At 69.1% G+C, this 444,010-nt stretch carries 404 protein-coding genes, 1 tRNA gene, 3 pseudogenes and 1 riboswitch (1 of these 409 running past the window's edge); of the genes and pseudogenes, 243 read left to right on the top strand and 165 right to left on the bottom strand.

Annotated elements, in window-relative coordinates; genetic code table 11:
- The 4 genes from QWJ38_RS14455 to QWJ38_RS14440 all read right to left on the bottom strand — a co-directional run.
- On the bottom strand, nt 1-612 hold a 612-nt coding region (locus tag QWJ38_RS14455; protein ID WP_290359780.1), incomplete at its 3' end, for an electron transfer flavoprotein subunit beta/FixA family protein.
- On the bottom strand, nt 609-1,466 hold the full coding sequence (locus tag QWJ38_RS14450) for an alpha/beta fold hydrolase (RefSeq protein ID WP_290359779.1): 858 nt from the start codon (nt 1,464-1,466) through the stop codon (nt 609-611). The genes QWJ38_RS14450 and QWJ38_RS14455, both read right to left, overlap by 4 nt.
- On the bottom strand, nt 1,467-2,261 hold the full coding sequence (locus QWJ38_RS14445) for a hypothetical protein (protein ID WP_290359778.1): 795 nt from the start codon (nt 2,259-2,261) through the stop codon (nt 1,467-1,469).
- A 1-nt stretch (nt 2,262) separates the two neighbouring features.
- Nucleotides 2,263-4,887 (bottom strand): 2-oxoglutarate dehydrogenase E1 component, encoded by a 2,625-nt coding sequence (locus QWJ38_RS14440; RefSeq protein ID WP_290359777.1) that lies wholly within the window; start codon nt 4,885-4,887, stop codon nt 2,263-2,265.
- Nucleotides 4,888-5,115: 228 nt separating this feature from the next.
- On the opposite strand from QWJ38_RS14440, the gene QWJ38_RS14435 reads away from it, so the two are divergent.
- The gene (locus QWJ38_RS14435; RefSeq protein WP_290359776.1) at nt 5,116-8,760 is read left to right on the top strand and encodes a hydantoinase B/oxoprolinase family protein; all 3,645 of its coding nucleotides are present in this window, start codon (nt 5,116-5,118) and stop codon (nt 8,758-8,760) included.
- Nucleotides 8,761-8,814: 54 nt separating this feature from the next.
- Here QWJ38_RS14435 and QWJ38_RS14430 read toward each other — a convergent pair whose 3' ends face one another.
- Genes QWJ38_RS14430 through QWJ38_RS14415 form a run of 4 tightly spaced genes read right to left on the bottom strand, consistent with a single transcriptional unit; the run spans nt 8,815 to nt 13,516 of the window.
- A complete protein-coding gene (locus QWJ38_RS14430) occupies nt 8,815-10,053 on the bottom strand; it encodes a CoA transferase (RefSeq protein ID WP_290359775.1) in 1,239 nt (412 codons plus the stop codon).
- Nucleotides 10,050-11,753: an acyl-CoA dehydrogenase family protein gene (locus QWJ38_RS14425; RefSeq protein ID WP_290359774.1), complete on the bottom strand. Its 1,704-nt coding sequence runs from the start codon at nt 11,751-11,753 to the stop codon at nt 10,050-10,052. The genes QWJ38_RS14430 and QWJ38_RS14425 overlap by 4 nt, the downstream gene beginning before the upstream one ends.
- Nucleotides 11,754-11,765: 12 nt before the next feature.
- Nucleotides 11,766-12,653, bottom strand: a complete 888-nt coding sequence (locus tag QWJ38_RS14420; protein ID WP_290359773.1) for an HpcH/HpaI aldolase/citrate lyase family protein — start codon at nt 12,651-12,653, stop codon at nt 11,766-11,768.
- Nucleotides 12,650-13,516, bottom strand: coding sequence for an HTD2 family dehydratase (locus tag QWJ38_RS14415; protein ID WP_290359772.1), 867 nt, complete (start codon nt 13,514-13,516; stop codon nt 12,650-12,652). Before QWJ38_RS14415 ends, QWJ38_RS14420 begins: the two co-directional genes overlap by 4 nt.
- Before the next feature lie 251 nt (nt 13,517-13,767).
- On the opposite strand from QWJ38_RS14415, the gene QWJ38_RS14410 reads away from it, so the two are divergent.
- Nucleotides 13,768-17,244 (top strand): indolepyruvate ferredoxin oxidoreductase family protein, encoded by a 3,477-nt coding sequence (locus QWJ38_RS14410; protein ID WP_290359771.1) that lies wholly within the window; start codon nt 13,768-13,770, stop codon nt 17,242-17,244.
- Between the two features lie 30 nt (nt 17,245-17,274).
- Here QWJ38_RS14410 and QWJ38_RS14405 read toward each other — a convergent pair whose 3' ends face one another.
- On the bottom strand, nt 17,275-18,447 hold the full coding sequence (locus QWJ38_RS14405) for an NAD(P)/FAD-dependent oxidoreductase (protein WP_290359770.1): 1,173 nt from the start codon (nt 18,445-18,447) through the stop codon (nt 17,275-17,277).
- Between the two features lie 229 nt (nt 18,448-18,676).
- On the opposite strand from QWJ38_RS14405, the gene QWJ38_RS14400 reads away from it, so the two are divergent.
- The 4 genes from QWJ38_RS14400 (at nt 18,677) to QWJ38_RS14385 (ending at nt 22,517) form a co-directional block, all read left to right on the top strand.
- Complete coding sequence (locus QWJ38_RS14400) at nt 18,677-19,423, top strand: SDR family NAD(P)-dependent oxidoreductase (protein WP_290359769.1); 747 nt, start codon at nt 18,677-18,679, stop codon at nt 19,421-19,423.
- Between the two features lie 152 nt (nt 19,424-19,575).
- Complete coding sequence (locus QWJ38_RS14395) at nt 19,576-19,953, top strand: RidA family protein (RefSeq protein ID WP_290359768.1); 378 nt, start codon at nt 19,576-19,578, stop codon at nt 19,951-19,953.
- Nucleotides 19,954-20,025: 72 nt separating this feature from the next.
- Nucleotides 20,026-20,994 carry a LysR family transcriptional regulator gene (locus QWJ38_RS14390; protein WP_290359767.1) on the top strand — a complete coding sequence of 323 codons (969 nt, stop codon included), beginning with the start codon at nt 20,026-20,028 and terminating at the stop codon, nt 20,992-20,994.
- Between the two features lie 137 nt (nt 20,995-21,131).
- Nucleotides 21,132-22,517 carry an MFS transporter gene (locus tag QWJ38_RS14385; RefSeq protein WP_290359766.1) on the top strand — a complete coding sequence of 462 codons (1,386 nt, stop codon included), beginning with the start codon at nt 21,132-21,134 and terminating at the stop codon, nt 22,515-22,517.
- Nucleotides 22,518-22,519: 2 nt separating this feature from the next.
- Here the strand turns inward: QWJ38_RS14385 and QWJ38_RS14380 are convergent, their stop codons facing one another.
- From QWJ38_RS14380 to QWJ38_RS14370, 3 genes are read right to left on the bottom strand one after another with little or no spacing between them, the layout of a single operon-like run.
- Nucleotides 22,520-24,790: a S9 family peptidase gene (locus tag QWJ38_RS14380; protein ID WP_290359765.1), complete on the bottom strand. Its 2,271-nt coding sequence runs from the start codon at nt 24,788-24,790 to the stop codon at nt 22,520-22,522.
- Nucleotides 24,787-25,641 carry an alpha/beta hydrolase gene (locus QWJ38_RS14375; RefSeq protein ID WP_290359764.1) on the bottom strand — a complete coding sequence of 285 codons (855 nt, stop codon included), beginning with the start codon at nt 25,639-25,641 and terminating at the stop codon, nt 24,787-24,789. Before QWJ38_RS14375 ends, QWJ38_RS14380 begins: the two co-directional genes overlap by 4 nt.
- Before the next feature lie 20 nt (nt 25,642-25,661).
- Nucleotides 25,662-27,323 carry a CocE/NonD family hydrolase gene (locus tag QWJ38_RS14370; RefSeq protein ID WP_290359815.1) on the bottom strand — a complete coding sequence of 554 codons (1,662 nt, stop codon included), beginning with the start codon at nt 27,321-27,323 and terminating at the stop codon, nt 25,662-25,664.
- Nucleotides 27,324-27,525: 202 nt separating this feature from the next.
- Here QWJ38_RS14370 and QWJ38_RS14365 point away from each other — a divergent pair, with 202 nt between their 5' ends.
- Together QWJ38_RS14365 and QWJ38_RS14360 are read left to right on the top strand one after the other, a co-directional pair.
- Nucleotides 27,526-28,647 (top strand): helix-turn-helix transcriptional regulator, encoded by a 1,122-nt coding sequence (locus QWJ38_RS14365; protein ID WP_290359763.1) that lies wholly within the window; start codon nt 27,526-27,528, stop codon nt 28,645-28,647.
- Nucleotides 28,648-28,770: 123 nt separating this feature from the next.
- Entirely contained in the window at nt 28,771-29,700 is a 930-nt protein-coding gene (locus tag QWJ38_RS14360) for a branched-chain amino acid transaminase (RefSeq protein WP_434063980.1), read from the top strand.
- Between the two features lie 839 nt (nt 29,701-30,539).
- Here the strand turns inward: QWJ38_RS14360 and QWJ38_RS14355 are convergent.
- From QWJ38_RS14355 to QWJ38_RS14300, 12 genes and pseudogenes are all read right to left on the bottom strand, one after another.
- Nucleotides 30,540-30,851 (bottom strand): annotated as a pseudogene (locus QWJ38_RS14355) (transposase); the annotation flags it as partial.
- Between the two features lie 978 nt (nt 30,852-31,829).
- Nucleotides 31,830-32,786 (bottom strand): hypothetical protein, encoded by a 957-nt coding sequence (locus tag QWJ38_RS14350; RefSeq protein ID WP_290359762.1) that lies wholly within the window; start codon nt 32,784-32,786, stop codon nt 31,830-31,832.
- Nucleotides 32,783-37,462, bottom strand: a complete 4,680-nt coding sequence (locus tag QWJ38_RS14345) for a hypothetical protein (protein WP_290359761.1) — start codon at nt 37,460-37,462, stop codon at nt 32,783-32,785. The genes QWJ38_RS14350 and QWJ38_RS14345 overlap by 4 nt, the downstream gene beginning before the upstream one ends.
- A gap of 1,452 nt (nt 37,463-38,914) precedes the next feature.
- A complete protein-coding gene (locus QWJ38_RS14340) occupies nt 38,915-39,043 on the bottom strand; it encodes a DUF2474 domain-containing protein (protein WP_290359760.1) in 129 nt (42 codons plus the stop codon).
- On the bottom strand, nt 39,043-40,053 hold the full coding sequence (gene cydB, locus QWJ38_RS14335) for a cytochrome d ubiquinol oxidase subunit II (RefSeq protein ID WP_290359759.1): 1,011 nt from the start codon (nt 40,051-40,053) through the stop codon (nt 39,043-39,045). Before cydB ends, QWJ38_RS14340 begins: the two co-directional genes overlap by 1 nt.
- A complete protein-coding gene (locus QWJ38_RS14330) occupies nt 40,053-41,489 on the bottom strand; it encodes a cytochrome ubiquinol oxidase subunit I (RefSeq protein ID WP_290359758.1) in 1,437 nt (478 codons plus the stop codon). The genes cydB and QWJ38_RS14330 overlap by 1 nt, the downstream gene beginning before the upstream one ends.
- A 347-nt stretch (nt 41,490-41,836) precedes the next feature.
- Nucleotides 41,837-42,505 (bottom strand): GntR family transcriptional regulator, encoded by a 669-nt coding sequence (locus QWJ38_RS14325; RefSeq protein ID WP_290359757.1) that lies wholly within the window; start codon nt 42,503-42,505, stop codon nt 41,837-41,839.
- 32 nt (nt 42,506-42,537) lie between these two features.
- Nucleotides 42,538-43,491 carry an SMP-30/gluconolactonase/LRE family protein gene (locus tag QWJ38_RS14320; RefSeq protein ID WP_290359756.1) on the bottom strand — a complete coding sequence of 318 codons (954 nt, stop codon included), beginning with the start codon at nt 43,489-43,491 and terminating at the stop codon, nt 42,538-42,540.
- On the bottom strand, nt 43,460-44,281 hold the full coding sequence (locus tag QWJ38_RS14315) for an NAD-dependent epimerase/dehydratase family protein (RefSeq protein WP_290359755.1): 822 nt from the start codon (nt 44,279-44,281) through the stop codon (nt 43,460-43,462). Before QWJ38_RS14315 ends, QWJ38_RS14320 begins: the two co-directional genes overlap by 32 nt.
- Before the next feature lie 5 nt (nt 44,282-44,286).
- Nucleotides 44,287-45,018: a ribonuclease activity regulator RraA gene (locus tag QWJ38_RS14310; RefSeq protein ID WP_290359754.1), complete on the bottom strand. Its 732-nt coding sequence runs from the start codon at nt 45,016-45,018 to the stop codon at nt 44,287-44,289.
- Between the two features lie 9 nt (nt 45,019-45,027).
- A complete protein-coding gene (locus QWJ38_RS14305) occupies nt 45,028-46,221 on the bottom strand; it encodes a mandelate racemase/muconate lactonizing enzyme family protein (RefSeq protein ID WP_290359753.1) in 1,194 nt (397 codons plus the stop codon).
- The gene (locus tag QWJ38_RS14300; protein WP_290359752.1) at nt 46,218-47,222 is read right to left on the bottom strand and encodes a Bug family tripartite tricarboxylate transporter substrate binding protein; all 1,005 of its coding nucleotides are present in this window, start codon (nt 47,220-47,222) and stop codon (nt 46,218-46,220) included. The genes QWJ38_RS14305 and QWJ38_RS14300 overlap by 4 nt, the downstream gene beginning before the upstream one ends.
- Before the next feature lie 93 nt (nt 47,223-47,315).
- On the opposite strand from QWJ38_RS14300, the gene QWJ38_RS14295 reads away from it, so the two are divergent.
- The 3 genes from QWJ38_RS14295 to QWJ38_RS14285 all read left to right on the top strand — a co-directional run bounded on the left by QWJ38_RS14295 (nt 47,316) and on the right by QWJ38_RS14285 (nt 51,422).
- On the top strand, nt 47,316-48,776 hold the full coding sequence (locus QWJ38_RS14295) for an aldehyde dehydrogenase family protein (protein WP_290359751.1): 1,461 nt from the start codon (nt 47,316-47,318) through the stop codon (nt 48,774-48,776).
- A gap of 53 nt (nt 48,777-48,829) precedes the next feature.
- Nucleotides 48,830-49,825, top strand: coding sequence for a porin (locus tag QWJ38_RS14290; protein WP_290359750.1), 996 nt, complete (start codon nt 48,830-48,832; stop codon nt 49,823-49,825).
- Nucleotides 49,826-49,916: 91 nt separating this feature from the next.
- Nucleotides 49,917-51,422: a hypothetical protein gene (locus tag QWJ38_RS14285; protein WP_290359749.1), complete on the top strand. Its 1,506-nt coding sequence runs from the start codon at nt 49,917-49,919 to the stop codon at nt 51,420-51,422.
- Nucleotides 51,423-51,639: 217 nt separating this feature from the next.
- Here QWJ38_RS14285 and QWJ38_RS14280 read toward each other — a convergent pair whose 3' ends face one another.
- Both QWJ38_RS14280 and QWJ38_RS14275 read right to left on the bottom strand, forming a co-directional pair.
- On the bottom strand, nt 51,640-51,960 hold the full coding sequence (locus QWJ38_RS14280) for a hypothetical protein (RefSeq protein ID WP_290359748.1): 321 nt from the start codon (nt 51,958-51,960) through the stop codon (nt 51,640-51,642).
- Nucleotides 51,961-51,968: 8 nt separating this feature from the next.
- Entirely contained in the window at nt 51,969-54,308 is a 2,340-nt protein-coding gene (locus QWJ38_RS14275; protein WP_290359747.1) for a CehA/McbA family metallohydrolase, read from the bottom strand.
- Between the two features lie 139 nt (nt 54,309-54,447).
- Here QWJ38_RS14275 and QWJ38_RS14270 point away from each other — a divergent pair, with 139 nt between their 5' ends.
- The 4 genes from QWJ38_RS14270 (at nt 54,448) to QWJ38_RS14255 (ending at nt 57,780) form a co-directional block, all read left to right on the top strand.
- Nucleotides 54,448-54,999 (top strand): DNA-3-methyladenine glycosylase, encoded by a 552-nt coding sequence (locus QWJ38_RS14270; RefSeq protein ID WP_290359746.1) that lies wholly within the window; start codon nt 54,448-54,450, stop codon nt 54,997-54,999.
- Nucleotides 55,000-55,117: 118 nt separating this feature from the next.
- Nucleotides 55,118-56,884, top strand: a complete 1,767-nt coding sequence (locus tag QWJ38_RS14265) for a RecQ family ATP-dependent DNA helicase (protein WP_290359745.1) — start codon at nt 55,118-55,120, stop codon at nt 56,882-56,884.
- Entirely contained in the window at nt 56,881-57,675 is a 795-nt protein-coding gene (gene xth / locus QWJ38_RS14260) for an exodeoxyribonuclease III (RefSeq protein ID WP_290359744.1), read from the top strand. Before QWJ38_RS14265 ends, xth begins: the two co-directional genes overlap by 4 nt.
- Nucleotides 57,676-57,703: 28 nt before the next feature.
- Nucleotides 57,704-57,780, top strand: a tRNA-Met gene (locus QWJ38_RS14255).
- Between the two features lie 179 nt (nt 57,781-57,959).
- On the opposite strand, the gene QWJ38_RS14250 is transcribed toward QWJ38_RS14255, so the two are convergent.
- A complete protein-coding gene (locus tag QWJ38_RS14250; protein WP_290359743.1) occupies nt 57,960-58,862 on the bottom strand; it encodes a LysR family transcriptional regulator in 903 nt (300 codons plus the stop codon).
- Between the two features lie 247 nt (nt 58,863-59,109).
- Here QWJ38_RS14250 and QWJ38_RS14245 point away from each other — a divergent pair, with 247 nt between their 5' ends.
- From QWJ38_RS14245 to QWJ38_RS14180, 14 genes are all read left to right on the top strand, one after another.
- Nucleotides 59,110-59,526 carry a TRAP transporter small permease gene (locus QWJ38_RS14245; protein WP_290359742.1) on the top strand — a complete coding sequence of 139 codons (417 nt, stop codon included), beginning with the start codon at nt 59,110-59,112 and terminating at the stop codon, nt 59,524-59,526.
- Nucleotides 59,523-60,845, top strand: coding sequence for a TRAP transporter large permease (locus QWJ38_RS14240; protein WP_290359741.1), 1,323 nt, complete (start codon nt 59,523-59,525; stop codon nt 60,843-60,845). Before QWJ38_RS14245 ends, QWJ38_RS14240 begins: the two co-directional genes overlap by 4 nt.
- A 28-nt stretch (nt 60,846-60,873) precedes the next feature.
- Nucleotides 60,874-61,914 (top strand): TRAP transporter substrate-binding protein, encoded by a 1,041-nt coding sequence (locus tag QWJ38_RS14235; RefSeq protein WP_290359740.1) that lies wholly within the window; start codon nt 60,874-60,876, stop codon nt 61,912-61,914.
- A gap of 15 nt (nt 61,915-61,929) precedes the next feature.
- Complete coding sequence (locus tag QWJ38_RS14230) at nt 61,930-63,303, top strand: gallate dioxygenase (protein ID WP_290359739.1); 1,374 nt, start codon at nt 61,930-61,932, stop codon at nt 63,301-63,303.
- Between the two features lie 59 nt (nt 63,304-63,362).
- Nucleotides 63,363-64,472 carry a porin gene (locus tag QWJ38_RS14225; RefSeq protein WP_290359738.1) on the top strand — a complete coding sequence of 370 codons (1,110 nt, stop codon included), beginning with the start codon at nt 63,363-63,365 and terminating at the stop codon, nt 64,470-64,472.
- Between the two features lie 95 nt (nt 64,473-64,567).
- Entirely contained in the window at nt 64,568-66,478 is a 1,911-nt protein-coding gene (locus QWJ38_RS14220; RefSeq protein WP_290359737.1) for a subtype B tannase, read from the top strand.
- Nucleotides 66,479-66,790: 312 nt separating this feature from the next.
- Complete coding sequence (locus QWJ38_RS14215; protein ID WP_434063983.1) at nt 66,791-67,948, top strand: ABC transporter substrate-binding protein; 1,158 nt, start codon at nt 66,791-66,793, stop codon at nt 67,946-67,948.
- Nucleotides 67,949-68,082: 134 nt separating this feature from the next.
- Nucleotides 68,083-68,955 carry a branched-chain amino acid ABC transporter permease gene (locus QWJ38_RS14210; RefSeq protein WP_290359736.1) on the top strand — a complete coding sequence of 291 codons (873 nt, stop codon included), beginning with the start codon at nt 68,083-68,085 and terminating at the stop codon, nt 68,953-68,955.
- Nucleotides 68,952-69,914 carry a branched-chain amino acid ABC transporter permease gene (locus QWJ38_RS14205; RefSeq protein WP_290359735.1) on the top strand — a complete coding sequence of 321 codons (963 nt, stop codon included), beginning with the start codon at nt 68,952-68,954 and terminating at the stop codon, nt 69,912-69,914. Before QWJ38_RS14210 ends, QWJ38_RS14205 begins: the two co-directional genes overlap by 4 nt.
- Nucleotides 69,911-70,669: an ABC transporter ATP-binding protein gene (locus tag QWJ38_RS14200; RefSeq protein WP_290359734.1), complete on the top strand. Its 759-nt coding sequence runs from the start codon at nt 69,911-69,913 to the stop codon at nt 70,667-70,669. Before QWJ38_RS14205 ends, QWJ38_RS14200 begins: the two co-directional genes overlap by 4 nt.
- Nucleotides 70,659-71,375, top strand: a complete 717-nt coding sequence (locus QWJ38_RS14195; RefSeq protein WP_290359733.1) for an ABC transporter ATP-binding protein — start codon at nt 70,659-70,661, stop codon at nt 71,373-71,375. Before QWJ38_RS14200 ends, QWJ38_RS14195 begins: the two co-directional genes overlap by 11 nt.
- A 10-nt stretch (nt 71,376-71,385) precedes the next feature.
- Nucleotides 71,386-72,357: a tripartite tricarboxylate transporter substrate binding protein gene (locus tag QWJ38_RS14190; protein WP_290359732.1), complete on the top strand. Its 972-nt coding sequence runs from the start codon at nt 71,386-71,388 to the stop codon at nt 72,355-72,357.
- Between the two features lie 76 nt (nt 72,358-72,433).
- Nucleotides 72,434-73,138 (top strand): substrate-binding domain-containing protein, encoded by a 705-nt coding sequence (locus QWJ38_RS14185; protein WP_290359731.1) that lies wholly within the window; start codon nt 72,434-72,436, stop codon nt 73,136-73,138.
- A gap of 20 nt (nt 73,139-73,158) precedes the next feature.
- Complete coding sequence (locus tag QWJ38_RS14180) at nt 73,159-74,124, top strand: tripartite tricarboxylate transporter substrate binding protein (protein WP_290359730.1); 966 nt, start codon at nt 73,159-73,161, stop codon at nt 74,122-74,124.
- Here QWJ38_RS14180 and QWJ38_RS14175 read toward each other — a convergent pair.
- Nucleotides 74,111-74,998 (bottom strand): LysR family transcriptional regulator, encoded by an 888-nt coding sequence (locus QWJ38_RS14175; RefSeq protein WP_290359729.1) that lies wholly within the window; start codon nt 74,996-74,998, stop codon nt 74,111-74,113. The genes QWJ38_RS14180 and QWJ38_RS14175 overlap by 14 nt on opposite strands.
- A 117-nt stretch (nt 74,999-75,115) precedes the next feature.
- Between QWJ38_RS14175 and QWJ38_RS14170 the strand changes: the two genes are divergently transcribed.
- The 11 genes from QWJ38_RS14170 to QWJ38_RS14120 all read left to right on the top strand — a co-directional run bounded on the left by QWJ38_RS14170 (nt 75,116) and on the right by QWJ38_RS14120 (nt 84,709).
- On the top strand, nt 75,116-76,144 hold the full coding sequence (locus QWJ38_RS14170) for an amidohydrolase family protein (protein ID WP_290359728.1): 1,029 nt from the start codon (nt 75,116-75,118) through the stop codon (nt 76,142-76,144).
- 1 nt (nt 76,145) lies between these two features.
- Entirely contained in the window at nt 76,146-76,829 is a 684-nt protein-coding gene (gene ligK / locus QWJ38_RS14165; protein WP_290359727.1) for a 4-carboxy-4-hydroxy-2-oxoadipate aldolase/oxaloacetate decarboxylase, read from the top strand.
- Between the two features lie 150 nt (nt 76,830-76,979).
- Nucleotides 76,980-77,894 carry an amidohydrolase family protein gene (locus QWJ38_RS14160; protein ID WP_290359726.1) on the top strand — a complete coding sequence of 305 codons (915 nt, stop codon included), beginning with the start codon at nt 76,980-76,982 and terminating at the stop codon, nt 77,892-77,894.
- Nucleotide 77,895: 1 nt separating this feature from the next.
- A complete protein-coding gene (ligA, locus tag QWJ38_RS14155; protein ID WP_290359725.1) occupies nt 77,896-78,324 on the top strand; it encodes a protocatechuate 4,5-dioxygenase subunit alpha in 429 nt (142 codons plus the stop codon).
- Nucleotide 78,325: 1 nt separating this feature from the next.
- Nucleotides 78,326-79,180 (top strand): class III extradiol dioxygenase subunit beta, encoded by an 855-nt coding sequence (locus QWJ38_RS14150; protein WP_290359724.1) that lies wholly within the window; start codon nt 78,326-78,328, stop codon nt 79,178-79,180.
- Entirely contained in the window at nt 79,177-80,136 is a 960-nt protein-coding gene (locus QWJ38_RS14145) for a Gfo/Idh/MocA family oxidoreductase (RefSeq protein ID WP_290359723.1), read from the top strand. Before QWJ38_RS14150 ends, QWJ38_RS14145 begins: the two co-directional genes overlap by 4 nt.
- Nucleotides 80,133-81,179 carry an aromatic ring-hydroxylating dioxygenase subunit alpha gene (locus tag QWJ38_RS14140; protein ID WP_290359722.1) on the top strand — a complete coding sequence of 349 codons (1,047 nt, stop codon included), beginning with the start codon at nt 80,133-80,135 and terminating at the stop codon, nt 81,177-81,179. Before QWJ38_RS14145 ends, QWJ38_RS14140 begins: the two co-directional genes overlap by 4 nt.
- A 28-nt stretch (nt 81,180-81,207) precedes the next feature.
- Entirely contained in the window at nt 81,208-81,969 is a 762-nt protein-coding gene (locus QWJ38_RS14135) for a DUF72 domain-containing protein (RefSeq protein ID WP_290359721.1), read from the top strand.
- Between the two features lie 20 nt (nt 81,970-81,989).
- Nucleotides 81,990-83,636, top strand: a complete 1,647-nt coding sequence (locus tag QWJ38_RS14130) for an AAA family ATPase (RefSeq protein ID WP_290359720.1) — start codon at nt 81,990-81,992, stop codon at nt 83,634-83,636.
- A 9-nt stretch (nt 83,637-83,645) separates the two neighbouring features.
- Nucleotides 83,646-84,287 (top strand): general secretion pathway protein GspB, encoded by a 642-nt coding sequence (locus QWJ38_RS14125; protein WP_290359719.1) that lies wholly within the window; start codon nt 83,646-83,648, stop codon nt 84,285-84,287.
- Between the two features lie 17 nt (nt 84,288-84,304).
- A complete protein-coding gene (locus QWJ38_RS14120; protein ID WP_290359718.1) occupies nt 84,305-84,709 on the top strand; it encodes a YybH family protein in 405 nt (134 codons plus the stop codon).
- Between the two features lie 13 nt (nt 84,710-84,722).
- Here QWJ38_RS14120 and QWJ38_RS14115 read toward each other — a convergent pair whose 3' ends face one another.
- Entirely contained in the window at nt 84,723-84,935 is a 213-nt protein-coding gene (locus QWJ38_RS14115) for a hypothetical protein (protein WP_290359717.1), read from the bottom strand.
- 235 nt (nt 84,936-85,170) lie between these two features.
- On the opposite strand from QWJ38_RS14115, the gene QWJ38_RS14110 reads away from it, so the two are divergent.
- Nucleotides 85,171-85,731 carry a thymidine kinase gene (locus QWJ38_RS14110; protein WP_290359716.1) on the top strand — a complete coding sequence of 187 codons (561 nt, stop codon included), beginning with the start codon at nt 85,171-85,173 and terminating at the stop codon, nt 85,729-85,731.
- Between the two features lie 18 nt (nt 85,732-85,749).
- On the opposite strand, the gene QWJ38_RS14105 is transcribed toward QWJ38_RS14110, so the two are convergent.
- Nucleotides 85,750-85,983 (bottom strand): hypothetical protein, encoded by a 234-nt coding sequence (locus QWJ38_RS14105; protein ID WP_290359715.1) that lies wholly within the window; start codon nt 85,981-85,983, stop codon nt 85,750-85,752.
- Between the two features lie 153 nt (nt 85,984-86,136).
- The gene (locus QWJ38_RS14100; protein WP_290359714.1) at nt 86,137-86,895 is read right to left on the bottom strand and encodes an enoyl-CoA hydratase/isomerase family protein; all 759 of its coding nucleotides are present in this window, start codon (nt 86,893-86,895) and stop codon (nt 86,137-86,139) included.
- A 164-nt stretch (nt 86,896-87,059) separates the two neighbouring features.
- Between QWJ38_RS14100 and QWJ38_RS14095 the strand changes: the two genes are divergently transcribed.
- From QWJ38_RS14095 to QWJ38_RS14085, 3 genes are read left to right on the top strand one after another with little or no spacing between them, the layout of a single operon-like run.
- Nucleotides 87,060-88,097 (top strand): branched-chain amino acid ABC transporter permease, encoded by a 1,038-nt coding sequence (locus QWJ38_RS14095; protein WP_290359713.1) that lies wholly within the window; start codon nt 87,060-87,062, stop codon nt 88,095-88,097.
- 14 nt (nt 88,098-88,111) lie between these two features.
- On the top strand, nt 88,112-89,890 hold the full coding sequence (locus QWJ38_RS14090; RefSeq protein WP_290359712.1) for a branched-chain amino acid ABC transporter ATP-binding protein/permease: 1,779 nt from the start codon (nt 88,112-88,114) through the stop codon (nt 89,888-89,890).
- A gap of 4 nt (nt 89,891-89,894) precedes the next feature.
- Entirely contained in the window at nt 89,895-90,626 is a 732-nt protein-coding gene (locus QWJ38_RS14085) for an ABC transporter ATP-binding protein (RefSeq protein WP_290359711.1), read from the top strand.
- An 88-nt stretch (nt 90,627-90,714) separates the two neighbouring features.
- Here the strand turns inward: QWJ38_RS14085 and QWJ38_RS14080 are convergent, their stop codons facing one another.
- The gene (locus QWJ38_RS14080) at nt 90,715-91,410 is read right to left on the bottom strand and encodes a Bax inhibitor-1/YccA family protein (RefSeq protein WP_290359710.1); all 696 of its coding nucleotides are present in this window, start codon (nt 91,408-91,410) and stop codon (nt 90,715-90,717) included.
- Entirely contained in the window at nt 91,407-92,180 is a 774-nt protein-coding gene (locus tag QWJ38_RS14075; protein ID WP_290359709.1) for a TerC family protein, read from the bottom strand. Before QWJ38_RS14075 ends, QWJ38_RS14080 begins: the two co-directional genes overlap by 4 nt.
- 79 nt (nt 92,181-92,259) lie before the next feature.
- Here QWJ38_RS14075 and nhaR point away from each other — a divergent pair, with 79 nt between their 5' ends.
- Nucleotides 92,260-93,159 (top strand): transcriptional activator NhaR, encoded by a 900-nt coding sequence (gene nhaR / locus QWJ38_RS14070; RefSeq protein ID WP_290359708.1) that lies wholly within the window; start codon nt 92,260-92,262, stop codon nt 93,157-93,159.
- 4 nt (nt 93,160-93,163) lie between these two features.
- Here the strand turns inward: nhaR and QWJ38_RS14065 are convergent.
- Both QWJ38_RS14065 and QWJ38_RS14060 read right to left on the bottom strand, forming a co-directional pair.
- A pseudogene (locus tag QWJ38_RS14065) lies at nt 93,164-93,583 on the bottom strand (VOC family protein); the annotation flags it as partial.
- Nucleotides 93,584-93,637: 54 nt separating this feature from the next.
- Nucleotides 93,638-94,048, bottom strand: a pseudogene (locus QWJ38_RS14060) (YciI family protein); the annotation flags it as partial.
- A 265-nt stretch (nt 94,049-94,313) separates the two neighbouring features.
- On the opposite strand from QWJ38_RS14060, the gene QWJ38_RS14055 reads away from it, so the two are divergent.
- Entirely contained in the window at nt 94,314-94,628 is a 315-nt protein-coding gene (locus QWJ38_RS14055) for a hypothetical protein (protein ID WP_290359707.1), read from the top strand.
- Between the two features lie 7 nt (nt 94,629-94,635).
- Here the strand turns inward: QWJ38_RS14055 and QWJ38_RS14050 are convergent, their stop codons facing one another.
- Together QWJ38_RS14050 and QWJ38_RS14045 are read right to left on the bottom strand one after the other, a co-directional pair.
- On the bottom strand, nt 94,636-95,442 hold the full coding sequence (locus tag QWJ38_RS14050; RefSeq protein ID WP_290359706.1) for a DUF72 domain-containing protein: 807 nt from the start codon (nt 95,440-95,442) through the stop codon (nt 94,636-94,638).
- Entirely contained in the window at nt 95,439-96,947 is a 1,509-nt protein-coding gene (locus tag QWJ38_RS14045) for a glycine betaine ABC transporter substrate-binding protein (RefSeq protein ID WP_434063979.1), read from the bottom strand. Before QWJ38_RS14045 ends, QWJ38_RS14050 begins: the two co-directional genes overlap by 4 nt.
- 119 nt (nt 96,948-97,066) lie before the next feature.
- On the opposite strand from QWJ38_RS14045, the gene QWJ38_RS14040 reads away from it, so the two are divergent.
- The gene (locus QWJ38_RS14040) at nt 97,067-97,579 is read left to right on the top strand and encodes a DUF2306 domain-containing protein (protein ID WP_290359705.1); all 513 of its coding nucleotides are present in this window, start codon (nt 97,067-97,069) and stop codon (nt 97,577-97,579) included.
- Here QWJ38_RS14040 and QWJ38_RS14035 read toward each other — a convergent pair.
- The 3 genes from QWJ38_RS14035 to QWJ38_RS14025 are packed head-to-tail and all read right to left on the bottom strand — an operon-like array spanning nt 97,576 to nt 100,116.
- A complete protein-coding gene (locus QWJ38_RS14035) occupies nt 97,576-98,520 on the bottom strand; it encodes a 4-hydroxyproline epimerase (protein WP_290359704.1) in 945 nt (314 codons plus the stop codon). The two genes, QWJ38_RS14040 and QWJ38_RS14035, sit on opposite strands and share 4 nt — an antisense overlap.
- Nucleotides 98,517-99,176 (bottom strand): GntR family transcriptional regulator, encoded by a 660-nt coding sequence (locus QWJ38_RS14030; protein ID WP_290359703.1) that lies wholly within the window; start codon nt 99,174-99,176, stop codon nt 98,517-98,519. Before QWJ38_RS14030 ends, QWJ38_RS14035 begins: the two co-directional genes overlap by 4 nt.
- 19 nt (nt 99,177-99,195) lie before the next feature.
- A complete protein-coding gene (locus QWJ38_RS14025; RefSeq protein WP_290359702.1) occupies nt 99,196-100,116 on the bottom strand; it encodes a dihydrodipicolinate synthase family protein in 921 nt (306 codons plus the stop codon).
- 234 nt (nt 100,117-100,350) lie between these two features.
- Here QWJ38_RS14025 and yajC point away from each other — a divergent pair, with 234 nt between their 5' ends.
- The 4 genes from yajC (at nt 100,351) to QWJ38_RS14005 (ending at nt 106,111) form a co-directional block, all read left to right on the top strand.
- Nucleotides 100,351-100,671 (top strand): preprotein translocase subunit YajC, encoded by a 321-nt coding sequence (gene yajC / locus QWJ38_RS14020; protein ID WP_290359701.1) that lies wholly within the window; start codon nt 100,351-100,353, stop codon nt 100,669-100,671.
- Nucleotides 100,672-100,763: 92 nt separating this feature from the next.
- Nucleotides 100,764-102,644: a protein translocase subunit SecD gene (gene secD / locus QWJ38_RS14015; protein WP_290359700.1), complete on the top strand. Its 1,881-nt coding sequence runs from the start codon at nt 100,764-100,766 to the stop codon at nt 102,642-102,644.
- Between the two features lie 14 nt (nt 102,645-102,658).
- Nucleotides 102,659-103,705, top strand: a complete 1,047-nt coding sequence (gene secF, locus QWJ38_RS14010) for a protein translocase subunit SecF (RefSeq protein ID WP_290359699.1) — start codon at nt 102,659-102,661, stop codon at nt 103,703-103,705.
- A 42-nt stretch (nt 103,706-103,747) separates the two neighbouring features.
- On the top strand, nt 103,748-106,111 hold the full coding sequence (locus QWJ38_RS14005; protein ID WP_290359698.1) for a DUF1631 family protein: 2,364 nt from the start codon (nt 103,748-103,750) through the stop codon (nt 106,109-106,111).
- A 33-nt stretch (nt 106,112-106,144) separates the two neighbouring features.
- On the opposite strand, the gene QWJ38_RS14000 is transcribed toward QWJ38_RS14005, so the two are convergent.
- The 3 genes from QWJ38_RS14000 to QWJ38_RS13990 all read right to left on the bottom strand — a co-directional run bounded on the left by QWJ38_RS14000 (nt 106,145) and on the right by QWJ38_RS13990 (nt 108,987).
- Nucleotides 106,145-106,597, bottom strand: coding sequence for a Smg family protein (locus tag QWJ38_RS14000; protein ID WP_290359697.1), 453 nt, complete (start codon nt 106,595-106,597; stop codon nt 106,145-106,147).
- A gap of 85 nt (nt 106,598-106,682) precedes the next feature.
- Nucleotides 106,683-107,789, bottom strand: a complete 1,107-nt coding sequence (gene dprA / locus QWJ38_RS13995) for a DNA-processing protein DprA (protein ID WP_290359810.1) — start codon at nt 107,787-107,789, stop codon at nt 106,683-106,685.
- A gap of 25 nt (nt 107,790-107,814) precedes the next feature.
- Nucleotides 107,815-108,987: a LysM peptidoglycan-binding domain-containing protein gene (locus QWJ38_RS13990; RefSeq protein WP_290359696.1), complete on the bottom strand. Its 1,173-nt coding sequence runs from the start codon at nt 108,985-108,987 to the stop codon at nt 107,815-107,817.
- Between the two features lie 257 nt (nt 108,988-109,244).
- On the opposite strand from QWJ38_RS13990, the gene def reads away from it, so the two are divergent.
- The 10 genes from def to pyk all read left to right on the top strand — a co-directional run bounded on the left by def (nt 109,245) and on the right by pyk (nt 119,322).
- Nucleotides 109,245-109,757, top strand: a complete 513-nt coding sequence (gene def / locus QWJ38_RS13985; RefSeq protein WP_290359695.1) for a peptide deformylase — start codon at nt 109,245-109,247, stop codon at nt 109,755-109,757.
- 10 nt (nt 109,758-109,767) lie between these two features.
- Entirely contained in the window at nt 109,768-110,715 is a 948-nt protein-coding gene (gene fmt, locus QWJ38_RS13980) for a methionyl-tRNA formyltransferase (protein ID WP_290359694.1), read from the top strand.
- 69 nt (nt 110,716-110,784) lie between these two features.
- Nucleotides 110,785-111,642, top strand: coding sequence for a zinc metalloprotease HtpX (gene htpX / locus QWJ38_RS13975; protein ID WP_290359693.1), 858 nt, complete (start codon nt 110,785-110,787; stop codon nt 111,640-111,642).
- 43 nt (nt 111,643-111,685) lie between these two features.
- A complete protein-coding gene (locus QWJ38_RS13970) occupies nt 111,686-112,036 on the top strand; it encodes a hypothetical protein (protein WP_290359692.1) in 351 nt (116 codons plus the stop codon).
- Nucleotides 112,037-112,195: 159 nt separating this feature from the next.
- The gene (locus QWJ38_RS13965; protein WP_290359691.1) at nt 112,196-112,957 is read left to right on the top strand and encodes a head GIN domain-containing protein; all 762 of its coding nucleotides are present in this window, start codon (nt 112,196-112,198) and stop codon (nt 112,955-112,957) included.
- A gap of 69 nt (nt 112,958-113,026) precedes the next feature.
- Complete coding sequence (locus QWJ38_RS13960) at nt 113,027-113,767, top strand: AzlC family ABC transporter permease (protein WP_290359690.1); 741 nt, start codon at nt 113,027-113,029, stop codon at nt 113,765-113,767.
- Nucleotides 113,764-114,093, top strand: coding sequence for an AzlD domain-containing protein (locus QWJ38_RS13955; protein WP_290359689.1), 330 nt, complete (start codon nt 113,764-113,766; stop codon nt 114,091-114,093). Before QWJ38_RS13960 ends, QWJ38_RS13955 begins: the two co-directional genes overlap by 4 nt.
- A gap of 84 nt (nt 114,094-114,177) precedes the next feature.
- Nucleotides 114,178-115,371 carry a phosphoglycerate kinase gene (locus tag QWJ38_RS13950; protein WP_290359688.1) on the top strand — a complete coding sequence of 398 codons (1,194 nt, stop codon included), beginning with the start codon at nt 114,178-114,180 and terminating at the stop codon, nt 115,369-115,371.
- A gap of 124 nt (nt 115,372-115,495) precedes the next feature.
- Nucleotides 115,496-117,805 (top strand): NADP-dependent malic enzyme, encoded by a 2,310-nt coding sequence (locus tag QWJ38_RS13945; protein ID WP_290359687.1) that lies wholly within the window; start codon nt 115,496-115,498, stop codon nt 117,803-117,805.
- Nucleotides 117,806-117,891: 86 nt separating this feature from the next.
- Nucleotides 117,892-119,322, top strand: coding sequence for a pyruvate kinase (pyk, locus tag QWJ38_RS13940; RefSeq protein WP_290359686.1), 1,431 nt, complete (start codon nt 117,892-117,894; stop codon nt 119,320-119,322).
- A gap of 5 nt (nt 119,323-119,327) precedes the next feature.
- On the opposite strand, the gene QWJ38_RS13935 is transcribed toward pyk, so the two are convergent.
- Entirely contained in the window at nt 119,328-120,350 is a 1,023-nt protein-coding gene (locus QWJ38_RS13935) for an STAS-like domain-containing protein (protein WP_290359685.1), read from the bottom strand.
- 194 nt (nt 120,351-120,544) lie between these two features.
- Here QWJ38_RS13935 and fba point away from each other — a divergent pair, with 194 nt between their 5' ends.
- The 3 genes from fba to QWJ38_RS13920 all read left to right on the top strand — a co-directional run bounded on the left by fba (nt 120,545) and on the right by QWJ38_RS13920 (nt 123,712).
- Nucleotides 120,545-121,609 (top strand): class II fructose-bisphosphate aldolase, encoded by a 1,065-nt coding sequence (fba, locus tag QWJ38_RS13930; RefSeq protein ID WP_290359684.1) that lies wholly within the window; start codon nt 120,545-120,547, stop codon nt 121,607-121,609.
- A gap of 88 nt (nt 121,610-121,697) precedes the next feature.
- Nucleotides 121,698-122,603, top strand: a complete 906-nt coding sequence (locus QWJ38_RS13925) for a phosphoribosylaminoimidazolesuccinocarboxamide synthase (protein ID WP_290359683.1) — start codon at nt 121,698-121,700, stop codon at nt 122,601-122,603.
- Entirely contained in the window at nt 122,600-123,712 is a 1,113-nt protein-coding gene (locus tag QWJ38_RS13920; RefSeq protein ID WP_290359682.1) for a hypothetical protein, read from the top strand. Before QWJ38_RS13925 ends, QWJ38_RS13920 begins: the two co-directional genes overlap by 4 nt.
- Nucleotides 123,713-123,719: 7 nt before the next feature.
- Here the strand turns inward: QWJ38_RS13920 and QWJ38_RS13915 are convergent, their stop codons facing one another.
- Nucleotides 123,720-124,673 (bottom strand): tetratricopeptide repeat protein, encoded by a 954-nt coding sequence (locus QWJ38_RS13915; protein WP_290359681.1) that lies wholly within the window; start codon nt 124,671-124,673, stop codon nt 123,720-123,722.
- Between the two features lie 130 nt (nt 124,674-124,803).
- On the opposite strand from QWJ38_RS13915, the gene purE reads away from it, so the two are divergent.
- The 10 genes from purE to QWJ38_RS13865 all read left to right on the top strand — a co-directional run bounded on the left by purE (nt 124,804) and on the right by QWJ38_RS13865 (nt 134,376).
- On the top strand, nt 124,804-125,274 hold the full coding sequence (purE, locus tag QWJ38_RS13910) for a 5-(carboxyamino)imidazole ribonucleotide mutase (protein WP_290359809.1): 471 nt from the start codon (nt 124,804-124,806) through the stop codon (nt 125,272-125,274).
- Nucleotides 125,271-126,440 carry a 5-(carboxyamino)imidazole ribonucleotide synthase gene (locus QWJ38_RS13905; RefSeq protein WP_290359680.1) on the top strand — a complete coding sequence of 390 codons (1,170 nt, stop codon included), beginning with the start codon at nt 125,271-125,273 and terminating at the stop codon, nt 126,438-126,440. The genes purE and QWJ38_RS13905 overlap by 4 nt, the downstream gene beginning before the upstream one ends.
- 5 nt (nt 126,441-126,445) lie before the next feature.
- A complete protein-coding gene (locus QWJ38_RS13900) occupies nt 126,446-127,465 on the top strand; it encodes an L-threonylcarbamoyladenylate synthase (protein ID WP_290359679.1) in 1,020 nt (339 codons plus the stop codon).
- A 38-nt stretch (nt 127,466-127,503) separates the two neighbouring features.
- Nucleotides 127,504-128,484: an SGNH/GDSL hydrolase family protein gene (locus QWJ38_RS13895; RefSeq protein WP_290359678.1), complete on the top strand. Its 981-nt coding sequence runs from the start codon at nt 127,504-127,506 to the stop codon at nt 128,482-128,484.
- Nucleotides 128,485-128,558: 74 nt separating this feature from the next.
- Complete coding sequence (gene tsaB, locus QWJ38_RS13890) at nt 128,559-129,281, top strand: tRNA (adenosine(37)-N6)-threonylcarbamoyltransferase complex dimerization subunit type 1 TsaB (protein WP_290359677.1); 723 nt, start codon at nt 128,559-128,561, stop codon at nt 129,279-129,281.
- The gene (gene rimI, locus QWJ38_RS13885) at nt 129,278-129,769 is read left to right on the top strand and encodes a ribosomal protein S18-alanine N-acetyltransferase (protein ID WP_341850499.1); all 492 of its coding nucleotides are present in this window, start codon (nt 129,278-129,280) and stop codon (nt 129,767-129,769) included. The genes tsaB and rimI overlap by 4 nt, the downstream gene beginning before the upstream one ends.
- On the top strand, nt 129,766-130,602 hold the full coding sequence (locus tag QWJ38_RS13880) for a uracil-DNA glycosylase (protein WP_290359676.1): 837 nt from the start codon (nt 129,766-129,768) through the stop codon (nt 130,600-130,602). The genes rimI and QWJ38_RS13880 overlap by 4 nt, the downstream gene beginning before the upstream one ends.
- Complete coding sequence (locus tag QWJ38_RS13875; RefSeq protein ID WP_290359675.1) at nt 130,599-132,698, top strand: putative bifunctional diguanylate cyclase/phosphodiesterase; 2,100 nt, start codon at nt 130,599-130,601, stop codon at nt 132,696-132,698. Before QWJ38_RS13880 ends, QWJ38_RS13875 begins: the two co-directional genes overlap by 4 nt.
- On the top strand, nt 132,695-133,807 hold the full coding sequence (locus QWJ38_RS13870) for a class I SAM-dependent methyltransferase (RefSeq protein ID WP_290359674.1): 1,113 nt from the start codon (nt 132,695-132,697) through the stop codon (nt 133,805-133,807). Before QWJ38_RS13875 ends, QWJ38_RS13870 begins: the two co-directional genes overlap by 4 nt.
- Before the next feature lie 5 nt (nt 133,808-133,812).
- On the top strand, nt 133,813-134,376 hold the full coding sequence (locus tag QWJ38_RS13865; protein ID WP_290359807.1) for a GNAT family N-acetyltransferase: 564 nt from the start codon (nt 133,813-133,815) through the stop codon (nt 134,374-134,376).
- Here QWJ38_RS13865 and QWJ38_RS13860 read toward each other — a convergent pair.
- The 3 genes from QWJ38_RS13860 to QWJ38_RS13850 are packed head-to-tail and all read right to left on the bottom strand — an operon-like array spanning nt 134,373 to nt 136,176.
- Entirely contained in the window at nt 134,373-135,179 is an 807-nt protein-coding gene (locus QWJ38_RS13860) for an anti-sigma factor family protein (RefSeq protein ID WP_290359673.1), read from the bottom strand. The genes QWJ38_RS13865 and QWJ38_RS13860 overlap by 4 nt on opposite strands.
- On the bottom strand, nt 135,176-135,712 hold the full coding sequence (locus tag QWJ38_RS13855) for an RNA polymerase sigma factor (protein WP_290359672.1): 537 nt from the start codon (nt 135,710-135,712) through the stop codon (nt 135,176-135,178). Before QWJ38_RS13855 ends, QWJ38_RS13860 begins: the two co-directional genes overlap by 4 nt.
- Nucleotides 135,713-135,732: 20 nt before the next feature.
- On the bottom strand, nt 135,733-136,176 hold the full coding sequence (locus QWJ38_RS13850; protein WP_290359671.1) for a nuclear transport factor 2 family protein: 444 nt from the start codon (nt 136,174-136,176) through the stop codon (nt 135,733-135,735).
- 371 nt (nt 136,177-136,547) lie between these two features.
- Here QWJ38_RS13850 and QWJ38_RS13845 point away from each other — a divergent pair, with 371 nt between their 5' ends.
- Genes QWJ38_RS13845 through QWJ38_RS13830 form a run of 4 tightly spaced genes read left to right on the top strand, consistent with a single transcriptional unit; the run spans nt 136,548 to nt 137,915 of the window.
- On the top strand, nt 136,548-136,946 hold the full coding sequence (locus tag QWJ38_RS13845) for a nuclear transport factor 2 family protein (protein ID WP_290359670.1): 399 nt from the start codon (nt 136,548-136,550) through the stop codon (nt 136,944-136,946).
- Nucleotides 136,943-137,356: a DUF3052 domain-containing protein gene (locus QWJ38_RS13840; RefSeq protein ID WP_290359669.1), complete on the top strand. Its 414-nt coding sequence runs from the start codon at nt 136,943-136,945 to the stop codon at nt 137,354-137,356. The genes QWJ38_RS13845 and QWJ38_RS13840 overlap by 4 nt, the downstream gene beginning before the upstream one ends.
- Nucleotides 137,353-137,646 carry a YdeI/OmpD-associated family protein gene (locus QWJ38_RS13835; RefSeq protein ID WP_290359668.1) on the top strand — a complete coding sequence of 98 codons (294 nt, stop codon included), beginning with the start codon at nt 137,353-137,355 and terminating at the stop codon, nt 137,644-137,646. The genes QWJ38_RS13840 and QWJ38_RS13835 overlap by 4 nt, the downstream gene beginning before the upstream one ends.
- Nucleotides 137,643-137,915 carry a YdeI/OmpD-associated family protein gene (locus QWJ38_RS13830; protein WP_290359667.1) on the top strand — a complete coding sequence of 91 codons (273 nt, stop codon included), beginning with the start codon at nt 137,643-137,645 and terminating at the stop codon, nt 137,913-137,915. Before QWJ38_RS13835 ends, QWJ38_RS13830 begins: the two co-directional genes overlap by 4 nt.
- On the opposite strand, the gene QWJ38_RS13825 is transcribed toward QWJ38_RS13830, so the two are convergent.
- From QWJ38_RS13825 to QWJ38_RS13815, 3 genes are all read right to left on the bottom strand, one after another.
- Nucleotides 137,912-139,138, bottom strand: a complete 1,227-nt coding sequence (locus QWJ38_RS13825) for a multifunctional CCA addition/repair protein (protein WP_290359666.1) — start codon at nt 139,136-139,138, stop codon at nt 137,912-137,914. The two genes, QWJ38_RS13830 and QWJ38_RS13825, sit on opposite strands and share 4 nt — an antisense overlap.
- A gap of 5 nt (nt 139,139-139,143) precedes the next feature.
- Nucleotides 139,144-139,827 (bottom strand): glutathione S-transferase family protein, encoded by a 684-nt coding sequence (locus QWJ38_RS13820; RefSeq protein ID WP_290359665.1) that lies wholly within the window; start codon nt 139,825-139,827, stop codon nt 139,144-139,146.
- A gap of 104 nt (nt 139,828-139,931) precedes the next feature.
- Complete coding sequence (locus QWJ38_RS13815) at nt 139,932-141,935, bottom strand: lytic transglycosylase domain-containing protein (protein WP_290359664.1); 2,004 nt, start codon at nt 141,933-141,935, stop codon at nt 139,932-139,934.
- A 56-nt stretch (nt 141,936-141,991) separates the two neighbouring features.
- Here QWJ38_RS13815 and QWJ38_RS13810 point away from each other — a divergent pair, with 56 nt between their 5' ends.
- Nucleotides 141,992-142,585, top strand: a complete 594-nt coding sequence (locus QWJ38_RS13810; RefSeq protein ID WP_290359663.1) for a 5-formyltetrahydrofolate cyclo-ligase — start codon at nt 141,992-141,994, stop codon at nt 142,583-142,585.
- A gap of 15 nt (nt 142,586-142,600) precedes the next feature.
- On the opposite strand, the gene QWJ38_RS13805 is transcribed toward QWJ38_RS13810, so the two are convergent.
- Together QWJ38_RS13805 and QWJ38_RS13800 are read right to left on the bottom strand one after the other, a co-directional pair.
- Nucleotides 142,601-142,843: a glutaredoxin domain-containing protein gene (locus QWJ38_RS13805; RefSeq protein WP_290359662.1), complete on the bottom strand. Its 243-nt coding sequence runs from the start codon at nt 142,841-142,843 to the stop codon at nt 142,601-142,603.
- Nucleotides 142,844-142,877: 34 nt separating this feature from the next.
- Entirely contained in the window at nt 142,878-143,843 is a 966-nt protein-coding gene (locus QWJ38_RS13800; RefSeq protein WP_290359661.1) for a LysR substrate-binding domain-containing protein, read from the bottom strand.
- A gap of 113 nt (nt 143,844-143,956) precedes the next feature.
- Between QWJ38_RS13800 and QWJ38_RS13795 the strand changes: the two genes are divergently transcribed.
- The gene (locus QWJ38_RS13795) at nt 143,957-144,289 is read left to right on the top strand and encodes a DUF2917 domain-containing protein (protein WP_290359660.1); all 333 of its coding nucleotides are present in this window, start codon (nt 143,957-143,959) and stop codon (nt 144,287-144,289) included.
- Here QWJ38_RS13795 and QWJ38_RS13790 read toward each other — a convergent pair.
- Nucleotides 144,252-144,629: a TfoX/Sxy family protein gene (locus QWJ38_RS13790; protein ID WP_290359659.1), complete on the bottom strand. Its 378-nt coding sequence runs from the start codon at nt 144,627-144,629 to the stop codon at nt 144,252-144,254. The genes QWJ38_RS13795 and QWJ38_RS13790 overlap by 38 nt on opposite strands.
- A 61-nt stretch (nt 144,630-144,690) precedes the next feature.
- Between QWJ38_RS13790 and QWJ38_RS13785 the strand changes: the two genes are divergently transcribed.
- The 5 genes from QWJ38_RS13785 to QWJ38_RS13765 all read left to right on the top strand — a co-directional run bounded on the left by QWJ38_RS13785 (nt 144,691) and on the right by QWJ38_RS13765 (nt 148,013).
- Nucleotides 144,691-145,254 (top strand): 5-formyltetrahydrofolate cyclo-ligase, encoded by a 564-nt coding sequence (locus tag QWJ38_RS13785; protein ID WP_290359806.1) that lies wholly within the window; start codon nt 144,691-144,693, stop codon nt 145,252-145,254.
- Nucleotides 145,255-145,296: 42 nt separating this feature from the next.
- Complete coding sequence (gene pepQ, locus QWJ38_RS13780) at nt 145,297-146,610, top strand: Xaa-Pro dipeptidase (protein ID WP_290359658.1); 1,314 nt, start codon at nt 145,297-145,299, stop codon at nt 146,608-146,610.
- 31 nt (nt 146,611-146,641) lie between these two features.
- Nucleotides 146,642-147,106 carry a nuclear transport factor 2 family protein gene (locus tag QWJ38_RS13775; RefSeq protein WP_290359657.1) on the top strand — a complete coding sequence of 155 codons (465 nt, stop codon included), beginning with the start codon at nt 146,642-146,644 and terminating at the stop codon, nt 147,104-147,106.
- Nucleotides 147,107-147,502, top strand: a complete 396-nt coding sequence (locus tag QWJ38_RS13770) for a nuclear transport factor 2 family protein (RefSeq protein ID WP_290359656.1) — start codon at nt 147,107-147,109, stop codon at nt 147,500-147,502.
- 61 nt (nt 147,503-147,563) lie between these two features.
- Nucleotides 147,564-148,013 carry a hypothetical protein gene (locus tag QWJ38_RS13765; RefSeq protein ID WP_290359655.1) on the top strand — a complete coding sequence of 150 codons (450 nt, stop codon included), beginning with the start codon at nt 147,564-147,566 and terminating at the stop codon, nt 148,011-148,013.
- 6 nt (nt 148,014-148,019) lie between these two features.
- Here the strand turns inward: QWJ38_RS13765 and metF are convergent, their stop codons facing one another.
- Genes metF through ahcY form a run of 3 tightly spaced genes read right to left on the bottom strand, consistent with a single transcriptional unit; the run spans nt 148,020 to nt 151,012 of the window.
- Complete coding sequence (gene metF / locus QWJ38_RS13760; protein WP_290359654.1) at nt 148,020-148,850, bottom strand: methylenetetrahydrofolate reductase [NAD(P)H]; 831 nt, start codon at nt 148,848-148,850, stop codon at nt 148,020-148,022.
- Nucleotides 148,847-149,569 (bottom strand): TlyA family RNA methyltransferase, encoded by a 723-nt coding sequence (locus QWJ38_RS13755; RefSeq protein ID WP_290359653.1) that lies wholly within the window; start codon nt 149,567-149,569, stop codon nt 148,847-148,849. The genes metF and QWJ38_RS13755 overlap by 4 nt, the downstream gene beginning before the upstream one ends.
- Before the next feature lie 3 nt (nt 149,570-149,572).
- Nucleotides 149,573-151,012, bottom strand: coding sequence for an adenosylhomocysteinase (ahcY, locus tag QWJ38_RS13750; RefSeq protein WP_290359652.1), 1,440 nt, complete (start codon nt 151,010-151,012; stop codon nt 149,573-149,575).
- A 77-nt stretch (nt 151,013-151,089) separates the two neighbouring features.
- Nucleotides 151,090-151,190: riboswitch (S-adenosyl-L-homocysteine riboswitch) on the bottom strand.
- 36 nt (nt 151,191-151,226) lie between these two features.
- On the opposite strand from ahcY, the gene QWJ38_RS13745 reads away from it, so the two are divergent.
- Both QWJ38_RS13745 and QWJ38_RS13740 read left to right on the top strand, forming a co-directional pair.
- Nucleotides 151,227-152,015, top strand: a complete 789-nt coding sequence (locus QWJ38_RS13745) for an HAD-IIB family hydrolase (RefSeq protein WP_290359651.1) — start codon at nt 151,227-151,229, stop codon at nt 152,013-152,015.
- Between the two features lie 117 nt (nt 152,016-152,132).
- The gene (locus QWJ38_RS13740; RefSeq protein ID WP_290359650.1) at nt 152,133-152,897 is read left to right on the top strand and encodes a DUF4397 domain-containing protein; all 765 of its coding nucleotides are present in this window, start codon (nt 152,133-152,135) and stop codon (nt 152,895-152,897) included.
- Nucleotides 152,898-152,900: 3 nt separating this feature from the next.
- On the opposite strand, the gene QWJ38_RS13735 is transcribed toward QWJ38_RS13740, so the two are convergent.
- Both QWJ38_RS13735 and QWJ38_RS13730 read right to left on the bottom strand, forming a co-directional pair.
- Nucleotides 152,901-155,273, bottom strand: a complete 2,373-nt coding sequence (locus QWJ38_RS13735) for a fatty acid cis/trans isomerase (RefSeq protein ID WP_290359649.1) — start codon at nt 155,271-155,273, stop codon at nt 152,901-152,903.
- A 62-nt stretch (nt 155,274-155,335) separates the two neighbouring features.
- Nucleotides 155,336-156,466 carry a DNA glycosylase AlkZ-like family protein gene (locus tag QWJ38_RS13730; protein ID WP_290359648.1) on the bottom strand — a complete coding sequence of 377 codons (1,131 nt, stop codon included), beginning with the start codon at nt 156,464-156,466 and terminating at the stop codon, nt 155,336-155,338.
- Nucleotides 156,467-156,609: 143 nt separating this feature from the next.
- Between QWJ38_RS13730 and QWJ38_RS13725 the strand changes: the two genes are divergently transcribed.
- Together QWJ38_RS13725 and QWJ38_RS13720 are read left to right on the top strand one after the other, a co-directional pair.
- A complete protein-coding gene (locus QWJ38_RS13725; RefSeq protein ID WP_290359647.1) occupies nt 156,610-157,320 on the top strand; it encodes an Hcp family type VI secretion system effector in 711 nt (236 codons plus the stop codon).
- A gap of 207 nt (nt 157,321-157,527) precedes the next feature.
- Nucleotides 157,528-157,974 carry a hypothetical protein gene (locus QWJ38_RS13720; protein WP_290359646.1) on the top strand — a complete coding sequence of 149 codons (447 nt, stop codon included), beginning with the start codon at nt 157,528-157,530 and terminating at the stop codon, nt 157,972-157,974.
- Between the two features lie 140 nt (nt 157,975-158,114).
- Here QWJ38_RS13720 and metK read toward each other — a convergent pair whose 3' ends face one another.
- Complete coding sequence (metK, locus tag QWJ38_RS13715) at nt 158,115-159,296, bottom strand: methionine adenosyltransferase (RefSeq protein WP_290359645.1); 1,182 nt, start codon at nt 159,294-159,296, stop codon at nt 158,115-158,117.
- Between the two features lie 175 nt (nt 159,297-159,471).
- Between metK and QWJ38_RS13710 the strand changes: the two genes are divergently transcribed.
- The 7 genes from QWJ38_RS13710 to QWJ38_RS13680 all read left to right on the top strand — a co-directional run bounded on the left by QWJ38_RS13710 (nt 159,472) and on the right by QWJ38_RS13680 (nt 166,708).
- Nucleotides 159,472-160,374, top strand: coding sequence for a lysophospholipid acyltransferase family protein (locus QWJ38_RS13710; protein WP_290359644.1), 903 nt, complete (start codon nt 159,472-159,474; stop codon nt 160,372-160,374).
- A complete protein-coding gene (locus QWJ38_RS13705) occupies nt 160,375-161,259 on the top strand; it encodes an LpxL/LpxP family acyltransferase (RefSeq protein ID WP_290359643.1) in 885 nt (294 codons plus the stop codon).
- A gap of 80 nt (nt 161,260-161,339) precedes the next feature.
- Entirely contained in the window at nt 161,340-162,203 is an 864-nt protein-coding gene (gene dapF / locus QWJ38_RS13700) for a diaminopimelate epimerase (RefSeq protein ID WP_290359642.1), read from the top strand.
- Entirely contained in the window at nt 162,203-162,919 is a 717-nt protein-coding gene (locus QWJ38_RS13695; protein WP_290359641.1) for a DUF484 family protein, read from the top strand. The genes dapF and QWJ38_RS13695 overlap by 1 nt, the downstream gene beginning before the upstream one ends.
- On the top strand, nt 162,897-163,850 hold the full coding sequence (locus QWJ38_RS13690; RefSeq protein ID WP_290359640.1) for a tyrosine recombinase XerC: 954 nt from the start codon (nt 162,897-162,899) through the stop codon (nt 163,848-163,850). The genes QWJ38_RS13695 and QWJ38_RS13690 overlap by 23 nt, the downstream gene beginning before the upstream one ends.
- 133 nt (nt 163,851-163,983) lie before the next feature.
- Complete coding sequence (locus tag QWJ38_RS13685; RefSeq protein ID WP_290359639.1) at nt 163,984-165,510, top strand: hypothetical protein; 1,527 nt, start codon at nt 163,984-163,986, stop codon at nt 165,508-165,510.
- A 16-nt stretch (nt 165,511-165,526) separates the two neighbouring features.
- On the top strand, nt 165,527-166,708 hold the full coding sequence (locus QWJ38_RS13680) for a class I SAM-dependent rRNA methyltransferase (protein ID WP_290359638.1): 1,182 nt from the start codon (nt 165,527-165,529) through the stop codon (nt 166,706-166,708).
- A gap of 4 nt (nt 166,709-166,712) precedes the next feature.
- On the opposite strand, the gene QWJ38_RS13675 is transcribed toward QWJ38_RS13680, so the two are convergent.
- Nucleotides 166,713-167,204, bottom strand: coding sequence for an Lrp/AsnC family transcriptional regulator (locus QWJ38_RS13675; RefSeq protein WP_290359637.1), 492 nt, complete (start codon nt 167,202-167,204; stop codon nt 166,713-166,715).
- A 139-nt stretch (nt 167,205-167,343) separates the two neighbouring features.
- Between QWJ38_RS13675 and glmS the strand changes: the two genes are divergently transcribed.
- From glmS to QWJ38_RS13620, 11 genes are all read left to right on the top strand, one after another.
- Complete coding sequence (glmS, locus tag QWJ38_RS13670; protein ID WP_290359636.1) at nt 167,344-169,212, top strand: glutamine--fructose-6-phosphate transaminase (isomerizing); 1,869 nt, start codon at nt 167,344-167,346, stop codon at nt 169,210-169,212.
- A gap of 95 nt (nt 169,213-169,307) precedes the next feature.
- Complete coding sequence (locus tag QWJ38_RS13665; protein ID WP_290359635.1) at nt 169,308-170,171, top strand: HpcH/HpaI aldolase/citrate lyase family protein; 864 nt, start codon at nt 169,308-169,310, stop codon at nt 170,169-170,171.
- A gap of 49 nt (nt 170,172-170,220) precedes the next feature.
- Nucleotides 170,221-172,623: a sodium:solute symporter gene (locus QWJ38_RS13660; RefSeq protein WP_290359634.1), complete on the top strand. Its 2,403-nt coding sequence runs from the start codon at nt 170,221-170,223 to the stop codon at nt 172,621-172,623.
- 31 nt (nt 172,624-172,654) lie between these two features.
- Nucleotides 172,655-173,548, top strand: a complete 894-nt coding sequence (locus QWJ38_RS13655; protein ID WP_290359633.1) for a LysR family transcriptional regulator — start codon at nt 172,655-172,657, stop codon at nt 173,546-173,548.
- Nucleotides 173,545-174,486, top strand: a complete 942-nt coding sequence (locus QWJ38_RS13650) for an alpha/beta hydrolase (RefSeq protein WP_290359632.1) — start codon at nt 173,545-173,547, stop codon at nt 174,484-174,486. The genes QWJ38_RS13655 and QWJ38_RS13650 overlap by 4 nt, the downstream gene beginning before the upstream one ends.
- 244 nt (nt 174,487-174,730) lie before the next feature.
- Entirely contained in the window at nt 174,731-176,905 is a 2,175-nt protein-coding gene (locus QWJ38_RS13645) for a TonB-dependent receptor (protein WP_290359631.1), read from the top strand.
- A gap of 65 nt (nt 176,906-176,970) precedes the next feature.
- Nucleotides 176,971-177,921, top strand: a complete 951-nt coding sequence (locus QWJ38_RS13640) for a ribokinase (RefSeq protein ID WP_290359630.1) — start codon at nt 176,971-176,973, stop codon at nt 177,919-177,921.
- A 32-nt stretch (nt 177,922-177,953) separates the two neighbouring features.
- Nucleotides 177,954-180,143 carry a formylglycine-generating enzyme family protein gene (locus tag QWJ38_RS13635; RefSeq protein ID WP_290359629.1) on the top strand — a complete coding sequence of 730 codons (2,190 nt, stop codon included), beginning with the start codon at nt 177,954-177,956 and terminating at the stop codon, nt 180,141-180,143.
- A complete protein-coding gene (locus QWJ38_RS13630) occupies nt 180,140-182,776 on the top strand; it encodes a ThuA domain-containing protein (RefSeq protein WP_290359628.1) in 2,637 nt (878 codons plus the stop codon). Before QWJ38_RS13635 ends, QWJ38_RS13630 begins: the two co-directional genes overlap by 4 nt.
- A gap of 8 nt (nt 182,777-182,784) precedes the next feature.
- Nucleotides 182,785-184,647 (top strand): glycoside hydrolase family 127 protein, encoded by a 1,863-nt coding sequence (locus QWJ38_RS13625; protein ID WP_290359627.1) that lies wholly within the window; start codon nt 182,785-182,787, stop codon nt 184,645-184,647.
- Nucleotides 184,644-185,861, top strand: coding sequence for a CaiB/BaiF CoA transferase family protein (locus tag QWJ38_RS13620; protein WP_290359626.1), 1,218 nt, complete (start codon nt 184,644-184,646; stop codon nt 185,859-185,861). The genes QWJ38_RS13625 and QWJ38_RS13620 overlap by 4 nt, the downstream gene beginning before the upstream one ends.
- A 33-nt stretch (nt 185,862-185,894) precedes the next feature.
- On the opposite strand, the gene QWJ38_RS13615 is transcribed toward QWJ38_RS13620, so the two are convergent.
- Nucleotides 185,895-186,272, bottom strand: coding sequence for a GFA family protein (locus QWJ38_RS13615; RefSeq protein ID WP_290359625.1), 378 nt, complete (start codon nt 186,270-186,272; stop codon nt 185,895-185,897).
- 188 nt (nt 186,273-186,460) lie between these two features.
- Here QWJ38_RS13615 and QWJ38_RS13610 point away from each other — a divergent pair, with 188 nt between their 5' ends.
- From QWJ38_RS13610 to QWJ38_RS13600, 3 genes are all read left to right on the top strand, one after another.
- Nucleotides 186,461-187,576 (top strand): rhodanese-like domain-containing protein, encoded by a 1,116-nt coding sequence (locus QWJ38_RS13610; RefSeq protein WP_290359624.1) that lies wholly within the window; start codon nt 186,461-186,463, stop codon nt 187,574-187,576.
- 15 nt (nt 187,577-187,591) lie between these two features.
- Complete coding sequence (locus QWJ38_RS13605; protein WP_290359623.1) at nt 187,592-188,293, top strand: tetratricopeptide repeat protein; 702 nt, start codon at nt 187,592-187,594, stop codon at nt 188,291-188,293.
- A 93-nt stretch (nt 188,294-188,386) separates the two neighbouring features.
- Nucleotides 188,387-188,590 carry a hypothetical protein gene (locus QWJ38_RS13600; RefSeq protein WP_290359622.1) on the top strand — a complete coding sequence of 68 codons (204 nt, stop codon included), beginning with the start codon at nt 188,387-188,389 and terminating at the stop codon, nt 188,588-188,590.
- A gap of 15 nt (nt 188,591-188,605) precedes the next feature.
- On the opposite strand, the gene QWJ38_RS13595 is transcribed toward QWJ38_RS13600, so the two are convergent.
- The 5 genes from QWJ38_RS13595 to QWJ38_RS13575 form a co-directional block, all read right to left on the bottom strand.
- Nucleotides 188,606-190,252: a TonB C-terminal domain-containing protein gene (locus QWJ38_RS13595; RefSeq protein WP_290359621.1), complete on the bottom strand. Its 1,647-nt coding sequence runs from the start codon at nt 190,250-190,252 to the stop codon at nt 188,606-188,608.
- 210 nt (nt 190,253-190,462) lie between these two features.
- On the bottom strand, nt 190,463-190,900 hold the full coding sequence (locus QWJ38_RS13590) for a PaaI family thioesterase (RefSeq protein ID WP_290359620.1): 438 nt from the start codon (nt 190,898-190,900) through the stop codon (nt 190,463-190,465).
- A gap of 168 nt (nt 190,901-191,068) precedes the next feature.
- On the bottom strand, nt 191,069-192,382 hold the full coding sequence (locus QWJ38_RS13585) for an MFS transporter (protein WP_290359619.1): 1,314 nt from the start codon (nt 192,380-192,382) through the stop codon (nt 191,069-191,071).
- 135 nt (nt 192,383-192,517) lie between these two features.
- The gene (locus tag QWJ38_RS13580) at nt 192,518-193,393 is read right to left on the bottom strand and encodes an exosortase-dependent surface protein XDP2 (protein WP_290359618.1); all 876 of its coding nucleotides are present in this window, start codon (nt 193,391-193,393) and stop codon (nt 192,518-192,520) included.
- Nucleotides 193,394-193,644: 251 nt separating this feature from the next.
- Nucleotides 193,645-194,064: a VOC family protein gene (locus tag QWJ38_RS13575; protein ID WP_290359617.1), complete on the bottom strand. Its 420-nt coding sequence runs from the start codon at nt 194,062-194,064 to the stop codon at nt 193,645-193,647.
- 172 nt (nt 194,065-194,236) lie between these two features.
- Here QWJ38_RS13575 and QWJ38_RS13570 point away from each other — a divergent pair, with 172 nt between their 5' ends.
- The 7 genes from QWJ38_RS13570 to QWJ38_RS13540 all read left to right on the top strand — a co-directional run bounded on the left by QWJ38_RS13570 (nt 194,237) and on the right by QWJ38_RS13540 (nt 203,631).
- Complete coding sequence (locus tag QWJ38_RS13570; protein WP_290359616.1) at nt 194,237-195,463, top strand: vanadium-dependent haloperoxidase; 1,227 nt, start codon at nt 194,237-194,239, stop codon at nt 195,461-195,463.
- Between the two features lie 51 nt (nt 195,464-195,514).
- Complete coding sequence (locus QWJ38_RS13565) at nt 195,515-195,703, top strand: oxidoreductase-like domain-containing protein (RefSeq protein ID WP_290359615.1); 189 nt, start codon at nt 195,515-195,517, stop codon at nt 195,701-195,703.
- A 75-nt stretch (nt 195,704-195,778) separates the two neighbouring features.
- Nucleotides 195,779-196,585, top strand: coding sequence for a transporter substrate-binding domain-containing protein (locus QWJ38_RS13560; RefSeq protein ID WP_290359614.1), 807 nt, complete (start codon nt 195,779-195,781; stop codon nt 196,583-196,585).
- Nucleotides 196,586-196,597: 12 nt separating this feature from the next.
- Entirely contained in the window at nt 196,598-197,251 is a 654-nt protein-coding gene (locus tag QWJ38_RS13555; protein WP_290359613.1) for an amino acid ABC transporter permease, read from the top strand.
- Nucleotides 197,252-197,455: 204 nt separating this feature from the next.
- A complete protein-coding gene (locus QWJ38_RS13550) occupies nt 197,456-198,982 on the top strand; it encodes an efflux RND transporter periplasmic adaptor subunit (protein ID WP_290359612.1) in 1,527 nt (508 codons plus the stop codon).
- A gap of 15 nt (nt 198,983-198,997) precedes the next feature.
- The gene (locus QWJ38_RS13545) at nt 198,998-202,165 is read left to right on the top strand and encodes an efflux RND transporter permease subunit (RefSeq protein WP_290359611.1); all 3,168 of its coding nucleotides are present in this window, start codon (nt 198,998-199,000) and stop codon (nt 202,163-202,165) included.
- Between the two features lie 17 nt (nt 202,166-202,182).
- Nucleotides 202,183-203,631, top strand: a complete 1,449-nt coding sequence (locus tag QWJ38_RS13540) for an efflux transporter outer membrane subunit (RefSeq protein WP_290359610.1) — start codon at nt 202,183-202,185, stop codon at nt 203,629-203,631.
- A gap of 8 nt (nt 203,632-203,639) precedes the next feature.
- On the opposite strand, the gene QWJ38_RS13535 is transcribed toward QWJ38_RS13540, so the two are convergent.
- The 3 genes from QWJ38_RS13535 to QWJ38_RS13525 are packed head-to-tail and all read right to left on the bottom strand — an operon-like array spanning nt 203,640 to nt 205,694.
- Nucleotides 203,640-204,485 carry an enoyl-CoA hydratase/isomerase family protein gene (locus tag QWJ38_RS13535; protein ID WP_290359609.1) on the bottom strand — a complete coding sequence of 282 codons (846 nt, stop codon included), beginning with the start codon at nt 204,483-204,485 and terminating at the stop codon, nt 203,640-203,642.
- Nucleotides 204,486-204,534: 49 nt separating this feature from the next.
- Nucleotides 204,535-205,233: a DUF3943 domain-containing protein gene (locus QWJ38_RS13530; RefSeq protein WP_290359608.1), complete on the bottom strand. Its 699-nt coding sequence runs from the start codon at nt 205,231-205,233 to the stop codon at nt 204,535-204,537.
- Nucleotides 205,230-205,694, bottom strand: coding sequence for a hypothetical protein (locus QWJ38_RS13525; protein ID WP_290359607.1), 465 nt, complete (start codon nt 205,692-205,694; stop codon nt 205,230-205,232). The genes QWJ38_RS13530 and QWJ38_RS13525 overlap by 4 nt, the downstream gene beginning before the upstream one ends.
- Before the next feature lie 256 nt (nt 205,695-205,950).
- Between QWJ38_RS13525 and QWJ38_RS13520 the strand changes: the two genes are divergently transcribed.
- From QWJ38_RS13520 to QWJ38_RS13510, 3 genes are all read left to right on the top strand, one after another.
- Nucleotides 205,951-206,142, top strand: coding sequence for a CsbD family protein (locus QWJ38_RS13520; RefSeq protein WP_290359606.1), 192 nt, complete (start codon nt 205,951-205,953; stop codon nt 206,140-206,142).
- 78 nt (nt 206,143-206,220) lie between these two features.
- A complete protein-coding gene (locus QWJ38_RS13515; RefSeq protein WP_290359605.1) occupies nt 206,221-207,378 on the top strand; it encodes a zinc-binding metallopeptidase family protein in 1,158 nt (385 codons plus the stop codon).
- A 38-nt stretch (nt 207,379-207,416) separates the two neighbouring features.
- Entirely contained in the window at nt 207,417-207,647 is a 231-nt protein-coding gene (locus tag QWJ38_RS13510; RefSeq protein WP_290359604.1) for a DUF2789 domain-containing protein, read from the top strand.
- Nucleotides 207,648-207,660: 13 nt separating this feature from the next.
- Here the strand turns inward: QWJ38_RS13510 and QWJ38_RS13505 are convergent, their stop codons facing one another.
- The 5 genes from QWJ38_RS13505 to QWJ38_RS13485 are packed head-to-tail and all read right to left on the bottom strand — an operon-like array spanning nt 207,661 to nt 212,119.
- Nucleotides 207,661-208,950 (bottom strand): TRAP transporter large permease, encoded by a 1,290-nt coding sequence (locus QWJ38_RS13505; protein ID WP_290359603.1) that lies wholly within the window; start codon nt 208,948-208,950, stop codon nt 207,661-207,663.
- Nucleotides 208,941-209,387 (bottom strand): TRAP transporter small permease, encoded by a 447-nt coding sequence (locus QWJ38_RS13500; RefSeq protein WP_290359805.1) that lies wholly within the window; start codon nt 209,385-209,387, stop codon nt 208,941-208,943. Before QWJ38_RS13500 ends, QWJ38_RS13505 begins: the two co-directional genes overlap by 10 nt.
- A 47-nt stretch (nt 209,388-209,434) precedes the next feature.
- Nucleotides 209,435-210,400, bottom strand: a complete 966-nt coding sequence (locus tag QWJ38_RS13495) for a TRAP transporter substrate-binding protein (protein WP_290359602.1) — start codon at nt 210,398-210,400, stop codon at nt 209,435-209,437.
- Nucleotides 210,401-210,425: 25 nt separating this feature from the next.
- The gene (locus QWJ38_RS13490; RefSeq protein ID WP_290359601.1) at nt 210,426-211,316 is read right to left on the bottom strand and encodes an SMP-30/gluconolactonase/LRE family protein; all 891 of its coding nucleotides are present in this window, start codon (nt 211,314-211,316) and stop codon (nt 210,426-210,428) included.
- On the bottom strand, nt 211,313-212,119 hold the full coding sequence (locus tag QWJ38_RS13485; RefSeq protein ID WP_290359600.1) for an NAD-dependent epimerase/dehydratase family protein: 807 nt from the start codon (nt 212,117-212,119) through the stop codon (nt 211,313-211,315). Before QWJ38_RS13485 ends, QWJ38_RS13490 begins: the two co-directional genes overlap by 4 nt.
- 96 nt (nt 212,120-212,215) lie before the next feature.
- Between QWJ38_RS13485 and QWJ38_RS13480 the strand changes: the two genes are divergently transcribed.
- The 4 genes from QWJ38_RS13480 to QWJ38_RS13465 are packed head-to-tail and all read left to right on the top strand — an operon-like array spanning nt 212,216 to nt 217,005.
- Complete coding sequence (locus QWJ38_RS13480; RefSeq protein ID WP_290359599.1) at nt 212,216-213,187, top strand: sugar kinase; 972 nt, start codon at nt 212,216-212,218, stop codon at nt 213,185-213,187.
- Nucleotides 213,184-214,533 (top strand): pectate lyase family protein, encoded by a 1,350-nt coding sequence (locus tag QWJ38_RS13475; RefSeq protein ID WP_290359598.1) that lies wholly within the window; start codon nt 213,184-213,186, stop codon nt 214,531-214,533. The genes QWJ38_RS13480 and QWJ38_RS13475 overlap by 4 nt, the downstream gene beginning before the upstream one ends.
- A 10-nt stretch (nt 214,534-214,543) precedes the next feature.
- Nucleotides 214,544-215,848, top strand: coding sequence for a pectate lyase (gene pelA, locus QWJ38_RS13470; protein WP_290359597.1), 1,305 nt, complete (start codon nt 214,544-214,546; stop codon nt 215,846-215,848).
- Nucleotides 215,849-215,850: 2 nt separating this feature from the next.
- Complete coding sequence (locus tag QWJ38_RS13465) at nt 215,851-217,005, top strand: dienelactone hydrolase family protein (protein WP_290359596.1); 1,155 nt, start codon at nt 215,851-215,853, stop codon at nt 217,003-217,005.
- On the opposite strand, the gene QWJ38_RS13460 is transcribed toward QWJ38_RS13465, so the two are convergent.
- A complete protein-coding gene (locus QWJ38_RS13460) occupies nt 217,002-219,584 on the bottom strand; it encodes a winged helix-turn-helix domain-containing protein (RefSeq protein ID WP_290359595.1) in 2,583 nt (860 codons plus the stop codon). The two genes, QWJ38_RS13465 and QWJ38_RS13460, sit on opposite strands and share 4 nt — an antisense overlap.
- 151 nt (nt 219,585-219,735) lie before the next feature.
- On the opposite strand from QWJ38_RS13460, the gene QWJ38_RS13455 reads away from it, so the two are divergent.
- The 3 genes from QWJ38_RS13455 to QWJ38_RS13445 are packed head-to-tail and all read left to right on the top strand — an operon-like array spanning nt 219,736 to nt 222,296.
- The gene (locus QWJ38_RS13455) at nt 219,736-220,341 is read left to right on the top strand and encodes a hemerythrin domain-containing protein (RefSeq protein ID WP_290359594.1); all 606 of its coding nucleotides are present in this window, start codon (nt 219,736-219,738) and stop codon (nt 220,339-220,341) included.
- Nucleotides 220,338-221,318, top strand: coding sequence for a thiamine pyrophosphate-dependent dehydrogenase E1 component subunit alpha (locus tag QWJ38_RS13450; RefSeq protein WP_290359593.1), 981 nt, complete (start codon nt 220,338-220,340; stop codon nt 221,316-221,318). Before QWJ38_RS13455 ends, QWJ38_RS13450 begins: the two co-directional genes overlap by 4 nt.
- Before the next feature lie 3 nt (nt 221,319-221,321).
- On the top strand, nt 221,322-222,296 hold the full coding sequence (locus tag QWJ38_RS13445) for an alpha-ketoacid dehydrogenase subunit beta (protein WP_290359592.1): 975 nt from the start codon (nt 221,322-221,324) through the stop codon (nt 222,294-222,296).
- A gap of 156 nt (nt 222,297-222,452) precedes the next feature.
- Here QWJ38_RS13445 and QWJ38_RS13440 read toward each other — a convergent pair whose 3' ends face one another.
- The 3 genes from QWJ38_RS13440 to QWJ38_RS13430 form a co-directional block, all read right to left on the bottom strand.
- The gene (locus QWJ38_RS13440; protein WP_290359591.1) at nt 222,453-224,450 is read right to left on the bottom strand and encodes a S9 family peptidase; all 1,998 of its coding nucleotides are present in this window, start codon (nt 224,448-224,450) and stop codon (nt 222,453-222,455) included.
- Between the two features lie 72 nt (nt 224,451-224,522).
- Nucleotides 224,523-225,302, bottom strand: coding sequence for a rhamnogalacturonan acetylesterase (locus tag QWJ38_RS13435; protein ID WP_290359590.1), 780 nt, complete (start codon nt 225,300-225,302; stop codon nt 224,523-224,525).
- Between the two features lie 82 nt (nt 225,303-225,384).
- A complete protein-coding gene (locus QWJ38_RS13430) occupies nt 225,385-228,363 on the bottom strand; it encodes a TonB-dependent receptor (RefSeq protein WP_290359589.1) in 2,979 nt (992 codons plus the stop codon).
- A gap of 555 nt (nt 228,364-228,918) precedes the next feature.
- On the opposite strand from QWJ38_RS13430, the gene kduI reads away from it, so the two are divergent.
- From kduI to kdgR, 9 genes are all read left to right on the top strand, one after another.
- Nucleotides 228,919-229,755, top strand: a complete 837-nt coding sequence (gene kduI / locus QWJ38_RS13425) for a 5-dehydro-4-deoxy-D-glucuronate isomerase (protein ID WP_290359588.1) — start codon at nt 228,919-228,921, stop codon at nt 229,753-229,755.
- 138 nt (nt 229,756-229,893) lie between these two features.
- The gene (gene kduD, locus QWJ38_RS13420) at nt 229,894-230,655 is read left to right on the top strand and encodes a 2-dehydro-3-deoxy-D-gluconate 5-dehydrogenase KduD (protein WP_290359587.1); all 762 of its coding nucleotides are present in this window, start codon (nt 229,894-229,896) and stop codon (nt 230,653-230,655) included.
- Nucleotides 230,656-230,731: 76 nt separating this feature from the next.
- On the top strand, nt 230,732-231,613 hold the full coding sequence (locus QWJ38_RS13415) for a carbohydrate ABC transporter permease (protein WP_290359586.1): 882 nt from the start codon (nt 230,732-230,734) through the stop codon (nt 231,611-231,613).
- The gene (locus QWJ38_RS13410; protein WP_290359585.1) at nt 231,610-232,470 is read left to right on the top strand and encodes a carbohydrate ABC transporter permease; all 861 of its coding nucleotides are present in this window, start codon (nt 231,610-231,612) and stop codon (nt 232,468-232,470) included. Before QWJ38_RS13415 ends, QWJ38_RS13410 begins: the two co-directional genes overlap by 4 nt.
- 5 nt (nt 232,471-232,475) lie before the next feature.
- Nucleotides 232,476-233,600, top strand: a complete 1,125-nt coding sequence (locus QWJ38_RS13405) for an ABC transporter ATP-binding protein (RefSeq protein ID WP_290359584.1) — start codon at nt 232,476-232,478, stop codon at nt 233,598-233,600.
- Nucleotides 233,597-234,892, top strand: a complete 1,296-nt coding sequence (locus QWJ38_RS13400) for an ABC transporter substrate-binding protein (protein WP_290359583.1) — start codon at nt 233,597-233,599, stop codon at nt 234,890-234,892. The genes QWJ38_RS13405 and QWJ38_RS13400 overlap by 4 nt, the downstream gene beginning before the upstream one ends.
- Before the next feature lies 1 nt (nt 234,893).
- Entirely contained in the window at nt 234,894-236,051 is a 1,158-nt protein-coding gene (locus QWJ38_RS13395; RefSeq protein WP_290359582.1) for an oligogalacturonate lyase family protein, read from the top strand.
- Nucleotides 236,051-237,172: a pectinesterase family protein gene (locus QWJ38_RS13390; RefSeq protein ID WP_290359581.1), complete on the top strand. Its 1,122-nt coding sequence runs from the start codon at nt 236,051-236,053 to the stop codon at nt 237,170-237,172. Before QWJ38_RS13395 ends, QWJ38_RS13390 begins: the two co-directional genes overlap by 1 nt.
- Before the next feature lie 64 nt (nt 237,173-237,236).
- Nucleotides 237,237-238,055: a DNA-binding transcriptional regulator KdgR gene (gene kdgR, locus QWJ38_RS13385; protein ID WP_290359580.1), complete on the top strand. Its 819-nt coding sequence runs from the start codon at nt 237,237-237,239 to the stop codon at nt 238,053-238,055.
- Between the two features lie 12 nt (nt 238,056-238,067).
- Here the strand turns inward: kdgR and QWJ38_RS13380 are convergent, their stop codons facing one another.
- Both QWJ38_RS13380 and QWJ38_RS13375 read right to left on the bottom strand, forming a co-directional pair.
- The gene (locus QWJ38_RS13380; protein WP_290359579.1) at nt 238,068-239,042 is read right to left on the bottom strand and encodes a tripartite tricarboxylate transporter substrate binding protein; all 975 of its coding nucleotides are present in this window, start codon (nt 239,040-239,042) and stop codon (nt 238,068-238,070) included.
- A 14-nt stretch (nt 239,043-239,056) separates the two neighbouring features.
- The gene (locus QWJ38_RS13375; protein WP_290359578.1) at nt 239,057-239,923 is read right to left on the bottom strand and encodes a fumarylacetoacetate hydrolase family protein; all 867 of its coding nucleotides are present in this window, start codon (nt 239,921-239,923) and stop codon (nt 239,057-239,059) included.
- Between the two features lie 99 nt (nt 239,924-240,022).
- On the opposite strand from QWJ38_RS13375, the gene QWJ38_RS13370 reads away from it, so the two are divergent.
- Nucleotides 240,023-240,775: a molybdate ABC transporter substrate-binding protein gene (locus QWJ38_RS13370; RefSeq protein ID WP_290359577.1), complete on the top strand. Its 753-nt coding sequence runs from the start codon at nt 240,023-240,025 to the stop codon at nt 240,773-240,775.
- Between the two features lie 28 nt (nt 240,776-240,803).
- Here the strand turns inward: QWJ38_RS13370 and QWJ38_RS13365 are convergent, their stop codons facing one another.
- On the bottom strand, nt 240,804-242,231 hold the full coding sequence (locus QWJ38_RS13365) for an MATE family efflux transporter (protein WP_290359576.1): 1,428 nt from the start codon (nt 242,229-242,231) through the stop codon (nt 240,804-240,806).
- Nucleotides 242,232-242,290: 59 nt separating this feature from the next.
- On the opposite strand from QWJ38_RS13365, the gene QWJ38_RS13360 reads away from it, so the two are divergent.
- Nucleotides 242,291-242,722 carry a MarR family winged helix-turn-helix transcriptional regulator gene (locus QWJ38_RS13360; protein ID WP_290359575.1) on the top strand — a complete coding sequence of 144 codons (432 nt, stop codon included), beginning with the start codon at nt 242,291-242,293 and terminating at the stop codon, nt 242,720-242,722.
- On the opposite strand, the gene QWJ38_RS13355 is transcribed toward QWJ38_RS13360, so the two are convergent.
- From QWJ38_RS13355 to QWJ38_RS13345, 3 genes are read right to left on the bottom strand one after another with little or no spacing between them, the layout of a single operon-like run.
- Nucleotides 242,700-243,794, bottom strand: a complete 1,095-nt coding sequence (locus QWJ38_RS13355) for an MBL fold metallo-hydrolase (protein ID WP_290359574.1) — start codon at nt 243,792-243,794, stop codon at nt 242,700-242,702. The genes QWJ38_RS13360 and QWJ38_RS13355 overlap by 23 nt on opposite strands.
- 41 nt (nt 243,795-243,835) lie before the next feature.
- Nucleotides 243,836-244,813 carry a Bug family tripartite tricarboxylate transporter substrate binding protein gene (locus QWJ38_RS13350; RefSeq protein WP_290359573.1) on the bottom strand — a complete coding sequence of 326 codons (978 nt, stop codon included), beginning with the start codon at nt 244,811-244,813 and terminating at the stop codon, nt 243,836-243,838.
- Nucleotides 244,814-244,836: 23 nt separating this feature from the next.
- On the bottom strand, nt 244,837-246,054 hold the full coding sequence (locus QWJ38_RS13345) for a pyridoxal-phosphate-dependent aminotransferase family protein (protein WP_290359572.1): 1,218 nt from the start codon (nt 246,052-246,054) through the stop codon (nt 244,837-244,839).
- 123 nt (nt 246,055-246,177) lie between these two features.
- On the opposite strand from QWJ38_RS13345, the gene QWJ38_RS13340 reads away from it, so the two are divergent.
- Together QWJ38_RS13340 and QWJ38_RS13335 are read left to right on the top strand one after the other, a co-directional pair.
- Nucleotides 246,178-246,867 carry a GntR family transcriptional regulator gene (locus QWJ38_RS13340; RefSeq protein WP_290359571.1) on the top strand — a complete coding sequence of 230 codons (690 nt, stop codon included), beginning with the start codon at nt 246,178-246,180 and terminating at the stop codon, nt 246,865-246,867.
- Nucleotides 246,864-249,845, top strand: coding sequence for an FAD-binding and (Fe-S)-binding domain-containing protein (locus tag QWJ38_RS13335; RefSeq protein WP_290359570.1), 2,982 nt, complete (start codon nt 246,864-246,866; stop codon nt 249,843-249,845). Before QWJ38_RS13340 ends, QWJ38_RS13335 begins: the two co-directional genes overlap by 4 nt.
- Here the strand turns inward: QWJ38_RS13335 and QWJ38_RS13330 are convergent.
- The gene (locus QWJ38_RS13330; protein WP_290359569.1) at nt 249,839-251,830 is read right to left on the bottom strand and encodes a transcriptional regulator; all 1,992 of its coding nucleotides are present in this window, start codon (nt 251,828-251,830) and stop codon (nt 249,839-249,841) included. The two genes, QWJ38_RS13335 and QWJ38_RS13330, sit on opposite strands and share 7 nt — an antisense overlap.
- A gap of 147 nt (nt 251,831-251,977) precedes the next feature.
- Between QWJ38_RS13330 and QWJ38_RS13325 the strand changes: the two genes are divergently transcribed.
- Genes QWJ38_RS13325 through QWJ38_RS13315 form a run of 3 tightly spaced genes read left to right on the top strand, consistent with a single transcriptional unit; the run spans nt 251,978 to nt 256,398 of the window.
- A complete protein-coding gene (locus QWJ38_RS13325; protein WP_290359568.1) occupies nt 251,978-252,832 on the top strand; it encodes a class I SAM-dependent methyltransferase in 855 nt (284 codons plus the stop codon).
- 20 nt (nt 252,833-252,852) lie between these two features.
- Nucleotides 252,853-254,436, top strand: coding sequence for a DUF3455 domain-containing protein (locus QWJ38_RS13320; RefSeq protein WP_290359567.1), 1,584 nt, complete (start codon nt 252,853-252,855; stop codon nt 254,434-254,436).
- Between the two features lie 30 nt (nt 254,437-254,466).
- Entirely contained in the window at nt 254,467-256,398 is a 1,932-nt protein-coding gene (locus QWJ38_RS13315; protein ID WP_290359566.1) for a PAS domain-containing hybrid sensor histidine kinase/response regulator, read from the top strand.
- Between the two features lie 35 nt (nt 256,399-256,433).
- On the opposite strand, the gene alkB is transcribed toward QWJ38_RS13315, so the two are convergent.
- The 7 genes from alkB to QWJ38_RS13280 form a co-directional block, all read right to left on the bottom strand.
- Nucleotides 256,434-257,075: a DNA oxidative demethylase AlkB gene (gene alkB, locus QWJ38_RS13310; RefSeq protein ID WP_290359565.1), complete on the bottom strand. Its 642-nt coding sequence runs from the start codon at nt 257,073-257,075 to the stop codon at nt 256,434-256,436.
- Complete coding sequence (locus QWJ38_RS13305; RefSeq protein WP_290359804.1) at nt 257,072-257,764, bottom strand: 2OG-Fe(II) oxygenase; 693 nt, start codon at nt 257,762-257,764, stop codon at nt 257,072-257,074. The genes alkB and QWJ38_RS13305 overlap by 4 nt, the downstream gene beginning before the upstream one ends.
- Complete coding sequence (gene ada, locus QWJ38_RS13300) at nt 257,764-258,807, bottom strand: bifunctional DNA-binding transcriptional regulator/O6-methylguanine-DNA methyltransferase Ada (RefSeq protein WP_290359564.1); 1,044 nt, start codon at nt 258,805-258,807, stop codon at nt 257,764-257,766. Before ada ends, QWJ38_RS13305 begins: the two co-directional genes overlap by 1 nt.
- A 59-nt stretch (nt 258,808-258,866) precedes the next feature.
- Entirely contained in the window at nt 258,867-260,567 is a 1,701-nt protein-coding gene (locus tag QWJ38_RS13295) for an FAD-dependent oxidoreductase (protein ID WP_290359563.1), read from the bottom strand.
- An 84-nt stretch (nt 260,568-260,651) separates the two neighbouring features.
- Nucleotides 260,652-261,926 carry a M28 family metallopeptidase gene (locus QWJ38_RS13290; RefSeq protein WP_290359562.1) on the bottom strand — a complete coding sequence of 425 codons (1,275 nt, stop codon included), beginning with the start codon at nt 261,924-261,926 and terminating at the stop codon, nt 260,652-260,654.
- Nucleotides 261,927-262,022: 96 nt separating this feature from the next.
- Nucleotides 262,023-264,584 carry a cyanophycin synthetase gene (gene cphA, locus QWJ38_RS13285; protein ID WP_290359561.1) on the bottom strand — a complete coding sequence of 854 codons (2,562 nt, stop codon included), beginning with the start codon at nt 264,582-264,584 and terminating at the stop codon, nt 262,023-262,025.
- Between the two features lie 43 nt (nt 264,585-264,627).
- The gene (locus QWJ38_RS13280) at nt 264,628-266,859 is read right to left on the bottom strand and encodes a cyanophycin synthetase (protein ID WP_290359560.1); all 2,232 of its coding nucleotides are present in this window, start codon (nt 266,857-266,859) and stop codon (nt 264,628-264,630) included.
- A 224-nt stretch (nt 266,860-267,083) separates the two neighbouring features.
- On the opposite strand from QWJ38_RS13280, the gene QWJ38_RS13275 reads away from it, so the two are divergent.
- The 8 genes from QWJ38_RS13275 to QWJ38_RS13240 all read left to right on the top strand — a co-directional run bounded on the left by QWJ38_RS13275 (nt 267,084) and on the right by QWJ38_RS13240 (nt 276,830).
- Complete coding sequence (locus QWJ38_RS13275; protein WP_290359559.1) at nt 267,084-269,375, top strand: cyanophycin metabolism-associated ABC transporter; 2,292 nt, start codon at nt 267,084-267,086, stop codon at nt 269,373-269,375.
- On the top strand, nt 269,375-269,848 hold the full coding sequence (locus tag QWJ38_RS13270; RefSeq protein WP_290359558.1) for a cyanophycin metabolism-associated DUF1854 family protein: 474 nt from the start codon (nt 269,375-269,377) through the stop codon (nt 269,846-269,848). The genes QWJ38_RS13275 and QWJ38_RS13270 overlap by 1 nt, the downstream gene beginning before the upstream one ends.
- A 132-nt stretch (nt 269,849-269,980) precedes the next feature.
- Entirely contained in the window at nt 269,981-271,159 is a 1,179-nt protein-coding gene (locus QWJ38_RS13265) for an isovaleryl-CoA dehydrogenase (RefSeq protein ID WP_290359557.1), read from the top strand.
- Nucleotides 271,160-271,268: 109 nt separating this feature from the next.
- Nucleotides 271,269-271,928 carry a carbonate dehydratase gene (gene can / locus QWJ38_RS13260; protein ID WP_290359556.1) on the top strand — a complete coding sequence of 220 codons (660 nt, stop codon included), beginning with the start codon at nt 271,269-271,271 and terminating at the stop codon, nt 271,926-271,928.
- Nucleotides 271,929-271,952: 24 nt separating this feature from the next.
- Nucleotides 271,953-273,773 (top strand): bifunctional isocitrate dehydrogenase kinase/phosphatase, encoded by a 1,821-nt coding sequence (aceK, locus tag QWJ38_RS13255; RefSeq protein WP_290359555.1) that lies wholly within the window; start codon nt 271,953-271,955, stop codon nt 273,771-273,773.
- Between the two features lie 18 nt (nt 273,774-273,791).
- Nucleotides 273,792-274,967, top strand: coding sequence for an acetyl-CoA C-acyltransferase (locus QWJ38_RS13250; protein ID WP_290359554.1), 1,176 nt, complete (start codon nt 273,792-273,794; stop codon nt 274,965-274,967).
- Nucleotides 274,968-275,011: 44 nt separating this feature from the next.
- Complete coding sequence (locus QWJ38_RS13245; protein ID WP_290359553.1) at nt 275,012-275,683, top strand: SDR family oxidoreductase; 672 nt, start codon at nt 275,012-275,014, stop codon at nt 275,681-275,683.
- Nucleotides 275,684-275,699: 16 nt separating this feature from the next.
- Nucleotides 275,700-276,830, top strand: coding sequence for an acyl-CoA dehydrogenase family protein (locus QWJ38_RS13240; RefSeq protein ID WP_290359552.1), 1,131 nt, complete (start codon nt 275,700-275,702; stop codon nt 276,828-276,830).
- 12 nt (nt 276,831-276,842) lie between these two features.
- Here the strand turns inward: QWJ38_RS13240 and QWJ38_RS13235 are convergent, their stop codons facing one another.
- Entirely contained in the window at nt 276,843-277,547 is a 705-nt protein-coding gene (locus QWJ38_RS13235) for a hypothetical protein (protein ID WP_290359551.1), read from the bottom strand.
- Between the two features lie 160 nt (nt 277,548-277,707).
- On the opposite strand from QWJ38_RS13235, the gene QWJ38_RS13230 reads away from it, so the two are divergent.
- Together QWJ38_RS13230 and QWJ38_RS13225 are read left to right on the top strand one after the other, a co-directional pair.
- Entirely contained in the window at nt 277,708-278,847 is a 1,140-nt protein-coding gene (locus QWJ38_RS13230) for a GGDEF domain-containing protein (RefSeq protein WP_290359550.1), read from the top strand.
- A gap of 218 nt (nt 278,848-279,065) precedes the next feature.
- A complete protein-coding gene (locus tag QWJ38_RS13225) occupies nt 279,066-279,488 on the top strand; it encodes a cupin domain-containing protein (protein ID WP_290359549.1) in 423 nt (140 codons plus the stop codon).
- Nucleotides 279,489-279,494: 6 nt separating this feature from the next.
- On the opposite strand, the gene QWJ38_RS13220 is transcribed toward QWJ38_RS13225, so the two are convergent.
- A complete protein-coding gene (locus tag QWJ38_RS13220; protein ID WP_290359548.1) occupies nt 279,495-280,229 on the bottom strand; it encodes a glutathione S-transferase in 735 nt (244 codons plus the stop codon).
- Nucleotides 280,230-280,343: 114 nt separating this feature from the next.
- Here QWJ38_RS13220 and QWJ38_RS13215 point away from each other — a divergent pair, with 114 nt between their 5' ends.
- Nucleotides 280,344-281,561 carry a polyhydroxyalkanoate depolymerase gene (locus QWJ38_RS13215; protein WP_290359547.1) on the top strand — a complete coding sequence of 406 codons (1,218 nt, stop codon included), beginning with the start codon at nt 280,344-280,346 and terminating at the stop codon, nt 281,559-281,561.
- 47 nt (nt 281,562-281,608) lie between these two features.
- Here QWJ38_RS13215 and QWJ38_RS13210 read toward each other — a convergent pair whose 3' ends face one another.
- Complete coding sequence (locus tag QWJ38_RS13210) at nt 281,609-282,355, bottom strand: hypothetical protein (RefSeq protein WP_290359546.1); 747 nt, start codon at nt 282,353-282,355, stop codon at nt 281,609-281,611.
- Between the two features lie 151 nt (nt 282,356-282,506).
- Entirely contained in the window at nt 282,507-283,892 is a 1,386-nt protein-coding gene (locus tag QWJ38_RS13205; RefSeq protein WP_290359545.1) for a class II fumarate hydratase, read from the bottom strand.
- A gap of 86 nt (nt 283,893-283,978) precedes the next feature.
- On the opposite strand from QWJ38_RS13205, the gene QWJ38_RS13200 reads away from it, so the two are divergent.
- A complete protein-coding gene (locus QWJ38_RS13200; RefSeq protein ID WP_290359544.1) occupies nt 283,979-284,632 on the top strand; it encodes a 2-hydroxychromene-2-carboxylate isomerase in 654 nt (217 codons plus the stop codon).
- On the opposite strand, the gene QWJ38_RS13195 is transcribed toward QWJ38_RS13200, so the two are convergent.
- Entirely contained in the window at nt 284,629-285,444 is an 816-nt protein-coding gene (locus QWJ38_RS13195) for an alpha/beta hydrolase (protein WP_290359543.1), read from the bottom strand. The genes QWJ38_RS13200 and QWJ38_RS13195 overlap by 4 nt on opposite strands.
- Nucleotides 285,445-285,611: 167 nt before the next feature.
- Here QWJ38_RS13195 and QWJ38_RS13190 point away from each other — a divergent pair, with 167 nt between their 5' ends.
- The 7 genes from QWJ38_RS13190 to QWJ38_RS13160 all read left to right on the top strand — a co-directional run bounded on the left by QWJ38_RS13190 (nt 285,612) and on the right by QWJ38_RS13160 (nt 291,669).
- Entirely contained in the window at nt 285,612-286,301 is a 690-nt protein-coding gene (locus tag QWJ38_RS13190) for a response regulator (RefSeq protein WP_290359542.1), read from the top strand.
- Nucleotides 286,302-286,380: 79 nt separating this feature from the next.
- On the top strand, nt 286,381-287,721 hold the full coding sequence (locus tag QWJ38_RS13185; protein WP_290359541.1) for a sensor histidine kinase: 1,341 nt from the start codon (nt 286,381-286,383) through the stop codon (nt 287,719-287,721).
- Nucleotides 287,722-287,744: 23 nt separating this feature from the next.
- A complete protein-coding gene (locus tag QWJ38_RS13180) occupies nt 287,745-288,227 on the top strand; it encodes an OmpA family protein (RefSeq protein WP_290359540.1) in 483 nt (160 codons plus the stop codon).
- 53 nt (nt 288,228-288,280) lie between these two features.
- Complete coding sequence (locus QWJ38_RS13175; protein ID WP_290359539.1) at nt 288,281-289,078, top strand: hypothetical protein; 798 nt, start codon at nt 288,281-288,283, stop codon at nt 289,076-289,078.
- The gene (locus tag QWJ38_RS13170; protein ID WP_290359538.1) at nt 289,065-290,138 is read left to right on the top strand and encodes a hypothetical protein; all 1,074 of its coding nucleotides are present in this window, start codon (nt 289,065-289,067) and stop codon (nt 290,136-290,138) included. The genes QWJ38_RS13175 and QWJ38_RS13170 overlap by 14 nt, the downstream gene beginning before the upstream one ends.
- On the top strand, nt 290,105-291,247 hold the full coding sequence (locus tag QWJ38_RS13165) for a trypsin-like peptidase domain-containing protein (protein WP_290359537.1): 1,143 nt from the start codon (nt 290,105-290,107) through the stop codon (nt 291,245-291,247). The genes QWJ38_RS13170 and QWJ38_RS13165 overlap by 34 nt, the downstream gene beginning before the upstream one ends.
- Nucleotides 291,247-291,669, top strand: a complete 423-nt coding sequence (locus QWJ38_RS13160) for a hypothetical protein (protein WP_290359536.1) — start codon at nt 291,247-291,249, stop codon at nt 291,667-291,669. The genes QWJ38_RS13165 and QWJ38_RS13160 overlap by 1 nt, the downstream gene beginning before the upstream one ends.
- Before the next feature lie 15 nt (nt 291,670-291,684).
- Here QWJ38_RS13160 and QWJ38_RS13155 read toward each other — a convergent pair whose 3' ends face one another.
- Nucleotides 291,685-295,257, bottom strand: a complete 3,573-nt coding sequence (locus QWJ38_RS13155; RefSeq protein WP_290359535.1) for an indolepyruvate ferredoxin oxidoreductase family protein — start codon at nt 295,255-295,257, stop codon at nt 291,685-291,687.
- Between the two features lie 120 nt (nt 295,258-295,377).
- On the opposite strand from QWJ38_RS13155, the gene QWJ38_RS13150 reads away from it, so the two are divergent.
- From QWJ38_RS13150 to QWJ38_RS13105, 10 genes are all read left to right on the top strand, one after another.
- The gene (locus QWJ38_RS13150) at nt 295,378-295,848 is read left to right on the top strand and encodes an Lrp/AsnC family transcriptional regulator (RefSeq protein WP_290359534.1); all 471 of its coding nucleotides are present in this window, start codon (nt 295,378-295,380) and stop codon (nt 295,846-295,848) included.
- 182 nt (nt 295,849-296,030) lie between these two features.
- Nucleotides 296,031-296,540, top strand: coding sequence for a hypothetical protein (locus tag QWJ38_RS13145; RefSeq protein ID WP_290359533.1), 510 nt, complete (start codon nt 296,031-296,033; stop codon nt 296,538-296,540).
- Nucleotides 296,541-296,621: 81 nt separating this feature from the next.
- A complete protein-coding gene (locus QWJ38_RS13140) occupies nt 296,622-297,764 on the top strand; it encodes a cytochrome c oxidase subunit II (protein ID WP_290359532.1) in 1,143 nt (380 codons plus the stop codon).
- A gap of 18 nt (nt 297,765-297,782) precedes the next feature.
- On the top strand, nt 297,783-299,585 hold the full coding sequence (locus tag QWJ38_RS13135) for a cytochrome c oxidase subunit I (RefSeq protein ID WP_290359531.1): 1,803 nt from the start codon (nt 297,783-297,785) through the stop codon (nt 299,583-299,585).
- A gap of 61 nt (nt 299,586-299,646) precedes the next feature.
- Nucleotides 299,647-300,252: a cytochrome c oxidase subunit 3 family protein gene (locus QWJ38_RS13130; RefSeq protein ID WP_290359530.1), complete on the top strand. Its 606-nt coding sequence runs from the start codon at nt 299,647-299,649 to the stop codon at nt 300,250-300,252.
- A gap of 24 nt (nt 300,253-300,276) precedes the next feature.
- Nucleotides 300,277-300,966, top strand: coding sequence for a heme-copper oxidase subunit III family protein (locus tag QWJ38_RS13125; protein ID WP_290359529.1), 690 nt, complete (start codon nt 300,277-300,279; stop codon nt 300,964-300,966).
- A gap of 12 nt (nt 300,967-300,978) precedes the next feature.
- Nucleotides 300,979-301,293 (top strand): cytochrome C oxidase subunit IV family protein, encoded by a 315-nt coding sequence (locus QWJ38_RS13120; RefSeq protein WP_290359528.1) that lies wholly within the window; start codon nt 300,979-300,981, stop codon nt 301,291-301,293.
- 66 nt (nt 301,294-301,359) lie between these two features.
- Nucleotides 301,360-302,187: a class I SAM-dependent methyltransferase gene (locus tag QWJ38_RS13115; RefSeq protein WP_290359527.1), complete on the top strand. Its 828-nt coding sequence runs from the start codon at nt 301,360-301,362 to the stop codon at nt 302,185-302,187.
- Nucleotides 302,188-302,200: 13 nt separating this feature from the next.
- Nucleotides 302,201-303,064 (top strand): Rossmann-like and DUF2520 domain-containing protein, encoded by an 864-nt coding sequence (locus tag QWJ38_RS13110; RefSeq protein ID WP_290359526.1) that lies wholly within the window; start codon nt 302,201-302,203, stop codon nt 303,062-303,064.
- A complete protein-coding gene (locus QWJ38_RS13105) occupies nt 303,064-303,918 on the top strand; it encodes a substrate-binding periplasmic protein (RefSeq protein WP_290359525.1) in 855 nt (284 codons plus the stop codon). The genes QWJ38_RS13110 and QWJ38_RS13105 overlap by 1 nt, the downstream gene beginning before the upstream one ends.
- Here the strand turns inward: QWJ38_RS13105 and QWJ38_RS13100 are convergent.
- On the bottom strand, nt 303,907-304,947 hold the full coding sequence (locus tag QWJ38_RS13100; RefSeq protein WP_290359524.1) for a patatin-like phospholipase family protein: 1,041 nt from the start codon (nt 304,945-304,947) through the stop codon (nt 303,907-303,909). The genes QWJ38_RS13105 and QWJ38_RS13100 overlap by 12 nt on opposite strands.
- Before the next feature lie 40 nt (nt 304,948-304,987).
- Between QWJ38_RS13100 and QWJ38_RS13095 the strand changes: the two genes are divergently transcribed.
- Both QWJ38_RS13095 and QWJ38_RS13090 read left to right on the top strand, forming a co-directional pair.
- Nucleotides 304,988-306,133 carry a GGDEF domain-containing protein gene (locus QWJ38_RS13095; RefSeq protein ID WP_290359523.1) on the top strand — a complete coding sequence of 382 codons (1,146 nt, stop codon included), beginning with the start codon at nt 304,988-304,990 and terminating at the stop codon, nt 306,131-306,133.
- Between the two features lie 137 nt (nt 306,134-306,270).
- Nucleotides 306,271-306,792: a protein phosphatase CheZ gene (locus tag QWJ38_RS13090; protein WP_290359522.1), complete on the top strand. Its 522-nt coding sequence runs from the start codon at nt 306,271-306,273 to the stop codon at nt 306,790-306,792.
- A gap of 345 nt (nt 306,793-307,137) precedes the next feature.
- Here QWJ38_RS13090 and QWJ38_RS13085 read toward each other — a convergent pair whose 3' ends face one another.
- Together QWJ38_RS13085 and QWJ38_RS13080 are read right to left on the bottom strand one after the other, a co-directional pair.
- Complete coding sequence (locus QWJ38_RS13085; RefSeq protein ID WP_290359521.1) at nt 307,138-308,022, bottom strand: PEP-CTERM sorting domain-containing protein; 885 nt, start codon at nt 308,020-308,022, stop codon at nt 307,138-307,140.
- A gap of 100 nt (nt 308,023-308,122) precedes the next feature.
- The gene (locus QWJ38_RS13080; RefSeq protein ID WP_290359520.1) at nt 308,123-308,938 is read right to left on the bottom strand and encodes a M90 family metallopeptidase; all 816 of its coding nucleotides are present in this window, start codon (nt 308,936-308,938) and stop codon (nt 308,123-308,125) included.
- A 74-nt stretch (nt 308,939-309,012) separates the two neighbouring features.
- Between QWJ38_RS13080 and QWJ38_RS13075 the strand changes: the two genes are divergently transcribed.
- The gene (locus QWJ38_RS13075; RefSeq protein ID WP_290359519.1) at nt 309,013-310,212 is read left to right on the top strand and encodes a YbfB/YjiJ family MFS transporter; all 1,200 of its coding nucleotides are present in this window, start codon (nt 309,013-309,015) and stop codon (nt 310,210-310,212) included.
- Here QWJ38_RS13075 and QWJ38_RS13070 read toward each other — a convergent pair.
- The 3 genes from QWJ38_RS13070 to QWJ38_RS13060 are packed head-to-tail and all read right to left on the bottom strand — an operon-like array spanning nt 310,209 to nt 311,412.
- Entirely contained in the window at nt 310,209-310,946 is a 738-nt protein-coding gene (locus QWJ38_RS13070; protein ID WP_290359518.1) for a DUF4386 domain-containing protein, read from the bottom strand. The genes QWJ38_RS13075 and QWJ38_RS13070 overlap by 4 nt on opposite strands.
- Before the next feature lie 56 nt (nt 310,947-311,002).
- Entirely contained in the window at nt 311,003-311,143 is a 141-nt protein-coding gene (locus tag QWJ38_RS13065) for a hypothetical protein (RefSeq protein ID WP_290359517.1), read from the bottom strand.
- Nucleotides 311,140-311,412, bottom strand: coding sequence for a DUF3297 family protein (locus tag QWJ38_RS13060; protein WP_290359516.1), 273 nt, complete (start codon nt 311,410-311,412; stop codon nt 311,140-311,142). Before QWJ38_RS13060 ends, QWJ38_RS13065 begins: the two co-directional genes overlap by 4 nt.
- Nucleotides 311,413-311,586: 174 nt before the next feature.
- Here QWJ38_RS13060 and QWJ38_RS13055 point away from each other — a divergent pair, with 174 nt between their 5' ends.
- Nucleotides 311,587-311,958, top strand: coding sequence for a hypothetical protein (locus QWJ38_RS13055; protein WP_290359515.1), 372 nt, complete (start codon nt 311,587-311,589; stop codon nt 311,956-311,958).
- Nucleotides 311,959-311,961: 3 nt separating this feature from the next.
- Entirely contained in the window at nt 311,962-313,410 is a 1,449-nt protein-coding gene (locus tag QWJ38_RS13050) for an amidase (RefSeq protein WP_290359514.1), read from the top strand.
- Between the two features lie 26 nt (nt 313,411-313,436).
- Here QWJ38_RS13050 and QWJ38_RS13045 read toward each other — a convergent pair whose 3' ends face one another.
- The 6 genes from QWJ38_RS13045 to QWJ38_RS13020 form a co-directional block, all read right to left on the bottom strand.
- Entirely contained in the window at nt 313,437-315,572 is a 2,136-nt protein-coding gene (locus QWJ38_RS13045) for a 3-hydroxyacyl-CoA dehydrogenase NAD-binding domain-containing protein (protein ID WP_290359513.1), read from the bottom strand.
- 2 nt (nt 315,573-315,574) lie between these two features.
- The gene (locus QWJ38_RS13040; protein WP_290359512.1) at nt 315,575-316,780 is read right to left on the bottom strand and encodes an acetyl-CoA C-acetyltransferase; all 1,206 of its coding nucleotides are present in this window, start codon (nt 316,778-316,780) and stop codon (nt 315,575-315,577) included.
- 14 nt (nt 316,781-316,794) lie between these two features.
- Nucleotides 316,795-318,216: a coniferyl aldehyde dehydrogenase gene (locus tag QWJ38_RS13035; protein ID WP_290359511.1), complete on the bottom strand. Its 1,422-nt coding sequence runs from the start codon at nt 318,214-318,216 to the stop codon at nt 316,795-316,797.
- Nucleotides 318,217-318,247: 31 nt separating this feature from the next.
- On the bottom strand, nt 318,248-319,429 hold the full coding sequence (locus QWJ38_RS13030; protein ID WP_290359510.1) for an acyl-CoA dehydrogenase family protein: 1,182 nt from the start codon (nt 319,427-319,429) through the stop codon (nt 318,248-318,250).
- A 2-nt stretch (nt 319,430-319,431) separates the two neighbouring features.
- Nucleotides 319,432-319,875 (bottom strand): MerR family transcriptional regulator, encoded by a 444-nt coding sequence (locus QWJ38_RS13025; RefSeq protein WP_290359509.1) that lies wholly within the window; start codon nt 319,873-319,875, stop codon nt 319,432-319,434.
- A 179-nt stretch (nt 319,876-320,054) separates the two neighbouring features.
- Nucleotides 320,055-320,351 (bottom strand): SCP2 sterol-binding domain-containing protein, encoded by a 297-nt coding sequence (locus QWJ38_RS13020; RefSeq protein ID WP_290359508.1) that lies wholly within the window; start codon nt 320,349-320,351, stop codon nt 320,055-320,057.
- A gap of 143 nt (nt 320,352-320,494) precedes the next feature.
- On the opposite strand from QWJ38_RS13020, the gene QWJ38_RS13015 reads away from it, so the two are divergent.
- From QWJ38_RS13015 to QWJ38_RS12990, 6 genes are read left to right on the top strand one after another with little or no spacing between them, the layout of a single operon-like run.
- Nucleotides 320,495-321,367, top strand: a complete 873-nt coding sequence (locus QWJ38_RS13015; RefSeq protein WP_290359507.1) for an SDR family oxidoreductase — start codon at nt 320,495-320,497, stop codon at nt 321,365-321,367.
- Nucleotides 321,364-322,974 (top strand): acyl-CoA carboxylase subunit beta, encoded by a 1,611-nt coding sequence (locus QWJ38_RS13010; protein ID WP_290359506.1) that lies wholly within the window; start codon nt 321,364-321,366, stop codon nt 322,972-322,974. Before QWJ38_RS13015 ends, QWJ38_RS13010 begins: the two co-directional genes overlap by 4 nt.
- 17 nt (nt 322,975-322,991) lie before the next feature.
- Nucleotides 322,992-324,146, top strand: coding sequence for an acyl-CoA dehydrogenase family protein (locus tag QWJ38_RS13005; RefSeq protein WP_290359505.1), 1,155 nt, complete (start codon nt 322,992-322,994; stop codon nt 324,144-324,146).
- 38 nt (nt 324,147-324,184) lie between these two features.
- Complete coding sequence (locus QWJ38_RS13000) at nt 324,185-324,931, top strand: enoyl-CoA hydratase/isomerase family protein (RefSeq protein WP_290359504.1); 747 nt, start codon at nt 324,185-324,187, stop codon at nt 324,929-324,931.
- The gene (locus QWJ38_RS12995; protein ID WP_290359503.1) at nt 324,928-326,838 is read left to right on the top strand and encodes an acetyl/propionyl/methylcrotonyl-CoA carboxylase subunit alpha; all 1,911 of its coding nucleotides are present in this window, start codon (nt 324,928-324,930) and stop codon (nt 326,836-326,838) included. The genes QWJ38_RS13000 and QWJ38_RS12995 overlap by 4 nt, the downstream gene beginning before the upstream one ends.
- Nucleotides 326,839-326,840: 2 nt before the next feature.
- A complete protein-coding gene (locus QWJ38_RS12990) occupies nt 326,841-327,701 on the top strand; it encodes a beta-keto acid cleavage family enzyme (protein WP_290359502.1) in 861 nt (286 codons plus the stop codon).
- Here QWJ38_RS12990 and QWJ38_RS12985 read toward each other — a convergent pair.
- The 3 genes from QWJ38_RS12985 to ylqF form a co-directional block, all read right to left on the bottom strand.
- Nucleotides 327,698-328,105, bottom strand: coding sequence for a hypothetical protein (locus QWJ38_RS12985; protein WP_290359501.1), 408 nt, complete (start codon nt 328,103-328,105; stop codon nt 327,698-327,700). The genes QWJ38_RS12990 and QWJ38_RS12985 overlap by 4 nt on opposite strands.
- A 60-nt stretch (nt 328,106-328,165) precedes the next feature.
- Nucleotides 328,166-328,885: a substrate-binding periplasmic protein gene (locus tag QWJ38_RS12980; RefSeq protein WP_290359500.1), complete on the bottom strand. Its 720-nt coding sequence runs from the start codon at nt 328,883-328,885 to the stop codon at nt 328,166-328,168.
- Nucleotides 328,886-329,114: 229 nt separating this feature from the next.
- Nucleotides 329,115-330,044 carry a ribosome biogenesis GTPase YlqF gene (gene ylqF, locus QWJ38_RS12975; protein WP_290359499.1) on the bottom strand — a complete coding sequence of 310 codons (930 nt, stop codon included), beginning with the start codon at nt 330,042-330,044 and terminating at the stop codon, nt 329,115-329,117.
- A gap of 167 nt (nt 330,045-330,211) precedes the next feature.
- On the opposite strand from ylqF, the gene QWJ38_RS12970 reads away from it, so the two are divergent.
- On the top strand, nt 330,212-330,631 hold the full coding sequence (locus tag QWJ38_RS12970; protein ID WP_290359498.1) for a cold-shock protein: 420 nt from the start codon (nt 330,212-330,214) through the stop codon (nt 330,629-330,631).
- Between the two features lie 63 nt (nt 330,632-330,694).
- Here the strand turns inward: QWJ38_RS12970 and QWJ38_RS12965 are convergent, their stop codons facing one another.
- The 4 genes from QWJ38_RS12965 to QWJ38_RS12950 form a co-directional block, all read right to left on the bottom strand.
- Nucleotides 330,695-331,036: an energy transducer TonB gene (locus tag QWJ38_RS12965; protein WP_290359497.1), complete on the bottom strand. Its 342-nt coding sequence runs from the start codon at nt 331,034-331,036 to the stop codon at nt 330,695-330,697.
- Between the two features lie 40 nt (nt 331,037-331,076).
- Nucleotides 331,077-332,630, bottom strand: coding sequence for a methyl-accepting chemotaxis protein (locus QWJ38_RS12960; RefSeq protein ID WP_290359496.1), 1,554 nt, complete (start codon nt 332,628-332,630; stop codon nt 331,077-331,079).
- A gap of 334 nt (nt 332,631-332,964) precedes the next feature.
- A complete protein-coding gene (locus QWJ38_RS12955; RefSeq protein WP_290359495.1) occupies nt 332,965-334,251 on the bottom strand; it encodes a cytochrome c in 1,287 nt (428 codons plus the stop codon).
- A complete protein-coding gene (locus QWJ38_RS12950) occupies nt 334,248-334,952 on the bottom strand; it encodes a c-type cytochrome (RefSeq protein ID WP_290359494.1) in 705 nt (234 codons plus the stop codon). Before QWJ38_RS12950 ends, QWJ38_RS12955 begins: the two co-directional genes overlap by 4 nt.
- A gap of 160 nt (nt 334,953-335,112) precedes the next feature.
- On the opposite strand from QWJ38_RS12950, the gene QWJ38_RS12945 reads away from it, so the two are divergent.
- The gene (locus tag QWJ38_RS12945; RefSeq protein WP_290359493.1) at nt 335,113-335,427 is read left to right on the top strand and encodes an MliC family protein; all 315 of its coding nucleotides are present in this window, start codon (nt 335,113-335,115) and stop codon (nt 335,425-335,427) included.
- A 67-nt stretch (nt 335,428-335,494) separates the two neighbouring features.
- Nucleotides 335,495-335,758 (top strand): hypothetical protein, encoded by a 264-nt coding sequence (locus QWJ38_RS12940; RefSeq protein ID WP_290359492.1) that lies wholly within the window; start codon nt 335,495-335,497, stop codon nt 335,756-335,758.
- A gap of 24 nt (nt 335,759-335,782) precedes the next feature.
- Here QWJ38_RS12940 and QWJ38_RS12935 read toward each other — a convergent pair whose 3' ends face one another.
- Together QWJ38_RS12935 and QWJ38_RS12930 are read right to left on the bottom strand one after the other, a co-directional pair.
- On the bottom strand, nt 335,783-337,225 hold the full coding sequence (locus QWJ38_RS12935) for an aminotransferase-like domain-containing protein (protein ID WP_290359491.1): 1,443 nt from the start codon (nt 337,223-337,225) through the stop codon (nt 335,783-335,785).
- The gene (locus QWJ38_RS12930) at nt 337,222-337,923 is read right to left on the bottom strand and encodes a YggS family pyridoxal phosphate-dependent enzyme (protein WP_290359490.1); all 702 of its coding nucleotides are present in this window, start codon (nt 337,921-337,923) and stop codon (nt 337,222-337,224) included. Before QWJ38_RS12930 ends, QWJ38_RS12935 begins: the two co-directional genes overlap by 4 nt.
- Nucleotides 337,924-337,934: 11 nt before the next feature.
- Between QWJ38_RS12930 and QWJ38_RS12925 the strand changes: the two genes are divergently transcribed.
- The 3 genes from QWJ38_RS12925 (at nt 337,935) to QWJ38_RS12915 (ending at nt 341,114) form a co-directional block, all read left to right on the top strand.
- A complete protein-coding gene (locus QWJ38_RS12925; protein WP_290359489.1) occupies nt 337,935-338,978 on the top strand; it encodes a type IV pilus twitching motility protein PilT in 1,044 nt (347 codons plus the stop codon).
- Nucleotides 338,979-339,067: 89 nt separating this feature from the next.
- Nucleotides 339,068-340,204 (top strand): PilT/PilU family type 4a pilus ATPase, encoded by a 1,137-nt coding sequence (locus tag QWJ38_RS12920; RefSeq protein WP_290359488.1) that lies wholly within the window; start codon nt 339,068-339,070, stop codon nt 340,202-340,204.
- A gap of 10 nt (nt 340,205-340,214) precedes the next feature.
- Complete coding sequence (locus QWJ38_RS12915) at nt 340,215-341,114, top strand: NAD(P)-dependent oxidoreductase (protein WP_290359487.1); 900 nt, start codon at nt 340,215-340,217, stop codon at nt 341,112-341,114.
- A gap of 368 nt (nt 341,115-341,482) precedes the next feature.
- On the opposite strand, the gene QWJ38_RS24025 is transcribed toward QWJ38_RS12915, so the two are convergent.
- From QWJ38_RS24025 to QWJ38_RS12875, 9 genes are all read right to left on the bottom strand, one after another.
- Complete coding sequence (locus tag QWJ38_RS24025; protein WP_350340438.1) at nt 341,483-341,827, bottom strand: Rap1a/Tai family immunity protein; 345 nt, start codon at nt 341,825-341,827, stop codon at nt 341,483-341,485.
- 105 nt (nt 341,828-341,932) lie between these two features.
- A complete protein-coding gene (locus QWJ38_RS12910; RefSeq protein WP_290359486.1) occupies nt 341,933-342,148 on the bottom strand; it encodes a hypothetical protein in 216 nt (71 codons plus the stop codon).
- A gap of 194 nt (nt 342,149-342,342) precedes the next feature.
- A complete protein-coding gene (locus QWJ38_RS12905; RefSeq protein WP_290359485.1) occupies nt 342,343-343,656 on the bottom strand; it encodes an ABC transporter permease in 1,314 nt (437 codons plus the stop codon).
- A gap of 9 nt (nt 343,657-343,665) precedes the next feature.
- Nucleotides 343,666-344,835 carry an ABC transporter permease gene (locus QWJ38_RS12900; RefSeq protein WP_290359484.1) on the bottom strand — a complete coding sequence of 390 codons (1,170 nt, stop codon included), beginning with the start codon at nt 344,833-344,835 and terminating at the stop codon, nt 343,666-343,668.
- 9 nt (nt 344,836-344,844) lie between these two features.
- Entirely contained in the window at nt 344,845-345,546 is a 702-nt protein-coding gene (locus QWJ38_RS12895) for an ABC transporter ATP-binding protein (protein WP_290359483.1), read from the bottom strand.
- Nucleotides 345,547-345,583: 37 nt separating this feature from the next.
- The gene (locus tag QWJ38_RS12890; RefSeq protein WP_290359482.1) at nt 345,584-346,726 is read right to left on the bottom strand and encodes an efflux RND transporter periplasmic adaptor subunit; all 1,143 of its coding nucleotides are present in this window, start codon (nt 346,724-346,726) and stop codon (nt 345,584-345,586) included.
- Nucleotides 346,727-346,870: 144 nt separating this feature from the next.
- Nucleotides 346,871-347,539: a BON domain-containing protein gene (locus tag QWJ38_RS12885; RefSeq protein WP_290359481.1), complete on the bottom strand. Its 669-nt coding sequence runs from the start codon at nt 347,537-347,539 to the stop codon at nt 346,871-346,873.
- A gap of 53 nt (nt 347,540-347,592) precedes the next feature.
- Complete coding sequence (locus QWJ38_RS12880) at nt 347,593-348,168, bottom strand: SIS domain-containing protein (RefSeq protein WP_290359480.1); 576 nt, start codon at nt 348,166-348,168, stop codon at nt 347,593-347,595.
- A 33-nt stretch (nt 348,169-348,201) separates the two neighbouring features.
- Nucleotides 348,202-348,582 carry a YraN family protein gene (locus QWJ38_RS12875; RefSeq protein ID WP_290359479.1) on the bottom strand — a complete coding sequence of 127 codons (381 nt, stop codon included), beginning with the start codon at nt 348,580-348,582 and terminating at the stop codon, nt 348,202-348,204.
- 16 nt (nt 348,583-348,598) lie between these two features.
- On the opposite strand from QWJ38_RS12875, the gene rsmI reads away from it, so the two are divergent.
- The 5 genes from rsmI to QWJ38_RS12850 all read left to right on the top strand — a co-directional run bounded on the left by rsmI (nt 348,599) and on the right by QWJ38_RS12850 (nt 354,112).
- Nucleotides 348,599-349,492 carry a 16S rRNA (cytidine(1402)-2'-O)-methyltransferase gene (rsmI, locus tag QWJ38_RS12870; RefSeq protein ID WP_290359803.1) on the top strand — a complete coding sequence of 298 codons (894 nt, stop codon included), beginning with the start codon at nt 348,599-348,601 and terminating at the stop codon, nt 349,490-349,492.
- Entirely contained in the window at nt 349,492-350,883 is a 1,392-nt protein-coding gene (locus QWJ38_RS12865) for a TAXI family TRAP transporter solute-binding subunit (RefSeq protein ID WP_290359478.1), read from the top strand. Before rsmI ends, QWJ38_RS12865 begins: the two co-directional genes overlap by 1 nt.
- A 29-nt stretch (nt 350,884-350,912) precedes the next feature.
- Nucleotides 350,913-352,376: a metalloprotease TldD gene (gene tldD / locus QWJ38_RS12860; protein WP_290359477.1), complete on the top strand. Its 1,464-nt coding sequence runs from the start codon at nt 350,913-350,915 to the stop codon at nt 352,374-352,376.
- 243 nt (nt 352,377-352,619) lie between these two features.
- The gene (locus QWJ38_RS12855) at nt 352,620-353,747 is read left to right on the top strand and encodes a 3-deoxy-7-phosphoheptulonate synthase (protein WP_290359476.1); all 1,128 of its coding nucleotides are present in this window, start codon (nt 352,620-352,622) and stop codon (nt 353,745-353,747) included.
- A 53-nt stretch (nt 353,748-353,800) separates the two neighbouring features.
- Nucleotides 353,801-354,112 carry a hypothetical protein gene (locus tag QWJ38_RS12850; RefSeq protein ID WP_290359475.1) on the top strand — a complete coding sequence of 104 codons (312 nt, stop codon included), beginning with the start codon at nt 353,801-353,803 and terminating at the stop codon, nt 354,110-354,112.
- A 4-nt stretch (nt 354,113-354,116) separates the two neighbouring features.
- Here QWJ38_RS12850 and QWJ38_RS12845 read toward each other — a convergent pair whose 3' ends face one another.
- Nucleotides 354,117-354,722: a trimeric intracellular cation channel family protein gene (locus tag QWJ38_RS12845; RefSeq protein WP_290359474.1), complete on the bottom strand. Its 606-nt coding sequence runs from the start codon at nt 354,720-354,722 to the stop codon at nt 354,117-354,119.
- A 121-nt stretch (nt 354,723-354,843) separates the two neighbouring features.
- On the opposite strand from QWJ38_RS12845, the gene htpG reads away from it, so the two are divergent.
- Nucleotides 354,844-356,724: a molecular chaperone HtpG gene (gene htpG / locus QWJ38_RS12840; protein ID WP_290359473.1), complete on the top strand. Its 1,881-nt coding sequence runs from the start codon at nt 354,844-354,846 to the stop codon at nt 356,722-356,724.
- Nucleotides 356,725-356,852: 128 nt separating this feature from the next.
- Nucleotides 356,853-359,717 (top strand): DUF3857 domain-containing protein, encoded by a 2,865-nt coding sequence (locus QWJ38_RS12835; RefSeq protein ID WP_290359472.1) that lies wholly within the window; start codon nt 356,853-356,855, stop codon nt 359,715-359,717.
- Here QWJ38_RS12835 and QWJ38_RS12830 read toward each other — a convergent pair.
- From QWJ38_RS12830 to QWJ38_RS12820, 3 genes are all read right to left on the bottom strand, one after another.
- Nucleotides 359,714-360,772 (bottom strand): serine/threonine protein kinase, encoded by a 1,059-nt coding sequence (locus tag QWJ38_RS12830; RefSeq protein WP_290359471.1) that lies wholly within the window; start codon nt 360,770-360,772, stop codon nt 359,714-359,716. The two genes, QWJ38_RS12835 and QWJ38_RS12830, sit on opposite strands and share 4 nt — an antisense overlap.
- 68 nt (nt 360,773-360,840) lie before the next feature.
- Nucleotides 360,841-361,680: a DUF2726 domain-containing protein gene (locus QWJ38_RS12825; RefSeq protein WP_290359470.1), complete on the bottom strand. Its 840-nt coding sequence runs from the start codon at nt 361,678-361,680 to the stop codon at nt 360,841-360,843.
- Nucleotides 361,681-361,826: 146 nt separating this feature from the next.
- Nucleotides 361,827-362,558 (bottom strand): GNAT family N-acetyltransferase, encoded by a 732-nt coding sequence (locus tag QWJ38_RS12820; RefSeq protein WP_290359469.1) that lies wholly within the window; start codon nt 362,556-362,558, stop codon nt 361,827-361,829.
- 281 nt (nt 362,559-362,839) lie between these two features.
- Between QWJ38_RS12820 and rplM the strand changes: the two genes are divergently transcribed.
- The 3 genes from rplM to erpA all read left to right on the top strand — a co-directional run bounded on the left by rplM (nt 362,840) and on the right by erpA (nt 364,205).
- Nucleotides 362,840-363,268 carry a 50S ribosomal protein L13 gene (gene rplM / locus QWJ38_RS12815; RefSeq protein WP_077033668.1) on the top strand — a complete coding sequence of 143 codons (429 nt, stop codon included), beginning with the start codon at nt 362,840-362,842 and terminating at the stop codon, nt 363,266-363,268.
- A 9-nt stretch (nt 363,269-363,277) separates the two neighbouring features.
- Nucleotides 363,278-363,670 (top strand): 30S ribosomal protein S9, encoded by a 393-nt coding sequence (gene rpsI / locus QWJ38_RS12810; RefSeq protein ID WP_290359468.1) that lies wholly within the window; start codon nt 363,278-363,280, stop codon nt 363,668-363,670.
- Nucleotides 363,671-363,830: 160 nt separating this feature from the next.
- Nucleotides 363,831-364,205 (top strand): iron-sulfur cluster insertion protein ErpA, encoded by a 375-nt coding sequence (gene erpA, locus QWJ38_RS12805; protein ID WP_290359467.1) that lies wholly within the window; start codon nt 363,831-363,833, stop codon nt 364,203-364,205.
- A gap of 51 nt (nt 364,206-364,256) precedes the next feature.
- Here the strand turns inward: erpA and QWJ38_RS12800 are convergent, their stop codons facing one another.
- Nucleotides 364,257-365,366, bottom strand: a complete 1,110-nt coding sequence (locus tag QWJ38_RS12800; protein ID WP_290359466.1) for an anhydro-N-acetylmuramic acid kinase — start codon at nt 365,364-365,366, stop codon at nt 364,257-364,259.
- 10 nt (nt 365,367-365,376) lie between these two features.
- Nucleotides 365,377-366,747 carry a M23 family metallopeptidase gene (locus QWJ38_RS12795; RefSeq protein ID WP_290359465.1) on the bottom strand — a complete coding sequence of 457 codons (1,371 nt, stop codon included), beginning with the start codon at nt 366,745-366,747 and terminating at the stop codon, nt 365,377-365,379.
- Nucleotides 366,748-366,979: 232 nt separating this feature from the next.
- Between QWJ38_RS12795 and tyrS the strand changes: the two genes are divergently transcribed.
- On the top strand, nt 366,980-368,245 hold the full coding sequence (gene tyrS, locus QWJ38_RS12790) for a tyrosine--tRNA ligase (RefSeq protein ID WP_290359464.1): 1,266 nt from the start codon (nt 366,980-366,982) through the stop codon (nt 368,243-368,245).
- A 1-nt stretch (nt 368,246) separates the two neighbouring features.
- Here tyrS and QWJ38_RS12785 read toward each other — a convergent pair whose 3' ends face one another.
- The gene (locus QWJ38_RS12785; RefSeq protein ID WP_290359463.1) at nt 368,247-369,149 is read right to left on the bottom strand and encodes a 5'-nucleotidase; all 903 of its coding nucleotides are present in this window, start codon (nt 369,147-369,149) and stop codon (nt 368,247-368,249) included.
- 60 nt (nt 369,150-369,209) lie between these two features.
- Here QWJ38_RS12785 and QWJ38_RS12780 point away from each other — a divergent pair, with 60 nt between their 5' ends.
- Together QWJ38_RS12780 and QWJ38_RS12775 are read left to right on the top strand one after the other, a co-directional pair.
- Nucleotides 369,210-369,533, top strand: coding sequence for a hypothetical protein (locus tag QWJ38_RS12780; protein WP_290359462.1), 324 nt, complete (start codon nt 369,210-369,212; stop codon nt 369,531-369,533).
- Between the two features lie 20 nt (nt 369,534-369,553).
- Nucleotides 369,554-369,904, top strand: a complete 351-nt coding sequence (locus QWJ38_RS12775; protein ID WP_341850501.1) for a 2OG-Fe(II) oxygenase — start codon at nt 369,554-369,556, stop codon at nt 369,902-369,904.
- Nucleotides 369,905-370,039: 135 nt separating this feature from the next.
- Here the strand turns inward: QWJ38_RS12775 and gspF are convergent, their stop codons facing one another.
- The 11 genes from gspF to gspG form a co-directional block, all read right to left on the bottom strand.
- The gene (gspF, locus tag QWJ38_RS12770) at nt 370,040-371,248 is read right to left on the bottom strand and encodes a type II secretion system inner membrane protein GspF (protein WP_290359461.1); all 1,209 of its coding nucleotides are present in this window, start codon (nt 371,246-371,248) and stop codon (nt 370,040-370,042) included.
- Between the two features lie 82 nt (nt 371,249-371,330).
- Nucleotides 371,331-372,752: a type II secretion system ATPase GspE gene (gspE, locus tag QWJ38_RS12765; protein WP_290359460.1), complete on the bottom strand. Its 1,422-nt coding sequence runs from the start codon at nt 372,750-372,752 to the stop codon at nt 371,331-371,333.
- Nucleotides 372,753-372,754: 2 nt separating this feature from the next.
- Nucleotides 372,755-375,007, bottom strand: a complete 2,253-nt coding sequence (gene gspD / locus QWJ38_RS12760; RefSeq protein ID WP_290359459.1) for a type II secretion system secretin GspD — start codon at nt 375,005-375,007, stop codon at nt 372,755-372,757.
- The gene (gspN, locus tag QWJ38_RS12755) at nt 375,004-375,858 is read right to left on the bottom strand and encodes a type II secretion system protein N (RefSeq protein WP_290359458.1); all 855 of its coding nucleotides are present in this window, start codon (nt 375,856-375,858) and stop codon (nt 375,004-375,006) included. The genes gspD and gspN overlap by 4 nt, the downstream gene beginning before the upstream one ends.
- Entirely contained in the window at nt 375,855-376,385 is a 531-nt protein-coding gene (locus QWJ38_RS12750) for a type II secretion system protein M (RefSeq protein ID WP_290359457.1), read from the bottom strand. Before QWJ38_RS12750 ends, gspN begins: the two co-directional genes overlap by 4 nt.
- Complete coding sequence (gene gspL / locus QWJ38_RS12745; protein WP_290359456.1) at nt 376,382-377,659, bottom strand: type II secretion system protein GspL; 1,278 nt, start codon at nt 377,657-377,659, stop codon at nt 376,382-376,384. Before gspL ends, QWJ38_RS12750 begins: the two co-directional genes overlap by 4 nt.
- A gap of 68 nt (nt 377,660-377,727) precedes the next feature.
- Entirely contained in the window at nt 377,728-378,684 is a 957-nt protein-coding gene (gene gspK / locus QWJ38_RS12740) for a type II secretion system minor pseudopilin GspK (protein ID WP_290359455.1), read from the bottom strand.
- A complete protein-coding gene (locus tag QWJ38_RS12735) occupies nt 378,681-379,418 on the bottom strand; it encodes a PulJ/GspJ family protein (protein ID WP_290359454.1) in 738 nt (245 codons plus the stop codon). Before QWJ38_RS12735 ends, gspK begins: the two co-directional genes overlap by 4 nt.
- 7 nt (nt 379,419-379,425) lie before the next feature.
- Nucleotides 379,426-379,785: a type II secretion system minor pseudopilin GspI gene (gene gspI, locus QWJ38_RS12730; protein ID WP_290359453.1), complete on the bottom strand. Its 360-nt coding sequence runs from the start codon at nt 379,783-379,785 to the stop codon at nt 379,426-379,428.
- An 8-nt stretch (nt 379,786-379,793) separates the two neighbouring features.
- Nucleotides 379,794-380,264 carry a prepilin-type N-terminal cleavage/methylation domain-containing protein gene (locus QWJ38_RS12725; protein ID WP_290359452.1) on the bottom strand — a complete coding sequence of 157 codons (471 nt, stop codon included), beginning with the start codon at nt 380,262-380,264 and terminating at the stop codon, nt 379,794-379,796.
- Nucleotides 380,248-380,691, bottom strand: a complete 444-nt coding sequence (gene gspG / locus QWJ38_RS12720; protein WP_290359451.1) for a type II secretion system major pseudopilin GspG — start codon at nt 380,689-380,691, stop codon at nt 380,248-380,250. Before gspG ends, QWJ38_RS12725 begins: the two co-directional genes overlap by 17 nt.
- Nucleotides 380,692-380,767: 76 nt before the next feature.
- Here gspG and QWJ38_RS12715 point away from each other — a divergent pair, with 76 nt between their 5' ends.
- The gene (locus tag QWJ38_RS12715; protein ID WP_290359450.1) at nt 380,768-381,385 is read left to right on the top strand and encodes a hypothetical protein; all 618 of its coding nucleotides are present in this window, start codon (nt 380,768-380,770) and stop codon (nt 381,383-381,385) included.
- Between the two features lie 8 nt (nt 381,386-381,393).
- Here the strand turns inward: QWJ38_RS12715 and QWJ38_RS12710 are convergent, their stop codons facing one another.
- Both QWJ38_RS12710 and ilvA read right to left on the bottom strand, forming a co-directional pair.
- Entirely contained in the window at nt 381,394-382,449 is a 1,056-nt protein-coding gene (locus QWJ38_RS12710) for a nicotinate-nucleotide--dimethylbenzimidazole phosphoribosyltransferase (RefSeq protein WP_290359449.1), read from the bottom strand.
- A 119-nt stretch (nt 382,450-382,568) separates the two neighbouring features.
- On the bottom strand, nt 382,569-384,155 hold the full coding sequence (ilvA, locus tag QWJ38_RS12705; RefSeq protein WP_290359448.1) for a threonine ammonia-lyase, biosynthetic: 1,587 nt from the start codon (nt 384,153-384,155) through the stop codon (nt 382,569-382,571).
- A gap of 280 nt (nt 384,156-384,435) precedes the next feature.
- Here ilvA and QWJ38_RS12700 point away from each other — a divergent pair, with 280 nt between their 5' ends.
- On the top strand, nt 384,436-384,858 hold the full coding sequence (locus QWJ38_RS12700; protein ID WP_290359447.1) for an OsmC family protein: 423 nt from the start codon (nt 384,436-384,438) through the stop codon (nt 384,856-384,858).
- Between the two features lie 12 nt (nt 384,859-384,870).
- On the opposite strand, the gene coq7 is transcribed toward QWJ38_RS12700, so the two are convergent.
- Nucleotides 384,871-385,521, bottom strand: coding sequence for a 2-polyprenyl-3-methyl-6-methoxy-1,4-benzoquinone monooxygenase (gene coq7, locus QWJ38_RS12695; RefSeq protein WP_290359446.1), 651 nt, complete (start codon nt 385,519-385,521; stop codon nt 384,871-384,873).
- Between the two features lie 292 nt (nt 385,522-385,813).
- On the opposite strand from coq7, the gene QWJ38_RS12690 reads away from it, so the two are divergent.
- From QWJ38_RS12690 to QWJ38_RS12660, 7 genes are all read left to right on the top strand, one after another.
- Nucleotides 385,814-386,836 (top strand): porin, encoded by a 1,023-nt coding sequence (locus QWJ38_RS12690; protein ID WP_290359445.1) that lies wholly within the window; start codon nt 385,814-385,816, stop codon nt 386,834-386,836.
- Nucleotides 386,837-387,013: 177 nt separating this feature from the next.
- Entirely contained in the window at nt 387,014-388,120 is a 1,107-nt protein-coding gene (locus tag QWJ38_RS12685; protein ID WP_290359444.1) for a porin, read from the top strand.
- Nucleotides 388,121-388,311: 191 nt separating this feature from the next.
- Nucleotides 388,312-388,965: a DUF3047 domain-containing protein gene (locus QWJ38_RS12680; RefSeq protein WP_290359443.1), complete on the top strand. Its 654-nt coding sequence runs from the start codon at nt 388,312-388,314 to the stop codon at nt 388,963-388,965.
- A 189-nt stretch (nt 388,966-389,154) separates the two neighbouring features.
- Entirely contained in the window at nt 389,155-390,132 is a 978-nt protein-coding gene (locus QWJ38_RS12675) for an ABC transporter permease (protein WP_290359442.1), read from the top strand.
- Nucleotides 390,132-391,049, top strand: coding sequence for an ABC transporter permease (locus QWJ38_RS12670; RefSeq protein WP_290359441.1), 918 nt, complete (start codon nt 390,132-390,134; stop codon nt 391,047-391,049). Before QWJ38_RS12675 ends, QWJ38_RS12670 begins: the two co-directional genes overlap by 1 nt.
- 4 nt (nt 391,050-391,053) lie before the next feature.
- Complete coding sequence (locus QWJ38_RS12665; protein WP_290359440.1) at nt 391,054-392,040, top strand: ABC transporter ATP-binding protein; 987 nt, start codon at nt 391,054-391,056, stop codon at nt 392,038-392,040.
- Nucleotides 392,037-393,035: an ABC transporter ATP-binding protein gene (locus QWJ38_RS12660; RefSeq protein ID WP_290359439.1), complete on the top strand. Its 999-nt coding sequence runs from the start codon at nt 392,037-392,039 to the stop codon at nt 393,033-393,035. The genes QWJ38_RS12665 and QWJ38_RS12660 overlap by 4 nt, the downstream gene beginning before the upstream one ends.
- Before the next feature lie 13 nt (nt 393,036-393,048).
- Here the strand turns inward: QWJ38_RS12660 and lptM are convergent, their stop codons facing one another.
- On the bottom strand, nt 393,049-393,222 hold the full coding sequence (gene lptM, locus QWJ38_RS12655) for an LPS translocon maturation chaperone LptM (RefSeq protein ID WP_290359438.1): 174 nt from the start codon (nt 393,220-393,222) through the stop codon (nt 393,049-393,051).
- A gap of 19 nt (nt 393,223-393,241) precedes the next feature.
- Between lptM and cyaY the strand changes: the two genes are divergently transcribed.
- Nucleotides 393,242-393,598, top strand: coding sequence for an iron donor protein CyaY (cyaY, locus tag QWJ38_RS12650; RefSeq protein WP_290359437.1), 357 nt, complete (start codon nt 393,242-393,244; stop codon nt 393,596-393,598).
- Here cyaY and QWJ38_RS12645 read toward each other — a convergent pair.
- On the bottom strand, nt 393,588-395,990 hold the full coding sequence (locus tag QWJ38_RS12645; protein ID WP_290359436.1) for a penicillin-binding protein 1A: 2,403 nt from the start codon (nt 395,988-395,990) through the stop codon (nt 393,588-393,590). The two genes, cyaY and QWJ38_RS12645, sit on opposite strands and share 11 nt — an antisense overlap.
- A 22-nt stretch (nt 395,991-396,012) precedes the next feature.
- Nucleotides 396,013-396,195, bottom strand: coding sequence for a hypothetical protein (locus QWJ38_RS12640; protein WP_290359435.1), 183 nt, complete (start codon nt 396,193-396,195; stop codon nt 396,013-396,015).
- Between the two features lie 73 nt (nt 396,196-396,268).
- Here QWJ38_RS12640 and QWJ38_RS12635 point away from each other — a divergent pair, with 73 nt between their 5' ends.
- The 25 genes from QWJ38_RS12635 (at nt 396,269) to QWJ38_RS12515 (ending at nt 426,707) form a co-directional block, all read left to right on the top strand.
- The gene (locus tag QWJ38_RS12635) at nt 396,269-397,348 is read left to right on the top strand and encodes a pilus assembly protein PilM (RefSeq protein WP_434063982.1); all 1,080 of its coding nucleotides are present in this window, start codon (nt 396,269-396,271) and stop codon (nt 397,346-397,348) included.
- Entirely contained in the window at nt 397,345-397,959 is a 615-nt protein-coding gene (locus tag QWJ38_RS12630; protein WP_290359433.1) for a PilN domain-containing protein, read from the top strand. Before QWJ38_RS12635 ends, QWJ38_RS12630 begins: the two co-directional genes overlap by 4 nt.
- 9 nt (nt 397,960-397,968) lie before the next feature.
- A complete protein-coding gene (locus QWJ38_RS12625) occupies nt 397,969-398,655 on the top strand; it encodes a type IV pilus inner membrane component PilO (RefSeq protein ID WP_290359432.1) in 687 nt (228 codons plus the stop codon).
- The gene (locus QWJ38_RS12620; protein ID WP_290359431.1) at nt 398,655-399,209 is read left to right on the top strand and encodes a pilus assembly protein PilP; all 555 of its coding nucleotides are present in this window, start codon (nt 398,655-398,657) and stop codon (nt 399,207-399,209) included. The genes QWJ38_RS12625 and QWJ38_RS12620 overlap by 1 nt, the downstream gene beginning before the upstream one ends.
- A complete protein-coding gene (locus QWJ38_RS12615) occupies nt 399,206-401,377 on the top strand; it encodes a type IV pilus secretin PilQ (protein WP_290359430.1) in 2,172 nt (723 codons plus the stop codon). The genes QWJ38_RS12620 and QWJ38_RS12615 overlap by 4 nt, the downstream gene beginning before the upstream one ends.
- Before the next feature lie 73 nt (nt 401,378-401,450).
- Complete coding sequence (locus QWJ38_RS12610; RefSeq protein ID WP_290359429.1) at nt 401,451-403,805, top strand: autotransporter outer membrane beta-barrel domain-containing protein; 2,355 nt, start codon at nt 401,451-401,453, stop codon at nt 403,803-403,805.
- A gap of 8 nt (nt 403,806-403,813) precedes the next feature.
- Nucleotides 403,814-404,410, top strand: coding sequence for a shikimate kinase (locus QWJ38_RS12605; RefSeq protein WP_290359428.1), 597 nt, complete (start codon nt 403,814-403,816; stop codon nt 404,408-404,410).
- Nucleotides 404,407-405,528 carry a 3-dehydroquinate synthase gene (gene aroB, locus QWJ38_RS12600; RefSeq protein ID WP_290359427.1) on the top strand — a complete coding sequence of 374 codons (1,122 nt, stop codon included), beginning with the start codon at nt 404,407-404,409 and terminating at the stop codon, nt 405,526-405,528. The genes QWJ38_RS12605 and aroB overlap by 4 nt, the downstream gene beginning before the upstream one ends.
- 16 nt (nt 405,529-405,544) lie before the next feature.
- Nucleotides 405,545-406,684: a deoxyguanosinetriphosphate triphosphohydrolase gene (locus QWJ38_RS12595; protein ID WP_290359426.1), complete on the top strand. Its 1,140-nt coding sequence runs from the start codon at nt 405,545-405,547 to the stop codon at nt 406,682-406,684.
- A gap of 52 nt (nt 406,685-406,736) precedes the next feature.
- Nucleotides 406,737-407,426 (top strand): transposase, encoded by a 690-nt coding sequence (locus tag QWJ38_RS12590; protein ID WP_290359425.1) that lies wholly within the window; start codon nt 406,737-406,739, stop codon nt 407,424-407,426.
- Nucleotides 407,427-407,564: 138 nt separating this feature from the next.
- A complete protein-coding gene (locus QWJ38_RS12585; RefSeq protein WP_434063978.1) occupies nt 407,565-412,322 on the top strand; it encodes a glutamate synthase-related protein in 4,758 nt (1,585 codons plus the stop codon).
- Nucleotides 412,323-412,337: 15 nt separating this feature from the next.
- Nucleotides 412,338-413,804, top strand: coding sequence for a glutamate synthase subunit beta (locus QWJ38_RS12580; RefSeq protein WP_290359424.1), 1,467 nt, complete (start codon nt 412,338-412,340; stop codon nt 413,802-413,804).
- A 286-nt stretch (nt 413,805-414,090) separates the two neighbouring features.
- Nucleotides 414,091-414,531, top strand: coding sequence for a type IV pilin protein (locus tag QWJ38_RS12575; RefSeq protein WP_290359423.1), 441 nt, complete (start codon nt 414,091-414,093; stop codon nt 414,529-414,531).
- A complete protein-coding gene (locus QWJ38_RS12570) occupies nt 414,525-415,166 on the top strand; it encodes a pilus assembly FimT family protein (RefSeq protein ID WP_290359422.1) in 642 nt (213 codons plus the stop codon). Before QWJ38_RS12575 ends, QWJ38_RS12570 begins: the two co-directional genes overlap by 7 nt.
- Nucleotides 415,167-415,177: 11 nt before the next feature.
- Nucleotides 415,178-415,621, top strand: a complete 444-nt coding sequence (locus QWJ38_RS12565; protein WP_290359421.1) for a type IV pilus modification PilV family protein — start codon at nt 415,178-415,180, stop codon at nt 415,619-415,621.
- Nucleotides 415,618-416,760 (top strand): PilW family protein, encoded by a 1,143-nt coding sequence (locus QWJ38_RS12560; protein ID WP_290359420.1) that lies wholly within the window; start codon nt 415,618-415,620, stop codon nt 416,758-416,760. The genes QWJ38_RS12565 and QWJ38_RS12560 overlap by 4 nt, the downstream gene beginning before the upstream one ends.
- Before the next feature lie 2 nt (nt 416,761-416,762).
- Complete coding sequence (locus QWJ38_RS12555; protein ID WP_290359419.1) at nt 416,763-417,431, top strand: pilus assembly PilX family protein; 669 nt, start codon at nt 416,763-416,765, stop codon at nt 417,429-417,431.
- A 28-nt stretch (nt 417,432-417,459) separates the two neighbouring features.
- A complete protein-coding gene (locus QWJ38_RS12550; RefSeq protein ID WP_290359418.1) occupies nt 417,460-422,010 on the top strand; it encodes a pilus assembly protein in 4,551 nt (1,516 codons plus the stop codon).
- 11 nt (nt 422,011-422,021) lie between these two features.
- Nucleotides 422,022-422,645, top strand: a complete 624-nt coding sequence (locus QWJ38_RS12545; protein ID WP_290359417.1) for an energy transducer TonB — start codon at nt 422,022-422,024, stop codon at nt 422,643-422,645.
- A gap of 109 nt (nt 422,646-422,754) precedes the next feature.
- Nucleotides 422,755-423,606 carry an ABC transporter ATP-binding protein gene (locus QWJ38_RS12540; RefSeq protein WP_290359416.1) on the top strand — a complete coding sequence of 284 codons (852 nt, stop codon included), beginning with the start codon at nt 422,755-422,757 and terminating at the stop codon, nt 423,604-423,606.
- Nucleotides 423,603-424,382, top strand: a complete 780-nt coding sequence (gene mlaE / locus QWJ38_RS12535; protein ID WP_290359415.1) for a lipid asymmetry maintenance ABC transporter permease subunit MlaE — start codon at nt 423,603-423,605, stop codon at nt 424,380-424,382. The genes QWJ38_RS12540 and mlaE overlap by 4 nt, the downstream gene beginning before the upstream one ends.
- Before the next feature lie 25 nt (nt 424,383-424,407).
- Nucleotides 424,408-424,908, top strand: a complete 501-nt coding sequence (gene mlaD / locus QWJ38_RS12530) for an outer membrane lipid asymmetry maintenance protein MlaD (protein ID WP_290359414.1) — start codon at nt 424,408-424,410, stop codon at nt 424,906-424,908.
- 23 nt (nt 424,909-424,931) lie between these two features.
- Complete coding sequence (locus QWJ38_RS12525; protein ID WP_290359413.1) at nt 424,932-425,672, top strand: MlaA family lipoprotein; 741 nt, start codon at nt 424,932-424,934, stop codon at nt 425,670-425,672.
- Nucleotides 425,673-425,736: 64 nt separating this feature from the next.
- Entirely contained in the window at nt 425,737-426,396 is a 660-nt protein-coding gene (locus QWJ38_RS12520; RefSeq protein ID WP_434063977.1) for an MlaC/ttg2D family ABC transporter substrate-binding protein, read from the top strand.
- Nucleotides 426,396-426,707, top strand: a complete 312-nt coding sequence (locus tag QWJ38_RS12515) for an STAS domain-containing protein (RefSeq protein WP_290359412.1) — start codon at nt 426,396-426,398, stop codon at nt 426,705-426,707. The genes QWJ38_RS12520 and QWJ38_RS12515 overlap by 1 nt, the downstream gene beginning before the upstream one ends.
- A gap of 13 nt (nt 426,708-426,720) precedes the next feature.
- On the opposite strand, the gene QWJ38_RS12510 is transcribed toward QWJ38_RS12515, so the two are convergent.
- Both QWJ38_RS12510 and zwf read right to left on the bottom strand, forming a co-directional pair.
- Nucleotides 426,721-427,581: a MurR/RpiR family transcriptional regulator gene (locus tag QWJ38_RS12510; RefSeq protein ID WP_290359799.1), complete on the bottom strand. Its 861-nt coding sequence runs from the start codon at nt 427,579-427,581 to the stop codon at nt 426,721-426,723.
- A gap of 5 nt (nt 427,582-427,586) precedes the next feature.
- Nucleotides 427,587-429,032, bottom strand: coding sequence for a glucose-6-phosphate dehydrogenase (zwf, locus tag QWJ38_RS12505; protein ID WP_290359411.1), 1,446 nt, complete (start codon nt 429,030-429,032; stop codon nt 427,587-427,589).
- Nucleotides 429,033-429,169: 137 nt separating this feature from the next.
- On the opposite strand from zwf, the gene tal reads away from it, so the two are divergent.
- Genes tal through QWJ38_RS12490 form a run of 3 tightly spaced genes read left to right on the top strand, consistent with a single transcriptional unit; the run spans nt 429,170 to nt 432,344 of the window.
- Nucleotides 429,170-430,123, top strand: coding sequence for a transaldolase (gene tal / locus QWJ38_RS12500; protein ID WP_290359798.1), 954 nt, complete (start codon nt 429,170-429,172; stop codon nt 430,121-430,123).
- On the top strand, nt 430,120-431,730 hold the full coding sequence (pgi, locus tag QWJ38_RS12495; protein WP_290359410.1) for a glucose-6-phosphate isomerase: 1,611 nt from the start codon (nt 430,120-430,122) through the stop codon (nt 431,728-431,730). The genes tal and pgi overlap by 4 nt, the downstream gene beginning before the upstream one ends.
- Nucleotides 431,727-432,344: an HAD family hydrolase gene (locus tag QWJ38_RS12490; RefSeq protein WP_290359409.1), complete on the top strand. Its 618-nt coding sequence runs from the start codon at nt 431,727-431,729 to the stop codon at nt 432,342-432,344. The genes pgi and QWJ38_RS12490 overlap by 4 nt, the downstream gene beginning before the upstream one ends.
- On the opposite strand, the gene QWJ38_RS12485 is transcribed toward QWJ38_RS12490, so the two are convergent.
- The 7 genes from QWJ38_RS12485 to QWJ38_RS12455 all read right to left on the bottom strand — a co-directional run bounded on the left by QWJ38_RS12485 (nt 432,341) and on the right by QWJ38_RS12455 (nt 438,556).
- Nucleotides 432,341-432,532, bottom strand: a complete 192-nt coding sequence (locus tag QWJ38_RS12485) for a DNA gyrase inhibitor YacG (RefSeq protein WP_290359408.1) — start codon at nt 432,530-432,532, stop codon at nt 432,341-432,343. The two genes, QWJ38_RS12490 and QWJ38_RS12485, sit on opposite strands and share 4 nt — an antisense overlap.
- Nucleotides 432,529-433,284, bottom strand: a complete 756-nt coding sequence (gene zapD / locus QWJ38_RS12480; RefSeq protein WP_290359797.1) for a cell division protein ZapD — start codon at nt 433,282-433,284, stop codon at nt 432,529-432,531. Before zapD ends, QWJ38_RS12485 begins: the two co-directional genes overlap by 4 nt.
- A gap of 68 nt (nt 433,285-433,352) precedes the next feature.
- On the bottom strand, nt 433,353-433,958 hold the full coding sequence (gene coaE, locus QWJ38_RS12475; protein ID WP_290359407.1) for a dephospho-CoA kinase: 606 nt from the start codon (nt 433,956-433,958) through the stop codon (nt 433,353-433,355).
- A gap of 10 nt (nt 433,959-433,968) precedes the next feature.
- A complete protein-coding gene (locus QWJ38_RS12470; RefSeq protein ID WP_290359406.1) occupies nt 433,969-434,901 on the bottom strand; it encodes a prepilin peptidase in 933 nt (310 codons plus the stop codon).
- A 3-nt stretch (nt 434,902-434,904) separates the two neighbouring features.
- On the bottom strand, nt 434,905-436,122 hold the full coding sequence (locus tag QWJ38_RS12465; RefSeq protein WP_290359405.1) for a type II secretion system F family protein: 1,218 nt from the start codon (nt 436,120-436,122) through the stop codon (nt 434,905-434,907).
- A gap of 41 nt (nt 436,123-436,163) precedes the next feature.
- On the bottom strand, nt 436,164-437,831 hold the full coding sequence (gene pilB / locus QWJ38_RS12460) for a type IV-A pilus assembly ATPase PilB (RefSeq protein WP_290359796.1): 1,668 nt from the start codon (nt 437,829-437,831) through the stop codon (nt 436,164-436,166).
- A 290-nt stretch (nt 437,832-438,121) separates the two neighbouring features.
- Entirely contained in the window at nt 438,122-438,556 is a 435-nt protein-coding gene (locus QWJ38_RS12455) for a hypothetical protein (protein WP_290359404.1), read from the bottom strand.
- A gap of 431 nt (nt 438,557-438,987) precedes the next feature.
- On the opposite strand from QWJ38_RS12455, the gene QWJ38_RS12450 reads away from it, so the two are divergent.
- Genes QWJ38_RS12450 through QWJ38_RS12440 form a run of 3 tightly spaced genes read left to right on the top strand, consistent with a single transcriptional unit; the run spans nt 438,988 to nt 442,506 of the window.
- Complete coding sequence (locus QWJ38_RS12450) at nt 438,988-439,377, top strand: response regulator (RefSeq protein ID WP_290359403.1); 390 nt, start codon at nt 438,988-438,990, stop codon at nt 439,375-439,377.
- 55 nt (nt 439,378-439,432) lie between these two features.
- Complete coding sequence (locus QWJ38_RS12445) at nt 439,433-440,233, top strand: hypothetical protein (protein WP_290359402.1); 801 nt, start codon at nt 439,433-439,435, stop codon at nt 440,231-440,233.
- Nucleotides 440,230-442,506, top strand: coding sequence for an ATP-dependent DNA helicase (locus QWJ38_RS12440; protein ID WP_290359401.1), 2,277 nt, complete (start codon nt 440,230-440,232; stop codon nt 442,504-442,506). Before QWJ38_RS12445 ends, QWJ38_RS12440 begins: the two co-directional genes overlap by 4 nt.
- Here the strand turns inward: QWJ38_RS12440 and QWJ38_RS12435 are convergent.
- The 3 genes from QWJ38_RS12435 to QWJ38_RS12425 form a co-directional block, all read right to left on the bottom strand.
- Nucleotides 442,475-443,176, bottom strand: a complete 702-nt coding sequence (locus QWJ38_RS12435) for an amino acid ABC transporter permease (protein WP_290359400.1) — start codon at nt 443,174-443,176, stop codon at nt 442,475-442,477. The genes QWJ38_RS12440 and QWJ38_RS12435 overlap by 32 nt on opposite strands.
- On the bottom strand, nt 443,173-443,871 hold the full coding sequence (locus QWJ38_RS12430; protein ID WP_290359399.1) for an amino acid ABC transporter permease: 699 nt from the start codon (nt 443,869-443,871) through the stop codon (nt 443,173-443,175). The genes QWJ38_RS12435 and QWJ38_RS12430 overlap by 4 nt, the downstream gene beginning before the upstream one ends.
- A 66-nt stretch (nt 443,872-443,937) precedes the next feature.
- Nucleotides 443,938-444,010, bottom strand: partial view of an ABC transporter substrate-binding protein gene (locus QWJ38_RS12425; RefSeq protein ID WP_290359398.1) — the 3' portion only. Its footprint extends 770 nt past the window's final position; only the last 73 of its 843 coding nucleotides appear in the window; its start codon lies beyond the right edge, outside the window; the stop codon is at nt 443,938-443,940.

Genomic DNA, 444,010 nt, shown 5'->3' with positions numbered 1-444,010 from the left:
CGGCTTGACCACGTCAAGCTGCTTCTTCTTGGCCTTCATGATGTTGGGCAGGGTCACGTAGCGCGGCTCGTTCAGGCGCAGGTCGGTCGTGACGACGGCCGGCAGGCTCAGGGAGACGGTCTCCAGGCCGCCATCGACCTCGCGGGTGACGGCGACCTTGCCGTCGGCGACTTCGACCTTGGAGGCGAAGGTGCCTTGCGGCAGGCCGGCGAGCGCGGCCAGCATCTGACCGGTCTGGTTGCAATCGTCGTCGATGGCCTGCTTGCCCAGGATCACCAACTGCGGCTGTTCCTTGTCGACCAGGGCCTTGAGCAGCTTGGCCACGGCCAGCGGCTGCAGTTCGGCATCGGTCTCGACCAGGATCGCGCGGTCGGCGCCGATGGCCATCGCGGTGCGCAGGGTTTCCTGGCATTGGGTGACGCCGCAGGAGACGGCGATCACCTCGGTGACGACGCCTTTTTCCTTCAGCCGCATCGCCTCTTCGACGGCGATCTCGTCGAAGGGGTTCATCGACATCTTCACGTTGGCGATGTCGACGCCGCTGCCGTCGCGCTTGACGCGGACCTTGACGTTGTAGTCGACCACTCGTTTGACAGGGACCAGAACCTTCATCGCTTTTCCTCCATCACAAATTCCGGCGCGCGCCGAGAACGGGCCGCCGCCGCGCTGATGCCGTCGGCGATACGTGGCCAGAGCTGGCGGGGCAGCTCATGCCCCAACTCGTCGATCAGATCCAGGACCGCGCCTCGAATGCGCCTCGCGAGGTCGATGCCGCCCCGGAAGGGGATCGAGGCATCGCGCCGGCCATGCATCACATAGGTGGGCGCCGTGATCGCGTGCAGCAACGCGGCTCGGCCGCGGTCGGCCGCGATCGCCAGCCCTTGCCGCTCGACCGCTGCGGGAACGATCTGCGCGCTTTCGAAAACGGCCTTCGATTCCGCCTGGTCGGCCTCGCTCATCGGAAAGGCGCTGGGCTTGACCAGCCCCAGCAGTCCTCGCAGCGTCGGGCCGCGGGCACCCCAGCGGCCGCTTGTGGTCGAAAGCAAAGACAGGCTGAGCACTCTGTCGGGGCAGCGGGCGGCCAGGTGCTGGGCGATCATGCCGCCCATCGAGATGCCGCAGACATGGGCGCGCGCGATGCCCAGCGCATCCAGCACGCCCGCCGCATCGCGGGCCATGTCGGCCAATGAATAGGGGCTGGCCACGCGAAGCCCCAGCAGGTATTTGAGCCAGACGAGCTTGATACCGCCCTGCGGTGATGAAGCGAGCTGCGCGCTCGCGCCGCTGTCACGGTTGTCGAACTCGATCACCTGGAAGCCGCGCTCGACCAGCGTCGCGATGAATCCGCGCGGCCAGACGGCCGAGAGCGCCCCCCAGCCCATGATGAGCAGCAGTGCTTCGGCGCTCGGCGCGCCATGCACCGTGCAGGAGAGGGACAAGCCATTGGCGCAGAGTTTCATCGGCATTCAACGCTCCGGGGCCAGCAGGTTGAGGACCTTCAGGGTCCGGCTTTCCAGCTGGCTGCCGGCCCCCGAGGCGCGCGTGCGTTCCTCGGCGCGCATGACGATCAGGCGATCGTCGACGACGGCGTAGCTGCGCTGTTGCTCCAGCTCCCGCTCGAAGGACACGACCAGAAAGGCGCGGCCGGCGACCTTGCTGCGCAGCGTGCTGGCCAGCGGCATGCCCTCGGCATCGATCCAGACATCGAGGCTGGTGCGAAAGTCCTTGACGTATTTGCGGTCCTTGCGCGGCAGGACGCGGGCGGGAATCTCGAAGCTCAGCCGGCGCGCCGGCTTGCCGGCCCAGTCGTCCACGGCTTCGGCACGAAAGACCGCCGTGCCCAGGCTGCGGCTCAGCACCTGCGCCGCCGTCAGTACCTCGACCAGCGAGGCGGTCCCGGTTTCGCGCAGCAGGTTGCTCAGGGCCTGCCGGGCCTCGGCATCCTTGCTGACCGCAAGCGCCTCGGCTATCTGCCGGGCCAGCAGCTCGGGACCGTAGTGCACGCTGAGGCCGGAGGCCCGCATGGCCAGCAGCAGCGTCAAAGAAACGTTGGCCTCGTCGACGACGCCATCGTCCACCTGGCGGCGATACGAGCTGATCTCCAGCTGCGCTCGCACGGCCTGCTGCTCCTTCAGCCGGCCCAGCGCGGACTGAAGATCGGCCAGGCCGTCGGCGCGAACGAGCGAGGCCGCCAGCAGGCCGCAGCTTCCCACCAAGACGGCGCGCAGCCCGGCCCGGCGGATTGCCAGAAGCGGACCCATATCAAGCCGCTCCGGCCAGGCTAGGGGCCAGGTCGGCGGGGCGGCGCGCGAATTCCATGGCCCGGCGCAGCAGCTGCTGCTGGTCCTCGCCATGGCGGGCGTGGAAGCTGCCCGCCGGCGACGCGGACTCCGGACGCGCCACGCAGCGCAGCGCACGATGCAGGCCGGCGATCTCGAGCAGTTCGCGCAGCGGCCGTTCGAGATGGGCCCAAGCCCCCATATTGAGCGGCTCCTCCTGCACCCAGACAAGCTCGGCCTCGGGCCAGCGCGCCAGCAGCGAGCGCAGCTGCGGCGCGGGCAGCGGATAAAGCTGCTCCAGCGTCACGACGGCGATGGGCAGTTCGGCCGCGTCGCTGGCCGCGCGCAGCTCGTAGGCCAGCTTGCCGCTGCACAGCAGCACCCGCTCGACCATGCCGCGCGGCGCGCTGGCGATGACCGGCTCGAAGCCGCGCTCGCCGCAGAAGTCGGCCAGCGCTGACACGGCCTGGGGCAGGCGCAGCAGCGTCTTGGGTGAGAACACAATCAGCGCTTGACGGGCCGCGCCGAGCACCTGCTGCCGCAGCAGGTGGAAATAGTTGGCCGGCGTGCTGGGATGGACCACGCGCAGATTGCCATTGGCGCACAGCTGCAGCACGCGTTCGATGCGCGCCGACGAATGCTCCGGGCCCTGGCCTTCGAGACCATGCGGCAACAGCACGACCAAGTTGCTGCGCTGCCGCCATTTCTCGTAGCCGGCCGCCAGGAACTGATCCAGGATGATCTGGGCCCCGTTGGAGAAGTCGCCGAACTGCGCCTCCCAGATGGTCAAGCCGTTCGGCGACTCGACGCTGTAGCCATATTCGAAGCCCAGCACGGCGTACTCCGACAGCGGGCTGTTGTGGACCGAGAAGCGCGCGCCCTTGCGCGACTGTCGGCTCAGCGGCAGATAGACCTGGCCGCTGCGCTGGTCGTACCAGGCGAAGTGGCGGTGCGAAAACGCGCCGCGCAGCACATCCTGGCCGGACAGGCGCACAGACAGCCCGGCCCGCAACAGCGTCGCAAAGGCCAGCGCCTCGGCGAGCGCCCAGGGCGCTCCCTGGGCAAGCGTCTCGCGCTGCCGCGTCAATTGCCGCAGCAGATTGGGATGAATGTCGAAGCCCTCCGGCGGCTCGCTCAGTTCCGAGGCGATGCGCAGCAAGCTCTCCTCGTCCACGCCGACCGGACCGTTGGGCTGCAGCTCGGGCGCTCCGCCGCAAGCGGCGCGGGGCGGCGTGTCGCGCTGCGCGGCCTCATAGGCGGCGTCGAGCCGGCTCCGGCAGGCGGCTCGCGCCGCGTCGACCTGCGCTTCGTCGACCAGCCCTTCGCCGATCAACTGGCGGGCGAAGCGGGCACGAACCGGCGGGTGCGCGTCGATCTGCGCATAGAGGGCGGGCTGCGTGAACCGCGGCTCGTCCAGTTCGTTGTGACCGTTGCGGCGATAGCCGACCAGGTCGATCACCGCATCCCGGCCATGGACCTGGCGGTACTCAAGCGCCAGATCGACGGCCCGCAGACAGGCGTCGACATCATCGGCGTTCACATGAAGGATCAGGCTGTCGACCGCTTTCCACGGCCCGGTGCAATACAGCGAGGAGCGGGAATGCTGCGGCTCGGTGGTGAAGCCGAGCTGGTTGTTGATCACGATGTGCACCGTGCCCCCGACGCTGTAGCCCTCGACATCGGACAGCTGGATCAGTTCGGCCACCACCCCCTGTCCGACGACGCTGGCATCGGTGTGCAAGGTGATGGGCAGGCCGGTCGCGGCGTCATCGGCCGAGCGGTCCTGCTGTGCCCGTGCGCTGCCGGCGACGACCGCGTTGACGGCTTCGAGATGCGAGGGGTTGGGCGCCAGCGTCAGCGCCAGCCCGCCCGCCGCCGACTCGATGACCGAGCGGCAGCCCAGGTGGTAGGGCATGTCGGCCGGCAGATGCGCCTCGTCGGCAAAGGGATGCTGGCCCTTGTACTCGCGCAGCAGTTCGTCCAGCGGCTTGCCCAGCACATTGACCATCAGATTCATGCGGCCGCGGTGCATGCTGCCCACATGGGCGCTGCGCACGCCACGCTCGGCCGCCCGTCGCAGCAGGCGGTCCAGCATCGGCACGACGACCTCGCAGCCCTCGACGCCGAAGCGCTTCTTGCCCGGAAACTTGATCGACAGAAAGCGTTCGAACTCCTCCGCCTCGACCAGCTTGTCCAGCGCCCGGCATCGTTCCGGCGCCGGCAGCGGCGCGCCCCCGGACTCGAGCGCCTGGCAGACCCAGTCGCGCAGGCGGGGGTCGTCGATATGGGCCGTCTCGACCGCCAGCGTTGTCGTATAGCAGTCGGCCAGCGGCGATGCGGCGGCCTCGCTCGTTCCCGCCGGCCCGGGCAGGATGCGGCGCCGCCCGCCGCCATCGTCCAGCGGCGACAGCTTCGCCTGCAGATGGCCCTCGCGCCGGATGGCGTCCAGGCGGCCCTGCAGCGCCTCGCCGGCGCCCAGATCGTCGAGCACGGCCAGCAGGGTCCGCCAATCGGGCGGCAGCGCCGCGGGATCCTGACGGTAGGCCGCCTCGAGGCTGTCGAGGTAGGCGGCATTGAGGCTGGAGATCGGCGAGGCGGGCTTGAGCACGGCGATGGCGGTCGGTCGAGGGATGTGGAACTTAGCGCCATCCGCCGATCCATGCCCGCCGGCTCCGCTGTATCAGCTATGTCGCGGACGCATACGAGGCGCCGGAGGGCCGAGCCGCCACCGGCTTCACAGTGCCGCATTGCGCGTATCTGGTATGCAGAAAGCGGATGTCGGTCGGGCCCCATTGACCGGAAAATGCGGCGCATCCCTCGTGCTTTCCCGTTTGTCATGACCGCCAGCCGCATCGCCCCCGAATCGCCTCGTCCGAAATGGAAGTTCTGGATCGACCGCGGCGGCACCTTCACCGATATCGTGGCCGTCGCGCCGGATGGCCGCTACCACACCAAGAAGCTGCTGTCCGAGAACCCGGAGCGCTACCGCGACGCCGCGCTGCAGGGCATTCGCGAGTTCCTCGGCCTGGCGGCGACGCAAGCGATCCCGGCGGCCCTGGTGGAGGAAGTGCGCATGGGCACGACCGTCGCGACCAATGCGCTGCTCGAGCGCAAGGGCGAATCCACGGTGGTCGTGCTGACGCGCGGCTTCGCGGACGCGCTTCGCCTGGGCACGCAGGAGCGCCCCGACACCTTTGCCCGCCAGATCGTGCTGCCCCCGCCGCTGTACAGCGAGGTGGTGGAGGCGCAGGAGCGGGTGCGCGCCGACGGGACGGTCGAGCTTGCGCTCGACGAGGCGGCGCTGCGCCAGCAATTGCTCGCCGCCCACGGCCGCGGCGCGCGCGCCTGCGCGATCTCGCTGATGCATGGCTACCGCTATCCGCTGCACGAGCTGCGCGCCGAGGCGATCGCCCTGGAGATCGGCTTTCGCAAGGTGTCGGTGGGGCACAGGGTCAGCCCGCTGATCAAGTACATCGGCCGCAGCGACACGGCGGTGCTGGACGCCTATCTGTCGCCGGTGCTGCAGCACTATGTGGCTTCGATCGCCGCCGAGCTGGAGGGCATTCCGCTGCTGTTCATGCAGTCCAACGGCGGTCTGGTCGAAGGCCGGCTGCTGAGCGGCAAGGATGCCGTGCTCTCGGGTCCGGCCGGCGGCATCGTCGGCGCCGCGCAGGCGGCCCGCTCGGCGGGCTACGCCAAGATCGTCGGCTTCGACATGGGCGGCACCTCGACCGACGTGTCGCATTTCGCCGGCGAGTACGAGCGCTCGTTCGAAAGCCGCGTCAGCGGCGCCCGCCTGCGGGTGCCGATGATGCAGATCCACACGGTGGCCGCCGGCGGCGGCTCCATCATCGCCTTCGACGGCAGCAAGCTGAGCGTCGGCCCGGACTCGGCGGGTGCCAATCCCGGCCCGGCCGCCTATGGTCGCGGCGGTCCGCTGACCATCACCGACGCCAATGTGGTGCTGGGGCGCATACAGCCGGACTACTTCCCCAGCATCTTCGGGCCGCAGGGCGACCGGCCGCTCGATGTCGACGCCGCCCGGCGCGGCTTCGAGCGCCTGGCGCAGCAGGTGTCCGAAGGCTTCGGCCGGCCCTGGAGCGTCGAGGAGCTGGCCGAGGGCTGCATCAAGATCGCCGTCGAGAACATGGCGAATGCGGTCAAGGAAATCTCGATCCGCCGCGGACACAACATCACCGACCATGCGCTGTGCTCGTTCGGCGGCGCCGGCGGCCAGCATGCCTGCCAGGTGGCCGAGGCGCTGGGCATGTCGGAAGTGCTGCTGCATCCGATGGCGGGCGTGCTGTCCGCCTACGGCATCGGCAATGCCGGCTTCGGCCATGTCAGGCACCACGGCGTGGAGGCGCGGCTCGAAGCCGAGCTGCTGCCCCGGCTGCGGGCCGCCCTGGCCGACGAGGCCGCGCAAAGCCGGGCGCAGCTGCTGGCGCAGCAGGTGGCGGCCGCCGGCATCCGCGTGACGAGCAGCCTGCGGCTGCGCTACCAGGGCGCCGACATGGCGCTCAGCGTGGCCGCGCAAGGCCCGCTGACCGTGGCCGATATCGAGGAGCGCTTCAACACGGCCCACCGCAGGCAGTTCGGCTTCCACACGGCCGGCAAGCCCATCATCGTCGAAGCGATCGTCACCGAGGCGAGCAGCCTCGAGTCTTGCGGCTTCGTCGAGCATGCCGATGCCCGCGCGAGCGGCGAGCGGCTGGAGATGGACCGGCAGGTGGCGCTGCATGTCGAGGGGCGGCTGCGCCAGGTGCCGGTCTACCGGCGCGAGGCGATGCGCGCCGGCGACCAGCTCGCCGGCCCGGCGATCATCGTGGAAGCCACCGGCACCAATGTCGTCGATCCGGGCTGGACCGCCCTGCTGACGGACAAGAGCCATCTGGTGATGCGGCGCTCCGCCGGCCAGCGCCGCGCCCGCTCGGTCGATGCGCAGCGCGATCCGGTGATGCTGGAGGTGTTCGCCAACCTGTTCATGTCGGTGGCGGAGCAGATGGGCGCCACGCTGGAGAACACCTCGCACTCGGTCAATATCAAGGAGCGCCTGGACTTCTCCTGCGCCCTCTTCGATGCCGGCGGCCATCTGGTCGCCAACGCGCCGCATATGCCGGTGCACCTGGGCTCGATGGGCGCGAGCGTGCAGGCCGTGCTGCGCACGCGGGCCGGCACGATGCGCGAGGGCGATGTCTTCGCGCTGAACGCGCCCTACAACGGCGGCACGCACCTGCCGGACATCACGGTCGTCACCCCGGTCTTCATCGACGGCCAGCCGCAGCCGGCCTTCTTTGTCGCCAGCCGCGGCCATCATGCGGACATCGGCGGCATCACGCCGGGCTCGATGCCGCCCGATTCGCGCACGGTCGAGGAAGAGGGCGTGCTGATCGACAATGTGCAGCTGGTCGAGCAGGGGCGTCTGCTCGAAAGCGAGATCCGCGCGCTGCTGGGCAGCGGCCGCTATCCGGCCCGCAATATCGACCAGAACCTGGCCGATCTCAATGCGCAGATCGCCGCCAACGAGACCGGCGCCTCGGAGCTGCGGCGCCTGGTCGACGAATTCAGCCTCGCGACCGTGGCGGCCTATATGCAGCATGTGCAGGACCATGCCGAGGAAAGCGTGCGGCGCGTGATCGCGACGCTGTCGGACGGCGACTTCAGCTACGAGATGGACGAAGGCTCGCGCGTCTGCGTGTCCATCCGCATCGACCGGCAAGCGCGCGATGCCCATGTGGACTTCAGCGGCAGCAGCCCGCAGCTCGAGACCAACTTCAACGCGCCGGCCTCGGTCTGCACGGCCGCCGTGCTCTATGTGTTCCGGACCCTGGTCGACCTGCCGATCCCGATGAACGACGGCTGCCTGCGGCCGATCCGGCTCAGCATTCCGGAGGGCAGCATGCTCAAGCCCCGCTATCCGGCGGCCGTCGTGGCGGGCAATGTGGAGACCAGCCAGGTGATCACCGATGCGGTCTACGGCGCGCTGGGCGTGCTGGCGGCCTCGCAGGGGACGATGAACAACTTCACCTTCGGCAACGCCTCGCACCAGTACTACGAGACCATCTGCGGCGGCGCCGGTGCCGGCCCCGACTTCGATGGCACCTCGGCGGTCCAGACGCATATGACCAACAGCCGCCTGACCGATCCGGAGGTGCTCGAAACGCGCTACCCGGTGCTGCTGGAAGAGTTCAGCATCCGCCGCGGCTCGGGCGGCCCGGGCCGGCAGCGCGGCGGCGATGGCACGGTGCGTCGCCTGCGCTTCCTGGGCGCGATGGAAGCCGCCATCCTGGCCAACCGCCGGCGCGTGCCGCCCTTCGGCCTCAAGGGCGGCGGGCCGGGCGCCCCCGGACGCAACCAGGTGCGCCGGGCCGATGGTCGGGTGGAAGAGTTCGGCAGCCGGCACCGGCTCCAGGTCCGGCCCGGCGACGTCTTCGTGATCGAGACGCCGGGCGGCGGCGGCTACGGCGCGGTCGAGGACTGAACCGGCGACCGCACGGCCGACCGTCCGCGGTCGGCCTGCCGGCGGCCCGCGCGCTCAGGCCTTCGCCTGGCGCACGATCCCCCGGTCCACGAGCCGGCCAAACTCGGCGCTGGACAGGCCGGCCACCTCCAGCGCGACCGCCTCGGTATGCTGGCCCAGCGCCGGCGCGAGCCGGGCCTCCAGCCGCGGACCGGCGCCGAAGTTCAGGGGCAGGCCCGCGGCCAGCGTGCGGCCGATCCCGGACTGATCGATGCTGGAGAACAGCGGGTTGGCCGGCGAGCATTCCGGGTCGGACGCGACCAGCTGCTGCAGGCTCTGATAACGGCTCCAGCACACCCCATGCTGCTGCAAGGCCTGCGAGGCCTGCGCGAAGCTGCGCCGCCCCACCCAGTCGGCGACCCATTCGGCGATTGCCTCGCGGGCCTGGAAGCGGTCGCCTTCGCGATCGAGATCCAGTCCCAGCCCTCGGCCGAGCTCGCTCATCGCCGACCCGAGCTGCATGGCCTCGCAAAGCGCCCGCCACTGCTTGAGCGTCAGGGCGACCAGCATGATCCGGACCCCGTCCGCGCAGACGAAGTCGCGCCCGAAGGCGCCGAACAGCTCATTGCCGTGGCGTTGCCGCGGGGCGCCCAGCTGCGCCTCGGCGACGAAGCCCAGGTGCGAGATCATGGCCAGCGCCACGTCTTCCAGCGCCAGACGCACTTCCTGGCCGCGCCCGGTCCGCGTGCGTTGCCGCTCCGCCCCGAGCAGGCCGATTGCGAGCAGATGGCCGGCGACCAGGTCCCAGGCCGGCAGCACATGGTTCACCACCTCGTCCGCCGATCCGGCGCCGGTCAGATAAGGCAGTCCGACGCGCGGATTGACCGTGTAGTCGACGGCCGAGCCGCCATGGCGGTCGCCCTGCAAGGTCAGCTGGACCAGGTCGGGGCGCGCGGCCCGCAAGGCGTCGTAAGACATCCAGCCGCGCGCGGGCAGGTTGGTGACGAAGAAGCCCGCATCGGGGCCGGGCGCGGCGATGATTCGCTGGCACAGCTCCCGGCCTTCGGCCGTGGAGGTGTCGATTGCGACCGAACGCTTGCCCTTGTTGAGCCCGCGCCAGAACAGGCTCTCGTTGTCGGCGGTCACCGGCCAGCGGCGGTAGTCGAGCCCGCCCTGCAGCGGATCGATGCGTATGACATCGGCGCCCATCTGCGCCAGCGTCATGCCGCCCAGCGGCGCGGCGACGAAGGCGGAGATCTCGACCACCCGAAGCCCCTCGAGACAGGGCGGCAGCAGCGGCGACGCGGCGCTCATGCCAGGGCCGCCGACTTGCGCAGTGCGGCCTCGAGCAGGCCGCGCGCGATCACCTTCAGCGCCAGCGTCTCCTCGGCGCCCTCGAAGATGGACAGCACGCGAGCGTCGACGAAATAGCGGCTGACCGCGCTTTCCTCGGCATAGCCCATGGCGCCATGGATCTGCAGCGCTTCGCGGGTGACCGTCTCGGCCGAACGACAGGCCAGCAGCTTGGCCTGGCTGGCGCCGACGCGATCGCCCTCGGCCCCCGGGCGCGCCGCCACGGAGAAGGCCAGGATGCGGCAGGCGGCGAGCCGGGCGGCCATCCGCGCAATCTTGGCCTGCGTGAGCGGGTAGTTCGCCAGCGGGGCGCCGAACACGCTGCGATCGCGCGCATAGCTGCAGGCCGCCTGCAGCGCCGCCTTCATCACTCCGCAGGCGCGGGCCGCGGTCTGCAAGCGTCCGCCAATCATGCCGGTCATCGTGAACGCGAAGCCCTTGCCCAGGCCCGCCGGCCCGCCGACCAGATGCGAATCGGGCACAAAGAAGCGATCGAAGGCCAGCTCGAAGGAATGCATGCCGCGATAGCCGATCGTCGGGATGGCGCGCCCCGACAGGCGGCCGGCGCCGTCCTGCCGGACTTCGAACGCATGTCCTTCGACGCTGGGCTTCTCAACCAGGAAAACGCTCAGCCCGCGGTGCGCGCTGGCGCGGTCGGCGTCGGTGCGCGCGACCACCATCAGCAGGCCCGCCTTGCCGGCAAAGGTGCACCAGCTCTTCGCGCCCTGCAGCAGCCAGCCGCCGGCCACCTTGCTGGCCCGCAGCGACAGTGCCGCGACGTCCGAGCCGGCATCGGGTTCGGTGATTGCGATCGCGCACAGCGGCTCGCCCTGCGCGATGGCGGGCAGCCAGCGCTGCTTCTGTTCCTCGGTCCCGCCGGCCATCAGCACGCGCGCGAGGATCTCGGGGCGGGTGATCAGGCTGCCGCCGGCCGCCAGCGAGGCCTCCGACAGCGCCTCGGTCACGAGCAGCATGGCGATCGCGCCTTCCTCGCCCTCCTGGCCGTAGCCGCCGTACTGGTTCGGGACCGACAGGCCGAACACGCCCATCTCACGCAGCGGCTGCAGCAGCGACTCCGGCACCGTGCGGTCCTGCCGATGAATCGCCTCGGCCAGCGGCCGCAGCTCCTGGGCCGCGAAGCGGCGAAAGCTGTCCTGAACCATGGCCAGGTGCGGGCTCGACACCGGCATGCCCAGATCGCTCAGATCGAGTTCCAGCTGGAGCACCGCCTGCCCGAGCTCGGCCAGCGCGGCCGATCCCAGGTAGGCGCCGCGCAGTCGGACCCATTCCGGCGCGCCGCCGAGCTGCTGCAGCGGCGCGATCGGCTCGTCGAATTCGAGCAGCAGCGCCTCCAGCCGGGCCAGGCTTTGCGTGATCGCTTCGATCGCGAAGCTCAGGCCCAGCCACTGGTCGAGCGGCTTGGCCGCCGGCAGCCGGTCGAGCACCGCCTGGGTCGCGGCCAGATCGGCGCTGCAGCAGGCCAGCTCGTAAAGAGGCAGCTGCCATTGATCCAGCCGGCTCGGGTCCAGGCCGCCGGCGGGCGCCGCGCAGCCGCTCGCCAGCTTGCGGGCCAGCCGGTCCTGAATTTCGCTCGCCGCGTTCCAATGGGCCCGCACTTGCTGGGCGTCCGCGGCCAGGCGCAGACAGTTCGGTTTCGTCATTTCAGCTCTTGTTCAAGGGTGTTGCTGGTGGCGGGCCAGAAGCGCCTGCGCGCGTTCGAACACCGGCCGGTCAATCATCTGGCCGCCGACGCCGACCGCGCCCCGGCCCTGGGCCATGCCGTCCAGGTAGGCTTCGATCACGCGGGCGGCCTCACGCAGCTGCTGCGGCGTCGGCGAGAAGGCCTCGTTCAGCAGGGCCACCTGATTCGGATGGATGCAGAACGCGCCATCCAGACCCAGCTTGCGCGCCAGCGCCAGCTGCGATCGCAGCAGCTCGAGGTCGCGGTAGTTGGCGATCGAGCCGGGAAAGCCCAGCGGCTGCAGCCCGTACCGGGCACAGGCATAGACGAGGTCCTGGCAGGGTCTGGTCAGCGCTTCGATGCCGGGCTCGATGCCGATCGAGGCGCTGAAGTCCTCGCCGCCCAGCGCCATCGCGCACAGGCGCGGGCTGCTGGCCGCGATCTCGTCCAGACGCGCGAGGCCGAAGACATCCTCGATCAGCGCGACGATAGGCAAGCCCTCCGGCGGCAGCCCGCGCGCGATCTCGGCGCGGCGCATCGCTTCGGCCACGCGGTCGATATCGGCGGGGGCGCGAACCTTGGGCACGACGATGGCGCTGACGCCCTCGGCGACCGCAGCGGCCAGGTCGAGCGTCATCTCATCCGGCGGCGCATTGATCCGGACCAGGACCGTGGCCCCCCTTTCTTTCAGCCGGGCGAGCTGCGCCTGCAGGCGCTCGCGGGCCTGCGCTTTGGCGGCCGCTGCGACGCCGTCCTCCAGATCGAGCACCAGCGCGTCCGCGCCGCGCGCATGGGCCTTCTCGAGCAGCGCGTCGGCGTCGGCCGGAACGAACAGCGCGGAGCGCCAGCGCGCCGGGGAGGGCGGGGCGGCCGCCTTCATGCACGCACCCGCAGCTCGGCGCTCATGGCGATGTTCCCCGCCCCATCGGTGGACCACAGCGCCATCGCATCGTCCGATGGCCGGCCGCGCAGTTCGATCATCGCGTCCACGAAGGAAGGCCGCAGCGCGCGGAAGCCGAAGGACGCGATCGGGCGGGCGCCCATGCGCCTGGCGCCGGCGTCGGCCAGCAGCGTCGCCAGCAGCGGCCCATGGACGACCAGACCGGGATAGCCCTCCTGCTGCGTGGCATAGGCCTGGTCGTAGTGGATGCGATGGCTGTTGTAGCTCAGCGCCGAATACCTGAACAGCAGCACCGGGTCCGGCCTCAGCGACAGCAGCAATTCCGATTCCGGCAGCGCGGGACCGGCCTCAGCGCGGGGCGGCGAGGACGGGTCGGGACGATCCAGATAGACGATGTCCTGACGCTCGCTCAGGCAGCGCTGCCCCTCTTGCTCGACGACATGGTCGACGGCGACGAAGACCAGCGGCCCGCCACGTCCCTGCTTGAGCTCGACGCTGGCGATGGTCGAGCGGCGCGTGGCCAGCAGGCCGATGCGGATCGGCCTGTCGTAGGCGATCCGGCCGGCCGCCCACATGCGGCGCTGCAGCGGCACCGGCGGCAGAAAGCCCCCGCGCAAGGGATGGCCGTCCACCCCGGTGGCGGCGCGCGTCGGCGTGTCATGGAAGTAGAGCCAGTGCCCGGTGGGGCCCAGCGCGTCACCGTCGGCGGGCAGCGCGTCGCAGCCGAGCGCCGCGGCCAGGGCCCGGGCGGGGAAGGGGTCTATCGTGTCGGTCGATTGCATCGACGCGCCCACGAAGGAGCGCAGCATCGAAAGATCTGGCGTGTCGGTCGAGTCGGTCATGGGGCATCCAGGGGATCCGGCCTGGCTTCTGCCTATCCGGTCGGCCGAGCTTAGGCATGCCGACGCCGGCCCGGTGACGCGAGCTCATCGGAAATTTATGGCCGCCGCCCCATGTCGCGCGGAACGCCCCGCGGATCGCAAAGACCCATCGAAATCAGGTGGGAGGCCATAAGCCTTGCCGCTCGCGCCGCCCTAGGCTCAGCCCGATATCGCCGGCAGAGCCGGACGCCGCGCCAACCTACACGCCACAAATGAACGCCCCATTGCCCCTCGATAGCGTCACGCTGGAAGACAAGTACCGCAGCCGGGAGGGCTGGGTCTACCTGACCGGCATCCAGGCGCTCACCCGTCTGCCTCTGCAACAGCGCGCGCGCGATCAGGCGGCGGGCTTGAACACGGGCGGCTTCATCTCGGGCTACCGCGGCTCGCCGCTCGGCAGGTACGACATGGAGCTGTGGTCGCAGGCCAGCCTGCTCGAGGCCAGCAACATCCGCTTCGTTCCCGGGGTGAACGAGGAGCTCGCGGCGACGGCGGTCTGCGGAAGCCAGTACGTCGGCCTGCTGCCGGGCAGCCAGGTCGACGGGGTGTTCGGCATCTGGTACGGCAAGGGCCCCGGCACCGACCGCAGCGCCGACGCCCTGCGCCACCTGGCCTCGGCCGGAACGAGCAAGTTCGGCGGCGTGCTCGCCATCGCCGGCGACGACCACGGCCTGCGCTCCTCGTCCATCCACAACTTCTCCGACCCGATCTTCATTGCCGTCGGCATGCCGGTGCTCTACCCGTCCAACACCCAGGAGCTGCTGGACCTCGGCCTGCTTGGATTCGCAATGAGCCGCTACTCGGGCTGTGCGATCGGCTTCAAGGTGCACGCCGATGTCGCCGAAGGGGGCGGCTCGGTGCTGGTGTCGCCGGCCGTGCCGCAGCCGGTCCTGCCGCCGGAGCCGCAAGACCCGACCCCGGGCGCCGAGGACCGCCATATCCGCATCGGCGAATGGCCGACGGCGGCCGAGCAGCGCCTGCACGAGCAGCGCCTGCCCGCGGCCCTGCGCTATGCGCGCGCGAACCGGCTCAACTACATCGTCGACGAGCTGCCCGCGGCCAGGCTGGGCATCATCTCGGCCGGCAAGTCCTACCAGGACCTGCTGCAGGCCTTCGAGCGGCTCCAGTGGTCGTCTTCGCAGCGGGCGGCGCTGGGCATCCGGGTGGCCAAGCTGGCCCTGGTCTGGCCGCTGGACCCGCAGTTCATCGCCGAATTCGCGCAGGGCCTGGACACCATCGTCGTCGTCGAGGAGAAGCGCGGCATCGTCGAGGAACAGCTGAAGGCCCTGCTGTGCGATCTGCGCCTGCCCGCGACGCCTCGCGTGATCGGCAAGTTCTGGGGCGCGAATCCCTATGCGGCCGACCGCGGGGCCGCCGTCCTGCCCGGTTGGGGCGAACTGAACCCGGAACTCATCGCCCGCGCGCTCACCGGCATCGCCAAGGCCCTGATCCCGGACGCCGCGCTGCCCGAGCCGGCGCCGGCCCTGGCCGCGCCGCTCGAACCCGCGCCGGTGCGCAGCCCGGCCTTCTGCTCCGGCTGTCCGCACAACCGCTCGACCAAGCTGCCCGAGGATTCGCGCGGCATGGTGGGCATCGGCTGTCACGCCATGGTGGCGCTGAGCGACAAGCAGACGCCGCCGATGTTCACGCAGATGGGCGGCGAGGGCATGCACTGGGTCGGACAGGCGGCGTTCACGAACGAGCAGCATGTGTTCGCCAATATGGGCGACGGCACCTACTTCCACTCGGGCGTCCTGGCGATCCGGCAGGCGATCGCGGCCAAGGTCACGATGACCTACAAGATCCTGGTCAATGGCTTCGTCTCGATGACCGGCGGCCAGCCGATCGACGGCGAGCTGACGGTGCCGCAGATGGTGGCCGAGCTGCGCGCGGAGGGCGTGCAGCAGCTCTATGTGGTGAGCGACGATGTGGCCAAGTACGCGCCGGGCAGCTTTCCGAAAGACGTGCCGGTGCTCGACCGGGCGCAGCTCGACAGCGTCATGCAGCGCTGCCGCGCGACGGCCGGCCTGTCGGTCATCGTCTACGACCAGGTCTGCGCCACGGCGCGGCGCCGTCTGCGCAAGAAGGGCCGCTGGGCCGATGTGCCCAAGCGCAGCTTCATCAATGCGGCCGTCTGCGAGGGCTGCGGCGACTGCGGCAAGGCCTCGAACTGCCTGTCCATCGAAGCGCTGGAGACGCCGCTGGGCCGCAAGCGCAAGATCAACCAGAGCTCCTGCAACAAGGATTTCTCCTGCGTCGAGGGCTTCTGCCCCAGCTTCGTGACCGTGCATGGCGGCAGCCTGCGCAAGCCGGTGTCCGGCGCGGCGAGCGGAGCGTCGGCGAACTGGCCGGAACCGCCCGAGCCCGAGCGCAGGGCGCTGGAGGGGCAGTACTCGATGCTGGTCACCGGCATCGGCGGCACCGGCGTCGTGACGATCGCGCAGATCCTGGGCATGGCGGCGCATATGGACGAGCTGGCCTGCTCCATCCTCGACGTCACCGGGCTCGCTCAAAAATACGGCGCCGTCCTGTCCCATGTCCGGCTGGCATCGACGCCGGACCAGCTGCATGCGGCCCGGATCGCGGCGGCCGAGGCGGATACCGTCGTCGGCTGCGATCTGCTGGTGACGGCCAGCGAGGAAGGCGTCAGCCGCATCTCGGCCCGCACGCGCGTCTTCGTCGCCAGCGACCTGGTGCAGACCAGCGAGTTCGCGCGCAACCCGGACTGGAGCCAGGACGCCGAGCAGCTGCTGCAGCGCATCCGCCAGCGTGGCTCGCCCGGCCAGCTGCAATCGGTCGAGGCCCTGCGCCTGGCCAACGGCCTGATGGGCGATGCGATCGCGCTGAACATGATCATGCTGGGCTATGCCTGGCAGTCGGGCGCGATCCCGCTGTCCCATGCCTCGCTGATGCGCGCGATCGAGCTCAATGGCGTCAGCGTCGAGTTCAACAAGACCAGCTTCCTCTGGGGCCGCCGCGCGGCGGTGGACCTGGCGGCCGTTCGCCGCGCGGCGGCGGGCGAGCAAGCAATTGCCATCCTGCCCCGGCGGGACGCCTCGCTCGACGAGACCCTGGCCCGGTTCGGCAAGGAATTGAGGGCCTATCAGAACGAGGCCTATGCCCGGCGCTATACCGACTTCGTCGCACGCGCCATCGAAGCCGATCGGCGACTGGGCCGCGGCGAGCGCTTCGGCAAGGCCGTGGCCCGCTATTACTACAAGCTGCTGGCCTACAAGGACGAGTTCGAGGTGGCGCGGCTGTTCTCGGCGCCCGAGTTCAAGCGCGAGCTGGAAGCCACCTTCGAGGGCGACTACAAGCTGCACTTCCACATCGGCGCCTGGCCCTTCTCGCGCAAGGACGCCGCCGGCAAGCCCGTCAAGCGCGAGTTCGGACCCTGGCTGATGCCGGCGTTCCGGGTGCTCGCAGGCCTGCGCTTCCTGCGCGGCAGCTGGATGGACCCGTTCCGCCACGGCGCCGAGCGGCGCCTGGCGCTGGAAGCGATCGCCGAGTACGAGGCCCAGATCGCCTCGCTACTGGGCACGCTGTCGGCCGACAACTACGAGCTGGCCGTCGCCATCGCCAGCGCGCCGGAGAAGATCCGCGGCTATGGCCATGTGCGCGAGCGCCAGCTGCAGCTCGCGCGGCAGGAGGTGCGCGGCCTGCTCGAGCGCTTGCGCGCCCAGGCCTGAAGCGGTCGGTCCCGGCCGGGACCGCCGGCCTCAGATCACATTGAGTTCGCGCAGCGGCCTGTTCTCGAACACGCGCCGCGGGTCCAGCGGCGTGGCATCCAGCGTGATGAAGCGACCGAACAGGATCAGCTCCGCCAGTGCCAACCCGGCCGCGGGCGACTGCTGGATGCCATGCCCGCTGAAGCCGTTGATCAGCATGAAGTGGTCGAAACCGGGCGCCTTGCCGATCAAGGCGTTGTGGTCGAAGGTATTCATCTCGTAGAAGCCGGCCCAGGCCGACACGCAGCGGATCGCCTCGAAGGCCGGCACCCGGGCGGCCAGCGTCGGCCAGATGAAGTCGTCGAACACCTGATGGTCGACCTCGAGGTGCTCGCGCACCGGCGGGCTGTTGGGGTCGGGCGGCGGTCCGACGATGTAGCGCGAACCTTCATGCCGGAAATAGAGACCGCTGGGATCGACCACCAGCGGGCACTGCGGGATCGGCGTCGGGCATTCGAACACATAGATGCAGTGGCGCTCCGGCGCGACCGGGATCTCCAGCCCCGCCATCCGGGCCACCTGGGCCGCCTGCGGGCCGGCGGCATTGACCACGGTGGCGCAGGCCAGGCGCGTGCCATCGCTCAATTGCAGCGCCGCACCCGCGCCGGCGAATTCCAGACCGCTGACCTCGCCGGTGCGGAACTCGACGCCCAGCGCCCGCGCCTTGCGCCGGAAGGCCTGCAGCAGGCTGTAACCATCGAACCAGCCTTCGCCCGCCAGCCCCAGGCAGGCGAGCTCCACGCCCTCCGCGCTGAGCCAGGGGAAGCGCTCCGCCAGCTCGGCGGGGCTCAGCAAGGCCGTCCGGGCGCCGCACTCGGCCTGCACGCGCTGGCTCGAGCGCAGGTTCTCGACGCCGGCAGCGGGCACCAGGTAGAGATAGCCCTGCTCGACGAGATCGATGCTGACCGCCTCGCCGTCGACGCCCAGGTGCTGGCCGATCGAGCGAAAGAAGTCGAAGCTGTATTGCGAGAGCTTGACGTTGATCGGCACCGAGAACTGCTGGCGAATCGAACTCGCCGAAAGCGCCGAGGACGCCGTCCGGTAGCTCGGGTCGCGCTCGATCACGGTGACGGCAAGGCCGGGGTCGAGCTTCTTCAGGTGGTAGGCCACCGAGCAACCCATGACGCCACCGCCCACGATGGCCACGTCGATCTTGGTATTCACGTAGAGAAGGCAAATTGTTTGGAAGCGGGGCTAGCTTATGCGCGCCGGCCCTGCGCACCTTGGGTCGGCAGCATGAAAACATATGCGCGATCCACGCGCCGCATGCCCAGCAGGCGCCGTGCTGTCGCATGAAAAAGCGTGCGTAAACCATCCATGCCGGTCCATCGCTGCAACAAGAATGCTCGGAACGAGGCGGCACGCCCGACTCGCATCTGCTGGAGTAGCCCTGATGAGAATGAAGGACAGAACGGCCCTGGTGACCGGCGCGGCGCGCGGCATAGGCCGGGCGATCGCGCAACGTTTCGTGGCCGAAGGCGCGAAGGTGCTGCTCGCCGATATCGACGAGGCGGCGCTGAAGGACACGGCGGCGTCGCTGAACAGCCCCTTCCAGGTCGTCGATGTCGCCGACGCGCAGCGCCTGCAGGCGCTGGCAAGCAGCGCCATCGCCGAACTCGGGCATCTCGATGTGCTGGTGAACAATGCCGGCATCGTCCACGGTGCCGATTTCCTCGAGCTGCGGGTCGACGATTTCGACCGGGTGCTGGCCATCAACCTGCGTTCCGCCTTCGTCCTGAGCCAGGCGGTCGCGCGCCATATGGTCGAACGGCGCTCGGGCTGCATCATCAATATGTCCTCGGTGAATGCCGTCCTGGCGATTCCGACCCAGCTGGCCTATGCGGTCTCCAAGGGCGGCATGAACCAGCTGACCAAGGCCTCTTCGCTGGCGCTGGCACCCTATGGCGTGCGCGTCAACGGCATCGGCCCGGGCACCATCCTCACCGACCTGGCGCGCAAGATCATGTCCGACCCGGTCGCCGAGCAGCGCATCATGTCCCGCACGCCGCTCGGACGCTGCGGCGATGCCGACGAGGTGGCCTCGGTCGCGGTCTTCCTCGCCACCGAGGATTCCTCCTATCTGACGGGGCAGACGATCTATCCCGACGGTGGGCGGCTGGGTCTCAATTACGTGATGTAGACGCGAACGGTGCGGCGCGGGTCTGTGGGGCCACGCCACCGGCGGCCACCATAAGAATTGCATGCGCCGACCAAACATGTTCTTGGCGGCGGCGCCTAAGCTGTGCGGCACGCTCGTCAATCCGACGGCATATCCAAACAAGAAGGCGACACGTGACGAAAAAGGCCATTCGACCGAACGATCTTCCTCAACCCGCCGGTCCGCTGTCGCTGGCGATCGAGCAAGGCGGCGTCTTGTACGTCAGCGGCCAGGTCGGCCTGGACCCGCAGACCCAGGCGCTGATTGCCGGTGGCGTGCAGGCCCAGACGGAGCAGGTTTTCAGGAATCTGCAGTCGGTGCTTGCCGCCGCGGGCAAGGATTTGTCCGATGTCGCGCGCATGGGCGTCTACCTCACCAATATGTCGGACTTCGGCCTCATGAACGAGGTTTATGCCCGCATCGTTCCGCAGCCATTCCCGGCACGGACGACGATTGGCGTAGCCGCCCTTCCGCTGGGCGCGGCGGTGGAGATTGATTGCGTCGCCAATTGACGCCGATTGATCGGTGAGCCCTGAAGAGCAGGGGCTCGCAGCAACGGTGCGCCACCCGCAGCTCCAGTGACCATGGACTTCGACGCCCTGCGCTACTTCCTGGCCGTCGCCGAGGCGGGCAGCGTGTCCAAGGCCGCCACCAAGCTGGGCGTCACGCAGCCGGCCCTGAGCCGTCAGGTCCAGCGGCTGGAAAGCCTGTTCGGCACCCCCTTCTTCTATCGCAACGGACGCGGCGTCGCGCTGACCCAGAGCGGTCGCACCCTGGTCGACCATGCCGGCCAGCTGCTGCGTCAATACGAGACGGCCAGGTCGCAGATCAACGAGCAGATCGAGCGGCCCTGCGAAGCCGTCACGCTGGGACTGCCACCTTCGTTCGGCAGCACGCTGGCCGCCAGCGTCGCCTTGCGCTACCGCGAGGTCAACCCGCGCTCGCGGCTGCAGGTGCGCGAGGCCTTCAGCAGCACGCTGCTGGAATGGGTGGAATCCGGCCGCATCGATGTCGCGGTCCAGTACGAGGCCCGGCGCGGCCGCAACCAGCTCGTGTCGCCGCTGCTGCAGGAGGAGCTATTCGTCGTCGAGTCGCCGCTGGGCGGGCGCCGCGACAGCCGCGTGTCGGCCGCCGAGCTGGGCCGAATGGTGTTTGCGCTGCCGGGCATGGAGAACGGGCTGCGCCGGGTGATCGACCGGACGGTCAGGCAGCATGGTCTGCCCCTGAACGTCGACATGGAAATCGACTCGGTGCCGGCCCTCAAGCGGCTGGTGGAGGTGGGCCCCTGGTCGACGATCCTGCCTTTTGGCGCGGTACAGGCCGAGGTGGCGGCCGGCCGGCTGTCCGTGCGTCCACTCGCCTTCAAGATGCAGGCGCTGCTGGTGACCGCCACGCCCACCAACCGACCGGTCTCGCGCGCCGTGTCCAGCCTGCTCGCCATCATCCACGCCGAGGTCGAGCGGGCCGTGAGCGAGGGCCTGCTGCGCGGCTGCCCTTCTGCGGGGCCCTCGCAGGGGACGGCCCGACCAGCGGCCGCCGTGGCGGTCCCATAAATTTGTCCACGCGGTCCCAGCAGCGGGGCGCCCGGCAGGCCACTACCGTTCGAGCTGGACGTCGCATACCGGCCGGCGGCCATCGACAAACCACCGCCCTCCCGGCAGCTTCGCCCCTGCTTCCAACGAACCGCCCCATGTCCTTCACGACCTCATCCCAGCCGAGCGCAGCGCGGCAAGCGGCTGCCCGCTCGGGCGATGCAGCCCCCTCCGCCTGGTATGCACTGGCCGTGCTCACGGTCGTCACCCTGCTCGCCTTCGTCGATCGCGGCGTGCTGGTGCTGCAGGCCGAGCAGATCCGCAAATCGATGGACCTGTCGGACTTCCAGGTCGGCCTGATGCAGGGCACCGGCGTGGCGATCTTCGCGGGCCTCGCCAGCTATCCGCTGGGCTGGCTGGCCGACCGTTTCGATCGCCGACTGGTGCTCGCGGGCTGCGTGCTGCTGTGGAGCGCCGCCGTCCTGGCCAGCGGCCTGGCGCAAAGCTACCCGATGCTGCTGCTGTCGACGGCGCTCGTCGGTGCCGGCGAAGCGGGCCTGGTGCCCATCGTGTACGCGATGATCCCCGAGCTGTTTGGCGAGTCCAAGCGCCAGACGGCCAATTCGGTCTACGCCCTGGCCTCGCAGGCCACGGGCGCCCTGGCGCTGGCGCTGTGCGGCTGGGTGGTCGGATGGGTGGAAGCGGTCCGCCCGCTGCTGGGCGCCGAGCTGCAGCTGCTCGACGGCTGGCGGCTGTCCTTCTTCGCCGTCGTGCTGCCCACGCCGCTGATGATGCTGGCCCTGTTCACGATCCGGCTGCGCCGCCGGATGCCAAAGCGCGCCGAGCCGGCCACGACGGGCGGCCGGCGCCCGCCGTCCGCTGAGGTGCGCGTGACACCCTATCTGCGCCGACATTGGCAGGCCCTGTCCTGCTTTTTCGGCGGCGTCGGCATGACCATCTTCGGCTTCAATGCCGTCGGCTCCTGGCTCGCGGTGATCTATGCGCGTGTCTTCGGTCAGACGCCCCAGCAGCTCGGCGCGGTGCTGGGAACCATGGTCCTGGTCGCTACCGCAACGGGCTTCGTCCTCAGCGTCTACGGCATGCGCTTCCTGTCGCGCCGCGCGGGCATGCGGGCCAATATCCGGGCGCTGTGGATCTCCGTGGCGACGGCCGTGCTGTGCTTCGCGATGATGCTCTTGGCCACCAGCGCACATCAGATGTATGCCATCCAGGGCCTGTACATCTTCCTCATGACCACCGCCGTGATGGTCTATCCCACTGCCTTGCAGTCGCTGGCCCCCGATGCGCTGCGGGCCCGCCTGGTCGCGCTGATGAGCGTGCTGTCGGCCGGCCTGGTGGCGATCGCGCCGCCCATCGTCGGCCTGGTCTCGGACCACTTCTTCCAGCAGCGGCCGAACGGACTGCTGATCGCGGCGGTGACGGTGGCCATCCCCGCGCTGCTGCTGGGGATGGCGCTGCTGATCCGTTGCGAGCGGCTCTACGAAGCGACGGTGCAGGCGGCCCGCGAGGGGTCCGCCTCCTGAACTCAGGGCCGCGCCGGATTCGGCGGCTCCACGCCCATCAGCTTGCGCACGAAGAAGTCCTGCACCCTGCGCATCACATAGGGCAGGGCATTGAGCATATGGCCCGCGTTGGGCACCAGCAGCAGCTCGAAGTCGCGGTCGGCCCGGATCAGGGCGTCGACGAGCCGCAAGCTCGTGGCCGGATGGACGTTGTCGTCCATCTCGCCCTGCACCAGGAGCAGATCGCCGATGATGTTGGCGGCGAGCCGCGCATTGTCCTGGCGCCCATAGGCCTCGGGCTCGTAGGGGCCCTGAAAGGTCTCGCCCCAGAACGGCAGGTAGGCGCTGCTGTCATGGCTGCCGCACAGGGCCACGCCGACCTTGTAGAAGTCGGGATAGGTTCCCAGCGCGCGCACCGTCGCGAAGCCGCCGCCCGAGCCGCCGACGATGCCCACACGCCCCAGATCCATCCAGGGGCGCGAGGCCGCCAGCTGGCGCAGCGCATGCATGCGGTCGGGCAGGCCGCAGCGCTCCATCCGGCCCAGCGCCTCGAGCTGGAAGGCGTGCGAGCGAAACGGCGTGCCGGGCGCATCGACGATCACGCAGACGAAACCGAGCGCGGCCAGCTGCTCGGCGATCGAGCCGTAGATGCCGGGCGACCAGTCCTTGGGCGCGATCGTCGTCTGGGGCGCCGCGTAGATCACCTCGATGACCGGATAGCGCTGACGCGGGTCGAAGCCCAGCGGCTTGTACAGCACGCCCCACAGGTCCAGGCCGCCGTCCAGGCCGGGCACGCAAAAGGGCTCCGGCAGCGGTAGTTCGCGCGGCCAGGCTTCGCTGGCATCGCCCGATTCCAGCGGCATGTGGACCGATCCCTCGTGCGCATCGCGCAGCAGCGAGACCGGCGCTTCGCCGACGGTCGAGAACGCGTCGACGAGCCAGCGCCCGTCGGGGCTCAGGCTTTGCCGGCCCGGGGCCTGGCCGCTGCCGGGCTCCGCGGCCTCGACCAGGTGGCGATCGGCGGCCTCGGGCGTTAGCAGCCGCAGCGCGCTGCCGTCGAAGGCGACGCTGTAGACGCGCCGCAGATAGGGGTCGACGCCGGGCTCCTGGCCGCCCGCCGAGAAGACGATGCGGCGCGCCGACTCGTCGACGTGCAAGAGGCTGCGCACCTGCCAGGGGCCGCGGGTGATCGGCAGCGCGCTGCCGTCGGGCGAGACCAGGTACAGATGGCCCCAGCCCTCGCGCTGCGACCACCAGATCACGCGCCCGTCGTCGAGCACCTGGTAGTTCGGACGCATGCCTATCGTCGGTGCCGCACGCATGATGCCCGGACCGGACTCCTCGATCAGCTTGTCGGCCCGGCCGTCGGCGGCGTCCACGCGCCACAGCGTGATGCGGGTCCCCGCGCCATCGCCGTCGACCACATAGAGCCGACGCCCGTCGGCTGACCAGCGCACCTGACCGTGCGCGATGGCGCGGTGCATGAACGACTGCAGCGGATCGATGGAGACGCGCAGGCGAGAGCCATCCAGCCCGAGGATCCACAGTTCCGCGCGCTCGCGCTGCGCCGGCGCGTCCACCGCCATCGGAAAGCGATAGCTGTAGAGCGCCGGCCGCAGGCCGCGCGGCGGCACCGACTGCACGAGGTGCATCAGCCCCACCTCGCGTCGGTCGACGCGCAACACCACCAGACGGTCGGACCTGGGCGACCAGAGCGCCGCAGGCTGGCCCCTGGGGCCGAATGCGGCACGCGTGGCCTGCATCGTGTAGTCGCTGAAGTCGCCCCAGCCGAAGTCGTCCACGCCGTCCGTCGTCAGCGGCAGCGTCGCCTCGGAGCCGATGCGGCGCAGCCGCAGATTGGGGCCGTCCAGCGATAGCGCCTGCCTTCCATCGGGCGAGCGCAGCTCCTGCGGCGCGAAGGCCTCGCCGAGGCGCTCGAGCCGGGACGCGCCCGCGTGCCACAGCCAGCGGGCGCCGAAGGCCTCGAAGCGCACATCGCCTGCCGCGGCATCAGGCTCGAGCCGCTCGATCGGCAGCACGCCGGGGTCCAGCTCGCAGCGCGCCTGCGCGCCCAGCTCGCGTGCCAGGGCCGCATGGTCGAACAAGGCCCGCTTCTCGCGCGCTTCGACGTCCACCAGGATGTGCGCGAGGCCCTGGCCCTCACGCGTCGCGTACCAGAAGCGCCGGCTGTCCTCGGACCACTGCGGCTGCACCGGTCCATGGCGCAGCCGCGCATCGCGGCGGCCGAAGGCCAGCGTCCGGGCGATGCGGTAGCGCTCGACCAGCGAGCTCAAGGCGGGCTCCCGAAGGGCAGCGCGTGGTCCATGGCCTGGCGCCAGGCCGCGAAGGGCACGCTCATATGGGTTTCGCCCGGGAAACAGGTATAGCGGACATCCAGACCCGCCGCGGCACCGAAGGCCTGCAGACGCGCCGCCAGCGCCTCGGCCCGCTCGATGATGAAGGCCTGGGCGATCATCGCGTTGGCACGCTCCAGGTCCACGTTTTCGAGGCCGGGCCGCGGCTCGTACAAGGTCTGCTCGAGCCCGCCCACGCCGATGAAGACCCGCGCCGCGCAGCCGCGCGATTCGACGGCCGCCTTGAAGCCTTCTTCGTGGCGCAGCAGCTCGCCGCCATGCCACCAGATCGACGGGCTGATGGCCACATAGCTGCTGAACAGGGCGGGGCGGGTGAACAGCGTGTGCAGCACCGCGTGGCCGCCGAGCGAATGGCCGACGATGGCCATGCGGCCGCGATCGATGCGGGCCCTCGATTCGACCCGCGGCAGCGCCTCGTCCGCCAGCATGTCGAGGAAGCTCTCGATGCCGCCGGTCGGCGCGCCGTAGGCAAAGCGTTCGCCGCCGGTCGGCGTGGCGTTGAGATCCTCGTAGCGGCGCGTCATCCAGACCGAGATGTCCTCGCTGGGATATGTGACGCCGACCACCACCGCCGGCGTGATCTCCGCACCGAGGAGGCCGCGATTGCGCACCATGTCGACGGCCAGCCCGAAGTAGGCCGAACCGTCCAGCACCCACAGCACCGGAAAACCGCCCGGGGGCGGGGCGACCGGCGGCACCCAGATGAGCAGCCGGTAATCGCGTCCGTTGACGCGGGAGCAGAAATCATCGATGGCAGATTCGTTCGTCATGGCGGGCTTCTTCTTCAACATCATGGCAGCGTCGGCAGCAGCAGTCGCGACGGGTGCGCCGCGTCGTGCAGCATCGTCTGGCGGGCCACGCGCATCACCGTCGCCTGCGCCACCGGGCCGCCATCGTGCGGGTTGGGGTCGGCCCAGGGGAAGTTCGAACCGGAGACCAGCAGCCGCAATCGGCTGCCCGCCGGCAGCTCGTGGCCAATGTAGGTCATGGGGACCCGGGCGAGCACGGGCTCGTCGGGCACCAGCGCCCGCTCCTGCTCGAACCCGTCGCGGTAGCGCAGGCGCAGCTGGCCGAAGGCCAGCTTGATGGTCTGCCCGTCCGCCCGGTGCTCGGCCAGCCACAGCACCAGGTCGGCGTCCGGCACATCGGCGGCGACCAGCAGCTCGGCCAGCGGCTCGCCGACGACGGTCATCGGCTCGGCCAGCGGGCCGCTGTCGTAGACCAGGGTGCCGTGGTGCTGCTCGCGCTCGCGCAGATCGAAGTGGCCGGCCGGTTCACGCGCCGAGGCCAGGGCCGGCACGAAAGGCACAGCCGGGTCGTCGATGAAGCGGTCCGGCGGCCCGCTCGGCAGGCCGCGCTGCAGCCGGCCGTCGCCGGACGAGGAGTTCGCTTGGCCGCCGCTGTCCAGGTACCAGGTCTGGGTCCGCAGCTCGCGCGGCGGGAAGGCGTCTAAGCCCTGCCAGCTGTTGCGGCCGGTCACGAACAGCCGCACCCGCTCGCGCCAGGGCAGCCCGTCGCCGCTCCCTTTCAGATGGCGGTCGAAGAAGGCCAGCCGCAGGCCGCCGAGGTCGAGCACCGAGGCGTCCCCCAGCGTATAGGGGCCGTGGCTCGCGGCGCCGCCGGCATAGCACTGGCCATGGTCCCAGGGCCCGATCAGCAGCTGCCGCTCGGCAGCGGGCGCATGCTGTTCCAAACCTCGCCACAGCATCAGCGTGCCGATCGCAAGGTCGAAGTTGCCGTTGACGACCAGGGCCGGTATGTCGATCGCCGCGAACTCGTCGGGGCCTATCGTGCGCTCGCGCCACCAGTCGTCCAGACGCGGGTGCTCGAGCACCTCGCGGTAATGCGCGAGGAAGTCGCCTTCCAGCATGCCGTCCGCTGCGTCGCACAGCGGGCGCGACAGCAATCGATCGAGCACCTGCTCATTGCCCAGCATGGTCTTGGCGCCGCTGAAGCCGCCGGTCAGGTTAGAGAGGTCGTCGATCTGCAAGAGGCGTGGCCAGTTCAGCGTGTGCTGCCGCGAGAAGACGCCGCCGAAGTAGGGCACTTCGCGGAAGTGGTCCAGCACCGGAACGGCCGGGGCGATGCAGCGCAGATGCGGTGGCCGGGCCACGGCCGCGGCCAGCTGGGTCATCGCCGCATAGCTGCTGCCGTCCATGCCGACGGCGCCGCTGCACCAGGACTGCTGGGCGATCCACTCGACCGTGTCGAAGCCGTCGCTGCGTTCATGCGGGGCCGCGAATGCAAAGCGGCCTTCGCTGTCGCCGGTGCCCCGCACCAGCTGGATCACGACGGCATAGCCGGCCTCGACATAGCGCAGCACGCCCAGGCGCTTGAAGCCCATCGTCGATTCCCGGTAAGGCGTGCGCAACAGGATGGCTGGCGCAGGCTTGCCTTGCACGGCTTGGACCGGCAACCAGCAATGCGTGTCTAGCCGAACGCCGTCGCGCATGGGCAGCAGCAGACGCAGATCCGGCAGGGGCATCAATTCCGGTGCGGGCAGCGGGCCGCCGCGGCCCGCACGATCGAGAACGCTGAGTGAACTGACGGGGGCTCGCGTTGCTTGGGTTGACATCGGGAATGGCGAGAAATGGGTAGAGTCGCAATCTATGGCCCACCGCCTCGGTGCGCTTACGACAGTCGCCCAAGTATTTATGCGCACGCTGCAAGCTCCTTCCCCCGCCTCGGCGCTTCCCTGGCTGGATCAGCACATCGACGATCAGCAAGCCTTTTCCGAAGGGCGCGCGGCTTTCGATTTCGACGATCCGGTATTCGTGCAGGCCGAGGCCGATGGGCGCGCCAAGCGGATCTCGCGCAACGGCGCCCGCTTCTTTTTCGACGCGGTGGGCGGCAGCGGCATCACCGACGTCGTTCGATTCGCCGGCGGCGTCGAGATCAACGTCAACAACTTCGTGCTGCCGACGCTGCGCCGGCGTCACTACATTGCCGACGAAACGCTGATCCTGCTGCGCGCCTCGCTCGCATGCGATGCCCGCTTCCATGTGCAGGGCGCACCAACGATGGTGTTCGACCACCCGGAGCTGACGCTCATCTGCCTTCCGCGCGGCGTGAAGCTCACCGTCGATGGCCAACCCGGCGTGCGCCAGCAAGGCGTGAACGGCATTTTCCGGCTCGGCGCCTTCGCCGATGTCTACGGCCTCCAGGCGGCGGATCTGCCGCCGGTATTGCGCGCCGCGATGGAGGGGAGCGGCACGCCGGGCCGGGTCGTTTCGGTCCCCTTGAGCCACCGCGTCGCCGGCCTGGTGACCGACACCATCGACACGCCGCTGGAAGGCGAGGCGCGCGCGCTGCAGTACGCCGGCCGCCTGTCCGAACTGGTCGGCTTTGCGCTCGATGCGCTGCAGCGCAGCGACAGCTCCAAGCAGCCTTCCGTGCTGGACTGGCGCGACGTCAACCTCGCGCAATTGGCGCTGGAGCGGCTCTCGCAGGATTACCGCCGCCCACCACGCTTCACCGATCTCGCGCGCGAACTGGGCTGCAATGTGAACAAGCTCCAGGCCGCGTTCAAGCGCGCCTTCGGCGTCACCATGGCGGAATACTGTCTCGAGCGCCGCATGCGTGAGGCCCAGCGCCTGCTGCTCGAAGGCAAGCTCAGCGTCGCCGAGGTGGGCGAGCGTGTCGGCTATGCGCACCAGAGCAACTTTGCCGCGGCCTTCTCGGCCGCGATCGGCATGCCGCCGCGCGCCTACAAGCGTCACCGTGCGCCGATCGACATCGAGCTCGACGCGGCAACGGCCCCCAGACAAGCTCGCTGAGCGCCGCCGCCCGGCCTCTCCCATACGTTATTGAAGCTGTTGCGCACCTCGTGCGTAAGCCCGTCGCGGCAAGATCAAGTCTGCAAACCGGACGACTCTCAAACCCACGGGACCCTGACGCGAATGAGCCCCAAGATTTCCGACCGCGACGGCAAGATCTGGATGGATGGCGAGCTGGTGGACTGGCGCGACGCCAAGATCCATGTGCTCTCTCACACGCTGCACTATGGCTGCGGCGCCTTCGAGGGCGTGCGCGCCTACAAGACCGCCCAGGGCACGGCCATCTTCCGGCTGCGTGAGCACACCGAGCGCCTGTTCAACAGCGCCAAGATCCTGCGCATGAAGATCCCGTTCTCGATCGAGCAGGTCGAGCAGGCCCAGCGCGAGGTGGTGCGCGCCAACAATCTGGAAAGCTGCTATCTGCGCCCGCTGACCTGGATCGGCTCCGAGAAGCTGGGCGTCTCGCCCAAGGGCAACAAGATCCATCTGATGGTCGCCGCCTGGGCCTGGGGCGCCTACCTCGGCGAGGAAGGCATGAAGCGCGGCATCCGCGTCAAGACCAGCAGCTACACCCGCCACCACGTCAACATCACGATGACGCAGGCCAAGACGGTGTCGAACTACACCAACTCGATCCTGGCCAATATGGAGGCGCTGGACGACGGCTACGACGAGGCCCTGCTGCTGGACGCCTCGGGCTTCGTCTCCGAGGGCGCCGGCGAGAACCTGTTCGTGATCAAGAACGGCGTCGTCTACACGCCCGACCTGTCGGCCGGCGCGCTGAACGGCATCACGCGCAACACGATCTTCCACATCTGCCAGGACCTGGGCCTGAAGCTGGTCGAGAAGCGCATCACCCGCGACGAGGTCTATATCTGCGACGAGGCCTTCTTCACCGGCACCGCCGCCGAGGTGACGCCGATCCGCGAGCTGGACCGCATCGAGCTGGGCAGCGGCAGCCGCGGCCCGATCACCGAGAAGATCCAGGCGGCCTTCTTCGACATCGTCAACGGCCGCAACCCCAAGTACGCCGAGTGGCTGAGCCTGGTCTAAGGCCATGCCTCGTCATGCCCGCCCATGCCTGCCGATGAATGCCGGGCCACGGCGGGAACGCGGTGACCGCCCGCCCGCAGCGCTGCCATCCAGCTCGGCCGCGGTGACGACGCACACGCTTGAAAGTTTGTGAGACCGCCGTCGCCGTCTTTGCATTCAAAGGGCCTATGCACCAACCGTTGAGCGCAATCGCGAATGAGATGCGGGCCCAGTCATGCTTGCCAGTTGCGTTTAGGTTTGTCTGACATCTGCCCGGCAAGCAAGACAGGACCAGGCGCAACCCCGGCCCGAGGGCATGTGTCGGATAAACCTCGAGGGAGGAAGCCGCGGCGACCGTGGTGATTGTTGTCGAAGCTATGGCGATTCGACCGGACGGTGCGGCTGATGTTGTCGGTTGGGCCGAGTGGCCCCGAGCGACGGGGCCAGCGCGTCGGCCGTCCGAGCGGCACTGGCATCAACGGGCACGACCTGGATCCCGATGCTGCGGACCCTCTGGTCTGACCGTGCGTGTGGATGGCGCAAGCTTGCACTGCACCGGCATCTGCAGGGCAAGGGCCGGTGGCCGAGGGCACCATGACTCAGGAGCAAGCCGCCAGCGCGGCCAACCGATACCTGCGCTCCCCGGACGTTGTGTGCGTGTTGAAGCAGGAGGCAGGGCTGCAGCCTTATATCCGGCTTGTAGTGCGGGCGGCAAAGCGTGCTGGCCCCGATCGCATTCGCTGACGAGGTTCCCCATCTGCAAATCGAGCTTGGCGCTCAACCTCCCTACCGGAGTGTCCTGGTCCCGGTCTGACCTATCCTGACCGGCCCATCACACGGTTGGCGTCCCTCGCTCTCCTTCAAAAGCAGTTGTTCGGTTTTCGATTCAGGCAGCTTGCCATGCCGATGCTCGCCATGCTGGCCTTTGGCAAGGATTGCCAGACGGTCCGGGCAAGCTTGCTCCCCACCGCTGCGATGGCGACGTTGTACGGTCTACGCTTGAGCAGTTTGGCTAGGATGTTGCATGGTTCGAGCGAACGATGGCGCGCGCCGTGCATGAACAGCCTTCTGAGGCTGCCGTCGCCTTTCTTGCTGATCCCCGGCTGTCGTACGCGGCCGCCAGTTCCCGGCTGTCGCGGTGCGAGGCCGATTGATGCCGTGAACTCACGACCATCGTGGAACGCCGCGGCGAGCCATGCTGGCCCAGGACCGCCATTGCAGTTATCAGACCGATGGCTGGGATGTCAGCGAGCGTCTCGCACGTCGGCGTCTCGCGAATTGGCTGTGGCAGACGCCGCTCGATAGCTGTGGGCACTGCACAAGCGTCGAAGGCAGACGCTCGCCCGCGCTCGCCAACGCTGCTGGCAGTTCCTTGAGCAGCGAGCGATGAACTTTTGGAAGGACGATGTCGAACTCGTAGAGCAACCCTCGCAACTCATTGGTCTGCATGATGTGCATCTTTATAAGCTACGCTCGCAGCCTGGGCGGCGACAACACGGACTGCTGGTGGACCGTCTTGACGGGGGATTAACTTCGCGCCTAGTTGCTGCCTCGCTGTCCAGATTGCGTGAACGTCCGCAACATCGGTCTTGCTGCGCTGAACAAAGGGCCGAACGCTGTTCGGCGTGAGCAGCCGAACCGTGGTGACCCGGTTGAAGCAGTTGCCGCCGCCACTGATCCGCCCCACCACACGCCTCCATCACGACAACTGACGGGTCGCGGTTAGCCGCTCCTAGCCATCAGCTACTGCTGGAGTTCACAGGCCGCTTCTCGGAAGCGAAATCGGCGCTGGGAAAAACCGCAGCGGGTCGACACCGCCCCTCCGAGCAGTTGAGAAGAGGTCGCGGGCGAGGCGCGGCCGGGACCAAGCGGTCGCCGGGTGCGGCCACCTGACGCAACCAGAACGGCAGTTGTACAACGTACTGCAGCCATTGACTTCTACGAGCCGGTCGGCGATGCGCCCGGTGCCCCTCTTGTCCACCGCTCCAGCGCGCGGTGTCGGCCTGACCCGCAGCCCAAGAAAGCCCGCAGGGAAGTCTTTCTCTACGAAATGAGCCAGGTCATGCCGCGGGGTGCTGATCCAGCCGCATGCGCGCCCCGAGCACCAGGCACTGGAAGGCGACATGTGCTGTACGCAGTCAAAGTGTGCCTCAAGACACGAAATCCAACTTTAACTGCGAGACCTCCTGCTCCATGGCCGATGCAAGCTCGGGGTTGCCGTTGAGCCTGATCACGGTCAATGCATTGTGCTTCCCGTCCAGCCCCCTGAAACCCCGGGTGACTTCAACCATGACCGTGACAGACTTGTTGGTCAGTTGCGCTCCGAGAAGCGCCCGCCGGATCTTGCCGCGCTTGTCGGGCACGAACGTGGCCCGCACTGGAACATCGATCAGTCCCTGCAGCGCCAGTGCACCTTCATCGTCACCCGACACCTTGATCACGGTAGCCTCGAAGTCATGGCGCTTGTCGCTCAGACCGTCGATCATGATGTCGACCGTGTACCTGTTTTCAGACAGCAAGCATTTCGGCATGGGCAGGACTATCGGCAGTTCTTGGTTGTCGTTGAATGTCATCGGGGGATCTCCAGCGCGCGCGGATTCGAGCTGAGCCCTGATGCCCTTCGGATCGGCGCCGGCTGCCCTGATCAAGCGGTCAACCGTTTCCAGGGAGGGCGGAGCACCGTCTTTCTCGATCGCCCTGGCGACCGTGTATGCGATTTTTGCGGCAGCGCGAACCTCTTGGCGCAGCATCGCCATCTCCTCCTCGGTCTGTTCGCGGTCATCGGCTTTCTGGTCAATTGCCCGCTGCACTGGCGGAATGCGCAACAGGCTCAGAAGGAGCGCCCTGGCTCCTTCGATGGATATCCCTGTCGTGTAAGCTGATTCGAGCTGCTCCAGCTTGTCGATCATTTGGCGCTCGCAGCGCATCACCAGCTGGAAGAAATCGACGAGCCCGACGTAGTCCACCGAGTCGAACTGCTCAAGCAGTTGCGCCACGTCGCTGGCATCGGGTTGGAAGACACCTGCCACATCGTAGCGACGCGCCGTGACAGCTTCACGAGTCTCCTCGGTGCTGATCGACTGTTTCCCAGGTTTTTGCTTGTTCATTGGAGTCTCCCATTCAGCGTTTGATGCGTTATTTCGAGGGCTTCGATGTAGAGGCGGGTGGCGACCGTCAGGCGCCCCACAAGTTCGGACTGCCTGTGCTTCGTCACAGTCCGTCCGGTTTCGTTGCCGCTGGTCGGTGGCGGAAGCTCGGCTGGCAGCACTTGGCACTCCGGCTGGCGTCCGATGCGGGGGTTGTCGCTGACGACAAGGCGCTCGCCCAGACTGTGCTGTTGCTCAGCTGTCAATGGACATCCGTACTTGTCGTAGTTGAAGCGGACCTGCAGTCGCAGCGGCGATGGCAGCACCTTGAGGTGAGAGTGCAAGCGCTGCAGAAGCTGTGCTGGGGAAGCGGTTGGATCCCGGGGGTTGCGCCTGTACGGCGCCAGATCGATCAGTAAGCCGGTCAACGCCGGCAATGGGTGGGTCGCAAGGTTGGCGAGAAGCTCGCGCCCCAGCTTGCTGTCCATGAAGGCACGGTCTTCGGCGAGTTGGCCAAGTGTTGCGTCGCCACGCCGACGGTGAGTGACTGCCTTGCGGCGATCCGCGTCCGGCAACATGGACTCAAGGTGCAATGCGTATGGCTTAGCAATTCCCAGGGTGTTAGCAAGGCTGTCCCGTTTGCCGCCGGCTAGCAAGTGGGCCACAAGCCGGACGCAGGAGAGGAATGGCGGTGCAGCCGAATCCGCGGCCTTATTGCGCGGGGCGATAACCGCGCGCTCTTCGGTGGTCACGAGCGGTGGCAACTGCATTTGCTTGACACAGCGTCGCGCCACCTCGCCCCAGATGTCGAAGTCTTTCTCAGCGGCCTTGGCAATCGACTTGGCATTTCGGATGGAGCCTGTCGAGCCCAGCACGCCTTCGATGAGCCTGGAATCCGGTGCCAAGTCCGCGAGCAGTGCTCTCGACTGTGCGCTGTGCATCAGCGCCCACGCCGCGGCGTAGTAGACGAGCCCGACAACGGGCAACCCATGGCCGGCGCTGCGCGCGGCCAGTGTGCCCACTGCAAAGCCGCGCCCTCGATCGCGTTCGAGCATCTCGCGCAACGCACTTGGCGAACGGTTGGCCGCAAGGAGTGCCCGGGCGATCACTTCCCACTCCGGCCACAGGAGGCGGCAATACGCGTTGCCGCGAAAGCTGTGCTTGCGCACGGCCGCTTCGCCCGTCACTTGGGCCGCTGCGCTGACTAACGCGTCATCGATCAATCGCGCATCGGACCAGTCCCAGCCCGAGTTGTCGAGGAAGAGGTACTTGCTCTTGAGATCGATCGAACCGTCGTCTACTCTGCCGAACAACTCCACCACCTGCTTGGCGCAGTCCAAAAGCCGATAGGCATGCACGGACTTCAAATGACTGAAGTCCCCGGGTTTTATGAGGAGCATCTGGCTCTCGTGCACCAAGCATCGCACCACCAGCGCGGTCTGCTCGCTGCTGCGAAGTGGGTGGTGTTCATGCAGCGTGGCTGCCAGCTCTGCCTGCCACTGCAGCAAAGGCCAGTCTTCGAAGTGATCGGTCAAAAGCTCTCGAATCCCGGCGTGGTCCGAGCTCAGGACCGCCACTGATGCAGCCGAGCGGCGCAGCCCGTCGAAGCTGATTCGCGGGCTGCCATCGGTGAAAAGGCCCCGCGGCGCAGACCAACCAATCTTGCGAGCGATCCGCACGAGGCGCTTGAGGCCAAAGTACCGCGTCTGATTGTTCTTGACCGCCTTGGTGTTCTTCCCCTTTTCATCAAGAACTTGCTTCGCTGCCTCGACCCAGTCGCGCCAATCCTGCTCCGTGAACTCGGACGGATCGTCTCTAGGGGACAGCAGGCTTAATGCGGTCAGGATTTCACCCAAGTGACCCGCGAGCGTGCTGGTTTCATCAGCCTCCTTCTTGTCGAGTTTCTCCCACAGCGAGATCTCAAAGTCGTGCAACTTCTTAAGTGCCGCAGCTCGCAAGTCGTCCTTGTTGTCGATCTGCTTGAGCTTCTCCTTCCAGTCCTTCGCTCGCTGGACCTCACCGCCCAACGGATAAGAGATCCGACTGACGCTCCGCAGGGCCTCAGCGACGTCATACAAAGGGCCGATCCCCTTATTTTTGATGGGCCGTGGGTTGCCTTGGCGCAGCGCCTTACCCAGTGCAGAGGCCGTGGGTGTTAAAGCGCGATCAATGCCGGCGATGCGCAGCACCGATCGGCGACTGAACGTAGCTGAGGGCAGGGCTGGCGATGCGGCGGTGAGCAAATCAGGCGCATAGTGGAAGCGCCGAAACCGCAGCGCGAGCGCCAACAGGCTCAGATAGGCGTCGAAGTCGTTGGTAGGCCATCCCAACATTGGGTGGGCGTTCCGCGCCCAGCGACCCACCTCTTCAGCGCTGTTGCGCCAATTGCCAGGCTGGCTCCGGTTCTTGATGTGAGCCAGTGCGATCACAGAGCGATCATTCAGCCGCATGCCGATCGGCTGCGCGCTATTCGGCCGCTCCCAGACAGCACAGGCCACTGGTCCTGCCAGGCTCACAGTAGTCGCAAGGTCGCTAAAGATTGCCTCTTGATCTACTCGATCCAGCAGTGCGAAGAGCGTCTGAGCGGCAGTGAACTCGGCGCGGGGCGACATGCCAGTGATCTCGCAGGCCCGGCGCCGCAGGTCCTCAATCGCACGAAGTGCCACTGGCGTAAACGTATCGAAGGGCGCTGGCAGGATCCGAAAGACGTTCGAAGCCGATGGCGAGAGATATGGGTCGGCTGCGGATGGCAGCGAGCCGCTGAGGTTGATCAGGTGCCGGTGCTTCTTCGACGGGTCGAGGTTCGCGATCGGTGCCAGATCGAGAGAATCGAGCAATTTCTCGATTTCGTCCCGGAGGACGGCCATGGCATGCGCGGGCGGCACATGCATGCCATCGGAGAAGGCTTCGGCATGAATGCGGCAGTGGCCGGTAAGCACGCGCACGTGCCACGCGCTCACGCGCCGAGCAATCAGTTGGCTCACCAGAAAGTGCCGTCCGATGTTCAGCGGGCTGGCGAAGCATGCCTCAGCCTCTTCGCTTAGCCACTTGAAACGCAGTGCGGTACGCTCGATGACCATGGCGGCGGGCCCTCGGCCAAGTCGAACGGCGAAGAACACTGGATCGTCGGCTGCCATGCCCGGAACAGCACGCCGGCCATTCGTGGACATCGACAGGCCCAACTGCTCTGCCTTGTCGCGCATCAATGTCAGATCGTCCTGCCAGGCCGCCAGGACCTGATCGAGCCGGCGATGGACAGGGACGCCGCGATCGGATTGGTACTCTCCGACGTCCTTGTCGAATATGAGGATCAGCTGTGCACACTGATACAGCCCGCGCCACGTCAGGCGCGACAGTCGCGTGCCTCGATGAGCCGACAGAGTAATCAGCGCGACGAGGCGTGATCGTGTCAGGCGGTTGAACGCGTCGACGAATTCATCGGCCGTGCGGGCTGCCTTCAGATCTGCCCGCGCGTGTCGCGTCCTCTCCTGGCAGGTTGACCAACCAACGCGGAACTCCTCGCGGGTGATCGAGATCGGCGAGCCTTGCGGCCCTGGGATGATTCGGTCCTCAGGCATACGCCAGCCCAAGAAGCGAAACACATCCTGTTCGATCGGCGCAAGCGTCTCGGCATCAAGCGTGATGTAAGACGCCATCCCTATCGGCAGGGCATCGAAGTCGGGCCCGCCATAGAACGCTAGCGCCTCGCCGGCGCCGAGATAGCGATAGATGTCGCCGAGGCTTCCGGCCCACCGGGCGTCATAGGCCGGATGGATGTGCTTACCCTTGCGCAGGAACTCGCGGTACTTGCCCAGCCAGACCTTCAATGCATCGGGTGTGGTGTCGATTCCGAGCAATTCGGCTAATGTCGATGCGTCCGGCTGCTCGACCAGGCGAAGCCGCAAATAGTCCGCAATGTCGGCGTCAAGCAGACGGTGAATCGCGAAGGATCGTTGGCGCAGTTCGAGCGCATCCAACGCGGGATCGGCCGACGCGCTGAGCGCGGCGAGGCAGTTCCATACCACCGTTCCACCGGGCACATCGAGCTGGGTCGAGCGCTTGCCGTCTAAGCGCAAGGGCAGTGCGACGCGCGCCGGCTGCGCAAGTCGCTGCGACACATGCGCGAATGCGACGAATTGTCGCTCTTGCGATCCTCCGTTCCTGTATCTTTCCTTCAGAAACCTCCAGCGCTCCATTGTGGCTTTGGGGTGCAGCCGATCGCGGTCGCCTATCAAGTCGACGCGCTGCGAGTGGTATGCGTAGTTCGAAGCCTCGAGCATCCACGCGACAGGATTGGCACGTGCCTTCTCGTTGTCCAATGGCCCCCGCAGCCTCTGTTTGCCGCGTCTGGGCGATACGTCGGGGTCTTCCTCGCCTTCTGAAAGCTCGTCGACATCGCTTGCGGATACATCGCCATGAGACGGAACGCCAGATTCGACATCACGACTTGGTGCGTTCGCCGGCGGATCGAGGAGTGGCCGACTCAGCGCGGCGATCAGATTCGACAGCAAGTCGACCAGTCCGGGCGACCGGGCTTGGGCCAAAGCAATATTCAAATCCAACAGTGACGTCGGAACGATCTCGACGAATGCCCGCCAATCACTCTGTCGGCCGCTGGCATGGATCAGCGTGTACCAGCCAGCTACAGCGGATTCTCCCAATGGGCGATCAGACGAGCAGGCATCGGCGACGAGCATGCCAAGGAGCGCAAGCGCGCGGTCATGACACTTCGAAGCGAGTCGAGGTGTGTGCGTAGCACACAGCCGACTAAACACCGACGGCTGCTGGGGGCGAACAGGGGTTCTCAGACCGCCGACGCCGTCATCTTCTAGGACCTCACAGCGGTCTATCAGTGCGCGCGTTATGTCCAGCCAAGGCTTAATTCGAGGCAGGCTGCTAATGCGGAAGTACGCATTAAGCGCATCCTCGACAAGGACCAGAGCTAGCAGGAGGCCGCGGCAAGCGGCAGGGCAGCGGATGGCGGCTAGCAGGCGCTGGTCAGCTTCGCAGGCGCTGACCTTAGCCAAAAGGTTGGCGCCGTTACTTTCAGGGGGCATGATCTCGGTCCAATGCAGAGCGCCGTGCGCATCCATCTGATGCGCACGGCCGACCGGGCGTGCAGGATCGCCGCTGACGGTCGAGTGGCTCTGCTAGGCGGCAGTGCTCGAGATCGCGCGGATCGACGAGCACTTTGGCCAGTTCAATCCGCAGATGTAGGCGCCAAGATGGACTCGGCGCATTTGCCTTTGCCGCTGATGATGTTGCCCATCACTCTCAGCGGCGCCTCTCCTTTGAATGCTCGGGAACTCCGAGCGGGACGGGCGGCCAAAGGACTCACGCGAAAAAAAGAACTAGCGTCGCACGAAAAACCTTGGCGTGAGTTCAGTATCCAAGACGGCTGCGCTGGCTGTCAACTCGACGACTTCTAGCTTGCCGAAACGCCAGCCCGGACGGCCGTGGGCCGACTTTGGTGAGCAAGGAAGATGTTTGGCTTCATTGGGTGTCGGACGGATGCCAGGGCTGCCTAATGGTCAGGTTCGACATCGTGCGTAATGGGCCACGCTGTCACAGCCAATCGGCTGAGGTCGAGTTCGGTCGATGTGGAGCGTGACACTCCCGCCACCCTTGCCAATGACGTATTTTCATTGGTAAAGTCGACTCAGAGCCTTCTTTCATAGAGGGCCGCGCCATCGGCTGCCGGGTGAGTTAGTCAAACGGGACAGTGGTCTCATAACCCAAAGTGCCCCCGCAACCAAAATACTGAGTGTTGACAAGCACTTGCGAAGCCCGCCTGGAGCGGGCTTCGTCGTTTCTGGGCGCCTGCGACAAAGCGTGTGACGAAGTCCGTGTCGACACCGAATCGGTTTCATAGGGTCCGCGGCACCAAGCGGCAAGGCTCACGGAAACATCCAGGGTTGCTTTGGAGTGGCGTTGGTTTCGAAGACCTGGATCTGCGGCGCTACAGCGGATGAGATCAGCGGCCGCTGTCGCTGCTTGCGCGCGAGAAGCAGGCGCACTTCGATGGCCGCAGGGGGATTCGCCGATTGGATGCTAGCCTGGTGCCAAGTGCCCGTTGTGCCGCCCGACCTCGGCTGAATCGCCTGAGCGATCTGGACTTGAGCTCCTCGCGCTGTTCGCAAGTCAGCGGCCTAGCTCAATCCCATCTGCCGCATCAAGAGCCTCATTCCCAATGCCGCCAGCCCCAAGGCTGTCACGCTGAGGAGCCAGATGGCCATCAGCCAGGCAACGCGCCGCAACCACAGGCGATGCGCTGACATCAGTGGTATCCCTCGCCGTGGCGCACCTTGCCCCGGAACACCCAATAGCTCCAGGCCGTGTACATCAGGATCATCGGAATGATGAGCAGCGCGCCGACGAGCGCAAATCCGAGGCTCTGCGGTGGTCCAGCGGCTTCCCAAATCGACACGGAGGGCGGCAAAACGTTCGGCCAGAGGCTGATACCGAGGCCGCTGTAGCCGAGAAAGATCAGCGCCAGGGTCAGCATGAAGGGCAGGGCGTGGGTCGATTCCCGCCGTAGCGAGGACTGGAGGCCCCAGGTCGCCGCCAAAACTAGCGCCGGGACCGGCGCAAACCAGACGATGCGCGGCCAGGCGAACCAGCGATCAAGAATGGCCTGATGCGCCAGCGGCGTCCAGATGCTGATGACGGCGATCACGGCGAGCAGCAACCAGGACAAGCGGTACGACGCGCGTCGCATGCGCGCCTGCAGCGCCCCTTCCGTTTTCATGACCAGCCATGTGCTTCCCAAGAGGGCATAGGCGACGACGAGACCCAGGCCCACGAACATCGGGAATGGGCTCAACCAGTCGAAGGCGCCGCCGGCGAAGTTGCCGTCACGAACCTTGACACCATCGATGAAGGCACCGAGCGTGACGCCCTGGAAAAAGGTGGCCAACAGCGACCCGCCGGCGAATGACTTGTCCCACACACGGCGCTTTCCGCCAGGCACCTTGAAGCGGAACTCGAAGGCCACGCCGCGGAAGATCAGCCCCACCAGCATCAGCACAAGTGGCAGATACAAGGCGCTGAGGATGACCGCATAGGCAACCGGGAACGCCACCAGCAGACCGGCGCCGCCGAGCACCAGCCAGGTCTCGTTGCCGTCCCAGACCGGTGCGACGGTGTTCATCATCACATCGCGGTCTTCCTTGGGGTCAACGGCGAAGAACAACAGCCCGATGCCGAGGTCAAAGCCGTCCATGATGACGTACATCATCACGCCGAACAGGATGATGATGGCCCAGACGAGCGGCAGGTCGATACCCATCATTGCTCTCCTCGTCGATCCAGGGCCAGGTCGCCGCCGAGTTGCTCGTAGGCGCCGGACAGTGGCCGCATCGGGTTGCGCATCTCGCCGGGGCCGCCTTCGGGCGGGTGAGCACGCTCGCCGCCCTGCGGGCCCTTGCCGATGATCCTCAGCAGGTAAACCGTGCCGGCGCCAAAGACGAAGACGTACACGACCACGAAGATGGCCAGGCTGAAGGCGAGCTGCTCCACGCTGTGCGCCGATACGGCGTCCCCGGTGCGCATTACGCCGTAGACCACCCAGGGTTGTCGGCCGACTTCCGTGGTCACCCATCCAGCCAGGATGGCGACCAGACCGGCCGGCCCCATGGCCAGCGCAAACCGCAGCAAGGGCTTCGAGGTGTGCAAGCGCCCGCGCAGCTGCGCGAGCAGTGCAGACAGGCCCAGCAGGATCATCAGCATGCCCAGGCCGACCATGAGGCGAAAGCTCCAGAAGACGATGGTCGAGTTGGGCCGGTCCTGCGCAGGAAAGTCCTTCAGTCCCTTGAACTGGCCGTCCCAGCTGTGCGTCAGCAGAATGCTGCCGAGCCTGGGCAGCTCCACCGCGAAGCGGGTCGTCTCCGCCTGCATGTCGGGCCAGCCGAACAGGATGAGCGGCACCGCCTCGGCTGGCTTGTTCTCCCAGTGCCCCTCGATGGCCGCGAGCTTGGCCGGCTGATGCTCGAGCGTATTGAGCCCGTGGAAGTCGCCAATGAGGGCCTGGACGGGCGCCGTGACGAGCACCATGCCCATCGCCATCTTCAGCATCGTCCTCACCGGCCTGCTTTCACGGCCGCGAAGCAGGTGCCATGCTGCCGAGGCGCCGACCATCAGCGCCGTCGAGAGGAACGCCGCCACGACCATGTGCAAGAGGCGGTAGGGGAAGGAGGGATTGAAGATGACGGCGACCCAGTCAACGGGGACGACGCGCCCATCGATGATTTCGTGCCCCTGTGGCGTCTGCATCCAGCTGTTGGATGCCAATATCCAGGTGGCCGAGATGAGCGTGCCGATGGCAACGAACACGGTCGACATGAAATGCAGCTCGGGCCCCACGCGGCGCAGGCCGAACAGCATCACCCCCAGGAAGCCCGCCTCCAGGAAGAAGGCCGTCAGCACCTCATAGGCCAGAAGCGGGCCCGTCACGCCGCCCGCGAACTTCGAGAAGCCGCTCCAGTTCGTACCGAACTGATAGGCCATCACCAGCCCGGACACCACGCCCATGCCGAAGGCGACGGCGAAGACCTTGATCCAGAAGTGATACAGGTCCTCGTAGACTTGTTGCTTGGTCTTCAGCCACAGCCCTTCCAGCACGGCCAGATAGCTGGCCAGGCCCATGGTCAGGGCCGGGAAGATGATGTGGAAGGAGATGGTGAAGGCAAACTGGATTCGCGCCAGCAGCAATGCGTCGATGGACATGGCGTTCCTTGTCTCGCCTCAGCAGATGGCGTCGAGCTCGGCTCGAACGGACGTTCGCATTGCGGCCGCGCGGACCGCCGACACAGGCATGGTCGTCAGGGAACCAGGCGGGACGACCTGCCAGCCTGCGCCTTGTCGCTGGGGGAAATTCATCGCGTCACGACCCGCTTTCGCCTTGCCTTCGTTCGGCAGTTCGAAGTTTAGATCGGAGGCAATGCCACCGTGGGAGCGCTGGAAGGAGCGCACAAGCCGTAAGCGCAGCTTGAGGAGACGCCGCTCAGCGCGAGCCTTGAAACCACCTCTTGTTGGCGGCCTTGTCGTGGCACACGCATGCGGGACCCGGCGCGTCAACTCGGCCTGGCGCGCTTCAGCAGGTCCAGCAAATCCTGGCGCGACGAGTCGGTATGAGCGAGTACCGCCTGGCTGGCGGCCTCGGCGTCGCGCCTGACAATGGCCTTGACGATCTTGCGGTGCTGGGCAATCACCTTGTCCAGGCGCCCCTGACCGTAGCCATGGACACGCCGAAAAGCGTCCACCAGGCTGCTGCGCGCCTGAAGCACTTCCAGGGCCTGGGCGTTGTCGGCCATGCTGTCGAGGTGGTGATGGAATTCGCGGTTGGCGGCCACCGCCGCCGCCGCTTCACCCGATCCCGCCGCATCCTCATAGGCCAGGGCCAGCGCTTCAAGTGTCCTCATCTGCGCATCACTGGCGCGCACGCAGGCCAGCCGGGCCAGCATCGATTGCAAGGCGCCGCGCAGATGGTAGGTGTCGTCGATGAACTTGGCATCCACCGGCGGAATCACTGCGCCCCGGTTCATGCGCATCTCGATGATGCCTTCGCCCTGCAGCTGCAGCAGCGCCTCGCGCACCGGCACATTGCTGACCTGGTAATGCGCACCCAGCTCCGCCAGCGTGACATGGGAACCCAGGGCCCAGACGCCGGCCACGATGTCGTCGCGTATCTGGTCTCGAAGGCGCAGATAGGTGGGGGCGTTGATCGGTTGGCGTGTGGCCATGGGTGTTGATTCTCCAGCGATCCTGCATTTTATTAAATGGACTGTATGTCGGAAGCCTGGAGTTTCATCAGCGCCGCCGGCTTTCCATTTCCAAAGCCGGGCAGGCAGAACAACTGGCCGTCGAGCCCGCCGGGCGCCTGTGACCATTGCGGGCGTAGCAGCGAGGTGACAAACAGGTCCTGGCCGGTAGCGCCGCCAAAACAGGGCATGGTGGGCGCGCGGCAGGGCAGGGCTGTTTTCTCGACGCAGCGGCCCATGGCGTCGAAGCGGTTCAAGCAGCCGGCAGAGACGCCCGCCGAAATGTAGTGCCCCTGGGCATCCACCACGGCGCCGTCCGGCCGGCCGCTGTCCTCGGGCGAACTGGCAAACAGCGTCGGCGGGCCCATTCGACCCTCGGACTCGTACCAGCTGGCGCTCCAGACCTGGCCCCGCCAGCTGTCGGAAAAGAACAGCCGGCTGCCGTCGGCATTCCAGGCGATGCCGTTGGCGATCGTCAGGCCCGAATGGAGGCGCAGGGCCTGCCCCGCGGCATCGATGCGATATAGCGAGCCCCAAGCCTGCTTGCTCCCGGCGCTGTCATCCATCGATCCGACCAGCCACCAGCGACCGCTTGGCGAGACCTTGCCCTCGTTGAGGCGGTTGAGCGGGCGATCGCGCTCGACCTCGGCAAGGATCTCCAGCTTGCCCGTGGCCGGATCGAAGAGCCAGGCCTGGGTTCGCAAGGCAAGCAGAAGCCGGCCGTCGGCAGCCAGCGCCAAGGCACCCACGGCTTCGGGCAGCCGCCAGCGCGACAGCGCGCAGGAGGCCGGATCGAGCCGCAGCAGCTCCGGTGCGCGCACATCGATCCACCACAGGCAGGCGCGCGCCGCGTCCCAGACCGGCCCTTCGCCGACCTGGTTGTGCACCCGGTAAACCTGCAGGGGGTGCCCATGGCCGCTCTCGAGCAGCTGGCGCTCAACGACCTCGTGCCGCTCGTTCAGGATCACCCTGGTACTCCTGCGCGGCAAAGGCCCCGCCTTGATAGCGTTCTGCCACCGGGTCGCTTTCGCCCAGCGATTCGAGCCGGGCGGCAAACGGGTCGGCGCTGTGCCGCGGCGAATAGCCCAGCGCTTGCGCACGGCGGTTGTCCCACCAGCTGCGGCTGTTGGCCGAGGCGCCATAGACCAGCTCACAGTGGTAATCGCTGTGCAAGCCCACCAGCACCAGGTCGGCCAGGTCCTCGGGATGGATCCAGTGCGCGAGCATGCGGGCATCGGAAGGCTCGGGCGCGCAATGGCCGATGCGCATGCCGAAGGCACGCAGGCCGTACTTGTCGGCATAGAGACTCGCCAGCCCTTCCATGAAGACCTTGGTCAGTCCGTAGCGGCTGTCGGGCCGGGTCGGCGCTTCATGATCGATGCGCTGGCTGCGCGGATAGAAGCCCACGGCATGGTTGGAGCTGGCGTAGACGATGCGCTGCACGCCCTGCGCCCGCGCGGCCTCCCACAGCGCGATCGTGGCCGTCATATTGGCCTCGATCAGCGTCGGCCAGTCGGCTTCGCGCGGATGGCCGGCCAGGTGCACGATGGCGTCCACGCCCTCTAGCAGCTGGGGGTGCTCGCCGATATCGGCCAGCTCACCGAGATGGACGCAATGCGCCGGGTAGCCCGGCGCCTCCACCGGCACGCGGTCGGTCAGGCGCAGCTCGGCGCAGTGGGATTGCAAGCTGCTGCGGATGCTGCGGGCCAGGCGGCCGGCAGCGCCCGTCAGAAGAACCGTAGGACGATGACTGCTCATGCGGATCACAGGTGTGGGTAGCGGGTGCTTTGGCTTCCCGCCCAGGCGGCATAGGCCTGCTGTTGTGTGGCATCGGTGAGGGGATAGAGCCCGAACAGCCCCTCGCCGGCAAGGATGCGCTCATTGACCCAATCTTCGTACATCGTCTGACGGTAGGCCTCCTCGGCCACCTCGTCGGCCAGATGCTGTGGAATCACCACGACCCCTTCGGCGTCACCGACCAGCACATCGCCGGGATAGACCGCGACGCCGCCGCAGGCGATCGGCTGCTGCAGGTCCACCGCATGGTGTCGGATCAGATTGGTGGGCGCGGAGGGCCGCTGGTGGAAGGCGGGAAAGCCGAGGGCGGCGATCTCCGGGCTGTCGCGGAAGCCGCCATCGGTAATCACCGCCGCGCAGCCGCGCTTCATCAATCGCGTCACCAGCAGATTGCCGCTGGAAGCGGCCTGTGGATCGCCCCGGCTGTCCATCACCAGCACATGGCCGGCGGGGCATTCCTCCACCGCGACACGCTGCGGATGGCGTCGATCATCGAAGGCCTTCAGGCCGTCCAGATCCTCGCGTGCGGGGATGTAGCGCAGCGTGAAGGCCGGCGCGACAAAACGTGCGGCGGCGCTGTTCAGCGGCGACAGGCCTTGCATGAAGACATTGCGAAAGCCGCGCTTGAACAGCACCGTGGTCAGCGTGGCGGTGGAGGCGGCGTTCAGGCGCGCCAGGGTCAGTGCGGTCAGTTCCATGCTTGTTGTCTACTTTCGGGTCAGTGCGGCGCGCGGGCGCCTGGCTTGGAGGAGGAGGCTCTCGCTCTCGGTGCCGGCGTTGTAGCCGCCGTCGGCGATGGCGATATTGCGTTGGCTGGGGTGGCGGGCAATCGCATCGAGCTGCAGGGCCGTGCCCAGGCCCGGCCCTGCGGGGACGTCGATATGCCCTCGTTCGATGTTCAGGGTTTGCGTGATCACGGCGTCGCGCTCAGCCCAGTCCGGGTCCATGCGCTCCAGGACCAGACCATTCGGAATCGCGCTGAGCAGGTGCACCGCCGCGAACTCGGCAACCGGTCCGAGCGAACCGCTGTGCGGCGCCAGTTGCAGCGAATGGGCCTCGGCAATCGCGGCCAACTTGTGCATCTGCGTCAGGCCGCCAAAGCGGCCGGTGTCCGGTTGCACGACATCGACCAGGCCCTCGGTGATGAAGGGCAGCATGTCGCTCAGCGTCGCCAGCCGTTCGCCGGTGGCCAGCGGCAGCGCCAGCTTGCTGCGCACGCGGCGCCAGCCGGGTAGATCATCCGGCGCGACGGGTTCTTCAAGGAACAGAAGCCCCAGTGGTTCCAGCTCGCGGCCAATGGCAATCGCGTCGGCGGCGTTCAGCCACGGCGGCCCATGGAGGTCGACCATCATGTCGATCTCGGGGCCCAGCGCGGCGCGTATCGCGTAGGCGCGTTCCACCACGCCCTTGATGCCGCCCACCTTGATGGCGCGCACGCCTCGTCGCACGGCGGCCTCGGCCGCCGCGACGCTGCTCGCGTGGGTGTAATAGGGCACGGCCTGCCGCAGCGGCCCGCCCAGCAACTGGGAGATCGGGACTCCCAGCGCCTGGGCGCGCAGGTCCCACAGCGCCATGTCGATGGCCGCGATGGCGCCCGAGCCGACCGTGCCCACCTGGCCATGACTCATCACGGCCGTGCGCATGCGCTGGTGCAGGCGCTCGATCGAATGGAGGCTTTCGCCGACCAGGAAGCCGCCCAGATCCTGGACCGCCGCCGCGACCGCGCGAGGCCAACCCGAGCCCTCACCGGTGCCGACCATGCCGCAGTCGGTGTGCACGGTGACAAAGAGCCAGTTGCGGCTGCTGGCCAGCGCACTCTTTCCGGTGGCGGTCCAGCCCGTTTGCGGCGGGCCGCCGGCCTGCATCAGATGGCATTGGATATCGGCGATGCGCATGCTCATTCCGGCTTGATGTTGGCGGTCTTGATCAGGCTGCCCCAGCGGGCAAGCTCGGCCAGGTAGAACTTCTGGAAGTCATCCGGCTGCTTGCTGGTCACGACGGTGTAGCCCAACTGATCGCCGACGCGGGTCGAGAAGCTGCTGCTTGCCGCCGCGGCCACCACGGCCTTGTGGAGCTTGTCGACCACGGCCTTCGGCGTGCCGGCCTTGACGGCGATGCCCTGCCAGCTGCGCACATAGGTCTCCGGCGGCATGCCCAGCTCCGCCGCGCTCTTCACGTCCGGCAGGGCGCTGACGCGCTTGTCCTGCATGACCGCGAGCGCCCGCATCCGGCCCGAGTCCACCATCTGCTTGAGGCCGCCGGACATCAGGTCAAACATCAGGTCGACCTCGCGCGCCAGCAGGGCCTGGTTGGCCGGCGCGCCGCCGCGGTAGGGAACGTGGATGACCGGCACATTCAGGCTGCGCGAGAACAGCTCCAGCGCCAGATGAGAGGAGGTTCCGATGCCGCCGGAGCCGGCCTTGAGACCGCCTTCGGTCTTATGGGCGCTGCGCACCAGATCGACGGGCTGACGAAAGTTGCTGTTGCCGCTCACCAGCATCACGACCGGCACGCTGGTGATCTGCGACACCATCACCAGGTCGGTCTTGGTGTCGTACTTCACGCCCGACAGCCAGGGGTTGGTGGCCAGGTTGACGGCAGAGAACAGCAAGGTATAGCCATCGGCCGGCGAGGACAGCACGGCCGAGGTCGCGATATTGCCGCTGGCGCCGCTGCGGTTGTCGACATTCACCCGCTGTCCCAGTTGCTTGCTCAGCTCTTCGGCAAGCTGCCGGGCCACCGTGTCGGCCGCGCCGCCGGGCGAGAAGCCCACCACCAGGGTGATCGGGCGCTCAGGATAGCTCTCGGCGCGCGCCACCCCGCCGAGCGTGCCGGCCACGACGGCGACGAGGGCTGCGCCGAGCAGCGAGCGTGGCCGGATCGGTGAGCGGATCTTGATCATTTCGTCTCCTTTTATCAGTTGGCAGCGACACCGCATCCGTGCGGGGTTCGCTTGTCCGAAATCATACTATGTACATTTTATAAAATCCATCGTATGCTTTCCAACATGGACCGAAACATCCAACCCCACCCCATCCTGGTCAACGGCGAGTGGCTGCGAACCGCCGATGTCTACGCCGATATCAACCCCTCGAATCTGGACGAATGCGTGGGCGAGTTCCACCTTGCCAGCAGTCAACACGCCGTCCAAGCCGTCGATGCGGCGGTAGGCGCTCTGCCGGGCTGGAGCCAGCAAACGCCGGCCTCTCGCGCCGAGGTGCTGGACCGGGTCGGTCAGGAGCTTCACGCCCGCCGCAGCGAACTGGGGGAATTGCTGGCCCGCGAAGAGGGCAAGACCCTGGCCGAGGCGACGGCCGAGGTGCAGCGAGCCGCGCAGATCTTCAAATTCCATGCGCATGCTGCCGTGGCGGCCGCCGGCGAGATCTTTGATTCGGTGCGGGCTGGCTTGCGGGTCGACGTGAGCCGCGAGCCTGTCGGCGTCGTGGGCATCATCACGCCCTGGAACTTCCCCATCGCCATTCCCGCGTGGAAGATCGCGCCGGCCCTGGCCTATGGCAACACCGTCGTGTTCAAGTCGGCGGAGTCCGTGCCCGCGAGTGCCTGGGCGCTGGTGGAGATCCTGCACCGTCAAGGCCTGCCCCCCGGCGTCCTGAATTTCGTGCCCGGCCCGGGGAAGGCGGTCGGCCAGGTGCTGCTGGACGACAGGCGTGTGGATGCCATCAGCTTCACCGGATCCACGGCGACCGGCGCCCGCGTGGCCGCCGCCTGCAGCGCACGACAGGCGCGCTATCAGACCGAGATGGGCGGCAAGAACCCCCTGGTCATCCTGGATGACGCCGATCTCGAGATCGCCCTGGACTGCGCGGTGCAGGGCGCCTACTTCTCCACCGGCCAGCGTTGCACGGCCAGCTCGCGACTGATCGCGACACCGCAGATCTATGCACGGTTTCGCGAACTGCTCATTGAACGGGTGCGGGCGCTGCGCGTCGGTCATGCGCTGGATGCGCAGACCCAGATCGGCCCCGTCGTGGATGAGATCCAACTGGAGCAGGACCGCGCCTACATCGAGCTGGGAATTGCCGAAGGCGCGTCGCTGGCAAGCGGTGGCGACTTGTTGCGCCGTCCGACGCGGGGGCACTTCCTGAGTCCGGCGCTCTTCGTGGACGCGGACAACGGCATGAGGATCTGCCAGGAGGAGATCTTCGGCCCCGTTGCCGCCCTGATCCCGGCGCGCGACGCCGAGCATGCGTTGACGCTGGCCAACGAAACGCCCTTCGGCCTGTCCGCCGGCGTCTGCACGGCGTCGCTCAAGCTCGCGCACCACTTCCAGCGCCATCTGAAGGCGGGGATGGTGATGGTCAATGCGCCCACCGCCGGCGTCGACTATCACGTTCCCTTCGGCGGCAGCCGGGGCTCGAGCTTCGGTCCGCGCGAGCAGGGGACCCACGCCAAGGAATTCTTCACCCAGGTCAAGACGACCTATATCCGGCCCTGATCGCCGCTTCACGGGCGCCCGCCCATTCACCATAAAAACAGGAGACAGAAAAGATGAACAAAATCTTCCGCCGTTCGATTCCCGCATTGGCCGGCTTGGCGCTGGCGAGCGCCGCCCAGGCGCAGTCCGGTGTGACCATCTATGGCCGCATCGATCTCGGCATTTCCAAGCAGAACGACGGTACCTCCGCCCTGACCGGCAGCAACGGCAAGACCGGGCCGGCCGGCGAGCGCTGGGATGTTCGGCATCTCTCGGAGAACCGGCTCGGCTTCCGAGGCGTCGAGGATCTGGGCGAGGGCCTGAAGGCCGGCTTTCAGATCGAGCACCGCTTCCAGGGCGACACCGGCGTGGCCGACCCGGTGTTCTGGAAAGGGCGCTCCTATGTGTACCTGGAGAACAAGACACTGGGCAATGTGTACCTGGGCCGCGAGTACATCCCGGCCTTCTGGCCGGCCCTGAAGCTCGATCCCTGGGGCTGGGACACGCTGGGCTCGCCCGGCCTGAACCACCAGCTGGCCACCTATCGCATCGATGGCCATGCCCGTGCCAACAACTCGGTTGGCTACAAGTCGCCCAACTTCTCCGGGCTTACCACCAACTGGGCCGCCTCGGCCGGCGAGGGCGTTCGCGATCGCTCCATTGGCGCCAATGTGGAGTACAGCGCCGGACCGGTGTATGTCGCGGCGGCCTTCGACCACCAGAGCGACGCGAACAAGGTCGCCCTGATCGGTGGGGCCTACGACTTCGGGCTCGTCAAGCCGGCCGTGATGTACACCGAAGCCACGACGGCCGGCAAGAAGGCCAGCAACCTGACCATCGCCGCCACGGTGCCGGTGACGGCCCATCTGATCAAGCTGGCCTTTGCCCGGCTCGACCCCGAGGGCGCCAACAACAAGACCGACAAGCTGGGCGCGGGCTTCGAGTACTTCTTCAGCAAACGGACCTCGATCAACTTCGACGTCGGCTCCGCGCTGCAGCAGGGCTCGGTGGCCGGAAAGCCCTTGACCCGTACGACCGCCTTCGACCTCGGCCTGAAGCACAACTTCTGAGCCGGCCAAACACCTGTCCTTCCCGGGGCGCAATGACGGAGACAAATCGATGCGAGTTCTTTTCAGTCTCTTGCTCGGCCTGGCTTGCGCCATGCCGATTCAATCCCACGGCCAGGGCGCCGGCCTGCCTTATGTGGGCAGCGTCAAGCCTCGATCCACGGCCGAGATGCGCAGCGCCGGCATCACCAGCCCCTTCGGCATCGGCGGCGAAACCACCGACCGCGGCTACAGCACCTTCTCGATGTGGAAGGACCATCTGGGCCCGCTGGGGGCACAGAAGATCCGCGTGCAATCCGGCTGGCATTTCATCGAGAAGACCATCACCACGCCGGCCAGCTACGACTTCGGCACGCTGGACGCCATCGTCGACGGCGTGCGCGCCCAGGGGGTGCAGCCCTTGGTCTTCCTCGGCTATGGCAACGAGCAGGCCGGCTGTGTCGATTGCGGCACCAAGGGCTTGGGCGGCGCCGTGCCTACCGGTGCGGGGCGCCAGCGCTTCATCGAGTTCGTCAAGGCCACGGTCAAGCGCTACAACGAACCCACGGTCCGTGTGAGCGACTGGCAGCTCTGGAACGAGCCCGATGGTCATGTCGCGGCGGCGGACTACGGCCCGCTGATCGTCGAGATGGCGAAGGCCATCAAGTCGGTGCAGCCCGGCGCCAAGATCACCATCGGTTCCTTCACCACCGGCGTGCTCGGTGGCACGGCGAGCAGCGGCTATGCCTACGCCCAGCAGGTGCTCGACTACTTTGCCGCCAACAAGGGGCCGACGGTGCCCAATGCCGATGTCAGCGTCGGCTATCACCCCTACTGGTCGCCGCCGGACTACGACTCCTATGCCTCCGAGCTGGCCAAGTTCGATGCCTTCCGCACGCTGGTGGAGGGCAAGGGCTTTCGCATTCGCATGGACGAAAGCGGCGCGCCGTCCGGCCCCTGCCAGTACTACGCCTTCTGCGCGCTGGATTCCGGCTGGAACGAGGAAAGCCAGGCCAAGTGGATGCTGCGCCGCATGCTGGGCGACTTCGCGCGTGGCATCGAGAGCAGCATCTTCACCATCACGGACCTGCACTACGACTCGGGCAAGAACCCCAAGGGACTGCTGGAAACCGGCACCTGGGTCTGGGACCCGAACAACCCCGGCGTGAAGAACGGCGATCAAAGCGTCAAGCGCCGCAAGCAGGCCTACGGCAGCTATCAAAACGCGACCGCCATCTTCGACAGCCGCCTGGTGCGCATCACCGACCATGGCTGCACCGCACCCTGGGGCTATACCGTGCATGCCTATAAGCGCGACGACGCGGGTGTCGAGCGGCGATTCCTGGCGGTCTGGAACCGCACGCTGGCCTTGCCGACCAGCAGCACCGCGGTGAGCAATATCGACATCAGCTGCAGCAACTTCCACTTCACTCGCTATGCCCAGGTCAACACGCTGCTGCCTCGCTTCGTCAATCTGCTCGATGGCAAGGTGTATGCGACCAGCACGGCGATGGTGACCAGCAACAACGCCGCCACCCACAGCCTCAGTCTGAAGGCGGTGCCGGCCAGTGATGCCGTGGTGCTGATCGCCGATCAAGGCATCGCTGCCCTCAACCCCTGATATCCACTGCGAGGCCATCGAATGAAGATCCTTTGCATCTTGCCGCTGCTCTTGTCGCTCGGCGCCTGTGGCGGCGGTAGCGAGACCACGGAGACCCTCGGGGCTCACCCGCTGGCGGAGCCCGCGGCGCCCCACATCGTTGTTGCGGCGCCCGCCGTGAGCGAGACCGAGAGTCCGCCTGCAAAGTAGGGCGGAAGCTGCTCCTTGGCGGGGCGATTCAATCGGCCTGCTGAACGGCCCTGGGCCTGCTTGCGGTCAGCACGCAATCGAACTTCGCGGGACCCAGGTCCTCGATCTCCAGTCGGCCGCCCTTGGCCTGGATCGCCGCCGTCACTTCGGTGGAGCGCAGCAGGCGCGCGGCCAGGCTGTCGGCCTCGTACCAGCCGGTGGCGATGCACTCGATGCGCGTCGCGATCCGGCCCTGGGGATCGACCACCTCAAACGCCGGGGCGCCGTCGGGCATGTCGGCCACGCGCCGGATCGCCCAGCCCTGATTCGCACTCGCGGCGAGCGGGGCGATCAGCAGCAGCGCGCTCAAAGCGCGCTTCACGCCTGGGCCTCCGAGAGCATGCGTTCGTAGAAGCGCCGGGCGCGGTCGTAGAGCCGTGCCTCCTCCTCGCGTTCGGCCGGACGGATGCGCGGCAGCTTCTGATGCCAGCAGGCGTCCACGGCCGCGCGGCACCACTGCGCGCTCTTCTTCACCCGCACCGGCGCCTCCGCCACGGTGGCCCAGACCGGATTGGTGTGGGCGGCGTACATCACGCGCAGAGCGAGCCAGCAGCTGGCCAGGGGCGTGTAGGCGAAGCGCAGCGCCTGCACGCGGCCATCGGCCGCCACGGCGCGCGCTTCCACCGGCTGTCCATTGACGATCAGTTCGACGATCACCTGGCGCGATTCACCGACCCGGGCGCGCTCCAGATGCCAATAGGGCTTGTCCAGCGGCCCGAGCTTGCGGATCGCTTCGGTCTGTGGCGTGACGGCCGGCTCCAGCCGCGCGGCGAAATCGACCTCGATCGCGAGCGCCTGCGGCGCAGCCAGGGAGAGATCGGCGCCGCCGGGTTCGGCCATGCCGTCCGCGCTGCGCACCTTGAAGTCCAGCAGATGCGCGCGACCCTCGCTGACATAGCTTCGCCCCCGCTGAAGCCCCTTGCACCAGGCGGCGTAGCCGAGCGCTTCGTCGAGCTTCACGTAGCTGCGGCCCATGCCCATGCTTTCCTCGAAGAAGCAGGGCCAATCGGTCTCGCCGGCGATGACGGAGCGCAGCCCCACATTCATCGTGTGATACCAGATCGTCATCTCCGCCGCGGGCGGATGGTTGCAGACGCCGATGAAATCCACCAGCCCCTCGGGCAATGTGACGATGTAGTCGTTGGCGCCAATGCCATTGAAAGGGGGCATCAAGGTGTTGGGCAGCTCGGTCGAACCGACCCACAGCCCCACGCCGGCATGCGCGTAGCCGGTGATCGCGCCCTGGCTGCGCGCCCAGCGCAGCACCGGCGCATTGCTGCTGGGCCGTTGCTCGATCCTGCTGCTGCCGGGGTAGTCCATCGTCTGCATCTGCAGCAGCGCCAGATGGCCGCAGTGCGAGGAGGGGAAACCGCTGACTTCCAGGTCGTAGTGCAGGATGTGGCCGGGCCTGGAGACGCTCGCGTCCCCGCCCGTGAAGAATGTCTTCTGGTGATAGAAGCCCGGCCCCCAGGTCAGCACCGCGCCGATGGCCAGGCCTTCACCCTGCACCTGCGGCGCCATCACCTCGGGCCCCACGCCCTGTTCCGGCTGCTCGTAGTGGGCGCAGCCAGCGGCGTGGATGTGGTGGTCGCCGCTGTACCAGCCGCGCGCGCCCGGATCGATCCAGCGTTCAAGCTGGAAGGTCCAGCGCAGGTCGCCCGTCTCGGGCACGCGGCGCTGGCTGGTCTTCAGCAGGTACTCGGGCCCGCGCTGCAACTCCACCTTGTAGTCTCCGGCCGGCAGGCTCAGCGTCTGGCCGTCGGCGCGGTAGACCTTGCGCTGGAAGAACAGGTCCGGCAGGCGGCGGCGGGTTTGCGAGGGAACGACGCGGCCCAGCGAGTCGGTCACGGCCAGCGAGGCCGTGACGGGGCGGCCATCGACGTGGCGTATGTTCAGGCTGACCGTGCGGGCGGGAAGCACCTGGAACGTGACGTTCACCCGATCCCGGCCGCCGATGTCGCCGGTGCCCGGGCCGATGTCGAGCGCGAGGGTGGCGCTGCGCAGGCCCGCGTCGGCGGCATACAGCCGGATGATCTTGAAGTCCAGCGGCAAGGCCTCCAGGCTCGCGTCCAGCGGTGCCAGGTCATGCACATCCAGGTCCAGCCAGCGCAGCGCCAGATCGCCCCGCGTGGTGGACACCGCCTGCTGGCCCATGCTGCCGGCGGGCGTGGCGCCGGGGGGATGCAGGCCGTTGAGGGGAAGGGCGCTGGTGCTGCTGGCGCCGAGCTTGCCAGGCACCAGCGCGGGGCTGCTGATGCGCACGAGAAAGAGCCGCCAGCCGCCCTGCACCAACTGCGGTCGCAACAGGCCCCGTTTCACGCTGACCCGCGCCTCGGCGTTGATGCTGGCGCTCAGCAGCACACGGGTTTGAAGCAGCGCCACAGCGGCCCGCGCAGCCTCGGCCAGCTGGCCGGCTGCCATCTGGGCATCTATACGGTCGACCTCGCTGCTCGGCAGCGCTTCACCGGCGCGCGCCAGGCTTTCCTTGACGCGTTGGAAGAGGCCCAGCAGCGGCTGGGCCAGCTCCGCCGGCAGCGCCTCCGCATCGGGGGCCGCCATTCGATGGGCCGCATGCGGGTCGGTCGCGGCGGCGGCCGGCAGGGCGAGCGTGGCAATGCCGCCCAGCACCCGGCGGCGGTTCGGCTCAGGCGTGTTCATTCAGCTATTCTCCGAACAGACCCCGGCTGCCAGTCAGGCGGTGCGTCCCCGGGGCGATGTTATCGGTGCCGGATGGGGCGCCGCAGTGGCCATCGATCCGACTCGCGCCTCCCGCGTCTCCCATTTGCCCCAGCCGCCCATGGCCCTGAACTTCGCGCAAAGCCCGCTCATCGTGGCCCGGCAGCTGATTGGCTGGACCCTGCTGGTCGACGGCGTCGGCGGCCTCATCGTCGAGACCGAGGCCTACGAGATGGACGACCCCGCCTCGCATTGCTTCGGCGGGCGCACGGCGCGCAACGGCTCCATGTTCGGACCGCCCGGCCATGCCTATGTCTACCGCAGCTACGGCCTGCACTGGTGCCTGAACTTCGTCTGCCGCGAGCCCGGTCATGGCGCCGGCGTGCTGATCCGCGCGCTGCAGCCGACGCAGGGCCTGGCGCGGATGAGCGAGCGGCGCGGCACCCAGCGGCCGCGCTTGCTGGCCTCGGGGCCCGGCCGGGTCGGCCAGGCGCTGGGCATCGACCGCTCCTTTGACGGCCTGTCGCTGAGCCGGCCGCCGTTCGAACTGCTGGCGCCGGCGGCCGGCGTGGAGCTTGCCTGCGGCACCCGCATCGGCATCAGCAAGGCCGTCGATCGGCCCTGGCGCTTCGGCCTGGCGGGCTCGCCCTTCCTCAGCCGGCCCTTGGCCTGAACACGCGCGCGGCGCTTCTCGCACGGCCTGTCGGAAAACATCCCGCCCGCGGCTAGGACCGGCCCGCATTCGATCGGCGATCCGCGAAATCGGCCGCGCCAGCCGCTAGGCTGGCACGATGCAGTCCTCCCTTTCCAGGCCGGGCGTGCGCGGCGCGCCGGCATCGGCGGTGACCCTGCTGGCCCGCATCCCCACCCAGCTGCGCAAGGTCTTCGGTCTGCGCCGCCTGCGGCCGGGCCAGCAGGAGGCGATGAGCCGGGCGCTGCGCGGCCTGAACACGCTGGCCGTGATGCCGACCGGCGCCGGCAAATCGCTGTGCTATCAGCTGCCGGCAACCCTGCTGCGCGGCGTGACCGTGGTCGTCTCTCCGCTGATCTCGCTGATGCAGGACCAATGCGAGAAGGCCCGCGGCCTGGGCATCGCCGCCGTGCAGCTGCACAGCGCGCTGTCGGCGCAGCAGACCGAGGAGGCCGAGCAGGCGCTGGCGGCGCGGCGCGCGCGCCTGGTCTTCACGACGCCGGAGCGGCTGGCCGACGCCGGCTTCCAGGCGCTGCTGCTGGAGCACCAGCGCATCGCCCTGCTGGTCGTCGACGAGGCCCATTGCATCTCGCAGTGGGGGCATGACTTCCGCCCGGCCTTTGGCGAGATCGGCGCGCTGCTGCCCGCGCTGGGCTCGCCGCCGGTGCTGGCCCTGACCGCCACCGCCAACGAGGAGGTGATGGCCGATATCTGTGCGCAGCTGGGCATCCCGGCCGCCGGCCTGCTGGCGGGCAGCAGCTACCGGCGGAATCTGCGGTTCGGCGTCGAGGCCGTGGCCGACGAGCCGGCCAAGCTTCGGCGCCTGCTCGAGATCGTGGCGGCTGCCGAGGGGCCGGCCATCGTCTATGTCGCCACCGTCAAGGCGGCCGAGGCCGTCCATGCGGCCCTGCTGGAGGCCGGGGTCGCGGCCGGGCTCTATCACGGCAAGCTCGCCAAGGCGCAGCGCCAGCAGAGCCAGCAGGCCTTCATGGCCGGCAAGACGACGCTGATGGTGGCGACCAATGCCTTTGGCCTGGGCATCGACAAGCCCGATATCCGCCTGGTGCTGCACTACCAGCTGCCGGCCGGGCTCGATGTCTACTACCAGGAGGCGGGTCGGGCCGGCCGCGACGGCGAGCCCGCGCGCTGCCTGCTGCTGTTCCTGTCCGGCGATCGGGCGGTGCAGCAGTTCTTCCTCAACGGTCGCTACCCGAGCCCGGAGGACGGCCAGGCGCTGATGGCACTGCTGGCCAGGGCGGGGCCCGACGAGTCGCCCTGGACCCTGGGCGCGCTGCAGCAGAAGTTGCAGCGGCCGGCGGCCAAGCTGCGGGTGCTGCTGAACCTGCTGCGCCGCGAGGGCTGGCTGCGCCAGGACGAGGCGGGCCGGCTCGTCCCCGATGCGGCGCAGCGCCAGTTGCCCGATCTGCAGGCGCTGCTGGCGCGCTATGTCGACAAGCGCGAGCAGGACCAGCTGCGCCTGGAGCAGATGGTGGCCTATGCGCAGACCGGCGCCTGCCGCTGGCGCACCTTGCTGGAGGCCTTCGAGGAAGCGCTGCCCTTCGAGGGCGGGCGCTGCGGCGCTTGCGACAACTGCCGGCGCATGGCCGCCCATGAGCGCGAGGCCGAGGCCATCGTCATCGACGCGGGCGATGCGCCGGCCGGCGCGCCGCGGCGCCCGCGCTTTGCCGAGGGCGATTGCGTGCGGGTTCGGCGTTATGGCATCGGCACCGTGGTCGAGGCCAGCAGCGAAGCGATCACCGTCGCCTTTGCCGAGGCCAGGCGCAGCTTCCATCCGGACTTCGTCAAGCCGGCGCGCCCCCGTCCGCCGCGCCCGCCGGACGCGATCGACAAAGGCGCCGCGCCATGAAAATCGCCAGCTTCAATATCAATGGCATCCAGGGCCGGCTTGCCACCCTGCTCGGCTGGCTGGAACGGGCCGCGCCCGACGTCGTCTGCCTGCAGGAGCTGAAGACCGCCTCCGCCAACTTTCCCGTGGCGGCGCTGGAGCGCGCCGGCTATGGCGCGATCTGGTGCGGCGAGAAGGGCTTCAACGGCGTCGCCATCCTGGCCCGCGGCCAGCAGCCGCTGGAGGTGCGCCGCGGCCTGCCCGGCGATCCGCAGGACCGGCAGAGCCGCTATATCGAGGCCGCGATCGACGGCACGCTGATCGCCTGCCTCTACCTGCCCAACGGCAATCCGCAGCCGGGGCCCAAGTTCGACTACAAGCTGGCCTGGTTCGAGCGCCTGATCGCGCAAGCGGCGGCCTATGTCGCGCGCCAGGAGCCGGTGGTGCTCGCCGGCGACTACAACGTCGTGCCCAGCGACGAGGTGGCCGATATCTACAACCCGCGCTCCTGGCTCAAGGATGCGCTGCTGCAGCCGCAGAGCCGCGCGGCCTACCGGCGCCTGCTTGATCAGGGATGGGTCGACGCGATTGCCCAGCAGCATCCGGGCCAGCCGATGTACACCTTCTGGGACTACTTCCGCCAGCGCTGGCCGCGCAACGCCGGCCTGCGTATCGATCATCTGCTGCTCAATGCCGCCGCGGCCCGGCGGCTGCAGCAGTCCGGCGTCGATCGAGAGATGCGCGGCGGCGAAAAGCCCAGCGACCACGCGCCGGTCTGGATCACTTTGAAGCCGCCGCGGCGGGGGCGCTGAAGAACTCGGCTACAATGCCAGCTCCAGTCGCGGGGTGGAGCAGTCTGGTAGCTCGTTGGGCTCATAACCCAAAGGTCGTAGGTTCAAATCCTGCCCCCGCAACCAAGCCAGAACGAAACGCCAACCGAGAGGTTGGCGTTTTGCTTTGTGTGGCGCGGCGGCACTTGTCGCCTAACGCTGCAATTCGACGTCAGGCATCAACGATGACGCGGTTGATGATCGGAAGGCGCGGCCATAGGCCCTTGACCGCATTCTTTGCAGGCGCCCCGGAGCATTAGGTACGCTCAGCCGGCGCTGGTGAGGTAATGCGCGGCGCGGTGCAGATGGGCGAGGAAGTGCCGCACGCTGGGCTTCAGCGCTGCGTCGCTGCGCGCCAGCGCACCGAGGCTCAGCTTCAGCGGCCCCTCGGCCACCGGCACGATTTCCAGATGCTGGACGGCGAAGGCATGCTGGGCGATCTGCTGCGGCAGCAGGCCCAGACAGTTGCCGCTGGCGACGATGGACAAGAGGCCCAGGGTCGAGTTGACCAGCGCGCCGGCCGGCGGCGGCTTCAGGCCACGGCGCTCGTACAGGGTCTTCGCATAACCCGATTCGGCATTGGCGCCGGTATAGACCCAGGGCGCGTCGGCCAGCTCGGCCAAGGAGCGCGCGCGCGCCAGCGGATTGCCCCGGCGCGCGACGATGACCATGTCGATCGGCATCAGCGTCTCGATCGCGAATTCGCCGGGCGGCAGATGCTCGGGCAGTGGGCCAAGCGCGATGTCGACCTCGCCCTTGCGCAGCCTCGTCAGCTGCTCGATATAGAGCTCCTCGTAGACGCGCAGCTGGATTTGCGGGAACTCGCGGCCGAAGGTGCGCAGCGTCTCCGGCACCAAGAGCATCACGGCCAGCGGCACGGCGCCTATCGTCAGCGAGCCCGTCATGCGCCCGCCGAGCTGGCCGATCTGCTCGACCGCCTGCGCCAGCTCGCGGTCGGCCGCCTGCGCGCGCTCGTAAAGCACCATGCCCTGGGCCGTCGCCAGCACACCGGTGGTCGAGCGCAACAGCAGCGTTGTCTCGAGCTCGCGTTCGAGCTCGCGAATCATCTTGGTCAGCGCCGGCTGCGAGACGCCGATGCGCCGCGCCGCCGAGCGCAGGCTGCCCTCTTCGATGGCCGCGACCAGCGCGCGCAGATTGGTCAGCTTCATGTTTTCCATGATAACGCCCGGTTATCGCGGTCGGCTGCGCGGCATCTTTTAGGCCGCGGTCGGTCTTCCTAGACTGCGGCCCAGATTTGACCCAGATCAAAAAACGGGAACCGAGCCGCGCCTGCCGCGGCGATCACAGGAGACGTCGTTGGATCAGCAGTTGGCCGGCGCGCACATGCGCCGTTTGGAAAGGCTTTGCGACGCGAGTGCCGCGATCGGAGCCCTGGTATTGGTGGCCGTGGCCTGCATGACCACCATCAGCGTGATCGGCCGCGCCTTCTTCGCGCATCCGATCCTCGGCGATGTCGAGCTGGTGCAGCTCGGCAGCGCCATCGTCGTCGCGTCCTTCCTGCCCTACACGCAGCAGCGGCGCGCCAACATCATCGTCGACTTCTTCACCAGCTCGGCCAGCATCGGCGCGCAGCGTCGCATGGATGCGCTTGGCACGCTGCTCTATACCGGGGTGATGGCGCTGGTGTGCTGGCGGGTCGGTGTCGGCGGCCTGGACATGTTCACCACGCAGGAACGCTCGATGCTGATGGACCTGCCGCTGTGGATTCCCTATCTGCTGATGCTGCCGGGCCTGGCGCTGTGCGTCGTGATCGGCGCCGTGCAATCGGCCGAGCTGCTGCGCGGCCCGGGCGCTGCGGAGGTCGCACGATGAGCAGCCTGTCTATCGGCTTGATGATGTTCGGCGCGATGCTGCTGCTGATGGCGGTGCGGGTGCCGATCGCGATCGCGATGTTCGTGCCCGGCGCCGTCGGTTATATCGCGCTGTCGGGCTGGCTGCCGCTGCTGGCGCATCTGAAGGGCGCCGTCTATGGCCGCGTCTCGGTCTACGACCTGTCGGTGATCCCGCTGTTCATGCTGATGGGCGCCGTCGCGGTGCAGGGCGGCCTGTCCAAGGCCTTGTTCGATTTCGCCAATGCGCTGCTGGGCCGCTTCAAGGGCGGCATGGCGATGGCAGGCGTGCTGGCCTGCGCGGCCTTCGGCTCGATCTCTGGCTCGACGGTGGCGACGACGGCGACGATCGCCCAGGTTGCCTATCCGCAGATGCGCCGCATCGGCTATTCGGGGCGCCTGGCGACGGCCGCGCTGGCCACCGGCGGCACGATGGGCGTGCTCTTGCCGCCCTCGGTGACCTTGATGGTCTACGCCATCCTGACCGAGCAGAACATCACCAAGATGTTCCTGGCCGCCTATGTGCCGGCGCTGATCGCGGCGATCGGCTACATCATCGCGATCGCCGTCGTCGTGCGCCTGCATCCGCGGCAGGCACCGGCCGCACAGGCCGCCTCGCGCGCCGAGGTCTTCGCCAGCGGCCTGAAGGTCTGGCCCATCGTCGCGATCTTCGCCGTCGTCTTCGGCGGCATCTATGGCGGGCTCTTCACCGCCACCGAGGGCGCGGCGATCGGCAATGTGCTGACCTGCGCGATCACCTTGCTGCGCGGCGAGATGGATGCGGGCAAATTCGTCGCCGCCGTGCGCACGACGGCGCAGACCAGCGGCATGATCTTCCTGATCTTCATCGGCGCCGACATGATCAATGCGGCGCTGGCGCTGTCGCAGCTGCCGGCCCAGCTCTCGTCGATGGTCGGCCATCTGGCGATCCCGCCGCTCTTGGTGATGGCCGGCGTGATGGTCTTCTACATCCTGCTCGGCTGCGTGATGGACGAGATGAGCATGATCCTGCTCACCGTGCCCACGCTGTTCCCGGTCATCATGGGCATGGACTTCTTCGGCCTCGGCGGTGCCGACAAGGCACTGTGGTTCGGCATCCTGATCCTGACCGTCTGCGAGATCGGCATGATCTTTCCGCCGGTCGGACTGAACGTCTACATCATGAACGGCCTGGCGCGCGATGTGCCGATGGTCGAGACCTACAAGGGCGTGGTCCCTTTCCTCGTCACCGACGGGCTGCGCCTGTCGCTGCTGATCGCCTTCCCCGCCACCGCGCTGTGGCTCGTCCATCGCCTGACCTAGTCCTAGAAGAAGCAAGGAGACCTTTCCAATGAATTTCCGCCACTTGCTGGCCGCCTGCGGCCTGCTTGCAGCCGCTGCATTGCCCGCCCGCGCCGAAGAGATCACGCTGAAGCTGCACTTCCACCTGCCGCAGACCTCCTTCGCCAACACCCTGTTCATCCAGCCCTGGTGCGAAAAGATCGCCAAGGAGTCGAACCAGCGGATGAAGTGCCAGATCTATCCGTCGATGCAGCTCGGCGGCACGCCGCCGCAGCTCTACGACCAGGTGAAGGATGGCGTCGCCGACATCGTCTGGACCCTGCCCGGCTACACGTCCGGCCGCTTCCCGACCGTCGAGGCCTTCGAGCTGCCCTTCATGATGCAGAGCCCCGCCGCCACCAGCCGCGCGCTGTGGGACTATGTGCAACAGCACGCGCAGAACGAGTTCAAGGACGTCAAGCCGCTGGCCTTCCATGTGCACGGCGACGGCGTCTTCCACATGGCCGGCAAGCCGGTGCGCACGATGGCCGATCTGCGCGGCCTGAAGCTGCGCGCGCCGACCCGGCTGACCAACAAATACATCGCGATGCTGGGCGCCACGCCGGTCAGCATGCCGGTGCCGCAGGTCGGCGATGCGCTGTCCAAGGGCGTCATCGACGGTGCCGTCGTGCCCTACGAGGTCGTTCCCTCGGTCAAGCTGCAGGAGCTGGCCAAGTTCCATTCCGAGATCGACCCCGCCGAGCCGGCCTTCTACACCTCGACCTTCATCTTCGCGATGAACAAGGCCAAGTACGAGTCGCTGCCGGCCGATCTGAAGAAGGTGATCGACAACAACAGCGGCCAGGCGCTGTCCGGCCAGATCGGCCGCGCCTTCCTGCAGGCCGATCGCGAGGGCAAGGCCCTGGTGCCGGCCGCCTCGGTCAACGTAATCCCGGCCAGCGAGCTGGCCGCATGGAAGGCGCTCGGCAACAAACTGGCCGCCGACTGGGTCAAGGAGATGGACGGCAAGGGCCTGAACGGCACCAAGCTGCTCGAGGACGCCAAGGCCCTGATCGCTAAGCACGCGACCACGCGCGTGCAGATGGACTGACGACGTATAGCAGCCATGGCCCAGATCATCGGCGGCATCGCCGCCTCCCACACCCCGACGATCGGTTTCGCCTTCGATCGCGACAAGCGCGACGACCCGGTCTGGGCGCCGATCTTCGAGGCCTTCGAGCCGGTGCAGCAGTGGATTGCCGAGCGCCATCCCGACGTGCTGCTCCTGATCTACAACGATCACGTCACTTCCTTCTTCTTCGACCACTACTCGGCCTTCGCCCTGGGCATCGGCGAGCGCTGGGCCGTGGCCGACGAGGGTGGCGGTGCGCGCGATCTGCCGGCGATCAATGGCGACCCGGGTCTGGCCGCGCATATCGGCCGCTCGCTGATGGCCGAAGAGTTCGATATGTCCTTCTTCCAGGACAAAGGCCTGGACCATGGCTGCTTCTCGCCGCTGTCCATGATGTGTGCCCCCAAGCGGCCGCAAGCGTTCGCTGCCCCCCTGGGAGGATCGGGCAGCCCGGCGGAGCCGGATCAGCCCGAGTGCCCGCACGAGCCGGCCTGGCCGGTGCGCCTGGTGCCGCTGCAGATGGGCGTGCTGCAGTTTCCGATCCCCAGCGCGCGGCGCTGCTACAAGCTGGGCCAGGCGCTGCGCCGCGCGATCGAGAGCTACCCCGAGGACCTGAAGGTCGCCATCGTCGCCACCGGCGGCCTCTCGCACCAGGTGCACGGCGAGCGCGCCGGCTTCAACAACACCGAGTGGGACGCGCGCTTTCTCGACCTGTTCGAGAGCGACCCCGAGGCCCTGGCCGACATGACCCATGCCGAGTTCGCGACCCTGGGCGGCTGCGAGGGCTCCGAGGTCATCATGTGGCTGGTGATGCGCGGCGCGCTCGGCGCGCAGCTGAAGCGCCTGCACCGCAGCTACTACCTGCCCTCGATGACCGGCATCGCGGCGGCGATCTACGAGCCCAGCCAGCCGCAGGCGCTGCCCGCCGCGGTGCTCGAACGCCAGCGCGCGCAGACGGCCGCGCAGCTGGCCGGCGCCGAGGCCTTGACGGGCACCTATCCCTTCACGCTCGAGCGCAGCATCAAGGCCTACCGGCTGAACCGCTTCCTGCATCAGCTGGTGGTGCCCGAACAGCGCGCCGCCTTCCTCGCCGATCAGGAATCCGCCTTCGAGCGCGCCGCGCTGAGCGAGGTCGAGCGCGATCTGGTGCGCCGGCGCGACTGGCGCGGCCTGATCCATTACGGCGTGATCTTCTTCATGCTGGAAAAGCTCGGCGCCGTCATGGGCGTGTCCAACCTGCACATCTACGCGGCAATGCGCGGCGAATCGCTGGAGGCCTTCCAGCGCACGCGCAATACCAAGGCGCTGTATTCGGTCGCCGGCAAGGATGCCGACGCGCTGGACTGGAACAAGAACGACAAGCAGTAAGTAGCAGCCCCCTCCCGAATCCCCACACCCTCAACCAAGCAAGAACGGAGACAACAGCGATGAACAAGAAGAGCAGCATCTGGGCGCTGGCCCTGGCGGGCCTGGCAGCCGGCGGCGCCGCGCAGGCGCAGAGCGTGACCATCTACGGCGTGCTCGATGGCGCCGTCGAGTATCTGGACAATGTCGGCGCCGCCGGCGCCAGCCTGACCCGCATGCCGGGCCTGACCGGCGGCATGGTGCCCTCGCGCCTGGGCTTTCGCGGCAGCGAGGATCTCGGCGGCGGCCTGAAAGCCAACTTCACCCTGGAGCAGGGCTTCGGCGTCGACGCCGGCACCTTGAACCAGGGCGGCCGCGCCTGGGGCCGCCAGGTCTTCGTCGGCCTGTCCGGCGACTGGGGCGCGCTGACCCTGGGCCGCCAGTACTCGATGCTGTTCTGGTCGCAGACCGAGGCCGACATCCTGGGCCCGGCGATGTTCGGCTCCGGTTCGCTGGACAGCTATCTGCCCAATGCCCGCGTCGACAACGCGATCGCCTACCGCGGAACCTTCAGCGGCTTCACGATCGGCGCCACCTTCAGCCCGGGCCGCGACTCGGTCAACGCCGGCCCCAGCCCCTCGGGCACCAACTGCGCCGGCGAGAACGCGGCCGACAAGAGCGCCTGCCAGCAATGGTCGATCCTGGCCAAATACGACACCGCCAGCTGGGGCGCCTCGGCCGCGATCGACGAGCTGACCGGCGGCCCCGGTGCCTTCGCCGGCCTGACCAGCAGCGCGCTGAAGGATCGCCGCTCGACGGTGACCGGCTGGTTCCGCCCGATGGCCGCGCTGAAGCTCGGCGCCGGCCTGATCTCGCGCGACAACGAGGGCAGTGCCACGACGCCGCGTTCGGACCTCTGGTACCTGGGCGCAACCTACACGCTGACGCCGCAGATCACGCTGGATGCCGAGGTCTTCCGCATCGACTACAAGAACAGTGCCAACGCGGCCAATCTGTTCGCGCTGCGCGGCGTCTACAACCTCAGCAAGCGCACCGCGGCCTACGCGACCGTCGGCCAGATCAACAACGACGGCACGCTGGCGGCCTCGGTCAGCAATGCGGCGGCCGGTGGCGCGCCGGCGGCCGGCCAGACGCAGACCGGCTTCGGTGCCGGCATCCGCCACAGCTTCTGATCCGGTGGTGAATGGGGCCGGGCACGCGCCCGGCCCAACGGCCACTCCCGGACACCGAAGACCTCGCATCCCGTCCCAAATCCAAAGAGACAAACATGCACCAACAGTTCAAACGTCGCGCTCTTGCAGCCTCGGTCGCTGCGGTCTCGGTCACCAGCCTGCTGACGGCCTGCGGCGGCGGCGGCAGCAGCGAACCCGCCCCGGCCCCCGCACCGGCGCCGGCGCCCGCACCGGCCCCCGCACCGCCCGGCCCGGGCGTCTACGACAGCAAGCTGGCCTTCGACAAGACGAAGTACACGACGATCACCGTCATGCTGGACGGCGTGAGCACGCCGGTGCGCTGGTACCGCGAGGTCTGCTATGTCGGCAAGCCGATGCAGCTGGCGCCGACGCAACAGGCCGGCGCAGTGGACAACCAGGCCTGCGGCTACCAGAACATGAACATCTTCGTCCGCGAGGTCGACGCGGCCAAGCAGGACAACGCGATCCTCTTGAACGTCAACAACTCCGGCTGGTTTGCCAGCTACCAGGGCGGCAAGGGCGGCTGGAACGGCACGGACGCCATCACCAACGCCAACTACAGCGGCGCCGACATCGTCAACGGCGGCAGCTACGTCAGCAATAGCGACACCGACAAGCGCGGCGCCGCGCTGGCCCGCGGCTTCGTCTACATCAATATGGCCTCGCGCAGCCGCGGCGCCACAGCGCCGGCCGGCGTCTACAGCGACGGCCCCTACCAGGGAAAGGCACCGGCCGCCATCGTCGACGCCAAGGCGGCGGTGCGCTATCTGCGCCTGAACGACGGCGCGATGCCGGGCGATGCCAAGCGCATCGTCGTCAACGGCACCAGCGGCGGCGGTGCGCAGAGCACCCAGCTCGGCGCCACCGGCGACAGTGCGGACTACTTCCCCTATCTCCAGGCCGCCGGCGCCGCCGGCATCGACGCGGACGGCAAGAGCTCGATCAGCGACAGCGTCTACGCCATCGTCGCCTACTGCCCGATCCAGGACATGGGCAGCGCCGATCTGGCCTATGAGTGGATGTTCAATGTGCTGGATACCCGCGCCCTGGTCTCGGCGGACCAGAAGGCCGGCCTGATCGTCGATGCGAACGGCGCCGAGCTGGTACGCGCCTCGAATCCCGATGCCGCCGGCAGCCTCACGCTGATGAACCAGTTCGCGAGCTACCAGGCCGGCCTGGGCCTGAAGAGCGAGGAGGGCACGGCGCTGACCACCGACAATATGCTGGCCGCGCTGCAGGGCGAGTTCAAGAAGGCGGCCAGCGCCTATGTGAAGGCGGGCAAGACCATCGTCGCCTACAACGCCTTCGGCAGTGCCGCCGCGAACGGGGTGGCCGGCGGCAGCGGCACGCTGTACTACAAGAACGACTTCATCGACGTCGATGGGGCCGGCACGGTCAAGATCTTCAGCCTGACGAACTACCTGAAGTTCGTCGCCAAGCAGGCCCGGCTGAAGGCGGTACCGTCCTTCGACCAGGTCGCTCAGACGGCCGCGCTGGCGGCGACGCCGACGGCCGACACGACCAAGGCCGGCGCCGTCATCAACGGCAACTACAGCGGCGGCGAATCGAATCTGTTCGGCACGCCGGCCCAGGTCTATTCCAACTTCACCGAGTACGCCTGGAACAACAACAACGGCGGCGACGCCGTCAACGCGGTGCAGAGCGATGTCGGCCTGGCCAATACCGGCTACACCTGGGCCGCCAACCCGCAGAAGGCCTTCCTGCTGAACCAGTACAAGATGATCAACGCGCTGCCCTATGTCGGCAAGACCGACGGCATCACGACGCACTGGCGCATCCGCGTCGGCGCACGCGACCGCGACACCTCCTTCACCGTGGCCTACAACCTCAGCCGCGCCCTGAAGGCCGACGCCAAGGTCAAGGATGTCGACTACGCGCTGCACTGGGATCAGGGTCACGCCGGCAACTACGACGTGCAGGACGCCTTCGCCTGGATCGACAAGCGACTGGCCGCCGGCAACTGAGGCCGGCAGGCTTGTGGCCGTCGCTGTCCAGGGTCAACAACAGGGCAGCACGGGGTGTGAGCGGCCGGGCGCAAGGCAGTGAGAGGGTGAGCGAGCCGCCCGGCTCTTGAGGCCCGGCGGCTCCCGCGGCCGCCGGGTCCTCTTTTTTTCGGGCCTAACAGGAATGCCGTCGCGGCATAGCAGATAGTGGGCGCATTCCGCCGCCGGCGGGCGCGCTTCGCTCCACAATCGGCACCGTTGTCCCCTTTCCAACAAGATGACGGAGACCCGAACGTGAAGCATCAGCACAGCGCCCGACTTTCCCTCCCCCGGCTGGCCGCGACCCTGTTGGCGGCCGGCACCCTGGCCCTGACCGGCCTCAGCGCGCTGGCGCAGAGCGACACGGTCAAGATCGGCGTGATCCTGCCGATGACCGGCCCCTCGGCCTCGACCGGCAAGCAGATCGACGCGGCGATCAAGCTGTGGGTCGCGCAGAACGGCAACAAGGCGGGCGGCAAGAAGGTCGAGGTCATCGTCAAGGACGATGCCGGCGTCGCCGACACCACGCGCCGTCTGGCACAGGAACTGGTCGTCAACGACAAGGTCGTCGCGCTGGCCGGCTTCGGCCTCACGCCGCTGGCGCTGGCCACCGCACCGATCGCCACGCAGAGCAAGACGCCCATGGTCGTGATGGCCGCCGCCACCTCGGCGATCACCGAGGCCTCGCCCTTCATCACCCGCACCAGCTTCACCCTGCCGCAGGCGACCCTGGGCCTGGCCGACTGGGCCGCCAAGAACAAGATCAAGAAGGTCGTCTCGCTGGTCACCGACTACGGCCCCGGCAACGACGCCGAGAAATACTTCGCCGAGCGCTTCACCCTGAACGGCGGCGTGGTGATGGAGAAGCTGCGCACGCCGCTGCGCGGCGCCGACTTCGCGCCGGTGCTACAGAAGGTGCGCGATGCGCAGCCGGACGCGCTGTTCGTCTTCCTGCCCTCGGGCCAGGGCGCGGCCTTCATGAAGCAGTTCGCCGAGCGCGGCCTGGACAAGGCCGGCATCCGGCTGATCGCCACCGGCGACGTCACCGACGACGACCAGCTCAACGATATGGGCGATGTCGCGCTGGGCGTGGTCACCTCGCAGCATTACTCGGCCGCGCACGACAGCCCGGCCAACAAGAAGTTCGTCGCCGCCTTCGAGGCCGCCAACAAGTTCCGCCCGAACTTCATGGCCGTGGCCGGCTACGACGGCATGCGCCTGCTCTATATCGGCCTGAACGGCTCCAAGGGCCAGGGCGGCGAGGCGTTGATGAATGCGATGAAGGGCCAGATCTTCGAGAGCCCGCGCGGCCCGGTGCTGATCGACGCGCAGACGCGCGAGATCGTGCAGGACATCTACACCCGCAAGGTCGAGCGCGTGAACGGCCAGCTCTACAACGTCGAGTTCGACGTGCAGAAGGCGGTCAAGGATCCGGCGAAAAACAGGAAGTAGATGCCCCTCGTCCAAGGAGTACCTTGGCCGACCCCCCGAGGGGGCGGCGATGCTTGCGGGGCTTGCCCCGCTCGCACATCGCCAGCTGGGCCGGCTTGGGGCGGCCCGGCGCTCGGCCCCGGAATACAACAACCATGCTGACTCTGCTTTTCGACGGCATCGCCTACGGCATGCTGCTGTTCGTGCTGTCGCTGGGCCTGGCGGTGACGATGGGCTTGATGAACTTCATCAACCTCGCGCATGGCGCCTTCGCGATGGCCGGCGGCTACATCATGGTGCTGCTGATGCAGAAGGCGGGCTGGCCCTTCCTGGCCTGCCTGCCCATTGCCTTCGCCGGCACGGCGCTGGCCGGTGCGGTGCTGGAGCCGCTGCTGTACCGCCGCATGTACGGCAAGCCGCATCTGGACCAGGTGCTGTTCTCGATCGGCCTGACCTTCATGGCCATCGCGGCGGTCGACTATTTCATCGGCTCCTCGCAGCAGAACGTCACCCTGCCGGACTGGCTGCGCCAGCGCTTCGAGTTCGGCGCCGGCGCGGCCATGCTGGGCATGGGCGCCTACCGGCTCTTCATCGTCGTCGTCTGCGTGGTGCTGGCGCTGGCGCTGCAGGCGGTGCTGACGCGCAGCCGCTTCGGCAGCCGGCTGCGCGCCGCGGTCGACGATCCGCGCGTGGCGGCGGGCCTGGGCATCCCGGTCAACCGCGTGTTCCTGCTGACCTTCGCCGTCGGCTCCGGCCTGGCCGGCCTGGGCGGCGCGCTGGGCGCCGACATCTTCGGCCTCGATCCGAACTTCCCGCTCAAGTACATGGTGTATTTCCTGATCGTCTGCGCCGTCGGCGGCACCAGCTCGATCACCGGCCCGCTGGTCGCGGCCCTGGTGCTGGGCATTGCCGATGTGTTCGGCAAATACTATGTGCCCAAGCTGGGCAGCTTCATCGTCTATGTGCTGATGATCGCCATCCTGCTGTGGCGACCGCAGGGCCTGTTCACGCGCGAGGCGCGGCGATGAGCACCATGGTGTCGGAGCGGCTGCTGGCGCCATCGCGCTGGCGCTGGTGGGAGATCGCGCTGTGGCTGGCTTTTCTGGCCGCGCCGGTCGCGCTGCCCTCGCACGCGGCGCTGATCAACGAGATCGCGATCCTGGCGCTGTTTGCCTTGTCGCTGGACGTGATCCTCGGCTATGCCGGCATCGTCTCGCTGGGCCATGCGGCCTTCTTCGGCCTCGGCGCCTATGGCGCGGCGCTGTTCGCCAAGCATGTGATGCCCGATCCGCTGCTGGGCCTGGCGGTCGGCACCGCGCTGGGCGCGCTGCTGGGCGCGATCACCAGCCCGATGATCGTGCGTGGCACCGATCTTACGCGGCTGATGGTGACGATGGGCGTCGCCCTGGTGCTGCTGGAGCTGGCCAACAAGTTCGACGACATCACCGGCGGTGCTGACGGGCTGCAGGGCGTCGTCATGGGCCCGCTGCTGGGCCGCTTCGAGTTCGATCTCGGCGCGCGCGTCGCCTCCTTCTATTCGCTGGCCGTGCTGTTCCTGGCCTTTCTGCTCTTGCGGCGCATCGTGCGCTCACCGCTGGGCGTGTCGCTGCAGGCGCTGCGCGACAACCGGCTGCGGCTGATGGCGATCGGCCTGTCGGTGCGCGGGCGGCTGGCGGCGGTCTACACGCTGGGCGCCGCGCTGGCCGGCGCGGCCGGCGCGCTCTTGGCGCAGACGACCGGCTTCGCCTCGCTGGACGTGCTGGAGTTCCACCGCAGCGCCGATGTGATGACGGCGCTGATCATCGGCGGCACCGGCTGGCTCTGGGGCGGCCTGGTCGGCGCGATCGCCTTCAAGGTGCTGCACGATCTGCTGTCGGCGATCACGCCGCAGTACTGGACCTTCTGGATCGGCCTGATCCTGGTCCTGCTGATGCTGGTCGGCCGCGAGCGGCTCCTGCGGCCGCGGCAATGGTTCCGCAAATCATGAGCAGCGACATCGTGCTGGAAACAAGAAGGCTGGTGAAGCGCTTCGGCGGCATCACCGCGACCAACGAGGTCTCGCTGACGCTGCGCCGCGGCGCCCGCCATGCGCTGATCGGCCCCAACGGCGCCGGCAAGACGACCTTGATCAACCAGCTGACCGGCGTGACGCCGCCGACCGAGGGCCAGGTCTTGCTGGGCGGGCGCGACATCACCGGCCTGGCGCCGCACCGGCGGGTGGCGCTGGGCCTGGCGCGCACCTTCCAGATCAACCAGCTGTTCGGCGAGCTGACGCCGATGCAGAGCCTGGCGCTGGCCGTCAGCAGCCGGCGCGACGCCGCGCGGCGCTGGTGGAAGCCCATGGGCAGCGATCGCGAAATAGCCACCGAGGTCGAGGCGCTGCTGGCGCAGTTCCGCCTCGAGGCCCATGCCGACCGCCTGACGCGCGAACTACCCTATGGCAAGCGGCGCCTGCTGGAGATCGGCCTGGCGGTGGCGCTCAAGCCCAGCGTGCTCTTGCTGGACGAGCCGGCCGCTGGCGTGCCGGCCGGCGAACGGCAGGACATCCTGGACACCGTCGCCGCGCTGCCGGCGGACGTCTCGGTGCTGCTGATCGAGCACGATATGGACCTGGTGTTCAGTTTCGCCCGCAGCATGACGGTGCTGGTGAACGGCGCGGTGCTGACCGAGGGCACGCCGGAGGCGATCGCGGCCGATCCGCGGGTGAGGGCGGTCTATCTGGGAGAACAGCATGGCCGCTGAGCCGCTGTTGGAAGTCGAGGGCCTGAGCTGCGGCTACGGCGAGGCGGTCGTGCTCAGCGAGGTGGGCTTCCGGCTGGAGGCCGGCCGCTCGCTGGCCCTGCTGGGCCGCAACGGCACCGGCAAGACGACCCTGATCGACACCCTGGTCGGCGCCGCGCGGCGGCAGCAGGGCCGTATCGTGCTGGCCGGCCGCGAGATCCAGGGCCTGCCGGCCTATGCGCGCGCGGCGGCCGGCATCGGCTGGGTGCCGCAGGAGCGCAATATCTTCAAGTCGCTCAGCGTCGACGAGAACCTGACGGCCGTCGCCCGGCCGGGCGCCTGGACGCCGGCGCGCGTCTACCAGCTCTTTCCCCGCCTGGCCGAGCGCAAGAAGAACCTCGGCACCCAGCTGTCCGGCGGCGAGCAGCAGATGCTGGCCTTCGGCCGCGCGCTGGTGCTGAACCCGCGGCTGCTGCTGCTGGACGAGCCGCTGGAGGGCCTGGCGCCCATCATCGTCGAGGAGTTGCTGCGCGCGATCCGCCGCGTCGCGCGCGAGGAGGGTCTGTCGTCCATCGTCGTCGAGCAGCACCCGCGCATGGTGCTGGGCGTCACCGACGACGCGATCGTGCTGGACCGCGGCGGCATCGCCTACCGCGCAGAAAGCGCGGCCCTGATCGCCGATCCGCGTCCGCTGGACGAGTGGCTGGGCGTGTCGGCGCGGCATTGAGGGAAGGGCGATGAGCCGGCTGCGATCGATGCTCGCCGCGTTGCTCTTGCCGCTGCTGCTGGCCGGCCCGGGCCGCGCCGACACGAGTTTCCCGGATCGGGCGATCACCCTGATCGTGCCCTTTGCGCCCGGCGGCATTGCCGACGTCACCGCCCGCGCGGTCGCCGAGGGCATGGCCAGAAACCTCGGCCAGCCGGTGGTCGTCGACAACCGGCCCAGCGCCGGCAGCATCGTCGCCACGCAGGCGGTGGTCGCCGCCCGGCCGGACGGGCACACGCTGTTGTTGCTGAGCAATGGCCATGCGGTCAGCGTCGGCCTGTTCAAGAAGCTGCCCTACGACACGGTGAAAGACCTGGCGCCGGTCTCGACCCTGGGCTTTTTCGATCTGGGCCTCTTCGTCGCGGCGAATTCGCGCTTTGCCAGCCTGCAGCAGGCCATGCAATACGCGAAGGCCAATCCCGGCCAGCTGAAGATCGGCACGATCGCCGTCGGCAGCACCCAGCACCTGGCGGCCAAGCTGTTCGAGACGGTCGCCGGCGTCGATCTGCTGACGGTGCCCTACAAGGGCTCGCCGGCCGTGCTGATGGGCTTGCGCAGCGGCGAGATCGATCTGGCGCTGGAGATCGTCGGGCCGATGCTGCCGCAGCTCAGCGCCGGCGTCGTCCGCGCGCTGGCGACGACGGCCGAGCGGCGCAACCCGGCCCTGCCCGAGCTGCCGACGCTGCAGCAGATGGGGATCGCCGGCTACGACGTCAGCAGCTGGAACGCGATTGCCGCGCCGGCCGGCACACCGCCGGCGGTGATCGAGCGACTCAACCGGGCGATCCGCGAGGCACTGGCGGCGCCGGCCGTCGCCGGCAAGCTCGAGAAGCTGGGCATGCGGCTGCAGGCCGGGTCGCCAGAGCAGGCCCAGGCGTTGCTGGCGGCCGAGATCCGGCGCTGGGGCGAGGTGATCAAGGCGGCCAAGATCGAGGCCGAGTGAGGCATGCCGCGATCGCATAGCAGCTAGCGGCCGGCGGCCCTTGGCCGGACCGCGGGCCGTCGACAGAATGCCGGCGATGGACGATCCCAGCGTCGCGCTCACCGTCATTTCCTCGATGGCCACCCGCCAGCTGCTGGCCGAGCTGGCCCGCACCTACCGCCATATCCACGGCATCGAGGTCCGCGTCGAATCGGTCGGCGGTGTCGATGCCGCGCGGCGGGTGCAGGCCGGCGAGGCCTTCGACCTGGTCGTGCTGGCCGGCGACGCGATCGCCAAGCTGCTTGCCGGCGGGCATCTGCTGGCCGGCAGCGCTCGTGCGATTGCCGACTCGGCCGTCGCGATCGCGGTGCGCGCGGGCGCGCCGCGGCCCGATGTGTCGTCGGAGGATGCCTTGCGCGCGAGCCTGCTGGCGGCGCCCACCATCGGCTATTCGACCGGCCCCAGCGGCAATGCGCTGCTGGCCCTGTTCGAGCGCTGGGGTCTCGCCGCCACGCTGGCGCCGCGGCTCGTGCAGGCGCGGCCGGGCCTGCCGGTCGGCAGCCTGCTTGCCGGCGGCGAGGCCGAGATCGGCTTCCAGCAGCTGAGCGAGTTGCAGGCGCTGCCCGGCATCGCGCTGCTCGGCCCCATGCCACCGGGGCTGGAGATCGTCACGCGCTTTATTGGCGCCATCGGTGCCGCCTCGACGCAGCCGGCCGCCGCTCGCGCGCTGCTCGATTTTCTCTGCGCGGCCGAGCAGGGCGCGCTGAAGCGCCGCCACGGCATGGACGCGCCTTCAGACTGACTTCGTCAAGCAACGACCGCATGAACATCAGAACCCTTGCCCTTGCCGCCGGCCTGCTGGCTCTTGCCACTCCGAGCAGCTGGGCGCAGAGCTACCCGAGCGGGCCGATCAAGATCGTCGTCGGCTATTCGGCCGGCGGTGCCGTCGACGTGGTCGCCCGCGCGATCGGACAGAAGCTGCAGGCCGAGCTGGGCCAGCCGGTGATCGTCGACAACCGGCCCGGCGCCGGCAGCAATATCGCCGCCAAGGCCGTTGTCGGCGCGCCGGCCGATGGCCACACGCTGCTGATGGCGGCCAATGCGGTGACGGCGAACATGGCGCTGTACCAGCCGCCGCCCTACGACGTCGAGAAGGACCTGGCGCCGGTCGCGCTGATCGGCCGCGTGCCGGTGGTGATCGCCGTCAACCCGGAGTCGCCGTACAAGACGCTGGCCGCGCTGATCGCCGCCGCCAAGACCAAGCCCGATGCGGTGGCCTATGCGACGCCGGGCAATGGCTCGACCCCGCATCTGGCCGTCGAGCTGTTTGCCAATGCGGCCGGCATCGCGATGCTGCATGTGCCCTACAAGGGCGGTTCACAGGCGCTGACCGATGTGATCGGCGGCCAGGTGCCGGTCGTGGCGCTGAATGCGCTGGAACTGCTGCCGCATATCCGCAATGGCAAGCTGCGGCCGTTGGCCGCGCTCAGCGCCAGGCGCTCGGGCCTGCTGCCCGAGGTGCCGACGATTGCCGAATCGGGCTTCCCCGGCTTCGAGGCCTCGGTCTGGTACGGACTGATGGCGCCGGCGGCAACGCCGAAGCCGGTGCTGGCCCAGCTGAGCGCCGCGGCGCTGCGGGCGGCCGGCTCGGCCGAGGTGCGCGAGCGGCTGGCCGCCGCCGGCGGCGAGCTCACGCCGGCCGACGCGGCCGCCTTTGCCGTCCATCTGCGCGCCGAGCGCGAGCGCTACACGAAGCTGATCAACGCGGCGAAAATCAAGCCTGATTGAGCACGAGCCGGCGCAGCACCTCGGAGCTTCGCTTGATCAGCGGCGTCGCCCGCTTCTGCGCCGGCGTCACCAGGCACAGCGTGCTCTTGATGTCGACGCCGGCAAAGCGGGTCAGCGCCAGCTTCTCCGGCCGCGGGAACTGGCGGATTGCCGCCTCGCCGAGCACCGCATGGCCCATGCCGGCGGCAACCAGGTCGAGGATCACCGGCAGGCTGGAAACCTCCCAGGCCACGTTCAGCTGCACGCCGGCCATTGCCGCCGACTGCTCCATCAGCTTGCGGAAGATATAGCCGCGCTGCGGCAGGATCAGCGGATAGCGCGGCAGATCGCGCAGGGCGACCGGCCCGCCCGGCGCCTCGGCCGCGGGGCTGACCAGGCTCATATGCTCCTCGGCCAGCGGCTCGATCTCCAGCGCCGGCAGCGGCTCCGGGTTGTAGACCAGGGCCAGGTCGGCGCGGCCGGACAGCAGCCATTCGGTGATGTGGACCGAGAAGCCCTCCATCACCGACAACCGCGCCTTGGGCATCTCGCGGTGGAAGGTGTGGATCAGCGCTAGCGTGTGCAGGCGCGCCAGGGTCGGCGGCATGCCGATGACGACCCGGCCCAGCGGCTCGTCGCGCTGCGCGCCAAGGTCCTCACGTGCGTTTGCCAGCATCTGCAGGATGTTCTGCCCATGCTCCAGCAGGCGCGCGCCGGCCTCGGTCAGGGTGACGCCGCGGCCATTGCGCAGGAACAGCGCCTCGCGCAGCTCGGTCTCCAGCGCGCGCACCTGGCGGCTCAGCGCCGGCTGGGCGATGTCCAGCAGCAGGGCGGCCTTGCTGAAGCTGCCATGTTCGGCGACGCGGATGAAGTACTCGAGCTGTTTCAGGTTCATCGCGGCGCGGTCGATTCGGTCATGCCGCGATGCTATAGCAGCTAGCGTCGGCCCCACCTTGTCCGGCAGGGGGGCGCTGCCCACAATCGTGCCGAATCCCTCTCAGAAGCGAACACCATGATCATCGATGTCCACGGCCATTACACGACCGCGCCGGCCGCGCTGGGCGCCTGGCGCGATCTGCAGATCGCCGGCCTCGCCGACCCCGCCAAGGCCCCCAGGCCGTCCGACCTGAAGATCAGCGACGACGAGCTGCGCGAGTCGATCGAGTTGAACCAGCTGAAGAAGATGCGTGAGCGCGGCAGCGACCTGACCATCTTCAGCCCGCGCGCCAGCTTCATGGCCCATCACATCGGCGACTTCCAGACCTCCAGCGCCTGGGCGGCGATCTGCAACGAGCTCTGCTACCGCGTCAGCGAGCTGTTCCCCGAGCATTTCGTGCCGGCGGCGATGCTGCCGCAGTCGCCCGGCGTAGCTCCGGCGAGCTGCATCCCCGAACTGGTCAAGTGCGTGGAGCAGTACGGCAATGTCGGCATCAATCTGAACCCCGACCCCTCGGGCGGTCACTGGACCAGCCCGCCGCTGTCCGACCGCCACTGGTACCCGCTCTACGAGAAGATGGTCGAGTACGAGATCCCGGCCATGATCCATGTCTCGACCAGCTGCAACAGCTGCTTCCACACGACCGGCGCGCATTATCTGAACGCGGACACGACCGCCTTCATGCAATGCCTGACCAGCGATCTGTTCAAGGACTTCCCGACCCTGAAGTTCCTGATCCCGCATGGCGGCGGCGCCGTGCCCTACCACTGGGGGCGTTTCCGCGGCCTGGCGCAGGAGCTCAAGAAGCCGCTGCTCGACGAGCACCTGCTCAACAACATCTTCTTCGACACCTGCGTCTACCACCAGCCGGGCATCGACCTGCTGACCAAGGTCATCCCGGTCAAGAACATTCTGTTCGCCAGCGAGATGATAGGCGCGGTGCGCGGCATCGATCCGGAGACCGGCCACTATTACGACGACACCAAGCGCTATATCGAGGCGACGGCCAACCTCAGCGACGAGGAACGCTTTCTCGTCTACGAGGGCAACGCCCGCCGCGTGTTCCCGCGCCTCGAAGCGCAGCTGAAGAGCAAGGGGCTTTGAGATGTACGAACTCGGGGTGGTCTACCGCCATATCGAACGCACCGACGCGGCAACGGCCGATGCGCTGGCCAAGTTCGGCGCGGCGACGGTGCACGAGGCGATGGGGCGCGTGGGCCTGCTGAAGCCCTATATGCGGCCGATCTACGCCGGCGCCCAGGTCTCCGGCACGGCGGTGACGGTGCTGCTGCATCCGGGCGACAACTGGATGATGCATGTGGCGGCCGAGCAGATACGCCCCGGCGACATCGTCGTCGCCGCGATCACCGCCGACTGCACGGACGGATTTTTCGGTGATCTGCTGGCCACCTCCTTCATGGCGCGCGGCGCGCGGGCCCTGGTCATCGATGCCGGCGTGCGCGATGTGAAGACCTTGGGCGAGATGGGCTTCCCGGTCTGGAGCAAGGCGATCAGCGCCAAGGGCACGATCAAGGCGACCCTGGGCTCGGTCAACATCCCGGTCGTCTGCGCCGGCGCCTGGGTCATGCCGGGCGATGTGATCGTGGCCGACGACGACGGTGTCGTCTGCGTGCCGCGCGCGCTGGCGGCGAAGACGCTGGAGGCGGCCACCGCCCGTGAGGCCCTTGAATCCGCCAAGCGCGAGAAGCTGGCGTCCGGCGTGCTGGGCCTGGATATGTACAAGATGCGCGAGCCGCTGGAGAAGGCCGGCCTGCGCTATATCGACTGAGATGAAACGTCCCCTCGTCCAAGGAGTACCTTGGCCGGTCCCCCGAGGGGACGGCGGTGCTGTGGCCGGCGACCGGCAAGCACGTCGCCAGCGCGGGCCGGCTTGGGAGCGGCCCGGCGCTCGGCCCGAACACCGCCACGGACAATTGATATGACGTTCACCAAGACCCCCGGCTGGCTGGACTGGTATGCCGACCCGAGCAAGCCGCGCTTTGTCGTGCCCGCCGGCGCCGTCGATGCGCATTGCCATGTGTTCGGCCCCGGCGACGAGTTCCCCTATGCGCCGGAGCGCAAGTACACGCCCTGCGACGCCAGCAAGGCGCAGCTGTTCGCGCTGCGCGATCATCTGGGCTTCGCGCGCAATGTGATCGTGCAGGCGACCTGCCATGGCGCCGACAACCGCGCGCTGGTCGATGCGCTGGTGCATTCGGAGGGCCGCGCGCGCGGCGTCGCGACGGTGCGCCGCTCGGTCTCCGACGCCGAGCTACAGGGCCTGCACGCGGCCGGCGTGCGCGGCGTGCGCTTCAACTTCGTGCGTCGACTGGTCGACTTCACGCCCAAGGACGAGCTGCTGGAGATCGCCGGCCGCATCGCCCGGCTGGGCTGGCATGTGGTCATCTACTTCGAGGCGGTCGACCTGCCCGAACTGTGGGACTTCTTCAGCGCCTTGCCGACGACCGTGGTCGTCGACCATATGGGTCGGCCCGATGTGACGAAGCCGCTGGACGGCCCCGAGTTCGCGCTGTTTCTGCGCTTCATGCGCGAGCACGCGAATGTCTGGAGCAAGGTCAGCTGCCCCGAGCGCCTGTCGCTGTCCGGGCCACCGGCGCTGGACGGCGAGCAGCAGGCCTACCGCGACGTCGTGCCCTTTGCCCGCCGCGTCGTCGAGGAGTTCCCAGACCGCGTGCTCTGGGGCACGGACTGGCCGCATCCGAACCTGAAGGGCCATATGCCGGACGACGGTCTGCTGGTCGACTTCATTCCCCGGATCGCACGCACGGCGGAACTTCAGCGCAAACTGCTGGTCGACAATCCGATGCGGCTTTATTGGCCTGAGGAATGCTGACGTGGCACTCGACAAACCCTATCTCGACATCCCCGGCACGACGATCTTCGACGCCGAGCAGGCGCGGCGCGGCTATCACCTGAACCAGTTCTGCATGTCCTTGATGAAGGCCGAGAACCGCGAGCGCTTCAAGGCCGATGAGCGCGCCTATCTGGACGAATGGGCGATGAGCGAGGAACAGAAGCAGGCGGTGCTGGCGCGCGACCTGAACCGCTGCATTCAACTCGGCGGCAATATCTATTTCCTCGCCAAGATCGGCGCCACCGACGGCAGGAGCTTCCAGTACATGGCCGCGACGATGACCGGCATGACGCAGGAGGAGTACCTGCAGATGATGCTGGCCGGCGGCCGCAGCATCGAGGGCAACCGCTTCGTCGGCGAGGACGGCGATGCGCAGGCGCATCGCCAGCCGCAGGGAAGAAAGCGCTGAGATGGCCCGCATCACCGCCTCCGTCTACACCTCGCATGTGCCGGCCATCGGCGCGGCGATCGACCTCGGCAAGAGCGCCGAACCCTACTGGCAGCCGCTGTTCCGCGGCTACGAGTTCTCCAAGCAGTGGCTGGCAGAGAACCGGCCCGACCTCGTCTTCCTGGTCTACAACGACCATGCGACCAGCTTCAGCCTGGACCTGATCCCGACCTTTGCGATCGGCTGCGCCGAGCGCTTCGAGCCGGCCGACGAGGGCTGGGGCCCGCGGCCGGTGCCGCCGGTGATCGGCCATCCGGAACTGGCCGCCCACATCACGCAGTCGGTGATCCAGGACGACTTCGACCTGACCATCGCCAACAAGCTCGATGTCGACCATGGCCTGACCGTGCCGCTGTCGCTGATGTGCGGCCAGCCCGAGGCCTGGCCGTTCAAGGTGATCCCCTTTGCCGTCAATGTCGTCCAGTACCCGGTGCCCTCGGGCCGGCGCTGCTTCGCGCTGGGCCAGGCGATACGCCGCGCGGTCGAGTCCTTCGACGAGGATCTGAACGTGCAGATCTGGGGCACCGGTGGCATGACGCACCAGCTGCAGGGCCCGCGCGCCGGCCTGATCAACCGCGAATGGGACCAGGCCTGGCTGGACAAGCTGATTGCCGAGCCGGCGGCGGCCGCGGCCGTGCCGCATATCGACTATGTGCGCGAGGCCGGCTCCGAGGGCATCGAGCTGGTGATGTGGCTGATCGCGCGCGGCGCGATGGCCGATGTGGCGGGCGGGCCGGCGCCGCGCGTGCGCCACCGCTTCTACCATGTGCCCGCCTCGAACACGGCGGTCGGCCATCTGATCCTGGAGAACCCATGAGCGACAAGACGATCAAGCTCGCGCTGGCCGGCGCCGGCGCCTTCGGCATCAAACATCTGGACGGGCTGAAGAACATCGCCGGCGTCGAGCTCGTGTCCCTGGTCGGCCGCGAGCTGGACAAGACGAAAGAGGTCGCTGCCAGGTACGGCATCGGCCATGTGACGACCGAGCTGGCCGACAGCCTGGCCCGGCCCGAGGTTGACGCGGTGATCCTGTGCACGCCGACACAGTTGCATGCGAGCCAGGCGATCGCCTGCCTGCGGGCCGGCAAGCATGTGCAGGTCGAGATCCCGCTGTGCGATGTGCTGGCCGACGGCGAGCAGGTGCTGCGCGTCCAGCAGCAGACCGGCTTGGTCGCGATGTGCGGCCACACGCGGCGCTTCAACCCCAGCCATCAATGGGTACACAAAAAAATCGCGGCCGGCGAGTTCAACATCCAGCAGATGGACGTGCAGACCTTCTTTTTCCGCCGCACGAATATGAACGCGCTGGGCCAGCCGCGCAGCTGGACCGATCATCTGCTCTGGCATCACGCGGCGCACACGGTGGACCTGTTCGCCTACCAGTGCGGCAGCCCGGTGGTGAAGGCCAACGCGATCCAGGGGCCGATCCACCCGACCTTGGGCATCGCGATGGACATGTCCATCCAGCTGAAGGCGGCCAATGGCGCGATCTGCACCTTGAGCCTGTCCTTCAACAATGACGGACCGCTGGGCACCTTCTTCCGCTACATCGGCGACAGCGGCACCTATATCGCCCGCTACGACGATCTGTTCAACGGCAAGGAGGAGAAGATCGACGTCTCGCAGGTCGACGTGTCGATGAACGGCATCGAGCTGCAGGACCGCGAGTTCATCGCCGCGATCCGCGAGGGCCGCGAGCCCAATGCCAGCATCGCCCAGGTGCTGCCCTGCTACCAGGTGCTGCATCAGCTGGAGCAGCAACTGCAGTCATGACGAGCAGCTTCCCGAAGAACGCCTGGTACGTCGCCTGCACGCCGGACGAGCTGGTCGGCGCGAAGCCGCTGGGCCGGCGCATCTGCGGCGAAGCGATGGTGTTCTTTCGCGGGCCCGGGGGCCAGGTCGCGGCGCTGGAGGATTTCTGCCCGCACCGCGGCGCGCCGCTGTCCTTGGGCCGCGTGATCGATGGCCGGCTGCGATGCGGCTACCACGGGCTCGAGATGGGCTGTGCCGGCAAGGCGCTGGCCATGCCGGGCCAGCATGTCGAGCGCTTCCCGGCGATCCGCGCCTATCCGGTCGTCGAGCGCCATGGCTTCGTCTGGGTCTGGCCCGGCGAGGCGGCGCTGGCCGAGCCGGCGCGCATCCCTGCGCTGCCCTGGGCCGACAGCCCCGACTGGGCCTATGGCGGCGGGCTCTACCGCATCGCCTGCGACTACCGGCTGATGATCGACAACCTGATGGACCTGACGCACGAGACCTATGTCCATGCGGACAGCATCGGCCAGAAGGAGATCGACGAGGCGCATCCGAAGACGCGGGTCGAAGGCGACGAGGTAATCACCGCGCGTTTCATGAACGGCATCCAGGCGCCGCCGTTCTGGCGCATGGCCTTGCGCGGCATGGGCCTGCCGGAGGACCAGCCGGTCGACCGCTGGCAGATCTGCCGCTTCACGCCGCCCAGCCAGGTGTTGATCGAGGTCGGCGTTGCCTTGGCCGGCCGCGGCGGCCATGAGGCGGCGCCCGAGCACAAGGCCGCCAGCATCGTGGTCGACTTCATCACGCCGGAGAGCGAGGGCTCGATCTGGTACTTCTGGGGCATGGCGCGCAAGTTCAAGCCCGAGGATGCGGCGCTGACCGAAAGCATCCGCGCCGGCCAGGCCAGGATCTTCGCCGAGGATCTGGAGATGCTGGAGCGCCAGCAGCGCAATCTGGCGGCCTGGCCCGGGCGCAAGCTGATGAACCTGAACATCGACGCCGGCGGCATCCATGCGCGCCGCCTGCTGGAGCGGCTGATCGCGGCCGAGCGCGGGACGGATTGAGCCGGCATCCGGCTTGCCCGTCCGGGCCATGCGCATCGGTACGGCAGGCTGGTCACTGAACCGCGATCCGGCGGCGCTGTTCCCGGGCGACGGCCATCAGCTGCAGCGCTATGCGCGGGTGCTGAACTGCGTGGAGATCAACAGCTCCTTTTACCGGCCGCACCAGCCGGCCACCTACGCGCGCTGGGCGGCGCTGACGCCGCCGGACTTCCGCTTCGCGGTCAAGCTGCCGCGCACGATCACGCACGAGGCGCGGTTGGGCGAGGCGGGCGAAGAGGCGCTGCAGCGCTTTCTTGGCGAGACCGCCGAGCTGGGCGGGAAGCTGGCCGTGATCCTGGTCCAGCTGCCGCCCTCGCTGGCCTTCGATGCGCGGGCTCAGCGGCCCTTCTTCGAGCGCCTCGCGGCGCGCACGCCGGCCGCCATCGTCTGCGAGCCGCGTCATGCCAGCTGGTTCGACACGCCGGCGGCCGATGCGGCGCTGGCCGACTGGCGCATCGCACGTGCCGGGGCCGATCCGGCGCGGCGGCCATCCGCGGCGCAGCCGGGCGGCTGGCTCGGCCCCGCCGGCGCGGGCCGCGGCGCGCTGCTCTACTGGCGCTGGCATGGCTCGCCGCAGCTCTACCGCTCGCCCTACACGCGGGACTGGCTGGCACAGCGCCTGGCCGAGCTGCGGCGCTGGCCGGCCGCGGCCGAGCACTGGTGCATCTTCGACAACACGGCGCAGGGCGCGGCCCTGCCGAATGCGCTCGAATTGCGGGCGCTGGAGCTGCAGGCGCTGGCCGGCGATTGAGCGATTACGATCCGGTCTCCATGTACGCAAAATTCTTCGGCCTGCAACAGGAGCCGTTCGCGATCGCGCCGGACCCGCGCTATCTGTTCATGAGCGAGCGGCATCGCGATGCGCTGGCGCACCTGCTCTATGGCCTGCAGGGCGGCGGCGGCTTCGTGCTGCTCACCGGCGAGATCGGCGCCGGCAAGACGACGGTCTGCCGCTGCTTTCTCGAGCAGGTGCCCGAGAACTGCAATGTCGCCTATGTCTTCAATCCGAAGCTGACCGTCCACGAGCTGCTGCAGACGATCTGCGACGAGTTCCACGTTGTGCTGCCGCCGGCGCCCCCGGGTGGCGACACGGTCAAGCGCTTTCTCGATCCGCTCAATGCCTTCCTGCTGCAAAGCCATGCGGCCGGCCGCAACAATGTGCTGATCATCGACGAGGCGCAGAACCTCTCGGCCGAGGTGCTGGAGCAGCTGCGCCTCTTGACCAATCTGGAGACCAGCGAGCGCAAGCTCTTGCAGATCGTGCTCATCGGCCAGCCGGAGCTGCGCCAGATGCTGGCCCGGCCGGAGCTGGAGCAACTGGCGCAGCGGGTCATCGCGCGCTTTCATCTGCCGGCGCTGTCGCTGGCCGAGACCGCCCACTATGTGCGGCACCGGCTCGAGATCGCCGGCGCCGAGGGCTCGCTGCCCTTCGACCGCGGCGCCATGCGCCGTATCCACCGCCTGTCGCGCGGCGTGCCGCGGCGCATCAATCTGCTCTGCGACCGCGCGCTGCTGGGCGCCTATTCGCGCGGCCGCCGCCAGGTCGACCCGGCGACCTTGAGCCAGGCGGCCGCCGAGGTCTTCGACGAGGCACCGCGCCCGGCGCTGGGCTCGCCGCGCGCCTGGGCATTCGGCACGGCCGGCCTGCTGGCGGCCGCGGCCGTCGCCGCGCTGGGCCTGCGCTCGCTGGATGGCGGGCGGCCTGCCGCCGCGCCGCCGGCGCCGCTGCTGGCCGTCGCGGCCTCGCAGCCGACCGCAACCGTTGCCAGCTCAGCAGCCGCCGCGCCACCGCCCACAGCGCCGCTCGCCGAACCGGAAACGATCACGACCATAGCCCTGGCCCTGCCCGACGAGGCGGCCGCCTGGCGCGAGCTGGCCTCGCTCTGGCAGCTGCCCGAGCTCGGCGCCGGCGAACCCTGCGCGCAGCTGGCGCGGCGGCAGCTGCAATGCTTCCGCAGCGACGACGGCCTGGCCCTGCTGCGCCTGCTCGGCCGGCCGGCCATCCTGCGTCTGCAGGAGGCTAGCGGCGCCGGCGCCTATGTGCTGCTGCTGGGACTCGGCGAGCGAGATGCGATCGTGCGCGCCGGCGGGCGCGAGCAGCGCATCGCCCTGCTGGCGCTGGGTCGGCAATGGCGCGGCGAGTTCGCGACCCTGTGGCGCGCGCCGCCGGGCGCGCAGATGGGCAAGGGCCTGGACGAGCCGGGCCTGCAATGGCTGGACCGCCAGCTCGACAAGGCGGCCGAGCCGGCCGCCGAGCGCTCGACCCGCATCGCCGCCTTCCAGCGTGCGCAGGGCCTGCGCAGCGACGGCGTCGCCGGCCCGATCACCCTGATGCAGCTGAACCGCGCGGTCGGCATCGACGAACCCCGGCTGCGGCCGCTGGCGGACGAGATCGCCGCGGCCGCGCCGCAGCGCTAGCGAGAGCCCATGTCCTACATCCTCGATGCGCTGCGGCGCGCCGAATCCGAACGCGAACGCGGCAGCGTGCCCAGGCTGCACAGCCAGCCGCTGGCCGGGGCCGAGGCGGCCGAAGCGGGCCTGCTGGCGCCGGCCGGCCGCGGCCTGCGCGGGCCGGCCCTGCTGGGCGCTGGCCTGCTGCTTGCCGCCGCCGTCGGCTTTCTGGTCCTGAAAGGGCAGGAGTCCCAGCCAAGCCCCGCGCCGGCGGGGACGGTCGCCGCGGCGCCGCCGCCGCTGCCGCTCGTCCAGCCGCCGCCGCCGAGCCCGGTGGCGCTGGTGCGGGTGGATCCGCCGCCGCTGGCCAGCGCCGCCGTGCCGGCCGCACCGGTGGCCAGTGTCGCCGCCAGTGCCGCCAGCGTCGCCACTGCCGCCGTCGCGGAGCGCCCGCTGCCGCTGGCCAGCGAATTGCCGCAGCCCTTGCGCGGCGAGCTGCCGGCGCTGCAGGCCGGCGGCGCGATGGTGGCCGACCAGCCGTCCGGCAGCATGCTGATCATCAATGGCCAGCTCTACCGCGAGGGCGACCACATCACGCCGCAGCTGCGGCTGGAGCAGATCCGACTGCGCGGCGCCGTGCTGGTCTACAAGGGCCAGCGCTTCCGCATCAGCTACTGACTAAGGCAGGAGGCGCGATGGACGAGACGCAGCGGGACGAGGAGGCGCAGATCCGCGCGCTGCTCGATCAATGGATGGCGGCAACGCGCGCCGGCCGGGTCGAGGAGGTGCTGGCGCTGGTGGCCGAGGACGCGGTCTTCCTGATGGCCAGCCGCGGGCCGATGGACAAGGCGGAGTTCGCGCGCCTGTCGCGCGCGCAGGCGGGCGCCGGCGCGCCGACCATAGACGGCCACAGCGAGATCGCCGAGATCCAGCTCGCGCTGCCCTGGGCCTTCATCTGGACGCGGCTGCGCGTGCGGGTCACGCCGCCGGGCGGCGCGACGATGGAACGCGCCGGCCATACGCTGACCGTGCTGTCCAAGGCCACGGGCCGCTGGCAGATCGCCCGCGACGCCAATATGCTGGCGCCGGTGTCGGGCTGAGCGAGCAGCGGTTTTAGACCTCGGCCGCCTTGGGCGGGCAGGCCGGCTTGCAGACGACCTCGGTGCGGCCCAGCACGCGCTTCGATTGCAGGCTGCTGGGCGGGCGGTGCTTGCCGCACTTGAAGCAGGAGCGGGTGTGGCCGCTGCCCAGAAAGGGCGAGCCGCCCAGCTTGGACTCATAGCGCAAGCCGTCCTGGCTGACGCTGGTGAAGGTGTCTTTGCTCATTCTTGTGCCGGTCTACGGATCCGGCCGCCTGGCGCGAGGGGCGCCGGCAGCCTCGATGCCGCGCCGCCGCTTGCGGGCCGACGACGCGCGTTTCTCATCCCTCCAGCCCATATTAGGGGCGGCGGCGGCGGCGCGACATCTCGCTTGCCCGGGGTCTGCGCACAAAAACGTCAGGGATGAACCCTTAGCGGCGTGACCGGGCGGCGGCGCGCATTGCTGGGACAATCCGCGCCCTATGGCCAAACTGTTTTTCCGATACGCGGCGATGAATGCCGGCAAGTCCACCGCGCTGCTGCAGGTGGCGCACAACTACGAGGAGCGCGGCCACCAGGTGCGGCTGTTCACCGCGGCCGTCGACGATCGCTATGGGCATGGGCTGATCACCTCGCGGCTGGGCCCGCAGCGTGCGGCCGAGTCCTTCACGGCCGAGACCGATTTCCTGGCGCTGAATGCCGAGCGGCCGGGCGTGGCCTGCTTTCTGGTCGACGAGGCACAGTTCCTGACGAAGCGCCAGGTCTGGTCCCTGCACGAGCTGGCCCATATCCACAATGTGCCGGTGATCTGCTATGGGCTGCGCACCGATTTCCAGGGCGAGCTGTTCACCGGCTCGGCGACGCTCTTGGCGCTGGCCGACGAGATGGACGAGATGAAGACGATCTGCGACTGCGGCCGCAAGGCGACGATGAATATGCGGGTCGATGCCAACAACCGCAAGGTCACCGAGGGCGCGCAGGTCGAGATCGGCGGCAACGCCCGCTACCGTTCGGTCTGCGGGCGCTGCTTCCGTCAGGCTTGACGGGTCGAGGGAGCGGGCTTACTTGCCCAACTGCTCGTCGAGTTCCTTGCAGGAGGGCGCGCAGACCGGCTGGGACTTGCCCAGCAGCTTCTTGGACTTCAGCATCGCGCGCGGGCGATGCTTGCCGCACAGAAAACACGACATCGTTGCGGCACCAAACGAAGAGGTCGCCGCGAAGGGCGAGCCCGGTGCTTTAGATCGGTAGCGCAGACCATCGGCTTCGATGGTCGTCTTAGTACTGTCTTTGGCCACGCTGGTCCTGATAGTGAATTTATGAGAGCTCGCCGCGGCTTGCGGAACCCCGATTTTCCTCGATCGGAGCGCCGGCCAGAGAGCGGCTCCCCTATTGTCCCTCATTCGAGCCGGGCTCCGGCCTAGGCAAAGCCCCCGGATTCGAGGCCTCGGCTAGCGACCCTGGAAGCGAGGCGGGCGCTTGGCGGCCCAGGCGGCGACGCCCTCGGCCAGGTCGTCGGACGCGTTGGCGCGGTCCAGATCCGCCTGCAGCGCGGTGGCGTCGAGCGTGCCGCGGGCGATCGCGTTCAGATGCTTCTTCATGCCCAGGAGCGCCAGCGGTGCCATCGCCTGCAGCTGGGCCAGCAGCGCCTCGGTGGCCTCGTCCAGGGCCGGCTGGTCCGGCAGCAGCCGGTCGAGAAAGCCGCAATCGAGCATCTGCTGGCCGTCCAGGGTTTCGCCGGCCAGCAGCACGCGCTTGGCCCAGGCCAGGCCCAGGCGCGACACATAGCGTTCCATGCCGCCGCGGTAGAAATGCAGGCCCAGGCGCGCGGCCGGCACGAACATCTGGCAGCCGGGCAGGCCCAGGCGGAAATCGCAAGCCAGGGCCAGATCGGTGGCGCCGCCATAGACGCCGCCGTGGATGACCGCGACGGTGACCGGCCGGGCGGCCTCCCAGTCATTGGCCAACTGCTCGAACAGCGCGCCGGCGTCGACGCCAGGCACCGCGCCAATATTGAAGCCGCTGCAGAAATGCCTGCCCTCGGCGGCCAGCAGCAGCACGCGCACCGCCTCGCGCCGGTTCACCTCGTCGAGCTGCTCGCGCAAGGTCTGCAGATCGTCGATCTCGAGCCGGTTCGCCAGCCGCGGACGGCGCAGGGTGATGCGGGCGGTGCCGCGGTCGATCTGGAGTAGTGGGGGAAGGCCGGGCATGGGCGTGGACGCGAATGGACTGCCCGGCAGTCTATCCGGCCAAAAAAGCAATTTCGACCGACTGGTCGGACGAAATTGAGATTTGTCAATGCGGCCCTGTACTGACGGAAACCCTGAGTCTTTTGAGTAGAGTTGCCCGCACACCGGTCCGGAGCCTGTCTTCCATGGATTTCTCGATTGCCAGCATCCTGATGCTGGACGGCGTCACCAACGGGGCGATCTATGCCCTTCTCGGCCTGGCCACCGTCCTCGTGTTCACCGTCACCCGGGTGATCTTCATCCCGCAGGGCGAGTTCGTGGCCTTCGGCGCGCTGACCCTGGCCGGCCTGCAGCTGGGCCATACGCCGGGCACCATCGTCTTCCTGCTGCTGATGGCGGCGCTGGTCGCGCTGCTGGACCTGGTCGCCGGCCTGCGCGCCGGCCAGTCGGCCGGCCAGGTGCTGGGGCCGGTGCTGCGCGCCGCCGCGCTGCCGGTCGCGATCGGCCTGGTCGCGCTGTGGGCCGCGCCGCAGAAGCTGCCGCTGCTGGTGCAGGTGCTGCTGACCCTGGCCGTGGTCACCGCGATGGGCCCGCTGGTCTACCGCCTGGCCTACCAGTCGCTGGCCGATGCCTCGGTGCTGGTGCTGCTGATTGTGTCGGTCGGCGTGCACTTCGCGCTGACCGGCCTGGGCCTGGTGTTCTTCGGTGCCGAGGGCTCGCGCAATCCGAGCTTCTGGGATGCCAGCTTCAACCTCGGCCCGCTGCTGTTCTCGGGCCAGACGGTGATCATGCTCCTGGCCTCGGCCGCGCTGATCGTCATGCTGTGGCTGTTCTTCGAAAAGAGCCTCTACGGCAAGGCCTTGCGCGCGACCGCGGTGAACCGGTTGGGCGCGCGGCTGATGGGCATCTCCAGCACCGGCGCCGGCAAACTGTCCTTCATGATGGCGGCCTTCATCGGCGCGCTGTCGGGCGTGCTGATCAGCCCGACCACGACCATCGTCTACGACAGCGGCTTCCTGATCGGCCTGAAGGGCTTCGTCGCCGCCGTCTTTGCTGGCCTGGCCAGCTATCCGGGCGCCGCTTTGGGCGCGCTGCTGGTCGGCGTGCTGGAGTCCTTCAGTTCCTTCTGGGCCTCCTCCTTCAAGGAGGTCATCGTCTTCACCTCGATCCTGCCGGTGCTGCTGTGGCGCTCGCTGCGCGATCCGCATTCCGAAGAGCATTGATCGAGAGCGACACGATGGACATCCGCAAAGCAATCCCCGCCGCCGGCCTGGCCCTGCTCTTCGTGCTGCCGCTGCTGCCGGTGCCGGAGTTCTGGATCACCCAGCTGAACTACATCGGCATGTTCGCCCTGGTCTCGCTGGGCCTGGTGCTCTTGACCGGCGTCGGCGGCCTGACCTCCTTCGGCCAGGCGGCCTTTGTCGGCCTGGGCGCCTACACGACCGCGCTCCTGAGCACGCGCTACGGCCTCTCGCCCTGGCTGGGCCTGGCGGCCGGCCTGGCGATCACGGTCGTGGTCGCGCTGGTGCTGGCCCTGCTGACCCTGCGCATGTCGGGCCACTACCTGCCGCTAGCGACGATCGCCTGGGCGCTGTCGCTGAACTACACGGCGGCGAATATGGAGTTTCTCGGCAAGTACGACGGCGTGCTGGGCCTGCCGGCCCTGCAGCTGTTCGGGCTGAGCCTGGCCGACGGGCGGGCGCTTTACTACCTGATCTGGGTCATCGCCGTGCTGGCGGCGATCGGTGTGGCCAACCTGCTGGACTCGCGGCCGGGCCGCGCCATCCGCGCGCTGAACGGCGCGACGACCATGGCCGAGGCGATGGGCGTCTCGACCTTCCGCTACAAGGTCGTGATCTTCGTGCTGGCCGCCATGCTGGCCGCGGTCTCGGGCTGGCTGTTCGCGCATTTCCAGCGCACCGTCAATCCGAGCCCCTTCGGCCTGAAGATGGGCATCGAATACCTGTTCATGGCCGTGGTCGGCGGCGTCGGTACCGTCTGGGGCGCCTTCGTCGGCGCCGGCGTGTTCAAAATCATCGAGGACCAGCTGAAGGAGCTGCTGCCGGCCCTGCTGGGCGGCAGCGGCAACTACGAGATCATCGTGCTGGGCATCGTGCTGGTGCTGATCATCAAGTACGCGCCCAAGGGCCTGTGGCCTTATGTCGTCGCCGCCAGCGCGCGCTGGTTTCCGGCCCGGCCGCGCACGCGCGACTGGGCCGATGCGGCGCCGCTGGCCGCGCGTGACAAGCCGCAGCCGGGCGAGCTGCTGCTGGACGTGGACAAGGTGAGGAAGACCTTCGGCGGCCTGGTCGCCGTCAACGACGTGAGCTTCCAGATCCGCGCCGGCGAGATCGTCGGCCTGATCGGGCCCAACGGCGCCGGCAAGTCGACCACCTTCAATCTGGTCTCGGGCGTGCTGTCGCTGACCAGCGGCCGCGTGACGTTCCGCGGCCAGCCGGTCGGCGGGCTGGCCTCGCGCGAGATCGCACGGCGCGGCATGTCGCGCACCTTCCAGCACGTCAAGATGATCGCCGACATGACGGTGCTGGAGAACGTGGCGCTGGGCGGCTATCTGCGCTCCGGCAACGGCGCGGCGCGCGCGATGCTGCGCCTGGACCGCGAGGAGGAGCGCCGCCTGTTCAAGGAGGCCGAGGCGCAGCTGACGCGCATCGGCATGGCCGCGCAGATGCACGAGCTGGCCGGCAATCTGGCCCTGGGCCCGCAGCGCCTGATGGAGATCGCCCGGGCCCTCTGCACCGACCCGGCCATGCTGCTGCTCGACGAACCGGCCGCCGGCCTGCGCTTCAAGGAGAAGCAGGCGCTGGCCGAGGTGCTGCGCCAGCTTAAACACGAGGGCATGAGCATCCTCTTGGTCGAGCACGATATGGAGTTCGTCATGGGGCTGACCGACCGCATCGTCGTGATGGAGTTCGGCACCAAGCTGATCGAGGGCACGCCCGAGCTCGTCCAGGCCAGCCCGCAGGTGATGGCGGCCTATCTCGGCACGGAGCACTGATTCGATGAGCGATCTTCTGCATGTGAGCGATCTGCACGCCGGCTACGGCCGCGCCGAGGTGCTGAGCGGCCTGAACCTGCGCCTGCCGCAGGGCAGCGTCGTCACCGTCATCGGCCCCAACGGCGCGGGAAAAAGCACGACCTTGAACGCCCTGATGGGCGTGCTGCCCAGCCGCGGCAGCGTGCTGTTCGACGGCGAGGACATCTCGGCGCTGAGCCTGGAGCAGCGGGTGATGAAGGGCCTGGCCCTGGTGCCGGAGAAACGCGAGCTGTTCACGACCATGAGCGTCGAGGACAACCTGGTGCTGGGCGGCTTCCGGCCGATGCGCCTGGGCCAGCGCGACTGGCGCGAGGGCCTGGACAAGGTCTACGCGCTGTTCCCGCGCCTGAAGGAGCGGCGCGAGCAGCTGTCGGGCACGCTCTCCGGCGGCGAGCGACAGATGCTGGCCGTCGGCCGCGCCTTGATGGCCCAGCCCAAGGTGCTGATGCTGGACGAGCCCAGCCTGGGCCTGGCGCCGCTGATCGTGAAGGAGATCTTCCGCATCGTCGCGCGCCTGCGCGAGACCGGCGTGTCCATCCTCCTGATCGAGCAGAACGCGCGCGCGGCGCTGGAGGTGGCCGACTACGGCTATGTGCTGGAGACCGGCGAGATCGGGCTGGAAGGCCCGGCGTCCGAACTGGCGCGCGATCCCCGGGTGATCGAGACCTATCTGGGCGCCGGCAAGAAAGCCGGCTGAAAAGAAAAAAGCCCTCGATCGGGGCTGCCGATCGAGGGTCGAGGCCCCGTTGCCACGGGGGAGGGACTAGCTTGCGCTTCCTGCGTGCTTACTCGTCACGGCCGCCAAAGATGCCCAGCAGCGACAGCAGCGACTGGAACACGTTGTACAGGCTCAGGTAGACGCCCAGGGTGGCCGAGATGTAATTGGTCTCCAGGCCGTCCTGCACGCGCTTCAGGTCGTGCAGGATGAAGGCCGAGAAGATGCCGATCGCCAGCACCATCAGGGTGATCATCAGCGCGCTGGACTGCAGGAAGATGTTGGCGATGCCGGCCACCATCAGCAGGATCGCGCCGATGAACAGCCACTTGCCCATCGCGCTCAGGTCGCGCTTGATGACACTGGACAGCGAGGCCATGCCGAGGAAGATCGCGCCGGTGCCGGCAAAGGCCGTCATGATCAGCGCGGCGCCATTGGAGAGGCCCAGCACGGCGCCGATCAGGCGCGCCAGCATCAGGCCCATGAAGAAGGTGAAGGCCAGCAGCACCGGCACGCCGGCGGCCGAGTTCTTGGTCTTCTCGATCGCGAACATGAAGCCGAAGGCGCCGGCCAGGAAGACGATGGCGCCGATGCCCGGCGACATCGCGCGGCCGATGCCGGTGGCGACGCCGATCCAGGCGCCCAGCACCGTCGGCACCATCGACAGCGCGAGCAGCCAGTAGGTGTTGCGCAGCGTGCGGTTGCGTTCGGCGGCGCTGGGGGTCGCGTAGCCGCCGTATTGATAGCTCTGAACGTTGCTGTTCATGCGGACTCCTTGGTGGTTGCGGATTGCTGGATGAGCGCCTGGCGCTTGCCGCGGGCGCGGATATTGAGGGCCTCGACGCCCAGCGAGAAGGCCATCGCGACGTAGATATAGCCCTTGGGGATGTGCATATCGAAAGCCTCGCCGGTCAGCGCCATGCCCACCATCACCAGGAAGGCCAGGGCCAGCACCTTGACCGAGGGGTGGGCATCGACGAACTCGCCGATCGGCTTGGCGGCGAACAGCATCACGCCGACCGAGGCGATCACCGCGGCCACCATCACGCCGATCTGGTCGACCATGCCGACGGCGGTGATCACCGAGTCGAGCGAGAAGACGATGTCGATGATGGCGATCTGGCCGATCACGCCGATCAAGGCCTTGCGACCGGCGGCCTTCAGCGCGACCGGGTCGCTGGGCGGCGGGCCGTCCAGCTCCTTGGCCTCGACCTCGACGAAGATCTCGTGCGAGGCCTTGTAGAGCAGGAACAAGCCACCCAAGAGCAGCACCAGATCGCGCCCGCTGAAGCCCTGGTCGGCGACGCTGAACAGATCGCTGGTCAGGCCCATCACCCAACTCAGCGAGAACAGCAGGGCCAGGCGCGACAGCATCGCGAAGCCCAGGCCCAGGCGCCGCGCCATGTCGCGCTGCGCCGGCGGCAGGCGGCCGACCAGGATGGAGATGAAGATGATGTTGTCGACGCCCAGGACGATCTCGAGTGCAGTGAGCATCGCGAACGCGACCCAGACATTGGGATCTAGAAGGAATTCCATAGTTGTCGCATTCTTAGGTGGTTGAATACTTCGCGTAAAGTAGTTCTTTTAGAAGCATGACTTCGATGAAACGGAAGTAATGAACTTCAAGCATCTGTACTATTTCTGGGCGACGGCCAAGGCCGGCGGGGTGATGCGAGCCGGCGAGCAATTGCACACGACGCCGCAGACCCTGTCCACCCAGATCAAGCTGCTCGAGGACCGGCTGGGCTGCGCGCTGTTCAAGAAAAGCGGGCGGCGCCTGGAGCTGACCGAGGACGGCCGCGTCGCGCTGGCCTATGCCGAGCAGATCTTCGCGCTCAGCGCGGAGCTGGAGGCGGCGATCGGCCGTGGCCGCGAGGGCGCCGAGGTGCTGGACTTCCGCGTCGGCATCGCCGACCAGGTGCCCAAGTCCATCGCCTACCGCCTGCTCGAGCCGGCCCTGGACGGCCCGCAGGCGGTGCGCCTGATCTGCCACGAGGGCAAGCTGCAGGATCTGCTGGCGCAGCTCTCCGTGCACCGGCTCGACCTGGTCATCGCCGACGAGCCGATGGGCCGCAAGCTCAGCGTCAAGGCCTTCAGCCATGCGCTGGGCATGACGGCAATGAGCTTCTTCGCCGCGCCGGGCTTGAAGAAGCAGCTGAGCGGGGACTTCCCCCAATGCCTGGATGGTGCGCCGATGCTGGTGCAGGGCGCCGGCTCGGCGATGCGCCAGCGCCTGGACATCTGGCTGGCCGAGCAGGGCGTGCGGCCGCGGCTGATCGGCGAGTTCGACGACGCGGCGCTCCTGAAGGCCTTCGGCGCCGAGGGCCGCGGCGTCTTCATGTCGCCGGCCGTGCTGGAGGCCGAGACCTGCGAGCAGTATGGCGTCGAGGTGCTGGGCCGCACGGCCGAGCTGGTTGAGGAGTTCTTCGCGATCTCGGTCGAGCGCCGCATCACCCACCCCTGCGTCGTCGCGATCACCGAGGCGGCGCGCGGGCAGTTCCTCGCGCCGCGCTGAGCCTTTAGTGGCGGACGTTCGGCATGCCGGCCATCATCGCCGCCAGGCGCCGCCGCAGCTCGTCCTCGCTGGGCTCCTCCTTGTGCGTCGCGATCATCCATTTGTGGCCGAAGGGGTCGCTGAGGGCGCCGCTGCGGTCGCCCCAGAACTGGTCCATCACCGGCATCAGCTGCTGCGCGCCGGCGGCCAGGGCGGCGCCGAAGACGGCATCGGCATCCGGCACATAAAGCGTGCTGGTCGTCGCCGAGCCGCCGATGGTCAGCGGGCTCAGCGCGCCGTACTCGGGCCGCTCCTCGGTCAGCATGAAGCTGGCCGGACCGACCCGCAGCTCGGCATGCATGGGCTTGCCGTCCGGCGCATCGAGGCGCAGCAGCTGCTCGGCGCCGAAGACCTGCTGATAGAAGGCGATGGCCGCGGCCGCGTCCTTGATGACCAGATAGGGGATGGCGCCGCGGGCCGGGGGCACCGGTGCAACAGCGATCTGCGCGCGCAGCCGCTCCTCCTGCTCGCGCAGCTCGGGCGTGAACTCGGGCCCGAAGTCCTCGGCTTCGAAGATGCGGCGGATCTCGATCTCGGAGTCGCCCGGCATCGGGTTCGGGCAACGCCTGACCCAGGCGATCGCCTCCTCGAGCGATTTCACGTTCCAGATCCAGAAGCCGGCCACCAGCTCCTTGGTCTCGGCAAAAGGCCCGTCGACCACCTGGCGCTCGGCGCCCGAGAAGCGCACGCGCGCGCCCTTGCTGCTGGGGTGCAGGCCCTCGCCGGCCTGCATCACGCCGGCCTTGACCAGCTCCTCGTTATAGGCGCCCATCGCGGCCAGCAACTGCTCGCTGGGCATCACGCCCGCCTCGGAATCGGCCGTGGCCTTGACCAGAATCATGAATCGCATGGAAGTCTCCTGTATCGCTGACGAAGGTTTGGATTCGGGGCGGGCCATCCGGAACAGCAAAGCCCCTTGGTGAGACGACGAACGGGGTGGCGCGCTTTCGACAAGGGAAGACCCGAGGTCGATTCGTGAGGTATTTCACACCTCGACTCCCCCGGTCGCGGGGAGCGCGGCGGCGGCCGCGCCGCTAAGCTAAGCACCGTTTTCATCGCCTGCTGTACCGGCTTCGTTCACTTCATCTCTCTCTTATCAAGCAAAGGCTCTCTCCATGAAGCGCGCACTCCTTGCCCTGATCCTGGCCCCGCTGACCGCCGCCAGCTTTGCCGCCACCGCCGATGGCGAAATGGGCGCGCTGCGCGCCGAATGCGCGGCCCAGCACATGGCCAAGCTCGAATCCGCCAAGGGTGGCAACGAGTACCACTTCGTCTACTCGCAAGGCCAGTACAAGGGCGAGGCCCAGGCCGGCAAGACGCTGGACTGCACCGACGCGCAATACGCCGCCTTCCTGGGCAAGAGCGATCCGAACCGCCTGATGTCGGAAAACCCGACCGCCGCCGGCAAGAAGGCCACGGCCAAGAAGTAAGCAAGCCTCAGCGCTGCAGGCGCTGGCGCAAGGCCATCGCCGCGGCCGGCGCCCGCTCCTTGGCGCCACTGATGAAGAACATGAACACGTCGCGTGGTTGCCCGGCCGCCGGCGTGTTTTCTACTTTTGGGAGGCCCTCGGGCTCCCGGCCGGCGGCCCAGGCCCGGCCGCAATCGGCCAGCGCGTCCAGCACCTCGGCCGTGCAGCCCTCGGGCAGTTCGCTCCGCGTGCGCATCATGCGCGTGTAGACGAAGTTGCCGGTGATGTCGGCGATGGGCGGATAGTCGTCCGAGTCGGTGAACACCGTGCCCGCCCGGTAGCGCCGCGCCAGGGCCAGATACTCGGCGCAGCGGAAGCTCTCGTGCCGCACATCGAGCGCATGGCGCAGCGCGATGCCGTCCACGCTCGCCGGCAGCAGCTTCAGAAAGGCCTCGAAGTCCTCCGGCTCGAAACGCTTGCTGGGCGCGAACTGCCAGACGATAGGCCCCAGCTTGGCCGCCAGCTCGGCGATGCCGCTGCCGACGAAGCGCTGCACCGATTCGCCGGCCTCGGCCAGCACGCGGCGGTTGGTCGCGAAGCGCGAGGCCTTCAGCGAGAACATGAAATCGTCCGGCGTGTCCTCGCGCCATTTCGCGAAGGTGCTGGGCTTTTGCGAGCTGTAGTAGGTGCTGTTGATCTCGATCGCACTGAGCTGGCGGCTCGCGTACTCGAGCTCGCGCTGCTGCGGCCAGCCCTTGGGATAGAAGTTGTCGCGCCAGGGCTCGAAATTCCAGCCGCCGATGCCGACGCGGATGCTTGGATTCGTCTCGCTCATTGCCATTGCTCCTTCTTGCGTTTCTGTCGCCAGGCCAGCAGGCCGAACAATCCCTCGAAGGCCAGCGCCAGCGCCGCCGCCGGCAGCGCGCCGGCCAGCAGCAGCTGCTTGTCGTTCAACGCCAGGCCGGTGACGATGCGCTCGCCATAACCGCCGGCGCCGATGAAGGCGGCAATCGTCGCCGTGCCGACGGCGATGCTGGTGGCGGTGCGCACGCCGGCGGTGATCGTCGGCAGGGCCAGCGGCAGCTCGATCAGGCGCAGGCGCTGCGCGCTGCTCAGGCCCAGGGCCATGCCGGCCAGCTTCAGCCCGGCCGGCACCTCGGCCAGGCCGGTGCAGGTATTGCGCATGATGGGCAGCAGCGCGTAGAGCGTCAGCGCCAGCAGGGCCGGCAGCGCGCCGATGCGGTCGACCCAGCTGATCAGCGCGGCCAGCAGGGCCAGCGAGGGCACCGTCTGCAGCAGGCCGCTGGCGCCGAGCACGAAGGCGCGCGGGCCCGGATAGGGCGCGACCGCGACGGCCAGCGGCACGCCGACCAGCACCGCCAGCGCGACGGCGGCCAGCACCAGGCCCAGATGCTGGCCGCTCAGGCGCAGCAGGTCCGGGCCGAAGAGCTTGGCCCAGAGGCCGCGCTGCGTGTCGGATTCGGGGCGGCCGGCCAGGTGCGCGGCGGCGATCGCATCGAAACCCATGCCCTGCAGTTCGGCCTGCGCGTTCATCGCGATCATCGCCGTCTCGTCGATGCTGCCGGCCAGGCGCTGCAGCGCCGACCAGGCCTGCGGAAAGCGCTGGGGCACATCGAGCCGGTACAGCACGACCGCGTCATAACGCGGGAAATAGGCGCCATCGTCGGCCAGCACCGTCAGGCCCAGATGGGCGATCTTGGCGTCGGTGGTGTAGATGTCGATCACATCGACCTGCCTGGAGACTAGCGCGTCGTAGGCCAGGCCATGGTCCAGACCGCTGGGCTTGTGCGGCAGGCCGTAGCGCGCGGCCAGGCCAGCCCAGCCGTCGGCGCGGCCGATGAACTCGTTGCTCAGCGCCAGCCGCAGCCCGGGGTGACGGGCCAGGTCGGACAGCCTGACGATGCCCAGGCGCGCGGCCGTGTCGGCGCGCATGGCCAGCGCGTAGCCGTCGTTGAAGCCGAAGGCGATGTCCACGCCCAGGCCCAGCGGCCGCAGGCGCTCGCGCACCGCCGCCAGCGAGGCCGGCCCGCCGCCGCGGTTCTGCAGGATCTCCTGATCGATGGTGCCCAGGTACTCCGGGTAGAGATCGATGCTGCCGTTGCGCAGCGCCGCGTAGACGATGGCCGTATTGCCCAGGCCGGGCTTCAGCTCGACGGCCGGCGCATGCGGCCGCGCCGTCTGCGCCAGCAGCTCGGCCAGGATGTAGGACTCGGTGAAACGCTTGGAGCCGATGCGCAGGCTTGCTGCATCGTCCCGTGCCCAGGCCGGCATGAGGCACAGCAGGAGGGCGCCGATCAGAAAGGCACAGTAACGGTGCATATGGACAGCATCGGTGAAGCGCCGAGCGCGGTCAACCTAGGGGAGCCGCCTCGACAGTCGCCGCGCGTTCGGCCACCATCGCGGCGGTCCGGTTTCTTCCTCACCCGCAGGAGCTGCAGATGTCATCAGGACTCTCCAATCTGGGCATCGTCCATACGGCGATCAGTCTTGTCGCCGTTGCCGCCGGCCTGATCGCGCTGGCGCGCGACGGGCAGATCGTTTCCGGCAATCGCATCGGCCGCCTCTATCTGTGGGCGACGGTGTTGACCTGCCTGACCGGCTTCGGCATCTTCGCCCATGGCGGCTTCGGCAAGCCGCATGCCCTGGGCGTGCTGACCCTGATCGTGCTGGGCATCGCCTGGGGGGCCGGCCGCCTGGGCTGGTTCGGCCGCGCCGCGCCCTATGTGGAGGTGGTCGCCTACTCGACCAGCTTCATGTTCCATTGGATTCCCGCCATCACCGAGACGACGACGCGGCTGCCGCTCGGCGCGCCCTTGCTGGCCAGCCCGGAGGCGCCGCAGCTGCAGGCGGTGGCGGGCCTGCTTTTCATGTTGCTGATCGTCGGCGTGACGCTGCAGCTGCGGCGCCTGCGCCGCCGGCTCGGCGCCGGTGGCGCGGCGCTGGCCGCCTAGCGCAAGCCCCAGGCGAAGGGATCCTCGTCCTCGAAGACCAGCTGCGCGTCCAGCGTGATGTGGGCGCGGCCGGCGATGGTCGGCAAAACCTGGCCCTCGGGCCCTTCCGCGTAGGACGCCTCGAACACGCTGCCGATCACGCTTTCCTGGCGCCAGAGCGCGCCCGGCGCCAGCTTGCCCTCGGCCGCCAGGCAGGCCAGCTTGGCGCTGGTGCCGGTGCCGCAGGGGCTGCGGTCCCAGGCCTTGCCGGGGCAGAGCACGAAGTTGCGGCCGCTGTTGGCCGGGTCGTGGGCGGCCGAGACCAGCTCGATATGGTCGATCTCGGCGCCGGCCGCCCCGCTGATGCCTTGCGCGCGCAGCGCCTGGCGCAGCCCCCAGGCGAATTCGGTCAGCGCCTCGACGCGCGCCGCCTCCAGCAGGAGGCCATGGTCCTCGCAGAGGAAGAACCAGTTGCCGCCCCAGGCGATGTCGCCGTGGACGCTGCGGCCGCCGAACTCGACCGCGACCCGCCGCGCATGGCGGTAGGCCGGCACATTGGCGATGCTGACCCGGCCGTCGGCATGCAGGCTCGCGCTGATCGGGCCCACCGGCGTGTCGATGCGGTGCTGGCCGGGCGCGATGCGGCCCAGCCAGGCCAGGGTCGCGATCAGGCCGATGCTGCCGTGGCCGCACATGCCCAGATAGCCGACGTTGTTGAAGAAGATCACGCCGGCCGCGCTGCCCGGCTGCGCCGGCGCGCAAAGCAGGGCGCCGACGATCACGTCGGAGCCGCGCGGCTCCAGCGCGACCGCGCGGCGCCAGTGATCGTGCTCGGCGCGAAAGCGCTGCAGGCGCTCGGCCATGCTGCCGCCGCCCAGATCCGGGCCGCCGGCGACAATCACCCGCGTCGGCTCGCCGCCGGTGTGCGAATCGATGATGCGGGTCGGGCGGCTGGCGTTCATTCGATCACCTGTTGCGCGAAGCGGCGCAGATAGTCCATCAGCGCGTCGCTGGCGGCGGCGGCCTCGTCCTGCCGGCCGGCGGCAATCGCCTGCGCCAGCGCCTGGTGGCAGCGCGCGCCTTCGCCGATATCGCCCTGGTGCTGGTAGGCGTACCAGAAGCGCCGGCACTGGATCACCATGGGCACGACGGCGGCGACGGCGGCCGGGTTGCGGCAGGCGGCGTGGTTGATGCGGTCCAGCGCCTGGTCGGCGCGCATATAGGCGGCCAGGTCGCCGGCCGCGGCGGCGGTGCTCATCGTCTCCGCGGCGGCCAGCAGCGCCTCGCGCTGCGGCGGCGTCGCGCGGCGGGCCGAGGTGGCGGCGATCAGGCGCTCGAGCACGCGCCGCGCCTCCAGCAGGTCCAGGTGCTGGGCCAGTTGGATGTCGCTGACCAGGAGGCCGCGGCGCGGCAGCTGCACGATCAGGCCGTTGGCGACCAGGCGCATCAGCGCCTCGCGGGTCGGCGTGCGGCCCAGGCCGGTGCGTTCGATCAGCTCGGCCTCGACGATGGGGGCGCCGGGGCGCAGCGCCAGCGTGGCGATCAGCGACTCGACCGCCTCGTAGGCCAGGTCGGCGACGCGGCGCTCCGGTTTCTTGTAGTCCTGTTCGGTGTCCATGCCGCCATCATCGCCTGCTTCAGAGCAGGCGCTGCAGATCGGGCCGCGTCGCCAGCGCCCGCTCGACGAGGGCCTGCACGCGCGCGCGCTCGGCGCCGGCCAGCGGCAGGCGCGGGCGGCGCACGATCTCGTTGCCGACGCCGACCAGGGCCTCGGCCAGCTTGATGTTCTGCACCAGCTTGCTCGACACATCGAGATGCAGCAGCGGGGTGAACCATTGGTACAGCGCCAGCGCCTCTTCGTAGCGGCGCTGCCGCATCAGCCGGTACAGCGCCACCGTCTCGGCCGGGAAGGCGTCGCATAGGCCCGCCAGGAGGCCGTCGCAGCCCAGGGCCAGGCCCTCGAAGGCAAGGTCGTCCACGCCGATGAATAGCTGGTAGCGCGTGCCGAGCCGGTTGCGCAGATCGGTCAGGCGACGCACGTCGTCGCTGGACTCCTTGATCGCGACCAGCCAGCGGCAGTCGGCCAGCTCGGCGAAGTCATCGGGCTTCAGGTCGACGCGATACGACACCGGGTTGTTGTAGACCATCACCGGCAGCGCGGCCGCCTCGGCGATGGTGCGCACATTGGCCATCGCTTCGCGCGCATCGGCCGGGTAGAGCACCGCCGGCATCAGCATCAGGCCCTGCACGCCCAGCCGGGCCGCGCCCTCGACATAGCGCAGCGCCGCCCGCGTACTGGTCTCCGACACATTGGCCAGCACCGGCACCCGGCCGGCGGCGACGCGCAGGGCGGTCGCGGCGACCTCGAGCTTTTCGTCCAGCGTCAGGGTGCTGGCTTCGCCCAGCGAGCCCCCGGTCACCAGGCCGTCGACGCCAGCGGCGATCTGGAATTCGAAGTGGCGCTCCATCGCCGCGATGTCCAGCGCCTCGTCGGCGAGGAATTTGGTCGTGACGGCGGGGAAGACGCCGCGCCAGCGCGGCAGGGGGTCGGTGGGCATGCTGGCTCCGATATGCTGCAAATATATTTAACGATAAATCGCAGAAGGACGGGCGTCAAGCCCGGCTTGGAGGTGGCTGTTCCGAGGGTTAGACCGGATTGGTCCGCCGGACCATCAACCCCAGTTGCGGCCGGGACCGGGGCCAGGGGCGTCCGCGTCCACCGCATACAATCCGCCGTTCAACCGCCCGCCGGCATCCGCCAGGCGCGCGCGTCCCTTTCAGAGGAATTTGACGTGTTTATCTCCAATGCTTTCGCCCAGACCGCCGGTGCCGCCGGTGGCGAGTCCAGCCTCCTGAGCATGCTGCCGCTGGTGCTGATGTTCGTGGTGCTGTACTTCGTGATGATCCGGCCGCAGATGAAGCGCCAGAAGGAGCACAAGGCCATGATCGAGGCGATCGTCAAGGGCGACGAGGTCGTCACCTCGGGCGGCCTGCTGGGCAAGATCAGCAAGGTCGGCGAGAGCTATCTGACGCTGGAGGTCGCCGCCGGCGTCGAGCTGCAGGTGCAGCGCGGTGCCGTCGTCCAGGTGTTGCCCAAGGGCACCGTCAAGTAAGTACCGGCCCCCGGCCAGGCTGCCCGACGCGGCAGCGCCCGCACGGCGCCCGGTAGCAAGCCGAGCCGTGCCGGGCTTCAGAGGATGCATCCATGAACCGTTATCCGCTGTGGAAGTACGCGATCCTCGTCATCGCGCTGCTGATCGGCACCATCTACACCTTGCCGAACTTCTTCGGCGAGGCCCCGGCCGTGCAGGTCTCCAGCGCCAAGGTCACCGTCAAGGTCGATGCCGGCCTGGCCGCGCGGGTGGAAGAGGCGCTCAAGAAGGCGCAGATCCAGGCCGACTTCGTCCAGTTCGAGGGCAACTCGGTCAAGGCGCGCTTTGCCGACACCGACACGCAGATCAAGGCCAAGGATGCGATCAGCCAGGCGCTGAATCCGGATGCGGCCGAGCCGACCTATATCGTCGCGCTGAACCTGCTGTCGCGCTCGCCGCAATGGCTGGCCCGCCTGCATGCCTTCCCGATGTACCTGGGCCTGGACCTGCGCGGCGGCGTGCACTTCCTGATGCAGGTCGACATGAAGTCGGCGCTGACCAAGAAGGCCGAGTCGCTGACCGGCGACGTGCGCACCATGCTGCGCGACAAGAACATCCGCCACGCCGGCATCAGCCGCGACGGCAATAACGTCCTCATCGCCTTCCGCGAGCCGGAGATCCGCCAGCAGGCGCTGAATCTGCTGAGCGATCAGCTGCCCGATGTGCAGTGGACGCCGACCGCCGATGGCGGCCTGTCCGGCGGCCTCAAGCCCAAGGCCATGGTGGCGGTGCAGGAAGCGGCGCTGAAGCAGAACATCACCACCTTGCACAACCGCGTCAACGAGCTGGGCGTCGCCGAGCCGGTGATCCAGCAGCAGGGCCTGGACCGCGTCGTTGTCCAGTTGCCGGGCGTGCAGGACACGGCCAAGGCCAAGGACATCATCGGCCGCACGGCGACGCTGGAGCTGCGCATGGTCGACGACAGCGCCGAGGCGCAGGCGGCCCTGAACGGCAGCGGCCCCGTGCCCTTCGGTACCGAGCGCTTCGTTGATCGCGGCTTCGGCGCCATCATCGTCAAGCGCAATGTCGTGCTGACCGGCGACAACCTGAACGATGCGCAGCCGGGCTTCGACGAGAACCACAATCCCGCCGTGCACCTGAAGGTCGATGCCAAGGGCGCGCGCATCATGAAGGACATCTCGCGCGAGAACATCGGCAAGCGCATGGCCATCATCCTGTTCGAGAAGGGCAAGGGCGAGGTCGTGACGGCGCCGTCCATCCGCGGCGAGCTGGGCAACAGCTTCCAGATTTCCGGTGCGATGAGCACGCAGGAGGCCGCCGACACCGCGCTGCTGCTGCGCGCCGGCTCGCTGGCCGCGCCGATGGAGATCATCGAGGAGCGCACCATCGGCCCGAGCCTCGGCGCCGAGAACATCGCCAAGGGCATCCACAGCGTGATCGGCGGCTTCGTCGCCGTGGCCGCTTTCATGTGCCTGTACTACATGCTGTTCGGCGCCTTCTCGGCGCTGGCCCTGGGCTTCAACCTGCTCCTGCTGGTGGCCGTGCTGTCGATGCTGCAGGCGACGCTGTCGCTGCCGGGCATCGCCGCCATCGCCCTGGTCTTGGGCATGGCGATCGACGCCAACGTGCTGATCAACGAGCGCATCCGCGAAGAGCTGCGTGCCGGCGTCTCGCCGCAGGCGGCGATCAACCTCGGCTACGAGCGCGCCTTCGCGACCATCCTGGACTCGAACGTGACGACGCTGATCGCCGGCGTGGCGCTGCTGGCCTTCGGTTCCGGCCCGGTCAAGGGCTTTGCCGTCGTCCACTGCCTGGGCATCCTGACCTCGATGTTCTCGTCGGTCGTGTTCTCGCGCGCGCTGGCCAACCTCTGGTACGGCCGCCAGAAGAAACTCAAGTCCCTGTCGATTGGTCAGGTCTGGAAACCCGAACCCGAGACCAGCGAGGCCGACAAGCCCGCGGTCAAGGCCTGACGGAGCCGCAAGCAATGGAACTGTTCCGCATCCGACGGGATATCCCGTTCATGAAGTACGCGTTGATCCTCAACGTGGTGTCCTTCCTGACCTTCGCCGCCGCCGTCTTCTTCCTCGCCACGCGCGGCCTGCATTTCTCGATCGAGTTCACCGGCGGCACGGTGATCGAGGTCGAGTACCCGCGCGCCGCCGAGATCGAGAAGACCCGCCAGGTGATCGAGAAGATGGGCTATGGCGAGGTCCAGGTGCAGAACTTCGGCAGCTCGCGCGACGTGATGATCCGCCTGCCGGTGCGCCCGGGCGAGAAGCAGACCGAGGTGGTCGACAAGGTCTTCGCCGAGCTGTGCAAGGCCGAGTCCGGCACGATCAGCCAGCAGCAGCAGGTCACCGACAAGGGTGAGTCGATCAGCAAGCAGGTCTGCACGAGTTCGGCGGCCGGGGCCGCGCAAGCCGAGCCGATCAAGCTCTCGCGCTCCGAGGTCGTCGGACCGGCCGTCGGCGAGGAGCTGGCCTGGGACGCCGCCAAGGCCCTGGGCTTCACCGTGCTGGGCATCGTCATCTACCTGGCGATCCGCTTCGAGTGGAAGTTCGGCGTCGCCGGCATCATCGCCAACCTGCACGACGTGGTCATCATCCTGGGCTTCTTCGCCTACTTCCAGTGGGAGTTCTCGCTGGCGGTGCTGGCGGCGGTGCTGGCCGTGCTCGGCTATTCGGTCAACGAGTCGGTGGTGATCTTCGACCGCGTGCGCGAGGCCTTCCGCAGGTTCCGCAAGCTGAACACGCACGAGGTGATCGATCATGCGATCACCTCGACCATCAGCCGCACCATCATCACCCACGGCTGCACCCAGCTGGTGGTGCTGTCGATGCTGATCTTCGGCGGCCCGACCCTGCATTACTTTGCGGTCGCGCTGACCATCGGCATCTGCTTCGGCATCTACTCCTCGGTCTTCGTCGCCGCGGCGATCGCGATGTGGCTGGGCGTCAAGCGCGAGGATCTGGTGAAGCTGCCGCTGAACAAGGAAGATCCGGACGATCCGAACGCCGGCGCCGTGGTGTAGAGTCATTTCGCCCACCCACAGCCCCAGACCCGCATCGCCTCCATGACCGCAGCCGCCCGCAACAAGGCCCTGGCCTCACAGGCGCGGCGCGTCTACATCGAGGCGCTGGTGCGCGGCATGACGGCGCTGGGCGGCACGCTGAATCACCAGACCGCCCAGCTGCTGCTGCTGCCGGCCGAATATCCGGTGATGGTGGCGCGCCGCGACGGCGTGCAATCATGGAACCGCCATGGCGCGGCCTGGATCGCCGGCTTCATCAGCGGCCTGCGCCATGCGGCCGTCTACGGCCTGCCCGAGCAGGCGGCGCCGGTCGCCGCCAATGGGAGCAGCTCCGGCAAGATGGCCCTGGTCGACGACGACACGATCGAGCGCGAGATCACCGGCTCGCGGCTGAGTCTGGCGATGATGGATCGCGCGACCTGGGAGTTCACCGATCTGCGCACCCGCATGCAGATGCTGGAGGCGCATGAGGACCTGGACCCGCAGGACCTGATGCGCGCCCATTGCATCGCCCGGCTGGCGCTGGACGCCTGGACGCGCGCCGGCCTGGATGACTCGGTCTGGCAGATGCTGCAGAACGAGCTGCACGAGGAGTTCGCCCAGCTGCTGGGCGAGGCCTATCACGAGACCAACCGCTGGCTGATCGCGCAGGGCGTGCTGCCCGAGGTCGATCTGCGCCCCTTCATCCGCCGCTCGCCGCAGGCGGCCGGCGCGGCCAGCCTCGCGCCGGGCTTCGTGGCGACCCAGTCGCCGGCGCAGAACGCGAGCGGCCCGGTGCCGGTTGCCAGCGCGCCGCTGCCGGCGCCGCCGGCCGAACCCGCCGCGCGCAGCGCCGCCAGCAGCCAGGCCGAGGAGGTGCTGCAGCAGCTGCAGCGCGTCGTCGGTCGCCAGGTACCGGGTTTTGCCGCGACGCAGCCGCAGTCGCTGGCGCGCGGACCGGCGCCGGCCCATGCGCCCGCCGGCGCCGCCGGTTCGCGGCCCGCCCCGGCAGCCGGCCCGGTCGCCACGCCGCGCCTGACCGCCGCGATCAAGCATGCGCAGGACGCGCTGCAGCGCCGCGCCGACGCCGAGGTCACGCAGGCCGAGGCGCCGCAGCAGCTCGAGGAGCTGAAGAGCCGCACGCAGGCGCTCAAGCAGGTGCTCAAGCGCGCCGCCGACACGCCGGCCGAGCGCGCGACGATCGAGATCGTGGCGATGATGTTCCAGAGCATCCTGACCGAGGAGCACATCCCGGCCGCGGTGCGGGTCTGGTTCGCGCGCCTGCAGATGCCGGTGCTGCGGGTGGCGGTCAGCGAGCCGGACTTCTTCGCCGCCACCGACCATCCGGCGCGCCAGCTGATCGACCGCATGGGCGCCTGCGTGATGGGCTTCAGCACCAGCTCGGCCAGCGCACCCGGCGCCGTCGCCGAGGCGGTCGAGCGCGAGATCAAGCGCGTGGTCCAGGTCGTCGAGGCCTATCCCGACACCGGTCGGCGCGTGTTCGCGACGGTGCTGACCGAATTCGAGAAATTCCTCGACCATTACTTCGAGAAAGAGAACCAGGCCTCGATGAAGGGCGTATCGTTGGCCCAGCAGGTCGAGCAGCGCGAGACGCTGGCGATCCAGTACACGATCGAGCTGCGCAAGATGCTCAACGAGGTGCCGGTGCAGGATGGCGTGCGCGAGTTCCTGTTCCAGGTCTGGGCCGATGTGCTGGCCGTCACCGCGGTGCGCACCGGCGCGCAGTCGGACACCACCAAGGCGATGAAGCGCGCCGCCGCGGACCTGATCTGGTCGGCCAGTGCCAAGGTCTCGCGCGAGGAGCGCGCCGAGGTGATACGCCGGCTGCCGCCGCTCTTGAAGACCCTGCGCGACGGCATGGGCCATGCGGGCCTGCAGGTCGAGCGCCAGAACGAGCATGTGCGCGACCTGAACAACGCGCTGGCCGCCGCCTTCACCGCCAAGACGGCGCCGATCCCGCGCGAGCGCCTGGACGAGCTGATGGCGCAGCTGGAAACCCTGGAGGCGCTGCTGCCCGAGGGCGAGGGCGAGCTGCAGATTAACGAATCGATCGTGCGCGATCTGTCCGGCCACGAATCCGACGGGCTGGAGGTCGTTGCCGAGGGTGGCTCGGCGCCGACGCCGGCGATGCTGGCCTGGGCGCGCGAGCTGCAGATCGGCAGCTGGTACATGCTGGACTACCGCGGCCGCAACGAGGTCGTGCAACTGGCCTGGCGCGGCATGCGCCGCCAGCTGATGCTCTTCGTCACCCCGCAGGGCCGCGGCGTGTTGTTCCAGCTGGGCCGTGTCGCCGCCTTCCTGCAGGCCGGCCTGCTGCTGCCGGCGCAGGAGGAGGCGCTGACGGTCAAGGCCACGCGCAATGCGCTGGCCAAGCTGGACGTTGATCCGCAACGCCTGCTGAACTGAGACGAAAAAAAGGCCGCTGCGGCGGCCCTTGCTTCAGTGGATCAGCCGGTCTTCGGGCGCGACAAAGAGCTCGTCGAGGATCAGCGCATCGGGCTCCTCGCCCAGGCTCCAGAACACCATCAGCACGATGATCTTCAGGTCCTCGAGGTCCATCGGTGCGCCGGGAATGGCCATCGCGCGGTCGATCACCATCTCGCGCATCGGTGGCGGCAGCACGCCGGCCGAGGCCAGAAAGCTGATGAAACCGACCGAGGGCTCGCCCAGATGATCGAGCTCGGCCGGCGTGTAGACGCGCAGCGCCAGCGGGCCCTGCTGGCCCTGGTGCGAGGCGGCGGCGGCGGCCAGGCCGTCCAGCCAGGACAGGGCCTCCTGGATTTCGTCGCTCTCGAAGCCAACGGCCGACAATTTGCGCGTCAGCTGGGCGTGATCCGGGCAGGCGTCCGGTCGCCAGTAGGTTTCGTAGAGATAGACGAGCACGTCGAACATGGGCCGATGATAACCGAGCCGCTTCGAGGCCCGAGGCCCGAAAAGCCCTGCGGGGCGCGCTGCCAGGGCCGGTTCGGCGCCTGTTTCAGGCCTGGGCGCGGCGCTGGAACAGCTGGCCGGCCAGGCGCGCGACCTGGCCGGCCAGCTCCAGCTCCAGCAGCAGCGCGCTGAGCGTGGCCGCATCCCAGCCGCCGCGCGCCTGCAAGGCGTCCAGCGAGACCGGCTCGAAGCCCATCATCTGCAGCAGCCGCCGCTGCTCCTCGTTCTCGGCGGCCGGCTCGCCGGCGTCGGTCGGGGGGATGGCCGGGCTCGCGGCCGGCAGTTCGCCCAGCACGTCGTCGACGTTCTCGACCAGCTTGGCGCCCTGGCGGATCAGCGCATGGCAGCCACGGCTTTGCGGCGAGTGGATGGAGCCGGGGATGGCGAACACCTCGCGGCCGGCCTCGCTGGCCAGCCGGGCGGTGATCAGCGAGCCCGATTGCAGCGCCGCCTCGACGACCAGGCAGCCCTGGGTCAGGCCGGCAATGATGCGGTTGCGGCGCGGGAAGTTGGCGGCCAGCGCCGGCATGCCCGGCGGATATTCGCTGACGATCAGCCCCTGCGCGGCGATCGCCGCGGCCAGCGGCTGGTGGCGGCGGGGGTAGACCTGGTCCAGGCCGGTGCCGACGACGGCGATCGTCGCCCCGCCGGCGGCCAGCGCGCCCTCGTGGGCAGCGCCATCGATGCCCAGCGCCAGGCCCGAGACGATGGTCAGGCCGGCGCCCGCTAGCGCCTCGGCGAAGGCGCGCGCATTGTCCCGGCCCTGGGCGCTGGGGCTGCGGCTGCCGACGATGGCCAGCGCCGGCCGCCGCCGCAAGGTCTCGCGCCGGCCCTGCAGATAGAGCAGCAGCGGCGGATCGGCCGTCTGCAGCAGCGGCTCCGGATAGTCGGCGTCGCCCAGCAGCAGGATGTCGTGCGCGGCGTCCGCCTGCAGCCAGGCCCAGGTCTGCGCCAGCAGCGCCGGCAGCGCGGCCGGCGGCTGCGCCAGGGCGTCCTGCTGCTTCGCCGTCAGCAGCTGGCGCCGCACGGCGCCGGGCAGCTCGAACACCCGCTGCGGTGAGCCGGCGGCGGCCAGCAGGCGGCGCGCGCTTTCGAGCCCGATGCCCGGCGTTTCCAGCAGCCGCAGCCAGCTGCCTAGCTCATCGCGCTCGATCATCGCGCGACGCCGGGCGCGGGCCTCAGGGCTGGGTGAAGCGGTCGCCGGGGCGCACCGCGTCGCTGGCCGTGATGATCAGCGCGTAGGACACGCGCTGGTAGACCTGGAACACGAACAGGATGCCCTGGCGCTCGTCGGGCAGGCGCATCTGCTCCGGCTTTTCGCCGGTGCGGTCCAGCGTGTAGCGGCCGGCCTTCCACAGCGCCAGCACATGGCCGCGTTCCATGCCGTCGCGCTCGCCGCGGTTCAGCGCGACGATCTGGTTCTGGCCGGCGTGCAGCGCCTCGCCATAGATGGAGATGATCTGGCCGGCGACCGGCTGGGCCGGCGCATGCGGCACATAGCGGTCGAAGCTGCGCTGCGGCACCGGCGAGAGCCGGTCGCCGACGCCGATCTCCTTGCGCACCTGCTTGATCTGCACGGTGGCCGGCACCACCTCGAGCTTGCCGTCGGGCAGGCTGCGGCTCTGGTCGGGCTGGACCAACTCGGCCGTGCCCAGGTAAGGCGCCTCGAAGCCGAGCACCTCGCCGGTGGCCGGGTCGACCAGCGGCTTGGTGTTGCGAAAGATGCGGTAGTCGGTCGCCTGGCTCAGATCGCCGCGCGCGTAGGCCTTGTCGCCGCGCGCCAGCAGCACATGGTTTTCGGGTGTGGCGACGATGCGCGGCGCCGTCGCCAGCTCGTCGGTGTCGAAGACGACCGCATCGGCCAGGAAGGGCACGATCAGGGTCAACGGGATGGCCGCGATCGCGCTGTTGTCGACCGCCGAGCTGCGCACCTGCGGCGACAGCTTGACCGTGCCCTCGGTGCCACCGGCGCCGCGGTTCTGCGCCAGCTGCAGGCTGGCGCGGCCGTCCTGCTTGACCAGCAGCAGCAGCTGGCCCGGGTAGATCAGGTGCGGATTGGCGATCTGCTCGCGGTTCATGCCCCAGAGCTCGGGCCAGCGCCAGGGGCTCTTCAGGAACAGCTTGGAGATGTCCCACAAGGTGTCGCCGGGCTTGACCGTGTGCGAGTCGGGCGCGTCGGGCGCCAGCTCGCTCAGCGGCACGCCGGCCTGGGCGACCTTCTCGGCGGTTGCGCGCTGCTCGGGGGTGACGGGATAGGTGGTGGCCTGGGCTCCGGCCAGCGCCAGGCTCAGCAAACTCAGGGCCAGGGCGCCGCGCAGGATCGTTTTCTTCTGGGAATCACAAAAGGGCATCGAGCGCTCTCTCCCGCATGGTCAGCGGCCGGTTGGACTGATAATTCTGGGTCTCGCCATGGGGTCCTGATCGCCGCGGCGTTTCGGCAAACCCGGGCGTCGGTGCACCGGGTTTTTACCGGGTCGATAAAATACCCCTAACTTTTTGGAGATTCTGCCCCCATTTGGGCAGGGATCGCAATGAATGGCGCAGGGGCCCAGCTGCTCTTGCAAGCACTTACAAACAGGCGTTGTGCTGTATCCACAACGCAAATCCGATGGCGATACTGAATATCCTGAAATACCCGGACCCGAAACTGCATCTGGTCGCGAAACCGGTGGCCGAGGTCGACGGGCGCATCCGCCAGCTGGTCGACGATATGCTGGAGACCATGTATGCGGCCGACGGCGTCGGCTTGGCCGCCACCCAGGTCGACGTGCATGAACGCGTCGTCGTCATCGACACCTCGAGCGATCGCAACGAGCCGCGCGTGCTGATCAACCCGGAGTTGGTCGCCACCAGCGAGGACTGGGTCGACGGCGAGGAGGGCTGCCTCTCCGTGCCGACGATCTACGACAAGGTCAAGCGGCACTCGAAGGTCACCGTGCGCGCGCTGGGCCGCGACGGCCAGCCGCATGAGTTCGAGGCCGAGGGCCTGCTGGCGGTCTGCGTCCAGCACGAGATGGATCATCTGATGGGCAAGGTCTTCGTCGAATACCTGAGCCCCTTGAAGCGCGATCGCATCAAGACCAAGCTGATCAAGAAGGCCCGCGACGAGCAGCGCGGCTGAGGTGCCGGCCATGCGCGTCGTCTTTGCCGGCACTCCCGAGTTCGCGGCCACGGCGCTGGCCCGGCTGCTGAATGCGGGCTTCAGCGTGCCGCTGGTGCTGACCCAGCCGGATCGCCCGGCCGGCCGCGGCATGAAGCAGCAGGCATCAAAGGTCAAGCAGCTGGCCCAGGTCCAGGGCATCGCGGTGGCGCAGCCCAGGAGCCTCAGGCTCGACGGCAAATACCCGGATGAGGCGGCCACCGCCCGCCAGGCGCTGCTCGATGCCAGGCCCGATGTGATGATCGTCGCCGCCTACGGCCTGATCCTGCCGCAATGGGTGCTCGATCTGCCGCGCCTGGGCTGCCTGAACATCCACGCCTCGCTGCTGCCGCGCTGGCGCGGTGCCGCTCCGATCCACCGCGCGATCGAGGCCGGCGATGCCGAGACCGGCATCACCATCATGCAGATGGACGCGGGCCTGGACACCGGCGACATGCTGCTGGTCGAGCGCCTGGCCATCCAGCCGGAGGACACGACGGCAGCGCTGCACGACCGGCTGGCCGCGCTGGGCGGCCGCCTGATCGTCGAGGCGCTCGAGATCGCCGCCTGCGGTGCGCTGACGGCCACGCCGCAGCCGGCCGAGGGCGTCACTTACGCCCACAAGATCGAGAAGGCCGAGGCGCAGATCGCCTGGTCGCAGCCGGCCGCGCAGATCGAGCGCCGGCTGCGCGCCTTCGACCCCTTCCCGGGCGGCCTGGCGACGCTGGGTGAGGAGGCGATCAAGGTCTGGCGCGGCGAGGTCTGCCCCGGCGCGGGCGAGCCCGGCACGGTGCTGAGCGTCGACGAGCGGGGCCCGGTCGTCGCCTGCGGCGAACAGGCGCTGCGCCTGAGCGAGCTGCAGCGCGCCGGCGGCAAGCGCCTGCCGGCTCAGGCCTTTCTTCAGGCCCGGCCGATTGCCGCCGGCGAGCGATTCGCTTGAAATCGGCCCCGGCGACACCATCTGCCGCCTTGATCCGCCAATGACGACGGAAGACGAACGAGGACCGCGATGTTCAATCTGATGAAGACCGCCATCCTGATGGCCGCGATCACCGCGCTGTTCATGGCGATCGGCGCCATGATCGGCGGGCGCACCGGCATGATGCTGGCCCTGCTGGTTGCGCTGGGCATGAACTTCTTCAGCTACTGGTTCTCCGACACCATGGTGCTGAAGATGTACAACGCGCGCGAGGTCGACGAGACCTCGGCGCCGCAGTTCTACGGCATGGTGCGCGAGCTCAGCGCACGCGCCGAGCTGCCGATGCCGCGCGTCTATCTGATTGACGAGGACGCGCCGAACGCCTTTGCCACCGGCCGCAATCCCGAGCATGCGGCCGTCGCCGCAACGACCGGCATCCTGCGCGTGCTGTCCGCCGCCGAGCTGCGCGGCGTGATGGCGCATGAGCTGGCCCATGTGAAGCACCGCGACATCCTGATCTCCACCGTCAGCGCGACCATGGCCGGCGCGATCTCGATGCTGGCCAACTTCGCGATGTTCTTCGGCGGCCGCGACAGCGAGGGCCGGCCGGCCAATCCGCTGGTGGGCCTGCTGGTCGCCATCCTGGCGCCGATCGCCGCCAGCCTGATCCAGATGGCGATCAGCCGCGCGCGCGAGTTCGAGGCGGACCGCGGCGGCGCCGAGATCTCGGGCGACCCGCAGGCGCTGGCCTCGGCGCTCCACAAGATCCACCGCTATGCGCAGGGCATCCCCCTGGAGGCGGCCGAGCGCCACCCCGAGACGGCCCAGATGATGATCATGAATCCGCTCTCCGGCGGCGGCATCAAGGGCCTGTTCAGCACCCATCCGTCGACCGAGGAACGGATCGAGCGCCTGATGGCGATGGCGGCCGGCGGCCTGCGGCGCTGATCGCGGGCTAAAGAATCCCGCGCCGGCGCCGATAGCCTTGGGCATGAAGCGCCGTTTCGCCCTCGCCGTCCTGCCCCTGCTTGCTGCGCTCGCCGCCTGCGACCAGCTGGGCATCGACGACCCGGTCAAGCTGGCCGCGGCCCGCGAGGCCGAGGGCCGCGCCGTCGGCAGCGCCTGCCGCCATGCCGTTCGGGCGATCGAGGACTGCTATGCGCTGAACCCCAAGGCGCCGAAGGCGGCCGTGTTCGCCGGCTGGCGCGAGATGGACGAGTACATGCGCGAGAACAAGCTCGAGGGCGTCGCCCCCGTCGTGCCGCGCACTGAGCCGGGCAAGCGCGACGAGGACGAGGACGAGGCGCCGGCCGCCAAGTCCGGCGCCAAGAAATCGCACTGAGCGCCCACTGAGCGCCGCGCCGTCGAACCGCTGGCCCCCGCGCGCCGGCAGACGGCGCCTCCAATCCTGCAATCCGTCGTGCCGGGCTTCGGCGCCGCAGGGCGGCCGCGCATGATGGAATCCTCAACCACGACATCGCGTCAACGAGGAGCCCCCATCATGTCGAACAAGCAGCGCCGCCTTCTGATCATTGCCACCGCCGCCCTGCTGGCCGGTGCCGGCTCGGCCCAAGCCTGGAGCTGGAACGCCAGCGGCGAGCGCATCAACGGCTCGGGCGAGGCCGGCAGCGAGGTGCGCGAGGTCGGCGTCTTCGACGGCATCTCGACCAGCGGCGGTTTCAAGGTGCTGATCCGCCAGGGCGCTAGCAACCGGCTGGAGCTGAAGGCCGACAACAATCTGCTGGCCTATTTCGAGACCAAGGTCGTCGAGGGCAGCAAGGGCCGGGTGCTGGAGGTCTCGCCCAAGCGCGGCTACAACCTGCACACGACGATCACGCCGCAGCTGGTGCTGGACATGCCGCAGCTGCGCTCGATCTCGATTGCCGGCTCGGGCGACATCAAGGTCGAGGCGATGAAGACGCCGGCCGTCGAGGCTAGCATCTCCGGCTCCGGCAACATCATCTTCGACAAGCTCGAGAGCGAGCGCCTGGGCCTCAAGGTCTCGGGCAGCGGCGACGTCGTCGCGGCCGGCCGCACGCAGCAGCTGAGCGTGTCGGTGGCCGGCTCGGGCGACGTCAAGGCGCGTGCGCTGGAGGCCGACGAGGTCAAGGTCAGTATCGCCGGCAGCGGCGACGCCAAGGTGACGGCCGTCAAGAAGCTCAATGTCTCGATCGCCGGCAGTGGCGACGTGTCCTATGCCGGCTCGCCCGAGATCTCGATGTCGGTGGCCGGCAGCGGCAAGGTCAAGAAGCTCGACAAATAAAAAAGCACAGCGGGCCGCCTGTCGCACGCGCGACCGGTGTAAACCCTAGGCCCATACGACAATGCGCGGATGGGCCTTTTCAGCTATTTGGCGGCGCAGCCGCGCCATCCGGAGTTCAAACGCGGCGCGCGCGAGATGATGGGCATCACCCTGGGCATCTCGGCCTGGGGCCTGGTGACCGGGGTCGCGATGGTCAAGAGCGGGCTCTCGATCTGGCTGGCGCTCTTGATGAGTCTGGTGGTCTTTGCCGGCAGTTCGCAGCTGGCCTCGCTGCCGCTGATCGCCAGCGGCGCGCCGATGTGGGTGCTGTGGGCGACCGCCTTCTGCGTCAATCTGCGCTTCGTCATCTTCAGCGCGCAGTGGCGGCTGTATTTCGGCCACCTGCCGCGCTGGAAGCGGCTGACCCTGTCCTATTTCGCCGCCGATCTGAACTACGTCGCCTTCCTGAAACGCTTCCCGGAGCCGCGGCCGGCGCCCGAGCAGGAGCCGTATTTCTGGGGCGGTGTCGCCTTGAACTGGGCCGCCTGGCAGCTGCCGGCGATCGCCGGCATCCTGCTGGCCAACCATGTGCCGACCGAGTGGGGCCTGGGCTTTGCCGGCGTGCTGGCGCTGCTGGGCCTGTCCTATTCGCTGTTGAAGGACCGCAATACCTGGGTCACCGCGGCCGTGGCCGGCTGCGCGGCGGTGGCTGCCTATGCGCTGCCGCTGCGGCTGAACATCGTCGTCGCGATCGCCGCGGCGGTGGCCGCCGGCCTGCTGCTGGAGCACTGGCTGCCGGAGCCGAAAGGCAGACAGGAGCAGACCGCATGAGCCCCTGGGAGACGGTGCTGGCCATCATCGGCATGGGGCTGATCACCTTGCTGACGCGCAGCTTCTTCCTGATCCCCAAGCGCGAGCTGCCGATTCCCGACTGGGCCAAGCAGGGCCTGCGCTATGCGCCGCTGGCGGCGCTGGCCGCCGTCATCGTGCCCGAGATCGTGATGACGCAGGGCCAGCTGATCTCGACCTGGCAGGACGCGCGGCTCTATGCCACCGCCGTCGCCACCGCCTATTTTTTCTGGAAGCGGGGCATCCTGGGCACCATCGTCAGCGGCACGGCCGTGATGCTGGCCCTGCGCCTGGGCCTCGGTTGGTAATCGCGTGGTACCGGCCGCTTGGTAAGCTAGCGGGCTGCGTGGCCCGTGCCCGCCCCGAATTCCAACTGCAATCCGAGCCCTCCCATGAACGTTCTGCGTTTCACCGATCTGATCCAAGCCGGCCAGGTGGCCGGCCGGCGCGTCTTCATCCGCGCCGACCTCAATGTGCCGCAGGACGATGCGGGCAACATCACCGAGGACACCCGCATCCGCGCCTCGGTGCCCTGCATCGAAGCCGCGCTGAAGGCCGGCGCGGCCGTCATGGTGACCTCGCATCTGGGCCGCCCGACCGAGGGTGAGTTCAAGCCGGAAGACTCGCTGGCGCCGGTCGCCAAGCGCATGGGCGAGCTGCTGGGCCGCGAGGTGCCGGTGGTCGCGGACTGGGTGGACGGCGTCCAGGTCCAGCCGGGCCAGCTGGTGCTGCTGGAGAACTGCCGCGTCAACAAGGGCGAGAAGAAGAACAGCGAGGAGCTGGCGAAGAAGCTGGCCAAGCTCTGCGACATCTATGTCAACGACGCCTTCGGCACCGCCCACCGCGCCGAGGGCACGACCTATGGCATCGCCCAGTTCGCACCGATCGCCTGCGCCGGCCCGCTGCTGGCCGCCGAGATCGACGCGATCAGCAAGGCCCTGGCCGCGCCGAAGCGGCCCCTGGTCGCCATCGTCGCCGGCTCCAAGGTCTCGACCAAGCTGACCATCCTGAAGTCGCTGTCGGCCAATGTCGACGGCCTGATTGTCGGCGGCGGCATCGCCAACACCTTCATGCTGGCGGCGGGCCTGTCGATCGGCAAGTCGCTGGCCGAGCCCGATCTGGTGGGCGAGGCCAAGGCGGTGATCGACGCCATGAAGGCGCGCGGTGCCGAGGTGCCGATTCCGGTCGACGTCGTCACCGCCAAGGCCTTTGCCGCCGACGCACCGGCCACGGTCAAGGCCGCCAACGAGGTGGCCGAGGACGACCTGATCCTGGACATCGGCCCGCAGACGGCCGCCATCCTGGCCGAGCAGCTGAAGGCCGCCGGCACCATCGTCTGGAACGGCCCGGTCGGCGTGTTCGAGTTCGACGCCTTCGCCCAGGGCACCGAGACCATCGCCCGCGCGATCGCCGCCTCGAACGCCTTCAGCATCGCTGGCGGCGGCGACACCCTGGCCGCGATCGCCAAGTACGGCATCGAGAAGGAGGTCGGCTACATCTCCACCGGCGGTGGCGCCTTCCTCGAGGTACTGGAGGGCAAGACCTTGCCGGCCTTCGAGATCCTGGCCAAGCGCGCGGCGGGCTGAGCTCGGCGGGCTTCGGCCCGCCTGCGTCTTGCCATCTTTGCATGGCAGTCAAAACTCTAGGCATCGCAAGAGTGCAATAAGGCGAGTAATCTGCTTGTCCCCAAGAAGTTGAGGAGACAAGCCGATGAACCAGAACGGCAACAAGACCTTGTCGCCGGCCGAGGCCGCACTGCGCGAGGCCGCGCTGGACTACCACCGCACGCCGACGCGCGGCAAGATTTCGGTCACGCCGACCAAGGCGCTGTCCAACCAGCGCGACCTGTCGCTGGCCTATTCGCCGGGCGTCGCCTATCCCTGCCTCGATATCGAGCAGGACCCGGCGCTGGCCGCCGACTACACCTCGCGCGCCAATCTGGTCGGCGTGATCACCAACGGCACGGCGGTGCTTGGGCTGGGTGACATCGGCCCGCTGGCGGCCAAGCCGGTGATGGAGGGCAAGGGCTGCCTGTTCAAGAAGTTCGCCGGCATCGACGTGTTCGACATCGAGCTGGCCGAGCGCGACCCGGACAAGCTGGTCGAGATCATCGCGGCGATGGAGCCGACGCTGGGCGGCGTCAATCTGGAAGACATCAAGGCGCCGGAATGCTTCTACATCGAGAAGCAGCTGCGCGAGCGCATGAACATCCCGGTCTTCCACGACGATCAGCATGGTACGGCCATCATCAGCGCCGCGGCCCTGCTCAACGGCCTGGAACTGGTCGGCAAGGCGATCGACAAGGTCAAGCTGGTGACTTCGGGCGCCGGCGCGGCCGCGATCGCCTGCCTGGACGTGATGGTGGGCCTGGGCGTCGCGCGCGAGAACATCTTCGTCGTCGACTCCAAGGGCGTGATCCGCGAGGGCCGTGGCGACAAGCTGGACGAGAGCAAGCAACGCTACTGCCAGCGCACGACGGCCACGACGCTGGCCGAGGTGGTGGCCGGCGCGGACGTCTTCCTCGGCTGCTCGGCCGCCGGCGTGCTGACGCAGGACATGGTCAAGACCATGGCCGACAAGCCCATCATCCTGGCCCTGGCCAATCCCGAGCCCGAGATCCGGCCCGAGCTGGCCAAGGCGGTGCGGCCCGATTGCATCATCGCGACCGGCCGCTCGGACTATCCGAACCAGGTCAACAACGTCCTGTGCTTCCCCTACATCTTCCGCGGCGCGCTGGACTGCGGCGCTACCAAGATCACGGAGGAGATGAAGCTGGCCTGCGTCCGGGAAATAGCCGACTTGGCCAAGGCCGAGACCAGCGACGAGGTGGCGGCCGCCTATGCCGGCGAGGAACTGGCCTTCGGCCCCGACTACCTGATCCCCAAGCCCTTCGACTCGCGGCTGATCCTGCGCATCGCGCCGGCGGTGGCGCGCGCGGCCGAGGCCTCGGGTGTGGCGACGCGGCCGATCAAGGACCTGGACGCCTACCGGCACGAGCTCACGCGCTTCGTCTACCAGACCAGCATGTTCATGCGGCCGGTGTTTGCGGCGGCCAAGGCCAATCCGGCGCGGGTGATCTATGCCGAGGGCGAGGAAGAGCGCGTCTTGCGCGCGGTGCAGGTGGTGCTGGACGAGGGCCTGGCCAGGCCGACCCTGATCGGCCGGCCGGAGGTGATCGCGATGCGCATCCAGCGCGCCGGCCTGCGCCTGAAGCTGGGCCAGGACGTGGCGGTGATCGATCCGGACAACGACGCGCGCTTTCGCCTGTACTGGGAGACCTACCACCGCCGCATGTCCCGCCAGGGCGTGACGCCGGAGATGGCCAAGGCGGCGGTGCGGCGCTCCAACACGACCATCGGTGCGCTGGCGATCAAGCTCGGCGACGCGGACGCGATGATCTGCGGCATGGTCGGCCGCTTCGACCACCATCTGGAGCATGTGGCCGACCTGATCGGCCTGCGCGAGGGCGCGCATTGCTTCGCGACGATGAACGCGGTGATGATGGAACGCGGCACGCTGTTCCTGACCGACACCTTCGTCAACGACATGCCGGATGCCGAGCAGCTGGCCGAGATCGCGACGATGGCGGTCGAGGAGCTGCAGCGTTTCGGCCTGCCGCCCAAGGTGGCTTTCGTCTCGCATTCGATGTTCGGCTCCAGCAAGCGGCCCTCGGCGCTGAGGATGCGGCGCGCGCAGGAACTGTTCGCCCAGGCCCATCCGCACATCGAGAGCGATGGCGAGATGCATGGCGATGCCGCGCTGAGCGAGGCGGTGCGGCAGGGCTTTCTGCCGGACAGCCGGCTCAAGGGCTCGGCCAATCTGCTGGTGCTGCCTACCCTGGACGCGGCCAATATCCTCTTCAATGTGCTGAAGATGACCGCCGGCCAGGGCGTCACCGTCGGCCCCATCCTGCTCGGCACGGCCGCGCCGGTGCACATCCTGACGCCGTCGGCGACGGTGCGGCGCATCGTCAATATGACGGCGCTGGCGGTGGCCGATGTGCGTGCGGGCAAGTCCTGATCGCTTGTAATCCGCGGTAACCGGGAGGCCGCTCTAATTGCGGCCCATAATTGTTCGCTTGTAACCGGATTTCAGCGAGTGCCTTCATGACCCGTGCCACCAAGATCGTCGCCACCCTCGGGCCGGCTTCCTCTTCCCCCGAGATCCTGGAGCGCATGATCCGAGCCGGCGTCGACGTCGTGCGGCTGAACTTCTCGCATGGCAAGGCCCAGGACCATATCGACCGCGCCCGCATGGTGCGCGAGGCGGCGCGCGCCGCCGGCAAGCAGGTGGCCATCATGGCCGATCTGCAGGGGCCGAAGATCCGCGTCGGCAAGTTCGAGAACGGCAAGATCGAGCTGGTCAACGGCCGGCCCTTCGTGCTCGATGCCGATCGCACCGAGCTCGGCAACGAGGAGGTCGTCGGCCTCGACTACAAGGAGCTGCCGCGCGACGTGAAGCCGGGCGACACCTTGCTGTTGAACGACGGCCTGCTGGTGCTGACCGTCGAGGCGGTCAAGGGCGCGGCCGTGCACACGACCGTCAAGCTGGGCGGCGAGCTGTCCAACAACAAGGGCATCAACAAGCAGGGCGGCGGCCTGACGGCGCCGGCGCTGACGGCCAAGGACATGGAGGACATCAAGACGGCGATGTCCTTCCAGTGCGAGTACCTGGCGGTCAGCTTCCCCAAGAACGCCACCGATATGGAGATGGCGCGCCAGCTGGCCAATGTGGCCGGCGAGCCCTGGCGCCACAAGCCCGGCATGATCGCCAAGATCGAGCGCTACGAGGCGATCCCGCATCTGGAGGCGATCCTGAAGGCCAGCGACGGCATCATGGTCGCGCGCGGTGACCTGGCTGTCGAGGTCGGCAACGCGGCCGTGCCGGCGCTGCAGAAGCGCATGATCAAGATGGCGCGCGAGATGGACAAGGTGGCGATCACCGCCACGCAGATGATGGAGTCGATGATCGTCAACCCGGTGCCGACGCGCGCCGAGGTGAGCGACGTCGCCAACGCAGTGCTGGACGGCACCGACGCGGTGATGCTCAGCGCCGAGACGGCGGCGGGCAAATTTCCGGTCGAGACGATCGAGCAGATGGCGGCAATCGCGCTGGAGGCCGAACGGGCCGAGTTCGTAAACCTCGACACCGACTTCACCGGTCGCCAGTTCGGGCGCATCGACCAGTCGATCGCGATGGGCGCGCTGTTCACCGCCTACCACCTGGGCTGCAAGGCCATCGTCGCGCTGACCGAATCGGGTTCGACCGCGCTGTGGATGAGCCGGCACCGCATCAATGTGCCGATCTTCGCGCTGACCACGCAGCCGCTGAGCCAGACCAAGATGGCGCTGTACCGCAATGTGCGGCCGCTCTTGATGCCCAAGCACGAGGACCGCGACGCGGCGCTGGCGGCGGCCGAGCGTCTGCTGATCGAGCAGGGCGCGCTGATGCCCGGCGATACCTATGCGATCACCTGCGGCGAGCCGATGGGCTATCCGGGCGGCACCAATATGCTGAAGGTCTGCCGGGTGGCCTGAGACCCTCAGCCTTCGCGCGCGTTCTGCACCAGGGCCGCGATCCGCGGTGTCATCTGCGTCGGCTGCAGTTCGACCGCCGGATGGGCGCGCGCGAAGACGCGGAACAGCTCGTCGACGAAGCCATGGCCGACGTCGTCGACGCCGGCGAAGCTGATCTCCGCGCGCTTGAACATGGGCAGGCGCGCGGCCACCCGCCGCGCCTGGGCGCGCGAATCGAGCGCCTGGCCCGGGCCGGCCAGCATCTGCAGATGGATGGTCGTCTGGTCGAAGGCGATGCCGTCGCCGGCGATGCTCCAGGCCTGCAGCACCTGGTCCAGCGTGCGCCTGGTGTCCAGCGCGATCGCCATATAGATCGAGCTGCCCTGGCGCGGCAGCGGGCGGCCCGGTTGCCAGCCGCAGCTCGATTCCCAGGCGCGGCGCTGGAAGGCGGTGTTGTTGGCATGGATGTCGAACACATCGGCCAGCTGCGAGCTGAAGAACAGGCCGCGGCCGGTATGCGCCTCGGGCTGGCTGGTCAGGCGCCCCTTGCTGAGTTCCAGCATCGCGTGCTGGGCATCGGGCAGGTGGAAGGCCGAGCAGATCTTGTCGAAGACGCCGCAGCCGTCGTCGGAGACCAGCAGCTGCACATAGCTGGGCGTCTGGCGCAGCGAGACGGTGACGCTGGAGCCGCCGCTGTGGTCGGCCGCGTTGTTGACCAGCTCGGTGAAGCCATGCTGGATCATCCGCGCCACATGCGGCGGCAGCTCGAAATGCGGCGCGAAGTCGCGCTGCCAGGGCAGGTCCTCCTGCAGGCCATGCAAGGTGTAGCTGCGCGCGACCTGGCGCAGTGCGCCGGGCGCGAAGACCGGCCGGCGCGGCGTGCCGCTGCGAACCAGCCACTGCGCGTCGACCAGGCGGCGCAGCGCGGCCACGCAGGCGCGGGGGCTGGCGCCGGTGCGCTCATGCAGATGGGCGGCCAGATCGTGCGAATGTTCGCGGGCGGCGGCGGTGATCCAGAGGGTCAGCTGGTCGAGGGCGAGGCGTGTCATGCGGGGAAGGGCTCCAGGCCCGGCTCGCCTGGCTCTGGAAAAAAGTCCGCCGACAGCCTAAATGCTCGAACAAGGGGCCGCAACAGAGTCCAACCCGAGGGCGCCGCTAGAATCAGATGCAGTTACGGCGCGGTTACGGCGGTGATCCGGAGTAGGCTGCGCACGAAGAGATTTTTCAACTTCCGGGGACTTTCATGGCTCTCGTATCAATGCGCCAACTGCTGGACCATGCCGCCGAACAGGGCTATGGCATTCCGGCCTTCAACGTCAACAACCTCGAGCAGGTGCAGGCCGTGATGGCCGCGGCCGACGAGGTGGGCGCGCCGGTCATCCTGCAGGCCAGTGCCGGCGCCCGCAAATACGCCGGCGAACCCTTCATCAAGCACCTGATCCAGGCGGCGGTCGAGGCCTTCCCGCACATCCCGCTGGTGATGCACCAGGACCATGGCACCAGCCCCAAGGTCTGCGCCGGCGCCATCGACCTGGGCTTCGGCTCGGTGATGATGGACGGTTCGCTGATGGAGGACGGCAAGACGCCGGCCAGCTTCGACTACAACGTCGAGGTGACCCGCAAGGTCGTCGAGATGGCGCACCAGGTCGGCGTCACCGTCGAGGGCGAACTGGGCTGCCTCGGCAATCTCGAAACCGGCGAGGCCGGCGAGGAAGACGGCATCGGTGCCGAGGGCAAGCTGGACCACAGCCAGCTGCTGACCGACCCCGAGGAGGCGGCCGTCTTCGTCAAGGCGACCCAGCTCGATGCGCTGGCGATCGCGATCGGCACCAGCCACGGCGCCTACAAGTTCTCGCGCAAGCCCACCGGCGACATCCTGGCCATCGGCCGCGTCAAGGAGATCCACAAGCGCATCCCGAACACACACCTGGTGATGCACGGCTCGTCCAGCGTGCCGCAGGAACTGCTGGCCATCATCAACCAGTACGGCGGCAAGATGAAGGAGACCTTCGGCGTGCCGATCGAGGAGATCCAGGAAGCGATCAAGCATGGCGTGCGCAAGATCAATATCGACACCGACATCCGCTTGGCGATGACCGGTGCGGTGCGCAAGTTCCTGGCGGAGAACCCGGACAAGTTTGACGCCCGCGAATGGCTGAAGCCGGCCCGCGAGGCCGCCAAGCTGGTCTGCAAGGCGCGCTATCTGCAGTTCGGCTGCGAGGGTCAGGCCGCCAAGATCAAGCCGCGCAGCCTGGTCGACGTGGCCGCCGCCTATTCGCGCGGCGAGCTGGCCCAGGTGGTTCAGTAAGTCGGCGGAGAGCGTTGCTGCGAGGCCCGCTTCGGCGGGCTTTTTCACGCCCTAAAATCCCTGTCCTGCCCCCGCCACACGCCCGATCATGACCGCTGCCCTGCACACCTCCTCGCTGACCTCGCTCCCCCTGATCGCCCGCGGCAAGGTGCGCGAGAACTATGCGGTCGGCGACGATCGCATCCTGATGGTTGCCTCGGACCGGATCTCGGCCTTCGACGTCATCATGGGCGAGCCGATTCCGGGCAAGGGCGCGCTGCTGACGCAGATGGCGCTGTTCTGGTTCGACAAGCTGACCGGCATCGTGCCGAACCACCTGACCGGCGAGGACCCGCTGTCGGTCGTGAGCGGCGAAGCCGACAAGGCGCAGGTGCGCGATCGCTCGATGCTGGTCAAGCGCCTGAAGCCGTTGCCGATCGAGGCGGTGGTGCGCGGCTATCTGGCCGGCAGCGGCTGGGCCGAATACCGGCAAAGCGGCGAGGTCTGCGGCGTCAAGCTGCCGCCGGGGCTGCAGAATGCGAGCAAGCTGCCCGAGCCCATTTTCACGCCGGCAACCAAGGCCGAGATGGGCGATCACGACGAGAACATCGATTTCGAGCGCTGCGTCGCCATCATCGGCCGCGAACTGGCCGAGCGGGTGCGCGAGATCTCGATCGCGTTGTATCGCCGCGCGGCCGATTACGCGCTGAGCAAGGGCATCATCATCGCCGACACCAAGTTCGAGTTCGGCCTCGATGCCGACGGCACGCTGACCCTGATGGACGAGGTGCTGACGCCGGACTCCTCGCGCTACTGGCCGGCCGAGAGCTATGCGGTGGGCGCCAATCCGCCCAGCTACGACAAGCAGTTCCTGCGCGACTGGCTGGAGCAGGCAAGCGTGGATGGCAAGCCCTGGGGCAAGACGGCGCCCGCGCCGGCGCTGCCGACCGAGGTGGTCGAAAAGACCGCCGCCAAATACCGCGAGGCGCTGACGCGCCTGACCGTGGTGTCATGACTCCGATCAAGAGCCGTTTGCTGAAGCGGCTCGAGGCCGAGCTCGCCGCTGCGTCGTCCTCGCCGCTGCAGGCGGCCTGCCTGAAGGTCCAGCGCGCCCTGCTGCTGGCCCGTCACGGGCAGATGAACGAGGCCCGTGGCCAACTGACGGCGCTGCACCAATTGGCCGTCCAGCATCCACATCCGGAGCTTGCCGCCTGGCTGCATTTTGCGGAGGGGTTGATGAGTTATTACACCGATTTCGGTGGAGCAGCTCAGCAGAAGGTCGCGCGGGCGCAGGTGATCGCCCAATCGGTCGGTCAACGCGAACTGTCCGCGCTCTGCTCGGCCTGGCTGGCGCAGCTGGCCTATGTCCGGCACGATCTGGAGGAACTGATCGCACACGCGCGGATCTGCGACGACCAGGCCGGCATTGATCATCATGCCGCGCGTTTCCGGCTCTGCACGGTGATGGGTCTGGCCCATCATCTGACCGGCAAGGTCGAGATTGCCCAGGCCTGGAATGCGAAGGCCCGCTTCCATGCTCAGGCGGAGGGCGACGAGGCCTCGCTTTCGGCGCTGATGTACAACACGGCGCAGATGCGGGTTGCCCAGATGCGCCGCGATTCACTTTCGTCCAATGCCGCAGGCGACCACTGCATGCTGCTGGGCGTCGATTCGATCCGCAACTACGACCAGGCGGTCGGCGGCTCGGTGCGGCCCGATCTGACGCCCATCCTGCGCGCGCAGATCCTGACCCTGGAGGGCGAGTTTGCCGAGGCGCGCAGCCTGTTCGAGGCGCATCTGCCGCACGCGATGTCGGCCGGTCTGGCGCGCCTGGGCAGCAGTCTGCTGGCCGATCTGGCCTGGTGCCGTGTCAATAGCGAGCAGCCGGAGCAGGCCTTGCAACAGGCTCGCGAGGCGGAGGCCGAAGTCGAGCTCGATCCGGACTGCGATGTGGACGACCGAGCCGCCGCCCATAGCCGCTTGGCGCAGGTCTATACGGCGCTCGGCGACGCGGAAAATGCCGGCCGCCATGCTGCCAAGGCGGCCGCCTCGTGGGCCGAGTTCGCCGAACAGCAGGCCCTCTGGGCGACGGCGCTGGCCGATCTGGGCCTGCGCCCGCGGTAGCCAGCGTTCAGAACAACGCCATACTCAACTTCCGCCGATACTGATCGATCAGCGGATCGCTGGCCGGCATGACAGCCTTGCCGGCCAGTTCCAGCGTTCCCTTGGCCTCGGCGGTCTGCGCCTTCGGGGCGGGCTTGCTGAGCAGCTCCAGGATGGCGACATAGGTCTTGCGGGCGAGCTCGCCGTTCCAGGCCTTGTCGCGCATGATGATTTCCAGCAGCTCCTCCATCGCTTCGGTGAAGCGCTGGGCGGCGAAGTGACCCTGGGCCAGCGCGAAGCGGGCCTCGAAATCGCGCTTGTTGGCGGCGATGGCGGCCTGCAGCGCGCTCGGGTCCAGGCCGGCGTTGGCGCGGTCGAGCGCGGCGATCCAGTGGCCGAGGGCGGCAAAGCGCGCATGCGGGGTGATGGTGTCGGCGGCGCGCACAGCCACCGGCGCAAAGGCGCTCTTGGCGTCCTGCAGCAGGCCCAGCTCGAGCAGCGCCTTCACATAGTCGAAGCGCGCGGCCTCGTTGGCCGGGTCGGCCTCGACCGCCTGGGCCAGCTTGGCCAGCGCCGCCTCCAGATCGCCGTCGGCGATCAGCTCTTCGGCCTCGGCGACGTTCTCGGCCGCCTCCAGCATCTCGCCGCTGGGCACATGCTTGTCGAGGAACTCGCGGATCTGCGCCTCGGGGATCGCGCCGACGAAGCCGTCGACCGGCTGGCCGCCGGCGAACATCACGCAGAACGGGATCGAGCGTACGCCGAACATCTGGCTCAGCTGACTGGCGATCTCGGGCACCTCGTCGCTGTTCAGCTTGGCCAGCGTGAAGCGGCCGGCATAGGCGACTTCCAGCTTTTCCAGCACCGGGCCCAGCTGCTTGCAGGGGCCGCACCAGGGCGCCCAGATGTCGAGCAGAACCGGCCGCGTCTGCGAGGCGATGATCAGCTCGGCTTCGAAATTTTGTAGGGTGATGTCGATCATGACGGGGCACGTTTCCGGTGGTGACAAGGGCAGATGGCGGCAAGCCACCTACAATTCAAGGCTTTCCAGCCTTTCGGAGCGAGCCGTGCAGGACGTGCAACAGAACGCCTCCCCCCTGGTTGGCGTGGTGATGGGATCCAGCAGCGACTGGGAGACCATGAAGCACGCCGCCGACATTCTCGCCGAGTTCGGCGTTGCCTTCGAGGCCAAGGTGGTCTCGGCGCACCGCATGCCGGACGATATGTTCGCCTATGCCGAGAGCGCAGCTGGGCGCGGCCTGCGCGCGATCATCGCCGGCGCCGGCGGCGCCGCCCACCTGCCCGGCATGCTGGCCGCCAAGACGCTCGTGCCGGTGCTGGGCGTGCCGGTGGCCAGCCGCCATCTGCAGGGCGTCGACTCGCTGCATTCGATCGTGCAGATGCCCAAGGGCGTGCCGGTCGCCACCTTCGCGATCGGCACCGCCGGCGCCGGCAATGCGGCGCTGTTCGCGATCGCGATGCTGGCCGCCGCCGGCGACCAGGGCCTGGGCGACAAGCTGGCCGCCTTCCGCGCCCGCCAGACCGAGGCGGCGCGCGCGATGACGCAGGATCTGGTCGGATGAGCGGCGTCAAGCCCCTGCTGCCCGGCCAGGCCACGCTGGGCGTGATGGGCGGTGGCCAGCTGGGCCGCATGTTCGTCCACGCGGCGCAAAGCCTGGGCTACCGCACCGTCGTGCTCGACCCCGATCCGCAAAGCCCCGCCGGCCTGGTCGCCCACGAACACATCGAGGCCGACTATCTGGACGAGGCCGCGCTCGACCGCCTGGCCGCCCGGTGCGAGGCGATCACGACCGAATTCGAGAACGTGCCGGCGCAGGCGCTCGAGCGCCTGGCCCGCAGCCGCCCGGTCGCCCCGGCCGGCGCGGCGGTGGCGATCTGCCAGGACCGAGCGGCCGAGAAGGCGCATTTCCGTGCCTGCGAGGTCGCCTGCGCGCCCTATGCGGTGATCGCCAGCGAGACCGAGCTGCACGCGGTCGACGCTGCGCTGCTGCCCGGCATCCTCAAGACGGCCCGCATGGGTTATGACGGCAAGGGCCAGATCCGCGTCAAGACGCGCGAGGAACTGGCCGCCGCCTGGGCCGAGCTCAAGCGCGTGCCCTGCGTGCTCGAGCAGCTGCTGCCCTTGCAGCTGGAGCTGTCGGTGATCGTCGCCCGCAACGCGGCCGGTGAAATCGTGCAGTTCCCCTTGCAGCAGAACCTGCACCGCGACGGCATCCTGGCCGTCACCGAGGTGCCGGCCCCCGGCGTCAGCGCCGCGCTGCAGGCCGAGGCCAGCGCCGCGGCCGCGCGCATCGCCGCCTCGATCGGCTATGTCGGCGTGCTCTGCGTCGAGTTCTTCCTGCTGCAGGACGGCCGCCTGGTCGTCAACGAGATGGCGCCGCGCCCGCACAACTCGGGCCATTACACGCTGGACGCCTGCGAGGTCTCGCAGTTCGAGCTGCAGGTGCGCGCCATGACCGGGCTGCCGCTGCGCCCGCCGCGCCTGCATTCGCCCACCGTGATGCTGAACCTGCTCGGCGATCTCTGGTTCGACGCCGCGGGTCAGCTGCGCACGCCGGCCTGGGACGAGGTGCTGGCGCTGCCCGGTACCCATCTGCATCTGTACGGCAAGGCCTCGGCCCGGCCTGGTCGCAAGATGGGCCATCTGAACATCACCGCGGCCAGCGCCGACGAGGCCCGGCGCGTCGCCGGCCTGGCGGCCGCGCTGCTGGGCCTGCCGGCGCTCTGACAAGCATGCTGCTGGACGGAACCGATCCGCGGGCAATCGCCCAGGCCGCCGCCGCGCTGGCGACCGGCGAACTGGTCGCGCTGCCGACCGAGACCGTCTACGGCCTCGGCGCGCGTGCCGACGACGATGCGGCGGTGGCCCAGATCTTCGCCGCCAAGGGCCGGCCGGCCGACCATCCGCTGATCGTCCATGTGCTGGACGCCGAACACGCGGCCCGCTTCGCCAGCGTGCTGCCGCCGGCCGCCGCCAGGCTGATGCAGGCCTTCTGGCCGGGGCCGCTGACGGTGATCGTGCCGCGCGCGCCCGGCATGGCGGCGGCCGCCGCCGGCGGGCAGACCAGCATCGGCTTGCGCTGTCCGGCACATCCGGTCGCGCGCGCCTTGCTGGCGGAGGCGCATCGGCTGGGCGTGCCCGGTGTGGCCGCGCCGAGCGCCAACCGCTTCGGCCGCGTCAGCCCGACCCGGGCCCGCCATGTGGTCGACGAGTTCGAGCCCGGCCTGATCGTGCTCGACGGCGGCGCCTGCGAGGTCGGCATCGAGTCCAGCATCGTCGACTGCAGCCGCGGCCACCCGGTGCTGCTGCGCCCCGGCGTGCTGAGCCGCGCACAGATCGAAGCCGCCGCAGGTGAGCGCTTGCTCTCGCCGGACGCGCAGGCACCACGCGCCTCCGGCACCCTGGCCGCCCATTACGCGCCGCATGCGACGGTGCGCCTGCTCGGCACCGAGCAGCTGCTGGCCGCCCTGGCGGCGGGCGGCGCGAAACAAGCGGGCAAAACGCTGGCGGTATATTCGCGCTCGGTGCCGAACCCGCAGCAGCTGCCGGCCGGCACCCTGGCGCGCCGCATGCCGGACGATGCGCGGGCGGCGGCGCATCAATTGTTTGCCGCGCTGCGCGAACTCGACGCGGCCGGCGCCACCGAGATCTGGATCGAACTGCCGCCGCCGGACGGCGCCTGGGACGGGGTCAGAGACCGCCTGTCCCGCGCCGCCGCGGCTTTTCTGCCATCCGAGCCCGAGCAGGGCTGAAGACGACGACGACCGAGTTTCCTATGCATGGAGTGTTCATGAAGAGTTTGAGTGGCGGCATCGGCCGCTATAGCCGCTGGAGCCGCCAGGGCCGCGTCTGGCTGGCGGCGCTGGCGCTGGGCGCGCTGGGCGCCTGCGGCGGTGGCACTTCGCAGATCGAACCGTTCAAACCAACCCGCATCATCGCTTTCGGCGACGAGGCCAGCGTGTTGACGCCGGAAGGCAAGAAGTACAGCGTCAACGGCCTGAACGCGACTACCGGCGCGCTCGACTGCTCGGTGAACCCGATCTGGGTGCAGAAAATGGCCAGCTTCTTCGGCCTGGTCTTCCCGCAGTGCAACCCCGATCCGCTGAACACCACCGCACCGACCGGCATCATGTATGCGACGGCCGGCGCCAAGGTGGCCGACGTCAAGACCAAGATCGATCAGCATTTCTCGACCAATACCTTCGGCAACAAGGACCTGGTCGCCATCATGGTCGGCACCAACGACATCCTGGAGGTCTATGCCCAGTATCCGGCGCTCAGTGAACAGGCGCTGCTGGACGAGCTCAAGGCGCGCGGCACGGCCCTGGCCGATCAGGTCAACCGCGTCGCGACGGCCGGCGGCCGCGTCATCGTTTCGACCCTGCCCGATGTCGGCCTGACCCCGTTCGCGCTGAAGGAGCGCGCCGCCAAGCCGGACACCGACCGCGCCGCGCTGCTGACCCGCATGACCCTTCAGTTCAATGTGGCGATGCGCCTGAAGCTGATCAACGATGGCCGCATGATCGGCCTGATCCTGGTCGACGAGTCGATGCAGCAGGCCACCAAGTACCCGTCCTACTACGGCATCGTCAACGTCACCGACGCGGTCTGCCTGAGCACCGTGGCGCTGCAGGACTGCACGCCCAACACCCTGGTCACCGGCGGCAGCGCCGACACCTGGCTGTGGGCCAGCGACACGCTGCTGAGCCCGGTGGGCCAGGGGCGCATCGGCGACTTGGCGATAACGCGGGCGCACAACAACCCGTTCTAAGCGCAGCGGATTCCAGCCAGACCCGGCCCGCGCGGCCGGGTTTTTCATTCCGGCCCCAAGGCTACACTTCCGTCATGACCGTGCTGCTGGCCCTCGATAGCTCGACCGAAACCATGGCGCTGAGCCTCGGCGGCGCGGCACGGCTGCAGCTGTTCGAGGCGCAGGGCGGGCCGCAGGCCTCGGCGCGCATGGTGCCCGAGGCGCTGGCCCTGCTGGCGCGGGCGGGCCTGCAGCTGGCCGATGTCGACGCGATCGCCTTTGCCCGCGGTCCCGGCGCCTTCACCGGCCTGCGCACCGCCGCCGCGGTGGTCCAGGGCCTGGCCTTCGGCGCCGGCAAGCCGGTGCTGTCGCTGGACAGCCTGATGCTGGTCGCCGAGGACGCGCGCCAGCAGGCCCAGGCCGCCGGCGCGCCGCTGGCCGGGCCGATCTGGGTCGCGATGGACGCCCGCATCGGCGAGATCTATGCCGGTGCCTATGCGCTGGACGCGGCCGGCCGGTGGCAGACGCTCGACGCGCCGGCCCTGTATTCGCCGGCGGCGCTGCGCGCGCACTGGGGCGCCGAGCCGCCGGCCGCACTGGCCGGTTCGGCGCTGGACGCCTTTGCCGGCCAGTTGGGCCCGCTGCCGGCACGCCACTGGCCACGCACCGCCTCGCGCGCCCGCGCCTTGGCGGTGCTGGCCGAGCAGGCCTGGGCGCGCGGCGAGACGCTGGACCCGGCCGCGGCAATGCCGGTCTATGTGCGCGACAAGGTCGCGCAGACGACCGAAGAGCGCCTGGCGGCGCGGGCGCTGTCGTGAGCGCGCTGGCGCCCCGGGCGACGGCCGGCCTGCAGCTGAGCGCCATGCGCAGCGGCGATCTGGCCGAGGTGCTGGCGATCGAGCAGCACGCCTATGCCTCGCCCTGGTCACAGGGCAATTTCATCGACTCGCTGGCGGCCGGCTATCTGGCCTTCGTGCTGCGCGACGCCCAGCAGCGGCTGCAGGGCTATTTCCTGGCGATGAAGGGCGTCGACGAGATGCATCTGCTGAACATCACCGTCGCCCCCGCAGCGCAGGGCCGCGGCCTGGCGCGGCTGATGCTGGATGCGCTGTGCCGGCTCTGCCGCGACGAGGACTGCGCCCAGCTGTGGCTGGAGGTGCGGGTCAGCAATGAACGCGCGCGCCAGGTCTATCTGCGCTATGGCTTTGCCGAGGTCGGCCTGCGCCGCGCCTATTACCCGATGCCGCCGGGCCAGCCGCGCGAGGATGCCGTGCTGATGAGCCTGGCGCTGGAAGAGGCCGCATGAGCTGGGACGCGCGTCAACGGGCGATGCTGGAGGCGATGGGCCTGAAGGTCTGGGCCGCCACGCCGCCGGCCGCGATCGAAGCCGAAGCCGAAGCCGAAGCGGACGTGGCCGTCGCCGCAGCGCCGGTCGCCGGGCCGGCGCCGGCCATCACCAAGGCGGCCGCGCTGCCGGCACCGCCTGCCGCGCCGATGCGTCCGCCGGCCGCACCCGCTGCACCCATCATCCCGGCCTCGTCCGACGAGCGCGGCCGGGCGATCGCCGCGATGGACTGGGAGGCCCTGCGCGCCAGCGTCGCCGGCTGCCGCGCCTGCGGCCTCTGCGAGAGCCGCAGGAACACCGTCTTCGGCGTCGGCAACGAGCGCGCGCACTGGATGGTCGTCGGCGAGGCGCCGGGCGAGAACGAGGATCTGCAGGGCGAGCCCTTCGTCGGCCAGGCCGGCAAGCTGCTGGACAGCATGCTGCGCGCGCTGGGCCTGGGTCGCGGCGAGGGCCCGGCCGAGCAGCAGGTCTATATCGCCAACACGCTCAAATGCCGGCCGCCGCGCAACCGCAACCCGGAACCGCAGGAGCTGGCGCAGTGCGAGCCCTATCTGGACCGCCAGATCGCGCTGATCCAGCCCCGCATCATCCTGGCGATGGGCCGCTTTGCCGTGCAGTCGCTCTTGCGCAGCAGCGAGCCGATCGGCCGCCTGCGCGGCCGCGTGCACGAGTACCAGGGCGTGCCGCTGATCGTCACCTACCACCCGGCCTATCTGCTGCGCAATCTGGCCGACAAGGCGCGCGCCTGGGAGGACCTGTGCCTGGCCCGCGCGACCCTGCAGGCGCGGCCATGAACGATCGCGCGGCCGAGCTCGAGCGGGCGCTGCGCGAGGCCGCTCAGCAGGCGGCCCAGCTGCGCCTGCTGGCCGACCATGTGCCGGTGCTGATGGCGCTGTACGACGCCGCCAGCCAGCGCTGCCTGTTCGCCAACCGCGCCTATGCCCAGACCTTCGGCCACGATGAGCAGACGGTGCTGGGCCATACCTTCGCCGAGATTATCGGGCCCGAGGCGGCCCGGCTGATCCAGCCCCAGGTCGACCAGGTGCTGCGCGATGGCAGTCCGGCCGTCTACGAGCGCCATCTGAGCGGCCCGGACGGCCAGTCGCGCTGGCTCGAGGTCCATCTGGTCCCGCATCTGGACGAGGGCGGCGCCGCGCCGAGCGCCGTCTCGGTGCTGATCAGCGATATCAGCAAGCACCGGCTGGCCGAGCGTGCCGCGCGCGAATCGGAGGCGCGGCTCGAGAAGTTCATGCAGGCCAGCGTCGAGGGCATCGTGTTCCATCGCGAGGGTCAGATCACCGACGCCAATCCGCCGCTGTGTGCCTTGCTCGGCTACAGCCTGGACGAATTGCTGAGCCGCCATGTGCTGAGCTTCGTCGCCGAGGACGAGCTGGCCAAGGTCACCCGCGTGATGACCGAGGGCCGCGAGCTGCGCTACGAGACGGCCGTCATCCACCGCGACGGCACGCGCATCCCGGTCGAGTTCATCGTCCGCACGCTGGAGCGCGAGGGCGAGCGCCTGCGCATGACCATCGTGCGCGATATCCGCGACCGCGTCGCCGCGCAGGCACGCATCCACCACCTGGCCCATCACGACGCGCTGACCAGCCTCTTGAACCGCGCCGCCTTCATGGAGCAGCTGCAGCAGGCGCTGCGCCGCGCCAGCGGTGGCGGCAAGCGTCAGCCCGACACGCTGGCCCTGCTGTTCATCGACCTGGACAACTTCAAGCGCGTCAACGACTCGCTGGGCCATCTGGAGGGCGACAAGGTGCTGACGACGGTGGCCGAGCGCCTGCGCGCCTGCCTGCGCGCCAGCGACCTGGTCGGCCGCTTCGGCGGCGACGAATTCGTCGTGCTGCTGGCCGATGTCGAGAGCCACGGCGACGTGCTGGTCGTGCTGCGCGACCTGCTCTCGGTGGTCGAGGTGCCGGTCAGCGCCGATGGCCGCGCGCTGTCGGTGACGCCCTCGATCGGCGTTGCCATGTACCCCGAACATGGCCAGAGCGCCGACGAGCTGATCCAGCATGCCGACACCGCGATGTACCTGGCCAAATCGCGCGGCCGCGCCAACTACCAGTTCTTCGAGCCGGCGCTGGCGCAGAACGCCTATGACGAGCTGGTGCTGGAAAGCGAGCTGGCCCAGGCGCTGGAGCGCGACGAGTTCGTGCTGCATTACCAGCCGCAGCTGTCGACCGACGGCGCGCTGATCGGCGCCGAGGCGCTGCTGCGCTGGCAGCATCCGCAGCGCGGCCTCTTGAGCCCCGACGCCTTCATCGACGTCGCTGAGCGCCACCGGCTGATGCTGGCGCTGGGCGAATGGGTGATGCGCTCGGCCGCCGCGCAGGCGCGCGACTGGCACCAGCGCGAGATCGCGGCCGTGCCGATCGCCGTCAATCTCTCGCGCATGCAGTTCCATCTGGAAGGCTTCGCCGGCACCGTCGCGCGGGTGCTGGGCGAGCTGCATGTGCCGGGCCACTGGATCGAGCTGGAGCTGACCGAGCGCATGCTGATGGACGATATCGCCAATGCGCCGGCCACGCTGAAGGCGCTGCGCGCGCTGGGCCTGTCGGTCTCGGTCGATGACTTCGGCACCGGCTATACCTCGCTGGCGCACCTGACCCAGCTGCCGCTGGACAAGCTGAAGATCGACCAGAGCTTCGTCGCCAAGCTGCCCGCGGACGTCGGCGCCGCGGCCATCGTGCAGGCCATCATCCAGATGGCCGACGGCCTGGGTCTGCGCGTCAGCGCCGAGGGCGTGCGCAATGGTGAGCAGCGCGCGCTGCTGGCCGGCTGGGGCTGCGACGAGATGCAGGGCGAGCTGCTCGGCGCGCCGATGGCGCCGGCCGAGTTCGAGCGCTGGCTGCTGCATCGCCACGGTGCCGCCGCATGAGCGCCGCCCTCGAGCAGCTGCTGCAGTGCGAGATCGCCCAGGCCGGCGGCTGGCTGCCCTTCGACCGCTTCATGGCGCTGGCGCTGTATGCGCCGGGCCTCGGCTACTACAGCAACGAGCGGCGCAAGTTCGGCCTGATGCCGGACGGCGCCGGCGGCGCGGGCTCGGACTTCGTCACCGCGCCCGAGATGTCGCCGCTGTTCGGCGCCGCGCTGGCGCTGCAGATCGGCCAGGCGCTGGACGCCACCGGCAGCAGCGAGGTCTGGGAATTCGGCGCCGGCACCGGCGCGCTGGCCGCGCAGCTGCTTCAGGCGCTGGGCGAGCGGATCTCGCGCTACCGCATCGTCGACCTGTCCGGCAGCCTGCGCCGCCGCCAGGCCGAGACCCTGGCCGCCTGGGGCGACAGGGTGGAGTGGCTGGACCGCCTGCCCGAGCGTTTCGACGGCGTCGTCGTCGGCAACGAGGTGCTCGATGCGATGCCGGTGCAGCTGCTGAGCTTCGACGGCAATCGCTGGTCCGAGCGAGGTGTGGTCGTGCAGGCCGGCGAGCCGCCGTCCTTTGCCTTTGCCGACCGGCCCAGCGAGCAGCGGCCGCCGATCGAACTGCCCGCGGACGATGCGCGCCACTTCCCGCCCGGCACGGTCACCGAGACCCATGCGCAGGCCGAGGCCTTCGTGCGCACCCTGGCCCAGCGCCTGCGCCGCGGCGCGATCTTCCTGATCGACTACGGCTTCCCCGAGGCCGAGTACTACCATCCACAGCGCAGCGGTGGCACCCTGATGTGCCACCACCAGCACCGCGCCGATCCCGATCCCTTGCTGCTGGTCGGTGAGAAGGACATCACCGCCCACATCAACTTCACCGGCATCGCGCTGGCCGGGCAGGACGAGGGCCTGAGCGTGCTCGGCTACACCAGCCAGGCCAACTTCCTGATCAACTGCGGCCTGATCGACCTGCTGGCCGCCGCCAGCCTGAGCCAGCGCGCGATGGCGCACCGCTTGATCGCCGAACACGAGATGGGCGAGCTGTTCAAGGTGATCGGTTTCGCCACCGGCGACGGTTTCGACGCGCTGGGTTTTGCCGCCGGCGACCGCTCGCACATGCTGTGAGCACGATGTCGCCCGCGCTGGCCGCGCACCTGGCCGGGGCGATCGACACGCCGCGCCTGCTGCTGGAGCCGCTGACCGGCGCGCATGCGGCGGCCTTCTTCCCGCTGCTGCAGGAAGACGCGCTGTACGAATGGATCTCGATGACCAAGCCGGACAGCCTTGGGGACTTGACCGAGGCCTGGCGGCGCAGCGAGCAGCGCGTCTCGCCCGACGGCCTGTTCGCCTGGCTGGCCTGGGCCGTGCGGCGCCGCAGCGACGGCCGGATCATCGGCCGCGTCGATGCCGAGATCGACGCCAAGCCCGAGGCCACCAATCTCGGCTACTACTTCTTCAGCCCCTTCTGGGGCCAGGGCCATGCCAGCGAGGCGGTCGCCGCCGCCAGCGAGCAATTGATCGCGCGCGGGGTGCGGCGCCTGGTCGCGACGGTGACCGTCGGCAACCTGGCCTCGGCGCGGGTGCTGCGCAAGGCCGGCTTCGAGTTCACGCGCATCCTGCCGGCCAACGATGTCGTGCGCGGCCGGGCCGTCGACGACGAGGAATACGTGCGGCTGGCGCCGCTGCGGTATTAACGCTGCCCCAGCTGCTTGTAGACCTCGGCCGACACGCGCGCCAGCTCGGCGCGCTCGGCGCCGGCCGACAAGGCATAGCCGAAGGGCCCGTCGACCCAGTAGAAGACGTTCAGCTCGCCGCGGCGGGCGAAGCGGAAGGCGGTGTCGCCGGCCGGCTCGGCGGCGCCGCTTTCGCGCGACACATACAGCGTCAGCTTGGCGCCGGCCGCGTCGCGGTACATGAACTGCGCCACCGGCCCGCTGGCGCCGGGCAGCAGGCGGCCGCCCTCCAGCGCATAGCCCAGCGACTGCAGATGAGGCGGGCGCATCGTCGCGCCTATGCGCTTGGACAGCCAGGCCACCAACTGGTCCTCGTGCGCGGCATCGACCTCGACCGGCCGGCGCTGGTCCGGCGAATAGACCGCATGGGCGATCGCGGCGCGTTCGGCCAGGTCCGGCAGGCGGGCGTCGCCGGCCGGCCCCGCCTGCGCCAGCTGCGGGGCCTGCTCGGCCAGCTGGCCGCGCAGGCCCCAACCGAGCGCGCCGCCGAGCAAGGCGATCGCCAGGCCGGCGGCCAGGCGCTGCAGCCACCAGGCTTGGCGCGGCCGCGCCGCGCGCAAGAGGCGCGCCGGCGCCGGCTCGTCCAGCACCGGATCGAACAGCGCGCGCAGCTGCGCCTTCTGCTCGCGCCAGGCCTCGACGCGCCGCAGCTCCTCGGGCCGCGCGGCCAGATAGGCCTCGACCTCGCGCGCGCGCTCGGCCGCCAGCTGGCCATCGGCCCAGGCGTGCAGATCGGCCTCGGTGATGGGAGTGCTGCTGCTCATGCGCGGGTCCTCTTCGTCGTGCTCACCAGTTGCAGCCGGGTCGCCTCGACCCGGCCCTCCATCAGCGCCCGCAGACGCTCGCGGCCGCGCGACAGCCGCGACATCACGGTGCCGATCGGGATGCCCAGGGTGGCGGCGACATCGGCATAGGCCATGTCCTCCAGCGCGATCAGCAGCAGCACCTCGCGCTGCTCGACCGGCAACTGCTGCAGCGCGGCCTGCAGATCCAGCAACGCCGCGCGCTGCTCCTGCGCCGGCGGCTGCGCCAGTTCCGGCGCCTGCTCGTCCAGTTCCTCCGCCGGCGGCGGGCGGCGGCGCAGGCCGTCGACGTGCAGGTTGTGCATCAGGGTGAACAGCCAGGCGCGCATATCGGCCACGCCCTGCCAGCGGCCGGCGCGCGTCCAGGCGCGCTCCAGCGTGTCCTGCACCAGATCGTCGGCCGCGTCGCGATCGCCGGCCAGCGCGCGCGCATAGCGGCGCAGGCGTGGCAGCCAGCTCAGCAGGGTGGTGGCGTCTTCGTCCGGGGTCGGCATCTCGCCGGCATCATGCCCGTTCAGTAGGCGGCCGCAAGATTCAGCTTGGGATCGATCTGCCAGATCTCGCTGACGATCTTGCCCTCCCGCAGGGTCAACACATAGCGGACCTTGATCGCCGCCTTGCCCTCGAACAGCACATGGGCCGAGACGGTGGCGCCCTTGGGATTGGCCGACTCTTCCAGCTTGTCGACCGCCAGCTTCAGCGGGCCGCCCTGGGCGGCGGCGAACTTGCTCCAGACGGCGCGGATCGCCTCGCTGCCGGCATAGCTGCCGTCGAGCGGGCCGCCGACCCATTCGAAGCGTGCGCCCTCGGCATAGCCCTGCATCAGCGCCGGCAGATCGCCGGCCGCGATCGCCTGGAAATGCGCGCGCGCCTCGTCGGCCGGGGCGGCAATGGCCTGGCCCGCGGCGAGCAGGGCGGCGATGGGCAGGACGAGGGTGGCGAAACGGGTCTTGGTCATGAGGGCTCCTGAGGGTGACGATCGGCCACGCGCGGACGATGCGCGGCGGGCCTGTACCGGGGTAGACGGCGGCGGCGCGCCGTTTATTCCCGGCCGCTGGAAAAAAATATCGGGCTGCTTCGTCACAAGCGCACGCTTGGCGCGCGGCGCGCGGCCGCTGTCGCCTTGTGACAAGCGGATGGCGCCGGCGGATAAAACGTCTGTGGCGCCGCGCCCCAGAATGCGCACGTTGACAAGAGGAGAGCGGCGTGCGGCCGCCAGCCTAGAAGAGAGGGCGGGCCCTTGCCGCGCCGTGCGGCGGGGGCCTTGCTCATTTGTGATTCCCCGGGCCGGGCGGCTAGCATCGGGCGCAGAGCAATTGCCGCGCCGCCATGCCCGCCAACACCCCCGACCCCTCGCTGCTGCTGCAGGAACTCCAGGCCCTGGAGGTTGAACTGCATCACCCCGGCGTGCGCTGCTCGGCCGAGCGCCTGGAGCAGCTGCTGCACCCGGACTTCCACGAGGTCGGCCGCTCGGGCCGCCGCTACGAGCGCACAACCATCGTGCGCTTCCTGGCCGCACAGACCGCCCATCCCGAGGTCGAACCGGGCGAGTTTGCCGTGGCGCTGCTCGGCGGGTCCTGTGCCTTGCTCACTTACCGCTCGGCACATCGGCAAGCCGACGGTTCGCTGGGGCATCACACCCACCGCGCCTCGATCTGGATCCGAGGCAGCGCCGGCTGGCAGCTGCGCTATCACCAGGGCACGCCGGCCGCCGAGGCCTGGCCATGAGCATTCCGGCCGGCTACTCGGGCACGTCGCTGGCGAAGAAGCTGGGCATCAAGTCCGGCCAGCGCCTGCTGCTGATCGCCGCGCCGCCCGGCTACGAGGCGCTGCTGGCGCCGCTGCCGGCCGATGTCGCTTTCGTCGCCGAGCCGGACCGCAGCGTCGAGCTGGTGCAGCTGTTCGTCACGCAGAAGGGGGTTCTCGCCGAGCAACTGAGCGCGCTGCGCCGGACGCTGGCGCCGGCGGCGGCGCTGTGGGTCTCCTGGCCGAAGAAGGCGTCCAAGCTCCCGACGACCATCACCGAGGACGTGATCCGCGAGCTGGCCTTGCCGCTGGGCTTCGTCGACATCAAGGTCTGCGCGGTCGACGCGGTCTGGTCGGGGCTGAAGCTGGTCCTGCGCAAGGAGCTGCGATGAGCGGCGCGCGCTTCTTTGCCGACGGCGCGGCCTTTCGCGCCTGGCTGGAGGCCCATGCGGCAACGGCCGCCGAGCTGGTCGTCGGCTTCTACAAGACCGACTCGGGCCGGGCCAGCATCACCTGGCCGGAATCGGTCGACGAGGCGCTGTGCTTCGGCTGGATCGACGGCGTGCGCAAGCGCATCGACGAAGAGGCCTATCAGATCCGCTTCACGCCGCGCCGGCCCGGCTCGATCTGGAGCGCGTCAATATCGCCAAGTTCGAGCAGCTCAGCGCCGCAGGTCGCATGAGGCCGGCCGGCGTGGCCGCCTTCGCGCTGCGCAAGGCCGAGAAGTCGGCCATCTATGCCTATGAGCAGGCGCACAGCGCCGAGCTGAGCGCCGAGGAGCTGAAGGTCTTCAAGCGCCAGAAGGCCGCCTGGTCCTTCTTCGAGGCCTGCCCGCCGGGCTACAAAAAAGTCATCCTGCACTGGGTGACGACGGCCAAGAAGGCCGAGACCCGCGCGGCGCGGCTGAAGACCCTGATCGAGGCCTGCGCGGCCGGCAAGCGTCTGCGCTAGGCGTCGTCCAGCGCCTGCAGCGCGCGCAGCCGCGCTCGCTGCACCGCCTTGCCGATCTCCGGCCCCTGCTTGCCCTCGGCCAGGGCCGCTGCGCTGACGGCCGCGAGGTCGACGGTCGAGGCCGCCTGCAGATCGCGGCGCAGGCGCTCGCGCTGCGGGTAGTCGCGCTGCTCCAGGCCCAGGCGCCCGCGCGCATCGCATTCGCAGGCCCACAGCAGCAGCTCGAAGCGCTCGGGCCGGCGCCAGGCATCGCAGCGATCGAGCAGGCGCAGCCGCGCCTCGGCGCCGAAGCTGAGGCACTGGTGCACATGCGTATGCTCGCGCGCGACCAGTTCGGCCAGCTCGCGGCAGTCGGTCGGCACGCGCCAGCGCTCGCTGAGCCGGCGCGCCAGCCGGGCGCTGCGGCCCTCGTGGGCGATATGGCGCGGCAGCATGTCGGCCGGCGTCTCGCCCTTGCCGAGGTCGTGGCACAGGCAGGCATAGCGCACCGGCAGCGGCGCCCGCTGCGTCGCGCACTGGTCCAGCACCATCAGCAGGTGCAGGCCGGTGTCGACCTCCGGATGATGGGCCGGCGGCTGCGGCACGCCCCAAAGCTTGTCCAGCTCCGGCGCCAGCCGCGCCAGCGCGCCGCAATCGCGCAGCACCTCGAACATGCGCGAGGGCTTGTGCTCCATCAGCCCGCGGGACAGTTCCTGCCAGACGCGCTCGACCACCAGCGCATTGATCTCGCCGGCCTCGACCATGCGTCGCATCAGCGCCAGGGTTTCCGGCGCGACGCTGAAATCGGCGAAGCGGGCGGCAAAGCGGGCCAGGCGCAGGATGCGCACCGGATCCTCGGCAAAGGCCTCGGACACATGGCGCAGCACGCGCTGCTCCAGATCGCGCCGGCCACCGTAGGGGTCGATGATGGCGCCGCTCTCGTCCTGCGCCATCGCATTGATGGTCAGGTCGCGCCGTGCCAGGTCTTGCTCCAGCGTGACCTCGGGCGAGGCCTGGAAGGCAAAGCCGTGGTAGCCGGGCGCCGTCTTGCGCTCGGTGCGCGCCAGCGCGTATTCCTCCTGCGTCTGCGGATGCAGGAAGACGGGGAAATCGCGGCCCACGGAGATGAAGCCGGCCGCCTGCATCGCCGCCGGATCGGCGCCGACGACGACCCAGTCGCGGTCCTGGACCGGCAGGCCCAGCAGGGCATCGCGGACGGCGCCGCCGACCAGATAGCGCTCCATCCTGCTCAGCGCTTGCTCCGGTAGGGCTCGTCCTCGGGGATGAAGTCCTGCTCGGTCAGTGCGTCGGCAATCCACGCGGCCACGGCCGGATGCTGCTCGAGCCGGCCGACATAGGCCGCGGCGGCCGGGCCCAGGGGCAGGCCGTAGCTGCGCACCCGCATCGCCACCGGCGCGAAGAAGGCATCGGCCGCGCCGAAGTCCGTGCCGAACAGCCAGGGGCCGCCGCTGGCCTGCAGGGCATCGGTCCACAGCTCCTCGATGCGGGCCAGGTCGCGGCGCAGCGCCGGGTCGGCCTCCAGCTGCTGCGCGCCGACCTCGTGCAGGCGGGCCTCGATATTCATCGGGCAGCGGCCGCGCAGCGCGTTGAAGCCGGCATGCATCTCGGCGCACAGACTGCGGGCGCGCCCGCGGGCGCGGGCCTCGCGCGGCCAGATCGCCGCTTCGGGATGGCGTTCGGCGATGTACTCGGCGATGGCCAGCGTGTCCCAGACCGCGAAACCGTCGTCCTCGACCAGCACCGGCACGCGCGCCGCCGGCGTGACCGTCTCGAGCGCCTTGTAGAAGGCCGAGCCGGGCGTCAGCAGCAGGCGCAGCTTGATCTCGTCGAAGGCAATGCCGAAGGCCTTCAGCAGCACCCAGGAGCGCATCGACCAGGACGAGTAGTTTTTGTTGCCGATGTAGAGCTTCATGGGGCGGTCTCGCTGCAGTCAATGATGATGATGGGCCGCCAGCTTAGCGGCCCTCGGCAGCATCGACGGTGAGATTTGCGCATGGTTTTGATGCGCAGCCGGCATCAGGGTTGCTCGGCCGGCACGAGATCGGCGCCGCTCGCCCGCGGACCGATCTGCCGGCCCAGCCGCGTGCGCAGATGGATGCCGGGGCCCTCGGCGCCGAGCAGCTGCGAATAGATGGTGGTGTTCAGCAGCACCTTCTTCACATAGTCGCGCGTCTCGTTGAAGGGGATGTTCTCGGTCCAGATCGCCGCGTCGAGCAGCGGCCCTTCGCGCCAGCGCCTTGGCCGCGAGGGGCCGGCGTTGTAGGCGGCCGCGGCCAGCGCCATCGAGCCGCCGAAATCGTCCAGCGCCAGCTTCAGGTAGCTCGCGCCTATGGTGAGGTTGAAGTCGCGGTCGGTCATCAGCGCCGGGCTGTAGGCGATGCCCACCTTCTTGGCCGTCCACTTGGCCGTGGCCGGCATCACCTGCATCAGGCCCGAGGCGCCGACATGCGAGCGCGCGTCCAGCACGAAGCGCGATTCCTGGCGGATCAGGCCGTAGACATAGGCCGGGTCGATGCCGACCTCGCGCGCCTTGGCCAGCAGCTCCTTGCGGAAGGGCGTCGGGTAGCGCTGCGCCAGATCGATCTCGTGGCGCGTGCGGTCGCTGCTGTTGATGCAGCGGTCCCAGATCTCGCGCTCGCAGGCCTCCTGCGCGGCGGCCAGCAGCTCGCGATCGCCCATGCCGCGCAGGCTGAAGTTCCATTCGCGCACGCCCTCGTTGCGCAGCTCCAGCGACATCAGCAGCAGCGCGCGCCGCAGGCCCGGATGCGCGCGTGCCTGCTCGCGCTCGGCCGGCGTCAGCGCGGCCGGCGCGGCCGGCAGCGTCAGCGCCTGCCCCAGCTCGTCGGCGGCCAGGCGGCCGTAGAACGTCATCGGCGAGACCAGCGGCTGCAGCAGGCCGCGCGCCTCGGCGCGGATCGCCTCGCCGGGCGGACCCTCGGCGGCGGTGGCCAGCAGCGCGCGCGCCTGCCAGTACTGCCAGGTCGGGTCGCGCTGCTCGGCGGCACCGAAGAGCTTGATGGCCCGCAGCGCCTGCGACCAGCGCTCGCCGCGCAGGGCCGAGCGCACGGCCCAGGCGATGGTGTCCTCGCTCCACTCGGGCTGGCGCGCGCCTTTGCCGTGCAGCTTCAGCGCGTATTCGTAATGCTCGCTGGCATCGGCCTGCAGCCTGAAGGCGGCCGAGCGGCCGACCTGGCCCCAGGCCCAGGCGGCCAGATCGGCTGGCAGCTGGCGCTCCCAGCGGCTCTTCAGCAGGGCGGCGGCCTGGTCGGGGTCGTTGGCGGCGACGCGCAAGAGCGCCAGCGTCGTCAGCTCGGCCTGCGTGCGCTTGCCGGTCCGCGCCTTGCGGCTCAGGTATTTGCCGGCGTTGTCCTGGATCTCGGCGACAGCCAGCTCGACCGGCCGGTCGAACAGCGCCGCCGCCTGCTTGGCCGCGCGCGGGCGCTGGTTCTCGATCGCCAGGCGCAGCTTCAGCCAGACATCGCCCGGCGTCAGCAGCTTGGCGTCGAACAGGGTGCTGGCCAGCAGCTGGCAGCCGTCGTCGCCGTCGCGCTGGGCCAGCCAGGTGCTGCGCGCCTGCTCCAGCACCTTCTTGCCGGCGAGGTGCTCGGTCAGCAGCGCATAGCACAGCACCTCGCGGTCGTCGCGCATCTGGAAGCGCGGGTAGTCGGCGGCGAAGTTCTTCCAGTCACGCCGCCGGCCCAGCTCGAGCAGCCAGTCGTTGCGCATGCGGTCCTCGACATAGCTGCCGGGCCAGCGCGCGTAGAAGGCCTCCACCTCGGGCTGGCTCACCTCGGCCAGGCGCAGGCCCAGCTCCCAGTAGTCGATCCAGGCGGCCAGCGGGTGGCGCTGCTGCTGGGCGGCCTGGTTCAGCTCGGCCAGGCGCTTGCGGTCCTTCTGGCGCAAGGCCTCGCGCGCCTCGACGGCCAGGTCTGGGCTGGCGGCCTGCGCCGGGGCGGTGGCCGTGGAGATTTGAGCCTGCGCCGGCGTGCCCAGGAGGCCCAGGCTCAGCAGCGCCGACATCAACGATCCATATACTGCCTGCAGCCTTGCCGTTCTTCTGCTCATCAAGGAAACCCGTGTCGTCGTCTTCATCGACCCATCAGCCCGATCCGGCCCCGCACGAGCGCGCGGCGCTGCGCGCCCATCTGCTGGCGCAGCGCGGCCATTGGCTGGCCACGCCGGCGGCCCATGCCGCCGATGCGGCGCTCGGTCATCTGCTGCGCGACGTGCTGGAACAACTGGAACCTCACTGCCTGGGCCTGTTCTGGCCCCTGGACGGGGAATTTAACGCAGTCGAACACCTGGCCGGGCATGCCGGCCTGCTCGAGGGTGTGCAATTGGCCCTGCCTTTTGCCTGGCGCACGCCGCGGCGCATGGAATACCGGCGCTGGGACGGCCAGGCGCCGACGCTGCAGGACGAATGCGGCATTGCCGCCTGCGCCGGCGCCCCGGTGCTGCCCGACGTCGTGCTGGTGCCCTGCGTGGGCTTCACCCGCGAGGGCTACCGCCTCGGCTACGGCGGCGGCTATTTCGACCGCTGGCTGGCCGAGCACCCGGGCGTCACCAGCATCGGCCTGGCCTGGTCGGTCAGCGAAGCGGTCTTCGCGGCCGAGCCGCACGACCAGGCGCTGACCCTGGTGCTGACGGAGCGGGAAGTGATCGCGCCCTGACCGCGAACAGCGCCGTCAGAGCTTCAGCTGGGCGAAGGCCGCCTGCAGCCCGGCCACGCCGCCGACGCGCTGCTGGTTGATGAAGACCTGGGGCATCGAGCGGACCGAGGGGCCGCACTTCTCGTAGAAGGCCTTGCGCTGTGCCGCGTCGTCGATCCGGATCTCCTCGAAGCCGAGGTTCCTGGCCTTCAGCAGGCTTTTGACGGTGTCGCACTGCGGGCAGGCGGACTTGGAATAGACGACGATATCGAGCTGCATCGGCGCAGTGTAGGGGCTGCCGGCGGAGCTTGCCTCAGTCCTCGCCGATGTCGACCCGCGACTGCGCCGCCTGCGCCAGCACCCAGTCGCAGAACTGCTGCACCTCGGGGCGGCCGCGGCCGTGGCTGGAGGGCAGCAGCCAATAGGCGAAGGGGCTGTCCATGCGGCCGGACGCGCCGAAGGGCTCGATCAGGTCGCCGCGCTGCAGCTGTTCGCTGACCAGGGCAAGGCGGGCCAGGGCGACGGCCTGGCCGGCCAGGGCGGCTTGGATCTGCTGGTAGGTAAAGTTCAGGTACATCCAGCGCTGCGGCTCCAGGCCCGGCTCGCCATGCTCGCGCAGCCAGCGCCGCCAGCTGATGAATTCGGCGCTGGGCTGCTGGCCATCCTCCTCGGCCAGGGTGTGGCGGGCCAGATCGGCCGGGCGGCGCAGCGGCGCCGCCGTGCCCTCGCTGGCCTGGCGGGCCAGCCAGGGGCTGACCACCGGGGTCAGCGTCTCGCCGAACATGCGCTGGGCGCCGGCCGCCATCTCGCCCGGCATCGCATAGCGCAGGGCCAGGTCGATCTCGCTGTCGTCGAGCTCGATCACGGCGTCCTGGGCCGAGACGCGGATGTCGATGTCCGGATGGGCCTGCTGGAAGGCGGCCAGCCGCGGGATCAGCCACAGCGAGGCGAAGGAGGCGAAGGTCGTCACGTTGACGACGCGGCGGCCGCGTGTCTGACGGATCTGCCGCACCGTCTGATCCAGGCGCTGCAGCACCAGCACCGCCGTGCTGCGCAGCGCCGTGCCGTCGGCGCTGAGCTCGACATGGCGGGTGCCGCGCAGGAAGAGGGTGCAGCCGATCTCGTCCTCCAGCGCGCGGATCTGGCGGCTGATCGCCGACTGCGTCAGGTGCAGTTCCTCGGCGGCGGCGCGGAAGCTGAGGAGCCGCGCCACCGCCTCGAAGGCGCGCAGCGGCCCGATCGAGAGCGGACGCTGGCGTGCGAGCTGCGGTGGATTCATGAGCAAATGGTATCAATCCGGCGCATCGATCTCATTGGACCGGCTTGCGGGTTGACCCTAGGATTTCTCCATGACGAGCGCGAATGGACGTGCTCTGAGCCGGAGGTGGAATCATGAGCGGACTGCAATCACTGTGGGAAGTGGCCGAAGGCGAGGCCCTGAGCCTGACCATAGGCCCGGGCGCGCGCGAGCTGAGCGTGGCCCAGGGTCGGCTGTGGCTGACGCTGCAGGGCAGCCTGGACCAGCCGGGCCACGACATCTGGCTGGAACCCGGCCAGAGCGTGCGGCTGCCCTCGGGCAGCAAGGCGGTGATCGAGGCCTGGCCCAGCGCGCAATTCCAGTTGCTGGTGCCGCCCTCGGCCTGCGCCAGCGCGATGCGCAAGCTGGGCGAGGCGCTGCGGCCCTCGCTCAGGAAGACCCTGGCTTCGGCGCTCGCGGCCGCTTGACCGGGGCCTTGGCCGCCCGCGCGCGCAGCGCCGCCTGCAGCGCCAGCGCGGCCCAGGGCCGCATCAGCGCCGGCGACTCCAGCGCCTCCTCGGGCGGGCGGAAATAGCCCATGACGACCCGCTCGCCGTTCTTGCTGTCGTAGCTGAAGGGCTCGCAGCCCGCCGCCTCGAAGCGCGGCCGCGTTTCGGCATCGGTCTTCAGATAGAGCTGCTCGCCGGCGATGATGGCGATGAAGAGCTCGTCCACGTAGAGCCCATGGCCGCCGAACATCCGCCGGCTGCGCACGGCGCCCAGCGGGCTCAGCAGTTCGCGACAGTGCGCGGTGAATTCCTCATTCATCGCTTGACTCTAAACCCGCACAATCGCTCTGCACTCACCGTCGGAGCTTTTTGTGGATGGGATGAACGACCGCGCCGCGCTGCGCCAGCGGCTGATCCAAGAGCGCCTGGACCTGTCCGGGCGGCTCGAACTGGCCGAGCAGCTGCAGAGCGTGCTGCGCGTCTGGCTCGTGCGCCGGCGCGAGACCACCATCGGCGCCTACTGGCCGATCAAGGGTGAGTTCGATCCGCTGCCGGCGCTGTACCGCTGGAGCGAGGCCCATCCCGAGCGCCGCATCGGCCTGCCGGTCGTCGACAAGGAGCAGGGCACCTTGCGCTTCCATGTCTGGTATCCGGGCTGCCCGATGGAGGAAGACGCCTATGGCATTCCGAAACCGAAGGACACCGAGGTCTTCGAGCCGCAGCTGATGATCGTGCCCTGCCTGGGCTACGGCCCCGCCGGCCTGCGCCTGGGCTATGGCGGCGGCTTCATGGATCGGACGCTGGCCGCGCTGGCCCCGCGCCCGGCGACCGCCGGCGTCGGCTTCGCCCATGGCTTTCTGCCGCTCTTGCGGGCCGAGCCCGGTGACATGCCGGTCGACACCATGCTGACCGAGGAGGGCGTGGTCTGGGAGCGCGGGGGCTGAGGCCGGCTGCCGATTCGCCGGCGGTGCTGCTCTAATCGGCCCATGAGCACCTACGCCCAACACCTTGCCCAGTTGCAGCGCCAGGCCGAGGCGGCCCTGGCCCGCTGCGGTTTCGATGCGCTGCTGATCGCCTCCGGCGTCGAGAAATACGCCTTCCTCGACGACCGGCCCTATCTGTTCCAGCCGAACCCGCATTTCAAGCAATGGCTGCCGCTGACGAATGTGCCCTACAGCTGGCTGCTGCTGCGGCCCGGCCACAAGCCGCGCCTCGTCTACTACCAGCCCGACGACTACTGGCATGTGCCGCCCTCGGACCCGAGCGGCGAATGGGTGGAGCTGGTCGAGCTGATCGTCATCGGCGAGCCCGGTGATGCGCTCGACCATCTGAAGGTTCCCGGCCGCCTGGCCATCATCGGCGAGGCCGATGCCGCGCTGGGCGAGCTGAAGCCGAACAACCCGACGGAGCTGCTGAACATCCTGCACTTCGCGCGCGGCCGCAAGACGGCCTGGGAGCTCGAACAGATGCGCGCCGCCCAGCAAAGAGCCGTGCCGGCGCACCGCGCGGCCCGCGCCGCCTTTCTGGCCGGCGCGTCCGAGCTCGACATCCACCGCGCCTATCTGGCCGCCAGCGGCCACACCGACCGCGATCTGCCCTACTCGAACATCGTCGCGCTGAACGAGCATGCGGCCGTCTTGCACTACCAGTACCAGGACGCCAGCCCACCGCCGCAGTCGCGCAGCTTCCTGATCGACGCCGGCGCCCAGGTCAATGGCTATGCCGCCGACATCACGCGCACCTGGAGCGCCGGCGACGATCGCTTCGATGCCTTGCTGGCCGCGATGGAGCAGGCCCAGCTGGCCCTGGTCGACGAGGTGCGCGCCGGCGTCGATTACCGCGACATCCATCTGAGCACGCACCGCCGGGTTGCCGCCATCCTGGCCGGGCAGGGCATCGTCAAGGGCATGAGCGCGGAGGCCATCGTCGCCGAGCGCATCAGCTCGACCTTCTTCCCGCATGGCATCGGCCATCTGATCGGTCTGCAGGTCCACGACGTCGCCGGCTTCATGACCGACGACAGCGGCACGACCGCGCCCAAGCCCGAGGGTCACCCCTTCCTGCGCCTGACCCGCAAGCTGGAGCCGGAGATGGTCGTGACGATAGAGCCGGGCCTGTATTTCATCCCGACGCTTTTGCGCCAGCTGCGCGCCGGGCCGCATGCGGGCGCCGTCGACTGGGACGCGGTCGACCATCTGGCCCGCTTCGGCGGCGTGCGCATCGAGGACGATGTGGTCTGCCGCGCCGAGGGGCAGGCGCCGGAGAATCTGACGCGCGACGCGTTTGCCGAGGTTGCCTGAAGTTTGTTTCCTGATCACCGGGAGGGTGTCGATGAGCGAATCCGTGGAACAGGGTTTGTGGGCGCGCCAAGAGGTCGAGGACCTGGTGGTGCGCATGTTCGTCGCCGTCGACGAGCGCGACTGGCCCAGGGCCGAGGACTGCTTCACGGCGCCCTTCCTGCTGGACATGACCTCGATGGTCGGCGGCGAGCCGCTGAGCATCGCCCCGCGCGAGGTCTGCCAGAGCTGGGCCGAGGCCTTCAGCAAGCTCGACCAGGTGCATCACCAGCTCGGCAACTTCCGCACCCGCGTCGACGGTGATCGCGCCACCGTGCAGTGCTACGGCACCGCCTATCACTACCGCGCCGGCATCGCCGCGGCGCTGAAGTCGCGCAGCTTTGTGGGCAGCTACGAGCTCGATCTGCAGCGTCAGGCCGCGGGCGGCTGGCGCATAGTCCGGCTGCAGTTCAAGCTGAAGTTCATCGACGGCAATCTCGAGCTCGAGAAGGCGGTCTGAATGGGGCGCGGACCCCGCATGGCGGGCGTCGACGAAGACTTCTTCCGCGCGCTCGAACGGCGTCGCACGCGTGCGCTGGTCGAGCGCGACATGGCGACGCTCGAAGAGCTGCATGCGCCGGACTACGAGCTGGTCACGCCGGCCGGCAAGCTGTTCACGCGTCAGCAGTACCTGGCCGCGATCGCCGGTGAACCCTTCTATGCGGACTGGACGATCGACGGCGACATCGCCGTGCGGCTGAGCGCCGAGATGGCCATCGTCCGCTACACCGCGCGGCTGCGCTTCCCCTCGGGGCGCGAAGTCGTCTGCCGGCACAGCGACAGCTACGAGCGGCGCGGCGACGGGCGCTGGCAGGCGGTCTGGTCGCAGGCAACCGAGTTGCGCACGGCCGCCTAGGGCGAGCGGCGGGCGGCTATGCTCGCGTGATCGGTCGGATCGGCGCCGTGAGGAGGTCATGATGAGGAAGACGCTTTCTGCCGCCGCGGCGGGGGTCCCCGTCTCGACGCTGATTCTGGCCGCTTGCGCGAGCGCGCCGCAGTCCTATATCGAGGGCGTGCCGCTGACGCGCACCGATCCGACCCTGTATCCGGTCCGGGTGGTCTCGATTGACGAGCAGATCCAGTTCGCGCGACCGGGAACGCCGGTGCAGCTGGCGCCGGGGCTGCGCTGGGTGGTGCTGGAGGCCGAGGGCGGGAAGAGCGCGCGGCAGGTGGTGCAGAAATCGTTCGCGCTCAAGATCGCGCCCTGCAGCCGCTACTTCTTCGCAGCCCGGCGCGATTCGCCGATGGACGCGGACTGGACCCTGGTCGAGGACCGCCGGGAGCCGGTCGCGCCCTGCAATGTGGAGGAAGAACTGAGAAAGGCGGGGCCGGCGGCGGCCGCCGCCGCCGCGAGCGGCCCGCGCTGAGGCGCCTCAGCCCAGGCCCAGCCGCTTGCACAGCTCCAAGGTGAGCGCCGACTGGTTCAGCGTGTAGAAGTGGATGGCCGGCACGCCGCCGGCGATCAGGCGTTCGCAGACGCGCGTCATCACGTCCAGGCCGAAGGCGCGGATCGAGGCGCTGTCGTCCATGAAGCCTTCCATCTTCAGCGCGACCCAGCGCGGGATCTCGATGCCGTCGCGCTGCGCGAACTGGGCGATGCGCGCATAGTTGTGGAAGGGCATGATGCCCGGGATGATCGGCGCTGCGATGCCCAGCGCGCGCACCTCGTCGACGAAGTGGAAGTAGGCGTCCGGGTTAAAGAAGAACTGCGTGATCGCCGCGCTGGCGCCGGCACGCATCTTGGCGGCGAAATGCTGCAGATCCTTGGCCGCATAGCGCTGCTGCGGATGGTATTCCGGATAGGCGGCGACCTCGATCTTCCAGTCCGGGCCTTGCGTGGCGCGGATGAACTCGACCAACTCGGAGGCATAGCGGAACTCGCCCGCGGTGGCCGTGCCGCTGGGCAGGTCGCCGCGCAGGGCGACGACGCGGCGGATGTTCTGCGCGCGGTAGGTAGCCAGGATCTCGGCAATGTTCTCGCGCGTCGAGCCGACGCAGCTCAGATGCGGCGCGGCCTCGAAGCCGCTGGCGGCGATGTCCATCACCGTCTGCAGGGTCTTCTCGCGCGTCGAGCCGCCGGCGCCATAGGTGACGCTGAAATACTGCGGATTGAGCGCGCCGAGCTCGCGCACGACCGTCTTCAGCTTCTCGGCGCCGACCGGCGTGTTGGGAGGAAAGAACTCGAAACTGACGGGGGTGCTCATGTGGCTTGGACCCAGAGAAAGAATTCGGTGTTGCCGTCACCGCCGGTGACGGGACTTTCGAACCAGCCGCGCAACTGCAGGCCGCCGATCGCATCGACGCCCGCCCGCGCGCGCTGCTCGAGCTCGAGGTACTGCTTGCGGTCCTTGATCAGGCCGCCCTTGTTCAGCGCCTTCTTGCCCAGCTCGAACTGCGGCTTGATCAGCAGCAGCAGCTGACCGGCCGGCGCCAGCCATTTCGCGATGCGCGCCAACTCGCCCAGCATCGAGATGAAGCTCAGGTCGCCGACGATGAGCGCGAAGCTTTGCGTCGGCTGAAATTCGCGCACATGCTGGTTCTCCAGCGCGGTGACGCGCGGGTCGTGCGCCAAGCTGGCATGCAGCTGGCTGTGGCCGACGTCGATGCCGGTGACATGGGCGGCGCCGGCCTTCAGCAACACATCGGTGAAGCCGCCGGTGCTCTGGCCGATGTCCAGCGCATGCAGGCCCGAGACGACGATGCCGCTGGTCTTCAGCGCACCTTCGAGCTTGAGCCCGCCGCGCGAGACATAGCGCAGCTCGGCGTCGTCGGTGACGAGGAGCCGCGCATTCGGCAACAGGTCTTCGCCTGCCTTTTTAAGCACGCGGCCCTCGCACTGCACGGCGCCGCCGTCGATCAGCCGCTGTGCGGCCGAGCGCGTCGGCGCCAGGCCTTGGCTCACAAGCAGCTGATCGGCACGCATGGCTCAGTAGCGGTAGCTGTCGGGCTTGAACGGACCTTGCTTGGGCACGCCGATATAGGCCGCCTGCTCGTCCGTCAGCTCGCTCAGCTGCGCGTTCAGCGTCACCAGCTGCAGGCGGGCGACCTTCTCGTCCAGGTGCTTGGGCAGCACATAGACCTGGCCGACCTCGTAGCGCTCCTTGTGCGCGAACAGCTCGATCTGCGCGATCGTCTGGTTGGCGAAGCTCGACGACATCACATAGCTCGGGTGGCCGGTGCCGCAGCCCAGGTTCACCAGGCGGCCCTTGGCCAGGAGGATGATGCGCTTGCCGTCCGGGAAGATCACATGGTCGACCTGGGGCTTGATCTCTTCCCACTGGTACTTCTCGATCGAGGCGATGTCGATCTCGTTGTCGAAGTGGCCGATATTGCAGACGATGGCGTTGTGCTTCATCGCGGCCATGTGCTCGTGGCGGATCACGCCCTTGTTGCCGGTCGTCGTCACGAAGATGTCGGCCTTGTCGGCGGCGTATTCCATCGTCACGACGCGGAAGCCCTCCATTGCCGCCTGCAGCGCGCAGATCGGGTCGATCTCGGTCACCCAGACCTGGGCCGACAGCGCGCGCATGGCCTGGGCCGAGCCCTTGCCCACGTCGCCATAGCCGGCGATCACGGCGATCTTGCCGGCGATCATCACGTCGGTCGCGCGCTTGATGCCGTCGACCAGCGACTCGCGGCAGCCGTAGAGGTTGTCGAACTTGCTCTTGGTCACCGAGTCGTTGACGTTGATCGCGCGGAACAGCAGGCTGCCCTTGTCCGACATCTCCTTCAGACGGTGCACGCCGGTCGTCGTCTCCTCGGTCACGCCGATGATCTCGGCGCTCTTGCGCGTGTACCAGCTGGGGTCGACGGCGATCTTGGCCTTGATGGCGGCGAACAGGATGCGCTCTTCCTCGCTGCCCGGATTGGCCAGCACCGACAGGTCCTTCTCGGCCTTCTGGCCCAGGTGCATCAGCAGGGTCGCGTCGCCGCCGTCGTCGAGGATCATGTTCGGGCCTTCACCGGCCGCGCCCTTGGGGCCGAACTCGAAGATGCGGTGCGTGTAGTCCCAGTAGTCCTCCAGCGTCTCGCCCTTGTAGGCGAACACCGGCGTGCCCTCGGCCACCAGGGCGGCGGCGGCATGGTCCTGGGTCGAGAAGATATTGCAGGAGGCCCAGCGCACTTCCGCTCCAAGAGCCTGCAGCGTCTCGACCAGCACGCCGGTCTGGATCGTCATGTGCAGCGAGCCGGTGATGCGCGCGCCCTTCAGCGGCTGCGTCGCGGCGTATTCCTTGCGGATCGCCATCAGCGCGGGCATCTCGCTCTCGGCGATGGCGAGTTCCTTGCGGCCCCAGGCGGCAAGGCTCAGATCCTTGATCAGGTATTGGTCGGCGGACAGCGTCTTCTTCAGCACGGCAGCATTCATTGCAAAGCTCCTTCGGGAATGAAGCCGCAATGCCGCGAGACGATGTTGGAAGACGAACGATCACCACGCGAGGACATTGCGGGTGAGCGCGGTTGCAAAAGACCCGGCGCTTGTTCGTTCGCGGATCTGTCCGAGCCTGGCCTCATAAGGTGCTGAGGTTGCAACGCTCCTCGGAAGCCCGGATTCTAGCCGCAACAAGGGACAATCCCCGGCCATGCAGCCCTTGAACCTCTGCCCGCCGGCACTTTTGCGCGGCCTGCGCGGCATCCTGACCGATATCGACGACACCATGACGGCCGAGGGCGGCATCGCCCCCGAGGCGCTGGCGGCGCTGCACGATCTGCGCTCGGCGGATGTGCCGGTGATTGCGATCACCGGTCGACCGGCGGGCTGGAGCGAGCCCTTCGCACTGGCCTGGCCGATCGCGGCCATCGTGGCCGAGAACGGCTCGGTGATGCTGCACCGCGGCGCCGATGGAGAACTGCTGCGCGAGTTCAGCCAGGACGCAGCGAGCCGCGCCGCCAACTTCGAGCGCCTGCAGGCCTGTGCGGCCGAGCTGCTGGCGCAGGTGCCGGGCGCGCGGCTGGCGACCGACAGCGCCGGCCGATTGACCGATATCGCCGTCGACCACAGCGAGTTCGCGCATCTGGCGCCGGCGCAGATCGAACAGGTCTGCGCGCTGATGCGCGCGCATGGCCTGACGGCGACGGTCAGCTCCATCCACATCAATGGCTGGATCGGCGAGCACAGCAAATGGAGCGCGGCCGAATGGGCGGTACGCCGCTTGCTGCAGGTTCCGTTCGATGCGCGCGAATGGGCCTATGTCGGCGACTCGACCAATGACCAGTTGATGTTCGAGCGCGTGCCGCTGTCGGTCGGCGTGGCCAATATCCGGCGCTTCCTGCCGCAGCTGCACACGCTGCCGGCCTTCATCACCGCGGGCGAACGCGGCGTGGGCTTCGCCGAGCTGGCGCGCGCGCTGCTGGCGGCGAGGTCCATGTAGCGATTTGTAGCCGCTGTAGGACGCGGTCACCGAGCGTGCCGCGCCACCGCCGACAGACAGGCCCGGGGTCGCGGCGTAGCGTGGCTGCATCGATAACTCCGATGGAAAGAGTTCACCATGCAGCTGCTCAAATACCTGACGGCCGCCGCGGCGGCCCTGCTCGTCGCCGCCTGCGGCGGTGGCGATACCGAGGACCGGCTCGATGTGCGCGATCCGGTCGTTCGCTTCATCCACGCGGTGCCGGCCGGCCCGAATCTCTCGCTGTACCGCAACGAGACGGCCGACCCGCCCAGCAACGTCGCCTACAAATCGGTCTCGCGCTACTACGACGTCAGCAACAGCGCCGCCGACTGGAGCGTGCGCCTGGCCTCGGCGCCGTCGACCGCGCTGTCGACCACGCGGCTGAACCCCTCGCAGGGCGATCGCTACACCTTCGTCGCCCTGCTGGGCGCCAATGGCAGCGCGGTCGGGCTGACGGCCATCCATGACCCGTACAACAAGGGCCTGCTGAGCGACAAGGCGCGCGTGCGCGTGCTGCATGCCGACCCGCTGGCGCCGGCGGTGGACGTCTACCTGATCCAGCCAGCGCAAGACCTGGCGCAGGCGACGCCGACCATCTCCAACCTCAGCTACTCCAATGTGCAGCCGGCCTCGGGCAATGACTCGCTGGAGGTCAATGGCGGCACCTTCCGGCTGGTGCTGACGACGGCAGGCTCCAAGGCGGTGGTGTTCAACGCGCCCTCGGTCAGCATCGCCAACAACGCCGACTGGCTGCTGCTGGCCATTCCCGGTCCGTCCGGCCTGCCGGGCGATGTCCGCGTGCTGGTCGCGCAGGGCAATGACACGCAGGACGGCCAGACGCTGGAACTGGTGTCGCAATAAGTCCTAGCGGTTCTCCAGGCGGTTGTAGTCGAGCAAGCCGGCCTCCAGCGGCTGCTCCTTCCCGTAGCGCTGCAGCAGGGCGTCGCTGAAGGCCCAGAACTGCGCGTCGTCGCGCCGAACCGCCCAGCGGCGGGCGAAGCTCGTGTAGTCGGCCTCGGAGCGCAAGGCCGCGATCGCGGCGACCAGGGCCGGCAGTTCGGCGGCGCGGGCGCGGTAGAACGCGTTCGGATAGCTGCCGACGATGCCGGCGGTCAGCGTCAAGGTGTCCTCCTGCGGCAGCAGGCGCTTTTCCTCGCCGAGCAGATGCGCAACGCTGGCATGCGCGGTGTTGCGCAAGAGGCTGAAGTTCCGCCGCTCGCCATCGGGCAGCTCGACGACCAGCACGGCCGCCTCGGGCAGCCATTGCAGGGCCTCGCCCTGCAGCGCGGCCAGCGGCTGCAGCGCCGCCTGCAGCGGCGCCGGCGCATGGCGGCGCCAGTCCGTGCCCTGGGCCAGCGCCGGGCCCAGCCGCGCGCGCAGCAGCTCCAGCAGCTCGGCGCGCGGGTCGCTGCTGCGGTAAGGCACGGCGCTGTCAACCGTCAGCGTCGTATCGGGCCCGCCGTAGACCTGCTCGCGCACGTTTTGGTCGACACCGCGATACCAGTGATCGCGCGTCGCGATGCGCCCGGCCTTGGGCAGCAGCGCGATGAAGTTGAACTCGCCCTCCATGCGCAGATAGTCCATGTACAGCCGCGAGTTCAGCTGATGACCGACATTGCCGTAGACGTCGTAGTTGGCAACGAGCAGGTAGTGGATGCGCTCGAGCAGCGGATAGTCGATCACCCAGGCCGTCTTCGGTGCCGGGCCGACGAAGCCCTTGACGACGCTGGCGCTGTCGAAATGGCGGAACACGGTCAGGCCGGCGTTGTCGTTGCGGACGCTGCCATCGCCCGTGCCGTCCCAGATCAGGTTCAGGTCCAGTCGCTCGCGCCCGTTCAGCGCGGCATTGATATGGGCGCTACGGGTCTGGCGGTAGCTGCTTTCCTTCTGGCCATACTGCAGCCACTTCAGCAGCGCGCCGGTATTGCTGCTGCCGGTCGGCAGGGCGGCGACCTCGGTCGCGTTCTGCAGCAGCTTGGCGATCGCCTCGTCGTAGGCCGGCGATGGCGCCAGGAAGGTCACCCAGAACTGGTCCTCGATCACGTTCAGCGCCGCCTGGCCGCGGCAGACCGGGCCCTTGATGAAGCCCATTACCGTGAACTCCGCCTCGTCGAGCATGAAGCGGTAGCGCGCGCCGACCGGCAGCGCGGCAAAGGTCGCGAAGGGGTTGGCGGCGGTGCCGGCGTCGTAGCCGGGCAGCTGGTCGACCCTGTAGTCCGGCGCCAGGAACAGCGCGCGCCAGCGCGCCATCCGCGCGGCGTCGAGCCGGTAGGGCATATGGGTCTTGGCGACGATGGCCTCGCGCTCGGGCTCGATCCGGTAGTAGACGCGCGCGACGCCCGGGTCGTCCACCGGCCGCGCGCTGGCGACGAGGCGCGTCGGCTGGCCCGGCGGCGTGCTCGAACGGACCAGGCGGAAGAACTGCCGCCGGCCGTCCGCCTCGGCGCCGAAGTACAGATGCGCGAGGAACAGATGCTCGTAGGCATAGCGGGCGAACAGCCGCTCCTTGGCCGAGTCGCCGTTCAGGAAGCGCTCCCACAGCGCCACCTGCTGCTGCAGCGCGGCCGGCAGCGGCGCGGGGCCCTCGTAGGGCGCACCCTGCTCGATCCAGCGCGTCAGCCGCGCATGCTCGTCGGGGGCGAGCCCCGGCAGGCCATAGGGCATGCCGCCCAGTGGCTTGTTCTGCGCGTAGCGGTCCATCTCGGCGATGTCGGCCGGGCAGCTGGCCGCGGCATCGGGGTCCAGGTTCAGCGTGGCCTGGGCCTTCGCATCGCCGGCCGGCCAGGGGTGTTGCTGCTTCAGGCTCAGCATCCGGTGCAGCAGGCTCAGCGAGCGGTTCGCCTCGGGCGCTGGCGTGCGCTCGTTCAGCACCGCGAAGAATTCGCGGCTGCGCCATTCGGACGGCAGCTGCGCGTCCACATAGAGACGGCTCGGCGCGTCGGCCAGCAGCCTTGCGGCGTCGTAGACGCGGTGCTTGCTGGCGCCGCGCGCCAGGCCGTCCCAGCTCGTCGCCTTCAGCTGGCAGGGCGCGTCGTAGCAGGCATGGCAGACGACGCAGCGCTGGTTCAGGATCGGCTGGATGTGCTGCGCATAGGACTCACCGGGCGGCGGCGCCGCCGGCTTGTCGAAGCGGGCCGGGTCGGCCGGGCCGAACTCGGCGTCCAGCTTCGAGGTCACCACGGTGGCACAGGCCGCCAGCAGGGCGGCGGCACTCAGGGAAACGGCGATGCGGCGCATATCGACGGGGCGAGTCGCGATGCGGCCATTGTGGCCTCGAAATGCCGGCGCCCAGGGTCAGCTCATGCCAGGCCGAGGAATTGCTCGATGCGCGCCAGCTCCTCCTCCAGCGCCAGCCGGAAGGCGGCGCTGCGCGGCCGCGCGCCGGTGAAGCCGAGCTCATGCCGCAGCCGGCCCTTGTCGACGCGCAGATTGGCCCAGCCCGGCATCTCCTCGCCCCACAGCAGCGGCAGCGCGTAATGGCCCATCTGGCGTTTGGCCGCCGGCGTGTAGGCCTCGAAGCGGTAGGCCCAGCCCCAGAACAGCTCGAAGCGCCGGCGATCCCAGACCACTGGGTCGAAGGGCGCCAGCAGGCGCAGCTGCGCATCGGCCGCATGGCGCCTGGAGCGCGGGTTCTCGTCGGCCGGCCAGTACCAAGTCTGGCCTTCGATCTGGGCATGGGCATAGCGCTGCTTGGCGCGCTTGAAGGCCGCACGCGTCTCCGCGCGCAGATGCGGCGCGCCATAGCCGAGCAGCGAGGTCAGGTAGCCGAAGCTGGCGGCCGTCAGCGGCGCATAGAGCGCGAGCACCATGTCCAGCAGCGCCTCGGCGCGCTGCGTGCGGGCCGCGGGGCTCTGGTCCTGCTCGGGGTGGGCGATCGCCTCGTAGACGCGGGTGCCGTTGTCGCGCCGCTTGACCCGCAGCTGGCCGCGGTAATGCAGGCCGTCGAGCAGCTGCGTGCTGACGTTGAGCTCGCCGCCCCAGTAGCCGGCCTGGCGGCCATGGTGGGCGAATTCCTCTAGCAGATGCTTGGGATGGGTCGGGCCGCGCTGGCGCACGGCGGCGAGCAGCTGCTCGGCCTGCTCGCGCGTCTTCGCGTCCCAGCTGCGGCGCGCCTCGCGCGGATGCAGCAGCGCCAGCGTGCGGCGCTCGACGAAGCCGTAGTTGACGAGGCAGTCCTCCTCGATCTTCAGCCGCGCATAGCGCTGCTCGAGATCGCCGGCGCGGTAGCCGCTGACGCGGTGCCGCAGGATCAGGTCTTGCGCGCGCGCCGGCGCCCGCATCGGATCGGCCTGCACGAAGCCCAGCCGCGCGATCGCGCGCGGCAGCGTGGTCGGCTTGAACAGCGAGCGGGCGATCGCGTAGCGGCGCAGCTCATCCAAGGTCGGCGGGCTGGGCTTTCTTGTCCTGCTTGTCTTCGCGGTCGTGCTCACGGTCGGCAGCTCCGGGCGGGTCGGGTCTTGTGTTGTTCGGGATGGCTGGCGGCTCGGCACAGGCCTATGGTCCAACGGGGTCGCGCCCCAGCGGGCCGACCCTCCATCCGTGAAAGCAACAACCCTTATCGTAGGAGATCAGCATGAAGCGATTCCTTCTGCCCCTGGCACTGGGGCTGGCGTTGCTGGCAGGTCCAGCCGCCGCGGCCAACGATCTTTTCCTGAAGATCGAAGGCATCAACGGAGAAAGCACCGACAAGGCGCACCTCCGATGGATCGACGCCCTCAGCTTCTCCTGGGGGGTCAGCAATAGCTACGGCGGGGTGATAGGGGGCGCGGGCTCGGGGGCCGGCAAGGCCAGCTTCAGCGACCTGAGCTGGATGCAGTTTGTCGACTCGTCGACTGTGCCGATCTTCTTCGGCGTGGCCAGCGGGAAGGTCTATCCGAAGGCGACCCTCGATGTCGTGCACCCCGGTGAGGACATGTCCAGGCCCTTCTTCCAGATGATCTTCGATGAGGCCAATCTCAGCTCGCTGCAGGTCAGCGGCTCCAGCGAAACGCCGGTCGCTTCGGCCTCGCTGCTGGCGCAGAAGATCACGATGAACTACTGGCAGCAGGACGACAAGGGTAACCGCAAGCTGATTAGCGCCTATTGGGATCTGAGCAAGGCCAAGGGCGGCTTCAGCGGCGACCCGCAGGCCTTGACCGGCCTCTTGCTGTCCGGCGGTTCGATCGGCGCGCTGGCCGATCTGCCCATCCCTTCGGCGGTGCCCGAGCCGCAGACCTGGGTTCTGCTGGCCCTGGGTCTGGCCATCCTGGGCCGGCGTGTCCGATGGCAGCGGACGCCGACCTGAGCGGTCGGCGGGAGCGAGGGCACGGCGCCGGCTGTTGCCGATGAAAGACAGTTTTTGCTGCGGCGGCGGCCGGCGCTGCGTGCGGGCCGCCGGCCGCTCCTACACTGGCGCCGCCGGGTCAGTCTTCGGGGCCCGCCGCTGATTGATTGCTTCGTTCGCTAGCGAGCCCGCTTGCTACTCGCTCTTTTCCTTCATTCAAGGACAGTCATGAGAAAAATCAGAGGACCCTTGCTCGCCGCCCTGCTGCTGTCGAGTTCCGCGTTGACGCTGGCCGCGCCCGCGCCCGCCTCCGCGCCCGCGGGCACGCCCTATATCGTGCTCGATCATTCGACCGAGTTCCTGATGGACGGCGCCGTCGCCGGCTCGGTCTGGAAGGAATACGCGTCGGACAAGGTCCGCAAGCTGTACCCGGCCAAGAAATGGGGCTTCGTCAGCCAGGTGATGGGCGGTTTCACCGCCGAAAAGACCTGCGTCGTGACCGCGCGCGCGATGATCCTGCCCCGCGCCCGCAAGGAGCTGCTGTTCAAGCCGGCCAAGACGGCTTCGACCTTCGGCGCCATCCCGAACGCCAGCAACGAGCAGTGCAAGGCACTGGCCCGCACCAAGCTGGGCGAGGCGATCGGCGCGATCGAGTCGGCGCTGATCGAGCATTGACAAAAGAAAAGCACCGGCATAGCCGGTGCTTTTGTTGGGCTCAGCCTTGTGGCTTCGGCCGGCCCTGACGGGCCCTAACTTCGCTGCGCGAAGTTGGCCTGCGCCGCAAGGCGGCCGATCCGTTTCGCGGATGCCGGCCTTTACAGGCCGGCCGCTGCACGCAGCGCCGCGGCCTTGTCCGTCCTCTCCCACGTGAACTCCGGCTCTTCGCGGCCGAAGTGGCCGTAGGCGGCGGTCTTGGTGTAGATCGGGCGCAAGAGATCCAGCATCTGGATGATGCCCTTGGGCCGCAGATCGAAATGTTCCTGCACCAGGGCCGACAGGCGATCGTCGGAGATCACGCCGGTGCCTTCGGTGTAGACGGTCACGTTCATCGGGCGCGCCACGCCGATCGCGTAGGCGACCTGGATCTGGCATTGCCGCGCCAGGCCGGCGGCGACGATGTTCTTGGCCACATAGCGGGCCGCATAGGCGGCCGAGCGGTCGACCTTGGTCGGGTCCTTGCCCGAGAAGGCGCCGCCGCCATGCGGGCAGGCGCCGCCATAGGTGTCGACGATGATCTTGCGGCCGGTCAGGCCGCAGTCGCCCTGCGGGCCGCCGATGACGAAGCGGCCGGTCGGGTTGATCAGGTACTTCGTTTCCTTCAGCCATTCCTTCGGCAGGACCGGCTTGATGATCTCCTCGATGACGGCCTCGATGAAGCTGGCCTTCATCTTCGTCGGCGTCTCGCTCTGGTCCGGGTGGTGCTGGGTCGAGAGCACGACGGTGTCGATCGAGTGCGGCTTGCCGTCAACATAGCGCATCGTCACCTGGCTCTTGGCGTCGGGACGCAGGAAGGGCAGGCGACCGTCCTTGCGCAGCTGCGCCTGGCGTTCGACCAGACGGTGGGCGTAATAGATCGGGGCCGGCATCAGCTCGGGCGTCTCGTCGCAGGCATAGCCGAACATCAAACCCTGGTCGCCCGCGCCGGTGTTCAGATGGTCGTCGCTGGCCTGGTCCACGCCCTGGGCGATGTCATTGCTCTGCTTGTCGTAGGCGACCAGCACCGCGCAGCCCTTGTAGTCGATGCCGTATTCGGTGTTGTCGTAGCCGATGCGCTTGATCGTGTCGCGCGCGACCTGGATGTAGTCGACGTGGGCGTTGGTGGTGATCTCGCCGGCCAGCACCACGAGGCCGGTATTGGTCAGCGTCTCGGCCGCGACGCGCGAGCGCGGGTCCTGGGTGAAGATTGCGTCGAGAATCGCGTCCGAGATCTGGTCGGCCACCTTGTCCGGATGACCTTCGGAGACCGATTCAGAAGTAAAGAGAAAATCGTTCGCCACTTTTACACTCCGTGTTGACAGTCCATCGGCGTTGCCGGATGTCGGGAATGACGCGGCGAACGCTTTAGCGGCACTTATTGAGCAGCCTTGCTGCCCGGCGGGGCCCCAGAATTCGAGAAACCCGCATCGCCCCGCAAGTTGTTCAGTAACTCGGCGACGCCCTCATTATAGAAATATGTTGCTGTTGTTCCGCTTTCTCGCCCGCTGGCCCCTGCGTCTTTTGCACGCCCTGGGCGGCCTGGCCGGCTGGCTGACCTATGCGGCCTCGGCCAGCTACCGCCAGCGTTTCCAGGCCAATGTGGCCGTCGCCGGCCTGCCCTGGGCGGCCGCCCGTCCGGCCATCGCCGCCGCCGGGCGGATGATTGCCGAGACGCCCTGGCTGTGGCTGCGCCCGGCCGAGGAGCGGCTCGGCCGGCGCTTGCGCTGGGAGGGCGCCGAGCTGATCGAGGCGGCGCTGGCCGAGCGGCGCGGCCTGGTGCTGCTGACCCCGCATCTGGGCTGCTTCGAGATCTGCGCCCAGGCCGTTGCCGAGCGCTTCTGCGATGCCGAGCGGCCGATCACCGTCTTGTTCCGCCCGGCGCGCAAGGCCTGGCTGCGGCCCATCGTCGACGATTCGCGCGGTCGCCCGGGCCTGGCGACCGCGCCCGCGACCCTGGCCGGCGTGCGCCAGATGATCCGCGCACTGCGCCAGGGCCAGACGATAGGCCTGTTGCCCGACCAGGTGCCGCCCGAGGGCCTGGGCGTCTGGGCACCGTTCTTCGGCCGGCCGGCCTACACGATGACCCTGGCCGCCCGCCTGGTGCAGCAGACCGGCGCGGCGCTGCTGCTGATCTGGGGCGAGCGCCTGCCCGGCGGGCAGGGCTACGCGGTGCATGTCATGCCCGCGCCCGCGATCGCGCGCGAGCTGTCGCCCGAGGAGGCGGCCGCGACGATCAATGCGGCAATGGAGCAGATGATCCGCCTGGCGCCGGGCCAATATCTGTGGGGCTACAACCGCTACAAGCGGCCGCGCGGCCTGGACATCGCCGCCGCGCCCGAGCCGGCGGCCGCGGCGACCGCCACCGGGCAGGAGCGCTGAATGGCCGGCCGCCTGGGTGCCCATGTCCTGATCGCCATCCTCTGGCTCCTGCACTTCCTGCCGCTGTCGGTGCTGGCGGCGCTGGGCCGCGGCCTGGGCGCGCTGCTGTGGCGCCTGGCCGGCTCGCGCCGGCGCATCGCGCTGCGCAATCTGGAGCTGTGCTTCCCGGAGAAGTCGGCCGAGGAGCGCGAGGCGCTGGCGCGCGAGCATTTCGGCTGGCTGGCGCGCAGCCTGCTCGACCGCGGCCTGATGTGGTTCGCGCCGGCCGAGCGCCTGCAGCGCATCATGCACATCAAGGGCGACATCCAGCTGGCCGAGCGCGCCGGACCGGTGACCTGGGTGCTGCCACACTTCGTCGGCCTCGAATGGGCGGCGCTGGCCCTGGGCCTGAACCAGCGCGCGCCCGGCGTCTGCATCTATCAGCGCCAGAGCAATCCGGTCTTCGACGCGCGCCTGCGCGCGGCGCGCTCGCGCTTCGGCACCACCCATCTGGTCAACCGCCATGAGGGCGTGCGTTCGGTGCTGCGGCGCATCCGCGAGGGCTATTCCTTCGTCAACTCGCCGGACCAGGACTTCGGCCCCAAGGACTCGGCCTTCGTGCCCTTCTTCGGCGTGCCGGCCTGCACCCTGCTGGCGCCGGCCAAGATCGCCGCGACGATGAAGACCCCGGTGCAGCCGGTCGTCGTGACCATGTTGCCGGGCGGGCAGGGCTATCAGATCGAACTCTGCGAGCCGCTGCCCGGCTATCCGAGCGACGATCTGGTGGCCGACGCGCGCACGCTGAATGCCTGGCTGGAGGCCAAGGTGCGCGAGCAACCGGCCCAGTACTTCTGGGTGCACAAGCGCTTCAAGACGCGGCCCGAGGGCGAGGCTTCGCTGTACTGAGATGAAGCCCCTCGTCCAAGGAATACCTTGGCCGGCCACCGGCGAGACGCCGGTGGCGCTCGGCCCGCGATAATGGCCGAATGAATTTGCGCTTCACCAAGATGCAGGGCGCCGGCAATGACTTCGTCGTCCTCGACGCGACGGCGGCGCCGCTGGCGCTGACGACCGCCCAGCTGCGCCGGCTCGGCGATCGGCGCTTCGGCGTCGGCTGCGACCAGATCCTCGTCATCGAGCGCAGCGAGCGCGCCGATGTCGATTTCCGCTACCGCATCTTCAACGGTGCCAGCGGCGAGGAGGTCGAGCATTGCGGCAATGGCGCCCGCTGCTTCGTCCGCTATGTGGCGGAGAAGGGCCTGAGCGACAAGCGCAGCATCAAGGTCGAGACCGTCAATGCCTTGCTCGAGCTGCAGCTGCGCGAGGACGGTCGCGTGCGCGTGGACATGGGCGCGCCGGTGTTCGAGCTGGCGCGCGTGCCCTTCGACGGCACGGGCCTGAGCCCGCGCATCGAGAACGGCTTCGAGCTGTGGCCGCTGGAAGGCCTCGCCCAAGCCGAGTTCGCCGTGCTGTCGATGGGCAATCCGCATGCGGTGCAGCGCGTCGCCGAGGTCGATACGCACCCCGTCGCCGAGCAGGGGCCGCTGATCGAGGCGCACCGGCGCTTCCCGCGCAAGGTCAATGCCGGCTTTTTGCAGATCGTCTCGCGCCGCGAAGTGAAGCTGCGCGTGTTCGAGCGCGATGCTGGCGAGACCCTGGCCTGCGGCACCGGCGCCTGTGCGGCCGTCGTCGCCGGCATCCGCTTGGGGCTATTGGACGAGGCGGTCGAGGTGCATACGCGCGGCGGCGATCTGAGGATCGAGTGGGCCGGCCTGTCGCAAGGCCTGGACGCGCCGGTGCTGATGACCGGCCCGGCACAAACCGTTTTTGAGGGAGAGATCACGCTGTGATGAGCACGCAAGGAATTACCGAACAGGACATCGCCGACTTCCTGGTCAACACGCCGGGCTTCTTCGAGCGCCATGCCGAACTGCTGGCGACGATCCAGCTGAGCCATCCGCATGGCCAGCGCGCGGTCTCGCTGCAGGAGCGCCAGGCCGAGATGCTGCGCGAGAAGATCAAGGGCCTGGAGTTCAAGATCATCGAGATGATCCGCAACGGCCAGGAGAACGTCGCCATCGCCGACCGCCTGCACCGCTGGACCCGCGCGATGATGCTGACGCATGACGCCGCGGCCGTGCCCGAGGTGCTGCTCCGCGAGCTGCGCCACCAGTTCATGATCCCGCAGGCCGGCCTGCGCCTGTGGGGCGTCGCGGCCGAGCATGTCGAGGCCGAGTTCGCGCAGCCGGTCAGCGCCGATGTGAAGAGCTTCGCGGCCAGCCTGTCCCAGCCCTATTGCGGCGTCAACTCCGGCTTCGAGGCAGCGCGCTGGCTGAGCGTGGCCGAGGGCGGCGGCGGTGCGACCTCGCTGGCGCTGATCCCGCTGACGCGTCAAAGGGACGGCGCGGTGCCGCAGAGCTTTGGCCTCTTGGTGCTGGGCTCGCCCGATCCGACCCGCTACACGGCCGAGATGGGCACCGAGTTCCTGGCCCGCATCGGCGATATCGCCAGCGCGGCGCTGGTGCGGCTGCTGCCGACTGCCGATGAAGGCCAGCCCGGCGCCTGAGGCGTCGCCGTCGCCGCTGGCGGCGCCGCTCGCCGCCTACCTCGACCATGCGCGGGTGCAGCGCCGGCTGGCGCCGCGCAGCCTGCAGATCTACGCCGATGCGTTGCGCCGGCTGCAGCAATGCGCGGAGCGCGACGGCGTCGAACTGCTGAAGCTGCAGCCGCCGCAGGCGCGACGCTGGGCCGCGCGCTTGCACGCCGAAGCCGAGCTGGCGCCGCGCAGCATGGCCCTGCTTCTATCGGCCTGGCGCGGCCTCTACCGCTGGCTCGGTCGCGAGCGCCTGGTCGAGCTCAATCCCTTCGACGGACTGCGCGCGCCGAAGGCGGCCAAGCCCTTGCCGAAGGCGCTGGCCGTCGACGATGCGGTGCAGCTGGCCGAATACGCGCCCGGCGGGCGGGAGCCCTCCGATGTGCTGGACCGCTGCATCGTCGAGCTGCTCTACGGCTGCGGCCTGCGCGTGGCCGAACTGGTGGGCCTGGACCTGCAGGCCAGCGCGGCGGCGCAGGGCTGGATCGATCTGGCCGGGGCCGAGGCACAGGTGCTGGGCAAGGGCAGCAAGCGCCGCAGCGTGCCGCTCGGCCGCGCGGCGCTCGCGGCGCTGCAGGACTGGCTGGCGCTGCGGCCTGGCCTGGCCCGCGCCGGCGAACCGGCCCTGCTGGTCGGCGCGCGCGGCGGCCGGCTCGGCGCGCCGCAGATCCGCGCGCGGTTGAAGGCGCGCGCGCTGGCCGCCGGCATGCCGACCCATGTGCACCCGCATATGCTGCGCCACTCCTTTGCCTCCCATCTGCTGCAGTCCAGCGGCGATCTGCGCGCGGTGCAGGAACTGCTGGGCCATGCGCACATCACGACCACCCAGGTCTACACGCAGCTGGACTTCCAGCACCTGGCCAAGGTCTATGACGCGGCGCATCCGCGTGCGAAGAAGAAATAAAGCCTAGGCGCCGAGGCGGGACAATAGCCGGCCCGCGGCGGACGGCACCGCGTTTGCCCGGGCGCTCCAGCAGCGCGCGGCCGGCCCGCGCGCCACGACGACAACAACTACAGATTCAGCGATTGCCCCCTCCATGACCGTTCGTGCCGCCTTGGCCGGCCTTGCCCTGCTATTGAACCAGCCCCTGATCGCCGGGGCCGATCCTCTCGATGTCCCTGCCTCGCCGCTGCGCCCGGCGGCGAGTCGCCCGGCCGCCATGGAGTTCAGCTGGACCCCGCTGCGCCTGCCCACCGGCGAGCGCATCGCGCTGGCCGGCTTCAACTACCTGCTCGCGGTCGACGAGGACTGGGGCTTCGGTCCCAGCCTCTACGGCGCCGCCCAGGGCAATTACGGCGGCTTCTTCACCTTTGGCATCAGCGCCCAGCGCCGCCTGCGCCTCAGCGCGCACACGCATCTGGCGCTGGGCCTGTCGGCGGTGGCCGGCGGCGGGCTCAGCTCGGACCGCATGCGCCCCGGCGGCGGCCTGATGCTGCGGCCCGAGATCTCGCTGCGCACCGAGTTCGGCGACTGGTATGCCGGCATCGCCCTGTCCCATGTCGGCTTCCCCAGCGGCAATATCGGCGACGGCAGCGTCGGCCTGGTGCTGGGGCGCGCGCTGGACTTCCACAGTTTCGCGCCGGCCGATGCGGGCCGGCGCGGCACGAGCCGCGATCGCAGCGGCGTCGGCTTCGACGAAATCCTGTTGTTCGCCGGCAGCTACGCGCCCGAGGCCGACACGCGCGACCGCTCGGGCAATCCCAGCACCGCGCGCCTGGGCACGGCCGGCGGCGAGGGCCGGCGCTATCTGGACGAGGGCAGTTGGTGGAGCCTGGAGGCGGCCGGCGCAACCTCGGGCAACGCCGATGGCTATATGGACGTGTTCGCCAGCGCCGGCCAGGACTGGGCACTGGGCGACAGCGGCCTGCGCCTGGGCGGCCGGCTGGGCCTGGGCCTGGGCGGCGGCGGCAATGTCGATACGGGCAGCGGCTGGCTGTGGCGCGCCGGCCCCAGCCTGCGCTGGCAGACGCCCTGGGGCCCCTCGCTGCATCTGGACGCCGGCTGGAACGCGGCCTTCGGCGGCCACTTCTCCGCCCGCTATCTGCGCCTCAGCCTGGGCCTGCCGCTGGAGGCGCGGCCGCAGCCCGGTGGCGGCGAGCGCCGCAGCGGCACCGTGCGCGAGCAGCAGTTCTACAGCAGCGTCCAGTACAACCCCGATGTGCTGTTCAAGGACGGGCGGCGCGAGCCGGTCACGCATCTGGCCATCATGATGACGCGCCAGCTGGACGAAGCCCTCTACGGTATCGCTCAGGCCGGCAGCGCCGCCTTTGGCCACGCCGGCGCCTACTCCTTCGGCCTGATCGGCCTCGGCCTGCAAAGCCATGGGCCGCAGCCGGGGCAGTGGCGGGTCGGCGCCGAGGCCTTGCTGGGCGCGGGCGGCGGCGGCGGTCTGGCGGTCGGCGGCGGTGCGATCGCGCAATGGGAGCTCTGGGCGCAGCGCGACTGGGATAGGCTGCGGCTGCGGGCCGGTCTGGGCCAGTGGCGCAGCCTCGCCAGCTCGGACCAGTCGACGCCGCTCCTCAATCTGTCGCTGGGCTACGCCTATGGTGTGCCCGGACGCTAGCCGCGAAGCTCCAAGCATGAAGAAAATCATCATCCGCGCCGGCAAGGAACGCTCGCTGCAGCGCCGCCATCCCTGGGTCTTCGAGGGCTCCATCGCTCGCGGCGGCGCCGATGCCGGCGAGACGGTGCGGGTCGAGTCGACCGAAGGGGTGTTTCTTGGCTGGGGCGCCTTCAGCCCCGAGTCGCAGATCCGCCTGCGCATCTGGAGCTTCGACGAGGGTCAGCGCATCGATGCGGCCTTCTTCGAACAGCGCATCGCGCGCGCGATCGCCGTGCGCAAGCGGCTGCCGATCGCCTCGGATGCGCTACGCCTGATCCATGGCGAGGCGGACGGCCTGCCGGGGCTGATCGTCGACCGCTATGGCGACACCCTGGTCGCGCAATTCCTGTCGGCCGGCGCCGAGCGCTGGAAGCCGCTGATCGCCGACCAGCTGCTGGCGGCCACCGGCCTGAGCCGGCTCTACGAGCGCTCGGACGCGCAGGCGCGCCAGCTGGAGGGCTACGAGTTCGCGACCGGCTGGCTGCGCGGCGATGGACCGACCGAGATCACGATCGCCGAGCACCAGTGGCAGCTGCGCCTGGACGTGGCCGAGGGCCACAAGACCGGCTACTACCTGGACCAGCGCGACAACCGCAAGAAGTTCGCCGAGATCGTGCGCCAGTACGGCTGCAAGACGGTGCTGAACTGCTTCAGCTACACGGGCGGCTTCTCGGTGGCGGCACTGGCGGGCGGTGCCGAGGAGGTGATCAGCGTCGATTCCTCGGGCCCGGCGCTGGCGCGCGCCACGGCCCATGTGGCGCTGAACGGCTTCGACGCGGCGCGGCACCGCGCGCTCGATGCCGACGTCAACGCGACCCTGCGCGGCTTCCTCAAGGAAGGCCGGCAGTTCGACGCGATCGTGCTGGACCCGCCCAAGTTCGCGCCGACGGCGGCCCATGCCGAGCGCGCCGCGCGCGCCTACAAGGACATCAACCGCCTGGGTCTGATGCTCTTGAAGCCGGGCGGTCTGCTGTTCACCTTCTCCTGCTCGGGCGGTGTGCCGCCGGACCTGTTCCACAAGATCGTCGCCGGCGCGGGCCTAGACGCGCAGGTCGACGGCTTGATCGTCGACCGCGTCGGCGCCGCGCCCGACCATCCGCAGACGATCTGTTTTCCCGAGGGCGAGTATCTGAAGGGCCTGCTGATCCTGAAGGCCTGAGGCTTCAGCCGCCGGCCAGCGGCAGGCTCAGCCGCGGCTCGAACTTGGCACGGTGCACGCCGAAGAAGGCCTTGATATTGCGGACATTGGCGTCCTGGGTGAACAGCGCCTGCGTCAGCGCGTGATAGGCGGCCATGTCGGCGACTTGCACGACCAGCACGAAGTCCGGCCCCGGCGAGACGCGCCAGCATTGCTGCACGGCGCTCTCGGCGATGACGCGCGCCTCGAAGGCGGCCAGATGCTCGGTGCCCTGGCGGTCCAGGGTGATCTCGACGATGGCCGACAGGCCGGCGCCGAGCTTGTCGGGCGAGAGCAAGGCGACGCGGCGCTCGATGATGCCCAGCTCGGTCAGGCGCTTGACCCGCCGCAGGCAGGTGGCCGGCGAAACGTGGACGCGCTCGGCCAGCGCCTGGTTGCTCAGCGAGCAGTCCTGCTGCAGCAGATCGAGCAGGCGCAGGTCGGTGGCATCGAGCGCATCGTTGATGGATTCATTCATGATTAGTGAAATTATGTTGGAAAATTTCTCATCCGACGATGAATGAAATAATCATTCATTTATGTGTCGCATTTGATTGCAATGGCCGCGCTGGCTTGCCTACGATCCGGCACATCGAACATCGTCTTGGAGACATTCCATGTGTGGCATCGTCGGCGCCGTCAGTCAGCGCAATATCGTTCCGGTCCTGATCGAGGGGCTGAAGCGGCTCGAATACCGCGGCTATGACTCCTGCGGCGTGGCCGTGCATCAGGACGGCATGCTGCGCCGCGTGCGCAGCACCTCGCGCGTCGCCGAGCTGACCGGCCTGGCGGCCGAGGACGGCGTCGCCTCCGGCACCGGCATCGCCCATACGCGCTGGGCCACGCATGGCGCGCCGGCCGTGCACAACGCGCATCCGCATTTCTCGCAGGGCCCGGGCGCCTCCTCCGCCAGCGTCGGCCGCATTGCGCTGGTGCACAACGGCATCATCGAGAACCATGACGAGCTGCGCGCCGAGCTGAAGCAGCGCGGCTATGTGTTCAGCAGCCAGACCGACACCGAGGTGATCGCCCATCTGGTCGACCATCTGTACAACGGCGATCTGCTGGAGGCGGTGCAGCAGGCGCTGCCGCGGCTGAAGGGCGCTTATGCGGTGGCGGTGTTCTGCCGTGACGAGCCGCACCGCGTCATTGCCGCGCGCGAGGGCTCGCCGCTGGTGCTGGGCGTCGGTGGCGCCGAATACGGCGAGAACTTCGTCGCCTCCGACGCGATGGCGCTGGCCGGCGTGACCGACCAGATCTGCTATCTGGAGGAGGGCGATGTCGTCGACCTGCAGCTGGGTCGCTACTGGATCAGCCGTCGCAATGCCGAGACCGGCCGCTTCGAGGCGCAGCAGCGCGAGGTCAAGACCGTGCACGCGCACAGCGGCGCGGCCGAACTGGGGCCTTATCGCCACTACATGCAGAAGGAGATCTTCGAGCAGCCGGTGGCGATCGCCAACACGCTCGATGCGGTCAACGGCATCAGCCCGGAGCTGTTCGGTGACGGCGCCTACCGGATCTTCAAGGAGATCGACTCGGTGCTGATCCTGGCCTGCGGCACCAGCTACTACTCGGGCTCGACGGCCAAGTACTGGCTGGAGAGCATCGCCAAGATCCCGACCAGCGTCGAGATCGCCAGCGAGTACCGCTATCGCGACAGCGTGCCGAATCCGCGCACCCTGGTCGTCACCATCAGCCAGAGCGGCGAGACCGCCGACACCCTGGCCGCGCTCAAGCATGCGCGCGCGCAGGGCATGACGAAGACGCTGACCATCTGCAATGTCGCCACCAGCGCGATGGTGCGCGAATGCGAGCTGGCCTACATCACCCGCGCCGGCGCCGAGATCGGCGTGGCCTCGACCAAGGCCTTCACCACCCAGCTGGTGGGTCTCTTCCTGCTGACCCTGGCGCTGGCGCAGACACGCGGCCAGCTGGCCGAGGCCGACGAGGCCGAGCACCTGAAGGCCTTGCGCCATCTGCCGGTGGCCGTGCAGGCGGTGCTGGCGCTGGAGCCGCAGGTGATCGCCTGGAGCGAGGAATTCGCCCGCAAGGAGAACGCGCTCTTCCTCGGCCGCGGCCTGCACTACCCGATCGCCTTGGAAGGCGCGCTGAAGCTCAAGGAGATCAGCTACATCCACGCCGAGGCCTATCCGGCCGGCGAGCTCAAGCATGGCCCGCTGGCCCTGGTGACCGCCGAGATGCCGGTCGTCACCGTCGCGCCCAACGATGCGCTGCTCGAAAAGCTGAAGAGCAATATGCAGGAAGTGCGCGCCCGCGGCGGGCAGCTCTACGTCTTCGCCGACGGCGACACGCAGATCGAAAGCGAGCCGGGCCTGCATGTGATCCGCATGCCCGAGCATTACGGCGCGCTGAGTCCGATCCTGCACGTGATTCCGCTGCAGCTGCTCGCCTATCACACGGCCTGCGCGCGCGGGACGGATGTCGACAAGCCCAGAAACCTGGCCAAGAGCGTGACTGTCGAATGAGGCGGGAACGTAGAAAACGCATCGTCTGAAAGTCCGGAAGATTAGTTTTCATTGCGCTTAACGGGCAGATACTGCGGGCACTCCGGGATGCCCATATGCGCAGCAAGCTGTTTGTTCCCGGCGTCCGCCCCGAACTGTTTGCCAAGGCCTTGGCCAGTGCCGCGGATGCCATCTCCATCGATCTCGTGGACGCCGGGCCCGCGGACCGCAAGGCCGAGGCGCGCGCCGCCGTTGCGGCCTTCCTGGCCTCGGAGGCGGCGCGCGCGACCCCGAAGCTGATCATCGTGCGCGTCAACGCGCTGGACAGCGCGCATTTCGAAGCCGATCTGCAGGCGCTGGCCGGGCTGCAGTCCCTGGACCTGATCAATCTGCCCAAGCCGGAGTCGGCGGCCGACATCCGCGCCGCCATTGCCGCGCTGCAGGCCGCGGGCCTGCCGGAGACGGTGAAGCTGCTGGCCAATATCGAGACGCCGACCGCGCTGCGCCGCGCGCACGAGATCGCCCAGGCCGACCCGCGCGTGGCCGGCCTGCAGCTGGGCCTGGGCGATCTGTTCGAACCCTACGGCATCGCCCGGCGCGATCCCGCCAATGTGCATGCGGCGCTGTTTGCCGTCGCGCTGGCGGCGGCCGAGGCCGGCGTGTTCTGCTGCGACGGCGCCTTTGCCGATCTGAAGGACGACGAAGGCTTCCGTGCCGAGGCGCGGATGGCACGCGCGCTGGGCTTCATCGGCAAGAGCTGCATTCATCCGAGCCAGATCGCCGCGGCCAACGAGGTCTTCCAGCCCGGCGCCGGCGAACTGGCCCATGCGCGGCGCGTCGTCGAGGCCGCCGCGGCGGCCGGGGCCCAGGGCCGCGGCGCCTTCGTCGTCGACGGCAAGATGATCGATCTGCCCTTTCTGAAGCGCGCGCAGGCGCTGCTGGCCGCTGCCGGAGTGGAATCCACCGATGCGGCGCGCTGAAGGCTTCAGACTCCCCTATTCCCGTTCACGCAGCGCCCGAGGCGTCCGAATGACTTCACTTCTTTCCGCCGCCCTGCGCAGCCTTGTCCTGATCGCGATGCTGCTCATCGGGCTGACCGGCCCCGCACAGGCCGAGAGCGTTGCCAGCGTGCGCAGCGACACGCTGCCGGCACTGGCCAGCGACGAGCCGGTGCAGGCGCTGTTGAGCCTGTCGGGCCAGCCGCTCGCCCTGACGGCCGGCAAGGCCTGGACCCTGGCGCCCGGCGCCAAGAACTGGAGCGAGCTGCCCTGGCCGGCCGGCGCGCCGCTGCTGGGCAGCGCGGCAGGTGGCGGGCAGGGCTTTGTGCTGCGGGGCGGTGCCTCGGGCTCGGTCGAGCGCGTCGAGCGGCTCACGCTGCAGGCCGGCGGCGGCCTGAGCGTCGAGGCGCTGCCGGCCCTGCCCGAGAGCCTGAACCAGGCGCGCGCGACGTTGCTGGGCGATGCGCTCTACCTGGTCGGCCGCGGCGCCGATGGTGGCGCGCGCCTGCTGCAGCTGAAACCGGCCGGCGTCGACGGTCAGTGGCAGCGGCTGGCCGACTGGCCCGGCGAGGGCCCGCCCAGCGCCCTCGTCGGCCAGACCAATGCCTTGTGGCTGAGCCTGACGACGGCCGCCGGTCAACCCGAACGGCAGCTGCGCTGGTCGGCCGATCGCGGCTGGACCGAGCGGGGCACGCTGCCCGGTGCGGTGCTGGTCGGCTCGGCGCGGCCGCTGGGCCAGGCCCATGTGCTGTACTTGCTCGCCGACAGCAATGGTCGGCCGCCCCGGCTGATGACCTTCCACACGATCACCGGTTCCTGGGCCCAGCTGGCCGAGCCGGCTGTCGGCGACGCGCGGCTGGCGGCCGCCTGGAAGGACGGCCTGATCTGGCTGCGCCCGGGCGCCACGGGCGGCGGCGAATTCGCCACCGCGGAGGTCCAGGCCGGCAAGCAACTGCTGCGATGGCTGGACTGGGTGGTCATCGTCGTCTACCTGGTCGCCATGCTGGGCATGGGCCTGTACTTCTATCTGCGCGAGAAGCGCAACTCGACCTCGGACTTCTTCGTCGGCGGCCGCTCGATCCCCTTCTGGGCCGCCGGCGTCAGTCTCTACGCCGCCAACACCAGCTCGATCAGCTATATCGCGATCCCCGCCAAGGCCTTCGAGACCAACTGGCAGTACCTGACCAACAATCTGATCGCCGTGCTGGGCCTGATGTTCGTCGCCGTCTGGATCGTGCCGCTGCTGCGGCGGCTCGATCTGATGTCGGTGTTCTCGTACCTGGAGACGCGTTTCCATCCGTCCATCCGCATGCTGTCCAGCGCGCTGTGCATCCTCGTGCAGCTGGGCAGCCGCATGAGCGTGATCCTCTTCCTGCCCTCGCTGGCGATCGCCACCATCACCGGCATCGACGTGGTCTGGAGCATCCTGATGATGGGCGGCTTCACGATCGCCTACACCGCCTTGGGCGGCATGAAGGCGGTGGTCTGGACCGATGTCGTGCAGCTGGTCGTCAAGATGGGCGGCGCGATCTTCGCGATCGGCTTCATGATCTGGTCGCTGAAGGGCGGCCTGCCGGAGTTCGTCCACGAGGCGGCGGCGGCGAACAAGACCCGCATGTTCGACTTCAGCTTCGACCTGACCAAGGCGACCGTCTGGGGCTTCGTCTTCCTGGTGCTGTTCGACGTCGTGCTGACCTTCCCCAAGGACCAGGTGCTGATGCAGCGCACCTTGTCGACCAAGAGCGACCGCGACGCCGGCCGCTCGATCTGGGCCTTTGCCGCGATCATGATCCCGGGCGGCTTCGTCTTCTACACGATAGGCACGGCGCTGTTCGTCTATTACAAGGCCAATCCGGAGCGGATGAACCCGCTCTTGACGATCGATGCGACCTTCCCGATGTTCATCGCCGCCGAGCTGCCGATGGGCGTGACCGGCCTGATCATCGCCGGCATCTTCGCTGCGGCGATGGCGACGCTGTCCAGCATCATCAACAGCGTCGCGACGCTGGCCTCGGTGGACTTCTACGAGAAGCTGGTGAAGAACAAGGACCAGAAGAAGAGCGTGCTGTTCGCCGAACTGATGACGGTGGCGGCCGGCCTGATCGGCGTCGGCTTCGCCCTGCTGCTCTCGCGCTTCGACATCCACTCGCTGTTCGACGTGTCGATCGAGCTGGCCGGCCTGCTGGGCGGCGGCTTTGCCGGTGCCTACACGCTGGGCATGTTCACCCGCCGCGCCAACTCGCAGGGCGTGGCGATCGGCGTCGCCTCCAGCATCGTGCTGACGACGATCGCCTGGTCGCTGAAGCTGGTGCACCCTTATTTCTACCTGGCCATCTCCATCCTGCTGTGCATCGTCATCGGCTACCTGGCCAGCCTGCTGTTTCCCCCACCGAGCCGCTCGCTGAAAGGGCTGACAATCTACGGCGATGACTAGGGCCGCCTAGCCGGCGGCTGCCGCAATCGCCGTGGACACCCAATTCCTGCATACCTTCGTGGCAGTCGTCGACCAGGGGTCGATGGCCGCCGCGGCGCGCCTCTTGAACATCACGCCGGCGGCCGTCGCGCAGCAGGTGCGCACGCTGGAGCGCGAGATCGGCGCGCCGCTGATCGCCCGCGCCGGCCGCACCGTCAACATCACCGAGGCCGGCTCGCGCATCCTCGAGCGGGCGCGCCAGCTGCTGCGCGATGTGACCGATCTGCGTGCGGTCGCGACCGACGACGCGACCGCCGGCGAGCTGCGACTCGGTGCCGGCAACAATGCGCTGACCGGCATGCTGCCCGACATCCTGGCGCGCATGGTCGAGAAGTTCCCGCGCATCCAGGTCTTCATCAAGCCCGGCTATTCGCCCGAGCTCTACCGCAGCGTCGAGGGCGGCGAGCTCGATGCGGCCATCGTGCTGCAGGCGCCCTATGCGCTGCCCAAGACCTGCGACTGGGAGCTGCTGCGCGAGGAGCCGCTGGTCGTGCTGGCGCCGGCGCGCATGGCCGGGCGTGACCCGCATGAGCTCCTGGCCAACGAGCCCTTGATCCGCTACGACCGCAGCCAGTGGGGCGGCCGCCAGGCCGACCAGTACCTGCGCCTGGTCGGCATCACGCCGCGCGAGCGCTTCGAGCTGAACGCGCTGAACGCGATTGCCGTGATGGTCGATCGCGGTCTGGGCGTCTCGCTGGTGCCGGATTGGGTGCGGCCCTGGCCCGAGGGCCTGCAGCTGGTGCGGCTGCCGCTGCCGCGTCCGTTCGAGCCGCGCCGCATCGGCATCGTCTGGTCACGCTCGACGATACGGATCCGCCTGGTCACCGCCTTCTTGCAGGAGGCCCGCGCGGCGATGGCGGCGGCGCAGGCGGCCGGCCGCGGATGAAGGAAGGCCGGCGCGCGCTGCTGGGGCTGCTGGCCGGCGCGGCCGGTCTCGCTGGCTTCGGCGGCTGCGCCGCGCCGGCCCAGGCGGCCGCCGGCACGCTGACGGAGCACCATTTTCCCTCGGCCCTGCTGGGCGGCGACTGGCGCTACCAGCTCTATCTGCCGGCCGGCTACGCCGAGGGCCATCGCGCCTATCCGGTGCTCTATCTGCTGCATGGCCGCGGCGACGATCTGCGGGCCTGGACGCGCTGCAAGCCGCTGCTCGACGAGCTGATCGCTGCCGGCCTGATCCCGCCGCTGATCGCCGTGATGCCCGATGCGCCCTGGAGCGCGCGCGGCAGCTATTACGTCGACTCGGCCTACAGCGGCGTCGAGCGGCCGGGCAGGGCGGTGGAAACCGCCTTCATCGGCGAGCTGCTGCCGCATATCGACGCGAGCTATCGCACGGACGCGCGGCGCGAGGCACGGCTGCTGGCCGGCTACTCGATGGGCGGCTACGGCGCGCTGCGCCATGTGCTGGCACATCCGCAGCTGTTCGGCGCCGCCATCGTCTTGAGCCCAGCCGTCTACACGCCGCTGCCGCCGCGGGCCTCGAGCGCGCGCGAGTTCGGCGCCTTCGGTCGCGACCAGGATCTCTTCGTCGACGAGATCTATCGCGCCTTGAACTACCCGGCCCTGCTCGAGCGATTCAGCGCGAGCGGCCTGGGCTTGCGCTTCTACATCTGCTCGGGCGACGACGAATACCGCAACCCCGATCCGGCCGAGGCCGAGCACGACATCGACCTCGAGGCGCATCGGCTCTACAAGCGCCTGGCGCGGCTGCCGAATATTCAGGCCGAGCTGCGCATCGTCGACGGCGGCCACGACTGGCGGGTCTGGCTGCCGGCCCTGCGCGAGGGCCTGCTGATGCTGGCGCCCGGGCTCGTCGCGGGTCGCTGACGCCGGTCTGCCGAAAGCAGCAAAAACTATCGCCTGAACATAGTTCGCAATAGTTTTACTTTGCTCTGCGATCGCTGAGACTCGATCCATCGCCGGGGAATGCGTCAGCGCCTGCGGGCAGGAGGTCGTCGTCGTTGGGCCTCCGAGCCTGGCTGATTGCGGCCGACCGACGGTCAGCTGCGTGGGCAGGCGAGGCGACTCGCGGCCGAGCGGCCGAATCCGCAACCCAACAGAGCTAGAACATATGAGACAAGTTCCCGCCTCGCTGAGCACCCTGCTGCTGCTCGCCTCCTCGATCTCCACCGCCTATGCCCAGCAGGCCGCGCCCGCGCCGGCCGCGGCGGCCAGCGCACCGGCCGATGCCACGGTCAGCGACCAGCAGCCGAACCGCCTGGCGACCACGGTCGTCACCGGCACCCGCACGGCCAAGGTGATCGACAAGATCCCGGGCGCGATCAATGTCGTCAGCCGCGAGGACATCGCCCGCACGCAGGCGGTCACCGAGGACGCGACGGCGGTGTTGGCGCGCACGGTGCCCGGCTATTCGGAATCCTCGCAGGCGATGAGCAATACCGGCGAGAACCTGCGCGGCCGCATCGCGCTGCGTCTGTTCGACGGCGTGCCGCAGGGCTCGCCCTTGCGCGAGGGCACGCGCAACGCGACCTTCACCGATATGGGCATCGTCGGCCGCATCGAGGTGATCAACGGGCCCTCGGCCTCGGAAGGTGTGGGTGCTGCCGGCGGCATCATCAACTACATCTCGAAGTCGCCGACCAAGAAGGGCAACGAGTTCCAACTGTTCACCCGCTACACGACGCAGTTCGAGGACGACAGCGGCGGCTTCAAGGTCGGCCTGAACTGGATGCGCAAGGACGACGACTACGACCTGCTCGTCTCGGGCTCGCACATCGACCGCGGCATGACCTATGACGGCCAGCCGCGCCGCATCGGCCTGAACACCAGCGGCTCGGTCGCCGACTCCAAGGCCGACAACCTGTTCGTCAAGGGCGGCTTCGATTTCGGCACCGACAAGAGCCAGCGCATCCAGGCCTCGCTCAGCAAGTTCAAGATCGAGGGCAACAACCAGTACCGCCTGGTCGATGGCGATCGCGCCACCGGCGTGACCAATACCTCCGAGCGCGGCGCCGTTCCCGGCTCGCGCGCCGAGTTCAACGACTTCGAGCAGGCGACCGCCGCCTACATCAACAAGAACCTGTTCGGCGGCACCTTCAATGTCGACGTCTACGCGGCGCGCCAGGCGATGCGCTACCCGGCCGAGAACGGCGACGACCGCCAGGATCCGCTGATCGCGCCGCTGGGCAGCTTGTGGGACCAGTCCGAGATCCTGACCAAGAAGAAGGGCCTGCGCACCGGCTGGACCGGCGAGGACATGTTCGCCGTCAGCGGCCTCGAGTTCCGCGGCGGCATCGACTTCGTCGAGGACAATGCGCAGCAGCGCCTGGCGCTGACCGACCGCGTCTGGGTGCCGCCGATGATCTACCGCAGCATGGCGCCCTATGCCCAGCTGTCCTACGACATCGGCCCGGTCAGCCTCAGCGGCGGCCTGCGCTACGAGGACGGCAAGCTGCGCGTCGACGACTACACGACCACCTATTTCCGCAAGCGCGTCTTCGTCCAGGGCGGCACGCTGGACTACACGGCGACGCTGCCGAATATCGGCGCCGTCGTGCACCTGCCCAACGACTGGTCGGCCTATATGTCGCTGAGCAAGGGCTTCACCCTGCCGAACGTCGGCATCCCGCTGCGCAATATCAACTACCCGGGTCAGTCGGTCGAGGGCATCCTCGATCTGCAGGCCATCATCGTCAAGAACAAGGAGATCGGTGCGAACTGGCGCGGCCGCAATGCCAGCTTCGGCGTCTCGCTCTACGAGTCGCAGTCCGATCTGGGCGTCTCGCTGTCGGTCGACCCGGCCACCAACGACTTCATCATGAACCGCGCGCCGGTGAACATCCGCGGCCTGGAGCTGAGCGGCGACGCCAGCCTGAGCAAGGAATGGAAGGTCAGCGGCCTGTACTCGCGCATCCTCGGCAAGACGACCTTCGTCGCCGGCGGCCCGCTGGACCGGCGCATGGGCGTCAACGACGTCAACCCGGACAAGCTGGGCGGCACGGCCACCTGGAACTTCATGCCGCACGGCGACGTCAGCCTGAGCGGTACCCGGCTGCTGTCGCGCGACCTGAATATCGGCACCAGCAACGAAGAACATACGCGCGGCTACACGCTGTTCGACCTGGCCGGCAACTACGACTTCGGCCGCTATGGCCGCCTGACGCTGGGCATCGAGAACCTGACCGACAAGTTCTACATCCTCAGCTGGTCGCAGCTGGCGGGCTTCCGCAACTACTGGTCGGGCCGCGGCCGCACCTACTCGATCAGCCACACGCTGACCTTCTAAGCGACCTTCTGAGGCGGGGCCGGCGCGGCCGGTCCCTTCAGCATCCAACAGAAGTTCCGACGTCCATGAGCGAACACCAGACCATCCTCGTGGCCGGCTCGGCCAATCTCGACTTCGTCGTCCGCGCGGCCCATGTGCCGGCCGCCGGCGAGACGGTGCTGGGCCGTGACGTGCGCACCTTTGCCGGCGGCAAGGGCGCGAACCAGGCGGTCGCCGGTGCCCGTGCCGGCGGCGTGCCGGTGCGCATGCTCCTGGCCCTGGGCGAGGACGCGGCGGCCGGTGTGATCGAACAATCCTTGAGCGCCGCCGGCGTGCAGATGGACATCCTGCGCGAGCCCGAGATCGCCACCGGCAGCGCCTTCGTCTGCCTGACCGACGATGCGCAGAACGCGATCACCGTGGCCCCTGGCGCCAACGCCTGCCTGGCCCCCCAGCATCTGCCTTCATTGGACGGCGTCAGCCATCTGCTGCTGCAGCTGGAGACGCCGATCGAGACCGTCACCGCCTATGCCGGCGCCGCGCGCGCGGCCGGCGTGCGCGTCGTGCTGAACGCCGCGCCGGCGCGCGCGCTGCCGCCGGCCCTGCTCGATCTGGTCGACGTGCTGATCGTCAACGAGGGCGAACTGGCCGCCATCACCGGTTGCAGCGGCGATGTCGGCCAGGCGCTGGCGCGGCTGCATGTGCCCTGCGTGGTGGTGACCTTGGGCGCGCGCGGCTGCGTGATGCGCAATGGCGGCCAGTTCCTGCTGCAGCCCGGGTTCAATATCAGCGCCGTCGACAGCACGGCCGCCGGCGACACCTTCTGCGGCGCCCTGGTCGCCGCCTTCCATCAAGGCCTGAGCCTGGAGGCGGCGCTGCGTCGCGCCAGCGCCGCCGCGGCGCTGACCTGCACGCGCCTCGGTGCGCAGGACAGCGTGCCCGGTCGGGACGAGGTCGATCGCTTCCTGCACGAGCGCGAGCGCGAGGCCGGCGACGCGGAAGCGCTGGCCTTCTATTGCCGATTGAACCCTGTCTAGCCCGGCGACCCCTTGCTGCTTACGATTCCCGCATGAACGCTGACGACAAGCCCATGACCGATCACCTGAATCCCGCCGGTGACGAGGAGCGCGGCCCCTTGCGGACCGAGTTCCGTTTCTCCCATGTGACGACGGGCCGCTACCTGCCGACGCCGGGCAAGGCGCCGGGCTGGCCCTTCGCCGACATCGGCCATTGGAAGATGGACGCCAAGGGCACGGCCGAGGACTGGTTGCGCGAGCTGATCGACTGGCGGCGCGAACACCTGATCCGCATCGGCTACGACGACGCGAACTACCGCCGGCCCGAGCTGCAATGGGCGCAGCGCAACTTCGTCCATGTGCAGATGATGGTCGAGGACCGCTATTTCTACGACCCGGTCAAGGGCGAGTACACGGTCGACCGCTATCTGGACGATCTCGAGGCCCGCTTCGGCGGCGTCGACTCGGTGCTGATCTGGTACGTCTATCCGAATATCGGCGTCGACGACCGCAACCAGACCGACCTGGCCCATGACCTGCCCGGCGGCCTGGCCGGGCTGAAGAGCGCGGTCGATGCCTTCCACCGCCGCGGCGTCAAGGTCTTCCTGCCGACCAAGCCCTGGGACAACGGCACGCGGCCGCAGGGCCAGCGCGACTGGGACGCGATCGCGCAGATCGTCAAGGCGGTCGGCGCCGACGGCATCAACGGCGACACCTACAACGGCGTGCCGCGCGCCTTCTTCGATGCCTGCGACGCTCTGGGCTGCCCGGTCGTGCTGCAGCCGGAGTCGACGATCTCGTCCGAGGAACAGCTGATCTGGAATGTGCAGAGCTGGGGCAAGAAGGTGCCCGACAGCGTGATCCCGACGGTGGCCAAGTGGAAGTGGCTGGAGCCGCGCCACATGATCAATTACGAGAACCGCTGGGGCCGCGACCGCACGAACGATCTGCAGTACATCTTCTTCAACGGCGTCGGCTACAACGCCTGGGAAAACATCTGGGGCATCTGGAACCAGTTCACCCCGCGCGATGCCGAGACCTTGCGCCGCATCGCCGCGCTGCAGCGCTTCCTCCCGGCCCTGATGGTCAGCATGGACTGGCGGCCCTATGCGCCGACCTTGCAGGCGGGCGTGTTCGCGAGCCACTTCCCGGGCACCAACGGCGATGCGCTGTGGACCCTGGTCAATCGGCACGAGTCCGAGATCGCCGGCGAGCAGCTGGCGGTCGAGCATGTCGAAGGAACGCGCTATTTCGACGCATGGAACGGTGTGGAGCTGCAGCCGCGCATCATCGAGGGCCAGGCCTTGCTGTCCTTCACGCTGGAGCCGCGCGGCTATGGCGCCGTGCTGGCCACCCGCAGGCCGCCCGAAGGCCTGAACGACTACCTGGCCAAGGCCGCCGGCTGGGCCAGGACGCCGCTGCAAAGCCTGTCCAATGTCTGGCGCTCGCTGCCGCAGCGCCTGGTCGAGACGCCGAACACCCGGCCGCAGGCGACGGCGCCGGCCGGCATGGTGACCATCCCCGCGGCCGAGTTCGACTTCGTCGTCGGCGGCATCGAGGTCGAGGGCTTCGTCTGGGACGGCGTCGACGTCCAGTACCCCTGGGAAAGCAGCCCGCGCCGCGGCCATCGGCACCGGCTGCAGATCCCGGCCTTCCATATCGACGTCCATCCGGTGACCAACGCCGAGTTCAAGCGCTTCCTCGACGCCAGCGGCTATGCGCCGCGCGATGCGCACAACTTCCTGCGTCACTGGGTCGCCGGCCTGCCGCCGACTGGCTGGGGCGACAAGCCGGTCACCTGGGTCAGCCTCGAGGACGCGCGTGCCTATGCGCAATGGGCCGGCAAGCGCCTGCCGCGCGAATGGGAATGGCAGTACGCGGCGCAGGGCACGGACGGCCGCGTCTATCCCTGGGGCAATAGCTGGGACACACAGGCGGTGCCGGCGCCGGACCGCGGCCGCACGATGCGAGCGCCGGCCGATGTGGGCAAGCATCCGCGCGGCGCCAGCCCCTTCGGTGTGCAGGACCTGGTCGGCCATGTCTGGCAATGGACCGACGAATACGAGGACGAGCACACCCGCGCCGCCATCGTGCGCGGCGGCAGCAGCTATCTGCCGCAGACCTCGCACTGGTACTTCCCGCAGGCCTATCGCAACGATCAGCACGGCAAGCTGCTGCTGATGGCCCCGGCCAAGGACCGTTCGGGCGGCATCGGCTTCCGTTGCGTCGTGGACGCGGCGTGAGAGGACGGGCGCTGCTGATGGGCGCGGCCGGCATGCTGATCGGGCTCGCGGCCCAGGCGGCCGGCCCCATCGTGCTGATCGGCGGCGCCGGCCACGAAGGGCCGGGCCGGCACGAGTACGCGGCCGGACTGAAGCAGCTGGCCGGCTGGTTGAAGGAAGCGCTGCCGCAGGCCGAGGTCCAAGCCTTCGAGAGCGGCTGGCCGCGCGACCCGGTCGTGCTGGCCCAGGCCTCGACCCTGGTGCTCTATCTCGACGGTGCCGACAAGCATCCGCTGAACGATCCGGCCAAGCGCCGCGCGTTCGCCGCGGCGATGCAGCGGGGCGTCGGCGTGGTCGCGCTGCACCAGGCCTCGACCGCGGCCGGTGAGGACAAGGAACTGCAGCAGTGGTTCGGCGCCCTGCGCCCGGGCCTGTTCGACCGCACGACCGAGACGACGACGCTGCGCCCGGCGGCCGATTCGCCGCTGAGCCGCGGCCTGCGGCCCATCGTCGTGCGCGACGAGTTCTATCCGACGCTGCGCTTTGCCGAGGGCGCCATGCCGGTGCTGAGCGCCACGCTGCATCCGCAGTACCGCGCGGGCCAGCCGCTGCTCGACGGCGCTGCCGAAGACGTCACCGTCGCCTGGAGCTACCAGCGCGCCGGCGGCGGCCGCTCCTTCGGCTACAGCGGCGCGCATTTCCTGACGGCGCTGGAGCCGCTGCGGCCGCTGCTGGTCAACGCGATCGCCTGGACCGCGGGGCTGGATCTGCCGGTGCGCGCCGACGTGACGAGCTTCCACCATGACGCGCAGCGCAGCGGCTGGTTCGCCAACGAGGTGGCGCTGGCGCCGGCGACCATGGCCACCGGCTTTGGCCAGCTCTGGCAGTCACCGCCGCTGGCGGCCTTCGAGGGTCAGGACGCGCGGCTTTATGCCTCGCCGCTCTATGTCGAGGACCTGCAGCTGACGGCCGGCGAGCTGCGCGGCCAGAGCTTCGCCGCGGTGATCGCGGCCACCAGCAACGGCGATGTCTATGCGATCAATGCGCGCCGCAACGGCGACGTCGCGCCGGGTCGCGTGCTGTGGCGCACGCATCTGGCCGATCCCTGCAGGCTGCAGCCGGCGCCGCTGGACGGCGTGCCGACCGGCATCCTGTCCACGCCGGTGGTCGATGCCGCCCGCGGCCGCCTCTATGTCACCGCCTGCGACTCCGCGCAGCGCTGGCAGGCCTATACGCTGGATCTGGGCAGCGGCGCTGTCCAACCCGGCTGGCCGGTGCGGCTGGACGAGAACCGGCTCAACGAGGTCAATCGCAATGCCGGGCCGGAACTGCTGCCGCCGAAGCGTAAATTCGATTTCCGCATCCAGCGCGGCGCGCTGAACCTGAGCCCGGATGGCGAGCGGCTCTACATCGCCTTCGGCGAGACCGAGACCGGCTGGCTGGCCGCCGTCGACACCGGCGCGCAGCCGCGCGTGGCCAGCGCCTTTGCCGCCGTCGCGATGCCGCACCGCGGCAGCGGCGGCATCTGGGGCGCCGGCGGGCCGGCCGTCGACGCGGACGGCCATGTCTACGCCGTCACCGGCAGCGGCTTCGACGGCTACAAGGAGCAGCCGCAGGACTGGACGCAATCGGTGCTCAAGCTCGACCGTGAGCTCAATCTCGTCGGCACCTACACGCCCTTCAACCACTGCATCACCGCGAAGAACGACATCGACCTGGGCTCCGGCGGCGTCGCCTTGCTGCCGGGCTCGTCCCTGCTGACCGTCGGCGGCAAGCAGGGCAATGTCTATCTGCTGGATCGCGCGCGCCTGCCGGGCCGGCTCGACCGTCGCCCGGCCTGCGGCGGCCCGGCTTCCGAGGACGGATCGTTGCACGACGGCCGCGGCCCCTTGAATGTGTTCGGCCCCTACTCGGAAGAGGACGCCGCGCTGGACCTGGCGCGGGCGCGCTCGGTGCCCGCGAGCTTCCGCACGCCGGACGGAGCGCTGCAGATCATTGCCAGCGGCACCAGCAAGGCGGCGCTGGGCTCGTCGGAGAACGTCGCGCCCTCGCTGGCGCGGCTGGCCGTGAAGTCGGACTCGCGGCTGGAGATCGCCGCCCGGGCGATGGAGCTGGTGTTCCAGAACCCGGGTTCGCCGGTGGTCAGCAGCCGGCCCGACGGCAGCGAGGCCATCGTCTGGGTGCTGGACGAGAATGCGCGCCGCTCGGCCGCGCTGAGCGGCCCCAACGCGCCCGCGCCGGTGTTGCATGCGGTCGAGGCGCTGACGATGCGCCCGCTGTGGCGCAGCGCGCCGGGCGAGTTGGCCACCAGCGGCAAGTACAACGAGCCCATCGTCGTGCGCGGCCAGGTGATCGTCGGCACCGACCGGATCCAGGCCTTCGGCGTCGGCGGCAAGCGCATGGCCGCCGCCCCCAAATCAACGGCGGTCGCCGCCGCGGCCGATGACGGCCGACCGGTCGACGGCGCGGCGATCTACCGCCAACGCTGCGCCGCCTGCCACGATGCGCCGCAGGGCAGCATCCCGCCCAAGAGCTGGATCGCTGCGCGCGGCCGCACGCGCATCGTCGAGGCGCTGAGCCGTGGCGCGATGCAGGTGCAGGCGGCGGGCTTGAGTGCCCGCGAGATCGAGGCCGTCGCGGCTTATCTGCAATGAATGTAGCGATGAATTTCCTGAACGCACAACTCGATGGCCTGCTGGGCCGCGCGCTGGAGGCCAACCGCCGTGGCCGCCTGTCCAGCTTCATCACCGGCCCCGAGAGCCCGGCGATCGCGATCTTCGACCCGGTCCGCGTGATGCAGAACCAGGAGGGCGACTGGTATGGCGAGCATGCCGGCAAATGGCTGTCGGCCGCCGCCCGCGCCTTTGCGCGCAGCCAGGACGCCGAGCTGGGCGAGAAGCTGCGGCGCGTGGCCGGCTGGCTGATCGAACGGCAGGACGCCGACGGCTATCTGGGCAATTACGCGCCGAACCGCCGCTTCATGATCCCGCAGCCGCCGAAGCCGCTGTCCTGGAACGGCGAACCGGCGCTGCGCACCTGGGACATCTGGACGCACAGCTACCTGATGCTGGGCTTTCTGGAACTGCACCGCGCGATGCCCGAGCCGGCGTATCTCGACGCGGCGCGGCGGATCGGCGATCTGTGCTGGCGCACGCTGGTCGAGCGAGGGATCGACATCACGAGCTTGGGCAATCACCACGGCATGTCGGCGACGGTGCTGCTGGACCCGGCCGCCGAGCTCTACCTGCGCACCGGCGAGCCGCGCTACCTGGAACTGGCCGAGACCATCCTGGCGCAGGCCGATGCGCATCCGGAACTGGCCCTGCTGAGCAAGGCGCTGGCCGGCACCGACGCGGCCGAGATCGCGACCGGCAAGGCCTACCAGCTGGCCTGGAACCTGGTCGGCCTGGCCAAGCTCTACAAGGCCACCGGCCGTGCCGAACTGAGGCAGGCGATCGAGACGCTGTGGGCCAATATCCGCGAGCATCATCTGAGCCTCGGCGGTGGTCCCTTCGGCGGCGTGGCGAACCGCTCGCGCGAGGTCTTCAATCCGCGCGGCACTTTCGAGCCCCAGGCCTATGTGGAGACCTGCTCGACCCTGGCCTGGATACAGCTGAACCGCGAGCTGCTGCAGATCAGCGGCGAGGCGCGCTACGCCGAGGAGATCGAGCGCAGCGCCTACAACGATCTGTTGGGCGCCTTGGCGCCGAACGGCGAGGACTGGTGCTACTACTCCTTCGCCAATGGCAAACGCGTGCACACGACCTACTGGCGCTGCTGCAAGTCCAGCGGCGCGATGGCGCTGGAGGAATTGCCGCCCTTGGCCTACGGCCTCGGGCCGCAGGGGCTGACGGTCAATCTCTACGGACCCTCGACGGTCCGGCTCAAACTGCCCGATGCGGGCGATGTGCTGCTCGAGCAGCAGACCGGCTATCCCTTCGACGGCAAGCTGACGCTGCGCCTGGCCGAGATCGAGCATGAGGAGGCCCGCTTCACGCTGCGCCTGCGCATCCCTGCCTGGGCCGAGGGCGCGAGCCTGCGGCTCAATGGCGAGCCGCTGGACCTGGCCCTGCCGGCCGGCGACTATGCGGCGATCGAGCGCAGCTGGCGACGCGGCGACGAGCTGGCGCTGGATCTGCCGATGCGCATCGCCACCCACCGTCGCATCCATCAGAACGTGCAGGAATCGCGCGCGCCCGACGGCTCGCCGGTGCGCCAGCTGGTGCTGCACCATGCCTATTTCGCCCTGAGCCGCGGGCCGCTGGTCTATGCAAGCCCGCTGATCGACGGCTTCAAGACCGAGGAGACGATACGTCTGCCCGATGCACCCGAGGCGCTCTGGCTGCGCGAGTTGCCGGCCGGCGCGGGCGAGGAGGGCCCGACCATCGAGCTGGCGCTGGGCTATCGCGCGCCGCTGCACTTCCAGCCCTATTACCGCGCCGGCGGCCGTGACGATGGCGCCTGGCGCTTGACCTGGCTGTCGCTGGCCCCGACCGACCCCGCTTCCCCAGCCTCCGAATCATGATGGCAAGCAATGAAACCGTGAGCCCGGCATCCGATGCGGCCGGGCAGGGCCCGTTGAGCGGCGTGCGCGTGCTGGATCTCAGCGCCTATATCGCCGGCCCCTATGGCTGCACCTTGCTGGCCGACCAGGGCGCCGAGGTGCTGAAGATCGAGCCGCCCGATGGCGACAATCTGCGCAATTACCCGTCGACGCTGGAGAAGGAGAGCCGCGCCTTCCTGGGCGTCAACCGCAGCAAGCGCGGCCTCGCGCTGGACCTGAAGAAGCCCGAAGGTCTGGCCCTGCTGATGCGCCTGGTGCGCCAGGCCGATGTGCTGGTGCACAACTTCCGCCCCAATGTACCCAAGCGCCTGGGCATCGCGCACGAGCAGCTGGAGCTGATCAATCCGCGCCTGATCTATTGCGCCGTCACCGGCTACGGCGAGACCGGGCCGATGAAGGACAAGGCCGGCTACGACCAGGTGCTGCAGACAATGACCGGTATGTGCACGATGCAGGGCAAGCCGGGCGGGCCGCCGGAGATTCTTTACGGCTCGGTCGTCGACTACTACGCTGCGGCCCTGCTGGCGGCCGGTGTCTCGTCGGCGCTGTTCGAACGCGAGCGCAGCGGTCGCGGCCAGTATGTCGGTGTCTCGCTGCTGCGCAGCGCCTTGACGATGCAGTCGGCGCGGCTGATCTGGGCCGATGGCGAACCGCTGGATGTCGGACGCGATATGCGCTCCGGCGGCGTGACCGGCATCCATCCGACCCGCGACGGGCATCTCTACATTTCGGCCAATACGGCGCGCTTCTGGGCGGCGCTGTGCGACAAGGTCGGTTTGCCCGAGCTGGCCGAGGACCCGCGCTATGACACGGTGAAGAAGCGCGCGCAGGGCGCCGCCGAGCTGGTGCCGCTCCTCCATGCCGCGCTGCGCCAGCGCAGCGCGATCGAATGGGAGACCCTGTTCGGCGACGAGGTGCCCTGCGCCGCCGCGCGCCGCATCGAGGACATGTTCGACCATCCGCAGGTGCTGGCCGAGCAGATGGTGACCCGCGTTGCCCATCCGGTGCTGGGCCATTACCGCGGCATCACCCGGCCGATCAAGTTCGGCCGCACGCCGGGGCCCGAGCCCTTCGCGGCGCCGGTCCATGGCCAGCATGCCGGCGAGGTGCTGGCCGGCCTCGGTTACGGCGCCGACGAGATCGAGCGCATGCGCGCGAGCGGCGTGCTGCCCTGAGCACGCGAGCCATTGCCGTAGCGTTAACAGGCCCTAGACCTCGCGGTCCCGCTCGTAGCGCCGCGTGACGGTCGGAAAGGCCGGCAGCCAGCTTTCGCGCCGCAGGGTCCAGAGCTCGTAGCTGGGCTGCAGCCGGTCGGGCGCGTCCAGCGTGCCGAGGTGCAGCTCGATCTCGTCGCCGCTGCGCGAGAACACCGAGGAGCCGCAATGCGGGCAGAAATGGCGGCCGGCATAGTCGCGCGTCTCGCCGCTGATCGACACCGCCTGCGGCGCGAAGATCGCCGAGGCATGGAACAGCGCGCCATGGTGCTTGCGGCAATCGAGGCAGTGGCAGATGCCGACCCGGTCGGGCCGCCCCGTCGCGATGACGCGGACCCTGCCGCACAGGCAGCCGCCGCTGAATTGCTCCATCGCTGTCTCCTTGGCCATGTCGCATCCGTGAACGCCTAGCCTAAGCGCTGCCGTAAAGGATTGCACGCCGGCAGCCTTTGTCGCGGCGCGGGCAGCCGCCGGGGCCGATGGCGACGGGCATCGCGCCCTATAGTGGCGCCCGCGCGAGCACGCCGTCCCATCTGTCCGTTCCTGTTTTTCGCTGCACGATGAAGAAAAAACAAGCGCTTCCCCTGCTTGCCCTCACGCTGGCCGCCTGGCTGCTGCCGAGCGCGGCGCAGGCGAAGATCCCCGTCTTCGAGAAGGAGCTGTACTCCTGCCAGAAGGCCCATGGCACGGCGCCCAAGCTGCCGGTGGCCAGCGCCTATCCGGGCGGCTTCACCGGCAAGCTCAGCCAGCTGACGCCGGCCGAGGTGCCCGGCGCGATCACCGTCAATCCGAAGGCGGCCGCCTGCCTGGTCGACGCGATGGGCGAGGAACTGATCGTGCTGGCGCCGATGGAGCTGCACCGCGGCATCGACAACGCCTACCTCGACCCGGCGTCGGGCCTGGGCGAGCTCAAGGGCGAGCGGCTGGCGAGCAGCCGGCAGTTCTTCGAGGACATCACCGCGGGCCGCAAGAGCCGGCCCATCCTCGTCTACTGCCATCACACCTCCTGCATGATGTCCTACAACGCGGTGCTGAACCTGCGTGCGCTGGGCTATGAGAACCTGCTGTGGATGCGCGAGGGCCAGGACGGCTGGATCCAGGCCGGCCTGCCGGTCGGCTATTCGCGCGACGAGGACAGCAATTTCTATCTGCCCAAGGTCACGATGCCGCAGAACCCGCGCAAGTCCGATTCGGACTTTCCGCAGCCCTTCGGCAGGGAGCGCGATCGCGAGGCCGAGCAGGCGGCGTTGGTGAAGCTGGGCCTCGGCGATCTCTGCGACCTGCTACGCCGCGGGCCCAAGAAGGAGGGCGATCCCTTCCCCTACGAGCTCGCGCTCTACCGCGCCGCCGGCATCGATCTGGAGACCGACACGCCGCCGGTGGTCCGGCGCAAGATCGGCGAGCTGTTCGAGAAGAACGTCTCGGTGCTGCTGTGCTATGGCAGCCCGCTGCTGCAGATGGCGGCGCTGGCCGGCAATATGCAGCTGCTCTCGCAGGCGCTGACCGAGTGGCGGCTGCCGATCCGCTTCTTCAACCGGCCCGATCCGCAGGACAACCGTACCGTGCTCGACGTGCTGGCGCAGCGCTACAAGGAGGCGGAAGGCGAAAACCGCAAGACGGTGTTCGCCCAGGGCTATGCCCTGGTCAAGCGCTATGGCGGCAAAACCTCGGACTAGCTGATCGAGGCCGGCGTGCTGAAGCCGCCCGCCGAGCTGCAGAAGGAATACCTGCCCGCCTATGTCAAGGCGGCCGAGGCCGGCGATCCGCGCGCGATGCAGCATCTGTTCTGGGTCTATGTGCACGGCATCTATGTCGAGCAGAACATCGAGCTGGCCTTGCGCTGGCGCGAACGGCGCGAGAAGCGCATCCTCGAGACCAAGGACTATGCGCAGATGATCGGTGTCGCGCGCGGCTACTACTGGGGCGTGCAAAAACGCGGCAGCTACGACGGCAAGCCCGAGAACTACATCATCCCGCCCGACCGCAAGACCGGCGGCGAATGGGTCCAGCGCGCGGCCCCGGGTGACACCCAGGACACCAACTTCTGGTACGGCCGCGGCCTGCGCAAGGGCGACTTCGGCGAGAAGAACCCGCGCGAGGCGCTCAAATACCTGGAGCGTGCCGCCATCGATCAGGGCTATACCGGCGCCATCGAGGAACTGACCGCCGCCTATATCGAGCTGAACCAGCCGCAGAAGGCGGCCCCGCATCTGCGCACGCTGTGGCTGGACAGCAAGCTGCTGGACCTGCCGGTGCGCGACTGGTTCGCCAGGCTGAATGTGTCCTGGTGCGGCCCGCGCTCGGACCGCAAGCCGGCCGTGGTCTGCGACGGCAGCAACCAGGCGCCGCCGCCGCCGCGCGAGAAGAAGGACGGCGCCGGCAGCAAAGGCTGAGCGGCCCTCCCGCCCGCGGCGACAAATCCCCGCCTGCGTCGCGGCGTCCCGGCCGGCGCGATACTGGGGCCTGGCTTCCCGGGAGCATCGACCATGACCAACGGACGCAATAGGCAGCAGGATTTTCCGCCCGGCCTGCAGGGCGGGCTGGAGCACGACGACGAGGACCATCGCCTCGGTGAGACCGGTCAGACCGGGCCGGAAGCGCCCGGCGACGTCGATCGCAGCCATCCGGAGCGCGGCGGTCCGGCGCGCGATAAGGACGAGGACGAGGACGCGGACGAGCGCAGGATTTAGTCCTGGCCAGCGCCCTCAGTGCAACCGGATCGCCATATCGAAGTACCAGGTCCGGCGGATCTCGATCACGTCGTATTCGCGCGCCAGTGCCGGCGGGAAGGCCTGGTAATGCTCCTGGCTCTGCACCACCCGGCGTATCGCCTCGTCCAGCGCCGGCACGCCGCTGGAGCGCACGAAGGTGACCGACTCGACCGAGCCGTCGCTGCGCACCGCCACCGTCACCAGCGGATCGGCATGCGGGAGCTTCGCCGCTTCGCGCACCATCTCGAAGGTCATGTTCAGCTGGATCTTGCGCGCCCAGGCCTCGGCATAGAGCACCATCTCCGCATTCGCATCGCTGCGGCCGAACAGCCGGCCGCGCCGCAGCGGGCTGGCCGAAGGTGAGCGCGGCGGCGATGCGTCCCGCTGGCGGGCCGCCGCATCGCGCCGGTCGGCCTCCTCGTTGAGCTGCCGCCCGATCGCGCGCAGGCGCTCCTCGCGCCGCTCCGCCGCCTCGGCGGCTTCGCGCCTGGCCGCATCGGCCCTGGCGCTTGCCTCCTGGCGGGCCGCGTCCTGCCGGGCGGCCTCCTGCCTGGAGGCCTCCTGCCGTGCGGCGGCTTCCTGTCGGGCTGATTCCTGCCGCGCTGCTTCTTGACTAGCCGCCTCGGCACGGGCGGCCTCGGCGCGTGCCGCCTCCTGGCGTGCCGCCGCTTCCTGCCGGGCGGCGGCCTGGCGCAGGGCCTCCTGACGCTCGGCTTCCAGCCTGGCGGCCTCGACACGCGCGGCCTCTTGCCGGGCGGCCTCCTGGCGAGCCGCCGCCTCCTGCCGCAGCGCCTGCTGGCGCTCGCTTTCCAGCCTCGCGGCCTCGCTGCGCGCAGCCTCCTGCCGGGCGGTGGCTTGGCGCTCGGCCTCCAGCCGGGCGGCCTCGATCCGCGCCGCCTCCTGGCGGGCGGTGGCCTGGCGCAGCGCTTCCTGGCGCTCCGCTTCGAGTCTTGCCGCTTCGACGCGCGCCGCCTCCTGTCGCGCCATTGCCTGGCGCAAGGCATCCTGGCGTTCGGCTTCGAGCCTGGCGGCCTCCTGGCGCAGTGCCTCCTGCCGTTCGGCCTCGATTCTTGCGGCCTGCCGTGCTGCTGCCTCCAGCTTCTCGGCTTCCTCCCCGGCGCGCTTGCTCGCGTCCTGCTCGGCAGGGCGGGTGAGCGGAGGCGGCGGAGCGGAGGCGCTGCTCGAACTTGCCGCGGCCGCCAGGGCGACCGGTGCCGGCAGCGCCGGGGCCGGCGGCACCGACCAGCTGCTCGCCTCGGGCCGCTGCAGGGCGATCAGCTCGGGCGCCTTGAGGACCGGCGCCGGCTCGGCGGGTGCGGGCGCCGGCGACGCTGCGAGCGCCGTTGTCGCAGCGGCCGCCGCGGGCACATCCCCCGCGGACTCGGGCAGGGGCAGGGGCGCGGGCAGCGTCGCCGGTGGCGCAGGCGGCGTCGGCAGGGGGCCGGCGGCATCGAGCACGAGAACGCGCAGATCGGGTGCCTCGGCACGCCGCTGCTGCCAGGGGAAGCCGAAGCCGGGCAGACCCAGGCCCTCGCCGCCGAAGCTCAGGCCCAGCAGCAGCGCATGGAACAGCAGCGACAGCAGCAGCGCCGGCGCCAGCCGGCGGCGCTCGGTGGCGGCCGTGGTGCTGCCGCTGCTCAAGCGGGCACCGCCATCGCCGCCCGGCCGGCAGGCGAACGCGGGTCCACGTCGCCAAGACCGGTTTCTTGTCGATGATGATGATGATCCTGAGCCGTCCCCGGCGGCTTGGCCTCGCTCGTCCTTCGCATCCGGCGCATTGTCTATCGCCCCACCCTCGTTTCCGGGGCGTGATTCTCGCGGCTTTGGCGGCCGCCGCGGTGGGCGATCGCCCTACTGTGGGTCGCCGGCGACGACGCTGAGCAGGGTCTCGCCGGTCGCGACCAGCCTGGACTCGCCGTCCTGCCCTTGCGCGAACAGCTCGCAGGCGGTGAAGACCTGGGTCCGGCCCGGCTTGACGACGCGGGCCCGCGCGACGAAGCACCGACCGACGGCGGGACGCAGGCAGTTGACCGCGTAATGCGCGGCCAGCACGCGCCCGACCAGGGTCGCGGCGGCGTAGCCGCAGGCGGTGTCGATCAGCGCGCCGATCAGGCCGGCATGCAGAAAGCCGGCGTACTGCCCCAGTTCCGGGCGCCAGCGCAGCGCGATGGCGACGCTGCCCGGCTGCGCCTCCAGCAGCTCGATGCCGCACCAGCGGTTGAAGGCGGCCGTCTCGTTGATCGCCTGCAGTCGTGCCAGCAGCAGCTCGGGGGCTTCGGTCCTGTCCATGCGGCGCTCCCGCGGTCGTTGGAACGAGGGAACCTTAAGCGCGCGCGGCGGGCGGCGCTGTCAGCGCTGCGACAAGCAGCATGTCGCCTCAGCGACTCGGCCGCAACTCGCCGCTGCCGTCGGTATCGGCCTCGAAGCGAAGCTCCAGTCGGGCGCTGTCCATACCGCTCAGCCCGCCTCCGGCTGCAGCCGGTCGCGCCGGGCCAGGGCCGGGAAGATCTTGCACCACAGGCCGACGACCAGCAGGGTGCCGATGCCGCCCAGCAGCACCGAGCCGACCGGCCCCAGCAGGGCGGCGGTGGCGCCGGACTCGAACTCGCCGAGCTGGTTGCTGGCGCCGATGAAGACCGAGTTGACCGCGCCGACGCGGCCGCGCATCTCGTCCGGCGTCTCCAGCTGCACCAGCGACTGACGGATCACGACGCTGAACATATCCGCCGCGCCGCTGATCGCCAGCACGGCAAAGGCGAACCAGAAGCTGGTGGCCAGCGCGAAACCTATCATCGAGAAGCCGAACACCGCCACCGCGCCGAGCAGCCAGCGGCCGGCATGGCGCGCGATCGGCATCCGCGCCAGGCCCAGGCCGACGATGACGGCGCCCAGCGCCGGCGCCGAGCGCAGCATGCCCAGGCCCTCGGGGCCGGTGTGCAGGATGTCGCGCGCGAAGATCGGCAACAGCGCCGTCGCGCCGCCGAGCAGCACGGCAAACAGGTCCAGCGAGATCGCGCCCAGCACCACCGGGCGCTGCCAGATGAAGCGGATGCCGGCCGTCAGCTGGGCCAGATCGGGCGCCGGCCGCGCGGCCTTGGGGGCCGGGCGATGTCGGATCGTCAAGACGCCCAGCACGGCGGCGATCAGCAGCAGCAGCGAGACCGTGTAGACGATGGCCGCGCCCCAGTGCGCGTGGCTGGCGCCGCCGGCCGCGGCCGAGCCGGACAGGCGCGCCGCCCAGGGACCCAGCGCATAGAGCACGCCGCCCAGCGCCGGGCCGGCGATGATGGCGGCCTGCATGGAGGAGCTGGCCGCGGCGACGGCGCGCGGCAGCAGGATGGGCGGCACCAGGGTCGGCATCAGCGCCTGCTGGGCCGGCATCTGCAGCGCGCGCGCGACGCCCAGCAGGATGGACAGCGCGAGGATCATGCGGGGCCCCACCCAGGCCTCGGCGCTGGCCAGGGCCAGGCTGATCGCGACCGCGCATTGCAGGCCCAGCGAAGCGGCCAGCAGCAGGCGGCGGTCATGGCGGTCGACCAGATGGCCGGCCGGCAGGGTCAGCAGCAGCGCGGGCAGGAACTGCGCCAGGCCCACCAGGCCCAGATCCCAGGCGCTGGCGGTCAGGTCGTACATCTGCCAGCCCAGCGCCACCATCAGCATCTGGTTGGCGGCGCCGCCGGTCACGCGGGCACCCAGCAGACGCAGGTAGTCGTGCTGCTCGCGCAAGCGCGCGCCGGCAGCGGAACCCGGATTTTTCTTCTTCTCGCTCATCGGCCCGAGTCTAGGGCGAGCGTCCGGCGTCCCGGGCGATCAGCGAGCGATTCAACGGAAAGTGCCAGCCCTGCCGGCCGACGGGGCCGGATGGCGCGCCCTCGTCGGACCCGGCTGGCTTTCCGCGCCGGCAGCTCAGCCGGCCTGCCGGCGGCGGCGCGCGACGAAGCCGACCGCGCCGAGCCCGGCCAGCATCAGCGCATAGCTCTCCGGCTCGGGCACCGGCGCGGCCACCGGCGCGAGCGCCAGCACCTTGTAGTCCGGCCCGTTGAAGTTCAGCAGGTCGGTGCGGTAGCTGGACAGGCGCAGCCGGCCGACCGCCTCGTCGGACTGCAGGCCGATCGCGCCGAGCTCCTGGCCGGCGATCACGAAGGCGGCGTTGTCGGTGGAGACCAGCACGCCGGTCGGCACATAGCTGGCGCGCAGAATGGTGTAGGAGCCGATCACCTGGCCCTGCTCGTTCAGCGCCTGCACCAGCAGATCGCTGTTGAAGCCACGCTCGTAAAAGAAGAAGGTATTGGTCGGCGTCGCGAAGCCGACGTCGAGGATGGCGGTGCCGACGTTCTCGCGCGTGACGACCAGGCCGGTCAGATTGAAATTGGCCAGCGCCGACCGCAGATCGGCGCTGCTCGGCGTCACGGTGGCCGCGCCCTCGCTGGCCCAGGGATCGGCGACCGAGTTGACGCCGCGGCCCGCGGCGAAATTGCCGCCGCCGCGCGCGAGGTCGATGCCGTCATCGAGCACGATGCTGGCGCTGCTGACCGTCTGCAGCTGCGCCTGCGTGTAGCTCTGGCCGCCGACGCTGACGCCGTCAAGGCGCACATCGCCATTGCCCCAGGTGCCGTTGACGCCGCCGTACAAGCCGCTGGTCGAGGCCTGCGTGTCGAAGGTGAAGGCGCTGAAGCTGACGGCCCGGGCCGGCCCGGTGACGGCCAGCACGGCCAGGGCCAGCGCGGTGCCGACTTTGCCGACCTTGCCGACCTTGCCGACCTTGTGAAGAGGGGCGCTCATATCGGGTCCTCCTGTGATGCACCGGTCGAGGCAACCGGCGCAGCCAGCTTAAGAAGCGGGGCGCCCGCGTGAAACGAAGCAATGAGCATGTCGATATGCGCGCGGCGCGGATGGCGCCTGCTTCACCTGTACGATCGGCCTGAACCTCACTTCCAGCGCAGCGGCCGGCCGCGTCGGGCGGGCTCAAGCGTGCCAGGTCATGCCGTCGTCAACTACGGCCGCGGGGATGTGGTCCGCCATGCGCTGATCGGCTAGCTCGACCTCGCCTGTGCCGGGATCGATGCCGGATCCATCCAGAAGGCGCCCCACAGGTGCCCGTCCGGATCGGCGAGGTCGCGGGCGTACATGAAACCCAGATCCTGCACCGGGTTCACATCGGCCTGTCCGCCATGGGCCGCGGCGGCGCCGTTCATCGCATCGACGGCGGCGCGGTCGTCCAGCGCCAGCGACAGCATCGAGGCGCTGGTGCCGGGCGGCGGCAGCGGCCGCTCGGTGAAGGTCCGCCATTTGGCATGGCTGAGCAGCATCGCGTAGATCGCCTCGCTCCAGACCATGCAGGCGGAGTTCTCGTCGCTGAAGGCCGGGTTCTGCTGGAAACCCAGCGCCCGGTAGAAGGCGATCGAGGCGGGAAGGTCCTTGACGGGCAGGCTGACGAAGATCATCTTGGGCATGGGGGCTCCTGGGGGTGTCTCGACCGTACGACGAACGAACGGCGCCGGGATCGACAGGGTGAAGACGAGTTGCACGCAGGCGCTGGAGCGATCCCTAGCTCGAAGCGGCATGGCGCTGGACGCCGGAAGGCGAGGGCGCCAGCATGGGCCTCCCCCGTCACCGGAGCAAATCATGGCGCTTCGTTTCCGCTGTCTGGCTCTTCTTCCGGCGCTGGCGATGATCGCCATCGACGCCCGTGCCGATGCGGTCACCGACTGGAACATCCAGGCCTTTGACAGTTTCAAGGCCGCCGGCATCGGCGGCAACCCGCAATTCCGCGCGCTGGCCATCCTGCATGTGGCGATGTCGGACGCGGTCAACACGGTGCAGAACCGCTATGCGCGCCAGGTGCTCGACGGGCCGCTGGAGCCCTCCGCCTCGGCCGATGCGGCGGCGATCGCGGCCGCGCGCGGCGTGCTGAGTGCGCTGGCGCCGACGCAGAAAGCCAAGCTGGATGCCGCCTATGCGGCCGCGCTGGCACCGCTGCCCGAGGGCGCGGCGCGCAACGCCGGCATCGCGATCGGCGAGCGGGCCGCCGCTGCCGCGATCGCCGATCGCGCCAATGACGCGACCAATGCGCCCGACACCTACCGGCCGTTGACCGCGCCGGGCAGCTGGATCCCGACCACGCCGCCGCTGTTTGCCGAGTACGCGCGCGCCAGGCCCTGGGTGCTGGCCCGCCCGGACCAGTTCCGCCCCGGTCCGCCGCCGGCGCTGGACAGCGCGGCCTATGCGCGCGACTACAACGAGACCAAGGAGCTGGGCGCCGCCAAGAGCACGAGCCGCACGGCGCAGCAGACCGAGGCGGTCAAATTCTGGAGCCAGCCGAATCTGGGTTCGGTCTGGTTCGAGGCCGCGCGCCAGACCAGCGCCGCGCGCGGCCTCGACCTGGCCGACAACGCGCGGCTGTTCGCCTGGCTGGCGATGGCCGGCGCGAACTCCTTCATCGTCGACTGGGACGCGAAATTCGTCTACAACCGCTGGCGCCCGATCACCGCGATCCGCAACGGCGACCAGGACGGCAATGACGCGACCGAGCGCGATGCCGGCTGGACGCCGCTGAACGCGACGCCGATGCACCCCGAATACCCGTCGCAGGCGGCGATCCTGGCCAGCACGACGGCCGGCGTGCTGCAGGCGGTGTTCGGCCCCGGCGCCGGCCCTGCCATCACCGTCACCGACAATGCCGATGCCAAGCTGACGCGCCGCTTCGACAACTTCGCCGCCATCGTCGAGGAGACGCGGCTGGTGCGCATCTGGGGCGGCATCCACTTCCGCAGCGCGCTCGAGGCCAGCGACCTGATGGGGCGGCAGCTGGCCGCCTACGTGGTCGCCAACTCGCTGCAGAAGCCGCGCTGAGGGCAAGGCCGCGGCCGCATCGGGTCGGCCCGATCGGCGGACAATGCGGCCATGAGCCAGCCGAATCAAGCGCCCGATCCCGACCCGATGCCGCAGCCGCCTCCGCAGCCGGACCTCGATGCCTGCTGCGGCAATGGCTGCGACCCCTGCATCTTCGATGCCTACGATCTAGAGATGGACCGCTATCGCCAGGCCCTGCGCGCCTGGCGCGCGCGCCAGGGCGCGCCGGCCGGCGGCTGAGCCCCCAAGCGGCTCAGCGCGGCGCCGCCAGTGGTGGCAACATGCAGGCTCATCGTCCCCGCTCCAGGAGGCTTCATGAGAACTCTGCCCGTCCGGCGGCTCGCCGCCCTCTTGCTCGCCGGCGCCGCGCTGGCACCCGTGCTGACACCGGCGCTGGCCGCCGACCTGCTCGATGAGGCCAAGGCGCGCGGCACGCTGCGCATCGCCTGCGAGGGCACTTATCCGCCCTTCAACTACCGCGACGAGAAGGGCCAGCTGACCGGCTTCGACGTCGAGATCGGCCGCGCGCTGGCCGCCAAGCTGGGCCTCAAGCCCGAGTTCACCACCACCGAGTGGAGCGGCATCCTGGCCGGCCTGCAGGCCGGCAAATACGATGTGATCGTCAACCAGGTCGCGGCCACCGACAAGCGCCGCGAGACCTTCGATTTCAGCGAGCCCTATGTCATCTCCTATCCTCAGCTGATCGTGCGCGCCAACGAGACGCGCAAGCTGGACACGGCCGCCGATCTGGCCGGCAAGAAGATCGGCGTCGGCCAGGGTAGCAACTACGCCGAGCTGGCCAAGGGCATCGCCGGCGCCGAGGTGCGCACCTATCCGGGCGCGCCCGAGTACCTGCAGGACCTGGCCACCGGCCGCATCGACGCGGCGATCAACGACAGCCTGCTGATCCCCTATCTGCGCGCGCAGACCAAGCTGCCGGTCAAGGCCGGCGCGGCGATCGGCAAGCCCGAGAGCAATGCGATTCCCTTCCGCAAGGGCAGCCCGAAGTTCAAGCAGGCGATCGACCAGGCGCTGGCCGGGCTGAAGGCCGACGGCAGCTACGCGAAGATCTCGAAGCAGTGGTTCGAGCGCGACGTCAGCCAGCCGCCGGCCGCGCGCTGAGGACCGCGCCCGATGGATCTGCAGGCGCTGGCCGCGCTGGCCTGGCCGGTCATGCTCAAGGGCACCGGCTACACGCTCTTGTTCGCCGTCGTGTCCATGCTCCTGGGCCTGCCGCTGGCGGCGCTGATCACGCTGCTGCGGGTGCTGCGCCTGCCGCTGCTCGACCGGCTGATGGCGCTCTATGTCAGCGTGATGCGCGGCACGCCGCTGCTGGTGCAGGTCTTCATCGTCTACTACGGCCTGCCCAGCATCGGCATCGAGCTGTCGCCGATCACGGCCGGCATCCTGACGCTGACGCTCAACGTCGCCGCCTATATGAGCGAGACCCTGCGCGGCGCCATCGGCGCGGTCGCGCAGGGCCAGTGGCTGGCCGGCACCAGCCTGGGCCTGCGGCGGCCGCAGATCCTGCGCTATGTGATCGGGCCGCAGGCCCTGCGCGCGGCCGTGCCCAGCCTGTCGAACAGCCTGATCAGCCTGATCAAGGACACCTCGCTGGTCTCGGTGATCGCCGTCACCGAGCTGATGCTGGCGACCAAGGAGCTGATCTCGACGACCTTCCAGCCCTTCCCGCTGTACCTGGCGGCGGCGGCGATCTACTGGCTGCTGAGCCTGAGCTTCGAGCAGCTGCAGCGCCGGATGGAGAAGCGCCTGGCCTACCCGCACTGAGCGGCCGGCGCGGCGCCGCGCGGTGCGCGGATCGCACTGCCTAAAACCCTGGCGCTCTTGCGAGCCCTGGGGTCAGGTCGCACAATCGCCCGAGGCCGGCCGCGGCGGGTCGCGGTCTTGCCTGCTGAGAACGGGAAGGGAGAGATCCTGATGTTGACCGTCCACTCGGTTTGCCGGATGGCCGAACGGCCTCTTGCACCCCTCGTGCTGGCAAGCCTGCTGGCGCTGGCCGGCTGCGGCAAGGACAAGCCGACCGGGCCCGCGACGCGGCCGCCGGTCGAGGTCGCCGTGATCACCGTCACGCCGCAGGCGGCGCCCGTCACGCCCGAGTTCGTCGGCCAGACCGAGAGCTCGCAGCAGGTCGAGATCCGCGCCCGCGTCTCCGGCTTCCTCGAGCGCCGCGTCTATGCCGAGGGCGCGCCGGTGAAGGCGGGCCAGGTCTTGTTCCTGATGGACAAGAAGCCTTTCGAGGCGCAGCTGCAGGCGGCCCGCGCCGAACTGACGCAGCAGCAGTCGCGCCTGGTCGTCGCCAGGCAAAACCTGGCACGCGTGCAGCCGCTGGCCTCGCAGAACGCCTTGTCGAAGAAGGACCTCGACGATGCGGTCGGCCAGGAGCAGACCGCCGCCGCCGCCGTCGAGGCGGCCAAGGCCAAGCTCATCGACGCCGAGCTGAACCTCGGCTACTGCACGATCACCTCGCCGGTGGCGGGTCTTTCCTCCTTTGCCAAGCTGCAGGAGGGCAGCTATGTCAGCCCGCAGAACAGCCTGCTGACCTATGTGGCCAAGCAGGATCCGATGCGGGTCAACTTCAGCCTGTCGGAGAACGAGCTGCTGCGCGTGCGCGAGGACGTCAATGCCGGTCGGCTGAGCTTGCCGGCCGAATCGAACTTCCAGGTCGAGGTGCAGCTGGCCGATGGCTCCAAGTTCCCGACCCGCGGCCGCATCACCTTTTCCGATGCCTCGTTCAGCCAGGCGACCGGCACCTTTCTGATGCGCGCCGAGGTGCCGAATCCCAAGGGCGAGCTGCGGCCCGGCCAGTTCGTCCGCGTGCGCCTGATCGGCGCGACGCGGCCCGGCAGCTTCGTGGTCCCGCAGCGCGCGGTGCAGCAGGGGCCGCGCGGCGAGTACGCCTGGGTGGTCGACAAGGACGGCAAGGCCGAGCAGCGCTTCCTCAGCGTCGGCGACTGGATCGGCGACGACTGGCTGATCTACAAGGGCCTGCGCAGCGGCGACCGCCTGATCGTCGATGGCGGGCTGAAGCTGGCGCCGGGCGCGCCGGTCAAGATCACGGCCGCGGCCGCGCATGCGCCGGCCAGCGGAGCGCAGGCGGTCGCAGCGGCGCCGGCACCGAGTCCATCGTCCCAGGCGCCAAGCCAGTCCGCGGCGCCCGCTGCGCCGGGCCTGCCGCTGGAGCTGTATTTCGACAGCGGCAGCGCGCTGCTGCCCGACGATGGCGCCCGCCAGCTGGCCGGCGTGGCCGGCTGGCTGGCCGCGCATCCGCAGCAGCGCGTCGCGCTGAGCGGTTATGCCGACAAACGCGGCGGCGCGGCGGCCAATGCACTGCTGGCCAAGCGGCGCGCGCAGGGCGTGCGCAGCGCGCTGCTGGTGGGCGGCGCCAGCGAGGCGCAGATCGAGCTGCGCGCGCCGCAGAACATCACCGGCGGCGATGCGGACGAGCGCGCGCGCCGTGTCAGCGTCCTGCCGGCCACGGCCGATGCGGCCCAGCGCTGAACGGGGCCGCCGACCATGAAGTTCTCGCATTTCTTCATCGACCGGCCGATCTTCGCCTCGGTGATCTCCATCCTGCTGGTGCTGGCCGGTCTGGTCGCGATGTTCAGCCTGCCGATCGCGCAGTTCCCCGACATCACGCCGCCGACGGTGACCATCAGCGCCAACTATCCGGGCGCCAGCTCCGAGGTCGTGTCGCAGAACGTCGCGGCGCCGATCGAGCAGCAGGTCAACGGCGCCGACAACATGATGTACATGTACTCGTCGGCCTCGTCGACGGGCAATATGACGCTGACGACCTTCTTCGAGATCGGTACCGATCCGGCGCTGGCCCAGGTCGACGTGCAGAACCGGGTCAACCTGGCCCTGCCCCTGCTGCCCGATGCGGTGACGGCACAGGGCGTGTCGGTGCAGAAGCGCTCCAGCGCCTTCATGATCGTCATCGCCGTCTATTCGCCGGACGACAGCTTCGACCAGGGCTATGTCGCCAACTACGCCAATATCTATGTGCTGGATGCGCTCAAGCGCATCCCCGGCGCCAACCAGTCGGCCATCCTCGGCTCGCCGGACTACGCGATGCGGCTGTGGCTGAAGCCCGACCGCATGGCCAGCCTGGGCATCACCGTCGGCGACGTGCAGAACGCGGTGGCGGCGCAGAACCAGCAGTACTCGGCCGGCCGCATCGGCCAGGCGCCGACCGGCAATGCGGTGCAGCAGACCTTCCCGGTCTCGACCAAGGGCCGCATGACCGAGCCCTCGGAGTTCGAGAACATCATCCTGCGCGCCAAGAGCGGCGACGCGTCCATCGTGCGCGTCAAGGACATCGGCCGCGCCGAGCTGGGCCAGAAGGACTACTCGGTGCGCAGCCGCTACAAGGGCAAGACCGCGACCCTGATCGCCGTCTACCAGCAGCCCGGCGCCAACGCGCTGGACGTGGCCAAGCAGGTGCGCACCACCCTGGCCACGCTGAAGAAGAGCTTCCCGCAGGGCCTGGACTACGACATCGCGCTGGACACGACGACCTTCGTGCAGGATTCGATCAAGGAGGTGATCCACACCTTCGTCGAGGCGGTGATCCTGGTCATCATCGTCGTGTTCGTGTTCCTGCAGAGCCTGCGCGCGACCCTGGTGCCCATCCTGGCGGTGCCGGTGTCCATCATCGGCGCCTTCATCGGCATGTCGGCCTTCGGCTTCTCGGTCAATATGCTGACCCTGTTCGCGATGGTGCTGGCGATCGGCATCGTCGTCGACGATGCGATCGTCGTGATCGAGAACGTCGAGCGCAATATGAGCGAGTTCGGCCTGCCGCCCAAGGAGGCGGCCAAGAAGGCGATGGACGAGGTCAGCGGACCGGTCGTCGCCATCGTGCTGGTGCTGTGCGCGGTCTTCGTGCCGGTGGCCTTTCTGTCGGGCATCACCGGCCAGCTCTACAAGCAGTTCGCGATGACGATCGCGGTCGCGGTCGTGCTCTCGGGCATCGTCGCGCTGACCTTGTCGCCGGCGCTGGCGGCCATACTGCTGAAGCCGGGCCATGCCGAGAAGAAGGGCTTCTTCAAGTGGTTCAACCATCGCTTCGACCGCCTGGTCGAGGGCTATGGCTGGAGCGTCGGCCTGGCGATCAAGCGCGGCCTGGTCTCGGTGCTGATCATCGGCGGCATGGTGCTGCTGATGCTGCTGCTGTTCAAGCGCGTGCCCTCGACCTTCCTGCCGGTCGAGGACCAGGGCTATGTCTACGGCGCGGTGATCATGCCCGACGCGGCCAGCCTGGACCGCACGCAGTCGGTCAGCGCGCGCGCCACCGAGCATTTCAACAAGGATCCGGCCGTCAGCTCGGTCGCCGAGGCGACCGGCTACAGCCTGATCGACGGCCAGATCAAGGCCAATGCCGGCATCCTCTTCGTCACGCTGAAGGAGTTCGCCGAGCGCGATGGGCGCGGCGCGGCGACGGTGATCCGCGAGGCGCAGCAGAAGTTCGCCGGCATCGCCGAGGGCCTGGTGCTGCCGGTCAATCCGCCGTCCATCCCGGGTCTGGGCACGACCGGCGGCTTCGAGCTCTGGCTGCAGAGCCGCGGCGACGCGAGCCTCGCCAAGCTGGAGGAGGTGACGCGCGCCATCATCGCCAAGTCGCGCGAGCGGCCCGAGCTGGCCGGCGTCAGCTCGACGATCAACACGCACTCGCGCCAGCTGCGCGTCGACGTCGACCGCGAGCGCGCCGAGACCCAGGGTGTGGCGACCGCCGATATCTATTCGGTGCTGCAGACCATGTTCGGCTCGCTCTACGTCAGCCAGTTCCCCAAGAACAGCCGGCTGTTCCAGGTGATCCTGCAGGCCGAGCCCGACTACCGCGTGCGGCCCGAGGACCTGGACCAGCTCTATGTGCGCAACAAGAACGGCGACATGGTGCCGATCAAGGCCGTCACGACCTCGCGCTACGTGACCGGCGCCGACATCGTGACCCGCTTCAACAACTTCCCGGCCGCCAAGATCGTCGGCGACGCGGCGCCCGGCTACAGCTCGGGCCAGGCGATCGAAGCGATCGAACAGGTCGCGCGCGAGGTGATGCCGGAGGACTTCGGTTTCGAATGGAGCGGCCAGGCCTACGAGGAAAAGAAGGCCGGCTCGACCGCGGCCCTGGTGTTCGGCTTCGCGCTGGTGATGGTGTTCCTGATCCTGGCCGCGCAGTACGAGAAATGGACCCTGCCCATCGGCGTGCTGCTGGCCGTGCCCTTCGCGCTGTTCGGCGCGATCCTGGCGATCTTTCTGCGCGGCATCCAGGCCGATGTCTATTTCCAGATCGGCCTGACGGTGCTGATCGCGCTGGCGGCCAAGAACGCGATCCTGATCTTCGAATTCGCGGTCGAGATGCGCGAGAAGGAGGGCATGAGCCCGCGCGAGGCCGCCCTGCATGCGGCCAAGCTGCGCCTGCGGCCCATCGTGATGACCTCGCTGGCCTTCATCCTCGGCTGCGTGCCGCTGGCCATCGCCAGCGGCGCCTCCTCGGCCAGCCGGCGCTCGCTGGGCACCGGCGTCATCGGCGGCATGCTGGGCGCGACCCTGATCGCGATCGTCTTCATCCCGATGTTCTACTGGGCGCTGGAGTCCTGGTCCTCGCGCGCGGCGCGCAAGGCGGCGGCCAAATCGCTGGAAAAGCCGGCCGAGCCGGGCGCGGTGGGGGAAACGCAGTGAGAGCCGCCGCTCTTTCGTTGCTATCGCTCCCGCTGTCGCTGCTGCTGGGCGGCTGCATGCTGGGCCCGGACTACCGGCGGCCCGAGGTCCAGGCGCCGGCGAGCTTCCGCTTCGACGACGGCCGCTCGACCGAGGCCGTCGCGCGCGAGCTGGCCAACACCGCCTGGTGGTCGCTGCTGCGCGACCCGGTGCTCGATCAGCTGATCGCCGAGGGCCTGGCCAATAACAAGAACCTTGCCATCGCCGCCGCGCGCGTCGACGCCTTCTACGGCGCCTATGGCAGCACGCGCTCGGCGCTGTTCCCGCAGCTGGGCGCCGAACTGGCCGGCACGCGCCAGCGCGCCAGCCAGAGCACGATCAGCCCGGCGCCCGGCAGCAACCCCTTCAACACGGTGCAGGGCGACCTGTTCATCGCCTGGGAGCTCGATCTGTTCGGCCGCCTGCGGCGCCTGGACGAGGCGGCGCGCGCCGAGCTGCTGGGCAGCGAGGCCGCGCGCAGCGGCGCCGTGCTGAGCCTGACCGCCGCCATCGCCAGCGCCTATGTCGGCCTGCGCGCGCTCGACCGCCAGCTGGAGATCTCGCGCGACACCCTGAAGAGCCGCAGCGAGGCGCTGGAGCTGTTCCGCAAGCGCTTTGCCGGTGGCGTGATCTCGGAGCTGGAGTTGAACCAGGCGCAGTCCGAGTACGCGCTGGCGCTGGCCTCGGTGCCCGAGCTGGAGCGCCAGATCGCGCAGCAGGAGAACGCGCTGTCGCTGCTGCTGGGCCGCAATCCGGGGCCGATCGCGCGCGGCCTGAGCATCGACCGGCTGGCCTTGCCGGCCGTGCCCGCGGGCCTGCCCTCGGAGCTGCTGGAGCGCCGTCCCGACATCCGCGAGGCGGAGCAGGCGCTGGTCGCCGCCAATGCGCGCATCGGCGCGGCCAAGGCGCAGTACTTCCCGCGCATCTCGCTGACCGGCCTGTTCGGCGGCGCCAGCACGTCGCTGAACAATCTGTTCGAGTCGCCCGGCCGGGTCTGGAGCTTTGCCGGCAGCGTCTCGATGCCGATCTTCACCGCCGGCGGCATCGCCGGCCAGGTGACGAGCGCCGAGGCCCAGCAGCGCGCCGCGCTCTACGGCTACCAGCAGGCGGTGCAGGCGAGCTTTCGCGATGTCGAGGACGCGCTGATCGGCAGCCGCAAGATCCGCGAACGCTTCGACGCGCAGGCGCTGCAGGTCCAGGCCTTGCGCAGCTATGCGCGTCATGCGCGCGCACGCTACGAGGAGGGCTTCTCCAGCTATCTGGAGGTGCTGGACGCGCAGCGCAGCCTGTTCTCGGCCGAGCTGCGCTACACCCAGGACCAGGCCGATACCTTTGCCCAGGTGATCGCCCTGTACAAGGCGCTGGGCGGCGGCTGGCTCGGCCAGGCCGAGGCGCTGGCGCCGCAGCCGCAGGCCAGCGTGCAGCAGACACCGGCCTTGCTTCCCTGAGCCGGAGCTCAGGGCGTCTGCTTCGCGTCGCGATCCCAGTCGAAGCGCGCCGGCTCGCCGCGCAGGAAGGCGCCGACCGCCTCGGCGTGATAGGGCGCCGCCGCTGCGATGCCCTGGGCCTGGCATTCGAGCTCGGCCAGGGTCGCGTAGTTGGTCTCGAAGCTCTTGTTCAGGAGGCTCTTGCTGAGCGCCAGCGCCTCGCGCGGCGCGCCGAGGAAGCGCTGCGCAAAGCGCTGCGCCGCCTCGTCCAGCGCCTCCGGCTCGTGCACCGCATGGACGATGCCCAGGCGCTGCGCCTCCTCGACGCCGACGCGGCGCGCGCTGAAGGCCAGCTCCTTGGCCATGGTCAGGCCGACCGCGCGCGGCAGCATGTACAGCGCGCCGAAGTCCGGCACCAGGCCGACCTTGGCGAAGGACATGCAGAAGGAGGCGCGCGTCGAGGCCAGCACGAAGTCGGCCGCCAGCGCGATCGAAAAGCCGGCGCCATAGGCCGGGCCGTCGACGGCGGCGATCACCGGCAGCTCCAGCGAGCGCAGCTGCTCCACCCAGACATGGGCCTCGCGCATGCGCCGGCGCATTGCGTCCGGCGAGCGGACCTCCGGGTCGGCACTCTCGTGGCGCTCCTTCAGCGCCTTCAGATCGCCGCCGGCGCAGAAGCTGCCGCCGGAGCCGCTGATGACCAGCACGCGCACCCGCCGATCGGCCTGCACGCGGGCCAGCATGTCCTGATAGTCCTGGCGCAGCGCCATGGACAGCGCATTGCGCGCGGCGGGCCGCTGGTGCATGAACAGCGCAATGCCGTCCTCGGAAATCGTCAGCTGCGCATCGCGCAGGGCCACAGTCTCGGATGTCATCTCGGATCCCCGTTCGGTCGATGGCCCGATCGTAGCGGCCTCCGGAGACTCACCAGACGATGCGCCATTGCAGGCCCCAGCCCGGGTGGCGGGCCGGCGCCGCCCATTGCGGCGCCAGCGTCAGCTGCGACTGGATGCCCAGGCTGGCGTCGACCGCCTCGTTGATCGAGCCCAGCGGGTCGGTCAGGATCAGGGTCAGCCGGTCCCAGCCGTCGAGCGGGCCGTCCTTGGCCCGGACGCGCTGGCGCAGCGGCGTGAACACATACTCGCCCAGCAGCGAGCCCAACACCGGGGTGACGATCAGGTCCTGGTAGGAGACCTGCTCGACCATGGCCTCGGCACCATATTCGAAGATCGTCGAGAGCAGGGCCGAGTACCAGAAGGCGTTGCCGCGGCCCAGGCCGCGCTCGCGTGCCCGGGTGTAGTAGCCGGCGCCCCAGTAAGGGTGCAGCACATAGTTGACGACCGCGCGGTCGCTGTCCCAGTGCGGATGGGTGACGTTGTAGTACCAGCGATCGAAGCCGATCTCTTTCGAGTAATGCGTCTCGCTCTGCGGCCACAGCGAGATCAGGCCGACGGCGGCGAACTGGTAAGCGACGAAGTAGGCGGTGTCGCGCTGGATGCCCGCCGTGTCCGGCGCCGGCTCGGTGCTCGGCGCCGGCTCGGCTTCATTCGTTTGCGCCCCGGCCGTCGACGGCGGCAGCGCCGCCGACAGCAGCAGTGCGGCGGCGGCGAGCCGGCCGTTCAACGATTGCCGTTGCGTTTGGCCTCGGCCTCGCGGGCCGCCTGTTCGCAGGCGCGGCGCTGCTCGGGGCTGGTCGAGGCCAGGCAGCGGGCGGCGCTGTCGTCGACGCCGCCGGGCACGATGGCGCCGGGCGTCGAGGTATCGCCCTTGCCGCGGAAGGGCACGTTGACCTGCGGCACCACCTGCTGGCGTGGACGTTCGAGGCCCGGCGCGCGCGAGGTCTCGACCGCCTTGAAGGCCGGGTTGGTCGCGCCCCAGTTCTTCGAGGCGGCGATCTCGGCCGGCGTCGGCGCCACCTCGCCCGGGCCCGGTTTCGAGGCCACGTCCTTGGGCGGCTTGGCGGCGCGCGGCGCGCTGGCGGCCGGGGCCGCCGTCGGCGTCGTCTGGGCCAGGGCCGGCAGGCCCAGCGTCGCGGCCAAGGCCAGCGCCAGCCAGGACTTCATCAGCGTCGGAGCAGTCTTCATTGCTATCCCCCCAATCGATGTTGCTTGCCTCAGTATCGGCCCAATCCGCCCCGGGCGTCGATCGATTTGCGGGTCGGGTGTTGCCTGCCTGCCGCCAGCTTTGTAGGAGCCGGCCGACCGCCGGCCATCGTCAAGTCCCTCAAGCGCGGCCGGGCTCGCGGCCTAAGCTTTGTTCACGCCGGGCGGCGCGAGGCGCCACCGGTGCTAGCCATCATTTCTCATCCATTCATTCATCCGACCCAGCGAGGAACAAGGTATGAACAAGGACCAAGTCAAGGGCGCCGTCAAGGACGCCGCCGGCAAGGTGCAACGCAAGGCCGGCGAGGTCGTCGGCAGCACCGAACAGCAGGCCAAGGGCCTGGCCAAGCAGGCCGAGGGCAAGGCGCAGAAGAGCTATGGCGATGCCAAGGAAGCGATGAAGGACTCCGCCGCGGGCCGCAAGCCTTGATAGAGTCATTTCGCCGCAGCGAGGGACGGCCCCTGGGTCGTCCCTTTGTTTGTCGGCGCTTCCTCGGGGGTGGCCGGTATGCGGACCTTCACCTGCGCTCGCTGCGGCCAGCGCCTCTTCTTCGAGAACATCGCCTGTGACCGCTGCGGCGCCGCCCTGGGCTTCGTGCCGTCCGAGCTGGCGCTGGTGGCCTTCGATATCGATGCAGAGGGCCGCTGGCAGCGCCTCGATGGCGGCGCGGCGCAGAAGCCCTGCGCCAACTACCGCGAGCGTCAGGTCTGCAACTGGATGCTGCCGGCCGGTGATGCCGGCTCGCTGTGCCTCAGCTGCGCCTGCAGCGAGCTGATCCCCGCGCTGGACCAGCCGCTCAATGTCGAGCGCTGGGCGCGCATCGAGCAAGCGAAGCGGCGGCTGATCTACGGCCTGCTGGTGCTGGGCCTGCCGGTGCGGCCGCGCAGCAGCGATCCGCGCCACGGCCTGTCCTTTCGCTTGATGGAAAGCCTGACACCGAAGCAGCCGGTGATGACCGGCCACAGCGACGGCGTGATCACCCTGAACATCGCCGAGGCCGACGACGACGAGCGCGAGCGCATCCGCAGCGATATGCACGAGCCCTATCGCACGGTGCTCGGGCATTTCCGCCATGAGATCGGCCATTACTACTGGGACCGGCTGCTGCGCGAATCACCATGGATCGCCGAGTACCGCCGCCTGTTCGGCGACGAGCGCGCCGACTACGGCCAGGCGCTGCAGCGCCACTATGCGGCGCCGCTGGCCGACTGGCCGCAGCGCTTCGTCAGTGCCTATGCCAGCGCCCACCCCTGGGAAGACTGGGCCGAATGCTGGGCCCACTATCTGCATCTGCACGACGGGCTGGAGACCGCGGCGGCCTGGGGGCTGCGGCTGGAGCAGGCGCTGCCGGGCGGCGCGCGGGTGCAGCCGGCGCCGCTCGATCCGGCCGCGCCGCTGGTCCCGGCCCTGATCGAGCAATGGCTGCCGGTCTCGCAGCTGATCAACTCGATGAACCGCAGCCTGGGCACGCGCGACAGCTATCCTTTCACCATGCCGGCACCGGTGGTCGAGAAGCTGGATTTCATCCACCGGCTGATCGCCGCGGTGCGGCGCGGCGAGGCGCCGATGCAGTTTGGCAGCGAGCCGGCAGCGCCGCCGCCGGCCAAGCCGCGGCGACCGGCGCGGGCGAAGAAGACCGCCAGCAAGCCGCCCGCCAAGGACTGATTTTCTGCTTGAATCCAGGTACAAGAAGGAGCCCCGCCATGGAAGCCAGCCACCACCGCTTCTCCGAACTGTTCGCCCAGCTGGGCCTGCCCAACGACGATGCCAGCATCCGCGACTTCATCCAGCGCTACCGTCCGCTGTCCGCCGAGCTGCTCTTGCACCAGGCGCCGTTCTGGACGCCGGCGCAGGCCAGCCTGCTGAAGGAGGAATGGCGCGACGACGCCGACTGGGCCGAGGTCGTCGATCAGCTGAACCTGGCCCTGCGCTGAGCGCGCCGGCGCCTCACTTGAACAGCGCCGGCAGCCACAGCGAGACGGCCGGCACATAGCTGACCAGCAGCAGGGTCGCGATCAGCGCGCCGTAGAAGGGCAGGATCGAGCGCATCACCTGGCCCACCGAGATCTCGCCGATCGCGCAGCCGATGAACTGGGTCGTGCCGACCGGCGGCGTGTTCAGGCCCAGCGCGCAGTTGATCAGCATCATGATGCCGAACTGGTGCGGGTCCATGCCGAACTGCTGGCAGATCGGCAGGAAGATCGGCGTGCAGATCAGGATGGTCGCCGCCATGTCCAGGAAGGTGCCGAGCAGGAACAGCAGCACATTGACCATCAGGAAGATCACCCAGGGCGAGTTGCTGACCGACTGCATCAGCGCGCCGGTCTTCTGCGGCACCTCGTACAGCGCCATGAAGTAGCCGAAGGCCGAGGAGATGCCGATCAGCAGCAGCACGACGCCGGTCGTCTTGCAGGCCTTGGCGCAGGCCTTGAGGAAATGCGGCCAGCTCAGGCTGCGGTAGACCAGGGTCGTGACCAGCAGGGCCCAGAACACCGCCGTCGCCGCCGATTCGGTGGCGGTGAACACGCCGCTCAGGATGCCGGCCAGGATGATGACGACGATCAGCAGGCCCGGCAGCGCGGCGATGAAGGCGGCCAGCACGGCCTTCCAGCCGGGGAAGGCGCCATGGGTCGGATAGCCGCGCTTGACCGCCACGCCATAGGCGGCCGCCAGATTGGCGATCGTCAGCAGCAGAGCCGGGATCAGCGCCGCCAGGATCAGGTTGAACACGCTGACGGCGGCGAGTCCGGCGGTGGCGAGCGTGAAGATGATCAGATTGTGCGAGGTCGGCATCAGCGCGCCGACCAGGGCCGCATGGGTCGTCACATTGACCGCATAGTCGGCGTGATAGCCCTCCTTCTTCATCAGCGGGATCATCACCGAGCCCATCGCCGACACATCGGCCAGCGGCGAGCCGGCGACGCCGCCGAACAAGGTGCAGCCGACCACATTGCTCATGCCCAGGCCGCCGCGCACATGGCCGACCAGGCTGTTGGCGAAGCGCACGATGCGGTCGGCAATACCGCCGTACAGCATCAGCTCGCCGGCAAAGACGAAGAAGGGGATCGCCAGGAAGGAAAACACCTGCATGCCGCCGACCATCTTCTGGAACACAACGGCCACCGGCAGGCCGGCCGCGACGATGGTCGCGACCGAGGACAGGCCGATCGCGAAGGCGACCGGCACGCCCAGCAAGAGCAGGGCGGCGAAGCTGATCGCGAGCACCGTCAGTTCCATGCCGGCTTCACCTCGACGCCGCGCAGGAGCGCGACGATATGCTCGATCGAGAACAGCACGATCAGCGCGCCGGCGATCACCAGCGGCAGGTAGTCGACGCCCTCGGGCAGGCCCAGCATCGGTTTGCGTTCATCCCATTTCAGCGTCGCCCATTGCCAGCCGCTGTCGGCCATCAGCGCGCCGAACAGCGCGACCAGCGCATGGATCAACAGTTCGAAGCGGCGACGCCAGGCCTCGGGCAGCAGGGCGATCAGCGATTCCAGGCCGATATGGCCGGCATCGCGCACGCCGACCGCCACGCCCAGCGCCGTCACATAGAGCACCAGCAGCATCGCCAGCGCCTCGGCCCAGGTCGGCGTGTCGTTGAACAGATAGCGGCCGACGACCTGGAACTGCACGCTCAGCACGACGGCGATCAGGCCGACGACGGCCAGCATCAGCGCCGCCTTCGACAGCGCGGCGCACAGGCGCGTGAAGGCGCGGCTCACTTGGCGTCCTGCACCGCCTTGACCAGGCGCTGCAGGTCGGGCGTGTTGACGAACTTGGCATAGACCGGCGCCATCGCGGCCTGGAAGGCGGCCTTGTCGACCTCGACGATTTGCGCGCCGCCGGCCTGGACGGCCGCCAGGGACTTGGCCTCCTGCTCGTCCCATTTCCTGCGCTGGAAGGCCACCGACTCCCGGGCCGCCGCGCGGATCAGCTGCTGGTCGGCGGGCGGCAGCTTGTCGAACACCTTCTTGCTCATCAGCAGCATCTCGGGCGCCATCGAATGCTCGGTCCTGGAGAAGAACTTGACCGCCTCGTAATGCTTGAAGCCCTCGAACGAGGGCAGGTTGTTCTCGGCCGCATCGATCAGGCCGGTCTTCAGGCCGGTGTAGACCTCGCCGATCGGCATCGGCGTCGGGTTGGCGCCCATGGCGGCGGCGACGGCCACCCACAGGTCCGACTGCTGCACGCGCAGCTTGATGCCCTTGGCATCGGCCGCCGTCTTGATCGCCTTGCGGCCGTAGATCGAGCGCGCGCCGCTGTCGTAGAAGGCCAGGCCGACAAAGCCCTTGTCCTCGCAGCTCTTCAGGATCTCCTCGCCGATGGGGCCGTCCAGCACCTGGCGCATATGCTCGACCGAGCGGAACAGAAAGGGCAGGGTCGGCACCTGCGTCTTCGCGCAGATCGCGTTCATCGGGCTGATGTTGACCCGAGCCATGTCCAGCGCGCCGATCTTCAGCTGGTCGATGGTCTCCTTCTCGGTGCCCAGGGCGCCCTTGTTGAAGACCTTGATCTTGTACCTGCCGCCGCTGCGCTGGGCCAGCAGCTCGCTCATCTGCTTGACCGCGACCACGGTCGGATAGTCGTCGGCGTTGTGCACATCGGCCGAGCGGAATTCGAGCGCCTGGGCCTGGGCGGCGCAGGCCGCGAGCGCCGCCAGCACGAGCTTGTGGATGAGGGTCATGGTGTCGTCTCCTGTGTCGTCGTCGTCATCGGTACGGGGTCTCGGCCAGGCCCGGCACGCCGGGCCGCAAGGCGAACAGGGCGCCGGCCAGGGGCTGGGCCTGCGGCCCCTGCATCGAGGTGATCAGCAGGCTGCGCATATCCGGGCCGCCGAAGGCGCACATCGTCGGCTTGGCAACGGGTAGATCGATGCGGCGGTCGAGCCGGCCGTCGGGCGTGTAGCGCAGCACGGCGGCGCCGTCGTTGGCGCAGATCCAGTAACCGCCCTCGGCGTCGACGGCCGCGCCATCGGGCCGGCCGACGGGCAGCTGGGCGATGAAGGGCTGCGGCGTGCGCGCCTGGCCGCGCTCGGTGTCGTAGTCGCAGACCCAGACCCGCGCCAGTGCCGGGTCCGAATCGCTGAAATAGAGCTTGTCGCCGGCCGGGCTGAAGCCCAGACCGTTGGGCACCCGCATCGCGACCTTCAAGGGCGGCTGCCAGGGCTGGTCGGTCTCGCCCGCGCGCGACAGGCGTGCCAGCCGGCCCAGCGCCTGGCGCGGCTGGCCCGGCCGCTCGTCCATGCTGCCGACCCAGAAGCGACCCTGGCGGTCGCAGCGACCATCGTTGAAGCGCACGCCCGGGCCATGCGGCGCGGCGGCCAGCAGCCTCGACTCGAAGCGGCCGCCCTCGAAGAGATCGAGCGCATAGACGCCGTCTTCCAGGGCCGCGATCAGGCCGCCGCCTTCCCGCAGGGCGATGCTGCCGACCGCCTGCGCCAGCTGCCAGAAGGCCGCCGGCCGCGCCGAGCCCTCATGGCGCCAGACGCGCCGGGCGCGGATGTCGACCCAAAAGAAGCAGCGCTCGACCGGCGACCACAGCGGGCTCTCGGCCAGCTGGCTGGGGCCGTCCCACCAGAGCTCGACGCCGGGCCAGCTCATGGCTGCCGCGTCCACGGCCCGAGGCCCAGAAAGCTGCCGCCCTGCAGCCGCGCCTCGGGCGAGTCGGCCGGCGGGGCCAGGTCTTGAATCTGCTTGCGCCAGGCTTCGGCGCTCTGCTGCGGCGCATAACCGATGCGCTCCCAGCCGGCATCGCTCCACCAGCGCTGCGGATTGGCCGAGACGCCGTAGACGCTGAGAAAACCGACGCCCGGCGCGGCCAGCGCCGCCAGCACCAGCCGGCGCAGGTCCTCGAAACCCAGCCAGGTCGACAGCGCGCGGCGGTCGGGCGGCTCGGCCGTTGCCGTGCCGATGCGCAGGCAGACCGTCTCGATGCCGTGGCGGTCCCAGTAGAGCCGCGCGAGGTTCTCGCCGAAGAGCTTTGCGACGCCGTAATAGCCGTCGGGCCGCGGCGCGCTGTCCGGGCCGATTGCCTCGCCCTGCGGGTAGCAGCCGGTCACATGGTTGGAGCTGGCGAAGACGATGCGCCGGGTGCCGGCCAGGCGTGCGGCCTCGTAGAGATGGAAGACGCCCTCGATATTGGCCGGCGCGATCTGCTCGAAGGGGCTCTCGACCGAGACACCGCCCAGATGGACGACGGCGTCAACGCCCTGCAGCAAGGCCTCCATGGCGGCGCGATCGGCCAACTGGCAGGGGCGGTCCTGCTCGTGGGCGGCGGTCGGGCCGCAGGAACCGCGGTCGCTCAGCCGCAAGGTCTGACAGGCCTGGGCCAGGCTGGGACGCAATTGGCGGCCCAGCACGCCGGCGGCGCCGGTCAGCAACAGGGTCGGATAGATGGAACTCATAGACGACTCATAGACGCTCAGGGTGGACCCTGTTCCAATTTAAGAACTGCAATGCAAGAATATCGAAACAGTGTTTCGTAATCAACGAGGACTTTCATGAAGGTGGATGTGGCGGCGGTGCGCAAACGGGTGGCCCTGGTCGGCGAGTGCATGCTGGAGCTGCAGGGCGAGGCCTTCGGCGCGATGCAGCAGGGCTTCGGCGGCGACACCCTGAACACCGCCGTCTACCTGGCGCGCTGCGGCGCCGCCGCCGGCATCCAGACCTTTTACGCGACCGGCCTGGGCGAGGAGGGCTTAAGCGCCGGCCTGATGCAGCGCTGGGCGGCCGAGGGCATTGCGCTGGACCTGGTGCGGCGCATCCCCGGTCGCATGCCGGGCCTCTACCTGATCGAGGTCGACGCCAAGGGCGAGCGCAGCTTCAGCTACTGGCGCGACACCAGCGCGGCCAAGGCCTATTTCGAGGCGGAGACGACGCCGCTGGAGCAGCGCGCCGGGGAATGGGACGCGCTGTATCTCAGCGGCATCAGCCTGGCCATCCTGCCGCCGGCCGGGCGCGAGCGCCTGTTCGCGCTGATGGAGGCGCTGCGCGCTCGCGACGCGACGGTGGTGTTCGACAACAACTACCGGCCGCGGCTGTGGCCGCAGATCGCCGACGCGCGCGCGGCCTTTGCCCGCGCCTTCGAGCTGGCGACGATCGCCCTGGTCACCGCCGACGACCACCAGGCCTTGCTGGGCCTGGACTCGCTGGCGGCCGGCGTGGCCGCCGCGCAGCAGTTGCCGACGCCCGAGATCGTCATCAAGCGCGGCGCCGCGCCGACCCTGCTGCGCGCATCGGCCGGGGCCGTCTGGCAGCAGGCGGCGACCGAGGCGGTGGCCCAGGTCGTCGACACCACCGCCGCCGGCGATTCCTTTGCCGCCGGCTATCTGAGCCGCCGTCTGGCCAGCGTGCCGGCGCAAGAGGCGGCGCTGTTCGGCAACCGGCTGGCGGCGCGGGTGATCCAGCACCGCGGCGCGCTGATCGCGCCGGCGGCCATGGCCGATCTGCTGGGCGGAGCGCAGGCGGCATGAGGAAAAAAAGCATGCATCTGCTGGCGGCGCTGCTGCTGGCCGGCGGCGCCGCCCAGGCGGCCGAGCCGGCCGCCGCGCGCACCGCGATGGGCCTGAACCGCGCCAGCTTCGACGTGCGCGGCTGGGCCGCCGACACCCGGGGCGGGCAGGGCGGCCGCATCATCAAGGTGACGAACCTGAACGCCGCCGGCCCCGGCTCCTACCGCGAGGCGATCGAGGCCCAGGGCCCGCGCATCGTCGTCTTCGAGGTCGGCGGCGTGATCGACATGGGCGGCCAGGACATGGTGATCCGGAACCCCTTCCTGACCGTCGCCGGCCAGACGGCGCCCAAGCCGGGCATCACCATCATCAAGGCCGAGACCCGTATCGCCGCCCACGATGTGATCATCCAGCACCTGATGTTCCGCCCCGGCGAGTTCGGCCGGCCGAAGAAGCGCGGCGGCGACCAGGACGCGATCTCGACCGTCGGCGCGGCGCACAACATCATCATTGACCACTGCAGCTTCTCCTGGGCCACCGACGAGAACCTGTCGATCTCGGGGCCGCGCTTCGATGGCGGCCCGCGGCCCGAGGACTGGCGCCGCAACACCTCGCATCAGATCACCTACAGCCACAACCTGATCTACGAGGGCCTGGCCAACTCGGTGCACGAGAAGGGCGAGCATTCCAAGGGCACCCTGGTGCACGACAACGCCAGCGGCGTGCTGCTCTATGCGAACGTCTATGCCTCGAATATGGAGCGCAATGCGCTGTTCAAGGGCGGCGTGCAGGCGGCCATGGTCAACAACCTGATCTACAACCCCGGCGCCAAGGCGGTGCACTACAACCTGATCGCGCACGAGTGGGAGGGCCACCCCTACCAGACCGGCAAGCTCACGCTGGTCGGCAATGTCTACCGCCAGGGCCCGGACACGCGACGCAACACGCCGCTGTTCGCGCTGGGCGGCCAGGGTGATGTGGAGCTCTTCCTGCAGGACAACCTGGCCGTCGACGATGCCGGCCAGCCGGTCGCGCAGACCGGCGTCTACACCAGCGGCCGGGCGCGCATCGTCCAGGCGGCCGCGCCGGATCTGCCGGCCGATGTGCGCGTCCATCCGGCCGCCGGCCTGGAGGACGAACTGCTGCTGGCCGCCGGCGCGCGGCCCTGGGCGCGTGACCCGGTCGATTTCAAGCTGCTCTCCGATGTGGCCGAGAGCCGCGGCAAGATCATCGACTCGGAGCTCGAGAACGCAATGGGCTACCCGCGCTACAAGCCGACGCGCCGCGCCTTCGACGAGGCCGACTGGCATCTCGCCGACATGAGCCCCAAGGCCGGCTGGGCCTCGCTATTTGCCGGAACGCCGTGAGAGGGCTGCCATGAACCATCGTCTCGCCCTCCTGCTGCTGAGCGCCTGCCTGGCCGGCCCGGTCGCGGCGGCCGTGATCGGCCAGAACGCGCCGGTGCCTGCCTTGAGCGCCGAGCGCGTCGCGGCGCTGCCCGAGACGCAGCGCGCCGCCTGGCAGGCCTATCTGGCGCGTTCCGAGCAGCAGCGCGCGGCCGACCGCGCGGCCCTGGCGGCCGAGCGTCAGGCCTTGAGCGAGCCGGTGCCGGCGCCGCCCGAGGCCAGCGGCGCCGGCGCGAAGACGATGCCGCTACAGCAGCCGCCGGCCTGGTACGCGAGCGCCGCCGCGCTGCAGGTGGCCGACAATATCGTCAGCTTCCAGACCCCGGCCGGCGGCTGGGGCAAGAACCAGCCGCGCGACCGCGCGCCGCGCCTGCGCGGCCAGGACTACGTCTCCGACAACAACAACAAGCGCGCGACGCCGGGCGATTTCGACCAGGCCCAGGATCCGCGCTGGAGCTATGTCGGCACCATCGACAACGACGCGACGATCAGCGAGATCCGCTTCCTCGCCAAGGTCGCCGCCCAGCGGCCCGGCCCGGCCGGGGAGGTCTATCGGCAGAGCGCGATCCGGGGACTCGGCTATCTGCTGGCGGCGCAGTTCCCCAACGGCGGCTGGCCCCAGGTCTGGCCGCTGCAGGGCGGCTATCACGACGCGATCACCTTGAACGACAACGCGATGGTCGAGGTGATGCAGCTGCTCGACGCGGCCGCGCGCGGCGAGGACGATCTCGGCTTCGTGCCCGGCGCACTGCGCGAGCGCGCCGCGGCGGCCCAGCAGCGCGCGCTGGCCCTGCTGCTGGCGGCGCAGCTGCGCGACGGCCAGGGCCGCAAGACGATCTGGGCCCAGCAGTACGAGGCGCTGAGCCTGGCGCCGGCCTCGGCGCGCAACTACGAGCCGCCCTCGCTGTGCAGCGGCGAAAGCGCCGATCTGCTGCTCTATCTGATGAGCCTGCGCGAGCCTTCCGCCGCGGTCCGGGCGGCCGTGCATGCGGGCATCGCCACGCTGCGCGGGCTGGCGATCCGCGACAAGGCCTGGGTGACCCTCGACGAGGTCCAGGGCCGCCGCCTGGTCGACAAGCCCGGCGCGCCAGCGCTGTGGTCGCGTTACTACGACGCGGGCAGCCTGCAGCCCATCTTCGGCGACCGCGACAAGACCCTGCATGACGATGTCAACGAGATCAGCTTCGAGCGGCGCAAGGGCTATGCCTGGTTCGGCATCTGGCCGCAAAAGGCGCTGAAGGAATACGAGGACTGGTCGAAGCGCTGGAACCCTTGACGATGAGCAGGCGCTGCGCGCTGCTGCTGGCCCTCTGCCTGAGCGGTATCGCGCAGGCGCAGGAGCTGCTCGGGCCGCAGGGCGCGCTGCCGGTCTATCACGAGGCCTTGCGCGAGCGGCTGAGCTTCAGCCATGGCTGGCGCGACGGCGCAGACCCGGTGGCCTGGACGCGCGCCGGCCGCGCGAAGGCGCGCGAACTGATGCTGCCGGCGGGCGGCGATACGACGGCGATCCCCTTCGCGCCGCGCCTGCTGGCCGAGCAGGACCGCGGCCGCTATATCGCCCGCAGGATAGCGCTGCAGATCAACCGCGACAGCCGCGTGCAGGCGCTGTTGCTCGTACCCAAGGCAGCCGGCCCGCATCCGGCCGCGCTGCTGCTGCACGACCATGGCGCGCGCTTCGACATCGGCAAGGAAAAGCTGGTCTGGACCTGGGACGATCCCGCGCGCGAAGCCGCCTCCGCGGCCTGGGCAGCGCGCTACTTCTCCGGCCGCCTGCCCGGCGAGCAGCTGGCCGCGCGCGGCTATGTGGTGCTGGCCGTCGACGCGCTGGGCTGGGGGCAGCGCGGGGCGGCAGGCTTCGGCTATGAATCGCAGCAGGCGCTGGCCGCCAATCTCTTCAACCTGGGCACGTCCTGGGCCGCCCTCATCGCCGGCGACGATCAACGCGCCGCGCAGTTCCTGGCCGGCCTGCCCGAGGTCGATGCGCGGCGCATCGCCGCCGTCGGCTTCTCGATGGGCGCGCAGCGTGCCTGGCAGCTGGCCGCGCTGTCCGAGCACATCGCCGCCACCATCGCGGTCAACTGGATGGGCACACTGGAGGGCCTGATGCGGCCCGGCGGCAACCAGCTGAAGGGGCAGTCGGCCTTTGCGATGCTGCATCCGGGTCTGGCGCGGCATTTCGACTATCCCGATATCGCCGCGCTGGCCGCGCCCCGGGCGATGCTGGTCTATGCCGGCGGACGCGATCCGCTGTTCCCGCCCGAGGCGGTCGAGCCGGCGCTGGCCAGGCTGCGCGCCGTCTGGGCCGCCTACGGCGCGGGCGAACAGCTGCAGACGCGGGTCTGGCCCGAGGCCGCGCACGAGTTCAACGCCGCGCAGCAGGACGCCGCCTTCGACTGGCTGGACGCGCGCTTCGGCGTTTCTCCGGCCCGCTAGCGGCGCTGCGCCAGCCACCAGGCGGCCGCCTGGCCGCGGCTCGCCAGCCCCAGCTTGGTCAGGATATTGGCCACATGGCGCTTCACCGTGTGCGGGCTCAGATCCAACTCGCGCGCGATCAGCTTGTTGGCCGTGCCGCGGGCAATCAGCGCCAGCACCTCCTGCTCGCGCGCCGACAGGCCTTCGTCGGCTTCGGCCGGGGCGGGGGCCGCGGCCGCGGGCCGGGCCGCCCAGGCCTGCAGGCGGCGCAGCTGGTCCGCGTCGAGCTGGCCGTCCCAGGGCAGATCGGCCAGCTCGCGCAGCGCCGCGCGGGCGAACAGGGCGCCGCCCGGCTGCGCCTCGGCCAGCAGCTCGCCCAGCAGCGCGGCGGCCGCCGGCTCGTCGCCGCGGCGTCGGCGCAGCAGGGCCAGACGGGCGCGCGCCTCGCTGGCCTGGCCATAGAGATCGAGCGCGCTGGCATCGTCCAGGCCGAGCAGCCAGCAGTCTTCGGCCAGGTCGAGATCACCGCGCAGCCAGGCCAGCGTGCCGCGCAGGCCCCAGAGCGGCTGCAGCCGGCGCGGCGTCAGATCGCTGAGCGTGGCGTTCAGCGCGTCCAGGCGCTGCAGGCGCTCGGCCAGCAGCTCGCCGGCCTCGGCGCAGGCGGCGATTCTTGCGGCCAGGAAGAGGTTGTGCCACAGGCCCCAGTCGCCATAGGCGGGCGGCTGCTCGTCCAGGCGCTGCTGCGCCAGCGCCAGCGCGGCCTCGCTGTCGCCGCCCAGCGCGGCCAGCAGCGCCCGCATGGCCAGCCCGTGATGCCGCGTGATCAGCTGCTGGCCGGTCCATTTCGCGTCGTCGTCGGCGCGCGCCAGCAGGGTCCGTGCGCCGTCCAGATCGTCCTGCCACAGCCGCAGCCAGGCCTGGCTGAGCAGGCCCAGCGCGCGCAGCGGCAGCGGCTGGTCGCCGACGACGGTCAGCGCGCCCTCGGCCCAGCGCGCCAGCCAGGGCGCGATGCCGCGGCAGGCGGTCTGGCGTGGCGGCGGCACGGTCGAATACCAGCGGGCGAGGTCCAGCTGGCGTTCGAGCAACTGCACCAGCGCGGCGAAGGCCGGCGCGACCTCGTCGAAGCGGCAGGACTCCAGGGTCAGCCAGGTGCGGGCCAGCGCCAGCGTGGTCTGCGTCTCGGCGTCGGCCGGCGCCCGGCTGGCCAGGCCGGCCAGCAGGAGCTCGGCCGCCTCGAGCTTGCCCAGGGCGATCAGCACGACCGCCCGCTGCGCGCGGGCGCGGCCGGCCTGCAGCGCCTCGCCGCGCGCCTCGAACAGCCGGTCGGCCTCGGCCAGATGGTGCTCGGCCTGGCGGTTCTGCCAGTCGGCCCAGTCCGCCATGCCGAGGATGCGGTGCAGCTCGGCACTGCCGGCCGCCATCTCGGGCGGGAACTGCGCGCACAGCCGGCGCAGCGCATCGGAGCCGCGCTGCGGGGCCAGGCGCGGCGCCGCCTCCAGCAGCGCGGCGGCGGCTTGGCTGTGCGCGCCGGCCGCCAGCAGCAGGCCCTGGCGGCGCACCGGATCGGGCTCCACCGCCGCGGCGCGCAGCAGCAGGGCCGGCTCGTCCTGCGGCCGCTCCAGCCGCAGCCGGTGTCGCAGCGCATCGCGGAACAGATCGTGCAGGCGCAGCAGCGGCTGGCTCTCGTCGACCAGCACGGCAAACAGGCCCTGGCGCTGGATCGCCTCCAGCCAGTGCAGCGCCTGCGCATTGCCGCTGACGGCGGCGCAGCGCGGCGGGTCCAGCTCCTGCAGCACCGAGCAGTCGAGCAGGAAGCGGCGCAGGCCGGGCTCCAGCGCGTCCAGCACCTCGCGGCTCAGCAGCTCGAAGGCATCGCGGTCGATGCTGGCCTCGCCGCTGCGCGCGCCGCTGAGGGCCAGCCGCAGCCCTGCCGGCCAGCCGGCCGTGCGCGCATGCAGCTGCCGGGCGGCCGCGTCGGCGATGCCGGCCTGGCCCAGCAGGGCCAGGCTCTCGCTGGCGCTGAAGCGCAGCTGCGACTCGCCGAACTCGGCCAGCAGGCCGCCACCGCGCAGCCGCGCCAGCCGCAGCGCCGGCGCCTGGCGCGCGCTGAGCACCAGGGTCCAGCGCGGGCCCAGATGCTGGACCAGCAGGTCGAGAAAGCGCAGCGAGGCCTCGTCGCGCAGATGCTGGACATCGTCCAGCGCCAGCACGCCATGCGGCACCTCGCAGGCGTCCAGGGCATTGGTCAAGGTGGCCGCCAGCTCGGCCAGCGCCTCGGGCCGGCGCGCCAGATCCAGCAGGCTTTCCGGCGCGACGCGCCAGGGCGGGTCATAGGGTTCCAGCGCGGCCAGCAGGCACTCGACCAGCTGGCGCAACTCGTCGCCGGCCTCCAGCGCGAGCCAGACCCGCGCCCAGTCGGCCGGCTGCTGCTCCAGCACGCGGGCCAGCAGCGCGGTCTTGCCGAAGCCGGCGGGCGCGCTGATCAGCAGCAGCTGCGCCTCGGCCAGCGCCTGGCCGAGGCGCGCCTCCAGCCCCGGGCGGGCCAGCAGCGCCGCCGAGGGCAGGCGCGGCAGCCGGATCTTGGAGAGCGGGAAGACCATGGCGGCGATCTTATGCGGGCCGGCGCCGCGATGGCCCGAACGGGCCATGGCCGGCGCCGGCGCGATGGGCCGTCGGAGCGATGCGCGCCGCGGCGCACTTGGCAACACTGGCATCCAGCCCGGCGATGGCGCCGGCCTCAAGGAGTTGCTGATGCACACGACCGAATCCGGCGGCGCGGCCAAGCCGGCCCGCCACGACCTCTACTGCGGCATCCACAAGGCGCTGCGCCTGTTCATGACCGACACGCTGGCCCGCGTCGGCCGCCTCGATCTCGGCGATGCCGCCGAGCGCGCCGAGACGCTGGGCCAGCTGCGCCGGCTGCTGAACAGCTGCCGCGGCCATGTCGAGCGCGAGAACGGCTTCATCCACCCGGCGCTGGAGGCGCGCCGCCCCGGCGTCAGCGCCACCATAGGCGCCGAGCATGACGATCATCTGGAGGCGATCGCCGCGCTGGAGGCCGAAACCGCCGCCCTGGCCGCCCGCCCGGAGCCGGCCGCCGCGCTGCGCCTGTACCGCCGGCTGTCGCGCTTCGTGGCCGAGAACTTCGAGCACATGCTGATCGAGGAGACGCGCCACAACGCCGCGCTGTGGGAGGCCTACGACGACGCCGAGCTGGAGGCGCTGCACGGCCGCCTGGTCGCCTCGGTGCCGGCCGAGGAGATGCAGCTGCTGCTGAGCTGGATGCTGGCCGCGCTGAGCCCGGCCGAGCGGGCCCATCTGCAGGCGGCGCCGGTTGCCGAAGGGAGCCTGGCATGAAGGCCGCCGACCAGGCGCTGCGCATCGGCCTGCTGCGCACGATGCTGACCATACGCGGCTACGAGGAGCGGCTGGCAGCGCTGGCTTCGCCGAGCACGCCCGGCACCTGCACCTCGGTCGGCCAGGAGGCCTGCGCGGCCGGCGTCGTCGCGGCGCTGACGAGCGCCGACCGCATTCTCAGCAACCATCGCAGCGCCGGCCATCTGCTGGCGCGCGGCGCCGAGCCCGAGCGCCTGATGGCCGAGGTGCTGGGCCGCGCCAGCGGCTACTGCGGCGGCAAGAGCGGCTCGCTGCACATCGCGGTGCGCGAGCTGGGCGTGGTGCTGACCTCGACCATCGTCGGCGGCGAGCTGGCGATGGCGCCCGGTGTGGCGCTGGCGCAGAAGATGGGGGCACCGGGCTGCGAGCCGGGCGGCATCACCGCAGTGTTCTTCGGCGACGGCGCGGCCTGCGAGGGCATCTTCCACGAGGCGGTCAATCTGGCCGTCACCTGGCAGCTGCCGCTGCTGTTCGTCTGCGAGAACAACCAGTGGCAGGCCTATGTGCGGCGCGACGAGACGATGCCCATGCGGGACGTGGCCGACTGGGTCATCGGCCATGGGCTACAGGCGCGGGTCGTCGACGGCAATGACGTCGATGCGGTCCATGCCGCCGCCAGCGAGCTCGGTGCGGCGATCCGCCGCGACGGTCGGCCGCGCTTTCTCGAACTGACGACCTACCGCCAGCGCGGCCATTTCGAACCCGACGACATGGCTTATGTCGACCAGAGCGAGCACGCGCTGTGGCTGGCGCGTGATCCGCTGCGCCGCATGAGCGAGCGCCTGCAATCCGAGGGCCTGCTGGACCCGGAAGCGCTGGCGGCCCTGCAGGCCGAGGTGGGCCAGCGGCTCGACGCGGCGCTGGCCGCGGCCCAGGCCGCGCCCTGGCCCGAAGCGGCCCGCGTGCTGTCCAGCGATGTCTATGCAAGGAGTGAATGAAGCATGAAGCAGCTGACCGTGTATGAGGCCATCGCCGAGGCGCTGGCCGAGGAGATGCGCCGCGATCCACGCGTGCTAATGATGGGCGAGGGCGTCGCGACCAAGCGCGGCGAACTCCTGGCCGAGTTCGGCGCCGCGCGGGTGCGCAACACGCCGCTGGCCGAGGCGGTGATCGCCGGCACGGCCGTCGGCGCCGCCGGCATGGGCCTGCGGCCGGTGATCGACCTGCTGTTCGCGCCCTTCATGACCCTGGCCATGGACGCGCTGATCAACGGCGCCGGCAAGCTGCGCTATCTGTCCGGCGGCCAGTTCGAGTTCCCGCTGGTGGCGATGGCGATGACCGGCAGTGGCTGGTGCGTGGGCGGCCAGCACAACCACAATCTGGAGGCGATGTTCGTGCAGGCGCCGGGGCTCAAGGTGGTGATGCCCAGCTCGCCGGCCGACTTCAAGGGCCTCTTGAAGGCGGCGATCCGCGAGCCCGATCCGGTGCTGTTCTTCACCGACCTGGCCCTGCTGCACGCGGCCGGCCCGGTGCCCGAGGGCGAGCATGTCGTGCCGCTGGGCAAGGCGGCCGTGCTGCGCCAGGGGCAGGACCTGACCCTGCTGTCCTATGCCAAGACGGTGGCCGAATGCCTGCAGGCGGCCGAGGCGCTGGCCGAGCTGGGCATCGAGGCCGAGGTGATCGATCTGCGCACGCTGAAGCCGCTGGACATGGCCACCGTGCTGGCCTCGGTGCGCAGGACAGGCCGGCTGATCGTCGTGCACGAGGCGGCCGCGCCCTGCGGCGTCGGCGCCGAGTTGGCCGCGCAGGTGGCCGAGCAGGCCTTTGGCGCGCTGAAGGCGCCGGTGCGCCGGCTGACCGGGCCCGATGCACCGGCGGCCTCGTCCTGGGTGCTGGAGCAGGCGGCCGTGCCGCGCGCGCCCGAGATCGTGCGCGTCGCGCGCGAGCTGGTGCCGGCACCGGCGCTGAGCTGGTGAGGCGGCGGCCATGGCCTTGCGTCGCATGTGGCTGACCCTGGCGCTGGCGCTGATGGCCGCGCTGTTGCAGGCCGTCTGTCTGATCGAGGCGACTTCGGCGTTCCCGGTCTGACGGTCGTTTCTGGCGGGGGGCGGCGCGGCGGCACGGCTCCCCAGTCAGGCCAGCGCCCCCGGCCCCAGCACCCTTGCCAGAAAGCCCTCGAGCTCCTGGAAGAACTGCAAGCGGTGGGGCTGGTGGCTTAGGAAGTGATCGCCGCGCTCCTGCTTCACGAAGCGCAGATCCTTGCCGGCCGCCTTCAGCGCATCGGCCATGCCCTGGCCCTGCTCGAAGGGCACGCTGCGGTCCAGCGTGCCGTGCAGCAGCACGACCGGCACCTCGATTCGGGCCGCCTGCCGTCGCGGCGAGGTGGCCTCCAGCCGCGCGCGGTCGTCGGCCAGCGTGCCGATCTGCTCGGCCACCGCCTCGCGGCTGTACATCGTGCGGAAATTTTCGCTCTCGCGGATCAGGTCGACCAGGTCGGTGACCGGCGCGAAGGCGAAGGCGCCGCGGTACAGCCCGGGCGTTTTGACGGCGCCCATCAGCGCCGCATAGCCGCCATAGCTGCTGCCGGCGATGGCGACGCGCTTGGGATCGGCGGTGCCGCGGCGGACCAGCTCGGCGACGCCGTCCTCCAGGTCGTCCTGCATCTCCAGGCCCCAGCGCCGCAGCCCGGCCTGCAGATGCTTCTGGCCGGATCCGGTCGAGCCGCGGAAATTGACTTGCAGTACCGCATAGCCGCGCGCGGCGATGAAGGCTGACCAGGTGTCGTAAAGGCCGGTGTCGGCCGACTGCGGGCCGCCATGAGGCAACACGACCAGCGGCAGCGCGCTGCCCGGCACGCCGCGCGGCAGGCTGAGGAAGGCCTGCAGCGGCAGGCCGTCGCGGGCCTTGAATTCGATGCGCTGCTTGCGCGTCAGGCGCGCCGGATCGAGCTGGGGCGAGACCTCGGACAGCAGGGTCAGCGAGCCCTGCGCGCGGTTGCCGACCGCGTACTCGCCCGGGTTGCCATTGCCCCAGGTGCGCAGCAGATAGATCTGGTCGTCGGCAACCAGCTGCTGCAGATGAATCTGCCGCTGCGGCAGCGCGCGATCGAGTCGCTCGGCCAGCGCCTTCAGTTCGGTGTCCCAGACATAGGCGTCGGCCGCGCCGCCGTTGGTGACCAGGCCCAGCGCATCGCCGTTGCGGCTCGAGTGCAGCAGCCTGGCATCCAGATCATGAGCCGGCAGACGGTACTTCAGCTGCGGCTGCGGGTCGGCGGCGCTCAGATCCAGCGTGTGCACGGCCCACAGGCCTTCGTGCTGGGCCTGCAGGTAGAGGAGGTTCGGATCCAGGCCAAAGCCCAGCGGCGCGACCCGCCGCTCGTCGAAGAAGCCGAAGCTGCGCAGCGCGCGCCAGTTCTGGCCCTGGGGGTCGCAGGCCCAGAGCGTCAGGCGACCCTGCTCGTAGGCGATACCGACGCGCACGCGGTGTTGGGCGTCGCTGAGCCAGTGGCTGACTCGGGGCAGGCTTTCCTGCACGATGCGGCGCGCGCCGCTGATCACATGGACCTTGTAGACGGCCGTCTGCTGGCTGAACTTGGTGTCGGGCAGGGCCAGCAGGATGTGCTGGCCGTCCTCGGGCAGCCAGTCGACGACGCGGTCCTGCTGCAACGCGCGGCTCACCACATCGTCCTCGCCGCGCGGGCGGCTCAGATTGACGGCATCGCCGGGCTTGTCGGCCGAGACCGACAGCAGCCGCGATTCCATCGTGTCGGCGCTGCTGAACTCGCTGACCTGGCGGTCACTCGGATAGCGCAGGCTGACGGCCAGGCGTTGCGGATTGATCCAGCGCAGCCAGTTGAACTGGAACTCCAGGTTGTCGCTGGCCAGCAGGCTGGTGAAGGCGCCGCCGGCGACGGCGCGGGTGACCAGGAAGCTGTGCTTGCCCTTGTTCAGGATGGCTGCGAAACGCTTGCCGTCCGGTGACAGCTGCACATTGCGCAGCAGCGGCCCGGCCGCGAAGTCCTCGGCCGTATAGGCCGCGGGGGCGCCAGCTTCGGCGGGCGCGGCGAGCGGGCCGCGGCCCAGGGTCATCGTACCGGCCAGCAGGGCCAGCGCCGATCGTCTGTTCGTCATCGTCTTATCTCCCCTGTTTGCGCGGCATGGTGCGGACTCTGGCCCGTCTTGCCGCTAGCGTTTTCTATTTATCTATTCGCTTGCCATCTTGAAGATCCGCGCGGCGATGGCCGGCTGCTGGCGCCGCCACTCGTCCGCGACGATGCCCGAGAATAGCTGCGCGCCCTTCAGGCCCAGATGGGTGCGATCGAAAACCGGATTGGCGGCGCCGGCGCGCTCGGCCGTCGTCGCCGGATGGACCGGCTGGCCGGGCAGGGGCTTGGGCGCCATCGCCAACGTGTCGGCCTCGGCTTCGCCCATCGTCTCGACGGCCTGCTGACTGAGGCGGTTCAGGTCGATCAACATGACCTTCTTGTCGCGCGCGACCTGGCGAGTCACCGCCGACCAGGGCGCCAGATCGTCGTGCAGCCAGGGCCCGCGGAAGCTGCGCCGGGTCAGCGGTGTCAGCAGGACAGGCGTCGCGCCGGCGGCGCGCGTCTCGTCGACATAGCGGGCCATATTGGCCGGGAAGTCGTGGACCAGATCGGTCGAGCGGCCCGGCTTGCCGGGCTGGTCGTTGTGGCCGAACTGGATCAGCACATAGTTGTGCTCGTGCATGCCGTCGCGCAGCATCTGCTGGACCTGATCCCACAGGCCCTCGGCGCGAAAAGAGCCCGAGCTGCGGCCGCCGCGCGCCAGATTCACGCAGGAGAGCTCGGGCTTCAGCCGCGCGCACAGCGCGTCGCCATAGCCGCTTTTCGTCGCCATCGTCGAGTCGCCAACGAGGATCATGCGCGCTGGCTTCACATCGGCAAGGGCCAGGCTCGGGGCGAGCAGGGCGGCGCTCAGCGCCGAGGCTAATCGAAACTTCATCGTGAACAAGGGGAAGTCGTGATGAAAAAAAAGGGCGCAGACCTGTGTCTGCGCCCTCTGCACTAGGCCATGGCCCGGACCCTCAATAACGGTAGCGCAGGCCCACCAGGAACTCGCGGCCGGTGACGTTGTAGACCACCGCGCTGTTGCGGGCGCGGCTGATGAACTGGTCATTGGCCTCGTCGGTCAGGTTCACGCCCTCGAACGACACCTCGAACTTGTCGTTGATCTTGTAGGACACCGACATGTCGACGTTGAAGGTGCCGTTCTTGCCCTCGACGTCGTTGTTGTTCTGGCCGGGCACGCGTTGCAGATAAGACGAGCGCTTGGTGCCGGAGACCCGTGCGCTGAAACGGCCGTCGTCATAGTAGAAGGTGGCGTTCCAGGACTTCGGGCTCAGGTTGATCAAGTCGTCGGTGATCGTCGTCGCGGCGGTCGGCGAGACCAGGTACTCGATCTTGGACTTCACATAGGTGTAGTTCAGGAGCGTGCCGAAGTTCTTGCCCCAGCTCGGCAGGAAGGTGAAGGGCTGCTGGTAGTTCAGCTCGTAGCCGCTCAGCTTGCCCCCAGGGGTGTTGACCGGGGTCGTGACCTGGAAGACCTCGTCGCCGGTGAAGTTCGGCGGCAGCAGCGACATCGGCAGGCCCGTCTCCTTATAGGGCACATTGGTGCGCAGGCTCTGGATATAGGTGTCGATGTCCTTCTGGAACAAGCCCACGCCGAGGAAGGCGCCCTTGCCGAAGTACCACTCCAGACCGCCGTCATAGGTCTTGGCGCGGAAGGGCTTCAGGAAGGGGTTGCCGGTCGTGATCGACAGCGTGCCGGTCGTCGCGATCGAACCGCCCGGGCTCAGATTGCCCAGCTGCGGACGCGCCATCACCTTGGCCGCGCCGAAGCGTGCGATCAGCTCGCTGGTCAGGTTCGCGGCGACGTTCAGCGAGGGCAGCCAGTCGTCATAGGTGTTGGCGACGGTGACCTGGGTGCCGCCGGCCGTGGCCTGGTAGCCGGTCGAGACGGCCTCGGTCTTCACATAGCGGGTGCCCAGATTGCCGCGGATCTTGATGCCGCCGACGTTGCCGGTGAAGTCGGCCATCAGGAAGCCGCCGGTGTCGGTTTCGGTCACCGAGCGGTTGTTGCCGCGGGCATTGCCGTTGGTGATCGAGGAGAGCGTGAAGTCGCCGGGGCCGCCGGCCGGGCCGCTCTTCAGGCAGTTGCAGTAGATGTCGTAGGCGGCCGCGATCGCGTTCAGGTCGGGGATGACCCAGGAGGTCGGCGTGCCCGCCGGCAGGCTCAGGTTCTTGCCGAAGCCGGTCAGCATCGTCGTCAGATTGGCGATCGGCATATTGCCCGGCGGCGCGAAGATCGTGTCGTTCTGGTTGACGCGGCGGAACTCGTAGGTGTCGAACAGGAACTGCTTGTAATCGATGCCGGCCTGCAAGGTCAGCTGGTTCGGCATCACGTCCCAGGCCAGGTTGACGTTGCCGACATTGGTCTGGTTGGTCGCGCCCTGCGGACGGATGCGGATCTCGCTGGTCGTCGTGTTGGCGACGGTGGCCGGCTGCGTGCCCGAGGTGACCTGGGGCACCGGCACCAGGGTCAGCGCGCCGCCGACCTGGGTCGGATCGAAGGGGTAGGTGATCGTCGGCAGGCGATCGCTTTGGCGGAAGTCGATCGAATAACCGTTGACGTTGATGGCGTCCAGGGTCGTCGTCGTCTGCACCGGATTGCGGAACTTGGACGTCGCGCTGCCGAACTTGGCGCCCAGGCGCAGCGTGTCGGAGAACTCATGCTCCAGCGTCAAGGTCGGCTGGGTGAAGGTCGTCGACAGCTCGTCGAAGCGCGACTCGGCGCGGATGTCGACGCCGTTGTACTTGCCGTAGAGCAGCGCGCCATTGGGCGCATAGCTGGTCTCCAGCACGCTGGTCTGTTGCTTGCCGCCCTGGCTGAGATTGCGGCTGAACGAGATCGCCTCCAGGAAGTCCTCCTGGCGCGTCGCCTTCAGCTTGGCGTACAGCATGTCGAAGGTCAGCAGCGTCGAGTCGGCCGGCTTCAGCTGGACCGAGCCGGTCAGGCCCAGGCGGTCCTGGTCATGGGTCAGGCGGCCATAGCGCGGCAGGCGCGGATGGAAGTTCTCGGCCTTGCTGGCCTCGTTGTAGGCCGCGATATTGGCCGGCGTGTTCGGCAGGCGGGGCACGCCCTGGGCGGCCGGACCGCAGGTGGTGGCGGTGGAGCCGGACGGCAGCGTCGTCCCCGGGGCGATGGTCGCGCCCTGCGGCGGGCACCAGCCGGCCGACGAAGGTCCGTTGTCCCAGCGCACGGTCGAGAAGCCTTCCTCGAACAGCGAGCGCTTCGAATAGGCGCCCGAAAGCAGCACGCCGACCTTGCGGTCCGCGAAGGTACTGGAGACCAGGAAGGCCAGGCGCGGATCGGTGCTGCCCGACAGGTCGTTGTAGCGGCCCTTGGCCGAGACGGTGGCGACGAAGTCCTTGAAGTCGAACGGGCGCGAGGTCTGCAGATCGACGGTTGCGCCCAGCGAACCCTCGTCGACATCGGCCTGCGAGCTCTTGCGTACGGTGATCGAGCTGAACAGCTCGGAGGCGAAGACGTTGAAGTCCATGCCGCGGCTGCGGTTGGCGCCGCCGGAGCTGTCGGTGCCGCCGGTGGTGGCCAGCGCTTCGACGCCGTTGATGCGCACGCGGGTGAAGTCCTGGCCCAGGCCGCGCACGGTGATCGAGCGGCCCTCGCCGGCGTCACGGTCGATCACGACGCCCGGGATGCGTTGCAGCGACTCGGCCAGATTGGTGTCAGGGAACTTGGCGATGTCCTCGGCCTTGATGACGTCGACGAAGCCGCTGTCGTCGCGCTTGGCGGCCAGCGCGCTCTCCAGCGAGGAGCGGAAGCCGGTGACGACGACGGTTTCCAGCGTCTTGTCGGCGGCCGGCTTGGCGGCGGCCGGCGCTGTCTGCGCCTGGGCGTGAGTGGCGCCAATCGCGGACAGCACGGCCAAGGTGATCGCCGAGGTGGAAAGTCTTGGCTGAGCCAGCCTTGCGCGGAATGTCATTGTTCTGTCTCCGTAAATTTTCGAAAAGGCGGTGGCTTGAGCTCGGTGCGACCGGGCGCGGGACTGACTCAATCACCGCCAACCCAGGCACGAGGCCTGGCCACTTTTGTCACTCGGAGGGCGCGCGAAGGGCGCCGCAAGGAAGTGCCGGTCGCTGCAGTGCGACCGCCACGGCTTGTGCCTAGAGGTAGTCCTCGCGGCGCGGGGAAAACTGCTTGAGCCGGGTGCAGCCCTGCTCCAGGCCGTCGCCCGTATCGGGCCGCGGCCTGCCGTCGTTGGAGAAGTCGGTATCCATGCTTTGCGGCTCCTTCTGCTTCGGTTTGCTGCCCCGGGTCGCCCCACGACAGCAAAGGGCTTTTTTGGCCATCGGTTCGGAGCTACTATAGCGCCCAGAAAAAAAATTGAAACAACGGTTCACTAAATAGAAACCAGAATTCCGGGAAAGTCCCAAGCTGCGTTAGGCTTACACGAAATCGGCGTCCGAAAACGCCGACAAGCCCTGCAGAAGACGCCGGAAACGCCCGCCGGCGGCGGTACGACCGAAGGAAGAAGGCCATGGAAATCCGACAACCCGTCCACAGCGAACACGCCAGGACCCTCGACACCGAAGGGCTGCGCCGCCACTTCCTGGTCGAGAAGCTGTTCGAGCCGGAGCAGGTCACGCTGACCTATAGCCAGATCGACCGCATCATCGTCGGCGGCATCATGCCGGTGTGCCAGCCGGTGAGCTTCGCGCCGGAGCTGGGCAGGCACACCGGCACCGATTTCTTTCTGCAACGCCGCGAGCTGGGTCTGATCAATATCGGCGGCGCGGCGCGGGTCAAGGTCGACGAAGAGAGCTTCGTGATCGGCCCGCGCGAGGCGCTGTACATCGGCCAGGGCGCCCGCATGCTGGAGTTCAGGAGCGTCGATCAGGCCACGCCGGCCAAGCTCTACTTCAACAGCGCGCCGGCCCACCGCGCCTATCCGCACCGCAAGATCACGCTGGCCGAGGCCTCGCCCGAGACCCTGGGTTCGGCCGAGACCAGCAACCGCCGCACGATCCACAAGTTCATCGTGCCGGACGTGCTGCCGACCTGCCAGCTCTTGATGGGCATGACCCAGCTGGAACCGGGCAGCCTTTGGAACACGATGCCCTGCCATACGCACGACCGGCGCATGGAGGTCTATTGCTATTTCGACATGAGCGAGAGCGCGGTCGTCTTCCACATGATGGGCGAGCCGACCGAAACCCGTCATCTGGTCGTGCGCAACGAGCAGGCGGTGATCAGCCCCAGCTGGTCGCTGCACTCGGGTGTCGGCACCCAGGCCTATACCTTCATCTGGGGCATGGTCGGCGAGAACCAGGTCTTCAAGGACATGGACCACATTCCTATGACGGCGCTGCGCTGAGCGCAGACCTTTTTTACCTACTGATCCCCTTGCGATTCGCTGCGCGGCCCTGACGGCCGGGTCGCGCGCCGCAGCATCGGCCGGCCCGCCACCAGACGGCGGGCTCCCTCTCACGAATTCATCGAAAGTCAGGAAAAAATGATCCTCGACAGCTTCCAGCTGACCGGCAAGGTCGCCATCGTCACCGGCTGCAACACCGGCCTCGGCCAGGGCATGGCCCGCGCGCTGGCGCAGGCCGGTGCGGACATCGTCGGCGTCAACGTCTCCGAGCCGGACGAGACGCGCGAGCAGATCGAGGCGCTGGGCCGGCGCTTCCTCGACCTGCGCGCCAATCTGTCCGACATCAGCTGTCTCGAGGGTCTGGTCAACGAGGCGAAGGCCTTGAGCGGCCGCATCGACATCCTGGTCAACAACGCCGGCATCATCCGCCGCGAGGATGCGATCAAGTTCAGCGAGAAGGACTGGGACGATGTGATCGACCTGAACCTGAAGACGGTGTTCTTCTTCTCGCAGGCGGTCGCGCGTCAGTTCATCGCCCAGGGCAGCGGCGGCAAGATCATCAACGTCGCCTCGATGCTGAGCTTCCAGGGCGGCGTGCGCGTGCCCTCCTACACCGCCAGCAAGAGCGGCGTGATGGGCATCACCCGGCTGATGGCCAATGAATGGGCGGCGCAGAAGATCAACGTCAACGCGATCGCGCCCGGCTATATGGCGACCAACAACACGGCCGCGCTGCGCGCCGACGAGGGGCGCAACGCCTCCATCCTCGAGCGCATCCCGGCCGGCCGCTGGGGCACGCCGGACGATCTGGCCGGCCCGGTCGTGTTCCTGGCCTCGGCCGCCTCCGATTACGTCAACGGCTACACCGTCGCCGTCGATGGCGGCTGGCTGGCGCGCTGACCCAGGCTTCGAGTCAAAACAGTCGATCCGGCACGCCAGAATGCCGGGCGGCGACCACCGCCGGAGACACGGTGAGATGTACGAGAACAAAAAACTAGGCTTTCTGTTCGTCCTGCCCTTCGTGCTGGGCGTGCTGCTGTTCAAGCTCTTTCCCTTCGTCGCCAGCCTGGCGCTGAGCTTTACGCAGTACGACCTGATCGACCCGCCGCAGTTCGTCGGGCTGGAGAACTACCAGGAGCTGATCGCCAACGACCCGCTGTTCCGCAAGTCGCTGGGCGTGACCCTGCTGTTCGCGGTGCTGGCCGTGCCGCTGCGCGTGGGCTTCGCGCTGTTCATCGCCCATGTCCTGAACTTCAAGCTGCGCGGCATCAACTTCTTCCGCTCGGCCTTCTACCTGCCGTCCATCCTCGGCGGCTCGATCGCGACGGCCGTGCTGTGGCGCTTCATCTTCTCGAAGAACGGCCTGGTCAATCTGATCCTGATCAAGCTGGGCTTCGAGCCGATCGCCTGGCTGGCCGACGAGCATTACTCGTTGTGGACCATCGTGCTGCTGTTCACCTGGCAGTTCGGCTCGGCTTGTGTGATCTTCCTGGCCGCGCTGCAGAACGTCTCGGTGTCCCTGTACGAGGCGGCCGAGGTCGACGGCGCCAGCAAGTGGCAGCAGTTCTGGAAGATCACCGTGCCGCTGATCACGCCGGTGATCTTCTTCAACATGATCATGCAGATGGTCCACGCCTTCCAGGAGTTCAACGGCCCCTATGCCATTACCGAGGGCGGGCCGCTCTCCTCGACCTATGTGCTGGCCCTCTACATCTACGACCAGAGCTTCCGCTTCTTCAACCTCGGCTATGGCGCGGCGCTGAGCTGGGTCTTGTTCGCCCTGGTGGCGGCGCTGGCGGGCATCTCCTTCTGGAGCAGCAAGTACTGGGTGTTCTACAGCGGAGAGAAGAACAAATGAGCGGCGCCATCGAATCCCTGCGCGGCGACCAGAAGACGCCCTGGCTGCGTTATCTGGCCCTGGGCGCCGTGGCCCTGGTGATGCTGTACCCGCTCTTGTGGCTGGTCGGCGCCTCCTTCAAGAGCAATGCCGAGATCTTCACCGAGGCGGGCTTCTGGCCCAGCCGCTTCGACTTCGGCGCCTATGCCAAGGGCTGGAAGACCAGCACCGAGTACACCTTCGCGACCTACTTCCTGAACAGCTTCATGATCACGGTGCCGCGCATCATCGTGACCGTGATCTCCTGCGTGCTGGTCGCCTATGCCTTCGCGCGCTTCGAGTTCCACGGCAAGAAGCTGCTGTTCTCCATCATGGTCGGCACGATGATGCTGCCGCTGATCGTGCTGCGCCTGCCGCAGTACCTGATGTTCCGCGAGCTCGGCTGGCTGGATTCCTATCTGCCGCTGATCGTGCCCAGCGCCTTTGCCACCGACACCTTCTTCGTCTTCATGCTAGTGCAGTTCCTGCGCGGCATTCCGCGCGACATGGAAGAGGCGGCGCAGATCGATGGCTGCAATGCCTGGCAGCTGCTCTGGCACATCATCGTGCCGATGCTCAAGCCCGCCATCATCTCGGTGATCGTGTTCCAGTTCATCTGGACCATGAACGACTTCATGGGGCCGCTGATCTATCTGGCCTCGGTCGAGAAGTACCCGGTCTCGCTGGCGCTGAAGATGAGCATCGGCGCGACCGAGGAGGTCGACTGGGCCAATGTCATCGCGATCTCGGTCGTCGCACTGATTCCCTCGGTCGCGGTCTTCTTCGCGGCGCAGAAGCACTTCATCGAAGGCGCCGCCTCCAGCGGCATCAAAGGATAAACATCGTGGCCCAGCTGAGCCTGAAGAAAATCGAGAAGGTCTATCCGAACGGCTTCAAGGCCGTGCACGGCGTCGACCTTGACATCCGCGACGGCGAGTTCATGGTCTTCGTCGGCCCCTCGGGCTGCGCGAAGAGCACGCTCTTGCGCATGATCGCCGGCCTGGAAAGCATCAGCGGCGGCGAGCTGCGCATCGGCGACAAGCTGGTCAACGAGCTGGCGCCCAAGCAGCGCGGCATCGCGATGGTGTTCCAGAACTATGCGCTCTACCCGCATATGAAGGTCTACGACAACCTCGCCTTCGGCCTCAAGCTGGCCGGCCAGAAGAAGTCCGAGGTCGACCAGCGCGTGCGCCATGCGGCCCAGCTCTTGGAGATGGAGCATCTGCTGGACCGCTATCCGAAGCAGCTCTCGGGCGGCCAGGCGCAGCGCGTGGCGGTCGGCCGCGCGATCGTCAAGAAGCCCGATGTCTTCCTCTTCGACGAGCCGCTCTCGAACCTGGACGCCAAGCTGCGCGCCAGCATGCGCGTGCGCCTGACCGAGCTGCACCGCACCTTGCGCGAGTCGGGCCAGCCGGCCACCACCATCTACGTGACCCACGACCAGGTGGAGGCGATGACGATGGGCGAGCGCATCTGCGTCTTGAAGGAGGGCGTGATCCAGCAGGTCGACACGCCGACGAATCTCTACGACCGCCCGGCCAATGCCTTTGTGGCGAGCTTCATCGGCTCGCCCGAGATGAATATCCGCGAGGCGCGGCTGCAGGCCCAGGGCGAGGGCCTGGCCGTCGTGCTCGGCGGCCAGGTCTTGCCCCTGCCGGCCGCCAAGGCCGCCAAGGTGCGCGGCCGCGCCGGCGCCGTCAGGTTCGGCCTGCGGCCCGAGCACATCTCGGCCGCGCCGCGCGCCCAGGGCGACAGCGTCGCCGTGCCGGCCACCCTGCGCTTCATCGAGCATATGGGCAGCGAGGTCTTCGTCCATCTCGATATCGGCGAGGTGCCGATGACGGCGCGCGTGCCGTCCGACCAGCTGAACGGCCTGGCCGAGAAGGCGCGCGGCGCGCAGCACGACTTCCATCTGCAGCTGGGCCAGGCCCATCTGTTCGATGCCGAGACGGGGCTGAACCTGCTATGAAGCGACGCAGTGTTGCCGCCTTGCTCGCACTGGCACTGGCCGGCTGCGGCGGCTCGCAGGCCGAGGATCCGAAGACGGTCTTGCGCTTTGCCTGGTGGGGCGGCGCCGCCCGCCACGAGGCGACCCTCAAGGCGATCGCGCTGTTCGAGAAGCGCAACCCGGGCCTGAAGGTCAAGGCCGAGTACATGGGCTTCAACGGCTATCTGGAGCGGCTGACGACGCAGATCGCCGGCGGCTCCGAGCCCGACGTGATGCAGATCAACTGGGCCTGGATGGCCATGTTCAGCAAGCGCGGCAACGGCTTCGTCGATCTGCAGCAGTACGAGCGGGTGCTCGATCTGCGCCAGTTCAGCGCCGAGGACCTGGACATGGGCCGGGTCGGCGGCAAGCTCAATGCGCTGCCGGTCTCCTACAGCGCCCGCGTGCTGCTGTGGAACAAGGCCGCCTTTGACCGCATCGGCCTGCCGCTGCCCAGGACCTGGGACGAGCTGTTCGCCGCCGGCCCTGTCTTCAAGAGCAAGCTCGGCGAGCACGCCTATCCGCTGGACGGCGAGCTCTACGACATGATCCTCTTGTCGCAGGCCTATGTGCAGCAGAAGTACGGCACCGCCTATGTCGACCCGAAGGAGGCCAGGGTCGCGATGAGCCCGGCCGCGGCGCTCGAATGGGTGCAGACCTACCGCAAGCTGATCGTCAACCATGTCGCGACGCCGCTGCCGCTGCGCGCCTCCTTGGGCGGGGCCGAGAAGCCGACCGAGCAGCAGCAGGACTGGGTCGTCGGCAACTGGGCCGGCAACTACACCTGGGACTCGGTCGTCGCCCTGCGCGGCAGCACCTTGAACAAGGATCAGAAGCTGGCGCTGGGCGACTTCCCGACCCTGCCCGGGGCCAGGAACAGTGGCATGTTCGGCCGCCCGACGGTGATGTTCGCCGTCGGCCGCAACAGCAAGAAGCCTGAGCTGGCCGCGCGCTTCATCAACTTCCTCTTGACCGACCCCGAGGCCGCGCAAGTGCTGGGCCGCACGCGCGGCCTGCCCTCGGCCGACGCGCAGTTCCAGATCCTGCTGGACGCGAAGAAGATCCCGGCGCTGGAGCTGGCCGCCTACCAGCAGATCAAGACGCAGAAGCGGGCCGGCAATATCGAGCTGCCCTCGCCGCTGTTCGAGCATGCGCGTATGAACAAGTTCATGCGCGAGGTGTTCGAGACGGTGGCCTATGGCAAGACCACGGACGAGGCGGCGGCCCAGCGCCTTGTCAACGAAGGCAACGCCCTCCTGAAACGGATCAAATAAGATGAAGCACACCGAACGCCAGCTGAACTTCGTCAGCACGCAGGACCCCGACACCGGCGCCCGTGTGACGCGGCTGACGCCGCTGGACGTGACCTGCCATCGCAACTACTTCTACCAGAAGTGCTTTACCAACGACGGAGCCAAGCTGCTGTTCGCCGGCGAGTTCGGCCCCGGCAAGAACTGGAACTACCAGCTGCTCGATCTGCAATCGCAGATCGCCACGCAGCTGACCGACCAGGCCGGCGAGAACACCTTCGGCGGCTTCCTGTCGCCGGACGACCAGTACCTCTACTTCGTCCGCGCCGAGCGCAATCTGGTCCGGCTGGAACTGGCGACGCTGAAGGAGGAGGTCGTCTACACGGTGCCGCAGGGCTGGGTCGGCTACGGCACCTGGGTCAGCAACAGCGCCTGCACCAAGATGGTCGGCATCGAGATCCATGCCGACGACTGGTTTCCGCTGAACACCTGGCAGAAGTTCAACGAGATGTTCCACCGGAAGCCGCGCTGCCGGCTGTTCAGCGTCGATCTGGCGACCGGACAACGGAACATCATCCTCGAGCAGCGCGGCTGGCTGGGCCATCCGCAGTACCGGCCCTTCGACGATAACACGGTCGCCTATTGCCACGAGGGCCCGCACGACCTGATCGATGCTCGCATGTGGTTCATCGACGAAGACGGCAGGAACCGCCGCTGCGGCAAGGAGCACGGCGAGGGCGAGAGCTGCACGCACGAGTTCTGGGTGCCGGACGGCAGCGCGATGATCTACGTTAGCTACAAGCATTCCTCGCCCGAGCGCTGGATCTACAGCCTGGACCCGGTGACGCTGGAAAACAAGCTGCTGACCGCGATGCCGCAATGCTCGCACCTGATGAGCAACCACGACGGCAGCTTGATCGTCGGCGACGGCTGCGGCCCCGCCACCGGCGATTCATCGGCCAGCAACGAGATGCTGAGCGGCGATCCCTATCTGCACCTGTTCGATCTGAAGACCGGCACGACGCGACCGATCGCGCGGCACGACAGCGGCTGGGGCGTCTACAAGGACAGCCGCCAGGTCACGCACCCGCATCCGAGCTTCACGCCCGACCAGAAGCAGGTGCTGTTCAGCTGCGACAAGGAAAAGCCGGGCGAGCCGGCGCTCTATCTGGCTGATCTCTGATGAGATTGGCGGCGGCGGCTCTCGCGCTGGCCTGGGCGGTGACGCTGCCCTCCCAGGCGCAGCAGCGCCCGCAACTCAGCGACGCGGAGGCGGCGCGGCAGACGGTGGCCGACTATCTCGGCGACTGGACGCCTGCGCCGTTGGACACCAGCGCCTGGCGCGCCGATTTCGTCGTCGCGGCCGACGGCAGCGGCACGCACCGCAGCTTGCAGGCGGCGCTGGCCGCCGTGCCGGCCAGCGGCCGGCGGCATTACATCCGCATCGAACCGGGCATTTACCGCGAGCAGATCTGCCTGCGCGACAAGGCGCCGGTCAGCCTCTGGGGCGCCGGTCGCGATGCGGCCGCCGTGCTCATCGTCGAGGGCCACTACAACGCCGAGCCGCAGGGCGCGAATCCCTGTGTGGCCGGCAGCGCGCCGGCCGGCAGCGTCGGCACCGCCGGCAGCGCCAGCGTCGCGCTGTTCGGCAATGACATCGTGCTGGCCAATCTGAGCATCGCCAACGATGCGCTGGAGCGGGTGCGTACCGGCCTCGGCTATCCGCCCGGCGCCGGCGAGACGGGCGGCGCGCAGGCGGTCGCGCTGCTGACCGAGGGCGACCGCATCCAGCTGGAGAACGTGCGGCTTCTGGGCCACCAGGACACCTTCTACGCGCGCGGCACGGGCCGCGTCTTCGTGCGCGCCAGCCTGATCGCCGGCGACGTCGATTTCATCTTCGGCAATGCCACGCTGGTGATCGCCGAGTCGACGATCCTGAGCCGCGCCGGCCGCCGCCAGCCGGGCCAGGACGGCCATGTGCTGGCGCCCAGCACCGCGCCCACGCAGCGTCTCGGTTTTCTGATCACCGGCAGCCGATTGATCGCCGAGCCGGGCGTGCCGGCCGGCGCGATCTCGCTGGGCCGTGCCTGGGACCAGGGCGTGCCCAAGGGCCAGTGGGACGCCGGCCGCTCGCCGAATGGCCAGGCCTTGATCCGCGACAGCCGGCTCGGTCCGCATCTGGGGCCCTGGGCGGCATCGACCTCGCGCCGCCCCTTCAGCGCCGCCGGGAACCGGCTGACCGAATACCGCAACGGCCCGCTCGATCCCGCCGAGCCGGGCGCAGCGGCGGAAAAAACCGATTGAGCAAGCCCGTCCAAATCGGTGGACAATGCAAAATCGAAACACTTGTTCAGAGAAACCAAAACGCATGGACGATGATTCATACGATGCCAAGCAGCCGGAGTCGGTTGCCGCGGTACTGAAGGTCTTTGCCATCCTGCAGGCGCTGTCCGAGCGCAATGAGACAGGGATCTCCGAGCTGTCGATGCGCCTGGGCATGCCCAAGGCCACCGCCTACCGTTTTCTGCAGTCGATGAAGACCCTGGGCTATGTGCGCCAGGAGGCCGACAGCGAGCGCTACGGGCTGACGATGCGCGTGTTCGAGCTGGGCACCAAGGCGCTGCAATACCCCGATCTGGTCGACCTGGCCAAGCACCATATGCAGATGCTGGCCGACAAGACCGGCGAGACGGTGCACCTGGGCACGCTGATCGACAGCGAGATCATCTACGTCCACAAGATCGACTCGCGCCACACCTTGGGCATGTATTCGAAGATCGGCCGCCGCGCGCCGCTGCACTGCACGGCGATCGGCAAGGTGCTGATGGCCTGGGAGCATCCGGAGCGGCGCGACCGCATCCTGGCCGGCGCCGATTTCGAGCGTTTCCGCGAGAAGACCATCGTCGAGCGCGGCGCCTTCCTGAACGAACTCGAGCGGGTCAAGGCGCAGGGTTTCGGCGAGGACCGCGAGGAGTTCGACGATCACATCCGCTGCCTGGGCATTCCGATCTTCGACCGCCTGAGCCAGCCGATCGCCGGCATGAGCGTGTCCTTCCCCAGCTTCCGCTACGACGAGGCCAAGGCGCCCGAGATCGTCGAGATGCTGACCCGGGCCAGCCGCGACATCTCGGCGCGGCTGGGCTGCACGCGCTTCCCGCTGGACGAGGTCGCCGCGCCGACGCGCTGAGCGCCGTTCAGCTCATTCGAGCTTGCCGATCCGCCGCACCGCCGTCGTCATCGCGGCGGCGTCGGCGCTCCAGTAGCTCTGGAACTCCGGCGCGTCCTGGTAGGCGATCGGGCTGCCGGCCTTCAGCATCTGCTGCTGCAGCTGCGGCTCGGCCGCCACCTTGCGCGCCGCCGCGCGCAGGCGCTGCACGATCTCGTCCGGCGTGCCGGCCGGCACGAACAGCGCCGACCATTGCGCGAACTCGACGCCCGGGTAGCCCAGCTGCTTCAGGCTCGGGAGCTCGGGCAGGGCCGCGAGCGGCGCCGTGCCCCAATGCGCGAGCGCGCGCAGCTTGCCGGCGCGGATGTGCTGGGCCACCGAGGCCGGCCCGCTGGCCAGCGCATCGACCTGGCCACCCAGGAGCGCGGTGATCGCCGGCCCGGCGCCGGTGTACGGGATGTGGACCATGCGGAAGCCGGCCGCGGACTTCAGCATCTCCATCGGCACATGCATGGTGCCGTAATTGCCGGAGCTGCCGTAGTTGTAGGCGCCCGGGTGCTGCTGCGCATCGGCGACGAACTCGGCCAGGGTCTTCCACGGCGCCTCGGCGCGCACGACCAGCACCGTCGGGTCGGCGGTGAAGCGCGCGATCGGCTTGAACTGGCTGGTCTGGTAGCTGGGCTTGCGGCCCAGCACCAGATCGGCCTCGGGCAGGATGGAGATCGAGGACAGGCTCAGCAGCACGGTGTAGCCGTCGGCCGCGCTGCGCGCCGCCGTGCCTATGCCCAGGGCGCCGCCGGCGCCGGCCTTGTTCTCGACGATGACGGCCTGCTTCAGCTCCTGCGTCAGCGCCTCGGCCAGCGGCCGCGCCACCGTGTCGGCGACGCCGCCGGGCGGGAAGGGCACGATCATCGTGATCGGCCGCTCCGGATAATGCGGACCCTGGGCCCAGGCGCCGGTGCCGAGGCCCAGCGCGGCCAGCGCACAGACGCTGCGACGTTGGATCATGGCGGGTTCCTCCCTCAGACGAAGCGATTGCTCAGCGTGCCTATGCCGTCGATCTCGATGCGCACGACATCGTCCGGCTTCAGGTATTGCGGCGGCACCAGACCCATGCCGACGCCGGCCGGCGTGCCGGTGGCGATCACATCGCCCGGATAGAGCGTGATGCCGCGCGAGATCGTCGCGATCAAAGCCGGGATGTCGAAGATCAGATCGGTCGTGCGCGCGTCCTGGCGCAGCTCCTCGTTGACCCAGCAGCGCAGGCGCGTGTCGCGGCCGTCGAGCTCGTCGGCCGTGACGATCCAGGGCCCCATCGGGCAGAAGCCGTCGAAGGACTTGCCCAGATGCCATTGCTGGTGCCGGGTCTGCACATCGCGGGCGGTCACGTCGTTGACGATGGTGTAGCCGAACACATGGCCCATCGCCTGCTCGCGGGCGATGTTCTTGCCGCCGCGGCCGATGACGACGGCCAGCTCGGCCTCGTAGTCGATCTGGGTCGATACCTCGGTCGGCAGCGCGACCTCGGCACCATCGGCGACGACGGTCTCGGGCACCTTGCTGAAGACGATCGGCCAGTCCATGCCGGCGGGCGGCGCGTTCTTGAAGATCGAGCCCGACAGCTCCTGCGCATGGGCCTGGTAGTTGCGGCCGACGCAGAACACATTGCGGCGTGGCCGCGGCAGCGGTGCCTCCAGCCGCAGGCCGGCCAGCGGCTGCGCGGGCTCGGCGGCCGGCAGCGGCTCGCCGGCGGACAGGCGCTCGATCAGCGCCAGCGCGCCGCCGCGCGCGTCCTCGGCCGGCAGCGCCAGCGGGGCGATCTGCAGCCCGTCGGCCGATACCAGGCCGACGCGGCGCTGGCCCATCGATTGAAAGCAGGCGATTCGCAAGCTAGTCTCCTCCGGTGTTGGTGGCCCGGACCATCGTAGCAAGCGGCCGGCCGGTGTGCCGGGGCACACCGCTTGCTGCAAACCCGCAGAGTCGATGCCATGCATGCCTTAAAGCTTCATCTGTTCTGTACCAGCGCGGCCGAGGGCCTGGTGAACCGCCTGCGGCCGCGTTTCGAGGCCCAGGGTGACGAGCATCTGGACGCGCGCTTCGGGCCGATCGACGGCCTGCGCCGGCAGTTGCTGGCCGGCGAGCGCTGCGATGTGCTGGTCGCCACGCCGGCCTCCATCGCCACCCTGACCGAGGCCGGCGAGCTGCTGATCGACGGCCAGTCCTCGCTGGGCCTGCTGCAGCTGTGCATCGCCGCGCGCGAGGGCGATCCGGCGCCGGCGATCGGCTCGGCGGCCGAGCTGCGCTCGGCGCTGCTGGGGGCCGGCGAGCTGCATTTCGCCGACCCGGTGCGCGATCTGGGCGGCAGCCATTTCGCTGTTCTGCTGCAGATGCTGCACCTAGCCGAGGAACTGGCGCCGCGCTGCCGGCCGCAGCCCGACGGCAGCGCGGCCCTGCGTGCGCTGGCCGGCTCGACGGCGCCGCGCGCGCTGGGCTGCGCGCTGCTCAGCGAGATCCGCCAGACGGACGGCGTGGTCGAGGTCGGCCCGCTGCCCCCCGAGTTCGCGCTGACGACCAGCCTGGCCGCCGCGGTGACGGTGCGCAGCGACGACCCGGCGCTGGCCGATCGCTTCATCGCGCTGCTGTGCGGCGCTGCAGGCGGCGAGGCGCGCGAGGCGGCCGGCTTCGTGCCGGCGCAGCGGCTCGGCGAGCCGCTGTTCCATCTGGCCGGCGCCGCCCGCTGAGCCGCCGGGCCGCCGGGCCGCCGGGCCATTAAGGCGCCGGGCGCGGAGCGGCGGCGGCGCGCGCCGTCCCGAGCGGGCCGAACCAGGCACCGCGCGCGATCGCGATGGCATTGACCAGGCCGTAGACGATCAGCGCCAGCGCCTGGGCGGCGAACACGGCGGCCAGGCCCCAGCCGGCGCGCAGCGCCAGCCAGCCGCCCAGCGCCGCGACCAGCAGCCGCGCCAGGTTGCCGATGATGGGCCAGAGCAGGCGGCCGGCCCCCTGCGAGGCGAAATACAGGCTCAACGCCAGGCCGAAAAAGCCGTAGACCGGCCCGACGATCTGCAGATAGCGCGTGCCGGCGTCCAGCATCGCCGGGTCGCTGTCGAACAGCGACAGCCAGGCGCGCGGGAACAGCGCGGCGGCGAGGCCGATCGCCTCGGTCAGCGCGGCCGACAGGCCGGCGCCTATCCAGGCGACGCGCAGCGCCCGTTCGCGCTGGCCGGCGCCGACGCAGGTGCCGACCATGGACACCAGCGGCGCGCCGAAGCCGAACACCAGCGGCACCAGCAGGTACTCGAGCCGCGAGGCCGTGCCATAACCGGCGATCGCGGCGGCGCCGAAGCCGGCCACCAGGGCGGTGCTGATCGCGATCGCCAGATTGGTCGCCAGGGTGGAGATCGCGCCGACGACGCCGACGCGCAGGATGTCGGCGAACAGCGGCAAGCGCCACTGCAGCTCGCGCCAGCGCGGCTTCAAAAGGCTGCGGCCCGACAGCATATGCAGGCCCAGCGCGACCGTGCCGGCCGCGTAGTAGAGCAGCAGCGCCAGCGCGCCGCCGGCGATGCCCAGACCCGGCAGCGGCCCCCAGCCGAAGATCAGCAGCGGCGACAGCGGCACCAGGGCCAGGCTGCCGATCACGGTGACCGCGGCCGGCAGATTCATATTGCCGCTGCCGCGGATCAGCGCGGCCAGCGCATTGAAGATCCAGACCAGCAGCGCGCCGGCGAAGACCCAGTCCGAGTACTGCAGCGCCGCCTCCAGCGCCGCGCCGCTGCCGCCCAGCCGCGCATAAAGCCAGCGCCCGCCCAGCAGGGCCGCGGCCATGAAGGCCAGGCCCAGCACGGCGGCGATCGCCAGCGCGTGGAAGACCAGCGCATCGGCATCGCGCTGGCGGCGCGCGCCCAGTGCACGCGCGACCGCCGAGGCCATGCCGCCGCCGAAGGCGCCGGCCGACATCATCTGCATCAGCATCACGACCGGGAACACCAGGGCCATGCCGGCCAGCGCCTCGGTGCCCAGCTTGCCGATGAAGAAGGTCTCGATCAGGCCGACGCCGGCCTGCGCGCCCATCACCAGCACGTTCGGTGCTGCCAGGCGCAAGAGCGTCGCAGCGATCGGTCCTTCGAGCAGCAGCCGGGTGCGCGGGTCGAGCGTGGCGGCGGAGCTCGGGGCGGCGGTGGCGGCTGAGGACATGCGCGGGCTCCAGATGCGTGTATATGCACGCAATAATAGGCGCAACTACACTTGTCTGCATGGCCGGCATCGAAACCCCCGTCTGCAACAACCGCGCGCTGCGCGAGGCCGGGCGGCGGCTGAACCAGTTCTACGACCAGTTCCTGGCGCCCAGCGGCCTGCGCGCGACGCAGTTCTCCCTGCTGGCCAGCCTGAAGCGGCTGGGACCCATCGGCATCCAGGCGCTGGCCAGCGAGCTGGGCCTGGACCGCACGACCCTGGGCCGCAACATCCTGCCGCTGGAGCGCGACGGGCTGATCCTCGTCGAGCCCGATGCCGAGGACCGGCGCGGCAAGCGGCTGCGGCTGAGTGCCGCGGGCCTGGAGCGCCTGGCGCGCGCACGGCCGCTCTGGGCCAAGGCGCAGCAGGGCTTCGAGGCCGCCTTCGGGGCGGAGCGGGCGGCGCAGCTGCGCGAGCTGCTGGCCGAGGTCAGCCGGCTCGATCCGGGCTGATCGGCTTGCGCGGCGGCAGCCGCCGCGTTTCGCCGATCGCCAGGGTGAAGAACTCGTCCTGGGCCAGGTCTTGCGCCGCGCGCTGCCGCGCCAGTTCGCGCGGCGGCTCGTCCAGCGCCTCGTCGCTGAGCGCGAAGGTGCCCCAGTGCAGGCCCAGCGAACGCTTGGCGCCGAGGTCGCGGTGGATCCTGATCGCCTCCTCGACATTGACATGCTGGGTGCGCATGAACCAGCGCGGCTCGTAGGCGCCGATCGGCAGCAGCGCGATATCAAAGCCGCCGCCCTGGGGTTCGCTCTGGCGGCCGGCGAAGCGCTGGCGCATATCGGCGAAGTCGCGCGAGTAGCCGGTGTCGCCGGCATAGAAGAGATGGCAGTCCGGCGCGAACAGCGCGAAGCCGCCCCACAAGGTCTTCATGCGGTCGCCGAGTCCGCGCCCGGACCAGTGCTGGGCCGGCACCAGCACCAGCTCGATCTCGCCGGCCGAGCTCTGCATGCGGTGGCCCTGCCACCAGTCCAGCTCGACCACCCGCGCGATGCCGCAGCGCTGGAACCAGGCCGCAAGGCCCAGCGGCACGACGAACAGCGGCCCCTCGCCGCCGCGGCCGCCCTGGCGCGCCAGCGCCCGCACCGAGGCCTCGTCCAGATGGTCATAATGGTTGTGCGAGACCAGCACCAGATCGATGGACGGCAGCTGCGCCAGCGTCAGCCCCGGCGGCTGCTGGCGCTTCGGGCCGACGAAGCCCAGCGGCGAGGCACGCTCGGAGAAGATCGGGTCGGTCAGCAGGTTCAGCCCGCCCAGCTGGGCCAGCGCCGTCGCATGACCGATCCAGGTGACGGCCGGCGTCTGCGCGCCGCCGCTGTTGGCGGCGATGAAGTCCAGCTCGGGCGCGCATTGCGGGATCGGCGCCAGCGGCGGCCGCGGCCGGCCTTCGCGGCGCGCCTCCAGCCGCCAGCGCAGCAGCTCGGCCAGGCCCTTGGCCTCGAAGCGCTGGTAGTTGTTCTGGAACACGCCGTCGGCGCCGTGATGGCGCGGCGGCGCGTCGCTCTTGCTGCTATCGCTGCGGTCGCTCATGGCCGGCCAGCATAGCGCGGCCGGCCCGCCTCATCAGGCGCTCAGGTCTCGACCGACACCTTGCCGTCCTTGACGACCTTGGCCCATTTGACGATCTCGCTGTCGATGAACTGCTTGAACTTCTCCGGCGAGCCGCCGCCGTCCTCGGCGCCATAGGTGTCCAGCTTCTCCTGCACATCGGGCATGGCGAGGATGGTGTTGACGTCGCGGTTGATCTTCTGCGCGATCGGCGTCGGCAGCTTGCCGGGGCCGACCAGACCGTACCAGGTGGTCGCCTCGAAGCCGGGGAAGCCCGCTTCCTCCATCGTCGGCACGTTCGGATGGCCCTTGGCGCGCTTGGTGCGCGTCTGCGCGATCGCGACGACGCGGCCGCTCTTCACATGCGGCGTGGCCGCCGTCATGGTCTCGAACACATAGTTGATCTGGCCGCCCATCAGATCGGTCAGCGCCGGCGCGCTGCCCTTGTAGGGCACGTGCAGCGCATCGACCTGGGCCTGCTGCTTGAACATCTCCAGGGCCAGGTGTTGCGCCGAGCCGAGGCCGGCCGAACCGAAGCTGAGCTTGCCCGGCTCGGCCTTGCACTGGGCGATCACCTCCTTGACCGTGCGCGCCGGATTGGCCGGGTTGGTGATCAGCAGATTGGGCGTCACGCCGACCAGCACGATGGGCGTGAAGTCGCGGTCGATGTTGTAGCGCAGCTTGTTGGCCTGCAGGCTGGGCGCCAGCGCATGGCTGTTGATATGGGCCATCAGCAAGGTGCTGCCGTCGCTGGGCTGCTGGGCCGTGTACTCGGCCGCCAGCACGCCGGCGACGCCAGCCTTGGTCTCGACGATCACCTGCTGGCTCCACATCGCCGACAGCTTCTGCGCCAGCACGCGGGCCAGCGCGTCGGTGCCGCCGCCGGGCGGGAAGCCGACGATGATGCGCACCGGCCCGCTCGGCCAGTTCGGCTGGGCGAGCGCGAGGCCCGGCGCGATCGCCAGCACGCCGCCGGCCTGAACAAGGGTGCGTCTTTTCATCGTCGGTCTCCTCGTTGTCCTCATCAGGACTGCTTGCCAAAGAAGTCCATCGCCGCCTGCACGCCGCTGCCGGCCAGCGCGACGCCGGCCAGCTTCAGGCCCATCTCGCAGCCGGCCAGCGTGGCCAGCAGGGTCAGGTCATTGCTGTCGCCCAGATGGCCGATGCGGAACATGCGGCCCTTCAGCTTGCCCAGACCCGTGCCCAGCGACAGGTCGAAGCGCTGGTGGATCAGTTGGCGCAGTGCGTCGGCATCGACACCCGGCGGCGTGATCACGCCGGTCAGCACCGGCGAGTAGACGGCCGGGTCGGCGCACTGGATGGGCAGGCCCCAGGCAGTCACCGCGGCGCGCACGCCGCCGGCCCAGCGCTGGTGGCGGGCGAACACCTGCGGCAGGCCTTCCTCCTTCAGCATGGCCAGCGACTCGTGCAGGCCGTAGAGCAGATTGGTGTTGGGCGTGTAGGGCCAGTAGCCGTCGCGGTTCATCTCGACGATCTCGTCCCAGGCCCAGTAGGAGCGCGGCAGGCCTGCGGTCTTGCTGGCTTCCAGCGCACGCGGCGACAAGGCGTTGAAGCCGATGCCCGGCGGCAGCATCAGGCCCTTCTGCGAGCCGCTGATCGTCACGTCCACGCCCCATTCGTCGTGGCGGTAGTCGGCGCTGGCCAGGCCCGAGATGGTGTCGACCATCAGCAGGGCCGGATGGCCGGCGGCATCGATCGCGCGGCGCACCGCGGCGACGTCGGAGGTGACGCCGGTCGAGGTCTCGTTGTGGACCACACAGACGGCCTTGATCGTCCGCTCGCTGTCGCGGCGCAGGCGCGCCTCGATCATTTCCGCCTGCACGCCGCGCCGCCAACTGGGGGCCTGCGGCAGCACCGCGTCCTCGCCGTCCCAGGCCAGTATCTCGGGCCGCAGGCCCAGCCGGGTCGCCAGCCGCGCCCACAGCGCGGCGAACTGGCCGGTCTCGTACATCAGCACCGTGTCGCCGGGGCTCAAGGTGTTGGCCAGGGCCGCTTCCCAGGCGCCGGTGCCCGAGGACGGGTAGATGACGACCGGCTGCCGGGTCTGGAAGACCTCGCGGATGCCGCTCAGCACCGCCAGGCCCAGGGCGCCGAACTCGGGGCCGCGGTGGTCGATGGTCGGCAGGCTCATCGCGCGCAGGATGCGATCCGGCACCGGGCTGGGGCCGGGGATCTGCAGGAAATGGCGGCCGGTCGGATGGGCGTCGAGCTTCAGCGTCATGGTCGTGCCTTTCTAGGCCTAGTTTTGCATGCAAAACTTGGTGCTGCACCTTGGAATACCCTGAGACTCTCGAAATGAGGCTGGATAAAATGCATGCAAAATGCCGCAAGGGAGTTGCCGACGATGGCCGAAGTGCTCGAGATGTCCCGCCTGGCCCTGCATGACCAGGTCGTCGCGCGCCTGCGCAATCTGCTGGTCGAGGGCCTGATTCCGCCCGGCGCCAAGCTGAACGAGCGCGAGCTCTGCGAGCGCCTGCAGATCTCGCGCACGCCCTTGCGCGAGGCGATCAAGCTGCTGGCGGCCGAGGGCCTGGTCGACCTGCTGCCGAACCGCGGTGCGGTGGCGGTCAAGCTGACCGAGGCCGACGTGATGCACAGCTTCGAGGTGCTGGCGGCGCTGGAGGGCCTGTCCGGCGAACTGGCCGCGCAGCGCATCTCGGACGCCGAGATCGCCGAGCTGCGCGCCCTGCATTACGAGATGCTGGCCTGCCATGCGCGGCGCGATCTCTCGGGCTACTACCGGCTCAATGCGCGCATCCACACGGCGATCAACGAGGCGGCCGGCAATCCGGTGCTGGCGCAGAGCTACCGCGCGATCAATGCGCGCGTGCAGGCGCTGCGCTTTCGCACCAACCAGGACGAGGCCAAATGGTCGCGCGCGCTGGACGAGCACCAGCGCATGATCGAGGCGCTGGCCGCGCGCGATGCGGCGGGCCTGCGCGCGATCCTGGTCGAGCATCTGCTGGCCAAGCGCGACACCGTGCTGGCCTTGCTGCGCGCCGGCGAGATCTATCCGGCCGAGGCGGCACGATGAGCAGCGCCGCCGAGCGCGAGGCGGTCGAGCTGCTGGCGCGCCGGCTGCGCGCCGAGACCGCCGGCGAGGTGCTGTTCGATGCCGCCTCGCGCGGCCGTTATGCCACCGATGCCTCGATCTACCAGATCATGCCGCTGGGCGTCTTCGTGCCCCGCAGCGAAACCGATATCGCCACCGCGATCGCGATCGCGCGCGAGCTGAAACTGCCGGTGCTGCCGCGCGGCGGCGGCACCAGCCAATGCGGGCAGACCACCGGCGCCGCGCTGGTGATCGACAACAGCAAGCATTTCCGCAAGGTCCTGGACATCGACCTCGGGCGGCACACCGCCACCGTCGAGCCGGGCCTCGTGCTCGACCATCTGAATGCCCAGCTGAAGAAGCACGGCCTGTGGTTCCCGGTCGATGTGTCGACCAGCGCGCAGGCGACGCTGGGCGGCATGGCCGGCAACAACAGCTGCGGCTCGCGCTCGATCGCCTACGGCAATATGGTGCACAACGTGATCGGCGCCAGTGCCTGGCTGTCGAACGGCGAAGTGCTGGACTTCGGTCCGGTGGCGGGCCTGAGCGGCCGCGCCGCAGCGATCGCCGCCTTCGTGCAGCGGCTGGCGATCGAGCAGCGCGCCGAGCTGGCCGCGCACTGGCCCAAGGTGATGCGCCGCGTCGGCGGCTACAACCTGGACATCTTCGACTGCCAGAGCGAGCGGCCCTACACGCTGGATGCCAGCGTCAACCTGGCCCAGCTGCTGATCGGCTCCGAGGGCACGCTGGCCTACACGCGCAGCCTGACCTTGCAGCTTTCGGAGCTGCCGCGCCACAAGGTGCTGGGCGTGGTCAATTTCGAAAGCTTCCGTGCGGCAATGGACGCGGCCCAGCACATCGTCGAGCTGGGACCAACGGCGGTCGAGCTGGTCGACCGCACGATGATCGAGCTGGCGCTGGCCAATCCGGCCTTCCGGCCGACGATGGAAACCGCGCTGACGGGCAGGCCCGAGGCCATCCTGCTGGTCGAGTTCAGCGGGGACGACCGGCCGGCCCTGGTGCAGCGGCTGCTGGATCTCGAAGAGTTGATGGGCGACCTGAACCTGCCCGACAGCGTCGTGCAGATGGTCGAGGAGGCGGCGCAGAAAAACCTCTGGGAGGTGCGCAAGGCCGGGCTCAACATCATGATGAGCCTGAAGGGCGACGGCAAGCCGGTCTCCTTCATCGAGGACTGCGCGGTGCCGCTGGAGCATCTGGCCGAGTACACCGACGCGCTGACCGAGGTGTTCTCCCGCCATGGCACGCGCGGCACCTGGTATGCCCATGCCTCGGTCGGCACCCTGCATGTGCGGCCCATCCTCGATATGCGGCGCGACGGGGCCAAGAAGATGCGCGCGATCGCCGAGGAGGCCTCGGCCCTGGTGCGCCGCTACAAGGGCGCCTACAGCGGCGAGCATGGCGACGGTCTGTGCCGCGGCGAGTGGATCGCCTGGCAGTTCGGCCCGCGCATCAACGAGGCCTTCCGCGCGATCAAGCAGGAGTTCGACCCGCTGAATCTGTTCAATCCCGGCAAGATCATCGACCCGCCGAAGATGGACGAGGCGGCCTTGTTCCGCTTCCCGCGCGGCTACCGGACTATAGACATCAAGCCGGTGCTGGACTGGTCGGCCTGGAATGTGCAGAACGACCCGGTCACCGAACGGACCACCGCCCCCGGCAGCGGCGGCGACCCTAGCGGCGGCCTCGCCAAGGCGGTCGAGATGTGCAACAACAACGGGCACTGCCGCAAGTTCGACGCCGGCACCATGTGCCCCAGCTACCGCGTCACCCGCGACGAGCAACACCTGACCCGTGGCCGCGCCAACACGCTGAGGCTGGCGCTGTCGGGCCAGCTGGGCGAGGGCGCCGATGCGGCCGTCGCCGAGGCGCTCGATCTCTGCGTCGGCTGCAAGGGCTGCAAGCGCGAATGCCCGACCGGCGTGGACATGGCGCGCATGAAGATCGAGTTCACCGCCCAGCAGCGCGCGCGTCAGGGCTTCGGTCTGAAGGACCGGCTGATCGGCGCGCTGCCCGACTATGCGCATTGGGGCGCGCGGCTGCCGGCCCTGTTCAATCTGCGCGCGCCCTGGCTGATGGAGAAGCTGCTGGGCCTGTCGGCGCGGCGCTCGCTGCCGCGCTGGCGCGCCGACAGCTTCTGGCGCCGGCCCGAGGCGGCGCAGCTGTTCTCCTCGCTCGACGCCACGCTGGCCGCGGCTCGGGGCTCGCGCAAGGCGGCGGTGCTCTTCGTCGACACCTTCAACGGCGCCTTCGAAAGCGAGAACGCGCTGGCCGCCGCGCGCGTGCTGAAGGCGGCCGGCTACACGCTGCACCAGGTCCGCAAGGACGGCGGCGCCCATCATTGCTGCGGCCGCACCCACCTGGCCGCCGGCCAGGTCGATGCGGCCCGGGCCAAGCTGGCGGCGCTGATCGAGGCGCTGCTGCCGCTGGCGCGGGCCGGCGTCGCCATCGTCGGCCTCGAGCCGTCCTGCCTGCTGACCCTGCGCGACGAGGCGCTGGTGCTGGGCCTGGGCGAGCCGGCCGAGACGGTCGCCACCCAGGCGCTGCTGTTCGAGGAATTCATTGTCCGCGAGGCCCAGGCCGGCCGCTTCGCGCTGGCGCTGCGGCCCGCCGGCAAGCCCATCCTCGTGCACGGCCATTGCCATCAGAAGGCCTTCGGCGCGATGACGCCGGTGCTGGAGGTGCTGAAGCTGATTCCCGGCGCCCGGCCCGAGCTGATCGAGACCTCCTGCTGCGGCATGGCCGGCAGCTTCGGCTACGAGGCGCGCCATTACGAGATCTCGATGCAGATGGCCGAGCTGAGCCTGCTGCCGGCGATACGCGCGCAGCCGGACGCCATCGTCGTCGCCGACGGCAGCAGCTGCCGGCACCAGATCGGCGACGGTGCGCGGCGCGAGGCGATCCATGTGGCGCGCCTGCTGGAACGCTGCCTGGTTCAATAGCCGAACCAGTTGCGCTGCTCCAGCCGCGCGGCGGCGCGCCGCAGCAGCGCCTCGCCATCGGGCGCGCAGCGGAAGGCGGCGAGGAAGTCGTCGATCCGGTAGCCCGGCTGCGCGCGCTGGATCGCCTGCGCCAGCGGCGCGGCCTCGCTCTCGCGCCCGGCCAGCATCAGGCAGTGCAGGGCGACGCAGAGGATGTGCACATGGGCGTTCGGCCGCGCGGCCGCCTTCAGCCCCCAGTCGGCCGCCTCGTCGTGCGCGCCCAGTCGCATCAGCGCGATCGCGCGCGTCGCCAGCATCGCGAACAGCATCGGATCGAAGGGGCTCAGTGCGCGCGAATGATCGGCCTCGACGATGGCGGCGCCCGCATCGCCGGACTGCGCATGAACGAAGGCCAGCGTGTAATGCCCATGGGCGAAGTTCGGGCTCAGCTCGACGCTGCGCTGCAGCGCCTCCAGCGCGGCGGGCAGCCGGCCGGCCAGCCACTGCGAGCGGCCCAGCGCCCAGTGCACGGCCGGATCGCGCTCGTCGGCCAAGAGGCCCTGCGAGGCAATGCGATAGGCGGCCTCGACGGCGGCCTCGCGCGGCGACCAGCCGAGGAAGGCGTCCTGAAAATGGGTGAAGGACAGGCCCGCATAGGGCCGCGCGAAGCCCGGGTCCAGGCGCAGGGCGGTGGCGAAGAAATGGCGCGCCTGCTCGTTGTCCTCGCGGTTGAAACGCATCATGTGCCAGAGCCCGCGGTGATGCGCCTCCCAGGCGTCCAGCGAGCTGGGCGGCTTGAGGATCGCGCGGTTGCGCTCGGCCATCTCGATCTGCTGGGCCAGCGCCGAGACGATGCGGTTGCCGATCTGCTCCAGCAGGCCCAGGGTCTCGTTGCCGCCGCCGCTGAAGACCTCGGCCCAGAGCACGCGCGCGCTGCGCGTCTCGCTGAGCTGCACCGCGACGCTGAGTCGCCCGCCCGCCTCGCGCCGCAGCGAGCCGGCGGCCACATAGTCGACGTCGAGCCGGCGCGCCGCGTCCTCGGCGCCGATATGCCGCTCGTCCAGCGCGAATACGGTGCCCGGCGCGATGACGAAGAGGCTGCGCAGCATTGCCAGCCGGCTGATGATGTCGTGCGCCAGGCCGTCGCCCAAGCCGCCGCGCGCGGCGACCGCGCGGCCGCGGTCGGCAAAAGGCATCACGGCCAGCGAGGCGCGGCGCGTCGGCGCTGCCGTCTCGATGGCGGGCGCGGCATCCACGACGAGGCGCGCCGCCTGCGGCCCCTGGCGCAGGCGCGCGGCGCGCCAGGCATGGCCCAGCGGCGCCCAGTCCTGGCCCTCGGCCTCGTACTGGCGCGCCAGCTGCGCCAGGTGCTCCTCGCCTTCGCGCAGGCGGCCGGCGGCGGCCAGGGTCTCGAACAGGCGCTCGTGCGCGCGGCCGTCGAAGGGCGCCAGCCGCAGCCAGGCCTCGATGCAGGCCAGCGCCTCGTCCGAGCCGGGCGGCAGCGCGCCGGCCAGCCGCTCCAGCAGCGCCGTCTGCGCGGCGCGATGGCGGCGCCGTTCGGCCGTCAGCCAGGCGCTGTAGGCGGCGCTGCGCGGGATCTCCAGTCCGTCCAGGAAGTCGCCGCGGAACAGGGCGCTTAGCTCGCGCAGCGCGGCCAGCTCCAGCCCGGCGACGCCTTGCCGCAGCGCGGCGGCCAGTTGCAGCGCGTCCACCTCGCTGCCCTCCAGGTCGAGCGCGATCGCGTCGCCGCGCGCCAGCACGCGCGTGCGCTCGCCCTCGTCGAGCACGCCGCGCAGCTTGCTCAGGCACCAGCGCAATTCGCCGCGCGGATCGTCGGGCAGGTCCCAGAGCAGATCGCAGAGATGGCTGCGCGTCGGCGCCTGCGGGGCCAGGGCCAGATAGGCGGCCAGCGCGCGCACCTTGCGCGAGGCCGGCAGCGCCAGCGCGACGCCGTCGCGGCGGATCTCCAGCGGGCCCAGCGTGCGGATCTGCAGCCGCGCGGTCATGCGCGGGCCCCGGCGGTGCGTTCCCCACGCTGTTTTCCACGCCGATTCCCACGCCCGCTTCCACGCGCGGCGCCGACATTGGACCCAGGCGATGCGCCGCGGCGCCCGCCCTCCTCAACATCACCCCAGCATGGAAGCCAAGCGATCATGAATGCATTTTCCGATACCGCCGCCGTCAAGGCGGCCGAAAGCAACACCCCCGACCTGGCGGCGATCAAGACGCGCCAGCGCGCCGCCTGGGCCTCGGGCGACTATGCCGTCGTCGGCACCACCCTGCAGATTGTCGGCGAGTCGCTGGCCGAGGCGCTCGATCTGCGCGCCGGCCAGCGCGTGCTGGACGTCGCCGCCGGCAACGGCAATGCCAGCCTGGCGGCTGCGCGGCGCTGGTGCGAGGTCAGCTCGACCGACTATGTGCCGGCGCTGCTGGCCCGCGGCCGCGAGCGCGCCGTGGCCGAGGGCTTCGCGAATATCGAGTTCCTCGAGGCCGACGTCGAGGCGCTGCCCTTCGACGATGCCGGCTTCGACGCGGTGGTCTCGACCTTCGGCTGCATGTTCGCGCCCAACCCGCCGCGCGTCGCCGCCGAGCTGCTGCGCGTCTGCCGGCGCGGCGGCAAGATCGGCCTGGCCAACTGGACGCCGGACGGCTTCGTCGGCCAGCTGTTCAAGACCATAGGCCGCCATGTGCCGCCGCCGGCCGGCCTGCAGTCGCCGGCGCTGTGGGGCACGCGCGAGCGCCTGGCCGAGCTGTTCGGCGCGCAGGCGGCCGAGATCCGCATCGAGCCGCGCCAATTCGTCATGCGCTATCGCTCGCCCGAGCATTGGCTGGAGGTCTTCGGCAACTACTACGGCCCGGTGCTGAAGGCCTTTGCCGCGCTGGACGTGGCCAAGCAGCCGGCCCTGACCGAGGACCTGCTGGCGCTGATCGCGCGCTTCAACCGCGCGGACGACGGCACGATGGTCGCGCCCAGCGACTACCTCGAAGTCGTCATCACCCGTTCCTGAAGCCGTCGCGGAGAAACCCCATGAAAACTGCCCTCTTCATCGCGGCCGCCTGGGCCGCCACCGCCGGCGCGCAAGCCGATGTGGTCACCGACTGGAACATCCGCGCCGGCGAGCTGATCGTCGAGGCCAAGCTCGGCACGCCGCCGGCCAACCGCGCAATGGCGCTGGTGCAGACCGCCGTGCACGAGGCGGTCGTCGCGGCGCCGGCGGGCGGCGTCGATGCCGCCGTCGCGGCGGCCAACCGCGCCATGCTGCTGAAGCTCTTGCCGGCCCAGCAGGCGGCGATCGACAAGGCCTACCAGGCGGCGCTGGACGCGCTGCCCGAAGGCCCCGAGCGCTCGGCCGGCATCGCCGCCGGCGAGCAGGCCGCCGCCGCCGTGCTGACGCGGCGCGCCGGCGATGCGATCGCGGCCGAGCGCTACCGCCCGCATGCGGCGGCCGGCAGATATGTGCCGACCGCCGCCGTGGCCGCGCCGCAATGGCCGCAGCGCAAGCCCTGGGCGATGAGCAGTGCCGCGCAGTTCCGCCCCGGCCCGCCGCCGGCGCTGGACAGCCTGCAATGGACGCGCGACTACGAGGAGGTGCGCCTGTTCGGCGCCAAGGCCAGCGCGCAGCGCAGCGCCGAGCAGACCGAGGTGGCGCGCTTCTGGGAGTACTCGCTGCCGCCGATCTACCACGCGCTGCTGCGCTCGGTGGCGAACGCGCCGGGCCGCAGCGTCGCGCAGAACGCGCGCCTGTTCGCGGCGGCCAGCCAGGCGATGGACGATGCGCTGATCGCCGTCTTCGACGCCAAGTACCACTACAACTTCTGGCGCCCGGTCACCGCCATCCGCAACGGCGATGCCGACGGCAATGCTCAGACGCCGGCCGAGCCGGGCTGGAACTCGCTGCTCGATTCGCCGCTGCATCCGGAATACCCGAGCGCGCATTCGGTGCTGGCCGGCGCGCTGGGCAGCGTGCTGCGCGCCGAGGTGGGGCCGGGGCGGCCGCTGGCGCTCAGCAGCGCCAGCCCCAGCGCCGGCGGCGCGACGCGGCGCTGGGCCGATGTGGAGGACCTGATGCGCGAGGTCGGCGATGCGCGGATCTGGGCCGGCATCCATTTCCGCGGCTCCACCGAGGTGGGGCTGGCGATGGGGCGGCAGATCGGCGCGCTGCTGGCCGAGCGCCATGCGCTGGGCCCGGATGCGCCGCGCCTGCTCGAGCGCCTGGCCGCGCGCGGCGTGCAGATCTATGAATGCCGCGCCGACGCGGCCGCGCCGGGCGGTGCGCAATGGGTGTTCGTCGAGCCGCAGGCCGAGCTGTTCGATGCGGCCGGCACCGTGCAGGGGCGGCATTACGCCGGCCCGCATTGGGAGGCGGCCGACGGCAGCAAGCTCGTCGGCCGGGTCGAGTCGCGCAGCGAGGCGCCGGCGGCCGATGCGATCCCCTGGCTGCGGCTGTCGGCGCGCTCGGTCGGCGCGCCCGGCCGCCTGGCCGGCGTGACCCGCATCGAGCGGGTCAACACGAGCGGCGGCTTGGCACCGCAGCGGCGCTGCGATGCGGCCGGCATCGGCAGCCGGGACCGCGTGCGCTACACGGCCGACTACCTGCTCTACGCCTCCTGAGCCGGCGGCGGTCGCGGTATCCTTGGCGCAATGCCGACCGATGCCGAGCCGCCCCTGCCCCAGAACGCGAGCGATTTCCAGCACAGCGAGCAGCGCTTTCGCCTGCTGGTCGACAGCGTGCAGGACTATGCGATCTTCATGCTCGATCCCGAGGGCCGGGTGCTGAGCTGGAACAGCGGCGCCGAGCGGCTCAAGCAGTACCGGGCCGAGGAGATCATCGGCCGCTCCTTTGCCGAGTTCTACCCGCCCGAGGCGATCGCCGCCGGCTGGCCGCAGGAGGAGTTGCGCCGCGCCGCGCTGCTGGGCCGCTTCGAGGACGAGGGCTGGCGCCTGCGCAAGGACGGCACGCGCTTCTGGGCCAATGTGGTGCTGACGGCGCTGCGCAGCGCCGACGGCAGCCTGCTGGGCTTCGGCAAGGTGACGCGCGACCTGACCGAGCGGCGCCAGCACGAGGAGCTGCTGCGGCGCAGCGAGGAGCAGTTCCGCCTGCTGCTGGCCTCGGTGACCGATTACGCGATCTTCATGCTCGACCCCGAGGGTCATGTGCTGACCTGGAACGCCGGCGCCCAGCGCATCAAGGGTTATGCGGCCGAGGAGGTGCTTGGCCGCAGCTTCGCGATCTTCTTCACGCCGGACGACATCAAGGCCGGCGTGCCGGCGCAGGAGCTGGCTGCGGCGCTGCAGCAAGGCCATTCGCGCCGCGAGGGCTGGCGGGTCAAGAAGGACGGCAGCCGCTTCTGGGCCAATGCGATCCTGACGCCGATCCGCGATGCCGACGGCAGCCTGCGCGGCTTCGCCAAGGTGACGCGCGACCTGACCGAGCAGCGCCGTGCCGAGGACCTGGAGCGCTCGAGCCGGCAGCTGCACGAGTTCATCGCGATGCTGGGCCACGAGCTGCGCAACCCGCTGGCGCCGATCACCAATGCGGTGGGCATCCTGCAGCTGTCCGCCGGCCTGCCGCCGGCGGCCGCGCGCGCCGGCGAGATCATCGGCCGCCAGCTGGGCCAGCTGACACGCCTGGTCGACGATCTGCTCGAGGTCGGCCGCCTGGTCACCGGCAAGATCGCCTTGCGGGTCGGCCCGATCGACTACCGCGAGGTCGTGCAGCTGAGCGTCGAGGCGGCGCGGCCGCTGATCGAGCAACGCCGCCACCAGCTGAACCTGCTGCTGCCGCAGGAGCCGCTGCCGGTGTTCGGCGACGCGACGCGGCTGTCGCAGGCGCTGCAGAACCTGCTGCTCAACGCGGCCCGCTACACGCCGGAGGGCGGGCGCATCGAACTGCGCGTCGGCGCCGACGAAGGCCAGGTGCAGGTGGTCGTCAACGACAACGGCGTCGGCATCGCGCCCGAGGCGCAGCAGCGCATCTTCGAGCTCTTCCTGCAGGAGCAGGAGGGCCGGCCGGCGGCCCAGGGCGGCCTGGGCATCGGCCTGACGCTGGCGCGCCGGCTGATCGAGCTGCACGGCGGCAGCCTCTCGGTCCACAGCGAGGGGACGGGCCAGGGCAGCAGCTTCACGATCCGCATCCCGCGCCGCGCCGCCGGCGCCGCCGATGGCGCCGGCGCCGAGGCGAGCGGCGAGGGCGCGCAGCGGACGCTGCGGGTGCTGGTGGTCGACGACAACCGCGACTCGGCCGACACCGTCGTCGAGCTGCTGGGCCTGCTGGGCCATCACGCCCGGGCCGCCTATGGCGCGCTCGCGGCGCTGGCCGCCGCCATCGAGCAGAAGCCGCAGCTGGTGCTGCTCGACCTGGACATGCCCGACGGCGACGGCTTCACGGTGATGCGGCAGATCCGCAGCGAGGCCGACGGGCCGATTTACATCGCCGCGATGACCGGCCACGGCCAGCGCAGCGATGTGCAGCGCAGCCTGGCGGCCGGCTTCGACGCGCACCTGACCAAGCCGGGCAGCCTCGATCAGATCCGTGCGCTGCTGGCCGGTGCGGAGCGGCTGGCCGCCGATTGAGGCGGGCCAGGGCCGAGCCGGCGCTCGGCCGACGCTCAGCCGGCGCGCCGCAGCGTCAGGTTGAAGCGCTCGCCCCAGCCGGCGCCGGGCTCGGGCGGCGCCAGCGGCGCGATGCCGTGAAAGCGCAGCCGCGCCGGCCCGCCCCAGACCACCACATCGCCATGGACGAGCGGCAGGCGCTGCGGCCGCTCGGTGCGCGTCAGGCCGCCGAACAGGAAGACCGCCGGCAGGCCCAGCGAGACCGAAACGATAGGGTGGCCGTGCTCGCGTTCGTCGCGGTCCTGGTGCAGGCTCAGCCGCGTGCCCGGCTCGTAGCGGTTGATCAGGCAGGCATCGGGCATGAAGCCGGCAAAGCCGGCCGCGGCGGCCGCCTCCTGCGCCAGCGCGGCGAAGGCCGGCGGCATGGCCGGCCAGGGCCGGCCGCTGTCCGGATCGCTGGTCTGATAGCGGTAGCCGCGCCGGTCGCTGACCCAGCCGAGCGCGCCGCAGTTGCTCATTGCCACCTGCATCGTCAAGCCGCCCGGCGTCACCATATGACGCAGCGGCGCCTGCTCGCACAGCGCCGCGATCTGCGCCAGCAGCGCCGGTGCCTGCGCCAGCGCGAAGCCGCGCAGCAGCCAGGCACCCGGGGCCAGCGCGAGCCGCGGCTCCTCGTCGAACAGCGGGCGGGTGCTCATGCGGCGTCGTGGAAGATCAGGCCCAGGGTATGGCGGCGGCCGGCGCGCAGGCGGCTGACGCCATGGCGCATCGCGACGCGGTAGATGCCACGCGTGCCGCTGACCGGCCGCTGGTTGACGGCGAAGACCAGCGCATCACCCTGGCGCAGCGGCGCGACCTCGGCGCGCGACTGCATGCGCGGGCGCTGCTCGGTCAGCACGAACTCGCCGCCCTCGAAATCGCGGCCCGGCTCGGACAGCAGCACGGCGATCTGCAGCGGAAAGACCTGCTCGCCATACAGGTCCTGGTGCAGGCAGTTGTAGTCGCCGGCGCCGTATTGCAGGAGCAGCGGCGTCGGCCGGGTCTGGCCGGCCGCATGGCAGCGCCGCAGGAACTCGGCATGCTCGGCCGGGAAGCGCGTTGCCAAGCCCAGCGCCGCATGCCAGCGGTTGGCGATCGGCACCAGCGCTGCGTACAGCGCCGCGCGCAGCTCGGCAATGCGCGGCGGCAGCGGGTAGGCGAAATAGCGGTACTCGCCGCGCCCATAGCCATGGCGTTCCATCACGACCCGGCTGCGGAACAGCGCCGCCTCTTCGTCCGGCTGCGCATACAGCGCGGCGATCGCGCGGCATTCGTCGGCGGCCAGGAGCCCAGGCAGCAGCGCGCTGCCCTGCGCGTCGAGCGCCGCCTCGATCTCGTCCCAGGCCATCAAGCCTGCGCCTCCAGCTCCAGCAGGCGCTGCTTGCGCGCCAGGCCCCAGCGGTAGCCGGACGGCGCGCCGTCCTGCCGCACGACGCGGTGGCAGGGAATCGCGACGGCCAGGGTGTTGGCCGCGCAGGCGCCCGCCACCGCGCGCACCGCGGCGGGGGCGCCGATGCGCGCGGCGATCTCGGCGTAGCTGGCGGTGGCGCCGGCCGGGATCTCGCGCAAGGCCTGCCAGACACGCTGCTGGAAGGCGGTGCCGCGGATGTCCAGCGGCAGCGCCAGGCCATGGCCCGGTGCCTGGACCGCGCCGACGACCAGGGCCACCTCGCGTTCGAAGTCCGCATCGCCGCCGATCAGCCGCGCCTTCGGGAAGCGGTCCTGCAGCTCGCGCAGCAGCGCCTCGGCATCGTCGCCCAGCGAGATCGCGCAGATGCCGCGCGCACTGCGCGCCACCAGGATGGCGCCGAGCGCGCATCGGCCCAGCGCGAAGCGGATCTCGGCATCGACGCCGCCGGCGCGGTACTGGCGGGGCGTCATGCCCAGCAGGGCATCGGACTCGGCATAGAAGCGGCTGTTGGCCTGGTAGCCGGCGCCGTAGATCGCCTCGGTGACCGTGCCCGCCTCGGCCAGCTGCGCGCGCAGGCGCTCGGCGCGGCGCGCGGCCGCGTAGTCGCGCGGGCTAAGGCCGGTGCGCGCCTTGAAGACGCGTTGCAGATGATGCGGGCTCAGGCCCGCCTCGGTGGCCAGCTCGGCGAGGCTGGGCGCCTGTTCGGCCGCATCGATCAGCCGGCACAGCCGGTCGACCAGGCGCTGCTGGCGTTCCGGCAGCGGCGGCTGATCGGGCTTGCAGCGCTTGCAGGGCCGGAAGCCGGCGGCCTCCGCCTCGGCCGCGCTTGCGTGGAAGCCGATGTTCTCGGGCCGCGCTGCGCGCGCGCCGCAGGACGGCCGGCAGTAGACGCCGGTGGTCCTGACCGAATAGAAGAATTGCCCGTCGGCCGCGGCGTCGCGCGCCCGCACGGCCGCCAGTCTCTGCTTGTCCGTCTTCATCTGCCTGTCCTTTCCGACATCATCAGCGATGAAGGCAATTTACGCAGCGCGGGGACGGCCTACACCCCGCGGCTTGCGATTGAATTCGATCCGGCGCGGGCCAGGTACTGGTGAATCAGCGCGACCGCGGCCGCGCCCTCGCCGATCGCGCCGCCGACGCGCTTGACCGAGCCGGCGCGCACATCGCCGACGGCGAAGACGCCTGGCACGCTGGTTTCCAGCGCGGCCGGGCGGTAGCCGTCCGGCGTCGCCGCCTCGGCGCCGGTCAGCACAAAGCCGTGGGCGTCCAGCGCGACGCCGCAATCGGTCAGCCAGCCGGTTTCGGGGTCGGCACCGACGAAGAGGAATAGATGGCGGATCGGCTCCTCGTCCTCGATGCCGGTCTTCACGCAGCGCCAGCGCGCGCGGGCCAGGCCGTCCTGCGCATCGCCATCCAGCGCGACCAGCTCGGTGTGCAGGCGCAGCGCGATATTGGGCGTGGCGGCGATGCGATCGATCAGATAGCGCGACATGCTGGCCGCCAGGCCGGCGCCGCGGATCAGCATATGGACCTTGGCCGCATGCTGGGACAGGTAGACGGCCGCCTGGCCGGCCGAATTGCCGCCGCCGACCAGCACGACCTCGGCGCCGCTGCACAGCCGCGCCTCCAGCGCCGAGGCCCAGAAGGACACGCCGCGGCCCTCGAACTCGGCCAGGCGCGGCACGGCCGGGCGGCGGTAGCGCGCGCCGCTGGCGATGATCAGGCTGCGCGCGCGCAGGATCCGGCCGTCGGCCAGCTCGAGCCGCAGCTCGCCGTCGGGGCCGGCCCGGCTGCAGTCCAGCGCCAGCGCCTCGGCAGGAATCATCAGCTCGGCGCCGAACTTCTGTGCCTGCACATAGGCGCGGCCCGCCAGCGCCATGCCCGAGATGCCGGTCGGGAAGCCCAGGTAGTTCTCGATGCGCGCGCTGGCGCCGGCCTGGCCGCCGAAATGGCGGCAGTCCAGCACGACGACCTGCAGCCCCTCGGAGGCCGCGTAGACGGCCGCCGCCAGGCCGGCCGGACCGGCGCCGACGATCAGCAGATCGAACAGCTCCTCGCGCTCGCGCAGATCGAGCATGCCGATGCAGCGCGCCAGCAGCGTCTCGCTGGGGTTCAGCAGCACGGCGCCATCGGCGCAGACGACCAGCGGCTCATCCGGCGCCGCGCCATGCTGCAGCAGCAGCGCGGCCGCGTCGGCGTCCTGGTTGGCGTTGACCAGATGGTGGGGCTGGCCGTTGCGGCGCAGAAAGCCCTGCAGACGCAGCATGTCCTGCGAATGCGGGCAGCCGATCAACACCGGGCCGGCCGCGCCGATCTCGATCAGCGAGACGCGGCGCAGGATCAGCGCCCGGGTGATGCGCTCGCCCAGATCGGCCTCGGCAATGATCAGCGCGCGCAGCTGCTCGGGCGGGATCAACAGGCATTCGGTGTTCTCCAGCGCATGGCCGTCGACCAGGGCCGGCCGGCCCGAGAGCTGGCCGACCTCGGCCATGAACTCGCCGGGCCCCTGCTCGACGATGGGCACGATATGGCCGAGGCCGTCGCGCTGGGTGATCGCGACCCGGCCGCTGAGGATGACGAACATGCCGGGCCCCGGCTCGCCGGCGGCGAACAGCCGCGTGCCTTGGGCGAAGCCGCAGGGGCTGCCGAAGCGGCGGATGCGGGCGATCTCGGCCGCGCTGAGCAGCGGAAACATCTGGTGCCGGCGGCTGGCGAGCGGATCCTCGGGCGACGGGGTCATCGAGCGGCTCCTTGACGATGCACAGCCCGGATCTTGCCCGCTGCGCCGGCCTTGTCCAAGCCTGGCGGCAGCGCCGGCGCGGGCTCAGCGCTTGAGCTTGGCGCCGGTCAGTTGCGCGATCGCCGCCAGCGTGGTCTGCGCCGCGTTCAGACCGAGCAGGAAATCCTTGTCCGAGTAGGAGGAGAACAGATCGGTCGGCTGGTGCCAGTGCGGGTTCCAGCCGGCGCCGATCTGCTGGCCGCGCTCGTTCTCGCGCAGCGAGATCGCCGGCACATGGTCCATGAAGGGCGTCGAGTCGGTATTGGTCATGTGGAAACCGACGGCGGCCGGGTAGTCGCTCGCGTACCTGTCGTTGGCCGCGCGGAAGAACCAGGCCAGCTTGGCCGCGCCCTCGGCGAACTTGGCGGTAGCCTGGTATTCGATATTGACGTCGGCCTCGGCGCGCTGCTCCTTGGGTGCCACATAGACCGGCTGGCCCTTGGCGTCCAGCACCGGACGGCCGGCGGCGTCCAGCTTGGGCACCGGCATGCCATGGTCGAACATCATCATGTCGTGCTGGATCATGCCCAGCCATTTCGGCTCCGGATATTGGCCCGAGCCCTTCGGCGACTCGATGCCCTGCAGGCCCTTGCGCTGCTCGACATAGGCATACGCGCCGTTCAGGCCGGTCTCCTCGTTGTTCCAGAGCACGAAGCGGATCGAGCGCTCGGTCTCGACGCCGGGCTGGCTGAGGATGCGCGCCAGCTCCATCACCAGGGCCGTGCCCGAGCCGTTGTCATTGGCCGCCTCGCCCCAGCCGATGCCGTCCATATGCGCGCCGACTATGTACATCTCGTCCGGCCGGGTCTTGCCGATCTTGGTGCACCAGACGTTCTCGCGCAGCGAGGTGCCGGGCGGCGTCGGCTCGGCATTCAGCGCGCGCAGGCGCTCGTCGGGCTGGGCCATCGGATCGGTATTGACCCCGGTCGGCGCGCGCTTGCCGAACAGGGTGCTGCCGCCCTGGCCGGCCGGGCCGCCGGCGCGCGGCGGCTGCGGCGCGGGCGGGTTGCGCTTGGCCGGCTCGGTGAACTGGTATTGCAGGCGCTCGGTGTTGGTGCAGCCATAGGACTTCAGCTGCGCCTCGATCCAGTCCAGCGCGCGGCGGTTGCGCTCGGTGCCCTGGCGGCGGTCGCCGAACTGGGTCAGGCCCTTGATCGTGGCCTTGTACTTCTCCAGCTCCAGCTGACCGACCAGGGCGGCGACCGGGTCCGGCTCGGCGCCGGACGGGGCCTGCTGGGCCAGCGCGGGGCCGCTGGCGACGGCCAGCAGCAGGGCCCAGCGGGCGGTGGAGAAGTTGAGGCGGGCGGAGGGCTGGCTCATGGCGCGTTCGCAAGGGTTCTCGATGGCGCCAGAGCATAAGAGAAAACGAAAACGCCACCCGCAGGTGGCGTTCGGTCAGCGAGCGCCGCCTGCGGCTCAGCCCGCCTTGATGCGCTGCGCCAGATGCGCCAGCGCCTCCTCGACCTGGTCGACCAGCACCAGACAGAGATCGCCCGGCTGCAGCCTGTCCAGCGCCGTGTCGATGGCGACGAACTCGCCGCGGATCTCGTCGATCTTCCGGGTACGGGTCGCGCCCTCGAGACCTTCGCGCAAGAGGGCCAGCACCTCGCCGTCCTCGCGGCCGCGCTGGCAGGCGTCCTGGAACAGCAGCACCTCGTCAAAGGCCTTGCCGAGGATCTGTGTCTGCACGCGGATGTCCTCGTCGCGGCGATCGCCGGCGCCGCTGATGACGACCGAGCGGGTCTTGGCCGGCAGCGCCTCGACGGCGGCGACCAGCGCATGCATGGCGTCGCCGTTGTGGCCGTAGTCGGCGATCACGGTCGCGCCACGGAAGTCCATCACATTGAAGCGGCCCGGCGCATTGTCGGCATCGTTGGCGAAGCTGGCCACGCCGCGGCGGATGGTGTCCCAGTCCAGGCCGACGCCCCAGGCGGCGGCCACCGAGGCCATCGCGTTCTCGACCTGGAAGCCGATCGCGCCATTGCGGGTGATCGGGATGTCGCGCAGGGCGATCTGCTCGCGCCAGCTGCCCTGGGCCGCGACCAGCATGTCGCCGTCCACATAGACGCAGCGCTTGCCCTGGGCGCGGTGCGCGGCCATCAGCGGATGGTGGCGGTCGGCGGCGAAGAAGATCACCTGGCCGGGGCAGGTCGAGGCCATATTGGCGACGACCGGGTCGGCCGCGTTCAGCACCGCATAGCCGGTCGGCGCGACGTTCTGAACGATCACGCGCTTGACCAGGGCCAGCTCCTCGACCGTGTTGAGGAAGTTCATGCCCAGATGGTCGCCGGCACCGAGATTGGTGACGACGGCGACCTGGCAGCGGTCGAAACCGATGCCCTCGCGCAGCACGCCGCCGCGCGCGGTCTCGAACACGGCCGCCTCGACGTCCGGATGCATCAGCACATTGCGCGCGCTCTTCGGCCCCGAGCAGTCGCCGCTGTCGGTCTGGCGGCCGTCGATGTAGACGCCGTCGGTATTGGTCATGCCGACCTTCAGGCCCAGGGTCGCGAACAGATGCGCGATCAGCCGCGTCGTTGTCGTCTTGCCATTGGTGCCGGTGACGGCGACGACCGGGATGCGGCCGTCCTCGCTCTTCTGGCCATGGCCGTACAGGTGGGAAATGATGGCCTCGCCGACATTGCGGCCCTTGCCGTAGCTGGGGCTCAGGTGCATGCGCAGGCCCGGCGCGGCATTGACCTCGACGATGCCGCCGCTCTGCTCCTCCAGCGGGCGCAGCACGCTCTCGGCGACCACGTCGACGCCGCAGACATGCAGGCCGACGACCTGGGCCGCGGCGATCGCGCGCGCCGCCACTTCGGGGTGCACGTCGTCGGTGACGTCGGTGGCGGTGCCGCCGGTCGACAGATTGGCGTTGTTGCGCAGGATCACGCGGCGGCCCTTCTCGGGCACCGACTCGGGCGTCAGGCCCTGCAGCTCCAGGCGCGCGACGGCGATGTCGTCGAAGCGGATCTTGGTCAGCGAGGTCGCATGGCCGTCGCCGCGCCGAGGGTCGCTGTTGACCTTGTCGACCAGCTGCTTGACGGTCAGCTCGCCGTCGCCGATCACATGCGGCGGATCGCGGCGCGCGGCGGCCACCAGCTTGTCGCCGACGACCAGCAGGCGGTAGTCGCTGCCGGGCAGGAATTTCTCGACCATCACCTGGCCGATCTCGTCGGCCGCCTTGTAGGCGACCTCCATATGCTCGCGCGTCACCACATTGACGGTGACGCCCTTGCCCTGGTTGCCGTCCTGGGGCTTGACGACGACCGGCAGGCCGACCTCCAGCGCCGCGGCCCAGGCATCGTCGGGCGAGTCGACCGGGCGGCCGATCGGCACCGGCACGCCGGCCGATTGCAAGAGGCGCTTGGAGAGATCCTTGTCCTGGGCGATCGATTCGCTGACGGCGCTGGTCGCGTCGACCTCGGCGGCCCAGATGCGGCGCTGCTTGGCGCCCCAGCCGAACTGCACCAGGCTGCCCTGGGTCAGGCGGCGGAAGGGCACCCCGCGGGCGACGGCGGCATCGACGATGGAGCCGGTCGAGGGGCCCAGTCGCACGTCCTCGTCCATCTCGCGCAGCTTGGCCAGCGTCGCGTCGGCATCGAAGCTGCCGCCGTGCAGGGCCGCCTCGATCAGCTTGCCGGCCTCCTCGAAGGCGGCGCGGCCGACGTCTTCCTCGCTATATTCGACGACCACCTGGAAGGTGCCGGCCTCGTTGGTCACATGGGTCTGGCTGAAGGTCACCGGGCAGCCGGCCTGGGCCTGCAGGGCCAGCGCGGCCTGCTCCAGCACGCGGGCCAGCGAGGCGTCCGGGCGCAGCGCGCCGACGGCCGGGAACAGCTCGCGCAGCCGGGTCTCGAAGCCGGGCAGGCGGGACAGCGAGAGCTCGGTCTCGCTGCAGTGGACGACGGCCTCGATCGCCGTGTGGCGGCTCCACATATTGGGGCCGCGCAGCGCGCGGGTGCGAGAGACTTCCATGGTTCGCGTCTTTCGTTCGGTGTTCGTTGTTCTTCTGCTGGGATCAGGCCTTGGCGAGGACGGCATCGTCGTGCAGCTCGGGCACGAAGGTGTCCATGCCGGCCGAGATCAGCTCGGGCGAGATGTTCAGCGCCCAGGCGGTGGCGACGGCGGCCAGCACGGTGGCTGCATCGACCTCGGCGCCCGACCGGGCCTCGGCGGCCGGGCTGGCGGCGAAGCGGCGCAGCAGCGCCTCGACATTGGCGCCCGCGGTCTCCGAGGCGCCCTGGGCCAGCATGGCGGCGCCGCCCTGCAGGAAGACGGCGCGGCCGCCCTTGGCGCGGTGCTCGGCCATCGCCGGCAGCGTGCCGTCAACCGCATAGAGCACGACCTCGCCGTCGCTCAGCTCCGACATCACCACCAGGCGCGGCTCGGCCGCGTTCAGCACCGCCACGCCCTCGCTCAGCACGACATCGACCTGGGTGCGCATGACCTTGTAGAGCTGGCTCTCGTCCTGCACGTCGAAGTCGGCCAGGCCGGCCAGGCCGGTGGCGCTGCCACCCATATCGGTGACGACGCCGACCTGGCAGCGGTCATAGGCCAGGCCGTCGCGCAGGATGGCCTCGGCATCGTTCTCGATCACCACCGCGTCGATGCCGCGGTTCATCATCAGGCGGTGCGCGGCGTCCCAGCGCGCGCTGTTCCTCTTCTCGACCCGGCGGGTGCCGAGGAAGAGGCCGTCGCGGCAGGCCAGGCCGACATGGCGGCCGTTCAGGTGCAAGAGCCAGGCGACCAGGCGCGAAACGGTGTGCGTGCCGCGCGAGCCGGCGACGCCGACGATGGGGATGCGGCCGTTCTCCTCGGCGGCAAACAGATGGTCGATGATGGCCTGGCCGACCGGCTGCGGGTTGCCGGCGGCCGGCTTCAGGTGCATCAAGAGGCCGGGGCCGGCATTGACCTCGACGATGGCGCCGCCGGTTTCGGCCAGCGGTTTGGAGATGTCCTCGGTGACCAGATCGACGCCGGCGATGTCCAGGCCGATGGTGCGCGCGGCCAGCGAGACCGCATGGGCGACCTCGGGGTGGACCTCGGCCGTGCAGTCGATCGCGACATTGCCGTTGCGCTGGATCAGCACGCGGCGGCCGTTCTCGGGCACGGCGGCGATGCCCAGGCCCTGGCGCTCGAGGTCGAGCAGGATCACGCCGTCCTCGGCGATGTCGATGCGGTTCAGCGGATGGTCCTCGCTGAGGCCGCGGCGCGGATCGCAGTTGATCTGCAGCTCCACCAGCTGCTGCACGCTGGACTTGCCGTCGCCGACGACCCAGGCGGCCTCGCCGCGGGCGGCGGCGACGACCTGGCCGCCGACGACCAGCAGGCGATGCTCATTGCCGGGGATGTAACGCTCGACCAGCACCTCGGAGCCGTGGCGCTCGGCCAGCTCGAAGGCGGCCATCACGTCCTCGCGGGTCTTCAGGTCCAGGGTGACGCCGCGGCCGTGGTTGCCGTCGCTGGGCTTGACGACGACCGGCAGGCCCAGGTCCTCGGCGGCCGCCCAGGCAGCCTCGGCATTGCGGGCGGCCACGCCCTCGGGCACCGGCACGCCCACCGACTTCAGCAGCGACTTGGTCAGGTCCTTGTCGCGCGCGATGCCTTCGGCGATCGCGCTGGTCATGTCGGTCTCGGCGGTCCAGATGCGGCGCTGGCGCGCGCCATGGCCCAGCTGCACCAGATTGCCGTCGTTCAGGCGGATGTGCGGAATGCGGCGGTCGGTGGCGGCGGCGACGATGGCCGCCGTCGACGGGCCCAGATAGCAGTCGTCCAGCTTGTCGCGCACGCGGGCCACGGCGGCCTCGACGTCAAAGGGCTCGCTATTGATCGTCGCCATCAGCAGTGCATGGCCCTCGGCCAGCGCCTGGCGCGCCACCTGCTCGTCGCGGGCGCGGAAGACCATGCGGTAGACGCCGTGCTTGCTGGTCGAGCGGGTCTGGCCGAAACCGGTCGGCATGCCGGCCAGGTTCAGCAGTTCGATCACCACATGCTCGAGCACATGGCCCATCCAGGTGCCTTCCTGCAGGCGCTGCAGGAAGCCGCCGCGCTCGCCGACGCCGCAGTGGTGCTCGATCAGGGCCGGCAGCGCCCGGGTGATGCGATCGGTGAAGCCGTCCAGCTTGTGGGTCGGGAAATCTTCCAGGACGCCCAGATCGAGCCAGACTTCCAAGACGGGACGGTAGGTCCACATATTGGGGCCGCGCAAATAATTGATGCGCAGCAGCTTGATATCGTCTTTCTTGCTCATGGATGGCGGGCCGCGATCGGCCGAATGCTTTGGCGAGGGAAGGGTGAGGCAGCCCGCAATTGTGCGCCCAATGGCGGCGACGCCAGGGACGGGGCGGGGTGCAGGGGCTTCGGGGCGTTTCGCCGGCGCCACGCCGGGTCTGCCTGCGAGAGGCGGCTCTTGAGCGAAAATCCCCCGCTCAACACCGCGAGCGGCCCGTCCGGGGCTGCCGGCTCAAGAACACAATGCACCATCCACATCCAGTCGAAACGTCCTCGTCGGCATCTCTGCAGCACCCGCAATGGGCAGACTTGCAGACACGCCTGCTTGCAGACGAGAACGTCGTGGCCCCGCTGGAGGTTGACCTGGACTCCCGGGCGCGCTTTGCGCGAGGCTTGTTGGTGCTCACCAACAAGCGCCTGCTGGCCTGGGACCCGGCCGGCGGCCAATGGTCGGAATGGGCGCTGCGGCCGGGCCTGAAGATGCGCATCTCCGACCATGCCGGCGTCGGCAGCCTGGAGCTGTGCGATGCGCAGCAACGCCTGGCCCTGTGGCGCTTCACCCTGCAGATGAATCTGCAGGCGCAGCGCTGGCAGGAGGCCTTCGAGAAGCGCGACGAGGCGCTCAAGGCGGACGCCGAGGACGTCAGCTTCTGCCCCAGCTGCAAGGCGCCGCTGCCGCCGGACAGCGAGGAATGCCCGACCTGCGCGCGCGAGCTGCACACCCCGCCCTCGACCTGGGTGCTGGCGCGGCTGTGGCGCTTCGCCCGGCCCTACCAGGGCCAGCTGCTGGTCGGCTTCCTCTTGATGCTGGGTGCGACCGGCGCCACCCTGGTCTCGCCCTATCTGATGATGCCCTTGATGGACAAGGTGCTGATTCCGTTCCAGCAGGGGCAGGCGATCGACCCCTGGCTGGTCGCCTTCTATATGAGCGGGCTGCTGGGCGCGGCCCTGGTGTCCTGGATCCTCGGCTGGGCCAAGACCTATATCCTGGCCCTGGTCTCGGAGCGCATCGCCGCCGATCTGCGCACCGCCACCTTCGAGCATCTGCTGAGCCTGTCGCTGGAGTACTTCAGCAACAAGCGCACCGGCGATCTGATGAGCCGCATCGGCTCGGAGACCGACCGCATCAGCGTCTTCCTGTCCCTGCATGCGCTGGACTTCATCACCGACGTGCTGATGCTCGGCATGACGGCGACCATCCTGTTCTCGATCAACCACTGGCTGGCGCTGGCGACCCTGATCCCCTTGCCCTTCATCGCCTGGATGATCCATCTGGTGCGCGACCGGCTGCGCACCGGCTTCGAGAAGATTGACCGCGTCTGGGGCGAGGTGACCTCGGTGCTGGCCGACACCATCCCCGGCATCCGCGTCGTCAAGGCCTTCGCCCAGGAGCGGCGCGAGGCAAACCGCTTCCGCGACGCCAACAAGCACAATCTGGCCGTCAACGACAAGCTGAACAAGACCTGGAGCCTGTTCTCGCCGACCGTCTCGCTCCTGACCGAGATGGGCCTGCTGGTCGTCTGGGCCTTCGGCATCTGGCTGGTCGCGCACCAGAGCGTCACCGTCGGCACCTTGACCGCCTTCATCGCCTATATCGGCCGCTTCTACGGCCGCATGGACTCGATGAGCCGCATCGTCTCGGTGACGCAGAAGGCGGCGGCCGGCGCCAAGCGCATCTTCGACATCCTCGACCACCAGAGCAATGTGCCCGACCCGGCCAACCCGGCGAAGCTGGAGCGGGTCGAGGGTGGCATCCAGATCCAGGACATCGGCTTCCGCTACGGCAACCGCGCGGTGATCCGCGGCCTGAGCCTTGACATCAAGCCGGGCGAGATGATCGGCCTGGTCGGCCACAGCGGCTCGGGCAAGAGCACCCTGGTCAATCTGATCTGCCGTTTCTACGACGTCACCGAGGGCAGCATCCGCGTGGACGGCGTCGACCTGCGCCGCATCGGCGTGGCCGACTACCGCCGCCATATCGGCCTGGTGCTGCAGGAGCCCTTCCTCTTCTTCGGCACCATCGCCGAGAACATCGCCTACGGCAAGCCGGACGCGACGCGCGAGGAGATCGTCGCCGCCGCCCGCGCCGCCCATGCGCACGAGTTCATCCTGCGCCTGCCCCAGGCCTACGACTCGCTGGTCGGCGAGCGCGGCCAGGGCCTCTCCGGCGGCGAGCGCCAGCGCATCTCGATCGCCCGTGCCTTGCTGATCAATCCGCGTCTGCTGATCCTCGACGAGGCGACTTCGTCGGTCGACACCGAGACCGAGAAGGAGATCCAGAAGGCGCTGGACAATCTGGTCCAGGGCCGCACGACGATCGCCATCGCGCACCGTCTGTCGACCCTGCGCAAGGCCGATCGCCTGGTGGTGATGGACCGCGGCCAGGTGGTCGAGGTCGGCCCGCACGATGAGCTGATGGAAAAGCGCGGCCATTACTGGCGGCTCTACGAGGCGCAGGCGCGCCGCGTCGATGCCGATGACGACGAGCCGCCGCCGGCGCCGCCCAATCCGAATGCCCACACGGTGGAAGCGTGATGATGACCCTGCCTTACCGCCAGCTGTCCCGCAATGCCTTCGGCCGCCTGGTGCTCGTCGCCCTGGACGGCGGCGAGCATGTCGGCGTCAACCCGGTGCGCGCGCATCCGATCTCGGCGCCCGACGAGGGTCTGTCCCTGCTGGGCCCGGACGGTCATGAGCTGGCCTGGATCGACCGGGTCTCGGACCTGCCGGCGGCCGAGCGCGAATTGCTGGAGGCCGAACTGGCCGCCCGTGAATTCGTGCCGACGCTCTTGCGCATCAAGCAGGTCTCCACCTTCTCGACGCCCAGCCAATGGACCGTCGACACCGATCTGGGCGAGACCCAGTTCATCCTGCGCACCGAGGAGGACATCCGCCGCCTCGGCGATGGCCGCCTGCTGATCGCCAGCAGCCATGGCATCCAGTTCGAGGTGCCGGACCGCTTTGCGCTGGACCGCGCATCGAAGAAGATGCTGGAGCGCTTCCTGTAAGGCGCCCGGCCCTCCGGGGCCTTGCTTAGGTAAGTTCACCGACCGGAGTCGACGCCGGCTTCTCGCTAGAATTGACGTTTACGTAAACGTAAATTGGCCCTGCCCCGAGCGGCCCGACCCTAGGAGACAAACATGAACCTGCCCGGCCTGAATTTCCAACTCGGCGAGGACATCGATGCGCTGCGCGACGCGGTGCGTGCCTTTGCCGACGCCGAGATCGCCCCGCGCGCGGCCGAGATCGACCGCTCGGACCAGTTCCCGATGGATCTGTGGCGCAAGATGGGCGAGCTGGGCATCCTCGGCGTGACCGTGCCCGAGGAGTTCGGCGGCGCGGCCATGGGCTATCTGGCCCATATGGTGGCGATGGAGGAGATCAGCCGCGGCTCGGCCTCGGTAGGCCTGTCCTACGGCGCGCATTCGAATCTCTGCGTCAATCAAATCAACCGCAACGGCAATGCCGCGCAGAAGGCCAAGTACCTGCCCAAGCTGATCAGCGGCGAGCATGTCGGCGCGCTGGCGATGAGCGAGCCGGGCGCCGGCTCGGACGTGATCAGCATGAAGCTGAAGGCCGAGGACAAGGGTGGCTACTACCTGCTCAACGGCAGCAAGATGTGGATCACCAACGGCCCCGATGCCGACACCCTGGTGGTCTACGCCAAGACCGAGCCGGAACTGGGCGCGCGCGGCGTCACCGCCTTCCTGATCGAGAAGGGCATGCCCGGTTTCTCGATCGCGCAGAAGCTGGACAAGCTGGGCATGCGCGGCTCGCATACCGGCGAGCTGGTGTTCCAGAACGTCGAGGTGCCGGCCGAGAACGTGCTGGGCGCCGTCAATGCCGGCGCCAAGGTGCTGATGTCGGGCCTGGACTACGAGCGCGCGGTGCTGACCGGCGGCCCGCTGGGCATCATGCAGAGCGTGATGGACAACGTCGTGCCCTATATCCACGACCGCAAGCAGTTCGGCCAGAGCATCGGCGAATTCCAGCTGATCCAGGGCAAGGTCGCCGATATGTACACGGTGCTGCAGGCGGCGCGTTCCTTTGCCTACACGGTGGCCAAGAACCTGGACCTGCTGGGCAGCGACCATGTCCGCCAGGTCCGCAAGGATTGCGCCTCGGTGATCCTGTGGACCGCCGAGAAGGCCACCTGGATGGCCGGCGAGGGCGTGCAGATCTTCGGTGGCAACGGCTATATCAACGAGTACCCGCTGGGCCGGCTGTGGCGCGATGCCAAGCTGTACGAGATCGGGGCGGGCACGAGTGAAATCCGCCGCATGCTGATCGGCCGCGAGCTGTTCGCCGAGACGATGTAAGAGACAGACAAGAGCACTGAGGCGCCCAGACAGGGAGAAGTCGCAGAGAAATCGAAGGTTTCTCCTTCCTGTCGGCGCGTCCGCCCGCCCGTATTCGACAATGCCACCCATGAGTACCCAAGACCTGCCCGAACTGCTGGAAGCCAACAAGCGCTGGGCCGCCAAGACCGAGGCCCGCGAGCCGGGCTTCTTCTCGCGCCTGCTGCAGCAGCAGACCCCGCAATACCTGTGGATCGGCTGCGCCGACAGCCGCGTGCCCGCCAACGAGCTGGTGGACCTGATGCCCGGCGAGCTGTTCGTGCACCGCAATGTCGCCAACGTCGTCGTCCACTCGGACCTGAACTGCCTGTCGGTGATGCAGTTCGCCGTCGACCATCTGAAGGTCAAGCACATCATCGTCGTCGGCCACAGCAATTGCGGCGGCGTGCGCGCGGCGCTGACCGATGCGCGCGTGGGCCTGGTATCGAACTGGATCCGCCATGTGCAGGACGTGCGCAACGACCACCAGGAATGGCTGGACAGCCTGCCCGAGGAGAGCCGCGTCAATGCGCTGTGCGAACTGAACGTGCTGGAGCAGGCGCGCAATGCCTGCCAGACCACGGTCGTGCAGGACGCCTGGCTGCGCGGCCAGGAGATCGTCGTGCACGGCTGGGTCTACGGCCTGCACAACGGCCTGCTGGAAGACCTGCAGATCACGGCGGCCAGCCAGGACGATGTGGCGCCGGCCTACCGGCGCGCGCTGGCGGCGGTGAAGAGCCGCTACGCCTAGGGCGGCGGCGGGACGGAAGGCACGATGTTCCCCGAGAAGCTGACCGACTCCCGCGCGTTCGAGATCGCGCAGGCGCTGCTGGGCGGCTTCAACCGGCATTACCGGCTGTTCCGCGCCACCAGCGCCGCCGCCAAGCAGCGCTTCGAGGCGGCCGACTGGGCCGGCCAGCAGCGCGCGCAGGCGCAGCGCATCGAGTTCTACGATAAGCGCGTGGACGAGGCGGTGCAGCTGCTGGAGGAGCGCTTCCAGGCCGGCACCCTGCCGATGGAGCTCTGGCAGCAGGTCAAGCTGCACTACATCGGTCTCCTGACCAACCACCACCAGCCGGAGCTGGCCGAGACCTTCTTCAACTCGGTCTGCACCCGCATCCTGCACCACAGCTACTTCCACAACGACTTCATCTTCGTGCGCCCGGCCGTCTCGACCGAGTACATCGAGAACGAGGAGCCGGCCGCCGCGCCGACCTACCGCGCCTACTACCCGGCCAAGGACACGCTGCACGCGACCCTGCTGCGGGTGATCACCAACTTCCAGCTCGATGCCGAGTTCGAGGACCTGCCGCGCGACATCGACTGCGTGCTGCGCGCGCTGCAGCGCGAGCTCGGCGATTTCCGCTGGCGGCCGAACTTCCAGATCCAGGTCTTGAGCTCGCTGTTCTACCGGAACAAGGGCGCCTATGTGATCGGCAAGATCATCAATGGCTTCACGGAGACGCCGTTCGCCCTGCCGGTCCTGCACAAGGCGCGCGGCGTGCTGTGCATCGACGCGGCGCTGTTCGGCGAGGACGATCTGCTGATGCTGTTCAGCTTCGCCCGCGCCTATTTCATGGTCGATATGGAGGTGCCCAGCGCCTATGTGCAGTTCCTGCGCACGCTGATGCCCAGGAAGCCGCGCTCGGAGCTCTATTCGGCCCTGGGTCTGCAGAAGCAGGGCAAGAATCTTTTCTACCGCGACTTCCTCTACCACCTGCGCCATTCGAGCGACAGCTTCCGCATCGCGCCCGGCATCAAGGGCCTGGTGATGCTGGTCTTCGACCTGCCGAGCTTCCCCTTCGTGTTCAAGGTGATCAAGGACTTCTTCCCGGCGCAGAAGGAGAACACGACGCGCGAGTCGATCCAGGGCAAGTACCTGCTGGTCAAGACCCACGACCGCGTCGGCCGCATGGCCGACACGCTGGAATACAGCAACGTCGCCTTCCCGCGCCATCGCTTCGACGAGGAACTGCTGAAGGAGCTGCGGCAGTTCTGCCCCAGCCTGCTCGAGGAGCGCGGCGAGGACCTGGTCATCCGCCATCTCTACATCGAGCGCCGCATGCAGCCGCTGAACCTCTATCTGCAGGAGGCCTCGCCGGCGCAGCTGGAGCAGGCGGTGATCGAGTACGGCCACGCGATCAAGGACCTGGTCGCCGCCAATATCTTCCCCGGCGACATGCTGTGGAAGAACTTCGGCGTGACCCGTCATGGCAAGGTCGTGTTCTACGACTACGACGAAATCGAGTACCTGAGCGATTGCAACTTCCGCAAGCTCCCCGAGCCGCGCAACGAGGAAGAGGAACTGTCCGGCGAGGTCTGGTATGCGGTCGGCCCGCGCGACGTCTTCCCCGAGACCTTCGGCCCCTTTCTGCTCGGCCACCCGGGCGTGCGCGAGGTCTTCATGCGCCACCACGCCGACTTGCTCGACCCGGCCTTCTGGCAGCAGCACCAGGCCCGCATCGTGGCCGGGCATCTGCACGACATCTTTCCCTACGAGGCGCACAAGCGCTTCCAGGCGCTGCCGCGCCCGCAACCCAGCCGTGCCGAGGGCGCCGCGAGCGACGCCGTCCGGCATGATTTTTCCGTTCATTGATCCTCAAGGAGTAGCACCATGTCCGATCCCATCGTCATCGTCTCCGCCGCCCGCACGCCGATCGGCGGCCTGCTGGGCGATTTCGCCGGCCTGCAAGCCTGGGAACTGGCGGCAGTCGCGATCAAGGCCGCGGTCGAGCGCGCCGGCGTGCCCGGCGACGCGATCGAGGAGGCCTTCATCGGCAACTGCCTGATGGCCGGCCAGGGCCAGGCCCCGGCCCGCCAGGCGGTGCTGAAGGCCGGCCTGCCGCAATCGGTCGGCGCGGTGACCCTGTCGAAGATGTGCGGCGCCGGCATGCGCTCGGTGATGTTCGCCCACGACACCCTGAAGGCCGAAAGCGCCGACATCCTGATCGCCGGCGGCATGGAGAGCATGACCAATGCCCCGCACCTGATGTTCGCGCGCAAGGGCGTGAAGTACGGCGCCACCCCGATGTACGACCATATGGCGCTGGACGGCCTGGAAGACGCCTACGAGCGCGGCAAGGCCATGGGCGTGTTCGCCGAGCAATGCGTGGGCAAGTACGCCTTCACCCGCGAGGCGCAGGACGCGTTCGCGATTGCCTCGACCGAGCGCAGCATCCGCGCCAATACCGACGGCAGCTTCGCCTGGGAAATGGCGCCGGTGACCCTGGCCGGCAAGGGCGAGACCGTCGTTGGCAAGGACGAGCAGCCCTTCAAGGCCAAGTTGGACAAGATCCCGGGCCTGAAGCCGGCCTTCAAGAAGGACGGCACGATCACCGCCGCGACCTCGTCCTCGATCAGCGACGGCGCCGCCGCCCTGCTGCTGATGCGCGCCTCGACCGCCGCCAAGCTGGGCGTGCAGCCGGTCGCCCGCATCGTCGGCACCGCCGTGCACGCGAACGCGCCCGAGTGGTTCACCACCGCCCCGGTCGGCGCGATCAACAAGCTGCTGGCCAAGAACGGCTGGGACGCCAAGAGCGTCGATCTGTGGGAGGTCAACGAGGCCTTCGCCGCGGTCACCATGGCCGCGATGGCCGAGTTCAAGCTGCCGCACGAGATCGTCAACGTCAACGGCGGTGCCTGCGCGCTGGGCCACCCGATCGGCGCCTCCGGCGCGCGCATCCTGGTCACCCTGCTGGGCGCGCTGAAGCACCGCGGCCTCAAGCGCGGCGTCGCGGCGCTGTGCATCGGCGGCGGCGAGGCGACTGCCGTCGGCGTGGAGCTCCTGTGAAGCTCCGCGCAGGCAGTCGGGCCGTCGGCGTGGAGCTAGTCTAAATGGCGCGGCAGGTCCTCATCGTCGGCGCCTCGCGCGGCATCGGCCTGGAGTTCGTCCGCCAGTACCGGGCCGCCGGGGCCCAGGTGGTCGCGACGGCGCGCAAGGAGGAGGACCTGGCCCGCCTGCGCGAGCTCGGCGCCACGGCGCTGAAGCTCGACGTCACCGACACCGCCAGCGCCTCCGGCCTGGCCTGGCAGATCGACGGCCACCAGTTCGACGAGGCCGTCATCGTCGCCGGCGTCTACGGGCCCAAGACCAGCGGCCTGCAGACGCCCAGCGCCGAGGATTTCGATGCGGTGATGCGCGCCAATGTGCTGGGGCCGATGCGGGTAATTCCGCAGTTGGCCGACGCGCTCGCGCCGGGCGCGCGGCTGGCCGTGATCTCGTCAAAGATGGGCTCGATCGCCCTGCGCGGCTCCACCGCCGGCTGGCTCTACCGCGCCTCCAAGGCGGCGCTCAACTCGGTGCTGAAGGACGCCTCGCTGGCCCTGGCCGAGCGGGCCATCTGCATCAGCTTCCACCCGGGCTGGGTGCGCACCGATATGGGCGGCAGCGAGGCCGACATCGACGTCGCCACCAGCGTCGCCGGCATGCGCACGGTGCTGGCCACCGTCAAGCCGGAGTACAACGGCTGCTTCTTCAATTACGACGGCCAGGCGCTGGCCTGGTGAGCAACAAAGCAAAACAATGATCCTCAGCGAAGACCACCGCGCCGTCCAGGACGCCGTGCGCGCCTATGTGCAGGACCAGATCGCGCCCAAGGCGGCCGAATGGGACAAGAAGCACCATTTCCCGGCCGAGGAACTGAAGGGCCTGGCGGCGCTGGGCTGCTATGGCGTCGCGGTGCCGACCGAGTACGACGGCGCGGGCCTGGACTACCTGGCCCTGTCCATCATCCTGGAAGAGATCGGCGCCGGCGACGGCGGCACCTCGACCGTGGTCAGCGTCAACAACTGCCCGGTCTGCTCGATCCTGATGGGCTTCGGCAACGAGGATCAGAAGCAGCGCTTTCTGAAGCCCTTGGCGCGCGGCGACATGCTGGGCGCCTTCTGCCTGACCGAGCCCCATGTCGGCTCCGAGGCCGGCGGCCTGAAGACGACAGCCGTTCGCGAGGGCGACCACTATGTGCTGAACGGCGTCAAGCAGTTCATCACCAGCGGCAAGAACGGCGATGTGGCGATCGTGATGGCCGTCACCGACAAGGCCGCCGGCAAGAAGGGCATCAGCGCATTCCTGGTGCCGACCAACACGCCCGGCTACCAGGTCGCGCGCATCGAGGACAAGATGGGCCAGCATGCCAGCGACACGGCCCAGATCCTGTTCGAGAACTGCCGCATCCCCGCCGCCAACCGGCTGGGCGAGGAAGGGCAGGGCCTGAAGATCGCGCTGTCGGGCCTGGAGGGCGGCCGCATCGGCATTGCCTCGCAGGCGGTCGGCATGGCGCGCGCGGCATTCGAGGCGGCGCTGCGCTACAGCAAGGACCGCAGCAGCTTCGGCCAGGCCATCTTCAACCACCAGGCGATCCAGTTCAAGCTCTCCGACATGGCCACCCAGATCGAGGCGGCGCGCCAGCTGATCTGGCATGCGGCCAGCCTGAAGGACGCCGGCCAGCCCTGCCTGAAGGAGGCGGCGATGGCCAAGCTCTTCGCCACCGAGATGGCCGAGCGCGTCTGCTCGGACGCGATCCAGATCCACGGCGGTTACGGCTATCTGAGCGACTTCCCGGTCGAACGCATCTACCGCGACGTGCGCGTCTGCCAGATCTACGAGGGCACGTCCGAGGTGCAGAAGATCCTGATCGGGCGGGCGCTGGGCTGAGACGCCCGCGTTCTAGTCCTCCACCCGCTGCCACAGCGAGGCGGCGGTCTCGAAGATCGTGGCGCCGTCCTTGCCGTCGGCGGCCAGCAGCGCCGGATCGGCGGCCAGCTGCAGCCAGGCCAGCGTGTCGTGGTGGCTGCCCGGCAGGCGCTCGCGCGAGCGCTCGGCCAGCAGCCAGGCATGCAGCCGCGCATATTGCTGTGGCCGCTGCCGCTGCGTCCAGGCCAGGCCGGTCAGATCGGCATAGCCCTCCTCGCGGCGCGTCAGCCGCATCGCCCGGTAGGCCTGGCGCTGCTCAGGCCGCAGGCCGATCGGTTCCTGGATAACGAAGCCGGCCGGCAGGCCGTGCCAGGCGCCGTCCAGATAGCGGCGGCAATGGCCCAGCTCATGCGCGGCCATCAGTTCCAGGCTGGCGTCCAGCAGGGCCGGCTCGATCTGCTCCATCGTGCGCTGCACCTCGGGGTTCTCGCGCATGCTCAGCACCAGCTTGCAGCGGCCGTCGACGAAGCCCAGCGAGAGCGGCGCGGCCTCGGGCGCCGGCTGCGGCTGCACGACGATGTCCAGCGGCAGGCCCTGGTGCTTTGCGAAGCCGACGACCGGCCAGATGCCGTCCAACCAGCGTTTCTCCATCGCGGTCAGCCCCTCGGCCGCGGAGGCGGCGCGCGCCGCGCTGGGAACGAGCAGGGCGAGCAGCAGCGAGGCGAGGACGGAGCGCATGGCAGGGCGGGCTTGGACGGGGCGGGGTAGGGTGGGCGGAACGCTTGCCCCAGATATTCGGCGATCGCGGCCGCCGGCGCCAGCGCCGCGCGCGGCGCGTGCGTGACAGGATGCGCGCTTCGGGCCGCGCTTACAAAGCGCCGCGACAATGGCCGGCACAATGAAAGCCGGCACCGACGACCACCACCGCATGCAGGAGCAACTCGAGCGCGAGAACCAGGCGCTGCGCCGCCAGCTGGAAAGGCTGTTGCGCGAGGCGCGCAGCAACGAGGACAAGATGCGCCGCTTCGACCAGCTGGAGCACCGGCTGATCGGCGCGCGCTCCATCGTCGAGCTCTTGCGCCTGCTGCTGGCCGAGTACAAAAGCGCCTTCGGCATCGAGTTCGTCGGCCTGGCCCTGGTCGACCGCGATCTGGAGACGGCGCGGCTGCTGGAGGCCGAGCTGCGCGAGGATCCGCTGCTGCGCCAGGGCCTGCGCCTGCTGCCCTCGGCGGCGCCGCTGCAGCAGCTCTTCGGCGAGGCAGCGCCGCCGCGGCCACGGCTCGGCGCCTTCGACGCCGAGTGCCATGGCGCGCTGTTCGAAGGCGCGCCGCGCGGCGCGATCGCCTCGGTCGCGCTGCTGCCGCTGGCCCGCCATGGCGCGCTGATCGGCAGCCTGCATTTCGGCAGCCGCGACGCGGCGCGCTACGAGGCCGGCACCGGCACCCATTTCCTCGAACGGCTGGGCGGCATCGTCGGCGTCTGCCTGGAAAGCGCGCTGAACCAGGAGCGGCTGAAGCTGGACGGCCTCACCGACGGCCTGACCGGCGTGCACAACCGGCGCTATTTCGAGCACCGCTGCCAGATCGAGATCGCGCAGGCCCGCCGCTACCGCCACCCGCTGGCCTGCATGTTCCTCGACCTGGACGGCTTCAAGCGCATCAACGACGGCCATGGCCACCAGAGCGGCGACGAGGTGCTGCGCGCGGTCGGCCAAGCGATCCAGGGCCAGCTGCGCGCCGGCGACACGATCGCCCGCTATGGCGGCGAGGAATTCGTCGTGCTGCTGCCGCAGACCCCGGCCCAGCATGCGCGCGAGATCGCCGAACGGATACGCCAGAGCATTGCCGCCCGGCCGGTGCCGGTGCCCGGCGCCCAGCAGCCGCTGGCGGTGACGATCTCGATCGGCCTGGCGATGCTGAGCGCCGAGCCGAGCGGCCGCGAGGCCGGCGAACTGGCCGCCGGCCTGGTCGCGGCGGCCGACAAGGCGCTGTACCGGGCCAAGCACGGCGGCCGCAACCGGGTCGTCTTCGAGGAATAGCCCGGATATTTCGCGAGGTCGGCCCCGAACGACCCGCAACGCTGATCAACGCTGACACCCTGCCGTTCAAGATCAGCTCCAATTTGGCAATAGGGGCCTACGCAGGTTTGCGCGGCGCATTCCTTGGCAGCTGTCCCTCAACTAGCCGCCGGCCGGCTGAAGCGGCGGAATGCTTTTTGCATGTCGGCAAGGGTCGCTTTGGATCGGAGGACCTCGCCATGCTGGACTCGACGAGCACGCGCTTCTCGCACATCAAACCGGCCGACACGCCATGGCGCAGCGACGGGCTGCGCGACTTCTTCCTCTACAAGGATCTCGGCGTCGCCGCCGCCACCCACGGCCGGGTGATCGCGCACCTTGTGAAGGCAAATATGGCACCGGAGAAGGGCACCGGCTGGCACCGTCATGAGGCGGAATTCCAGATCGTCTTCATGACCAAGGGCTGGGCCCGCTTCATGTACGGCGAGCAGGAGACCCTGGTCGAGGCCGGCGACTGCGTGCACCAGCGCCCCGGCATCGTCCACTACCTGTTCGACTACTCGCCGGACATGGAATACCTGGAGATCGTCTGTCCGGCCGATTTCAAGTCGATCGACATGCCGGCGCCCTGCGACGTACCGATTCCGACGCCCTGGAAGTGAGCGGTTTCAGAAATCCATGTCGAGCTGCTCGATCTCCTCCGGCTCGCGCCGGGCGGCGGCCACCCATTCCTTCATCTCCGGCATGGCCATGATGGTCTTGCAGTAGTCGGCGCAGGCCTTGTTCAGCTTGACGTCGTAGCTGAGGAAGCGGGTGACGACCGGCGCGAACATCGCGTCCGCCATGCCGCGCCGCGCGCCGAACAGGAAGGGGCCGCCGTAGCGGGCCAGGCAGTCGCTCCAGATCTCGCAGATGCGCTCGATGTCGGGCTGCGCGCCGGCCCAGATCTTGTGGCCGGGGCGGTGGATCTTCAGATTCATCGGCAGCGAGGCGCGCAGATTGGCGAAGCCCGAATTCATCTCGCCGCAGACGGAGCGGCAATGCGCGCGGGCGATCCGCTCGGCCGGGAGCAGGCCGGCCTTGGGCCGCACCTCGTCCAGGTATTGCGCGATCGCGAAGGTGTTCCAGACCTTGGCCCCCTCATGCTCGAGGCAGGGCACGCGGATCGAGGGCGCCAGCAGCAGCAGCTCCCTGCGCACCGCCTCGTCGTCCGGCGAGACCATCAGCTCGCGGAACTCCAGGCCGGCGAAGCGCGCCAGCAGCCAGCCGCGCAGCGACCAGGAGGAGTAGTTCTTGCTGCTGATGGTCAGCGTCGCGCTCGTCGCTGGCGGCCTGGCCTTCGCCGTCTTGACGGCGGCAGGAGCCTTGCTGCGGGGGGCTTTAGCGGGCGTGGCGACGGGCATGGCGTGGACCTCCGGGCTGCGCCGCACGCAAAGCCTGTGCCATCGATGGCCGCGGCGGCTGGCGCGCTCCTTGCGAGAGCCGCAGGAACGTCAGCCGGCCCGGAGGTGTGATCGATGATGTACCAGGCATACCAGGCGCATAGCGACCTGATGTGGCCGCTGCGCGCGGCCGGCCGGCTGGCCGCGCCGCTGCTGTTGCAGCCGCAGCGCCCGGCGCTGGACTGGCCGGCCCGCCGCGAGGCCGCCGCCGCCTGCCGCTTGCTGGAGCTGGGCACGGTCACCCATGCACGGCCGCCCTGGCGCATAACCTCGGTCGAGTCGCGCGGCCGGCGCTGGGCCGTCGTCGAGGAGGTGGCCGCGGCGACGCCCTTCTGCACCCTGCTGCGCTTCGCCAAGCCCGAGGCGCCGGCCCAGCCCAAGTTGCTGGTGGTCGCGCCGATGTCGGGCCATTTCGCCACCCTGCTGCGCGACACGGTGCGCACGCTGGCGCAGGATCACGAGGTCTACGTCACCGACTGGCACAACGTGCGCGACGTGCCGCTGGCGGCCGGCCGCTTCGGCCTGGACGAGTACACCGCGCATCTGATCGACTTCATGGCCGCGATCGGTCCCGGCGCCCATCTGCTGGCGGTCTGCCAGCCCTGCGTGTCCGCGCTGGCCGCGGTGGCGCTGATGTCGGAGGATGACCATCCGGCCACGCCGCTGAGTCTGACCCTGATGGCCGGGCCGATCGACTGCCGCATCAACCCGACCGCCGTCAACGCGCTGGCCACCGGCAAGTCCATCCAGTGGTTCGAGAAGAACCTGATCAGCCATGTGCCCTGGCGCCATCGCGGCGCGGGCCGGCGCGTCTACCCGGGCTTCGTCCAGCTCTCGGCCTTCATCGGCATGAACAAGGAGCGCCACATCAATGCCTTCCGGGAGTACTACCGCCACCTGGTCGAGGACGAGTTCGACAAGGCCGAGGTGACGCGCAGCTTCTACGAGGAGTACATGGCGGTGGCCGACCTGTCGGCCGACTTCTATCTGGAGACGGTGCGCCTGGTGTTCCAGGACTATGCGCTGCCCCGCGGCGAGCTGAGTTTCCGCGGCCGCCGCGTCGATCCGGCCGCGATCCGCCGCACGGCGCTGACCACCGTCGAGGGCGAACGCGACGACATCTGCTCGGTCGGCCAGACCCTGGCCGCCCAGGACCTGGCCAGCAGCATCCGGCCCTGGCTGCGCCGCCACCATGTGCAGCCCAATGTCGGCCACTACGGCGTGTTCAGCGGTCGGCGCTGGCAGCAGCAGATCTACCCGCTGCTGCGCGACATGATCGGGCTGTCCGGCTGAGCCGAGCCGGCCCTCGGTCGGCCGCGCTGGGGCCCGGCGTGGGCCACTCAGAACAAGGTCGTACCGTTCAAGTTGCCGCCGGCGCTGATCGGCATCTGGTAGAGGTTGCCGCCCAGATTGCCCTGCAGGCGCGAGCCGCGCAGCAGGTCGCCGAAGGCGGCGCCATTGCTGTAGAAGCCATGGACCTTGTTGAAGGACATCGTCGAATCGAGCACCGAGACGCCGCCGTAGCCGCAGATGCCGGAGCTCAGGTTCTCGTTGGCGAGCGAGCTCTCGATCGTCGTGTTCTTGGTCGAGATGCCGCACAGGCCGTTGCGCAGGGCACTGATGCGCCGCATCGCCACCGGCTGGTCGTCGCCGCCGGTGTTGCGCATGATGCCGTACTGGCCATTCGATTTGACGGTCAGATCCTCCAGCGTTGCGCTGAACATGCCGATGTAGACCCCTGCGAAGCCGAAGCCCGAGACCGTGCCATTGCGTACCGTCGCATGCATAGCGGTCGCGTTGATGCCTACCGTCGAGCCGCCGGCGCTGCAGGTCTGGCCGCAGCTCACCGGGCCGGTGACCGAGAAACCGTTGAGGTCCAGACTGACGTCGGAGGCCGTGATGACGATGCCGTTGAGCCCGGCGGGCACGACCAGATTGCCGGCCAGTTTGTAGCTACCCGGCTGATTGATCGTGATCGGAAAGCTCGGGCCGGTCTTGCCGCCGCCGCCGATCAGGGTCTGGGCCTGGGCGCCGATCGCGAGGAACAGAGCGGCGAGGGCGGCCGAGCGGATGAGGTGTGAGCGCATGATCGTTTCCTGTGTTGTACGCGTCGCTCGCGGCGACCTGCCGCGACGCCAGGCAGTGTCTGCATGCGCTGTTTCAATCGCGCTGTGGCGCGGCCGGCGGTCGGTCTCAGTTGTTGACCGGCCCGACAACAACTGAAACGGGGCTGCCGGCTCAGAGCCCGCCTTCGGTCAGCCGCTGCGGATCGAGCAGCGTCTCCAGGGTCTTGCGATCGAGCCCGCTGTCCTCCTCGGCGACGTCGATGATGGGCCGGTCTTCGGCATAGGCGCGCTTGGCGATCGCGGCGGCCTTCTGGTAGCCGATCAGCGGATTCAGGGCGGTGACCAGGATGGGGTTGCGGGCCAGCGCCTTCTGCAGTTGCTGCTCCTTGACCTTGAAGCTGGCGATGGCGCGTGTGCCCAGCAGCTCGCTGGTACGAGCCAGCAGATGCAGGCTGTCGAGCAGGTCGTGGGCGACCAGGGGCAGCATCACGTTCAGCTCGAAATTGCCGCTCTGGCCGGCGATGGTGATGGCCGCGTCGTGGCCGATCACCTGGGCCGCCGCCATCGCGACCGCCTCCGGGATCACCGGGTTGACCTTGCCGGGCATGATGGAGGAGCCCGGCTGCAGCGCCTCCAGTTCGATCTCGGCCAGGCCGGCCAGCGGGCCGGAGTTCATCCAGCGCAGATCGTTGGCGATCTTCAAGAGGCTCACCGCCAGGCCCTTCAGCGCGCCCGACAGCGCAACGGCCGCATCCTGCGAGCCCATCGCAGCAAAGAAGTCGGGCGCCGGCTTGAACCGCAGGCCGCTCAGCGCCGACAGTTCGGCGCAGAAGCGCGCGGCGAAGTCCGGGTGGGCATTGACGCCGGTGCCGACCGCCGTGCCGCCCTGGGCCAGGGCCTGGATGCGCGGCTGCAGGCTTTCCAGCTGCAGCAGCTGGGCGCCGATCTGCGCGGCCCAGCCGTCCAGCACCTGGGAGAGGCGCACCGGCATCGCGTCCATCAGATGGGTGCGGCCGGTCTTGATGTGATGGCCGTCGCTGCGGCTCTTCGCCCGCAGCTCGTGCAGCAGCACGCGCAGCGCCGGCAGCAGTTCCTCCTGCAGGGCCAGCGCGGCGGCGATGTGCAGCGCCGACGGGATCGCGTCATTGCTGCTCTGGCCGGCATTGACCTCGTCGTTGGCGCTGACCGCGCGGCCCAGGCGCCGGCCGGCCAGGGTCGCCAGCACCTCGTTGGCGTTCATATTGCTGCTGGTGCCCGAGCCGGTCTGGAACACATCGACCGGGAAGTGCCGCATCAGCTCGGGCGAGGCGCGCAGCTCGCTCGCGACCTCCTCGATCGCGACGCCGGTCTCGGCCGGCAGCTGGTTCAGCGCCACATTGGCGCGCGCCGCGGCCGCCTTGACCAGCAGCAGGGCCTCGACGAAGCGCCTGGGCATCGGCCCGCCGATGCCCTCGAAGTTCTGCAGCGCGCGCTGCGTCTGCGCGCCATACAGCGCCTCGGCCGGCACCGCCAGCTCGCCCATGCTGTCGCGCTCGATGCGGGTTGCCTTGTCCGTCATTGCCGTCTCCGAAGCTTGGCTGCGCCCAGCATAGCCCCGCGCAAATCCCGGTGCAGGCGGCGCGCAATTGCACTACCGTAGGGCCCATGCTAGAGACCGCCTTTCCCGATCGCGCCGGCGCGCTGCCGCGTGCGCCGATCCAGTTCTATTTCGATTTCTCCTCGCCCTATTCCTATATCGCCTCGGAATGGGTGGAGGCGGTGGCCGCCCGCCATGGCCGGCGCGTGCAATGGCACGCGATCCTGCTCGGCGCGGCCTTCCAGGCGGCCGAGCTCAAGCCGCCGGTGGCCTATCCGATCAAGCGCGAATACGTCTTGCGCGACTTCGAGCGCTCGGCCCGTTTTGCCGGCTTGCCCTACCGCCAGCCGGACGAATTCCCGATCCCGACGCAGAACGCCGCGCGCGTGTTCTGGTGGCTGCAGGCGCAGGATCCGGCGCGGGCCGTCGCCTGGGCCCGCGCCGGCCTGCGTGCCTATTTCACCCGCGGCGTTCCGCTCAACGATGCGGCGCAGCTGAAGCAGCTGGCGCTGGAGAGCGGCCTCGATGCCGAAGCCGCCGAGGCGGCCTGGAACGATCCGCAGTGGAAGGCGCGGCTGAAGGCCGCCAACGACGCCGCGATCGCCGCCGGCGTGTTCGGCGCGCCCTTCTTCATCGTCGACGGCGAGCCCTTCTGGGGCAATGACCGTCAGCAGCAGATCGAGCGCTGGCTGGGCTCCGGTCCATTCAAGGGCATGGTCTAGGCCGCCAGCCGCTGCGGCCGCAGCTCGTCCAGAAAGCCCAGCGCCGCGTCGGCGACCGCGCCGCGCTCCTGGTCCAGGCTCAGCAGCGAATAGCTGCGGTCGAACCATTGCGTGCGGCTGTTCGGCAGCGCGCGGCGCAGCTCGATGACCGAGCGCGGCCCGGCCAGCTCGTCGGCGCGCGCGTGCAGGATCAGCGCTGGCGCCTCGACATCGCGCAGATGCGGGCGCAGATAGCGCTGCAGCCGCGCGCGTTCGTGCAGCGCGGCCAGCGGCGTGCGCGCGGCGCCGGCCGGCGAGACGGTGGTGGCGCGCAGCGCCTGCGCGACCCACGCGCGCAGCTGCTCGTTCTTCAGCCCGAATGGCGCGCGTTCGCGCCAGGCCAGGCGCTGGCGCAGCGCCGCCGGCACGGCGCCCAGCGGCAGCAGGCGCTGCCAGGCCGGCACCGCCCAGCCGTCGCTGTGCAGACAGGTCGACAGCAGCAGCAGGGCGCCCGGCCGCCGCTGCAGGCCCAGGCCCAGGGCCAGCAGGGCGCCGCTGCCGAGACCGCCGACGATGGGCGGCGCCGTCGGCCGCTCGCCGGCCAGCGCGTCGTAATGCGCGCGCGCCTGCTCCAGCCATTGCTCGAAGGGCGGCACCGGCGCGGGTGCCCGACCGGCCGTCTCGACCGGCACGCCGTAGCCGGGCAGATCGGGCGCCTCCACCCGGTGGCCGGCCTCGCGCAGCCGGCGCGCCAGCGGCGCCAGCTCCAGTGGATTGCCGCACAGGCCGTGCAGCAGCAGCACGGTGGCTGAAGGGGCCGGGGCGAAGTCCATCCGCGCAGGCTAGGGGGTGGGCTTGTCGGCAGCTTGTCCTCAAGCTTGCAGAAAGCCGTCGAGACGCGAATGGCGGAGCCACGAGACGGGTTTTGGGCGGACTGCGATACAGGCCGGCAACAAAGCGGCGTTAAGCTGGGCGGCTATTCAACCAACCGAAGCCCGCCGTGCGCATCCTGCTCGTCGAAGACGATGAACTCCTGGCCGAATCGACCGCCCGCGCGCTGCGCTCGCAGGGCTGGGTCGTCGATTGCAGCGCGCGCGGCGAGCCGGTGCCGCTGTCGCTGCGCGAGGATCGCTACGACCTGCTGATCCTGGACATCGGCCTGTCGGGCATCGACGGCTTCGAGACCCTGCGCCGGGTGCGCGCTCAGGGCAGCCAGATCCCGGTGCTGCTGCTGACCGCGCGCGACGCGGTCGAGGACCGGGTGCGCGGTCTCGAGGGTGGCGCCGACGACTATCTGGTCAAGCCCTTCGCGCTGGCCGAGTTGATCGCCCGCGCCCGTGCGCTGGTGCGGCGCAGCCAGGCGCGGCTGGGCAACGAGCTGCGGCTGGCCGGCCTGCGCATGGACCTGGAGGCGCGCCGCGCCTGGCTCGGCGAGGAGCCGCTGGCGCTGTCGGCGCGCGAGTGGGAGGTGCTCAGCTTCATGATGTCGCGCGTCGGCAAGGTCGTCGCCAAGGAGCTGATCGCCTCGGCCAGCAATGGCTGGGACCAGAGCACGACCGACAACGCGATCGAGGTCTGCATCTCGCGCCTGCGCGGCAAGCTCGAGCCGGCCGGCATCCAGGTGCGCACCGTGCGCGGCTTCGGCTATCTCCTCGAAGAGTCCCCCTTGGTCGGGAGGCCGTCTGCCTGAGCGGCGCATTGGCTGGCGCGCGCCGCTGAGCCTCAAGCAGCGCCTGTTCTGGTGGCTGATCCTGCCGCTGCTGATTGCCGTGCCGGCCGGCAGCTTCGCGCTGTACCGGCTGATGCACGACACCGCCGTCAGCTGGCTGGACCTGGGCCTGGGCGACACGGCGTTGGCGATCAGCAATTTCATCCGCACGCATGACGGCGAGCTGCTGGTCGAGGTCTCGGGCCAGACCGACCGCGCGCTGCGCTTCGACCGCGTCGACCATATCTACTACCTGGTGCTGGCGCCGGAGGGCCAGGCCTTGCTGGGTGACCGGCAACTGGCCGGGCCGCAGATCGAGCTGGGCGCCGGCGATTGGAACTTCCGCGACATCGAGCTTGGCGGCGAGACGCTGCGCCTGGTCTCGCTGGGCGTGGCCTGCGGCGTGGTCGGCAATGTCTGCCAGGTGCGCGTCGCCGAGACCACCGGCAAGCGGGTGGCGCTGCGCCGCGAGCTGATGCTGGCCGTGCTGGTGACCATGCTGGTGCTGTCGGCCGGCCTGGTGCTGGCCGGCCGGCTGGCGATCCAGCAGGGCCTGCGGCCGCTGGGCGAGCTCAGCGCCGAGGTCGAGCAACGCGATCTGGACCGGCTGGAGCCGCTGTCGCAGCCGGTGCCGGCCGAGGTCGGTCCGCTGATCGCCGCGCTGAACCGCCTGTTCGAGCGCCTGCGCCTGGCCGCCTCGGGGCAGCAGGAATTCCTGTCCAATGCCGCGCATCAGCTGCGCACGCCGCTGACCTCGCTGCGCACCGAGATCGACCTGGCCCTGCTGGAGCCGCATGACGCGGCCGTCGAGCCGCTGCTCAAGCGCCTGCAGACCAGCGTCGACCGCAGCGCGCGCCTGGCCCAACAGATGCTGTCGATGGCGCGCGCCGACGCGGCCCTGCCGCAGGATCCGCAGCGCGAGCTGGACCTGCGCGATATCGCCGCCGAGGCCGCCGAGGACTGGGTGCCGCGCGCGGTCGCGGCCGGCCAGGACCTGGGCTTCGAGCTGCAGCCGGCGCCGGTGCTGGGCCAGGGCTTTCTCTTGCGCGAGCTGCTGGCGAACCTGATCCACAACAGCCTCAGCTATGCCGGCGAGGGCGCGCGCGTGACCGTGCGCACCGGCCAGCGCGAGGGCCGGGCGCTGCTGGAGGTGGAGGATACCGGTCCCGGCATCCCGGCCGCGCTGCACCATCAGATGCTGCGGCGCTTCCAGCGCGGGCCGGCGGCCAGCGGCAATGGCAGCGGCCTGGGCCTGGCGATCGCGCACGACATCGCCGCCCGCCATGGCGGCAGCTTGAGCCTGCATGCCGGCGCGCAGGGCCAGGGCCTGCGCGTCCAGCTGCTGCTACCGCTGCTCACGCCGCCGGCGGCCTCCGTACAATCCGGCGAGTCCGCGGCCTGAGCGGACGCCGCGAGGAGTCCGCGATGGCGACGAACCCGAACGCGTATCTCGACGAGGACGAAGGCGTCGCCTTGCGCCTGGTCGGCATCCTGGTCGTGCTGGTGCTGTGCCTGGCGATCGGCATCGGCGTCTACAAGAGCCGGCCGGCCAAGCCGCCGGCCCTGGCCGGGGCGGACGAGGTTGCCGCCATCGTGGTCGAGAACGGCGTCGTCAAGTTCTTCTTCGCCACCGCCAGCGCCGAATTGGCCGAGGGCGCCGATGCCGCGCTGAGCGCCCTGATGCAGTCGCTGGCCGAGGGCCGCAGCGTCGTCATCAGCGGCTATCACGACGCCAGCGGCGACGCGGCGCTGAACGCCGATCTGGCGCGCCGCCGCGCCGAGGCGGTGCGCGACGCACTCCTGCGCCTGGGCGTGGCCGAGGCGGCGCTGGCGCTGCAGAAGCCGGCGCTGAGCACCGGCAGCGGCACGCCGCGCGAGGCGCGCCGGGTCGAGGTGCTGATCCGCTAGCGCCCGCCGGGCCGGCTCGGCCGGGGCGCGGCCCGCTCACTAGAATCGTCGCTGTGCGGATCGCCCGCGATCCGGGGAGCGCCGAGATGCTGCTGCCGTCCACCGGTCTGCTGCTCCGCCGCGGCCTTGCCGCCGCGGCCGGCCTGTGTCTGCTGACGGCCGCGCAGGCGCAGGCCCCGGCCTGCGCGCGGCTGCAGCCTGCCCAGGGGCGCCAGCCGGCCTATGCGCCGGCCAGCGATCCGCCGCGCTGCGAGGGCTTCTTCGAGCGCAATGTGTCCCAGCCCTTTCTGGAGCTGGTCTCGCTGACGCGTGCGCCCCCGGGCAGCCTGGCGGCCGACGCCCAGGGCCGCCTGGCCTTGCGCGGGCTGGCCGGGCTGGACCTCCAGCTGACCATCCAGCCGCTGCGCTCGACGCCGCTCTACCGCGTCGATGCGGCGCTGCCGCGCGGCGCGACCCTGCACTGGAACGCCGGCCCCATGCTGGCGTCGACCCGCCTGAGCCTGCGCGATCTCGGCCTGCTGGCGCGCGCCGAGCCGGCCGGTGAAGTGCCGGCGCTGGCGCCGGTGGGGGCAAGCGAGGGCGAGGCCGAGCAGACCGCCTATGCGGTGCTGCGGCCCTCGGTCGCGATCTCGGCCATCGCCTGGCGCGCCTATCGCCTCGGCCAGGCGCCCGGTGCCTGGCAGGAGCTCGCGGGCCCGCCGCTGTTCGCCTGGGAACGCATCGCGCTGCCGATGCCGCGCCCGGCGGACGGACGGGGGCAGCGCATCGACGTGCGCGCGCTCGATGCCCAGGGGCAGCCCCTGCCGCTGCTGCAGTTCATCGTGCTGGGGCCGCAGGATGACAAGCCCTGAGCAAGCGGCCGGCTTGTCCGCGCAGGCGCAGGCGCTGCGCGAGCAGCTGCGCCAGGGCCTGATCGATGGGGCGCCACTGGCCGAGCTGCAGGCCTTGCGGACGCGGCTGCAGCTGATCGAGGAGGCGCTGGCGAGCGCGCGGCGGCCGAGCTGGCGGCGGCAATTGCTGGCGCTGGCCATCGTGGCGGCCCTGGTCTCGCTGGTGGCGCTGTGGCCGATGCCGCGCGTGCAGTTCGCGCTCGAGGCGGAAGCCGGCGCGGCCCAGCTGCGGCTGGAGGAGGCCGGCCAGCTGGGCGCCCAGGCGCTGGCCGGCGATCTGCGGGCCGAGGGCTATGGCCGGCTCGAGTCGGCCGACGCTGGGCTGATGCAGCGTGCGCGCGAGGAGGGGCTCAGCCCGCTGCTGCTGCGCGCCGAGCGGCTGAAGCTGCGCAGCCTCGAGCTGGGCCAGGGCGCGCGGCTGGACATCGAGGCCGGCAGCGCCGGCGCCCGGCTGGCAATCGAGGGTGCCGCGCATGCGGTCGCGTTCGAGTTCGGCGGCGCGGTCGCCAGCAGCCTCGGCGGTGCGGCGCGCACGACGGCGCAGGTGCCGATGGCCGAATGGCTGCGCCTGAGCGCCGAGGGCGGGGCGACCGAGCTGTGGCTGCCGCGCGCGGCCGGGCAGATCTGGCCATGGCGCGGGCTGCGGCCATCGGCGCTGCGCTTCGTCGAGCGTGCGCCGGGCGCCGGCGGCAAGGTCGAGCTGCTGTCCGCGCTGCGCGCCGCGACGCTGCGGCTGCCGGCGGTCGAGCGCGAGCTGCAGCTGGGCGCCGGCAGCACGCTGGAACTCGATGGCTTGCGCGTCGAGCAATGCGAGCTGCAGCTCGGCGACAGCCTGCGGCTGAAGCTGAGCGGCTCGGCCGGCGCGATCCGCTCGGCGACCGGCGGCTTCGCCCGCTCGCTATCGCCGAGCCTGCTCGAATACCTGGCGCACAACCACAGCCTCGGCCTGCTGTGGAGCGCCGCCGGTCTGTTGTGGGGCATCAGCACATGGTTGCGCAAGCAGTTCGCTGCGCAGGCCTGAGCCTGGCGCTGTCCGTCTGCGCCGCGGCCGCGCTGGCGCAGGAGGCGAGCTTCCTCGACGGCCCGGGGCTGGCGCGCCGGCTCAGCCACAACCTGGTGCTGCTGGCCGCCGACGATATCGGCGAGCATGGTTTCGGTCTGGTCGTCGGCGCCGATGCCAGCACCTTGTGGGTGCTCACCGCGCGCCATGTCGTGGTCCGGCTCGGCATGCGCGGCAGCGGCGAGCCGGAGCGGATGAGCCAGCGCATCCGCGCGCGGCTGTGCGCCGACGAGCAGCGCCGCGAGCTGCCGGCCAGCCCCTGGCCCGGCTGGGAGGGCAGCGCCCAGGACGTGCAGCTGCTGACGCTGCCGCGGCCGGCCGGCTACGAGGCGCTAACCCGGGCCTTGGCGCCCGGCGTTGCCGTCGAAGAGGCGGTGTGGCTGCTGGGCAGCAATGACGAATGCGCGCCGGTGCCCGCGCCGGGCCGGGTGCGCGCGGGCGCCGACGCCGCCGGCAATCTGCGCATCGACTTCGCCGCCGTGCAAGGCGGCAGCTCGGGCGCACCGGTGCTGAGCGGGCGCGGCGTGATCGGCCTGATGAAATCGGCCGAGGACCTGACGACGACGGTGCACGACATCGCCGATCTGCAGCGCCGGGTGCGGGCCCTGGGCGAGGTGCCCTGGCGGCTGGAGGAGGCGCGCAACTGGCCGCCCGGCGATCCGCGCGCGGCCGAGATCGATCTGGCCGAGACGCTCAACCAGTACCTGCTGGCGCTGCGCAATGTCCACATGCTGCTGCAGCAGGAGCAGGTGGCGCGGCCGACGCTGGACGATTTCGTCAAGGCCTACAACGCCGCGGTGAGCCGCTTCCTGCTGGTGCGCGAGAAGCACGACGGCAGCCTGGCGCAGGACTGGCCACCCGAGCTGCTGCCGGCCTGGCGGACGCTGCGCGAGCAGCTCTGGGCGATTCACCTGAATTTCTGGCGCAGCAATGCGGACATGGCCGAGATCTACCGCCGCCAGCAGGGCAATGCCGCGCTGCGCGCGCAGATGCAGGCGCTGGAGCCCGATCTGCAGCGCCTGGAGCGGAACATGGCGCAGTTCCTGCGCCAGTTGACGAAGGAGAAGTGATGATGAGCAAGACGAGGACATCCGCGGCGGCCCTGCTGGCCGCGCTGACCCTGGGCGCCTGTGGCGGCGGCACCGAGGTGCTGGTCGTGCCGCTGTTCGTGTTCGGCTTCGAGGGCAGCGCCGGCGGCAGCACCGTCCAGGCCTTTCTGCTGCCCGATCAGCCGACGACGGCCAGCGGCACGCTGGACACGGCCAACTTCAATGTCGATGGGGTGCAGAAGCAGTTCGGCGGGACCTGGTCCGGCTGCAGCCTCAGCCTGACGCTGAAGCCCGGCCAGAGCGAGCCGGCCGCGCCGCTGGCCTCCAGCTACGAGGGGCGGCTGCAGGGCACGGACACATTGCTGCTGACGCCGCCGGCCGCCTCGGGGCGGCCGACCCTGACGCTGAAGCGCAATGGCACGGTGAATTCCTTCGGCTGCTGAGGAAGGCGCTGCCGATCAGAGTTCGCTGACGCTCTTGACCCGCTGCGGCGCGGCGACGATCTGCACCGGCGCCTCCGCCGCGCGGCCGTGGAAACGGTCGAGCAGCTCCTTCTGCTGCGCGCGCACCGTCGCCACATTGGCCAGCTTGACATGGCCGTAGCCGCGGATGCCCTCGGGCAGGCGCAGCAGCTTGGCGGCGATGTCGATCTTTTCGGCCGTCAGCTTGGACAGGACCTCGTCGACCAGCCGTTCGTAGTCGGCGATCAGCTGACGCTCCATGCGGCGCTCCTCGGTCTTGCCGAAGACGTCCAGCGCCGTGCCGCGCAGGCCCTTGAAGCGGGCCATCAGCTTCAAGGCCTTGAAGGTCCAGGAACCGAGCTCCAGCTTCCTGGCGCGGCCGTCCGGGCCGGGCTTGGCCAGCAGCGGCGGCGCCATATGGAAGGACAGCGAGTCCCAGCCCTCGAACTGGGCGCGCAAGTTCTTCTCGAATGTCCCATCGGTATAGAGCCGCGCGACCTCCCATTCGTCCTTGATCGCCAGCAGCTTGGCGTAGTAGCGCGCGACGGCCTTGGTCAGGCGCTCGCTCCGGCCCGCTTCGCCCAGCTGCGCCTCGGCCTTGCGCACGCGTTCGACCAGAGCGCGGTAGCGCTGGGCATAGGCGGCATCCTGGTAGGCCGTCAGGTGCGCGACGCGGCGCGCGATCAGGCCGTCCTCGCCATCGAGGCGCTCGAAGTTCAGCCATTGCACGACCGGCGCCTGCACGCCGGCCAGGCGCTTGATCGCCTCCGGCGCGGCGATGGCCAGGCGGCCCAGCGCGAAGGCGGTTTTGTTGCCCTCGACGGCGACGCCGTTCAGCTCGATCGCGCGCATCATCGCCGCCTCGCTGATCGGGATCAGGCCGCGCTGCCAGCAGGCGCCCAGCATGACGATGTTCGACGGCATCGTGTCGCCCATCAGCTGCTGCGCGATCGCCTGCGCGTCGATCGTCGACAGCAGCTCGCGGTTTTCGCCGACCGCATGCCGCATCTTGGCCAGCAGCGAGTCGCCCTGCAGGCTGGCGTCTGGGTTGCGCACGAAGGCCGCCGTCGGCAGCTCGTGCGTGTTGGCCAGGATCACCGTGCGGCCCGGCTTGACCGTGCCCAGCGCGTCCGGCGAGGCGCCGACGACCATGTCGCAGGCCAGCAGCACATCGGCCTGCTGGGTGTCGATGCGCACCTGGTTCAGGAGGTCCTGCGTCGGCGCCAGGCGCACGAAGGACAGCACCGAGCCGCCCTTCTGCGCGAAGCCCATGAAGTCCAGCACCGAGGCCTGCTTGCCCTCCAGATGGGCGGCCATCGACACCAGCGCGCCGACGGTGACGACACCGGTGCCACCGACGCCGGTGACCAGCAGGTCGAAGGGGCCGGTCCATGACCAGGGCGCCGGCTGCGGGATCGCGGCGATCTCGCGGGCCAGGTCTTGCGCCGTGTAGCCGGCGCCGACCTTCTTCTTCAGCTGCGCGCCATGGACCGAGACGAAGCTGGGGCAGAAGCCGTTGACGCAGCTGAAATCCTTGTTGCAGCTGCTCTGCTCGATCGCGCGCTTGCGGCCGAAATCGGTCTCGACCGGCACGACGGACAGGCAGTTCGAGGCCTGGCCGCAGTCGCCGCAGCCCTCGCAGACCTGCTCGTTGATGAAGATGCGCTTAGGCGGATCGGGGAACTCACCCTTCTTGCGCCGGCGACGCTTCTCGGCGGCGCAGGTCTGGTCGTAGATCAGCACGGTGACGCCCTCTATTTCTCGGAGCTCGCGCTGCACCTTGTCCAGCTCCGAGCGGTCGTGGAAGCTGGTGCCGGGCGGGAACAGCTTCTCGTGACCCTGGTACTTGCCGATCTCGTCGGAGACCACGACCAGGCGCTTGACGCCCTCGGCCTCGACCTGACGCGCGATCTGCGGCACGCTGGTCTGGCCGTCGACCGGCTGGCCGCCGGTCATGGCGACCGCGTCGTTGTAGAGGATCTTGTAGGTGATGTTGGTCTTGGCGGCGATCGCCTGGCGGATGGCCAGATAGCCGCTGTGGTAGTAGGTGCCGTCGCCGAGGTTCTGGAACACATGCTTCTCGCTCGTGAAGCGCGAGGCGGCCGCCCAGTCGACGCCCTCGGCGCCCATCTGGATCAGGCCCGAGGTGCCGCGTTCCATCCAGCTCGCCATGAAGTGGCAGCCGATGCCGGCCAGCGCGCGCGAGCCCTCGGGCAATTTGGTCGAGGTGTTATGCGGGCAGCCGGAGCAGAAGTAGGGCTGGCGGCGCACGCCGTCGGCGGCATTGGAGAGCAGGCAGGGCGTCAGGAAGTCGACGACCAGGTGGCGGCGGTCCAGTGCCGGGTTCAGCCGTGCCAGCCAGTCGGCGACCGTGGACATGATGCGCGAGGGGCGCAGCTCGCCGAGGCTGCTCAGCACCGGCGCCCCATGCTCGTCGGTCTTGCCGACCACGCGCGGGCGCTGCGCATCGGGCAGGTGGTAGAGCAGCTCCTTGATCTGGCGCTCGACCACCGGCGCCTTCTCCTCGATCACCAGCATGTCCGTCAGGCCCTGGGCGAACTCGGCCATGCGCGTGGTCTCCAGCGGATAGACCAGGCCGACCTTGTAGACCCGCACGCCGGCCGCGGCCAGCGCGTTCGGGTCGAGGTCCAGCCGGCGCAGCACTTCCATGAAGTCGTAATGCGCCTTGCCCACCGTCACGATGCCCAAGGTCGCGCTGGGGCTGGCGACGATGTGCTTGTCGATCGAGTTGAGCTTCGTGAACGCGCGCACCGCGTTCAGCTTGTGCTCCAGTCGCGATTCGAGCTCCAGCGAGGGCAGGTCGACTTGGCGGATGTGCAGATCGGTCGGCGGGACATGGTCGACCGGCAGTTCGAAGTCCAGCGGCACGCTGTCCAGGTCCACCGTCATGCCCGATTCGACGACCTCGGAGATCGCCTTGAAGCCGACCCAGGCGCCCGAGAAGCGGCTCAGCGCCCAGCCGTAGAGGCCGAACTCCAGGTACTCGGCCACATTGCCCGGGTGGACGATGGGCATGCTCCAGGCCTGCAGCGCCAGGTCGCTCTGGTGCGGCGTGCTGGACGACACGCAGCCATGGTCGTCGCCGCAGACGACCAGCACGCCACCCTGCTTGGACGTGCCGTAGACATTGCCATGCTTGAGCGCATCGCCGGAGCGGTCGACGCCGGGGCCCTTGCCGTACCACATCGCGAACACGCCGTCGGCCGTGCGCTTCGGATCGAGCGCCACGCGCTGCACGCCCAGGCAGGCGGTGGCGGCCAGGTCCTCGTTGATCGCGGGCAGGAAGTTGATCTTGGCGGCGTCGAGGAACTTCTTCGCCTTCCACAGCTGCTGGTCGACCATGCCCAGCGGCGAACCGCGGTAGCCGGAGACGAAGCCGGCCGTGTTCAGGCCGGCGCGCTCGTCCTGCGCCTTCTGCGCCAAGAGCAGGCGCACCAGGGCCTGGGTGCCGGTCAGGAAGACGACGCCCGAGCTGGCGGCGAGGTTGTCGGAAAGCTTGTAGTCGCGCAGGGCGGGCTGCTGCTGGGGCTTCGATTCGGGGCTGGACATGGCGACTCCTGGCTCTGCAATGGCTGGCGGAAGATTCTTGGCCACTAAGCCAAGTGTTTGTTTCCCGGTTCGCTCCCGTCAACCGGTATCATGAGTTGAAAATTCCGGAAATGCATTGAAATGGAAAATGATCGTTTCGATCGAGCGACCCGTCTGATTCTGGAGGCGCTCCAGGCCGACGGACGCCAGAGCACGCAGCAGCTGGCCGAGAAGGCCGGGCTGTCGGCGACGCCGGTCTGGCGCCGCGTCAAGGAGCTGGAGGAAAGCGGCGTGATCCGTCGGCACGTCGCCCTGGTCGACCGCGAGAAGCTGGGCCTGAACATCTGCGTGCTGGCCAATGTCTCGCTGGTGCGGCACAGCGAGGGCGCGGTCGAGCAGTTCGAGCGCCTGGTCCAGGTCAGCCGCGAGATCATCGAATGCCAGGCGATCACCGGCGAGGCCGACTACGTGATCAAGGTCGTCGTCGCCGACATGAAGGCCTACGACCAGTTCCTGCAGCAGCAGATCTTCAAAGTGCCAGGTGTTGCCAGCGTGCGCAGCAATGTGGTGCTGCGCGAGGTCAAGTACGAGACGGCGCTGCCGGTGCCCTGATCGCACAAGGGTTGGCGACTGCCTGCAACCCCGCTTGCGACCAAAACCATGCCGGGTTATAAACAAAGCAATCCGGCCCGGCGCCTTCGCAGACCCAGCCCGTCAACAGCGGCGAAAGTCGATCTGCGCTAGCAACACCAGACCATCAGCATTTGTTTCTGTTACGCCTTTTGGAGGTGTCCATGGAACTTCAAGTGCAATCGCATCGATGGCATAGTCGCGCGCCCGATTGGTCCGCAGCCATCGTCGCCGGCCTCGTTGCCGGCGCCGTCGCAATGGTGATGGACCTGTTGTGGACGACCTTGATGCTGGGCGGCAATCCCTGGCATACCTCGCATCTGGTCGCCGCGATGCTGATGGGCCCCGACCTGTTGAACGGACCGACCCACGCCTTCAGTCTCGGCGTGGTCACCGTCGCGTTGCTGATCCATTACGGCCTCGGCGTGCTGTTCGGCTGCGCAATCGCCTATGTGGTGACCGGCTTCCATTACGAGGGCGATCTGCCGGTGCTGGAGATCGTCGGCGGGCTCGCCGGCATGGCGCTGTACTTCATCAACTTCTATGTGCTGGTCAACCTGTTCCCCTGGGTGGCCGAGCTCAGAAGCGGTGCCTACTTCTTCGAGCATTTCGTCTTCGGCGTGACCGCGGCGATGGTCTATTGGAAGCTGGCGCGCCGCAGCGCCACGGCCTGAGGCCCCGCAAGCCCGAGAGTCGAACAGGCGCGGCCGCCTGCGGCCCGCGCCTGCGGCGCGAAAACAAAGGGAGGAGTCCACATGGTCATTGCCGTCGTGCTGATCGTGATCGTCCTGGCATCGTTGGTCTTCCACTTCGTGAACCCCTGGCATCCGCTGGCGCTGGCGTCGAACTGGGACCAGATGGACAACACGCTGACGATCACCTTCGTCATCACCGGGATTTTCTTCGTCGTCCTCAATCTGCTGCTGGTCTACATCCTCGTGCGCTTTCGGCGCCGGGCGGGGCAGACGGCGGCGCATGAACCGGCCGCCTACCAGCCGGTCAATCACAAGCTCGAGCGTTGGCTGACGGCGATCACCACCGTCGGCATCGTCGCGCTGCTGGCACCGGGCCTGCTGGTCTATGCCGACTATGTGCGGCCGCCGCCCGAGGCGCTGGAGATCGAGGTGCTGGGCACGCAGTGGCAATGGCGCTTTCGCTTTCCCGGCGCCGACGGCAAGCTGGGCCGCACCGACGCGCGCTTCGTCAAGGGCGGCAATCCCTTCGGCATCGATCCCGGCGATCTGCAGGGCCAGGACGACACCGTCGTCGACGGCAGCGAGGTCCATCTGCCGGTCGGCAAGCCGGTGCGCATGGTGCTGCGCTCGCTGGACGTGCTGCACGACTTCTATGTGCCGCCCTTTCGAGCGCGCATGAATATGGTGCCGGGCCTGGTCACGACCTACTGGTTCACGCCGACCAAGACCGGCCGCTACGAATCGATGTGCGCGCAGCTGTGCGGCGTCGGCCACGCCAATATGCGCGGCCTGGTCGTCGTTGACAGCCCGGCCGACTACCAGGCCTGGCTGGACGGCAAGCCGAGCTTTGCCAAGGCCAATCTGCCGCCGCCCGAGCCGGCCGCCGGCGCGGGCGCCGAGGCCACGGCAACGCCGGCGGCGCTGGGCATGGCGCTTGCCAAGTCCAAGGCCTGCGTCGCCTGCCATTCGATCGACGGCAGCGCCGGCGTCGGCCCCACCTGGAAGGGCCTGTACGGCAAGACCGAGGCCTTTGCCGACGGCAGCAAGCTCAAGGTCGACGAGGCGGTGCTGAGGCAGGAGATCCGCGAGCCGACCTCGCGCGTCGTCCAGGGCTTCCCGCCCATCATGCCGAAGACGGAGCTCAGCGATGCCGAGGTCGATGCGCTGATCGCCTATATCCGCGCCCAGGGCACGGCGCCCTAAACAGCCAGGACCGAACCGATGAGCGAACACGATCATTCGCATGGCGACGAGGCTCACGACGAGGAGCACGCCGAGCCGAGCAGCTTCTGGACCAAGTACGTCTGGAGCCAGGACCACAAGGTGATCGCCGTCCAGTACGGCGGTGTCGCCATCCTGGTCGGCCTGGTCGGCGTGCTGCTGTCCAATCTGATGCGGCTGCAGCTGGGCTTCCCCGGCCAATTCGAGTTCATCAACGCCGAGCGCTATTACCAGTTCGTCACCATGCACGGCATGATCATGGTGATCTACCTGCTGACCGCACTGTTCCTGGGCGGCTTCGGCAACTATCTGATCCCGCTGATGGTCGGCGCGCGGGACATGGTCTTCCCCTATCTGAACATGCTCAGCTTCTGGGTCTATCTGCTGAGCGTGATCGTCTTGATGATCAGCTTCTTCGTGCCCGGCGGCCCGACCGGCGCCGGCTGGACGCTCTATCCGCCGCAGGCCATCCTGCCCGGCACGCCGGGGCATGATTGGGGCATCATCCTGATGCTGGTCTCGCTATTGATCTTCATCGTCGCGGCGACCATGGGCGGCCTCAACTACGTGACGACGGTGCTGCAGGCGCGCACCCGCGGCATGACGATGCTGCGCATGCCGCTGACCGTCTGGGGCATCTTCACCGCGACCATCCTGGCGCTGCTGGCCTTCCCGGCGCTCTTCGTCAGCGGCGTGATGATGCTGCTGGACAAGACCATAGGCACCAGCTTCTTCATGCCGGCCCTGGTCTCGCTGGGCCAGGTCGCGCAGTACAAGGGCGGCACGCCGCTCTTGTTCCAGCACCTGTTCTGGTTCTTCGGCCACCCCGAGGTCTATATCGTCGCCTTGCCGGCCTTCGGCATCGTCTCCGACCTGATCAGCGTGCATGCGCGCAAATGCATCTTCGGCTACCGGACCATGGTGTGGGCGATCCTGGCGATCGCGGTGCTCAGCTTCGTCGTCTGGGCCCACCATATGTTCGTCAGCGGCATGAATCCGTACTTCGGTTTCTTCTTCGCGACCAGCACGCTGATCATCGCCGTGCCGACGGCGATCAAGGTCTACAACTGGCTGATCACCTTGTGGCGCGGCGATATACACATGACCGTGCCGATGCTGTTCGCCCTGGCCTTCATCTCGACCTTCATCGTCGGCGGGCTGACCGGCCTCTTCCTCGGCAATGTCTCGGTCGACATCCCGCTGTCGGGCAGCTATTTCGTCGTCGCCCACTTCCATATGGTGATGGGCGTGGCGCCGCTCTTGGTCGTGTTCGGCGCGATCTACCACTGGTTCCCCAAGATCACCGGCCGCATGCTGGACGACCGGCTCGGCCTCCTGCATTTCTGGGGCACCTTCCTCGGCACCTACGCGATCTTCTTCCCCATGCATTACCTGGGTCTGCTGGGCATGCCGCGGCGCTACTACAACTTCGACAACTACCAGTTCATCCCGCAATCGGCGCATCAGCTGAACGCCGTCATCAGCGTGATCGCTATGGTCGTCGCGGCAATTCAGCTGGTCTTCGTCTTCAACATCGTCTGGAGCGCCTTCAAGGGCCGCAAGGCCTCGCCCAATCCCTGGCGCGCCGCCTCGCTGGAATGGCACACGCCGGACACGCCGCCGCGCCATGGCAACTGGGGGCCGCGCCTGCCGGTCGTGCACCGCTGGGCCTACGCCTATAGCGTTCCCGGCGCCCGCGAGGACTTCATCGCCCAGGACGCGCCGCCCGGCGACGGCGGGCTGGAGCTCGACGAGTCGGCGCATGGCCGGCCGGCCGCGGCCGGCCGCGGAGCGGCGGCATGAGGGCCCGCCCGGCCGCTCCGAAGGGGGCTCGCAGCGCAGTGCGCAGCACGGAGCTTGGCCAATGAGCGCGGCCGGCAGCTTCGCCGCGCCGGGTGGCTTCGAGCGCATCGACCGTGCCGCCGCGGCCGGCACCGCGCTGTGGATCTTCATCGCCGTCGTCAGCAGCCTGTTCGGCCTGTTCTTCGCCGCCTATGTGATGCGCCTCTCGGAGGCCGAGGGCTATCCGCTGGCGCTGCCCTGGCAGTTCTGGCTCAGCACGGCCCTGCTGCTGGCCGGCAGCCTCGCATTGGAGGCCGCCGCGGCCGCCGCGCGCGCGGGCCGCGATGCGGGCCTGGCCTGGCGGCTCGGCGGCGCCTGCGCGCTGGCCTTCGTCGCGGTGCAGCTGTGGGCCTGGTCGGCGCTCGGGGCGGCCCGGGTGCTGCCGCAGGGCAACCCGGCGGCCGGCTTCCTCTATGTGCTGACGGCCCTGCACGGCCTGCATGTGCTGGGCGGTGTCCTCGCCTGGGGGCGTCTCGCGCGGCGCGGCGCCGGCAGCGTTCCGACCGCCTGGCGCATCGCGCTGTGCGCGCGCTACTGGCATTTCCTGCTGCTGCTGTGGTTCGCGCTGTTCGCCACGCTCGGCTTGTTGACGCCCGATGTCGCCCGCGCCATCTGCGGCCGCGGCTGAACCAGAGCAAGGAGAGCCCTCGCCATGAGCCATCCAAGCAGCAACACCGACTCGCTGGCCCTGCCGCCGGGCGGCGTGCGCGGCATGGTCGCCGATCTGGCGGCCGACCGCGAAGCCTTCAAGGTGCCCTGGGGCAAGGCGATGATGTGGATCTTCCTGCTCAGCGACACCTTTGTGTTCAGCTGCTTCCTGACCGGCTATATGACGGTGCGCAGCTCGACGACGGTGCCCTGGCCGAACCCCAGCGAGGTCTTCGCCCTGCATGTGGGCGGTGCCAATGTGCCGCTGCTGCTGATCGCGATCATGACCTTTGTGCTGATCACCAGCAGCGGCACGATGGCGATGGCGGTCAACTGCGCCTACAGCCGCGACCGCAGGAACGCCGCGCGCCTGATGCTGGTGACGGCCCTGTTCGGCGCGATGTTCGTCGGCATGCAGGCCTTCGAGTGGACCAAGCTGATCGTCGACGAGGGCGTGCGGCCCTGGGGCAATCCGATGGGCGCGGCGCAGTTCGGCGCCACCTTCTTCATGATCACCGGCTTCCACGGCCTGCATGTGTCGCTGGGCGTCATCTACCTGCTGGTCGTCGCGTTGAAGGTGCGGCGCGGCGACTACGAGAAGAAGGGCTACGAGATCGTCGAGATCGCCGGCCTGTACTGGCACTTCGTCGACCTGGTCTGGGTCTTCATCTTCGCCTTCTTCTATCTCTGGTAAGGGGGAACGGCCATGAGTTCAGATACCGGACAGAAACACCCGATAGGGCTGTACCTGAAGATCTGGCTGCTGCTGTTCGTGCTCAGCACCCTGTCCTATATGGTCGACTACTTCCACTTCCAGGGCCTGCTGCGCTGGACCTTGATCCTGCTCTTCATGGCGCTGAAGGCCGGCCTCATCATCGCCGTCTTCATGCACATGGCCTGGGAGCGCATGGCGCTGATCTGCGCGATCCTGATCCCGCCGCTGTGCATCCTGGTGCTGATCGGCCTGATGTACGCGGAGGCGCATTACACCTTCCTCAGCCGGCTGCTGCATTTCAGCTGAATGTCTTACGGCAGGGGCCGGGCGTTCGAGCCATACTGCCGCCTTCCCATCACGGAAGGTGAGCCGATGAAGACGACGAAGAACTGGATTCCTGCGCTGCTGGCCGCTGGCGCGCTGCTGTTTTCGCTGGCGCCGGCGCGGGCCGACGAGGCACTGAAGGCGGCGATCGCCGGGCCGCAGCGCATGGTCGGCAATGTCGCCCGCGACCCGGCCCGTCATCCTTACGAGACGCTGAGCTTCTTCGGCATCAAGCCGACGCAGACGGTTGTCGAGCTGACGCCCGGCGCCGGTGGCTGGTACACCGAGATCCTTGCGCCCTATCTGCGCGAGCGCGGCACGCTGATCCTCGGCGGCGACGACCCGGCCTCCGCCTCGGCCTACAACCAGCGCAGCGCGGCGCGGCTGAAGGCCAAGCTCGACGCGCAGCCGGGCGTCTATGACAAGGTAAAACTGAACGTCTTCGACGCCGAGACCGGCAAGCTGCAGTACGCGGCGCCGGCCAGCGTCGATCTGGTGCTGACCTTCCGCAATGTCCACAACTGGGTCCAGCAGGGCGAGGCGAAGACCCTGGCCGTGTTCAAGAGCGCCTACGAGGTGCTCAAGCCCGGCGGCGTGCTGGGCGTGGTCGACCATCGCCGGCCGGTCTCGCAGCCGCAGGACGAGAAGGCCAAGAGCGGCTATCTGCACCAGGCCTATGTGATCGCGATGGCCGAGCGCGCCGGCTTCAAGCTGGCGGCGACGAGCGAGATCAATGCCAACCCCAGGGACACGGCCGACCACGAGGGCGGCGTGTGGTCGCTGCCGCCCACCTATGGCCTGAAGGACAAGGACCGCACCCGCTACGAGGCGATCGGCGAGAGCGACCGCATGACGCTGAAGTTCGTCAAGCCCTGATGAGCGCTTCTCCATGGCCGCGATGACGATCGCCATCATCGGCGCCGGCCGCCTGGGCCGCACGCTGGCCGCGGCGCTGGCCGCGCGCGGCGAGGCGGTCGTCGCGCTGGGCGGGCGCCGGCCGCCGCTGGAGGCGGCCGCCGGTATCGCCGGCTGCCGTGCGCTCGAAGCGGCCGAGGCGGCCGCCGCGGCCGAGCTGGTCTTCCTGACCGTGCCCGACGATGCGATCGCATCGCTGGCCGCCGCGCTGCCCTGGCGCGCCGGCCAGGCGGTCGTCCATTGCAGCGGCGCCACCGAGCTGACGGCCTTGCGGTCCGCCGCCGATGCCGGCGCGCAGATCGGCGGCTTCCATCCGCTGCAGATCTTTTCCGACCCGGTGCGTGCCGCCGCGCTGCTGGCCGGCAGCAGCGTCGCGATCGAGGCCCAGCACCCGCCGTTGCGGGCCGAGCTGCAGCGCCTGGCCGCTGTGCTGAGCATGCGCGCGCTGAGCCTGCGCCCCGGCACGCGCGCCGCCTATCACGGCGCGGCCAGCTTCGCCGCCAGCTTTCTGCTGTCGATGCTGGACGAGGCGCTGCAGGTCTGGGAGGCGATCGGCCTGCCGCCGGAGCAGGCGCTGCCCGCGCTGCTGCCGCTGGCCCGCGGCACCTTGCAGGCGGCCGAGAGCCGCGGCCTGGCCGGCGCGCTGGCCGGGCCGATCTCGCGCGGCGATGCGCGTGTCGTCGACGCGCATCTGCGCGCCTTCGATGCGCTGGGCGGTGCGCATGGCCGCTTCTACCGCGAGCTGGCGCGCCGCCAGTTGCCGCTGGCGCGCGCCAGCGGCCGCCTCGACGAGGCGACGCTGCAGCGGCTCGCCGCCCTGCTGGACGAGGCGGCGTGATGAGGCGGGCGGCGCTGCGCCTGGCCGCCTGCGCGAGTTTGGGGCTGGCGCTGTGCCGGCCTGCGGCTGTCTCGGCGGCCGCGGCGGAGGGCGGGACGGCTGCGCCACCGATCGCGCTGCGCCTGTGCACCGCCGACCAGCCCTTCTATCCCTTCACCCTGCCCGACGGGCGCGGCCGCCATCAGCATCTCTTGCGCCTGGCCGCCGGCCAGCTGCGCCTACAGCTGATCAACTACACGGCGCCGCGGCCGCGCTGCCTGCAGGACCTGCGCAGCGGCCATGCCGATGCGGCGGTCGGCCTCTATGCCGAGGACCGGCTGTCCTATGCCGCCTATCCGCTCGATGCCGGCGGCCGCGTCGATCCGCAGCGCGGCCTCGGCCCGATCCGCTTCATGGTCTACCGCCGTCGCGGCAGCGCGGTCGGCTGGGACGGCCAGCGCTTCGACAAGCTGGGCGGCGGCAGCGTCGGCGTGCAGGCGGGCTATGTCTACGGCCCGCGGCTGGCGGCGCTGGGCGTGCCGATCGACGACCGCGGCGTCGGCGCCGAGCAGCTGATGCTCAAGCTCGAGCGTGGCCGCAACGAGGCGGTGATCATGCAGGAGGAGGAGGGCCAGCGCCTGCTCGATCAGCGCTTCGCCGCCAGCCTCGAGCAGCTGGAACCGCCCTTTGACGTCGAGATGCTGTACCTGCTGGTCGCGCGCTCGTTCCAGGCCGCCCATCCGCAGCTGGTCGAGCGCTACTGGCGCGCGATTGCCGCGGCGCGGCAGTCGCCGGCCTACCAGCAGTACCGGCCGGCGCCGCCGCTGCTGCCCGCGGCGGCGGGCCCGGCGGCCTCCACCGCCTCAGGCAAATAGCGCCTCGAGATCGACGGTCGAGCGCCGGCCGACGGCGGCGAAGTGCACATCCAGCCAGGCGCGGCCGCGCGCGCGGCCCTGCAGCATCAGGTGCTCGAAGAACTTCAGATTGACGGCCAGCTTGGTCTGCGCGCTGAAGTCGCCCAGCACATCGGCCGCCTCGATCAGATGGAAGCGGCTGTGCCGGACGCGGTGCTCGAAACGGCCCAGCAGCGGCAGGCCCAGCCAGCCGCGGCGCTGCACCAGCTGGCGGCGCAGCTGGGCGAACATGCGCATCTCGCGCAGGAAGCCGGCGCTGAAGGCGATCTCCATCACGCGCGCCTGGATGTCCTGCGCGCTGCTGAGCCGGCCGCGGTGGCGCAGCGGGCTCAGCAACACCAGCAGAAGATCGCGCGAGCGGCACTCGTAGAACAGCGGGAAGACTGCGGGGTTGGCGGTGTAGCCGCCGTCCCAGTAGGGCTCGCCGTCGATCTCGACCGCGCGCTGGATGCTGGGCAGGCAGGCCGAGGCGAGCAGGGCCTCGCAGCTGAGCTCTTCGGTGCGGAAGATGCGCAGCTTGCCGCTATTGGCCCGCGTGGCGGCGATGAAGAGCTTGAGCGGGCTGGCGCGGCGCAGGCGGGCGAAGTCGACCTGGGCCTCGATGATGTCGCGCAAGGGGTTCAGGTCGAAGGGGTTGATCTGCTGCGGCGACAGGTAATGCGTCCAATGCAGCAGCAGTTGCACCATCGGCGCCAGGCCGACGCTCTGGCCATCGGCCGAGCTGCGCGTCATCGCCTCCGGCACCGCCGCGGCAACCGCGGTCCAGAAGCGCCGCAGCGCCGCGCGCGCACCGTCGGCGCCGCCGTCCATCAGGCCCTGGGCCAGCAGCACCGCATTCATCGCGCCGGCGCTGGTGCCGCTGACGCCCTCGAAGTCGAGCCGGCCGTCCTCCAGCAGCGCGTCCAGCACGCCCCAGGTGAAGGCGCCATGGGCGCCGCCGCCCTGCAGGGCCAGATTGAGTCGATGCTTGGGACCGGCAAAGATGGGCATGAACAACACTCCCTCTGCAGGCCATTGTGCACAATGCCTCATGCATCTGGACGTTCCCACCCTGTTCATTCTCGTGACGGTGGTCGCCCTGTTGATGGCGCTGCTGGTCTGCGTGATGGCCTGGGGCAAGCCGGCCAGCGCTGCGCTGTGGCCCTGGGCGCTGGCCCTGGTCGCCTATGCGCTGAGCAATGTGCTGTTCGGCCTGCGGGCCTACCTGCCGTGGGGCTTTTCGATGGTCGGCGCCAACAGCAGCTATGCCCTGGCCCTGGCCCTGATGCTGACGGCCGTGCGGCGTTTCCAGTCGGCCCAGGCGCAGCGCTGGCAGCAATGGGGGCCGGTGCTGCTGGCGCCCCTGGTCTTCGCCCTGCTGTACGACCACTACCTGATCCGCGTCGTCGTCGCGGCCCTGCTGTTCACGACCCAGATCGCCTTCATCCTGGCCGCGCTGCTGGACAGCGAGCACCCGATCACCGGCCGCGGCCGCATGATCGTGTTCTGCGCCTTCGCCCTGCTGGCCCTGACCCTGCTGGTGCGCGCCTTGGCGATCTGGCGGGGCTGGCTCGATGTCAGCTCGCCGGTCGAGAGCAACCGCTGGCAGGCCATGCTCTTCATCGCCGCGATGGGCTCGGTGCTGAGCATGGCGCTGGGCTTCGTCTACATGACGATGGAGAAGGCCGAGCGGCAGAACTTCGAGCTGGCAATGAAGGACATGCTGACCGGCCTGTCCAACCGCCGCGCGATCAGCGACGTGCTGCAGGCCGAGGTCGCGCGCGCTCAGCGCCAGGGCCAGCTGCTGGCCGTGCTGATGCTGGACATCGACCATTTCAAGAAGATCAACGACGGCTACGGCCACCAGGCTGGCGACGTGGTGCTGCGCGGCGTCGCCCAGACCCTGCGCAGCCGCCTGCGCGCGCAGGACCAGATCGGCCGCTTCGGCGGCGAGGAGTTCCTGCTGGTGCTGCCCGACACCGGGCTCGAGGGCGCGCTGATCGTGGGCGAGGCCTTGCGCCAGGCGGTCGAGGCGACGCCGACGCAATGGGGCGCGCAGCGCATTCCGACGACGATCAGCATCGGCGTGCGCGGCGGCCTGGTCACCGGCGCCGAGACCGCCGACACCTTGGTGGCCGCCGCCGATGCGGCCCTGTACCGCGCCAAGCACACCGGCCGCAACCGCTGCGAACATTGATCGCACGGCGGATCGAAAAGGCGCGACGAGCGTGAAAAAGCTCGCTCTCGCGCCCGGCGGCGGCACCGGAGCCGCGGCTAAGATGCGGCCGCTTGCCGCGCCCGACGTAGCGGCCAGCGCCAGAGGGAGCTAAAAAAATGTCGTCCGCCGCCGAAGTCCTGCAACAGACGGTCCAGCAGCTGCCCGACGCCTGCGAGCGCCTGGACTATGTGCGCACCATGACCGAGCAGGCCGCCAGCAAGGTGCTGGGCCTGGTCGAGACCGCGCGCGACGATGCCGAGCAGGTGCGCCGCCAGGGCGGCGATCTGTCCGAGATGCTGCAGCGCCAGGCGCTGGCGCCCGAGCTGAGCCTGGAGCGCGCGCGTTCGCTCTTGAAGCTGTGCGCCGCCTATGCCGCCACCGCCGCCAGCTTTGCCGAGCGCGAGAAGGCGCTGCACGGCGAGATCATGATGGCGCAGGACTTCCAGGACCTGTCGGGCCAGGTGATCAACAAGGTAATCAAGCTGCTGCAGCAGGCCGAGGCGCCGCTGCAGGAACTGGTCGGCACCACGCCGGCCGCGACGAGCGCCGGGAGCGGGCAGCTGCAGGGCGTGCAGACGCCGGACAAGGCCTTGAAGCAGGACGACGTCGATGACCTGCTGGCCTCGCTGGGCTTCTAGGCAGCTTGTTTAAGAGAGGCCGTCCTCCCTACGTTTTTCAACAGCCTGCGAATTCATCTCCAGCGGACGCCACGCTCGCAGCACGAGCGGCCGGTCTCGCATGCACCGCGGCGATCTGCTGCGGATGGATGCAGGTTTGGCACGAAGACGTCGGCGCTGGCTAGAGCCGCTGCATCACTTCATCGGCGTCGGCACTCTTCGGGTCCAATGTGCCGGCCTATACCGAGGAGTTGATCGCGCGAATCTTCCCCGCCATGAGCGAACCGGGCGCCCGGTGCTGCACCCGCGGTCCGCTGAGCGGCGGCGCGCGGCGAGGGCCGGTGCTCAGCCGGCCCGAGCAGGGGCTTATTGGCCGGCGCGACGGCGCCATGCGAGCAAGAGGCCGGCCGCACCGAGGAGGGCCATCGTCATCGTTCCGGGCTCTGGAACCTGGGCAGGGACAACGGTCTGGAAATCCATCGCGAAGTCGACGCCTTCGGCGCTGCCCACGCTGCCGGTCGCGACATTGAAGTTGAAGATCGCCTGCAAGGCCGTGATGTTGGCGAAATTGGCGCCGGCGCCCGATTTTGTGCCGAGCAGATTCATCAGCGCGAAGTTGAAGTAGAAGTCGGTCGGGCCCGTCACGGCGCCGGACTGGGACAGGCAGCTGGCGTCGGCCGCGGCGCATACCGGAATCGCGGAGAAGGTGAAGCTGGTCCAGTCGTTCGCGCCGGAGAAGAACTGCAAGGTGAACGGGTAGGCGGCGTCCGAACGATGGAAGGTCAGCTTGAGACTGTCGGCCACGGCCGCAAAGTTGACGCCCGCAAAGCCGGTTCGATCGATGCCGAAGTCGGCCTGCGCCGGGTTGAAGCCCATGACGCTGCTCCCGTCCCATCGCAAGATGCCAAAGCCGGCGACGCCGGCGTCGTTGGCGAATGAGAACCTGGAGGACGAGACGCCGGCCCGCGTGCCGTTGAGCGCATCGGCGCCGGTCGCGGCGTTCACATAGATCTCGCGCTGGCCGCCGATGATCGATGCATCGAAGCTCGATGCTGTCGCCGAGAAGGATGCCGTGCCGTTCGAATAGTCCTGCGCAATCGCCTGCGGGAAATCGAAGTTGTCGGTCAGCGGTGCCGCCATCGCGCCGGCGCCCATCGTGGCAAGCAGGGAGATGAGAAGCGCTTGTTTCATCATCGCAATGACTCCCGTGACGCGGAGGAGCGGGGCTGGCGAGCGACGGCCGCGCGGCATCGTTCGCTGCGGCGAGTGTGGGCCGGAGCGGCGGCCTGATCAAGCAAGTCCCCCGCGATTGAGGGGGCGGCGACGGGACGTACGGCCCGCATCGGCCCGCTCAGTACCAGCTGAGCGGATCGATCCGGTAGTAGCCGCGCAACTCGGCATAGAGGGCCGGATGCTCGACGGACAGCCTCTGCGGCTGCTCGAACAAGACCTCGCTCGCGACGGCGAAGAACTCGGCCGGGTCGGTCGCGCCATAGGCGTCCAGCAGGCCGGTCTCGCCGCGCGCGACGCGGCCGCGCAGCGCGTCATATTCCTGCTGCATCACCCGCGACCAGCGCTGGTAGGCCTGGGCGTTGGCCAGCAGCGGCGCGCCGTTGGCGAAGCCCTTGGCCTGGTCCAGCTGGTGGGCGAACTCATGGATGACGACATTGCTGCCGTCCGCCGGGTCGGCCGCGCCCGCCAGGACATCCTGCCAGGAGAGCAAGACCTGGCCCTGCACCCAGCTTTCTCCGGCCAGCGCGCGGCGCTGCTCCATCTGCACGCCGCCGGGGCCGGGCGCCGGCCGGTCGACGACGAAGGCGCCGGGGTAGAGCAGCACCTGCTTCAGCTCCGGATAGAAGCCGCGCGTGGCGCCCAGCAGCGGCAGGCAGGCCTGGGCGGCGATCGTTACCCGCATCTCCTCGCTGACCTCGAGGCCGGCGCAGCCGATGATGGGCTTCTCGGCCAGGAAGACCTGCATCAGGCCCTTCAGCCGCAGTTGCAGATCGGCCGGCAAGCGCTGCACCAGTGGCACGCGCCGGCGCAGAATGCGGCGCCAGGGCGCGGGGAAGGGTTGGCGTGCGATGCGCGCACGGCGGCGTCGGGTCAGCGCCGGCAGGGCGATCAGCCAGGCGACCAGCCCGAGGGCCAGGGCGACGGTGAGGAGCATGGGCAGCGCTTGATCCATCTTCGCTAGATGCCTGCGCGACAGCGGAAAACAAGGGCATCGCTTACCCTCGCTGCATGGATATCGACGCTGCGCGCCCGAGCGACAGCCGCTTGCAGGCCTGGCAGGTCATCGTCGGCGGCATCTGCGCGCTGGTGCTGACCATCGGCCTGGCCCGTTTCGCCTACACACCGCTGCTGCCGCAGATGCAGGCGCAGGCCAGGCTGTCGGACGCGGCCGGCGGCTGGTTGGCCGCGATCAATTACGCCGGCTATATGAGCGGCGCGCTGCTGGCCGCCTGGCTCGATGCACCGGCGCTGCGCCACCGGTTCTACAGCCTGGGCCTCGCGCTCACGCTGCCGGTCACCTGGCTGATGGGGGCCAGTGACAGCCTCTGGCTTTGGGCCTTGTCGCGCTATCTGGGTGGCCTCTGCGGCGCGGCCGGCATGCTGCTGGGATCGGGCCTGGTGTTGAGCTGGCTGGTCCAGGCCGGCCGGCGGCCCGAGCTGGGCCTGCATTTCATCGGCATCGGCCTGGGCATCGTCGTGTCGGCGCTGGGTGCGATGGCGATGTCGGCCGCCGCGCTGGGCTGGGCGCAGCAATGGCAGGGCTTCGCGCTGCTGGGCCTGATCTTTCTGCTGCCGGCCTGGGCCTGGCGGCCGCCGGCGCCGGTCCTTGCTGCCGGCCCGGCGACCGCGGCGACAGCGACGACGAGCCGGCGCTGGATGGCGCTGATGACGGCCGCCTATTTCTGCGCCGGCTGGGGCTTTGTCATCAACGCGACCTTCACCGTCGCCATCGTCGAGCGCCAGCCGCTGCTGGCCGGCCAGGGGCCCTGGGCCTGGCTGCTGGTCGGCCTGGCCGCCTGCCCGGCCGTCTTCGTCTGGGACCGCGTTGCGCGGCTGATCGGCGAATTGCCGGCCCTGATCCTCGCCTTCGGCCTGCAGGCGATCGGTGTGCTGCTGCCGGCGCTGTCCGGCGGCCTGGCCGCGGCGCTGCTGGGCGCCTTGCTCTATGGCGCGACGGCGATCGGCATCGTCAGCCTGACCTTGGCCCTGGTCGGCCGCCGCTCGCCCGGCAATCCGGGCAAGGCGATGGCGCGGTTGACCCTGGGCTATGGCGTTGCCCAGATCGGCGCGCCGGCCCTGGCCGGCATGATGGTGCATGCCAGCGGCAGCTATCACGGCACGCTGTGGCTGACCGCGGGCGTGCTGCTGCTGGGGATGGCCGTGCTGGCCCGGCTGACGCGCGGCGAGGCGGCTGGCCGAGCGGGTTAGGGCCGCGCTTCGGCCCAGCGATCGCGATCCACGCCCTTGATCAGCAGCCACAGCGCCAGCGCGAGCTCACCGACGAAGGCCGGCGCCAGGATGGCCGGGAAGAGGGCGTCGGCAAGCGCCGGCGCCAGCAGCAGTGCCGCGCTGTTGATCAGATAGGCCAGCCCGGCGGCCGCCATCAGCGGGCCGAGCAAGCGGGGCAGATAGGCGGCCCGCCAGAGCAGCGGGGCACGCAGCAGGCAGGCGAGCCCGAAGAAGAGCAGGCCCAGGCCGAAGCCGTAACCATGCAGACGGATCGCCAGGGCGGCGAGGGCCTGTGCCTGCTCGGCCGAGAAGCCGCTCAGCGCCGAAGCGCCGGCGCGATCAAGCAGCAGCAGCGGCAGCAGCAGGTTCAGCTTGTTGACCGCCAGCACGGCGGTCTGAATCAGGTTGACGCCGGTCGCCAGCAGGGCCAGCCGCGCATGGACCGGCTTCAGCAGCAGGTAGAGCAGCAGCATCACCGGCAGGTCGAGCAGCTGCATCAGCAGGTCGCCGGCAATGCCGGCGCGCCACAGCAGCGGCGAAGCGGCGATGTTCGACGCCGTTGCGGCCGCATCGCCCGGCAGCACCAGCGCGCCGCGGACCGCGACTTCGCCGAACAGACCGAGGCCAATGATGGCCAGATACAGCAGGCCGCCCAGCCGGGCATGGCGCCGGGCCTGCTGCGGATCCAGCCGCGCGGAGGAAGCAAGCGTCATCTGACGGGGGCTGGGCAGCGCCCACGGCGCGCGAGCGCTCTTGTGTCCCGGATTGCCTAGCCCAGCAGCCGGGCCAGTCCGTAGATGGACAGCACGCCGGACAGCACGAGGAAGCAGGTCTTGGCGGCGCGGTCGCCGATCAGCGCGCCGCTGGCGCTGCAGGCCAGGATGGCGCCGAGGATGTAGCTCGTCTTCATGCGGCGCCACCGTCGCGGTAGAAGGCCTCGACCTGGCCCTTGATCTTGATCAGCAGCGGATTGCCCTTGCGGTCGCGCGTCTTGCCGGCCGGCACCTTGACCCAGCCTTCGCTGATGCAGTATTCCTCGACGTCGTGGCGCTCCTTGCCATTGAGCCGGATGCCGATCTCGTGCTCGAACACGGCGGCGTCGTAATGCGCGCTGCGCGGGTCGACCGACAGATGGTCGGGGATGGCCGGGCGGCCGGGGCTCTTCTGCTCTTCGCTCATGGGACTTCTTTGCTCTCTGGCTATGCCTGTGGACGGCCGCGATTTTCCCGCATTTGGCAGCGGGTGGCGGCGCCCCGGCGTGCGATTCGACACAAGTCCGCTGTTCAGCCGCTGCGCCAGGCGCTAGGCTTGGCGAGCCTCATGATGATGGAGCCACCGATCTTGAACAGCCCGATGAAGAAGATGCTCGCGCCCTGCTCGACGATGCTGGCCGCCGCGCTGCTGCTGATGGCCGGCTGCGCGACGCAGCCCTCGCAGCCGCCGCAGACGGCGGCACCGCCGGCGCGTCCGCAGGTGGATGTCGACGCGCAGCGCCGCGCCGAGTTCGACAAGAGCCTGGACCGCTGGAACGGCGCCAAGACGCAGGAGCTGCAGAGCAAGCTGGGCCTGCCGACCAGCAAGAGCCGGCAGGCCGACGGCAAGCTGGTCTGGGCCTACTCGAAGTCCACCAAGACCAGCGACGGCGCCACCTTCTCCTGCGTGGTCCGCTATCTGATCGACGAGCGCAGCAGCCAGGTCGTCGGCCACCAGATCGAGGGCTGCTGAACAGTGGCGGCCGGCGCGGACGAGGAGATCACCGCGCTGTCGGCGGACGCGCTGTCGCAGGCGCTCCACGCGGGGCGCCTGTCCTGCCGCGAGCTGATGCAGGCGACGCTGGCCCGCATTGCGCGCCTGAACCCGGTCCACAGCGCGATCGTCAGCCTGCGCGACGAGGACGCGCTGCTGGCCGAGGCCGACGAGCGCGATGCCCAGCTGCGCGCCGGCCGGACCATGGGCTGGCTACATGGCATCCCGCAGGCGATCAAGGACATGGCGCCGACGGCCGGCCTGACGACGACCCTGGGCTCGCCGCTGCTGCGCGACTGGCGGCCGGCGCATGACGGGTTGATGGTGCAGCGGATCAAGGCCGCCGGCGCCATCGTCATCGGCAAGAGCAACACGCCGGAGTTCGGCCTGGGCTCACACAGCTTCAACGAGGTCTTCGGTATCACCCGCAATGCCTACGACCCGGCGAAGTCGGCCGGCGGCAGCAGTGGCGGCGCGGCGGTGGCGCTGGCGACGCGGATGCTGGCCGTCGCCGACGGCAGCGACTTCATGGGCAGCCTGCGCAACCCGGCCGCCTGGAACCATGTCTTCGGCCTGCGGCCCAGCCAGGGCCGGGTGCCGAGCTGGCCGGCCGCCGATGTCTGGATCGCCCAGCTGGGCACCGAGGGGCCGATGGCGCGCACGGTGCGCGATCTGGCCCTGCTGCTGCAGATCCAGGCCGGCGCCGATACGCGCGTGCCGCTGTCCTTGGACGGCACCGAGGATTTCGTCGCCGGACTCGAAGGCTTCGAGGGCGGCGCCCGCATCGGCTGGCTCGGCGATCTGAACGGCTATCTGGCGATCGAGCCGGGCATCCTGCCGCTGTGCGAGCAGGCGCTGGCGCGCCTGCAGGCCGATTGCGGCTGCGTGGTCGAGGCGCTGCGGCCCGGCTTCGCGCCCGAGGCGGTCTGGCAGGCCTGGTTGGTCTGGCGCCACACGCTGGTCGCCGCGCGGATCGCTCCCTTCCTGCAGGCCAGGCCCGAGAACCGCGCGCGCATCAAGCCCGAGGCGCTGTGGGAGCACGACGGCGCGGCGAGCCTGAGCGCCGCGCAGCTGCTGGCCGCCAGCGCGCAGCGCAGCGAGTTCTACCGCCAGATGCTGGCGATGCTGGAAGGTCACGACGCGCTGGCGCTGCCGTCCGCCCAATGCTGGCCCTTCGACGCCGGCCTGCGCTGGCCCGCGCAGATCGCCGGCCGCGCGATGGACAGCTACCACCGCTGGATGGAGGTCGTCATCTACGCCACCTTCGCCGGCCTGCCAGCAATCAGCGTGCCGGTCGGCTTCGGCCCCGGCGGCCTGCCGATGGGCCTGCAGCTGATCGGAAAACCGCGCGGCGAGGCCGCGCTGCTGCGGCTGGCGCGGGCCTACGAGCGGGCGGCGCAGGACCTGCTGCTGATCCGCCCGGCCGAGTAGCCTGCCGCTGCCGCTGCCGCTGCCGCTTACTGCTCGGCGAAGCGCTCGCCGCGCGCCGCCATGTCGACGACGATCTGCGCCGGTGCGAAGCGCTCGCCATGGGCGGCGGCCAGTTCGCGGGCGCGCGCGACGAACTCGGGCAGGCCGTAGCTATTGATGAACTGCAAGGCGCCGCCCTGGAAGGGCGCGAAGCCCCAGCCGAAGATGCTGCCGATGTTCGCGTCGGCGACCGAGCGCAAGACGCCCTCCTGCAGGCAGCGCGCGGCCTCATTGGCCTGGGCGAACATCAGGCGGTCGATCAGCTCGCGCTGTGCAGGCTGCTCAGCGGCCAGCGGATAGAGCGTGCCAAGCTCCGGCCACAAGGTCTTGCCGCCATCGGCCCAGTCGTAAAAGCCCTTGCCGGCCTTCTTGCCGACGCGGCCGATCTCGCAGAGCTGGCGCAGCACCGGCTCGCCCGGATGGCCGGTGTAGGCCTTGCCCTCGGCTTCCAGGTCCTTGCGCGTCTGCTCGGCCACATGCACACCCAGGCTCAAGGAGACCTCGTCCTGCAGCGCCAGCGGCGGCATCGGCATGCCGGCCTGCAGACCGGCGACCTCGATGGCGCGTGGGTGCACGCCCTCCTGCAGCAGCGCGAGACCCTCCATCACATAGGTCCCGAACACGCGGCTGGTGTAGAAGCCGCGCGAATCGTTGACGACGATCGGCGTCTTGCCGATCTGCAAGACATAGTCGAAGCCGCGCGCCAGCGTCTCGTCCGAAGTCTCCTTGCCGACGATGATCTCGACCAGCGGCATCTTGTCGACCGGCGAGAAGAAGTGCAGGCCGATGAAATTGGCCGGTCGCTGCGAAGCCTGGGCCAGGCCGGTGATGGGGAGCGTCGAGGTGTTCGAGGCGAAGACGGCGCCGTTTGCCAGCACCGCTTCGGCCTTTTTGGTCACCTCGGCCTTGACGGCACGATCCTCGAACACCGCCTCGATCAGCAGATCGCAACCGGCCAGATCGTCATAGTTCGTCGTCGGCGTGATCAGCGCCAGCAGCGCGTCGCGCTTGTCTGCCGTCGTGCGGCCCTTCTTGAGCGCCTTGTCGAGGATGTCCTGCGTGTAGCGCTTGCCCTTGTCGGCCGCCTCCTGCGTCGTGTCGAGCAGCACCACCTCGATGCCGGCCTTGGCCGAGACATGGGCGATGCCCGCGCCCATCATGCCGGCGCCGAGGATGCCCAGCTTCTTCACCTTGCTTTGCGGCTGGCCGGCGGGACGCGAGGCGCCCTTCTTGATCCCATTCAGCTGGTACCAAAGCGTGCCGATCAGGTTCCTCGATTCGGGGCTGATTGCGCAGGCGGCAAAGTAGCGCGACTCGATCTCCAGCGCGCGGTCGAAATCGGTCAGCCCGCCCTCGAACACGCTGCTCATGATGTGGGTCAGCGCCGGGTAATTGCCCCAGCTCTTGGCGGCCGCCATCGAGGGGCCGATCGAGAACAGCTGCGCCACGGCCGGCGAGCGCGAATCGCCGCCGGGATAGCGGAACTTCGGCGCATCCCAGGGCTGGACCGGCTTGGGGTTCGCCGCGATCCAGGCGCGCGCCTTCAGCAGCGCTTCGTCGGCGCTGGCCGCCAGTTCGTTGACCAGGCCGCTGGCCAGTGCCTGCGCGGCCTTGATGTCCGAGCCCTCGCCCATCCATTGCAAGGCCTGCTGCATGCCGACCAGGCGCGGCATGCGCTGCGTGCCACCGCCGCCGGGCAGCAGGCCCAGCTTGACCTCGGGCAGGCCGAGACGTGCCCGACCGTCGTCGACGACGATGCGCCGGTGGCAGCCCATCGCGATCTCCAGCCCGCCGCCCTTGCACTGGCCGTTCAGGATGGCGACGACCGGCTTGCCGCAGCGCTCGAAGCGGCGGATGAAGCGCTTCAGCTCCATCGAGGCGTCGAAGGCTTCCTGCGCCGTCTTCAGCGCGCGCAGCCGGTCGATGTCGGCGCCGGCCAGGAAGTCCTTCTTGCCCGAGCGCAGGATCAGGCCCTTGACCGAGGCGTCCTGTTCGAGCAGATCGGCCAGGCCGCGCAGCGGCGCGGCCAGCGTCTCGTTCAGGATGTTCATCGAATGGCCGGGCAGGTCCATCGTCGCGACGACGATGCCGTCCTCGCCCTTGTCGATTTGCAAGGCGTTCATGCTCAGACTCTTTCGATGATGGTGGCGATGCCCATGCCGCCGCCGACGCACAAGGTCGCGCAGCCGGTGCTCAGGTCGCGGCGTTCCAGCTCGTCCAGCAGGGTGCCGAGGATGATGCAGCCGGTGGCGCCCAGCGGATGGCCCAGCGCGATCGCACCGCCGTTGACGTTGACCTTGTCGAGCGAGACGCCCAGATCGCGCGCCGTCTTCATCGGCACGACGGCAAAGGCCTCGTTGATCTCCCAGAGCTCGATGTCCTTGGCCTCCATGCCGGCCTGCTTCAGCGCCTTGCGGCAGGCCGGCGTCGGGCCGGTCAGCATGATGGTCGGTTCGGAGCCGATCACCGCCGCCGCACGGATACGCGCGCGGGGCTTCAATCCCGCCGCCGCGCCACCGGCCCGATTGCCGATCAGCATCAGCGCCGCGCCGTCGACGATGCCGGACGAGTTGCCGGCATGATGGACATGGTTCACCCGCTCGATCGTCGTGTACTTGCGCAGCGCGGTCGCGTCGAAGCCCATCTGACCCATCATCGCGAAGCTCGGTTCCAGCTTGGCCAGGGTTTCCGGTGTGGTGCCGGGCCGGATCGTCTCGTCCTGCGCCAAGAGCGGCAGGCCGGCGATGTCGTGGATAGGCACGATGGCCTTGCTGAAGAAGCCCTGCTCGCGCGCGGCGGCGGCGCGGCGGTGCGACTCGCTGGCATAGGCATCGACATCGGCGCGACCCCAGCCCTCCAGGGTGGCGATCAGATCGGCGCTGATGCCCTGCGGGATGAAGCCCAGCGCCTGGTTGACGCGCGGGTCCATGAACCAGGCGCCGCCGTCGCTGCCCATGGGCCAGCGGCTCATGCTCTCGACACCGCCCGCGACGACCAGTTGCTCGAAGCCGCTGGCGACCTTGGCGGCGGCCAGATTGACCGACTCCAGGCCCGAGGCGCAGAAGCGCGACTGCGTGACGCCGCCGACCGTTTCTGCCCAGCCGGCATCGAGCACGGCGGTGCGCGCGATGTCGGCGCCCTGTTCGCCGACCGGGGTCACGCAGCCGAGCACCACATCGTCGACCAGCGCGGTATCGAGGTCTTGCCGCCGCTGCATCTCACGCAAGAGCGTGCGCAAGAGCCAGACCGGGCTGGCCTGGTGCAGGCCACCGTCCTTCTTGCCCTTGCCGCGCGGCGTGCGCACATGGTCGTAGATGTAGGCGTCTTTCATGCGGATCTCCGGTCCTACTTGGTCATGAAGCCCAGCAGCGCATTGGCGAAGCGGCCATAGGGCGGGGCCATGAACTTCAGCGCCGAGAAGCGCGCCTGGTAGAACACCGGCCGCAGCTTGGAGAAGGTCTCGAAGCCCTCGCGGCCGTGGTAATGCCCCATGCCCGAGGCGCCGACGCCGCCGAAGGGCAGGTCGTGCTGGCCGACATGGAAGAGCGCGTCGTTGACCGACACGCCGCCCGACATCACATGGTCCAGCAGGTGCTGGACCTGGGCGCCATCGTGGCTGAAGGGATAGATCGCCAAGGGCCGCGGGCCGGCATTGATCGCGTCGACGGCGGTTCGCAGCTCGGTATAGCCGCGCAGCGGCAGGATGGGGCCGAAGATCTCGCGCTGCATCAGGATGCTGTCCGCCGGCGCGTCGAGCACGATGTGCGGCGCGATCTTGCGCGTGGCGGCATCGAAGGCCGGTCCATCCAGCAGCGGGATCAGCCGCGCGCCGCGCTCGCGCGCATCGTCCAGCGCGGCCAGCAGGCGCTCAAACGAGCGCTGGTCGATGATGGAGGTGTAGTCCTTTGATGCCAGCGACGGGTAGCGCTGCGGCACGATCTCCTTGGCCAGCTGGACAAATTCGGCGATCTTGGCTTGCGGCAGCCAGGCATGGTCGACCGTCGTGCAGATCTGGCCGGCGTTCAGGCATTTGACGAAGAGGATGCGCTCGGCCGCGGTGCGCAGCGGGAAGTCCTCGCAGACGATGGCCGGCGCCTTGCCGCCCAGCTCCAGGGTCACCGGGCACAGATTCGCCGCCGCGGCGGCCATCACCGCGCGGCCGGTCTGGCCCGAGCCGGTGAACAGCAGGTGGTCGAAGGGCAGCTTGGAGAACTCGATGCCGACGCCGCCCGTCTCGTCGAAGAACTGCAGCTTCTCCGGCGGGAAATAGGCCGGCATCTTCTCGATCAAGAGCGCGGCCAGATGGCGCGAGTTCTCGCTCATCTTGACCATCGCGCGGTTGCCGGCGGCGAAGATATAGCTCAGCGGCACCAGGCTCAGATTGAGCGGGAAGTTCCAGGGCACGATCACGCCGACGACGCCCAGCGGCTGCGGGATCACGCGGTTGCGCGCGCCGAAGAAGTTGCGCAGGTCGACCGAGCGCCGCTGCGGCCGCATCCAGCGGCGCAGCTGCTTGATCACATGGTCGATGCCGTCCAGCACCGGGAAGACCTCGCCCAGCAGGGTCTCGTGCGTCGAGCGGTGGCCGTAGTCGGCACTGATCGCCGCGCACAGCGCCTCCTTGTGATCGCGCACGAAGCGCTGCAGGGTGCGCAGATCGGCCCGGCGCTCGGCCAGGCTGGGGACCGGGTGGGCCAGATAGGCTTTGCGCTGCAGGTCCAGCGTCGATTCCAAGGCACCGCGGATGACGGGTTCGTTCAGGTTCATCTTCTTCTTGTCTCCGTTGTCATGGTCCCGCTCACATGAAGCGCGCGGCCAGTTCCTTCATGATCTCGTTGGTGCCGCCATAGATGCGGGCGACGCGGGCGTCGGCATAGAGCTCGGCGATCGGGTATTCCATCATGTAGCCATAGCCCCCGAACAGCTGCAGGCATTCGTCCATCACCTTGCAGGCGAGGTCGGTACAGAAGGCCTTGGCCAGCGCGGCGCGGGGGGCATCCAGCTCACCCCTCAGGTGCGCGTCCATGCAGGCGTCGACCAGGGCGCGGGCGGCCAGCAGCTGGCTCTGCACCTCGGCCAGCTTGAAGCGGGTGTTCTGGAAATCCCAGACCGGCTTGCCGAAGGCCTGGCGCTCCTTCACATAGGCGAGCGTCTCGGTGAGCGCCCGCTCGATCGCGCCGACCGCGCTGATCGCGATGATCAGCCGCTCCTGCGGCAGCTCCTGCATCAGCTGGAAGAAGCCCTGGCCTTCCTTGCCAGCCTCGCCGCCGAGCAGATTGGCGACCGGCACCCGCAGCTCGTCGAAGAAGAGTTCGGACGTGTCCTGCGCCTTCATGCCGATCTTGTCCAGATTGCGGCCGCGGCGGTAGCCGGGCCGCAGCGAGCCGTCGTCGTTCTCGACCTCGGCGACGATCAGCGAGATGCCCTTGGCGCCCGCCTGCTCCTTGTCGGTCTTGCAGACGACGATGACCAGGTTGGCGTTCTGGCCATTGGTGATGAAGACCTTCTGGCCGGACAGAAGGTAGTCGTCTCCATCGCGGCGGGCGCTGGTGCGTATCGCCTGCAGATCGGAGCCGGTGCCCGGCTCGGTCATCGCGATCGCGCCGACCAGCTCGCCGCGGGCCATGCGCGGCAGCCAGCGTGCTTTTTGCTCCTCGTTGCCGTAATGCAGGATGTAGGGCGCGACGATGGCCGAATGCAGGCCGCCGCCGAAGCCGCTCAGATTGGCCTTGGCCTGCTCCAGCAGGATCACCGCGTCATGACCGAAATCGCCGCCGCCGCCGCCGTACTGCTCGGGCACGGCCGCGCAGAGCAGGCCCTGGGCGCCGGCTTCCAGCCAGCTGTCGCGGCCCATCATGCCGGCCTCGCGCCATTCGGCCGCGCGCGGCACCCAGCGCTCCCTGAAGAAGCGCGCCACTGCGTCCTGCAGTATCCGGTGTTCGTCGCCGAGCCAGTTCGACGGAAAGAGGGGCAGGGTCATCGTCATTTCTCCTGGGCGGCCAGCTGCTGGCGCACCGATTCATTGACCAGGCGCAGCTCGGCCAGGGTCGCGTCGATATGGGCGCGCTTGAGCTCCAGCTCGGCGATCGCAGCGTCGGTGCGCTCCAAGGTCCATTGCAGCTGGCGGGTGCGGCCCTCGCCATGGGCGCCGTAGAGATCGAGGTAATGCTTGATCTCGGCCAGGGTCGAGCCGATCGCCTTGGCGCGCAGGATGATCTGCAAGCGCGCGCGGTCGCGTTGCGTGTAGACGCGCGCGCCGTTGACGCGGCGCGGCTGCAGCAGCTCCTTGTCCTCGTAGAAGCGGATCGCGCGTGGCGAGATGCCGAACTCGGCGCAGAGCTCGGTGATGCCGAACAGGCCTTCCAGCGGCGCGCTGGTGCTGGATTCCAGCATCTCCAGCGCGGCGGCCTTGGCTCGTTTGTCCATCTCAGCTTTCCATGGTGCACTCGCGGAACCCGCCACGCATGACACGGTCGGCATTCGGGCCGGGCGCCGGGCCGCCCCAAGCCGGCCCGCCATGGCGATGTGCTTGCGGCTCAAGGCCGCAAGCATCGCCGTCCCCTCGGGGGACCGGCCAAGGTACTCCTTGGACGAGGGGCTTCACGTCAAACCACCCGCTGCAGCTTCATCGCGATGCCCATATCGCCGCTGACCTTGATCTTGCCCATCATGAAGGCGTTCATCGGGTTCAGCTCGCCTTGCAAGAGCGCGGCCAGGTTCTCGCGGCTGATCGCGATCGTGCAGTCGGCCTCCCGATCCTCGTTGCTGACCGTGTTGGGCTCGGACTTGCCGTCGATGACGGCGACGCCATCGGCGCCGCAATCGAACTTGAGCACCGCGTCCAGGCCGCTGTGTTCGCCGACCTTGCCGCGCAAGGCCTCGGTGATCGCCTGCATGTCCATCGCTGTTCTCCGTGCTGGTGATTGGGGATGCCGGCGAGCTTAAGGATTGCTGTCGCCGCTGGCTTCATGGTATTCACCGATATGAAAGACAGCTGACGTTAACGGAAGCTGTGCGCCTGACAGGTCATGCAGGAGCGTCGTCCATGGATCTTCAGCCGCAGTACCGTTCGGTGTTCGCGCCGGGCCTGTTCGCCGGGCGGCTGGTCTGGGTCACCGGCGGCGGTTCCGGCATCGGCCGCTGCGTCGCGCACGAGCTGGCGGCGCTGGGCGCGCGGGTCGTGATCTCGGGCCGCAGCGCCGACAAGCTGGAAGCCGTGGCCGCCGAGATCGCCGCCGACGGCGGGCTTTGCAATTGGCGCGCCTTCGACATTCGCGACGAGGAGGCGGTCAAGGCCCAGGTTGCCGCCGTCGTCGCCGAGTTGGGGCCCGTCCGCGGCCTGGTCAACAACGCCGGCGGCCAGTACCCGAGCCCGCTGCAGGCGATCGCCAAGCGCGGCTTCGAGGCGGTCGTCGCCAACAACCTGACCGGCGGCTTCCTGATGATGCGCGAGCTGTTCACGCAGAGCATGCAGGCCCATGGCGGCGCCATCGTCAATATGACGGCCGACTTCCGCAACGGCATGCCGGGCATGGCGCACAGCGGCGCCGCGCGCGCCGGCATGAGCAATCTGACCATGAGCGCCGCCTATGAATGGGCGCATGCCGGCGTGAGAGTCAATGCGGTCGCGCCGGGCTGGGTCGCGTCCAGCGGCATGGACCGCTATGGCGAGGCGATCCGGCCGCTGATCCGCCAGCTGAAGAACCATGTGCCGCTGCGCCGGCTGGCCAGCGAGGCCGAGATCAGCGCGGCCATCGTCTTCCTGCTGTCGCCGGCGGCGGCCTTCATCACCGGCGTGACCCTGCAGATCGATGGCGGCGCCTCGCTGGGCGGCCCGGCCTTTCCGAGCATCGACCACCCGGGCACGGCGCCGTTCGACGGCTTCCATCGCGCGATTACGCCGGAGGTGCTGAGGTGACCGCGCTCGGCAGCCTGCTGAACCCGGCCTCGGCCGGCTTTCGCGCCAATGCGCAGCGCATGCGCGAGCGCCTGGACGAGATCCGCGGGCTGGAGGCCCGGGTCATCGCCGAGTCGGAAAGCAAGCGCGAGAAGTTCGAGTCGCGCGGCCAGCTGCTGCCGCGGGAAAGAGTCGCGCGCCTGCTCGACCGCGGCAGCGGCTTTCTGGAGCTGTCCTCGCTGGCGGGTCTGGGCATGCACGACGACGACGGCAAGAAGTCGGTGCTGGGCGGCGGGGCTATCGTCGGCATCGGCACCGTTGCCGGCAAGCGGGTGATGATCTCGGCCAGCGACAGCGCGATCAAGGGCGGCACCGTCGCGCCGATGGGGCTGAGGAAGGCCTTGCGCATGCAGGAGATCGCGCGCGAGAACCGGTTGCCGCTGATCTATCTGGTCGAGAGCGGCGGCGCCAACCTGATGTACCAGGCCGAGATGTTCGTCGAGGGCGGGCGCTCGTTCGCCAACCAGGCGCGGCTCTCGGCAATGGGCATTCCGCAGATCGCCGTCGTCCACGGCTCCTCGACGGCCGGTGGCGCCTATCTGCCCGGACTGTCCGACTATGTGGTGCTGGTCAGGAAGCGCTCCAGCATCTATCTGGCCGGCCCGCCGCTGGTCAAGGCCGCGATCGGCGAGGACGCGACGGACGAGGAGCTCGGCGGCGCCGAGCTGCATGCGACGGTGACCGGCCTGGGCGAGTACCTGGCCGAGGACGATGCCCATGCGATCGCGCTGGCGCGCGAACTGCTGGACCAGCTGCCCTGGGACCTTGCGCCGCCCGCGCCGGCCTGCCCGCCGCCGCTCTTCGATGCCGAGGAACTGCTGGGCATCGTGCCGCAGGACGAGCGCGAGCCCTATGACGTGCGCGAGGTGATCGCCCGCCTCGTCGACGGCTCGGACTTCCTGGAGTTCAAGGCCGGCTACGCGGCCGACACCGTCTGCGGCCATGCGCGCATCGAAGGCCATGCCGTGGGCCTGATCGGCAACAACGGCCCGATCCAGCCGCAGGGCTCGACCAAGGCGGCGCAGTTCATCCAGCTCTGCGAGCAGAGCGGCACGCCGCTCGTGTTCCTGCAGAACACGACCGGCTATATGGTCGGCCGCGAGGCCGAGGCGCAGGGAGCGATCAAGCATGGGTCCAAGATGATCCAGGCGGTCGCCAATGCGCGGGTGCCCAAGTTCACCATCGTCCTGGGCGGCTCGTTTGGCGCCGGCAACTACGGCATGTGCGGCCGCGGCTTCGATCCGCGCTTCATCTTTTCTTGGCCGACGGCGCGCACCGCGGTGATGGGCGGCGCGCAGGCGGCCAAGGTGATGGACATCGTCAACCGCAGCAAGCTCGAACGGATGGGCGCGCCGGTCAACGAGGAGGCGCTGGCCGCGATGAGCGATCAGCTGCGATCACGCATCGATCGCGAATCGAACGTGCTGTTCGGCACCGCCCGGCTGTGGGACGACGGCGTCATCGATCCGCGCGACACGCGTCGCATCCTGGGCCTGTGCCTGGCGCTGGCGCGCGAGAGCGAGGCGCGGCAGTTGCGGCCGAACAGCTTCGGCGTGGCCCGACTTTAAAAACGGAGACATCAGAGATGAACTTCACGCCCGAGCATCGCGCGCTGGCCGACACCGTCACTCGCTTCGTCGAGAAGGAGCTGAACCCCTTCGTGCCCGAATGGGAAAAGGCCGAGCAGTTCCCCGCGCACGAGGTCTTCAAGAAGCTCGGTGACCTGGGCCTCCTGGGCCTGAAGTACCCGGAGGAATTCGGCGGCGCGGGCCTGGACTTCAGCTACTCGCTGGTGATGGCCGAGGCGCTGGGCGCTTGCGCCTGCGCCGGCGTGCCGATGGCGATCGGGGTGCAGACCGATATGTGCACGCCGGCGCTGGCCCGCTTCGGCTCGGACGAGCTGCGCCGCGAGTTCCTCGCCCCCTCGATCACCGGCGACTATGTCGGCTGCCTGGGCGTCAGCGAGCCGGGCGGCGGCTCCGACGTGGCGGCGGTGAAGACGACGGCGCGCAAGGACGGCGGCGACTATGTGATCGACGGCACGAAGATGTGGATCACCAACGGCCTGCAGGCCGACTGGTGCTGCCTCTTGGCCAACACCGGCGACGGTTCGCCGCACAAGAACAAGAGCCTGATCGTCGTGCCCATGGACGCGCCCGGCATCACCCGGCAGAAGATCCACAAGATCGGCATGGACGCCTCGGATACGGCCCAGCTCTTCTTCGACGGCGTGAGGGTGCCGCAGCGCCATCTGATCGGCGCCGAGGGCATGGGCTTCATGTTCCAGATGATGCAGTTCCAGGAGGAGCGGCTCTGGGGCGCCGCCTCGACCCTGAAGAATATGGACCGGCTGATCGACCTGACCATTGACTACACGCGCGAGCGCCAGGCCTTCGGCAAGTCCATCCTCGACAACCAGGTCGTGCACTTCCGCCTGGCCGAGCTGCGCACCGAGGTCGAGGCGCTGCGCGCGCTGACCTATAGCGCGGTCGAGCAGTACGTGGCCGGCAAGGACGTCACCAAGCTCGCCTCGATGGCCAAGCTCAAGTGCGGGCGTCTCAGCCGCGAGGTGGCCGACAGCTGCCTGCAGTACTGGGGCGGCATGGGCTTCACCCGCGACAACCCGATCAGTCAGGCCTACCGCGACGGCCGCCTGGTCTCGATCGGTGCCGGCGCCGACGAGGTGATGCTGGGCATCATCTGCAAGCTCGAGGGCACCTTGCCGAAGGGCTCGCATTGAATCCCGCCGTGCTTCAGCGGCGTGATGATGATGCAGGCGTGCTGCATCTGACGCTGAACCGCCCGGATTCGCGCAATGCGCTGTCGATCGCGATGGTGGCCGAGCTGCGTGCCGCGCTGGCGGCGGCCGAGGCGGCCGGCGATGTGCGGGTGATCGTGCTGCGCGGCGCCGGCGGGCATTTCTGCTCGGGTGGCGATCTGAAGGACATGGCGGCCGGCGCCGGCGATGCGGCCGCGCTGCGCAGGCTCAGCGCCGCCTTCGGCGAGTTTTGCGGTGCCTTTGCCGACACCGGCATCGCGACCGTCGCGGTGCTGGAGGGCACGGTGATGGGCGGCGGCTTCGGCCTGGCCTGCGTGGCCGATGTCGCGCTGGCGGCCGACACGGTCAGTTTCCGGCTGCCGGAGACCTCGCTGGGTGTCGTGCCGGCGCAGATCGCGCCCTTCCTGGTCCAGCGCCTGGGCTATTCGCAGGCGCGGCGGCTGGCGGTCAGCGGCGGGCGGCTCGATGGTCGGCAGGCCCTGAGCCTGGGCCTGGTGCATGAGCTGCACGCGGCCGCCGATCTGGACGCGGCGCTGGCCCGCGTGCTCGGGGAGATCCTGCAATGCGCGCCGCGGGCGGTGGCGGCGACGAAGCGGCTGATGGCGAAGGCGCTGCATCGGGAGGCCTCCGAAATGGTCCCGGAGGCCGCCGAGCTGTTTGCCGAGGCCGTGCTCGGTGAGGAAGGTCTGGAAGGCGTGAACGCCTTCGTGCAGAAGCGCAGGCCGCGCTGGGTGCCGACGACATGAGCTTCTCAAAGATCCTGATCGCCAACCGGGGCGAAATCGCCTGCCGCGTGATGCGCAGCGCGCGGCGGCTTGGCTATCGAACGGTGGCGGTGTTCTCCGATGCGGATGCGCAGGCCTTGCATGTGCGCCAGGCCGACGAGGCGGTCCGCATCGGCGCGGCGCCGGCCACCGAGTCCTATCTGAATATCGCGGCCCTGCTTGCGGCCGCCCAGGCCAGTGGCGCCGACGCCGTCCACCCCGGCTACGGCTTCCTGTCCGAGCGCGCCGACTTCGCCGCCGCCTGCGCCGAGGCCGGCGTCGTCTTCATCGGTCCGCCGGCCGAGGCCATCGCGGCGATGGGCGACAAGGCGCGCGCCAAGCGCCGCATGATGGAGGCCGGCGTGCCCAGCCTGCCCGGTTATCTGGGCGAACAGCAGGACGAGGCGAGCTTGTTCGCCGAGGCCACGCGGCTCGGCTATCCGCTCCTGGTCAAGGCGGTGGCCGGCGGCGGCGGGCGCGGCATGCGTCTGGTGCGCGCGGCCGATGAGCTGCCGGCGGCCCTGGCCAGCGCAAGGCGCGAGGCCGAGAACGCCTTCGGCGACGGCGGCCTGATGCTGGAGCGACTGATCGAGCAGGGGCGCCATATCGAGATCCAGGTCTTCGCCGATGCGCAGGGCCATGCGATCCATCTGGGCGAGCGCGACTGCACGGCCCAGCGCCGCCGCCAGAAGCTGATCGAGGAGGCGCCGTCGCCGATCGTCGACGCCGCGCTGCGCGCGGCCATGGGCCGCGATGCGGTCGCGGCGGCGCAGGCCGTCGGCTATGTCGGCGCCGGCACGGTCGAGTTCATCGTCGATGCGCAGGGCCGCCATTTCTTCTTGGAGATGAACACGCGGCTGCAGGTCGAGCATCCGGTCACCGAGGCGATCACCGGCCTCGATCTGGTCGAGTGGCAGCTGCGCATCGCCGCCGGCGAGCCGCTGCCGCTGCGCCAGGACCAGATCCGCTTCGACGGCCATGCGATCGAGGCGCGACTTTATGCCGAGGATCCGTATGACGGCTTCAAGCCGCAGACCGGCCGCGTCGTCCATTGGCGGCCCGAGGCGGCGGCGGGTGTGCGTATCGACCACGGCATTGCCGAGGGCGAGGAAGTGACGCCCTTCTACGACCCGCTCTTGGCCAAGCTGATCGTCCATGGCCGCGACCGCGAGGACGCGATCCGGCGCCTGGCGCACGCGCTGGAGCAGACGCCGCTGCTGGGCCTGGTGCACAACGGCCGTTTCCTGCGCGATCTGCTGCGGCATCCGGACTTCGGCGCCGCGCGGCTGCACACCGGCCTGCTCGACGAATGGGCGCAGCGCGGCGAGCCGGCCCGGCCGCGGCCGCGCGACGAGCACTGGCTGATCGCCACCGCGATCCTGGCGCTGGGGGACGGCGTCGCCGAGCGGCGGCCGGCCGGCGTCGCCCGCTACGACTTGAGCCTGCAGCAGGGCGACGAGCGCCGCCGCTGGCGGGTCGCGACCGAGGGCCGCAGCGCCTTCATCGACGCGCATCGCGTCGATCTGCTGAGCCCCGAGCGCGTTGCCGTCGATGGCCGGCAGATCTCGCTGCACAGCTGGCGCGACGGCCGCCGCGTGCAGATAGCCGCCGAGGCGGCGGTGTTCGAGTTCGAGGAACCCTCGCCCTATCCGCAAGGGGCAGCCCGGGCCGACCCGCTGCGCGCCTGCGCGCCGGTGGCCGGCCTGGTCGCGCAGCTGCTGGTGCAGGTCGGCGACACGGTGGCCGAGGGTCAGCCCTTGCTCAGCGTCGAGGCGATGAAGATGGAGATGTGGCTGACGGCCGGTGCCGCCGGCCGGGTCAAGGCCCTGCATGTCGGCCCGCATGACGCGGTCGCCGCCGGCGCGCTCTTGCTTGAACTGGAACCCTGATCATGGACAAGGCCATCATCACCTGCGCGCTGACCGGCGTGCTGACCAATCCGCAGCAGCATCCGGTGCCGGTCACGCCGGCGCAGATGGCGACCGAGGCGCGCGACGCCTTCAATGCCGGCGCCGCGGTGATGCATGTGCATCTGCGCCAGCAGGGCGCCGGTCTGGGCCATCTGCCCAGCTGGGACCCGGAGGTCGCCGAGGAAGTCGTGGACGCGATCCGCGCCGCCTGCCCCGGCGTCATCATCAATCTGACGACCGGCGTGATCGGGCCCGACATCGAGGGCCCCGCCGCCTGCATACGGCGCCTGCGGCCCGAGATCGCCGCCTGCAATGCCGGCAGCCTGAACTACCTGAAGCTGCGGGACGACGGCCGCTGGGCCTGGCCGCCGATGGTCTTCGACAACCCGGTCGAGAAGGTGCAGCGCTTTCTCGACGTGATGGCCGAGACCGGCACCCATCCGGAGTTCGAATGCTTCGATGTCGGCATCGTGCGCTCGGTCGGCATGTACCTGAAGGCCGGCATGTTCCGCGGCGTGCCCGAGTACAACTTCGTGATGGGTGTGGCCTCCGGCATGCCGGTGGACGCCGATCTGCTGGCCCTGCTGCCGCGCTGGCTGGTCGACGGCGCCGTCTGGCAGACGACCTTGATCGGCCGCGCCGAGATCTGGCCGGTGCACCAGCGCACGGCCGAGCTCGGCGGCATGCTGCGCACGGGCCTGGAGGACACCTTCTATCTGCCCGACGGCGGTCGCGCCGCCGGCAATGGCCCGCTGGTCGCGGCGCTGGCGCGCTGCGCCGCGAATGCCGGCCGCGCCATCGCCAGCCCGGCCGAGGCCCGCGCGCTGCTGGGCCTGGCCTAACGGGGCTTTTCCATCAGCTCGATCGCCTGCAGGGTCCGCCACTCGGTGCAGACGAAGTAGGAGCGCGCGAACAGCCGGTCATAGAGCGAGCCGTCGCCATGCGTCATGCGGCCGTTCTGGCAGACCAGGGTGGTGCGCTCGTTCTTGGCCTCGGCCAGATGCGCGCCGACGGCCATGCTGTCGCGCACGAGCAGCACCAGCGCGCCGGCCAGCAGCAGGCCGGCGCTGACGGCGATCACCTGCAGCGTTGTCCTGGCCAGCTCGGCGGCGAGGCCGGGCGGTGGCGGTGGCGCCGGCGGTGCCGGACGCGGCGGCTCGGGCCGAACCGGCGCCGGCGCGCCGGCATGGCGCAGGCCGGCGCGATTGATTCCGCCGCGCTTGATCTGGGTGCGTGCTTCGGGCATGACCCGGGACTAGGGCGACCGCCGCGGCCCCGGACTTAAATCGCCGCCCGATTTATTTGCTTAGCGCGAGCCGTCGTAGCCCAGGCGCCGGATCGCCTCGTCGAGCCGGGCCAGCACCGCCTTGTCCACGCGCTTGCTGCACATGAAATAGCGGAACAGGCCGGGCGGCGCGTCGGGGAACTTGATCGCCCGCACGCCGCGCGCGCTGATCTCGCCATGCCGGTTCAGATAGTCCAGGTCTTCCTGGTCGATGAACATATAGTCGGCGCGCTCGGCGCCCAGCATCTTGCTCAGTTGCAGCGCGGTGACGGTGGCGCGCAGCGGCGGGCGCGCCATCTGGGCAATGGTGCGGTCCAGCTCGGGGCCGTAGGAAACGCCATCGACGACGCCCAGCAGCAGCCGCTCGTCGCGCACCAGCGAAGCGATCTGGGCATGGGCGCGCACCGCGGGCGCCGCGCCGGCCGCGGCCAGCACCAGATGCGGGCGGTCCTGGTGCATGGCCGCCGAGAAGCGCGCATAGGCCTCGCGCTCGGGCAGCTTGTACCAGCCGGGCGAGCACAGCGGCCGCTCATCGCCCTGCAGGTTCTGCAGGATGCGCTTCAGCGGCACCTCGCTGAAGCGGCAGGCCAGGCCCGCCCGCTTGCAGATCGCCTGCGTCTTGTCGATCAGCAGGCCGGCCGGCTGGCCGTGCTCGGTGTAGGAGTAGGGCGGCTTGTCGCGGTACTCGATCAGCAGCGGCAGCGGGCCGCCGGCCTGGGCCGGGCGGCCCAGCAGCAGCAAGAGGAGCAGGCCCAGCAGACCCGGCGCGCGCAGAGGCCAGGACTGAAATCGGCGGCAGCTTAGAAGACGGGCAGGGAGCGACAAGATGCGGCCGGCGGAAAACGATGCATAACTGCTTACACCGATAGACTAAGGCCGCCACGGCCACCGCGGGCCCGGCCGCCGCGGGCCGGCGTGACGGATTTGGCGCCCGCTCGCCCTCCTTTGGGGGCCATGCGCGACCGGGCCGCTAGCCGCGCTGCGGGCGCTGCTTGCCCTTTTTCGCCAGCGCCGCCGCCTTGCGCTGCGCCTCGGCCTCGTCGGCGGCCGCCTGCCAGGCGGCGAACTCCTCGGGCGTTTCCAGCGTGATGCGACCCAGCACCGCCTGGCGGAATTCGTAGACCAGCACCTCGGCGGCCTTCTGCATATTGATGCGGCCGCCGCTGATCACGGCGCCCCGCTTGCGGCCGATGGCGGCCAGCACCTCCTCGTCGCTGAGTGCCGCCACCTCGCCGAGCTTGTAGCGCTGCTCGAGCAACTCGGCATAGTGCCGGCGCAGATAGGCCAGCAGCTCCAGCGCGACCTCCTCCTCGTCGAAGGCATTGCGGCCGATCGCGCCGCTGGCGGCCAGGTTGTAGCCGCTTTGCTCGACGCTGATGCGCGGCCACAGCATGCCCGGCGTGTCGAACAGATAGAAGTCGTTCTCCAGCACGATCTTCTGCTCGAGCTTGGTGATGCCGGGCTCGTCGCCGGTCTTGGTGGCGCGCCGGCCCGAGATCGTGTTGATCAGCGTGGACTTGCCGACGTTGGGGATGCCGCAGATCAGCACCCGCACCGGCTTGGCCATGCCGCCGCGGTTGGGCACCAGCTCGCGGCAGGCGGCGATCAGCGCCTTGGCCGGGGCCACGACGCTCGCGTCCAGGCCGATCGCGCGGGTGGCGGGCAGCGCGTTGTAATGCGCCAGCCACTGGGCGGTGCGCGCCGGGTCGGCCAGGTCCTGCTTGTTCAGCAGCTTCAGGTTCGGCTTGCCGGCGGTCAGCTTGGCCAGCAGCGGATTGGCGCTGGAGCCGGGCAGCCGCGCATCGAGCAGCTCGATGACGACGTCAAGCCCGGCCTTCATCCGATCGTTGATCGCATTCCGGGTCGAATTCATATGCCCGGGGAACCAGTGGATGGCCATCGTCTTATCTGCTCGCTTGTTCGTCGCTAATGCCGGCCGCCATTGTCCCCGACCGCGGACTTCTTACAGCCTGTTGCGCCGCCTCGCGCGCTTCTGGGCAAGATGGCTTGGCCAGTCGCCGCCGTATGCACGCGGACGAAGCGGCAAGCAGTGCAATGGGGGATCCGATGAGATTTGAGGGTACTTTGACCGAGTGGAATCCGGACCGTGGCTATGGCGCCGTCGCTTCGATCCAGGGGGGCGAACCGCTGTTCGTCCATATCTCGGCCTTCCCGACCGACGGTGCCGCGCCCACGCTGGGCGAGGCGCTGAGCTTCGAAGTTGTGTCCGGTCGTGACGGACGTAAAAAGGCCCACCGGGTGCAGCGCTCCAAGCGCCTGGTCGCCGATCCGGTGCAGCTGCGCCTAGCCGAGCCGACGCCGCGTCGCCGCCGCATCGAGCAGCAGCAACAGCGCCGCCGCCGCATGACGACGGCCATCCTGCTCAGCGGCCTGCTGCTGTGCCTGGGCCTGCTGGGCTGGATGCACCTGACCCAGCCCAACGGCGCCGTGATGGCGCTGCGCGCCAGCGGCATCACCCTGCGCTGAGGCGGGCATGAAAAAACCGCCCGGCGCGAGCGGGGCGGTTGTTCGGGCGGCTGAAAGGCGGGCTCAGTCTTCGTTGCTGAACACCAGCTTCACTTCGTGCGTCTGCTTTTCGTTGCTGGGCTCGAACTTCCAGTCCATCAGCGCGCGGGTGACGGCCTTGTCGAACACGCGGCGCGGCTGCGCCTCGATGATTTCAACGGCGCTGACCTTGCCGTCCGGCTCGATCGACATCTTGGCCTTGACCGTGCCGCTGGTGATCGCCTGCTGGGCGGCCTCGCGCGGGAACTCCGGCGGCACCTTCTTGATGACCTTGGGCGCGTTGGCGTGGGCGGCAAAGGCCAGGGCCAGCGCGCCGCACAGCAGGGTGGCCGAGCGCAGGAACTTGGGGGCGGTGGTGAACGTCATAGCGGTTTCTCTTGGCGAATGGGGGTGAATGCGGGGGTGATCAGACGGCGGCGGCGCGGAAGAAGCCGACCGCTTCGAGCAGGCGCGAGGAGCTGGTCTTCAGCGCGTCGGTCGAGCGGCTGAGGTCGTCGACCAGGGTGGTGTTCTGCTGCGTCGCGCGGTCCAGCTCGTTCATCGCGTTGTTGACGACGCCGACGCCGGCGGCCTGCTCCTGGGCCGAGTGCGAAATCTCCTCGATCAGCTGGCCCATATTGTTGACCTCGTCGACCACCGAGCGGATCGTCACGCCGGCGTTGTCGACCAGCTTGGTGCCGTTCTCGACCTTCACCGACGATTCCTGGATCAGCACCTTGATTTCCTTGGCGGCGGTGGCGCTGCGCTGGGCCAGCGAACGCACCTCGCTGGCGACGACGGCGAAGCCGCGGCCATGCTCGCCGGCGCGGGCCGCCTCCACGGCGGCGTTCAGCGCCAGGATATTGGTCTGGAAGGCGATGCCGTCGATGACGCCGATGATGTCGCCGATCTTCTTCGAGCTGGCGCTGATCTCTTCCATGGTCTCGACGACCTTGGAGACGACGGTGCCGCCGGCCGAGGCCGACTGACGCGCCTTGCTGGCGATGCCGGCGGCGCGGCGGGTCAGGTCGCTGGCGCCGTTCAGGTTGGAGGCGATCTGCTCGACCGAGGCGGCCGTGTTCTGCAGGCTGGCGGCCGAGCGCGCGGTGCGGTCGGACAAATTGACATTGCTGTCGGCGATCGCGCCGGAGTTCTGCGCCACCTCGCCGGCGGCCGCGCTGACGCTGTGGACCACGCCGGACAGCGCGCGCTGCATGTCCTGCATCGCGGTCAGCATCTGGGCCAGCTCGTCGCTGCCCTTGACGGTGATGTGGCGGGTCAGATCGCCGGCGGCGATCGCCTCGGCGGCTTCCTTGGCCTTGTTGGCCGGCACGACGATGGAGCGGGCGATCACATAGCCGCCGCCGACGCCGATGACGGCCGCGACGATGACCAGCAGGCCGGTCACCAGCACCGAGGAGCGAGCGATCTCGCCGGCCGAGACGGCCAGGTCGCGCGCGCTTTCGTACTGCAGATCCACCAGGCCCTTGAGGCCGTCCTGATAGGCCTGCTGGGCCGGGCGCACGTCGGTGATCAGGCTTTCGCGCGCCTCGTCCGGCGAGCCGTCGGCCTGCACCTTCTGGAACTTGCCGATGGCGGCGATGAACTTGGCCTGCGCCTCACGGACCTTGGCGATCTGCTCCTTCTCCTTCGGATCGTCGAGCATGCCGTCCAGGCTGGAGAGCTGCTTCTCGCTGTCGTCCAGCGCGCCGGTGATCGCGGCCTTGGCCTTCTTGATGCCGCCGGCGGTGTCCAGCAGCAGCAGGTCGCGCGAGGCGCGGGCCACCACATTGACATTAACGTCCAGCGCATTGGCCGAGCCGATCTTGACCAGGCTGGAGTTGGCCGTGCGGTCCAGGTCATGGGCCAGGCCGCGGGCATTGATCGCGCCATAGGCGCCGATCGCGATCAGCAGCAGGATCAGCAGGCCGTAGCTGACGGCCAGGCGATGGCTGATGCGCAGTTGGGTCAGAAGATTCATGTGGAACTTCCCTCTTCGATCATTCGGTGTTCTTGTGTCGTCCCGGGCCGCGCGGCTTGCGCCGCTGATGCTGGGAACCCGATCTGGCTTTCGTCGCCTTCGAGACAGCGCTGGATCAGGGTTTACATCAGGTCTTGCGCTGGCCGTGACATATGTCGCAGATACGGGCTGCAGGTTTTTTGGGGCCGTTCGCGAAGCTCGCTCTTGACCGCCGGACCCGCAGTGTCGCGGCATTGGGTAACAAGTCGTACAGCGGCTTTTGCGGCCGGCGTGAACAAGTGCGCGGCAGCGGCCGCTGTGCTCCCCCCGATCGGGGATTGCGAGCGCCGCGGCCTCAGTCGATGCGGCGCGACTTCAGTTGCACGACGTCGAGCAGCCGCACATCGCCGGCCTGATGGCCCCAGCTGTTGCGCAGATAGCTGGCCAGCGCGGCCAACTGCCGGTCGTCCAGCACGCCGGCAAAGGGGGGCATGCCGAAGGGGCGCGGATGGCCGGCGGTGGCCGGTGCGAAACCGCCGCGCTGGATGATCAGCAGCAGATTGCCGGGGCTGGCCATGGTCACCACGCGGCTGCCGGCCAGCGGCGGATAGGCGCCGGCCACGCCCTCGCCCTGCTGGCCATGGCAGGCGGCGCAATGCTCGCCATAGAGCCGGCGGCCCAGCTCGCGCAGCAGCGGCTGCGGCTCGGCCGGCTCGGGCCGCTCGACCGGCCGGCGCGGCAGCGCCTGCAGATATTGCGCCATCGCGGCCAGATCGGCCTCGTTCAGATGCCGGGTGCTGCCCAGGATCACCTCGGCCATCGGCCCCTGCGCGCTGGCCAGTGCCGCGTTGCTGCCATGGGCCAGCCATTGGCGCAGCGCGGCGGGGCTCCAGTCCATCACGCCGGCCTCGGCCGGGTCGTGCAGCGAGGGTGCCAGCCAGCCGCTGCCGGCCAGCAGGCCGCCGGAGAAGTCGGCCGTGCCGCCGGCGCCCAGGCCGTTGCGCGTCGCGTGGCAGGCACTGCAATGCGCGAGGCCCTGGCTCAGATAGGCGCCGCGGTTCCATTCCGCGCCGCGCCGCGCATCGGGCTCGAACACCGCCGGGCGGAAGTACAGCGCGCGCCAGACCGCCAGGCTCAGCTGCGTGTTGTAGGGAAAGCGCAGCTGCGAGGGCAGATTCGGCTGCGCAACCGGGGTCAGGCTTTGCAGATAGGCGAACAGCGCATCGGCATCGGCGCGGCTCAGCAGCGCGTAGTTCGGGTAGGGGAAGGCCGGGCTTAGCAGGCGGCCGTCGCGGCCGCGGCCATTGTGCAGCGCGGCCCAAAAGTCGGCGCGGCTCCAGCCGCCCAGGCCGGTCGCCGCATCGGGCGTCAGGTTCGGCGCGAACACGGCGCCGAAGGGCGTCGCGATCGCGCGCCCGCCGGCATAGGGCGGGCCGCCGCGCGCCGTGTGGCAGCCGGCGCAGTTGCCGACCCGGGCCAGATAGGCACCGCGCTCGAGCAGCGCCGGCGTCGGCGGCGCGGTCCCCTCCGTGGATGCCGGTGCTTCGTCGAGATGGTTGAGCCGCCAGACCAGGGCGGCCAGTCCCAAGGCGAGGGCGGCAAGCAGCAGGGCGATGCGAAGAGCCGTCCTGCGGCCGCTCATCGCAGGCCTCCGCATTCCAGCGGCAGTGGCTGCTCGGGCGGCGCGGCGGCCGGCTTCATGCCCGGCGGCGGCGGCTGCGCGGCCAGCCATTGCGAGACCGCGTTGATCTCGTCCAGGCTCAGGCGCTTGGCGACCTGGGCCATGCAGTCCGGCGCCACCGCGCGGCGCAGGCCGCTGCGCCAGGCACCCAGCTGGCCGTTCAGATAGTCGCGCGACAGGCCCAGCAGGCCGGGGATGAAGGGCTGGGCGCCGCTGAGCTGCTGGCCATGGCATTGCACGCAGGCCGGCAGCTGGCGCGCCGGATCGCCATGCAGCACCAGTGCACGGGCGCGCTCCAGGGCGGCCGGCGCGAGGCCGGGCCGCTGCGGTGGCGGATAGGGCAGTTCCAGCGCGGCGAAGTAGCCGGCCAGCTCGCGCAGATAGTCGTCGCTGAGCGGATCGATCAGCTCGCTCATTGGCCCGTAATGCCGCCGCCCGTCGCGGAAGTTCAGCAGCTGCTTGTAGAGATAGCCCTGCGGCTTGCCGGCCAGGCGCGGGTAATAGCCATCGGCCGCGGCCCGGCCCTCCTTGCCATGGCACAGGGTGCAGGCCAGCGCGCGCTGCGCGATCGTGTCTTCGAAGGGCGCGGCGGGGCTGGGCGCGGCGGCCAGCGCCAGCAGCAGGCTCAGCGCCGGCAGCAGTTTCCTCAGGGGCTTCATCATCATCGGGCTCATGCCGCGATGCTGCCGCAGCGCTGCGCGGCGCGGAAGATGCAGATTGCGCTGCTTTCGACCGTATCAGCGCCGCAGCGCCCGCTGCGGGTGGATGATGGCTCGGGCAAACGCGATGCCGGATTGCACGCAGCCTGCTTAAGCTTGCATCATGCGCAAGACCTCCGGCGTTTCACTGCTGCTGCCCCTGCTGGCCGCTTGTGCGGCGCCAACCCCGCCCGGCGAAGCCGCGGGCGAGCGCCGCGTTCACTACGCCTGTGCGAATGGGGAGAGCCTGGAGATGCGCTTCCTGGGCGCTCAGGGCATCGGCCTCTTGCTCCGCCAGGGCGAGACTATCGAACTGCGGCAGCAGGTCGCCGGGTCCGGCTTTCTGTACGCCAACGGCCCCACCACCGTGCGCGGCAAGGGCAGCGAGCTCATCGTCGAGATCGGCCGGATGGCGCCCATTACATGCACGGTCCGTTGAGCCCAAGACGCCAAGCTGCTGCCGGTTGCGCCAAGATCAAGAACTCCATGGGGAACCCGGCCAGAACATGAAGCGCTCTCCATCACTGCTTTTTTCCGCGCTCCTGCTCACGCTGCTGCAGCTGGGCGGCGCCGGCTGTGCGGGCTCCAGCTATCACGCCCAGGAGGCCGCGCGCGAGCAGCGCGCCGCCGACGATCTGCGCCGCGCCGGCGCCCGGGAGGCCGGCAATGCCGCACAGCAGCGCTCGGACCAGCACCACCGGCAGGCCTCCTGCAGCGACCTGCTGTCCTGCGTGGTCGATGCGCTGCTGTCGGTCCACGGCGGGAAATGAAGCGAGCGGCCGAGGCGCGCGCGCTCAGGCCTTGCACTGCGCGGCCGCCAGGCTACCCAGCCTGGCCAGCGCCGCCTGCAGCGCCGGCGTCCAGCGATGGCCGTAGTTCAGCCGCAGGCAGCGGCCGAACTCGCGCCGGGCCGAGAACATCGGCCCCGGCGCCAAGCTGATGCCCTCGGCCAGCGCCTGCCCATGCAGGGCCAGGCTGTCGCCGCCGGGTGGCAGTTCCAGCCAGACGAAGTAGCCGCCCTCCGGCCGCGTCATCCGCGTGCCGGCCGGGAAGTGGCGCGCGATGCCGTCCAGCATCGCGTCGCGCTGGCGCTGCAGCGCCCGGCGCAGGCCGCGCAGATGCAGGTCGAAGCCGCCGGCCTGCAGGTACTCGGCCAGCGCCGCCTGCGCCGGCCAGGAGCCGCCGAGGCTGTTGCTGAGCTTGAGCCGCTGCAGCGCCGGCGCCAGGCGGCCGGCGGCGACCCAGCCGACGCGGTAGCCGGGCGCCAGGCATTTGGAGAAGGAGCCGCAGTGCAGCACCGCCGCGCCGGTTGTCCGCGCCTCGAAGGCCTTGACCGGTGGCGCGGGCTGGGCGCCGAAGTGCAGCTCGGCATAGACATCGTCCTCAATCAGCGGCACGCCGTGGCGCGCCAGCAGCGCCAGCAGCGCGCGCTTCTTGTCGGCCGGCATCAGGCTGCCCAGCGGGTTCTGCCAGCTGCTCATCAGCCAGCAGGCCCGGGGCTGCTGCCGCTCGAGCAGGATGGCCAGGGCCTGCAGATCGGCGCCCTCGCGCGCATCGGTGGGGATCTCGATCGCGCGCAGGCCCAGCCGCTCGATCGCCTGCAGCGCGGCGTAGAAGCCGGGCGATTCGACCAGCACCGCGTCGCCGGGCCGGGTAAGCAGCTGCAGGCTCAGATTCAGCGCCTCCAGCGCGCCATGGGTCAGCACGATCTCGTCCGGCGTGATGGCCAGGCCCAGTCGCAGATAGCGCAGGGCAATCTGGCGCCGCAACTCCTCGTGCCCGGCCGGCAGATCGGCGGTCAGCTGCTCGGCGCTCATCTTCCGGCTGCCGGCGACCAGCGCGCGGCGCAGCTTCTCGAGCGGGAACAGCGCGGCGCTCGGGAAGGCGGAGCCGAAGGGCGCATGGATGGCAGGGCCGCTGCTGCCCAGCAGCTGGAACACCAGCTCGCTGACCTCCACCGGGCCGGGCTCGGGCCGCGGCGTCGAGCGCGTCGGCGCCTGGCTGGGCGGCGGCGCGACGAAGTAGCCGGAGCGCGGCGCGGCGCGGATCAGGCCGCGCGATTCGAGCAGGTAATAGGCCTGGAAAACGGTGGCGGCGCTGCAGCGGCGTGCCCGCTGGGTCTGGCGCACCGAGGGCAGGCGGTCGCCGGGGCGCAGCGCGCCGCTGGCCATCAGCGCGGCCAGCTCCTCGGCCAGCTGCTGATAGCGCGGGAGCGCGGCCGCGCCCTCGCTGCTCATGCTGCCGGCGTCGGACGTTGCCCGAAGATTGCCGAGCCGATGCGCACCATGGTCGCGCCCTCGGCAACGGCGGCCTCCAGATCGGCGCTCATGCCGATCGACAAGGTGTCCAGGGTCAGGCCTTGCGCGATAAGCTGCCGCTGCAGCTCGGCCAGCGCGCGGTGCGGCAGGCGCTGCGCCTCGAAGTCGGCGGCCGGCTCGGGCACGGCCATCAGGCCGCGCAGCCGCAGCCGCGGCAGCGCGGCGATCGCGCGCGCCAGCGCCAAGGCCTCGCCGGGAGCCGCGCCGCTCTTCGTGTCCTCGCCGCTGATATTGATCTGCAGGCAGACGTTGAGCGGTGGCAGCGCGGCCGGGCGCTGCTCCGACAGGCGCTGCGCGGTCTTCAGCCGGTCGACGCTGTGCACCCAGTCGAAGGCCTCGGCGACGACGCGGGTCTTGTTGCTTTGCAAGGGGCCGATCAGATGCCACTCGACGTCCTGGCGCAGATCGGCCAGCGCCTCGATCTTCTCCAGCCCTTCCTGCACATAGTTCTCGCCGAAGCGGCGCGCACCGGCGTTGTAGGCCTCACGCACGGCTGTGGCGGAGAAGGTCTTGCTGACGACCAGCAGCGTGACGCTTTGCACGGGGCGGCCGGCACGCGTGCAAGCAGATGCAAGCCGGGTCTGCGTTTCTTGTAAGTTCGCCGCGATCGTCGCCATAATCGTCTTTCATGGACATCACCCAACTGCTGGCATTTTCGGTCAAGAACAAGGCCTCGGACTTGCATCTCTCGGCCGGCCTGCCGCCGATGATTCGCGTGCACGGCGATGTGCGCCGCATCAATGTCGAGGCGCTCGACCACCGCGCCGTCCATGACATGGTGTACGACATCATGAACGACTCCCAGCGCAAGGTCTATGAAGAGACGCTGGAGGTCGACTTCTCCTTTGAAATCCAGGGCCTGGCGCGTTTTCGCGTCAATGCCTTCAACCAGAACCGCGGTGCCGGCGCCGTGTTCCGCACGATTCCGTCCAAGATCCTGTCGCTGGAGCAGCTGAATGCGCCCAAGGTCTTTGCCGAGCTTGCGCTGAAGCCGCGCGGCCTGGTGCTCGTCACCGGTCCCACCGGTTCGGGCAAGTCGACGACCTTGGCCGGCATGATCAACCACCTGAACGAGAACGAGTACGGCCACATCCTGACCATCGAGGATCCGATCGAGTTCGTGCACGAATCGAAGAAGAGCCTGGTCAACCAGCGCGAGGTCGGCCCGCACACGCTCTCCTTCTCGAACGCCCTGCGCTCGGCGCTGCGCGAGGACCCGGACTGCGTGCTGGTCGGCGAAATGCGCGACCTCGAAACCATCCGCCTGGCGCTGACCGCGGCCGAAACGGGTCACCTGGTCTTCGGCACCCTGCACACCTCGTCGGCCGCCAAGACGGTGGACCGCATCGTCGACGTGTTCCCGGCGGCCGAGAAGGAGATGGTGCGCGCGATGGTGTCCGAATCGCTGGTGGCGGTGATCTCGCAGAGCCTGTGCAAGCTGAAGGATGGCTCGGGCCGGGTGGCCGCGCACGAGATCATGCTGGGCACCTCGGCGATCCGCAATCTGATCCGCGAGAACAAGGTCGCGCAGATGTACTCGGCCATCCAGACCGGAAACCAGCAGGGCATGCAGACGCTGGACCAGAACCTCACCGATCTGGTCCGCCGCAATGTGATCTCCCCCGGCGAAGCCCGCTCCAAAGCCAAGTTCCCGGAAAATTTCCCGGGCTGAAGCCCGGGAAATTTGACGTTACTCATTTGGCGCAGCCAAGTGAGTAACGGCAGAACTTCCCCGCGAGACTCAACCGCAGTAGGACCTCCATGGAACGCGACCAAGCCTCCAAATTCATCAATGACCTGCTGCGCCTGATGATCTCGCGCAAGGGCTCGGACCTATTCCTGACCGCCGACTTCCCGCCGGCGATCAAGGTCGACGGCAAGGTCACCAAGGTGAGCCCGCAGCCGCTGACCGGCCAGCACACCCTGCAGCTGGCGCGTTCGATCATGAACGACAAGCAGGCGGCCGAGTTCGAGCGCACCAAGGAATGCAATTTCGCGATCTCGCCGCAGGGCATCGGGCGCTTCCGCGCCAATGCCTTCCTGCAGCAAGGCTCGGTGGGCCTGGTGCTGCGGACGATTCCGGCCGTGCTGCCGACGATCGCCTCGCTGGACCTGCCGCCGGTGCTGCGCGAAGTGGTGCAGGCCAAGCGCGGCCTGGTGATCGTCGTCGGCGCCACCGGCTCGGGCAAGAGCACCTCGCTGGCCGCGATGATCGACGAGCGCAACGAGACGACCTATGGCCACATCATCACGATCGAGGACCCGGTCGAGTTCGTCCATCCGCACAAGAACTGCATCGTCACCCAGCGCGAGCTGGGCATCGACACCGACAGCTGGGAGGCGGCGCTGAAGAACACCCTGCGCCAGGCGCCCGACGTGATCCTGATGGGCGAGATCCGCGACCGCGAGACGATGGAGCATGCGGTCGCCTTTGCCGAGACCGGCCACCTGTGCATGGCCACCTTGCACGCCAACAGCGCCAACCAGGCGCTGGACCGCATCATCAATTTCTTCCCCGAGGAGCGCCGCGCCCAGCTGCTGATGGACCTGTCGCTGAATCTGCGCGCCCTGGTCTCGCAGCGCCTGCTGCCGCGCCGCGAGGGCAAGGGCCGCATCGCGGCGGTCGAGATCCTGCTGAACACGCCGCTGGTCTCGGACCTGATCTTCAAGGGCGAGGTCAGCGAGATCAAGGAGCTGATGAAGCGCTCGCGCGAGCTGGGCATGCAGACCTTCGACCAGGCCCTGTTCGACCTCTACGAGCTGGGCAAGGTCAGCTACGAGGACGCGCTGCGCAATGCCGATTCGGTCAACGACCTGCGCCTGCAGATCAAGCTGAACAGCGAACGCGCGCGCAGCGGCGATCTGTCCTCGGGCACCGAGCACCTGACCATCGTCTAAAGTCGGGTGCATGAACGCACCCGCACGCACCTACGCTCCCGTCCCCTCGCGCCGCGTCGCCTTTCTGGGCCTCGGCGTCATGGGCCATCCGATGGCCGGCCATCTGGCCCGCGCCGGTCACCAGGTGACCGTCTACAACCGCACGACGGCCAAGGCCGAGGCCTGGGCCAAGGAGTACGGCGGCGCCTTCGCCGCCACGCCGGCCGAGGCCGCGCGCGGCGCCGAGATCGTGTTCTGCTGCGTCGGCAACGATGACGATCTGCGCTCGGTCGTGCTCGGCGAGCAGGGCGCCTTTGCCGGCATGCAGGCCGGCGCCTTCTTCGTCGACCACACGACGGCCTCGGCCGAGGTCGCGCGCGAGCTCTATGCCACGGCCAAGGCGCGCGGCCTGCACTTCATCGACGCGCCGGTCTCCGGCGGCCAGGCCGGTGCCGTCAACGGCGCGCTGACCGTCATGTGCGGCGGTGACGCCGAGCCGTTCGCGGCCATCGAGCCGATCGCGCTGGCCTTCGCCAAGGCGGTGACCCGCGTCGGCGAGAGCGGTGCCGGCCAGCTGGCCAAGATGGTCAACCAGATCTGCATCGCCGGCCTGGTGCAGGGCCTGTCCGAGGCGATCGCCTTCGGCCAGCGCGCGGGCCTGGACATGAAGCAGGTGCTGGACGTGATCGGCAAGGGTGCGGCGCAGAGCTGGCAGATGGACAACCGCGGCAAGACCATGGTCGACGACAAGTTCGACTTCGGTTTCGCCGTCGACTGGATGCGCAAGGACCTGGGCCTGGTGCTGGACGAGGCCCGCCGCAACGGCGCCCGCGTGCCGGTGACCGCTCTCGTCGACCAGTTCTACGCCGACGTCCAGCAGATGGGCGGCAATCGCTGGGATACTTCGAGCCTGATCAAGCGGTTGAGATAGTACCCCTCGCCCAATCTCGCCCCGCTGAACGCGGGCGAGATTGGTCGGTCCCCCGCGGGGACGGCGATGCTCGCGGCATCGAGCCGCGAGCACATCGCCAGCGCGGGCCGGCTTGGGAGCGGCCCGGCGCTCGGCCCGGAGACCTAGCTCATGCGGCTAGGGTTGCGAACGCCGAACGGATCATTGAGATAAAAAAGACGCTATTCCGCTACCGGCCGCTGAGCCGTCGGGCGAACGGCCCTGCAGATGAATGCCAGGGCTGCTCTCCTTGTGCTTCGCCGATCAACTGGGTCGCGCTCGGCGTCTTGGTCATTTGTCGTACTCAGCAATCTACCGCTCAATTAAAAGGTTATGCTGGAAATGTCGGCTCATCTTCCCGATTCGTTGCAGGGCCAACGCGCTTGCACTGCATTGAAGATGACCTGTGGCCCGGACCCTGGCCAAGTCATCTTGGCCACCTCTGGTCGCCGGATCTGCTCCCTCACGACCCCGATAACCGTACCCCGCGTAGTTCCAGCAGGAGCGCAGTAGGCTGCGCCACCCACGCTGTACATCAACGGGACATCAAGGACACCACTGATGTACGCGACACATTTGAGCATTCGGTCAAGGTCGGCCTGAGTTCCCGCAACAGTTGTGGACTGCTGATAAAAAGCAGCGCAGTCATCTTGTAGTTCCGCTGCGGTCTTCGCATGTGCTGACACTGGCAGCATTAGCGCCAAAAGCAGTAACTGTGTGAGTCTCATGAAATTCGCTTCTTGGACGTTGCCCTAGTGTTGGACATAGACGGCAGCTTGGTCGACCGCTTGAACGTAAGGCTAGGCATGGCGCAACCAGAAGAAGGCAACGCCGAGCAAACCGATGACAACAACGACGCCAACTTTTCTCCAATTCTTTTGGACTTCAGCTCGACGGTCTATCTCATTGACCACGACCCGATAAACACCAGAGTCACTGCGATAAGTATTCGCCCACTGAGTGAGCATCTCATTACTGGCTTTCCGAGCTTCTTCGGGCGTCAGGTTTGCAGACATGGCAATGAAATGGCTAAATCGTTTTCGGCCGATTGTTAGCGACTTGCCCAACATTCGAGCATGTGCCCCGGTTGCGCGGTAATCAGTGCGATGCACGGCACGCGCCGAGTAGAGACTGCATCATGATGCGGCGGCTGCCGCAATGTGTTAACGGTCCGAACTCCGATCATTCGATGTAGCGGTCGCTTCAGCGCTCACAACTCCCGCAACGCCGCCGTCACCGGCTGCGTCGCCGCCCGCACGGCCGGGAACAGGCCGCCGATGAAGCCGATTGCCAGCGCCCACTTGAGGCCTTCCCACAGCAGCTGCGGCGAGACGCTGAGCTGGAAGCTGAGCTTGCCGACCGAGTTCATCGCCATCGTCGAGGCGGCAAAACCATTGAAGGCCAGGTAGGCGATCAGGCCGCCTATCAGGCCGCCTAAAGCGGCCAAGAGCATGGTCTCCAGCATCACGGCGACGACGACCGGCGGGCCGCGGAAGCCGATCGCGCGCAGAGTCGCGATCTCGCGGGCGCGCGTGGCGACGGCGGCGAACATGGTGTTGAGCGCGCCGAAGACGGCGCCGACCGCCATGATGGCGCCGACGACGATGCCGATGATGCGCAGCAGCTTGGTCATCTGCTCGGACTGCTTCTCGAAGAAGGCCAAGGTCGTCGACGCTTCGGTCTTCAACTGCGGATTGGCTTCCAGCGCGGCCTTGAAGTCCTTGAAGCCGGCGGCGCTGGCCAGCTTGACCGTCACCGAGTTGCGGCCGCTGCCGCGCTTGTAGCTGTCGTTGACGACATTGGCATCGGCCCAGATCTCGGACTCCATCGCGTCGCCGGAGGCGAACACGCCGACGATGGTCCAGCTCTCGCTGCCCAGGCGAATGCTCTTGCCGAGCTGCATGCCGGCGAACTGGCCCGTGGTGCCGCGGCCAATGATCAGCTCGCGCAGGCCCGGCGTGAAGCGCCGGCCTTCGACGATCTTGACATTGGGCCGCACTTCGAAGGCGCCGTCGCCGACGCCGCGGAACTGCGCGCTGCCGTCCTCGTCGGGTGCGGTCAGGATGGGCAGGTTGGCGGCGACCACGGTCTCGGCCGAGACCAGGGGCTCGCCCTTGGCATTGCGCGCGATGCCGGGCGTCTGCGCGATCTGCACCACCTCCTCGCGGCTCAGGGTCGAGGCGACCTCGGCCGCCGAGGCGCCGCGCAAGACGATGGCCGTGTCCTCGCTGCCCGACTGGCGCAGGGTCTGCGCATAGCCCTCGGCCATCGCCAGCAGGGCCACCAGCACGCCGACGACGCCGGCGATGCCGACGACGACCACCGCCGAGGCGCCCAGGCGCTGCGCCAAGGTGGAGATGCCCACCGCCGCCACCGAGCGCGCTTGAGCACCGCTGCGCGTCAGCGCGAGCCACAGCGCCAGCGCCAGGGCCACGGCGACGGCTCCCTGCCAGGGCAGCATCACCCAGGCACCCAGCACGAGAACCAGCAGCAGGACCAGGCCCAGGTTCTTGAGGATTCTCATCAGCATCGCTCAGGCCCTCCCCGCCAGCGCGTCAGTGATGTTCAGCCGCATCGCGTTCAGGGCCGGCAAGGCGCCGACGATCAGGCCGAACAGCAGCATCAGCGCCAGGCCCAGCGTCCAGCTCCTGGCGCCGGCCGCCGACAGGTTCAGCATACCGCCGCTGCCGGCGGCGATCGCCGGGCCGATGATGCTGGACAGCGCCATGCCGATCACGCCGCCGATCAGCAGCAGCAGCACCGATTCCGCCAGCACCATCGCCAGCACGCTGGTCTCCGAGAAGCCCAGGGTCTTCAGCACGGCGATCTCGCCGGTGCGCTCGCGCACCGCCTGCATCATCGTGTTGCCCGAGAGCAGCAGCAGGGTGAAGAAGACGGCGCCCATGATGGCCGTGGTGATCAGGCCGATGTCGGCGAACTGCTTCATCCAGGAGGCGGTGGCCGCCTGCTCGGTCATCGTGCGGGTCTCGTGGTCGGAGTTGGCCGAAATCTGATCGATCGCCTTCAGCACCCGGTCGGCCTGGTTGACGTCGGCGACGCTGCTCACATACCAGCCGACCTGGCCCTGGTTGTAGGGCGTCGTGTCGTCGAAGTATTTCCAGTTCAAGAGGAACATCTGGTCGTACCAGCCGTCGGTCTTCATATTGACGACATGGATCAGGCCGACGATCTCGAATTGCCAGTTCTTGCTGCCGTTGCGGTCCGGGAAGATGGTCGACATCAGCGGCACCTTGTCGCCGACCTTCCAGCCATGCTTGCGCGCCAGGCCCTCGCCGACCAGGGCGCCGATGCGGGTCTCCGCGAAGGCCTTGCGGTGCTCGGCGCTGACCTTGATCTCCGGATACAGGTCCAGGTAGTTGGGCGCGACGGCGAAGCTGAAGACCGCGTTGTGCGGATCCTGGTAGGCCCCGCCGAACCAGTTCGCATAGGTGACGGCCTTGACGCCGTCGACCTGGGCGATCTTCTGCGTCAGCGCCATCGGCAGCAGCTGGATGAAGCTCAGCTTGGAGCCGGTCTGCAGCCGCGAGGCGCCGTTGGCGCTCTGGCCAGCCTGGTCGAAGGAAGTGCGTACCGCGTCCAGCAGGCCGAACAGCAGGAAGGCGGTGACGATGGAGACCAGGGTCAGCAAGGTGCGGGTCTTGCGCCTGAACAGCGCGGCCCAGATCAGGTGCAGGTATTTCATGTCGGCTCCTCAGGCGACAGCGGCGCCTTCGACCATCGTCTCGACCAGGCGGCCCTTGTCGAGATGCAGGATGTGGCGAGCCCGCTCGGCCGCCTTCGGATCATGGGTGACCATCAGGATGGTCTTGCCATGCTCGCGGTTCAGCACGCCCAGCAGCGCCAGCACCTCCTCGGCCGATTCGCGGTCCAGATCGCCGGTCGGCTCGTCGCAGACCAGCAGGGTCGGGTCGGAGACGATGGCGCGGGCGATCGAGACGCGCTGCTGCTGGCCGCCGGACAGCTCGGCCGGCTTGTGCTTGGCGCGATCGGCCAGGCCGACCAGCTGCAGCGCGATCGCCGCGCGCTTGCTGCGTTCGGCCGCCGACAGCTTGGTCAGCAGCAGCGGCAGCTCCACATTGCGCTGCGCCGACAGCTGGGGCATCAGGTTGTAGAACTGGAACACGAAGCCGACCTGGCTGGCCCGCCACTTGGCCAGCGCCCCTGCCGCCAGCTGGTCGATGCGCTGGCCGCCGACGCTGATCGCGCCGCCGCTGGGCGCGTCGAGTCCGCCGATCAGATTGAGCAAGGTGGTCTTGCCGGAGCCCGAGGGGCCCATCAGCGCGAGGAAGTCGCCCTGCTCGACGTCGAGGTCGATATGGTGCAGGACCTCGACCTTCTGCTTGCCGCGCTGATAGACCTTGGACAGCTCGCGAATCTCGATCAACTTGCCCATGCCCTTGCCCTCTGATGAAGAGTGGATGACCTTGTCCCTAGTTGCCGGCCTCGCCGACCACCAGCGCCGCCCCGTCCTGCAGCGTCGCCGGCGGCGCGAGCACGACCTGCTCGCCCGGCCGCAGGCCCTCGCTGATGCGCTTTTGCCCGCCCACGTCGGCCGCCAGCCGCACCTTGCGCAGCCGCGCGCGGCCCTCGGCCAGCACGAAGACGACCGCCTCGCCGTCGCGTTGTACCACCGCCTGCGGTGGCAGCAGCACGCCGGTGAGCGGCTCGCCGCCGGCCGGCTGCGCCGCCGGGCGCAGGAAGGCGACGCGCGCGCCCATCTCCGGCACCATGCGGGCGTCCTTCTGCTCCAGCGCGACGCGCACCTTGACGGTGGCCTTGCCGCGGTCGGCGCTGGGGATGATGGCGATCACATGGGCCGGGATCTTCCAGTCCGGATAGGCATCGAGCACCGCCTCGCAGCGCATCCCGGGCCGGACCTGGCCGATCGAGGCCTCGTTGACGTCGACCTCGATCTCCAGCGAGTCCATGTCGACGATGGTGCCGACGCCGGTGCGGGTGAAGCCGCCGCCGGCCGACAGCGGCGAGACGATCTCGCCGACCTGGGCCGCCTTGGCGGTGATCACGCCGGCAAAGGGCGCGCGCACGATGGTGTAGTCGTAATTGACCTGGGCCTGGGCCAGCTGGGCGCGGGCCGCATCGGCGGCGCGCTGACGCGCCTGCAGCGCCGCGGCATTGACGGCCACCTCGCTGTCGCCGCGCTCGCCGGCCTGCTTGGAGATCATGCCCTGGGCGACCAGCTCCGCCTGGCGCCGCGCGTCGGCCTGGGACTGCAGCAGCTGCGCGCGCGCCTGCTCGACCTGGGCCTCGGCGGTGCGCGCATTGGCGCGCGCCACGTCCAGCGCGGCGCGCAGGGCGGCGTCCTCCAGCCGCGCCAGCACCTGGCCCTTCTTGACCGTGTCGCCGGCGTCGATATAGAGCTCGGTCAGCGTGCCGGTGATCTGGGTGGAGACGGTGGCCTGGCGGCGCGCGACCAGATAGCCGGTGGCCTGCAGCACCGCGCCCGCGCTGTCGGCGCCACCGGCTGCCGCCTGCGCGCTGGCCACCCGCAGCGGCAGCGGCCGCTGCTGCAGCCACCACCAGGCGCCGCCGCCGATCAGGGCCAGCAGCAGCACGAGGCCGATCAGCAGCGGCCACAGCCAGGGCCGTTCGGTGCTCGGCTCGCGTTCGCTCTCGCTGATGCGCAGTTCCTTCAGAAGGTTCGCGTCGATCGCCGTGCTCCCCGCGGCCCTGCCGCTGCCGATGATGAGCCGCGATTATTACTGCGTCGCGCTGGCGTCCGGCTGTTTCTTCGTGGAGGGCGGCACCAGGCGGGCCAGCTCTTCCTCGCTGATGATCTCGAAGGCGCGCACGACCTTGCCGACGCCGCTGATGCTGCGCGTCAGGTCGACGGCGCGTTTGGCCTCGCGCTCGGTCACCCGGCCCATCATGTAGACGGTGCCGCGCTCGACGACGACATAGAAGGCGTTGGACATCAGGTCCGGCGCGTCGACCAGGGTGGCCTTGATCTTGCCGGCGATGTAGACGTCGTTCGAGCGGCTGCTGTAGCTGCTGGGCAGCATCACGGCCGTCTCGTTCAGCACATGGTTGACGTTCTCGACGCCTCCGACGATGCGGCCCAGCGCCTCGCGGTCGGCCTCTTCCCTGGCCTCGCCGGTGATCAGCACCAGGCGGTTGTAGCTGTTGATATTGACGTGCACCCGGTCGCCGAGCTGCTCGCGCACGCGCGAGGCGGCCTTGACCTCGATGCTTTCGTCCTCCAGCTGGATGCCCGAGGTGCGGCGGTCGGTCGCGACGATGGCGCCGCCGACCATCACGCCGCCGACCACCAGCGGCGCGCAGGCGCTGCTCAGCAGGGCGAGCGTCAGCGCGCTCAGCAGGACGGCGTGGCGGCCCAGGCGGCGGCCTTGTTCAGTCTTCACGGTCATAGGAGTCCTCTAGGATTTCGGCGCGGCCGCCACCCGGGCGGCCGCCTGCCGGCTCATTCAACGGCGCCGAGCAGCTGCAGGTCGACAGCGTCGCACAGGCAGTGGGCGAGCAATCGCTGTGCCTCGGCCACGCGTGGCTGGCGGCCGGCCGGTACGCGGATCTGCACATCGGTGTCCAGCAGCAGGCCGCGCAGCTCGTCGGCCGGGCCGCCGGTCAGCGCGATCACGCTCATGTCCTGCGCATGGGCGGCCTCCAGCACCGGCGCCCACGCGGCCTGGCCAGCCGGCTGCGCTTCGAAGATCAGCAGCAGATCGCCAGGATGGCCGAGTGTCTGCACCTGGCGGGCCAGCGCGGCGGCGCCGCCCTCGCTGCCCTGGGCCAGCGCGTCGAGGCTGAAGGCGGCCAGGCCGGGGCGCTCCTGCTCGAAGCGGCCCAGCAGCAGCGCCGCCATATAGCGGGCGTCCAGCGCCGACAGGCCGAGGCCGCAGCACAGCACGCGGCCGCCGCCGGTGATGCCGTCGACCAGCATCTGGGCGGCCGTGGCCAGCGGACGGGACAGGCCCTCGGCAACCTGGTAGAGCAGGTCGGCGTTCTCGAAGAATTGTTGTTGGATGCGTTGCTCAAGCATGTGGACGAATCATAAGCGAGCGCTGGCTAACACCTATTCGGCGTCGAAGGCTGCCTGTAACCATTCGATCGCGTCGCCATCGAGGGCCAGCACGTCGAAGCGGCAGGGCGGCGGCGTCGCATGGCGCAGCAGGTAATGCTGGGCCGCATAGATCAGCCGGCGCTGCTTGGCCGGCGTGACGCTGGCCGCCGCGCCGCCATGCGAGCGATCGGCGCGGGCGCGCACCTCGACGAAGACGAGGGTGCCGTCGCGCTCGCGCAGGATCAGGTCGACCTCGCCGGCCCGCGCGCCGGGCCCGGCGGCGACCCGATAATTGCGCTCCAGCAGTGCCAGGCCCTGGCGCTGCAGATAGCGCAGCGCCGTCTCCTCGGCCCGCGCGCCGAGATTCCCGGGAGAGCCCCTCTTGTCGAACATTGATGCCTCCCTGCTGATGCAGGCGGCCGCCGCGGCGGCCGGTGGCCAGCAGTATCCCGCAGCGACGCTGTACCTGGTGGCGACGCCGATCGGCAATCTGGCCGACCTGACGCTGCGCGCCGCCCATGTGCTGGGCCTCGTCGACGCCGTGGCCTGCGAGGACACGCGGGTCAGCGCCGGCCTCCTGCGCCATCTGGGCCTGCACAAGCCGCTGATCGCGCTGCACCAGCACAACGAGCACGAGGCCAGCGCTGGCCTGATTGTGCGGCTGCAGGCCGGCGAACGCATCGCCTATGTCTCGGATGCTGGCACGCCGGCGATCTCGGACCCGGGCGCCGTGCTGGTCGCCGCGGTCGCGGCGGCCGGCCTGCGCGTGCTGCCGATTCCCGGCGCCAGCAGCACGGTGACGGCGCTGTCGGTGGCCGGCGACACGGCCGCCGAGGGCTTCGAGTTCGCCGGCTTCCTGCCGACCAAGGCGGTCGAGCGCCGCACGGCGCTGCAGGCACTGGTCGGCAGCCGGCGCAGCCAGCTGTTGTTCGAGGCGCCGCACCGGATCGCCGCCCTGTTCGAGCTGCTGGCCGAGCTGTGCCCCGGCCAGAAGGTCACCGTCTGCCGCGAGCTGACCAAGCAGTTCGAGACGGTGCACACGGCGGCTGCGGCCGAGCTGCCGGCCTGGCTGAAAGCCGACGCGCAGCGCGAGCGCGGCGAGTTCGTGCTGGTGCTGCATGCGCTGCCGGCCCGGGCGGCGGCCGAGGACGAGTTGCCGGCGCCGGCCCTGCGCGCGCTCACGGTGCTGCTGGCCGAGCTGCCGCTGAAGCAGGCGGTGGCCCTGGCCGCCGAGCTGAGCGGCGCCTCGCGCAACCAGCTCTATGAGGCGGCGCTGGCGATGAAGAAGGCGCGCGACAACTGATGCCCGCGCCATCGGTTCCCCAGCTGCCCCAGGCGCTGCGCCGCGCGCTGCTGTCGCTGCGCGAGCTGCTGCTTTCGGCCGGTCCCTTCGCCGTGCTGGCCGTCGCCCTGCTGGTGCTGGCCTATGTCTGGCTGAACCCGAATCCGCCCAAGCGGGTGATCCTGGCCACCGGCCCGGCGCAAAGCGCTTACGAGGAATTCGGCAAGCGTTACCAGAAGGCGCTGGCGGCCGAGGGCATCGAGGTCGTGCTGCTGGCCAGCGAGGGCTCCTCGGCCAATCTGCAGCTGCTGCGCGAGGGCAAGGCCGATCTCGGCTTCGTGCAGGGCGGCACGGCCGAGCCGGGCGCGATGCGCGAGGAGCAGAACGCGCTGCGCTCGCTGGGCAGCCTCTTCGTCGAGCCGGTCTGGCTGTTCTACCGCGCCGACACCGCGCGCAAGGTGGCGGCCGGCGCCGCCGGCGGCAAGGCGGCGCGCGCCGCAATCGCCAGCGATGCGCGGCTCAGCAGCCTGGCCCAGCTGCAGGGCCTGCGCGTCAATGTCGGCACCGAGGGCAGCGGCGTGCCCAGCCTGGTCAACAAGCTGCTGCTCCTGAACAAGGTCGAGCCGGCCAGGGTGAAGCTGTCGCAGCTGGCGCAGACGCCGGCGACGGTGGCCTTTCTCAATGGCGAGCTCGACGCGCTGGTGTTCGCCTCGGCGCCCGAGTCGCTGATGGTGCAGATGCTGCTGCAGACGCCCGGCGTGCGGCTGATGGACTTTGCCCAGAGCGAGGCCTATGCGCGCCGCTTCCCCTTTCTGACGCCCGAGACCCTGCCGCGCGGCGTGGTCGACCTGGCCGCCGACATCCCGCCCGAGGACGTGCATCTGATCGCATCGACGACCTCGCTGCTGACGCGCGAGGGCACGCATCCTGCGCTGCTGCAGCTGTTTGCCCAGAGCGCGCAGACCATCCACGGCGGCGCCGGCTGGTTCAATCGGGCGCGCGAGTATCCGAACACCCGCCACAGCGAGGTGCCGATTGCCAAGGAGGGCGAGCGCGCGATCAACGAGCCGGCGCCGCTGCTGCAGCGCTATCTGCCCTTCTGGCTCGCCAATCTGATCGAGCGCATGTGGCTGGTGATGGGCGTGCTGCTGGCCGTGCTGCTGCCGCTGTCGCGCGTCGTGCCGCCGCTCTATGCCTTCCGCATCCGCTCGCGGGTGTTCCGCTGGTACGGCCAGCTGCGCGAGATCGAGGCCCGGATGGACGCCGACCCGGCCGCCGCGCCGGCGCTGCTGCAGCAACTGGACCGGCTGGACGAGACGGTCGCCAAGGTCGTCGTGCCGCTGTCCTACACCGACGAGCTCTACGCGCTGCGCAACCATATCGAGCTGGTGCGCAAGGCCCTGCGCCGCTGAGCGTTTCCGCCGGCTCCTACAATGGGCCGATGATCTCGCGCGAACCCACCATCGCCCGCCTCGCGGCGGCCCGCAGCCAGCTGCTGGAGCCCTATGGTCTCGACGAGGCGGCGCTGGCCCGCGCCTTGCGTCTGATCACCGAGCACCGGGTCGACGACGCCGATCTCTACTTCCAGACCACGCGCGCCGAGGGTTGGAGCCTGGAGGAGGGCATCGTCAAGAGCGGCAGCTTCTCGATCGACCAGGGTGTCGGCGTGCGCGCGGTCGCCGGCGAGAAGACCGCCTTCGCCTATTCGGACGACATCTCCGAGGCGGCCCTGCTCGACGCGGCCCGCACCGTGCGCACGATCGCCGCGACCGGCCAGAGCCGCCGCGTCAAGGTGCCCGGCACGCCCACGGTGGCGGCCAGCCGCGCGCTCTATGGCGACGCGGACCCGATCGCCAGCCTGGACAGCGCCGCCAAGGTCGCCCTGCTGGAGCGCGCCGAGAAGATGGCCCGGGCCAAGGATCCGCGCGTCGCCCAGGTGATGGCCGGCTTGGCGGCCGAACACGAGGTGGTGCTGATCGCCCGCGCCGACGGCACGCTGGCCGCCGATGTGCGACCGCTGGTGCGCCTGTCGATCACGGTGATCGCCGAGAGCAATGGCCGGCGCGAGATCGGCAGCGGCGGTGGCGGCGGCCGTTTCGGCCTGGCCTATTTCAGCGACGAGATGATTGCCAGCTATGTCGAGCAGGCGGTGTCGGCGGCGCTGACCAATCTGGAGTCGCGTCCGGCCCCGGCCGGCGAAATGACCGTGGTGCTCGGTCCCGGCTGGCCGGGCGTGCTCCTGCACGAGGCGGTCGGCCATGGCCTGGAAGGCGATTTCAACCGCAAGGGCTCCTCGACCTTCTCCGGCCGCATCGGCCAGCGCGTGGCCGCCAAGGGCGTGACCGTGCTCGACGACGGCACCATCCCCGACCGCCGCGGCTCGCTGAATGTCGACGACGAGGGCTGCGCCTCGCAGCGCAATGTGCTGATCGAGGACGGCATCCTCATGGGCTATATCCAGGACGCGATGAATGCGCGGCTGATGGGCGTGGCGCCGACCGGCAATGGCCGGCGCGAGAGCTATGCCCATGTGCCGATGCCGCGCATGACGAATACCTATATGTTGGGCGGCGACAAGGATCCGCAGGAAATCATCGCCAGCATCAAGAAGGGCTTGTACGCAACGAACTTCGGCGGCGGCCAGGTCGACATCACCAGCGGCAAGTTCGTGTTCTCGGCCAGCGAGGCCTTCTGGGTCGAGGACGGCAAGATCCAGTACCCGGTCAAGGGCGCCACGCTGATCGGCAACGGCCCCGACGCGCTGACCCGCGTCAGCATGATCGGCAACGACATGCGACTGGACACCGGCGTCGGCGTCTGCGGCAAGGAGGGGCAGAGCGTGCCGGTCGGCGTCGGCCAGCCCACCTTGCGCATCGACGGATTGACCGTCGGTGGGACAGCCTGAGCAGAAACCCAGGCTTGCCGACAGGCGAATGCTGTGTCGCGCAGGCCACGTGCTACATTCGCTGCCATGCTTTCGCTGAAGTCCTATTTTTTCGGCTTTTTTTGGTTCTCGCACCGCACCGGCGGAGGAGAGGCGAACGCGTAAGCGAACAAAGCGCCAGATTCCTGAAAACCGCCGGGTCCAGACCCCGGCGGTTTTTTTTCGTCTGACGCTCCCATCCACGAAGCAGGAAGAAGCCCGCCCATGAATGCCAAGACCGCCAAGCCCGAGCCGCAAGCCGAGCGCTGGTACTCGCCGCAGGACAAGACCAGCGCCACCGACGACGAGCGCATTCGCGACATCACGCCGCTGCCGCCGCCGGAGCACCTGATCCGCTTCTTCCCGATCTCGGGCACGCCGATGGAGCGCCTGATCACTGGCACCCGGCAGAAGATCCGCGACATCATGCAACGCAAGGACGACCGGCTCTTGGTCATCATCGGCCCCTGCTCGATCCACGATCCGGTCGCCGCGCTGGAGTACGCGAAGAAGCTGAGGGCGCAGCGCGAGAAGTACGCCGACACGCTGGAGATCGTGATGCGGGTCTACTTCGAGAAGCCGCGTACCACGGTCGGCTGGAAAGGGCTCATCAACGACCCCTACCTGGACGAGAGCTACCGCATCGACGAGGGCCTGCGCATCGCCCGCCAGCTGCTCTTGGAGATCAACCGCCTGGGCATGCCGGCCGGCAGCGAATTCCTCGACGTGATCTCGCCGCAGTACATCGGCGACCTGATCTCCTGGGGCGCGATCGGCGCGCGCACGACCGAGAGCCAGGTGCACCGCGAGCTGGCCTCGGGCCTGTCGGCGCCGATCGGCTTCAAGAACGGCACCGACGGCAATATCAAGATCGCCACCGACGCGATCCAGGCCGCGGCGCGGCCGCACCATTTCCTGTCCGTCCACAAAAACGGCCAGGTCGCCATCGTCGAGACCAAGGGCAACAAGGACTGCCATGTGATCCTGCGCGGCGGCAAGGCGCCGAACTACGACGCCGACAGCGTGGCCGCGGCCTGCAAGGACCTGGTCGCGGCCAAGCTCGACTGCCGGCTGATGGTCGACTGCTCGCATGCCAACAGCAGCAAGCAGCACCAGCGCCAGCTGGAGGTCGCGCGCGATATCGCGGCCCAGATCGAGGCCGGCGGCCGGCAGATCTTCGGCGTGATGGTCGAAAGCCACCTCAATGACGGCGCGCAGAAGTTCAGCCCTGGCAAGGACGATCCGAGCCAGCTCGAATACGGCAAGAGCATCACCGATGCCTGCCTGGGCTGGGACGATTCGCTGCAGGTGCTGGAGACGCTCAGCGCGGCGGTGCAGGCGGCGCGCGCCTGAAGCGCGCGGTTCTGCGCCAGAATCGGACCATCGAGGTCACGAGGAGTCCGCCGATGCGCAGCGAAGTGAAGATCGTCTTCGGTCCCGGCCGCGAGGTCGAGCTGGTCGTCGATGGCAGCGAGGTGCTGTCCTTCGAGGCGGCGCGGCGCTGGCTGGACGAGCAGTTCGTCAAGCACGGCTGCGAGGCGATACGCGGCGCCGGCAAGGTGCTGATCGCCGACAAGGTGCTGGGCATTGCCGCCGCCGTCGGCCCCGCGGCCTTCGACGACGCGGCCTTCGCGCTCGACTATGCCCGCGCGACGACCGGCGCGCTCAGCAAGGCGCGGCTGCGGGTCGACGTGCCCGGGCTGACGCTTTCCTACTGATTTCTTATTGAACCAGGCGCGGGCTGGGCAACTGCCAGTCATAGGCGATCGCCGCCAAGCGCAGGCCGGCCGCGCAGACCAGGCCGACAACGAAGGCGGCATTGCGCGGCAGACCGGCGGCGCGCAGCAGCTGGTAGAGCACGATGCCGGCGATGGCGGCCGTCGCGTAGATGTCGCGGCGCAAGAGCAGCGGCACCTGGCCGCTCAGCACGTCGCGGACCACGCCGCCGCCGGAGGCCGTCATCGTGCCCATCAGCAGGGCCGGTACCCGGCGCAGGCCGGCGTTTTCGGCCACCTCTACGCCGATCAGGGCGAACAGGGCCAGGCCCAGCGCATCGGCGATGCGCAGCGCCTGCATCGCGCTGGGCGAGAGCTGGCCGATGGCCGCCGTCAGCAGCGCGCAGGCCACGATGACGGCCATATAGCCGCTGTCCTTCATCCAGAACAGAGGATGGCGGTTCAGAAGCAGGTCGCGCAAGGTGCCGCCGCCGATCGCCGTCACCGAGGCCAGCACCAAGAGGCCGAACAGGTCCAGCCCGGCCTGCATGGCCGCCAGCGCGCCGCTGACCGCGAACACGCCGACCCCGATCAGATCGAACCAGTAGAGCATGGGCGCGAAGTTTAGACGAGGGTCTTGAAATGCTTCACGGCCGCCCCATCTGCGGGCCGACCGGCCCCCAGCCTTGCATCGGGGCCGAGGACAATCCGCTCATCCGATCCGCTAAAACACCATGGACAAGCAAACCCATTCCTTCCAGGCCGAGGTCAAGCAGATCCTGCACCTCGTCACCCATTCGCTGTACTCGAACAAGGAAATCTTCCTGCGCGAGCTCGTGTCCAACGCGTCCGACGCCTGCGACAAGCTGCGCTTCGAGGCGCTGGACCACCCGCAGCTGTTCGAGGACCAGCCCGATCTGGAGGTGCGCGTCAGCTTCGACGAGGCCGCCCGTACGGTGACGATCAGCGACAACGGCATCGGCATGAGCGCCGAGGAGGCGATCGCGCATCTGGGCACCATCGCCAAGAGCGGCACGCGCGAATTCATGGCCAATCTGTCGGGCGACCAGAAGAAGGACGCGAACCTGATCGGCCAGTTCGGCGTCGGCTTCTACTCCGGCTTCATCGTTGCCGACCGCATCACCGTCGAGACCCGGCGCGCCGGCCTGCCGGCCGAGCAGGGCGTGCGTTGGTCCAGCGAGGGCACCGGTGACTACGAGGTCGAGACGATCACCAAGCCCGGCCGCGGCACCGACGTGATCCTGCACCTGCGCGAGGGCGAGGAGGAGTTCCTCAAGACCTGGCGCCTGAAGTCCATCATCTCGAAGTACTCGGACCATATCTCGCTGCCCATCCTGATGAAGAAGGAAGAGTGGGACGCCGAGAAGGCCACCCAGGTGCTGAAGGATGAGTGGGAGCCGGTCAACAAGGCCTCGGCCCTGTGGGCGCGCAGCAAGAGCGAGGTGACACCCGAGCAGTACGAGGAGTTCTACAAGCAGATCTCCTATGACAGCGAGGCGCCGCTGGCCTACACGCACAACCGGGTCGAGGGCCGCAGCGAGTACACGCAGCTGCTCTACATCCCCAAGAAGGCACCGTTCGATCTCTGGAACCGCGACAAGCGCGGCGGCGTCAAGCTGTACGTCAAGCGCGTCTTCATCATGGACGATGCCGAGGCGCTGATGCCGGTCTATCTGCGCTTCGTCAAGGGCGTGATCGACTCGGCCGACCTGCCGCTGAACGTCTCACGTGAGCTGCTGCAGGAAAGCCGCGACGTGAAGGCGATCCGCGAGGGCTCGACCAAGCGCGTGCTGGGCATGCTGGAATCGCTGGCCAATAGCGAGGACGCGGCCGAGAAGCAGAAATACGCAGAGTTCTGGAAGGATTTCGGCCAGGTGCTGAAGGAAGGCATCGGCGAGGACCACCAGAACCAGGAGCGCTTGGCCAAGCTCTTGCGCTTCGCGTCCACCCATGCCGACGAGGGTGTGTCGCTGGCCGACTACCTGGGCCGGGCCAAGGAAGGTCAGGAGGCGATCTACTACATCACCGCCGACAGCCTCTCCGCCGCGAAGAACAGCCCGCAGCTGGAGATCTTCCGCAAGAAGGGCATCGAGGTGCTGCTGCTGACCGACCGCGTCGACGAGTGGATGCTCTCGCATCTGTACGAGTTCGAGGGCAAGCCGCTGCAGTCGGTGGCCAAGGGCGCGATCGACCTGGGCAAGCTGCAGGACGAGGACGAGAAGAAGAAGGCTGAAGCAGCCGCCGAGGCCAACAAGGGCCTGCTCGATCGCCTGAAGGCCTCGCTGAAGGAGCGTGCCAAGGACGTGCGCGTCTCGACCCGCCTGGTCGATTCGCCGGCCTGCATCGTCGTCGAGGAGGGCGATATGAGCGGCCATCTGGCCCGCCTGCTGAAGCAGGCCGGCCAGCAGGCGCCGACCTCGCTGCCGACCCTGGAGATCAATGCCGAGCATGCGCTGGTCAAGAAGCTGGACACGAGCGCCCATTTCGATGATCTGGCGAACGTGATCTTTGACCAGGCCGTGCTGGCCGAGGGCGGCAGCTTGGAAGACCCGGCCGCCTATGTGCGGCGGGTCAACGCGATGCTGCTCGGCTGAGGCGGGACCGAGCACAGCCCCTGCGGGCTGTGCGACGCCTGCCGAAGGACTCCGCGCTTGCAAGCGCGGAGGCTGATCGGTCTGCGACTGCCTCGCGCGGCTATCATCGCCGCGACGAGGGAGTCGTGATGAGAGCAAAAAAAGCATGTGCACGACGCCGGCCCTGGGCCGGCGTTCTGTTTTCTTCCTGCCTGCTGCTGGCCCTGCCGACGGCGGCATCGGCCGCTACCGCCAAACCGGCGGCCAAGGCGGCGGCCAGACCCGCGGCCAGCGCCGCCGGCTTCGAGATCGCCGCCGCGCCGGCCTGGGTCGTGCCGGCCTCGCTGGACGGATTGCCGACGCTGCCAGCCTCGCCGGTCCATCTGCTGCTGATGGACGACCAGACCCGGCTCGGGCCCGGCGGCAGCGTCCATCGCTACCAGCGCGCGCTGCGCCAGGTCAATAGCAGCGCCGGCCTGGAAGCGGCCTCGCAGATCGAGATCATTTTTGATCCGAGCTACCAGAAGCTGCAGCTGCACGAGCTGGCGATCTGGCGCGAGGGCAAGCGCATCGAGCGGCTGAACCCCAGGGCGGTCAAGTTGCTGCAGCGCGAGACCCAGCTCGAGCGGCAGATCGTCGACGGGCGCATGACCGCGTCCATCGTGCTGGAGGATCTGCGCGTCGGCGACCGCATCGAATGGGCCGCCTCGCTGATCGGCGACAACCCGGTCTTCGAAGGCAAGTACGTGGACACGCAGTGGCTCAGTGCCAGCCGCGGGCCGGTGGGCCTGGTGCAGCGCCGCCTGCTGGCGCCGGCCGAGCGCAAGATCCAGCACCGGTTGACGGTCGCCGATGCGACGGTCAGCACGCCGGCCCGCAGCGATGGCCTGCGCGAGACCCTGGTGCAGCGCCGCGCGGTGCCGCAGTTCCGCTACGACCCGCTGACGCCGGCCGAGGACAACTATGCGGACCTGCTCGAGTGGAGCGAGTTCGGCAGCTGGGCCGAGGTCGCCGCCTGGGCCGAGCGCCAGTTCGCGCCGGCGCTGCGCGAGCGCGAGCCGCTGGCGGCCAAGGCGGCCGAGATCCGCGCCGCCAGCGCCGACCCCGAGCAGCGCCTCAAGCTGGCGCTGGACTTCGTGCAGAAGGAGGTGCGCTATTTCGGCACCGAGACCGGCGCCTCCTCGCACCGGCCGGCGACGGCCGCGCAGGTGATGCGCCAGCGCTTCGGCGACTGCAAGGACAAGGCGGCGCTGCTGGTCAATCTGCTGGCCCAGCTCGACATCGAGGCGGTGCCGGCGATGATCTCGACCACGCTGCGCCAGAGCATGGACCGGCGCCTGCCCAGCCCGCTGGCCTTCGATCACGCGATCATTGCCGTCGGGCGCGGCGAGGGCTGGCTGTGGCTGGACGCGACCCGCTCGCTGCAAAGCGGCCCGGCCACCGAGCGCGCCATCGCCGGCCTCAGTCCGGCCCTGCTGGCGCGCGCCGGCGAGAGCGCGCCGCTGGCCACGCCGCTGGCCCGCGATCAGCTGCGCGCCGAGGTGCGCGATGTCTTCCATTACGCGCGTCTGGCCGAGCCGGGCAAGCTGGTCTCCGAAGCGACCTATTACGGCGATCTGGCCGAGGCCCTGCGCATGGCGCGCGCCAACCAGCCGGCCGAGGCCTTCGAGACGGCGCTGGCGGGCGAGCTGCTGCGCTTCTATCCGGGTCTGCGCCGCGACGGCGCCGTGGAGATCGAGGACGTGCCGGGCCGCAATGCGCTGCGGGTCACGCAGCGCTTCAGCGGCGGCGACGAGGTCTGGCGCTTCGGCAACAGCAAGGGCGTGATGATCAGCGACGTGGTGCTGAACGCAGCGATGTCGCCCTTGCGCCTGCCGGACATGACGCCGCGCGAGCAGGCGCTGGCCGTCGGCATGCCGGGCCTCTACCGCCAGACGGTGCGCTTCGACTTCGACGAGCAGGCCTTTGCGCGCGACAGCGAGGCGCCGTTCAATGAGAGCAACCCCTTCTTCGAGCTGAAGCTGCGCAGCAAGGGCAGCCAGCGCTCGGCCGAGTTCGGCGCCGAGCTGCAGCTGCGCGCCGAGCGCATCGAGGCGGCGCAGTGGACCGCCTACCGCGACACGCTGCAGAAGATTTGGCCGCGGCTGGGCACGCAGCTGGGCCTGCCGACGATCGCGCCGGAGCGCGGCGAGGCCTTGCGCACGGCGCTGAAGGAGCTGTCCGAGGGCCTGCGCAGCGGCCGTGTCAAGGCGGCGACGCGGGTCCAGCAGGAGGCCCGCTTCGATCTGGTGGCGATCGAGCACATGCTGGCCAGCCAGCGCGTGCCGACCAAGCTGCGCGCCAAGCTCGAGATCGAGCGCGGCCAGAACCTCGACCACCTGGGCCGCAGCGAGGAGGCGCGCCGCGCCTTCGAGGCGGCGATCGAGCTCGATCCGACGGCCAGCGAGGGCCCGGCCGGTCTGGCCGTCAATATGCTGCTGCGCGGCCGCGATGCCGACGCCCAGCAGACGGCCGAGCAGGCGATGAAGCTGGCGCCCAATGACACGGCAGCGCGCTACACGCGCGCCCAGGCCCGCTATATGGCCGGTGACTTCGCCGGCGCCAGCGAGGATCTGCGCACGCTGCTGCTCAGCGGCGGCGGCGAGGTCGAGCGCGGCTACCGCGGCATCTGGCTGCACCTGGCCCAGCAGGCCCAGGGCCGGGACGCGATGCAGGCCAGCGCCGCCGCCGTGGTCAGCGGCGACAAGCCCAGCTGGCCGCAGCCGGTGCTGCGCATGCTGCGCGGCGAGCTGACGCTGCAGGCCGCGCTGGCCCGCGCCGCCGACGACAAGGCCGAGCAGAGCGGGCGCGAGTGCGAGCTGTATTTCTTCGCCGCGCAGAAGGCGCTGCTGGAACGCGACCGCGACCAAGCGCGCCGCTGGCTCGATCGCAGTGTGGCGACCGGCGTCGTCGAGTTCATCGAATACGGGCTGGCGCAGCGCGAGAGGGCGCGGCTGGACGAGCGCCGGCTCTAGGCGTTAGGCGTAGCGTCCCAGAAGACGTAGTCCTCGTCCGGCGGCACATTCGGTGTCGCCGGCTCGGTCCGCATCGCTTCTAGCTGCTCGCCCAGCTTGACGACCTGGTCGCTCCAGTAGTTCGGCGTGCCGAACCAGGGGAAGGCCAGCGGGAACGCCGGATCGCCCCAGCGCCGGGCCAGCCAGGCGCTGTGGTGGATCATGCGCAAGGTGCGCAGCGGCTCGATCAAGGTCAGTTCGCGGCGGTCGAACTCGGTCACCGTTTCGTAGCCTTCGAGCACGCAGGCGAGCTGGCGGCGCATGCTGGCCTCGTCGCCGGACAGCAGCATCCACAGGTCCTGGATCGCCGGTCCCGTCACCGCATCGTCGAGGTCGACGAAGTGCGGGCCCTTGTCGGGCGTCCAGAGGATGTTGCCGGGATGGCAGTCGCCGTGCAGGCGCAGGGTCTGCAGATTCGGCAGCGCATCGAAGGCCTGCTGGATCGCGTCCAGGCAGCGCTGCGCCACCTCGCTCCAGGCCTGCCGGATTTCCAGCGGGATGGCCTCGTGCGCCAGCAGCCAGTCGCGCGCGTCGCTGCCGGGCCTGGCGCTGTCCCATCGCAGACGGTGCTCAAAGGGCTGGCGGCGGCCGACGACATGGATGCGGCCCAGCAGCCGGCCGATCCAGGTCAGCACCTCGGGGTCCTCGAGCTCGGGGCCGCGGCCACCCTGGCGGCCGGTGACGGCGAAGCGCTGGCCGCCGTGGTGGCGCAAGGTGCTGGCGCCGAGCCGCCAGGGCGCGGCCACCGGCACCTCGGCCTCGGCCAGCTGCGCGGCGAACAGATGCTCCTCGAGGATCTGCGCATCGCTCCAGCGGCCGGGGCGGTAGAACTTGGCGACCGCCACGCCGCCGAATTCGGGGCCGTCCTCCAGGTGCACCTGCAGCACACGGTTCTCGTAGGAGTTCAGCTGCAGCAGACGGCCGTCGCCATGCAGGCCGGCCGCGTCGAGCGCGTCCAGCATGAATTCGGGCGTCAGCGTGCCGAAGCTGCGGTTGATGTCTTCTTGATCGTTCATCGGGGGGCAAAGCGAAAACGGCGCCGGATCGTTTCGATCCGGCGCCGCAGTATGCGGGGTTTTGCTGCTCAGCGTGGCACGCGGTTGCCGTAGCGCGGTGAGTCGACGACGACGCCGACGATGTCGTTGGGCGCCTCGTCCGGATATTGCGAGCTGGCACCCAGGGGCTCGGCGAAGCTGCGGCTGTCGTGGAAGCCGCTGCGGCGCGAGCCGTCCAGGCTGGCGGTCGCGTCGAAGCGGCTGTCCGGCGCGAAGAAGGAGTCGGCGAAGACGGCCGAGTCCTGCCACAGGCCGCCGCGGCTGGTGCGGCGCGGCGTCTTGCTATTGATCAGCGGGCGCGCCGGATGGGCCGGGTGCGGCGCATGGTTCAGGCCGGCCGGGCGGGCGCTGGGCATCGGCGCCGGCTGCGGGCCGCGCAGGCTGCTGTTGCTGAAGGGCACCAGCAGCTGCAGCTCGGCCGCGCTGGGCAGGCTGTCGATCGCGCAGCGCAGATAGCGCACGCGGCAGGCGCCCAGCACCGATTGCTTGATCTGCAGATTGCGGCCGGAGACGCTGCGCTCGCTGTCCAGATCGACGGCGGCCAGCACGCGGCCGTTGGGGCTGCAGATGGCGAAGCTCACATGGATGGCGCCCAGCAGCTCGTACCAGTAGCGCACCTCCTTGGCCTCGGTGGGCTGGCAAAAACGCACCAGCGGCAGCTTGGACAGGATCACATGGTGGGGCAGCGCCTCCTTCAGCAGGCGGTAGACGCGGCGCTCGTCGGCGCTGAAGACCGGACGTGCGGTCAGCGACCATTCGGTCGGCAGCGGCTTGCTGCCGCGCGCCGGCCGCAGCAGCGCCCAGGCGAGCACTCCGAGGGCCAACAGGCCCGCAGCCAAGGCGACGATCCACGGAATGGTGGCTTGCATGTCCTTTGGGATGTTAAAGAGGCGCCTGAAGTCAAGCCCGGTGCGGGAAATGTAGCGTATGAATGGGACAGCGCTCTCCGTAGCTACCCCTGGCGACCCGCGAATCGGGGGGATTTCAGATGGCAAGCCGCGTGCCGTCGGGACCCTTACTGCCGGGCCGCCTTGCCCGACGATTCTTCGTACTGCGACTTCACCTCGGCGACGCCGTCGATGATGCTGCCCAGCACGCGCACATGGCGCTTGAACTGGAAGTCCATCTCGGCCATATGACGCTCGATCGCCTCGCCGACATGCGAGGAGACGGTGTCCGGCGGCAGGCGCAGCCAGGCTTCCGATTCGGAACCGTCGCGCTCGACGGTGGCGCCGGCATTGCGGGCGATCTTCAGCATCGGCGCGTTCTCGCTCAGCGCGTGGATGAACAGGGTGTCGATGCCGCGGTTGCGCGCATGCAGGGCGGCGCGTTCGAACAGGCGGGCGCCGAAACCGCGGCCGCGGCCGCGCTGCAGCACCGAGACACCGAACTCGGCCATCGCCGGCTTGCCCGGCAGTTGCGGCGCCGGTGCATAGGCCAGATGCGCCATCGCCAGCAACTGCAGGCGGCGGTTGAAGATGCCCAGCACCTCGTCGCGCTCGAAGTCCAGGTTCATCGCATAGCGGGTGATCTGCTCGTCGGTGGCGGGGTAGCCGAAGCGCAGATAGCGGTCGCGCTCCGACAGGCTCAGCAGATGCTCGGCGATGCGGCGCCGATGTCGGCGCGCCAGCGAGCGGATCGGCACCCAGGCGGCGAGGCGGCGCTGCAGGGCGGCAACCGGTGCCCAAGTGGGGGCGGCGGCGTCAGCGTCGGTGGCGGCAGGCGACTCGGGGGACGGGGGCTTCATGTGCGCAAAGTGACTAAGTAATAACCCTGATCTTACCTTGCTCGCAGCTGGGAGCCGGGCCTTGCGGCCGGCGTCTGGTGGCGGCGCTTTCCAATTTATCCACAATGCTGCTACACTTGCGGGCTTTCCCCGTATTTGGCTGCGGGGGAGAAGTCCGTGCCGGGCTGCCGTGAGAGGTCGCGATCCAATAAGCGACACCGAACTGGACCGGCAGGATTTTGAATCAGCCATCCGACCGCCTGATCCGTAGAAGTCTGGATCGGGCATTCGAAAGCAATCTCATGAAGACCTTCAGCGCCAAGCCGGCCGAAGTGACGCACGAGTGGTTTGTGATTGACGCCACCGACAAGGTGCTCGGACGTGTTGCCAGCGAAGTGGCACTCCGTTTGCGCGGCAAGCACAAGGCCATTTACACGCCTCACGTCGACACCGGTGATTTCATCGTCATCATCAACGCCGACAAGCTGCGTGTCACGGGCAACAAGGCCACGGACAAGGTGTACTACCGTCACTCGGGCTTCCCGGGCGGCATCTACGCCACCAAGTTCAAAGACATGCAAGCCAAGCATCCGGGCCGCGCCCTGGAGAAGGCCGTCAAGGGCATGCTGCCCAAGGGCCCGCTCGGTTACGCCATGGTGAAGAAGCTGAAGGTCTATGCCGGTGACACCCACCCGCACGCCGCTCAGCAGCCCAAGGCTCTGGAAATCTAAGGAACGACGATGATCGGAAACTGGAACTACGGAACCGGCCGTCGCAAGTCGTCGGTCGCTCGCGTCTTCATCAAGAAGGGCACGGGCCAGATCACCATCAATGGCAAGACCATCGCCGAATACTTCGGCCGTCAGACCTCGATCATGATCGCCAAGCAGCCGCTGCTGCTGACGAACAATGGCGAAGCCTTCGACGTCAAGGTCAATGTCCACGGTGGTGGCGAGTCGGGTCAGGCCGGCGCGGTGCGCCACGGCATCACCCGCGCTCTGATCGACTACGACGCAGCGCTGAAGCCCGAACTGAGCCGCGCCGGCTTCGTCACGCGCGATGCGCGTGAAGTCGAGCGTAAGAAGGTCGGTCTGCACGGCGCCCGTCGCCGCAAGCAGTTCAGCAAGCGCTGATCGACGCTGCACCCGCTTGCCGTCTCCGGATGGCAAGCCGCGACAAGGCCGCTTTCCAGCGGCCTTGTTTCATTTCGGCCTGGCCCCAAATATTCCTGTCGCTGCAGCGATTCCCGTTTGCGGCGACAATGGCGGCCAGAGCCAATCATCAGGAAACACTATGAGCGCAGTTCTCGAAACCCCGACCGTCGGCGACGATGACATGCCCGTGCCGCTGGTCTTCACCGACAGCGCCGCCGACAAGGTGCGCGATCTGGTGGCCGAGGAGGGCAATCCCGATCTCAAGCTGCGCGTCTTCGTGCAAGGCGGCGGCTGCTCGGGCTTCCAGTACGGCTTCACCTTCGACGAGGCGGTCAACGACGACGACACGCAGATGCAGAAGAATGGCGTCACCTTGCTGATCGACGCGATGAGCCTGCAATACCTGATGGGCGCCGAGATCGACTACAAGGAAGACCTGCAGGGCGCGCAGTTCGTCATCAAGAACCCGAACGCGACGACGACCTGCGGCTGCGGTTCGAGCTTCTCGGTCTGAGCGGCGAGCCTGCCGTACGAAACAAAGCCGCCCTCGGGCGGCTTTTGCGTTTCAGGCCGGGTAGAGCGCGCCCAGCAAGCGCGGCCCGGCCGCGCCGGTGACCTCGGGCAGGTTGCCGGTCAATCCCTGACGGAAGCGCATCGCCAGCCAGGCGAAGGCGGCCGCCTCCACCTGCATGGCCGGCAGGCCGCGCGCATCGCTGGCCATGACCGTCGTCGCCGGCAGCAACTCGGCCAGGCGCTGCATCAGCCGCGCGTTCAACGCGCCGCCGCCGCAGACCAGCAGCTCGGGCATGCCGGCCGGGATCTCGCCGGCAATGCTGCGCGCGCTCAGCTCCAGCAGGCTGGCCTGCACGTCCTCGGGCCGGAAGCGACCGTCGCCGAGATGGCGCTGCAGCCAGGCGCGATTGAAGAGATCGCGACCGGTGCTGCGCGGCGGCGGCAGCGCGAAATAGGGCTCGGCCAGCATCGCCGCCAGTAGTTCGGGCAGGACCCGTCCGCTGGCCGCCCAGGCACCGCCGGCGTCGAAGGGCCGGCCCAAGTGCTCGGCGATCCACAGATCCATCAGGCAGTTGCCGGGGCCGCAGTCATGACCCAGGGTCGAGCCGTCGGCATTCAGCAGGCTGATATTGCTGATGCCGCCGATATTGAGCACGGCGCTCGCCAGGCCGGGGCGGCCGAACAGCGCGCGGTGAAAGGCCGGCACCAGCGGTGCGCCCTGGCCGCCGGCCGCGACGTCGCGGCTGCGCAGATCGCAGATCGTCGCGATGCCGCTCAGCTCGGCCAGCAGGGCGCCATTGAGCAATTGCGTGGTGTAGCCACGGCCGTCGAATTCGCCGGGCCGGTGCCGCACCGTCTGGCCGTGGGCGCCCAGCGCGGCGATATCGGCGGCCGCCCGGCCGGTGGCTTGCAGCAACTCGTCGACCAGTTCGGCATAGCAGCGCGCGACGCCATTGGCGGCCAGCGCGGCGCGGTGGATCTCGTTGTCGCCGGGCTGGTTCAACGCCAGCAATTCCGCGCGCAGCGCGGCGGGGAAGGGGTGGTGGTAATGGCCGAGCAACTGCATCGGCGCATCGGCCGGGAAGCGCGCCAGCACGGCATCGATGCCATCCAGCGAGGTGCCGGACATCAACCCGATATAAAGCGGAGCGTCGTTGCCCATCGGGCCCGGCTCAGTCGGCGCTGCTGACGCCGCCTTCCATCGATTCGGCCACCGCCAGCTGCGTCTGCACCCGCGCGACCAGTTGCTGGAACTGGTTGCGGGCGTAGTTCGGCAGGGTGATCGCGTCGGACGCGCGGGCGATCACGCGCGGATCCTGCTGGCGGCCGGCGACGCGGAATTCAAAGTGCAGATGCGGGCCGGTGGCCCAGCCGGTGGCGCCGACGGCGCCGATCTTCTGGCCCTGCTCGATGCGCTGGCCCTTCTTGACGTCGATGCGGCTCAGATGCGCATAGACGGTCTCGCGCTCGCCGCTGTGGCGAACCTTGATCACGTTGCCAAAGCCGTTCTGCCAGCCGGCGAAGTCGACGCTGCCGTCGCCGACGCTGCGCACCGCGGTGCCGCTGGGCGCGCCGTAGTCGACGCCCTGGTGCGCGCGCCAGGTCTGCAGGATCGGGTGGAAGCGCATCGCGAAGCCCGAGGTGATGCGCGAGAACTCCATCGGGCTGGCCAGGAAGGCGCGGCGCTTGCTCTGGCCGTCGAAGCCGTAGAAGCTGCTCTTGCCGGTCGCCTGGTCGCGGAACCAGACCGACTGGTAGCTTTTACCGTTGTTGACGAACTGGCCGGCCAGCACGCGGCCGCCGCCGCTGTCCCAGTTGATCGGCTCGCCGTCGGCCGTCATCGTCTCGTAGACCAGCGAAAAGCGGTCGCCCTTGCGCAGCTCGCGGTGGAAGTCGATGTCGCCGGAGAACATATCGGCCATCTGCGAGGCGATCGCATCGGGGATATTGGCCTCATCGGTGGCGGCGAACAGCGAGCTGCGGATCGTGCCGCTGCCCAGGCGCACCTGCGGCTGCAGCGGCGCCGTCTCGATCGTGGCGCTGAAGGTGGCGTCGGCGCCGCGCGCTATGCTCAGGCGCGAGAAATGCGTGGCCTGCTGCTCGGCCTTCTCGGCCGGGAAGCGCACGACGATGGACTGCACCTGGCCCGAAGCGTCGGCGCTCAGCTGCACCATCTTGCCGACGCGACCCTGCAGGATGCGGCGCGCCAGCGGGTCGCTGCGCAGGAACTGCGCCGCGTCCGGATCGAACGCACCCATGCGCTTGAGCAGCGAATCGGCGGTGTCGCTGCTACGGGTCAGATCGTTGCGGCTGAGGCCGATCTTGTGGGCGGCCAGCGCGGCCAGCTGCGCCTCCAGATCGTTGGTCTGCACCGGCTCGGCCAGCAGATGCTGGGGCAGGTCCTCGGCATTCGGGGCCAGCGGCGCGATACCGAAGGCGGTCACGGCGAAGCCGCTCAGCAGACCGACCACGGTCGCCGTCAGCGCGCGCGGATGCCGCGCAGCAAAGGCTTCGGCTCGCGCCAGAGCCTTTTTCGCATCCATCATCCCGTTACCCAAACCTAGAATCCGCTGACCTTGTTGTTCCGACGCCAAGCTCAGGGGCCGGCGTTCGAGAAATAGTGGACGCCAGACGGTCCACTAGAATCGCGGCGGGTCCTCCCCCTTGATTGAGGGTGGATTTCCGCAAAACAGCGCCGAGTATACCGACCCGGTCGCCGCGTCAACGCCAAGAAAACCCGATAAATCAAGGCTTTACCTAGGGCCGAACGCCGCCATGTCCGAATCGCGAACTCCCGACACCGCCACCGCCCAAAACGCCGCTTCGGCCCGCTATCCGGTCACCGACCGGGTGCGCGAGGCGATGGCCGTCTCGCTGCGCGGCGTCGACGAACTGCTGCCGCAGGCGGCCTGGGAGCAGAAGCTGGCCAAGTCCGAGGCGACCGGCGTGCCGCTGCGCATCAAGCTGGGCCTGGACCCGACGGCGCCGGACATCCATATCGGGCACACGGTCGTGCTCAACAAGATGCGCCAGTTGCAGGACCTGGGCCACCAGGTGATCTTCCTGATCGGCGACTTCACCTCGATGATCGGCGACCCCTCGGGTCGCAACAGCACCCGCCCGCCGCTGACGGCCGAGCAGATCCGCGCCAACGCCGAGACCTACTACGCCCAGGCCAAGCTGGTGCTGGACGAGAGCAAGACCGAGGTGCGCTACAACAGCGAATGGAGCGACCCGCTAGGCGCGCGCGGCATGATCCAGCTGGCCGCCAAGTACACGGTGGCGCGGATGATGGAGCGTGACGACTTCACGAAGCGCTTCGCCGCCGGCACGCCCATCTCGGTGCATGAGTTCCTCTACCCGCTGATGCAGGGCTACGACTCGGTGGCGCTGAAGTCCGACCTGGAGCTGGGCGGCACCGACCAGAAGTTCAATCTCCTGATGGGCCGCCATCTGCAGCAGGAATACGGCCAGGAGCCGCAGTGCATCCTGACCATGCCGCTGCTGGAGGGCCTGGACGGTGTCGAGAAGATGTCCAAGTCCAAGAACAACTATATCGGCATCACCGAGGCCCCGAACACCATGTTCGCCAAGGTGCTGTCGGTCAGCGACGAGCTGATGTGGAAATGGTTCACCCTGCTGTCCTTCAGGAGCCTGGACGAGATCGCCACACTGAAGAAGGAAGTGGACGCCGGCCGCAATCCGAAGGAAGCGAAGGTGCTGCTGGCCAAGGAGATCACCGCGCGCTTCCACAGCGCGGCGGCCGCCGAGGCCGCCGAGGCGGACTTCAACAACCGCGCCAAGGGCGGCATCCCGGACGAGATCCCGGAGATCACGCTGGCCGGCGCGCCGCTGCTGATCGGCAAGCTGCTGCTGGGCGCCGGCCTGGTCGCCTCCGGCGGCGAGGCGACGCGGATGATCGAGCAGGGCGGCGTCAAGATCGACGGCGCCACCGTCAGCGACAAAGGCCTCAAGCTGGAGGCCGGGACCTTCGTCGCCCAGGTCGGCAAGCGCAAGTTCGCGCGCGTGACGCTGGCCTGATTCAGCCCGGATTCGCGATGCCGGCCGTCACATGGCCGGCCGGCACATGCATGCTGGCGCTGGCGATATGGCCGGCCTGGTCGTCGAAGAAGAAGTCCGGCTCGAACTCGCGCAGGAACTCGCCCTTGGCCAGGCCGCCGAGGAACATCGCCTCGTCGACCTCGATGCGCCAGTCCATCAGCGTGCGGATCGCGCGCTCATGCGCCGGCGCGCTGCGCGCGGTGACCAGGGCGGTGCGCACGCTCATCGCGTCGCTGCGGTCCTGTTGCAGCCTGTGCAGCGCCTCCAGCACCGGCTTGAAGGGGCCGGCCGCCATCGGCGTGCTGGCATGGGCGAGCTCGTGGCTCTGGAAGGCATCCAGCCCCTCGCGCTGGAAGACCTGCTCGGCCTCGTCGGAGAACAGCACCGCGTCGCCGTCGAAGGCAATGCGCAACTCCTGCGGATGCGCGGCCGAGGCGCGTGCCGCCAGCGGCAGCACGCGCGCGGCCGCAACGCCGGCCTCCAGCGCCGAGCGCACGTCGGCCTCGTTGGCCGAGAGGAAGAGCTGGGCCTTCAGCGGGCGCAGATAGCGCCAGGGACTCTGGCCGCGGGTGAACACGCCGCGCTGGATATTCAGGCCGTAGTGACTGGCCGAGCGGAACACCCGCATGCCCGAGATCGGGTCATTGCGCGACAGCACCAGCACCTCGACCCGCGGCCGCGGCTGGCCGTCGTTGAAAGCCAAGAGCTTCTTTGCCAGCGAGAAGGCGACGCCGGGCTTGGCCGGCACGTCCAGGCGCTGCTGCTGCAGCGCCATATAGGCGCGGTCGTCGCCGGCCTCGAACAGCTCGTTCTCCTCCTCGAAGTCGAAGAGGGCGCGCGAGGAGAGGGCGACGACGAGTTGCCCGTCGAGAGAGGCTGGCATGCGGCCATCATAGAAGAGCGGGCGCCGGCGGCTAATATCGCCGGCCTGGAGGATGCGAGCTTGGATTTCATCGAGGTTTACGAGGGCGTGCTGTCCGCCGAGGCCTGCCGGGCGCTGATCGATCGCTTCGAGGCCAGCGGCCAGGCGCAGCGCGGCAGCACGGCCGGCGGCGTCGATCTGGCGCTGAAGGACGGCTGGGACATCCAGCTCGACGACAGTCCCGGCTGGGCCGACGCCTGCCAGCAGCTCAACAGCGCGGTGCAGTCCGGCCTGGCCGCTTATCTGCGCCGTTATGCACATGCGGCCTTGGCGCCGCTGCAGCTGAAGATGCGGCAGCCTCCGGCGAGCTGGTCCGTATCGACGCCGAGCACGTCGCCGCGATGACGGACGAGACGCTGTAGGGCCTGATCGCCAAGGTCTTCCGCCCGGGCCGCATCAATATCCAGAAATACTTCGGCGATCAGGGCGGCTATCCCTACTGGCACAGCGAGCAGCACCCGACGCCCGGCCCGGGCGAGGGCATGCACCGCGCGCTGCTGTTGACGATCTATCTGAACGAGGGCTTCGAGGCCGGCGAGACCGAGTTCCTCTACCAGCAGCGCAAGATCGCGCCGCGCACCGGCAGCCTGCTGATCGCGCCGGGCGGCTTCACCCACACCCATCGCGGCAACCGGCCGCTGGGCGGGCACAAATACATCGCGACGAGTTGGGTGCTGTACCAGCGGGCCGAGCAGCTCTACGGCTCGGCGCGGTAGAGCTTGGAATTCGAATTGAGGCGCCCGCCGGGCCGCTCCCAAGGGCGCCTCAAGCCGATGTCATTGACGGCAAACGCCGGCCATGATCGGCAATCCCCTCGGGGGATCGCCCAGGTAAACCTGGGCGAGGGGCCTCTACTTCACCCAGGTATTGAGCTGGATGATGGGCAAGAGCACGGCCAGCACGATCATCAGCACGATCGCGCCCATCGCGACGATCAAGAGCGGCTCCAGCAGGGTCGCCGCCGTCATCGCGCGGCGCTGCACCTCGGTGCTCAGCTGGCGGGCGGCGCGGTCCAGCATCTCGGGCAGCTGGCCGGTCTGCTCGCCCAGGCGCGCGAACATCGCCAGGATGCCGGGGAAGCGCTTCTTGCCGGCCAGGGCCGAACCCAGCGGCGCACCCTCGCGCACCTGCACCAGCGCATCGAGCGCATCGGCCCGCATCGCGCTGTTCGACAAGGTCTCGGCCGCCGCCTGCAAGGCCTTCAGGATGGGGACGCCGGCGCCGGCCAGCATGGCCAGGGTGCCGGCAAAGCGCGCCGCGTTGTAGCCGCGCGCCAGGCGCCCCAGCAGCGGCAGGCCCAAGAGGCCCGCGTCGAAGCGCTCGCGAAAGGCCTGGCGCTTCAGCGCCAGCGACAGCGCGACGCCGCCGCCGATCAGCGCCGCCAGCATCGCCCAGCCCCAGTGGCGGACAAAGTCGCTGAGCGCCAGCATCGCGACCGTCAGGCCGGGCAGCGCGCGCTTGGAGCTGGTGAACACGGTGGCGATCTGCGGCACCACATAGCTGAGCAGGAAGATCACGATCGCGACGGCGATCAGCGAGACGATGGCCGGATAGGCCATCGCGCCGACCAGCTTGGCGCGCAGGTCCTGGCGATCCTCCAGATCGTCGGCCAGCTTCTCCAGCACCTGGCCCAGGGCACCGCTCTGCTCGCCGGCGGCAACGACGCCGCGGTAGACCTCGTCGAACTCGCGCGGCGCCGTGCCCAGCGCGCGCGCGAACGGCGCGCCGGCATTGACCTCGGCCTTCAGCTGGGCCAGCAACTCGCGCTGGCGGGCATCGTCGCTCTCGTCGGCCAGCGCGGTCAGCGCGCGCTCGATCGGCAGGCCGGAGCCGACCAGGCCGGCCAGCTGCCGCGTCCAGACCGCCAGCGCGGTGGCGCTGAACACGCGGCGCTTCAGGCCGCCGGTCTGCAGGCCCTGCTGCTGCACCGGCTGCACCGACAGCGGCACCAGCGCCTGCGTGCGCAGCATCGCGCGCGCAGCGCGCGGGTTGTCGGCCTCGATCAGGCCGCTGCTGGCGCGGCCGGCATTGTTCAGCGCTTCGTACTTGTAGGCGGGCATGTCAGCGCCCGCCCGGCCGCCCCGAAGGGCGCTGAGAGCCCCCGCGGGGGGCAGTGAACGAAGTGAGCGTGGGGGCCATCATTTATTCGCGTGTCACGCGAAGGACCTCTTCGGCCGAGGTGATGCCCCGCGCAACCAGGCGCTCGCCGTCCTCGCGCATCGAGCGCAGGCCCGCCGCGCGGGCGGCGGCCAGCAGCTCGCTTTCGGCGGCCTTCTGGTGGATCAGCTCGCGCACCTGCTCGTTGGCGATCATCAGCTCGTAGACGCCGGTGCGGCCCTTGTAGCCGGTCTGCGCGCAGTCGGGGCAGCCGACCGGGTGGTAGCGACCCTGCTCATCCACCCGCTTGCAGACCGGGCAGAGCTTGCGCACCAGGCGTTGCGCCAAGACACCGAGCAGACTCGAGCTCAGCAGGAAGGGTTCGACGCCCATATCGGTCAGGCGCGTCACCGCGCTGGGCGCATCGTTGGTGTGCAGGGTGGCCAGCACCAGATGGCCGGTCAGCGAGGCCTGGATCGCGATCTGCGCGGTTTCGTAGTCCCGGATCTCGCCGATCATGATGACATCGGGGTCCTGGCGCAGGATGGCGCGCAGGGCCTTGGCGAAGCTGAGGTCGATCTTGCTGTTGACCTGGGTCTGGCCGATGCCCGGCAGCTCGTACTCGATCGGGTCCTCGACGGTCAGCACATTGGTCGTGCCGGTGTCGACCGTCTGCAGCGAGGCATAGAGGCTGGTGGTCTTGCCCGAGCCGGTCGGGCCGGTGACCAGCACGATGCCGTGCGGCTGCTGCACCAGGCGCTTGAAGGCGGCCAGCACGTCGCCGCTCATGCCCAGGCCTTCCAGCGTGAACTTCGATTCGGTCTTGTCCAAGAGGCGCAGCACCGCGCGCTCGCCATGGGCCGAGGGCAGGGTCGAGACCCGCACGTCGATCGCGCGGCCGCCGATGCGCAAGGAGATGCGGCCGTCCTGCGGCAGGCGCTTCTCGGCGATGTCCAGCTCGGCCATGATCTTCAGGCGCGAGATCAGCGCCGCGTGCAGGCCGCGGTTCGGCTGCACGACCTCGCGCAGGCTGCCGTCGACGCGGAAGCGCACCGAGCTGGCGCGCTCGTAGGGCTCGATATGGATGTCGCTGGCGCCGTCCTTGGCCGCCTGCGTCAAGAGCGCATTGAGCATGCGGATGATCGGTGCGTCATTGGCGGCCTCCAGCAGGTCCTCGACGGCCGGCAGGTCCTGCATCATGCGGCTCAGGTCCACGGCGCTCTCGACCTCGCCGACCACCACGGCCGCGCTCGACTCGCTGCCGGCGTAGGCGGCATTGATGCGCTCGGCCAGGCTGGCGCGCGCCTCCTTCTCGAGGCGGTCGATCGCATACAGGCGCTGCACCTCGGACAGGGTCGACAGCGCGACCTCGGGCGCGGCCCACAGCACCAGGCTGCTGCCGTCGTCCTCCAGCAGCACCGTGTGCGCCTTGGCGAAGCCGTAGGGCAGGGGGTATCGGACGGCCATGGTCAGGGGCGCTGCGGCTGCTGCTGCGAGGGCGGCAGCTGGGTGGCCGGCGGCGGCGCGGGCAGCGGCTGCAGCGGGGCGGTCGGCGCCGGCGTGCTGGGCGGCAGCACCGGGGCGCCGGTGTCGGGCAGGATGAAGCTCGGCGCCGGCTGCGAGCCCTGCTGCAAGGCGCGGATCGCCTCGTAGCGGTCCAGCGTCAGCTGGTCGGCGGTGGCCTGGGTGCGCATCACGACCGGACGCAGGAAGACCATCAGATTGGTCTTCACGCGCTTGCGGCTCTCGCTCTTGAACAGGCTGCCGATCACCGGGATGCTGCCCAGGCCCGGCACGCGGTCGTCGCCGTCGCTGTACTCGTCCTTCAAGAGGCCGCCCAGCACGATGATGGAGCCGTCGTCGACCGTCACCGTGGTCTCGATCGCGCTCTTGTCCGTCGTCGGGCCATTGACGCTGCTGGCCGTGCTGGCGACCACCGAGGAGTTCTCCTGGTAGACCGTCATGCGGATCGTGCCGCTCTCGCCGATCTGGCTGCGGATGCGCAGGGTCAGGCCGACGTCCTTGCGGTCGACGGTCTGGAAGGGGTTGACCGAGCTGTTGCCCGAGCCGGTGTTGGTGAAGGAGCCGGTCACGAAGGGCACGTTCTGGCCGATGACGATCTTGGCCTCCTCGTTGTCCAGCGCCACCAGGTTCGGCGTCGACAGCACATTGGCGCCGCTCTGGCCCTCGAGGAAGTTGGCGATCGCGCCCAAGGTGTAGAACTCGCCGATCTTCTTCAGCACGCCGATATTGAGGCCGGTCGGCGCCGCGCCCAGCTGGCTCAGCGCCGTGATGACGCCGGAGCGGCCGCCGGCGATGGCCACCGAGTCGTTGATGATATTGGCCGTGCCGCTGCCGAAATTGGTGCCGGCGCCCGGAATCGACGAGTCGCCGCTCTTGCCCCAGAGGTTCTGCCACTGCACGCCGAACTGCCCGGCCTTGGCGACGTCGATCTTGACGATCATCGACTCGACGAAGACCTGGGCGCGGCGGCCGTCGAGCTGGTCGATGACCGCGCGCACCTGGCGGTACAGCGGCTCGGGCGCGGTGATGATCAGCGAATTGGTGGCCGGATCGGCCTGCACGAAGCCGCCGGTCGAGGGGCTGGGCGAGGCGGCCACCGGCGTCGTCGACGCGGCGCTGGCGGTGCTGCTGCTGCCGCTGCCCAGGTTGCCGCCGGGCGTGGTGCTGCCGGCCTGCAGCCCGCCCAGCGAGCCGCCGCTCAGGCTGCCCGAACTGCTGCTGCCACCGCCTGCGCCGCCCGCGCCGCCGCCAAAGGCCGCACGCAGCACGGTGGCCAGCTTGGACGCATCGGCGTTCTTCAGATAGACGACGCGGATATTGCTGGCGTTGTCGGCGCCCGGCTGGTCGAGCTTCTCGACGATGGCGCGCACGCTGGCCAGCCGCGCCGGATTGCTGGCGCGCAGGATCAGCGAGTTGCTGCGCGGATCGGCCAGCACCGACAGCGCCGCGCCGCCGACGCCCGGCGCGCCCGGCGCAGCGACCGCGCCGCCGCCCTCGCCGAGTTTTTGCACCAGCGCCGCCAGATCCGAGGCGATCGCATGCTTCAGCGGCACGACCTCGATGTCGGTGCTGCCGGGCGTATCCATCGCCGCGACGATGCGGCCGATGCGCTGCAGGTTCTCCGCGTAATCGGTGATCACCAGGCTGTTATTGCCCGGGTTGGCGTTGATCGTGTTGTTGGGGCTGATCAGCGGCCGCAGCACGGCCACCAGGTTGTTCGCGTTCTCGTGATTGAGGCGGAAGATCTGCGTGATGATCTGGTCGCCGCGCTGGCTGCTGCTGCCGAGGGACACCGAGCCGGTCTGCAGCTTGGCGTCGGCCTCCGGCACGACCTTGGACAGGCCGCCGGCATCGACGACGGTGAAGCCCAGGCCGCGCAGCGCCGCCAGATAGTTCAGATAGGCCTCGCGCACGCTGACCGGCTGTTCGCTGTAGAGCGTGATCTGACCCTTGACGCGCGGGTCGACGATGAACTGCTTGTCCATCATCACGCCGATCGCGCGCGTCACCGCCTCGATATCGGCATTGACGAAGTTCAGCGTGACCGGCGTGGCCGACTTCAGCGCCGGGCCGCGCGTGGTGCCGGCCGGCTTCGTCTGCGCCAGCAGCGGACCGCCGGGCAGCGAAAGCGCCATCGCCAGCAGCGACAAGCCGATTTGCCGGCCCGGGCGCGGGCTCTTCTCGTTCTTCATGCTCATCCAATCGAAATGACGGACCGCGCGCCCTGGCGCCGTCCGATGATGTTCAGGAGATTGTCCAGCGCCGCCTCGCGGCCCGGCGCGGCCGTGGCCTCGCCGGCGAAGCGCGCCTTGCCGCCGACGCCGCCGATGCTGCCCTGGCCGGACAGCAGCAGCGCGCCGTCCAGCGTGCTCAGGCTCAGCCGGCTGGAACCGGCGCCGCCCGGATCGGCGGCGACGCTGAGGCGGTAGCTGCCCAGCGGCGCGACGGTGGAGACGCGCGAGCTGAGGTTCAGCAGGTCCAGCTCCAGCTGGCCGAACTGGCGCCAGCGGCCCTCTACCCGCTCGAGGCGGAAGTCGCGCGCGGCCAGGCGCAGCGAGCCGGCCGGCTGCAAGGTGTTGAAGGGCGTGCCCAGGCCGGCCAGCCAGCCGGCCGGCCAACGCGCCAGCCAGTCGGCGCCATTGGCCACCGCGATCTCGAAGCGGCCCAGACCCGGCTTCAGCGCCAGGCGCAGCTCGCCATTGATGCAGCAGTCCTGGCGCGCGATGAGGCCCAGGCCCAGGCCCTGCAGCTGCACGGTCCAGTGCAGGCGGCCGGGCAGGGCGCTGGCATCGCGCGCGCCGGCGCCGCCCGCCAGCACCAGCACGCCGCTGCCGTTCCAGAGGCTGCCGCGCGTCTCGGTGATCAAGAGGTGACCCTCGCTGGCCCGCGCCACGCCCTGGGCCAGCCAGCTGGCCGGCGCAAAGGCAAGCAGCGCCGCCAGGCCGCCCAGCGCCGCGCCGGCGATCGCCCAGCGGCGCGGCGCGCGCTGCGGCTCGGCCTCGCGCGGGGCCGCAGCGGCGGCGGTGCTGCGGCCGAAAGGGCTTCTCATGGTGCCGGCACCCCGCTCAGCGCCAGCACGAGGGTGCCGCTGAAGCCTTGCGGGCCGCGCTGCAGCTGGGCGCTGATGACGCGCGCGCGCGCCGCATTGCGGACCTCGCCGAGCCAGGCCTGCAGGGCCGCGCTGTCGACGCCGGACAGGGTCAGCATCGCGCGGTCGCCGCTGATGCTGAGCCGCGCGCCGGCGCCCAGATGGCTGCTCGCCGCCTGCAGCGCCTGGGTCGCCTGCGCGGGGGCCACCGGCGGCGTCGCGCGCAGCTCGCGCGCTTCCTGCGCCAGGCCCTGCATGTCCTGCAGCTGCAGTTCCAGTTGCTCGAGCCGCGCAGGTGCCTGGCGCAGCGTGCGCCAGGCCGGCTGCACGGCGACCAGCCAGACCAGCAGCAGGCCGATCGCCGCGGCGCCCAGCTTGAGCAGCAACTGCTCGCGTTCGTCGAGCGCCTGGAAGCGGGCCTGCAGCGGCTGCAGCTGGCGGGCCAGCGCCTGCCAGCGTGCGGAGGCGGGGTTGGGTGTGCGCATCATGATGTCTTGGCGGCGGCGCGCGGCGCGCGGCGCAGGGTCATGCGGCCCTCGGCGCTGTCGAGCTGCCAGCCCTCGCTCTTCAGCTGGCTGCGGAATTGCTCGATCTGCGGCTCGTTCCAGCCGCTGCTGGACAGCACCAGCCGGCCCGGCTCGAAGGACAGCGCGTCGACCGGCCCGCGGCCCGGCGGCCAGGAGCTGGCCGCGGCGGCCAGCAGGGTTTCCAGATCGTCGTCGCCGGCGCGGCCGGCGCTGGCGCGCAGCGCCTCGGTCTCGCGGCGCATCTGCACCGGCGCGTCCAGCACCGCACGCACCTGCGGGTAGGTGGTCTGCAGGGTGCTCGTCAGCGCGCTGCGCTGCTGCTGCAGCTGGCGGTTCTGCTGCCAGGCAAGCAGGTTCAGGCCCAGCAGCTGCACGGCGACCAGGCCGGCCAGGCCCCAGCGCACCGGCCGCCATTGGCGCTGCATCAGCTCGCGCCAGAACTGGCGCAGCGTGCGCAGGCCGCGCGTGCGCGGCGCCAGCTCGAACTGGCGCAGATCCCAGCGACCGTCGATGACGGCCAGCGCGCGCTGTTCGGGCGTCAGCGCGCTGACCGCCACGCCGAGCCAGCGCTCGGCCTGGGCGGCGGCGGTCGGCGTCGCCGTCCATTGCGTGCCTGCCTGCTCCAGCGCCGGCGCCAGCAGCGTGCGGGCCAGTTCGCCGGCCAGCGGCAGGCTGGCGACGCCCTGGCCGTCGCTCCACTGCAGCAGCAGGGCGCTGTCGCCCTCCTCGCCGACCTCGGCATCGGCCGCCTGGAAATGACCGCGCGGCGGCGTGCCGGGCCAGCTCAGCGGCGCGACCCGGTCGACGAAGACATGGGCGGCCTCGAGCCGGGCCAGATGCTGGGCCAGCCAGGCGCGCGAGCAGACGGCGACCCAGGCCGCAGCGCCGCCGGCCGCGCCCGGCTCCAGCGCGAAATGCAGGCCCTCGGTGTCGTCCAGCAGGCTCTCCTCGAGCAGGCCGGCCAGCGCGGCGCGCATCTGGCGGCCGGCGCGCGGCAGCTCGACGCGCTGCCAGCCCAGATCGGTCTCGGCGGCGATCGCGATCACCGTCGTTGCGCGCGGCAGCGCGGCCACCGGGCGCGGGCCCTGGTCGACGATCTGGCCGGCGGCATCGACCAGCACATGGTCGTAGACATCATCGCCCGCCACGCCGCGACCGCTGCCCTCGGGCATGAGGAGGCGGCCCTGGGCGCGCAGACGGCTGCGCGGGGGCAGAAACAGCAGCAGAGTACTCATCGGACGTGGAGCCTAGCCCATTCTAGAAGCTGGGTGATTGCGGGATTGCCAGGGCATTCGCTCTGCGCTCAAGGCTCCAGCATGCGGTTGATGTGCTGGCGTTCCAGCACGGTGATCTCGAGGCCGCGGCGGCGCACCAGCGAGCGGTCTTCCAGCACGCGGCCGTCCAGCCGCAGCCGCCCGCTGACGATGAAATGGCTGGACTGCACCGAGACGCGCTCGGAACTGATCACCGCGTCCTCGGGCAGAAAGCTCTTGGCCGCCTGCGGCTGGGTCAGCGGCGCCTGCTGGCGCGCCTGCACCAGGCGCTCGGCCGAGGCCAGGTCCATGCCCTCGAACAGCGCGGCGATCACCTCGCGCGGCGCGGTGTTCAGGTTCACCGGCGTCGCCGTCGGCAGCAGGATCAGCAGCGGGCGCAGGCGCGCGATGGTGTCGGCATCGAGCCCGAACCAGGCCAGCTGCTCGATGTCCTGCGGCGGCAGCGGCTGGCCCTCGCGCGCGGCCTGGGTGTCGAAGGCGCTGCGCAGGCCGCTGATGATGCGGCTGGCCGTGTCGCGCGGCGCGCCGGCGATCTCGCACAGGCGCTCCAGCACGCGCTGCTCCTGCGCCGGCACCTGCTCGCCGCCGAGCAGCAGGCGCAGGTTGTAGCGCGCCTGCGCGTCCTCCATGCTGCCGGACAGAAAGGCCTCCGGGCCGTCGTCAGCGCCGCCGCTGTCGCCCCCGCGGGCCTGTTCGGCGGCCAGAAAGGTGGACAGCCGCGCCTCGGCCAGCGGCACCGCCCAGACCTCGCCCAGATGATCGAGATTGGCGCTGGCGCGCGCGTCCTCGCGCAGGATCAGCCTCGCCCAGTCGAGCGCGCCCTGCAGGATCCAGCCGGCCTGGGCACGGGCGCGCTCGGCCGCCTCGATCTGCACCGCCCGGTACTGGCGCCAGACCATGGCCGCGGCCAGGGTGGCGACCAGGCTGACGATGATCATGGCGACCAGCAGCGCGGCGCCGCGCTGGCGCGTGGCGAGGTGGCTCATGGCTGCGGCTCCAGCACGATCTGGCGCAGCAGAGGACCGGCGAAGCCGCTGCTGTCGGCATCGAACTGCAAGAGCATGCGCACGCCGCTGGGCAGGGCAATGCGCTGCTGCTGCGCCGGCGCGCCCGGTCCCGGCGCCGAGGCGCCCGAGGCCGGCGGCGTGGCCGGGGTCACCACGCTGCTGCTGCCGATGAGGTCGCCGCTGGACTGGGCATTGCTCCAGCCATTGCCGCGGTAGAAGAACACCTGCCAGCCGACGACGCCGTCCAGCGTACGCAGCGGCTGCGGCTGGTCGGGCGGCGGCGGCAACTGCTGGCTGCGCAGAAAGCTGTCCTGCAGCGCGGCCACCGTCTGCTGCACCGGCCCGGCCCAGCGGTGGAGACCGCCGTCGCGCACGCTCCAGACGACCATCTGCAGGCCCTGCGGCTGACGCCGCGTCAGGCGCAGATTGGCGCCGTCGAAGGCCAGCGCCGGCACCACGCCGCTGTCCTGCAGCGCGCGCAGATCGGCCTCCCACTGCCCCATCACCGCCTGCAGCCGCGTGCTGTGGTCCAGATTCGCCTGCGCGATGTCGCGCGTGCGCAGCAGCGCGTCGATGCCGCGCCAGGCCAGCATCGCCATCGTCGCCATGATCACCAGCGCGACCAGCACCTCGACCAGGGTGAAGCCGGTACTCCGGTTCGCCCAACCCCCTCGCGGGGCTGGCCAAGCTACGCCTTGGACGAGGGGTTCCATCTGCATCTCAGTATCGGCTGACGATGGTCGACAGGCTCAGCTGCGGCCGCCCGTCCTCGTCGGCGATCAGCGCGTCGACGCGGCGGAAGTTCGGGTTCGGGGTCGCCCGCACGCGCAGCTGGCCCTGGTAATGCTGACCCAGCTGATCGCAGCCGAACTCGCTGTCGCCGATGCCGGGGAACTGCTTGGACAGGCGCAGTTCGCCGAGCTCGTTGTCGGCGCACCATTGGGCGGCCGCGACGCTGCGCAGCCGCGCCGCGTTCTCGCTCAGGGCGCCGGCCGCCTTGATGCCGGCGCCCAGGCTGATCGCGACGATCACCAGGCCGACCAGCACCTCGATGAGGGTGAATCCGCGCGCCGAAGGCATGGCCGTCCTCATTGCTCGGCCGCGACCGGCGCGACCTGGAAGGGGCCGAGCCCGTCGGTCGTCAGGGCGATCTGCTGCGAGCCCAGGCTCAGCCGCAGCTGCTGCGCGCCGATCAAGGGCTCGGGGCCGAGGCTGACCGTGCGCCGGCCCTGGGCGATCAGCACCGCCGGCGCCTGCGCGTCGAGCCAGCGCCCCGGCAGGGCGACGCCGGGCGGCAGGCCCTCGAAACGGAACTGGTCACCCGAGGCCTCGTCGGGCGGCAGCGGCCGCCACTGCACCTCCAGGCCGGCGGCGCGGCCCTCGGCGCGGGCGGCTTCGAACAGGGCGGCCAGGCGCTCGGCCTCGCGCTCCAGCCGTGCGGCGGCCGGATCGCGCAGGGCCAAGCTGACCGTCGCGGCCGCGATCGCGATCAGCGCGACGACGACCAGCAGCTCGATCAGCGAAAAGCCGCCGGGACGGCGGCTACTGCCAGGAGCCAATGTCGGCGTCCTTGCCTTCGCCGCCGCTGACGCCGTCGGCGCCGAAGCTGTAGACATCGATTTCGCCCTTCACGCCCGGGTTCACGTATTGATAGGGCCGGCCCCAGGGGTCGTTGGGCAGCTTCTCGACATAGGGCTTCCAGTTCGGCGGCGGCGTGCCGGCGGTCGGCCGGCGCACCAGGGCCTCCAGGCCCTGCTCGGCGCTGGGGAAGCGCTGGTTGTCGAGCTTGTACAGCTTGAGCGCCTGCATCAGGTTGTTGACGTCGGTGCGGGCGGCGGTGACGCGCGCATCGTCGGCGCGATCAAGCACATTGGGCACGATCAGCGCGGCCAGCACGCCGATGATGACGAGCACGACCAGCAGCTCGATCAGCGTAAAGCCGCGGCCGCGACGGCCGGGCAGGGGACGGGAGACGGGAGTGGGCATGGTCGGCATCGGGTGGGCTGAGGGTGCTGCGCGGCGCTCGAAGCGGGGACCGCGGCGCCTGAATCATAATCGGCCGATGCTTGCGCGATTGATGGCTTTTCTGGTGTGGGGTCTGCTGGCCTGCAGCGGCGTTTATTGGATGCTCCAGCTGCTGGCGCGGCCCTTGCCGACGCAGGCGCCGCCGGTGGCCGAGCGCGGTGCCGCCGCGGCCGATCTGAGCCGCCTGCTCGGTGCGGCGATCGTCAGCGCGCCGGAGGCCGCGCCGGCGCCGGCCGAGGAGGCGCGCTTCAAGCTGCTGGGCGTCGTCGCGCCGAAATCGGCCCAGGCCACCGCCGCCGGCGAGGGCGTCGCGCTGATCGCCGTCGACGGCGTCGCGCGCACGGTGCGGGTCGGCGCCGCGGTCGATGGCGAGTTGCGCCTGCTGGCCGTCGACGCGCGCTCGGCGCGGCTGGGCCGCGAGGGCGGCAGCAGCCTGAGCCTGCAACTGGCGCCGCCGACTTCGGCCAATACCGGATCGCTGCAGCCGGCCGTGCCCTCGTCCACCATCCTGGGCGGCGCGCATGGCCAGCCGCCACCGGGGCTGCCGCCGCAGGTCCAGCCGCAGCCGCCCATGATGCCGGGCGTGCCGACGAATCCGCAGGAAGTCCAGCCGCAGCAGCAGGACGGCGCCCGCTCGCAGTCGGTGGCGAGCTAGAACGGCGCTCAGGCCGTCGCCGGCGACTGCGAGGGGCCGGCGACGCGCGCCTCGGCCAGTTCGTGCAGATCGGTCAGCAGCGCCGCGGCGCTGCGCAGCATCGGCCAGGCCAGCGCGGCCCCGGTGCCGTCGGCGCAGTCCATGCCCAGCTCCAGCAGTGCCGAGGCGTGGAACAGCGCCAGCGCCTCGTCGAGGCCGCGGTGCACATGGCTGCGGCAGAACACCGCGTAATCGGTCACCGGCGCCGCAATGCGGGCGGCGATCTTCAGCGCGGCGCAGGCGGTGATGCCGTCGACGATGATCAGGCTGCGCTTGCTGGCGGCGACCAGCATCGCACCCACCATCACCGCCGTCTCGAAGCCGCCGAAGGCCGCCAGCACCTCCATCGGATCGGCGACCTCGCGATGGCGGCTCTGTGCGCCCTGCAACACGATCAGCAGATGGGCCAGATCGTCCTGCGGCATGTCGGGGCCGGAGACGACGAAATCGCGCACCGGGCCGTCGACCAGGCGCGCCAGCACCAGGGCGGCGCTCTCGGCCGAGCCCTGGCCCATGCCGGCGCAGGCCAGCACATTGCCGGGCAGCTTGTCGGCGATCTCCATGCCGACGCGCACGCCGGCATGGGCCTGCTCCATCGTCATCGCTGCGCCGACACGCGAGTTGCGCGTGCCATGGGCGATCTTGCGCGCCAGCAGCCGCGTGTGCGGCGGCAGCGATTCGGCGATGCCGCAGTCGACGATGCTCAGCTGCAGACCCTGCAGGCGGGCAAAGACCGAGACCGGCAGCTGGTTCTGCAGCGCCATCTGCGCCTGCTCGCGGGTGCTGCGTCCCCATTGGGCGCCGACGCCGTCGACGACCAGGCCGTGGTCGGCGGCGAACAGGGCCAGCACCGGATCGCGGAAGCGCGGCGTCAGGCTGTTCTGCACCAGGCCCAGTCGCACCGCCAGCGGCTCCAGCTCGCCCAGGCCGCCGGTAATCGCCGCGCGGCGGTCGATGCGCTCGCGCAGCGCCTTTTCCAGTTCCGGATTGGCGGTCGGGGAGATCAGGGATTGCTGGAGCGGCATGGACGGTCGCCTGGTCTGCAAATCGATGATGTTGAGGCAAGGGCCGGAACGGTGATTCTGTCGCGCGCGGCGCCGGCCGCGCATCCGCACTTGCCCTTTTCCGGCCGCAGCCTCCCCGCCTAGCGCAGGAAGCGCTGGTAGACCGGGTTGGCGCTTTCGTCCTCGTAAGGGTAGTTCAGGTTCTCCAGCCAGTCGCGCAGCGCCGCCGTGTCGCCGCGCGGCACCTGCAGTCCGACCAGGATGCGGCCGTAGTCAGCGCCCTGGTTGCGGTAGTGGAACAGGCTGATGTTCCAGTCCGGATGCAGGCTGGACAGGAATCGCATCAGCGCGCCGGGCCGCTCGGGAAAGATGAAGCGGTACAGGCGCTCGTTCTTGGCCAACTCGCCGCGACCGCCGACCATATGGCGCACATGCTGCTTGGCCAGCTCGTTGTCGGTCAGGTCCAGGGTCTCGAAGCCGCTCTTGGTGAAGGCGCGCGTCAGCCTGGCCGATTCCTCGCGCTTCTGCGTCGCGATGCCGACGAAGATGTGCGCCTGCTCGGCATCGGCGATGCGGTAGTTGAACTCGGTCACGCTGCGCGGGCCCAGCAGCTCGCAGAAGCGCTTGAAGCTGCCGCGCGCCTCGGGGATGGTGACGGCGAACAGCGCCTCGCGCTGCTCGCCGACCTCGGCCCGCTCGGCGACGAAGCGCAGGCGGTCGAAGTTCATGTTCGCGCCGGAGGTGATGGCGATGAAGGTCTTGCCCTTGCAGCCGGTGTCGGCGACGTACTGCTTAATCGCGGCCACGCCCAGCGCGCCGGAGGGCTCGAGAATGCTGCGGGTGTCCTCGAACACGTCCTTGATCGCCGCGCAGGCGGCATCGGTGTCGACGGTGACGAAGCCGTCGACCAGCGCGCGCGTGATGCGGAAGGTCTCCTCGCCGACCAGCTTGACGGCGGTGCCGTCGGCGAACAGGCCGACGTCGTTGAGGGTGACGCGGCGACCGGCTTCGACCGAGCGGATCATCGCGTCCGAGTCGCGGGTCTGCACGCCGATCACGCGGATCTCCGGCCGCACCGCCTTGATATAGGCGGCCACGCCCGAGATCAGCCCGCCGCCGCCGATGGCGACGAAGATGGCGTCGATCGGGCCCTGGTGCTGGCGCAGCAGTTCCATCGCGATCGTGCCCTGGCCGGCGATCACGTCGGGATCGTCGAAGGGATGGACGAAGGTCAGGCCCTGCTCGCGCGCCAGCTCCAGCGAATGGGTGTAGGCCTCGGTGAAGCTGTCGCCATGCAGCACGACCTCGCCGCCATGGCTGGCCACCGCGTCGACCTTGACCCGGGGTGCCGTCACCGGCATCACGATCACCGCGCGGCAGCCGAGCTTCTTGGCCGACAGGGCGACGCCCTGGGCATGGTTGCCGGCCGAGGCGCAGATGACGCCGCGTGCGCGCGCCTCGGGGCTCAGATGGGCCATCTTGTTGTAGGCGCCGCGCAGCTTGAAGCTGAACACCGGCTGCTCGTCCTCGCGCTTGAGCAGGACCTTGTTGGCGACGCGCTTGGAGAGGTTCTTGGCCGGCGTCAGCGGGGTCTCGACCGCGACGTCGTAGACCTTGGCGTTCAGGATCCGCTGCAAATAGCTGTTATCGCTGACGACGAGTGCCGGGGCGCCCGGCGCGGCGATGCTTTTCTTCGTGCTCTTGTCGCGGGCGGGGCGGCCGGCCATGAGGCTCTCCAATGCAATGCTGTTGCGGCGCAGCATGATATGCCAGGCCCGGAGAGGCGAAAAAAAGCCCGAGATCTTGCAATCTCGGGCTGAATCCACCATGGAGGCGGTGGAGGAGACAAACGGTGCGTGCTCGGACGACGTCCTTGGACGCCGCGCGATTTGTACGCATAAGTAGAATTTTAGACCGAGGCATTGCTGCGCTGCAATATTTTCTCGTGAATAGTTCTTGAGTTTTGGCTCTAGGACGCGCCGGAATCACGTTTTTGGAGTTCGTCTTATGGAATGCACGATCAATTGGATGGGTGCCGAGGGCATGGCCTTCGTCGCCGAGACCGGCAGCGGCCATCTGCTGACGATGGATGGGGCGCCCGACGGCGGCGGTCGCGATCTGGCACCGCGGCCGATGGAGACGGTGCTGGCCGGCACCGGCGGCTGCACCGCTTATGACGTCGTGCTGATCCTGAAACGCGGCCGCCACGATGTACGCGGCTGCCAGGTCAAGCTGACGGCGGAACGCGCGCCGGTCGAGCCCAAGGTCTTCACCGCCATCCACATGCACTTCGTCGTCACCGGCTGCGGCCTGAAGCAGGAGGTGGTCGAGCGCGCGGTCGCGCTGTCGCACGAGAAGTACTGCTCGGCGAGCATCATGCTGGCGAAGATGGCGGCCATCACGACCTCGGTGGAGATCGTCGAAGGCTGAACGCTCGAGTAATTAAATATGGTGGGCGGTGCGCGTCATCACGCGCGCTGCCATCCGCATCAGGCCCTTGATCGGTGCTGGCAAGGTCTGCGCACCGGCCGCTACCGCTTCCTCGGCATGGCGGGCCTCCTCGTCCTTCATCTGCGCGACGATCGCGCGCGAGGCGCGGTCGCCGCCGGGCAAGCGGTCCAGATGGCCGGCCAGGTGCTGTTCGACCTGGCGCTCGGTCTCGACGACGAAACCGAGGCTGATGCGGTCGCCGGCCAGGCCGGCCAGGCTGCCGATCGCGAACGCGCCGCCATACCAGAGTGGCGTCAGGAGACTGGTGTGCGTGCCTAGCTCCTTGACCCGTTGCCGGGTCCAGGCCAGATGGTCGAGTTCTTCCTTGGCTGCCTGTTCGAAGTGCGCCCGCAGCTCGCGATTGCGGCTCAGCAGGGCCTGCGACTGGTAGAGCGCCTGCGCGCAGACCTCGCCGACATGATTGACGCGCATCAGCGCCCCGGCCAGCCGGGCCTCTTCCGGCGCCAACTCGGGCCTTTCCATATCGGCGGCCGGCGAGGGGCGCGCTGCCGAGGGCGCGCCCAGCACGGTCCGCAAGCCATGATCGAGGCTGGACAGCAGGCGGTCGGCAGGCGAGAGCGAAGAAGAGGGGCTGGATTTCATGCGGATGGGTGCCCGGATCGGCGGCACTGCGTGCGGTTTGAAGCCGATTCAGTTTACGGCCGTCGCGACTTCCTGCACCGCATGGATGGAAAGTACTCTGCGCAATATGACAAGTTTGTGTTACGCACATTGCGTTGTCATCGGGCAACGCAAACCCCTATTTACTTGTTATGCCCTCCCCAAATGCGCTTTGGTCTGGTGCAATAGGCCCAACTTCCGCTGAGGGGGTTGGCCCGGCGTGCCCCCATGGGTATTGCGAATTGGGACCACATTGAATTTCAAGGAGTATCGAATGAAGAAATCTCTCGTTGCACTGGCCGTTCTCGGCACGCTGGCCGGTACTGCCGCTGCGCAATCGTCGGTCACGCTGTTCGGTGTCGTTGACCTGGCCGCCCGCTACAACAAGGCCAATGGCCAGTCGATCAGTTCGCTGGCGAGCAGCGGCAGCAGCAGCAGCCGTTTCGGCTTGCGCGGCACCGAAGAACTGGGTGGCGGCCTGAAGGCGGGCTTCTGGATCGAAAGTTCGCTGGGTGCCGACACGGGCTCGGCCGGTGCCACCGCCGATGGCGTGACCCGCTTCTGGGACCGCCGCGCGACGGTCAGCCTGTGGGGTGATTTCGGTGAGGCCCGTCTGGGTCGCGCCAAGACCTCCGAGCGTCTGGTGATCGATGACTTCGACCCGCACTCGACGACCGGCATCGGCGATATCACCCGCGTGTATTCGGTGCTGGGCAGCGGCGCGCAGAACATCAATCGCTCCGACAACCAAGTCGTCTACAACCTGCCGGCGAACCTGGGCGGCTTCTACGGCGGCGCCGATGTCGCGGCCGGCGAGGGCACCGATGGCAAGAAGTACTATGGCGGCCGCCTCGGCTACAAGGCTGGCCCGATGCACTTCGCCGGGGGCTATCAGCAGACCGATGCCCGCGGCTCGAAGTTCAAGCTCGGCTCGCTGGCTGGCGCCTATGACTTTGGAATGGTGCGCGCCAGCCTGCTGTACACCAAGACCAAGTTCAATGCTGCTGACCAAGACATCTACACGGTCGGCGCGATCGTGCCGATCGGCTCCGGCGAGTTCAAGGCCTCGTACACCAATGCCAGCGCCAACAGCGCGGCCAACGCGGTCGGCGTCTACGATGCCCAGCACTTCGCCCTGAGCTACACCTACAACCTGTCCAAGCGCACTGCGCTGTACACGACGGCTGCCATCATCGAGAACGATGGTCGCGGTACCTTCTCGCTCGCCGGTTCGCCGACGATGGCTCCGGGCGGCCGCTCGGGTGCTGTTGATGTGGGTGTCAAGCACAGCTTCTAAGCCGACGACTGAGTCATCGCGCTCATCAAGGCCGCCTTCGGGCGGCCTTTTTCATTCCACCCGGTCGCCGAGGTGACAGGGTTAGCTCTTGTTGGCTCAGTGCAACATCGTCGTCGCGCAGCAGGGGGACTTGCTTGAGAATGGTGCGGTTCACCCCTCATATAGCAGGAGACATCGATGAAAAAAGCAGCTCTGGCCCTGAGCATTCTGGCCGCCAGCACCTCCGCAGCCTGGGCCCAGTCCAGCGTCACGATTTATGGCATCGTCGACGCCGCTGTGCGTCTGTCGACCAATGCCGGCGCCACGGCCGCCACGAATGGCGAGTCGATCACCTCGGTGGTCCCCGGCGGTATGTCGCAAAGCCGTCTGGGCTTCAACATCACCGAAGACATGGGTGGTGGCCTGAAGGCGATCGCCAATATGGAGCATCGCTTCAACTCGGATACCGGTGCCGCTTCGGCTGCCGATTTCTGGCGTCAATCCTGGGTTGGTCTGCAGTCCTCCGAATGGGGTCGCGTGACCATCGGTCGTCAGTACAACGTGCTGTTCGATGCCTACACGCCGACCTACTCGTCGTTCCGCTACTCGCCGTACATCGAGGCGTTCAAGCCCGAAGTCGGCTTCTCGCTGGGCGCTCGTAACGACAATATGGTGAAGTACCTGATCGAGGTCGGCGGCTTCCGCGCCGAGGCCCAGGTCAGCGCCGGTGAAGGCAACGCGACGACGGTCGGCGCCAACGGCAAGTCGATGGGCGGTCTGCTGCGCTATGCAACTGGCGAGTTCGCCGCTGCGGGCGCCTATCTGCAACTGGAAGATACCGCTGGCAAGAACGTCAAGGGTTGGACCGTTGGTGGTTCCTGGAGCAGTGGTCCCTGGTACGTCAATGCAAGCTGGGGCCGCAATGAGTTCGAAACCGGCTTCAATCCGACTCTGAACATCACCTTGCTCGGCTCGATCGCCGGCGCGCTGACGACCAAGACGCCGGTGGCGACCGGTGGTGCCGGCGATGAGCGTGACATCTATATGGCCGGTTTCACCTATCAGATGACCCCGCAATGGAACCTGGGTCTGGAATACTGGCATACCAAGCAGGACGGCCTGGGTGCCAGCACCGCCGCCGACGGCAAGACCGACAGCCTCGCCTTCGTTGCCGACTACGCCTTCTCGAAGCGCACCGATGCCTACCTCGAAATCGACGGCACCAAGGTCGGTGGCAACCTGATGTTCGCCAACGGCGCCAGCAAGCGTCAGAACTACATGATCGGCCTGCGTCACCGCTTCTGATGCAGCGGCCGGATCCGGCGGCGTGGTCCTGACCACGCCGCCGATTCGAGCAGACGACCGATGGATCGGGCCGCCTCGCGGCCCGATTTCTTTTTGATGCGATGAAATCATTCTTGCGCTACTCCGGCCTCGCCCTTTTAGCGGCCGCGCTGAGCGGCTGCGCTGCGCCTCAGCAAGCGGATCCGCTCGAGATGCCGGCGCCACTGGCCGCCTGGTCGTCCCGCGATCTGCCCGGCAAGCGCTCGACGCAGTATTCCTATGCGCGCCGCGGCGAGCGGCCTTGCGTGCTGGCGCAGGCAAGCCGCTCGGTCAGCCTGTGGCGGCGCTCGCTGCAATTGGCGCCGGAGCGCATCGAGGCCCTGCAGTTCGACTGGTGGATCAGCGGCCATGATGCCGGCGCCAGCGTGACCCGCGCCGACACCGATGATGCGCCGGCCCGCCTGCTGCTCGGTTTCGATGGCGACGAGGCCAGTCTGTCGGCGCGCAACCGGATGCAGTTCGAGCTGGCGCGCGCGCTGACCGGAGAGGCGCCGCCCTATGCGACCCTGATGTACGTCTGGGACGCGCAAGCCGCACCGGGCACCGTCGTTGTCAGCAGTCGCAGCGACCGCATCCGCAAGATCGTCGTCGGCTCGGGCAGCGGGGGGCATGGCCAATGGCAGCGCCTGCGCCGCGACGTCGTGGCCGATTACCGCCTGGCTTTCGGTGAAGCGCCAGGCCGGCTGATCTCGATGGCCTTGATGACCGACGGGGACAACACGGGCAGCCGTGCCGAAGCTTGTTACGGCGATATCCTCTTGCTCGACGCAAGCCAGCAACCGCTCGATGGCAGCCTGCAGCTCTGATCGATCGAACGATCAGGGCTAACCCCTTTGTCTGCCTGCGGCGACTTCGCCATGATGGCGCTTCGCTGTGTGTCAGCCCCGCGGGATGGCCTGGAACATGCATGGGAGACGGCTCAATGATGATGATGCTGTCGTCGCGTGCCGCAATGCGCGCAGCCGAGCAGTAGCAAGCCCCGAACTCCCGACTCGATGCTAGTTTTCATTCTTCGCCGTCTTGCCCAAGCGATCATCGTGATGCTCGCGGTGGCCTTCATCGCCTTCATGCTGTTTCAGTATGTCGGCGACCCGGTCACCAACTTGCTGGGCCAGGATGCGACGCAGGAGCAGCGCGAGGCGCTGCGCCGCGATCTGGGGCTCGATGCGCCGTTCCCGGTGCAGTTCGCCAACTTCATCGGCAATGCGGTGCAGGGCGAGTTCGGCCTCAGCCTGCGCCAGGGCCGCAAGGTGTCCAGCTTGATCGTCGAGCGCCTGCCCGCGACGCTGGAACTGGCCGTCGTGGCCGGCCTGATCGCGCTGTGCGTCGGCATCCCCTTGGGCGTCTACGCGGCCTTGCGTCGCGGCCGCGCTAGCTCGCAGCTGCTGATGATGCTGTCATTGCTGGGCGTGTCGCTGCCGACCTTTCTGATCGGCATCCTCCTGATCCTGATCTTCGCTGTCTGGCTCAAATGGCTGCCCAGCTTCGGCCGCGGCGACGTGATCGCCTTCGGCAGTTGGACGACCGGACTCCTGACGGCCGACGGCCTGCGCCATGTGCTCTTGCCGGCAATCACGCTGTCGGTGTTCCAGCTGACCCTGATCATGCGCCTGGTCCGATCGGAGATGCTGGAGGTGCTGCGCACCGACTACATCAAGTTCGCGCGTGCCCGTGGCTTATCCAACCGCGCCGTCTATTTCGGCCATGCGCTGCGCAACACACTGGTGCCGGTGATCACGATCACCGGTCTCCAGCTGGGTTCGCTGATTGCCTTTGCCATCATCACCGAGACGGTATTCCAGTGGCCGGGTATGGGCCTGCTCTTCATCCAGGCGGTGCAGTTCGCCGACATCCCGGTGATGGCGGCCTATCTGTGCCTGATCTCCTTCATCTTCGTCAGCATCAATCTGCTGGTCGACATGTTGTATTTCGCGGTCGACCCCCGGCTGCGCATCGAGGGCAAGGCGCACTGATGGCGACGACTTCCGCGCTGACCAGATTCTTCGACGGCGACGTCTGGCATTCCTTCCGTAGCTCCCCGGTGGCGATGCTGGCCGCCGTGATCGCCTTCGTCTGCGTGTTCTGCGCCGCCTTCGCCGAGTTCGTCGCGCCGCACAACCCCTTCGATCTGGCCTCGCTGGAGCTGATGGACGCCCGCCTGCCGCCGGCCTGGATGGACGAGGGCTCGCGCAAATACCTGCTCGGCACCGACGACCAGGGCCGCGACATCCTGTCCGCGCTGATGTACGGCGCGCGCATCTCGCTCTTCGTCGGCCTGGCCTCGGTGCTGCTGTCGATGCTGATCGGCGTCGGCCTGGGCCTGCTGGCCGGCTTCGTCGGCGGCCGCGTCGACGCCTTCATCATGCGCATCTGCGACGTGATGCTGTCCTTCCCGTCCATCCTGGTCGCCCTGCTCATCGATGGCGTCGGCCGTGCGATCTTCCCGAACGCACACGACACGCTGGCCTTCATGGTGCTGATCCTGGCGATCTCCTTGACCGGCTGGGTGCAGTACGCGCGCACCGTGCGCGGCTCGACCATGGTGGAACGCAGCAAGGAATATGTGCAGGCCGCGCGCGTGATCGGGGTCAGCCCCTTGCGCATCATGCGCAAGCATGTGTTGCCGAACGTGCTGGGCCCGGTGCTGGTGCTGGCGACGATCCAGGTGGCCTCGGCCATCATCACCGAGGCGACCTTGTCCTTTCTCGGCGTCGGCGTGCCGCCGACCAGCCCGTCTCTGGGCACCCTGATCCGTGTCGGCAACGACTTCCTCTTCTCCGGCGAATGGTGGATCACGATCTGGCCCGGCGTGATGCTGGTGCTGATCGCGCTGTCGGTGAACCTGCTGGGCGACTGGCTGCGCGATGCGCTGAACCCGCGGCTGCGTTGATACCATGACGACACCTCTTCTTGAAGTCCGCCATCTGCGCGTCGAATTCCCGACCCGGCGCGGCACGCTGCTGGCGCTGGACGACATCTCCTTCGACATCGCGCCGGGCGAGATCCTGGGCGTCGTCGGCGAATCCGGTGCCGGCAAGTCGCTGACCGGCGCGTCCATCATCGGCCTGCTCGACCCGCCCGGCCGCATCGCCGGCGGCGAGATCCTGCTGGAAGGCCGTCGCATCGACAATCTGCCCTACGAGCAGATGCGCAGGATCCGCGGCCGCCAGATCGGCGCGATCTTCCAGGATCCGCTGACCTCGCTGAACCCGCTGTACACGGTCGGCCGCCAGCTGGTCGAGACGATCACGACGCATCTGGGCCTCTCCGAATCGCAGGCGCGCAAGCGCGCCATCGAGCTCCTGCAGGAGACCGGCATCCCGGCCGCCGCCCAGCGCATCGACCAGTACCCGCACCAGTTCTCCGGCGGCATGCGTCAGCGTGTCGTCATCGCGCTGGCCCTGGCCGCGAGCCCGAAGCTGATCGTCGCCGACGAGCCGACGACCGCGCTCGACGTGTCCATCCAGGCGCAGATCATTTCGCTGCTGAAGCGGGTCTGCAAGGAGCAGGGCGCTGCCGTCATGCTGGTCACCCACGATATGGGCGTGATCGCCGAGACCTGTGACCGCGTGGCCGTGATGTACGCCGGCCGCATCGCCGAGATTGGCCCGGTGGCGGAGGTCATCCACCGCCCGGCGCATCCCTACACGGCCGGCCTGATGGGCTCGATCCCGGCCATGGACGAGGACCGCGAGCGGCTCTTGCAGATCGATGGCGCGATGCCGCGGCTCAATGCCATCCCGCCGGGCTGTGCCTACAACCCGCGCTGCCCCAAGGTGTTCGCGCGCTGCCGCGTCGAGCGGCCCGAGCTCGAGCGCGTCGAGCGCACGGCGGCGGCCTGCTGGCTGCATGCGGTGCAGAAAGTCGAGGAGCTGGAATGAGCGGCCATCCGCTGGTCGAGGTGCGGGACCTCGCCAAGATCTTCGATGTCTCGCCGCCCTGGCTGAACCGGGTCGTCGAGCGCAAGCCGCGCCAGTATGTGCACGCGGTCGACGGCGTCAGCTTCCAGATCGAGCCCGGCAAGACCCTGGCCCTGGTCGGCGAGTCCGGCTGCGGCAAGAGCACGGTCGCGCGGCTGCTGGTCGGGCTCTATGCGCCGACGCGGGGCCAGGTCTTGTTCGACGGCGCCGACAACGCCAAGACCCTGGCCTCCAGCGGCGCGCAGGCGCTGCGCCGGCGCATGCAGATGATCTTCCAGGATCCCTATGCCTCGCTGAACCCGCGGTGGAAGGTGCAGGACATCGTCGCCGAGCCGCTGCGCGAGCATGGCTTGATCTCGAGTCCGGCGGCGCTGCGCGAGCGCGTCGGCGGGCTGCTGAGTTCGGTCGGCCTGAACCCGGCCGATGCGAGCAAGTTCCCGCACCAGTTCTCCGGCGGCCAGCGCCAGCGCATCTCGATTGCGCGTGCCTTGGCGACCGAGCCCGAGTTCCTGGTCTGCGATGAGCCGACCTCGGCGCTGGACGTGTCGGTGCAGGCCCAGGTGCTCAACATCATGAAGGACCTGCAGCGCAAGCAGGGCCTGACCTATCTGTTCATCTCGCACAACCTGGCGGTCGTGCGCCATGTGTCGGACCAGGTCGGCGTGATGTACCTCGGCCGCCTGGTCGAACTGGCTGACAAGGCCGATCTGTTCGCAAGGCCGCGCCATCCATACACACGGATGCTGCTGGACGCCATTCCCGACATCCACATGACGGGCCGCGCTCGCACGCCGGTGCAGGGCGAGGTGCCGAACCCGCTCAATCCGCCCAGCGGCTGCAGCTTCCATCCGCGCTGCCCGCATGCCAACGAGCGCTGCAAGAGCGAGCGGCCGGCGCTGCTGGAGATCCGCGGCGTCAAGGTCGCCTGCCACGCGGCCGAGGAAGGCCGGCTCTAGACCGGCGACGCGATCAGCGGATCGGCGTCGAGGCGGGCGGCAAGGCCGGCGCGGCGACCGGGGCCGAAGCCGCCGAGGCAGGCTTGGGCAGGGTCAGCGGGCCTTTCTGACCGCAGGCTCCCAGAAGCCCCAGGGCCAGCACGGCGCAGGGCAGGCATACACTTCGGAGCAACGAGTTTGTCTTCATTGCTGGAAGTTTATCGCCCATGTCCGCCGCTCCCGCCGCCACGCCCCTGTCCGACGCTGACTACCATGCGCGCGCCCGCGCGGTGCTCGACCATATCGAGGCCCTGGTCGACCGCTGGCTGGATGAGGACCTGATCGACATCGACAGCCACCGCAGCGGCGGCCTGCTGGAGCTCAGCTTCCCGAACGGCACGAAGATCGTCATCAACACCCAGCCGCCGCTGCAGGAGCTGTGGCTGGCCGCGCGTGGCGGCGGCTACCACTTCCGCTTCTGCGAGGGCGCCTGGCTGGACACCAAGGACGCGACCGAGTTCCACGCGGTGCTGTCGCGCGAGGGCTCGGCCCAGGCCGGCAAGGCGCTGGACTTCAGCGCTTGAACAGATCGAGGATGCTCTTCTTCTCGTCCTCGGTGGCCGTCTTCGGCGCCTTGGACTCCTCGGCGCTCAGCTCGCGCACGCCCGACACGCCGCTGTACTCGTCGTAGTACCACTCGCCGTTGACATTGACGATGCCCTCGGGCGCGGACGGTTCGCTGACCGGCACGCCGCGCAGCGCGAAGCCCATGTACTCGATCCAGACCGGCAGCGACAGGCCGCCGCCTGTTTCGCGGTCGCCGAGCTTCCTCGGCTGGTCATAGCCGATCCAGACCACGGCGACGACCTCCTGCTGGTAGCCGGCGAACCAGGCGTCCATCGAGTCATTGGTGGTGCCGGTCTTGCCGTAGATGTCGGGCCGCTTCAGCAAGGCCTGGGCCTTGGCCGCCGTGCCGCTGCGCGTCACTTCCTGCAGCAGGCTGGTCATCAGGAAGGCATTGCGCGCCTCGATCACGCGCTTGTCCTCGCCGACCAGCGGCGTCGGCGCCTCGTAGAGCACGCGGCCCTTGTTGTCGGTCAGCTTGGCGATCAGCTGCGGCGCGACGCGGTAGCCGCCGTTGGCGAAGACCGCATAGCCCTGCACCATCTGCATCGGCGTCACCGAGCCGGCGCCCAGCGCCATCGTCAGATAGGCCGGGTGCTTGTCGGCGTCGAAGCCGAAACGGGTCAGCCAGTCCTGCGCGTAATGGACGCCGATCGATTGCAGCACGCGGATCGACACCATGTTCTTGGACTTGGCCAGCGCCTTGCGCAGCGGCAGCGGGCCGTCGAAGGTGCCGTCGTAGTTCTTCGGCTCCCAGGGCTGGCTGCCGGTGGTGCCGGCGTCGAAGAACAGCGGCGCGTCGTTGACGACGGTCGTGGGCGTGAAGCCCTTCTCCAGCGCCGCCGAGTAGATGAAGGGCTTGAAGCTGGAGCCCGGCTGGCGCCAGGCCTGGGTCACATGGTTGAACTTGTTCTTCGCGTAGTCGAAGCCGCCGACCAGGGCGCGCAGGCGGCCGTTGCGCGGGTCCATCGACACGAAGGCGCCCTCGACCTCGGGCAACTGGGTGATCGTCCACTCATCCTTGCCGGCCTTGTTGACCGACTTGATCACGCGGATGATGGCGCCGCGGCGGATGCGCGTCTTCGGGTTGCCGCGCTCGGTCAGACCCGAGGTCGCGGGCTTCAGGCCCTCGCCGACGATGGTCACCGTTTCGCCGCTCTGCAAGGCGGCGACCACCTTCTTGGCATCGGCCTCCAGCACGACGGCGGCCAGCAACTCGTCATTGGCCGGATGGTCGGCCAGCGCCTCGGCGATGCGGGTGTCCAGGTCGGAGGGATTGGCCGGCAGATCGGCATAGGCCTCGGGCCCGCGGTAGACCTGGCGGCGCTCGTAGTCCATGATGCCGCGGCGCAGCGCCCGGTAGGCAGCGTTCTGCTCGTCGGCGCGCAGGGTCACATAGACATTCAGGCCGCGGGTGTAGGCCTCGTCGCCGTACTGGTTGAAGATCAGTTGGCGCGCCGCCTCGGCCACGTATTCGCCGTGGGCCGGCGCCTCGACGACCGGGCGCAGGCGCAGCGGCTGCGCCTTGGCGGCGTCGCGCTGCTCCTCGGTAATGAAGCCGTTGTCCAGCATGCGCTCGATGATGTACTGCTGGCGGATCTTGGCGCGGCGCGGGTTGTTGATCGGGTTGTAGGCCGAGGGCGCCTTGGGTAGGCCGGCCAGCATCGCCGCCTCGGCGATGGTGACGTCCTTCAGCGACTTGCCGAAATAGACCTCGCTGGCTGCCGCGAAGCCATAGGCACGGTGGCCGAGGAAGATCTGGTTCATATAGATCTCGAGAATCTGCTCCTTGGACAGCGCGTTCTCGATCTTCAGCGCCAAGAGGATCTCGTAGATCTTGCGGGTGAAGGTCTTCTCGGTCGACAGGTAGAAGTTGCGCGCCACCTGCATGGTGATCGTCGAGGCGCCCTGGCTGCGCGATTCGCCGACATTGGCCAGGCCGGCGCGGATCACGCCCAGGTAGTCGACGCCGCCATGCTGATAGAAGCGGGCGTCCTCGATCGCCAGCACCGCGTCCTGCATCACTTTGGGGATGTCCTGGATCGCCAGATAGCTGCGCCGTTCCTCGCCGAATTCGCCCAGCAACTGGCCGTCGCTGGACAGCACGCGCAGCGGCAGCTTGGGCCGGTAATCGGTCAGCCCGCTGATATCGGGCAGGTTCGGGTAGGCCATGGCCAGCGCCAGTGCCACCAGCAGCACGATGCTCAGCGCGCCGGCCAGCGCAATGCCCAGCAGCCAAGCCAGCGCGCGGCCGGCGAAGGCGAGGGCGGGATTGTGGGGGGCTTCGGTTTTACCCTCGTCGGATGGCTTAGCGTTTTTCCGGGGGGGGGTCTTCGTCTTGGCGTCGCTCATGGGCCTCCGTTGCGGTGAGCGATTATAGAAAGCCCGCCGGGTCAAGCCCGGTTTCCGCGAATCGAGCTTGAAACTCGCCAACAAATGCCGCTTCGCTGCTTTTTTTCAAGCCCGGCAATGCTTTTGTCTCGTGTTTGTTACGCAACGCCGTGTTACTTGCTGTGACCCCAAAAGCGTTGGGGCTCAACGGCTTTGCTGCTAGCATTCAAGTAACTTATTAAATGGCCTGCGCCCAAAAACACAAACGCGTTGGGGCTGAAGCCTGAGGGATGAGCGTCATGGGAATACTTGACGTACTGCGCCGGCGCAAGCATCCGCCCATGATTGGCCTGGATATCAGTTCATCCAGTGTCAAGTTGGTGGAGCTGAGCCAGAGCGCCAGCGGTGAAATTGTGCTGGAGCGCTTTGCCTCCGAATCCTTTGAAAAGGGATGGATAACCGACGGCCAAATCGAGAAATTCGATGAGGTCGCCGATGCCGTTCGCCGCGTGGTTGCCCGCAGCGGCAGCCGCACGCGGGATGCGGTATTGGCAATGCCGCAATCGGCCGTCATCACCAAGAAAATCATGCTGCCGGCCGGCCTGCGCGACGAGGAAATGGAGTTGCAGGTCGAGGCCGAGGCGAATCAGTACATTCCCTTCTCGCTCGACGAGGTCAGTCTCGATTTCTGCGTGATCGGTCCCAGCCCGACCTCGGTCGGCGATGTCGAAGTGCTGATCGCGGCCTCACGCAAGGACCGGGTCGAGGACCGCCAGGGCCTGGCCGAGGCCGCCGGCCTGCGGCCGGTGATCCTGGACATCGAATCGCATGCCTCGCGGATGGCGATGGGCCGGCTGATCGCCGATCTGCCCAATGGCGGCAAGGACGCGCTGGTGGCGCTGTTCGAGATCGGCGCCGACACCACCAGCCTCAAGGTGTTGCGTGACGACGAGATGCTGTACGACCGCGACCAGGCCTTTGGTGGCTCGCAGCTGACCCAACTGATTTCGCGCCAATATGGTTTCTCTTTCGAAGAGGCCGAGCAGAAGAAACTCTCCAGCGATTTGCCGGACGATTATGAGCAGGCGGTGCTGAATCCTTTTGTCGACAGCCTGTCGCAGGAAATCGGCCGTGCGCTGCAGTATTTCTTCACCAGCACGCCGCACCACAAGGTGCATTACGTGATGCTGGCCGGCGGCACCGCCACCTTGCCCGGGCTGAAGGAGCGCGTCACCGAGCTGACCGGCTTCGCCTGCATGGTCGTCAATCCCTTCGAGGGCATGGCGCTGGGCTCGGCCGTGCGTGAGCCGAAGCTGCGGCGCGAGGCGCCCGCATACCTGACGGCCTGCGGCCTGGCGATGCGGAGGTTTTTCCAGTGATCCTGATCAACCTGCTGCCCTACCGTGAGGAAAAGCGCAGACGCCGCAAGGCCGCCTTCATCGCCGGGATGGGCATCGCCGCGGCGATCGGCGCCGCCCTGGTCGTCGCCATCTACGCCTTGTTGCAATATCTGACGGCCGAGCAACAGCGCCGCAACCAGTACCTGGGCACCGAGATTGCTGCGCTGGAGATCCAGATCAAGGACATCGCCAATCTGCGCGCCGAGATCGAATCGCTGAAGTCGCGCCAGCGCGCGGTCGAAGATCTGCAGACCGATCGCAACACGCCGGTGCACCTGCTGAAGGAACTGGTGCGCCATGTGCCCGAGGGCATCTACCTGACCAGCATCCGCCAGGCCGACAAGGTCGTCACGGTCAACGGCATCGCCCAGACCAATGAACGGGTGTCCGAATTCCTGCGCAACACCTCGCGCAACTCGGAATGGCTGGAGAAGCCCGAGCTGGTCGAGATCAAGGCGGCCAATCTGAGCACCAACAGCCGCGACCAGAAGCGCCTGTTCGATTTCTCGCTGCGGGTGTCGATCAAGGCGCCGGCCGTCGAGGCGCCCGCCGGCGCGGCGTCCGGCCCGGCCCCGGCCAAGAAGTCCTGAAAGAGACCCATGGCAACGAAGGCCCCCAAATTCGATCTGAACGTCTGGTTCGAGGGTGTCGCGGAGCAGTTCCGCGGTCTCAATCCCAAGGAGCCGGGCCAATGGCCGCTGCTGCCCAAGCTGGCGGCGTTCGCGCTGGCGACGGTGCTGGTCGTCGTGCTCGGCTGGATCTTCATGCTGTCCGATGTGCAGTCGGCGCTGGAGGCCGAGCAGGCGCGTGAACCGACCCTGAAGGAAGACTTCAAGAACAAGCTGGCGCAGGCGGTCAATCTGCCCGAGCTGCGCAAGCAGAAGAGCCAGGTCGAGGAATACGTGACGCAGCTGGAAAAGCAGCTGCCTGGCAAGGCCGAGATGGATGCGCTGCTGTCCGACATCAACCAGGCGGGCCTGGGCCGCGGCCTGCAGTTCGAGCTGTTCCGCCCGGGCCAGGTGATCGTCAAGGACTACTACGCCGAGCTGCCGATCGCCTTGCGCGTCTCCGGCCGCTATCACGACATCGGTGCCTTCGCCGCCGATGTGTCGAATCTGTCGCGCATCGTCACCCTGCACAACCTCAGCGTGGTCGCGCCGACCGGCAAGGATCTGGGCGGGCCGCTGAATATGGAGGCGACGGCCCGCACCTATCGCTATCTGGATGCCGGCGAGCTGGCCGAACAGAAGAAGAGCGCGGCCAAGGCCGCGGGGGCCAAGAAGTGATGCGACAAGCCAGTCATCCTCAATCGCTGCGCGGCGCCGGCCTGGCCCTGCTGACCGGCCTGCTGCTGCTGGCCGGCTGCACCGCCGATCTGGACGAGCTCCGCCAATGGATGGAGCAGCAGCGCCGCGAGGCCAAGGCGACGATCAAGCCGCTGGTCGCGCCCAAGCGTTTCCTGCCCGAGCCCTATGAGGCAAGCGCGGCGGTCGAGCCTTTCAGCACACAAAAGCTCAGCGTCGCCATCAAGCAGGAGGCGGCGCAGCCGAATTCCCTGCTGACGGCCGAAATGAATCGCCGGCGCGAGCCGCTGGAGGCCTATCCACTCGACAGCATGTCGATGGTAGGCAGCATCAACCGCCAGAACCAGCGCTATGCGCTGCTGCGCGTCGACAACCTGCTGTACCAGGTCAAGAACGGCGACTATCTGGGCCAGAACTTTGGTCGAGTCATGAAGATCAGCGAAACCGATATCACATTGCGAGAAGTCGTCCAGGACGCTGCCGGCGAATGGATCGAGCGGACCAGTACCCTCCAGCTTCAGGAGAAGGGACGATGAAAAAAGCATTGCAGGAGACCTCCCGGATGGGTGCTTGGCGCAAGTCGTGGGTGCTGGCCTCGGCCTTCTCGATCGGCCTGCTGGCCACCACGCAGGTCTGGGCGCAGGCGACGATCCGCTCGATCAATAGCGTGCAGCAGGCCGGCGCCGAGGTGGTGCGCATCGAGCTGTCCGAGCCGCTGAAGGAACTGCCCAAGGGCTTCACCGTGCAGACGCCGCCGCGCATCGCCATCGATCTGCCCGGCGTCTCCAATGGCATCGGCCGTTCGCTCGTCGAGATCAACCAGGGCAATCTGCGCTCGGCCAATGTGGCCCAGGCCAGCGAGCGCACCCGCGTGGTGCTGAATCTGCGCCAGCCGGCCGCCTACCGCGCCGAGCTGCAGGACAACGCGCTGCTGCTGGTGCTGGAGCCGGTGGCCAGCCCGGCCCGCGCGGCCAATGAGCCGACCCATTTCGCGCCCAGCCTGAACACCACCTCGCTGGCACTGCGCGAGATCGATTTCCGCCGCGGCCAGGATGGCGCGGGCCGCGTGATCGTCAATCTGCCGAACAACCAGGTCGGCGTCGACATCCAGCAGCAGGGCCAGAATCTGGTGGTCGAATTCCTGCGCTCCAGCCTGCCCGAGAACCTGCGCCGCAAGCTCGACGTCAGCGATTTCGGCAGCCCGGTGCAGACGATCACGACCACCCAGGTCGGCGACCGCGTGCGGATGCTGGTCGAGCCCAAGGGCTCCTGGGAGCACAGCGCCTACCAGAGCGACAACCAGTTCGTGCTGGAGGTGCGGCCGCAGAAGGTCGACCCGAACAAGCTGACGCAGGGCCCTGGCTATGCCGGCGACAAGCTGAGCCTGAACTTCCAGAACATCGAGGTGCGCGCGCTGCTGCAGGTGATCGCCGACTTCACCAACTTCAATGTGGTGACCAGCGACACCGTCACCGGCAATGTGACCCTGCGGCTGAAGGACGTGCCCTGGGACCAGGCGCTGGACATCATCATGCAGGCCAAGGGCCTGGGCCTGAAGAAGTCCGGCAATGTGCTGCTGATTGCGCCCAAGGACGAGCTGGCGGCCAAGGAGAAGCTGGAGCTCGAGGCCAAGGCGCAGATTGCCTCGCTGGAGACCTTGCGCACCCAGGCCTTCCAGCTGAATTACACCAAGGCCGAGGAGGTCGCCAAGGGCCTGACCGGCCAGAACTCCAGCGGTGGCAGCGGCACCAACAACAGCCGCATCCTGTCGACTCGCGGCAGCGTCATCTACGAGACCCGCACCAACCAGCTCTTCGTCTCGGACATCCCGTCCAAGCTGGAAGAGATCCAGGCGATGATCGCCAAGATCGACATCCCGGTGCGCCAGGTGCTGATCGAGGCGCGCATCGTCGAGGCCGACGACCGCTTCGGCCGCTCGCTGGGTGTCAAGCTGGGCTCGCAGGATCTGCGCGGCGTGCAGGGCGGCATCCCCGGCTACAACGTCGGCGGCAACAGCTATCTGACGGCCGGCGGCAACTACAACCAGATCGGCTACCAGACCAACCAGGGCCCGGCGGCGAACTACAACAACACCCAGTTCGTCAATCTGCCGGCCAATGTCTCGTCCGACAGCTTCGGCGGCGCCAATGCGGCCTCCTTCGCGCTGTCGCTGTTCAGCGCCACGGCCAACCGCTTCCTGAACCTGGAACTGTCGGCACTGGAAGCCGACGGCAAGGGCAAGATCGTGTCCAGCCCGCGCGTGATCACCGCCGACCAGGTCAAGGCGCTGATCGAGCAGGGCGAGGAACTGCCCTACCAGGTGGCCACCTCCAGCGGCGCCACCTCGATCCAGTTCCGCAAGGCGAACCTCAAGCTCGAGGTGACGCCGCAGATCACGCCCGAGGGCAATGTGATCCTCAGCGTCGACGTCAACAAGGACAGCCGCGGCTCGCTGACCCCGCAGGGCTACGCGATCAACACCAAGCATGTGCAGACCCAGGTACTGGTCGAGAACGGCGGCACCGTCGTGATCGGCGGCATCTTCACGCAGGACGAGCGCGAGGACATCTCCAAGGTGCCCCTGCTCGGCGATCTGCCCTATCTGGGCCATCTGTTCAAGAACACCGCGCGCACCTCGGTCAAGACCGAGCTGCTGATCTTCCTGACCCCCAAGGTGGTCAGCGAGCGGGCGGCGGTGCGCTGAGCGACGGCGCTTGACGGTCAATAAAGGGAGTGGCCGCGTGCACGCGACGACGGCAATGCAGGAGTTTCAGGAAATGAGCAAGTTTGTGGGTTGGAGCCGTCGATTCGTGCAAGCGATCGCCGGCGTGGCGCTGGCGACGACGCTGGCCGCTTGCGGCGGTGGCGGCAGCGGCGATGCAGGCAAGCCGGTTGTTGGCGGCGGCAGCGGTGGCGGCAGCACGCCCAGCACGGTGGCCGATCTGTCGGTGACCATGGACAAGACCAGCATCACCAATGCCGGCACCGACGCGGTGACCCTGACGGTGACCTCGATCGATGCGAACCGCAGCGTCGTCGGCGAGGTGCCGGTCAAGTTCGCGATCGACAACGGCGGCGTCATCACGCCGGCCGGCACGGCGACCGACAAGACCGCCGGCACCTTGACGGCCAAGGCGCAGATCGGCTCCGACCGCACCAATCGCACGATCAATGTGACCGTCAGCAGCGGCTCGATTTCCAAGAAGGTCAGCTTCGACGTCGTCGACAGCGTGTCGGGCGGCAAGGTCGCCGATCTGGCGATGACGGTCGACAAGACCACGATCGCCAACGACGGCAGCCAGTCGGCCGTCGTCACCGTCACGACGGTCGACGCGAATCGCCTGGCCGTCGGCGGCTCGCCGGTCAGCTTCAAGCTGACCGATGTCGGCGACGCGGTGATCAGCACCGGCGGCGCGACCAATACCGACAACAGCACGGGCAAGATCGCCGCCACCGTCTCGCTGGCCGCCAATCACACCAACCGCACGATCTCGGTGACGGCGACCAGCGGCACCGTGCAGCGCACGATCAGCTTCGACGTCGTCGACGCGCTGATCACCAAGCCCAAGGCCAGCGATCTGACGATCGCGCTGGACAGCAGCAATATCGACAACTCCGGCAGCCGCACGGTGCAGGCGACGGTGACGGCGGTCGACGCCTCGCGCAATGCGATCAGCGGCATCCCGGTCACCTTCTCGGTCGACAGCAACGCGGTCATCGCGCCCAGCGGCAATGCCACCAATGCGCAGGGCCAGGTCACGGCGGCGGTGGGCATCGGCAGCGATCGCTCGAACCGCCTGATCACTGTCACCGCCAAGAGCGAGACCCTGGTGCGCACGGCCAGCTTCGTCGTCACCGGCGCCAAGCTGCAGGGCACCGCCTTGCCGACCTTGCCCTCTGCCGGCAGTGCGGGCAACAAGGTCGAGTACCTGCTGACCGACGTCAACAAGAACCCGATGATCGGCGTGCCGATCACGATCAGCGCCGCCGGCCTGCCCGCGGCCAGCGGCCAGACCGACTCGAACGGCGCCTATGTCTACAGCTACACGGCGCCGACCACGCCCGGCGCGATCGACGTCAGCGCCAGCGCCGGCGGTGCATCGTCCCTGGTCACCGTGACCGTGTCGGCCGGCGCCTCGACGGTGCCGCCGGCCTCGCCGACGGTGGTCTCGGCCTCGGTCTCGGCCTCGCCGAACGTCGTCAAGGTCAACAGCACCGACACGGCCAACCGGACCGAGTTGCGTGCGCTCTTCCTCGGCGCCAACAATGCGCCGATCAAGAACGTGCGCGTGCGTTTCGACCTCAACGGCGACGTCAACAATATCGGCGGCACGATCAGCGCCGGCACGTCCATCGTCTACTCGGACGCCGGCGGCGCGGCGACGACGAACTACACGCCGTCCACCCGCTCGAGCCCGACCAACGGCGTCTCGGTGCGCGCCTGCTGGGACTACAACGACTTCGCCGCGGGCAGCTGCCCGAACCAGGTGCTGACCAGCCTGACCGTCGTCTCCGATCCGCTGTCGATCACGATCGGCACCGACGAGACGCTGGCGGTCGGCGACAGCACGCTGACCTATGTGAAGCGTTATGTGCTGCTGGTCGTCGATGCGGCCGGCAATCCGAAGTCCGATGTGCAGATCACGCCCTCGCTGGACCTGACCGGCTACTACAAGGGCTTCTACCTCTGGGACGCCGCGGCCAGCAGCTGGAAGGTGTACTACACGCTCGATGGCTCGGCGACCCCCACGGCGGGCCTGGCGCCGGTCTGCCTGGCCGAGGACCTGAACCGCAATGGCTCGATCGACGCGGGCGAGGACAGGAACAGCAGCAATCAGCTGGAGCCGCGCAAGTCGGACGCCTCGATCACGATGGTCGGCTCGACCCGTACCGATGCCAATGGCACGGCCGTGCTGAAGATCGAGTACCCGAAGAGCGTGGCCGGCTGGGTCGGCTTCACGATCACGGCCGCCGCGGCCGGCGTCGTCAGCCCGCCGGCGAGCTATACCGGCATCCTGCCGGTGCTGGCCACCGCGCTGAAGACCGAGAGCCCGCCGCCGGCTTTCGTCGCCAGCCCCTACGGTAGCAACCGCAAGAGCAGCGACCTGGTGTACTGCACGAACAAGGACTGAGCGTCGTCGTGTTGCCCGTCATCGCCCTGGTCGGCATGCCCGGCGGTGGCAAGTCCACCGTCGGCCGCCAGCTGGGGCGACAGCTGGGCATCCGCGTCGTCGACTCGGATGCCGAGATCGAAGCCCGGCTCGGCGAGCCGATCAGGAGCTTCTTCGAGCGGGCCGGCGAGGATGCCTTCCGCCGGATCGAGTCAGAGGTGCTGGCAGAGATCCTGTCCGGTCCCGGTGAGTTGATCCTGGCCACCGGCGGCGGCATTGTCCTGCGCGAAGCCAATCGCGAGCTGCTGCAGCGGCGCTGCACGGTGCTCTATCTGCGCTCGACGCCGGAAGAGCTGTTCCGGCGCCTGCGCCACGACACGCAGCGCCCGCTCTTGCAGGTGCGCGATCCGCTGGCCAAGCTGCGCGAGCTGTTCGCGCAGCGCGATCCGCTGTACCGCCGCTGCGCCCACTATGTGCTGGAGACCGGCCGGCCCTCGGTCCACGGCCTGGTCAATATGGCGCTGATGCAATTGGAACTGGCCGGTGTCGTCGATCCGGCCAGGGTCGCGGCCACCGTCGGCGCCGAACCGGCGGCAGCGGCCGGCCCCGTACACTCGGGCCCATGAGCGTCGCAGTTCCTCTTTCCCTCTCTCTCCCCCCGTCCACCGAAACCGTCGCGATCGCGCTCGACGAGCGCGGCTACGACATCCTGATCGGCCCCGGCCTGCTCGATGCGCCGGCCAGCTGGCAGGGCCTGCCGAAGGCGGCCGCTGCGCTGATCGTCACGAACGAGACGGTGGCGCCGCTGTATCTGGATCGAGTGCGCGCACAGCTGGCTGCGCATTACGGCCGCGTCGACAAGGTGCTGCTGCCGGACGGCGAACAGCACAAGGACTGGAACTCGCTGAATGCGATCGTCGACCGGCTGCTGGCGACGGCCTCGGACCGCAAGACGGTGCTCGTCGCGCTCGGTGGCGGCGTCATCGGCGACATGACCGGCTTCGCCGCCGCGATCTATATGCGCGGCGTGCCTTTCGTCCAGGTGCCGACGACCTTGCTGGCCCAGGTCGATTCCTCGGTTGGCGGCAAGACCGCGATCAACCATCCGCTGGGCAAGAACATGCTTGGCGCCTTCTATCAGCCGGCGCGCGTGATCGCCGACCTAGACACCTTGGACACCCTGCCGCCGCGCGAGCTGGCGGCGGGGCTGGCCGAGATCATCAAGTACGGCCCGATCGCCGACGCCGACTTCCTGGCCTGGATCGAGGCGAACCTCGACGCGCTGCTGGCGCGCGACAAGGCGGCGCTGGCCCATGCGGTCAAGCGCAGCTGCGAGATCAAGGCCTGGGTCGTCGGGCAGGACGAGCGCGAGCAGGGCCTGCGCGCCATCCTGAACTTCGGCCACACCTTCGGACATGCGATCGAGACCGGCCTGGGCTATGGCGAATGGCTGCACGGCGAGGCGGTCGGCTGCGGCATGGTGATGGCCAGCGACCTGTCGGTGCGCCTGGGCCTGATGCCGGCCGACTTCCTGCCGCGCATGCGCCGGCTGATCGAGCGGGCCGGCCTGCCGGTCGTCGGCCCCCGGCTGGGCGTCGAGCGCTATCTGGAACTGATGCGGGTCGACAAGAAGAGCGAGGGCGGCGAGATCCGCTTTGTCCTCATCGAGGGGCTCGGCAAGGCCGGCATGCGCGGCGCGCCCGACGCGCTGGTCGCCCAGGTGCTGGACGCGCATACGGCCTGAGCCGATCAGTCACTCAATGACGCGCGCCGCCTACGCCAGCCACCCCGAGCGCAGCCGCGGCCGCCGTCATCCCGAGCCACCAGCACCGACACGCAGCGATTTCCAGCGCGACCGTGATCGCATCGTCCACAGCACGGCGTTCAGGCGCCTGGTCTACAAGACCCAGGTCTTCCTGAACCACGAGGGCGATCTGTTCCGCACGCGGCTGACCCATTCGCTGGAGGTCGCCCAGCTGGGCCGTTCGATCGCGCGCAGCCTGCAACTGGACGAGGACCTGGTCGAGGCGGTGGCGCTGGCCCATGACCTGGGACACACGCCCTTCGGCCATGCGGGCCAGGACGTGCTGGACGAGTGCATGAAGCCGCACGGCGGCTTCGAACACAATCTGCAGTCGCTGCGCGTGGTCGACCTGCTGGAGCAGCGCTACCCGGCCTTCGACGGCTTGAATCTCACCTTCGAGACGCGCGAGGGCATCCTCAAGCATTGCGCCAGGCGCAATGCGCTGCAGATCGAGGCGGCCGAGCCGGGCGGCATCGCCGCGCGTTTTCTGCATGGCGGCCAGCCCAGTCTCGAGGCTCAGCTCTGCAATCTGGCCGACGAGGTTGCCTACAACGCCCATGACATCGACGATGGCGTGCGCTCCGGCCTGCTGGAACTGGAGCAGCTGGAGGCCGCCGTGCCTTTGGTGCGCCGCCATCTGCGCGAGGCGCTGGCCGAATACCCGGGCCTCACGGGCAAGCGCCTGCTGGCCGAGACGATCCGGCGCATGCTGTCCGCCCAGGTCTACGACATCATCGACGCGACCCGGCTGGGCCTGGCCGAGTCGGCGCCGGCCGATGCGGATGCGGATGCGGTGCGCGCCGCGCCGGCCCTGCTGCGTTTCAGTGCCGAGATGCGCGCGGCCAGCACCGAGTTGAAGCGCTTCCTGTTTGCCAATCTCTACCGCCACCCGCAGGTGGCCGAGACGCGCCAGCGGGCAGAAGCGGTGCTGCGCGATCTTTTCGCCCTCTATATGGCCGATCCGACCCTGCTGCCGGCCGAGTACCTCGCGCTGGCGCCGGAGCCCCCGCGCGCCTGTGCCGACTACATCGCCGGCATGACCGACCGCTATGCGGTCAAGGAACACCAGCGTCTGACGGGCAAGACCTTGTTCTGATACACGCCGGCTTGGCCCGGCTGATAATTGGGGTCGGACTCAAGAGACCCTCATGGCCCGACTCGCCCGCCTGACCGTTGCAGGCCTGCCCCACCATCTGATCCAGCGCGGCCTGAACCGCCAGGCCATCGTTGCCGACGATGTCGACCGCGAGCGGCTGCTGGCCGAGCTGCGCGAATCGGCGGCCCTTCACCGGGTGGCCATCCACGCCTATGTGCTGATGGACAACCACCTGCACCTGCTGGCGACGCCGGAGACGGCGGAGGGCCTGAGCCGCATGATGCAGTCGCTGGGCCGGCGCTATGTGGCGGCCTTCAACAAGCGCCATGGCCGCAGCGGCACACTCTGGGATGGCCGCTTCAGAGCGGCGCCGCTGGAGGCGGCCACTCACTTGCTGGCCTGCATGCGCTATATCGAGCTGAATCCACAGCGTCTCGGCCAAGCCGGCCGGCCGGAGGATTACCGCTGGTCCAGTGCCGCCCATCACCTGGGCCGGCGCCGCGATCCGCTGCTTTTCGACCATGCCCTGTTCTGGGCCATCGGCAACACCCCATTCGAGCGCGAGGCCGCCTACCAGGCCTGGCTGGAGCAGGGCGTCGCCGAGGACGAGGCCCGGCGTCTCGGCGATGCGGCGCTGAAGGGCTGGCCACTCGGTTCGGCAAGCTTCTTGCAAATGCTGGCGGAGGACACCGAACGCCCGATCCAGCCGCGTCGGCGCGGCCGTCCGCCCCGCCTGGCTTGAGTATGTCCCCAATTAAATGCCGATTTGCTCAAAGAATTCGGTCAATAAGAGTCTGACCCTAATTATTCGTTCTTGAATCAATTGCTGCGGCGCAGTAATCTCTGCGCTCCCGTATTCCCTTCCGCCGTGGAGAGCGCCGTGAACAGCAATATCAGCCAGGCCGCCCAGATTCAAAACGAGATCGAAGACCTGAGCGCTCACGGTCTGTACCGTCCATCCAATGAAAAGGACGCCTGCGGCCTCGGCTTCGTCGCCCATATCAAGGGTCAGAAGGCGCATCACATCGTCCAGCAGGGCCTGAAGATTCTCGAGAACCTCGACCATCGCGGCGCCGTCGGTGCCGACAAGCTGATGGGCGACGGCGCCGGCATCCTGATCCAGATCCCGGACGACTACTACCGCGCCGAGATGGCCCTGCAAGGCATCGAGCTGCCGCCGCCCGGCGAGTACGGCGTCGGCATGATCTTCCTGCCCAAGGAGCGCGCCTCCCGCCTGGCCTGCGAGCAGGAACTGGCCCGCGCGATCAAGGCCGAGGGCCAGGTCTTGATCGGCTGGCGCGACGTGCCGGTCGACCGCGAGATGCCGATGTCGCCGACCGTGCGCGAGAAAGAACCGGTGATCCGCCAGATCTTCATCGGCCGCGGCCCGGACATCATCGTGCCCGACGCGCTGGAACGTAAGCTCTACGTGATCCGCAAGACGGCCTCCAGCGCGATCCAGGCGCTGAAGCTGACGCACAGCCGCGAGTACTACGTGCCCTCGATGAGCTGCCGCACGGTCATCTACAAGGGCCTGCTCTTGGCCGACCAGGTGGGCAAGTACTACAAGGACCTGGCCGATCCGCGCGTCGTCTCGGCGATCGCCCTGGTGCACCAGCGCTTCTCGACCAACACCTTCCCCGAGTGGCCGCTGGCCCACCCCTACCGCATGGTCGCCCACAACGGCGAGATCAACACGGTCAAGGGCAACTTCAACTGGATGCGCGCCCGTGAGGGCGTGATGAAGTCGCCGGTGCTCGGCGACGATCTGGCCAAGCTCTACCCGATCAGCTTCGAGCACCAGTCGGACACGGCGACCTTCGACAACGCGATGGAGCTGCTGACGATGAGCGGCTACCCCCTTGCCCAGGCCGCGATGATGATGATCCCAGAGGCCTGGGAACAGCATGAGCTGATGGACGAGCGCCGTCGCGCCTTCTATGAATATCACGCGGCGATGATGGAGCCCTGGGACGGCCCGGCCGCCATGGTCTTCACCGACGGCCGCCAGGTCTGCGCCGCGCTGGACCGCAATGGCCTGCGGCCGGCGCGTTACTGCGTCACCGACGACGATCTGGTCGTGCTGGCCTCCGAGTCCGGCGTGCTGCCCATCCCCGAGAACCGCATCGTCAAGAAGTGGCGTCTGCAGCCGGGCAAGATGTTCCTGATCGATCTGGAGCAGGGCCGCATCGTCGACGATGAGGAGCTGAAGACCCAGTTCGCCAATGCACGGCCCTACCGCCAGTGGATCGAGAACGTGCGCGTCAAGCTCGACGATATCGGCGGCGTCGAGGTCGAGCCGGCCCAGTTCGAGGCCTCGCTGCTCGATCGCCAGCAGGCCTTCGGCTTCACCCAGGAGGACATCAAGTTCCTGCTGGCGCCGATGGCGGCCAATGGCGAGGAAGGCATCGGCTCGATGGGCAATGACTCGCCGCTGGCCGTGCTCTCGGGCAAGGACAAGCCGCTGTTCAATTACTTCAAGCAGCTGTTCGCCCAGGTGACGAACCCGCCGATCGACCCGATCCGCGAGAACATCGTGATGTCGCTGAACAGCTTCATCGGGCCGAAGCCGAACCTGCTGGACATCAACGCCGTCAACCCGCCGATGCGGCTGGAGGTGCACCAGCCCATCCTCGACTTCCAGGACATGGCGCGGTTGCGCGCGATCGAGTCGCACACGAACGGCAAGTTCAAGCCCTATGAACTGGACATCACCTACCCGCGCGAATGGGGCCGCGAGGGCGTCGAGGCGCAGCTGGCCTCGCTGTGCGCCGAGACCGTCGATGCGATCAAGACCGGCCACAACATCCTGATCATCACCGACCGCCATCTGAGCGCCGATCGCATCGCGATCCCCGCGCTGCTGGCGCTGTCGGCCGTGCACCACCATCTGGTGCGCGAGGGCCGCCGCACGACGGCCGGCCTGGTGGTCGAAACCGGCTCGGCGCGCGAGGTCCATCACTTCGCCGTGCTGGCCGGCTATGGCGCCGAGGCCATTCACCCGTATCTGGCGCTGGAGACGATCGGCCAGATGCATGCCGATCTGCCCGGCAATCTGAGCGCCGAGAAGGCCGTCTACAACTACATCAAGGCGGTCGGCAAGGGCCTGTCGAAGATCATGTCCAAGATGGGCATCTCGACCTATATGTCCTACTGCGGCGCGCAGATCTTCGAGGCGATCGGCCTGAAGAGCGACTTTGTCGAGAAGTACTTCCGCGGCACGCCGACCCAGGTCGGCGGCATCGGCGTCTTCGAGGTGGCCGAGGAAGCGATCCGCCTGCACAAGGCCGCCTTCAGCGACGATCCGGTGCTGGAGACCATGCTGGACGCCGGCGGCGAATACGCCTGGCGCACCCGCGGCGAGGAACATATGTGGACGCCGGATGCGATCGCCAAGCTGCAGCACAGCGCGCGCTCGGGCAAGTTCGAGACCTACAAGGAATACGCGCAGATCATCAACGACCAGAGCAAGCGCCACATGACCTTGCGCGGTCTGTTCGAGTTCAAGTTCGATCCGGCCAAGGCGATCCCGCTCGAGGAGGTCGAGCCCGCCGCCGAGATCGTCAAGCGCTTCGCGACCGGCGCGATGTCGCTGGGCTCGATCAGTACGGAAGCGCATGCGACCCTGGCCGTCGCGATGAACCGCATCGGCGGCAAGAGCAACACCGGCGAGGGCGGCGAGGATCCGGCCCGCTACCGCAATGAGCTGAAGGGCATCAAGATCACGGCCGGCACCAAGGTCGGCGACGTGCTGGGCCACAAGATCATGGCGGCCGATTACGCGCTGAACGAGGGCGACTCGCTGCGCTCGAAGATCAAGCAGGTGGCCTCCGGCCGCTTCGGCGTGACGACCGAATATCTGGTGTCCGCCGACCAGATCCAGATCAAGATGGCCCAGGGCGCCAAGCCCGGCGAGGGCGGCCAGCTGCCCGGCGGCAAGGTCAGCGAGTACATCGGCTTCCTGCGCTACTCGGTGCCGGGCGTCGGCCTGATCTCGCCGCCGCCGCACCACGACATCTATTCGATCGAGGATCTGGCCCAGCTGATCCACGACCTGAAGAACGTCAACCCGCGCGCCGACATCTCGGTCAAGCTGGTCTCCGAGGTCGGCGTCGGCACGGTCGCCACCGGCGTGGCCAAGGCCAAGGCCGACCACATCGTGATCGCCGGCCACGACGGCGGCACCGGCGCCTCGCCCTGGAGCTCGATCAAGCACTGCGGCACGCCCTGGGAACTGGGCCTGGCCGAGGCGCAGCAGACCCTGGTCTTGAACCGCCTGCGCGGCCGCGTGCGCGTGCAGACCGACGGCCAGCTGAAGACCGGCCGCGACGTCGTCGTCGGCGCCCTGCTGGGCGCGGACGAGTTCGGCTTCGCGACGGCGCCGCTGGTCGCCGAGGGCTGCATCATGATGCGCAAATGCCATCTGAACACCTGCCCGGTCGGCGTCGCGACGCAAGACCCGGCCCTGCGCGCCAAGTTCACCGGCAAGCCCGAGCATGTCGTCAACTACTTCTTCTTCGTCGCCGAGGAAGCGCGCCAGATCATGGCCCAGCTGGGCCTGCGCAAGTTCGACGAGCTGATCGGTCGCTCGGATCTGCTGGACATGAAGAAGGGCATCTCGCACTGGAAGGCCAAGGGCCTGGACTTCAGCCGCGTCTTCCACCGCCCGAAGGTGCCGGCCGACGTGCCGCGCATCCATGTCGACAAGCAGGACCATGCGCTCGACCGCGCGCTGGACGTGAAGCTGATCGAGAAGTGCCTGCCCGCCTTCGAGAAGGGCGAGAAGGTGCAGTTCATGCAAGAGGTGACGAATGTGCGCCGCACGGTCGGCGCGATGCTGTCCGGCGAACTGATCCGCCGCAGGCCCGAGGGCCTGCCGGATCACACCATCATGATCCAGATGGAGGGCACCGGCGGCCAGAGCTATGGCGCCTTCCTGGCCCAGGGCATCACCTTCTACCTGATCGGTGACGCCAATGACTACACCGGCAAGGGTCTGTCCGGCGGCCGCGTCGTCGTGCGCCCCTCGATCGAGTTCCGCGGCGACGCGACCAAGAACATCATCGTCGGCAACACGGTGCTGTATGGCGCGACCCGCGGCGAGGCCTTCTTCCGCGGCGTGGCCGGCGAGCGCTTCGCCGTGCGCCTGTCGGGCGCCTCGGCCGTCGTCGAGGGCACCGGCGACCATGGCTGCGAATACATGACCGGCGGCACCGTCGCCGTGCTGGGCAAGACCGGCCGCAACTTCGCCGCCGGCATGAGCGGTGGCATCGCCTACGTCTACGACGAGGACGGCCACTTCGCCTCGCGCTGCAACACCTCGATGGTGGCGCTGGAGAAGCTGCTGCCCGCCGCCGAGCAGGAGGCGACGGTCGACCGCGCGATCTGGCACCACCTGGGCGACGCCCCGCAGCAGACCGACGAGGCCATCCTGAAGAAGATGCTGGAGGATCATCACCGCTGGACCGGCAGCGCCCGCGCCCGCGACATCCTCGACCACTGGGCCGACTCGCGCGCCAAGTTCGTCAAGGTCTTCCCGCACGAGTACAAGCGCGCACTGGGCGAGCTCAATGCCGCCAAGGAAACCGCCGAAACGATTGCCCACGCCAAGGCCCCGGCCGCGGCCGCCAAGGTCTAAGGAAAGAGAACAACCATGGGAAAAGTCACCGGCTTCATGGAGTACGAGCGGCTGGAAGAGGGCTACGAGCCCGTCGCCGCGCGCGTCAAGAACTACAAGGAATTCGTCATCGGCCTGAATGCCGAGCAGGCCAAGATCCAGGGCGCGCGCTGCATGGACTGCGGCACGCCCTTCTGCAACAGCGGCTGCCCGGTCAACAACATCATTCCGGACTTCAACGACCTCGTTTACCGCAATGACTGGGCCAATGCAATCACGGTCCTGCACTCGACCAACAACTTCCCCGAGTTCACCGGCCGCATCTGCCCGGCGCCCTGCGAGGCGGCCTGCACCTTGAACGTCAATGACGACGCCGTCGGCATCAAGTCGATCGAGCACGCGATCATCGACCGCGCCTGGGCCGAGGGCTGGGTGCGGCCGCAGCTGCCCAAGGTCAAGACCGGCAAGACGGTCGCCGTCGTCGGCTCCGGCCCGGCCGGCCTGGCCGCCGCCCAGCAGCTGGCGCGCGCCGGCCACAGCGTCACCGTGTTCGAGAAGAACGACCGCATCGGCGGCCTGCTGCGCTACGGCATTCCCGACTTCAAGATGGAGAAGTCGCATATCGATCGCCGCGTCGAGCAGATGCAGGCCGAGGGCGTGGTGTTCCGCACCGGCGTGCTGGTCGGCGCGCTGCCGGAAGGCTCCAAGGTCACCAACTGGGCCAAGGAAACGGTCTCGGCCGAGGAGCTGAAGAGCCAGTTCGATGCGGTGCTGCTGACCGGCGGCGCCGAGGCCTCGCGCGATCTGCCGGTGCCGGGACGTGACTTGCAGGGCATCCATTTCGCGATGGAGTTCCTGCCGCAGCAGAACAAGGTCAATGCCGGCGACAAGCTGAAGGGCCAACTGCGCGCTGACGGCAAGCATGTGATCGTCATCGGCGGCGGCGACACCGGCAGCGACTGCGTGGGAACGAGCAACCGCCATGGCGCCAAGAGCGTCACCCAGTTCGAGCTGCTGCCGCAGCCGCCCGAGGAAGAGGACCGCCCGCTGACCTGGCCCTACTGGCCGATCAAGCTGCGCACCTCGTCCAGCCACGAGGAGGGTTGCGAGCGCGAGTTCGCCATCGCCACCAAGGAGTTTGTCGGCGAGAAGGGCAAGCTGACCGGCGTCAAGACCGTCAAGCTCGAATGGCAGGGCGGCAAGATGACCGAAATTCCCGGCAGCGAGCAGCTGCTGAAGGCCGATATGGTCTTCCTGGCCATGGGCTTCGTCGCCCCGGTGGCGACGGTGCTCGATGCCTTCGGCGTCGCCAAGGACGCGCGCGGCAATGCCAAGGCGACGACCGACTTCACGGGCGGCTATGCGACCAACGTCCCCAAGGTCTTTGCCGCCGGCGATATGCGCCGCGGCCAGAGCCTGGTGGTATGGGCCATCCGCGAGGGCCGCCAGGCGGCGCGGGCGGTCGACGAGTTCCTGATGGGGGCGAGCGAGCTGCCGCGCTGAGACGCCTAAGCACGACCCGGCCCCCGGGATCCGAGAAGCCGCCGCAAGGCGGCTTTTTTCATGCGATTGCGGCGCCGGCCCGAAGGCAGGATCATGCCGGCTTGCGGGTCGGCTGTAGCACTTGCTTACTTGTGTTGGCCATTCATCGCCGGACCGCTCGCGTCCATCGACCGCCCCGTCCAATCTGCGCAATAGTGCACAGCCGGGCAGGGGGGCGAGGCAGAGAATGCACGGCAACAAGCGCCACGCGGTCGACACGTGGGCGCATCACGACAAGGCTCTCGTCATGCAACAAGTCCAGCGTTTCACTTCCGCGGCCCAGCGTGGCTTCACCCTGGTGGAGCTGATGATCGTCGTCGCCATCGTCGGCATCCTGGCCGCGGTGGCGCTGCCGGCCTACACCGACTACGTGCGCCGCGGCCAGTTGCCCGAGGCGCATTCGACGCTGGCCAACTATCGCATTAAGCTCGAGCAGTACTACCAGGACAACCGCAACTACGGCAGCGGCTCCAGCTGCGCCGGCGGCGCGCTGGCGACCAGCGGCAAGTACTTCAGCTACGGCTGCACGACCGACGGCCAGACCTACACGCTGACCGCCACCGGCGCCAGCGGCCGCGCGACCGGCCATGTCTACACGCTGAACCAGAACAATGCCCAGGGCACGACCCAGTTCAAGGGCAATGCCGTCACCAAGGCCTGCTGGCTGATCAAGGGGGACGAATGCTGACAGCCGCCGCGCCGGCGCATCCGAGGCGTTGCAAGCGCGCGGCCTCGCGCGGCGCGTCGCTGATCGAGATCATCGTCGTGCTGGTGCTGCTGGGCCTGCTGCTGGCGGCGGCGATGCCGGAGGTCGGCAGCTGGATGGCGGGCCTGCGCGTGCGCGGCGCCGCCGAGTCGTTGCGCAATGGCGTCGAGATCGCGCGGATGGAGGCGCTGCGCCGCAACACCCGCGTCAGCTTCTGGATGGTGGCCGACGCGAATTCCAGGGTGCCCGGCAATGGCTGCGCCTTGTCCACCGGCTCGCCGGCCTGGGTCGTCAGCGTGAGCGACCCGAGCGGTGCCTGCGGCGCCGAACCGTCGTTGAGCGCGGGGCCGCAACTGGTCCAGCGTTCGCAGGCCAGCGAGAGCGCGGACGGCCTGAGCGTCGCGGCGCTCTCGGCCGGCGGCGCCGCCGTCAGCTCGGTCACCTTCAACGGCCTCGGCCAGGTGCAGAGCACCGCCGATGGCATCCAGACGATCGACGTTTCGTCCAGCAGCAGCGGCGGCCGCCGGCTGCGCGTCGTCGTCGAGAGCGGCGGCGCGATCCGCATGTGCGACCGCGACGTCGCCAGCAGCGATCCGCGCGCCTGCCCGGCGCTGTGAAGGAGCAGCGGATGAAGCAGCAAATCCCGACCCCCGTGCGCCAATGGCAGCGGCTTCCGCGCCTTGGCGGCCAGTCCGGCATCGCGCTGATCGAGGTGCTGATCGCGGTCCTGATCTTCGCCTTTGGCGTGCTGGGCCTCGTCGGCCTGCAAGCCTCGATGACGCAGGCGCAGACCGGCTCCAAGTTCCGCGCCGACGCGGCGGTGCTCGCCGCCGACCTGTTCGGCCTGGTGCAGACCGACAACTTCGCCAATCTCGGTAGCTACACGACCGCAGGCTGCCCCGGCTACGCGCGCTGCGCCGACTGGCTGCGCAAGGTCGCCGCCAATCTGCCCGGCGGCCAGGCGACGCTGACGACGACGGCGGCCAGCGGCACGGTGGCGCTGGTGATCTCCTGGCAACAAGGAGGGCAGGAGCGCAACTCCTACTCCTCGTCCATCCAATGGCAGCAATGAGCTCCGCACACCCGCTCCCGCGGCGCGCCGTCGCCGGCTTCACCTTGATCGAGCTGATGGTCGGCATGGCCGTCGGCCTGCTGGCGACGCTGGTGATCGCCCAGGTGCTGAGCACGGCGGAAGGCTTCAAGCGCAGCGCGACCTCCGGGTCCGATGCGCAGATCAACGGCGGCCTGTCGATCTACGCGATCCAGCGCCAGCTGAAGATGGCCGGCTACGGCCTGGTCACCGAGGGCGCGGCCCAGGGCTGCACGCTGAGCTCGGCCTATGGCACGGCGACGATGCCGCCGACTCTGGCGCCGGTGATCATCACGGCCGGCGCCAACGGCGCCTCCGACTCGCTGCGCATCCTGGCCAGCTCCAAGCCCGGTTTCTCGCTGCCGACGAAGCTGATTTCGTCGTTTTACGATCCGAACGATGTCGTGGGTGACAAGGCGAGCAACATTGCCGTGGTCTCGGCGCTGGGTGTCGATGTCGGCGATTTGATGGCCCTGGTCTACGCCAAGGACGGCGCCTGCCAGGTCTTCCAGGTCAGTTCGCTGCCGCCGGAAGGCCGAAAGATCGGGCGTGAAACGGCTGGCAATTGGAATACCAGCCGCTTTCCGGACGCTGCCGCCGGCGAAGGCGCCTTTCTCGTCAATCTAGGCACGTTCAGCGACATCAGCTTCACGCTGACGGCCGACCGTCGTCTGCGCCAAACAACATTCAATCATCTGCAGCAAACAGGCGGTAGCCAGGATCTGCAGTCCAACATCGTGGCGATGAAGGCGCTCTACGGCAAGGACACCAATAACGACGATGTCGTCGACACCTACGACACGGTGACGCCGACCAACAATGCCGGCTGGCTGCAGGTGCGCGCGGTGCGCGTCGCGGTGCTGGCGCGCAGCGCCCAGTACGAGAAGGAAGAGGTCACCGCCGCGATGCCGCAATGGGATGTCGGCAGCGTCGGCAGCATCGCCGGCGCCACCGCCTGCGGCGACAGCAAGTGCATCGCCTTGCGCGCCGATCTGGCCGCTGACGACTGGAAGCACTACCGCTACAAGGTCTTCGACACCCTGGTGCCGCTGCGCAACCAGGTCTGGCGTTCCGACTTCAGCCGCGCCGCGGCGCCGACGCCGCCGGCGGGGGGGAATTGACGATGGAGATCCGCCAAGGCCTGATCGTCCGGCCGCTGCGCCGGGCGCAGCGCGGCGTCTCACTGCTGTTCGCGCTGATGGCCCTGATCGTGCTGTCGCTGGGCGCCGTCGCGCTGCTGCGTTCGGTCGACACCGGTCTGCTGGTGCTGGGCAATCTGGGCTTCAAGCAGGACGCGCTGGCGGCCGGCTCGGTCGGCACCGAGACGGCGATCTCCTGGCTGCAGGCCAATGCCGGCACCGGCCTGGACAACAGCCAGGCCGCCAAGGGCTATTCGGCCGTTGCGATGACGGCAGTGGACCCGACCGGCCGCACGGTGGCCGCCGGCGCGACCAAGGCAACGCTGATCAACTGGACCGGCAGCTGCGTCGCCAACGACAACACCGTCTGCGCGACGCCCTCGGCCGAGATCGATGCCCAGGGCAGCAACAAGGTGCGCTACTTCATCACCCGGCTCTGCGAGAAAGAAGGGCCGGCCGATTCGACCAATGATTGCGTCGCGCCGGTGTCCAGCCAGAGCACCGGCTCGACGACGCAGCGCGGCAGCCTCGGCTATGGCCAAAGCATTGCGCGCTTTGGCAGCCAGACCCAGGGCACCTACTACCGCATCATCACCCGCACCGAGGGGGTGCGGGGCACCGTCAGCTACACCGAGACCCTGGTGCATTTCTGATCCGGCCCAGCGACAGCGAAGGTTTCCCATGACGACAACAAAGCACCTCACGCGACTGGCTGTTCTCGGCTTCGGCCTGACCCTGGCGGCGCTGCCGGCCGTGCGCGCCGAGCAGACCGATCTGGCGACGGCCCCGCTGTTCACCTCGACGACGACCAAGGTCAAGCCCAACGTGATGTTCACGCTGGACGACTCGGGCAGTATGGCCTGGGACTTCATGCCCGACGACGCGGATTTCAACACCTCCAGCTTCAACAGCCGCTACGGGCGCCGCGCCGCGCAGTGCAACGGTCTCGGCTATGTGCCGGCCAGCGTCGTCGGCGGCCCGAGCTACGACAAGCCGGTGACGGCCAGCGACACCGGCGCGACGACGGCGACCATGGGCTCGGCCGCCGATGCCAGCACGGCCTTCCTCAGCGGCAGCTCGGTCAGCAGCGGCAGCGGCCAGCCCGGTTACCTGGGCAGCGGCGACGTCAATCTGACGACCAGCATCCGCGCCATCACCAGCCCGAGCAATCCCAGCGTCGTCGGCAGCGGCAGCGTCACGGTGACCGTCTCGGGGGCTTCGTCGGGCTCCTATTACCCCGGCATGGTGGTGTCGGTGTTCGGCAGCACGACCGACTCGCGCGGCAACGTGATCTACAGCAGCAACGCCTACATGATCGGCAAGGTCAGCAGCTGGAATTCCAGCCAGCTGGTGATCAATGTGGCGATGTCGGTCGGCAGCGGTTCGCTGTCGGCCCCGTACGTCGGCGTCGGCTCGCCGATCGACAATGTCTACTACACCTATTCGGGCAGCCAGGCCAAGATGGCCTGGGCCTATCCCGGCAACACGCTGACGACCAGCTCGACCTTTTACAGGGAATGCAATAGCGCGATCGGCAGCGATCCCGGCAAGTCGGTCTTCACCGCGAACATCGTGACGCCCAGCTCGGCCGAGGCGCAGCGCTATGCGAACTGGTACTACTACTACAGCACCCGCATGCGGATGATGAAGACCAGCCTGTCGCGCGCGTTCAGGGATCTGGGCGACGATTTCCGCATCGGTCTAAGCACGATCAACGAGGGCGCCAGCGCGCTGCCGACGCTGCAGCTGGCCGATTTCGGCAAGGCGCAGAAGATCGAGTTCTTCAGCCAGGTCTCGAATGCCTCGCCGGGCGGCAACACGCCGCTGCGCATGGCCCTGTCCAAGATCGGCAAGTACTACGCCAACAAGCTGACGGGGCAGGCCGACCCGGTGCAGTACTCCTGCCAGAAGAACTTCAACATCCTGTCGACCGACGGCTACTGGAACAGCACGGCCGGCAGCGATCTGGCCGGCAATGCGATCGGCAACCAGGACAGCGGCGCGACGACGCGTCCGATGTATGACGGCGGCACGAGCACCTCGCGGACGACCAGAACCTGGACCGTCACCGAGACCGGCACGCGCACTGCCGAAACGCCCCGGACCACAGTCAGCACGGTGACGACGCGCGTCACCCAGACGGTGACGACGCCGCACACGGTGACGACCTATCGCAAGCAGATGACGGCGGCCATTTCGTCGGCTTCGCGCTGCAGCAGCGGCTCCTCGCCCTGCACGATCACGATCAACACCTCGACCTCGCATGGTTACGTGACCGGCGACAGCATCACGATCAACGCCAGCAACAACGACTACGACGGGACCTACAGCGTGACCGTCGTCGATGCGAACACCTTCACCTTCACGAAGAGCAGCCGCCCGAGCAGCCCTAACGGCATCTCGGGCACGGTGGCACCCCAGAGCAATAGCTGCAGCACCGCCGGCCAGGGTCGGCTGGTGACGACGGTGCAGACCTATACCTCGACGGACCGGACGCCGACCGATACGACGGTGACGACGACGACGCCGTCGACCTCCACCACCGTCTACAACATCACCCGCAGCACGCCAATGACCCAGGTCATCACCGTCGTCAACGGCCAGCAGCAGTCGGACACGACGACGGCCGGCACGGCGACGGTCACCGTCGGCAGCACGATCAGCGGCCCCACGGTCGTGACCGGCACGACGACGAACAGCAGCGCCTCGTCGACCGGCACGACGACGACGACCAACACGACGCCGGTCACGAGCTCGGGATATCCGAGAACGGACAACTGCAGCGCCGGCGCCGCGCCGGCCGATACCGATGTGGCCGGTACCGGAACGACGACGAACAGCGCCTCGAGCCAGGTCGGCACCAGCGGTCCGACGACGACGAACGGTACCGTTGTCAACACCGATGTCTACACGACGAGCTCGCCGGGCACGGTCAGCAGCTCGACGACGAACTCGACCAGCGGCGGCAGCAGCGATTCGCTGGCCGACGTGGCGATGTACTACTACAAGACCGATCTGCGCGACGCGGGCCTGTCCAACTGCACCGGCGCGCTGGGCACCTCGGTCTGCGACAACAATATCAAGGGCGTCGGCGAGGATTCGGCCAGCTGGCAGCACATGTCCACCTTCACCCTGAGCCTGGGCATGAGCGGCACGCTGACCTACGACCCGAACTACCAGACCCAGCCCGCGGGCGATTACCGCGACATCGTGCTCGGCAACAAGAACTGGCCGGTGCCCAGCAGCGACGGTGGCGCGGTCAATATCGACGACCTCTGGCATGCCGCCGTCAACGGCCGCGGCCGCTACTTCAGCGCCACCGATCCGAACTCGCTGGCCGCCAGCCTGACCGCCACGCTGAACACGATCTCGGGCCAGAACGGCTCGTCCTCGGCGGCGGCGACCAGCACGCTGCAGCCGGTGGAAGGCAACGACGGCGTCTTCATCGCCCAGTTCACCTCGAACTCCTGGGTCGGCGATCTGAAGGCCTATCACATGAACACCAAGACCGGCGCGGTGCCGATCTCGGCGCTGGATGCCGCCGGCAACAAGGTCGATCTGCGCTTCTGGTCCGCCGCCGAGCAGCTGACGCCGACGACCACGCGCAACATCTATTACTTCAAGCCCGGCGCCGGCAATGCCGGCACGCTGCGCCCGTTCAGCTATGCCAACCTGACCGCCGACGGGATGAATGGCCTGGTCGACAATGCCTGCGGCAAGTCCCCGTCGCTGAGCCAGTGCACCGGGCTGACCGCGACGCAGGCCTCGTCGATCAATTCCGGCGCCAATATGGTCAGCTTCCTGGCCGGCCAGGCGCAGACACAGTACCGCACGCGCACCCAGGTGCTGGGCGACATCGTCAACTCCTCGCCGGTCTATGTCGGCGCACCGGGCTTCAACTACACCGAGAACGGCTACGCCGCCTTCAAGACGGCCCAGGCCGCCCGCGGGGCGACGCTGTACGTGGGCGCCAACGACGGCATGCTGCACGCCTTCAATGCAAGCAACGGCCAGGAGCGCTGGGCCTATATCCCCGGCATCGTGATGCCGCGCCTGTACATGCTGGGCGACGCCTATTACGAGTCCAAGCACCAGTACTTCGTGGACGGCACGCCGGTGGTCGGCGACATCTACGACGGCACGAAGTGGCGCACGATCTTGGTCGGCGGCCTGAACGGCGGCGGCAAGGGCTATTACGCGCTCGACGTGACCGACCCGGCGAATCCGGTCGCGCTGTGGGAATTCCAGGACAGCCAGAAGATGGGCTACAGCTTCGGCAATCCCATCATCACCAAGCGCCGCAACGGCACCTGGATCGTCGCCTTCACCTCCGGCTACAACAATGCCGACGGTGGCGGCCATCTGTTCGTCCTCAACGCGGTGACCGGCCAGTTGCTGACGACGATAGACACCGGCGAGGGCTCGTCCGGCTCGCCCAGCGGCCTGGGCAAGCTGAACGCCTGGGTCGATTTCGACAGCGAGAACCTGGTCAAGCGCTTCTATGCCGGCGACCTGCTGGGCAATGTCTGGCGCTTCGACATCGACGGCTATGTCGCCCCGGAGAACAGCGCCTTCAAGCTGGCCCAGTTGCTGGTCGAGGGCCGGCCGCAGCCGATCACGACGCAGATCCAGCTGGCCGAGATCGAATCGAACCATGTGAACTACCAGGTCGTCTATGTCGGCACCGGCCGCTATCTGGGCCGCTCCGACGTCGGCAATACCGAGCTGCAATCGGTCTATGCGATCAAGGACACGCTGGGCAATACCAGCCTGGGTGATGTGCGGCCGACGCTGCTGCGGCTGACGGCCAGCCAGCAGGCCAGCGACAGCATCGCCCGCACGATCAGCTCCAGCACGCCAATCGACTGGGCGGCGAAGAACGGCTGGTATGTCGATCTCGGCGCCGGCGAGCGGGTCAATGTGGACATGCAGCTGGCCTTCAATATGCTGACCGTGGCCGGCAATCTGCCCGGCACGACGGCGACCGATTGCACCGAGGCCGGCAACGGCATCTCCTGGCTCTACCAGCTCAATGTGATCAGCGGCACCGGCACGGCCGACAAGCTCAGCTCCATGGTCGCCGGTCTGGCGACGGTGCAGCTGGCCACCGGCAAGGGCGTGACCGTCGTGACCAAGACCGACGTCTCCGAGCCCCTGCCCAAGACGGTCGATCCCTCGATCGCCAGCGCCGCCAAGGCACGCCGCAGCTCCTGGCGCGAGCTGGCCGACTGAGCGAGCAGCCGATGCGCGCGAGCGGTCGCTCCGTCCTGCTGTCGCTGTGCGTCGCGGCCTCGCTGTCGGCGCATGCGCTGCTGCTGGCCGGCGCCTGGCAGGGCGGCCCGACGCCCGGCCCGGGTCCTGCGGCCAAGGCCCTGGCGACGCGCCGGCTGGCCCTGCTCGACGCGCCGGCGCAGGCGGTCACCGAGCCTGGTCCGGCCTTGGCAGGGCTCGGCACTGCGCCGCCGACCGAGCCGCTCAGCCTGGCCGCGGTGCCGGCGCTGACGCCGATCGCCTCGGCAGCGTCCGAGGGCGAGGCCGAGGGCGAGGACGGCTATATCCCGCGTCCGCTCCTGACCCTGCCGCCGGTGCCGCAGCAGGCGGTGCTGCTGCAGTGGCCCGAGGCCGGCCTGCCGGACGGGCATTACAGCGGCATCATCGCGCTCTTCATCGACGAATTCGGCATCGTGCAGAAGGTGCGCGTCGAGGAGGGCGGCCTGCCGCCGCTGCTGGCCGAGCAGGCGCGCCAGGCCTTTCTGGGCCAGCGCTATCTGCCGGGACAGTTGCAGGGGCGCGAGGTCAAGTCGCGCATACGCATCGAGGTGGCCTTCGACGCCGAGGCGGTCGCACGCGCGAAGGGTGCACCTTAGGGATTCTTTACAGCAGCCATCGTTGAGGCCGTCGCCGGCGAATATCCGGTGTTTCCCCTATGATGGAGCCTTTGCCAAATTCGGGCCCCGGGCCCAGCGCCTGCGGCTCATGGCCCCATATCCGTCCTCTTCCTCTCCCGACAACGCCCCGCCCCTGATCGAACTGCGCGACGTCAGCTGCGGCTATGGCGACCGGCTGATCCTTGAAAAGGTCAATCTGACCGTGCCGCGCGGCAAGGTGCTGGCCCTGATCGGCACCTCGGGCGGCGGCAAGACCACGGTGCTGCGCCTGCTGGGCCGGCAGATCCGGCCGTTCGCCGGCCAGGTGCTGTTCGATGGCGAGGACATTGCCGGCTTCGACCAGACCCGGCTCTATGCGCTGCGCCGCCGCATGGGCATGCTGTTCCAGTTCGGCGCGCTGTTCACCGATCTGTCGGTGTTCGAGAACGTGGCCTTTCCGCTGCGCGAGCACACCGAGCTGCCCGAGGCCATGATCCGCGATCTGGTGCTGATGAAGCTGAATGCGGTGGGCCTGCGCGGCGCGCGCGATCTGATGCCGTCCGAGGTGTCGGGCGGCATGGCGCGGCGCGTGGCGCTGGCGCGGGCGATCGCGCTGGACCCCGACCTGGTGCTCTACGACGAACCCTTTGCCGGCCTGGACCCGATCTCGCTGGGCGTCGCGGCGCGGCTGATCCGCGACCTGAACGACGCGCTGGGCCTGACCAGCCTGATCGTCTCGCACGATCTGCACGAGACCTTCGGCATCGCCGACGAGGTCGCGATGATCGCCAACGGCCGCGTCGTCGCCCAGGGCAAGCCGCAGGATCTGCAGCACAGCGACGATCCCTTGGTGCGCCAGTTCGTCAATGCGCAGGCCGACGGGCCGGTGCGCTTTCACCAGCCGGCCGCACCGGTGGCCGGCGACTTCGGCCTGGCTGCATCGACGGGGGGGCGCGCATGATCGCCGTCGCCAGCCAGATCGGCCGCGCGCTGCGGCTCAAGCTCGTCGACATCGGCGCCGGCGCGCGGCTGTTCGCGCAGCTGCTGGCCCGCTCGGGCAGCAGCTTCCTGCGCTTCGGCCTGGTGCGCGAGCAGGTCTTCTTCCTGGGCAACCGCTCGCTGTCCATCATCGGCGTGTCGGGCCTCTTCGTCGGCTTCGTGCTGGCGCTGCAGGGCTACTACACCTTGCAGCGCTATGGCTCGGCCGAGGCGGTGGGCCTTCTGGTTGCCCTCAGCCTGGTGCGCGAGCTGGGCCCGGTGGTGACGGCCCTGCTGTTCGCGGGCCGGGCCGGCACCTCGCTGACGGCCGAGATCGGCCTGATGAAGGCGGGCGAGCAGCTGACGGCGATGGAGATGATGGCCGTCGACCCGCTCAAGCGCGTGCTGGCGCCGCGCTTCTGGGGCGGCTTCATCGCGATGCCGCTGCTGGCGGCGGTGTTCTCGGCCGTCGGCGTGCTGGGCGGCTGGCTGGTCGCGGTGCCGCTGCTGGGCATCGACGCCGGCTCCTTCTGGTCGCAGATGCAGGGCGGCGTCGACGTCTGGGCCGATGTCGGCAACGGCGTCATCAAGAGCCTGGTGTTCGGGGTGACGGTCACCTTCGTCGCGCTGCTGCAGGGCTATAGCTGCAAGCCGACGCCGGAAGGGGTGTCGCAGGCCACGACGCGCACGGTGGTGCTTTCCTCGCTGGCGGTGCTGGCGCTGGACTTCGTGCTGACCGCGATGATGTTTTCGATTTGACGGATAGAGATCTGGGGAGAAGAGGATGAGCCAACAACAAGCCTCTCGACATGATGCGTGGGTGGGTTTCTTCGTGCTGCTGGGCGGCGCGGCCCTGCTGTTCCTGGCCCTGAAAGCCGGCAATCTGCTGAGCCTGAATTTCGACGAGACCTACCAGGTGACGGCGCGCTTCGACAATATCGGCGGCCTGAAGCCGCGCGCGGCGGTGAAGAGCGCCGGCGTCGTGGTCGGCCGCGTCGAGTCGATCCGCTTCGACGACAAGAGCTTCCAGGCCCAGGTCATCATCAATCTGAACAAGGGCGTCGCCTTCCCGAAGGACAGCTCGGCCAAGATCCTGACCTCGGGCCTGCTCGGCGAGCAGTACATCGGTCTGGAGCCGGGCGCCGACGAGAAGAACCTGGCCGCCGGCGACCGCATCACGCAGACGCAGTCGGCCGTCGTGCTCGAGAACCTGATCGGGCAATTCCTCAACAGCAAGGCGGCCGAGATGGGTTCGACGCCGGCCAGCGGAAACGGCAAGCCGTGAATCCTCGAAGAAGTACGAACCGTTTGACGCTGCCGCTGCTGCTGGCGGCAAGCCTGCTGCTCGGCGGCTGCGCCAGCCTGCGCGGGCCCGGCTCGCAGGGCCAGAAGCTCGATCCCTGGGAAAAGTGGAACCGCAAGGTCTTCGCCTTCAACGATGCGCTGGACGAGCAGGTGCTGAAGCCGATCGCGACCGCCTACAGCGAGCTGGTCCCCTCGCCGGTGCGCCAGGGCGTCGACAATTTCTTCAACAATGTGGGCGATGCCTGGTCGGCGGTGAATCTCATGTTGCAGGGCCGGCCCAAGGCCGGCGTGCTGCAGGGCTTCCGCTTTGCCGTCAACTCCACGCTGGGCTTTGCCGGCCTGATCGACCTGGCCTCGGAGGCCGGCATCGAGCGCAACACGCAGGACATGGGCAAGACCTTCGGCCGCTGGGGCTTCGCCACCGGCGCCTACATCGTCTGGCCGCTGTTCGGGCCTTCGTCGGTGCGGGACTCGCTGGGCATGCCCTTCGACGCGCTGGCCTCACCGTCCTGGGTCTTCTCCGACGGCAACAGCAAGGTGGCGATCTACACGCTGAAGACGGTCAATGCGCGCTCGAACTTCCTGCGTGCCGGCCAGATGCTGGAAGGCATCGCGCTGGACAAGTACACCTTCTACCGCGATGCCTATCTGCAGATGCGCGGCAGCTTCGATGACGATGAGGAATACGAGGTGCTGACGCCGGAAGAGGACAGCTCGAAGCCGAATCCGCAGGCCGGGCCGTGAACCGAATGACGGGCTCGCGCGTTGCAGCAGGGTCCGCATGAAAACAGTGAAAGGAAGCAAAGCAATGCGAGCTATCGATTTCGTGGGCACGCGCCGCCGTGTGATGGGCGGCCTGATGGCCCTGGCGCTGGCCGCCGGCCTGGGCAGCCCGGCGCTGGCCGCCGACAACAGCGCGCCCGACCTGCTGATCCGCCAGCTCTCGCTGGAAACGCTGGAGGCGCTGAAGAGCGACAAGGCGATCCAGGGCGGCGATGTGCAGAAGATCATGCAGCTGGTCGACACCAAGGTCATGCCGCATGTGAACTTCAAGCGCATGACCGCTTCGGCGGTCGGCCGCTTCTGGCGCCAGGCCACGCCCGAGCAGCAGGCCAAGCTGGAGACCGAGTTCAAGGCGCTGCTGGTGCGCACCTATGTCGGCGCGCTGACCCAGGTCAAGGACCAGACGATCGCGCTGAAGCCGCTGCGCGCCGGCGCCGAGGACACCGAGGTCGTCGTGCGCACCGAGATCCGCGGCAAGGGCGACCCGATCCAGCTCGACTACCGACTCGAGAAGACGCCCGCCGGCTGGAAGATCTACGACGTCAATGTGCTGGGCATCTGGCTGGCCGATCAATACCGCAACAGCTTTGCCCAGGAGATCGGCGCCAACGGCATCGATGGCCTGATCAAGGCGCTGGCCGATCGCAATGCCAAGGCGGCCGCCAGCGCGCCCGCCAAGTCCTGATGCCGGCGACGATGCAGGCGCTGCCGGCCCGCGTGCGCATGGCCGAGGTGCCGGCCCTGTGGGCGGCACTGCAGCGCGAGCTGCGGGCGCAGGCCGAGCAGGCCGGCCCCGGCGCGCCGCTGCAGATCAGCCTGGCGGCGCTGGCGGAGTTCGATTCCAGCGTGCTGAGCCTGCTGCTCAGCGCGGCCCGCTGGGCCGGCGCCGAGGGGCGCCCGCTGCGCCTGCTGGAGGTGCCGGCCAAGCTGCAGGAGCTGGCCCGCGTCTACGGCGTGGCCGAACTGCTGTGGCCGGAACTGGTGCCGACCGCCTGAGCCGCGCGGCGGCTTACTGTGCGTAGCGCTTGCTGCGCAGATTGCGCTTGATCTCCTGCAGCATCGGCCGCAGGTTCTGACCCAGGCGCAAAGCGACCCCGGTGGTCAGGATGTCGACGGCGGTCAGGTGCAGCAGCCGCGACACCATCGGGCTGTAGCGGTCGAAGTCTTCCGGATGGTCGACGGCCAAGAGGATCTGGCCGGGGCTTTGCGCCAGCGCTGCCAGCGGCGAGCCGCTGGCGGTGATGATGATGGTCGTCGCGCCCTTCTTGCGGGCGATCTCGGCCGCGTCGAGCAGATCGCGGCTGCGCCCCGAATTGCTGATGATCACCGCGCAGTCGCCCGGCTGCAGCATGGTCGCGCTCATCAGCTGCACATGGCCGTCGCTGCAGGCGGCCGTATTGACGCCCAGGCGGAAGAACTTGTGCTGCGCGTCGAGCGCGACGATGCCCGAGTTGCCGACGCCGTAGAACTCGATGCGCCGGCCCTGGCGCGCCGATTCCGACAGCGCCGCGATCGCGCGCTCGAAGGCATGGCTGGCCGCGTCGTTGCGGTAGTGCAGCAGGGCGGCGACCGCGTTGTCGACCACCTTGACGATCAGATCGGCCGGCTTGTCGTCCTCGTCGACGGCGCGGTGCACAAAGGGCACGCCCTCGTTGACGCTGCCGGCCAGCTTCAGCTTGAAGTCGGCCAGGCCGTCGTAGCCGACCGAGCGGCAGAAGCGCACGACGGTGGGCTTGCTGACATGGGCCCGGTCGGCCAGCTCGGTGACCGGCAGGCTGGCAAAGGCGCGCGCGTCGGTCAGCAGCAGCTTGGCGACGCGCTGCTCCGCCGGCGGCAGCGCCGGCAGCGCCGCCTTGACCCGTTCGAGGATGCTCATCATTGTTCCTCGGCCCAGGCGTAGCCGTCGCGCGCGACCAGCGCGCTGGCCGCGGCCGGCCCCCAGGAGCCCGCGTTGTAGGCGCGCGGGCCGTTGCCGTCGCGCTCCCAGGCGTCCAGGATAGGTTCGACCCAGCGCCAGGCCTGCTCCTGCTCGTCGCTGCGCACGAACAGGTTCAGGCGGCCGGCGATCGCGTCCAGCAGCAGGCGCTCGTAGGCGCCGACCCGGTTGCTGGCAAAGGCCTTGTCGAAGTCCAGGTCCAGCGAGACCGGCGTCAGCGCCTCGCCGCTGGCGCTGCCCTTGGCGGCCAGCAGCTGCAGTTCCAGCCCGTCCTCCGGCTGCAGCTTGATGATCAGCCGGTTCGGCTGGTTGGCGCCGGGGAAGATCGGGTGCGGCACCGGGCGGAAGTTGACGACGATCTGCGCGTCGCGCGCGGCCAGGCGCTTGCCGGTGCGCAGATAGAAGGGCACGCCGGCCCAGCGCCAGTTCTGCACCTCGGTGCGCAGGGCGACAAAGGTCTCGGTCGGGCTGCCGGCAGGCACCTTGGCCTCGTCCAGATAGCCGACCACGGCCTTGCCGTCGACGGTGCCGGCGCGGTACTGGCCGCGCACGACGTCGCGGCTGACGCTCTCGGCGGTGAAGGGCTTCAGCGAGCGCAGCACCTTGAGCTTCTCGTCGCGGATCGCGTCGGCATCGTCGGTCGACGGCGGCTCCATCGCGATCATCGTCAGCAGCTGCAGCGCGTGGTTCTGGATCATGTCGCGCAGCGCGCCGGTGCCGTCGTAGAAGGGCCCGCGGGTGCCGACGCCCAGGCTCTCGGCCAGGGTGATCTGGATATTGGCGATGCTCTCGCGCCGCCACAGCGGCTCGAACAGCGCATTGCCGAAGCGCAAGGCCATCAGGTTCTGCACCGAGGGCTTGCCCAGGTAATGGTCGATGCGGAAGGCCTGGGTCTCGGCGAAGACCGAGCGCACGACCTTGTTGATCTCCTGCGCGCTGGCCAGGTCATGGCCCAGCGGCTTCTCCAGCACCACGCGCACCCGCGGATGGTTCAGGCCGGCGGCGCCGAGCTGCTCGCAGATCTGGGTGAACAGGTGCGGGCTGGTGGCGAGATAGAGCACCACCGTGTCGGCATTGCGCTCCTCCAGCCAGTCCTTCAGCCGCTGGTAATGCTCGGGCTGGGACAGGTCCATGCGGCGGTAGTGCAGCAGGGCGGCGAACTTCTCGAACTCCTCGTCGTTCGGCCGCTTGGGGCCGTCGACCTCGCGAAAGCGTTCCTTCAGCCATTCGCGGTAGCGCTCGTCGGGCATGTCGTCGCGGGCGACGGCCAGGATGCGGCCGCCCTCGGGCAGCTTGCCGTGACGGAAGGCCTGGAACAGCGCCGGCATCAGCTTGCGCCAGGTGAGGTCGCCGGTGCCGCCGAAGAAAACGAGATCGAATGACATGCGGGTCAGGGTCCTGAAGAATGACTTGATGTAACGAAGTTACCGGAATTATGATGCACGAGTTTCTTGCGCCGGTCAATCTGGCCGCACCCAGCGGTTCTAATAAGGGCTTGCAGGAAATCCATCAGGAACGCCGTATGAACCAGCTCGAACAACTGAAGACCCACACCACCGTCGTCGCCGACACCGGCAATTTCTTGCAGCTGGCGCAGTTCGCGCCGCGCGATGCGACGACCAATCCCTCGCTGATCCTGAAGGCGGTGCAGTCGACCGACTATGCGCATCTGCTGCAAGACGCCGTCGCCGCCCACAAGAGCGAGCCGCTGGACCAGATCGTCGACCAGGTGCTGGTGCGCTTTGGCCTGGAGATCCTGAAGGTGGTGCCGGGCCGCGTCTCCACCGAGGTCGATGCGCGCCTGTCCTTCGACAAGGCGGCGACCATCGCCCGCGCCAAGCGCATCATGGCGCTGTACGAGCAGGCCGGCGTCAAGCGCGAGCGCGTGCTGATCAAGATCGCCTCGACCTGGGAGGGCATCCAGGCCGCCGCCGAACTGGAGCGCGAGGGCATCCGCTGCAACCTGACCCTGCTGTTCGCCTTCTGCCAGGCGGTTGCCTGCGGCGCCGCTGGCATCCAGCTGATCTCGCCCTTCGTCGGCCGCATCTACGACTGGTACAAGAAGAGCGCCGGCGCGGCCTGGGACGAGGCCGCCCATGCGGGCGCCAATGACCCGGGCGTCAAGTCGGTCACGCAGATCTACAACTACTACAAGAAGCACGGCATCAAGACCGAGGTGATGGGTGCTAGCTTCCGCAATATCGGCCAGATCCAGGCCCTGGCCGGCTGCGACCTGCTGACGATCAGCCCGGACCTGCTGGCCCAGCTGCAGGCCTCGGACGCGCCGCTGGCGCCGGCGCTGAGCGCCGAATCGGCCCGCGCGGCCGACATCCCGGCCGTCGCCTTCGACGAGGCGGGTTTCCGCTTCGCGCTGAACCAGGACGCGATGGCCACCGAGAAGCTGGCCGAGGGCATCCGCGCCTTTGCCGTCGATTCGGCCAAGCTGGACCAGATGATCGAGCAGAGCCTGCGATGAGCTTCATGCGCTGTGACCGCAGCCCCGCCTGGGCCGCCCTGCGCGCGCATTACGAGGCAGCCGGCCGCGGCTTCGATCTGCGCCAGGCCTTTGCCGCCGAGGCGGAGCGCTTCGAGAGCTGGTCCTTCCAGGCGCCCGAGGTCTTCGCCGATCTGTCCAAGAACCGCATCGATGCGCGGGCGCTGGAGCTGCTGTTGCAACTGGCGCGCGACTGCGGCCTCACGGCGCAGCGCGACGCGATGTTCGCCGGCGAGGCCATCAATCTGACCGAGGGCCGCGCGGTGCTGCACACGGCGCTGCGCGCGCCGGCCGGGGAGGGCCTGTTCGGCGACGAGGTGCAGGCCTCGCTGGCCGCGATGCTGGACTTCGCCGAGGCGGTGCCCGGCCGCGGCTTCAGCGACGTGGTCCACATCGGCATCGGCGGCAGCGATCTGGGCCCGGCCATGGTCGTGCAGGCGCTGCGGGCCTTCGGCCGGCCGGGCATCCGGCTGCATTTTGTCTCCAATGTCGACGGGCATGATCTGGCCCCGGTCTTGCGCCAGCTCGATCCGGCGACCACGCTGTTCGTCATCGCCTCCAAGACCTTCACGACGCAGGAGACGCTGGCCAACGCGCTGGCCGCCAAGGCCTGGTTCCTCGCCGCCGGTGGGACGGACATCGCCAAGCATTTCGTCGCCACCAGCAGCAACACCGCGGCGGCCGGTGCCTTCGGCATCACGACGAGCTTCGGCTTCTGGGACTGGGTCGGCGGCCGCTACTCGCTGTGGTCGGTGATCGGCCTGCCCATCGCGATCGCCGTCGGCGCCGCCAACTTCCGCGCGCTCTTGGCCGGCGCGCATGCGATGGACCGCCATTTCGCCGAGACGCCGCTGGAACGCAATCTGCCGGTGCTACTGGCGCTGATCGACGTGTGGTACCGCAATTTCCACGGCTTCGGCAGCCGCAGCGTCGCGCCCTATCACCAGGGCCTGCGCCGCCTGCCGGCCTATCTGCAGCAGCTGGAGATGGAAAGCAACGGCAAGGGCGTCGACCGCGAGGGTCAGCCCTTGCCCTACGGCACCAGCCCGGTCGTCTGGGGCGAGGCCGGCACGAACGGCCAGCACGCCTATTTCCAGATGCTGCACCAGGGCACCGACGTGATCCCGGTTGAGTTCATTGCCGTCAAGACGCCGAATTTCGGCGCCAGCGGCGAACTGGCCGAGCGTCTGGCCGACCAGCACCAGAAGCTGCTGGCCAACTGCCTGGCGCAGTCGCAGGCGCTGATGCAGGGCAAGCGCTTCGACGAGGCGCTGCAGGAAAAGGCGCCGACCGCCTCGGCCTCGCTGGACGCCGCGACGATTGCGCGGCATCGCAGCTTCCCCGGCAACCGGCCCAGCACGACGCTGCTGCTGGACGCGCTGACGCCGCGCTCGCTGGGGGCGCTGATCGCGCTCTACGAGCACCGCGTGTTCACCAGCGGCGCGCTGTGGGGCATCAACAGCTTCGACCAATGGGGCGTCGAGCTCGGCAAGGCGCTGTGCAACAGCCTGCTGCCGCGGCTCTCCAGCGGCGACACGGCGGGCCTGGACGGCTCGACGGCGGGCCTGTTGAAGAAGCTGCGCGGATGATGAAAAAGAACATCGTCTTCGACTTCGGCGGCGTGCTGTTCCGCTGGCATCCGCCGAGTTTTCTGGCGCGCGTCTGGCCGCACCGGGCGGCCGATGCCGAGCAGGGCCGCGAGATCGCCGCCCAGTTCTTCGAGAACTACGGCGGCGCCTGGGGCGACTTCGACCAGGGCCTGATCGACGCGCCGACGGTGATCGAGCGCATCGCCGCGCGCACCGGCTGGCCGGCGGCCGAGGTTGCGCAGGTCGTCGCCGCGGTGCCGGACGAGCTGCAGCTGCAGACCGAGACGGTGGCCCTGATCGAGGAGCTCAAGCGCGCGGGCCACCGGCTCTTCTACCTGTCGAACATGCCCGAGCCCTTTGCCGACCATCTGCAGCAGAGCCATCCGCTGCACCAGTGGTTCGACGACGGCATCTTCTCCGGCCGCGTCAAGCAGTCCAAGCCGCGCGCCGAGATCTTCCGGCTTGCCTGCCAGCGTTGGGATGTAGCACCCGAGAGCTGCGTCTTTCTCGACGACCATCCGGTCAATATCGAGGCGGCACGGGCGCTGGGCTGGCAGGGCCTGCTGTTCAGCGATGCGGCGCAGGCGCGCCGCGAGCTCGCCGCGCTCGGCTAGTGCGGTAGCTGATCGTCCTCGACCGGCGGGCTCGCCTCGACGCGGAAGCTCTCGCTGGCCCAGGCGCCCAGATCGATCTGGCGGCAGCGCTCGCAGCAGAAGGGGCGCCAGGGATTGCTGGGCGCGAACACGCTGTCGCCGCCGCAGGTGGGACAGCGGACGATCTTCGGAGTGACGGGTTCGCTCATGCGCACAAGGTCAGTTCGAAGCTGGCGTCTTCGGGCGCCTGTTTCAGCCGGCCTTCCTCGTCCTGGCGCATCAGCCGGATATTGACCATCAGCCGGTGGCCGCTGATCTCGGGGATCAGCCCCAGGCTCGGATCGATGCGCATGCGCAGCAACTGATAGACCCGACCGGCCGCCAGGCTCTGCTGGAACTGGCCGCCGCTGGCCGCCACCTTGTGCGGAGAGCCGGAATCGCGCAGCAGGCCCAGCAGCACCTGCAAGGCCTCGGCCAAGGGCATCAAGGTCTGCGTCCACTGCATCAGGTCATTGCGCCGGCGCACCGGCAGCAGTTGCTGCCAGCTGTAATAGGCGGGCAGGTCGAATTCGCAGGTGCCGCCGGGGATGCTGATGCGGCTGCGGATGCTCATCAGCCATTCGTTGCCGGTCAGCGCGGCGCCGGCCTTGCCCTGCACCTGGTTCAGGCCGTTGAAGGCATGGTCGATGCGCGCAATCACCTCGTCGAGCGCGCTCTCGGAGACGCCGGGCTTGCCGCGGTAGCTGTTCAGCTGCGCCTTGTGCCGCTCCAGCTCCTTCAGCAGATCGGATTTCAGATCGGCGCGCGAGGACACGTCCATGATCTCGAAGATCGTCACCAAGGCGAAATGATGGTCCAGCGGGGTTTCGCGCGCGATCAGCTGACCGAGGCGGTCGAACAGATGCTCCAGACGCAGCATCGTGCGGATGCTCTCGTTGAACGGGTACTCGTAAAGGACCAAGGTGGTCATCCTCAGGCATGAAGTCCGCAAAGGCCGCCCGCGCGAGCGCTAGCGATGCGGTGATTGTTTCACAGCCCGCGGCTTTGTTCCTTGCGCCACAGCCGGGCCAGCGTCAGCACCTGCTCGCGCAGCTGCGCGAGGCTGGCCTGCTCGTTGGCGATCACCGCATCGGCGCAGGCGCGACGCCGTTCGCGGCTGGCCTGCTGATGCAGCACCGCCTCGACCGCCTCGCGGCTCCAGGCCGAACGCTCCATCACGCGGCGGATCTGCGTCGCCTCGCTGCAGTCGACCAGCAGCACGCGATCGACGCGCGCGCGCCAGCGGCCCGATTCGACCAGCAGCGGCACGTCGAAGACGATCAGATCGCCGGGCGCCGCGGCGGCCTGGGCCTGCGTCTCGGCGCCGATCAGCGGGTGCAGGATGGCCTCCAGCCGGCGCTTGGCGCTGGCATCGGCGAATGCCAGCTCGCGCATGCGGGCGCGATCGAGCGAGCCGTCGGCGGCGACTAGCTCGGGCCCGAACTCGGCCGCAATCGCCGGCATTGCCGCGCCGCCGGCGGCGCTCAGCTGGCGCGCGATCGCATCGGTGTCGATGACGGTGGCGCCGGCCTCGACCCAGAAGGCCGAGACGGTGCTCTTGCCGCTACCGATGCCGCCGGTCAGGCCGATGCGCATGGCGCCATGCTCAAGCCCAGCCGAGCCAGCCCAGCACGCGTTCCGGCCCGGCAAACAGCACGACCAGGCCGCCGCCGGCCAGGAAGGGGCCGAAGGGCACGTAGCGGCCCTCGCGCAGCGAGGCGCTCATCTTCATCGCGATGCCCACGATCGCGCCGATCAGCGAGGCGCCGAGCACGATGGGCAGGATCATCTGCCAGCCCAGCCAGGCGCCCAGGGCGGCCAGCAGCTTGAAGTCGCCGTAGCCCATGCCTTCCTTGCCGGTCGCCAGCTTGAACAGCCAGTAGATGGACCACAGCGACAGATAGCCGAGCAGGGCGCCGATCAGCGCGTTCGGCAGGGGAACAGTCCAGCCGAACAGCGCGACCGCCAGCCCGGCCCACAAGAGCGGCTGGTTCAGGGCATCGGGCAGCAGGGTGGTGTCCCAGTCGATCGCCGCCAGGGCCAGCAGGGCCGCGACGAAGCCGCACCACAGCAAGGTGCTCGGCTGCGCGCCGAAGCGCCAGGACAGGCCCGCAAAGGCCAGGCCGGTGGCCAGCTCGATCAGCGGATAACGCAGCGAGATTGGCGCCTTGCAGGCCGCGCATTTGCCGCCCAGACGCAGCCAGCCCAGCAGCGGCAGATTCTCGTGCCAGGCCAGCTGATGGCCGCAGGACGGGCAGCGTGAGCGCGGCAATGCGATGCCCAGATAGGGCAGCTTCTGGACCTGCTCGCTGAGCTTGGTCGCCGCGGCGGCCAGCTTGTCGGCCTCGGGCCGCGGCAGCGCGGCGGCACGGCTCAGCTCGGCGCCGTCGCTCAGCTGGCCGCAGGCCTCGGCCAGCCATTGCCGCTCCAGCATCAGCGGCAGGCGGTGGATGACCACGTTCAGAAAGCTGCCCACGCACAGGCCCAGCAGGCCCAGCGCCCAGGGCGAGAGCAGCCATTCGATCTCGCTTGCTTGCATCGCTCAGACCACCTGACCCAGCTTGAAGATGGGCAGGTACATCGAGACGACGATGCCGCCGATGATGCCGCCGAGAATGACGATGATGAAGGGCTCCATCAGGCTGGACAGCGCCTTGACCGCCTCGTCGACCTCGTCCTCGTAGAACTCGGCCGACTTGGCCAGCATATGGTCCAGCGAGCCCGATTCCTCGCCGATCGAGGCCATCTGCAGCACCATCACCGGGAAGATGCCGGTCTGCTGCATCGAGGTCGTCAGCGCGGCGCCGGTCGAGACATCACGCTGGATCTTTTCGGTCGCCTCGGAAAAGACCGCATTGCCGGAAGCGCCGCCGACCGAATCGAGCGCCTCGACCAGCGGCACGCCGGCGGCGAACATGGTCGACAGCGTGCGGGTCCAGCGCGCGACCGCCGACTTGTAGAGCAGGTCGCCGAACACCGGGATCTTCAGCATCAGCCGGTCCATGCTCTTCTGCATCTTCTCGGAACGTCTCCAGGATTGCAGGAAGAAATAGATGCCGCCACCGATGCCGCCGAAGATCAGATACCAGTAGGAGACGAAGAACTCCGACATCGCGATCACCATCAGGGTCGGCGCCGGCAGATCGGCACCGAAGGAGGTGAAGACGTCCTTGAAGGCCGGCACGACGAAGATCATGATGACGGCGACGACCACGAAGGCGACCACCATCACCGCGACCGGATAGGTCAGCGCCGACTTGATCTTGTTCTTGATCGCGACCGTCTTTTCCTGGTAGATCGCCAGCCGGTCCAGCAGCGATTCCAGAATGCCGCCCGATTCACCGGCCTCGACCAGATTGCAGTACAGCGCGTCGAAGTACAGCGGGTGCTTGCGGAAGGCCGAGGACAGGCTGGTGCCGGTCTCGACGTCCTGGCGGATCTCGTTCAGGAGCCGGGTCAGCTTGGGATTGGTGCTGCCGCGGGCGACGATGTCGAACGATTGCAGCAGTGGCACGCCGGCGCGCATCATGGTCGCCAGCTGGCGGGTGAAGACGGCGATGTCCTTCTGCTTGATCGCCTTGCCGCCGCTGTTGCGGCGCTTCTTGACCTTGTTGACCAGGATGCCCTGGCGGCGCAAGGTCGCGCTGACCATCGCCTCGCCGCCGGCGCGCAATTCGCCGCGCACGATCTTGCCATTGCGGTCCTTGCCCTCCCACTCGTAGACAAAGTCCTTCACCCCTTTGGCTGCCGCTGTCGCCATATCATCTCCCGGGCTTGTGCCCCTGGTCGCTCAGGACCGTTTTATTCATTGGTGGCCGAAAGCACTTCCTCCAGCGTCGTCACGCCGGATCGCACCTTGACCAGGCCCGATTGCCGCAGATCGCGCACGCCATCGAGGCGCGCCTGCTCGGCGATGTCCATCGCCGTTCCCTCGGCCAGGATGATGCGCTGGATTGCCTCGGTAATCGGCATCACTTGGTAAAGGCCGACCCGGCCTCGATACCCGTTGTTGCAATTCGAACAGCCAACCGCGCGATAGGGCTTCCAGCTGCCGTCCAGTTCCTCGTCCAGATAGCCGGCGCGCAACAGCGCCTCGCGCGGATAGTCGGCCGCCGCCTTGCAGTTCTCGCACAGGCGCCGCACCAGGCGCTGGGCGGTGATCAAGAGCACGCTGGACGCGATATTGAAGGGCGCGACGCCCATATTCAGCAGCCGGGTCAGCGTCTTCGGCGCGTCGTTGGTGTGCAGCGTCGACATCACCATATGGCCGGTCTGGGCGGCCTTGATCGCGATGTCGGCCGTCTCCAGGTCGCGGATTTCGCCGACCATGATGATGTCCGGATCCTGGCGCAGGAAGGACTTCAGCGCGGCCGAGAAGGTCAGGCCGGCCTTGTCGTTGACATTGACCTGGTTGATGCCTGGCAAGTTGATTTCGGCCGGGTCCTCGACGGTGGCGATATTGACGCCCGGCTGGTTCAGGATGTTCAGGCAGGTGTAGAGCGACACCGTCTTGCCGGAACCGGTCGGGCCGGTCACCAGCACCATGCCGTAGGGCCGCTGGATCGCCGACATCAGGCGTTCCTTCTCGATCTTCTCGTAGCCCAGCGCGTCGATGCCCAGCTTGGCCGAGGAGGAGTCGAGGATACGGATCACGATCTTCTCGCCGAACAGGGTCGGCAAGGTGCTGACGCGGAAGTCGATCGACTTGGCGCCGAACTTCAGCTTCATCCGGCCGTCCTGCGGCACGCGGCGTTCGGCGATGTCCAGCCGCGAGATCACCTTGATGCGCGAGGACAGCTTGTCCTTGATCGCCACCGGCGGCTGGGTGATCTCGCGCAGCTCGCCGTCGACGCGGAAGCGCACCCGGTAGTGGAATTCGTAGGGCTCGAAGTGCAGATCCGAGGCGCGCATATTGATCGCATCGACCAGCATCTTCTGCAGAAAGCGCACGACCGGCGCGTCCTCGACGTCGGCCAGCTCGGCGGCGTCCTGCTGCGGCGCCGCGTCTTCCTCGGCGATGTCGAAATCGATGTCGCCGCCGGCCATCGACTCCAGCGCCTCGCTGGCGCTGACGCCGCTGCCGGCGAGCAGCTTCATCAGCTTGTCGTGTTCGACGATCACCCACTCGGGCGCCAGCTGCGTCGCGAACTTGATCCGCTCGACCACCTCCTGGTCGGTTGGGTCGGCGCCGCCGATGAACAGCCGGTTGCCGCGCCGGCCCAGCGCGACGACCTGGTACTGCGCCGCCAGCTTGCCGTCGATGATGTTCGCCGGCATGCGCTGCGGATCGACCGCGCCGAGGTCCAGCAGCGGCAAGGCCAGGGCGGTCGACAGGGTATGCGCCAGGTCGACCGGCGAGACGACGCCGGCGGCGATCACCGAGTTGACGAAGCTGACCTTCTTCTCGCGCGACTGGCGGACCAGCTCCTCGGCCTGCTTGGCCTGCAGCTTGCCGGCATGGACCAGCATCCGTGCGACGCCGGACAGGGCGGACTGGGGCGGTTGGACCAGGGTGGTTTCCACGGGTTCGGCGGACAGGCGAGGGTCGATTTGCGGGGCGGGATGTCAGACTTTAAACCCAGCCGCAAGCCGCAAAGCCTTCTGGTGCGTGGCTTTGCACCGCTTTTACCGTGGCTTGAATGCCCGCGTCGTCCGCCGCGCAACAGTCGGGGCCGCGGCTGCGGGTCTACCCGAACCGGCGGCCTCTCAGAGCTCCGGCTCTTGCCGTCCTCACCTTCCGACGCGGCTTTGTCGGGCCCTCAGTCCCCGCGTCGGGCGCGCGGCTTGGTGTTTGTCGTCCTTCCCTTCTTGCCCGTCGGGCGCAGGCGATCCTCATCCTCGTCTTCATCATCCTCTTCGCCCTCCTCCTCGTCGCCGGGATCCGGCGCCATCGCGCGGTCGATCGCCTCGGCCTTGTCGACGCCGGGCAGTTCCTCATCGTCGAAGATCTGGTCGACCGAGATGTCGGCGCCGTCCTCCTGTGCTCGCGGCTCGCGGGTCTCCAGCGGCGCATGGGCAAGGTCGCGGCCTAGGGTCACGTCGACCGGCTCGGCCGGATCGGCCGAGGGCAGGCTGTCCGTACCGGCGCGGTCGCTGCCGCTGTCCGAGTTGTCGCCGGGCCCCAGCGCCTCTTCGTCGCGGCCCTTGGGTTCGAGAGGGGCTCGGTCGATGCCGAGCAGGCTGCTGCGTCCCATGATCTGTCCTTTCGCTGGCTGTCCTGGTCTGCTGCGGCAGCGGCAAGCGGAATTCCCGCCGGCGACGACGGCACGGCCGGTCGGCCATCTGCCGCGCGCCGTGCTGGCGCCGCAAGCGCCACGACGCCCGCTGCCCGGCCGCCTGGGTACCTTGCTTGCCTAGCAGCGCCGCACCGGCTGCTGATGCCGATGCTGGCGCCCTGTCTGGGCCTGCGCCTGCTGGCCGGGCTGGCGACACCGCGGCAGCGGGCGATACTGGACAATGCACGCTTGCTTTGGCTATCGTCCTTTCTTCACGGCATGCTGCCGGTGTGAGCGCCCTATGCGGTGCGGACTGGATGAACGGCTGAGCGTCGCCCAAGCAGGCTCGGTTGCCATGATGCCGGCCGCGCTGCCGTTCGGTGCTGGCGAAAAGTAAAGGGGGCAGGGGGATGAGCAAGGAAGAAGTCCGCGTGGTCGTCGTCGACGATGTGCCCGACTCGGCGGAGACCCTGGCGATGGTGCTGGAGATGGACGGCTACACCGTGCGCACCGCCAGCAGCGGCGTGCAGGCGCTGTCGCTGATCGAGGAGTTCCAGCCGCTGTGCGTGCTGATGGACATCCATATGCCCGGCGTCAGCGGGCATGAACTGTCGCAGCGGCTGCGCCAGCGATATGGCGACGACATCGTGCTGATCGCCGTCACCGGCTGGGGCGGCGCCGAGGAACGGGTGTCGGAAAGTTTTGCCCGTTTCGACCACTATCTGCGCAAGCCGGTCGACCGCGAGCTGCTGCGCAAGCTGCTGCCGCCGGTTGCCGGCCCGGCCCCCGGCGCCGGCTGAAGTAGGCGCCGGCTGCGGCACGGGCCGAAGAACCACTGTATTTATAATCAGTGGCATGAGCGGTGATCTGCGCGCGGCGCCCGTCCTGACCCGTCTGCATCGAACCCGGCTGATGCAGGTCTGGCGCTCGGCCGGCTGGCCCTGCCGCGACGGCATCGAGATCGACCTGCTCGCCGCGCAGCTGCTCGAGCAGCGCCTCGCCCTCGACGGCCGTGAGACCCTGGCGCTGACCGAGGCCGGCATCGCCCTGCTGGCCCGATCGCGCCAGCAGGGCCAGCGCGCGCTGTCGGCCCATGACCGGCTGGCACAGCGCTTCGCCGCCCAGCTGTCGGGCGCGGGCCGCATCGTCTGGCGCGAGCTCTCGCTGCGGGCGCTGGTCGAGGAGGGCGCCGCGCCGGCGGGCCAGCCGCCCCTGCTGAGCGGCGAGCCGCTTGATGCGGCGGCGGTCGCGGCGCGCAATGTCTGGCGCATGGCCCGGCCCGATCTGTTCTCGGTGCGCAACACGACGGTGGAGGCCTATCTGCAGCCCATGGTGCATGAGATCAAGGCCAGCCGCGCCGACCTGTTGTCGGACCTGCGCCATGCGGCCAAGCGCCAGGCCTATCAATGGCTGTGCAGCGAGTGCTATTACGTGTTCCCGGCCGGCGTGGCCGAGGCCGAGGAGATCCCCGAGCAGTTCGGCGTCTGGGTGCTGCATGGCGAGCTGGACGCCGGCCGCTTCGAGCTGCTGCGCCCGGCCCGCCACAGCCGCTGCAGCTTGCCCTTCGCCGTCTGGCTGGCGCTGGCCAAGGCCACGCCCTGGAGCAGCGACGAGGACGCGTCGCCGCAGGCGGCGCTGGGCGACGAGCGGCCGTGAGCGAGCCCCGCTACACGGTCGCCGTGCGGGAGCTTTGCGAGTTCACCGCCAAGCAGGGCGATCTCGATCTGCGCTTCACGCCGGCGCCGACCGCCCTGGAAGGCATCGCCGGCCATGCCCTGGTTGCCGCGCGGCGCGGCGCCGGCTATCGCAGCGAGCTGGCATTGAGCGGCGACCATGGGCCGCTGCGGGTGCGCGGCCGTGCCGATGGCTTTGATCCGGCGCGCGGCCGGCTGGAGGAGGTCAAGACCTACAAGGGTCGGCTCGAGCGCCAGCCGCCGGCGCAGCGGCAGCTGCACTGGGCGCAGGCCAAGATCTATGGCTGGCTGCTGTGCCAGCAGGAGGGCCTGGAGCAGCTGGAGGTCGGCCTGGTCTATTTCGACATCGGCAGCCAGCGCGAGACGCTGATCAGCGAGCACTGCACGGCCGCGGCGCTGCGCCAGCATTTCGAGCAGCATTGCGAGCGCTTCCTGGCCTGGGCGCAGCGGCAGATCGCGCATCGCGAAGCGCGCGACGCGGCGCTGGCGGCGCTGCGCTTTCCCTTCGACGGCTTCCGCCAGGGCCAGCGGCCCTTGGCCGAGGCGGTCTACCGCGCCGCGGCCGGCGGCCGCTGCCTGCTGGCGCAGGCGCCGACCGGCATCGGCAAGACGGTGGGTACCCTGTTCCCGCAGCTGAAGGCGACGCCGGCGCAGCGCCTGGACAAGATCTTCTTCCTGGCCGCCAAGACCTCGGGCCGCGAACTGGCGCTGAACGCCCTGCGCCGCCTCGATGCCGGGCCGCTGCGCGTGCTCGAGCTGGTCGCGCGCGACAAGGCCTGCGAGCATCCGGACAAGGCCTGCCATGGCGAATCCTGCCCGCTGGCGCGCGGCTTCTACGAGCGGTTGCCGGCCGCGCGCACGGCGGCGCTGGAGGCCGGCGTGCCGCTGGAGCAGGCGGCGCTGCGCGAGCTGGCGCTGCGGCACCAGGTCTGCCCCTATTACCTGAGCCAGGAACTGGCGCGCTGGGTGGACGTGGTCGTCGGCGACTACAACTACTACTTCGATCTGGGTGGCCTGCTGCACGGCTTGACGCAGGCAAACCAGTGGCGGGTCGGCCTGCTGGTCGACGAGGCCCACAATCTGGTGGAGCGCGGCCGCCTGATGTACAGCGCCGAGCTGCGGCCCGAGAGCCTGACGGCGGCGCGCCGCTCGCGCGCCGCGGCCGCCGTGCCGGCGATCAAGAAGGCGCTGGACAAGCTGCGCCGCGCCTGGGTCGCGCTGGACAAGGAGCCGGGCGAGGACTACCGCGTGCTGCCCGCCGTGCCCGAGCGCCTGCTGCAGGCGTTGCAGCAATGCAGCACGGCGATCCAGGATCATCTGGTCGAGCAGGCGGCCGAGCCGGATCCAGCGCTGCTGGACTTCGGCTTCGAGGCGCTGCACTGGCTGCGCTTGACCGAGACGCTGGACGCGCATTCGCTGGTCGACGTGGTCCGGCCGGCCGCGCCGGCCAAGCTGGGTCATTCGGTCATCAGCCTGCGCAATCTGGTGCCGGCGCCCTTTCTGCGGCCGCGGCTGGAGGCGGCGCACAGCAGCTGCCTGTTCTCGGCCACTCTGCAGCCCAGCGACTACTACGCCGATCTGCTGGGCCTGCCCGAGCGCCATGTCTGGGTGGATGTGGACTCGCCCTTTCGCGCCGCGCAGCTGCAGGTGCATATCGCCGGCGCGATCTCGACCCGCTACCGCGACCGCGCCGCCTCGCTGGCACCCATCGTCGATCTGATGGCGGCGCAGTTCGCCGCGCGGCCCGGCAACTACCTGGCCTTCTTCAGCAGCTACAACTATCTGCAGCAGGTCGCCGAGCTGCTGTCGGCGCAACACCCGACCCTGCCGATCTGGTGCCAGTCGCGGCGCATGGGCGAGGCCGAGCAGCGCCAGTTCCTCGAGCGCTTCGACGAGGGCGGGCAGGGCATAGGCTTCGCCGTGCTGGGCGGCGCCTTCTCGGAGGGCATCGATCTACCGGGCCGGCGGCTGATTGGCGCCTTTTTGTCGACCCTGGGCCTGCCGCAGCTGAACCCGGTCAACGAGCAGATCCGGTTGCGCATGCAGGCGCTGTTCGGCGCCGGCTACGACTACGCCTATCTGTACCCGGGCCTGCAGAAGGTCGTGCAGGCGGCCGGCCGCGTGATCCGCACGCCCAGCGACGAGGGCGTGCTGCACCTGATCGATGACCGCTATCGCCGTGCCGAGGTGCAGCGCCTGCTGCCTAGCTGGTGGGCGCTGGCGCCGTCGCCCTGAGGCCGGGCCGACGCTCCAGCAGGCCGGCCAGGCGCGACAGGCCGAAGCAGAGCAGGAAGTAGCTGGCGGCCAGGCTGGCATAGACCTCGACCGGTTTGACCAGCACCTGGATATTGATCTGGTTGGCGACGAAGCTCAGCTCCGACAGGCCGATGATGGTGCCCAGCGAGGTGTGCTTGATGGTGGTGACGAACTGGTTGACCAGCGAGGGCAGCATCTGGCGCAGCGCCTGCGGCAGCAGCACCAGGCGCAGCGCCTGCAGCCAGGTCAGGCCCAGCGCCCGCGCCGCCTGCAATTGGCCGCGCGGCAGGCCCTGCAGGCCGGCGCGCACGATCTCGGCCAGATAGGCGGCGTCGAACAGCACCAGCGCCGCCAGCATGGTCGCCAGCTGGCTGCTCTTGTGGCCGGTGAGGACCGGCAGGAAGAAATAGGCCCAGAACACCACCATCAGCAGCGGCGTGCCGCGCACCACCCAGACCAGGGCCGTCACCGGCACGCGCAGCGCCGCCCAGGGGCTGATGCGCGCCACGCCGACCAGCAGGCCCAGCGGCGCGGCCAGCAGCATCGCGCTGCCGGCCAGCAGCAGGGTCAGCGCCAGGCCGCCCAGCGGGCCATGCGGGTACTGACCGAGCAGGAAGTACAGCCAGTAGCTGTCGATCAGCTCCTTCATGCGGCGGGCCGGGTCGGATAGCGCCGCTGAAAGGCCCAGCCCGCCAGACTGATCGCCAGCGACAGGCCCAGGTAGACGGCGGTGGCGAGGGCAAAGGTCTCGAAGCCGCGGAAGCTGGCCGTCTCGACCCGCTGTGCCTGGTACATCAGCTCGGCCGTGCCGATCACGGTGGCGATGCTGGTGTTCTTCCACAGGTTCAGGGTCTGCGAGATCAGCGGCGGCACCGTGATGCGCAGCGCCTGCGGCAGGATCACCAGCCGCATCGTCGCCAGAAAGGTAAAGCCCAGCGCGCGCGCCGCCTCGAACTGCGTCCGCGGCACCGCGTTGAGACCCGAGCGCATGTCCTCGGCCATATAGGCGGCGGTGTACAGCGTCAGCGCGGCGATCGCGCTGGCGGTCTCGATCTGGCCGGCATAGAGCCAGGTCTTGGGGGCGTCCGGCAGCAGCTCCGGCGCAGCGAAATACCAGAACAGCAGGTGCACGAGCAGCGGCACGCTGCGCATGCCCTCGACATAGGCCCAGGCCAACGCGCGCAGGCCGCGCAGCGGCGACAGGCGCGCCAGCGCGACGAGGCTGGCCAGCGGCAACGCCAGCAGCAGGCAGACGGCGGTCAGCAGCAGCGACAGGCGCAGGCCGGCGATCAGCCAGTCGCGGTAGGGGCCGGCCAGCAGCGGGCCGAAATCGAGCAGGGGCATGGCGTCAGGCACAAGGAAAAGGCGCCCCGCGGATTGCGCGGGGCGCCGTCAGGATCGCGAGCCGGATCAGCTCTCGACCTTGTCGCTGTCGATCTTGAAGCCGCGGCTGGGGAACTTCAGCCGCGTCTCGGGGCCGTAC

This window comes from Roseateles violae (assembly GCF_030410485.1).
Taxonomy (GTDB): Bacteria; Pseudomonadota; Gammaproteobacteria; order Burkholderiales; family Burkholderiaceae_C; genus Roseateles_D; species Roseateles_D violae.
Note: the sequence above shows the minus strand (reverse complement) of the source record. Positions and strands in the feature narration are given on the sequence as shown.

Bases quoted from the DNA above. Each gene is read 5' to 3' on its own strand.
- QWJ38_RS13045 (WP_290359513.1), bottom strand. From the start codon at position 315,572: ATGAACGCCTTGCAAATCGACAAGGGCGAGGACGGCATCGTCGTCGCG.
- rsmI (WP_290359803.1), top strand. From the start codon at position 348,599: ATGCAGGCGGCCGCCGCGGCGGCCGGTGGCCAGCAGTATCCCGCAGCG.
- rplM (WP_077033668.1), top strand. From the start codon at position 362,840: ATGAAGACCTTCAGCGCCAAGCCGGCCGAAGTGACGCACGAGTGGTTT.
- QWJ38_RS14305 (WP_290359753.1), bottom strand. From the start codon at position 46,221: ATGAGCATGCGCATCGCCGATATCCAATGCCATCTGATGCAGGCCGGC.
- QWJ38_RS13955 (WP_290359689.1), top strand. From the start codon at position 113,764: ATGAGCCCCTGGGAGACGGTGCTGGCCATCATCGGCATGGGGCTGATC.
- QWJ38_RS14125 (WP_290359719.1), top strand. From the start codon at position 83,646: ATGTCCTACATCCTCGATGCGCTGCGGCGCGCCGAATCCGAACGCGAA.
- QWJ38_RS14445 (WP_290359778.1), bottom strand. From the start codon at position 2,261: ATGGGTCCGCTTCTGGCAATCCGCCGGGCCGGGCTGCGCGCCGTCTTG.
- QWJ38_RS13065 (WP_290359517.1), bottom strand. From the start codon at position 311,143: ATGAAGACGAGCTACATCCTCGGCGCCATCCTGGCCTGCAGCGCCAGC.
- QWJ38_RS14135 (WP_290359721.1), top strand. From the start codon at position 81,208: ATGCGCATCGGTACGGCAGGCTGGTCACTGAACCGCGATCCGGCGGCG.
- QWJ38_RS14140 (WP_290359722.1), top strand. From the start codon at position 80,133: ATGACGAGCAGCTTCCCGAAGAACGCCTGGTACGTCGCCTGCACGCCG.
- QWJ38_RS12610 (WP_290359429.1), top strand. From the start codon at position 401,451: ATGAGCAAGTTTGTGGGTTGGAGCCGTCGATTCGTGCAAGCGATCGCC.
- QWJ38_RS13085 (WP_290359521.1), bottom strand. From the start codon at position 308,022: ATGCCGCGCGGCCGTCGCTCGCCAGCCCCGCTCCTCCGCGTCACGGGA.
- QWJ38_RS13245 (WP_290359553.1), top strand. From the start codon at position 275,012: ATGGCGCGGCAGGTCCTCATCGTCGGCGCCTCGCGCGGCATCGGCCTG.
- QWJ38_RS13150 (WP_290359534.1), top strand. From the start codon at position 295,378: ATGGAAAATGATCGTTTCGATCGAGCGACCCGTCTGATTCTGGAGGCG.
- QWJ38_RS13815 (WP_290359664.1), bottom strand. From the start codon at position 141,935: ATGTCGGCGCTGCTGAGCCTGGGCCTCCTGGGCACGCCGGCGCAGGCT.
- gspL (WP_290359456.1), bottom strand. From the start codon at position 377,659: ATGAGTACTCTGCTGCTGTTTCTGCCCCCGCGCAGCCGTCTGCGCGCC.
- cphA (WP_290359561.1), bottom strand. From the start codon at position 264,584: ATGGAAGTCTCTCGCACCCGCGCGCTGCGCGGCCCCAATATGTGGAGC.
- lptM (WP_290359438.1), bottom strand. From the start codon at position 393,222: ATGAAGACAAACTCGTTGCTCCGAAGTGTATGCCTGCCCTGCGCCGTG.
- QWJ38_RS12470 (WP_290359406.1), bottom strand. From the start codon at position 434,901: ATGCAAGCAAGCGAGATCGAATGGCTGCTCTCGCCCTGGGCGCTGGGC.
- QWJ38_RS13455 (WP_290359594.1), top strand. From the start codon at position 219,736: ATGCACACGACCGAATCCGGCGGCGCGGCCAAGCCGGCCCGCCACGAC.
- QWJ38_RS12710 (WP_290359449.1), bottom strand. From the start codon at position 382,449: ATGCCGCTCCAGCAATCCCTGATCTCCCCGACCGCCAATCCGGAACTG.
- QWJ38_RS13600 (WP_290359622.1), top strand. From the start codon at position 188,387: ATGACCAACGGACGCAATAGGCAGCAGGATTTTCCGCCCGGCCTGCAG.
- QWJ38_RS12835 (WP_290359472.1), top strand. From the start codon at position 356,853: ATGAGAGCAAAAAAAGCATGTGCACGACGCCGGCCCTGGGCCGGCGTT.
- QWJ38_RS13850 (WP_290359671.1), bottom strand. From the start codon at position 136,176: ATGACCAAGACCCGTTTCGCCACCCTCGTCCTGCCCATCGCCGCCCTG.
- QWJ38_RS12680 (WP_290359443.1), top strand. From the start codon at position 388,312: ATGCCGGCGCCACTGGCCGCCTGGTCGTCCCGCGATCTGCCCGGCAAG.
- QWJ38_RS12880 (WP_290359480.1), bottom strand. From the start codon at position 348,168: ATGCTTGAGCAACGCATCCAACAACAATTCTTCGAGAACGCCGACCTG.
- QWJ38_RS13435 (WP_290359590.1), bottom strand. From the start codon at position 225,302: ATGAAGTTTCGATTAGCCTCGGCGCTGAGCGCCGCCCTGCTCGCCCCG.
- QWJ38_RS14230 (WP_290359739.1), top strand. From the start codon at position 61,930: ATGGCCCAGATCATCGGCGGCATCGCCGCCTCCCACACCCCGACGATC.
- QWJ38_RS13145 (WP_290359533.1), top strand. From the start codon at position 296,031: ATGGAACTTCAAGTGCAATCGCATCGATGGCATAGTCGCGCGCCCGAT.
- dapF (WP_290359642.1), top strand. From the start codon at position 161,340: ATGAATTTGCGCTTCACCAAGATGCAGGGCGCCGGCAATGACTTCGTC.
- QWJ38_RS12920 (WP_290359488.1), top strand. From the start codon at position 339,068: ATGGAACGCGACCAAGCCTCCAAATTCATCAATGACCTGCTGCGCCTG.
- fmt (WP_290359694.1), top strand. From the start codon at position 109,768: ATGCGCGTCGTCTTTGCCGGCACTCCCGAGTTCGCGGCCACGGCGCTG.
- QWJ38_RS13640 (WP_290359630.1), top strand. From the start codon at position 176,971: ATGAGCGAACACCAGACCATCCTCGTGGCCGGCTCGGCCAATCTCGAC.
- QWJ38_RS14185 (WP_290359731.1), top strand. From the start codon at position 72,434: ATGGACGATCCCAGCGTCGCGCTCACCGTCATTTCCTCGATGGCCACC.
- QWJ38_RS13320 (WP_290359567.1), top strand. From the start codon at position 252,853: ATGAAAACTGCCCTCTTCATCGCGGCCGCCTGGGCCGCCACCGCCGGC.
- QWJ38_RS12925 (WP_290359489.1), top strand. From the start codon at position 337,935: ATGGACATCACCCAACTGCTGGCATTTTCGGTCAAGAACAAGGCCTCG.
- QWJ38_RS13960 (WP_290359690.1), top strand. From the start codon at position 113,027: ATGGGCCTTTTCAGCTATTTGGCGGCGCAGCCGCGCCATCCGGAGTTC.
- QWJ38_RS12900 (WP_290359484.1), bottom strand. From the start codon at position 344,835: ATGAAATACCTGCACCTGATCTGGGCCGCGCTGTTCAGGCGCAAGACC.
- tldD (WP_290359477.1), top strand. From the start codon at position 350,913: ATGATCTCGCGCGAACCCACCATCGCCCGCCTCGCGGCGGCCCGCAGC.
- QWJ38_RS12455 (WP_290359404.1), bottom strand. From the start codon at position 438,556: ATGGGACGCAGCAGCCTGCTCGGCATCGACCGAGCCCCTCTCGAACCC.
- QWJ38_RS14055 (WP_290359707.1), top strand. From the start codon at position 94,314: ATGAAGCGCGCACTCCTTGCCCTGATCCTGGCCCCGCTGACCGCCGCC.
- QWJ38_RS12965 (WP_290359497.1), bottom strand. From the start codon at position 331,036: ATGACGTTCACCACCGCCCCCAAGTTCCTGCGCTCGGCCACCCTGCTG.
- QWJ38_RS13450 (WP_290359593.1), top strand. From the start codon at position 220,338: ATGAAGGCCGCCGACCAGGCGCTGCGCATCGGCCTGCTGCGCACGATG.
- QWJ38_RS13130 (WP_290359530.1), top strand. From the start codon at position 299,647: ATGAGCGCGGCCGGCAGCTTCGCCGCGCCGGGTGGCTTCGAGCGCATC.
- QWJ38_RS12445 (WP_290359402.1), top strand. From the start codon at position 439,433: ATGAGCGGTGATCTGCGCGCGGCGCCCGTCCTGACCCGTCTGCATCGA.
- pgi (WP_290359410.1), top strand. From the start codon at position 430,120: ATGAGCTTCATGCGCTGTGACCGCAGCCCCGCCTGGGCCGCCCTGCGC.
- QWJ38_RS13325 (WP_290359568.1), top strand. From the start codon at position 251,978: ATGAATGCATTTTCCGATACCGCCGCCGTCAAGGCGGCCGAAAGCAAC.
- kduI (WP_290359588.1), top strand. From the start codon at position 228,919: ATGGAAATCCGACAACCCGTCCACAGCGAACACGCCAGGACCCTCGAC.
- QWJ38_RS12660 (WP_290359439.1), top strand. From the start codon at position 392,037: ATGAGCGGCCATCCGCTGGTCGAGGTGCGGGACCTCGCCAAGATCTTC.
- QWJ38_RS13785 (WP_290359806.1), top strand. From the start codon at position 144,691: ATGAACGACCGCGCCGCGCTGCGCCAGCGGCTGATCCAAGAGCGCCTG.
- QWJ38_RS13345 (WP_290359572.1), bottom strand. From the start codon at position 246,054: ATGACGCTGAAGCTCGACGCCCATCCGACCGGCCGCCATTTCCTGCAG.
- QWJ38_RS14410 (WP_290359771.1), top strand. From the start codon at position 13,768: ATGAACGCCCCATTGCCCCTCGATAGCGTCACGCTGGAAGACAAGTAC.
- ada (WP_290359564.1), bottom strand. From the start codon at position 258,807: ATGAAGACGGACAAGCAGAGACTGGCGGCCGTGCGGGCGCGCGACGCC.
- QWJ38_RS13210 (WP_290359546.1), bottom strand. From the start codon at position 282,355: ATGCGCTCACACCTCATCCGCTCGGCCGCCCTCGCCGCTCTGTTCCTC.
- QWJ38_RS14150 (WP_290359724.1), top strand. From the start codon at position 78,326: ATGGCCCGCATCACCGCCTCCGTCTACACCTCGCATGTGCCGGCCATC.
- QWJ38_RS13265 (WP_290359557.1), top strand. From the start codon at position 269,981: ATGAACCTGCCCGGCCTGAATTTCCAACTCGGCGAGGACATCGATGCG.
- QWJ38_RS12970 (WP_290359498.1), top strand. From the start codon at position 330,212: ATGAGATTTGAGGGTACTTTGACCGAGTGGAATCCGGACCGTGGCTAT.
- QWJ38_RS14450 (WP_290359779.1), bottom strand. From the start codon at position 1,466: ATGCCGATGAAACTCTGCGCCAATGGCTTGTCCCTCTCCTGCACGGTG.
- QWJ38_RS13220 (WP_290359548.1), bottom strand. From the start codon at position 280,229: ATGCCCGTCGCCACGCCCGCTAAAGCCCCCCGCAGCAAGGCTCCTGCC.
- gspD (WP_290359459.1), bottom strand. From the start codon at position 375,007: ATGAGCATGAAGAACGAGAAGAGCCCGCGCCCGGGCCGGCAAATCGGC.
- QWJ38_RS13250 (WP_290359554.1), top strand. From the start codon at position 273,792: ATGTCCGATCCCATCGTCATCGTCTCCGCCGCCCGCACGCCGATCGGC.
- zwf (WP_290359411.1), bottom strand. From the start codon at position 429,032: ATGTCATTCGATCTCGTTTTCTTCGGCGGCACCGGCGACCTCACCTGG.
- QWJ38_RS13020 (WP_290359508.1), bottom strand. From the start codon at position 320,351: ATGGACATGCAGGCGATCACCGAGGCCTTGCGCGGCAAGGTCGGCGAA.
- QWJ38_RS13820 (WP_290359665.1), bottom strand. From the start codon at position 139,827: ATGAAGCTCTACATCGGCAACAAAAACTACTCGTCCTGGTCGATGCGC.
- QWJ38_RS13990 (WP_290359696.1), bottom strand. From the start codon at position 108,987: ATGCCCTTTTGTGATTCCCAGAAGAAAACGATCCTGCGCGGCGCCCTG.
- QWJ38_RS13650 (WP_290359632.1), top strand. From the start codon at position 173,545: ATGAAGGAAGGCCGGCGCGCGCTGCTGGGGCTGCTGGCCGGCGCGGCC.
- QWJ38_RS12615 (WP_290359430.1), top strand. From the start codon at position 399,206: ATGAAAAAAGCATTGCAGGAGACCTCCCGGATGGGTGCTTGGCGCAAG.
- QWJ38_RS13430 (WP_290359589.1), bottom strand. From the start codon at position 228,363: ATGACATTCCGCGCAAGGCTGGCTCAGCCAAGACTTTCCACCTCGGCG.
- QWJ38_RS14360 (WP_434063980.1), top strand. From the start codon at position 28,771: ATGAGCCCCAAGATTTCCGACCGCGACGGCAAGATCTGGATGGATGGC.
- alkB (WP_290359565.1), bottom strand. From the start codon at position 257,075: ATGAGCACCCGCCCGCTGTTCGACGAGGAGCCGCGGCTCGCGCTGGCC.
- def (WP_290359695.1), top strand. From the start codon at position 109,245: ATGGCGATACTGAATATCCTGAAATACCCGGACCCGAAACTGCATCTG.
- QWJ38_RS13225 (WP_290359549.1), top strand. From the start codon at position 279,066: ATGCTGGACTCGACGAGCACGCGCTTCTCGCACATCAAACCGGCCGAC.
- QWJ38_RS14030 (WP_290359703.1), bottom strand. From the start codon at position 99,176: ATGGACACCGAACAGGACTACAAGAAACCGGAGCGCCGCGTCGCCGAC.
- QWJ38_RS12940 (WP_290359492.1), top strand. From the start codon at position 335,495: ATGAAGCGCTCTCCATCACTGCTTTTTTCCGCGCTCCTGCTCACGCTG.
- QWJ38_RS12435 (WP_290359400.1), bottom strand. From the start codon at position 443,176: ATGAAGGAGCTGATCGACAGCTACTGGCTGTACTTCCTGCTCGGTCAG.
- QWJ38_RS13830 (WP_290359667.1), top strand. From the start codon at position 137,643: ATGAGGCCGGCCGGCGTGGCCGCCTTCGCGCTGCGCAAGGCCGAGAAG.
- QWJ38_RS12485 (WP_290359408.1), bottom strand. From the start codon at position 432,532: ATGAGCGAACCCGTCACTCCGAAGATCGTCCGCTGTCCCACCTGCGGC.
- QWJ38_RS13560 (WP_290359614.1), top strand. From the start codon at position 195,779: ATGAGAACTCTGCCCGTCCGGCGGCTCGCCGCCCTCTTGCTCGCCGGC.
- QWJ38_RS12855 (WP_290359476.1), top strand. From the start codon at position 352,620: ATGAATGCCAAGACCGCCAAGCCCGAGCCGCAAGCCGAGCGCTGGTAC.
- QWJ38_RS13295 (WP_290359563.1), bottom strand. From the start codon at position 260,567: ATGACCCCGTCGCCCGAGGATCCGCTCGCCAGCCGCCGGCACCAGATG.
- QWJ38_RS13945 (WP_290359687.1), top strand. From the start codon at position 115,496: ATGAACCAGAACGGCAACAAGACCTTGTCGCCGGCCGAGGCCGCACTG.
- QWJ38_RS13625 (WP_290359627.1), top strand. From the start codon at position 182,785: ATGAATTTCCTGAACGCACAACTCGATGGCCTGCTGGGCCGCGCGCTG.
- QWJ38_RS13855 (WP_290359672.1), bottom strand. From the start codon at position 135,712: ATGCCGACCCCGGACGAAGACGCCACCACCCTGCTGAGCTGGCTGCCA.
- QWJ38_RS14425 (WP_290359774.1), bottom strand. From the start codon at position 11,753: ATGACGAAACCGAACTGTCTGCGCCTGGCCGCGGACGCCCAGCAAGTG.
- QWJ38_RS12990 (WP_290359502.1), top strand. From the start codon at position 326,841: ATGGACAAGGCCATCATCACCTGCGCGCTGACCGGCGTGCTGACCAAT.
- QWJ38_RS13180 (WP_290359540.1), top strand. From the start codon at position 287,745: ATGGCGACGAACCCGAACGCGTATCTCGACGAGGACGAAGGCGTCGCC.
- QWJ38_RS13860 (WP_290359673.1), bottom strand. From the start codon at position 135,179: ATGAGCAGCAGCACTCCCATCACCGAGGCCGATCTGCACGCCTGGGCC.
- QWJ38_RS12750 (WP_290359457.1), bottom strand. From the start codon at position 376,385: ATGATGCGCACACCCAACCCCGCCTCCGCACGCTGGCAGGCGCTGGCC.
- QWJ38_RS13195 (WP_290359543.1), bottom strand. From the start codon at position 285,444: ATGGACTTCGCCCCGGCCCCTTCAGCCACCGTGCTGCTGCTGCACGGC.
- QWJ38_RS13365 (WP_290359576.1), bottom strand. From the start codon at position 242,231: ATGTCCTCAGCCGCCACCGCCGCCCCGAGCTCCGCCGCCACGCTCGAC.
- QWJ38_RS24025 (WP_350340438.1), bottom strand. From the start codon at position 341,827: ATGCTGCCAGTGTCAGCACATGCGAAGACCGCAGCGGAACTACAAGAT.
- kduD (WP_290359587.1), top strand. From the start codon at position 229,894: ATGATCCTCGACAGCTTCCAGCTGACCGGCAAGGTCGCCATCGTCACC.
- QWJ38_RS13635 (WP_290359629.1), top strand. From the start codon at position 177,954: ATGAACGCTGACGACAAGCCCATGACCGATCACCTGAATCCCGCCGGT.
- QWJ38_RS14005 (WP_290359698.1), top strand. From the start codon at position 103,748: ATGACCGCAGCCGCCCGCAACAAGGCCCTGGCCTCACAGGCGCGGCGC.
- QWJ38_RS13135 (WP_290359531.1), top strand. From the start codon at position 297,783: ATGAGCGAACACGATCATTCGCATGGCGACGAGGCTCACGACGAGGAG.
- QWJ38_RS13015 (WP_290359507.1), top strand. From the start codon at position 320,495: ATGGATCTTCAGCCGCAGTACCGTTCGGTGTTCGCGCCGGGCCTGTTC.
- QWJ38_RS13480 (WP_290359599.1), top strand. From the start codon at position 212,216: ATGAAGGTGGATGTGGCGGCGGTGCGCAAACGGGTGGCCCTGGTCGGC.
- tal (WP_290359798.1), top strand. From the start codon at position 429,170: ATGAACCAGCTCGAACAACTGAAGACCCACACCACCGTCGTCGCCGAC.
- rpsI (WP_290359468.1), top strand. From the start codon at position 363,278: ATGATCGGAAACTGGAACTACGGAACCGGCCGTCGCAAGTCGTCGGTC.
- QWJ38_RS13510 (WP_290359604.1), top strand. From the start codon at position 207,417: ATGGAAGCCAGCCACCACCGCTTCTCCGAACTGTTCGCCCAGCTGGGC.
- QWJ38_RS12430 (WP_290359399.1), bottom strand. From the start codon at position 443,871: ATGCCCCTGCTCGATTTCGGCCCGCTGCTGGCCGGCCCCTACCGCGAC.
- htpG (WP_290359473.1), top strand. From the start codon at position 354,844: ATGGACAAGCAAACCCATTCCTTCCAGGCCGAGGTCAAGCAGATCCTG.
- QWJ38_RS13875 (WP_290359675.1), top strand. From the start codon at position 130,599: ATGAACGATCGCGCGGCCGAGCTCGAGCGGGCGCTGCGCGAGGCCGCT.
- QWJ38_RS13390 (WP_290359581.1), top strand. From the start codon at position 236,051: ATGAGATTGGCGGCGGCGGCTCTCGCGCTGGCCTGGGCGGTGACGCTG.
- secD (WP_290359700.1), top strand. From the start codon at position 100,764: ATGAACCGTTATCCGCTGTGGAAGTACGCGATCCTCGTCATCGCGCTG.
- QWJ38_RS12930 (WP_290359490.1), bottom strand. From the start codon at position 337,923: ATGGCGACGATCGCGGCGAACTTACAAGAAACGCAGACCCGGCTTGCA.
- QWJ38_RS13465 (WP_290359596.1), top strand. From the start codon at position 215,851: ATGAGCAGGCGCTGCGCGCTGCTGCTGGCCCTCTGCCTGAGCGGTATC.
- QWJ38_RS13030 (WP_290359510.1), bottom strand. From the start codon at position 319,429: ATGACCCTGCCCCTCTTTCCGTCGAACTGGCTCGGCGACGAACACCGG.
- QWJ38_RS14210 (WP_290359736.1), top strand. From the start codon at position 68,083: ATGCTGACTCTGCTTTTCGACGGCATCGCCTACGGCATGCTGCTGTTC.
- QWJ38_RS12795 (WP_290359465.1), bottom strand. From the start codon at position 366,747: ATGGATGCGAAAAAGGCTCTGGCGCGAGCCGAAGCCTTTGCTGCGCGG.
- QWJ38_RS12540 (WP_290359416.1), top strand. From the start codon at position 422,755: ATGGCCCCATATCCGTCCTCTTCCTCTCCCGACAACGCCCCGCCCCTG.
- QWJ38_RS14080 (WP_290359710.1), bottom strand. From the start codon at position 91,410: ATGAACAGCAACGTTCAGAGCTATCAATACGGCGGCTACGCGACCCCC.
- nhaR (WP_290359708.1), top strand. From the start codon at position 92,260: ATGAACTTCAAGCATCTGTACTATTTCTGGGCGACGGCCAAGGCCGGC.
- QWJ38_RS13290 (WP_290359562.1), bottom strand. From the start codon at position 261,926: ATGAGCCAGCCCTCCGCCCGCCTCAACTTCTCCACCGCCCGCTGGGCC.
- QWJ38_RS13675 (WP_290359637.1), bottom strand. From the start codon at position 167,204: ATGAATGAATCCATCAACGATGCGCTCGATGCCACCGACCTGCGCCTG.
- QWJ38_RS13880 (WP_290359676.1), top strand. From the start codon at position 129,766: ATGAGCTGGGACGCGCGTCAACGGGCGATGCTGGAGGCGATGGGCCTG.
- QWJ38_RS14175 (WP_290359729.1), bottom strand. From the start codon at position 74,998: ATGAACCTGAAACAGCTCGAGTACTTCATCCGCGTCGCCGAACATGGC.
- gspI (WP_290359453.1), bottom strand. From the start codon at position 379,785: ATGCCTTCGGCGCGCGGATTCACCCTCATCGAGGTGCTGGTCGGCCTG.
- pepQ (WP_290359658.1), top strand. From the start codon at position 145,297: ATGAGCACCTACGCCCAACACCTTGCCCAGTTGCAGCGCCAGGCCGAG.
- QWJ38_RS12960 (WP_290359496.1), bottom strand. From the start codon at position 332,630: ATGAATCTTCTGACCCAACTGCGCATCAGCCATCGCCTGGCCGTCAGC.
- QWJ38_RS13095 (WP_290359523.1), top strand. From the start codon at position 304,988: ATGCATCTGGACGTTCCCACCCTGTTCATTCTCGTGACGGTGGTCGCC.
- QWJ38_RS13535 (WP_290359609.1), bottom strand. From the start codon at position 204,485: ATGACATCCGAGACTGTGGCCCTGCGCGATGCGCAGCTGACGATTTCC.
- gspK (WP_290359455.1), bottom strand. From the start codon at position 378,684: ATGAGCCACCTCGCCACGCGCCAGCGCGGCGCCGCGCTGCTGGTCGCC.
- QWJ38_RS14265 (WP_290359745.1), top strand. From the start codon at position 55,118: ATGCAGTCCTCCCTTTCCAGGCCGGGCGTGCGCGGCGCGCCGGCATCG.
- QWJ38_RS13525 (WP_290359607.1), bottom strand. From the start codon at position 205,694: ATGAAGACTGCTCCGACGCTGATGAAGTCCTGGCTGGCGCTGGCCTTG.
- QWJ38_RS14245 (WP_290359742.1), top strand. From the start codon at position 59,110: ATGACCACCATCAGCGTGATCGGCCGCGCCTTCTTCGCGCATCCGATC.
- QWJ38_RS14385 (WP_290359766.1), top strand. From the start codon at position 21,132: ATGTCCTTCACGACCTCATCCCAGCCGAGCGCAGCGCGGCAAGCGGCT.
- QWJ38_RS13475 (WP_290359598.1), top strand. From the start codon at position 213,184: ATGAGGAAAAAAAGCATGCATCTGCTGGCGGCGCTGCTGCTGGCCGGC.
- QWJ38_RS12735 (WP_290359454.1), bottom strand. From the start codon at position 379,418: ATGGAACCCCTCGTCCAAGGCGTAGCTTGGCCAGCCCCGCGAGGGGGT.
- QWJ38_RS12915 (WP_290359487.1), top strand. From the start codon at position 340,215: ATGAACGCACCCGCACGCACCTACGCTCCCGTCCCCTCGCGCCGCGTC.
- QWJ38_RS13970 (WP_290359692.1), top strand. From the start codon at position 111,686: ATGAAGCGCCGTTTCGCCCTCGCCGTCCTGCCCCTGCTTGCTGCGCTC.
- QWJ38_RS13755 (WP_290359653.1), bottom strand. From the start codon at position 149,569: ATGCGTGCCGATCAGCTGCTTGTGAGCCAAGGCCTGGCGCCGACGCGC.
- QWJ38_RS12995 (WP_290359503.1), top strand. From the start codon at position 324,928: ATGAGCTTCTCAAAGATCCTGATCGCCAACCGGGGCGAAATCGCCTGC.
- QWJ38_RS14050 (WP_290359706.1), bottom strand. From the start codon at position 95,442: ATGAGCGAGACGAATCCAAGCATCCGCGTCGGCATCGGCGGCTGGAAT.
- cyaY (WP_290359437.1), top strand. From the start codon at position 393,242: ATGTCCGCCGCTCCCGCCGCCACGCCCCTGTCCGACGCTGACTACCAT.
- cydB (WP_290359759.1), bottom strand. From the start codon at position 40,053: ATGGGTATCGACCTGCCGCTCGTCTGGGCCATCATCATCCTGTTCGGC.
- QWJ38_RS13125 (WP_290359529.1), top strand. From the start codon at position 300,277: ATGAGCCATCCAAGCAGCAACACCGACTCGCTGGCCCTGCCGCCGGGC.
- QWJ38_RS13440 (WP_290359591.1), bottom strand. From the start codon at position 224,450: ATGACGAACAGACGATCGGCGCTGGCCCTGCTGGCCGGTACGATGACC.
- QWJ38_RS12640 (WP_290359435.1), bottom strand. From the start codon at position 396,195: ATGCTAGCAGCAAAGCCGTTGAGCCCCAACGCTTTTGGGGTCACAGCA.
- QWJ38_RS14100 (WP_290359714.1), bottom strand. From the start codon at position 86,895: ATGCCCGGCCTTCCCCCACTACTCCAGATCGACCGCGGCACCGCCCGC.
- QWJ38_RS13685 (WP_290359639.1), top strand. From the start codon at position 163,984: ATGACCGTTCGTGCCGCCTTGGCCGGCCTTGCCCTGCTATTGAACCAG.
- QWJ38_RS12465 (WP_290359405.1), bottom strand. From the start codon at position 436,122: ATGGCGACAGCGGCAGCCAAAGGGGTGAAGGACTTTGTCTACGAGTGG.
- QWJ38_RS14430 (WP_290359775.1), bottom strand. From the start codon at position 10,053: ATGAGCGCCGCGTCGCCGCTGCTGCCGCCCTGTCTCGAGGGGCTTCGG.
- QWJ38_RS14365 (WP_290359763.1), top strand. From the start codon at position 27,526: ATGCGCACGCTGCAAGCTCCTTCCCCCGCCTCGGCGCTTCCCTGGCTG.
- QWJ38_RS13520 (WP_290359606.1), top strand. From the start codon at position 205,951: ATGAACAAGGACCAAGTCAAGGGCGCCGTCAAGGACGCCGCCGGCAAG.
- QWJ38_RS14310 (WP_290359754.1), bottom strand. From the start codon at position 45,018: ATGGAACTGACCGCACTGACCCTGGCGCGCCTGAACGCCGCCTCCACC.
- QWJ38_RS13950 (WP_290359688.1), top strand. From the start codon at position 114,178: ATGAACGTTCTGCGTTTCACCGATCTGATCCAAGCCGGCCAGGTGGCC.
- QWJ38_RS14040 (WP_290359705.1), top strand. From the start codon at position 97,067: ATGTCATCAGGACTCTCCAATCTGGGCATCGTCCATACGGCGATCAGT.
- QWJ38_RS13580 (WP_290359618.1), bottom strand. From the start codon at position 193,393: ATGAGCGCCCCTCTTCACAAGGTCGGCAAGGTCGGCAAGGTCGGCAAA.
- QWJ38_RS13215 (WP_290359547.1), top strand. From the start codon at position 280,344: ATGATGTACCAGGCATACCAGGCGCATAGCGACCTGATGTGGCCGCTG.
- QWJ38_RS12985 (WP_290359501.1), bottom strand. From the start codon at position 328,105: ATGCCCGAAGCACGCACCCAGATCAAGCGCGGCGGAATCAATCGCGCC.
- QWJ38_RS13140 (WP_290359532.1), top strand. From the start codon at position 296,622: ATGGTCATTGCCGTCGTGCTGATCGTGATCGTCCTGGCATCGTTGGTC.
- ylqF (WP_290359499.1), bottom strand. From the start codon at position 330,044: ATGGCCATCCACTGGTTCCCCGGGCATATGAATTCGACCCGGAATGCG.
- QWJ38_RS13870 (WP_290359674.1), top strand. From the start codon at position 132,695: ATGAGCGCCGCCCTCGAGCAGCTGCTGCAGTGCGAGATCGCCCAGGCC.
- QWJ38_RS13585 (WP_290359619.1), bottom strand. From the start codon at position 192,382: ATGAGCGAGAAGAAGAAAAATCCGGGTTCCGCTGCCGGCGCGCGCTTG.
- QWJ38_RS13415 (WP_290359586.1), top strand. From the start codon at position 230,732: ATGTACGAGAACAAAAAACTAGGCTTTCTGTTCGTCCTGCCCTTCGTG.
- QWJ38_RS13165 (WP_290359537.1), top strand. From the start codon at position 290,105: ATGGTTGCGCAAGCAGTTCGCTGCGCAGGCCTGAGCCTGGCGCTGTCC.
- QWJ38_RS13240 (WP_290359552.1), top strand. From the start codon at position 275,700: ATGATCCTCAGCGAAGACCACCGCGCCGTCCAGGACGCCGTGCGCGCC.
- QWJ38_RS13205 (WP_290359545.1), bottom strand. From the start codon at position 283,892: ATGACGGACAAGGCAACCCGCATCGAGCGCGACAGCATGGGCGAGCTG.
- QWJ38_RS13230 (WP_290359550.1), top strand. From the start codon at position 277,708: ATGAAAGCCGGCACCGACGACCACCACCGCATGCAGGAGCAACTCGAG.
- QWJ38_RS12490 (WP_290359409.1), top strand. From the start codon at position 431,727: ATGATGAAAAAGAACATCGTCTTCGACTTCGGCGGCGTGCTGTTCCGC.
- tyrS (WP_290359464.1), top strand. From the start codon at position 366,980: ATGTCCGAATCGCGAACTCCCGACACCGCCACCGCCCAAAACGCCGCT.
- QWJ38_RS13155 (WP_290359535.1), bottom strand. From the start codon at position 295,257: ATGTCCAGCCCCGAATCGAAGCCCCAGCAGCAGCCCGCCCTGCGCGAC.
- QWJ38_RS12785 (WP_290359463.1), bottom strand. From the start codon at position 369,149: ATGCCAGCCTCTCTCGACGGGCAACTCGTCGTCGCCCTCTCCTCGCGC.
- QWJ38_RS14120 (WP_290359718.1), top strand. From the start codon at position 84,305: ATGGACGAGACGCAGCGGGACGAGGAGGCGCAGATCCGCGCGCTGCTC.
- QWJ38_RS13925 (WP_290359683.1), top strand. From the start codon at position 121,698: ATGACCGCTGCCCTGCACACCTCCTCGCTGACCTCGCTCCCCCTGATC.
- QWJ38_RS13710 (WP_290359644.1), top strand. From the start codon at position 159,472: ATGTTGCTGTTGTTCCGCTTTCTCGCCCGCTGGCCCCTGCGTCTTTTG.
- QWJ38_RS14295 (WP_290359751.1), top strand. From the start codon at position 47,316: ATGCTTTCCAACATGGACCGAAACATCCAACCCCACCCCATCCTGGTC.
- QWJ38_RS13765 (WP_290359655.1), top strand. From the start codon at position 147,564: ATGAGGAAGACGCTTTCTGCCGCCGCGGCGGGGGTCCCCGTCTCGACG.
- QWJ38_RS12950 (WP_290359494.1), bottom strand. From the start codon at position 334,952: ATGATGAAGCCCCTGAGGAAACTGCTGCCGGCGCTGAGCCTGCTGCTG.
- secF (WP_290359699.1), top strand. From the start codon at position 102,659: ATGGAACTGTTCCGCATCCGACGGGATATCCCGTTCATGAAGTACGCG.
- QWJ38_RS13410 (WP_290359585.1), top strand. From the start codon at position 231,610: ATGAGCGGCGCCATCGAATCCCTGCGCGGCGACCAGAAGACGCCCTGG.
- QWJ38_RS13330 (WP_290359569.1), bottom strand. From the start codon at position 251,830: ATGACCGCGCGGCTGCAGATCCGCACGCTGGGCCCGCTGGAGATCCGC.
- QWJ38_RS13690 (WP_290359640.1), top strand. From the start codon at position 162,897: ATGAAGGCCAGCCCGGCGCCTGAGGCGTCGCCGTCGCCGCTGGCGGCG.
- QWJ38_RS12700 (WP_290359447.1), top strand. From the start codon at position 384,436: ATGGAATGCACGATCAATTGGATGGGTGCCGAGGGCATGGCCTTCGTC.
- QWJ38_RS14340 (WP_290359760.1), bottom strand. From the start codon at position 39,043: ATGTCAGCGCATCGCCTGTGGTTGCGGCGCGTTGCCTGGCTGATGGCC.
- QWJ38_RS14085 (WP_290359711.1), top strand. From the start codon at position 89,895: ATGAGCGATCTTCTGCATGTGAGCGATCTGCACGCCGGCTACGGCCGC.
- coq7 (WP_290359446.1), bottom strand. From the start codon at position 385,521: ATGAAATCCAGCCCCTCTTCTTCGCTCTCGCCTGCCGACCGCCTGCTG.
- QWJ38_RS12675 (WP_290359442.1), top strand. From the start codon at position 389,155: ATGCTAGTTTTCATTCTTCGCCGTCTTGCCCAAGCGATCATCGTGATG.
- QWJ38_RS13315 (WP_290359566.1), top strand. From the start codon at position 254,467: ATGCCGACCGATGCCGAGCCGCCCCTGCCCCAGAACGCGAGCGATTTC.
- QWJ38_RS14045 (WP_434063979.1), bottom strand. From the start codon at position 96,947: ATGCACCGTTACTGTGCCTTTCTGATCGGCGCCCTCCTGCTGTGCCTC.
- QWJ38_RS13495 (WP_290359602.1), bottom strand. From the start codon at position 210,400: ATGACCCTCATCCACAAGCTCGTGCTGGCGGCGCTCGCGGCCTGCGCC.
- QWJ38_RS13275 (WP_290359559.1), top strand. From the start codon at position 267,084: ATGCACCATCCACATCCAGTCGAAACGTCCTCGTCGGCATCTCTGCAG.
- QWJ38_RS13770 (WP_290359656.1), top strand. From the start codon at position 147,107: ATGGGGCGCGGACCCCGCATGGCGGGCGTCGACGAAGACTTCTTCCGC.
- kdgR (WP_290359580.1), top strand. From the start codon at position 237,237: ATGGACGATGATTCATACGATGCCAAGCAGCCGGAGTCGGTTGCCGCG.
- aceK (WP_290359555.1), top strand. From the start codon at position 271,953: ATGTTCCCCGAGAAGCTGACCGACTCCCGCGCGTTCGAGATCGCGCAG.
- QWJ38_RS13590 (WP_290359620.1), bottom strand. From the start codon at position 190,900: ATGGACAGGACCGAAGCCCCCGAGCTGCTGCTGGCACGACTGCAGGCG.
- QWJ38_RS13515 (WP_290359605.1), top strand. From the start codon at position 206,221: ATGCGGACCTTCACCTGCGCTCGCTGCGGCCAGCGCCTCTTCTTCGAG.
- QWJ38_RS13340 (WP_290359571.1), top strand. From the start codon at position 246,178: ATGGCCGAAGTGCTCGAGATGTCCCGCCTGGCCCTGCATGACCAGGTC.
- QWJ38_RS13355 (WP_290359574.1), bottom strand. From the start codon at position 243,794: ATGAGCGACCGCAGCGATAGCAGCAAGAGCGACGCGCCGCCGCGCCAT.
- QWJ38_RS13865 (WP_290359807.1), top strand. From the start codon at position 133,813: ATGTCGCCCGCGCTGGCCGCGCACCTGGCCGGGGCGATCGACACGCCG.
- QWJ38_RS12800 (WP_290359466.1), bottom strand. From the start codon at position 365,366: ATGGGCAACGACGCTCCGCTTTATATCGGGTTGATGTCCGGCACCTCG.
- QWJ38_RS14145 (WP_290359723.1), top strand. From the start codon at position 79,177: ATGAGCGACAAGACGATCAAGCTCGCGCTGGCCGGCGCCGGCGCCTTC.
- mlaD (WP_290359414.1), top strand. From the start codon at position 424,408: ATGAGCCAACAACAAGCCTCTCGACATGATGCGTGGGTGGGTTTCTTC.
- QWJ38_RS13570 (WP_290359616.1), top strand. From the start codon at position 194,237: ATGGCGCTTCGTTTCCGCTGTCTGGCTCTTCTTCCGGCGCTGGCGATG.
- QWJ38_RS13070 (WP_290359518.1), bottom strand. From the start codon at position 310,946: ATGACGCTTGCTTCCTCCGCGCGGCTGGATCCGCAGCAGGCCCGGCGC.
- QWJ38_RS13725 (WP_290359647.1), top strand. From the start codon at position 156,610: ATGAAGCGATTCCTTCTGCCCCTGGCACTGGGGCTGGCGTTGCTGGCA.
- QWJ38_RS12905 (WP_290359485.1), bottom strand. From the start codon at position 343,656: ATGAGAATCCTCAAGAACCTGGGCCTGGTCCTGCTGCTGGTTCTCGTG.
- QWJ38_RS14160 (WP_290359726.1), top strand. From the start codon at position 76,980: ATGACGTTCACCAAGACCCCCGGCTGGCTGGACTGGTATGCCGACCCG.
- QWJ38_RS13075 (WP_290359519.1), top strand. From the start codon at position 309,013: ATGGATATCGACGCTGCGCGCCCGAGCGACAGCCGCTTGCAGGCCTGG.
- QWJ38_RS13005 (WP_290359505.1), top strand. From the start codon at position 322,992: ATGAACTTCACGCCCGAGCATCGCGCGCTGGCCGACACCGTCACTCGC.
- QWJ38_RS14315 (WP_290359755.1), bottom strand. From the start codon at position 44,281: ATGAGCAGTCATCGTCCTACGGTTCTTCTGACGGGCGCTGCCGGCCGC.
- QWJ38_RS13935 (WP_290359685.1), bottom strand. From the start codon at position 120,350: ATGACACGCCTCGCCCTCGACCAGCTGACCCTCTGGATCACCGCCGCC.
- QWJ38_RS12560 (WP_290359420.1), top strand. From the start codon at position 415,618: ATGAGCTCCGCACACCCGCTCCCGCGGCGCGCCGTCGCCGGCTTCACC.
- QWJ38_RS13490 (WP_290359601.1), bottom strand. From the start codon at position 211,316: ATGAGCTGGCCCGGCGTCGAGCTCTGGTGGGACGGCCCCAGCCAGCTG.
- glmS (WP_290359636.1), top strand. From the start codon at position 167,344: ATGTGTGGCATCGTCGGCGCCGTCAGTCAGCGCAATATCGTTCCGGTC.
- QWJ38_RS12935 (WP_290359491.1), bottom strand. From the start codon at position 337,225: ATGAGCAGCGAGGGCGCGGCCGCGCTCCCGCGCTATCAGCAGCTGGCC.
- QWJ38_RS14220 (WP_290359737.1), top strand. From the start codon at position 64,568: ATGCACCAACAGTTCAAACGTCGCGCTCTTGCAGCCTCGGTCGCTGCG.
- QWJ38_RS13695 (WP_290359641.1), top strand. From the start codon at position 162,203: ATGAGCACGCAAGGAATTACCGAACAGGACATCGCCGACTTCCTGGTC.
- QWJ38_RS12550 (WP_290359418.1), top strand. From the start codon at position 417,460: ATGACGACAACAAAGCACCTCACGCGACTGGCTGTTCTCGGCTTCGGC.
- QWJ38_RS12690 (WP_290359445.1), top strand. From the start codon at position 385,814: ATGAAGAAATCTCTCGTTGCACTGGCCGTTCTCGGCACGCTGGCCGGT.
- QWJ38_RS14025 (WP_290359702.1), bottom strand. From the start codon at position 100,116: ATGCCCACCGACCCCCTGCCGCGCTGGCGCGGCGTCTTCCCCGCCGTC.
- QWJ38_RS13555 (WP_290359613.1), top strand. From the start codon at position 196,598: ATGGATCTGCAGGCGCTGGCCGCGCTGGCCTGGCCGGTCATGCTCAAG.
- QWJ38_RS13895 (WP_290359678.1), top strand. From the start codon at position 127,504: ATGAAGAGTTTGAGTGGCGGCATCGGCCGCTATAGCCGCTGGAGCCGC.
- QWJ38_RS13800 (WP_290359661.1), bottom strand. From the start codon at position 143,843: ATGAATCCACCGCAGCTCGCACGCCAGCGTCCGCTCTCGATCGGGCCG.
- QWJ38_RS14300 (WP_290359752.1), bottom strand. From the start codon at position 47,222: ATGATCAAGATCCGCTCACCGATCCGGCCACGCTCGCTGCTCGGCGCA.
- QWJ38_RS13805 (WP_290359662.1), bottom strand. From the start codon at position 142,843: ATGCAGCTCGATATCGTCGTCTATTCCAAGTCCGCCTGCCCGCAGTGC.
- QWJ38_RS13460 (WP_290359595.1), bottom strand. From the start codon at position 219,584: ATGGTCTTCCCGCTCTCCAAGATCCGGCTGCCGCGCCTGCCCTCGGCG.
- QWJ38_RS12685 (WP_290359444.1), top strand. From the start codon at position 387,014: ATGAAAAAAGCAGCTCTGGCCCTGAGCATTCTGGCCGCCAGCACCTCC.
- QWJ38_RS13370 (WP_290359577.1), top strand. From the start codon at position 240,023: ATGCATGCCTTAAAGCTTCATCTGTTCTGTACCAGCGCGGCCGAGGGC.
- QWJ38_RS13080 (WP_290359520.1), bottom strand. From the start codon at position 308,938: ATGCTCCTCACCGTCGCCCTGGCCCTCGGGCTGGTCGCCTGGCTGATC.
- QWJ38_RS13900 (WP_290359679.1), top strand. From the start codon at position 126,446: ATGCTGCTGGACGGAACCGATCCGCGGGCAATCGCCCAGGCCGCCGCC.
- ahcY (WP_290359652.1), bottom strand. From the start codon at position 151,012: ATGAATGCTGCCGTGCTGAAGAAGACGCTGTCCGCCGACCAATACCTG.
- QWJ38_RS14205 (WP_290359735.1), top strand. From the start codon at position 68,952: ATGAGCACCATGGTGTCGGAGCGGCTGCTGGCGCCATCGCGCTGGCGC.
- QWJ38_RS13645 (WP_290359631.1), top strand. From the start codon at position 174,731: ATGAGACAAGTTCCCGCCTCGCTGAGCACCCTGCTGCTGCTCGCCTCC.
- purE (WP_290359809.1), top strand. From the start codon at position 124,804: ATGGGATCCAGCAGCGACTGGGAGACCATGAAGCACGCCGCCGACATT.
- QWJ38_RS14270 (WP_290359746.1), top strand. From the start codon at position 54,448: ATGGCCCTGAACTTCGCGCAAAGCCCGCTCATCGTGGCCCGGCAGCTG.
- QWJ38_RS13170 (WP_290359538.1), top strand. From the start codon at position 289,065: ATGACAAGCCCTGAGCAAGCGGCCGGCTTGTCCGCGCAGGCGCAGGCG.
- QWJ38_RS14345 (WP_290359761.1), bottom strand. From the start codon at position 37,462: ATGCTCGTCGCCGATGCCTGCTCGTCTGATCGCCCATTGGGAGAATCC.
- QWJ38_RS13160 (WP_290359536.1), top strand. From the start codon at position 291,247: ATGATGAGCAAGACGAGGACATCCGCGGCGGCCCTGCTGGCCGCGCTG.
- QWJ38_RS13055 (WP_290359515.1), top strand. From the start codon at position 311,587: ATGAAGAAGATGCTCGCGCCCTGCTCGACGATGCTGGCCGCCGCGCTG.
- QWJ38_RS13035 (WP_290359511.1), bottom strand. From the start codon at position 318,216: ATGAACCTGAACGAACCCGTCATCCGCGGTGCCTTGGAATCGACGCTG.
- QWJ38_RS13505 (WP_290359603.1), bottom strand. From the start codon at position 208,950: ATGGAACTGACGGTGCTCGCGATCAGCTTCGCCGCCCTGCTCTTGCTG.
- QWJ38_RS12570 (WP_290359422.1), top strand. From the start codon at position 414,525: ATGCTGACAGCCGCCGCGCCGGCGCATCCGAGGCGTTGCAAGCGCGCG.
- QWJ38_RS12575 (WP_290359423.1), top strand. From the start codon at position 414,091: ATGCAACAAGTCCAGCGTTTCACTTCCGCGGCCCAGCGTGGCTTCACC.
- gspG (WP_290359451.1), bottom strand. From the start codon at position 380,691: ATGCCCACTCCCGTCTCCCGTCCCCTGCCCGGCCGTCGCGGCCGCGGC.
- QWJ38_RS13350 (WP_290359573.1), bottom strand. From the start codon at position 244,813: ATGAAAAGACGCACCCTTGTTCAGGCCGGCGGCGTGCTGGCGATCGCG.
- QWJ38_RS13790 (WP_290359659.1), bottom strand. From the start codon at position 144,629: ATGAATGAGGAATTCACCGCGCACTGTCGCGAACTGCTGAGCCCGCTG.
- metF (WP_290359654.1), bottom strand. From the start codon at position 148,850: ATGAGCACCCCCGTCAGTTTCGAGTTCTTTCCTCCCAACACGCCGGTC.
- pilB (WP_290359796.1), bottom strand. From the start codon at position 437,831: ATGCTGGTCCATGCCGGCAAGCTGCAGGCCAAGCAGGCCGAGGAGCTG.
- QWJ38_RS12875 (WP_290359479.1), bottom strand. From the start codon at position 348,582: ATGTTCGACAAGAGGGGCTCTCCCGGGAATCTCGGCGCGCGGGCCGAG.
- QWJ38_RS13380 (WP_290359579.1), bottom strand. From the start codon at position 239,042: ATGATCCAACGTCGCAGCGTCTGTGCGCTGGCCGCGCTGGGCCTCGGC.
- QWJ38_RS14250 (WP_290359743.1), bottom strand. From the start codon at position 58,862: ATGAAGCTGACCAATCTGCGCGCGCTGGTCGCGGCCATCGAAGAGGGC.
- can (WP_290359556.1), top strand. From the start codon at position 271,269: ATGAGTACCCAAGACCTGCCCGAACTGCTGGAAGCCAACAAGCGCTGG.
- QWJ38_RS13745 (WP_290359651.1), top strand. From the start codon at position 151,227: ATGCAGCCCTTGAACCTCTGCCCGCCGGCACTTTTGCGCGGCCTGCGC.
- QWJ38_RS14400 (WP_290359769.1), top strand. From the start codon at position 18,677: ATGAGAATGAAGGACAGAACGGCCCTGGTGACCGGCGCGGCGCGCGGC.
- QWJ38_RS14000 (WP_290359697.1), bottom strand. From the start codon at position 106,597: ATGTTCGACGTGCTCGTCTATCTCTACGAAACCTACTGGCGACCGGAC.
- QWJ38_RS14285 (WP_290359749.1), top strand. From the start codon at position 49,917: ATGCCGATTCAATCCCACGGCCAGGGCGCCGGCCTGCCTTATGTGGGC.
- gspE (WP_290359460.1), bottom strand. From the start codon at position 372,752: ATGGCCGTCCGATACCCCCTGCCCTACGGCTTCGCCAAGGCGCACACG.
- xth (WP_290359744.1), top strand. From the start codon at position 56,881: ATGAAAATCGCCAGCTTCAATATCAATGGCATCCAGGGCCGGCTTGCC.
- QWJ38_RS13110 (WP_290359526.1), top strand. From the start codon at position 302,201: ATGGCCGCGATGACGATCGCCATCATCGGCGCCGGCCGCCTGGGCCGC.
- QWJ38_RS13025 (WP_290359509.1), bottom strand. From the start codon at position 319,875: ATGGACAAACGAGCCAAGGCCGCCGCGCTGGAGATGCTGGAATCCAGC.
- QWJ38_RS12845 (WP_290359474.1), bottom strand. From the start codon at position 354,722: ATGCTCTACTGGTTCGATCTGATCGGGGTCGGCGTGTTCGCGGTCAGC.
- QWJ38_RS12515 (WP_290359412.1), top strand. From the start codon at position 426,396: ATGCCGGCGACGATGCAGGCGCTGCCGGCCCGCGTGCGCATGGCCGAG.
- QWJ38_RS13105 (WP_290359525.1), top strand. From the start codon at position 303,064: ATGAGGCGGGCGGCGCTGCGCCTGGCCGCCTGCGCGAGTTTGGGGCTG.
- QWJ38_RS12580 (WP_290359424.1), top strand. From the start codon at position 412,338: ATGGGAAAAGTCACCGGCTTCATGGAGTACGAGCGGCTGGAAGAGGGC.
- aroB (WP_290359427.1), top strand. From the start codon at position 404,407: ATGAGCGTCGCAGTTCCTCTTTCCCTCTCTCTCCCCCCGTCCACCGAA.
- QWJ38_RS14075 (WP_290359709.1), bottom strand. From the start codon at position 92,180: ATGGAATTCCTTCTAGATCCCAATGTCTGGGTCGCGTTCGCGATGCTC.
- QWJ38_RS14115 (WP_290359717.1), bottom strand. From the start codon at position 84,935: ATGAGCAAAGACACCTTCACCAGCGTCAGCCAGGACGGCTTGCGCTAT.
- QWJ38_RS13615 (WP_290359625.1), bottom strand. From the start codon at position 186,272: ATGGAGCAATTCAGCGGCGGCTGCCTGTGCGGCAGGGTCCGCGTCATC.
- QWJ38_RS14225 (WP_290359738.1), top strand. From the start codon at position 63,363: ATGAACAAGAAGAGCAGCATCTGGGCGCTGGCCCTGGCGGGCCTGGCA.
- ligK (WP_290359727.1), top strand. From the start codon at position 76,146: ATGTACGAACTCGGGGTGGTCTACCGCCATATCGAACGCACCGACGCG.
- QWJ38_RS13915 (WP_290359681.1), bottom strand. From the start codon at position 124,673: ATGATCGACATCACCCTACAAAATTTCGAAGCCGAGCTGATCATCGCC.
- fba (WP_290359684.1), top strand. From the start codon at position 120,545: ATGGCTCTCGTATCAATGCGCCAACTGCTGGACCATGCCGCCGAACAG.
- QWJ38_RS12595 (WP_290359426.1), top strand. From the start codon at position 405,545: ATGACGCGCGCCGCCTACGCCAGCCACCCCGAGCGCAGCCGCGGCCGC.
- QWJ38_RS13825 (WP_290359666.1), bottom strand. From the start codon at position 139,138: ATGGAGCGCTATCTGGTCGGCGGCGCCGTCCGCGATGCCCTGCTGGGC.
- QWJ38_RS14090 (WP_290359712.1), top strand. From the start codon at position 88,112: ATGGACATCCGCAAAGCAATCCCCGCCGCCGGCCTGGCCCTGCTCTTC.
- QWJ38_RS14435 (WP_290359776.1), top strand. From the start codon at position 5,116: ATGACCGCCAGCCGCATCGCCCCCGAATCGCCTCGTCCGAAATGGAAG.
- QWJ38_RS13060 (WP_290359516.1), bottom strand. From the start codon at position 311,412: ATGAGCGAAGAGCAGAAGAGCCCCGGCCGCCCGGCCATCCCCGACCAT.
- tsaB (WP_290359677.1), top strand. From the start codon at position 128,559: ATGACCGTGCTGCTGGCCCTCGATAGCTCGACCGAAACCATGGCGCTG.
- QWJ38_RS13795 (WP_290359660.1), top strand. From the start codon at position 143,957: ATGAGCGGACTGCAATCACTGTGGGAAGTGGCCGAAGGCGAGGCCCTG.
- htpX (WP_290359693.1), top strand. From the start codon at position 110,785: ATGTTCAATCTGATGAAGACCGCCATCCTGATGGCCGCGATCACCGCG.
- QWJ38_RS14130 (WP_290359720.1), top strand. From the start codon at position 81,990: ATGTACGCAAAATTCTTCGGCCTGCAACAGGAGCCGTTCGCGATCGCG.
- QWJ38_RS12670 (WP_290359441.1), top strand. From the start codon at position 390,132: ATGGCGACGACTTCCGCGCTGACCAGATTCTTCGACGGCGACGTCTGG.
- QWJ38_RS14330 (WP_290359758.1), bottom strand. From the start codon at position 41,489: ATGTCCATCGACGCATTGCTGCTGGCGCGAATCCAGTTTGCCTTCACC.
- QWJ38_RS13620 (WP_290359626.1), top strand. From the start codon at position 184,644: ATGATGGCAAGCAATGAAACCGTGAGCCCGGCATCCGATGCGGCCGGG.
- erpA (WP_290359467.1), top strand. From the start codon at position 363,831: ATGAGCGCAGTTCTCGAAACCCCGACCGTCGGCGACGATGACATGCCC.
- QWJ38_RS13100 (WP_290359524.1), bottom strand. From the start codon at position 304,947: ATGCCCATCTTTGCCGGTCCCAAGCATCGACTCAATCTGGCCCTGCAG.
- QWJ38_RS13660 (WP_290359634.1), top strand. From the start codon at position 170,221: ATGACTTCACTTCTTTCCGCCGCCCTGCGCAGCCTTGTCCTGATCGCG.
- QWJ38_RS12865 (WP_290359478.1), top strand. From the start codon at position 349,492: ATGCCCGCGCCATCGGTTCCCCAGCTGCCCCAGGCGCTGCGCCGCGCG.
- QWJ38_RS14420 (WP_290359773.1), bottom strand. From the start codon at position 12,653: ATGAAGGCGGCCGCCCCGCCCTCCCCGGCGCGCTGGCGCTCCGCGCTG.
- gspN (WP_290359458.1), bottom strand. From the start codon at position 375,858: ATGAGAAGCCCTTTCGGCCGCAGCACCGCCGCCGCTGCGGCCCCGCGC.
- pyk (WP_290359686.1), top strand. From the start codon at position 117,892: ATGACCCGTGCCACCAAGATCGTCGCCACCCTCGGGCCGGCTTCCTCT.
- QWJ38_RS14195 (WP_290359733.1), top strand. From the start codon at position 70,659: ATGGCCGCTGAGCCGCTGTTGGAAGTCGAGGGCCTGAGCTGCGGCTAC.
- QWJ38_RS13835 (WP_290359668.1), top strand. From the start codon at position 137,353: ATGAGCGGCGCGCGCTTCTTTGCCGACGGCGCGGCCTTTCGCGCCTGG.
- QWJ38_RS13575 (WP_290359617.1), bottom strand. From the start codon at position 194,064: ATGCCCAAGATGATCTTCGTCAGCCTGCCCGTCAAGGACCTTCCCGCC.
- QWJ38_RS13235 (WP_290359551.1), bottom strand. From the start codon at position 277,547: ATGCGCTCCGTCCTCGCCTCGCTGCTGCTCGCCCTGCTCGTTCCCAGC.
- QWJ38_RS14095 (WP_290359713.1), top strand. From the start codon at position 87,060: ATGGATTTCTCGATTGCCAGCATCCTGATGCTGGACGGCGTCACCAAC.
- QWJ38_RS13445 (WP_290359592.1), top strand. From the start codon at position 221,322: ATGAAGCAGCTGACCGTGTATGAGGCCATCGCCGAGGCGCTGGCCGAG.
- QWJ38_RS12620 (WP_290359431.1), top strand. From the start codon at position 398,655: ATGCGACAAGCCAGTCATCCTCAATCGCTGCGCGGCGCCGGCCTGGCC.
- QWJ38_RS14200 (WP_290359734.1), top strand. From the start codon at position 69,911: ATGAGCAGCGACATCGTGCTGGAAACAAGAAGGCTGGTGAAGCGCTTC.
- QWJ38_RS14110 (WP_290359716.1), top strand. From the start codon at position 85,171: ATGGCCAAACTGTTTTTCCGATACGCGGCGATGAATGCCGGCAAGTCC.
- QWJ38_RS13735 (WP_290359649.1), bottom strand. From the start codon at position 155,273: ATGCGCCGCATCGCCGTTTCCCTGAGTGCCGCCGCCCTGCTGGCGGCC.
- mlaE (WP_290359415.1), top strand. From the start codon at position 423,603: ATGATCGCCGTCGCCAGCCAGATCGGCCGCGCGCTGCGGCTCAAGCTC.
- QWJ38_RS12635 (WP_434063982.1), top strand. From the start codon at position 396,269: ATGGGAATACTTGACGTACTGCGCCGGCGCAAGCATCCGCCCATGATT.
- QWJ38_RS13305 (WP_290359804.1), bottom strand. From the start codon at position 257,764: ATGGCCTGGGACGAGATCGAGGCGGCGCTCGACGCGCAGGGCAGCGCG.
- QWJ38_RS14035 (WP_290359704.1), bottom strand. From the start codon at position 98,520: ATGAACGCCAGCCGCCCGACCCGCATCATCGATTCGCACACCGGCGGC.
- QWJ38_RS13610 (WP_290359624.1), top strand. From the start codon at position 186,461: ATGAAGAAAAAACAAGCGCTTCCCCTGCTTGCCCTCACGCTGGCCGCC.
- QWJ38_RS12885 (WP_290359481.1), bottom strand. From the start codon at position 347,539: ATGACCGTGAAGACTGAACAAGGCCGCCGCCTGGGCCGCCACGCCGTC.
- QWJ38_RS12545 (WP_290359417.1), top strand. From the start codon at position 422,022: ATGCGCGCGAGCGGTCGCTCCGTCCTGCTGTCGCTGTGCGTCGCGGCC.
- QWJ38_RS12565 (WP_290359421.1), top strand. From the start codon at position 415,178: ATGAAGCAGCAAATCCCGACCCCCGTGCGCCAATGGCAGCGGCTTCCG.
- QWJ38_RS13335 (WP_290359570.1), top strand. From the start codon at position 246,864: ATGAGCAGCGCCGCCGAGCGCGAGGCGGTCGAGCTGCTGGCGCGCCGG.
- QWJ38_RS12945 (WP_290359493.1), top strand. From the start codon at position 335,113: ATGCGCAAGACCTCCGGCGTTTCACTGCTGCTGCCCCTGCTGGCCGCT.
- QWJ38_RS14170 (WP_290359728.1), top strand. From the start codon at position 75,116: ATGATCATCGATGTCCACGGCCATTACACGACCGCGCCGGCCGCGCTG.
- QWJ38_RS14350 (WP_290359762.1), bottom strand. From the start codon at position 32,786: ATGAACAAGCAAAAACCTGGGAAACAGTCGATCAGCACCGAGGAGACT.
- QWJ38_RS14370 (WP_290359815.1), bottom strand. From the start codon at position 27,323: ATGCGCGACGGCGTTCGGCTAGACACGCATTGCTGGTTGCCGGTCCAA.
- QWJ38_RS14415 (WP_290359772.1), bottom strand. From the start codon at position 13,516: ATGACCGACTCGACCGACACGCCAGATCTTTCGATGCTGCGCTCCTTC.
- QWJ38_RS12820 (WP_290359469.1), bottom strand. From the start codon at position 362,558: ATGAAGCCCCCGTCCCCCGAGTCGCCTGCCGCCACCGACGCTGACGCC.
- QWJ38_RS13400 (WP_290359583.1), top strand. From the start codon at position 233,597: ATGAAGCGACGCAGTGTTGCCGCCTTGCTCGCACTGGCACTGGCCGGC.
- QWJ38_RS13545 (WP_290359611.1), top strand. From the start codon at position 198,998: ATGAAGTTCTCGCATTTCTTCATCGACCGGCCGATCTTCGCCTCGGTG.
- pelA (WP_290359597.1), top strand. From the start codon at position 214,544: ATGAACCATCGTCTCGCCCTCCTGCTGCTGAGCGCCTGCCTGGCCGGC.
- QWJ38_RS13740 (WP_290359650.1), top strand. From the start codon at position 152,133: ATGCAGCTGCTCAAATACCTGACGGCCGCCGCGGCGGCCCTGCTCGTC.
- QWJ38_RS14240 (WP_290359741.1), top strand. From the start codon at position 59,523: ATGAGCAGCCTGTCTATCGGCTTGATGATGTTCGGCGCGATGCTGCTG.
- QWJ38_RS14375 (WP_290359764.1), bottom strand. From the start codon at position 25,641: ATGACGAACGAATCTGCCATCGATGATTTCTGCTCCCGCGTCAACGGA.
- QWJ38_RS12665 (WP_290359440.1), top strand. From the start codon at position 391,054: ATGACGACACCTCTTCTTGAAGTCCGCCATCTGCGCGTCGAATTCCCG.
- QWJ38_RS12625 (WP_290359432.1), top strand. From the start codon at position 397,969: ATGGCAACGAAGGCCCCCAAATTCGATCTGAACGTCTGGTTCGAGGGT.
- QWJ38_RS12520 (WP_434063977.1), top strand. From the start codon at position 425,737: ATGCGAGCTATCGATTTCGTGGGCACGCGCCGCCGTGTGATGGGCGGC.
- QWJ38_RS13040 (WP_290359512.1), bottom strand. From the start codon at position 316,780: ATGAAAGACGCCTACATCTACGACCATGTGCGCACGCCGCGCGGCAAG.
- QWJ38_RS13965 (WP_290359691.1), top strand. From the start codon at position 112,196: ATGTCGAACAAGCAGCGCCGCCTTCTGATCATTGCCACCGCCGCCCTG.
- QWJ38_RS14275 (WP_290359747.1), bottom strand. From the start codon at position 54,308: ATGAACACGCCTGAGCCGAACCGCCGCCGGGTGCTGGGCGGCATTGCC.
- QWJ38_RS14390 (WP_290359767.1), top strand. From the start codon at position 20,026: ATGGACTTCGACGCCCTGCGCTACTTCCTGGCCGTCGCCGAGGCGGGC.
- QWJ38_RS13905 (WP_290359680.1), top strand. From the start codon at position 125,271: ATGAGCGGCGTCAAGCCCCTGCTGCCCGGCCAGGCCACGCTGGGCGTG.
- QWJ38_RS12955 (WP_290359495.1), bottom strand. From the start codon at position 334,251: ATGAGCGGCCGCAGGACGGCTCTTCGCATCGCCCTGCTGCTTGCCGCC.
- gspF (WP_290359461.1), bottom strand. From the start codon at position 371,248: ATGCCCGCCTACAAGTACGAAGCGCTGAACAATGCCGGCCGCGCCAGC.
- QWJ38_RS13720 (WP_290359646.1), top strand. From the start codon at position 157,528: ATGAGAAAAATCAGAGGACCCTTGCTCGCCGCCCTGCTGCTGTCGAGT.
- QWJ38_RS13920 (WP_290359682.1), top strand. From the start codon at position 122,600: ATGACTCCGATCAAGAGCCGTTTGCTGAAGCGGCTCGAGGCCGAGCTC.
- QWJ38_RS13120 (WP_290359528.1), top strand. From the start codon at position 300,979: ATGAGTTCAGATACCGGACAGAAACACCCGATAGGGCTGTACCTGAAG.
- QWJ38_RS13665 (WP_290359635.1), top strand. From the start codon at position 169,308: ATGCGCAGCAAGCTGTTTGTTCCCGGCGTCCGCCCCGAACTGTTTGCC.
- QWJ38_RS13485 (WP_290359600.1), bottom strand. From the start codon at position 212,119: ATGAGTTCCATCTATCCGACCCTGTTGCTGACCGGCGCCGCCGGCGTG.
- QWJ38_RS13270 (WP_290359558.1), top strand. From the start codon at position 269,375: ATGATGACCCTGCCTTACCGCCAGCTGTCCCGCAATGCCTTCGGCCGC.
- QWJ38_RS12590 (WP_290359425.1), top strand. From the start codon at position 406,737: ATGGCCCGACTCGCCCGCCTGACCGTTGCAGGCCTGCCCCACCATCTG.
- QWJ38_RS13115 (WP_290359527.1), top strand. From the start codon at position 301,360: ATGAAGACGACGAAGAACTGGATTCCTGCGCTGCTGGCCGCTGGCGCG.
- QWJ38_RS12715 (WP_290359450.1), top strand. From the start codon at position 380,768: ATGCTTGCGCGATTGATGGCTTTTCTGGTGTGGGGTCTGCTGGCCTGC.
- QWJ38_RS13840 (WP_290359669.1), top strand. From the start codon at position 136,943: ATGAGCATTCCGGCCGGCTACTCGGGCACGTCGCTGGCGAAGAAGCTG.
- QWJ38_RS13200 (WP_290359544.1), top strand. From the start codon at position 283,979: ATGCTAGAGACCGCCTTTCCCGATCGCGCCGGCGCGCTGCCGCGTGCG.
- QWJ38_RS13565 (WP_290359615.1), top strand. From the start codon at position 195,515: ATGAGCCAGCCGAATCAAGCGCCCGATCCCGACCCGATGCCGCAGCCG.
- QWJ38_RS12850 (WP_290359475.1), top strand. From the start codon at position 353,801: ATGCGCAGCGAAGTGAAGATCGTCTTCGGTCCCGGCCGCGAGGTCGAG.
- QWJ38_RS14290 (WP_290359750.1), top strand. From the start codon at position 48,830: ATGAACAAAATCTTCCGCCGTTCGATTCCCGCATTGGCCGGCTTGGCG.
- QWJ38_RS14180 (WP_290359730.1), top strand. From the start codon at position 73,159: ATGAACATCAGAACCCTTGCCCTTGCCGCCGGCCTGCTGGCTCTTGCC.
- QWJ38_RS12450 (WP_290359403.1), top strand. From the start codon at position 438,988: ATGAGCAAGGAAGAAGTCCGCGTGGTCGTCGTCGACGATGTGCCCGAC.
- QWJ38_RS13500 (WP_290359805.1), bottom strand. From the start codon at position 209,387: ATGCTGGCCGTCGTCGGCCTGATCGCCGTCGTGCTGAGCGTGCAGTTC.
- QWJ38_RS12645 (WP_290359436.1), bottom strand. From the start codon at position 395,990: ATGAGCGACGCCAAGACGAAGACCCCCCCCCGGAAAAACGCTAAGCCA.
- QWJ38_RS13705 (WP_290359643.1), top strand. From the start codon at position 160,375: ATGGCCGGCCGCCTGGGTGCCCATGTCCTGATCGCCATCCTCTGGCTC.
- QWJ38_RS13680 (WP_290359638.1), top strand. From the start codon at position 165,527: ATGAAGAAAATCATCATCCGCGCCGGCAAGGAACGCTCGCTGCAGCGC.
- QWJ38_RS13395 (WP_290359582.1), top strand. From the start codon at position 234,894: ATGAAGCACACCGAACGCCAGCTGAACTTCGTCAGCACGCAGGACCCC.
- QWJ38_RS12825 (WP_290359470.1), bottom strand. From the start codon at position 361,680: ATGCAAGCCACCATTCCGTGGATCGTCGCCTTGGCTGCGGGCCTGTTG.
- QWJ38_RS12830 (WP_290359471.1), bottom strand. From the start codon at position 360,772: ATGAACGATCAAGAAGACATCAACCGCAGCTTCGGCACGCTGACGCCC.
- QWJ38_RS12555 (WP_290359419.1), top strand. From the start codon at position 416,763: ATGGAGATCCGCCAAGGCCTGATCGTCCGGCCGCTGCGCCGGGCGCAG.
- QWJ38_RS14325 (WP_290359757.1), bottom strand. From the start codon at position 42,505: ATGGCCACACGCCAACCGATCAACGCCCCCACCTATCTGCGCCTTCGA.
- ilvA (WP_290359448.1), bottom strand. From the start codon at position 384,155: ATGGCCGGCCGCCCCGCCCGCGACAAGAGCACGAAGAAAAGCATCGCC.
- QWJ38_RS12895 (WP_290359483.1), bottom strand. From the start codon at position 345,546: ATGGGCAAGTTGATCGAGATTCGCGAGCTGTCCAAGGTCTATCAGCGC.
- QWJ38_RS12910 (WP_290359486.1), bottom strand. From the start codon at position 342,148: ATGTCTGCAAACCTGACGCCCGAAGAAGCTCGGAAAGCCAGTAATGAG.
- QWJ38_RS13360 (WP_290359575.1), top strand. From the start codon at position 242,291: ATGGCCGGCATCGAAACCCCCGTCTGCAACAACCGCGCGCTGCGCGAG.
- QWJ38_RS14190 (WP_290359732.1), top strand. From the start codon at position 71,386: ATGAGCCGGCTGCGATCGATGCTCGCCGCGTTGCTCTTGCCGCTGCTG.
- QWJ38_RS13090 (WP_290359522.1), top strand. From the start codon at position 306,271: ATGTCGTCCGCCGCCGAAGTCCTGCAACAGACGGTCCAGCAGCTGCCC.
- QWJ38_RS14235 (WP_290359740.1), top strand. From the start codon at position 60,874: ATGAATTTCCGCCACTTGCTGGCCGCCTGCGGCCTGCTTGCAGCCGCT.
- coaE (WP_290359407.1), bottom strand. From the start codon at position 433,958: ATGCGCATCGGCCTGACCGGCGGCATCGGTAGCGGCAAGAGCACCGTC.
- QWJ38_RS13280 (WP_290359560.1), bottom strand. From the start codon at position 266,859: ATGAGCAAGAAAGACGATATCAAGCTGCTGCGCATCAATTATTTGCGC.
- QWJ38_RS13775 (WP_290359657.1), top strand. From the start codon at position 146,642: ATGAGCGAATCCGTGGAACAGGGTTTGTGGGCGCGCCAAGAGGTCGAG.
- QWJ38_RS13845 (WP_290359670.1), top strand. From the start codon at position 136,548: ATGCCCGCCAACACCCCCGACCCCTCGCTGCTGCTGCAGGAACTCCAG.